We start from the raw sequence: 443,835 nt of genomic DNA, 5'->3' as shown, positions 1-443,835 counted from the left end.
CCCCGACTACCCCCGGCGCCCCGGCTACCTGCCCTGTCCTCGGAGTTGGATGTCCCGTACACTCTCTACCGGAACCACCCCCCCGCTACCGGGGCTCTGCCTCGTGCGGCAGGGCCGAGGGCGGCCGACGCCGGGCGGGCGGTGCGACGTCGGGACATACTCGGGACGTGCCGACCGACGAGACCACCGAGCCCGCCGCCCAGCAACGCCTCGACGAGAAGCCCCTGCGCTCCGCCGTCATCGTCAACCCGAACCGGGTCGACGGCCTCGACGAGCTGCGCGCCACGATCACCGCGCGGCTCGCGGAGGCCGGGTGGCCCGAGCCGGCGTGGCTCGAGACGACCGCCGAGGACCCGGGCACGGGACAGGCACGGCAGGCCGTCGACGACGGCGCGGAGGTCGTGTTCGTCAGCGGCGGCGACGGGACGGTCCGGGCGTGCATCGAGGGGCTCGTGGGCACCGACGCGGCGCTCGCGATCCTGCCGGGCGGCACGGGCAACCTCCTCGCGACGAACCTCGGCATCCCGGCGCGCCCCGAGGACGGGATCCGGCTCGCGCTCGAGCGGGGGCGGCGACAGATCGACGTCGGCGAGGTCGACGGACAGGTCTTCGCCGTGATGGCCGGCATGGGTCTCGACGCCGCGATGATGGAGGACGCGCCGACGGCGCTCAAGGCGAAGGCGGGGGTCCTCGCCTACGTCGTCTCCGCCGTCAAGCACCTCGCGGACGACGAGATGAACCTCGAGGTGACGGTCGACGGTCGGACGCGGCGGCGCCGGGCACGGACGGTGCTCGTCGGGAACGTCGGGCGCCTGCAGGCGGGGACGAACATCCTGCCCGACGCCGAGCCGGACAACGGGCAGCTCGAGGTCGCGATCGTCGCGCCCCGCAACCTCAAGCACTGGGTGCAGCTCCTGTGGGGCGTCGTGCGCGGCAAGAGCCGGGTGCCGAGCCGAGAGGTCGTGCGGGGCCGCGAGATCACGGTCGTCTCGGACCGCCCCCAGCCGCGCCAGCTTGACGGCGACGTCATCGAGCCGTCCGAGCGCCTCGGCGTGACCGTGCGCCCCGAGGCGCTGTGGGTCTGCGTGTACCAGCCCGACGAGTCCGAGGACCTGGCCGAGGGCGCGCCCTCCACGCGCTGACGCGGACGCGCCACGGCCTGTGGACGGAGAGGTGCCGGAGTCCGGCGTTCGGCAGGATGGGCGCATGAGCGCTCCCCAGACCGGCCCCGAGACCTGGTCGTCGCCCGCCCCACCTGCCTACGGCCCGCCTGCGCCGGCGCCCAGCGCACGACGCTCCCCGCTCGCCGTCACGTCGTTCGTCACGGGTGCCGCGACGGTCCTCGTCGGCGCGGCCGTCACGCTGGCCTTCCCGTTCGTCCTGTCGTCGTCCGGGTACTCGCCGACGTCCGTCAGCGTCCTGCAGCTCGTCAACGGCATCCTCACCGGCCTGCTCGGCCTCGCCGCGGTGGTCACGGGCGCGGTCGCGCTCGTGCGGCGGCTGCCGGGCACGGCGTTCGCGGCAGCCGGTACGGCGCTGGGCGCGGCCGCGCTGCTGGGCCTCGTCCTGAGCCTCGTGCAGGGTGCGCTCTACCAGGTGCTCTGACGCGGTGCGCCCGGACTCGCCGCCCGGACCGCCGGCACCGCGCGGCGGGGTCGTCGTGGCCGCCCAGCGCTGGGAGTCGCTGACGTTCCTGCACTGGCCGGTCGACCCGGCCGTCGTGCAGCGGTGGCTGCCGCCGGGTCTGAGGGTCCAGGTGCTCGACGGCGCGACGTGGGTCGGGGTGGTCCCGTTCGTCATGGCGGACGTGCGGGTGCCGCCGCTGCCCCCGCTCGGAGCGTGGTCGACGTTCCCGGAGCTCAACGTCCGTGTGTACGTGCGTGACCGCACCGGCGTCGAGGGCGTCTGGTTCCTCGGACTGTGGGCGACCCGTCGCGCGTTCGTCGCCGCGACGCGCGCCGCCGGCGTCCCGTACCACCCGGCGGTCGCGGCGGTCACGGGCGACGGGTCCGACGCCATGCGCTACCGGTTCCGCGCGCCGGGGCGGCGCGGACCCTTCCCCGTCCCGCACGAGCACCCCGCACTGCGGGCCGGGCACCTGAGCGCGGTGGTCCGCGCGCACGAGGCCGTGGACGCGACGTCGGGGCTCGCCCGCCGGCTTACCGCCCGCTGGAACGGGTACGGGTTCCGCGCCGGCAGGCTCTGGCGGTTCCCGGTCGAGCACGAGCCGTGGGCGCTACGACGGGGGTCGCTCGACATGCTCGAGACCGACCTGCCGCGGCGGCTCGGGCTGCCCGACGGCGGCGCACCGCCCCTGGTGCACGTCGCCGCACCCGTCCACGCGCGGTTCGCGGCGCCGCGCCCCGTGCGCTGAGGTCAGCCGGCCGGGTCGACGACCCCGTGCCGGAACGCCCAGACGACGAGCTGCACGCGGTCGCGCGCCCCGGTCTTGGTCATGGCACGGCTCAGGTGCGACTTCACGGTGCTCGGTTCGAGGAACAGGGCCGTCGCGATCTCCGCGTTGGACGACCCGCGGCACAGCAGGTCGACGATGTCGAGCTCGCGCGGGGTGAGGAGCGCGGCCGCGTCGTCGTCCCGGGAGACGGGCGCGCGGCGGCGCGCGAACTCGCCGATGACCCGGCGCGTGAGGGACTGGTCGACCAGGCCGTCGCCCGCCGCCACGCGGCGCACGGCGTCGACGAGCACGTCCGGCTCGGCGTCCTTGAGCAGGAACCCGCTCGCCCCGGCCTCCAGCGCCCCGAACACGTAGTCGTCGAGGTCGAACGTGCTCACCACGAGCACGGGCACCGGGTCGACGACGTCCGGCCCCGCGAGCGCGCGCGTCGCCGTGATCCCGTCCCCACCGGGCATGCGCACGTCCATGCACACGACGTCGGGCCGTTCGCGCCGCGCGACGCGCACGGCGTCGGCCCCGTTCGAGGCCTCGCCGACGACCTCGATCCCCTCGCTCTCGAGGATGACGGTGAACCCGGCGCGGACGACCGCCTGGTCGTCCACGAGCACGACGCGTGTCACGAGACCTCCTGGTCGGCGGTGCGGGAGTCGCGCGCGGGCGCGCGCGGCACGGTGAGGCGCACGAGCCACGCCCCGTCCGGGGCACGCCGCGCGTCGAGCGAGCCGCCGAGCACGGCCGCCCGCTCGCGCATCCCGACGAGCCCGTGACCGGTCTGCGGGTCGGCGACCGGCACCGTGCCCGCCGCCGGGTTGCGCACGGTGAGGACGAGGTCCGCGGCGGACCACGCGAACCGCACGGCCACGGGCCGTCCCGGCGCGTGCCGGCGGGCGTTGGCGAGCGCCTCCTGGAGCACGCGGTAGACGGCGAGCTGGGTGCTCGGCGTCGGCTCCCACGGGCGGCCGTCGGTCTCGACCGTGACGACCGTGCCGGCGGAGCGCGCCGTGTCGAGGAGGGCGGGGACCTCGGCGAGCGTCGGCTGCGGCGCCTCGCGCTCCGCGCCGTCCTCGTCGTCGCGGCCGCGCAGGATGCCGACCACGAGGCGGAGGTCGTCGAGCGTCTCCCGGCCCTGCGCGCGGATCCACCGCACCGACTCCTTGGCACGCTCCGGGTCGGCGTCGACGAGGCGCTCGGCCGCAGACGCCTGGACCACGATGCCCGAGAGGTGGTGGGCCGCGACGTCGTGCAGCTCGCGCGCCATGCGCGCCCGCTCCTCGAGGACCGCCTGGGCGGCGAGCGCCTCGCGCTCGCGCTCGGCACGGAGCACCCGGTCGCGCAGCTCGGCCACGAGCTCGCGGCGCGTCGCGACGTACGAGCCGACGAGCGCCGCCCCGACGAACGTGAGCAGCGCGGAGAGCAGCGCGCCGCCCACCTGGAGCGCGTGCTGCGCGGGCCCCGTCACGGCGGGGACGGCGAACCCGCCGAGCGCGAACACGAGCACGACCTGCGCGGCGGCCGCGGCCGCAGGCGCGGCCAGGCGCGTGCGACGCGGCGCGTACGCCCCGGCGGAGTAGGCGGCGACGAGGGTCGCCGGGGCCTGGAAGCCGACGTACGGCGGCAGGAGCACCGTGATGGCGACCTGGGCCGCCACGGCGAGCGCGAGGCACGCCAGCGGTGCCCGACGGCGGAACGTCAGGGTCGCCGCCTGGAGCACGACGAGCGCGAGCACGATCGCGCGCGCGCCCGGGGTGACGATCGCGGCCCCCGGCCCGGCACCGAACGTGGCGCCGACGTCCGACGCGAGCACGCGCTCGATGCCGAGGAACAGCACGACGGTCGCGGCGGCGACGACCCCGGCGAGCACGGCGTCGCGGCCCATGTCCGTACGCACCCCGACGCGGTCGAGCGCGCGGCGCAGGGCCTCGGTCACGAACTCCTCCAGCGGGACGACGGATACGGTGCGGCGGGCACGAGCAACGGGTACGGGCGGTCGGGGGGCAGGCGTGCCCACCCTACGGGGGTGCGCCGACGCGACCGCGAGGGAGAGCCGTGGTCCGCCGAGGGAGAGGCGTGGTCCCCGGAACGGGGTGACCACGCCTCTCCCTCGCGGTACCAGGCCTCTCCCTCGGCGGTCGTCAGACCAGGTCGCGGCGCTGCAGGGTCACGGCACCGCTCCCGAGGAGCACAGCGACCCACGCGACGAGCCCCGCGAGCGCGGCGAGCGTCCCCAGCGGCGCGGCACCGCCCAGGAGCGCCGCGCCGGACTGCCCCGTCGAGGCGAGCGCGCCCAGGCCCAGGGGCAGCCACTCCGCCGCGGCGGACTCGCCGCCGGACAGGAGCGTCACGGCCCCCCGGACGATGGGCTCGGCGAGCGCGAGCGCCGCGACGGTCACGACGGCGGCCACCTGGCCGCGCACGAGCGTCCCGATCCCCAGCCCGAACCAGGTGAGGAGGACGAGGACCGCGAGGCCGCGGGCCCACACGCCGAGAACCTCGCCGGGCCCGAGCGCGAGCGTCGCGCCCGGGGTCGTGACGATCGCGACGGTGAGGCCCAGGGCGCCCACGACGGCGAGCACGACGCCCACCGCGAGGGCGACGGTCGCGGTCGCGCCGGCCTTCGCGGCGAGGATGCGCAGCCGCGACGGCTGGACGAGCGCCGTCGGCACGATCCCGCCCGTGCGGAAGTCCGTCGTCACGGCGAGCACGCCGAGCAGGAGCATGCACATCGTCGCGACGCCGACCGACCCCGAGCCGTTCAGCCCGTTGCCGAGCAGGTCGAGCATGCCGCGCTGGAACGACGGCTGGGCGGCGTCGGCGAGCGCGCCGAGGTCGGGTGCCAGGTCCTCGAGCATCTCGGGCGACGCCTGGAACCCGACGGTCGCGCCGCCACCGAGCGCCTCGGTGCCCCGCAGGATCGTGGGCAGCAGGAGGGTGAAGGCCTGGACGACGAGCATCCCGGCGACGGCGACGGCCGCGACGACCCACGTCGCGCGGGTCGTGCGGAGCTTGAGCATCTCGGCGCGGTACATCAGCGCACCCCTTCGGTCGTTGCGGTCAGGTCGAGGTAGAAGTCCTCCAGGGACTCCCCGCGGAGCAGGTCGTCGAGCGGACCGTCGGCGACGACACGGCCCTGCCCGACGACGACCAGGTCGTCCGCGACCTGCCGCACCTCGGACAGCACGTGGCTCGCGAGGAGCACGGTGCCGCCGTCGTCGGCGAACGCGCGCACGAGGTCGCGCAGCCAGCGCATGCCGGCCGGGTCGAGCCCGTTGGCGGGCTCGTCGAGCACGAGCACCTCGGGGTCGCCGAGCAGCGCGGCGGCGATGCCGATGCGCTGCCGCATCCCGAGCGAGTACGTCCGCACGCGCCGGTCGGCGGCGGGCGTCATGCCGACGAGCGCGAGCACGTCGTCGACGCGCCCCGGCGGGATCCGGCCTGCGGCGGCGAGCACGCGCAGGTGGTCACGGCCCGTGCGCCCGGGGTGGAGGCCGCCGGCGTCGAGCAGGGCGCCGACGGTGCGGGCGGGGTGCGCCAGGTCCGCGAACGCGCGTCCGTCGAACGTCGCGCTCCCCGCGGTCGCCGCGGCCAGCCCCAGCAGGACGTGCAGCGTCGTCGACTTCCCCGCGCCGTTCGGCCCGAGCAGCCCGACGACGCGGCCCGGCGCGGCCGTGAACGTCACGTCGTGCACGGCGTCGAACGCCCCGTAGGTCTTGCGCAGCCCGGAGACGTGGATGGTGGTCATGCCGGTCCCTTCCTCGATGCGTCCCGCACGGGCCTCCCGCGCGGTGCCCCACCAGGCTGTCGCGCGGGCGGTCCCCGGGTCTTGCGGCGCAGGGGGGAACCTGTGTTGCGACCTTCGTCGCAACCCGGTCGGTCGGGGCGTGGACCCGCGCCGTCGGGCGCCGCGTCGTCGCAGGTGAGGGCGCCGGGCGTGACATCGGGCCGGACCATGGGGCAGGGTGGACGTCCACCCGACCGTTCTGGCGGGCAGCGCCACGCGTCGTCCGCCGGTCCTCGACCGCCCTGGAAGGAGGCGACGTGCGCCGACGTCATGGCTCGACCGGTTCCCCGGAGGACGGCCGCGTCGCCCCGACGACGCCCGTCGAGCGCCGCGCGGCCACGCCGTGGGTCACGGTCGCCGCGGGCGCCGGCGCGGTGACCCTTGTCGTGGCGGTGGCCGGGATGGTGGGCGCCGCGACAGGAGGTGGCGAGGCCCTCGTCGTCGGCGCCTCGGCCGACGGCGGGACCACGGTCGAGGACGGCGTCCCGGCCGTCACGCCGCGCCCCGACGTCCCCCGCCCCGAGGTGACGCGCATCCCGCCGCCCGCCGCGGACCCGGCGGACGGCGCCGGCCCCGCGACGACGCAGGCGCCCCGGCCGTCGGCCGGCGGGACGGACACGCCGCTCGCGTCGGCCGACCCCGCGCCGACCACCGAGCCCTCCGCCGCCGCGCCGAGCGGCACCGCGCCGGAGCCCGCGCCGACGACCCCGGCACCCACGACCGAGCCCGACGCGGCGTCCGTCTCCTGGGTCCAGGAACGCCTCCGCGTGCACGGCGCGGACGTCGCGGTCACCGGCACGCTGGACGAGGCGACCCGGGCGGCGCTGCGCGCCTTCCAGGAGGCGAACGGCCTTCCCGGCGACGGCGCCGTGACCGCCGCGACGGCCGAGGCGCTCGCGGCTGCCCCGGAGGGTGGCGGCGAGGAGTCCACGGACCCGGGCGGGACGACTCCGACCGAGCCCGCGCCGCCGTCGCCCACGGACCGGCCGTCGGGCGCCGTGCCGGGGCCGACCCCGAGCACCGGGGACCAGGCCGAGGCCACGCTCGCGCCGGCGTCCTGAGCGCTGCGGGCCGGGCCGGGCGGGTGAAAGCCGGCGGACGGGCACCGTGGACCTGCCGCGGTCGGTAGGGTTTTCCCTCTCGGACGACGGACGGAGCAGGACCCATGACGAGCGCGGCCCTCGGAGCCGGCCACGACCGCGGCGCTCCCCGTCGTCCCGCGAGCCCCGACCCCGGGCGCGGGTACGCGAAGGGCCGCGCCAAGCGCGAGGAGATCCTCCAGGCCGCCGTCGTGCTCTTCGGTGAGGTCGGCTTCCACGCCGCCTCGCTGCGCGAGCTGGCGTCGCGAGTGGGCATGTCCCACCCCGGCCTCCTCCACCACTTCCCGACGAAGGTCGCGCTCCTCGAGGCGGTGCTCGACTACCGCGACACCGTCGACGTGGCGGACCTGGACGAGGACCTCGCGCGCGGGACCGACTACTTCGACGCCCTCGTGCGCCTGGTCGAGCGCAACGCCCTCCGGCGGCACATCGTCGAGCTGTTCACGGCGCTCGCGGCGGAGGCGACGTCCCCGGACCACCCGGCGCACGAGTACTTCGTCCGGCGGTACGAGTGGGCGGTCGCTCGGGCGGTCGAGCAGCTCTCCCGCCGGGCGCGCGCGGGCGGCCTGCGGGCCGGGGTGGACCCGCACGCGGCGGCGCGACAGATCGTCGCGCTCATGGACGGGCTCCAGGTCCAGTGGCTGCTGTCGCTCGAGCGGCCGCGCCCCGAGCGCGTCGACATGGCGGCCGACCTGCGTGCCTATCTCGACCTCATCCTCGCCGAGGAGGTCCCCGCGCGCTGAGCGCGAGGACCTCCCGCCGTCCTCAGCCGAGCAGGTCGCCGGGGAGCGGGTCGGCCCCGGCGGCCAGGCACAGCCCCGTGCGGTCGCCGTCACGCCACGACGCCTCCGTCGGCGACCACACGACGAGTTCGACGCCCTCGGGCGCGTCGGCGCCCAGCACGTCGGGCGTGCACACGCGCGCGACGCGGCGGTCGACGGCCTGCTGACCGGGCCACACCTCGTCCGCGCCCAGGTCGGTCCTGGCGACGACCTGCGCCCGGTGCTCGTCGGCGCAGGGCACGGCCCGCACCTGCGACACCTCGCCGTCCGGCGGCAGCTCGTCGAGGCAGGTCCCCAGCACGAGCTGGACCGCGTTGACCGTCTGCGGGGCGTCGACGTCGCCCGCGAGCGGCGTGCGCGCCTGCTCGCCCTGCCACCAGACGAGCGCGCCCGCGGTCCACGCGACCGTGACGACGGCGCCCACCACCATGCCGGCGACCGCGAGCCCTCGACCGCGCGCGCCCCGGGACCGCACGCGGGAGAGCCCCGCGGCACCGAGCCCGATCCCGACGGGCCCGAGCACCACGCCCGCGGGCACGCTCGCCACGGCGAGCGGCTCGACGCGCGGCGGCGCGGGCTGCCACCCGGGCGCGTAGTACGTCTCCGGGGCGAAGCCTGGTCCGAGCGCGGCGGCCGGAGGCGGCACGGGGGCGCCCGGCGGCCCTGAGGCGCCCGAGGGCACCGGGGCGCTCGGCGGGGCCGGGGTCGCCGCCGGCGGGGGCGGGACGGGGGTCGGCGGCCGGGGCGGTCCGGCCGGGCCGCCGGGCGCTGCGAAGAGGTCGTCGTCGGCCACGGCTACGAGTCGCTCAGGGTCGCGGCGAGCACGATGAGCATCGCGAACACCGTGCAGACGGCGCCCACGACGATGCCGGTGACGGCGAACCCGCGCCCGCGCGTCCCGTCCCGCATCACCTGGTTGAGCGCGACGATCCCGAGGACGAGGCCGACGATCCCGGGGAAGCCCGCGCAGACCACGAGGCTGGCGATCGAGACGATCATCGACGCGAGCGCCAGCCCGTTCGTCCGCGGCGGCGCCGTGTACACGGACCCGTACGGGGGCGGGTAGGCGCCGTAGCCGGGAGACCCGGGGTAGGCGGACGGGTCCGACGGCGGGTACCCGGCGCCCGGCGCGGAGCCGTAGGCAGGTGCGGTGCCCGGGCCGTAGGGCGATGCCTGCCCGACCGGAGCGGCGGGCGCGCCGTAGGGGGCTCCCGTCCCGGGTGCCGACGTGCCCGGGTACCCGCCACCCGCCCCGGACGGAGCGACGAAGCCGCCCTGCTCCGGCGCCGGGGCGTCGGTCGGCGGGTTGTACGGGGTGAGCGGCGGCTGGTGCGGGCGCGGGGCGGCGTACGGGTCGACGGGGTCGTCGGACGACCCGTACGGCGGGACGGGGGGCGTGGTCATGGACACACCGTAGCGACGGAGGCGGCACGTCGTCCGCCGTATGAACAGCCCCTTGTAAGCGATCGCAAATGTTGCTACATCTTGCAGCAACGGTACAGCCAGGGTGCGTCCTCCACGACGGCGGCACGCGGTCCGGCGGCCGACGTCCCGGCACCGACGCCGGGAGACGACACGGAGGATCACCGATGCGAACAACGAGGCTCGCAAGGTCGCGGGCACGCCTGGCGGGGGCACTGGCCCTCGCCGTCGCCCTGCCGGGGGCGGCCGGCCTGAGCGCCGTCGCGGCACCGAGTGCGACGACGGCCACGACGGCCACGACGGCCACGACGGCCACGACGGCCACGACGACGGTCTACTACCCTGACCGCCCGGGCTGGGCGGTGACCAACGTCCACTACGGCGTCGACGGCGCCGCGTGGACGGCGGTCCCCGGCGTCCCGATGACGGACGCCTGCGCGGGCTGGCTCACGGCCGAGATCGACCTCGGCGCGGCGTCGGGGGTGCAGCTCACCTTCAACGACGGCGCCGGGACCTGGGACAACAACCGGGGCGCCAACTACCGCGCGGGCGCGGGGACGGTCGTCGTGCGGGACGGCGCGCTCACCACGGGCACGTCGCCGTGCGGCGCCGATCCCACGGACCCCACCGACCCGACGGACCCCGCGGACCCGACCGCGACGATCTACTACGCGACGTCGTGGGCCGCGCCGAAGATCCACTACCAGGTGGGCTCGGGCGCGTGGACGAGCGTCCCGGGCACGGCGATGACCGCCGCGTGCGCCGGCTGGTTCGCGCACACGATCGACCTGGGCGACGCGAGCGGCGGCCAGGTCGTCTTCAACGACGGCTCCGGGCGGTGGGACAACAACGGCGGAGCCAACTACCGCTACGCCGCGGGACCGCAGACGGTCGCGGGCGGCGTCGTGGCGCCCGTCGCGCAGAGCCCGTGCGGTCCCGACGTCCCCGAGGAGCCGGACACCCAGGCGCCGAGCGTCCCCGGGGGTCTCGTCGCGACGGCCGACGGCGTCCGGGTCACGGTCTCGTGGGACGCCGCGACGGACGACACGGGCGTCACCGGGTACACCCTGACCCGCGCCGGGGGAGCGGGCACCGTGACGCGGGACGTCACGACCGCGTCGGCGACGGACGTCGGGCTGCTCGAGCGGACCGCGTACACGTACACCGTGACGGCCGTCGACGCCGCCGGGAACCGCTCGGCGGCGAGCGCCCCCGCCGCGGTCACGACCGGGACGAAGCCCGTCGTCGACCCGGGCAGGACGGGCGAGCCGCTCGGCGGGGACCCGCGCGAGGACGCGATCTACTTCGTCATGACCGCACGCTTCAACGACGGCGTGAGCGAGAACAACCGCGGCGGGTCGCAGCACGTGAAGTCGGGCAACGCGGCGCACGACGACCCGATGTTCCGCGGCGACTTCCAGGGGCTCGTCGACAAGCTGGACTACGTCAAGGGCCTCGGCTTCTCGGCGATCTGGATCACGCCCGTCGTGCTCAACCGGTCCGACTACGACTTCCACGGCTACCACGGCTGGGACTTCTTCCGGGTGGACCCGCGGCTCGAGACGCCGGGCGCCTCCTACCAGGACCTCATCGACGCGGCGCACGCGAAGGGCATCAAGATCTACCAGGACGTCGTGTACAACCACTCGTCGCGCTGGGGCGCCAAGGGCCTGTTCGTGCCGACCGTGTGGGGCGCGCGCGACGGCCAGTGGGACTGGATGTACTCGGCGAAGGAGGAGGGCCGCGAGTACGACCCCCTGGAGGAGAACGACGGGAACGACCCCACCCTCACCGCCGCGCAGAACGCGCTCGCGAAGGGCCGCACGTACAACGGCGACCTGTGGTCGACGACGGCCCCGGCGGGGAGCACGTGCTCCGGGTTCGGCACGCCCACGCAGCACAAGAGCCCGGAGGGCTTCCAGATCTACAACTGCCAGTGGCCGTCGCCGACGTCGGGGATGTTCCCGAAGAGCACGTACCACCAGTGCTGGATCGGCAACTGGGAGGGCAAGGACGCGCAGGACTGTTGGCTGCACGACGACCTCGCCGACTTCAACACCGAGAACGCCGAGGTGCAGCAGTACCTGATCGACGCCTACAACCGGTACATCGACATGGGCGTCGACGGCTTCCGCGTCGACACCGCCGTGCACGTGCCGCGCGTCCTGTGGAACCGGCACTTCCTGCCGGCGATCCAGGAGCACGCCGTCGCGACGCACGGCGAGAAGGGCAAGGACTTCTACGTCTTCGGCGAGGTCGCGGCGTTCGTCAACGACAAGTGGAACCGCGGCTCGGTGAACCACTCCGCGCAGTTCTACACGTGGAAGGAGCGCAAGGAGTACTCCCTGGACGACGTCGTGGCCGCCGCCGAGCAGTTCCAGTACGAGAACCTCCTGGGTACGGGCAACCAGCCGACGTCGGACAACGCGTTCCTCGGCGGCGCCGACGGCAACACGTACCACGCGCCCGACCACTCGAAGTTCTCGGGCATGAACGTGATCGACATGCGCATGCACATGAACTTCGGGGACGCGGGCAACGCGTACCACAACGGCAAGGACTCGGACGACTCGTACAACGACGCGACGTACAACGTCGTGTACGTCGACTCGCACGACTACGGGCCCAACAAGTCGACCGTGCGCTACGCCGGCGGCACCGACGCGTGGGCGGAGAACATGAGCCTCATGTGGACGTTCCGGGGCATCCCGACGCTCTACTACGGCTCGGAGATCGAGTTCCAGGCGGGCAAGCCGATCGACTGCGGGCCGACGTGCCCCCTCGCGACCACCGGTCGCGCGTACTACGGCGACCACCTCGCGGGCGACGTCGTGGCGAGCGACTTCGGCGTCGTGGAGTCCGCGTCGGGCGCGGTCGCGCAGACGCTCCAGAAGCCGCTCGTCCAGCACGTGCAGCGGCTCAACCAGATCCGTCGCTCCGTGCCGGCGCTCCAGAAGGGGCAGTACTCGACGGTCGGCGTGCAAGGGAACATGGCGTACAAGCGCCGGTTCACCGAGGGCGCCGTGGACAGCTTCGTGCTCGTCACGGTGACGGACGCCGCGACCTTCTCCCGCGTCCCGAACGGCACCTACGTGGACGCCGTGACGGGCGACCGGAAGGTCGTGACGACCGGGACCCTGACGGTCCCCGCACCGGGCAAGGGCAACCTGCGCGCGTACGTCCTCGACCTCCCGGGCAACCCCGCGCCGGGCAAGGTCGGGCAGGCGGGCCCGTACCTGAGGTAGCGCGGAGCGCCTCGACCGTCCCGCCCGCGAGCCGCGGGCGGGACGGTCGCTCAGTCCCCGAGGTCGACGACGACCGGCACGTGGTCCGACGCGCCCTTGCCCCTGCGCTCGTCGCGGTCGATCGACACGCCCGTCACGCGAGCACGGGCGGCGGGGGAGAGGTAGGCGAAGTCGATCCGCATGCCCTCGTTCCGCGGGAAGCGCAGCCGCTGGTAGTCCCAGTACGTGTACGTGTGCTCGGCGGGGATCGCCTCGCGCGTGACCTCGGTGTACCCGGCGGCGCCGAACGCGGCGAACGCGTCGCGCTCCGCGGGCGTCACGTGCGTCTTCCCGGCGAAGTACGCGACGTCCCACACGTCGGTGTCCAGCGGGGCGACGTTCCAGTCACCGACCAGGGCGACCTGCGCCGCGGGGTCGTCCGCGAGCCAGCCCTCGGCCCGGCCGCGCAGCTCGTCGAGCCAGCGCAGCTTGTACGCGTAGTGCGGGTCGCCGACCTCGCGGCCGTGCGGGACGTACAGGCTCCACACGCGCACGCCGCCGCACGTCGCGCCCAGCGCGCGCGCCTCGACCTTCTCGCCGAAGGCGGGCTGTCCCGGGAAGGAGGTCTCGACGTCGTCCAGGCCGACGCGCGAGACGACCGCGACGCCGTTCCACTGGTTCACGCCCACGTGCGCGACCTCGTACCCCGCCGCCTCGAACGGCGCGACGGGGAACTGGACGTCGGCGCACTTGGTCTCCTGGAGCGCGAGGACGTCGGTCCCCGTCCGCTCGAGGAACGCGACCGCCCGGTCGACGCGGGCACGGATGGAGTTGATGTTCCAGGTCGCGAGGCGCACGGGCTCCACCGTACCGACGTCCTCGCCGTGTGGCGGCCGGGTTCGGACGGCGCCGCCCGTAGGCTGTGGCCATGGCGACAGCACTCATCACCGGCGCGAGCGCCGGCCTGGGCCTGGAGTTCGCGTGGCAGCTCGCCACGGCGCGGCACGACCTCGTGCTCGTCGCGCGCGACGAGGCGCGCCTCGAGGACGTCGCGGGCCAGATCCGGGCCGCCGCGGGCGTGCGGGTCCAGGTCCTGCCGGCGGACCTGTCCGTGCCCGACGACGTCGCACGCGTGGCCGAGCGCCTCGCCTCGACCGGCGGCCCCGACGAGCGCCCGGTCGGGCTGCTCGTCAACAACGCCGGGTTCGCGACCCAGCAGCACTTCGTGGACGGCGACCTCGACGTCGAGCTCCGGGCCCTCGACGTCATGGTGCGGGCCGTCCTGGTCCTGTCCCACGCCGCCGCCGGGCAGATGACGGAGCGCGGACGCGGCGCGATCCTCAACGTCGCGTCGGTCGCGGCGCTCACCGCGGGCGGCACGTACGCGGCGGCGAAGGCCTGGGTGCGCTCGTTCACGGAAGGGCTCGCCGTCGAGCTGCACGGCACCGGGGTCACCGCGACCGTCCTGTGCCCCGGCTTTACGCACACCGAGTTCCACGACCGCGCGGGCATCGACAAGTCCGTCCTGCCGGACCTCGCGTGGCTCGACGCCGACCGCGTGGTCTCCGCTGCGCTCGCGGACGTGCGGCGCGGCGTCGTCATCTCGACCCCGTCGGTGCGCTACCGCGTCGCGTCGGCCGCCCTGCGGGCGATGCCGCGCGCGGCCGTCCGGGCGATCGGCAAGTATCGCTAGGCGGCGCGCGCCCGCCCGTCAGGAGGCGCTCGACCCCGGTCCCGGGGTGAGCTGCTCGATCAGCGCGGCGTAGCTCAGCTCCGCCTGCCCGGCGGCGATCGCGCGGGCCACCACGGACCCGAACAGCCGCGGGAGCTCGGCGTCGACGCCCAGCTTCTCGCTCACCCTGACCAGGTGGGCGATCCCGCCCGCATGGGTGGCGAGCGTCGCGTCGTCGGGCGTGAAGGAGCCGCGGTCGACCTGGTCGGCATACCCGGGCAGCCACCCGACCGTCTCCTGCGCGACCTGCGCCGCGAACGGCGTGAAGGCGGACGCCTCGACACCGGCCGTGCTCAGCAGCGCCACCCCCTGGAGCCAGGCGTTCAGGACGCCCCACATCACGCTGAGGCCGGCGACGTCGTACAGCGCCGACAGGCCGTGGTCGTCACCGAGGAAGGTCGCGTCTCCCAGCGCGCCGAGGAGAGGCTGGTGGGTCTCGAAGGCCGTCCCCGAGCCGCTCACCAGGATGATCGCGTCGGCGGTGCCGATGGTCGACGGCACCGCCATGATCGCGCCGTCCAGAGAGCGGGCGCCCGCCTGGTCGGTCCAGCGCGCCAGATCGCGGGCCTGCTCGGGATCGCCCGAGGTCAGGTTGACGAGGACGCGGCCGTCGAGCTCCCCGGAGACCGACGCGAACGCTTGCTGGAGCGACTCGTGGTCCGAGAGGCAGACGATGCTCACCGGGCTCGCGAGGACCGCGCTCTCGACCGAGCCGGCGAGCCGCGCGCCTCGGGAGACGAGTCCCTCCGCCTTCGCGGACGTGCGGTTCCACACCGTCACCTGGTGCCCCGCCGTCAGTACCGCGTCTGCCAGAGCCCTGCCCATCAGTCCCAGGCCGATGATCGTCACGTCGGTGCTCGTCGTCTCGGTGCTCGTCTCGGTGCTGGCTTGGGTGCTCGTGTGGTGTGCCATGGCAGCATGGTCGACGTTCAGACCGGTCTGAAGGTCAAGGGGGCGTCGTGCACATCGGAGAGCTGAGCCGTCGGAGCGGGGTCAAGGCCCACCAGCTCCGGTACTACGAGGCCCAGGGACTGTTGGAACCGGGTCGCACCGCGGGCGGGTACTGCCGGTACGACGAGGCCGACCTGGTCACGGTGCGGCAGATCCGGCACCTGCTCGACGCCGGGTTGTCCACCGAGGACATCGGCTTCCTGCTGCCGTGCGCCACCGGGGAGGCCCCGGAGCTCGTGGGATGCCCGGAGCTGCTGACCGCCCTGCGGGCGCGGCTGGGTCGCGTGGACGACCAGATCGACACGCTGACCCGCTCCCGCACGGCCCTGGTCCGGTACATCGACGGCGCCGAGCGGGCGGGCGCCGCGTCCTACGGGCCCGTCGGCGCGAGCCCGGTGGAGCAGGTCCACGCGTGAGGAGCCGGGCGTGCCCGGGCAGTCCTGACGGTCCGCGGCCCCGCCGACTACCCTGGCGACCGTGACTACTGACTCCGCCTCGACGCTCGCCTCGACGCCCCGCGAGCAGCTGCTCGCCCTCATCCGTGAGCTCGCCGTCGTGCACGGCCGGGTGACGCTCTCCTCCGGCAAGGAGGCGGACTACTACGTCGACCTGCGGCGCGTGACGCTGCACCACCGGGCCGCGCCCCTCATCGGGCACCAGCTCCTCGACCTCCTCGAGGAGCGCGGGCTCGGGACGGCAGAGGTCGACGCCGTCGGCGGGCTGACCCTCGGGGCGGACCCCATCGCGACCGCGCTCCTGCACGCGGCGGCCTCGCGGGGGCAGGACCTCGATGCGTTCGTCGTGCGCAAGGCCGCCAAGGCGCACGGCATGCAGCGGCAGATCGAGGGGCCCGACGTCGCCGGCCGCAAGGTCGTCGTCGTCGAGGACACCACCACGACCGGCGGGTCGCCGATCACGGCGATCGAGGCCGTGCGCGCCGCCGGTGGCGAGGTCGTCGGGGTGGCGACGATCGTCGACCGCACGACCGGCGCGGGCGAGAAGATCGAGGCGCTCGGCGTGCCGTACCACTTCCTGTTCAGCCTGGAGGACCTCGGCCTCGCCTGATCCCGGGCTGATCCCGGGGCTGATCCCGGGGCTGATCCCGGGGCTGATCCCGACCTGAAGCCGGCGCACCGCCGCCGCCCTCCCGACGACGCCCCGCGGCCCGTGCCGCGGGGCGTCGTCGTGCGACGAGGCACGCGTCACACCCGGATAGGCCAGGCTTACCTTGCTTTGGTGAGGCGAGCCTTATACAGTCCGATGCCGACGGGGCGTCAGATCACACCCGTCCAGCCCCCGCCGTCCCGCCCCCGCCGGGACCAGCACGGACCAGCACGGGAGACCTTGTGCGCACTTCACCGTCGAGACGCGTCCGCCGCGGCCTCGCCTCCTTCCTCGCCACGGCGCTCGCCGCCGGCCTGACCGTCGCAGGCGCCGGCGCTCCCGCGCAGGCGGCCCCGGCCGACGTGACGGGCGGCTCGGCCACCTGGAACTTCGTCGACTCCTGGACGTCGTACGTCACCGGCCCGATCGCGCAGGGCACGGTCACGCCGCCCCTCCAGGGCGGACAGTCCTCCTACGGCCCGGCGTCCGGGACCTATGACGACGCGTCGGGTACCGGCTCGGTGCGGCTCGGCGGCTCGACCCGCTACGAGGGCCACCACGGGGCTCTCGACGTGACCGTCTCCGACGTGCGTCTCGACCTCACCGGCCCGACGACCGGCGTCCTCTACGCCGACTTCGCGGGCACGGTGAACGCCGGGGCCGGGAACGACGCCAAGGTCGCGGACGTCACCGTCTCGCCGACGCGCGACGGCGACCACGTGACGTTCGTGGCGAACGGCACCGTCACCGCGTCGCTCGCCGGAGTCTCGTCCTACTTCTCGTCGTACGCGGGCAAGCCGATCGCGACGCTCACCGCGCGCGTCGTGTCCCCCGAGCCGGTCGCGCCGGCCGTGGCCACGAGCACGACGCTCGCCGTGACGCCCGCGGGCACGTCGGTCGCGGGCACGACCGTGACGCTCGCCGCGACCGTCGCGCCCGCCGCAGCGGGCACGGTCGAGTTCCGCGACGGCGCGACCGCGCTGGGCACCGCCGCGGTGTCCGACGGCGTCGCGCGGCTGGAGACCTCTGCCCTCGCCCCGGGCACGCACGACCTCGGCGCGGTCTTCGAGCCTGCGGACCCGGCGGCCTTCGTCGCCTCGACGGCGACCGGTGTCGCGCACACGGTGACCGCCGTCGAGCCGGAGCCCGAGCCGGAGCCCGAGCCCGCGGTGGACCCGGCGGTGACGGTGTCGCCCTCGGGTCCGGTGGACCCGGCGGTGGAGAACACGTTCACCGTCTCGGGGACCGGGTTCGTGGGCGACGGGGCGCGGTTCGGCGCGTACGTGCTGATCGGTGAGAAGTCGATCTGGGACGGTTCCGGTCCGCTGGTCGCGTCGGGATGGCTCCAGCTCGGCTGGGTCATGCCGCAGCAGGTGCGCGACGGAGCGTTCAAGACGACCCTCACCGTCCCGGCGGGGAAGCTCGACCCGGCCAAGGAGTACGTCGTCGCGACGTCGGCCGCGCACGGCCTGTCCGCGACCGACCGCAGCCTCGACACGTTCACCCCGGTCGCGGTGCTGGGCGGCACGACCCCGGAGCCCGTCTGGGAGCCGTCGGTCGAGCTCTTCGCCGCCGACGGCACCACGCCCCTCGGCGACTCCCCGGTCCGCCCGGAGGACACGATCGTCGTCAAGGGCTCGGGCTTCGACCCGGAGGCGAACGTGGCTCCGGCCGGCAACCGGCCGCCGATCTCCGCGGGCATCCCGGCGGGCACCTACGTGGTGTTCGGCAAGTTCGCGCCGCAGTGGCGGCCGTCGCAGGGCGTGGCGTCGTCCGCCCGCAAGGCCGGGTCGCAGCAGTGGGCGCTCGCGTCCGCGGCGCTCGACCAGGTCGACCCGCGCTACCAGGCGGCGATCCGCGGCCAGTGGACGGAGCTGTCCGAGGACGGCACGTTCACCGCCGAGCTCGTCGCGAGCGAGCTCGAGCTCGAGGGCGGCCGGTACGGCGTCTACACGTACGCCGCCGGGGGCACCGTCAACGCCGCCCAGGAGCTCTACGCGCCGGTCGCGTTCACGACCGAGCCCGCCGCCCCCGTCTGGGAGCCGGAGATCGCGGTCTTCGGCGCGGACGGCGTGACGCCGCTCGGCGACACCGAGGTAGCCGTGGGCGACACGGTCGTCGTCAAGGGCTCGGGCTTCGACCCCGCGGCGAACGTCGGCGGCCGCGGCGTCCCGATCCCGGCGACCCTGCCCCAGGGCACGTACGTCGTGTTCGGCAGCTTCGCCGAGCAGTGGCGCCCGTCCGAGGGCGCTGCGTCGTCGACCCGCAAGGTCGGGTCCCAGGTGTGGGCCCTTGCTGAGACGGTGCTCGACCAGGTCCCCGCGCAGTACCAGTCCGTGATCCGCGCGCAGTGGACGGACATCGCCGAGGACGGCACGTTCGAGGCGCGGCTCGTGGTGAAGAACCCGGGGCTGCTCGACGGCGGCCGCCACGGCATCTACACGTACGGCGCCGGCGGTGTGAGCAACGCGGACCAGGAGCTCTTCGCTCCGGTGGCGTTCGACGCCCCCGGGTCGCTCACGGTGACGCCCGCCGCGACGACGGTCGAGGCCGGCGGCACCGTACGGCTCGCCGTGAGCGGCCTCGTCGCGGGCGACCAGGTCAAGGGCGTGACGTTCGGCGGCAAGGCCGCGACGTACGCGCGAGACGGCGCGACGATCGTGCTCACCGTCCCGGCGGACACCGCAGCGGGCCCCGTCCCCGTCGTCGTGACGTCCGACCTCGGGGTGACCGGCAGCGCGACGCTCACCGTCACGGTCCCCGCCCCCGACCCCACGCCGGTGGTGACGGTGTCGCCCTCGGGCGCGGTGGACCCGGCGGTGGAGAACACGTTCACGGTCTCGGGGACCGGCTTCGTCGGCGACGGCGCGCGGTTCGGCGCGTACGTGCTGGTCGGCGAGAAGTCGATCTGGGACGGCTCGGGCCCGCTCGTCGCGACGGGCTGGCTCCAGCTCGCCTGGGTCATGCCGCAGCAGGTGGTCGACGGCGCGTTCACCACGACGCTGACCGTCCCGGCAGGCTCGTTCGACCCGTCGAAGGAGTACGTCGTCGCGACCTCGGCCGCGCACGGCCTCTCCGCGACCGACCGCAGCCTCGACACGTTCACCCCGGTCGCGGTGCGCCAGCCCGCGCCGGAGGCGCAGCCGACCACCACGACCCTCGCCTCCTCGGCGACTTCGGCCGTCGAGGGCACGGCGGTGACGCTGACGGCGACGGTCGCCCCGAAGGCGGCCGGCACGGTCCGGTTCACCGTCGGCGACACGACCCTCGGCACGGCGACCGTCACCGACGGCGCCGCGACGCACCGGGCGACCGGCCTCGCCGTGGGGAAGCACGCCGTCACGGCGACGTTCGTGCCCGCGGACCCCGCCGCGTTCGTCGGCTCGGTCTCGGCTCCGGTCACGGTCGCGGTCACGGCGAAGCCGACCGCTCCGACGACGGCAGGCGCCCTGACCTGGGGCGTCAAGGAGTCGTTCCGCAGCTACATCGTCGGCCCGGTCGCGGGCGGCGGCGCGACCGCGACGAGCGGTGCGAGCGTCGTCGACGGCCTCTTCCGCTTCGGCCAGGCCGACGGCGGCACGTGGACCTCGGCGTCGGGCCGTGGCACGGCGAAGTACACCGGCACGGTCCGCTTCACCGGCCACTCCGGCGCACTGGACCTCGCGCTGACGAACCCGGTCGTCGACGTCACGGGCCCCGGCACGGGTCGCCTGCTCGTGGACGCACGCTCGACGGGGCTCGACGGCTCGACGTTCGACCGCACGGGCGTCGTCTTCGCCACGCTCGCGCTCGGCGCGCCGACGACGAGCGCGGACGGGGCCGTGACCTACTCGAAGGCCGCGGCGACGCTCACGGCTGACGGCTCGCTCGCGTTCTCGGGCTTCTACCCCGCCGGGACCGCGCTCGACCCGCTGACGTTCACGATCGGGGCGAAGGCGACGACGCCCGGTGACGGCGGCACGATCGGCACCCCGGGCGACGGTTCGACGGGCGGCTCGGTGGACCCGGCGAAGGCGACGCTCTCGGCGTCGCAGGCCCGCCCGGGTGACGAGGTCACGATCAGCGGCGTCGGGTTCGGCGCCGACGAGGCGGGGATCCGCACGGAGATCCGCTCGACGCCGCGCACGCTCGCGACGGGCGTCACCGCGAACGCGGGCGGCGCCGCGACCTCGACGGTGACGATCCCGAGCGACGTCGCCCCGGGCGAGCACACGCTCCTGCTGATCGGCGCGGACCACACGGCGTCCGCCCCCATCACCATCGTCGGCACCGGGACCACCGGCACCGGCACGGGCAGCGCGGCGGAGCAGTGCTTCGCCCAGGGCGTCAACGGAGCGACCCTCTCGTGGGGCGTGAGCGACCGGTTCCGCGCGTACGTCACCGGCCCGATCGCGAAGGGCTCCGTCTCGACGGACGGCGTCGGCGACACCGGCTCGGCGTTCACGTGGAGCGGCGGCAAGGGCTCGTTCAACACGGACCTCGGCAAGGGCCGCGCCAGCTTCGGCGGCTCGGTGTCGTTCTCCGGGCACGAGGGCATCCTCGACCTGCGGATCAGCAACCCGCGCGTCGTCGTGAACGGCTCGACCGGCACGCTCGTGGTCGACGTCCGGAGCAGCGACATGGAGGGCAACAAGTCCTCGTCGAACGGCGTCGCGTTCGCGAGCCTGGACCTGTCGGGCAAGAAGTCGACGTCGGGCTCCACGATCACGTGGAGCGGCGCTCCCGCGACCCTCACGGCCGCCGGGGCGAAGGCGTTCGCCGGGTTCTACGAGGCCGGAACGGCGCTCTCGCCCGTGACGTTCACCTTCCCGATCGGCGGCGACGTCGAGTGCGACGCGTACTCCGGTGCGCTCGCCTCGACCGGGACGGATGCGGGCAGCCTCGCGCTCCTCGCCGGGACCCTGCTCCTCACGGGCGGGGCGATCCTGACCGTGCGGCGTCGTCGCGCGGGTCGCGTCCAGGCGGTCGCGACCGCCTGAGCCCCCGGCACCACGCACGACGCCGCCCGGTCACCTCGCGAGGTGACCGGGCGCCGTCGTGCGTGCGGGGTGCGGGAGGGATCAGACCCGGTCGACGAGGTCCGCGACAGAGTCGACGACCTTGCTCGGCCGGAACGGGAACCGGTCGACGTCGGACATCTTCGTCGACCCCGTCATGACGAGGTAGGTGTACAGCCCGGCCTCGATACCCGCGACGACGTCGGTGTCCATGCGGTCGCCGATCATCGCCGTCTTCTCCGAGTGGGCGTCGATCCGGTTGAGCGCGGAACGGAACATCATGGGGTTGGGCTTGCCGACGAAGTACGGCTCGCGCCCCGTCGCGGCGGTGATCATGGCCGCGACGGCACCCGTCGCGGGCAGCGGGCCCTCCTGGGACGGGCCGGTCGTGTCCGGGTTGGTGCAGATGAAGCGCGAGCCGCCGAGGATGAGGCGGATCGCCTTGGTGATGGCCTCGAACGAGTACGTGCGCGTCTCGCCCAGCACCACGTAGTCCGGGTCGGACTCGGTGAGCGTGTAGCCCGCCTCGTAGAGCGCCGTCGTCAGCCCCGCCTCGCCGACCGCGTACGCGCTGCCGTTCGGGATCTGGTCGCTGAGGAACTGGGCGGTCGCGAGCGCCGACGTCCAGATCGACTCCTCGGGGACGTCGATGCCCGAGGTCGCGAGGCGCGCGCGCAGGTCGCGCGCCGTGAAGATCGAGTTGTTCGTGAGGATGAGGAACGGGCGGCCCTTGTCGCGCAGCGCCCGCACGAACTCCGGGGCGCCGGGGATCGCGTGCCCCTCGTGGACGAGCACGCCGTCCATGTCCGTCAGCCAGCTCGTGATCTCTCGCGTCATCTCAGGCGTCCTTCCCGTCCTTCTCGTGCCCGACGGCGGTCGTGCCCTCGGTGACGGTGTGCTCGCCGTCGGTCCCTGCCGCGTCGGCCGCGATCTGCGCCTCGAGCGCCGCGGCCCGCTTCTCGGCGCGGCGCCCGCGCCAGACCTCCACGATCATCGGGACCACCGAGAGGAGCACGATGAGCAGGACGAGCGCCTCGATGTTGTCCTTGACGAACGTGATGTTCCCCAGCAGGTAGCCGAGCCACGTGAGACCCACGGCCCACAGCAGCGCGCCGAGCGCGTTGAACCCCACGAAGTGCCGGTAGTGCATCTTGCCGACACCCGCGGCGACCGGCGCGTACGTGCGCACGATGGGCACGAAGCGCGCGATGACGATCGTCCGGCCGCCGTACTTCTCGAAGTAGGCGTTGGTCTGGTCGATGTACTTGCGCTTGAAGAACCGCGAGTCCGGCCGGTCGAACACCTTGGGCCCGACGGTGCGCCCGATGAGGTACGCCGTCTGGTCGCCGAGGAACGCCGCCGCGAAGAGCAGGGCGAGCAGCACGGGGAGGCTGATCTGGAGCGAGTCCTGCGCGACGAGCGCGCCCGCGGTGAACAGCAGCGAGTCGCCCGGCAGGATCGGGAACAGCAGTCCCGTCTCGATGAAGATGACGACCACGATGCCCACGAGCGCGGCGTCGCCGAAGCGCTCGATGAGCGTCATCGGGTCCATCCAGTCCGGGCCCAGGGCGGCGACGGGCCCTGCGGCGCCGAGGCTCGCGGCGTGCGCGGCCCCGGGCAGGGCGGAGGCGAGCTCGGCGAGGGTGTTCACGGGTCACCAGCGTAGTGGGGCCCGCCTGCCCGCCCGGTCCCGGGCAGAATGTCCGGCATGGCGAGCATCGCGGTGGTGGGCGGGACCGGTGCGGCGGGTGGCGCCGTCGTGCGGGAGGCCGCCGCGCGCGGCCACGACGTGCGCGTGCTCTCGCGGCACGTGCCCGACGACGGCGCGCGGGTCCCCGGGACGGCGCACCACCGTGTCGACCTCCTCGGGTCCGACGACGGCGCGGTCGCGCTCGCGCTCGACGCGGCGCTCGCCGGGGTCGACGCCGTGGTCGACGCGAGCAACGGGATGTCGCCCGGGGCGATGAAGGTCTTCACGGTCGGCGCGCGCCGCCTCGGCGAGGCGGCCCACCGTGCAGGGGTCGGCCGCGTGGTGGTGCTGTCCATCGTGAACGTCGACGAGGGCGACTACGGGTACTACCGCGCGAAGGCCGAGCAGGAGCGGATCCTCTCGTCAGGGGGCGTCCCGACGACGGTCGTGCGCGCGACCCAGTTCCACGAGTTCCTGGAGATCTTCCTCGGACGCGACGGGCGGCTCGGGCGGTGGGCACACCTCGGCCTGCTGCCGGTGCCGCGCGGGGTGCGGTTCCAGCCGATCGCGCTCGCCGACGTCGCGCGGGCGCTCGTCGACGCCGCGGAGGGGACGCCGCCCGGGGGCGGCGTCCCAGGACCCGGCCCCGACGCGACGACCGTGACGATCGGCGGCCCGGAGGTCCTCGACGCGCGCGACATGGCGCGCGCGTGGCGCACCGCGCACGGCTCGCGCCGCCCCGTCGTCGGGGTGCCCCTGCCCGGACCGCTGGGCGAGTTCTTCCGCGCGGGCCACAACCTCGTGCCCGACCACCGCTACGGGACGCTCACCTACCGCCAGTGGCTCCGGGAGCGCGCGTGATGCCGTCCGACGGTGTGCGCGCGGAGCCGCCCGAGGCGCGACCCGCCGTCGGGGACGACGGGGAGCGCGCCGAGGAGCGCGAGGTCGGGGTCGGGCCGTGGCCCGGCGGGCCGGACGCGTGGCCGCGCGTCCCTGACCCGGGGGGCCCGCCCGGGGCGACCCGCCTCGACCCCCGCTACGACCCCGGGCTGCTCGCGCACGGCGACCGGCGCAACGTCGTCGACGCCTACCGCTACTGGACCGTCGAGGCGGTCGTCGCCGACCTCGACGCGCGCCGCGACCCGGCGCGCTCCCTGCACGTCGCGATCGAGAACTGGGCGCACGACCTCAACATCGGGTCCGTCGTGCGCACGGCGAACGCGTTCAACGCGGCGGGCGTGCACGTCGTCGGGCGGCGCCGGTGGAACCGCCGGGGGGCGATGGTCACCGACCGCTACCTGCACGTGCACCACCACGCGTCCGTCGACGACCTCGCGGACTGGGCCGCGGGGGAGGGGCTGCCCCTCCTGGGTGTCGACAACCTCCCGGGCTCGGTCCCCCTCGAGGGGTACGCGCTGCCCGCGTCGTGCGTGCTGCTCCTCGGCCAGGAGTCGACCGGGCTCACGCCCGAGGCGGTCGCCGCGTGCCGTGACGTCCTGCACATCACCCAGCGCGGCTCGACCCGCTCGATCAACGCCGGGGCGGCGGGCGCGATCGCCCTGCACGCGTGGGCCGCGCAGCACCTGGCCCCGGGCGGCGGCGCGAGGTAGAGGCGTGGTCACCGGGCGACCACAGGTCGAACGGCCCTGACCCTGCGCTGTCATCCATGCCAGACTTTGACCCGACAGTCCACCCCGCACGACTCCACAGGAGCTTCGCATGCCCATCGCTACCCCCGAGGTCTACGCCGAGATGATCGACCGGGCGAAGGCAGGCTCGTTCGCCTACCCGGCCGTCAACATCACCTCGTCGCAGACCATCACCGCCGCGCTCCAGGGCTTTGCCGAGGCCGAGTCCGACGGCATCATCCAGGTCTCCGTGGGCGGCGCCGAGTACGGCTCGGGTTCGACGGTCAAGGACCGCATCGCCGGTTCGCTCGCGCTCGCGGCGTACGCGCGCGAGGTCGCGAACAGCTACCCCGTGCAGATCGCGATCCACACCGACCACTGCGTCAAGAAGAACCTCGACTCGTGGGTCCGCCCGCTCCTGGCCCTCGAGGCCGAGCAGGTGAAGAACGGCGGCCTGCCCACGTTCCAGTCGCACATGTACGACGGCTCGGACGTCCCGCTGGACGAGAACCTCACCATCGCTGCCGAGCTGCTCGAGCTCTCGCAGGCGGCGCGCACGATCCTCGAGATCGAGGTCGGCGTCGTCGGTGGCGAGGAGGACGGCCACGAGGCCGAGATCAACGAGAAGCTCTACACGACGGTCGAGGACGGCCTCGCGACGATCGCGGCGCTCGGCACGGGCGAGAAGGGCCGCTACCTGACGGCCCTCACGTTCGGCAACGTGCACGGCGTGTACAAGCCGGGCGCGGTCAAGCTCCGCCCCGAGATCCTCAAGGAGATCCAGGAGGCCGTCGGCGCGAAGGTCGGCAAGGCGAACCCGTTCGACCTCGTCTTCCACGGCGGCTCCGGCTCCACGGCCGAGGAGATCTCGGCCGCGGTCGACTACGGCGTCATCAAGATGAACATCGACACGGACACGCAGTACGCGTTCACGCGTCCGGTCGTCGGCCACATGTTCTCGAACTACGACGGCGTCCTGAAGGTCGACGGCGAGGTGGGCAACAAGAAGGCCTACGACCCGCGCGCCTGGGGCAAGCTGGCCGAGGCCGGCATGGCCGCCCGCATCATCGAGGCGTCGCAGCAGCTGCGCTCGGCGGGCAACAAGATCCGCTGACGCCCGCAGGAGCCGGCTCGCCGCCGGCTTCGGGTGCACGAAGGCCCCCGGTCCGCGAGGACCGGGGGCCTTCGTCGTGGTGCGTGACGCTGGGCGCGACGTGGGGTCGTGCCGGTAGGTCGTGACCGTGCGGGGGCGGCGACCTCAGTCCGTCGCGTCGGAGCCGTTGCCCTTGCCCGCGGGCTCGTCGAGGTCGAAGCCGGGGTCGACGTCGACGATGTCGAGCAGCTCGCCGATGCGGGTCACCTCGAGGAGGAACCGGACCGTCGGCGGGGCGCGCAGGACGCGGACCCGGTGCGGGCCGCGCGAGGCGAGGCGTGCGAGGAACGCCACACCCGACGAGTCCATGAAGGTCACGTGGTGCGCGTCGATCTCGACCGGGAGCCCGGAGTCCTCCGCCGCGGCGGTCGCCTCCTGGAGGTCGGCGCCGAGGTCGGCGTCGATCTCGCCCGAGAGGACGATGCGTGCCCGCGTCGTCCCCACGATGACGTGCACGCTCGCGGGGTCGCCCACCGCTGCGGGGTCGCCGGCGACGCCGACCGGACGGTCGGCGGCCGAGGGTGTACCTTCGCGCACCGGCGCTCCTCTCTGTGTGGTCCCGACCCGTTCCGGTCTCGGGAAGCACCAATCTACGGTTGAATGTCCAGTCGGGACAGTAACGCGACCGTGGCGTCGGTTTCCAGACGATCGACGCACGGACCGTCGGAGGTGACGATGGGCAGCTCGCCGGGGCTCGGCACCGACCTGCCCGCGCACGTCCAGGAGCTGTGCACGCGCGCGATGGAGAGTGCCGGTGTCGCGATGTTCGTCACGGGTCCGCGCGCGGACGAGATGCCGATCGTGTGGGTCAACGCCGCGTTCGAGCGCCAGACCGGGTTCACCGCCGCGGAGGTCCTCGGCCGCAGCCCCCACGTCCTCGAGTCCCTCCTCGCCGAGCCGGTGGACGCGCAGGAGCTGCGGGCGGCGATCGCGGAGGAGCGCGAGGTGACGTACACCGTGCGTGCCCTGCGCCGCGACGGCTCCCCGGTGTGGACTCAGCTCTCGCTCGCCCCGCTCGCCGCACCGGACGGCACCGTGACGCACTGGGTCGGGGTGCAGGTAGACGTCTCCGAGCACCTCGAGCGGTACGCGGCGCAGGTCGCGTCGCTCGCGCTGGAGCGGCGCGAGCGCGCGGTGCTCGACGTCGTCTCCCGCAGCTCGGACCTCCTCGCCGACCTCGACCAGCCGTACGCGCTGCGCGACATCACCGAGCTCCTCGCCGGGTACGTCGTCGACTGGGCCGGCTTCTACCTCAACGACGACGGGCTCCGGTACGCGGAGGGCGTCGACACTGCCGCACCCCCGAGCGGGCGCGGGCAGCGGCACGGCCGCTACACGCCCGGGGCGTTCCCCGTCGCGCCCGGCCTGCACACGACCGACGCGCTCGGTGACTCCGCCGCCGTCACCGGCTCGGTGCCGCGCGTGCGCCTCGTCGACGTGCCCGACCGCGTCCAGGACGTCCTGGACGGGCGCATCGAGGGTCCCGTCACCCTCGACCTCTCCGCGACGTACCCGCAGTGGTCGGCCTCCGGCTGGCTCCAGCGCGACCTGCACCACCGGCTCTCCGGCCTGCCGCACCGCCCGGGCTCCGTGACGGTCACCGCCGTCCCGGGACGTCGGCGCATCCTCGGCCTGCTCGTCACGGGTGACGTGCCCGACGCGGCGCTCCACGGGCTGGGCACGGAGGCAGAGGCGCGCGAGGGCGTGCGCACGCTCCTCCAGATCATCGCGCGCCGCGCCGGCACCGCGATCGACAACGTGCGGCTCTACGCGCGCGAGCACCGGCTCGCCGAGACGCTCCAGCGCGCGATGCTGCCCGAGCAGGCCGACGTGACCGGTCTCGACGTCTGGACCTACTACGCGCCCAACTCGGAGCACGCCCAGGTGGGCGGCGACTGGTACGACGTGCTCCAGATCGCGCCGGACGTCGTCGGGCTCGTCATCGGCGACGTCGTGGGCCACGACGTCGAGGCGGCGGCCGCGATGGGCCAGCTCCGCTCGGTCGTGCGGTCGTACGCGTACGAGCTCACGACGCCCGGGCCGGTGCTCGAGCGCGTCGACCAGCTCGTCCAGGGCATGCGCATCCCGCGCTCTGCGAGCCTCGTGTACGCGGCGCTCACCCAGCCCGACGCCGAGCAGCCCGACGACGCGTGGCGCATCGAGTACTCGCGCGCCGGGCACCTGCCGCCGCTCCTGCTGCGCGACGGCACGGTGACCCAGCTCGACGACGCCGGCGGGGCTCTCGTCGGCTTCGGCGGCCGCAGCCGGTCGACGGGCGTCGCGGCGCTCGCCCCGGGCGACACGCTGGTCTTCTACACCGACGGCCTCATCGAGCGCCGCGACCGCGCACTGCGCGTCGGGCTCGAGGCGCTCGTCGCCGCGTCCGAGGCCGTCACGGCCGTCGACGCCGCAGGCGTGGGCGAGGAGCTGCTGTCCCGCCTCGCGGACGCCCCCGAGGACGACGTCGCGCTCGTCGTCGTGCGCATCCCCGACCCGGTGCACGACGCGTCGGCCGTCGTGCTGAGCCCGCGCAGCCGTCGCTGGCTCCTGCCGAGCGAGCCCGCGTCGATCGGGCGCGCGCGGCACGCCGTCGTGCGCACGTGCCAGGCCTGGGGCGTGCGCGACAGCGCGAACGCGGAGCTCGTCGTCTCCGAGCTGGTGGCGAACGGCGTCCTGCACGGGTGGGGGCACCTCGCGCTGCGCCTCTTCGACACGGGCGACGGGATCCGCGTCGAGGTCGAGGACTCCAACCCGGCGCCGCCCGTCCCGACGGACGGGCACCCGAACCGCATGGGCGGGTTCGGCATGCAGATCGTCGAGCGGCTCGCGGACTGGGGCTGGCGCCCGACGGCGTCGGGCAAGCTCGTCTGGGCGACGCTGCGGCCCTCGGGGCGGTAGGACCGCCCGGGCGCGTCAGGCCGGGGGCTCGACCTTCGCGAAGCCGGACGGCGGCGTCGCGGGCTCGCAGCGGTGGTCGGAGTCGATGCGGAACAGCTCGAGCGCCCCGCACACCTCCAGCACGAACAGGTCGCGGTCGTCGCAGCCGCGCAGCACCGTGGCGCCGCCCCGCTTGCGGCCCGAGTCCGCGAGCGAGATGAGGAACGCCGCGCCGGTGGAGTCCATGAACGTCACGCGGCACATGTCGATCACGAGGAGCTGGCGGCGCAGCCCGACGACGCGCGCGGCGATCTCCGGGAACTGGTCGCGCTCGGCGAGATCGAGGTCTCCGGCGATGACGAGGGTCGTCGTCGCGGGGGACGTGGCGATCTCGATCATGTCGTCGACTCTAGACGCCGCCCGGGTGGGTCGCGCGTCCACCGCCCTGCTCGGCGGTCGCGCGACCCGGGCTCGTCAGCGCAGGGCGCGGACCTCGTCGGCCGACGTGCCGGAGTCGCGCAGGAACTGCTCGCAGCGCTCGGCCTCCTCGACCTCACCGAGGTACGCCGCGCACTCGGCGAGCGCGAGCAGCGCGCGCAGGAAGCCCTGGTTCGGGACGTGGTCGGCGGGGATCGGACCCTGGCCGCGCCAGCCCGCGCGACGCAGGGAGTCGAGGCCGCGGTGGTACCCGGTGCGCGCGAACGCGTAGGCCGTCACGGCGCCGCGGGACCCGTTCTCGTGGAGGAAGTCCTCCGCGAGGTACGCCCACGCGAGCGAGCTCGCCGGCGAGCGCCCCGCGATCTCGTACGGGTCGCCGTCGGCCGCGATGGCGTCGCGGACGTGCGCGAAGTCGTCGGGGAGGCGGACCGGCGCGGGGCCGTCGAGGAGGTTCGCGTGCGTGTCGCTCATGGGCCCATTCTGCCCGCCCGGGGCCCGTGCGGCACCGGAAGGTGCCGAACCCGGGGTCGCTCCCCACGCCGGCCGCACGGTGCGGAGCGATCACGGGTTCGGCGGACGCGCCGTGGACGGCGGACGCCCCAAAGGTCAATGGCCGGTAAACTCGGCGTCGGTCCCCGGGTGACTGCCGCCCGGGTGACGCCTCGGGCCCGCGGGCCCAGCGCCGTCGGGCACGACCTGCCCGCTCCGCTCCGGACGCCGGTGCGCCCACGACCATGACCGGCCCGAGGAACAGGCAGTGCGAAAGTGGGGATTCCATGCCAGGCGTGGTGCTCGTCGGTGCCCAGTGGGGCGATGAGGGCAAGGGCAAGGCGACCGACCTGCTCGGCTCCCGGGTCGACTACGTGGTCAAGTTCAACGGCGGCAACAACGCCGGCCACACGGTCGTCATCGGGGACGAGAAGTACGCGCTCCACCTGCTGCCGTCGGGCATCCTGTCCCCGGGCGTCACGCCGGTCATCGCGAACGGCGTCGTCGTGGACATCGAGGTGCTGTTCCAGGAGCTCGACGACCTGATCTCGCGTGGCGTGGACGTCTCTCGCCTGCTCGTCTCGGGCTCGGCGCACGTCATCGCGGGGTACCACCGCACGATCGACAAGGTGAGCGAGCGGTTCCTCGGCAAGCGCCGCATCGGCACGACGGGCCGCGGGATCGGCCCCGCGTACGCGGACAAGATCAACCGCGTCGGCATCCGCATCTGGGACCTGTTCGACGAGAAGATCCTCGCGGAGAAGATCGAGGGCTCGCTCGACCAGAAGAACCACCTGCTGGTGAAGGTCTACAACCGTCGGGCCATCACGGTCGACGAGACCGTGGCCGAGCTGCTCCAGTACGCCGAGCGCCTCAAGCCGATGGTCGCCGACACCGCGCTCGAGCTGAACAAGGCCCTCGACGCCGGCAAGAACGTCCTCTTCGAGGGCGGCCAGGCGACCATGCTCGACGTCGACCACGGCACCTACCCGTTCGTCACGTCGTCCAACGCGACGGCCGGCGGCGCGCTCACCGGCTCGGGCGTGGGGCCGACGCGCATCAGCTCCGTCATCGGTGTCATCAAGGCGTACACGACGCGCGTGGGCGAGGGCCCGTTCCCCACCGAGCTGTTCGACGCGAACGGCGAGTACCTGCTCAAGCAGGGCGGCGAGTACGGCGTGACGACCGGCCGCGCGCGCCGCTGCGGCTGGTACGACTCCGTCATCGCGCGCTACGCGACGCGCGTCAACGGCATCACGGACATGGTGCTCACCAAGCTCGACATCCTCACCGGCTTCGAGAAGGTGCCGGTGTGCGTCGCGTACGACGTCGACGGCGTCCGCTACGACGAGATGCCGCTCGACCAGACGGCGTTCCACCACGCGAAGCCGATCTACGAGGAGCTCGACGGCTGGTGGGAGGACATCTCCGGCGCCCGCACGTTCGAGGACCTGCCGGTGAACGCGCAGCGCTACGTGCTCGCGCTCGAGGAGATGTCGGGCACGCGCATCTCCGCGATCGGCGTCGGCCCCAGCCGCGACGCGATCATCCCGCGCCACGACCTCATCCACTGAGTCGACCACCGCACGCCGACCACGGCCCGGACGCCCCGCGGGGTGTCCGGGCCGTCTCGGTAGACTCGTCGCCCGTGAAGATCCTCGTCGTCGGGACCGGTGCCCGCGAGCACGCCATCGTCCACGCCCTCGCGCACGAGGCCGACCGCCCGGGCGCCGAGCCGCACGAGCTGCACTCCGCCCCCGGGAACCCTGGCATCGGAGACCTCGCGACCCTGCACGCGGTCGACCAGAACGACGGCGCCGCGGTGGCCGCGCTCGCGACGGACCTGGGCGCGGACCTCGTCGTCGTCGGTCCGGAGGCGCCGCTCGTCGCGGGCGTCGGGGACGCGGTGCGCGCGGCCGGGATCCCGGTGTTCGGGCCCAGCGCCGAGGCCGCGCGCCTCGAGGGCTCCAAGGCGTTCGCCAAGGACGTCATGGCGGCGGCGTCCGTCCCGACGGCGCTCGCGCACGTGTGCACCGACGTCGACCAGGTCGCGGCCGCGGTCGACGCGTTCGGCGCCCCCTACGTCATCAAGGACGACGGCCTCGCCGCGGGCAAGGGCGTCGTCGTCACGGAGGACCGGCAGGCCGCGCTCGAGCACGCCGCCGCGTGCTTCGCGACCCCGCGCCGCGCCGCGGACGGCACGCCCGAGGACCCGCGCGTCGTCGTCGAGGAGTACCTGGACGGCCCGGAGGTCTCGCTCTTCTGCGTGAGCGACGGCGTGACCGTCGTCCCGCTGGCACCCGCCCAGGACTTCAAGCGCGCGTTCGACGCCGACGCCGGCCCCAACACGGGTGGCATGGGCGCCTACAGCCCGCTGCCCTGGGCACCCGAGGGCCTGGTCGACGAGGTCGTGACGCGCGTCGCGCAGCCGACGATCGACGAGATGGCGCGACGCGGCACCCCGTTCGTCGGCGTGCTGTACGTGGGGCTCGCGCTGACGAGCCGCGGCACGCGCGTCGTCGAGTTCAACGCGCGGTTCGGCGACCCGGAGACGCAGTCGGTGCTGACGCGCCTCGCGACGCCGCTGTCCGCCGTGATGCTCGCGGCGGCGCAGGGCCGCCTCGCGGAGATCGGTGCGCTGCGCTGGCACGACGACGCGTCGGTCACCGTCGTCGTCGCGGCGCACGGCTACCCGGGCGCGGTGCGCGGCGGAGACCCGATCACGGGCATCGACGCGGCGGAGGACGTCGAGGGCGTGCACGTGCTGCACGCGGGCACCTCGCGCGCGGACGACGGCGGCCTCGTCGCCTCGGGCGGCCGTGTGCTGTCGGTCGTGGCGCGCGGCGCCGACCTCGCCGAGGCGCGCCGTCGGGCGTACGCGGCGGTCGACCGCATCGTGCTCCCGGGCTCCCACCACCGTACGGACATCGCCGCGAAGGCCGCCGCGGGCGAGGTCACGCTCGCGGGCTGACGCCCCGCCGTCGGTCCGCCCCCGCCCGACCCCGACTCTTCACGCCGTCGAGCACGACATGACGGTCGCTCTCACGCTGATGACGACCGCCATGTCGTGCTCGGCTCCCTAGGGATGACGAGGGCGAGGTGTCAGGCGCGGTGCCACTTCTGGGCCGCGGTGCCGTTGCACGTCCAGATCTGAAGCTGTGTGCCGTTGTTGCTGTTGCTGTTCGGCACGTCGACGCACTTGTTCGCCAGCACGGACACGAGGTCGCCCGCCCCGCTCAGCACGAACTGCTGGGCGGGGTTCCCGCTGCAGTTCGCGAGCTGCACGGCCGTGCCGTCGGCGGTGCTCGCCCACGCGACGTCCATGCACTTGCCGCCGGCACGGACCGTGCCGTCGGACTCGAACGTCCAGCGCTGCGCGTTCGTCCCGTTGCAGGTCCAGAGCTGCAGGCGCTTGCCGTCGCTGAAGTCCGAGCTCGGCACGTCGATGCACTTGCCCGCGAGCCCGACGAGCGCGCTGCCCGACCCGCCGCCCGTCGTGACGAGCGACAGCCCGTACGCCGAGAGGATCGGGTTCACGGGCTGGTAGATGAACTTGCCGCCGTTCGAGCAGTCGTTGATGCGGCCCGACGTGACGCCCTGCGCCTGGTTGCCGGAGATCACGGAGCCGCCGGAGTCGCCGCCCTCGGCGCACGCGCTGCCGCGCACGAGGCCGGGGATGTCGCCGTTGCCGTAGTTCACGGTGATGTTCTTCTGCTCGATGACGCCGCAGCGCCAGCCTGTCGTCGCGCCGGACCGGCAGACCGACGCGCCCACCGGCGCCTCGGCGGACCCGGCGACGTCGACCGTGCCGCCCGCGTAGTTGTTCACGCGGGGGACGGGGGAGAACCCGGCGTCGACGCGCACCCAGGCGTAGTCGTGGCCGGGGAACGACGCTGCCTGGACGGTGCCCATGCGCGCCCAGCTCGCCGTGAGGACCTCCTTGCCCGCGGCACCGCAGTGCCCGGCCGTGACGAAGCCGCCCTGCACGGCGAAGCCGATCGAGCACGCCGAGCCCGACGATGCGCCGGGGTCCCGGGTGATGTACCGGTCGCCGCCGCGCACGTCGGCCGTGAGCTCGTACGGCGCGTCGACGACCTCGGTCCGGACGGCGGCCGCGTCGACCCCGGACGCCGCGACGAACGTCTCCGCCGCGGCCGGGTCGAGCGACTCGACGACGACCTGGTTCGTCGTCACGTCGACGTACCAGGCCTGGACCGCGTCGGGCGTCGACGCCTGGTCCAGCACGGCGGCGACGCCGTCCAGGTCCGCGAGGCTGTGCTCGACCACGACGGCCTCGGCGCCGGCCGCCTCGACCGCCGGCACGGCGGCCAGGTCGGTGACGGCGACGACGGGCGTCGCGGCGTCGGCGTCGACCCACGTGCCGGCGTACGCCGCGCCCAGGTCCCCGCTCAGCGCCTGCTCGACGGCGCCGGTCGCGGCGTCGAGCGCGAGCCGGTCGGCGACGCCGGCCGCGTCGAGGCCCAGGTCGCGCTCGAGCGCGCGGAGCTGGCCGGCGGACAGGTCGTCGGGGTCGGGGACGGGTCCGGCGAGCAGCGCGGGAACCTCGGTCCCGGTGGTCGACGCTGCGGCGAAGGGTGCGCTCGCGTTCGCGGACGTCGCGAGCCCGACGCTCGCGGCGATGACGCCGACTCCGGTTGCTAGCGCTGTCAGGCGATGGTGCATCGTGCCGTGGTGCATCGTTGCCTCCTCGGTGCGGATGTCGGCCCGCCGTCGTCGGCAGGGCCGGGACAGCGGTGCAGGCGCCCCCGAGGGGGGTCGCTCCGATGCAGGCCCCCGACGGTGAGGGAGCGCTCCCACGACCGTCCTGTTGGCACAGTAGCGACTTCAGCGGCGTTCGTCGCGCCGGCGAGGCGGCTTGGCAGGCCGACCGACCGGTCGTCGGACGGACATGGTGCCGCGCCTGCGGAGGGCGGTGCGAGACTAGGGGCCGTGACGGACACCCCTCAGGATCCTGCCTCGGCCCTCTCGCTCGGCGAGGTGGACGCCCTCGACACCGCGGCGCTCGACCTGCCCGGTTGGACGCACGTGTACTCCGGCAAGGTGCGCGACCTCTACGCGCCGGACCTGCCCGCCGTCGGTGGCGTGCACCCCCTCGGTGACGTCGTGCTCGTCGTCGCGAGCGACCGGGTCAGCGCGTACGACCACGTGCTGTCGCCGGGGATCCCGGACAAGGGCGTCGTGCTCACCCAGCTCAGCCTGTGGTGGTTCGAGCAGCTCGCCGACCTCGTGCCGAACCACGTGGTGTCGACCGAGGTCTCCGCGGAGCCGGGCGACGGCCTCGTGCCCGACGTCGTCGCCGGGCGCGCGATGATCTGCCGCCGCCTCGACATGTTCCCCGTCGAGTGCGTCGTGCGCGGGTACCTCACCGGCTCGGGGCTCGTCGAGTACCGCGCCGGGGGAGAGGTCTGCGGCGTGCCGCTGCCCGCCGGGCTCGTGGACGGGTCGCGCCTGCCGGAGCCGATCTTCACGCCCGCGACCAAGGCCGCCGTGGGCGAGCACGACGAGAACGTCTCGTTCGACGTGGTCGCCGAGCAGATCGGCCTCGACGACGCCACGCGCCTGCGGGACCTGACCCTCGCCGTCTACGCGCGCGCCGAGCAGATCGCGCGCGAGCGCGGCGTGATCCTCGCCGACACCAAGCTCGAGTTCGGCGTCGACCCGTCGACCGGTCGGACCGTCCTCGGCGACGAGGTGCTCACGCCCGACTCGTCGCGGTTCTGGCCCGCCGACCAGTGGGAGCCGGGCCAGGCGCAGCCGAGCTTCGACAAGCAGTTCGTGCGCGACTGGCTCGTGTCGCCCGCGTCCGGGTGGGACCGCGCGTCCGACACCCCGCCGCCGTCGATCCCCGCCGACGTCGTCACGCGCACCCGCGCCCGGTACCTCGAGGCGTACGAGCGGCTCACGGGCTCGACGCTCGGCTGAGCGCTCAGGCGGTCCGGGCGCCGACCGGGCGCACGTAGGTGTGCCCGCTCGGCGCGGTCCACCGGACCGAGCCGTCGGCGAGCAGGGCGGGCCGCCAGCCGTCGCGCGCACGGACGACCCGGTGGTGCCGGCAGAGCGCGACGAGGTTGTCGGCCTCCTGCGCGGCGGCCGCGGCGTCGTCGTCCGCGCCCGGTCGCGGGGCCACGACGTGGTCGAGGTCGCAACGGAACGCCGGGACGCGGCAGCCGGGGAACACGCAGGTCTCGTCCCGCGAGAGGACGCGCGCGACGGTCTGCGGCGACGGTCGTGCCCTGCCGCGCTCGGCGGCCGGGGCGGGTGCGAGCGGTGTTGCCATGCGGGCCTCCCTGCGTCGTCGAGACATGGTTCGTGCGAGGGCGGGGAAGGGGCAGGACCCCGCCCTCGCACCGTGCCCGAGCGTGCGTCTCGAACACGTGTTCGACTCTAGCGGGATCCACTGACACGGGTCGAGGCTGGCGCGATAGGTCGTCTTCCGATATATATCGTTCATGGCACCGAGCCCTCCCACGTTCCGCATGACCGAGCAGGCGTACCTCGTGCTGCTCTCGCTCAGCGCAGAGCCGCGGCACGGGTACGCAGTGATCCAGGCGGTGCGCGAGCTCTCCGACGGCCGCACGCGGCTCGGGGCCGGCACGCTCTACGGCAACCTCGACCGCCTCGTCGCCGCCGGGCTCGTCGAGCCGACCGGCGAGGAGGTCGTCGACGGCCGCCTGCGGCGCTACTACCGGGCCACCGACGACGGGCGCCGGGCGGCTCGGGCCGAGACCCTCCGCCTCGCCGAGCTCGCCGAGCGCGCGCGGCGGTCGCTGGAGAGCCGCGGCCCCGCGGGTGCCACCGGCGGCCTGGCCGGGAGCGGCGCATGACCGCCGTCGGGCCGGACCGGTACGAGCGGTCCGCCCGGTTCTGGCTCCGCGCCTACCCGCCCCGCTGGCGTCGCCTGCACGGCGACGAGGCGCTCGCGGTCCTGCTCGACCTCGCGCCCGCACCCGACGACGCCGGGGCGCCGCACGGCATCGGCGCGCGCGAGGCGTGGGGGCTGGTGCGCGCAGGCTGGGCGCTGCGCTGGCGGGAGCACCCGCCGCTCGGGCGCTGGTTGCTGTACCGGCTGTTCGACGCCCGGCTGCCCGCGCGCTACTGGTGGTGGGTGGCCGACGACATCCACGGGGCGCTCTACCCGTGGCGCGTGACCATGACGGGGCTCGGGACCGCTCTCGCGATCTTCTACGGATGGCCGGTGCTGGCGCAGGTCCTGTTCTCGGACGACGTCACGCGGCCCGACCTGTGGCTGATCCTCCTGTGGTGCGGGACGTTCCTCGGCGGGGGGCTGCTCTTCCGCCGTTCGCACGTCGCGCGCGCGTGGCGCAAGCACGTGCTCGACGGCAACATCCCTGTGGACACCCCGACCGACCCGCCGCGCGCGGCCGGTGCCTGAGTCGGCGCCGCGCCGTCGTGCCAGGGTGCGGACGCCCGCCGGGAGCGTCGTCCACGCCCGGTAGACTGGCCGCGGAATCCCGCCGTCGGCTCCCGCTCGTCCCGTCCCACCGACCGTCCTCGACGGCCGTGACGTGGTCGGGATCCCGGAGCCCCGGCTCTCCCGAACTCTCTCGCCAAGGAGCCCCCGTGGGACGCGTCGTCGTCGAGGTCATGCCCAAGCCCGAGATCCTGGACCCGCAGGGCAAGGCCGTCGTCGGGGCGCTGCCGCGCCTCGGTTTCACCCAGTTCACGTCCGTGCGCCAGGGCAAGCGGTTCGAGCTCGAGGTCGACGGCCCGGTCACGCCGGAGATCCTCGCCGCCGCCGAGGAGGCCGCGGTCAAGGTCCTGTCGAACCCGGTGATCGAGGACGTCGTGCGCGTCGCGGACATCGAGGCGGACGCGGCCGCGACGATCACCTCCGAGGGGCTCGCCTGATGTCCGGCGCGACGCTCGCGTCGGCGCGGATCGGCGTCGTCACGTTCCCCGGCACGCTCGACGACCGCGACGCGGCGCGCGCGGTGCGTCTCGCGGGCGGCGAGGCCGTGTCGCTGTGGCACGCGGACGCCGACCTGCACGGTGTCGACGCCGTCGTCCTGCCCGGTGGCTTCTCCTACGGCGACTACCTCCGCGCGGGCGCGATCAGCCGCTTCGCGCCCGTCATGGAGTCGATCGTCGACGCGGCCGCGGGCGGCATGCCCGTCCTGGGCATCTGCAACGGCTTCCAGGTCCTCACCGAGGCTCACCTGCTGCCCGGCTCGATGGTCAAGAACGACCACCTGCACTTCATCTGCCGCGAGCAGGTGCTCGTGGTCGAGAACGCGGACACTGCCTGGACGCGCGACTACACGGCCGGCCAGCGCATCACGATCCCGCTGAAGAACCAGGACGGCCAGTTCGTCGCGGACGACCGCACGCTCGACGAGCTGGAGGCGGAGGGCCGCGTCGTCTTCCGCTACGACGGCTGGAACCCGAACGGGTCGCGCCGGGGCATCGCGGGCATCACGAACGCTGCGGGCAACGTCGTCGGCCTCATGCCCCACCCCGAGCACGCCGTCGAGGCGGGCTTCGGCCCGGCGAACGAGGCCGGCCCCCGCGCGGGGACCGACGGGCTCGGCTTCTTCACGTCGGTCCTGGGCGCGCTCGTCCGCGCATGACGAGGTCGGCGTGACGGGCTCGCTCCCGCGGGTCCTGCCCGACGACGCCGCGCGCCTGGGCGCGCACGTCACCGTCGAGGCGGTGACCGGGGACGACGCCGCGGCCGAGCTCTTGCGCACCCGTCAGCAGGCGGAGCTCGCCGTGCGCTACGGCGAGCCCGATGCGGGCACGTTCGTGCCCGACGCCTCGATCGCGAACGTCGTGGTCCGCTCGGCCGGTGAGCCCGTCGCCTTCGTCGCGCTGCGCGACGTGTCGGGCACGCCCGACGGCCGTGGCGGCTCACATCCCCCGCGGACGGGCGAGGTGAAGCGCCTCTGGGTCGAGCCGGCCCACCGGGGCCGCGGGCACGCGCGCACGGCGATGCGTGCCGCGCACCGGCACGCGGTCGAGGCAGGGCTCGACCGCCTGGTCCTGGAGACCGGAACCCTCCAGCCCGAGTCGATCGACCTGTACCTCTCGCTCGGCTACGTCCCGATCGAGTCGTACGGGCACTACGCGGGGCACCCGCTCTCCCGCTGCTTCGCGCTCGACCTGGGGACGATGCGCGACGCGGGCGTCGGCACCGACGCCGCGGGCGCGACGTCGTCGACGGGCGGCGGGCTCGGTGCGCGCGGCGTGCGGTCGACCGCGACCGCGACCTCGAGCGAGCCCGCGACCGTCCTGGCCCGTGGGGTCGTGGAGGTCCGCGCCGTCCCGTGGGACGACCCGGACGCGGCGGCGCTGCGGCGGGAGATGCACGAGACGTCCTCGGCGGTGCTCTACCCCGAGCTGTTCGCCGGGTTCGACGCCGCCGGAGGGTTCGACGCCGTCGACGCCCGCGTGGGTGCCGAGGTCGTCGCGACCGTCGTCGCGTACCGGGACGGCGACGCCGTCGGGTGCGCGTCGCTGCGCCGCCCCGCACCCGGGGCGCCTGCGGACGCGCTCGAGGTGAAGAAGGTCTTCGTCCGCGAGCGTGCGCGTCGGACCGGGACCGCGCGCCGGCTGCTCGACGCCCTGGAGGTCGTCGCCCGCGAGCGCGGGGTGTCCACCCTGCTGCTGGAGACGGGCATCCGGCAGCCGGGCGCGATCGCGCTCTACCGTTCGCTCGGGTACCGCGCCGTCGAGCAGTTCCCGCCGTACGTCGGCGACAACCACGTGGCGCTCTGCTTCGCGAAGCCGCTGGTCTGAGGGCTGCGCCAGGGTCTTCTCGGGGGTGTGCCGGATATGCCCGCGGTGTCCGGTCCCGCTAGGGTGTCCCCGTGATCCACCTCGCGACCGGTGCCTACTCCGCGGCCTCCGTGATCCTCGAGCTTCTCGGCTGGGTCGCCGCCGTCGCGTCACGGGTGCCCGGCCGGGTCGGCGTGCTCGCGGGCGAGCTGCGCGAGACCGCGCTCGAGTGGGGGGTCCCGGTCGGCGAGGTGTCCGACCTCTACGCCGCCTTCCCGGTGCGCCTCGCGCTCGCCGTCGGCGGGGTCGCGCTCGTGTGCGCGGTCGTCGCCCTGGTGCACGGGCTGCGCGAGCGTCAGCGCGCCGAGGGGTCCGCGGACGCCGCGCGCGTCAGCGGTCGCTGAGCAGCGGCGCGACCTCCCGCCCGAGGAAGCGGACGAACCCCTCGACGTCGGGCTCGTCGGCCGTCGGCTGGATCGCGACCGCGGTGGCGCCCGCCGTAGCGAGGGCACGGACAGCCGCGGCGATCGTCCCGGCGTCGCCGCCCGCGCCGATGCCCTGACCGGCCTCCTTGCCCCACAGCGGCAGCTCGCGGTCCACGCGTCCCTGCGCGTCCGCACCGGTCGCCGCGATGAGCGTCGCGTGCACGTCGAAGTCGCTCGTGGCGCTGGCCCCGTCCCGGCCGGCGCGGGCCGCCGCGCGCACGTCGTCCGGGGTGAGCGCGTTCGCGAGGATCAGGCCGTCGCCGAGCTCGCCCGCGAGCGCGAGCGAGCGCGGACCCACGCCGCCGAGCCACAGCGGGACGGGCTCCGTGGGAGGCCAGTCGAGCCGCACGGCGTCGAGCGTGACGTACCGACCCGCCGTCGTGACCTCCTCGCCCGCGAGCAGGCTCCGCAGGGCGGTCGTGTGCTCGCGCAGCAGCGTCAGCGGCGACGCGACACGGACGCCGGCCTGCCCCATCCACTCCTGGACCCCGTGGCCCACGCCCGCGACGAGGCGGCCGGGGAAGAGGCGCGCGAGCGTCGCGACCTCCATCGCCGTGATCGCCGTGCTGCGCAGCGGGGCGGGCATCAGCCCGATGCCGACCCGCACGCGCTCGGTCCAGGCGAGCGCCGCGGCCGCCGACGCGAGGCCCGACTGCTTGAAGCAGTCCTCCCACACCCAGAGGTCGTCGAGGCCGGCCTCCTCCGCGGTCGTGGCGAGCCGCCGCAGGCTCTCCGGCGCGTGGGTGGGCACGAACGCGATCCCGAGCCGTGGTGTCGTCATCCCGTCATCGTGCCGGGCGCCACCGACACTCAGCCGTCGTGCCGGCGCGCACGTGACCTCGCGCGGACGGGCTGCCGTGCCTGCTCGTCGGCCCGCGCGAGGAACGCGAGCTGCGCCGCGACGGACTGGCGCGCCGCGCCGAGGACGGACGGGTCGACGTCGGCGTAGACGCGTGCGACCACCCGCTCCACCGCGTCGTGCGCACCCGCGGTCAGCCCGAGCGCGTCGAGCGCCGCCCGGACCTGGGCCAGGCGCTCGAGCCGGTGGTCGCGGTACGCGCGCACCCGTCCCGCGAGGTCCTCGACGAGCGGCCCGTGGCCGGGGAGCCCCGTCGCTCGACCCGACCCCGCGGCCGCGACCGCCTCGATCGCGTCGAGGCTCGCGAGGTACGCGCCCAGCGAGCCGTCGGGCTGCGCGATCACCGTCGTGCCGGTCCCGAGCACCGTGTCGCCGGTGAGGACCGTCGTGCCCGACGGCGACCCCGCGCCGCCGGCAGCGGAGTCGCCCGACCGGGTGGCGCCGGTGGTCGCGTCGCCGGGGGGTGCGTCGAACGGGCGCGTGCCGCCCCCGGCGAGGTCGCCGGCCGAGGCGACCGGGACGTCGTCGGGCAGCACGAGGCAGACCGAGTCGGCGGTGTGGCCCGGGGTGGCGAGGACGACGACGCGCAGCCCGGCGACCTCGATCACCTCGCCGTCGCGCAGCGGCTCGCCGCCGTGGCAGTGTGCCGGGTCTGCGGCGCGCACCGGCGCGCCGGTGCGCTCGCGCAGCCCGGGAGCACCGGCCGTGTGGTCGGCGTGGCGGTGCGTGACGAGCACGAGCTCGACCGGACCGGCCGCCGCCAGCGCATCGAGGTGCGCCGCGTCGTCGGGCCCGGGGTCCACGACGACGCACGTCGCCGACCCCGGAGCGCGCAGCACGTACGAGCGCGTCCCGTCGAGCGTCATCGGTCCCGGGTTGTCGGCGCGCAGCACCGCGGCGAGCCGGGTGACGGGCGTGGGAACGGTCATCGTGGGCCGCCTCAGGCGCGGTGCCGCAGGACCGTCGGGCGGCCCTCGTCGTCCCACTGGGAGAAGCGGGCGTCGATCAGCGGGCCGACGAGGTCGTACGTCTCCCACGTGTCGGGCACGCGGTACACGTCCTCGGGCTCGCCCTCGCCGGGGCTCACCGCGTCGACGTAGTCCTCCAGGTAGAGGCCGCCGCCGTCCTCGTCCTCCTCGTCGCCCGTGTAGTACGCGCTCGCGAACGCCGCGGCGACGTCGTCGAGGTCCTCGTCGACGAGCCTGCCGTCGCACACGTCGAGCACGAACGCGCCGGGCGTCGTCGTCCTGTCGCGCAGCGCGGCGAGCTCGTCCGCGGCGTCCTCGGCGAGCTCCTCGGAGACGTGACCGCCGAGCACCGCCCACGCGAGGAACGTGCCGATGTGCGTCGCGCCCGCCTCGGGGCCCGCCTCGGGCGGGTAGCCCTCGCCCTCGGAGTGCCAGGACGCATCGTCGTACTTCGTCGTCATGCGCGCGACGCTACCGCCTCCCGCCGACCACGACAGGAGGGTCGATCTCCCGTGGATCACGACCCTCATGTCGTGCTCGACCGCGTGCCAGGTCGTGTTCGGCAGCGAGGCGGGCGGGCGGGGCCGACGGGCGGTTGGCGGGTCAGGCCACCGGGGCGCCGGCGAGGGCGTCCGCGAGGAGCTCGAGCGTGCGGGCGCGGCCCGGCGTGGAGTCCAGCGCCTCGTCGGCGCGCGACGCGGCGACGGGGACGACCATCACCTCGTCGACGCCGTGGCGCTCGGCGAGCCGGCGGACCTCGGCCGCGGCGTCGTCCGGCGTCCCGACGGCCCAGCGCCGGAGGCTGTCCTCGACCATCTGCCCGGCGGTGCCGTCGAGGGGCGCCGCCTGGGCCTCCTCCACGGTCTCCAGCGCGGTGAGTGCCTGACCGGTACGCAGCCGCGCCATCATGCGCGCCTGCGGGAGCGCGCGGGCACGCGCCTCGTCCTCCGTCTCGGCGACGACGGCGTTGAGCGTGAGGAACGTGCGCGGCTCGGGGAACTCCTCGCTCGGGCGGTAGCCCTCGCGATACAGGGCCAGGATCTCGTCGATGCCCTGGCCGGAGAAGTGGTTCGCGAACACGTACGGCAGCCCGAGCTCGGCCGCGAGGCGCGCGGAGTAGTCGCTCGACCCGAGGAGCCAGACGGTCGGTGCGGCGTCGGCGGCGGGCGTGGCGTGCACGTCGTAGACCTGGCCGCTCGTGAGGCGCAGCGTCGCGCCCTGCGGGCTCATGAGCGCGAGGATGTCGGTCACGTGCTGCGGGAAGCGGTCGACGTCGGCCGTCGGGCCGGTGATCCGCAGGAGCTGCGTCACGACGGGGTCGGAGCCCGGAGCACGGCCGATCCCCAGGTCGACGCGTCCGGGGGCGATCGCCTCGAGCGCCGCGAACTGCTCCGCGACGACGAGCGGCGCGTGGTTGGGGAGCATGACCCCGCCCGAGCCGACCCGGATGCGGTCGGTCACCGACGCCGCGGCGGCGATCATCACGGGCGGCGTCGACGCCGCGACCGCGGGCATGTTGTGGTGCTCGGCGAACCAGTACCGCTCGTACCCGAGCCGGTCCGCGAGGCGGACCAGGTCGAGCGACGCCCGCACCGCCTGGGTGCTGGACTGGCCCGAGCGGACGGGCACGAGGTCGAGGACGGACAGGCGGGGGGTCTGGGTGCTCACCCTGGTGCCAACCGGCGACCCCCGAGCCTCATTCCCCCGGGAGACCGGGGCAGCCTGCCAGGATGGTCGTCATGGACGTCCCCTCGATGATCATGGGCGCCGCGATCGCGTCCGTCGCCTGGATCGTGCTCGTGCCCTGGACCCGAATGAAGGAGCTGCGGGCGAAGGATCAGGCGGAGCGCGCGGAGGACTGACCGCCGGGCAGCGGTGTGCGCAGCCCGCTCGCCCGGTGGACCGGGCTCCTCACCGCGGTGCGGACGGCGTCCTCGGAGCCGACGACGCGCACGAACGTCTGCGCGCGCGTCACCGCCGTGTAGAGCAGCTCGCGCGTGAGCAGCGGCGACGTGGCGGGCGGCAGGACGAGCGTGACACGGTCGAACTGGCTGCCCTGCGCGCGGTGGACCGTCATGGCGTGCACGGTCTCGACCGGCGGGAGGCGGTGGGTGCGCACCCGGAGCGGGGCGCGCGGGTCGCCGAACACGGCGACGACACCGGCGCCCCCGGGTTCTGCGACGAGCACGCCGGTGTCGCCGTTGTAGAGCCCCACCTCGGCGTCGTTCGTCGTGACGAGCAGCGGCCGGCCGGCGACCCACGGCGTGTCGGTCGCGTGGTGGCCCGTGGCCTCCTCGACCCACGCCTCGACCTGCGCCGCCCACCGGCCCCGACCCGCGGGACCGCGCCGGTGCGCGACCATGACCCGGTGTCGGGCGAGGGCGTCCAGGGCCGCGGTGGCGTCGCCCGCGCGGGCCGCCTCGACGAGCGCCGTGCCCGCCGTGACGGCGTCGGCGCGCACGGCGGCGAGCACCGCGTCGTCCGGGACGTCGTCGGGCGTCTCGAGGAACTCCACCGAGCCGTGGCCCGCGCGCAGCAGGGCGAGCGCCTCCTCCGCGTCGCCGGTCCTGATCGCGGCCGCGAGCGGCAGGATCTCGGAGTCGCGGTCCTGGCGGTGGACGGTGCGCAGCCGCACGACGCCGTTGCCCAGCACGGCGCGGTCGTCCACCTCGCCGTCGGCCGGCGGCGGGGACGCGGCGAGCGCGACGTCGGCCGTCGCGACCACGACGGCCGACGTCGCGGGCGGGGTGACCGGTTCCCGGTGCACGAGGTCGCCGAGCACGGCACCGGCCTCCACGGACGCGAGCTGGTCGGGGTCGCCGACAAGCACGAGCCGTGCGTCGGGCCGCAACGCCTCGAGCAGCCGCGCCATGAGCGGCAGCGCGACCATCGACGTCTCGTCCACGACCACCACGTCGTGCGGCAGGTGGTGGTGCGCGTCGTGCCGGAACCGGGTGCTGCTGCCGGGCCGGTAGCCGAGCAGGCGGTGCAGCGTCGTCGCGACGGGGGCGCCGACGCGCTCGCGGTCGGCCGGGTCCGGGAATCCGGCGACGACCTCGCGCACCGCCTCCTGGAGGCGCGCGGCCGCCTTGCCCGTGGGCGCGGCGAGCGCCACGCGCAGGCCGACGTCCCGGGTGAGCGACGCGTCCGGACCAGGTGTGGTGGCAGGGGCGGGCGACGCGGTGGCGGCGGCAGGCCGCGCGGCGTCGTGCAGGACGGAGAGCAGGCGCGCGACCGTCGTCGTCTTGCCCGTGCCCGGGCCACCCGTGAGCACGGTGAGCCGGCGCGTGGCGGCGTGCGCGGCGGCGAGCCGCTGCCGGGTGTCGTCCGTCGCGGGGAAGAGGCGGGACAGCGCGGCGTCGAGGCGGCCGGGGTCCACGGGCAGGTCGTCTGCGGCGAGCCGGCCGTCGACGTCGTGCCGGACCGCGAGCTCGTCGCGCCAGTACCGGTCGAGGTAGAGAGCGCCGCCGACCCAGCGCGCAGGGCGGTCGGCCGGCCCGTCGACGCCCGCCGCGACGAGAGGGCTGCGCGCGACGGCCGACGCCCACGCGGTCCGGTCCGGCCAGGGCAGGTCCGTGGCGTCGGTGCGCGCCGCCTCCTCGTCCTCGGGCAGCTCGAGCGAGCCGAGGTCGTCCAGGCGCACGCACACCGACCCGCTGCGCACCGCGCGGACGGCGAGCGCGACCGCGAGCAGCACCCGGTCGTCGTGCTCGCCCGTGAGCCGGCCGAGCCGCAGCGCGACGCGCAGGTCGGCCGCGGAGACCACGCGCGCGGCGTTGAACGCGGCGAGCCACGCGGGCACCCCGACGGCGAGGCGCGGGTCGCCCTCGTCCACGGGAGGAGCCGGGGGCGCGGCGGGCACCGTCGCGCCGAGAGGGGCCGTGGTCATGCGCGACCTCCGTCGAGCAGGGCGGACAGGGCGACGACGAGCCCTGGCGGCGGCGTCCAGGCGACGACGCCGTACGGCGCGCCGTCGGGACCGGTCGGGGTGTCGGGGCCGGCCATGCCGCGCACGAACAGGTAGGCGCCGCCCGCGAGGTCGCGGTCGGGGTCGTAGTCCTGCACGCGCCAGCGCAGGTAGCGGTGCAGCGCGACGAGGTAGAGCACGAGCTGGAGGGGGTAGTGCGAGGCGAGCATCGCGTCGCGCGTCGCGTCCGGGTGGTAGTCGCCGACGGCGAGCGCCACCCCGGGCGGGCCGACGCGGTTCGTCTTGTAGTCGACGACGAGGTACCGACGACGGCCGGCGGGGTCGGGACGACCGTCCGGCCCCGCGACGGGCACGCGCAGCACCGCGTCGATCGACCCGGTGAGGTACCCGCGCAGCGGGACCCCGCTGGCACCGCCCGCCGTCCGGCTCTCGCTCTCGTCCGCCAGCGCCGCGAGCAGGTCGGGGTAGCGGGCGAACGCGTCGTCGGCGGGCAGGTGGGCGCGCAGGACGTCGGCGAGGTCGCGCAGCGTCGAGGGCCGGACGCCCTCGGTCTCGTCGCCGCCCGCGAGCGGGAGCTCGAACTCGAGCTCGGGCAGCCGGTCCCGCGGGTCGACGTCGGCGAGGGTGAGGCCGCCCGCGATCGGTCCGAGCGGGGTGCGCAGCGACAGGCCCAGCGCCGCGGCGAGCGACACGGGCTCCACACCGGGCACGCGGACCGTCGCTGCCTGGGCGCACCGGGCGCGCACCTCGGCGTCGAGGTCGTCGGCGGCCGTGTCGACGTACTCGAGGATCTCGTGCACCAGGGTGCCGAACGCGGTGCCGCCGGGCTGCCCCTCGTAGGGCGAGGGGACGTCGGCACCAGGACGGATGGCCGGCGCTCCGGTCGGCACCCCGGCCGGCGCGGCACCGGTCTCGTCGGCGTCCGGCGACTCCTCCGGCTCGTCCTGGATGCCCGGGTCCTCCGGCTCGCTCTCGATCCCGCCGACCGGCCCGTGGTGCGCCGCCGCCGTGAGCGCCGAGTACGACGCGCGGCGCCACTCGCGGTCCGGAAGGTGCGCGGTGGTCGCGAGCGCGAGGTCCGAGGCGGTGCGGCGCCCGGGAGACCAGCGGGCGCCCTTCGGCCGGCTCTCGACCTGCTCGACGACGACCGTCCCGCCCGAGCGCGCGGCGAGCGCCTCGAACGCGGACCGGACGGCGTCATCGCGCATCGCGTCGGGCCGGGCGTGGCGGCCGGGCTCGCCGCCGAGCATCCGGTCCGCGAGGAGCAACCGCGTGAGGGGGCCGGACCCGGTGCTGCGCTTGGTCGGGGTCCAGTGCACGACGACCTGGTGCCGGGCCCGCGTGAGCGCGACGTACAGCAGGCGCAGGTCCTCGCCCAGCTCCTCGTCACGCCAGCGCGCCTTGGCGTCCACGAACCCGGGGGAGCCGACGCCGCCCAGGTGCAGGACGCGCTGCCCGTGGTCGTCGTGGAACGCGAACAGCTCCTGGTCGTCCGACTCGAACCGCTCCCAGCCGAACGGGACGTAGACGACGCCGAACTCCAGGCCCTTCGCGGCGTGCACCGTGACGACCTGCACGGCCGCGGCGTCCGTCTCGAGGCGGCGGGTCCGCTCGTCGGTGAACACCGCGCCGACCTCGGCGATCCGGGCGCGCAGCCACGCGGTGAGCGCGGCCGTGCCGAGTCCCTCGGTGACCGCGGCCTCGTGCAGTGCCTGCGTGACGTGGCGCAGGTCGGTGAGGTAGCGCTCGCCGTCGACCCGGGCCATGACCCGCGCGGTCGCGCCCCGCCGGGCCGCGACCTCCGCGACGGCGGCGACGCCCCGGTCCGCGAGCAGGCGCGCCCAGGCCCGGACCGTGTCGCCGAGCTCGTCGTGGTCCGCGTCCCCGGCCGTCGCGAGCCGCTGCGCGTCCCAGCCCACGAACGGCGTGAGGGCGAGCGCCGTCGCGCGGCGGTGCAGGCCGGGCTGCTCCAGCGCGGCGAGCAGGGTGAGCCAGTCCTGGGCCGCTGCCGAGCCGAACACGCTCGACGGCCCCGACACCACGGCGGGGACGCCCAGCGCGACGAGCGCGGAGCGCACCGCCTCGGCCTGCGCGTTCGTCCGGGTGAGCACCGCGACGTCGCGCGGCTCGAGCGGCCGCCACAGTCCAGTGACGCCGCCCGCGTCGTCGCCCGCTGCCACGAGCCCGTCGTCGCGCACGCGGTCGCCGCCGCCGTCCGCGGTCCCGAGGCGGCCCGCGACGTCCGCCGCCACGTCCTGCGCGAGCAGGCTGCGCGCGTCGGGCGCTGACGGGGCCGACGATCCCCCCAGGCGATAGGCACGCCGCGTGACCTGCCGCAGCCGTACCGGCGCGCCGCCCGAGAACCGCGACTCGGGGTGGGCGGCGTCGACGGGACGCACGACGATCCGCGGGTCCCCGAGCGCCGTCTCGCCCAGGAGGGCGTGCAGGCCCGCCAGGAGCGGGCCGTCGCTGCGCCAGCTCCTGCTCAGCGTCGCGGTGTCCGCCGCGTCCTCGACCGCGCGCAGGTATGTCACGACGTCCGCGCCGCGGAAGGCGTAGATCGCCTGCTTGGGGTCGCCGATGAGCACGAGCGTGCGGCACTCCTCGGGATGCCCGTGGAACGCCGTGCGCAGGATCTCCCACTGCTCGGGGTCGGTGTCCTGGAACTCGTCGACCATCACGACGCGGAACCGCGACCGGACCCGCCGCGCCGCCGTCGCGCCGTGCTCGGGGTCCGTCAGCGCGCGGCGCAGCAGCACGAGCAGGTCGTCGTAGTCGAGCAGGTGCATCGCGCGCTTGCGCGCCTCGACCTCGCGGCGCGCGGCGACCGCGGCCTCGTACCGTGCCGCGGCCACCGACCCCTCGGCCGCGTCCGACGGCGCGACCACCGCCCCGTGGTCGCTCACCGCCACCCGGGCGACGTCGCGCACGTCGCGCGGCGACAGGATCGGCTCCGGCTGGTCCGCGAACCTCCGCACGTACAGGTCGTCCGTGACCTCCTCGACGAGGTCCGCGACGTCGGGCAGGAAGCTCGTCGCGAGGTCGACGTCCGCCGCCGTGCCGAGCGCGGTGAGCATCTGCTGGCAGAAGCCGTGCGTCGTCGTGATCGTCGCGGCGTCGAGCTGGGACAGCGCGACGCGCAGGCGCTCGCGGCGACGGGCGAGCTCGTCGTCGTCGACCGCGGCGAGGAACGCGACGAGGTCGTCCGGGCTGGACGCCGGACCCGGTCCGCGCAGCGCGCGCTCGGTCGCGACGAGGCGCTCGCGGACGCGGTCGCGCAGCTCCGACGTCGCGGCACGGCCGAAGGTCACGAGCATGATCTCCGGCAGGGCCGCCACGCCCTCGGCGACGTACCTCGTCGTGAGGGTCGCGATCGTGTGGGTCTTGCCCGTGCCGGCGCTCGCCTCGAGCACGACCGTCCCGGTCGGCAGCTCGCCGAACGGGTCGAAGCGCCGAGGGGTGCCGCTCCTCGCCACGTCGCCGTGCGGGGCGGCACCGTCCGTCGGGGTCCGGGACGTCGCGCCGTTCACCGGGCACCTCGCAGCTCGTTCTCCAGCAGGGGCTCCCACACGCGGCGCGCGAGCGCGCCGAGGCGGGTCGGGTCGTCGGGGAATCGGCCCAGGTCGACCGTGGTGGCGAGCCCCGCGACGTCGGGGAGGGCGGGGTCCTGGCCCCACGCGAGGACGACGTACGGGTCCTTGCGCTCGAAGCCCTTGTTCCACGCCCAGCCGGCGCGCATCAGGGCGTCGCGCGCGTCGCTCGTGCTCCGTTCCTCGGTGTAGCGCAGCGACACCTCGGGGAGCACCGGCAGCGGCTCGCGCGCCGCCTCGTCGCGCAGCGCCACGAGGTCGGCGAGGACCCGCACCGCTATGTCCCGGTCCGGCGGCGTGAGCGTCGACCAGGCGACGCCCGGCCCCCGGGACGAGCGACCGATCGCGACGGCGTCCCACGGGCGACCCGGGTCGCTCGCCGTGAGCGCGAGCGCCTGGACCCACGCGCGCAGCCGGTGCTTGGGCCCGAGGCGGGAGTACTCGGTGCGGACGACGCGCGCGCCGTGCACGCCGGGGACGCTCCCGACGAGCGTGCGGCCGTCGGGCAGCACGGCGCGGACGTCGACCGTCTCGGCCGAGCTCAGCACGTCCTGGCTCACCGGGCGACCGGCGGCGAGGTCGGCCTCGCGCGCGGCCCCCACGGCGGTGACGCGCAGCGGGCCGACGGCGCGGACCACCTCCTGCAGCGCCGAGCGCCCCAGCTCGCGCGGCGGGACCTGGCCCCGGCGCCACTCGGCCTGCATCGCCCGGTTCGGGTCGACACCCGAGAGCGCGGCCCGCAGCACGCGGTCGCCCACGCCCCAGCCGGAGAGCCCGGTGAGCGCGAGCGGGAGGCGGTCCTCGACGTCGTCCTCCTCCAGCACGAGGCCCACGTCGAGCGTGTGCTGGGCGAACCACCTCGGCGCGTTCTCCAGCAGTCGGACCAGGTCGTCGAGCTCGACGTCGGCCGGCGCGCCCGGCGACCCGGCGCCGCCCGCGCCGTCCGCGGGGAGGTCGAGCGGTGCGCCGACGAGCGCCCCGACGGGCCGGCGCCCGCGGTGCAGGGCACGGGCCCCGGCGAGCGCGGCGTCGTCGTGGCTGAACGGCCCGGGCACGCCCAGGGCACCCGGGACGAAGTTGCGCTCGTCCACGGTCTGGAGCGGGTGCTGCACGACCACGTGCTCGCGCGCCGGGCGGCCGTCGACCGTCGTCGCCACGCGGTCGAGCGCGTCGAGCAGCTCCGCGACGGGGACCGCGGGCGGCCGGGCGGCGCCGGTGCGCTCGTCGGCGCCCGTGTGCACGACGACGAGGTGGTCGCCCGCCGCGGCGACGGCGTCGAGGAAGATCTGCCGGTCCTCGCTGCGCGCGTCGCGCTCGCCGATCTCCGGGTGCCGCGCGAGCAGGTCGTCACCCGCGGGCGCCGCGGTGCGGGGGAACACACCGTCGTCGAGGCCCAGGAGGCACACCACCCGGTGCGGCACCGAGCGCATCGGCTCGAGCGAGCACACGGTGAGCGCGCCCGTGCGGAACCCGGCGCGGGTCGGCCGTCCCGCGAGGCGGTCGTCGAGCAGCGCGCGCACGTCCGCGAGCCGCAGCGCGACCCCGCCGTGCGCCGCGCCTGCCGCGCGCACGTCGCCCAGCACACGGCGGGCGGAGCCGATCTGCCACGCCTCCGTGGGCGGCGCCTCGGCGAGCATCGTGAGCGCGCGGTCGAGCGCGTCGAGCCAGTGCGCGAGCGGGTGCACCCCGTCGAGCGCGCGCAGTGTCTCCGTCAGCCGCGCGACGAGCTCGGCGAGGCGGCCCGCGAGGTCCACGTCGGTCGAGCCGACGTCGTCGAGCGGCAGCGCCGGACCGACGAACCGCGCGTCCTCGTCGGCCATCGCCGCGCCGAGCAGGAGGCGGTCGAGCGCCGCGTCCCACGTGCCCTGCCGCACGTGCCCGTCGATCCCGAACCGCGCGCGCCGCTCGCCGTCCTCGCCCCAGTGCACGCCCGCCTCGACGGCCCACTGGCGCAGGCGGTCCACGTCGTCGTCGGAGAACCGGAACCGGCGGCGGACCGGCGCGCTCGCGGCGAGGTCGAGCACCTCCGACGCCGTGACCCGGCCGTCGGCGAGTCGCAGCAGCGTGGCGAGCAGCGCGAGCACGGGGTTGGTCGTCCCGGCGCCGCGGTCGGCGAGGCTGACCCGCAGGCGCTGGCCCGGGTGCGCGTCCTCGCCGAGCTCGGGGACCGCGCCGAACGTCGCCGTGACGAGCGGGGCGAACGTCTCGACGTCCGGGCACAGCACGATGACGTCGCGCGCCTGGAGCGTGGGGTCGGCCGAGAACAGGCCGACGAGCGTCTCCCGCAGGACCTCGACCTGCCGCGCCCGGCCGTGGCACGCGAGCACCTGGACCGACCGGTCGGCGGGGTCGACGACGTGGGTCCCGTCCGGCGTGTCCGTGCGGAGGGCGCCCTGCAGCGCGCCGAGCAGCGTCGGCGGCGTGGGCGCGGCCTCGTGGCGGGTCTCGTGCACCACGCCGCCCCCGGCGAGCCGGAGCTGCAGCTCGACCGCGTCACGACCGGTCGACGCGAGGAACGGGTGCCGGGCGAGCGTGGGCAGGTCCGCGCGACGTCGGGCGCCCGCGTCGTCCGGGGTGGCATCGTCGGCGACGTCGTCGCTCGTGGCGGGGCCGCCGTCGTACGCCGCGACCTTGTCCCACAGCGCGGGCGAGGGGTGCACGAGCCACAGGTGGACGTCGCGGTGCTCGGCGAGCGCACGCAGGACGCGGAGCTCGTCCTCCGGCAGCCGCGTCGGACCGAACACGGACAGCCGCGGCGGGAGGTCCACGGCCGCGGGGTCGGCGCGCAGCGCGGCGACCGCCTCCTCCACGCGCCGCGCCGGGTCCGTGGCCGGGACGCGGTCGACGAGGCGCCGCCAGAGCTCGGGCTGCCACGCGAGGTCGTCCGGGGTGTCGCCGGTCCCCGGCGACGGGGGCGACCACGCGAGCACGACCTCGGGCCGCTGCCGCGCGTAGTCGACGAGCAGGTCCGCGAGCCGGCGCGCCAGAGTCAGCCGTCGCCCTCGGCGCACCTCGTCGCCCGGGTCGCCGACGTACCGGGCGAGCGGCGCCGCCCACGGCTCGGCGAGGTGCGCGTCGAGCACCTCGAGCACGGACCAGGCGAGCCGCTCGGGGCGCCAGGGGTCGTCGTCGGGGTCGAGGTCGGTGAGGTCCGCGACGACCTGCTCCACGAGCCGGCGCGGCCCACGGAAGTCGACGTTCGCGCAGATGCCCGACGTCTCGCCCGCACCCAGGTGGTGCGACAGCCGCTGCGCGAGCCACCGCTCGACCCCGCGCGTCGGCACGGCCACGACGTCCGGCGTGAACGGGTCCTCCGGTGCCTCGGCGAGCACGGCGGCGAGCGGCGCCACGAGCGCCTCGGCACGCTCGGAGCGGTGCACGTGCAGCAACAGCGGACCCCTGTCGGTGGTGGTCGGGCGTGGTCTCGCGCCGGGCCGGTGACCGAGCGCTACGAGGAATCTACGAGGTGCGTCCCACACCGTCGAACCGTCGTCCACAGAGCTCTCCGAGCACGGCGACGGGCTGTGGGCCTCACCCGACGGCCGGGTCGGCGCGCCGCGCGACGAACACCCACTCCCGGCCGGGACGGTCGGGCGCGTCACGGACGTCCACGAGCTCGAACCCGGACGCCACCAGGGACGCCTCGATCTCGGCGCGCTCGCGGAAGCGGAGCGTCGAGTCGGAGTGCAGCGTGGTGCCGTCGGGCAGCACGGTCGTGTCGTGGAAAGACACGAAGGGGAGCGACACGTCGGTGAGGTCGGTCCAGGACTCGACCGGCCCGACGTCGGGCACGTCCACGCGCGTGGCCGTCGCCTCGCGGGTCCACCCCTCCCACGCCCGGCGCGCGGGATCGCGCGTCTCGAACACGAGGTGGCCGCCCGGCACGAGGGCGGAGCCGATGCCCCGCAGGGTCGTGGCCCACGCGTCGTCGGTGAGGAACACCTGGGCGACGTTCGCCGTCATGGTCGCGAGGTCGACCCGGAGCGGCGGGAGCGTGGTCGCGTCGCCGTGCAGCCAACGCACGCGGCCGGCGCCCGGCTTGGTGCGGGCGACGTCGAGCGACGCGCCCGCGGGGTCGACGCCCACGACGTCGATCCCGCGCCGTGCCAGGAGGCACGCGAACGTCCCGGTGCCGCACCCGACGTCGAGCACCCGGCGCGCGCCGAGCTCGTCGACGATCGCCGCGTAGACGTCGAGGTCGGAGCGGTCCGGGTCGAGCGGGTCGTAGAGGGCGGCGAGTCGAGGGTCGTCGAAGATCGCGTCAGGCACCCTCCGACGCTAGGAGGGTCGGTGCGACCGGTCCACGTCTTTCCCACGCACACCGCACCGACCCTGCCCCCGCTGCCCGCCGACCATGCTGTTGTGGCCCGTCCCGGCGTCGGGACGGGCCACAACCACATGGTCGGCGCGAGGAGAGTCAGGCGTTGAGCGCCTGCTCCACGTCCTCGATGACGTCGAGCGGGTCTTCCAGGCCCACCGACAGGCGCACCGTCGTCTCCGCGATCCCGACGGCGGCGCGGCCCTCGGGGCCGAGCTTGCGGTGCGTGGTCGTGGCGGGGTGGGTGACGAGCGACTTGGCGTCGCCGAGGTTGTTCGAGATGTCGACGACCTGGAGCGCGTCGAGGAACGTGAACGCGCGCTTCTTCGCGGTCTCGGGGTCGGTGCCCTCCGGGACGGCGAGGTCGAACGTCACGACCGTGCCGCCGCCGCTCTGCTGCGACTGCGCGAGCTCGCGCTGCGGGTGCGACGCGAGGAACGGGTAGCGCACGCGCCCGATCCCGGGAAGCTGCTCCAGCGCCTCGGCGACCTGCGCCGCCGCGGCGTTCTGCGCGGCGACGCGCACGGGCAGCGTCTCGAGCCCCTTGAGCAGGACCCACGCGTTGAACGCCGAGAGCGACGGCCCGGTGTTCCGGATGAACGTCTGCACGGGCCCGTTGACGTACTCCTCGGTCCCGAGGATCGCGCCGCCGAGCACCCGGCCCTGGCCGTCGATGTGCTTGGTCGCCGAGTACACGACGACGTCCGCCCCGAGCTCGAGCGGCTTCTGCAGCAGCGGCGTCGCGAACACGTTGTCGAGCACGACCACTGCGCCGGCGGCGTGCGCGAGCTCGCTCACGCGCCGCGCGTCGACGATGTCCTGCATGGGGTTGGACGGCGTCTCGAAGAACACGACGTCCGCCGGCGTGGACAGCGCCTCCTCCCACTGGGAGAGCACGTGCCCGTCGACGTAGTCGGTCCGCACGCCCCACTTGGCGAAGATCTCGTCGAAGATGACGATGCTCGACCCGAACAGCGCGCGGGCCGCGACGATCCGCGACCCGGAACCCACGAGCGCGGCGAGCGACGTGAAGACCGCGGACATGCCGGACGCCGTCGCGTAGCAGGCCTCTGCGCCCTCGAGCAGGCGCAGGCGCTCCTCGAACGCGTGCACCGTCGGGTTGCCGTAGCGCGAGTAGACGAACCGGTCGAGCTCGCCCTTGAACGCGGCCTCGGCGTCGGCGGCGCGGTCGTAGGTGTAGCCCTGGGTGAGGAACAGCGCCTCGGAGGTCTCCTGGAACTCCGTGCGGTGGTGCCCGCCGCGCACGGCGAGCGTCGCGGGGCGAGCGCTCGCGGGCAGCGGCTTGCGGCCGGAGCCGCCCGGCACGCTCCCGGGCTGCGCGGCGCTCACCGGGCCGCCTCGTCGTAGGTCGTCGTGGGCAGGCCGCGGACCTTCCAGCCCTCGACGTCGCGCAGGCCCGAGAAGCCTTGGGCGCCCTCGAAGCCCTCGAGCACGTTGTACGACGGCCCGAGCCCCGCGGCCGTGGCAGCGCGCGCGGCGCCGATCGAGCGCTGGCCCGAGCGGCACAGGAACACGACGGGGCGCTCGTCGCCGGGGGTGAGGCCCGCCTCGACGAGCTGGTCCACGAAGCGCGGGTTGGGCCCGGCCGGGGTCACCCACTCGTCGAACACGACGTCGCGGTCGAGGTCCGTGGCGTCGGGCACGCCGATGGTGCGCCACTCACCCTCGGTGCGGACGTCCACGAGCACGGCGCGCTCGTCGCTCGTCAGCAGGTCCCACGCCTGCTGGGGGGTGATGTCGCCGGCGTAGCCGACGGCGGGCCGGGCATCGGGCAGTGCCGCCCCGGGTGCCGACGTCTGCTGGGACTGGTCGCTCATGAGTCCTCCTCCATCGATCGTGGCAGTAGCACCCTGCGCCCGACCGTCTCGCGACGGACCGGGGGGTTGCTGCGGCGTCGACGTGCCACGTCACTCGGCCGCTCCGGATGGTTGCTCGGGATCGTACGCCACGTGTCCGACGCGCGGAACGCCCGTCTCGCCGAGCGGCCCGCGGGCGGGGTGCCCGACGTCGGACGGTCGCGCTAGCGTGGCCGCGCGGCCGGGCGGGGGTCCCGGTGGGCAGGGGGATCGATGCGGATCGGGCGAGGACGTGCGGTGGGCGCGGCCGTGGTCGGAGGAGCGGTCGTGGTGGGTGTCGTCCTGCTGTGGACGGCGCCCGAGGGCGAGGACGCACCGCGGGCGGTGGCCGAGGTGGACGTCGTGGGGGCAGACCCCGGGCTGCCCGCCGAGCGGCCGCGGGTCGTCCAGGTCGAACCCGACGAGGACCTCGTCCCGTCTCTCCCGCCCGACAGCGCCCTCGCCGTGGAGACCGGCGAGCCGGTCGACCTGGCGGACCTCGTCGTCGGAGGGTACGAGGGCTGGTGGAGCTCGGACGGCAACGGCGAGGCGTGCGACGCCTACGCCGACGCGCACCCCGAGGTCGTGCTGGCGAGCACGCGCACCGGTGAGGTCGTCGAGGCCCACGCGAGCGGCGCGCGGCTCCAGCGTCCTCCGCAGGCGCCACCGGGAGACCCGGCCGAGTGGCCGCCCGACTCCGTCGTCGTGCTCGACGCGCGGACCGGCGAGGTGCTCGACGCGTTCGCGGTCGACGAGTCCGGGTGGCGCCTCGACCTACCCGTGGACTGCGTCCCGCCATCCGAGACGCCCTGACCACCGGTTGACACGGTGCGTCCCCCGCGCACATCCTGGGACGCAGGTCATGAGTGCCAGCGTGAAACCCCGGTTTGCTGGCCGGCAACCCTCCTCTCGCGGCGGGGTGCCCCGGGTGACGACCAGGCCGTACGCCGACCGGCGCGCGGCAAGCGCGGGGATCACGGTCCCCGGACCGCCCTCGGAGGACTGTGCCATGACTGCTCTCGCCGACGTCTCGTGTCCGACCGAGGTCGCGGAGGCCCCCGACCTCGCGGCGCTCGTCGACGCGCCCGCGCTCCTGCCCGTCGTCGGCGCGGACACGCTCGTCCCGCTCGTCGACGGCCGCAGCGTCCCGTACGCGAACCTCGACGTCGCGGCCTCGGCCCCGGCGCTTCGCTCCGTGGCGGACCGTGTGACCGAGGTGCTCCCGCTCTACGCGAGCGTGCACCGCGGCGCGGGCTACCTGTCGCAGGTCTCGACGGCGCTCTACGAGGCGTCGCGACGCACGATCGGCGCGTTCGTCGGCGCGCGCGAGGACGACGTCACGGTCGTCACGCGCAACACGACCGACTCGCTCAACCTGCTCGCGGGCTGCGTCCCGGCGAACGCGGACGGGACGCCTGGACGCGTGCTCGTCCTCGACGTCGAGCACCACGCGAACCTCCTGCCGTGGCAGCGCGCGGGCGGTGCGACGGTCCTCGCCGGCGGTGCGTCCGTCGCGGAGACGTTGTCCGGCCTGCGCACCGAGCTCGCGCGCTTCCCGTACGCCCTGGTCGCGGTGACCGGCGCGTCGAACGTCACGGGCGAGTCGCTGCCCGTCGCGGACGTCGTGCGGATCGCGCACGACGCCGGGGCGCGCGTCGTGCTCGACGGCGCCCAGCTCGTCCCGCACCGCGGGTTCTCGCTCGCCGACTCGGGCGTCGACTACGTCGCGTTCTCCGGCCACAAGACGTATGCGCCGTTCGGCGCGGGCGCGCTCGTGGGTCGTCGCGACTGGCTCGACGCGGGCACGCCCTACCTCGCCGGCGGCGGTGCGGTGCGCCAGGTCGCCGTCACGGGGACGCAGTGGCAGACGGCGCCCGCGCGTCACGAGGCCGGGTCGCCCAACGTCGTGGGTGCTGCGGCGCTCGCGGCGGCGTGCGACGCGCTCGCGGCGCTCGACCCGGCGGACCTCCACGCGCACGAGGCGACGCTGCGCGCCGCGCTCGTCGCCGGGCTGGAGGCGGTCCCGAGCGTGCGGGTCGTGCGGGTCTGGGAGGACGCCGTCGACCCGGTCGGGGTCGTCACGTTCTCCGTCGAGGGTCACGACCCCGGCCTCGTCGCCGCGTACCTCTCCGCCGAGCACGGCATCGGCGTGCGCGACGGCCGCTTCTGCGCCCACCCGCTGCTCGCGCGTCTCGGGTACGACGCGGGCGCGATCCGCGCGTCCGTCGGCGTCGGGACGACGGGTGCGGACGTCGTCCGGCTCGTCGAGGCCGTGCGGTCGTACGTGGCGCACGGTCCTGCGACGCGGTACGAGGTCGTCGACGGCTGCTGGGCCGTGGCCGACGACCCGCGCCCCGTGCCCGTGGGGTCCGGTCTCGAGGGTCTCTTCGCGACCGCCGCGGCGGGGTTCCTCGCCGACGCCGCGGGGTGCGGCCCCGCCGTCTGACCCGGCGCCGGCGGGACCGCCGGGACAGCCGTTCACCGGGCCGTCGACGAGCGTTGTCCACGACGTCGCCGGACCCTCTTGGCGGCGTCGTCCGCGTGTGCTCTGATATGCGCTGTGCTGCACGACGTCGTCCTCTCGGGGCACGGATTCCGCCTGGAACCGTTGGCCCTGGAGCACGCTGAGACACTGGCCGGCCTCGTCGACGAGGCGATGTGGTCAGGCATGAGCATCCCCATGCCCTTCGGGGTCGCGGGGATGGCCGAGCTGGTGGCCGCGACGCGCGCCGCGCCCGACCTGACGGGCTTCGTCGTGCGCGCCGCCGGACCCGACGGGTCCGTCGGCGACGTGCTCGGCAGCACGGCTTTCCGCGACCTGTCCCTCGTCGACCGCCGGGTCGAGGTCGGCCGGACGTTCTACGCCCGCTCCACGTGGGGGAGCCTCGTCAACCCCGTGACCAAGTGGCTGCTGCTGCGGCACGCGTTCGAGACGTGGGACGTGCACCGCGTCGGCTTCCGCGTCGACACGCGCAACACGCGCTCGCTCGGGGCCATGCGCCGGCTCGGGGCGTACGAGGAGGGCGTCATGCGCGGCCACCGCACCGCGCCCGACGGGACGCGCGCCGACTCCGTCATGTTCTCGATCCTCGCGCCCGAGTGGCCCACCGTCGAGGTCGGGCTGCTGGAACGGATCAACGCGCCGCGCGTCGTGCCCGTGCTCGCCCCGCCGCACCAGCCGATCCCGTTGCCGCTCGCGGCGTCGTAGACCCGCGCACCGCTCGGACGCACGGCGAGGGCCCCGCCGGAGCGGGGCCCTCGCGAGCCGGGGACGTGCCGGGCTACTTGTCGAACGCGTCCTTCACGTCGTCGCCCGCCTGCTTGAGGTCGGCCTTCGCCTGGTCGGCCTTGCCCTCGGCCTCGAGCCGCTCGTTGCCCGTGAGCTTGCCCGCGCCCTCCTTGAGCTTGCCCCCTGCCTCCTCGGCGGCGTGCTTGGCCTTGTCTCCCAGTCCCATGAGTGCTCCTCTCGTCGGTGCGTGCTCGACCGTAGGCACGGGTCGGGTCACTCGCACGCGGTCGCGCACCCCGCGTGTGGTGGGATGTGCGGGTGCAGCACGACACCACCCTCGAAGACTTCGGCGTCCGCCTCGTCCCGCTCGACGAGAGCCACGCCCCCGCGCTCGGCGCGCTCGTCGACGACGGCATCTGGGCCGGCATGTCGAGCCGCGTGCCCAGCGGGACGGACGCGATGGCCGGGTACGTCCGCGACGCTGTCGCCGCCCCCGGTCGGCTCGCGTTCGCCGTGGTCGGTCCAGCGGCGGACGGCGCGTCCGACGGCGCGGAGGTCGTCCGCGGATCGACGTCGCTCTACGAGTGGGTGCCCTCGCAGGGCAGGGTCGAGCTCGGCTCGACGTTCTACGCGCGCCCGTGGTGGGGCGGCGTGACCAACCCCGCGTGCAAGTACCTGCTGCTGCGCCACGCGTTCGAGGACCTCGACGTCGCGCGCGTCGCGCTGCGCGCGGACGCCCGCAACAGCCGGTCCATCGGCGCGATCCGGCGCCTGGGCGCCGTGCCCGAGGGCGTGCTCCGCAGCCACCGCGTCGCACCCGACGGGTCGCGCCAGGACACCGCCTACTTCTCGATCCTGCTCGACGAGTGGCCGACCGTCCGCGACGGCCTGCTCGCGCGCCTCGCGTAGGCGGTCGGCTCGCCGAGAACGAGCCTGCGCGGCGTCGAACACGGGGTTGGTGTCGCTCTTCGCTCGAGAACGACACCAACCCCGTGTTTGGCAGCGGGGCCGGGGGTGGTCAGGGGCGCGGCGTGACCCGGCCCGAGAGGTGCAACCGGCCCTTGCCGTCCCACGCCTGGTAGACGACGCCCGTCGTCGGGTCGCCCGCACCGTCGGGCACGGCAGGGGTGACCTGCCCGACGGCGTCCCGCACCAGGGCGGGCACGTCGCCCGCGGGGCGCAGCGCGACGTCGACCGTGCTCGGCAGCAGGACGGGCTTCGCGAAGGACACCGTCCAGTCGTACGTGTCGCCGCGGCGCGGTCCCGCCTCGGCGAGCGCGCGCGCGGCCGTGTACATGCCGTGCGCGATGGCGCGCGGGAACCCGAACGCCTTGGCGCCGAGCCCCGACGTGTGGATGGGGTTCCGGTCGCCGGAGACGGCCGCGTACGCGCGACCGGTCCCCGCGCCGAGCGTCCAGCGCGCCGTCGGGAGCGGGGCGACGAACGCCTCCGTGCCCGACGCCGCCGTGGCATCGTCGCCCGTCGGGCCGCCCGGGAGCGTGACGCCCTTCGCGAGGTACGTCGAGACCCCTCGGTAGGCGGGCGTCGTCGCCGACAGACCGCTCCCGGACGCGCGCTCCTCGTCCGTGCGCTCGACGGAGACCTCCGTCACGAGGTCCACCCGGACCCCGCGCCGGTGCGGACGCAGCCCCTCGGCCCAGGCACGCACCTCGAGCGTGTCCCCGAGCCGCACCGGACGCAGCACGGACACCGAGTTCGCGAGGTGCACCATGCCGAGCAGCGGGAGAGGGAAGTCGGTCCGGACCATGACGGCCGTCGCGAGCGGGAACCCGAGCACGTGCAGGTATCCGGCGGGCAGCACCTCCGACGGGGCCTCGCCCACGAGGCGTGCGTACCGCGCGAGGTGCGCGGCGCTGCCCACGTGGTCGGGCGCGGCGTCGTCGCCCGTCGGCACGCCTGCGACGCGGTACGTGACCTCCGGCAGCTCCAGGTCACGACGCCCGCCGCCCGTGGGGAAGCGGTGCGCCGCCGCGATCCGGCCCGACGCCGCGAGCCCGCGCACGTACAGGCCACCGAGCCCGGGGATCGCGGGCAGGGTCTCGACCCGGTCGGGCGCGCCCGACCGGGGTGCGGGCCCGACGCCGTCGGGCGCCGTCACCGGCCCACCACGTTCTGCCCGCACACGCGCAGCACCTGCCCGTTCACGCCGGCGGCACCCGGCGACGCGAGGAACGCGATCGCCTCGGCCACGTCCACGGGCTGGCCGCCCTGCTGGAGCGACGCGACCCGGCGCGCGACCTCGCGCTGGACGAACGGGATCGACGCCGTCATGTCCGTCTCGATGAACCCCGGCGCGACGGCGTTCGCCGTGCCGCCCGGCCCGCCCGGCGCCGCGAGCAGGCGCGCGAACGCGCGCGTGTGCCCGATGACGCCGGCCTTCGAGAACGCGTAGTTCGCCTGGCCGCGGTTGCCCGCGATGCCGCTCGTCGACGCGAGCGACACGATGCGCGGCGCGGAGGAGAACCCGTTCGCGCCGAGCAGGTACTCCGTGATCCGGAGCTGCGCGGCGAGGTTCACCGCGATCACGGCGTCCCACTTGTCCGCGGACATGTTGGCGAGCAGCTTGTCGCGCAGGATCCCCGCGTTGTGCACCAGGACGTCGAGCCCGCCGTGCCGCGCGCGGGCGTGCTCGAGGATGCGCGCGCCCGCGTCGTCGGCGGTCACGTCGAGCTGGAGCGCCGTGCCCTTGATCTCGTTCGCGACCGTGGCGAGCGCCTCGCCCGCCGCGGGCACGTCGACCACGACGACCTTCGCGCCGTCGCGCGCGAGCGTCCGCGCGACCTGCGCACCGATGCCGCGCGCCGCGCCCGTGACGACAGCGACCTTTCCGGCGAGCGGCTGGTCCCAGTACGTGCCCGTCACGCCGACGTCGGCGACGGGCGCGCCGACCCGCAGCACCTGCCCGTCGACGAAGGCAGACCGGGCGGACAGGAGGAAGCGGAGCGCGGCGAGGACGCTCACGCTGTCGACCGGGGCGTCGTCGGTCACCTGGATGCCGTTGCCGGTCGCGCCGTAGCGGAGCTCCTTGGCGACGGAGCGCAGGAACCCGTCGACGCCCTCGCGGGCGGCGGCGAGCTCGGGGGAGTCCGTGTCGGCGGGGGCGCGCGAGATCGTCACGACGCGGCCGTTGGGCGCGAGGCGGCGCAGCGTGGCGGAGAGCGCCAGGACGGGCGCGGACGCGTCCTCAGGACGCTCGATCCCGCTGAGCACGACGACGACCGCACCCCAGCGGGTCGTGTCGTCCGGGGTCTGGCGGACGTCGAGGTCCCAGGCGAGCAGGGCCTCGGCCACGCGGTCGGCGTCGTCGCGCACGCCGGGCGTGCCGCCGAGCACGAGCACGGGCCCGACGGTGAGCGGGTCGCCCGCGCGGAAGCGGCGCAGGACCGCCGGGCGGGGTAGGCCCAGCTTCTTGGCGAGCGTCTTCGTGAAGCCGGAGTTGACGGCCTGGACGTAGGAGTCGGTCACGGTGGTTCCTCTCGGGTCGTCGGGCCGTCAGGCGGGGGTGTCCGTCGCGGGGACGGACTCGAGGATCGCGGCGACGCCGAGGCCTCCCGCGGCGCACACGGAGATCAGCGCCCGCGCCGGGGCGCCGGTCTCGGCGGTCTTCGCGGCGAGGAGCTTGGCCGCCGTCGCGACGATGCGGCCGCCGGTCGCGGCGAACGGGTGGCCCGCGGCGAGCGAGGACCCGTTGACATTGAGGCGCGAGCGGTCGATCGACCCGAGCGCGCCGTCGAGGCCCAGCTCGGTGCGGCAGTACTCGTCGTCCTCCCAGGCCTTGAGCGTCGTGAGGACCGTGGAGGCGAACGCCTCGTGGATCTCGTAGAGGTCGAAGTCGCCGAGCGCGAGGCCGTTGCGCGCGAGCAGGCGCGGGACGGCGTGGGCCGGGGCCATGAGCAGGCCCTCGTGCCCGTGCACGAAGTCGACGGCCGCGGTCTCGGCGTCGACGACGCGCGCGAGCAGCGGGAGGTCGCGCTCGCGCGCCCACTCGGCGGACGCGAGCAGGACCGTGGACGCGCCGTCGGTCAGCGGGGTCGAGTTGCCCGCCGTCATGGTCGGCCCCGCGCTGCTCCCGTCGCCCGCCACCGCGCCCGCGAGGCGCTTGCCGTACACCGGCTTGAGCGCGGCGAGCTTCTCGAGCGACGAGTCGGTGCGCAGGTTGTCGTCGCGCACGAGCCCGCGGAACGGGGTGACGAGGTCGTCGAAGAACCCGGCGTCCCACGCGGCCGCGAGATGCTCGTGGCTCGCGAGCGCGAGCTCGTCCTGCGCCTCGCGCGAGACGCCCCAGCGCGCCGTCGTGATCGCCTGGTGCTCGCCCATGGACAGGCCGGTGCGCGGCTCGTCGGTGGCGGGGGTGAGGGGCGCGAGGTCGGACGGCCGAACCTTGGCGAAGGCCTTGACGCGCTGGCCGAAGGTCTTCGCGTGGCTCGCCTCCAGGAGCGCCCGGCGCAAGCCCTCGCTCACGGCGATGGGCGCGTCGGAGACCGTGTCGGAGCCGCCCGCGACGCCCGACTCGACCTGGCCGAGGCGGATCTTGTTCGCGACGGTGATCGTCGCCTCGAGGCCGGTCGCGCACGCCTGCTGGAGGTCGTAGGCCGGGGTCTCGGGGGAGAGGGAGGAGCCCAGCACGGACTCTCGCACGAGGTTGAAGTCGCGCGAGTGCTTGAGCACCGCGCCCCCGACGACCTCGCCGAGCCGCTCGCCCTGGAGGCCGAAGCGCGCGACGAGACCTTCGAGCGCGGCCGTGAACATCTCCTGGTTGCTCGCCGACGAGTACTTCTTGCCCGCGCGGGCGAACGGGATGCGGTTCCCGCCCACGACCCAGGCGTCGCGGGGGGCGCCGGGGGTGCTGGTCGTCTCCGCCTGCTGGGCGGCCTGTCCGGGCGACTGCTCGGGGGTCTGCTCGGGGGTCCGGCGGGGGCTGGTGCGGTTGGCCACTGTGCCTCACTTCCTGTCCGTGCTCGCTGCGCTGCGTCGGTCCCGGCCCGGGGAGGAAGCCTCTGCGCGACGTCGTGGTCGACGGCGCGCGGAGGCAGGGAGAGGGCCGGCTGGTGTCCAATACCAAGAGTACCTGATACTCTCGGTTTCGTGAGTCGGGTCACAGGGCCGTGCCCTGCCCCGACGCGGTGCCGGAGGACCAGGCACCGACGACATCGAGGTCGGGCGCAACGGAGGGCGACGTGAACACAGGTGCCGACGCGCGAGCGGCCACCCGAGGACGGGTGCAGCCGGGCGCGGCGGTGGACGGCCGGTCGACCCGCTGGGACGAGCACCGGGCGGCACGCCGCGCGGAGCTCATCCGGGCGGCGAGCAAGGCCGTGCACCGCGGAGGTCCCGGGGTCTCCATGGATGAGATCGCGGCGGCGTCGGGGACGTCGAAGTCGATCATCTACCGCTACTTCGACGACAAGACGGGCCTGCAGGTCGCGCTCGGGTCCGCCGTCGTGGGGCAGATGCACGACGCGCTGACCCAGGCGGCCGAGTCGGCCGAGACGCCCAAGCGCGCGCTGCGCGCGATGGTCGGCGTCTATCTCGAGATGATCGAGAGCTCGCCCAACGTCTACTACTTCGTCACCCGGACGAGCGCCGTCGCGGGGACGGAGGAGCCCGCGGCGCAGCTCGCCGCGAGCGGCATCACCAACGGGACCGCCGGAGCGAGCCGCGCGCCCCTCGCGGCGTTCCTCGACTCGGTGATCGAGCTCGTCGCCGAGCCGTTCGCCCGCGTCACCGACGTCTCTCCCGCCGACGCCGCGGCCTGGGCCGCGGGCGCCGTCGGGTTCGTGCGCGGCGCCGGGGAGTGGTGGCTCGGTCACCGCGACCGGGCCGACGTCCCGGACCGCGAGCAGCTCACCGAGCGCGTCGCCGCCTGGCTCTGGGCCGGGCCCGTCGGCGTGCTCTCCCACAACCCGGGCACCCCCCGCTCCCACGACGACCGGCGTGCGGCGCCCGCGACCCGTCGCGACGGCGTCCGCCGCCCCGGCACCGACCGCCCTGAGCACCCGGCGACCGCCTCAGACCTCAAGGAGATCCCATGACCGCCACGTCCGACCGTCCCGCCCTCGCGCAGCGCGCGACGACCCCGGGCGCCGCGAGCGCGACGCCGCCGGGCGAGGCCCGCGTCGACGTCGCCTCCCTCGAGAAGCTCCTGCTCGGCCGGTGGGCCGACCTGCGCGCGACGGCGCGCGCCACCGCGGGCGAGGAGGCGTTCCAGCGCATCGAGGGCCTGACCCTGCGCGAGCACCGCGAGCGCGTGCTGGAGCAGATGCGCCTTCTCGTCGGCAAGGGGCAGGTCTGGCGCGGGTACCCCGAGCGCCTCGGCGGCGCGGACGACGCGGGCGGCAACCTCGCCGGGTTCGAGGAGCTCGTCGCGGCCGACCCGTCGCTCCAGATCAAGGCGGGCGTGCAGTGGGGCCTGTTCGGTGCGGCGATCCTGCACCTCGGCACCCCCGAGCAGCAGGACCGCCTCCTCCCGGGCGCGATGGACCTCTCGGTGCCGGGTGCCTTCGCGATGACGGAGATCGGGCACGGGTCCGACGTCGCGAGCATCGGCACGACCGCGACCTACGACCCCGAGACCGAGGAGTTCGTCATCCACACCCCGTTCCGCGGGGCGTGGAAGGAGTTCCTCGGCAACGCGGGCGTGCACGGCGTCGCGGCGGTCGTGTTCGCGCAGCTCGTCACCCAGAACGTGAACCACGGCGTGCACGCGTTCTACGTGCCGATCCGCGACACGGCGGGCGAGCGCGACGAGCTCGGGCGCCTGCCGTTCCTGCCCGGCGTGGGCGGCGAGGACGACGGCCAGAAGGGCGGGCTCAACGGCATCGACAACGGCCGCCTGCACTTCGACCAGGTGCGGATCCCGCGCACCGACCTGCTCGCCCGCTACGGCTCGGTCGACGCCGACGGCACGTACTCGAGCCCGATCGAGAGCCCGGGGCGCCGGTTCTTCACGATGCTCGGGTCGCTCGTGCAGGGGCGCGTGTCGCTCGACGGCGCCGCGGTCACCGCGTCGAAGCTCGGCCTCACCATCGCCGTGCGGTACGCGAACGAGCGCCGCCAGTTCACCGGCGCGAGCGCGACCGAGGAGGTCGTGCTCCTCGACTACGGCACGCACAAGCGCCGCCTCATCGTGCCGATCGCGGAGACGTACGCCGCGCACTTCGCGCACGACCGCCTGCTCGACCTGTTCCACTCCGTGTTCTCCGGCGAGGAGGACACCCCGGAGCAGCGCGAGGACCTCGAGACGACGGCTGCCGCGCTCAAGGCGACGAGCACCCGGTTCGCGCTCGACGTGCTCCAGGAGACGCGCGAGGCGTGCGGCGGCGCGGGCTTCATCACGGCCAACCGCATCACGAGCCTGCGTGCGGACCTCGACGTCTACGCGACGTTCGAGGGCGACAACACCGTCCTGCTCCAGCTCGTCGCCAAGCGCCTGCTCGCCGACTACGGCAAGCAGTTCAAGGGCATCACCCCGGGCCAGATGGCGCGCGTCGTCGTCGAGCGCGCGGGCGACATGGCGCTGCACCGCACCCCGCTCAAGCGTGCGGCGCAGGCGCTCGCGGACGTCGGCGACCCGCGCCGCGCCGCCGGCCACCTGCGCGACCCCGAGACGCAGCGCGCGCTGCTCACCGACCGGGTCGAGACGATGGTCGCGGACGTCGCGCAGGCCCTGCGCCCCGCGCAGAAGGCCGACCCGGAGACGGCGACGAACCTGTTCAACGCCCACCAGGTCGAGCTCGTCGAGGCGGCGCGCGCCCACGCCGAGCTGCTGCGCTGGGAGGCGTTCACGCAGGCGCTCGACACGATCGAGGACGCGGGCACCCGCGAGGTCCTCACGACGGTCCGCGACCTGTTCGGCCTGAGCCTCGTCGAGCGCCACCTCGCGTGGTACCTGCTCAACGGCCGCCTCTCGACGCAGCGCGCCCGGACGGTCACGAGCTACCTCGACCGCCTCATCGACCGGCTGCGCCCCCACGCGCAGGACCTCGTCGACGCGTGGGGCTACGGCCCGGAGCACCTGCGCGCGACGATCGCGTCCGGCATCGAGAAGGAGCGCCAGGACGAGGCGCGCGACTACTACCGGCGCCTGCGTGCGAGCGGCGACGAGCCGCGGAGCGAGAAGTCGCTGCGCAAGGCCGCGAAGGGCGGCCCGCAGGCCCGCTGACCAGATCTCGGCCGGTCGCTGACCGGCCCGTCCCTGGAACGTCCTCGGCGCAGCAGGCGGAGCGGTACCGCCGCCGAGGGTCAGGCCCGGGCGGCACGACGTCCACCAGCCGTCGTGCCGCCCGGGCCGTTGCTGTCCCCGCTCTCGCCGAACACGACGTGGGGGTCGTTCTGGACGCCGGAACGACCCCCATGTCGTGTTGGACCGCGTGCGACGTCGTGCTCGGCGTGAGCCGAGGCCCTGGTGTCAGGTCGGGTTGCAGCGTGCTGCCATCGTGGCGAGCAGCCCGACGTCGGGCCGCCACGGCTCCAGGTTCCACGTCGTCTTGTCCGGGGCGCCGACGGCGTGGCACACGAGCTGGTCGTGCATCGTGGGCACGTCGGCCTCCGGCTCGGCGGCGACGAGCTGCGCCCACACGAGCTCCTGGCCCGCCTGGCCCGCGGCGCGCGCCCACGTGGTCGGGTCGACGGCGAGCGACCGCCCGCCCTCGCGCTCGCCCCAGTCGGTGCTCCGGACGGACTGCGTGCCGAGCGTCACGACGACGTCCCACGCCGCCGTCGGGCCCTCGCCGGACGATCCCGTCTCGCCCGCGTCGTCGCCCGGGGCGCTCGGGGTCCCGTCCGTCCCGTCGGTACCTGGCGTGGTGCCCGCAGTGGTGCCCGACGGTGCCCTCGGCGTGGGCACGAGCGTCACCCACGCGTGGTGCGCGTCGACGAGCACGACCCGCACGCCGGGGGTGCTCGGCGTGCCGCCGCCCACCGCTGCGTCGTCGTCCGCGACGTCCCCGCTCGCGCCGTCGCCATGCCCCTCGCCGGACAGCCCCTCGCCGGACGGATCCTCGCCGGACGGATCCTCGCCGGACGGTACGTCGCCGTGCGGACCGACGCCGTGCGCACCGAGGACGCGCGGGCTGTCGAGCCCGCCGACCGGGGTGCCGGCGTCGTCCAGGACGGTGAGCGTGCCGTCGGCGTGGCGCACGAGCGAGCCCCCCTCGACCGAGATCCGCGCAGGGGCTTCGGCGAGGACGAGGGGGACGTCCGACGTCCCCTCGTCGCCGGCCGAGACCTCGACCGCCAGGTCGTCCTCGCCCGGCGTGCTGGAGGGCAGCGCGGGTGCCGCGATCTCGACGACGACGGGTCCCACGGGCACGCGCACGACGTCGGGCTCTGCGGTAGGGGCCCGACCCGGCTCCGCCGCGTCTCCGCCCGCGCCGGACGTGTCGTCCGCGGGCGTCGTCGTGGCCGCGTCGAGGCTCGGTGGGGCCACTCCGTCGCCGGGCGTGCAGCCGGCGAGGACTGCCGATGCCAGGGCTCCGGCGGCGAGCGTCAGCACGACGGCTCCGGGTCGCCGTCGCGCACCGGCGCGGCCGGACCGGGTCACGACGACACGGGGAGCAGCCCGGCCCAGCGTCGGCCGAGGTCCACGAGCCCCACGCGGTCGAGCGCGTCGACCTCGTCCGGCGTGAACCAGCCGACGTCGTCGGTCGACTCGTCCTCCTCGACGCGCAGCTCTCCGCCCACCACGTGCGCGCGATAGACGATGCGGATGCCGTGCAGCGAGCGGTCGCGGTCCTCGACGCGCAACCGTGCGGCAGCGTCGACGACGATGCTGTCCACGCCGAGCAGGCCGTCGAGCACGACGTCGTAGCCGGTCTCCTCGCGGACCTCGCGGACGGCCGCGGCCTCCGGGTGCTCGCCGGGGTCGATGCCGCCGCCGGGCAGGGTCCAGCCGTCGTGGTCCCCCTCGCTCCAGTGGGGGAGGAGCATCCTCCCGTCCTCGCGGACGATCACGGCGTAGGCGGCGACGCGGATCTGCATGGACCCATCATGCGCGACGGCCGTCGTCGTCCCCGGCGGTTCCGGCGAACACGCGGTTCCGGCGCGCCGATCATGCGGATGCAGCCCGTCCCGCGCCCGGACGGGCCACAGCTCCATGTTCGGCGCACGCCGAGGCCGGCCAGCATTCCTTGCGCAAGCAATCGACATCGAATACTCTGAGTCAAGTATTCGGAGGTGAGCGATGTCCCGTCGTCCTGTGTCCAACCCGCTCGCGCTCGCCGTGCTCGCGAGCCTCGCCGAGAGGCCCATGTACCCGTACGAGATCACGACGACCCTGCGCGAGCGGGGCAAGGACGACAGCATCCGGCTCAACTTCGGCTCGCTCTACTCCGTCATCAAGTCGCTCGAGAAGCACGGCTTCATCACGCCGTCGCACTCGGAGCGTGAGGGCAACCGGCCCGAACGCGTCGTCTACGAGATCACGGAGGCGGGCAAGGTCGAGGCCGCCGCGTGGCTGCGCGAGCTGCTCGCCGTGCCGTCCAAGGAGTACCCGGACGTCGAGGCGGGGCTGTCGCTCATCGCCATGCTCTCGCCCGAGGAGGTCGCGGCGCTCCTGCGCGCGCGTCTCGCCTCGCTCGACGCGGAGATCCGCACGCGCGACGCCGGGCTCACCGGCGCTGCGGCGGCCGGCCTGCCGGAGATCTTCCTCGTCGAGGCCGACTACCGGCTGGCCATGCTGCGCGCGGAGCGCGTCTGGATCGACCGGTTCGCCGCGCGCCTGGAGACGGGCGAGGTCGGCGGCCAGGACGGCTGGGCCGAGATGGCGCGCCTGCGCGCCGCGGGCGCCTCGCCCGAGGAGATCGAGGAGGTCGTGCGCCGCCACCTGCCCGCCGACCTCACCCCCTGAACCACCGGCGCGCGCCCGACCGGGTGCGCGCCGGACGGACAAAGAGTGGTGGCCCGGATGCGCCAACATCCGGACCACCGAGCCCGAGTCGTCCCGCCGGAACCGACAGAACGCTGCGTCAACAGTCACCCAGGGCCCTCCCATGCTAGCCGCGTGGGAGTGGCCACCCCCGGCGAGACGGCTCCCGACACAAGGAGCCTCATCGTGCCCTCCACCACCCGCGCGCGGGAGACGGCGATCGACGCCGTCGACCTGCGCAAGACGTACCCGGGCGGCCGCGGCCGCCCGCCCGTGCGCGCGCTCGACGGCCTGTCGTTCGCCGTGCCCGCGGGCACCGTGTTCGCGCTGCTCGGCCCCAACGGGGCGGGCAAGTCGACGACCGCCAAGATCCTCACGACGCTCAGCCGCGCCGACTCCGGCACGGCGTCCGTCGCGGGGATCGACGTCGCGCGTCACCCCGAGCGCGTGCGGCGCGCGATCGGCTACGTCGCGCAGAAGCCCGTGACCGACCCGATGGACAGCGGTCGCGAGAACCTCGTCCTCGCGGGCCGGCTCCAGGGCCTCGGCGCGCGCGACGCCCGTGCCCGCGCGAGCGAGCTCCTCGAGCGGTTCTCGCTCACGGACGCGGCCGACCGCCTCGTGCGGACGTACAGCGGCGGCATGGCGCGCAAGCTCGACGTCGCGATGGGCATCGTCCACCGCCCTCGCGTGCTGTTCCTCGACGAGCCGACCACGGGCCTCGACCCGGAGGCGCGCGCCGAGATGTGGGCGGAGATCGAGCGCATGGCGGCGCGCGAGAGCATGACGGTCCTGCTCACCACGCACTACCTGGAGGAGGCCGACCGCCTCGCCGCGAACCTCGCGATCGTCGACCACGGTCGCGTGGCTGTCGCGGGGACCCCGGACGCGCTGAAGGACGAGCTGCGCGGCGACGGGATCGTCGTCGAGCTCGCCCCCGCGGCGCTCGTGCCCGACGCCGGAGCCACCTTCGCGGCCCGCGTCACCGCCGCGGTCAGCACGTGCGCGAGCGTTCGCGACGTGCACGTCGAGGGCCGGACCCTGCGCGCCCGCGCCGACTCGGGCGCCGTCGCGCTGCCCACCGTCCTCACCGCGCTCGACGTCGCGGGGCTCCCCGTCGCGTCGGCGACGCTCGCGCGGCCGAGCCTCGACGACGTGTACCTGCGGCACACGGGCCGCACCTTCACGGCCGCGCAGTCCTCCGGCGACGTCACACCCGGGGGCGGCCCGGGGACCGACGCCGGCGCGACCGTCGAGGGGGTAGCCGCATGACCGCCGTCGTGCACACCGGGCTGCTCACCGCCCGGGCGCTGCGCCAGGGCGCGCGCATCCCCGTGTTCATGGTCATGAACCTCGTGCAGCCGATGATCTGGCTGCTGCTGTTCGGCCAGCTCTTCAAGGCTGTCGTCGAGATCCCCGGGTTCTCCACCGGCGGGACGTACCTCGAGTTCATCACGCCCGGCGTCGTCATGATGACGGCGATGTTCGGGGCCGCGTGGGCCGGGACGTCGTACGTGCAGGACATGGACCGAGGCGTCATGGACCGCTTCCTCACGTCGCCGGCGTCGCGCGGCGCGCTCATGGCGTCGACGATGATCTACCAGGCCGTCATCGCGGTCGGGCAGGCGCTCGTCGTGCTGGCGGTCGCGTGGCTGTGCGGCGCGCGGTTCGGCAGCACGCCCGGCGAGACGACGCTCGGCGTCCTGGCCCTGCTGCTCGCGGTCGTGCTGCTCACAGCCCTCTTCTCGGCGCTGAGCAACGCCATGGCCCTGCTCACTGGCCAGCAGGAGGCGCTCATCGGCATCTCGCAGCTCATCACCCTGCCGCTCATGTTCCTGTCCTCGGCCGTGATGGACACGAGCCTGTCCGCCGACTGGGTGGCCGACGTCGCGCGGTTCAACCCGTTCGACTGGGCCGTCGTCGCGGGGCGCGAGGCGCTCGCGGCGTCACCCGACTGGGGCGTGGTGTGGGGCCGGCTCGGTCTGCTCGCGCTCGCGGCCGTCGTCATGGGTTGGCTCGCGACGCAGGCGTTCCGCACCCGCCAGCGCTCGGCCTGACCCCGCGCACGACGTCCGCCCGAGGCCGACGGCCCGGGCGGACGTCGTCGCTCAGCGGGAGCGGCCGTCGTCGGAGTCGTCCTCGACCTCGTCCTCGAGGCGGGAGACGTCGGAGAAGGCGATCTGGCGGTGCCGCACCGAGCGGTTGTACAGCCACGTGACGAACGAGAGCACGATCCCCAGGCCAACGAGCGCGCCCGCGATGACGTACTGCTCCTGCTGCTCGGCGCTGCGCGCCCACGGCCCGGCGAGGTACGCGCACGTGAGGGCCCCGAGGACCGCGAGCCAGGTGCGGGTCCGGAAGTGCTGGTGGTCCACCCGGTCGCGGCGCAGCACGAGGAGCGCGACGTTGACGATCGTGAAGACGACGAGCAGGAGCAGCGACGTCGTGCCGCCGAGCAGCGCGATCGCGTTGGTGCCCGACTCGGTCCCCGACTGCCGCACGACGTACACGATGAGCGCGAACGCGATGGCCGTCGTGACGAGGATCGACACCCACGGCGTCCGCCGGAACGGGTGCACCTGGCCGAACGCGCGCGGCAGCACGCCCTGGTTGGACATGCCGTAGAGCAGGCGCGACGCCATGAGCATGTTGATGAGCGCCGAGTTCGCGACGGCGAACATGCCGATGAACGGGAAGATCGTGTCGAACGGCAGGTTCGGCGCTCCCGCCGCCACGACCTGCGTGAGCGCCGAGCCCTTCGAGTCGTCCACGAGGTCGCCGACGGGGACGAGCGCGACGGCCGTGATGGCGACGAGCACGTAGATCGCGCCTGTGATCGACAGCCCGGTGAGCATCATGCGCGGGAAGTCGCGCACGGGGTTCTTGCACTCCTCGGCCATGTTCACCGAGTCCTCGAACCCGACCATGGCGAAGAACGCGAGCGTCGTCGCGGCCGTCACGGCGAGGAACACGCTCTTGTCGTCCGCGCTCTCGAACACGACGACGCGAGAGAAGTCGGCGCGGCCCTGCGTCGTCGCCCACAGCCCCACGAAGATCACGAGCAGCAGGCCGGACAGCTCGACGAGCGACAGCACGACGTTCGCCCGGACGCTCTCACCGACGCCGCGGAAGTTGACGAGCGCGACGAGGGCCATGAAGCCGAGCGCGATGAGGAGCCTGCCGTCGCCGCCCGTCGGGAGCTCGAGCCCGAACCCGTCGGAGACGAACCCCGCGAACGCGTTGGACGCCGTCGACGCCGACGTGATGCCCGAGCTCATGACCATGAACGCGACCACGAACGTCAGCAGGTGGATGCCGAACGCCTTGTGCGTGTAGAGCGCGGCGCCCGCGGCGCTCGGGTACTTGGTGACGAGCTCGAGGTAGGAGAACGCGGTGATCGTGGCGACCACGAACGCGAGCAGGAACGGCAGCCACGCCGCCCCGCCGACCTCGCCCGCGACCTGGCCCGTGAGCGCGTACACGCCCGTGCCGAGGATGTCCCCGACGATGAACAGGAGCAGGAGCTTGGGCCCCATGACGCGCTTGAGCTCCGGCTGCTGCCGTTCTTCCGTGCGACCCGCGGTCTGGCTCATGAGAGGCTCCCTCGCGTCTCGGACGTCCCCGGACCTCCATGGAACCCCCGGTCGCGGGGTCCTGTCAGCGCGAACGGGCGCGTGTCGCCCGCTGGCTGCCGAACCCGGCCTTGTCGCCGGGAGGCTCGCCGAACCCGGGGTCGTCCCCAGGTTCGGCCGCGTGGGGTGCGACAACCCCGGGTTCGGGGTCCGGTGCGTGAGGGGTGATCACGCCGTGCGGCGGACGCCGGCGCAGGACGCCGGTCGTCGTGGCGACGCCCAGCAGGAGGACGACGCCGCCCACCAGCTCGGCCGTGTTCGGCACCTCGTCGAGCACGACCCACGCGGCGAGCATTCCCACCGGCGGCACGAGCATCGTGAACGGCACCACCGCCGACGCCGGGTACCGGGCGAGCAGCGTGTTCCAGATCCCGTAGCCCACGAGGCTCGCGAGCCACGCCGTGTACAGGGTCGACAGGACGGGCGCGAGCGTGAGGTGCGTGAGCGCGTGCCCGACGGCGTCCGGCCCGTCGAGCGCGAGGGACAGCGCGAGCATGGGGACCGGCACGACGAGCGCCGACCACACCGTCATGGACAACCCGTCGAGCCCGGGCCGCGCGGGAGCCGGGTTCGCCGAGGTAGAGCCCTGGTCTCGCGAGGTAGAACCGTGGTCGCGACGTCCGGCGCGGCGGGCGATCACGTTCCCGACCGCCCACGACGCCGCGGCGGCGAGGGTCACGACGAACGCGACCGCCGGCGTCGACGCGCTGCGTCCCACGCCGACGACGACGAGCCCGGCGGCCCCGACCAGCACGCCGAGGAGCTGGGCGCGCGTCGGGACCTCGCGCAGCGCCGCGGCGGCGAACAGCACGGTGAGCCCGACCTGCGCCTGGAGCACGAGCGACGCGAGCCCGGCGGGCATGCCGAGCGCGAGCGCGGTGTAGAGGAGGCCGAACTGGCCGAGGCTCATGAACGCGCCGACGAGCAGCACGTCCCGCCAGCGCGCGCGGGGCCGCGGGACGAGGAAGATCGCGGGGACGAGCACGACGAGGAAGCGCAGGGCGACGAACAGCGTGGGCGGCATGTCACCGAGGCCGAGGTCGATGACGACGAAGTTCACGCCCCAGACGACGGCGACGAGGACGGCGAGGAGGGACGAGCGCAGGGGCATGGGTACGAGGGTGCGCCCTGGATATCGTGCACGTCCAGCGCACGGTCGTGCACGGTTCCCGGTAGCACGGCTTCCCGATAGCCTGGGGTCATGATCGACCTCGCCGCCGTGGACGCGCTGCTCGCCGTCGAGCGCACCGGGACCGTGCACGCCGCGGCGCGCGACCTCGGGTACACCCCGTCCGCCGTCTCGCAGCAGGTCAAGCGCCTCGAGCGCGACCTCGGCGCGCGCCTGCTCGACCGGGAGGGCCGCGGCGTCGTGCTCACGGCCGCGGGGCGGCGCGTGGTCGAGGAGGGTCGCGTGCTGCGCGAGCAGGTCGAGTCGCTGCGGGCCCGCCTGCACGACGCCGGTGCCCGCCCCACCGGGACCGTGCGGCTCGGGTCGTTCTCGACGGCGGTGCGCGGCGTCGTCGCACCCCTCGTCGCGCGGGTGCGCGAGGACGTCCCGGACCTGCGGCTCGTCGTCGAGGAGGCCGAGCCGTGGGACGCCGTCGCGGCGGTCGCGGCGGGCACGCTGGACCTCGCACTCGTCCACCACTGGGAGGGCGTCGGCCTCGCGCTGCCCCCGAGCCTGCGCGCCGAGGAGCTCTTCCGCGACGAGGCCGACGTGCTCGTGCACGCGTCGAGTCCCCTCGCGGGGCGACCCGCGCTCACGCCCGCCGACCTGCTCGACGAGACGTGGGTCTGCACCCCCGACGGCACGATCTGCTACGAGTGGTTCTGCCACATGTTCGCGCGCGAGCCGCGTGTGCCACGCATCGACTTCCGGTGCCTCGAGTTCGCGTCGCAGGTCGAGGTCGTCGCGCACGGCCTCGCCGTCGCGCTCGTCCCACGGCTCGGTCGTGGCCCGCTGCCCGCCGACGTCGTCGCCGTGCCGGTGCGCGAGCCCGTCCCGACCCGCCCGGTGACGGTCGTCTGGCGCGCGACCATGACCGACGCCCCGGCGGTCCGCTACCTGCGGGAGCGGCTGCGCGCCGTCGCGCCCTGACCAGGCGCCGAGCCCGGGGTTGCTCCTCGCCCTCGTCCGCGGGCAGGGAGGGACCCCGGGTTCGGCGGCATCCGGTGGGGGCACCGACCGCCGCCGGAACTCCGCGGGGCCGCGGTCCGTTGGGATCGGCGAACGCTTCCGCGCCGCACCGCACCCGTCCGACGAAGGGACACGATGACCACCGAGCACGAGCCGACCCGGCGGTCCGCCGACCCGCGCACCGTGGCGATCGCGGGCCTGATGACCGTCGCCTGGTACGCCGTGCCCGACGTCGTGCGGCCGCGATGGGCCCGCGCGCTCGCCAAGGCGGCGGTCGTGACGACGGGCGCGGTGCTCACGGTGACCTCGACCGCGGAGGGGCGCGAGGCGCGCGAGGGCGTCCGGTCGCTGCGCGACGCCGTCCGCGCGGCGGGGGTCGACGCAGAGGACCTCGGCGCGGCGCCGGGCGGCGGGACGAGCGCCGTGCCCGAGGCCGGGCCGGCGGACGACGCCGTGCGCGAGGACAACACGTACGCGCCGGACCACGACGAGCCGACGTCCGTCCCGCCCGCAGTCGTCGGGGCGGCCGTGGCCGGAGGAGTCGTGCTCGCGACGGCACTGGCCGTCGCGGGGGAGAAGTGGGCGTACCGCCGCGGCGAGCGGCTGCGCGCCCGGGGCGTGCGCCTGCCGCACACGCGCGTCGGGCTCGCGCTCGGCGCGCTCGCCGTGGCGCTCGCGGCGGCGGAGCCGCTGCTGTGGAACCCTGAGGAGCGCTGAGGCAGCGACCCGGGCCGGCCCGCCGGCGGGAGGTCGTGCACCGTGCGGCCTCGCGGACCGGGAGGGACCGACCGTGATCGGGTTCGGGCTGGCGCTCGCAGGGGTCGCCGCGGCGATCCACGTGTACATCTTCGTCATGGAGTCGCTCACCTGGACGAGCGCGCGGACGCGAGCGACGTTCGGCACGTCGCGCGAGGAGGCCGAGGCGACCAAGGAGCTCGCGTTCAACCAGGGCTTCTACAACCTGTTCCTCGCGGTCCTCGTCGTGCTGGGCATCCTCCTGTACGCGGCGGACCGGCAGGACGTCGGCCTCACGCTCGTCGTCGCCGGGGCGGGGTCGATGGTCGCGGCCGGGCTCGTGCTGATCCTGTCGTCGCCGTCGAAGGCGCGCGCCGCGCTGGTGCAGCTCGTCCCCCCGCTGCTCGGGGTGATCGGCGTCGTCGTGGGTCTGGTCGCCTGAGGCGACCGGCGCGACCGGCGCCGCTCGGACCGCGCGGGGACCGGAGGGCGGACGGGGCCACGACGTCCCGAGACCCGCCGGTAGACTGGACCGCGCGCCGTCGTGCGCTCCCCGCATCAGCGCCCACCCGAGGGAAACGATGACCGCCCCCGCACCCCAGGCTTCCGCACGCTCCGACGCCCGTCCCGCCGCTGGACCGACGCTGGACACCGTCGAGCACGCCGCCGCCACCCCCGACGAGGTCCAGCCGTACGCCGAGCTCGGCCTCAAGCCCGACGAGTACCAGCGCATCCGCGACATCCTGGGGCGCCGCCCCACGGCCGCGGAGCTCGCGATGTACTCGGTCATGTGGTCCGAGCACTGCTCGTACAAGTCGTCCAAGGTGCACCTGTCGAAGTTCGGCACCGCCACCACGGACGAGATGAAGAAGCACCTGCTCGTCGGCATCGGCGAGAACGCGGGCGTCGTCGACATCGGTGACGGCTGGGCCGTGACGTTCAAGGTCGAGTCGCACAACCACCCGTCGTTCGTCGAGCCCTACCAGGGCGCCGCGACGGGCGTCGGCGGCATCGTGCGCGACATCATCTCGATGGGCGCGCGCCCCGTCGCCGTCATGGACCAGCTCCGCTTCGGCGCCGTCGACCACCCGGACACGGCGCGCGTCGTGCACGGCGTGGTGTCCGGCGTCGGCGGGTACGGCAACTCGCTCGGCCTGCCGAACATCGGCGGCGAGCTCGTGTTCGACGCCTCGTACCAGGGCAACCCGCTCGTCAACGCGCTGTGCCTCGGCGTGCTGCGCCACGAGGACATCCACCTCGCCAACGCGTCGGGCGTGGGCAACAAGGTCGTGCTGTTCGGCGCCCGCACGGGCGGCGACGGCATCGGCGGCGCCTCGATCCTCGCGTCGGAGACGTTCGAGGACGGCGTGCCCGCCAAGCGCCCGAGCGTCCAGGTGGGCGACCCGTTCATGGAGAAGGTCCTCATCGAGTGCTGCCTCGAGCTCTACGCGGCGAAGGTCGTCGAGGGCATCCAGGACCTCGGCGCCGCCGGCATCTCCTGCGCGACGTCGGAGCTCGCCTCCAACGGCGACGGCGGCATGCACGTGTGGCTCGACGACGTCCTGCTGCGCGACCCCACGCTCAACGCCGGCGAGATCCTCATGTCGGAGTCGCAGGAGCGCATGATGGCGGTCGTCGCGCCCGACAGGCTCGACGAGTTCCTCGCGATCACGAGCAAGTGGGACGTCGAGACCGCGGTCATCGGCGAGGTCAACGACTCCGGCCGCCTGACGATCGACCACCACGGCGAGCGCATCGTCGACGTCGACCCGCGGACCGTCGCGCACGAGGGCCCGGTCTACCACCGCCCGTACGCGCGCCCGTCGTGGCAGGACGGGCTCAACGCCCGCACGGTCGAGGCCGACGCGCTCGCGCGTCCCGAGAGCGGCGACGACCTGCGTGCGACGGCGCTGCGCCTCCTCGCGTCGCCGAACCTCGCGTCGAAGGAGTGGGTGACGAACCAGTACGACCGGTTCGTCCAGGGCAACACCGCGCTCGCCCAGCCCGACGACTCGGGTGTGATCCGCGTCGACGAGAGCACCGGTCTCGGCGTCGCGCTCGCTACGGACGCGAACGGCCGCTACGGCAAGCTCGACCCGCGCACGGGCGCGCGCCTCGCGCTCGCCGAGGCGTACCGCAACGTCGCGACGACGGGCGCCCGCCCGCTCGCGGTGACCGACTGCCTCAACTTCGGCTCGCCCGAGGACCCCGACTCGATGTGGCAGCTCGTCGAGGCGATCGAGGGCCTCGCGGACGCGTGCCGCGAGCTCGGCGTCCCCGTCACGGGCGGCAACGTCTCGCTGTACAACGGCACCGGCGAGCCCGGCCAGATCGACTCCTCCATCCACCCGACCCCGGTCGTGGGCGTGCTCGGCGTGCTGGACGACGTCGCGCACGCGACGCCGTCGGGCTGGCGCGAGACGGGCGAGAGCATCTACCTGCTCGGCACGACGCGCCCCGAGCTCGACGGCTCGGCGTGGGCCGAGGTCGCGCATGGGCACCTCGGCGGCCTCCCGCCGCAGGTCGACCTCGCGGCCGAGAAGGCGCTCGCGGGCGTGCTCGTCAACGCGAGCCGCGACGACCTGGTGTCCGCGGCGCACGACCTCTCCGAGGGCGGCCTCGCCCAGGCGCTCCTCGAGGCGTCGCTGCGCTTCGGCGTCGGCGCCACGGTGTCGCTCGACGCGCTCACCGAGCGCGACGGCGTCACGCCGTTCGAGGCGCTGTTCTCCGAGTCCACGGCGCGCGCGCTCGTCGCCGTGCCGCGGGGCGAGGAGTCCAAGCTCGTCGACGCGTGCGTCGCACGCGGCGTCCCGGTGCTGAAGATCGGCGAGACGGGCACCGAGCCCGGCGCCGCCGCCGAGTCGGGCGAGGCGCTCGAGGTCGCGGGCCTGTTCACCGTCCCGCTCAGCGAGGCGGACGCGGCCTTCCGCGGCACGCTCCCGGCCATCTTCGGCTGACACCCGCACCACCGACGCCCCGCTCACCGCCCAGGTGACCGGGGCGTCGTCGTCTCTGGACCCTGGCCGAGCACGACCCTGCCCGCTGTCGAGCACGACATGACGGTCGTTCTCGGGCGGAGAGCGACCCTCATGTCGTGCTCGTCGGACCGGGGTGCCATGCTGCGCGGGTTTCGTGGAGGTCGGCGGTCGGGGTGGTGCGGCGGGTCGCGGCGCCGGGCCCGACGCTGCGAGAGTGCGGGCATGACCTCGGCGACCACGAGCCTCCCGCCCGCGCGCGTCACCGCCCGACGGCGGCGCGGCGGTCGGGTGCTCACGGTGCTGCTCTCCTTCGGGACCGTGGCGGTCGCGCTGCTCACCCTCGTGCGCGCGGTCCCGTACGACGCCGTGACGCCGTTCGCGCAGGTCGTCGGGTTCACGCCGTTCGTCGCGGCGGCGGCCGTCGTCGGCCTCGTGGTCACGCTCGTCGCGCGCCGGTGGATCCTCGCGGCGCTGCTCGCGGTGTGCGTCGCCGCGCAGGCGGTGTGGCTCGTACCCGCGTTCGTGCCCGGCCCGGCGCCGCCCGACGACGCGGCGTCGCTGCGCGTGATGGGTGCGAACGCGTGGCTGGGGTCGGCGGACGCGGACGCGCTCGTCGACCTCGTGCGCGAGCAGGACGTCCAGGTGCTCGCGGTGCTGGAGCTGACGACCGATCTGCGCGAGCGCCTCGTCGCGGCGGGCATCGAGGACATGCTCCCGTACAGCGCCGACGCGAAGGTCGGGTCCGGGGTGCTCGGCAGCGGGCTGTGGAGCGCGCTGCCGCTGGACGACGTCGACGTCGAGCCGTTCTCCAACGACGCGATGCCCTCCGCGACGGTCGAGCTCGACGGCGTGCCGGTGCGGGTCACCGCCGTGCACCCGATCCCGCCCATCCCGGAGTACGTGCGGGTCTGGGGCGAGGAGACGGCCGCCCTCGCCGACCGGGCGGCGGCGGACCCCCTCCCGCAGGTGCTGGTCGGCGACTTCAACGCGACCCACGACCACGCGACGTTCCGGCGGCTGCTGGGCGACCGGTTCCACGACGCGTCGCGCGCCTCGGGAAACGGTCTCGACCTGTCGTGGTCGCCGCGGCCGGGTACCGTGCCGCCGGTCCTGAACCTCGACCACGTGGTGACGGACCGGGAGAACGTCGTGACCGACGTCGACTCCCTGCCCGTGCCCGGCAGCGACCACCGCGCGATCGTCGCGACGGTCCACGTGCCCCGCCCCTGATGCCGAACCCGGGGTTGTCCCCGGGTTCGGGTGCCGAAACCGGGGACAACCCCGGGTTCGGCACCTGGGGCGGGCGGGATCAGCCGCGGGCGGGCTCCGGCTCGGACGTGTCGGGGTCGGTCGTGGCGCCGTCCGCACCGTACGCTCCGGCGTCGCCGCCGTGGTGGTGCGGGTGGCGGCGCTCCAGGGCGGCGCCCTCGACGTCGACGTCGGGCAGGATGCGGTCGAGCCAGCGGGGGAGCCACCACGCCTTGTCGCCCACGAGGTGCATGAGCGCCGGGACCAGCAGCATCCGCACGACGAACGCGTCGACCAGCACGCCGAACGCGAGCGCGAACCCGATGGGCCGGATCATCGCGCTGTGCGAGAACACGAACCCGCCGAAGACGGAGATCATGATGATCGCCGCCGCCGTCACGACGGACCGGCCCGCGCGCACGCCCTGCACGATCGCGACGCGCGCGGGGGCGCCGTGCGCGTACGCCTCGCGCATCCCCGATCCGAGGAAGAGCTGGTAGTCCATCGCGAGGCCGAACAGGATGCCGACGAGGATCGTGGGCAGGAAGTTGAGGATCGGGCCCGGCGTCTCGACGCCGAACACCCCCGACAGCCAGCCCCACTGGTAGATCGCGACGACCCCGCCGAGCGCGGCGAAGTAGGACAGGATGAACCCGAGCGTCGCGACGACCGGCACGAAGATCGAGCGGAACACCAGGACCAGGATGATCAGCGACAGCCCCACGACGACCGCGAGGTAGATCGGCAGCGCCTGCGCGAGCTTGTCGGAGATGTCGATGTTGCCGCTCGCGGAGCCGGCGACCCCGAGCGTCACCTCGCCGTCGAGCGGTTCGAGGGCGCGCAGGTCGTGGACGAGCTGCTCGGTGGACTCGCTCGTCGGGCCCTCGGCGGGGACCACCTGGAAGGCGGCGACGGTCCGGTCCTCGGACGTGCCGATCGGGGCGACCGCGACGACGTCGTCCTGGGCGTAGAGCTCCTCGGCGACGCGCACCTGGTACTCCAGCGCCTCGGCCTCGGTGGGCTCGCCCGGGAGGTCGGCGACGACGAGCAGCGGCCCGTTCGTGCCCTCGCCGAACTGCTCGGCGATCGTCGAGTAGGCGCGGTACTGCGTGGAGTCGTGGGCCTCCGACGACCCGTCGGGGAGGTTGGTCCGCAGGTCGAGCGCGGGGATCGCGATCACCGCGAGCGCGGCGACGCTCAGCAGCGCGGTGCCCACGGCCCGCAGGGTCGACATCGGCCGGGCGGGTGCCGGGCCCGACGGCGCGGCGGGGCCCCCGGTGCCCGACGCGCTCTCGCCGGTCGCCCCGGCGAGCGCGGCGCGCTCACGCTTGCTGAGGATGCGCGGCCCGATCATGCCGAGCAGCGCCGGGGTGAGGGTCACGGCGATGAGCACCGCGATCGCGACGCACAGCGCGCCGACGGTGCCCATGAGCCCGAGGAACGGGATGCCGGTCACGTTGAGCGCGAGCAGCGCGACGAGCACCGTCGCGCCGGCGAACACGACGGCGTTGCCCGAGGTCCCGTTCGCGAGCCCGATGGACTCGTGCACGTCGTCGCCCTGCTTGAGCTGGCGGCGGTGCCGGTTGACGATGAACAGCGAGTAGTCGATCCCGACCGCGAGCCCGAGCATGAGGCCGAGGACGGGGGTCACGGACGACATCTCGACGACGCCGGAGAACGCCATCGCGGTCAGCGCGCCGATCCCGACCCCGACGAGGGCCGTGAGGATCGGCAGCCCGGCGCCGACGAGCGTGCCGAGCATGACGACGAGGACGATCGCCGCGACGACCAGGCCGACCGCCTCGCCGACACCGAAGACCTGGGGCACGCCCTGGGTGATGTCGGCCGAGAAGTCGGTCTGGACGCCGTCGACCGGGTCGTCGGCGAACACGGCGACGAGGTCGTCCTTGGTCTGCTGCTCGATGTCCATGTTGGGCTCGGTGAACGCGACGCTCGCGACCGCGGCGCTCCCGTCCTCGGAGACCATGCGGATCTCGGACGCCATCTCGAGCAGCGGCGCGGAGAGCTCGAGCTGGGCGGACTGCTCCTCGAGCGTCGCGCTCTGGTCCTCGAGCGCGGTCCGCTGCTGGGCGAGCGCCGCGGCCTGGGTGTCGAGCTCCTCCCGGCCGGCGTCGAGCTCCGCCTGCTGCGCGTCGAGCTGCGGTGCGGCCTGCGCGAGCGCACCGGCGGCCTCCGCCTGAGCGCGGGCCGCGTCGAGCTGTTCCTGGCCGGCGTCGAGCTGGGCGCGGGCGGCGTCGATCTGCGCCTGACCGGCGTCGAGCTGGGTCCGTCCGTCCTCGATCTGCGTCCGCCCCGCCTCGATCTGCGTGCGGCCGTCGTCGACCTGAGCGGCCTGGTCGGCGAGCTCGGCCTGCGTCGCGAACGGGTCGATCACCGTCTCGACGCCGTCGACCTCCTCGGCGTCCGCGATGCGGTCGGCGATCGCGGCCTCCTGCTCGGAGGTGAACGCGGACCCGTCCTCGGTGGTGAAGACGATCGTGCCGCTCCCGCCGGACGCCTCGGGGAGGGCCGTCTGCAGCCGGTCGGTCACCTCCGCCGTCGGCGTCCCCGGGATCGAGAAGCTGGTGGCGAGCGTGCCGCCGAACGCGACGAACGCCGCGCCGGCGAGGACGAGGACCGCGAGCCATGCCGCGAGGACGGTCTTCGCCCGCCGCGCGCACGCGCGGCCGAGGCGGTACAGGAGTTCAGCCATGAGGGTCCTTCGGTGGGAGGTCCGGTGAGGTCCGGGTGCGTCGTGGAGCGGGTCGGGTGCGGGTCGGTCGGCGGTGCTCTCGGGCGTCAGGCGGTGGTGGCGTGGCCGGTGCGCGTCCGCGTGACCAGCTGGTCCAGCAGGTCGTCCCACGTGCGGCGTGACGCGTCGTCGTCGGCAGCGCCGGTGGCGGCCCACCAGCGTCGCTGGATCACGAGCACGCCCGCCATGAGCGCGGCGACGAGCATCTCGATCTCGAGCGGGTCGACGTCGGGGTGCCGGCGCGTCGTCTCGGCGACGAGGCGCTCGGCGAGGTGGGTGAACGTGCGCACGACCATCGTCGTGACCCGCGGGGTGGGCTCGGTCGCGGTCCCGCCGAGGGCGCGCGTGAGGTAGGCCATGGGGCCGACGAGGTCGGTGCTGCGGAGCGCCGCGGTGAGGTCGTCGAGCGGGGTCGTGCGGTCGGTGCCCGGTTCCGCCGCGCTCGCCCCGAGCGCGTCGACCACGGTGCCCAGCACGTCCTCGCACACCTCGACCACCACGTCGTCGAGCGACGCGAAGTGGTTGAAGATCGTGCGCCGCGCGACGTCGGCGCGGGCGGCCAGCTCGTCGACCGTGAACCGGGCACCCCCGTTCTCCTCCATGAGCGACGTCGCCGCGCCGACGATCGCCCGGCGGTGCCGTGCGCGCAGCGCGGTACGGCGGTCGGGCGCGGGGCCGGTCGCAGATCTCGTCGCAGAGCCCGTCGCCGGGTCGGTCACGGGCGCACCCGACGGCTCGGTCACGGAGGGGAGGGGCACCTCTTGACACTAAGTGCATTGATGCACTCGGTGCAAATAGCGCCCTGGACGACTCAAAGTTGACCGATCAAGTCCAGTATGTGGGAAGGTCTCCTCGGTGCGTTGACACCCCGCGGTGGCCGCTCGTAAGTTCCCGCGCAACCGAGGTCGACGTACCCCGGTCACAGGACATGGTCATGAGCTCCGACATCAAGCCCCGGCTCGTCGGACGGCAACCCTCCCGCGCGGCGGGGTGCCCCGGGTGAGGACCAGGCCCCGCGTCGCGCGGTCAGCGCGTGGCACGGGGCAACGACGCGGAGCCCGGCGACGGGCACGAAGGAGACGGACGATGGACCGGCGAATGTCGAGCACCGCGGTGAGCGCCGCGCACGCGTCGACGTGCCCCTGTCCGTTCGCGGGCGGCCCTGGCGCCCGCGCCCTCGGGACCACGGGTCCCGCGCGCGTCGCCTGTTGTCGCTGACGACGACCCGTCCCTGACACCGCGCGCGAACAGCGCGCGGTCCGGGTCCCTCCCGGCTTCCCAGCCCCGTCCTGCCGCCGCGCGGCCGGACCGCCCTGCCCACCCTCCGGCACCCCGCCGCGCCCTGAGCGCGCCGTCGGCTCAACTGAGAACGGATCCTCGCGATGTCCGACCCCCGCCCCGCCCGCACCCTCCATCTCGGCGTCGACCTCACCGACGCCGGCGCGCACCCCGCCGCCTGGCGGACCGTGGGCTCCCAGGCCCAGCGGCTCTTCGACGCCAAGCGCCTCGTCGAGCTCGTCGCCACCGCCCAGCGCGGACTGCTCGACCTCGTCACGCTCGACGACGCGTTCACGCTCCAGCCGGGCCGCAACGGGTCCGTGCGGGGCCGGCTCGACGCGGCGCTCGTCGCGTCCCGCCTCGCGCCCCGCAGCGCGGGCATCGGCCTCGTCCCGACCGTGACGACCACGCACACCGAGCCGTTCCACGTGTCCAAGGCGATCGCGACGATCGACCACGTGAGCGCGGGTCGCGCCGGGTGGCAGGTCGGGTGGTCCACGACCCCGGCGGAGGCCGCGGCCTTCGGTCGCAAGGGCGCCCAGGACGAGCCCGACGCGGTCGCCGAGGCCGACGAGGCCGTCGATGTCGTCACACGGCTGTGGGACTCGTGGGAGGACGACGCGGAGATCCGCGACGTCGCGACGGGCCGGTTCGTGGACCGCGAGAAGCTCCACTACGTCGACCATGAGGGCATCCGCTTCGCCGTCAAGGGGCCGTCGATCACGCCGCGCCCGCCGCAGGGCCAGCCGCCCGTCGTCGTCCGGGCGGACACGCCGGCGTCGCTCGACCTCGCGGCCCGCCGGGCCGACGTCGTGCGGGTCCGCGCCGCGACCCGCGACGAGGCCGTCGCCCTGCGGACGCAGGTGCGCGACGCCGCCGCCGACGCGGGCCGCGACCCCGACGCGCTCCGGGTCCTCGTGGACGCGTACGTCGTCATCGGCGACACGCGCGCGAGCGCCCAGGCCCGCCTCGACCTGCTCGAGGACCTCGAGGGCGTCTCGTGGGACACCGACTCGCTCACTCACGTCGGCACGGCGCGCGACCTCGCCGTCACGGTCGAGGAGTGGGGGCACGCCGGCGCGGCCGACGGGTTCCTCCTGCGCCCGTCGTCCCTGAGCACCGACCTCGACGCGATCGTCGACGGCGTCGTGCCGCTCCTGCAGGGGGCCGGCCTGTTCCGCACGGCCTACCCCGGGGCGACGCTGCGCGACACGCTCGGCCTCCCCCTTCCCGCCAACCGCTACGCGGCGATCGCCTGAACCCGGACGGACCGACGACATGAGCACGCGCCCCCGCAAGCAGATCCACCTCGGCGCCCACTTCCCGGGCGTCAACAACACCACTGTCTGGAGCGACCCCCGCTCGCGCAGCCAGATCGACTTCGCCTCGTTCGAGCACCTCGCGCGCCGCGCCGAGGACGCGAAGCTCGACTTCTTCTTCCTCGCCGAGGGCCTGCGCCTGCGCGAGCACAAGGGCCGCATCCACGACCTCGACGTCGTGGGGCGGCCGGACACCCTGCCCGTGCTCGCGGCGCTGGCCGCCGTCACGGACCGCCTCGGCCTCGCGGGCACGATCAACACGACGTTCAACGAGCCGTGGGAGCTCGCGAAGCAGTTCGCGACGCTCGACCTGCTGTCCGAGGGCCGTGCGGCCTGGAACCTCGTGACGAGCCCCGACGCCTTCACCGGCGCCAACTTCCGCCGCGGCGGCTACCTCCCGTACCCGGAGCGCTACGCCCGGGCGGCCGAGGTCGTCGAGGTCGCGCGCGCCCTGTGGGACTCGTGGGACGACGACGCGGTGCTGTCCGACCGGATCGCGGGCGAGTTCCTGCGGCCAGGCGCGGTGCGGCCGGTCGCGCACCACGGGACGTACGCGGACGTCGTCGGGCTGTTCGAGACGCCGCGCGGGCCGCAGGGCCACCCGGTCCTGTTCCAGGCGGGCGACTCCGCCGACGGCCGCGACTTCGCCGCCCGGACCGCCGACGTCGTGTTCTCCGCGCACTCGACGTTCGACGCCGGGCGCGCGTTCTACGAGGACGTCAAGGGACGCCTCGCTGCCCACGGGCGGGACCGGGACTCCCTGAAGATCCTGCCCGCGACCGTCGTCGTGCTGGGCGACACGCCCGCCGAGGCGGAGGAGCGCGCGCGGGAGATCCGGCTCCAGCAGGTCTCGGGCCCGACGGCGATCGCGTTCCTCGAGCAGGTCTGGGGCCGCGACCTCGAGGCGTACGACCCCGAGGGACCGCTGCCCGACGTCGACCCCGACACGGAGAACCTGTCGATCACGCGGGGACGCGTGCGGCACGCGAAGGACCCGGCGGCGGTCGCCGCGGCGTGGCGCGAGCAGGCCGAGGCGAACGGCTGGTCGATCCGCGAGCTCGTCCTCCAGGTGACGTCGCGCGGCGGGTTCGTCGGCACGCCGCAGCAGGTCGCGGACGACATCGACCGGCACGTCCAGGAGGACGCGTCGGACGGCTTCATCCTCGTCCCGCACCTCACGCCGGGCGGCCTCGACGACGTCTTCGACCAGGTCGTCCCGCTGCTCCAGGAGCGCGGCTCGTTCCGCACCGAGTACGAGGGCACGACCCTGCGCGAGCACCTCGGCCTCGCCCGGCCCGGAGCCGCACCGCGGGCCGCCGACCCGGAGCCGGCCCCCGCCGAGCTCGTCGGCTGACCGCAGCCCGACCCGCGCGTCCGTCCCGCAGACCTGTACCGCACCGACCTCGGAGGACCCATGAGCACGAGCACGCCGACCGCCACGGGCGCCGTGGCCACCGCGCCCACCGCCGGCACGCCCGACGACGCCGCGTCGCCCCCGTCGCCCGACGCCACGGCGTGGGCCGAGTGGCACGCCGAGCGGGAGGAGGCGCTGCGCCCGCCGCACGGCTGGCTGAGCCTCGTCGCCTATCACTGGCTGCCGACCGAGCCCGCCGCGCTGCCGGGCGTGCCCGGACTCTGGTGGGCCGACGCCGACGGCGCGCACCATCGCGCCGGCGCGGACGGTGCCGTGCGTACGACGGCGGGCGCGGCCGTCACGACGGTCGTCGTCCCGGAGGGCGGGTCGGCGGTCGCGGGGACGTACCTGCCGGAAGGCCGGGAGCCCGGGCCCTTCCCGGCGACCGGGCGGAGCGGTGGGCACGACGAGCGGGACGAGACGCGCGAGGTCGCGGTCGAGGTCGTGCGCCGCACGGGCCGGTACGCGGTCCGCCTGCGCGACCCGCTCGCCCCCGCCCGGCTCGCGTTCGACGGCGTCCCGACCTTCACGCACGACCCCGCCTGGGTCGTGGACGCGGCGGTGTGCTGGTACGACGCGCCGCGGTCCGTCGTGGTGGGCGCCGCGCGCCCCGGCCTGGTGCACCACGTGAGCACGGTCGGCGAGGTCGACCTCGTGGTCGAGCGCGACGGGGTCTCCCGCCGCGCGACGCTCGTCCTCACGGGAAAGGCCGGCGGCGCGGTGACGCTGCTGTTCAGCGACGAGGCGGATGACGTCGCGCCCTGGCGCGTGCTGGGGGTGGACGCCGACGTGGCGCCCGGCACCGAGGGGCGCGTGCGGCTCGACCTCAACCGCACGATCAACCTGCCGTACGCGTTCAGCGACTTCGGGACGTGCCCGGCACCGGTCGAGGGCAACCACGTGCCGTTCGCCGTCACCGCGGGCGAGAGGGCACCACGGTGACCGCGCTCGCCGCGCGCCCCGCCGGGCGGGGAACGCGCGAGGTCCGTTCCGTCGCGATGCACGACCCGCTCGTGCGGCCGCTCCTCGACGAGCTGTCCCACGAGTACTGGACGCGGTACCAGCGGGTGCTCACCGCGGAGGAGCTCCGCGCCGAGATGGAGCACTACCCGGCGCAGGACTTCGCGGCGCCGCACGGCGAGCTCGTGCTCGTGCTGGAGGACGGCGACCCGGTCGCGGGCGGCGCGTTCCGCCGTCGGACCGAGCCGGAGCTCGGCGACCCGGCACGCCTCGCCCGGCCTTCGGCGCGGCGCTCCGACGGGTCGCCCGCCGTGCGGACCGCGGAGCTCAAGCGCATCTGGACGCACTCCGCGCACCGGCGTCGCGGGCTCGCCCGTGTCGTGCTCGCCGAGCTGGAGCACCGCGCGGTCGAGCGCGGTTACCGGCGCGTGTACCTCACGACGGGCCCGCGCCAGCCCGAGGCCGCCGGCCTGTACCTCGCGACGGGCTACACGCCCCTGTTCGACACCGGGACCGATCCCGAGGAGATCGGCCCGCTCGCCTTCGAGAAGTGGTTGGAGGTCGCGCCATGAGCACCGTGTCGCTCCCGCAGGACGAGTCCCGGCAGCTCGCGCCGCCGTCGGGCCGGCACCCCGCCGACCGGCGCGGCGGTGTCGAGGACGCGCTACCGCTCGAGAGCCTGCGCATCGTCCCCGCGCGCCACCCCGGCCGGTGGGCTGCGACGGCCGGCGTAGCCGTGCTGCTCGCGATGGTCGTCAGCTCGCTCGTGACGAACGACCGCTGGGAGTGGGACGTCGTCGCGCAGTACCTCACGTGGCCCTCGATCCTCGAGGGCGCGTGGGCGACCATCCGGCTCACGCTCGTCGCGTCGGTCGTCGGGTTCGCGCTCGGCACGGTCCTCGCGCTCATGCGTCTCTCGCGCTCGCCGCTCCTGCAGTCGGTGTCGTGGACGTACACGTGGGTGTTCCGCTCCGTGCCGCTGCTGCTGCAGCTCCTGCTCTGGTACAACCTCGCGTACCTCTACCCGTACCTCAGCGTCGGCATCCCGTTCGGGCCCGAGTTCCTGTACTTCGACACGCTGTCCGTGATCGACAAGTTCTGGGCCGCGATCCTCGGCCTCGGGCTCTCGCAGGCCGCGTACTCGGCGGAGATCGTGCGCGCCGGGATCCTCTCGGTCGACCAGGGGCAGCAGGAGGCGGCCGCGTCGCTCGGCATCCCCAAGCGGCGCCAGGTGAGCCGCATCATCCTGCCGCAGGCGATGCGCTCCATCATCCCGACGGCCGTCAACGAGGTGATCGGGCTCCTCAAGGGCACGTCGATCGTCTACGTCCTCGCGTACGGCGAGCTGTTCTACATCGTCAGCGTCATCTACGGCCGCAACGGCCGCGTCGTGCCGCTGCTCATCGTCGCGTCGATCTGGTACCTCGTGCTGACCACGCTCATCACGGTCGTCCAGTACTACGTCGAGCGGCACTACGCGAAGGGCGCCGTGCGCACGCTGCCCCCGACGCCGTTGCAGAAGGCACGCTGGACCGTCCTGGTCTGGGCGTCGCGGCTCTCCGGCCGGCCGGTACCCGACTCCGTCCCGCCCGCGTACGCGGCCCGTGCCCGGGTGGGCGTGCTGACCCGAACCGCGCGCACGTCGGGAGGTGCGGCATGAGCGCCGCCACCGCGACCGGCGCCACCGCGACCGCAGGCGTCGCGACCGCCGGGCTCGTCGAGATCCACGGCGTCCACAAGAGCTTCGGCACGCTGGAGGTGCTGCGTGACGTGTCGCTCACCGTGCCGCCCGGGTCCGTGACGGTCGTGCTCGGCCCGTCGGGCTCCGGGAAGTCGACGCTGCTGCGGGCGATCAACCACCTGGAGAAGGTCGACAAGGGGTTCATCTCGCTCGACGGCGAGCTCATCGGGTACCGCCGCAAGGGCAACACCCTGCGCGAGCTCAAGGAGCGCGAGATCCTCGGCCAGCGCACCCAGATCGGGTTCGTCTTCCAGAGCTTCAACCTCTTCCCGCACCTCACCGCGCTCGAGAACGTCGTCGAGGCCCCGGTCTCGGCGCAGCGCCGCCGCCGCGAGGACGTCGAGCCCGAGGCCCGGGCGCTGCTCGAGCGCGTCGGGCTCGCGGACAAGGCCGACGCGCGGCCGCGCCAGCTCTCCGGCGGCCAGCAGCAGCGCGTCGCCATCGCCCGCGCGCTCGCGCTGCGGCCCAAGGTGCTGCTGTTCGACGAGCCGACCTCGGCGCTCGACCCCGAGCTCGTGGGGGAGGTGCTCGAGGTCATCAAGGACGTCGCGAGCACCGGCACGACGCTCGTCGTCGTCACGCACGAGATCGGCTTCGCCCGCGAGGTCGCCGACACCGTCGTGTTCATGGACGACGGCGTCGTCGTGGAGCAGGGCACGCCCGCCGAGGTGCTCGACCACCCGCGCCACGACCGCACCCGCGCCTTCCTCCAGAAGGTTCTCTGACCGGCTGCGCGAGCCCGGGTCCACGACCCGGCGACCGGCACAGCCCTCGACCCCCGACGTCGTCACCCGCGACCGGCCGCCCGGCCGTCCCGCACCGCACTCCCCGCGTCGACCGACGCACCACCCGAGAGGTAGGACTCCCGTGACCGCAACGACCACCCGCGCCCGCGCCCCCCGCGCGCTCGCCGCCCTCGCCGTCGTGCCCCTGCTGGCGCTCGCGGCCTGCTCCGGGGTGAGCACCGAGGCCCCGGCCGCCGCGGAGGAGGGCGCGGCCTCCTCGGACGGCACGAAGGAGGGCACGACGTCCGTCTCGGACGCCCTCGACGTGAGCACGAGCCCGGACCAGGACCGCATCCGCACCACCGAGTCGGCCGAGGCGATCGCCCTCCTGCCGGACGCCTGGAAGGACAAGGACGAGCTCGTCGTCGCGATCTCCGCCGGCTCCGCGCCGCCGCTCGGCTTCCTCGCCGACGACGACGAGACGCCCATCGGCAACGAGACGGACATCGCCCAGCTCGTCGCCGACGCGCTCGGCAAGGACCTGCGCCTCGAGGTCAAGGCCTGGGCCGACTGGCCGCTGGCTCTCGGCTCGGGCGACGTCGATGCCGTGATCTCCAACGTCACCGTGACCGAGGAGCGCAAGGAGACCATCGACTTCTCCACGTACCGCAACGACGAGCTCGGCTGGCTCGTGGGCGCCGACTCCGACATCACGTCGATCACGAAGCGCGAGGACATCGCGGGCAAGGTCGTCGCCGTCGGCTCTGGGACCAACCAGGAGAAGATCGTGCTCGAGTGGGACCGCCTCAACCAGGAGGACGGCCTCGATCCGATCCAGGGCCCCGAGTACTACGAGCAGTTCTCCGACGTCCTGCTCGCGCTCCAGTCCGGGCGCATCGAGACGTACGTCGGCCCCAACGCCTCCCTCGCGTACCAGGCGGCGATCTCCCCGCAGGACTTCTCGGTCGTCGGCACGCTCAACGGCGGCTGGCCCGACACCGCGCAGATCGCCGTCGCGACCAAGAAGGGCAACGAGGCCGCCCCGGCCATCACCGCCGCGATCAACCACGCCATCGAGGACGGCACGTACCTCGAGGTGCTCCAGCGGTGGGGCCTGGAGTCCGAGGCCGTCGAGGAGTCGCAGACCAACCCGCCCGGCCTGCCGAAGACGGAGTGACCCGCGCATGACCACCAGCACCCAGCACGTCGACCACCTCGTGGTCGGGGGCGGCGTGATGGGCTCGGCCGCCGCGTGGCAGCTCGCCCGGCGCGGGCGCGACGTCGTGCTGCTCGAGCGCTTCGCGCCCGGGCACGCGCACGGCGCCTCGCACGGGACGTCGCGCATCTACCGCACGACGTACGCCGAGCCCGAGTACCTCGACCTCGCGCAGGAGGCGCTCGGCCTGTGGCGCGAGGTCGAGGACGAGACCGGCACCGAGCTGCTCGCCGTCACCGGCGGCGTGAGCCACGGGCGGCGCGACGGCGCCGCCGAGCGCCGCGCGGACGCGATCGGCGCGGCGTTCGCGGCCCGGGGGATCGAGCACGAGTGGCTCGACCCCGCGGCCGCGGCCGAGCGGTGGCCGGGACTGCGGTTCGAGGGCCGGGTGCTGCACGAGGTCGCGACGGCCGGGCGGCTCCACGCCGACCGCGCCGTCGCGGCCCTCCAGGGGGCCGCGGCCGCCCGGGGCGCCGACGTCCGCCACGAGGTCGCCGTCCGGCACGTCGAGCGGGTCCCCGAGGGCGTCCGCGTCGTCACCGACGGCGGCGACGTCGTCGCACGGGTCGTCGTCGTGACGGTCGGCGCGTGGAGCGCCGGACTGCTCGGCGCCCCGACGGGCGGGCTGCTGGGCCAGGAGCTCCCGCTCGTCGTGACCCAGGAGCAGCCCGCACACTTCGCGCTCGTCCCGGGCGCGTCCCCGCAGGGGTGGCCCGCGTTCACGCACGACGTCGGTCCCGGCACCGCGTGGCCGAGCGGCGTCTACGGCCTCGCGACCCCGGGCGAGGGCGTCAAGGTCGGCTTCCACGGCGTCGGCCCCGTCGTCGACCCCGACCGCCGCTCGTACCGGCCCGAGCCGGGCCAGCTCGCCGCGCTGCGCGACTACGTGCGCACCTGGTTGCCCGGCCTCGACCCCGACGCGTACGTCCCCGTGAGCTGCACGTACACCACGACGCCCGACCACGACTTCGTGCTCGACCGCCGCGGCCCGGTCGTCGTCGGCGCCGGGTTCTCCGGCCACGGCTTCAAGTTCGCTCCAGCGATCGGCCGCGTGCTCGCCGACCTCGCCACCACGTCCGACGGCGTCACCGCGGCCGAGCGGTTCTCGCTCGCCCGGCTCGCCGCGCTCCCCGAGAGGACCGCCTCATGACGATCGCTCCCGTACCCACCGCGGCGGGCGCTCCGGCTCCGTCCGCAGTCCCGGAGACGCTCCCCACGCCGTCCCACGACACCGGCGGAGCCCGGGCTGCGCTCGCTGCGCGGTACGGCGTGGACCCCGTGACCGTCGAGGACGTCGCGCCCGGCGCGACCGAGGGACTGGCACCGGTCGTGGACCGTCCGGGCGCCGTCCTCGCGACGCAGCTCCGTCACCGGACGGTGCGCCGCTACCTGACCGACCCGCTGGCCGACCACGTCGTGCCGACGCTCGTCGCCGCGGCGCAGTCCGCTCCGACGTCGTCGAACCTCCAGGTCTGGAGCGTCGTCGCCGTCACCGACCCCGCGCGCAAGGACCGGCTCGCGGCGCTCGCGGGCGACCAGGCGCACGTCCGTACCGCGCCGCTGCTGCTCGTGTGGCTCGCGGACCTCGCCCGGGCGCGCGCCCTCGGTGAGCGCGAGGGCGTCCGGCTCGAGGCGACCGACTACCTCGAGACGACCGTCGTGGCGTTCCTCGACGCCGCGCTCGCCGCTCAGAACGCCGTCGTGGCTGCCGAGTCGCTCGGCCTCGGCACCGTCTACATCGGGGCGCTGCGCAACCACCCCGCGCAGGTCGCGGCGGAGCTCGGCCTGCCCGAGGGCGTCGTCGCGGTCGTGGGGCTCGTCGTCGGCCACCCCGATCCCGCGGGGAGCGAGCGCGTCAAGCCGCGGCTGCCGCAGGCCGCGGTGCTGCACGCCGAGCGCTACCGGGCCGCGGGCCAGCACGAGCACGTCGCGGCGTACGAGGAGCGGATCGCGCCCTTCTACCGCGAGGAAGGGCTCGACGGCGGGTGGCGCGACCGCGTCGTCGACCGCCTGCGCGTCCCCGGCGCCCTGCGCGGGCGCGCCCACCTGCGACCCACGCTCGCCGCGCTCGGGTTCCCGTCCAAGTAGCCCCGATCCCGTCCCGCGGTCGGGAGCAGCCGGGATCCACCGGCTCCACGATCAGCCACCACTCCACCACCAGCCGCCGCTCCACCACCGGCCACCGCTCCACCACTGAAGGAAGCCATGTCGTCCCACCAGCACCCGCACCAGACCGCCACCGCCGGCGGGCCGCGACCGGCGTCCGGCCGCGTCCCGCTGTCCGTCCTCGACCTCGCGATCGTGCCCGAGGGGGCGACGGGCCAGGACGCGGTGCGCCGCGCCGTCGGGCTCGCGCGCGACCTCGACCGGCTCGGCTACCACCGCGTCTGGTACGCCGAGCACCACCTGTCGCCCGGGGTCGGCTCGGCCTCGCCCGCCGTGCTCGCCGCGGCCGTCGCGGCCCGGACCGAGCGCATCCGCGTCGGCAGCGGTGCCGTGCTCCTCAGCACGACGAGCCCGCTCGTCGCCGCCGAGCAGTTCGGGACGATCGCCGCGCTGCACCCGGGCCGCGTCGACCTCGGTCTGGGGCGGGCGTTCTCGCCGCCGAAGGGCGGCCAGAGCAAGGACTCCGACGGTCCGGTACGGGCCGCGCGCACGGGTGCGACCGGGCCGCGCGTCGTCGAGGGGCTGTACGTCCCCGGTGCGCCGCCGTCGAACCTCAACGACTCGGTGCTCCGCGAGCGGATCCTCGCGCAGAAGCGGATCGTCGGCGCCTCGCGCACCCCCGTCAGCTTCCGCGACGAGCTCGACCTCGTGCTCGGCCTGCGTGCCGGGACGTACCGCGACGAGCACGGGACGCCGTACGTGAGCCCGCCCGTCGAGGGTGCCGACTGGGACCTGTGGGTCCTCGCGTCGAGCCCGGGCGAGAGCGCGCGCGTCGCGGGCGAGCTCGGGCTGCCGATCGCCGCGAACTACCACGTGGCGCCGTCGGCGACGATCGACACCGTCGCCGCGTACCGCGAGGCGTTCCGGCCGGGCGTGCTCGACGAGCCGTACGTCGTCGTGTCCGCCGACGTGCTGGTCGCCGACACGATCGAGCGGGCGCGCGAGCTCGCGACGCCCTTCGCCGACTGGGTGTTCTCCATCCGCAGCGGCGCCGACGGGGCGATCGCCTACCCCGAGCCGGGCACGTCGCCCGCGTGGGAGGAGCGACCGGAGGCCGAGCGCGCGCTCGTCGCCGACCGCGTCGACACGCGGATCGTCGGCGACCCGGAGACGGTCGTGCAGCGGCTCGAGACGCTGCGCCGCGCGACCGGCGCCGACGAGCTGCTCGTCACCACCGCGACCCACGACGCCGACGACGCGCGCCGCTCGTTCGAGCTGCTCGCCGAGCACTGGTTCGCGGGCTCGGCCCCCGGCGCGACCGCGGGCGCCGCCGTCGCTCCCGCACTCGCCACCACCCCCTGACGCGAGATCGACCCGCGCGTCGCCAGGTCGACCTCCTGAGGGTCGATCTCGGACGTACGGGTCGATCTCGCGACGATCCCTCGAAGGAGAAACCCATGACGACCACCCCACCCCTCCAGACCGCGACCGACGCCGGCGCCAAGGTCGCCGACGGCGCGCTGCTGATCGACGTGCGCTCCGCGGGCGGCCGCGCGTCGCACGGCGAGATCCCCGGCGCGACGCTCGCCGACCGCCACGACCTCGACGCGCTGTTCGGACCCGCCGACAACCCGGCGATCTCGCTCGACACGCCCGTCGTCGTCGTGTGCGGGTCGCCGAACGGCTCCGGTCCTGTCGCCGAGGCGCTCGCCCAGCGCGGCTACACGAACGTGTCTCACGTCGACGGCGGCTTCCCGGCCTGGAAGGACGCCGGCCTCCCGGCGTCCGACCCGGTCGAGGCACCCGCCGACCCGACACCGGCGCAGGCCTGACCCTCGCCACGGTGCCCGACGACGTCCGGCCACCCGGCGTCCGGTCGCTGCGGTCGACCTGCCCGACCCGCCAGCCCTGAACGACCCATCCCCACGACAAGGAGACCACCGTGCCCGTCGAGTTCCTCGGCATCGCCACGACCAACGACGCCTCGGAGACCACCGAGCGCACGACCGCCGCGTTCGACCCCGCGTACCTCGAGCGCATCGTCCGCGCGCACGAGGACAACGGCTGGACGCGCGTCCTCTTCGCGTACGGTTCCTCCGGCCCCGAGCCCGCAGCGCTCGCCGCCTACACCGCGGCGCGCCTCGACTCGATCGAGCTGCTGCTCGCGCACCGGCCCAACGTGTCCTACCCGACGTACGCCGCCAAGACGTTCGCGACGCTCGACCAGCTCTCCGGCGGGCGGCTCTCCGTCCACTTCATTACCGGCGGCAATGACCACGAGCAGGGCCGCGAGGGCGACACGCTCACCAAGGACGAGCGGTACGCGCGCACCCACGAGTACATCCAGGTCGTCAAGCAGGCGTGGGCGAGCGCCGAGCCGTTCGACCACCACGGCCCGTTCTACGACTTCGACGACTTCGTCCTCGACGCCAAGCCGTTCGAGGGTCGCACCCCGACGATCTCGTTCGGCGGGTCGTCGGACGCCGCGTTCCGTGTCGGTGCGGCCGAGGCCGACATCTACGCCGTCTGGGGCGAGCCCCTCGACCGCACCGCCGAGCAGATCGCGCGCGTGCACGCCGAGGCCGCCGCCGCGGGCCGCGCGACGCCGCCCCGCATCCACGCCGCGTTCCGGCCGATCGTCGCGCCGACCGAGGAGCTCGCGTGGGAGAAGGCGCACCGCATCCTCGACCGGATCGAGGCCCGCAAGGCCGCGGCCGGCGGGCAGCTCAGCCGTCGGCACCCGATCGACAAGCCCGAGAACGCGGGCTCGCAGCGACTCCTCGAGATCGCCGCCCAGGGCGAGCGCTTCGACACCGCCCTGTGGACCGCGACCGCCAAGGCCACCGGCGGCGCCGGCAACTCCAACGCGCTCGTCGGCACGCCCGAGCAGGTCGCGGAGGCGCTCCTCGCGTACTACGACCTCGGCGTCCGCGTCATCTCCGCCCGCGGCTACGACCTGCTCGACGACGCGATCGACTTCGGCCGCTACGTCATCCCGATCGTCCGCGAGGAGGTCGCGAAGCGCGACGCCGCGACCGCCGAGGCCGCCGCGGCCTGACGCCCGAGGTCCTGGATCGGCGCCCCAGCACGCGCACCAGGACCGCACCCGGTCCGGGCCACCGTTGAGTGCAGGAAATGTGTCGTCCGCAAGGCGTGAGGACGACGCATTTCATGCACTCACGGGACCGGGGGAGCCGACCGCGTGAGCGGACCTCGACCTCGACCCGACCCGAACGACAGCAACAGCGACAGCAAGGAGCAGGATCGTGCGGTTCCAGGTACTCGACATCGTGTTCAACCCGCCCCACCCCGTGACGGGGGAGGCGGTCGCGCCGGCGGACCGGTTGAACCGGGTCGTGGAGACGGCGGTGCTGGCGGAGGAGCTCGGGTTCGACTCGTTCGCGGTGGGGGAGCGGCACGCGGGCGAGGTGCTGTCGTCGGCACCGACGGTGATCCTCGGGGCGGTCGCGGCGCGGACGTCGCGCATCCTGCTGAGCACGGGCGTCACCGTCCTGTCGCTGCTCGACCCGATCCGGGTCGCCGAGGACCTCGCGACGGTGGACCAGCTCAGCCGCGGACGGCTGGAGATCGTCATCGGCAAGGGCAACGAGGTGCTCCAGTACCCGCTGCTGGGGCTCGACATCGACAAGCAGTACGAGTACCTGCAGGAGAACTACGAGCTGCTGCGGCTGCTGCTGTCGGAGGAGGACGTGAGCTGGAGCGGCCGGCACCGGCACGCGCTGGAGCACGCGACGACGTTGCCGCGGCCGTTCGCAGGGCCGTTCCGCGTCTGGCACGGGTCGGCGACGTCGCAGTTCGCGGTGGAGCTCGCGGCGCGGTACGGGGACCCGATCGTCAGCGCCAACGCGCTCCAGCCGCGCGAGAACTATCAGGTGCTCATCGACCACTACCGCGAGCGGTACGCGGCCAACGGGCACGACCCGGCGTACGGGTTCGTGGGGTCGGGCTCGGGCGGGCTGTTCCTCGCGGACACGACGGAGGAGGCGGTCGAGCAGTACCGCCCGATCTACGAGGGTCAGGTCGCCGCGGCCGCACGCCGCGGCTACGGGCCGGACGCCGTCGGGAAGGCGCCGAGCTTCCGGACGGTCGAGGACGCCGTCGAGCGCGGCCCGGCGCTGGTGGGCTCGCCGGAGCGCGTGGCGGAGAAGATCCTCGACTACCACGCCTCCTACGGGCACGACCTCCAGTCGGTGTCCGTCAACCACCTCATCCCCGCGACGCAGCAGGAGGACGTGCTGCGCCGGTTCGCCGAGGAGGTGGTCCCGGTGGTGCAGGCCGAGGTGAAGACCGACCTGTGGAGCCCGGCCGACGCCCGTCGCGCGGCGGGCTTCACCGCCGCCTGACCCGCCCCACCGGTCGTGGGCATGAGAGGGGCCCGGTTCGCCGCGGCGAGACCGGGCCCCTCTCATGCCCACAGCGGGGAGACGAAACATCCGTCCGCCTGGCGGGACGGTCGTCTCGAAACTTGACTCAACCGGTCGGGATTGTCTTTCCTGCTCCCAGGTGACGAGCGTCAGCACCCAGGCCCGGCTCGCTGACCAGCAACCCTTCGACGTGACGGGGTGCTCCGGGAACGACCTGACCGCGTGGCTCCCGCTGCGCGGTAAGCACGGCACCCCGGTGGGTTCCCCGCCGCGCCGGCCCTCGGCCCGGCGCGGACGACCACCGGCGCCGGACGACCGCCGGTCCTCAGCCGGCACACGAGGAGAGCAGCACGACATGATCCCCACACCTCACCGACGCCGGTCCCTGACCGTCGCCGCGGCGGCCGCCGCGACGGGCCTCCTGCTCAGCGCGTGCGCGGGCGGCGGCTCCGGCGCGTCCGACGGCGGCGGGTCGCCGAGCCCGACGGGCGAGCCCGTGGCGGGCGGCGACCTGACCTTCGCGATCACGGTCGACTCGCACTGCATCGACCCGCAGCAGGTCGGCAACAACGACGCCATCGCCGCGGCGCGCCAGACCGTCGCGTCGCTCACGGCGCAGGACCCCGAGTCGGGCGAGATCGTGCCGTGGCTCGCGGAGAGCTGGGAGGTGAACGACGACGCGTCGAGCTACACGTTCCACCTGCGCGACGACGCGACGTACGCCGACGGCACGCCGATCGACGCGGAGTCGGTCAAGACCAACTTCGACGCGATCGTCGCCCTCGGCGCGACGGCGTCGCTCGGGTCCCAGTACCTCGTCGGCTACGAGGGCACGACGGTCACGGACCCGCAGACCCTCACGGTCGACTTCTCGGCGCCGAGCGCCCAGTTCCTCCAGGCCACCTCCACCTTCTCGCTGGGCCTCCTCGCCCCGTCGTCGGCCGACCTGAGCGTCGAGGACCGCTGCGCCGGGAAGTTCGTCGGCTCCGGTCCGTTCTCCGTGAAGTCGTACACGCAGGACCAGGAGATCGTGCTCGAGAAGGTCGCGGGCTACGCGTGGGGCTCGGAGGCGAACGACCACCAGGGCGAGGCCTACCTCGACACGGTGACGTTCAAGGTCATCCCCGAGGCGAGCGTGCGCAGCGGCAGCCTGCAGTCCGGGCAGATCGACGCGACCGCCGCGATCTCGACCGTCGACCTCCCGCAGTTCGACGGCAACGGGTTCTGGCTCGAGTACCGCGCCAACCCGGGCGTCGTCTTCAACCTGTTCCCCAACGAGTCGAGCCCGCTCGCGGGCGACGAGGCCGTGCGGACCGCGATCCTCAAGGGCATCGACCGCGAGCAGATCGCGGACACCGTGCTCAGCGCGCAGGACGAGCCGGCCACGAGCGTCCTGTCCCACTCGACGCCGCTCTACGAGAGCATCGCGGACGAGCTCGCCTACGACCCCGAGGGCGCCAAGAAGATCCTCGACGACGCGGGCTGGGTCGAGGGCGCCGACGGCGTCCGCGAGAAGGACGGCCAGAAGCTCTCCACGACCGTGACGTTCTGGCAGGTGCCGGAGCCGCTCGAGCTCGTCCAGCAGCAGCTCGCGCAGATCGGCGTCGACCTCCAGCTCCAGCACGTGACCGTCGCGGAGTCGCAGGCGATCAAGGAGAGCGGCGACTTCGACTTCGACTACTACAACCTCACGCGCTCCGACCCGGACGTGCTGCGGACGATCTTCTCGGCCAACGCGCGCAACATCAACCAGCGCGACGCCGAGGAGGTCGACGACCTGCTCGACGCGTCCGCCGCGGCGACCGACGCGGCCGAGCGGCAGGAGCTCGTCACGGAGGCGTCGCGCCTCCTGGTCCAGAAGGGCCACGCGATCCCGGTCTACGAGCTGTCGACGACCATCGCGGCGGCCGACACGGTCCACGGCCTGACGTTCGAGGCGTCGTCGCGCCTCGACTTCTACGACGCCTGGGTCACCCAGGGCTGACCCGACGGGTCCGCCTGCCCGACGCCACGGCGTCGGGCAGACGGACCGTCTCCCCACGGAAGGAGGACCGACCCATGGGCCGGTACGTCCTGCGTCGCGCCGGGCAGGGGCTGTTCGTGCTCTGGGCGGCGTTCACGATCTCGTTCTTCGTCCTCTACCTGCTGCCCAGCGACCCGGCCGCGCTCATGGCGAGCGGCGGCGGCGAGGCGGACCAGGTGGACCCCGCGCTGCTCGACGCGCTGCGCGCGCAGTACGGCCTCGACCGGCCGGTGCTCGTGCAGTACGGCGACGCGCTGTGGCACGCGCTGCGCCTCGACTTCGGCACGTCGTACTCGTCGGGCGCGCCCGCGACCCAGCTCGTGCTCCAGGCGCTGCCCGAGACGCTCAAGCTCACGGCTGCGGCGCTCGTCCTCGCCGTCGTGGCGGGCGCCGGCATCGCGATCGCGAGCACGTTCCCGCGCGCCGCCTGGCTGCGCCATGCGCTCGCGTCGCTCCCGCCGCTCGGCGTCGCCCTGCCGCCGTTCTGGCTCGGCCTGCTGCTCCTGCAGTGGTTCTCCTTCCAGCTCCCGGTGTTCCCGGCGATCGGCAACGAGGGTGCGATCAGCCTCGTGCTGCCGGCGATCACGCTCGCCGTGCCGGCGAGCGCCGCGCTCGCCCAGGTGCTCGCCCGGAGCCTGCGCGGGACGCTCGGCGAGCCGTACGTCGAGACGGCGCGCGCGAAGGGCGCGAGCCGGGCGCGCGTGCACTTCGGCCACGCGCTCCGCAACGCCGCGATCCCCGCGCTGACCGTGCTCGGGGTCCTGGTCGGCGGGCTGCTCGGCGGCACGGTCGTCACGGAGACGGTGTTCTCGCGCGCGGGCCTCGGGCGGCTCACGGTCACGTCCGTGGACGCGCAGGACATCCCCGTGGTGCAGGCGGTCGTCGTCCTCTCGGCCCTCGTGTTCGTGGTCGTCACGCTCGTGGTCGACCTGCTCTACCCCCTGCTCGACCCCCGGATCGACGCACGACAGAAGGCGGTGGCCGCATGAGCACCAGGCCGGGAGTGCGCATCGTGCTCCGCGACGCGGTCGAGGTCCCGACGATCGCGAGCGATCGCGCCGCCGCTCCGGCGCGGGACGTCCCGCGGACGGACGTCCCGCCGTCGGACGACGCGCTGCCCGGGACCCCGGAGGTCCCCGAGCCGCGGACGCCTGAGGAGATCGAGGTCGCGGACCGCGAGGACGCCCGCGCGATCATCCGGTACGGCCGGGTCCGCGGTGCCGGCCCCGCGGGCCGGTGGCGCCGCGGGGTGCGGTACGCCGTCCGGCGTCCCGGGCTGGTCGTCGCCGTGCTCGTCGTCCTCCTCGTCACGGCGTGGGCGGTCGTCCCGCAGCTCTTCACGTCGTACGACCCGCTGACGGGCGTGCCCGCGGACCGGCTCCAGCCGCCGTCGGGCGCGCACCTGTTCGGCACCGACCACCTGGGGCGGGACGTGTACGCGCGCGTCGTCCACGGCGCGTCGGCATCGCTCAGCGCGACCGTGATCGCGGTCGCGGTCGGGCTCGTCGCCGGGTCGCTGCTCGGCCTGCTCGCGGGGTTCGTGCGCGGGTGGGTGGACGACGTCGTCGGCCGGTTCGTCGACGTGCTGCTCGCGATCCCCAGCATCCTGCTCTCGCTCGCGATCATCACGGCACTCGGGTTCGGGACGGTGAAGGTCGCGATCGCGGTGGGCATCACGAGCGTCGCGACGTTCGCGCGCGTCATGCGGGCGGAGGTCCTGCGGACCTCGACGTCGGTGTACGTCGAGGCGGCCCGCGCGTCGGGCGTGCGTTGGTACGGCGTGCTCGGGCGCCACGTGCTGCCCAACTCGACCGGACCGGTGCTCGCGCTCGTCGCGCTCGAGCTCGGGACCGCCGTGCTCGCGATCTCGGCGCTGAGCTTCCTCGGCTACGGCACGCCACCGCCCGCGCCCGAGTGGGGGTCGCTCGTCTCGGGCGGGCGCGACTACCTGGCCACCGCGTGGTGGCTCACGACCATGCCGGGCCTCGTGATCGTCGCCGTCGTGCTGTCGGCGAACCGCATCGCGCGGGCCCTGGAACGGACCGGAGGGGACGCATGACCGCCACGACGCCGACCACGCAGGAGCGCCCCGGCACGACGCCGGACGAGGCGCCCGCGCTCGAGATCCGCGGGCTCGAGGTCGCCTACCGCACGCGCGACGGCGGCTCGTACGCCGCCGTCCGCGGCGTCGACCTCACGGTCGGGGCGGGCGAGGTCGTGGCGCTCGTGGGCGAGTCCGGGTCGGGCAAGAGCACGACGGCGCACGCGGCGCTGCACCTGCTGTCGCGCGGGGGCGCGGTGACGGGCGGGACCATCCGGCTCGGCGGACGCGACGTCGGCGACCTCTCCGAGAAGGAGTGGCAGCAGGTGCGGGGCCGCGACGTCGGCCTCGTGCCGCAGGACCCGACGGTCTCGCTCAACCCCGTCACGCGCGTGGGCGACCAGGTCGCGGAGGTGCTCGTCATCCACGGGCTCGCGCGGCGCAAGGAGGCGCGCGAGCGCGCGGTCGAGCTGTTGCGCCAGGCCGGGATCGACGACCCGGAGGCGCGTGCGCGGCAGTACCCGTCGCAACTCTCCGGCGGCATGCGCCAGCGCGTGCTCATCGCGATCGCGGTCGCCGCCCGGCCGCGCCTCGTCGTCGCCGACGAGCCGACCAGTGCGCTCGACGTGACGGTCCAGCGCCGCATCCTCGACCACCTCGACGGGCTCGTGCGCGACCTCGGCACCGCCGTCCTGCTCATCACCCACGACCTCGGCGTCGCGGCGGACCGCGCCGACCGGATCGTCGTGCTCGAGCGCGGGGTCGTCGTCGAGGAGGGCACGGCGGACCAGGTGCTGCACGCCCCGCGCCACCCGTACACCCAGCAGCTCATCGCCGCGGCGCCGAGCCTCGCGAGCTCGCGCCTCGTCGCGGGCGGTACCCCGGAGGCGGTGCCGGTCGAGGGCGTCGTCCCGCGCGGCGAGGCGAGCCGCGCCGCGGTCGCGAGCCGCGCCGACGGTCAGGGGATCGCGGTGCCCGACGGCGCCGGTCCGGACACCGCGAGCACGCCCGTCCTTGCGGTGCGGGACCTGCGCAAGGAGTTCACGCTGCCGCGGGGCGCCGCGCACCGGACGCTCGTCGCCGTGGACGGCGTGAGCCTCGCCGTCGGGCGCGGCGAGACGTACGCGCTCGTGGGGGAGTCCGGCTCCGGCAAGAGCACGACGGCGCGTCTCGCCCTGCGCCTCGAGCGCCCGACCGCGGGCACCGTCGAGTTCGCGGGTGAGGACATCACGACCGCGCGCGGCGAGCGCCTGCGGTCGTTGCGCCGCGGCTTCCAGGTGGTCTACCAGTCCCCGTACGCGTCGCTGGACCCGCGGTTCACCGTCGAGCAGATCGTCACCGAGCCGCTGCGGGCGTACCGGGTCGGGTCGCCGTCCGAGCGCGCCGACCGGGCGCGTGCGCTCGTCGAGGACGTCGCGCTCCCGCCCGACGTGCTCCGGCGGGGACCGCGCGAGCTCTCGGGCGGCCAGCGCCAGCGCGTCGCCATCGCGCGGGCGCTCGCCCTGAACCCGGCGCTCGTCGTGCTCGACGAGCCCGTCTCGGCGCTCGACGTGTCCGTGCAGGCGCAGATCCTCGAGCTGCTCGTGCGGCTCCAGGCCGAGCACGGGCTCGCGTACCTGTTCATCTCGCACGACCTCGCTGTCGTGCGCCAGGTGTCCGACCACGTCGGCGTCATGCACCGCGGGTGCGTCGTCGAGCAGGGGGCGACCGAGCAGATCCTGCTCGACCCGCAGGAGGACTACACGCGCGAGCTCGTCGCGGCCATCCCCGGCCGCCGCGCGCTCCAGGACGCGCCCCGGGCGTCGTCCACGACAGCAGGGAGCGCACGATGACCGTCGCCGCCGCACGCGCCGCAGGACCCCGCACCCGGCCGAGCGCAGGGCCGCGCGTCCTCGCGGACCCCGCCCCCGCGCCGTCGCGCACGGAGCTCGCCGGCCGCACCACCGAGCTGCTCCAGGCGATGATCCGCAACGCGTGCGTCAACGACGGCACCGTCGGCTCGGGGCACGAGGTGCGCAACGCGCGCGCCGTCGCCGACGCGCTCGACGGTCTCGACCTCGAGGTCGAGTGGGTCGAGCCGCGCCCCGGCCGCACGTCGCTCGTCGCGCGCCTGCGCGGCACCGACCCGGACGCGCCGTCGCTCGCGCTCGTCGGGCACACCGACGTCGTGCCCGTCGAGCCGGAGGGGTGGACGCGTGACCCCTTCGGTGGCGAGCTCGTCGACGGCTGGGTCTGGGGGCGCGGCGCGATCGACATGCTCGGGCTCACGTCGGCCTTCACCGTCGTCACGCGCGCGATCGCGGAGAGCGGGCAGCGGCTGCGCGGCGACCTCGTGCTCGCCGCCGTCGCGGACGAGGAGCACGGCAGCACGTGGGGCGTCGACTGGATCACGCAGCACCGGTACGACCTCGTGGACGTCGACGCGGTGCTCACGGAGTCGGGCGGGGTCCCGCTCGGCTCCCGCGGGAGCCGCACGGTCGCGGTCGGGGAGAAGGGCGGCGCCGGGCGACGGCTGCGGGTCGTCGGGCGGCCCGGGCACGGGTCGGGGCCGTACGGGTCGCTCAACGCGATCGTGCTCGCGGCCGAGGCCGTGCGGCGGATCACCGCGCACCGCGGGCCGGTCGTCATCGGCGACCTGTGGCGCCGCTACGTCGCCGCGCTCGACCTCGCGCCCGACGTCCGCGCCGCGCTGCTCGACCCCGCGCGGCTCGACGACGCGCTCCCCGAGCTCGGCGCCCTGGCGTCGGTCGCGCACGCCACGACCCACACGACCGTCGCGCCGACCGTGCTGCACGCAGGCTCGAAGCCCAACGTCATCCCCGGGCTCGCGGAGGTGACGCTCGACATCCGCGTCCTCCCGGGTGCGACCCCGCAGGACGTGGCCGACCTGCTCGACGACGCCCTCGGCGACCTGCGCGAGCACGTGCAGGTCGAGGGGGACTGGTTCGGCGAGGCGTCGCAGTCGCCCACCGACGGCGCGGCGTACGAGGCGATCGAGCGCGCCGTGCGCGCGCACGCGGGCGCCGAGGTCGTGCCGGTCCTCGGGACCGGCGGCACGGACGGGCGCTTCTTCCGCCGCCGCGGCGTGCCGGCCTACGGGTTCGGCCTGCTCAGCGAGCAGTGGGACCCGGGGGTGTTCCGTTCCCTGTTCCACGGGAACGACGAGCGCGTCGACGTCGAGTCGCTCGGGCTCACCGCCACCGCGCTGCACGACGTCGTGACGAGCTACCTCGGGTGAGCGGCCGTCCGGGCGGCGCCCCGGCGTGGCCGTGAGAGCGGACGGTCGGGCGTCGCGGGCCGTGCTGCGGGTCTGCCTCGCGACCGGGTTCGTCACGCTGCTGGACTCGGCGATCCTCACCGTCGCGGCACCTGCGCTGCGCAGCGAGCTCGGCGCGACGACCGCGCAGCTCCAGTGGATCCTCGCCGGGTACTCGTTGACGTTCGGGCTCGCGCTCGTCCCGGCCGGCCGCCTCGGCGACCGGCTCGGTCGCGGCGGGCCGCTCGCCGTCGGGCTCGCCCTGTTCGCCGCGGGGAGCCTCGTCGGCGCGACGGCCTCTGACGCCGACGTGCTCGTCGTCGCTCGACTGCTCCAGGGCGTCGGCGCCGGGACCGCGAACCCGCAGGTCATCGGCCTGCTCCAGGACCACTACGCCGGCTCGGCCCGCGCGCGTGCGCTCGGGGCGTACGCCTCGACGGGCGCGTTCGCCATGGTCCTGTCCCCGCTCGTCGGGGGTGGGATCCTCTCCGCCCTCGGGCCCGCTGCCGGGTGGCGCGTCGCCGTCGGGCTCGCCGCGCCGCTGGGGCTCGCCGTCGCCGTCGTCGCCCAGCGCGTGCTGCGTCGCGGCTCGGGGGGCGCGGGGCGCCGGACACCGCCTGGCGGCCGCGTCGGCGGCGGGTTCGACGCCGTCGGCCTGGTGCTCGTGACGCTCGTGACGCTCGGGCTGCTCGTCCCGTTCGTCGCCGAGGGGCCGCGCGCCGTCGTGCTGCCGCTGTCGCTCGGGGTGCTCGTGGCCGCCGTCGGAGCGCTCGTCGTGTGGGAGCCGCGCTACGCGCGGCGCGGTCGGACACCCGTCCTCGCACCGGCGCTCCTGCGTTCCCCGACCTACGTGCTCGGCTGCGTCGTCGCGGCGTTCAGCTTCGGGGCGGCGCTCGGGTACTCCGCCGTCCTCATGCTGTTCCTCCAGGACGGCACGGGGCTCAGCCCGGTCCAGGCCGGCCTGGTCACGACGCCGGGCGCGGTCGCCTCGGTCGTGGCGGCGAACCTCTCGTGGCGGCTGTTCCGCCGGTTCGGCCGGCGCGGGGTGACCGTGGCGGTCGGGGCGAAGGCGCTGGTCGCCGCGGGCACGGCGCTCGCGGTGGCCGTCGCGCCCACCACGACCGTGGTCGCCGCGCTAGTCGTCTCGCAGGTGCTCACCGGCGCCGTCGCAGGACTGACGATCTCGCCCAACCAGACGCTCACGCTCGAGGGCGCCCCCGGCACGGAGCGCGGCGTCGCCGGCGCCGCGCTCCAGCTCGTGCAGCGCGTCGCCGCGACGGTCTGCATCGCCGCGATGACCGGCACGTTCGTGGCCCGGGCCGGCGGCGCGGCCCCGGGCGTCCTCGACGCTCACCGCGACGGCCTCGTCGTCGTGAGCGCCGCCGTCGCGGCGCTGGCGCTCGTCGCCTGGGTGGCGTCCCTGCTCGACGAACGGCTCGACGAGCGGCTCGCCCGTCCCTCGACGAGGTAGAGCCGCCGGTCGCGAGGTAGAGCACCAGGTGTTCTACCTCGCGACCGGCGGCTCTACCTCGCGGGGCCGGGCTGGTCAGGCCTCGCGGTTCTCCGACGAGAGGAACCAGGCCTGCTTCTCCAGGTCGGCGATGATCTCGTGCAGGATGTCGGCGCTCGTCGGGTCCTCGGCGTCGACGCCGTCGTGCACCTCGCGCACGACCTCGACCGTCTGGGCGAGGCGCTCGACGATCGCGTCGACCGTGTCGCCGACGGAGACGAGCCCGGCCGGGTACGGGGACAGGTCCGTCGTCGTCGCGACCGTCTCGGTGCGGCCGTCGGGCACGACCTGGAGCGCGCGCATGCGCTCCGCGACGGTGTCGCTGTGCTCGCGCGCGGCGTCCACGACGTCGTCGAGCTGGAGGTGCAGGTCGCGGAACCCGCGGCCCGTGACGTTCCAGTGGGCCTGCTTGCCCTGGACGTGCAGGTCGACGAGCGCGACGAGCACGCGCTGGAGGTGCGAGCGGAGCGCCCCCGACGCCTCGAAGCGGGCGGTGGCGCGGTGGATGGTGGGTGCGGACATGGTGCTCCTCGCTCTCTCGGGGGTCTCCCGGAACGTGCGGCGGTCACCCGGCTTCCGTCGGTGCCGACTCGTGACTCGTTCTCTTGAACGATTCCAGACTAGGCACCATTCCCGGTCCCCGCCAGCAAGGACAGGCGTGCCTGACCTGCGGTGACACGCGCGGGCGGTACCCGGCGCGACGAGACCCGTCACGTTCTCTCGCCAGGTGAGAGGACCGGCCCTCGCTCTTGCCGCAGGGCGCTCGCGATGGTCCGCTGGCGGCATGACCGACGACCGTACCCCCGCCGCCCCAGCCGCCCCCGCCGCTCCGTCCGCCCCCGCACGCCCGACCGCCCGCACGCTCGGTGCGGGCGACGCCGCGCTCACCGTCTCCGCCGTCGGGTTCGGCGGCATGTCCGTCACGGACGCCTACGGACCGGCGGACGCCGTCGAGGCGGAGGCCGTGCTGCGCCGGGCGCTCGAGCTCGGCGTCACGCTCGTCGACACGGCCGACGTCTACGGGCACGGCCGCAACGAGGAGCTCATCGGCCGGGTGCTGGGCGCCCACCGCGACCAGATCGTCCTCGCGTCGAAGTTCGGGCTGCCTCCGGCCGGCGGCCACCCCGACGGCCGTCGGGTCGACGGGCGCCCCGAGTACGTACGCTCCGCGATCGACGCGAGCCTGCGCCGCCTCGGGACCGACCGGCTCGACCTGTACTACCTGCACCGCATCGACCCGCAGGTCCCGATCGAGGAGACCGTCGGGGCGCTCGCCGAGCTGGTCGAGGCGGGCAAGGTCCGGACGATCGGGCTCTCGGAGCCCTCGGCGGCGACCGTGCGCCGCGCGCACGCCGTCCACCCGGTCACGGCCGTGCAGAGCGAGTACTCGCTGTGGACGCGCGACCCGGAGGACGAGGTCCTGCCGACGCTGCGCGAGCTCGGCGTCGGGTTCGTCCCGTTCTCGCCGCTGGGTCGCGGCATCCTCACGGGCACCGTCGACGCGACGGACGGCTTCGCCGAGGACGACGTGCGCCGCTCCCACGCCCGCTACGCGGGCGAGGCGTTCGAGCACAACCGCGACCTGGTCCGGTCTCTCGAGCAGCTCGCGGCCGAGCGCGGCGTCACGACGGCGCAGCTCGCCCTCGCGTGGCTCTTCGCCCAGGGTGACGACATCGTCCCGATCCCCGGTACGAAGCGCCTCGCGTACCTCGAGCAGAACGTCGCGGCGGCCTCGATCGAGCTCACCTCGGACGACGTCGCGGCGATCGGAGCCGCCATCCCGCGCGGGGCCGTGCAGGGCGTCCGGCACCCGCAGCCGGACCTGCTCGCGGGATGAGCGCCGACGCAGCGGCCGTGCCCGCGACCCCCGCGCCCCCGCCCGACGAGGCGGGCGCCCGCCGCCCGCTCGCCGTGCACTGGTTCCTGCCGACGTCGGGCGACGCTCGCGGGATCGTCGACGGCGCGCACGCGAAGGACACGCCCGGCCGGGCGACCGGGTTCCGCGCGCCGTCGCTCGACTACCTGGAGCAGGTCGCGGTCGCTGCCGACCGCCTCGGCTACGAGGGCGTGCTCACACCGACGGGCACGTGGTGCGAGGACGCGTGGCTCGTCACGTCCGCGCTGATCCGCAGCACGGAGCGGCTGAAGTTCCTCGTCGCGTTCCGCCCCGGCCTCGTCTCGCCGACGCTCGCGGCGCAGATGGCCGCGACGTTCCAGCGCCTGTCCGGTGGGCGGCTGCTCCTCAACGTCGTCACGGGTGGCGACGAGAACGAGATGCGCCGGTTCGGCGACTGGCTCGAGCACGACGAGCGCTACGACCGCACGCGCGAGTTCCTCGAGGTCGTGCGGGGCGTGTGGGACGAGGCGCCGCTCGCGTACGAGGGCACGCACTACCGGATCGCCGACGCCCGGACGTCCGCGCCGCCCGACCCGCGCCCCGAGATCTTCTTCGGCGGATCGTCGGAGGCCGCGCTGCCCGTCGCGGCCGCCCAGGCCGACGTCTACCTCACGTGGGGCGAGCCGCCCGCGCAGGCGCGCGAGAAGATCGAGCGCGTGCGCGAGCTCGCCGCCGCGCAGGGTCGCACGATCCGCTTCGGGGTGCGCCTGCACGTCATCACGCGCGACCGGTCGGCCGACGCGTGGGACGTCGCGCAGCGGTTCCTCGACGACCTCACGCCCGAGCAGATCGCGGGCGCCCAGCAGCTCCTCGGCTCGTCCGGGTCGGTCGGGCAGCAGCGCATGGTCGCGCTCCACGGCGGCGGTGACCTCGCGGCCACGCGGCGCGCACGGGACCTCGAGATCCACCCCGGGCTGTGGGCAGGCGTCGGGCTCGTGCGCGGCGGCGCCGGGACGGCGCTCGTCGGGAGCCACGAGGAGGTCGCCGACCTGATCGAGGAGTATCGCGCGGCCGGTTTTGACGAGCTCGTCCTGTCCGGCTACCCCCACCTCGAGGAGGCGTACTGGTTCGCGGAGGGCGTCCGCCCGCTGCTCGACGCGCGCGGTCTTACCGCTCCCGCCGCACGCACCGGTGGCGCCGCGTCACGCACCCATGCCGTGCCGTTCTGAGCCGGTTCCCGGCCCCGTCGGCGAGACCCGCGCGACGCCGACGGGAGCGCCCGGACGGCGCGCCCGGACGCCGACGAGCGCCAGGACGAGCTGGGCGACCCAGAGCAGCAGGACCGCCGGGCCGACGACGGCGCTCGCGGCCTCCGCGACGACGTGCCCCGGGGGCACGGGGACGTCCACCGGCACCGGCTGGGCGGCGGCCAGGAGGAAGCCGACGGGGAGCGCCGCGACCCACAGGGCCACGGTCACGACGGCGTAGGGGAGCGGGACGTCGTCGGCGGTCCGCATGCGCCCGACCCACGTCCCCAGCACGGGGGCGAGGGCGAGCAGGCCCGCGACGGGTATCGCCGCGACGACGAACCCCGCCACGAGCAGCCCGCCCCCCGCGGCGAGGGCTCCCGCCACGAGGCACAGCGGGAGCACGAGAGCGGCCCAGAGCTGGCCGCGGAACGCGATCGTCCGCAACCGTCGTGCTGCCGCCATGCGCGGGCCCCCATCGTCGTGGTGCGCTGCCGTCGTGCGCCGCTGCCGTCGTCGGCATCGTACGGCGGCGCTGCCGCCCGGGGGATGGTGACCGCGACCCATGGCCCGCGGCGTCCCGCGGACCTAGACTGAAGAGGTCCGGTGGGTCTCCCCGCGCAGAGGTCGGCTCCGATGTCGTGGCTGCTGATGGTCTGGTGCGCGACGGCGTGCACGGTCGCCGCCGCGTGGTGGGTGCTGCGCCGCGCCGGCCGGCCCCCGAGCCACCGGACGACCAGCCGGCCGCACCTGCTGCGTCGCCGCCCGGCGCCCCCCGACCCGCTCGCGACGCTCGCGCTCCAGGTGCGGCTGAGCGAGCTCGCGGCGGAGATGCGGCGGATCGAGGCGGACCCGGACGTCTACGCCCGCGCCCACCACTACCTCGCGGTCCAGGGCGCCTACGACGCCCTGCTGCGCGAAGCGTGCCGGCTCACGGGCCTCTCGGTCGAGGACGCGCCGCTGCGGGCGGGCTTCCGCACGGGCGACGACGAGCGGTTCCGTGAGGAGCTCGAGCTGAGCGCGCGCGGCTGGAGCTGGTGACCGGTCCACCCGTGAGGGGCGGCACGGGACGGACGAGGGGCCCGACGGCGGTACGTCCGCCGGCGGGCCCCTCGCCCGTGGTGCCCGCCGGGTGCGGTCAGAGCGCCGAGTGGTCCCCGATCCGGTGGTAGGTGCGGTCGTGGTAGACGAGGGGCGACGGCGTGCCGGCCGCCTCGTGGCGCCGCGGGCCGGCGCCCGTGCCGACGCTCGACGCGAGCGCCCGCAGCGAGACCAGGTAGGAGTCGCCGACGGGCGTGCGCTGGACGACGCGGCCCCGGACCCAGGAGAGCGCGCCGTCGACCACGGGCTCGCCGGTGTCGAGACGGGACCAGCCGCCGTCGGCGAACCGGTCGATGCCGCTCGTGGCGAAGCGTGCCGAGACGTCGTCCTGGTGGTCGGCGAGGAAGCTCACCGTGAGCGTCCGCGCGGCGGAGACCGCGGGCCACGACGACGACGTCGACGCGAGCGAGAACGCGAGCAGCGGGGGCGCGGCCGAGACGGAGATGACCGACGTCGCGGTGAACCCCACGAGGCGGCCGTCGTGCTCGAGCGCGACCACGGCGACCCCGGCGGGGTGGCCGCGGAACACGGACTTGTACTCGTCGGGGGAGAGCTGCGGCTCGTCCTGCTCGGCCAGGAGAGCCTCCAGGTGGGTGAGCTCGGCGGTCATCGGGCCGCCCCCGCGAACGCGTCGGTGACGGCCTGGTCGGCGGGCTGCGGGTCGCCGTCGTCCACCCCGGGGAGCGGCGTCGCGGCGCGGCGGAGCGCGTCGCCCTCGCGGGCGAGCCACGCGTCCACGACCGGGCCCAGGTCCGCGAGCTGCGGCTCGGTGACGGTGAGGGAGCGGGTCGGGACGACGGCGCCGAGCTCGACGAGCACGGGCCGCAGGTGCACCTCGCCGACGAGCGCGTGGGCGGGGTTGCCCGACACGACGAGCGGCACGACGACGACGCTCGCGAGCCCGTCCGGGCCGTACAGGTCGAGGAACGCCTTGAGGAGACCGGTGTACGACGCCTTGTAGACCGGGGTCGCCACGACGGCGACGGTCGCCGCGGCGAGCCGGTCGCGCGCGGCGTCCGCCGCGGGGCGCTCGGGGCCGAGGATCTCGGTGGCGACCGCCGCGAGGTCGATCGTCGAGACGTCGGTCGCCCCGAGGAGGGCCGCGACGCGGTGCGCCACGGTCTCGGCGGCACCGAGCGTCCGCGATCCGGGGCGCGGGTTGCCGGAGACGGCGAGGACCGTCGGGGGGAGGGAGCGGTGTGTCATGTGTACCTCGCAGTAGTCGTCGATCACGCTTGCCGCGCGGCCGTCCCGCGGGTGCGGGGCCGGTCGCGCGCGGCCTGGTCATCTCCCGGAGCACCCCGCCGTGACAGGGGGTTGCCGACCAGCGAGCCGGGGCTTGGCGCTGGTGCTCGTGACCTGGGGTCGGGTATAGCAACGGCTCCACGAAAACCGCACCAGATCGATCGGGTTTCTCAGTGGGTGGACGGTTGTGTCGTCCGTGGGGGACCTGCGCGGCGTCTCCGGGTGCGCAGGGAGTGAGACGGCGGTACGGGAACTTCTGGCACAGGCGTACCGTCAGCAGGAGTTTCCGCCCAGACGAGGAGTACCCATGGACAGCCGACTGCAGTCCGTCTACGACGAGGTCCTGCGTCGCAACCCCGGCGAGGCCGAGTTCCACCAGGCCGTGCGCGAGGTCTTCGACTCGCTCGGCCCGGTGCTGCGCAAGCACCCGCGCTACGTCGAGGCGGCAGTCCTCGAGCGCGTGTGCGAGCCCGAGCGCCAGATCATCTTCCGGGTCCCGTGGGTGGACGACGCGGGCCGCGTGCAGATCAACCGCGGCTTCCGGGTCGAGTTCAACTCGGCGCTCGGCCCGTACAAGGGCGGCCTGCGGTTCCACCCGTCGGTCTACCTCGGGATCGTCAAGTTCCTCGGCTTCGAGCAGATCTTCAAGAACTCGCTCACCGGCATGCCGATCGGCGGCGGCAAGGGCGGGTCGGACTTCGACCCCCGCGGCCGCTCCGACGGCGAGGTCATGCGGTTCTGCCAGTCGTTCATGACCGAGCTGTACCGGCACATCGGCGAGAACACCGACGTCCCGGCCGGTGACATCGGCGTGGGCGGCCGGGAGATCGGCTACCTGTTCGGCCAGTACAAGCGGATCACCAACCGCTACGAGTCCGGCGTCCTCACGGGCAAGGGGATCTCGTGGGGCGGCTCGCTCGTGCGCACCGAGGCGACGGGGTACGGCACCGTGCTCTTCGCGCAGAACATGCTCGAGACGCGCGGGCAGGAGCTCGACGGCCGGCGCGTCGTGGTCTCGGGCTCGGGCAACGTCGCGACCTACGCGACCGCCAAGGCCCAGCAGCTCGGCGCGAACGTCGTCGCCTTCTCCGACTCCTCCGGCTACGTCGTCGACGAGGCGGGCGTCGACCTCGACCTGCTGCGCCAGGTCAAGGAGGTCGAGCGCGGCCGCGTCGCCGACTACGCGGCCCGTCGCCCGGGCGCGCGCGTCGTCACCGACGGCTCCATCTGGGACGTGCCGTGCGACGTCGCGCTGCCGTGCGCGACGCAGAACGAGCTCGACGAGGGTGCGGCCAAGCAGCTCGTCGCGAACGGCGTCGTCGCGGTCGCCGAGGGTGCCAACATGCCGACGACGCCCTCCGCCGTCGCGCTCCTCCAGGAGGCGGGCGTGCTGTTCGCGCCCGGCAAGGCCGCGAACGCCGGCGGCGTCGCCACCTCGGCGCTCGAGATGCAGCAGAACGCGTCGCGCGACTCGTGGTCGTTCGAGTACACGGAGGAGCGGCTCGCGCAGATCATGGCGGGCATCCACGACCGGTGCGTCGAGACGGCCGACGAGTACGGCGCGCCCGGCAACTACGTGCTCGGGGCCAACGTCGCGGGCTTCACCAAGGTCGCCGACGCGATCCTCGCGCTCGGCGTCATCTGACCGTCGTCTACCCTGGCCGACGGCCGCCGTCGCGCACGCCGCGCGACGTGACGGTCGTCGGACCGGACGACGGGAGAGCGCAGTGACGACCACCGACCCCGAGGGCCCTGCCGTGCACGCGGGCCGCGACGTCGTGCTCGAGCTCGCGGTGCAGGACCCGGAGGGCGTCCGGGTGGCCGCCTCCGTGGGCGCGCGGCGGGTCGAGCTGTGCGTCGGCCTGGGCGCGACGGGCGGGCTCACGCCGAGCGCCGGCCTCGTGGAGGCGGCCGTCGTGGCCGCCGCCGAGACCGCCGCCGGCGGTCCTGCCGTCGAGGTGCACGTCCTCGTGCGCCCGCGCCCGGGAGGGTTCGTCCTCTCGGCAGCCGACCTCGACGTGCAGGTCCGCGACGTCCGGGCCGCGGTCGCGGCCGGTGCGGCGGGCGTCGTGGTGGGCGCCCTGACCCCGGACGGCGTCGTGGACGTCGCCGCTGTGCGCGCCCTCGTCGAGGCGGCCGACGGCCGCGAGGTGACGTTCCACCGCGCGGTCGACGTCGTCGCGGACCCGCTCGCGGCCCTCGACGCGCTCGCCGGCGCGGGCGTGGTGCGCGTGCTCACGTCGGGCGGCGCCGCCCGCAGCATCGACGGCGTCGAGCGCCTGCGCGCCATGTCGGCGCACGCCCGCGGAGCCCTGGGCGGCCGCGTCCAGGTCATGGCCGGTGGGGGAGTGCAGCCCCGGGACGTCGGCGCGCTCGTGGCCGCCGGCGTGGACGCCGTGCACCTCTCCGCGAAGCGCGTCGTCGTGGACGACGCCGGTCCCGGGGGTGGTGGGGACGCCGGCTACGAGGTCACGGACCCCGAGGTCGCCGCGGCGGCGAGCGCGGCGCTCCGCGCCGCGCCGTAGCGTCGCGCTCTTCGCTCGCGGGCGTCCCGTGCGCTCGTGACGCGCTCACGACGCCGCGTCCCGACGTCGCCCGACCGGCCGGTCCCTGCCACGCGGGGGCCGGCCGTCGCCCTTCCCGAGCAGCGCCGCAGCCGGCCATGTCTCAGTTAGGTAACTTTCCTGTCGTATTCGTCGGCGACCCGGGATCGATTAGTTAGTGTTCCTGCCACACGCCCCAGGGCGCCACGACGAACGACGCGAGGACGCGTCGTCCATGCGAAAGGACCGATGATGATTCGAAGCACGGCGCGCAAGCGCCTGCTCACGGCGGTTGCGCTCGTGACCGGCGTGACTCTCCTGGCCGCGGGCTGCTCCGGTGGCGGCAGCAACGGTGACGGCGACGAGGGCGCGAGCGGGGGCCGCACGCTCAACGTGTGGGCGGGGACGCAGACGCCGATCGTCGCGAACTTCAACCCGTACTCGCCGAACCCGCTGCACGCGGCCAACGGCGCGATCTACGAGCCGCTCTTCTACTACAACAAGGCGCAGGCCGGCCCTCCGGAGCCGCGCCTCGGCGAGTCGTTCGAGTGGTCGGAGGACGGCACCGAGCTCACGGTGAAGCTCCGCGAGGGCGTCAAGTGGACCGACGGCGAGGACTTCGACGCCGACGACGTGGTCTTCTCGCAGACCAACGAGGCCGCCCAGCGCGACTTCGTGATCTCGGTCGAGGCCGTCGACCCGTACACCGTCACGTGGACGTTCGACTCCCCGCAGTTCACGTCCGAGGTCCAGCTCCTCGGCACGTCGCTCGTCGTGCCGGAGCACATCTGGTCCGAGGTCGACGACCTGGTGACGTTCGCGAACGAGAACCCGGTCGGTACGGGTCCGTTCAAGGCCGACGCGGTCACGGAGGCGGCCTACACGGTCGTCGCGAACGAGGACTACTGGGACGGCGCGCCCCGGGTCAAGAAGGTCCGCTACCTCGGCATCGACGCGAACCAGAGCGCCGAGGACCTCATGACCACCGGCAAGGTCGACTGGACCGCGATGTTCGTCGCGGACCCCGACCGCATCACCGCGGACGGCCGCCTGAGCATGATCAACACGCCGCAGGACCCGACGACGATCTACACGTGCGTGTCGGTCGACCTCGGCTGCACCGGCCCGCAGACCGACGTCGCGGTGCGCCAGGCGATCAACCTCGCGATGGACCGTACCGAGATCAACGAGAAGGCGTTCGCCGGTCTCGCCGCGGAGGCGTCCCCGACGTTCGCGCTGCTCGGCCGTGACGACCGCTGGATCTCGCCCGACGTCGAGGCGGAGAGCCCGCAGACGGCCGACGCCGCGGCGGCGTCGAAGGTCCTCGAGGACGCCGGCTACACCCAGGGCGCGGACGGCATCTACGAGAAGGACGGCCAGAAGGTCGAGCTGACCCTCGTCACGGTCGACGGCTGGAACGACTACAACGCCGTCGGTGACCTGCTCGTCGAGCAGGCGAAGGCCGCCGGCATCTCGATCGTCCACAACAAGGTCACGCAGCAGGAGATGTCGGACGCGCGCGTCGCGGGCACCTACCAGCTCATGGTCGGTGGCATCACGGGCCCTTCGCTCGACGACCCGTTCAGCATCTACCGCCAGTGGATGACGACGGACTACACGCGCCCGGTCGGCGAGGTCATGGAGTCCGGCCTCTTCAACTACGTGCGCTACACCAACCCGAAGGTCGACGCCGCGGTCGAGGCGGCCGCCTCGACGAACGACGAGGCCGCGAAGCAGGAGCAGTACGCGGTCATCCAGGAGGAGATCGTCCGCGACCTGCCCTACATCCCGGTGGTCGTGAACGCCTCGCAGACGTTCATGGACACGAAGGACTTCACGGGCTGGCCGACCGAGGACGACCTCTACGCCTTCCCGCCGTCGTGGAGCACGGTCTCGCTGGGCGTCGTGCTCTCGAAGCTCGAGCCGACGAGCTGATGCGAACGCGCCGAGGAGGAGGACCGGGGAACGAGGAACACGCATCATGAGGTACTACGCACGACGGATCACGTTCTACGTGATCACCCTCTGGGCAGCGGTCTCGCTGAACTTCCTCATCCCGAAGCTCATGCCTGGTGACCCCAAGCAGATCTTCATCGACAAGTTCCTGCGCAAGGGCGGCGAGCTGACGCCCCAGATGCAGAACAGCATCGACCTCCTCTTCGGCGCGGACGGCGACGCCTCCCTGTGGGACCAGTACGTGGACTACTGGGGGCGTCTGTTCCAGGGAGATCTCGGGATCTCCATCACGTACTACCCCCAGCCCGTCACCGAGCTGATCGGCCAGGCCCTCCCCTGGACGGTCGGGCTCGTGGGACTCGCGACGATCATCTCGTTCGTCCTGGGTGTCGGGCTGGGGGCGTGGGCCGGCTGGAAGCGCGGCACGTGGGTGGACAGCATCATCCCCGCGTCCACGCTCCTCCAGGCGGTGCCCTACTTCTGGCTCGCCCTCATCCTCGTCTCGGTCTTCTCGGTCTCGACCGGGTGGTTCCCGCGGATCGGCAGCTACGACATCTTCGGCTTCGACAACGGACCCGAGTGGTCGTGGGCGTTCGTGGGCAGCGTGATCTACCACGGGTTCCTGCCCGCGCTGACGATCGTGCTCTCGTCGGTGGGCGGCTGGCTGCTCGGGATGCGCAACATGATGGTGTCCACGCTGTCCGAGGACTACGTCACGACGGCCGAGGCCAAGGGCCTGCGCCGCATGCGGGTGGCGATCACCTACGCGACCCGCAACGCCGCGCTCCCGTCGTTCGCCGGGTTCGGTGTCGCGCTGGGGTTCGTCGTGGCCGGGTCGGTCGTCATGGAGCAGGTCTTCAGCTACCCGGGCCTGGGCAAGCTCCTGTTCAACGCGGTCCAGGCGAGCGACTTCGCGCTCATGCAGGGCACGTTCCTCGTGATCACGCTCGCCGTGCTCGCGGCGAACTTCCTCATGGACATCATCTACGGATTCATCGACCCGAGGGCGCGCGCCAATGTCTGACAACACCCGCGACACGGAGCTCGTGACCCCCGCCGCCGACGCGGCCCCCGCCGCCACGGTCGTGGTCGACGGCCTCGCGCCGGCGACGACGACCGAGGGGATCGTCCCCGACGTCCGCGACGTCCCCGCGGCGCTCGACCAGGACGCCCCTGCCGCGCCCGCCCGCCGTGGCCTGCGCGCGATGCTCCCGCGCCGGTCCGGCAAGCTCACCGCCGGGATCGTCCTCGTGGTCGGCATCCTGCTGTTCACGTTCGTCGCGCCGTTCTTCACCCAGGACCCGCGGTCCACGGCGAACGCGCGGTTCCTGCCGCCGAGCGCCGAGCACCTGCTCGGCACCAACCACATCGGGAACGACATCTTCGCCCAGGTCGCGTACGGCGGTCAGGGCTCCCTGATGGTGGGTCTCATCGCCGGCGGGATCGCGCTCGTGCTCTCGATCGTGTTCGGCATCGTCGCGGGCTACCGGGGGCGGTTCACCGACGAGGCCCTCTCGCTCGTCACGAACATCATGCTCGTCATCCCGGGCCTGCCGCTGATCATCGTCATCTCGGCCTACCTCCAGACACGGTCCCTGATCATCGTCGCGGTGATCCTGGGGCTCACGGCCTGGCCCGGTGCGGCGATCGTGCTCCGCATGCAGGCGAAGTCGCTGCGTGCGCGCGACTACGTGTCCGCGGCGCGCGTGGCGGGCGAGAAGACGCCGCGGATCATCCTCGTGGAGATCTTCCCCAACCTCCTGCCGCTCCTCACGGCGCAGTTCCTCGGCGCGGTGCTCCTCGCGATCCTCGCCGAGGCGGGGCTGTCGTTCCTCGGGCTCGGACCGTCGGGCTCGATCACGTGGGGCACGATCCTCAACCAGGCGAGCGCCAACAACGCGCTGAGCCTCGGCATGTGGTGGTGGTTCGTCCCGCCGGGGCTGCTCATCGCGCTCTTCGGCTGCGGGCTCGCGCTCATCAACTTCAGCCTGGACGAGATCATCAACCCCCGGTTGCGTCTGGGCCCGGCCGCGGTCAAGAGCGTGCGCAAGGCCCGCAAGGCCGGCCTCGCCGCGGACGCGGACCCCGACGGCGCGGGGTCGGACGCCCCCGACGCCGACGGCACCGACCGTGACGGAACGGACACCGACACCGACACCGACGACGCGAAGGAGACGGTGGGCGCATGACCGCCACGACCACGGCCGCCGGGCCGCTGACCAGCGAGCGCCACGCCGCCTACCTCGTCGGCAAGGAGCCGGTGCTCACCGCGCGGCACGTCTCGATCGACTACGAGGTCGAGCCGGTCGTCCACGCCGTCAAGGACGTGTCGCTCACGCTGCACCGGGGCGAGATCCTCGGGCTCGCGGGCGAGTCGGGCTGCGGCAAGACGACGCTCGCGTACGGGATCAACCGCCTCCTCAAGCCCCCCGCGCTCCTCACGTCCGGGACGGTGACGTTCCACGACCAGGACGGCGGCGACGTCGACGTCGTCGCGCTCTCGGGCGACGCCCTGCGCGCGTTCCGTTGGGACAAGGTCTCGATGGTGTTCCAGGGCGCGATGAACTCGCTCAACCCGGTCATCAGCGTGCGCGACCAGCTCGGGGACGTCCTCAAGACCCACCGGCCCGGGACGTCGCGCAAGGACCGGGCGACCCGGTCCGCGGAGCTCCTCGAGCTCGTGGGCGTCGACCCGCTGCGCCTCGACAGCTACGCGCACGAGCTGTCGGGCGGCATGCGCCAGCGCGTCATGATCGCGATGGCGCTCGCGCTCAACCCGCAGGTCATGATCATGGACGAGCCGACGACGGCGCTCGACGTCGTCGTCCAGCGTGGGATCCTGCGCGAGATCATGCGGCTGCGCGAGCAGCTCGGGTTCGCCGTCGTGTTCATCACGCACGACCTCCCGCTCCTGCTGGAGATCAGCGACCGCATCGCCGTGATGCTCCGCGGCGAGATCGTCGAGATCGACACGGCGGAGTCGATCTTCGAGGGCGCCCAGCACCCGTACACGCGCCGACTCCTCGGCTCGTTCCCGAGCCTCACCGGCGACCGCGGCTCGTTCGTCCGCACGGGCGAGGGCACCGGCGAGAGCCAGGAAGGACCGCACGCATGAGCACCCTCGAGGTCCGCAACCTGGTCAAGGACTTCTCGATCCGCAAGGGGCTGCGCCGCACGCGGCTGCGCGCGGTGAAGGACGTGTCGTTCACGCTGGAGCCCGGCAAGACGATCGCGGTCGTCGGCGAGTCCGGCTCGGGCAAGTCGACGGTGGCGCGCATGATCGCCCAGCTCGAGACGCCGACGTCGGGCGAGATCCTGCTCGACGGCAAGCCGTCCGCGACCCGCGGCCGTGGTCTGGACGCCTACCGGCACGACGTGCAGATGGTGTTCCAGGACCCGTTCGCGTCGCTCAACCCGTTCCACACGGTGGGCCACCACCTCGAGCGGCCGCTGCGCCTGCACAGGGTCGCCCGCGGGCGCCAGGCGATCGACGCGCGGGTCCACGAGCTCCTCGAGCGCGTGAACCTCACCCCGGCGCCCGTGTTCGCGGCCAAGCAGCCGCACGAGATGTCGGGCGGGCAGCGCCAGCGCGTCGCGATCGCCCGCGCGCTCGCGCCGGGTGCGCGCTTCCTCGTGGCGGACGAGCCGGTGTCGATGCTCGACGTGTCGATCCGGCTCGGGGTGCTCAACCTGCTGGCCCGGCTCCAGCGGGAGGAGAACCTCGGGGTCCTCTACATCACGCACGACCTCGCGACCGCGCGGCACTTCAGCGACGAGATCCTCGTGATGTTCCGCGGGAACGTCGTGGAGCGCGGGCCGTCGGACCAGGTGATCCTGGACCCGCAGCACGACTACACCAAGCTGCTCCTCGGCGCGGCGCCCGAGCCGCAGAACCACGGGAAGCTGCGCGAGGAGGTGCGCCGCGAGCTCGCCGCGGCCGCGGCGGGGTCGGGCGCCGGTGCCGACCGCGACCGGTTCGGCACGCGCGGCATGTGAGACCGGCGCACCCGTCGCCCGCTCGATCCGGGCGGCGGGTGCTGCCTCCCGTCGTACGCGTCGGTGGTGGCGCGTACCCGTCGCGCGGGCCAGGTCTGTCGGAGGCCCTGGCCCGCGCGCTCTTCCGTGCGCGCCGTCGTCCCGACCCGGAGTGGTGACGACCGGGAGACGATCGGGCGGGAGACGGCCGGGCGGCGGATGGGTAGGGTCGGGCTCGTGCCCACCCGTCATCTGCGCCTGGTGCGCCCCGCCGAGTCCCCTGCGCCGACGCCCTCCGTGGACCCGGCCGCGACCGTGGCCGGCGCGCTCGCGGCGCTGCGCCGCGAGATGGAGGTCCCGGACTCGTTCCCCGCCGCGGTGCTCGCCGAGGCGGAGGCCGTCGTCCGCGACGGTGGCGCCGTCCTCGGCGAGGGCCGCGTCGACCTGCGTGACGTCCCGTTCGTGACGATCGACCCGCCCGGGTCGATGGACCTCGACCAGGCGCTCCACCTCGAGCGCGCCGGGGACGACCTGGCAGGTCCTGCGGGTGCGGCGTTCGTCGTGCACTACGCCATCGCGGACGTCGGCGCGTTCGTCGCGCCGGGCGGGGCGATCGACGCCGAGGTGCACGAGCGCGGGACGACCCTCTACGCGCCCGACGGCCGCACCCCGCTCCACCCCGCGGTGCTCTCCGAGGGGGCGGCGAGCCTCCTGCCGGACCAGGAGCGCCCGGCGGCGGCGTGGCGCGTCGTGCTCGACGCGCGGGGCGAGATCCTCGACGCGACGGTCCGCCGCGCCGTCGTGCGGTCGACGCGGCGACTCACCTACGACGAGGCCCAGACCGCGATCGACGGCGGCGGGTCCGAGGACGCGGGCGGCGCCGCGCTCCTCCTGCTCCGGGAGGTCGGCGAGCTGCGGCGCGCGCGCGAGCGCGAGCGTGGGGGAGTGTCCCTCGAGGTCCCCGAGCAGGAGATCGTCCCGCTCGACGACGGCACGTTCGGCCTCGAGTTCCGGTCCACCCTCCCGGCGGAGGGGTGGAACGCCCAGATCTCGCTGCTCACGGGGATCGCGGCGGCGCGCCTCATGCGGGCGGGCGGCGTCGGCGTCTTCCGCGCGCTGCCCGAGGCCGACCCGCGCGACCTCGCGCGCCTGCGCCGCACCGCGCGCGCCCTCGGCATCGACTGGCCGCGCGAGACGGCGTACGCGGACCTCGTGCCGACCCTCGACTCGCGCGTCCCGCGCCACGCGGCCTTCCTCAACGAGGCGACGTCGCTCTTCCGCGGCGCGTCGTACGAGGCGTTCGGGGGGACGGGGCAGGAGCCCGGCGTGCCCGACGACGCCGCGCACGCCGCGATCGGTGCCGAGTACGCGCACGTCACGGCACCGCTGCGGCGGCTCGTGGACCGCTACGGCACGGAGGTGTGCCTCGCGCTGTGCGCGGGCGAGGAGGTGCCGCGCTGGGTGCGCGACGCGCTGCCCGGCCTGCCGCGCACGATGGCGCGGACGGGCCAGCGCGCGGGGTCGTACGAGCGCGCGATCGTGGACGTCGTCGAGGCGGCGCTGCTCAGCGGCCGCGAGGGCGAGGAGTTCGACGGCGTCGTCGTCGACGTCGAGGACGACCGCGAGCGCGGTCGGCGCCTCGAGCGGGAGGGCGGCGACGCGTCCGGCGCGCGGCGCGGCCAGGTCGTGCTCACCGACCCCGCGGTCCGCGCGCCGGTCGAGGGCGCCGAGGGCACCGACCTCCCGCTCGGCGACCCCGTCCGGGCGACGCTGCGCGAGGCGTCGGTGGCGGGGCGCCGCGTCCGGTTCACCGTCGGCTGAGGGTGGGCGGGGCGACCTAGGCTGGTCCTCGTGCCTGCCCGACGACGTACCGACCCGGCCGCCGGCCGCCTCGCCCTGGCGGCGTGGCGCGACGACCCCGGCGACCGCAAGGCCGTGACGACCGCGGTGCGGTTCACGCTCGAGGAGCTCGCGGACGTCGCGCCCGGGCACACCGTGGAGGTGCGCGTGCCGCCCGCGGGCGCCGTGCAGGCGGTCGAGGGTCCCCGGCACACCCGCGGGACGCCGCCCAACGTCGTGGAGACGGACCCGCAGACCTGGCTCGGCCTCGTGACCGGCGCGCTCGCGTGGGCCGACGCCGTCGCCGACGGTCGCGTCCGCGCGTCGGGCGAGCGCTCGGACATCTCGTGGCTCCTGCCGCTCCAGGCGGCTCGCCCCCGCTGAGGCCGTGCTCCTGGGCGCGACGGGACGGACGGACGTGTTACCGGTGCGTAACGTTCTCCGCCCCAGGTCTGGCGGCGCGGCACGCGGGGGGCTAGCGTCCGATGATGATCGGCCGCCGTCCGCGCGGGCGCTCGCAGCACGACGACGTGCGGCGACGTTCTCGCGGCGGTGACGTGGCAGCAACCGCCCGTTCATCCAGGTGGGGTGCGATGTCCCGCGGAGGCAGGGCGTCGTCCCGTCCGATGCGTGGACGTGAGCGGCTGCTGCCCGGCCGTCCGCACGAGATGAAGGAGTCAGCGTGACCGACCACCAGCACCTGCGGCGACGGAGGGTGGTGGCGGGCACGTTGACCGTGGCGCTCGCCGCGCCGTTCTCCGTCGCGGCGGCCACCGCCGCGAGCGCGGCGCCCGACGGGTCGGGCCTCGTCATCAACGAGGCCTACCTGAGCGGCGGCAGCGCCAACGCCCCCTACACCCACAAGTTCGTCGAGCTGTACAACCCCACGCAGGCGGCGATCGACCTCTCCGGCATGTCGTTGCAGTACCGCTCCGCGACGGGCACGGGCGCCTTCACCGGCGTCACGGCGCTGACCGGCACGGTCGCACCCGGCGGCTACTTCCTCGTGCAGGGCGGCTCCAACGGGTCCACCGGCGCGGCGCTGCCGACGCCGGACGCGACCGGGGGCCTCAACCCGTCGGGCACGACGGGCACCCTCGCGCTCGTGCGCTCCACCTCGGCGGTCACGCTGCCCGCGGGCAACGCCGCGGGCGCCGCGAACGTCGTGGACCTCGTCGGGTACGGGACGTCGAACACGTTCGAGACCGCCGTGAGCCCTGCGCCGTCGGCCAACAACGTGCCGGCCTCGATCAACCGGACCGGGTTCGCGGACACCGACGACAACAGCAAGGACTTCACGCTCTCCGGCACCGTCACGCCGCAGAACAGCGGCGACGGCGGCGGCCCTGACCCCGAGCCGGGCGAGGTCGTCCCGATCGCCGAGATCCAGGGCACGGGCGCGGCGAGCCCGCTCGTCGGCCAGAACGTCACGACGCGCGGCGTCGTCACCGCCACCTACCCCACGGGCGGCTACGACGGCTTCTACCTGCAGACCGAGGGCACGGGCGGGGACCTCGAGGCCTCGCACACGGCGTCGGACGCGATCTTCGTCTACTCCAAGGCGGGCGCCGCGGCCGTGCAGGTCGGCGACCACGTCGAGGTCACGGGCGCGGTGTCCGAGTACTTCACGCTGACCCAGATCACGCCCGCGGCGGGCGGCTGGACGGTCCTCGACGAGGCGGCCGAGGCGGTCAAGCCCGCGAACGTCGCGTTCCCCGCGACCGACGCGGCGCGCGAGGTGCTCGAGGGCATGCTCGTGCAGCCTGCGGGCGACTACGTCGTCGCGGACAACTACGACACGAACTTCTACGGCTCGTTCCTGCTCGCCGCGGGAACGGACCCGTTCGTCCAGCCGACGTCGGCCGGGCGCCCGGGCAGCGCGGAGGCCGCGGCCGCGGTCACGGACCGTGCGGCGCGGGCCGTCGTGCTCGACGACGGGGCGACGACCAACTTCAACAACACGGCGAACAAGGGCATCCCGCTCCCGTACCTCACGGGCGGGGCACCGGCGCGCGTCGGCGCGGGCGTGTCCTTCACGACGCCCGTCATCCTCGACTACCGGTTCGACGCCTGGACGTTCCAGCCGCTGACGCAGCTCACCGCCGGTGACGGCGGGAACGCCGCCACGGTGCAGCCGGCCACGTTCGCGAACACGCGCGAGGACGCCCCGGCCGAGGTCGGGGGCGATCTGTCGGTCGCGATGTTCAACGTGCTCAACTACTTCACGACGACCGGCGACCAGCTCACGGGCTGCACGTACTACACGGACCGCGCGGGCAACCCGATCACGGTCAACCGTGGCTGCGACGCCCGCGGCGCGGCGAACGCGGAGAACCTCGAGCGCCAGGAGACCAAGATCGTCGCGGCGATCGACGCGCTCGACGCGGACGTGGTCGCGCTCATGGAGATCGAGAACTCGACGCCGTTCGGCAAGGACCGCGACCAGGCGCTCTCGGACCTCGTCGACGCGCTCAACGACGCCGCGGGCGGGGACGAGTGGGCCTTCGTCCCGTCGCCGGCCGCGCTGCCGGACGAGGAGGACGTGATCCGGCTCGCGTACATCTACCAGGTGGACGCGGCCGAGCCGGTCGGGGACTCGCGGATCCTGCTCGACGACGCGGCGTTCGTCAACGCGCGCGAGCCGCTCGCGCAGGTGTTCCAGCCGGCGGGCGGGGTCTCCGAGGGTGACGACGCCGCGAGCGACGACGTGCTCGTCGTCGCGAACCACCTCAAGTCAAAGGGCTCCGGCACGGCCGTGCTGCCCGGCGACGAGGACTCGGGCGACGGCCAGGGCGCGTTCAACGCGTCGCGCGTCGCGCAGGCGACGGCGCTCGTCGGCTTCGCGGAGGACGTCGCGGCAGATGCCGGGACGGACAAGATCCTGCTCGCGGGCGACTTCAACTCGTACTCCCAGGAGGACCCGCTCGAGGTCCTCAAGGACGCGGGTTACACCGACCTCGGCGAGACGACCGGCGAGCACACCTACCTGTTCGACGGGTACGTCGGCTCGCTCGACCACGTGTTCGCCTCGGCCGGCGCGGCCGGCGCCGTCACCGGCACGGACGTGTGGAACATCAACTCGGTCGAGCCGATCGCCAACGAGTACAGCCGGTACAACTACAACGCGTCGATCCTCTACGACACGACGCCGTTCCGGTCCTCCGACCACGACCCGGTGCTCGTCGGCCTCGACCTCGCGGGCGAGGAGCCGGGCGGGACGACGGAGATCGACCTGCTCGCGATCAACGACTACCACGGCCGCATCGAGCCGTACGTGCGGAACGCCACCACCGGCGTGGTCACCAACAACACGCTCTCGTTCGCGGGGACCGTCGAGCAGCTGCGGGCCGAGAACCCCGAGGGCACGGCGTTCATCTCGGTCGGCGACAACATCGGCGCCTCGCTGTTCGCCTCGGCGCTCCAGCAGGACCAGCCGACCATCGACGTGCTGAACGCGCTGGACCTGGCGAGCTCTGCCGTCGGGAACCACGAGTTCGACCAGGGCTTCACGGACCTCACCGGCCGCGTGGCCGACGAGGCGGACTGGACCTACCTGGGCGCCAACGTCTACGACAAGGGGACCGAGAACCCCGCGCTGCCGGAGTACGAGGTGCTCGACATCGACGGCGTGCGGGTCGGGATCATCGGCGCGGTGACCGAGGAGACACCGACGCTCGTCACCCCGTCGGGCATCGCCATGCTCGACTTCGGTGACCCCGTCGAGGCGGTCAACCGCGTCGCGGCCCAGCTCCAGGACGGCGAGGAGTCCAACGGCGAGGCCGAGGTGCTCGTCGCGCTCTACCACGAGGGAGCGGGCGCCGGCACGCCGGACGGCTCGACGCTCGAGGAGGAGGTCGCCGCGGGCGGCGCCTTCGCGGACATCGTCAACGGGACCGACGCGTCGGTCGCCGCCATCTTCACCGGCCACACGCACAAGCAGTACGCGTGGGACGCCCCGGTCCCGGGGGTGGAGGGCGCCACCCGCCCGATCATCCAGACGGGCAGCTACGGCGAGAACGTCGGGCACGTGACGCTGCGCGTGGACAACGCCACCAGCGACGTCACGGACTACGAGGTGGTCAACGTGCCGCGCACGACGACCCTGTGGGAGACGCTCGTCGCCACCTACCCGCGCGTCCAGGCGGTCAAGGACGTCCTGGACCCGGCGCTGGCCGAGGCCGAGGTCATCGGCTCCCAGCCGGTGGGCGAGGTCACGGCGGACATCACGACCGCCTTCACGGGCGGCTCGTACACCGGCCCCGGCGGGACGTACGTCGGGCCCGGCCCGACGCCGACGACCGGACGGGACGACCGCGCGTCGGAGTCCACGCTCGGCAACCTCGTCGCCGACTCGCTCCTCGCGACGCTCGCCGACCCGGCGCGCGGCGGCGCGGACATCGGCGTCGTCAACCCGGGCGGCCTGCGCGCCGAGCTGCTGCACAACGGCGACGGCGTCATCACGTTCGCCGAGGCCAACGCGGTGCTGCCGTTCGTCAACAACCTGTGGACCGTGACCCTCACGGGCGAGCAGGTCGTCGAGATGCTCGAGCAGCAGTGGCAGACCCTCGCGGACGGCACGCGCCCGTCGCGTCCGTATCTCGCCCTGGGGCTCTCGGACAACGTGTCGTGGACGGCGGCGACCGCCGACCCGAACGCGACCCCGGGGAGCAACGTCTCGTCGGTCACGATCAACGGGGAGCCGATCGACCTCGCGGGCGAGTACCGCGTGGCGACGTTCTCCTTCCTCGTGACCGGGGGTGACAACTTCCGGGTGTTCACGGACGGCGCCGACGCGCGCGACTCCGGTCTGGTCGACCGGGACGCGTGGATCGCGTACCTGCAGCAGAGCTCGCCGGTGTCGCCGTCGTTCGACCGCTCGCGCGTCGTGGTCGACGAGCTCCCCGGCCCGGTGGCCGCGGGCTCCGAGGTGAGCGTCGGGCTCTCGGGCCTGAACCTCACGTCGCTCGGGTCGCCGGCGAACACCTCGGTGGACGGCTACCTCGTCGCCGCCGACGCCACGTTCGACCCGGCGAACCCGGGCACCCCGGCGGGCACCGCCACGGTGACGGGCGGGGCGGCGACGCTGACGGCGACGGTCCCGGCCGACGCCGCGGCGGGGGAGTACGACCTCTGGGTCGTGGCCAGGTCGAGCGGCACGACCGCCCGGATCCCGGTCACGGTCGAGGCGGGCGAGCCCACGGGAGCCGTGCTCACCGACGTGGTCGTCAGCCCGCGCTGCATGGCGGGCAAGGTCTACCTGGCGGTCAAGGCGGTGAACGGCGACGACGTCCCCGTCGACGTCGTGCTCAGCACGCCGTACGGGCAGCGCACGTTCACGGGCGTCGCCCCGGGTGCGGCCGCCTACCAGTCGTTCGCGGTCCGGGCGACGTCCGTCCCGGCCGGCTCGGTGACCGTCACCGCGTCGTTCGCCGACGGCACCGGGGTGCGCGAGTACCCCGTCGAGCACGACGCCTTCTCGTGCGGGTGACGATCTCCCGCTGATCACGACGAGGTGAGGCCGCGGCCCGGGTTCCGTCCGACGGACCCGGGCCGCGGTGCGTCGTCCGCTCGGTGGACTCGTGGTCCGCGAGAGCCGGGCCCCGCGTCCGGGCTTCCCAGGAACCGCGGGTAGGGTCGTGGCCGTGAGCTCCGAGCAGTCCCCCGCGCCCGACGGCGCAGCCCCCGACACGTCGGACGTCCCCCCGTCCACGGCCGCCCCTGCGACCGGCACCGGGCCCGACGTCGGGCCCGAGCGCGCCGAGAGCTCGGCCGACGAGGTCGAGGTCGAGTCCGTCGTCGACCCCTCGACGGTGCGTCGGGCGCCACGCTACGGCCGGTTCCTCGCGGTCGGGATCGTGCTCGGCGCGGTGCTCGGCCTCGCTGTCGGGGGGGCGTGGCTCCAGTCGGAGGTGTCGGAGCCGGTCTTCAAGCCGGGCGTCTACTTCACGGTCATCCTCGTCACGTGCGCCGCGCTCGGTGCCGCCGTCGCGGGCCTGTGGGCCGTGATCGCCGACCGTCGGAGCCTGCGCGGAAGGCGCTGACCCACACTGTCCCGGCGCAGTCCTGCCGCGGCCCCGACGCCGTGACGACGCGTCAGGCGGGTCCGTCGTCGCCCGGGTGCCAGCGCTCGCGCGCCAGGGCGCGGTATCGCGCAGACCGGGTCACGCCGACCACCACGACGCACTGCGCCGCGACCGTCGCCGCGACCAGGACCGCCGCCGTGGCGGCGAACGGCACCCCGTCGACCAGGAGCGCGACGCCGCCGCCCGCCAGGCCGGCCAGGACGGAGGGCGTGAGCATCCCGGAGCCGGCCAGGAGCACGAGGGCGAGAGTCGTGGACGCCGACCAGGGTGACAGCAGCTCCCGGACGACGTCGTCGGCGGGCGGTGCGGACGGCTCGGGGGAGCGCAGGAGCGCGAGCCCCGCCCGGCGCTGCCGTCCCTGTCGTGACACCGGGAGCAGGAGCCACACCGCGCCGAGGAGCAGCGCTGCCCCGACCAGCGCACCGCCGACGCCGACGAGGACGTCGATCGACACCTCACCTACCGGCCCGAAGTACCGGTCCGGGCCGAACTTGCGCGGGTGCCGCATCCACAGGCCGATCAGGAACAGGACGATGCCGACCATGCCGGCGCCGCCCAGCACGGCGGCCACCCGGTCGTTCCGGAGCGCGACCCGTCCGTCGGTCCGCGAGGGAGCGGACGGGCCGAGCGCCGCACGCCGACGACGCTCGGCCTCCGCGGCGAAGCGCACCTCGTTCGGCCCCCACGTCGTGCGCACGACGCCCTGCCAGGCAGACCAGCGCGCGCGCAGCCCGCGCAGGAGCAGCAGGCCGACCGCGGTCACCACCCCGACGACCGCGGAGACCGCGACGGTCGGGGTGCGCTCGACGTCGTCACGGTCCATCGCGAAGAGCCCGACCGCCCCGGCGACGAGCGCGAGCACGAGGTACGTCCAGGTGAGCCCGGCGAGCGCCCCCGCCGGGCTCGACTCCGCCACGCGCTTCCGCACCGAGTGCGGCGGGACGTCGGTGCGGGGCCGACCCTCGCTCAGCAGGGCGCGGGTGACCGCGAGCGTCGCCGCGGCGTGCGCCGGCACGAAGACCGGCACCGCGACCGCGAGGGTCAGGATCCACCAGCCCAGCGTCGAGCGCAGGACCTCGTCGGCCTCGTACCTCCCGCCGGAGACCAGCTCACCGCCGACGAGCCCGAGCCCGAGGAGGACGAGGAAGCCCAGGACCGTGCCGACGAGGAACGCCCCGCCGCCCGCCGCGAGGCCGTCGAGGCGAGCCGGGCCCGCGGCGGCGCGGACCTCCACGAACCGGTAGGCCGCCCGCTCGCGGCGGTGACGTGGCCGGTCGTCGCGGGCACGGTCGCCGCGGGCACGGTCGTCTCGGTCCTGGTCGGAGCGGTCGACGCGGGAGGGAGCCACGCGGGCAGGATAGCGAGCGGTTCGCCCGCGGACCGGGGCGGCGTCGTCGGAGCGGACCGTCGGGGCGGCGCCGGGTCAGCCGGGGACCGACGCGCCGACCGGCCGGGGAGCGGCGGACGTCGGCGCGCCCTCGGCCGGGGCGAGCCGCACGGCGACGCCCGGTGCGAGACCCAGCGTCCGCGCCTCCGCGCGGGTCACGACGACGGACACCACCTCGTCCTCGGTGGCCACCTCGGCACGCACCTCGAAGCCCACACGTGTCGTCCGGGTCACGACGCCCGGCACGGGGCCGCCCGGGCGGGCCGGCTCCGTGACGTCCACCGTGCCGTCGGAGGCGCCGTCGGGCACCACCTCGACGTGGACGTCGTGCGGGCGCACGAGCACGCCGCCGAGGCGCGTCACCGGACCGAGGAAGCTCATGACGAAGTCGTTCGCGGGGCGGTCGTAGAGGTCGTCGGGCGTGCCGACCTGCTCGATGCGGCCCTCGTTGACGACGACGATCTCGTCGGCGACCTCGAGCGCCTCCTCCTGGTCGTGCGTGACGAACACGGTGGTCACGGGGATCTCGTCGTGCAGGCGGCGCAGCCAGTCGCGCAGCTCCTTGCGGACCTTGGCGTCGAGCGCGCCGAAGGGCTCGTCGAGCAGGAGGACGCTCGGCCGGATCGCGAGGGCGCGCGCGAGCGCCATGCGCTGGCGCTGCCCGCCGGAGAGCTGCGACGGCAGGCGGTGCGCGAAGCTCTCGAGGTGCACGAGCCGCAGCAGCTCGTCGACGCGCTCGGCGATCTCGGCCTTTGGCGTGCGCCGGATCTCGAGCCCGAACGCGACGTTCCGCGCGACGCTCAGGTGCTTGAACGCCGCGTAGTGCTGGAAGACGAAGCCCACGTTGCGGCGTCGGGCCGGCAGGTTCGTGGCGTCGCGGCCCTCGATCTCGATCTCGCCGGAGTCGGGCACCTCGAGCCCCGCGACGACGCGCAGGAGCGTCGACTTGCCCCCGCCGCTCGGGCCCAGCAGAGCGGTGAGGCGCCCGGTGGGGACGGACACGGAGACGTCGTCGAGCGCGACGAAGTCGCCGAAGGACTTGCGGACGTTGCGGATCTCGATGCTCATGCGTCGGCCTCCGTGGGGGCGGCGGTTCGGGGGGCGGGGCGGCGGGTGCGGGGGCCGGCGGCGTCGTCGGAACGGAGGAAGGTCACCGCGACGATGCACGCGACGGACACGGACGCGAGGAGGAACGCGACCGCGTAGGCCGTGCCCTGCTCGAAGTCCTGGTAGCGCTGCTCGACGAGGAGCGTGGACGTCTGGGTGCGGCCCTCGAAGTTGCCGGACACCACCTTGACGGCGCCGAACTCGCCGAGCGCCCGGGCGAGCGTGAGCACGACGCCGTAGACGACCGCCCACTTGATCGCGGGCAGGGTGATGCGCCGGAAGGTCTGGAACCAGCTCGCGCCGAGGCTCGTCGCGGCGAGCTCCTCGTCGGTGCCGAGCTCGGTGAGCACGGGCACGACCTCGCGGATCACGAGCGGGAGGCACACGAACGCCGTCGCGAGCACGATGCCGGGCGGCGCGAAGATCACCTGGAGCCCGGCGTCCTCGAGCGCTCCGCCGAACCAGCCGTTCTTGCCGTACACCAGCACGAGCGAGAGCCCGACGACGATGGGCGAGACCGAGAGCGGGAGGTCGAGCAGGGCGTTGAGGAGGGCCTTGCCCGGGAAGTCGTAGCGGACGATGAGCATCGAGATCCCGACGCCGAAGACCGTGTTGATCAGCACGACCTGCACCGCGACGGCGGCGGTGAGCTGGAGGGCGAAGACGACGGACGGGTCGGCGAGCGCGCGCTGGAACGTCTCGAGGCCGTCCGCGAAAGCACCCCGCACGACGAGCGAGACCGGCCACCCGACGAGCAGCACCAGGTAGACGACCACGACGGTGCGGAGCGTGCGCCGCACCCAGGGGGAGCTATCCACGGCGGGCCACCCTTCGCTGGAGGAGCTGGATCGTCGCGATGACGACGAGGGACACGAGCAGGAGCACCGACGCGACGGCCGCCGCCTGCTCGGGCTGGCCGTTCTCCAGGTAGCTGAGGATGCGGACGGAGCCGACCTCGGTGCGCATCGGCAGGTTCCCGGAGAGCAGGACGAGCGCGCCGTACTCGCTGATCGCGCGGGCGAACGACAGCGCCGCGCCCGCGGTGATCGCCGGGGCGAGCGCGGGCAGGATCACGCGACGGAAGGTCGTGAGCCGCGTGGCGCCGAGCGACGCCGCCGCCTCCTCGACGTCGCGGTCGAGCTCGGCGAGCACGGGCTGCACGCTGCGCACCACGAAGGGCAGGGTGACGAAGAGGAACGCGAGGAAGACGGCGGCGCGCGTGTTCGCGACGTCGATCCCGAGCGGTCCCGACGGCCCGTACAGCGCGAGCAGCACGAGTCCGGCGACGATCGTCGGGAGCGCGAACGGGATGTCGATGAGCACCTCGAGGAGCCGCTTCCCGGGGAACCGGTCGCGCACGAGGACCCAGGCGATGAGGGTGCCCATGACGACGTTGACGGCCGTCACGGCGAGCGCCTGCGTGACCGTGAGGGTCAGCGCCGCGGCGGTCTGCGGCTGCGTCACCGCAGCGACGAAGGCGGGCCAGCCGCCGACGGACGTCTCGACGAGCACGGCGATCAGCGGTATGAGCGCGAGCGCCGAGAACCACACGAGCGCGACCCCGAGCCCGAGGCCCGAGGCCGCGGTCAGGCGGTAGGGGCCGTTGGGCGTCCGACGTGCCCGGCGGACCCGGCGCGGCCGGGACGCGGCCGGAGCCGGGCGGCGCTCGCGCGCCGCCCGGCCCGGTCGTTCAGCGAGGGTCGAGGACACGGGTCACTGCTTCCCGGTCTCGGCCTGGATCTTCGTCACGAGGCCCTCGTCGCCGAAGAACTTGTCGTTCGTGGCCGACCAGCCGCCGAAGTCGTCCGCGATGGTGAGGAGCGTCGGGACGGCCGGGAACGGGTCGCCCGGGTCGTTGGCGCCCTCGACCTCGAAGTCGACGTCGTCCCCGGTCAGGGGGCGGAAGCCCACGTGCGCGAACGCCTCCTGGCCCACGGGCGTGAGGACGAAGTCGAGGTAGCTCTGCGCCTTGGGGTCGGCGTCGACCGTCACCGCGGCCGGGTTCTCGATGAGGAGCGTCTGGTCGGGGACCACGTAGTCGAACGTCTCGCCGTTCTGCCGCGCGAGGATCGCCTCGTTCTCGTAGGACAGCAGGACGTCGCCCGTGCCGGACGTGAACGCCGTGGTGGCGTCGCGGCCGCTGCCCGGGAGCGCGACGGCGTTGGTGAAGAACTTCCGCAGGTACTCGGTCGCGTCCTCCTCGGAGCCGCCGTTCGCGATGACGCTGCCCCACCCGGCGAGGATGTTCCAGCGGGCCGAGCCCGACGAGCCGGGGTTCGGGGTGACGATCTCGACCCCGGGCTGGACGATGTCGTCCCAGCTCTGGATGTTCTTCGGGTTGCCCTCGCGCACGACGAGCACGACGACGGACTGGCTGACGATGCCCTTGTTGTCGCCCGCGTTCCAGTCCTCGGCGACGAGGCCCGCGTCGACGAGGCGCGTGACGTCGCCCTCGAGCGAGAAGTGGACGTAGTCAGCCTCCAGGCCGTCGGCGACGGCGCGGCTCTGGTCGCCGGAGGCGCCGTACGACGTCTCCCACGTGACGCCCTGGCCGTCCTCGGTCTCGCCCCACAGCTCCTGCGCGGCGTCGTTGCCCGCCTTGGGCACGGCGAAGCCGACGAGGGAGAGGGTCGTGGGCTCGACGTCGGAGCCCGCGTCGCCGCTCGCGTCCCCACCGCCGGACCCGTCGACGGCGGTCGGCGCGCAGGCGGTGAGGACCAGGGCGGTGGCTGCCGCGGCAGCCGCGAGGGTGATCGTCGTCCGGAGGCGTCGCATGGTGTCGTCCTTCGTCGGGGTCCCGGGAGGCCGGGAGCGGGTGGTCGAGCCGGGGTGGAGCAGGAGGTGGAGCGAGTGATCGATCAGACGATCGAGCGGCACGGCCGGGGCAGCCGGCGTGATACTGGACTGCCGCGGTCGGGTAAGTCGAGATTCAAGCGCGGCGTTCCCACGCAGCGAAACCCCTGACCGACAGGTGGGACGACGTAACGCCATCGTGAACGCCCGCCCGGCCGCACCGCGGGTCGCGCGCTCCGGCCCGCCGTCCGCATGACCTCGCGCTTCGGTCCGGACGCACCTGCTGTGGGACACTGAGGTACGTGGCCCCCCGCGGAGATGGACTTCTCAACCACGACCTCATGCCCGGCGAGAAAGGCCCCCAGGACGCCTGTGGCGTCTTCGGTGTCTGGGCGCCCGGCGAAGAGGTCGCCAAGCTCGCCTACTTCGGGCTGTACGCGTTGCAGCACCGAGGCCAGGAGTCGGCCGGCATCGCCACCAGCAACGGTGAGCAGATCCTGGTCTACAAGGACATGGGACTCGTCTCCCAGGTGTTCGACGAGACGGCCCTCAACGCCCTGACGGGGCACATCGCCGTCGGGCACTGCCGGTACTCGACCACGGGCGGTGTGACGTGGGAGAACGCCCAGCCGACGCTCGGCGCGACCGCGGCCGGGACCGTCGCGCTCGGGCACAACGGCAACCTCACCAACTCGGCCGAGCTCGTCAACCTCGTCGCGGAGCGCTACGGCAGCCAGCGCCGCGGCGAGCTCGCGCGCGGCAACACCACGGACACGGCGCTCGTCACCGCGCTCCTCGCGGGCGACGCGGACCACACGCTCGAGGCGACGGCGCTCGAGGTGCTCCCGCGGCTGCGCGGCGCGTTCTCGCTCGTCTTCATGGACGAGCGCACCCTCTACGCCGCGCGCGACCCGCAGGGCGTGCGCCCGCTCGTCCTCGGCCGCCTCGAGCGCGGCTGGGTCGTGGCGAGCGAGACGCCGGCGCTCGACATCGTCGGCGCGTCGTTCGTGCGCGAGGTCGAGCCGGGCGAGCTCATCGCGATCGACGCGGACGGCCTGCGCTCCCAGCGCTTCGCGCCCGCCGAGCGCGCGGGCTGCGTCTTCGAGTACGTCTACCTCGCGCGCCCCGACACCGCGATCAACGGCCGCTCCGTGCACGCCGCCCGCGTCGAGATGGGCCGCCAGCTCGCGCGCGAGCACTCCGTCGAGGCCGACCTCGTCATCCCCGTCCCCGAGTCGGGCACGCCCGCCGCGGTGGGCTACGCCGCCGAGTCGGGCATCCCGTTCGGCCAGGGGCTGACCAAGAACGCCTACGTCGGGCGCACGTTCATCCAGCCGTCGGACACGCTGCGCCAGCTCGGCATCCGGCTCAAGCTCAACCCGTTGCGCGACGTCATCCGCGGCAAGCGCCTCGTCGTCGTCGACGACTCGATCGTGCGCGGCAACACCCAGCGCGCGCTCATCCGCATGCTCCGCGAGGCCGGGGCGGCCGAGGTGCACGTGCGCATCAGCTCGCCGCCCGTGAAGTGGCCGTGCTTCTACGGCATCGACTTCGCCTCCCGCGCCGAGCTCATCGCCAACGGCCTCTCGCCCGACGAGATCGGGCAGTCGCTCGGCGCCGACAGCCTGGGCTACATCTCGACCGAGGGCATGATCGCGGCGACCGAGCAGCCGTCGTCGCAGCTCTGCACCGCGTGCTTCACCGGGAAGTACCCCATCGAGCTGCCGCCGGACGACCAGCTCGGCAAGCACCTCCTCGAGCAGGCCGAGCTCCCGCTCGGTGCGCCCGAGGACGGGCTGCGCAGCCTGTCGGTGACCGCCGGCGGGGCCGGCGCGCTCCAGCACCCGTGAGCTCACCCCGCATCCGACCTCGAGACCACCAGCACCGCCGGCGCCTGCGCCGCGAGACCTCCTTGGAGCCGACACCGTGACTGCCGACTCGCCCCAGACGGGCCTCACCTACGCCGCCGCGGGCGTCGACACCGAGGCCGGTGACAAGGCCGTCGAGCTCATGAAGGACGCCGTGCGCCGCACCCACGGGCCGCAGGTCCTCGGTGGCGTGGGCGGCTTCGCGGGGCTCTACGACTTCTCCGAGGTCGCGACCTACCGCCGCCCCCTGCTCGCGACGTCGACCGACGGCGTGGGCACCAAGGTCGCGATCGCCCAGGCGCTCGACGTCCACGACACGATCGGGTTCGACCTCGTCGGCATGGTCGTGGACGACATCGTCGTGGTGGGCGCCAAGCCGCTGTTCATGACCGACTACATCGCGTGCGGCAAGGTCGTGCCGGAGCGCATCGCGGGCATCGTCCGCGGCATCGCGGCGGCCTGCGAGGTCGCGGGCACCGCGCTCGTGGGCGGCGAGACCGCCGAGCACCCTGGCCTCCTCGGCGAGGACGAGTACGACGTCGCCGGCGCCGCCACGGGGGTCGTCGAGGCCGACCGGCTGCTGGGCCCCGACCGCGTGCGCGAGGGCGACGTGCTCGTCGCCATGGCCTCGTCGGGCCTGCACTCGAACGGGTACTCGCTCGTGCGCGCCGTGCTCAAGCACGCCGGCTGGGGCCTCGAGCGCCACGTGGACGAGCTCGGGCGCACGGTCGGCGAGGAGCTCCTCGAGCCCACGCGGGTGTACGCGAGCGACTGCCTCGCGCTGGCCGCCGACGACGCCGCGCAGGTCCACGCCTTCACGCACGTCACCGGCGGCGGGCTCGCCGCGAACCTCGCGCGCGTCCTGCCCGCCGGGCTCGTCGGCGTCGTGGACCGCGCGAGCTGGGACGTGCCGCCGGTCTTCCGCCTCGTGCGCGAGCTGGGCGGTGTGCCGCGCGGCGACCTCGAGAACACGCTCAACCTCGGCGTCGGCATGGTCGCGGTGGTCGGTGCCGACGGCGTCGACGCCGCGCTCGCACGCTGCGCCGCGCTGGGTGTCCCCGCGTGGGTGCTCGGCACGGTCGAGGCCTACGACCCTGCGGCGGTCACCGACGTCGCAGACGGTGACCTCGTCGCGGGCACCAAGGGCGTCCAGGCGGGCGCCGTGCGCCTCGTCGGCGACTACCGCGCCTGATCTCCGGTGTCCCCGGGCGGGTCCGGCGCCTGCCGACCCGCTCGGGCGAGGCCGCTCCCGCGACCGGGCACGACGACGTCGGAGGGCGACGGGTCAAGGCACAGCGACCTCGGGGCGAGCAGGGCCGTCGCGGGCCGGTGCGCGGAGGGAGACGGGTCGCGAACGACGACCGCGCCGTCGCCTACCAGGGGCAGGCGACGGCGCAGTCGAGGTCGAGACGCTTCCGCGGCAGTACGCGGCGAGAAAAGTGGTCGACGACCGTCAGCGGTCGTCGGACCAGTCGTTGTAGCGCTGGTCGTAGCGCTCGAGGTCGTCCGACGACTCGGCGCCGAAGCGCGAGTCCGTCACGACATCCGTGTGGCTGTGACCGGTGAGCTCTTGCTCGAGCGCACTGTAGTTCGTCTCGGGGCTGTAGTACTTCAGCGCGCGAGCGACCTTGGTCTGCTTTGCCTTCTGACGGCCGCGGCCCATGGCTCCGACCCCCTCAACGTAGAAGCGGGGCGGCTACGTGCTCAGACGTGCGGCCCCGGGGTGTAGTTTCGTCTGTTCAGGGTCCAACGGTACATGCTCAGGGCCTATTCCATCCACTCAGAAGACCGTGACGGGCAGCGGACGTGCCTACCGTCACACAGTCTCCACGAGCGGGGGAGCAGCCAGGTGTCGCGCGAGGCGCGGCGCGAGGGCGAGGAGCCCGGCCGGCACCACTCGTAAGCCGCACGAGCGCCTATCCGGCCGATCCGACCATAGGCGGCCTAATTCACCCGTCCGTCAAGTCGCCCGAAATCCGCATGCTGCGACAATGGAGGGTACTGGCGTCGTGCTGTCGTCGTGATCCGGGGTATCTGCCGGACCAGCGCGTACCAGGAGGAGGTGTCGTGATGTCCATGCACGGAGAGTCCGAGGTTCTGCTCACGCCCGCCGAGGTCGCCAGCCTGTTCCGCGTCGACCCCAAGACGGTCACCCGCTGGGCGAAGGCGGGCAAGCTCTCGTCGATCCGTACGCTCGGGGGGCACCGCCGCTACCGCGAGTCCGAGGTCCGAGCGCTGCTCGGTGCCGCCAGCGAGCCCGCGGAGGGCACCGACAAGTCCTGAGCCGGCCTCGCGCCCGCGCCGCCGGCACGGCCGGCGCGACGGACACGGCACAGGTCCGAGGGGTTCTCCCGGTCTGACGAGCCCGACCAGGAGGCGCCCTAGGAGCGCCGCCGCAGGATCGCTGCGGTGACCAGCGCGACACCTGCCACGACGGCACCCAGGAGCAGCTTGACGTTGCGCGAGCGGTCCGGGTCCTCCTCGGGCAGCCCGCCTCCCGTGAGGAACGCACCGGTGTCCGAGGCCGCCTGCTTCGCCTGCTGGGCCGCCGCCTTCGCCTGCACGCGCGGGTCCAGGCGGGTCGTGAGCTCGTCGATCGTCCCCGCCAGCTCGGCGCGCGTGCGCGCGATCTCGTCCTCGATCTGGGACTGGGACAGCGGGGGCACCGGGGCCCCGTCGGTTCCGCTCACGGGCGCAGTCCTTCCTTGATGGTGGCCACGTCTTCCTTGATGCTGTCGACCGCTCCGGTCGGGGTCGGCGGGACGCCGCGCTGGAGCTGCTTGACGCCGACGAACGCGAGCGTACCGGCGACGAGCACGAGGACGAGGCCGACGATCAGCGCGGCGAGCCACAGCGGCATGACCGTCGCCAGACCCTCCATCGCCGAGTGGAGGAGGAAGCCGAGGCCGTAGAGGACGAGCACCCCGCCCACGACGAGCATGCCGATGCCGATGCCGGCGTGCTTGGCCTTCGTGGTGAGCTCGGCCTTCGCGAGCGCGATCTCGGAGCGGACGAGGCGGGTCGCCTGCTCGGACAGCCGCTCGACGAGCTGCCCGACCGTCGGCTTCTGCTCCTCGGGCGGGATGCGCCCGTCGATCCAGTCGCTCATCTCTCCGCCTTTCCGCAGGTGACCCCACCACTCAACCGGCACCCGAGGCGGCGCGCAACTTCCCGCGGGCCGGTGCCGGACGCGGAGGGGCGGTCGTGCGACGTCGTCGCCGAGATGCAGAAGACCCCCGCCCGGGTCCCGGACGGGGGTCTCTTCGGTGGCTCCGACCGGCGTCGATCCGGTGACCTTTCGATTTTCAGTCGAACGCTCTACCAACTGAGCTACAGAGCCATGGGGGAAGAGCCCGGCCGGCCGATGCCGACCGGGCTCTTCGCCTCACGCGACCCTGACGGGACTTGAACCCGCGACCTCCGCCGTGACAGGGCGGCGCGCTAACCAACTGCGCTACAGGGCCTTGCTGTTCTTTGCGACACACACCTTAACACCAGAGCACCCGGTGGTTTTCACCAGTGAACCTGGTGGTGTGGTGGCCCGCTTTCGAACCGAGAGGATCGTACCGTACCGATGAGCCGATCCGTAAATCCGCTGGTGGTCACCGGTCCCGGCGCGATCACGCGTACCCCCAACGGGATTCGAACCCGTGCTACCGCCGTGAAAGGGCGGGGTCCTAGGCCGCTAGACGATGGGGGCTCAGGAACGTGCGCCAGTGTACAGCGGCGGGACCGTGGCTTCCCGGTCGGGGTCGTGTCCGGAGCGGTGCCGCGCCCGCGGCCAGGCCGGCGCTCACGCCGGTGCCGTGGACGGGGGAGGATGGTCGTGTGGTGGAGATGACGCGGGCCGAGTTCGAGGACGCCGTGCGGGACGGGCTGGACCTCGTCCCGGCGGACCTGGCGGCGCAGATGGACAACGTGGTGGTGCTCGTCGAGGACGACGCGCCCGCCGACGACCCGGACCTCCTGGGGCTCTACGAGGGCGTCCCCCTCACCGAGCGGGACCACATGTGGGCGGCGGGGGCGCTGCCCGACCGCATCACGATCTTCCGCAACCCCACCCTCGCGATCTGCGAGACGCGCGAGGACGTGGTCGAGGAGGTCGCGGTGACGGTCGTCCACGAGATCGCGCACCACTTCGGCATCGACGACGACCGCCTGCACGAGCTCGGCTGGGGCTGAGACCGGGCGGCGTACGGGTGCCGCTCGCTACGATCGGGTGGTGACGACGAGCGCCGCGAGCGATCCCCGGCACGACGGCGCGCACGACCACGAGGCCGTCGCGCGCCTGCTCCACGCGCTCGCGGACCCGAGCCGGCTCGCGATCGTCCACCTGCTCACCGGCGCCGAGCGGCGCGTCGTCGACCTCACGCGCGAGCTCGGGCTCGCCCAGTCGACGGTCTCCGCGCACCTGACGACCCTGCGCGAGGTGGGCGTGGTCGCCGTCCGGCGCGAGGGGCGCTCGTCCTGGTACCGGCTCGTGCGGCCGGAGGTGGCGCACCTGCTCGCCGACGCGGAGCACGTCGCGCTGGCTCCCTGACCCCCGCGGTGACGCGTCCCGCGGCGCAGCCGGTCTGGCATCCATCGTCGATCACCGATATCATCGTCATTGAACGATGAATGGAGGGTCATGGGAGCCGGGCACGACCACGGCGCGGGGGGTGCCGCGCCCGACCACCGCACGCGGCTCGCGGTCGCCTTCGGGATCACCGCGACGATCCTCGTCGCGCAGGCCGTCGGGGCGGTCCTCACGGGGAGCCTCGCGCTCCTGACGGACACGGCGCACATGCTCACCGACGCGACGGGGCTCGCCGTCGCGCTCGTCGCCGCGTCGCTCGTGCTCCGCCCGGCGACCAAGCGCCGCACCTGGGGCTTCCGCCGCGTCGAGGTGCTCGCGGCCCTCGCGCAGGCGGCGCTCCTCCTCGCGGTCGGCGCGTACGCCGTCGTCGAGGGTGTCCGGCGGCTGTTCTCACCGCCGGACGTCCCCTCGTCGGAGCTCCTCGTCTTCGGGATCGTCGGCCTCGTCGGCAACGTCGTCGCGATCGCCGTCCTCGCGTCCGGGCGCCGCGCGAACCTCAACCTGCGCGCGGCGTTCCTGGAGGTCGTCAACGACGCCCTCGGGTCGGTCGGGGTGATCGTGGCCGCCGTCGTCATCGCGACGACCGGGTACCAGCAGGCGGACGCGATCGCCGGCCTGTTCATCGCGCTCCTCATCGTCCCCCGTGCCTTCCGCCTCCTGCGTGAGGCGACGGCCGTGCTCATGGAGTTCACGCCGGAGGGCCTGGACCTCGACGACGTCCGGGCGCACATCCTCTCGCTCGACCACGTCGAGGACGTGCACGACCTCCACGCCTCGACCGTCGCGACCGGCCTGCCGACCATCTCGGCGCACGTCGTGGTCGACGACGCGTGCTTCCGGGACGGGCACGCGCTCGAGATCACCGAGCGGGTCCGCGCGTGCGTCGCGCACCACTTCCCGGTCTCCGTCGAGCACTCGACGTTCCAGCTCGAGACGGCCGCGCTCCGCGACCGCGAGGCGCACGGCCACGCCTGAGCGCGCGGCACGTCGCGCCGAGCCCGGCGACGACCCCGGGTTCGGCGCCGCGGGGGTGGTGGTCGGTCCCACTAGGGTGGTTGGCATGACGATCCTCGTGACCGGCGGAGCCGGGTACATCGGCGCGCACGTGGTGCGCCTCCTCCAGGAGCGTGGCGAGAAGGTGGTCGTGGTCGACGACCTCAGCACCGGTCGCGCGGACCGCGTCGGCGACGCGACGCTCGTCCAGGTCGACGTCGCGGCGCCCGAGGCGGTGGACGTGCTGACGCGCGCCCTCACCGAGCACGAGGTGCGCGCGGTGATCCACTTCGCGGCGCGCAAGCAGGTGGGGGAGTCGGTCGAGAAGCCGGCCTGGTACTACCAGCAGAACGTCGGCGGCTTCACGAACCTCGTCACCGCGATGCAGGCCGCGGGCGTGGACCGGCTGGTCTTCTCGTCGTCCGCGGCGACGTACGGCATGCCGTCGGTCTCCCTCGTCGAGGAGAAGCTGCACGCCGAGCCGATCAACCCCTACGGCGAGACCAAGCTCGTCGGCGAGTGGCTCGGCCGCGCGGCGGGTCGCGCGTGGGGCCTGCGGTTCGTCGCGCTGCGCTACTTCAACGTGGCCGGCGCGGGCTGGCCGGAGCTCGGCGACCCCGCCGTGCTCAACCTCGTCCCCATGGTGCTCGACCGCCTGGAGCGCGGCGAGCAGCCCAAGATCTTCGGCGACGACTACCCGACGCCGGACGGCACGTGCATCCGCGACTACATCCACGTGCTCGACCTCGCGCATGCGCACCTCGCGGCGCTCGGGTACCTCGACGCCGACGAGCGCCCGTTCGACGTGTTCAACGTCGGGACCGGGCAGGGGTCGTCGGTGCGCGAGGTGATCGACGAGATCGGGCGCGTCAGCGGGCTCGACGTCACGCCGGAGGTCCTGCCGCGGCGTGCGGGCGACCCGCCGCAGCTCGTCGGCGACCCGCGCCGGATCAACGAGCTCTTCGGCTGGACGGCGACGAAGGGGCTGCCCGAGATCATCGCGTCGGCGTGGGAGGCCTGGCAGGCGGGCCCGCGTCGCATCGACGTCGCGGTGCCCGGCGGCGCGGAGGGTGCTCCCGAGGTGTGAGCGCGCGCGTCCCGTGCCACTCTTAATTCCTCAGCATGCTGAGGAATGACCGGGGAGGTGCCCCGGCGACGGGAGACGGGACGACGACGTGGGCGACGAGAACGACCCGGCACGGCTGTACGACCTGACCGCAGCGCGGGCGAGCCGGGTCGTGCTCGCGTCCTACTCGACCTCGTTCGGGCTGGGTGCGCGCCTGCTCGACGCCCCGACGCGGGACGGCATCGACGCCGTCTACGGCCTCGTCCGCATCGCCGACGAGGTCGTGGACACGCGCCGCGGCGACGGCGCCGCCGATCTCCTCGACGAGCTGGAGGCCGAGACGGCGAAGGCGCTCGAGCGCGGATGGTCCACCAACCTCGTCGTGCACTCGTTCGCGCTCGCGGCGCGGCGCTGCGGCTTCGGTCGCGCCGAGGTCGACCCGTTCTTCGCGTCGATGCGCACAGACCTCACGGTGCGCGTGCACGACCGCGAGAGCTACGAGCGGTACGTCTACGGCTCGGCGGAGGTCGTCGGTCTCATGTGCCTCGCGGTCTTCCTCAACGCGCGACGCCGCCCGGGCGAGCCGCTCCGGGTGCCGGACCCCGTGCTCGTGCGGGGCGCGCGGGCCCTCGGCGCGGCGTTCCAGAAGATCAACTTCCTGCGTGACCTGCGCACCGACCACGACGAGCTGGGGCGCGCCTACCTGCCCGGCGTCGTCCCGGGCCGGCTGCGGCGTCGTGACGTCGAGGCGTTCTGCCGCGAGGTCGAGGAGGACCTCGCCGCGGCGCGGGCGGCGCTCCCCGGGCTGCCGGTGCGGCCGCGGATCGCCGTCGCCGCGACGGTCGCGGTCTACGAGCGGCTCCTCGCGCGCCTCGCGGCGACGCCGCCCGAGGACATCCTGCGTGCGCGCGTGCGCGTCCCCGACACCATGAAGGTCGCCCTGGCCGCCCGGGCCGCGGGCGGTCAGCTCCTGGGGCAAGTGGCCTCGGGCCGGTCCCCGCGCTCGCGGAAGGTGCTCGCGTGAGGGCACCGCGCGTCGTCGTCGTCGGGGGTGGGATCTCGGGGCTCGCGACCGCGGCGCTGCTCGCGCGCGGGGGCGCGCGCGTCACGCTGCTGGAGCGCCACGAGGTCCTGGGAGGCCGGGCCGGCACGCTCGAGCTCGACGGCTTCCGCTTCGACACCGGGCCGTCCTGGTACTTCATGCCCGAGGTGTTCGACCACTTCTTCGCGCTCCTGGGCGCGCGGGTCGAGGACCACCTCGACCTCGTCCCCCTCGACCCGGCCTACCGCGTCTTCTTCGAGCCCGACGGCGCCGACGCCGCGTCGACGTTCGAGCTCTCGGCGAGCCCGGGCGTGAACCGCTCCCGGTTCGACGCCGTCGAGCCCGGCGCCGGCGGACGCCTCGCCGCCTACGCCGCGGACGCGAGCGAGGCGTACGGCCTCGCGCTCGACCACTTCCTGTACACGACGTTCGAGCGCCTCGACCGGGCGCTCTCGCCGGCGGTGCTGCGCCGGCTCCCTCGCCTCGCCGCGTTGCTGCGCGAGTCGCTCGCCGACCGTGCGGCGCGCGCCGTCGAGGACCCCCGGCTGCGCCAGCTCCTGGGGTACCACGCCGTCTTCCTGGGCTCGTCGCCGTACCGTGCCCCCGCGCTGTACTCGCTCATGAGCCACCTCGACCTCGTCGACGGCGTCCAGTACCCCCGTGGCGGGATGCACACGCTGATCGAGGCCGCCGCGCGGCTCGCGCGCGCCGAGGGCGCCGAGGTGCGCACCGGGGCCGACGTCACGGGCATCGAGGTCGACGGAGGAGAAGGACGGCGCGGGCGCGTCACGGGCGTCCGCCTCGCCTCGGGCGAGCTCGTGGAGGCGGACGTCGTCGTGTCGGCCGCCGACCGGCACCACACCGAGACCGCGCTCCTCGAGTCGCGCTGGGCCGACCTGCCCGCCGCAGCGTGGGAGGACAAGGGGCCGGGCATCTCCGCCCTGCTCGTGCTCGCCGGGGTCCGGGGCGAGCTGCCCGAGCTCGCGCACCACTCCCTCTTCTTCACGCGCGACTGGCCCGCGAACTTCGACGCCGTGCTCGGCACCGACCGCCGGAGCGACCCACGCGGGCTGCGCGTACCCGACCCGGCCTCGCTCTACGTGTCGCGCACGTCCGCGACGGACGGGCCGTCGTCGAGCGCCCCCGCTGCCCCGCCCGGGCACGAGAACCTCTTCCTCCTCGTCCCGTTCCCCGCCGACCCGACGCTCGGTGCCGACGTCCCGTCGCAGCGCACGCTCGAGGCGCTCGCGGACCGCTACCTCGCACAGGTCGGCCGGTGGGCCGGGATCGAGGACCTCCCGGGCCGGGTCGTCACGCGGCGCGTGCTCGGGCCCGCCCACTTCTCGACCGAGCTCTCCTCGTGGCGCGGGGGCGCGCTCGGCATGGAGCACACCCTGCGGCAGTCCGCGCTGTGGCGGCCGGGCAACGTCTCCCGCCGTGTCGACGGGCTGTACCACGCCGGTGGTGGCACGATCCCGGGCGTGGGACTGCCGATGTGCCTCATCAGTGCCGAGCTCGTCGCGAAGCGGCTGCTCGGCGAGACGTCGTCGCGCCCGCTTCCCGCGCCGCTGCGCGCCGGGTTCCTCGCGGCCAGCCGCAGGCCCGCGCGGCTGCGCCCGGCCGACCGCGGTCCTGTCGAGGTCCGCCGGTGACGGGCCTCGCGTACCTCGGCGCGCTCGCCGTCTCGCTCGGGGGTCTCGCCCTGCTCGACCGGCGCTTCCGCCTCGCGTTCTGGTCCGACTGGCGCCGCGCCGCGCTCACGGTGGGCCTGGGCGTCGTCGGGTTCCTCCTGTGGGACGTCGCGGGCCTCGTGCTCGGCATCTTCGCCCGCGGGGAGAGCCCCTGGATGACGGGGCTCCTGCTCGCGCCCGACCTCCCCGTCGAGGAGGCGGTCTTCCTGACGCTCCTGTGCTACAACGCGCTGCTCGTCTGGCGCGCTGCCGAGCGCGTGCTCACCGCGCGCCGTGCCCGGGCGGAGGGCGACGCGTGACGAACATCGTGCTCAACGTGATCGTCCTGGTGGTCCTCGTCGTCGTGTCGTGGCGCGTGCTGCGGCGCCTGCGACCGGGCCCGCTCGTGTGGACCGCCGTCGTGATGTGCGTGCTCACGCTCGTGTTCGACACGCTGATGATCGCCGCCGACCTCTACGTCTACGCCCCGGACAAGATCCTCGGCGTGTACGTCTGGGGCGCTCCGCTCGAGGACTTCGCCTACGCGCTCGCCGCGGCGCTGGGCGTGCCGGTGCTGTGGACGGTGCTCGGGGCGCGCGGCCGCGACCGCGCCGCCGACGACCGTGCCACCCCCGGCCGGGCCACCGACGGCCGCGCCGACGAGGACGCCCGGTGAAGGACGTGCTGGCCGCGTCGCGGCCGTTCTCCTGGATCAACACCGCCTACCCGTTCGCCGCCGGCTATCTCGTGGCGACCGGCGGCCGGGTCGACCTCGCGCTCGTCGTCGGGACGCTGTACTTCCTCGTGCCCTACAACCTGCTCATGTACGGCGTGAACGACGTCTTCGACTACGCGAGCGACCTGCGCAACCCGCGCAAGGGCGGGATCGAGGGGGCGCTCGCCGACCCCGCGACCGCGCGGACGACCCACCAGCGCATCCTGCGCGCCTGCGTGGCGACCAACGTGCCCTTCCTCGTCGCCCTGGTGCTCCTGGGCGACCCGCTCGCCGGCGTGGTCCTCGCGCTCGTCGTGTTCGGCGTCGTCGCCTACTCCGCCCCGGGTCTGCGGTTCAAGGAGCGCCCGTTCCTCGACTCGTTCACGTCCGCGATGCACTTCGCCGGGCCGCTGCTCTATGCGCTCGTCCTCGTGGACGCCGACCTCTCCGCGCGCTCGGTGTGGCCCGTGCTCGTGGGGTTCGTCCTGTGGGGCATGGCGTCGCACGCGTTCGGCGCGGTGCAGGACGTGCGCGCGGACCGCGAGGGCGGCATCGCGTCCGTCGCGACGGCGGTCGGCGCGCACGCGACCGTGCTCGGCGCGGCGGGGGCGTACGTGGCCGCCGCGGCGGTCCTCGCCGTCCTGCCGTGGCCCGGCGTCCTCGCCGCCCTGCTGCCGCTCCCGTACGCGGCCAACGTGCTGCGGTTCCGCGACGTGCGCGACCACGACTGCGAGCGCGCGAACGCCGGCTGGCGCACGTTCCTGTGGCTCAACCTCGTCACGGGATTCCTCGTGACGATGCTGCTCATCGTGACCGCGCTGGCCTGACCGCCGGGCTCGACCGGGCGGGGGGTGCGGCGTCGGGTGCTCCCGGGGACGACGACGGCCCCGGTCCGCGAGGTCGTCGCGGTGCCGGGGCCGGGATCGGGGGAGCGGGAGCCTCAGGAGAGGTCGCCGTACTCCCAGTGCCAGGGCTCGTTCTTCGAGCCGCCGGCGCGGGCCCACTCGGGGTTGTCCCAGCCGTAGGCCGGCGCGTTGGCGCGCATCCACTCGTACTGCGCGGTGCCGTACCCCTGGATGCCGCCGCCGAGGTCGAGCGCGAGCGCCCAGCCGTGGTTCGACATGCCCGGAGGCGCGGCGAAGTAGCCACGCGACGCCTTGACGGCGACCTGCGAGGCGTAGGAGCGGTAGGAGTCCGTGACGGAGAGGTTCACGCCGAACGCCTCGCGGAACTTCTCGTTGAGCGCCTCGATCTGGTGGGCAGCGTCGCAGCGGAGCTGCTCACCCGGCGCGAACGACAGCTCGCACAGGGCGCTCGCGGGGATCTGCCCGTTGCCGTAGCCCGCCGTGGAGGCCGCCCACGTGTCGAGCTGGGCGGCGATCTCCGCGGCCGACGGCGGTCCGGGCACGACCTCGACGGTCACGCCCGACCCGGCGGCGTCGAGCAGCGTCGACAGCTCTGCGGTCAGCGAGGCGATCTCGTCGGAGGTCGGCGTTCCGGCGGGGGACGCGTCGGCCACCGGTGCGGTCGCGTCGTCGTCGGTGGCGCCGGTCGCGAGGTCGGGCGCCGCGGTCGCCGAGTCGGCGGCCGCCGCGTCCTCCTCGGGAGACTCGGTCGAGGCGTCGGCGCTCGCAGCGGCGTCGGGCGTCGCGGCGGTGGCCGTGTCGTCCGAGGCCTCGGCCAGGTCCGGTACGGCCGCCTCGAGCGGGGGGACGGCCGTGAGGTCGTCGAGCGACGCGCGGGCAGACGAGCGGCTGGCGCGGTCGGAGCCACGCTCGGTGAGGCCGGGCACGCTCGCGTCGAGGGTGTCGGCAGCGGTCAGCAGCGCGCCGTCCTCGGCGTCACCAGTCGCGGTGTCGCCCTCGGGCTCGGTGGCGTCGTCGGCCGCCGTGTCGTCCGTGGCGTCGGCGAGCCCGGATCCCGCGAGCGCGGGCAGCTCGGCGAGCTTCGACGAGCCGTCGGCCGGGGAGGCTGCGGTGACGGCCGTGCTGAGACGGGTACGGGCGTCCTCGATCTGGGCGATCTGCTCGGGGGTGAGGCCGGAGGCACCCTCCCCGGTGAGGAACTGCGCGCGCACGAGGGCGTCGCTCGCGGCCTCGACGGTGGCGGGGTCGGCCGCGACCGCCCCCAGGGTGGCGGGTGCCGTCCCGGCGGCGGTCGTCGTGACGGACGGCGACCCGGCCTGCTCGGCGGACGGGGACGTGGTCTGCGCGGAAGGCGCGGAGCCGTCGGCGAAGGCTGCCGCGGCGGTGCTCGCGGTGAGCGCGACGGCCGCGACGGCGGCGCCGGTCCCGAGGACGCGGCGACGGCGGGGCGCGACGCGGGCAGCGCCGTGCGCGCCGCGGCGCGCGGCGGAGGCGAGGGCGACGGGGAGCGAGGCTCGGCTCGCGGTGTGGCGGCCCATCTAGCGCGCCTCGCCGGGGGCGGCGGGACGCGCGCCGGTGGTGCTGGTCGTGTGCGGTGCGGTCTTCTGGTGCTGTGCAGTGGTCAAGCGAACGATCCGATCATCGGGCCGTGGTCGCGGGCGGTCGAGCGCGGAAGCGCTCCCATCCCTGGTGCACCTGCGCAGGACGGAGCGCTGGGTGACCACGACGGCGTGCGGTCGGGGCGGGACGCACGCGCCCTCTCACCACGACGCCGGCAGGCCTGGTCGCAAGGTGGACCCGGGAGGCCTGTCGGCTGTTCCATCTTCAACTAGACATGTGTCCAGCGAGGTGCCGTGACGGGGGGAAGCCTCGCGAATGAGGTGCCGACCGTGTGGTCAGGATGTGAAGAGGGTACGTGTCACGCGTCCCGCGTCCCGCGTGACCGCCGACCCGACGAGGGTGCCGAGCGCGATCCCGAACACGGCGACGACCGCGTTCGCGATCTCCTGGGCGGCCTCCGGGCCGCCGTTCACCAGGTCGGAGAGGCCCAGGAGACTGAGCGCCCCGGGCACGAGGAGCCAGAACGCCGGGAGGGTCGTGACGGCGGCGGGTGGCCCGTGCGGCGTCCGCTCCACGAGCGCGGCGAGCGGCGCGATGACGAGGGCGCCCACGAAACCCGCGAGCGGCGCCGCGGCGAGCGCCCCGACGAGCTGGGCCGCGTACGCGCCGAGCAGGACGAGCAGCACCCAGGGGAGCGAGCCGCGCGGCGACGACGCGAAGTACATCTGCCCGAGACCGACGGCGAGGATCCCCACCCACGGCGCCCACCACCCGAGCGGGTCGGCGGCCGGGGCGGCGACGAGCGGGCCCGCGACCGCGGCCCCCGCGACGACCCCGAACACGAGCAGCAGGAGCTGCGCGACGCCGTACACGAGCCGGCTCGCGCCGGCGACGATCTGGTTGCTCGTCAGCTCGATCGCCGCGACGGTGAGCACCGAGCCGGGCAGGAACGAGACGAGCGGCGGCACGAGCACGCTGAGCGGGTCGTCGCCGAGCCAGGGGTGCACGACGTCGATCGCCAGGAGCGTCACGACGAACGCCGCGACGACGGGCAGGGCGGTCGCGAGGGTCGGCCACCGGGTCCCGAGCCAGCGGAGCGCGCCGACGAGGAGCCCGAGCGCGAGGTAGACGGGCAGGAGCCGGGCGGTCGGGTTGAGCACGAGCCCGAACCCCACGGTGAGGAGGCCGTGGCCCACGACCGTCAGCACGGGGCCGAAGCGTGGCGGTCGCTCGACGATCGCACGCAGCTCGGCGCGCGCGCCGTCGAGCGGGACGTCGGTCGTGCGCAGGCGGCGCACGAGGGTCGTGAGCGCCCCGATCTGGTCGAGGTTGAGGCCGCTCGCGGCGGCGGCCGCGAAGTCGGCGACCGTGCCGCCGGCGGTGCTGACCCGGACGAAGACGCCCGTCGGGAGGACGAGCGTGCCCACGGTCGACGCGCCCGAGCGCCGCGCGACGGCCTCCAGGTCGTCCTCGACGTCGGTCACGGAGCGTCCGGAGTCGAGCAGCGCGGTCCCGAGCTCGCGCAGGAGGGGGACGAGGTCGGGCGACACCTCGGGCGGCTCGGGATCGACGGCGGGAGGTGGCTCGTCGCCCAGCGCGCGCAGCACGCGTCGCACGACGGACGGGGCGCGGCGCACGTCGTCGAGCCAGCTCGCCCTCCGGCGGCGGGTCAGGGCGGGTCCTCGGTGCTCGCGGCGACGAGCGCGAGCAGCGCCCGCGCGTAGGCGTCGGCGGCGCCCGCCGCGGCGAACGTCGCGAGGTCGTCGAGCACCTCGGTGCGCACGACGAACCCGCCCGTCGTCCGCTCGAGGCTCCGGAACGTGCCGCCGAGCAGCTCGCGGAGCTGGCTCTCGAGCGGGTGCCACAGCGCGTCCTCGAGCGCGACGGAGTCGAGCGCCCACTCGGTCGTCCCGTTGAAGCCGAGCACGACGCCGGTGTCGAACTCGTGCGGCTCGATGGTCATGTCGCTCACGGTGAAGACGTCGCCGTCGCCGCCCGCCGCGAGGAGCCGGAAGCGGTCGCCCGGCGCCGGGGACCACCGCACGCCCGCGTCGCGCAGGGCGAGCGCGAGCTCCCACGAGATCATGCCTGCCACGGTAGGCCCGGCCCGCCCGGCCCGCGCGTCGGCCGTCGTCCCGACCCGCGGGACGATCCGTCCCGCGCCCGCGCACGTTCACGACCCGGAAACACCCGCCCCGTTGACTCGTCCCATGACCCACGACGTCCCCGGGGACGCGCGGCGGTCCGGCGGCGACCCCGCCCCCGCCCTGCCCCCGAACCTGCTGTCCCGTCCGGCCCCTCGCCCACCCGTCGTCGGCACCGGGCCCGTGACCGTGGCGATCGAGCGTCGGGTCTTGCCCGAGAACGTCCCGGCGGTCACGCGCTGGGTGCAGAACGGCGTCAACCTCGCCAACCGCTACCCGGGGTTCCTCGGCTCCGGCTGGGTGCGCGCGTCCGCGGGGTCGCACGACTGGCACATGCTCTACCGGTTCGCGGACGCCGCGATGCTCGACGCGTGGGAGACGTCGCCGGACCGGGTGCGCTGGCTCGCGCAGGGACGGGACCTCGTCGAGGAGACCCGGGTCGAGCGCCGTACGGGCATCGAGGGCTGGTTCGACGCCCCGGCGCCGACCGCGCCGGCGCCGGGCGGGACGGTCGTGGCCGCGCCGCCGCGCTGGAAGCAGTCGGTGAGCATCTGGCTCGGGTTCTTCCCGGTGAACCTCGCGTTCACGCTGCTCGTCGGGAGCCTGGTCCCGGCGTGGGACGCCGTGCCGGCCGTCCCGCGCGTGCTCGCCACGACGCTCGTCCTCACGCCCGTCATGACGTACCTGGTGCTGCCGCGCGTGACGCGGCTGCTCGCCCCGTGGCTCGCCCGGCCGCCGCGCTCGGGGTCGCGTCGCTCGCGTCCCGCGGCCCGGAGGTGACCACCCGGCCACCTGCCTAGCCTGGGGGGATGGACACCGAGCTCGAGAGCACGACCGACGTCCTCGTCACCCTCGGTGCGGTCGCGGCGGGCGTCCTGCTGGCGTTCGTCCTGGGGACGGTGATCTCCGCGGTGGTCCGCCGGGCGGGCCGGCGCAGCGAGCTGGCCCGCGACCTCTCGCGGCGGCTGCGCCGACCGGACCGGGCGGTGCTCACCGTCGTCGCGGTGTGGATCGCGGTCCGCCTGACGACGGACGCGTCCACACCGTGGCGCCCCGCGGTCGAGCACCTCCTGCTCATCGCGCTCATCGTCGTCGGCGCGTGGTGGGTGGGCGCGATCGCGTTCGTGCTCGAGGACTCCGCGCTCCAGCGCTACCGCATGGACACCGCGGACAACCGGCACGCGCGCCGCGTCCGCACGCAGATCACGGTGCTGCGCCGGCTCACCGTGGCGGTGATCGTCGTGTGCGCGGTCGCGGGCATCCTGCTCACGTTCCCGGCGGCCCGCGCGGCGGGCGCGAGCCTGCTCGCGTCCGCGGGGCTCATCTCGATCGTCGCGGGCCTCGCGGCCCAGACGTCGCTCGCGAACGTGTTCGCGGGCATGCAGATCGCGTTCACGGACGCGATCCGCGTCGACGACGTCGTGGTGCTCGAGGGCGAGTGGGGCCGCATCGAGGAGATCACCATGACGTACGTCGTGGTGCACCTCTGGGACGACCGCCGCCTCATCATGCCCTCCACGTACTTCACGACGACGCCGTTCCAGAACTGGACCCGGCGCGCGGCCGACCTGCTGGGGACGGTCGAGCTCGACCTCGACTTCGAGGTGCCGGTAGGCCCGATGCGGGCCGAGCTGCGGCGCCTCCTCGCGCTCACCGACCTGTGGGACGAGCGCGTCGGGATCCTCCAGGTGACCGACGCCGTCGGTGGCCTCGTGCGGGTGCGCGCGCTCGTGAGCGCGCACGACGCGCCCACCCTGTTCGACCTGCGGTGCTTCGTGCGCGAGGGGCTCGTCGACTGGCTGCAGCGCGCGGCGCCGCAGGGTCTGCCCCGCACGCGCCTCGAGCGGGCGGCCGACGCCCTGGAGGTCGGCGGGCCCGACGAGCGGGAGGGCTCGGGGGCTCTCGGGCCGGACGGCGCGGAGTCGCCCGGCGGCCTCGACCGCGACGCCGCGGACGACGGCGGGCCCGTCGCACCTGCGCGACCGCCCCGGCTCCCCGCCGAGCGCGGCTCGCGCCGCGCCGACGCACCCGTCGTCCTCGGGACGATCCGACGCGCGGGGCGGGGCGCCGGTGCCGCGCCGAGCGAGGACCCGACGCGGCTCGTGGGCGTGGTCCCCGGACCCGACGGCGGCCCGGGCCGTCCCGGCGGCGCGGGCGACGGGAACTTTGCCGACGCCGAGGCGCCGGGCGGCACCCGGCCGCTTCCCGCCGTCGGGCCCGACGCCCACGACGACGCCACGCCCGAGGCTGCCGAGTCCGCCTTCTTCAGCGGCACGCCTGAGGGCGAGGAGCGCTCGCGGGCGTTCGCCGGGCCCGGCCAGGACGTCATCGACGAGCGCGAGCGCACGGCCGAGCACGGGGTCGTGCCCGCCGACGAGCCGGGGAGGTCGGGCACGTCGGGCTCGGGCGGCGAGCGGCAGGCCGACGTCCACGAGGCCGGCGAGCACGAGGCCGGCGACGACGGGGACGGCGACCACGGCGACGGCCGACCTCGGGGCTGACGGCCGGGAGCGCGGTGCCCTGTCGGGAACCGGGTGCCAGGCCGAGGGGGTCGCTCTCAGCCGAGTCCCGGGACCTCGACCGTCGCGTCGGCGTAGGGCGCGACGAGGAGCGTCGCGGTCGCCCAGCCGCGCGTGAGGAGCCCGGTGTCCGAGTCGGGCTCCGAGTGCCGCTCGGTCCCGGAGTACTGGAGCACGAGGTGCCGGTCGCCGTCCTCGTGGATGTTCGCCTGCACGAGCCCGAACGTGGCGAGGGGAGCCTGCCGCAGCCCGCGCAGCCGGTCCGGCGGGACGTCGGGGACGTTGACGTTGAGCGTGCGCCGGTCGAGCGGGACGTCGCGCGAGGCGTCCCCGTCCATCCAGGCGAGCACGTGGTCGGTGACGAGGCGCGCGGTGTCCCAGTGCTGCGGCTCCGCCGCGTCGACCGAGACGGCGAGCGACCGGATCCCGTGCGTCATCGCCGACAGCGCCGCGCCGACGGTGCCCGAGTGCAGGATCGCGTTGCCGGTGTTGGCGCCCTTGTTCGCTCCGGAGAGCACGAGGTCCGGGCGCGCGCCGAACCCGCCGTACGCGGCGACGAACGCGATGAGCGCGGGGGCGGCACGGACCGCGTACGACGTCACGCCGTCGGGCAGGCCCGGCGCCTGGCGCGGCTCGACGGCGAGCCGGCCGTCGCGCTCGGCGCCGAGCAGGGAAGCGCTCGCGCCCGAGGACTCGCGGGCGGGCGCGGCGACGACGACCTCGTAGCCGGCGTCGAGCGCCGCCCCGGCGAGCACCGCCAGTCCGGGGGAGTCGATCCCGTCGTCGTTGGTCACGAGGGCGCGCACGGTGGTTCTCCTCTGTCGTCGGGGTCGGGCCGGTGCTGCGGGGTTCAGGCGGGGGCCTCGCGCACCGTGATGCGGCGCGCGAGGCGTTCGATCTGGTCGCGGCGCCCGGTCCCGAGCCCGCGCCGCGTGACGTTGAGCGCGCCCGCCGCGGCGCCGAGGCGCACCGCGTCGGGCAGGTCGAGGCCGCGACCGAGCCCGACGGCGATGCCCGCCGTCATGGAGTCGCCCGCGCCCCGGTGGTCGACGGTCGTGATGCGCGGCGTGCGCACGGTGTACGTGTGCTCGCGCGTCACGAGCAGGGAGGGGTCGTGCGCGCGCGAGACGACGACCGCGCGCGGCCCGGCGTCGACCATCGCGCGCGCGGCGGCGAGCAGTGCCGCCTCGGTGTCGTCGTCGGCGAACCCGCCCTCGACCATCTCCTCGTGGCTGATCTTGAGCACCGCGCCGGGTGCGTCCGCGACCGCGCGCGCCTGCTCCCCGGAGAGGTCGGCGACCACCTGACGCTCCGACGCGTGCAGGTCGCGCGCGAGCCGCCCGAAGAACGAGGCCGGGACCCCGACCGCGGTCTCCGACCCGGTGAGGATCGTCACCGCGGCGTCGAGCCCGGACACGAGGACCGTCCCGTACAGGTCGTCGACCTCGTGCCGGTTCAGCGGGAAGGGGTCCATGGTCGCGACCTCCTCCCGGTGCCCGCTCCGCCGGTCGTGGACGTACGCGCCGTTCCCGCCGGTCGTCGTCGCGCGCAGGTCGAGGTTCTCGGCGCGCGCGAGGTGCGCGGCGACCGTGCCCGTCTCGCCGCCGAACGGGCCGCACACGACGACCTGCGCGCCGAGCGAGTACGCCATCCGCGCGAGCCACAGGCCCTGGCCGCCGGGGTGGACGTGCACCTCGGGCGACGTCTCGTACGGACCGGCCGGCTCGATCTCCACCGTGAGCAGGGGCGTCAGGGCGAGCACGCACACGCTGGGGGTGCGGGCGGGAACGGGGTCGGGCGGGCCGGGAGGGGTGGGGAGCGGACCGGGCGCGGGCGTCGGGGTGGCGCTCATCCGTCCACGCTAGGGCGACCGTGCGCGCCCCACCCGTCGAACCGGGCGTCGAGCCAGCCGACGAGCCGGTCGGGGCGGTCGGTCATGATGCCGTCGACGCCCTGGGTGAGGAGGTCGTCCCACTCGTCGGTCGTGTTCGCGGTCCAGACGTGCACGCGCAGCCCGGCGCCGTGGAGCGTCTCGACCAGGCCGGGCTCGTGGGCGAGGAGCGCGACCTCCGGGTTGCAGGCCACGACCCCCAGGTCCGCGCACACCTCGACGAGCTCGGCGAGGCTGTCCGGGTGCAGCGCGAGCAGCAGCGCACGGTCGAGGTGGCCCGCGGCGTCGCGCAGCGCCGCGACCGTGGGAGGCCAGAACGACTGGACGAGGACGCGGTCGTCGAGCCCGGCGTCGTCGATCTGCTGGGTCACGAGCAGGACGTCCTCGACCGACCACACGCCCTTGAGCTCGACGAGCACGTCGAGCCCCGGCCGCTGGGCGACGAGCCGGGTCACCTCCGCGAACGTCGGGACGCGCTGGCCCGCGAACGCGCGCGAGAACGACGACCCGGCGTCGAGCGCCCGGACCTGGGACAGCGTGAGCCCGTCCACGCGGCCGGTCCCGTCCGTCGTCTCGTCGACCACGTCGTCGTGCAGCACGACGACCCGGCGGTCGGCCGTGAGGTGCACGTCGAGCTCGATCGCGTCGGCGCCCGCGCGCCACGCGGCCTCGAACGCCGCGAGCGTGTTCTGCGGCGCCACGGACGAGTTGCCGCGGTGCCCGACGACGAGCGGGCGGCCCCCGCGGTCGGCGGCGGGCCGGAGCAGGGGGGACGGGTGCGTCGTGCGCTGGTCCCGGGAGCGACCCGGAGAGGTGGGCGGCATGGGGCCAGTCTGGCGTGCGACCCGCGCAGCCGTCCTGCCGGACCTGCCGCCGGGCCGAGCGTTCCGCGAACGTTCACCCGGCGCACGACCGTCAGCGGCGGCGGCCCGTGAGCGCGAGGAGGTGCGTGAGGTCGTCGGCACCGTCGTCGACGTCGAGCGGACCGCGGAACAGCGGGCCTGGCTCGAGGAACGTCGAGCGGGACTCCGCGTAGTGCAGCGCCCACGCGACCAGCGCGGGCTCGCCCGTCTCGTCCGCCCCGACGGCGCGGGCGAGGTCCCACGCGTGCACCACGAGGTCGAACGTCATCTGGGCGCAGTACTCCGCGCCCGACTCGTCGCCGTAGGACAGGTGCACGCGGCGGTCCAGGGCGTCGGGTGCGAGGAACGCCTCGCGGGCCTGGACGGACCCGTCGACCCACCGGCCCACCGGGTCGTCGCCGAGCACGTCGCCCTCGAAGACGGTGCCGACGTCCTCGATCCAGCGCCCGGCGAGCAGCTCGGGCGCCCAGAGCTGCTCGGCCGTGAGGTGGTTGACGAGGTCGCGCACGGTCCAGTCGGCGTCCGGGGTGGGCCGCGCCCACTGGTCGTCCCGCAGCGGGCGGACGAGCGCGTCGAACGCGCCGATCGCGTCGCCGTGGGCGGCGAGGACGTCCATGCGCACCTCCGGGGCCTCGTGAGCCTCCACCGTGGCACGCTGCGCCGCGCGCCGCAGGTCGAGCGCGGGTAGGAGCGGCCCGGTCGGACGGCCCGGTCGAGCAGCGCGGCCCGCGGCCCCCGGGGACGGTGGGGGCCGCGGGCCGCCGTCTTACACCGACACGACGATCTTCACGTGGTCGTCCTTGTGGTCGATGAGCTCGCGGTACCCCTTCTCCACGACGTCCTCGACGGCGATGCGGCCCGTGACGAACGGGGCGAGGTCGATCTTGCCCTCCTGCACGAGCCGGATCACGGCCGGGTGGTCGTCCGCGTACCCGATGGCGCCCTTGATGGTGAGCTCCCGCAGGAGCACCGTCATGACGTCGAGGGTCGGAGGCGCGGAGAACAGCGCGACGATCTGGAGCGTCCCGCCCGCCTTGAGCGCGTGCGTCAGCGTGTCGAGCACCGGCTGCGCGCCGGAGCACTCGATCGCGACGTCCGCGCCGCGGCCGTCGGTGAGCTCGAGGACGCGTGCGGCGACGTCGACCTCGCGGGGGTCGAGCACGACGTCGGCAACCCCGGTCTCGAGCGCCTTGGCCTTGCGCGCCCCGCTCACCTCGGTGACGACCGCGCGCGCCCCGATGGCATGCAGCACGGCGCACGTGAGCAGGCCGATCGGTCCCGCGCCGCCGACGAGCACGGTGTCGCCCGCCTTGGCGCCGGACAGCCGGACCCCGTGGTACGCGACCGCGAGCGGCTCGATGAGCGCCGCCTGGTCCAGCGGGACGTCGCCGACGGGGTGCACCCACCGGCGCTCGACGACGATGTGCTCGGACAGCCCGCCGCCGCGCCCGGAGATGCCGATGAACCCCATCTTCACGCACGCGTTGTAGAGGCCGTCGCGGCACGGCGGGCACTCGCCGCACACCATGAACGGCTCCACGACGACCGCGTCCCCGACGGCGAGCCCCCCGACGCCCTCACCGAGCTCGTCGACGACCCCGGAGAACTCGTGCCCGAACACGACGGGCAGCGTCTCGCCCGACATCGGGTGCGGCTGGGTCTCGGACGGCGCGGGCGGGAACGGGCCCTCGAGGTAGAGGTGGAGGTCGGACCCGCAGATGCCCGTCCACGCCGGGCGGATCTTCACGGTCCCCGGCCTGGTCTCGGGCTCCGGGACGTCCTCGATCCGGAGGTCTTCCTTGCCGTGGTACCGCGCCGCCTTCATCGTCCTCACCTCGTCCGTCGGGCCGCGCGCACCGCTCGGTGCGCGGCGGGCGGTCCCCGGACCGGTCCTCGGTGAGCCCTCGGCGGGCCCTGGCGGGCCGTGCGACCGACCGCACCTCCACGGTAGGTCGGGGCCTCGCCTCCACGCCGCGCCGAAGGTCCTCACCTGCGGGGTCGGTCGTCGTCGGCGCTCGCCCGGGAGCCCGGGAGCGAGGTGCCGGAGCGTGGTGCGGGGGAGCCGCCGCGATACTGGAGCGCGTGACCACGACCCGCGTCCGCGCACGCCGACCCGTCCCCGAGCCTCGCGGGGAGCGCGCGTGATCGACCGGTGGACGTGGCCGGCGTACGTCGGCGTCATCGGCGGCGCGCTGCTCTTCGCGGCGTTCCTCGTGCCCGCGCTCGCGTGGCAGTCCCGCCGGTACGGCGGGCTGAGCGGTCGGCGCCTGGTCGGCGCCGCGGCTGTCGCCGTGTACGGGGTGGCCCTCGTCGCGTACACCCTCCTGCCGCTGCCGAGCGGAGACCTCGCCGAGTGGTGCGCGCAGTACGGCGTCGCCGGCGCCGAGCTCGTGCCGTTCCACTCGCTCGCCGACATCCGTCGCGACACCGCGGGCCTCGGCCCGGGCGCGACCCTGCGCAGCGCGGCCGTGCTCCAGGTCGTGTTCAACGTCGTCCTGTTCGTCCCGTGGGGCCTGCTGGTCCGCCGCTACCTCGGGCGTGGCGTCGTCGTCACGACGCTCTCCGGCCTGGCCGCGTCGCTGCTGATCGAGACCACGCAGTACACCGGCATCTTCGGGCTCATCCCGTGCTCGTACCGGGTCGCCGACGTCGACGACGTGCTGACCAACACGCTCGGCGCGCTCCTCGGGGCGCTCGCGGCCCCGCTCCTGCTGCGGTGGATGCCGCGCGCCGCCGAGCTCGAGGAGCGCCGGGGAGAGGCGCGTCCCGTGACGGTGTGGCGCCGCTGGCTGGGCATGCTGCTCGACGCTCTGCTCGTCACCGCTCTGGGCGTCGTGCTCCAGGTCGGGTACCGCACGGTGCTCTTCGCGCTCGGACAACCCCTCCCCGACGGCGCGGACTGGCCGCAGTGGCTGCTCGGCACGCTCGTCCCGTTCGTGCTCGTGTTCGTCGTGCCGACGTTCCTCGGCAGCGGGGCGTCCTGGGGGCAGCGGACCGTGTGGCTCGCGCCGCGCTGGGCGGGACGTCCCGGCACGACGGCGCAGCGCGTCGCCCGCGCGGCGGCCGGGGGCGCGCTGTGGGGGGCGTTGGGCCTGCTCGCCGACCTGCCGACGGACGTCCCGACGGCGCTCGCGGTCGCGGGCGACGTGGCCGCACCGGTCGCGTGGCTGTTCGCCGTGGTGTCGGTCGTCGCGGTCCCGTTCACGCGCGGCCGGCGGGGGCTCTCCGGGGTGGTGACCGGTGCGGAGGTCGTCGACGCCCGAGAGGCGGCGCTCAGTCCTGCGTGAGAAGCCCGACGGTCAGGGCGATCGCGCCCCAGATCACGAGGCCCCCGCCGACGGCGATGGCCATCCCGTTCGCGCCCGTGGAACCGGCCCGGCGCGCGCCGCGGGCGGCCGTCGCGGCGATCGCGAGGCCGGACACGACGAGCACAGCCCCTGCCACGATCCAGAACATTGCGAACACCGTCGCATACGTCCCCTGTGCGGCGCATCGTGGACGGCCGTCCAGGAGGGTCGGATCGGGGAGCGCTCACACGCGTGCGCCCCGGCGACCAGCGGATTCTCCGCCCTGTCGCCTTCACGGAGAGCGAACACGCGCCATCGGGCACCGACCGAGCCGTGAGACGGGTTGCACCGACCCGGCGTGAGGCCTCACGGTGTGCGGGTGCACCCTCCCGCCCCGCCGGTCCGGCGTGTCCTCTTCCCGGGCCGCCACCACGTCGTCACGCGCTACCAGGTCGACTACCTCCGAGCGCTGCGCGCAGGGCTCGTGCGCGACCTCGACGGTCGCCGCGTGCGCTGCGCCCCGGACGTCGAGGTCGTCTGGGTCGTCACGTCGGCGAACCACGCGGGCACGCGCCGCAACCCGCTGCCGGGGCACCGCCGCGAGGCGCTCGTCGAGAACGTGACCACCCGGGAGGGGCTCCGGTCCGTCGTCGTGCCGGTGCCCGACGTCGCGCCCGACGACCGGTTCGCGCACCTCGTCGTGACGAGCGTCGCGACGGCGACCGGGATCGTGCCCGACCCCGCCGACACCGCCGTCGCGTGCTCGACCCCCGCGCTCGTGGACGCCTACCGCGCGCTCGGGTACCGCGTCGCGGGCGTGGAGCTCGACGCCGCCGAGCCCGGCGGCGAGCCGCCCGCCCGGCCGTGGGACGTCGTCGAGCAGATCGCCGCGGGGGACGAGCGCTGGCGGGAGATCGCGCACCCGGCCGTGCCCGAGTTCTACGCGCGCTACCGGTTCGTCGAGGACGTGCGACGGATCTTCGCCGACCCGGTCGTCTCCGGCGACGGCGACCTCACCTCGACGCGCGACTACCGCACGTACGCCGCCGCGTTCGAGGACGCGTCGGCGCGCAAGTGGGCGCAGGTCGCGCCGCACGTGCGCCCGGGGCGGATCGTCGACATCGGGTGCGCCACCGGCGGACTGCTCGAGCACGTCGCGCGCGAGCCGCGCCTGCACGAGTCGGACCTGTTCGGGGTCGACGTCGCGCGGCACCTCGTCGCCGAGGCCGAGCACAAGAAGGCGCAGGGCGCGTTCGCGAACCCGCACGTCTGGTTCGTGCAGGCCAACATCCTCGACCGGTCGGTGATGCCCGACGCGACCGTCGACACGACCCTGACGATCGCCCTCACGCACGAGGTCTCGTCGTACGGGACGGGCGTGCGCGACGTCGAGACCTTCGCGCGCCGCGTCCACGCGCACACGCGACCCGGGGGCGTGTGGATCAACTCGGACGTGTGCGGCCCCGCCGAGCCGGACCGCGTCGTCGTGCTCACGCTGCGGACCGACGACGGCGCCGCGGCCACCGGGGACGGGCCCGGCGGGGCGCGCACGGACCTCGACGACCTCGCGCGCGCGGACGTCGCATCCTGGGTCGGGGCGCTGTCCACCGACGCGCGCCTGGTCCAGTTCGCGCACGACTTCCCGCGCCTGTCCGGCGCCGCTTTCGCGCCCGAACGGCTCGGCCCCGGGTCGTGGCGACTCACGCTGCGCGAGGCGATGGAGTTCCTGACCCGCAAGGACTACGTCGACAACTGGCTGTCCGAGTGCCACGAGCGGTTCTGCGACCTCAGCGGTCCGCGGTGGGCGGACCTGCTCGCGGACGCCGGCTTCGAGCTCGAGCCGGGCAGCGGCGCGTGGCGCAACGAGTGGGTCGTCGAGCACGCCCTCGCGCCCGTCGCCGCGCTGCACGACGCCGCGACCGGCGAACCCGTCGACTGGCCCGACACCCACGTCCTCACCGTCGCCCGCCGCCCCGAGCTCGCCTGACCCGGCCCCGACCCAGAGCCCGACCTCGCCGAGGTAGAGCCCTGGTGCGCCGAGGTAGAACCCTGGTCATGGCCACGGCTCTACCTCGCGTGACCGGGGCTCTACCTCGGGAGATCGGGGTGGCGTCGTCGTACGCTCGGAGGCGTGCTCCTCGACGCCCGCACGCTGCGCGGCCTCCAGGACGGGACGGTGACCCTCGCGTTCCGCCGCTGGACGACGCCGCGCGTGAAGGTCGGGACGCTCCAGCGCACGCGCATCGGGGTCGTCGAGGTGACGTCGGTCGAGCGCGTACCGGTCAGCCCGGACGGCGCGCCCCTCGTGTCCGACGACGAGGCGCGGCTCGCCGGGATGGCCTCGCCCGAGCGGGTGCTCGCGCGGGGCGCCGCGCGCGAGGGCGACCTCTACCGCGTGGGGATCCGGCTCGCGGGGCCCGACCCGCGCGTCGCGCTGCGCGAGGACGCCGACCTGGACGCGGCCGCCGTCGAGCAGATCGGCGCGGCCCTGGACCGCAAGGACCGCGCCGCCGCAGCGCCGTGGACCCGGCAGTACCTGGAGCTGGTCGCGGCGAACGAGGGCGTCGTCGCGCGCGAGCTCGCCGCGGGGCTAGGGATGGCGCGCGACGACTTCAAGGTGCGCGTGCGCCGTCTCAAGGAGCTCGGCCTCACCGAGAGCCTGGACGTCGGCTACCGCCTCTCCCCGCGCGGTCGGGCCTACCTCGACGCGACGGCCCCTGGGACCTGACGCACCCGCGGCGGTTCAGGGCCAGCGCGCACGGAGGCGCGACGACGCGCTGACAGGTCGAGGTGTCAGCGAGAGGTCGCGCTCGACCGGGGCGACGTGCTGGCGGGTTCGCCGGGTTCGCCGATCGCGGGGAGGCCGTCGATGCTCGTCGAGTTCTTGGTGATCCGGTAGGCGTCGAGCTGGTCGGGGGTCTTGCGGTCGGCCCAGCGGTCGAGCAGGTCGCGGTCCTCGACGAGCTCGAGGTGCGGGACGGAGAACCCGCACGAGTCGGAGACGCGCGTGACGTCCACGACGACGACCCCGCGCTGCCCGGCGGTCTCCGCCTTGGCGAAATAACCGCGCAACGCGTCGAACTCGGGCGTTCCCGCCTCGACGTACCGGCCCGTGCCGTGCAGGCGCACGATGTTCGGGGGACCGCTGAACGCGCAGAACATCAGCACGACCCGGCCGTTCTCCCGCAGGTGCGCGGGGACCTCCGCGCTCGACCCGGTGTAGTCGAGGTAGGCGACGCGGTGCGGGTCGAGCACGACGAACGTGCCCGCCATGCCCTTGGGCGAGACGTTGACGTGGCCGTCCGCCGCGAGGGGTGCGGTGCCGACGAAGAACACCGGCTGCGCGAGGACGAACGACGCCAGCCGGTCGGTGATCTCTGCGTGCACGGTCGCCATGGGGCGAGTCTGGCACCGGCGTCGGAGGGCGGGAGTAGCGTCCGAGGGATGAGCGCCACGACACCTCCGGACCTCGACCCCAAGGCAACGCTGCAGCGCTACCTCACGCGCGAGCGGGAGGTGCTGCTGGCGCGGGCGGAGGGCCTGGGCGAGCACGACGTGCGTCGTCCGCTCACCCGGACGGGCACCAACCTCCTGGGGCTGGTGAAGCACGTCGGCAGCGTGCAGCTCGGTTACCTGCACGAGGCGTTCGGCGGTACGCACGACCTCCCGATGCCCTGGTTCGCCGATGACGCGGAGGTCAACGCGGACATGTGGGCCACGGCGGACGAGTCACGCGAGGAGGTGCTCGACTTCTTCCGGGCGTCGACGGCGCTGTGCGACGCGACCGTCGCGGCGCTCGACCTCGACGCGCGCGGGCAGGTGCCCTGGTGGCCGCCGGAGCGGCGGGAGATCACGCTGTTCCTCGCGCTCGTCCACGTGCTCGACGAGGTTGCGCACCATGCCGGTCACGCCGACATCGTCCGCGAGCTCGTCGACGGCGCGGCGGGGGACGACCGCGGCAACCTGCCCGCGCTCGACGACGACGAGTGGGCCGCCTACCGCGAGCGGCTGGAGACCTCCGCCGTCGAGGCCGCGCGGCGCGCGGGCGAGCGCCCCTGACCGCGAGATCGACCCGCCCGCAGCCAGATCGGCCTCCGGAGGGTCGATCTCGGACGCTCGGGTCGATCTCGGAGCGGGCGCTGCGCCGACGCCGGGTCAGGCGCGCTCGAGCAGGACCGCGACCTCGTAGTGCGACGTCTGCGGGAACATGTCGAGCACCCGGGCAGCGCGCGGGCGCAGCGACGGCATGAGCGCGAGGTCGCGGGCGAGCGACGTCGCGTTGCAGCTCGAGTAGACGACGTGCCGGACGCCGGACTCCTCGAGCCACGAGCTGAGCGTCTCCCCGATGCCGCGCCGCGGCGGGTTGACGACGACGAGGTCGGGCACGTCCTGCCGGGACAGCGCGAACGCCGTCGCGTCCTGGGCGAGGAACGTCGTGCGGTCGAGGCCCGCGTCCCGCGCGGTGAGCCGCGCGCTCGCCACCGCCTCGGCGCTCGTCTCGACGCCGACGACGTCTCGGTCGGTCCCGGCGACGTGCAGCGCGAACCCGCCCACCCCGCAGTAGAGGTCCCAGACCGTGGCGGGCGCGGCGTCGTCCACCCACTCCCGCCCCTGGCGGTAGAGCGCCGCGGCGACGTCGGTGTTGGTCTGGAAGAAGCTCTGCGGGCGCAGGTGCAGGTCGATCCCGTTGACGCGCATGCGCAGCGTCTCGGCCTCCGTGAGGAGGATCTCGGTCTCGCCCTCGACCACGGCCTTGTGCTCCGGGTGCAGGTTCGCGGAGACGACGCGGAGCGACGGCAGCGCGTCGAGCAGGCTCGGCAGGTGCTTGCGGATCCGGGGAAGAGACTCCGTGGACCGGAGGACGAACCGTGCCATGAGGTCGCCGTCGGGAGAGAGCGTCACCAGCACGTACTTCAGCTCGCCGCGGCGGGCGCGCACGTCGTAGGGGACGAGCCGCGCGCGCGTGACGAAGTCCGCGAACGCCGGGAACGACGCCTGGAGCGCGGCCGGGTAGAGCGGGCAGTCGGTGAGGTCGACGCCGCCGCCCTCGCCGAGGATCCCGAGCACCGGGGCGTCCGTCGTGCCCGTGACGACCATCTTCGCCTTGTTGCGGAAGGCCGACTCCGCCGACTCGACCGTGGGGAGCCAGGTCAGGTCCGGCGCGAGCGGCGCGAGGAGGTCGGCGCAGTGCTCCTGCTTGCCGGCGAGCTGGGCCGGGTAGGCGAGCTCGAGGAGGCTGCACGACCGGCACCGGTCGGCGTCGTAGTGGTGGCACTGCACTCGTTCGAGTCTAGGTGCCAGGCGAGCACGGCTGCGGTGGACCGGTGTGGCGACGTTGTGGGAGCGCTCCCTGGCGTGTCTGCCCGGTCTCGGCTACGGTCGTGGCAGCGCTCCCACGCCTCTCGTGGTGGTGCTGTCGCCGGGCCGGTCCGGCGAGTGCGGTTTCGACGGAGCAACCGAACAAGGAGCAGATCCGGCATGAGCCTCGACAGGCGGAGAAGAAGCAGACGAGCATGGGCGGCGCTGTGCGCGGCGGTCCTCGCGGTGAGCGGGGCGGTCGTCGGTGCGGCGGCCCCCGCGAGCGCGGTCCCGGCGACCATCCCGCTCACGATCACCAACGACTCGGGCAAGGGGCCGATCTACCTGTACGTCCTCGGCGAGCGCGACGGCGTCGCCGGCTGGGCCGACGCGGGCGGCACGTTCCACCCGTGGCCCGGCGGGGTCGGGCCCGTGCCCGTCCCGGCGCCCGACGCGTCGATCGCGGGCCCGGGCCCCGGCCAGTCCGTGACGATCCAGCTCCCGAAGCTGTCCGGGCGCGTCTACTACTCGTACGGCCAGAAGATGACGTTCCAGATCGTGCTGGACGGGCGCCTTGTCCAGCCCGCGGTCCAGAACGACTCCGACCCCAACCGGAACATCCTCTTCAACTGGACCGAGTACACGCTCAACGACAACGGGCTGTGGATCAACAGCACGCAGGTGGACCACTGGTCCGCGCCGTACCAGGTGGGCGTCAAGCGCGCCGACGGGCAGGTCCTCAGCACCGGCATGCTCAAGCCGAACGGCTACGAGGCGTTCTACACGGCGCTCGAGAGCGCGGGGTGGGGCGGGCTCGTGCAGCGTGCCCCCGACGGGACCCGCCTGCGCGCGCTCAACCCGTCGCACGGGATCGACGTCGGGAAGATCCCCTCGGCGTCGATCGACTCGTACGTCACCGAGGTGTGGAACTCCTACCGCACGCGCGACATGGTGATCACGCCGTTCTCCCACGAGCCCGGGACGCAGTTCCGCGGCCGGGTCGACGGCGACTGGTTCCGGTTCAGGAACGGCTCCGGGCAGGAGGTCGCGGCCTTCAAGAAGCCCGACGCGTCGAGCGTCTACGGGTGCCACAAGGACCTCCAGGCGCCGAACGACCACGTCGTCGGGCCCATCGCCCGCACGTTGTGCGCCGCGCTCGTCCGCACCACGGCGCTGAGCAACCCGAACCAGCCCGACGCGAGCAACGCCGGCTTCTACCAGGACGCCCGGACCAACGTCTACGCCAAGCTCGCGCACCAGCAGATGGCGAACGGCAAGGCGTACGCGTTCGCGTTCGACGACGTCGGCGCGCACGAGTCGCTCGTCCACGACGGCAACCCCCAGGCCGCGTACATCAAGCTCGACCCGTTCACGGGCACCGCAACGCCCCTCGGCGACAGCGGGGGCGGCACCGAGCAGCCGAACCCCGGCGGCGGCCTGCCGACCGGCACCGGGACGATCCGCGCCGGCGCCGCGCTGTGCCTCGACGTGCCGTGGGCCGACCCGACCGACACCAACCAGGTCCAGCTCGCGACCTGCAGCGGCAACGCGGCGCAGCAGTGGACGCGCGGGTCGGACGGGACCGTGCGGGCGCTGGGCAAGTGCCTCGACGTCGCGCGCAGCGGGACCGCGGACGGCACCGTCGTCTGGATCTACACGTGCAACGGCACGGGCGCCCAGAAGTGGGTGTACGACGCCGCGTCCCAGGCCCTGCGCAACCCGCAGTCCGGCAAGTGCCTCGACGCCCAGGGCGGAGCGCCGCTCCGCGACGGCCAGAAGGTCCAGCTCTGGACCTGCAACCAGACCGAGGCCCAGCGCTGGTCGTTCTGACGCCGCCCGGTCGCTGACCTGGAAGCACGCCCGGTGCCCGACGCCGCCCGCTCGCGGGACGTCGTCGGGCACCGGTGTGCGCGGGGCGCGACCGGGGCGACCCGCGCGGTGTCCGCGGGGCGTCAGGCGGGCTTGGTCGCCTTGCCGTCGAGCCACAGGGTGTCGGACTCGTCGCGGTGCGTGCCGTCGGACCCGACGTGCTTCGAGGAGATCTGCGGGCCCTTGGTGATGACGTGCACGATCGCCATGCCGTGCCCGCGCCCCAGGTCGTAGTCGTCCTTGAGCCACGCGAGGATCGGCGTGGCTTTCGTGGACTCGTCGAAGCCGCGCTCGTGCGCGAGGTCCACGAGCTGGCGCGGGGTGAGGCCGGTCTTGTCCTCGACCGCGTCGAGATAGGCCTGGAAGGACATGCGAGCTCCTCGTCGTCGGGGGCGGGCCGCTCGACCCGCCGGTGAACCTACCGACGGTCGCCCACACTCGGACTCATCGGTCCGGTCGTGGGGTCCTCCGCGCGGGGCGCGGCGGGCGGGTACCCGATCGCAGTACGTCCGTCACCGCGTTCTCCACGAGCACGGGGACGAAGTCGCGCACGTGCGCGGTCTGGTACCGCCCGAGCTCCGCGAGCACCTGGTCGCGCACGTCGTCCACCGGTACGTCTGGGAAGCGCGCACTGACCCGCTCGACCACGACGTCGATCTCGCGGTCCTCGTCCTCGATCGCCATGACCTGACGTTCCGGCCCTGTAGCGCGGCGCGCAACCAACGTCGGGTGAACACCGGACGTCGAGCCGTGGCAGGGGGGAGGTGGGCCCCGTGGGGCTCGAACCCACAACCTACGGATTAAAAGTCCGCAGCTCTGCCAATTGAGCTAGAGGCCCTGGACGCCGACCGGCGTCCACGCACAGGCTACCCGCGCGGGGGTGTCCTCCGGTGCGTCTACCGGTCGCGCGGGCGCGGACCCTACGCGCGTCGTCGGACGCTGTCACGCGCAGTCTTGCTCCGTGAGAAATTCGGTGAGAATCGGGCGATTCGCTTGCGAGCGGCGCGCGTTCTTGTTTCGGTGGAGTGGACCGAGGAGCCCGCGGGAGGGTGCACCGACGGCAGGTCACGCCAGCCAGGCGTGAGCCGCACGGACGTGTCCCGCAGGGTTCCGCCCGGCGACGAGAGGAGCTCTCGTGCTCACCCTGACCGACAACGCCCGTACCGCTGTCCACGACCTGCAGACCCAGGCCGGTGTCCCCGAGGGAGGCGGTCTGCGGATCGCCGAGTCCGCGGACCAGGCGGGCAGCTTCGAGCTCGCGCTCGTGCCCGCCCCGCAGCCCGACGACACGGTCGTCGAGGACGGAGAGGCGAAGGTGTTCGTGGAGTCCGCCACGGCCCCGACGCTCTCGAACCTCACGCTCGACACGGACCCGAACGCGCAGGGCCCGGCGTTCGTCCTGACTCCTCAGGGCTGACCCACCACGCACCACCGGCGCCCGCGCCGGACGATCTCGACGACGCGTCCTCCTCCTCCAGGCGCGTCCTCAGGTCGCACGACGGGCCGTCCGCTCCGGCGGGCGGCCCGTCGTCGTGCGAGGCGGCGCAGCCTCAGGCCGACCTCAGGCTGCCGGGCCCACGATCCACGACCCACCGAGCACAGCGGCGCCGAGCGTGACGACGAGGAACACGCCCACCCAGAACAGCCCGGGGACGCGGGTGAGCCGCGCGAGGATGTCGGCGTCGGACGTCGCCGCCCGGCCGCGCGACCGCTCGCTCTGCAGCTCGAGCACCGGCCGGACCGCGCCGAGCAGCAGGAACCAGGTGACGGCGTAGGCGACCGCGCTCTGCACGTCGGGCGTCGCCCACCACGACACGCCGACGAGCGCGGCGCCGGTGACGAGCACGGACCACAGCCCGAACCAGTTGCGGATCTGCAGCAGCATGAGGGCGAGCAGCACGACGAGCAGCCACAGCAGCCCGACGGCGTAGCCCTGGCGCAGGAGCGCGGCGGCGCCGAGCCCGATGAGGCCCGGGCCGACGTAGCCCATGAACGCGGTGAGGATCATGCCGAACCCGCGCGGCCGGCCCGACGACACGGTGAGCCCGGAGGTGTCGGAGTGCAGCCGGATGCCGGACAGGCGCCGTCCGGTGAGCAGCGCGGCGATCGCGTGCGACGCCTCGTGCGCGATCGTCACGACGTGCCGCGCGACGCGCCAGACCGGGGTCACGAGGACGACGGCCAGCGCGAGCGCGCCCATCGCGACGACGACGGCGGTCGCCGGGGGAGCGACGGGCGTCGTCGCGGCCTCCCACACCTGCCCGACGACGTCCCCCACGGAGGAGGCGCCGTCGCCGCCCGTGGTGGCGCCGCCGTCGGACAGCACGGCGCGGGCTACGGCGAGGGAGGGCGTCAGCGCGTGCACGCGCGCCATTCCACCACAGCCTGCTGTGCCCGCGGGCGGCGTGACGAGACGCACCTCACCCGTGCTCCGGCGTCGGGCATGAGACACTGGACGTTCGAGGGCAGCGCGATCCCGCGCGCCCCGCGTCGTGGAGATCCCCCCGGATTGCGTGCGGCGGACCCCGACCTTGAGCCCCGAGAGGCCCATCACCTGTGACTTCCTTTGCCGATTTCGGCCTGCCCACCCCTGTCGTGCGCGAGCTCTCGCGCCAGGGCATCGACTCCCCGTTCCCCATCCAGACCGCCACGCTGCCCGACTCGCTGAAGGGCCGTGACGTCCTCGGCCGCGGCCGCACGGGCTCCGGCAAGACCCTCGCGTTCTCGCTGCCGACCGTCTCACGCCTGTCGTGGGCCAAGTCGTCGCGCCAGCCGCGCCGACCCCGCGCCCTCGTGCTGTGCCCGACGCGCGAGCTCGCCAACCAGATCAACGCCACGATGGAGCCGGTCGCCAAGGCGCTCGGCCTCGTGACGACGACGATCTTCGGCGGCGTCGCGCAGTCGCGCCAGGTCGCCGCGCTCGACAAGGGCGTGGACATCGTCATCGCGTGCCCCGGCCGCCTCGAGGACCTCCTCAACCAGCGCCTGCTCACGCTCGACGCCATCGAGATCACCGTGCTCGACGAGGCCGACCACATGGCCGACCTCGGGTTCCTGCCCGGCGTGAAGCGCATCATGGACAAGACCCCGAAGCAGGGGCAGCGCATGCTGTTCTCCGCGACGCTCGACAACGGCGTGGACCAGCTCGTCAAGCGCTACCTCAGCAACCCGGTGCGCCACTCGGTGGACGACGCCGCGGCCGCGCCCCCGCAGATGACGCACCACATCCTCGCGGTGCGCGACGCGGACGCGAAGAAGCAGATCGTGCACGAGCTCGCGTCCGGCACCGGCCGCCGCGTGCTGTTCATGCGTACCAAGCACCAGGCGAAGAAGCTCGCTAAGCAGCTCACCGCCAGCGGCGTCCCGGCTGTCGACCTGCACGGGAACCTCGGCCAGGGCGCGCGCGAGCGCAACCTCGAGGCGTTCTCCTCGGGCGCCGTGAAGGTGCTCGTCGCGACGGACATCGCCGCGCGCGGCATCCACGTGGACGACGTCGAGCTCGTCGTCCACGTCGACCCGCCGGCCGAGCACAAGGCGTACCTGCACCGCTCGGGCCGCACCGCGCGCGCCGGGTCGGAGGGCGTCGTCGTCACGGTCATGCTCCCGGAGCAGCGCGGCGACGTGCGCGACCTCACGCGGAAGGCGAAGATCACGGCCCAGCCGAAGCCCGTCGCCCCCGGCGACGCGACGATCAAGGGTCTCGTCGGCGAGGTCGCGGAGTACGTGCGCCCGGCGGACATCACGCCGCCGCAGACGCAGGCGAAGCGCGGCACCACGTCCACCAACGGCGGGTCGCGGGCGTCGCGCCGCAACCGTGGCGGTCAGGGCGGCGGCCGTCCGGCGGCCCAGGGTGCCGGTCAGGGCACGACGGCGCAGCGCGGCCAGGGCGGTCAGCGCCCGGCGGGTGCGGGCCGCCCCGAGGGCGGCGGCAGGGACGGACGCGGCGCCCCCGGCACCGGGAACGGCGCGGCGGGCCAGGGCGGCGGCCGTCGTCGCGGCGGCCGCGGTCGCGCGCAGCGCCCCGCCGGCGGGTCGAGCACCGTCTACTCGACCTCCAGCCCGCGCTGACGCGTCCCCCACCCGGTTGTGGGCATGAAATGGGCCCGGTCTCTTCGTCGAGACCGGGCCCATTTCATGCCCACAGCGGAGGGTGACGGCGGGAACACGGGGCCGCGCCGCATGGTTGGGATCGTCGGAGGTGGATCATGACCAGCCAGACCCACGACAACCAGCCCTACGAGGTCGTCAAGACCGACGCCGAGTGGCGTGCCGAGCTGTCACCGCAGGAGTTCGCCGTGCTGCGGCAGGCGGGGACCGAGCGCGCGTGGACCGGCGAGCTGCTCGACGAGAAGCGCGTCGGCGTCTACGCGTGTCGCGCGTGCGGCAACGAGCTGTTCCGCTCGGACACCAAGTTCGACTCGCACTGCGGGTGGCCGAGCTTCTTCAGCCCGCTCGCGGGCGACCGCGTGGAGCTCCTCACCGACCGCAGCCTCGGCATGGTGCGCACCGAGGTGCGCTGCGCGCGCTGCGGCTCGCACCTGGGCCACGTGTTCGACGACGCGCCCCAGACCCCGACGGGCGACCGGTTCTGCATGAACTCGGTCAGCCTGACGTTCGAGGCGGGCGCGGAGTAGTCGATCGGGCGCCGACCCACGTGTCGACCGCGCACGCGAGGCCGACGCCCACCAGATAGCAGACCAGGTCCCGCACCGCGAACGTGCTGCCCAGCAGCCACGCCGCGGGCGGGACCGCGTCGTTCACGACGACCGCCAGCCCGGTGGCCTGCAGCGCCTCGACCGCCCAGCACCAGCCGAGCGCGAGGGCGCCCGCGACGAGCGGGCGGACGCGCGCGAGCACGAGGACCACGAGCACGTAGGTCGCGACGGCGTAGAGGACGTCGCCGCCGACGTCCCCCCACGGGTCGGGCACCCGCGTTGCGACGAGGAACCCCGCGACCACGACGAGCCCGAGCACGACGGCGACGACGAGGCGTCGCCGACGGGGTCGCGAGTGCAGCGGTGCGGCGACCGCACGCGGCGCGCGGCCGCCGTCGGGCACCGTCACGCGAGGTCAGGGCGAGGCGTCACCGGTTCGCGGCCCAGCGCACGACGTCGTCGGAGTAGCGGTGCAGCAGGTCCGCGAGCGTCGCGACGTCGGCGCGGTCCCAGCCGTCGAGCGCCTCGGTGATCGAGATGACCCGGCCGCTGTGCGCGGCGTGGAGCCGGGCCTCGCCGTCGGGAGTGAGCGTGATGAGCTGGCCGCGGGAGTCGTCGGGGTCGACCTCGCGAGCGACGAGGCCCAGCGCGTGGAGCCGGCTGAGCTGACGCGAGATCGTCGCCCGCCCGACGCCGAAGTGCGCCGCGAGCTCGGAGCCCCGGACGCCCGGGTGGTCGGCGATGTGCGCGAGCAGCGGATACGCGCTGGCCTCGAGGTCCGGGTGGATCCGGCGCGCCATGGCGGTCGCTGCCGCACCTCCGCGGCGCAGCAGGACGCGCAGCTCGCGTTCGAGATCGACGTACGCGACGTCCGGCTCGGCGGCGCGCGCGGCGTCGGGAACGGGGCGGGTGGGAGCGGTCTCGGCGGGCACACGCCCATTCTGACGCCCGGGACGGCACGCGGTCACGACCGTCCGGAAAACCTCACCCGCTGGACGACCGACCAACACGCTGAGTGCATGAAATATGCGGCCCCGAACCGATTCGAGACCGCATATTTCATGCACTCAGCGTGCGGGGTGGGTCAGCGCGACGAGCGCGTCCCCGCCTCGTCGGCCACGCCCGCAGGTTCCCACGCCTCGAGGAGCGTCGACTCCGTCTCCTCGGCGAGCGTCACGCGGCCGGGGGTCGCGTCGACCGGGGCCTCGCTGCCGGCGAGCGCGGCCTCCTTCTCGAGGCGCTCCTGCAGGCCGGTCTTGGTGCCGAGCGGCACCTCCTTGAGGAACGACACCGCGATCAGCGCGATGAGCGCGAGCGGCACGGCGACGAGGAAGATCTCGGCGATGCCGTCGCCGTAGGACTTCTCGACGAGGTCCTTGATCGGCGCGGGCAGGGTCGAGACGTCGGGCACGGCGTTGCCGCCGCCCATCGAGTCGGCCGGGATGCCGAGCTTGGTCAGGCCGTCCTGGATCGACGTCGTGACCTTGGTCGCGAGCACCGCGCCGAGCACGGACACGCCGATCGCGCCGCCGAGGCTGCGGAAGAACGCGACGGTCGAGGTGCCGGCGCCCATCTCGTCGACGTCGAGCGTGTTCTGCACGGCGAGCACGAGGTTCTGCATGAGCATTCCCATGCTGACGCCGAGGAAGAACAGGTAGACGCTGATGAGCGTGAAGCTCGTGTGGTAGTCGATCGTCGACAGGGCGAACAGCGACGCCACGAGGACCGCGCCACCCGTGACCATGAAGGCCTTGTAGCGGCCGTAGCGCGTGATGAGCTGGCCGAACAGGGTCGACGCGACGAACGTGCCGACGATCATCGGGATCGTCAGGAGGCCCGACTCGGTCGGGGTCTTGCCGCGCGCCACCTGCATGTACTGGCTGAGGAACACGGCGGTCCCGAACATCGCGACGCCGACCGCGACGGACGCGACGACCGCGAGGACGAACGTGCGGTTCTTGAACAGGTGCAGCGGGATGAGCGGCTCGGGCGTCACGCGCTCGACGAGCACGGCACCGACGAGCGCGAGGACCGCGCCGCCGACCATCGCGAACGTCTGCCACGAGAGCCACTCGAAGTTCTGCCCGGCGAACGTCACCCACAGCAGGAGCGAGGAGACGCCGGCGCTGATGAGGATCGCGCCCCAGTAGTCGATCCGGACGACGCGGCGCGCGACCTTCGGCAGGTGCAGCGTGCGCTGGAGCACGATGATCGCGGCGATCGCGAACGGCAGCCCGACGAAGAAGTTGAGGCGCCAGCTCACGGCGTCGGTGAGGACACCGCCCAGGAGCGGTCCGCCGATCTGGCTCACGGCCATGATGCCGCCCATGAGGCCCATGAACTTGCCGCGCTCGCGCGGCGAGATGATGTCCGTGATGAGCACGGTGGCGAGCGCCATGAGGCCGCCCGCGCCGATGCCCTGGAACGCGCGGAGCGCGATGAGCGTCCCGACGTTCTGCGACAGTCCGGCGAGCGCCGAGGAGACGACCGCGACGACGAGCGCGACCTGGATGAGGACCTTGCGGTTGGTGAGGTCGGCGAGCTTGCCCCAGATCGGGGTCGAGATCGTCATCGCGAGCAGGGTCGACGTGACGACCCAGGTGTAGGACGACTGCGAGCCGTCCAGGTCGCTGACGATCTTGGGGAGCGAGCTCGAGACGATCGAGCTCGCGAGGATCGCGACGAACATGCCGAGGAGGATCCCGGAGAGGGACTCCATGACCTCGCGACGGGTCATGGACGTCTCGGCGCCGCCGGGCGGGGCGGTGCGTTCTGGTGTGGTGCTGGTCATGAGGCGCAGAGGTTCCTTGCTCACGGGGCCGTGTCGGAGGGCCGCGTGTCGTGGGGTGGTGTCAGGTGGTCTGGTGGCCGGTCCGCGCGGCGGCGCGGGCGGCGGTCGAGGGGCGTGCCCGACGACGGTCGTGCCGCCGGGCGCCGTCGGTCACCCGGTCGTGCGGGGAGCGTCGTGGCCGGCGACGACCGCCGCGGCGACGCGCTCGATGTGGCGTGTGGCCTCGACGATCTCGTCGTCGTGCCACTCGGCGAACGTCGTGGCGGCCAGGGCGTCGATGTGCTCGTACGCCCGCAGGACGAGCGTGCGCCCGTCCTCGGTGAGCTCGACGGTCCGGGCGCGCCGGTCGTCGTCGTCCACCGTGCGGCGGACGAGGCCCTCGTCGACCAGGTGGCTCACCTGGCGGCTGGCCACGGACAGGTCGACGCGGAGCCTCGCGGCGACGTCCCCGAGCTGGACGGGACCGCACCGCTGGAGCATGCGGAGCAGCCCGAACGAGGAGCGCGGGATGTCGAGGTCCCGCGCGATCCGCACGGCCGACTCGCGCTGCGCGCGGGCCAGCTCGTCGAGCGCGCGGATGAGGCCCGCCGCGGGGGACGGGTCGGGTGCGAGCTCGGGGGCCGCGGTGGTCGCGGAGGGGGTGATGACGGGCACGACTACTCCTTGGTTGCTGCAGGCAAGCATACGCCTCGCAGTTGCTTTCAGCAACCATTGTGTGGAGCAAGGAATTCCCGGGCGCCCCGTCGAGGCCCGGAGACGGCCGAACCCGGGGTCCGTCCCCACTCGGCGCGTGCCGTGAGGACCGACCCCGGGCTCGGGACGAGAGGCGTCAGTGCGCGGTGCGCCCCACGCGCTCGTCGCCCATGTCCTCGAGCTCGATGCCCTTGGTCTCCGGGACCTTGCTGAAGACGAAGACGAAAGACAGCGCCGCGAAGATCGCGTACATGAGATAGGGGATCGTGGCGCCGAACGCCGACAGCATCGGCGGGAACGTGAGGGTGATCGCGAAGTTCGCGAGCCACTGCGCCATCGCCGCGACGCCGAGCGCGGCCGCGCGGATGCGGTTCGGGAACATCTCGCCCAGCAGCACCCAGACGAGCGGCCCCCACGACGCTCCGAAGAACACGACGAACGCGTTCGCGGCGACCAGGGCGATGGGCCCCCAGGGGTCGGGCAGCGTGATGTCCTTGCCGCTCCCGACCGCCTGCGTGAACGCGAGCGCCATGAGGCCGAGCGAGACCGTCATGCCCGCCGAGCCGATGAGCAGGATCGGGCGACGCCCCACCTTGTCCACGAGCGCGATCGCGATGAACGTCACCGCGACGTTCGTCACGGACGTGATCGTCGAGACGAGGAACGACTGGCTCTCGTCGAACCCGACGGCCTGCCACAGCGTCGTCGAGTAGTAGAAGATCACGTTGATCCCGACGAACTGCTGGAACACCGACAGCAGGATGCCGACCCACACGATCGGCTTGAGCCCGAACGACGAACCCTTGAGCGTCCCCTCCTGGGCGTTCTTCTCGTCCACCGCGATCGAGCGGTGGATCTGCGCGATGCGGTCGTCGACGTCCTCCTCCGGGCCGAGGACGGACTCCAGCACGGCGCGTGCCTCGTCGTCGCGACCCTTCGCCACCAGGTAGCGCGGCGACTCGGGGATGCGCATCGCCAGGATGCCGTAGACGGCGGCCGGGATCACGCACACGAGGAACATCCAGCGCCACGCCTCCCACCCGAGCCACAGCTCGTTGGAGGCCCCGCCCGCCGCCTCCGCGAGGAGCTGGTCGGACAGCAGGGCGGCGAAGATGCCGACCGTGATCGCGAGCTGCTGCAGCGATCCCATCCGGCCGCGCAGCCGGGCCGGCGCGATCTCCGCGATGTACGCCGGGGCGATGACCGAGGCGATACCGATGCCGACGCCGGCCATGAAACGCCAGATCGCGAGGTCGAAAGCCGACCACGCGATCGCGGACAGGATCGAGGACGCGAAGAACAGGATCGCGCCGAAGACCATCACGCGCGTGCGGCCCCACCGGTCGGCCAGGCGGCCGCCCGACCAGGCGCCGAGCGCGCAGCCCAGGAGCGCGATCGCGACGACGAGACCGGTGACCGCGGAGTCGAGGTCGAACTGCCCCTCGATCGCCGCGACGGCACCGTTGATGACCGAGCTGTCGAAGCCGAAGAGGAAGCCGCCGACCGCGGCGGCGACGGCCAGGCCGATGGCCTTCCGGTGCGCGCTGCGTGCGCTCACGGTCGCGTGACCTGCTCCGTCGCTGCTCGACATCTCGTCCTCCGCTCCGTCCCGGAGCCGGTCGAGGCCCCTCTCGTCACTGTAGGGCGGGGTGCTTTCGGTGGCGCGGTGAACGGGCCCTCGCCCCGTGGAGGTCTCGACCGGCGCGGGGCGGAAGCCGGGGCACGGCGCCCGGCCGGTGCGACCGGGCCGCCGTCGGGTGGACACTGGGCGCGTGCCCGACGACGTCCCCGCCACCCCCGCAGACCGGCCCGACCCGGGTCGGACCGATCGCACGCAGCGACCCCGCCGCCCGGCGATGCTCGACCCGCGCGACGCCGACGAGCTCCCCGGCGAGCTCGACCCCGCGCTGCGCGACCAGGTCGCGCACACGACCGCGCACGCGATCGTGCACCGCGCGCGCGACACCGAGGACCCCCGGGTCGTCGAGCGCCTGGTCCACCTCGTCGAGACCGAGGGGCTCGACGTCGTGGCCGGCCTGTGGTCCGACGCCGCCCCGAACTCCCTGCCGGGCGCGCTGTGGCGGCTCTACGTGCTGCGGGAGTGGGTGCGTCGCGACCCGCAGACGGTGGCGCTGCGGTACCGCCTCGGGGTCGACGCCGCCCCGGTCCACGAGGCCATCGCCGGGGTCCCCCGGCCGCCCGGGCCCCAGGACGTGCGCGACCTCGCCGACGCCGTGCTCTCCGGAGTGTTCACCGGCGACCTCGCGGTCGCGCTCGAACGCGCCGGGTCGTTCTGCCGGATCCTCGCGACCGGCGCCGCGTTCGACGCCGACGCCCGCGAGGTCGCCGACCCGGACGGCGCGCTCCGCATGACCCGCGGGGCCGGTTCCCTGCTCCGCACCGCGCAGGAGCTCGAGCACGCCGCCGAGCTCTGGCGCGCCGACCGCCTCGACTGAGCTGCCGCGGGAGAACCCTGACCGCGCGAGGGAGAACCAGGGTCTTGTCTCGGCTGGCTGGGGGGAGCAGGGTGCAGGTTCCGGGGGCGGTGCGCACGTCGGGGGGCGGGGTTCTCGCGGAGCGCGAACACGGGGCCGACCGGGTACCTCGGGGGCCGGTCGGCACGTACGATGGTTCACGACGCCGGGCCGCGGTAGCCCCGGGCTCCACACTCAGCCGCTACGAGCGGCCACGCGCCGAGAGGCGCTCCCGGTCCGGCGTCACTACTTCCCCTCCTGCCGCGAGCGCGACGCTGCGCGCCGGAGGGCCACCGGCCCGGCGAGGACGCCAGGCACGGGCTGTGAGCGTCCTGAGGGTCCGGGACCTTCGCCCCGACGATTCCAGCATCGCTCCGAGCGTCGGCTACATTTGACGAGAGTTCGACGTGCGTTCATCCAGAGATCATCCGACCCGAGATCGTGACCACCCCGGCCGACCGGCCTGTCCGGCGGCCGAGCGGCCCTTGTGGCCGACGCCAGCTCAGACCCCTACCCCGCGTCCCTTCCGGAGCCTCCCGTGCGCCTGCGCCTGACACCGCGCGACACCTCGTTCTTCGACCTTCTCGCCGCCTCGGCGCAGCACCTGGTCACAGGGTCCACGCTCCTGGCGGAGCTGCTCGGCGCGGACCGCCCCACGCGCAAGCAGCTCGCGAAGCAGCTCAGCGAGACCGAGCACCTCGCGGACGACGCGACGCACTCGATCATGCGGCGGCTCAACCAGACGTTCGTCACGCCGTTCGACCGGGACGACATCTACGCCCTCGCGTCCGCGCTCGACGACTGCATGGACTTCATGGAGGAGGCTGCCGACCTCATCGTCCTCTACAAGGTGGACGAGCTCCCGGCCCGCGTGTCCGAGCAGGTCCAGGTGCTCCAGCGTGCGTCGGAGCTCACGGCCGAGGCGATGCCGCGCCTGCGCTCCATGGACGACCTCCCCGAGTACTGGGTCGAGGTCAACCGCCTGGAGAACCAGGCGGACAAGGTCCACCGCAAGCTCCTCGCCGAGCTGTTCGACGACGTCTCCGACCCGGTCCTCCTCATGAAGCTCAAGGAGATCGTCGAGGTCCTCGAGCAGGCGGCCGACGCCTTCGAGAAGGTCGCGAACACGGTCGAGACCATCGCGCTCAAGGAGTCCTGAGCCCCGTGGAGGTAGTGCTCGTCGTCGTCGTCGTGGCGTTCGCCCTGGCGTTCGACTACACCAACGGGTTCCACGACGCCGCGAACGCCATCGCGACCTCGGTCTCGACCCGGGCTCTCACGCCCCGTGCGGCGCTCCTCATGGCCGCGGTGTTCAACCTCATCGGCGCCCTGCTCGGCACCGCCGTCGCGCAGACCATCGCCGAGGACATCGTCGCCGTGAACGACGTGCCACCCCATCAGGGCCTCGTGATCGTCCTGTGCGGGCTCATCGGCGCGATCACGTGGAACCTCATCACGTGGTGGCTGGGGCTGCCGTCGTCGTCGACGCACGCGATCATCGGCGGCCTCGCGGGCGTCGGCATCGCGTCGGGCATCACGGTCCACTGGGACGCGATCCTCGACAAGGTCGTGCTGCCCATGATCTTCTCGCCGCTCATCGGTTTCGGCCTCGCGTTCGCGCTCATGGTGCTCGTGCTGTGGATCTTCCGGAACGCCGCCCCGGCGCGGGCGTTCCGTCGGTTCCGCATCGCGCAGACCGCCTCGGCCGCGGCGATGGCTCTGGGTCACGGCCTCCAGGACGCGCAGAAGACCATGGGTGTCATCGTGCTCGCCCTCGTCGCGGGCGGGTTCCAGGACGACAACACCATCCCGCTGTGGGTCAAGCTCTCCGCGGCGACCGCGATCTCGCTCGGCACCTACGCCGGCGGCTGGCGGATCATGCGCACGCTCGGGCGCAAGATCATCGAGCTGGACCCGGCGCGCGGCTTCGTCGCCGAGTCGGTCTCGGCGGTCGTGCTCTACGCCAACGCGTTCATCTTCCACGCGCCGGTCTCGACGACGCACACGATCACGTCCGCGATCATGGGCGTCGGTGCGACGAAGCGGCTGTCAGCCGTGCGCTGGGGCGTGGCCAAGAACATCGGTGCCGCGTGGGTGCTGACGATCCCCGCGGCCGCGCTCGTGGCAGCCGTCGTCTACTGGATCCTCAGCCCGATCCTGCTCTGACGCCGCGCGCCGGACGCGCGTACCGCGTACGACGACGAGGACGGCGCTCCGCCGACCCGGGTTCCGCCCGGGCCGGCAGAGCGCCGTCCTCGTCCTGGTCTCAGTGCAGGGGCGGGGCGACCTTCTCCGCCGCGACGACGCGCGGGCCCTTGGGCGTGCGCGCCACGTGGGCGACGATCATCTCGCCCGGCTCGAGGAACGGGTCGTGCGTCGGCAGCGCGTTCGCGACGGGCCGCCGCGAGTGCTGCCCGAGCACGTCGAGCACGGTGGGCAGCACAGGCCGGTGGGTGCACAGCACCGACGACCGCTCGGCCTCGAGGAGCTCGCGGACGGTCCGCGCGACGCGCGCGGGAGAGCGCTCGTGCTGCGCCTCCGTGAGGTGGTCGATGCTCACGGTCTCCAGCCCCGAGGCGCCTGCGTAGGGCGCGATCGTCTGGGCGCATCGGTCCCAGCGGCTCGTCACGACGGTCTCGACGCCGTACGCCGCGAGCACGGGCACCAGGGCGACGGCCTGGGCGTGCCCCGCGGGCGTGAGCGGACGGTCCTGCTCGTCACCGTGCCACGCCGAGCGCGCGACGGCCTTGCCGTGCCGCGCGATGACGACGACGTGCGTCGCCAGCCGCCCCTCCTCGCGCTCGCGCACGAGCGCCTCGAGCGGGGCACGGTCGGCCTGGCGCGTGAGGCGCTGCGCGGCGTCGTCGGCCGACAGCCACGCGGCGCGGTCGATCTCCTGCGGCGACACCGGCGGGACGGGGGCGCGTGCGGCGAGCGCACCAGCGTCTGCCTTCTGCGAAGCCCGGCGCGCCGCCCAGTAGTGCACGCGCTTCACGCGGCCCTCGGGCGTGAGGTACTGGAGTCCCGGCAGCGGGACGCCCAGCACGACCGGCTTGCCCGTCTCCTCGGCGACCTCGCGCGCGGCCGCGGCCTGGAACGTCTCGCCGGGGTCGAGCTTGCCCTTGGGCCACGACCAGTCGTCGTAGCGGGGCCGGTGGACGAGGCGGACCTGGAGGTCGTCGTCGTGCACGCGCCACACGAGCGCCCCGGCCGACTCGATGACCGGGGCGTGCGACACGTGCGTGGGGCCGAGGGCGTCCACGAGGGGCAGACCGCTGCGCAGAGCGGGGGAAGGCACTCCCATCCGCTACCGCCTCCCGACGAGCCGGCGGCGCTGTCGCTGCACGAGGCTCGCCTGGAGGTCGACGAGGGGCGTGCCGTCGGGACCCGACTCCGGCCGGTGCCACGTGCCGTCCGGGTCCAGGTGCCAGGACGCGGTGCGCTCGGACATCGACACGTCGAGCAGGTCGAGCAGCTCGATGACCTGGTCGGGGTCCGTGATGCGCACGAGGGCCTCGACGCGGCGGTCGAGGTTGCGGTGCATGAGGTCGGCCGAGCCGATGAACACCTCGGGCCCGCTCTCGGGGCCTTCTCCGATCGCGGGGCCGGCGGAGTTCGCGAAGGCGTAGATGCGCGAGTGCTCGAGGAAGCGGCCGAGGATCGAGCGCACGCGGATGTTCTCGCTCAGCCCGGGCACGCCCGGGCGGACCGCGCAGATGCCCCGGACGACGAGGTCCACCTTCACGCCCGCCTGCGACGCGCGGTACAGCGCGTCGAGCGTCGTCTCGTCGACGACGGAGTTGACCTTGATCTTCACCCACGCCTCGTGCCCGGCCTGCGCCGCGGCGGCCTCGCGGTCGATGCGCTCGACGAGCCCCGAGCGGACCGTGCGCGGCGCGACGAGCAGGCGGTGGAACCGCGACTGGGGCGCGTACCCGGAGAGCTGGTTGAACAGCCGCGTGAGGTCTTGCCCGACGTCGGGGTCGCACGTGAGCAGCCCGTGGTCGGTGTACAGGCGCGCGGTCTTGGGGTGGTAGTTGCCCGTGCCGACGTGGCAGTAGCGCCGCAGGCCGTCCGACTCCTGGCGCACGACGAGCGAGAGCTTGCAGTGCGTCTTGAGCCCGACGATCCCGTACACGACGTGCACGCCCGCCTGCTCGAGCTTGCGCGCCCAGGAGATGTTGGCCTGCTCGTCGAACCGGGCCTTGATCTCGACGAGCGCGAGCACCTGCTTGCCCGCCTCGGCGGCGTCGATGAGCGCGTCGACGATCGGCGAGTCGCCCGACGTCCGGTACAGGGTCTGCTTGATCGCGAGCACGGCCGGGTCGGCTGCCGCCTGCTCGAGGAACGTCTGGACCGACGTCGAGAACGAGTCGTACGGGTGGTGCAGCAGGACGTCGCGCTCGCGGATCGCGGCGAACACGTCCGTGGGCGACGCGCTCTCGACCTCGGCGAGGAGGCGGTGCGTCGTCGGGACGAACGGCGGGAAGTGCAGGTCCGCACGGTCGAGGTCGGCGATGAGGTTGAGCCCGGTGAGGTCGAGCGGCTCCGGGACCTCGTACACCTCCTCCTCGACCACGCCGAGCTCGCGCACGAGCAGCGCGCGGATGCGCGGGCTGATCCCGGGCGTGAGCTCGAGCCGGACGGGCGGGCCGAACCGCCGCCGCAGGAGCTCCTTCTCCATCGCCTGGAGCAGGTTCTCGGCGTCGTCCTCCTCGACCTCCACGTCCTCGTTGCGCGTGACGCGGAACAGGTGGTGCTCGCGCACCTCCATGCCGGGGAACAGGTGGTCGAGGTGCTGGGCGATGACCTCCTCGATCGGCACGAACGACGTCGGCCCGCGGTCCGGGGCGGCCGTCTGCGACGTCGGCGCGCTCGGGCGCCCGCGCGCGTCCACCGCGATGAACCGCGGCAGGAGCGGCGGCACCTTGACGCGCGCGAAGTGCTCCTTGCCCGTGGTCGGGTTCGCCACGACCACCGCGAGGTTGAGCGAGAGCCCCGAGATGTACGGGAACGGGTGCGCCGGGTCGACGGCGAGCGGCGTGAGCACGGGGAAGATCTGCTTGCGGAAGAACTTGTGCAGGCGCTCCTGCTCGCGCGTCTCGAGCTCGTCCCAGTGGACGAGCGTGATGCCCTCGGCGGCCAGGGCCGGCTGGACGTCGTCGGCGAACACGCGCGCGTGCCGCGCCATGAGGTCGTGCGCGCGCTCGCTGATCGCGTCGAGCACCTGGCGGGGCGAGAGCCCCGAGGCGGCGGTGACCGCGATGCCGGTCGCCATGCGGCGCTTGAGGCCGGCGACCCGGACCATGAAGAACTCGTCCAGGTTGGACGCGAAGATCGCCAGGAACCGCACGCGCTCCAGGAGCGGCTGGCTCGGGTCCTCCGCGAGCTCGAGCACGCGCTGGTTGAACGCGAGCCAGCTCAGCTCGCGGTCGGCGAACCGGTCGTCGGGCAGCGGACCGAGGCCGAGCTCCGCGCCCACCGGCTCGATCTCGGGTTCCTCGGCGATGTGCTCGGCGATGTGCGCGGCGAGGTCCGGGTCGAGCGTGCGCTGCGTGGACGTGTCGGTCATGGGTTCATGGTGGCACCAGTTGGTGAACGGTGCGTGACACGGGTCACCGGGCGGCCGGGCGCGCGTACTGCACGTGCACCGCGCGGCGCGTGAAGCCCGCACGCTCGTACGTGCGCACCGCGGGCACGTTGTCGCCGTCCACGTACAGCACCGCGGTCGTCGCGCCCCGCTCGACGAGGTGGGCGAGCCCGACGGCGGTCAGCAGCCGGCCGAGCCCCTCGCCCTGGGCGGACGGGACCACGCCGACGACGTAGATCTCGCCCTCGCGCGCGCCGTCGGGCTGGCCGGTCGGGATCTTGGTCCAGACGAACCCGACGAGCTCCGCCGTACCGGAACCGGGAGCCGGGGTGCGTTCGAGGAGCAGGAGCCCGGCCGCGTCGAACCAGTCCTCCCGCATCCGGGCGTGCAGGTCGTCGACCGTGAGCCGGCCCTGCTCCGGGTGGTGCGCGAACGCCGCCGCGTTGGCCGCGACCCACGCGGCGTCGTCGTCCCCCGGCACGAACGCGCGCAGCCGCAGGCCTGCGGGGATCTCGGGACGCGGGTGCGCCCCCGGCCCGTCGAGCGGCCGCTCGAGGACGAGCAGCTCGCGCACGACGTCGTACCCCGCCCGCGCGGCGAGGCCGCGGGCCGCAGGGAGGTCGCCGTGGGCCCAGACCCGCAGCGGCGGGCGCTGCGTCCGGGTGGGCTCGCCGTCGGTCTCGGCGCCGTGACGCGGCTGACCGTCGTGGTCGTGGTCGTGGTCCGGGTCGCTCGGGGGCGGCTCGGCCGCGCGGTCGGCCGCGCTGCCGAGCAGGTGGAACCCGAGCCCGTGCCGCCGGTGCTCGGGGCGGACCACGAGCTCGGCGCTCGGCGCCTCGCCGCGCTTGTCCACCTGGGCGTACCCCGCGAGCTCACCCGCGCGCCACGTGAGGAGGTGCACGACGTCGTCCGTCGCCTCGCGCAGGTTGAGCAGCGGCTGCTCCGAGAGGGCGGCGACGCCGTCCTCGCGCTCGGCCGCCGCGGCGAGGTCGTGGACCTGCGCGATCTCGACGTCGTCGATGAGCGGGCCGGTGTGCCAGAGGATCGCGGTCTCCACCGGTCCATCTTGCCCCCGGCGCCCCGCGCGACCGAACCCGGGGCGCTCGCTCGACGCGTCGTGCCTGGTCGGGAAGGTTCCGGGGTGGGTGACGGTTGTCACGTCCGACGGTTCGCGGCATCGACGACGGAGGGCAGGGGGCGCCATGGGTGCGTGCGCGGTGGAGGAAGCCACGGAGCAGGTGGCGGGGGCGTCGCCCGCGACGGCGGCCCCGGTGCCGGCGGTGCAAGACAGGCCCGGACCGGCACCGTCGCCGGGCGAACCGCGAGAGCCGGCGATCTGGACCCGGAACTTCCGCTACTACTTCACCGCCCGCAGCGCCGGGCTGCTGAGCTGGGCGATGCTGCCCGTGGCGGTCTCTGCCGGTCTGCTCAGTTCCGGGTACGGGCTGGCCGTGGCGGGGTACGCGATGGCGTTCCTCGTCGCCCCGTTCGCGGGCCTCGTGCTGTTCGGCGGGGTGCTCGCGGACCGGTTCACGGCGCGCCGGATGATGATCGTCGCCGACGTCGCGAACCTCGCCGCGCACGTGCTCCTCGCGGTGCTGTTCGTGCGGGGCATCGACCACCTGTGGCACCTGTACGCGCTGCTCGCGGTGGCGGGCACCGCCAACGCGCTGTTCCAGCCGGGTGCCGCCTCGACCGTCCCCCTCGTGGCGCGCGACGTGCAGGGGGCGAACGGGATCCTGCGGACCTCCGAGGCGATCACCGGGCTGGGCGGCCCCGCGCTCGCCGGCGTCCTGGTGGGGTTCGGGTCGACGGGCTGGGTCATGATCCTCTCCGCCGTCGCCTACGGGACCAGCGCGCTGTGCCTCCTCGCGCTCCGGCTCGGCGTCGTGCCCGCACCACCGGCCGGGGCCGGGCTGTGGCACAACCTCGCCGTCGGCTGGCGCGAGTTCCGCTCCCGCACCTGGCTGTGGGGCGTCATCGTCGTCTGGATGGTCTACGCCGTGCTCGCCTGGGGGCCGCAGCTCCCCGTGGCGGCAGGCGTCGTCGTGCCGGAGCACGGTGCGACCGCGTTCGGCATCCTCAACAGCGCGCTCGGCGTGGGGACGGTCGTCGGCGGGCTGCTCGCGATCCGGTTCAAGCCCCGGCGACCGCTCGCGGCCGGGGCGCTCGCCCTCGTCGCCTACCCCCTCTACCCGCTCGGCCTCGTGCTCGGCTGGCCGGTGTGGGCGCTCGCCGTCGCGCAGGTGCTCGTCGGCGTGGGGGTCGGCGTGTGGGGCGTCATGTGGGCGACGAGCGTGCAGACCCAGGTGCCGGGCGACGTGCTCAACCGGGTCCACGCGTACGAGGTCGCGGGGTCGGTCGGCATGTACCCGATCGGTGCCGCCCTGGCCGGGCCCGCCGTCGCCGCGTTCGGCACCGACCGCGTCCTCCTGGTGGGCGCGGTCGTGGGAGCTCTCACGGTCGTGGCGCTCCTCGCCGTCCGGCCGATCCGCACGCTCGAGCGCGTCCCGGACCGCACCTGATTGCTCCCCACACCGCTGACGGCTCCCGCCCGTCCGCGAGAACGACACCACCCGCCGTCGAGCACGACAGGGAGTCGTCATCGGCCCGATGACGACCCTCGTGTCGTGTTCGGCACATCACCCGGGTGGCGGGGAAGGTTCGGCAGGCCGGGGCCGTTGAGGCGGTCGTGAGCGAGGTGACGGACGTGCGGGAGACGGTGGGCGCGGACGCGGGGACGCCCGGTGGCCCGGGAGACGGCGTGCACGACGTCGTGGTCGTCGGCGCCGGGCAGGCGGGGCTGTCCGCGGCCTATCACCTGCGCCGTGCGGGGCTGGACCCGCTCGTGCTCGACGGCGGTCGTGGCCCCGGGGGCGCGTGGCAGGAGCGCTGGGACTCGCTCACGATGGCGGAGACGCACGCCGTGCACGACCTCCCGGGCGTCCCCCTCCCGGCCGGGGACCCCGCGGAGCGCGCGAACGTCGCGGTGCCGCGCTACTACGCCGCGTACGAGCGCGAGAACGACCTGCGCGTCGTGCGCCCGGTCACGGTCGACGACGTGGCCCAGGACCCCGAGGACCCTGCCCTGCTGCGCGTGCGCGCGTCGGTCGGCGCCGGGCCCGACCCGCGCGTGCTGACCGTGCGCACGCGCACCCTCGTCAACGCGACGGGCACGTGGACCCGGCCGTTCTGGCCCCGCTACCCGGGGATGGAGACGTTCCGCGGCCGCCAGCTCCACACGCGCGACTTCCGCGCGGCCGAGGACTTCGCGGGGCAGCACGTCGTGGTCGTGGGCGGCGGGGCGTCCGCGACGCAGCTCCTGCTCCAGATCGCCCCGCACGCGTCCGGTACCACGTGGGTCACGCGCCGCGAGCCCGTCTGGGTCGAGGAGGAGTTCTCCCCCGAGCTCGGGCGCGCGGCCGTCGCGCGCGTCGCCGAGCGCACCTCGGCGGGGCTCCCGCCGGGGAGCGTCGTCTCGGTCACCGGCCTGCCGCTCACACCCCGCTATCGCGCGGGGATCGCGAGCGGGGTGCTGCGCCGTCGGCCGATGTTCGAGCGGGTGACGGCCTCGGGCGTCGAGTGGGCCGCGGGCGCGAACGACGACGGCCTGCTCTTCCAGCCCGCCGACGTCGTCCTCTGGGCCACCGGGTTCCGGGCGGCGCTCGACCACCTCGCTTCGCTCGGCCTCCGCGGGCCCGGCGGCGGGATCGTCCTCGACGGCACGACGGCGGCGCGCGACCGGCGCGTGCAGCTCGTCGGGTACGGGCCGAGCGCGTCGACGATCGGTGCGAACCGGGCCGGGCGCGAGGCCGCGCGCGGAGTCCTGCGTGCGCTCGCCGCGAGCCCGGACCTCGGGGGCGCGGCGGGATCTCGTCTCCCGGTGGCGGTGTAAGCCCTCGCAAGGGCGGGCCGCCGCGGCCTACGGTGCACCCGTGAGCACCGAGCCGCCCGCCCCCGACCCGTCGTCCGTGCCTCCCGTGGCAACGCCGGACGATCCTGCCCTCCCGACGCAGCGTCGCACCCTCACGACGCTCGCCGCGACGCAGGTCCTCTCGGGGGTCGGCGTCGCGAGCGGGATCGCGGTCGCGCCGCTCGTCGCGTCCGCGCTCTCGGGGTCCGACGCGATCGCGGGGCTCACCTCGACCTCGGGCGTCGTCGGCGCCGCGCTCGTCGCGCTGCCGCTCGCGCACGTCGCCGGGCAGCGCGGGCGACGGCCGTCCCTGCTCCTCGGCTTCGGCGTCGCGACCGGCGGCGCGGTCCTCGCGACGGGCGCCGTGCTCGTCGGCTCGTGGCCGCTGCTCGTCGTGGCCATGCTCCTGTTCGGGTCGGGCACGGCTGCCGGGCTCGCGTCCCGGTTCGCGGCGACCGACCTCGCGACGCCCCAGCGGCGCGCGCGCGACCTGTCCGTGGTGGTGTGGGCGACGACGGTCGGTTCCGTCGTCGGGCCGACGCTCGCCGGGCTCGCGGACCGCGTCGCCGGTCCCGGCCTGCGGCTCGGCGACGCGCACGCGCAGCACGGCTCGACCGCGCCGAGCGCTGCGCCGTTCGTCCTCGCGGCGGTCGCGTTCGCGCTGGCGGCGACCGTCGTCGTGGTCTGGCTGCGGCCGGACCCGCTGCTCGCGTCGCGCACGACGTCGGACGCGGCGCCCGGCGCCGCGCCGGGTGCTGTGCCGGGCGACGGCACGGGGTCGTCGTGGCGTGACGGTCTGCGCGCGGGGTGGGCCGTCGTGTCGGCCAGCCCGACGGCGCGCCTCGCCCTCGGCGCGATCGTCCTCAGCCACCTCGTCATGGTCGGTCTCATGTCCATGACCCCCGTCCACATGAACCACGGCGGCGCGACGCTCCAGGTCGTCGGCCTCGTCATCAGTGCGCACATCGCGGGCATGTACGCGCTCAGCCCGGTCGTGGGGTGGCTCGCGGACCGGGTCGGGCACGCGCGCGTGCTCTACGTCGGGGGCGCGCTGCTCCTCGCGGCCGCGGTCGTCGTGGCGGGCGCACCGGGCGAGGACTCCGCACGGCTGACGGTCGGCCTCGTCCTGCTCGGGCTCGGGTGGTCGTGCGGGCTCGTCGCCGGGTCGGCGCTGCTCGTCGACGCCACGCCCGGGCCGTCGCGCACGTCCGTGCAGGGCCTCTCCGACCTCGCGATGAACACGGGCGGCGCGGTCGGCGGCATCCTCGCCGGAGCGATCATCGGCTTCTCGTCGTACGGAGCGCTCGCCTGGGGAGCTGCGGCGCTCGTCGTCGTGTGCGCGGTCGTGGCGGCCCCGCTCGCGCGGCGGGCCGCCCTGCGCTGACGGCGCCGGTGAGTGCCGACGTCGCGGGGCCCGGTCAGGGGCGGAGCGCGGCGGGAAGGGCCGTGCGCGCGTCCCGGCGGACGGCGCCGGCCTGCGCCGGGGTGAGGAAGAGCGCACGTGAGAGGTCGGCACCGCGCGCGTCGGCACCGCGCAGGTCCGCACCGAGGAGGTCGACGGCGTCGAGCCGGGCGCCCCGCAGGTCCGCGCCGAGCAGCAGGGCGCCCCGGAGGTCGGACCCGGTGAGGTCGAGCCCGCGCAGGTCCGCGCCGACGAGGTCCGCGCCGGGCCGTAGCCGGCGCCGCACGGCGGCACCGGGCGCCCGGTACGGCGAGGTCGCTCGGGCTGCGTCGCGCCGGGCAGCGTCGCGCCGGGCAGCGTCGCGCACGAGCGCGCTCGCGCGGTCGACGAGCGGCCCGACATCTCTGCGGACGGCGCCGACGTCGAGCGCGAGCAGGGCGGCCGGGGCGAGGTCCGCGAGGGGCGCGGTGCGTGCGAGGGCCCGCCGTGCGTCGTCGTGCACGGGCGCCGCGGGGGGCATGGACAGCACCTCGGCGAGGTACCAGAGCAGCTCGTGGAGCTGCGTGACGACGGGGAGCGCGGCGAACGCGTCGCGCGCGGCCGCGGGGTCGTCGCGCCACGTCGCGCCGTCGTGCGCGGACCGGACGGCCGCCGTCACACGCTGGCCCGCCCCGAGGCAGTCGTACGCGACGCAGCCGGAGAACCCGGACTCGCGCAGCCGGGCGTGGATGCCGCAGCCGAAGTCGTCGCCCAGGTTCGGGCACGGGGTGCCCGCGGGCTTGTCGATCGCGAAGTCGGCGGAGCGGACGAGGTGCAGCCCCACGCAGCACAGGCCGGTGCAGCGCGCGCAGTCGCTGCGCAGGTCGAGCTGCTCGACGAGGAGGACGCGACCGTCGGCCGCGGGAACGGGTGGCACGTCTCGACGCTACGCCGTCCGCCGGACGCCGGGCACGGGCATATCGACCGCCGGGCGCGGGAGGGCGACCGGGGCGACCCGGTCGCCGGTCCCGCGCCCGGCGTGCGGGCTCAGGGAGCGATGCAGGCCGCGGCGGGGGCGGTGGCGGGTGCGGCGCCCGTCGCGATGAAGCCGGCGGTCGTCGTGGCGCCCGCGGCGAGGGCGCCGTTCCACGCGGCGTTCGTCACCCGCTCGCCCGAGGCGGTCGCGCCGTGCACGCCGCCCCAGAGCTGCGCGACGGCGGTGCCCGACGGCAGCGCGAACGTCGCCGTCCAGCCCGTGACCGCGGCGTCGCCCGCCGTGACGACGAGCTCCCCCTGCCACCCGCCCGGCCAGGCGTTCGCGACGCGGACGGTCGCGGAGCACGCCGCGTCGTCCGGAGGGTCGGTCGGGTCGGGCGGGTCGGTGGGGTCCACCGGTCCGTCGCCGCCGAACCACGACGCCTCGACCGCGGTCTCGCGCAGGCCGCCCGGCCCGTCGATGACGCGCGTCCCCCAGGCGCTCGGCGACGCGGCGTCGAACCCGAGGACCATGTCGAGGTACGGGTCGGTGTTGCCGCTCCACGACCATGCGAGCCAGCCGAGGTCGAGGCGGTTCGCCTCGGCGATGACGACGTCCGCGTCGACATCGCCCTCGGCCCGCTTCCAGCCGAACTCGCCGACCATGATCGGCAGTCCGGCGTCCACGAAGTGCTCCAGGTAGTCGGTGACCGTCGCCGCCTGCGCGTACACGCCGTACATGTGGATGGAGAAGATCGTGTTCGCGTCCGGGTCGGCGTCGAACACGCCCTGCGCCTCGGCGCGCATGACGTTCGTCCAGTCCTGCCCCCAGTTGGGAGCGTCGACGACGATCGCGTGCTCGTAGCCGATGCCGCGCAGGCGCTGGATCGCGGCCGACGTCTCGGGTGCCCACCGCTGGTTGACCGTCGCGTCGTTGCCGAACGGCTCGTTGCCGATGTTGACGAGCACGAAGTCCTCGGTGCCCGCGAGCGTCGGGTAGAGGTCCTCCCAGTAGTCCACCGCCTGGTCGAGCGTCCCGGCGTCGGGCGCGTACTGGTCGCCGTAGCCCGTGGTGTCGTGCACCTCGAGGACGCACACGAGGCGGTTCTCCTCGCACAGGTCGACGACGTGCGCGACGTCCTCGGGGGAGTTGCGCGTCCACTGGTCGCCGCTCGACAGGACGACGCGCACCGTGTTGGCGCCGGCCGCCTTGATGTCGGCGAACGACCCCGTGGTGTGCGTGTACCAGGTGTGCGCGTGGTTGACGCCGCGCAGCACGAGGTCGGTGCCGTCGGCCTCGACGACCCGTCCGTCCGCGACGTGGATGCCCGGCGGCGTGGCCTCCCCGGTCTCGGTCTCGGCGGCCGCCGCGGACCGCGCGGTGACCGTCGCGACCGCGCCGCAGGTGGCGAGGATCGCGGCGGTCGCGAGCGCCGCGACGAGCGGGGCGGACCGCCCGGGCCCCGGCGGGTGGGCGGCGTCGGCGTCGGGAAGGGGAGCGGTGCGGCTCATCGGACGACCTCGTCTCTGTCGGCTGCGCACGCCCGGGTCGGCGTGCCCCGACATCGTGAGGCCGGGGCTGCGCCGTCGGGCAGGGCCTGAACCGATTAAGCCAGTCGCCCGCGGCCGAGCCCGAGTCTGCCGCGCACGAGAACGGGGTCGGTGTCGTTCTCGCGCGGAGAACGACACCGACCCCGTGGTCGGCGACGGTCGGTCAGTCGTCCGAGGACGACGGCTTCTGGAGGCCGGCCGAGATGAGCTCCATGACCGACGAGTCGGCGAGGGTCGTCGCGTCGCCGACGGTGCGGTTCTCCGCGACGTCGCGCAGCAGGCGGCGCATGATCTTGCCGGACCGGGTCTTGGGCAGCTCCGGCACGACGAGGATGCGCTTGGGCTTGGCGATCGGGCCGATCTCCTTCGCCACGTGGTTGCGCAGCTCGGTCTGCACGGCGGCGGCGCCGTCGGCGTCCGCGGCCCGGGCCGCGTGCTCGCCGCGCAGGATGACGAACGCGACGACGGCCTGGCCCGTGAGGTCGTCGCTCGCGCCGACGACCGCGGCCTCCGCGACGATCTCGTTCGACACCAGCGCCGACTCGATCTCCGTGGTCGAGAGACGGTGGCCCGAGACGTTCATGACGTCGTCGACGCGCCCGAGGAGCCAGATGTCGCCGTCCTCGTCCTTCTTGGCGCCGTCGCCCGCGAAGTAGATCCCCGGGAAGCGCGACCAGTACGTGTCCTTGAAGCGCTCGAGGTCGCCCCAGATGCCGCGCAGCATGGACGGCCACGGCTCGGACAGCACCAGGTACCCGCCGCCGCCGTTCGGCACCGAGTGCGCCTCGTCGTCGACGACGTCCGCGACGATGCCCGGGAGTGGCACCTGGGCGGAGCCCGGCTTGGCCGCCGTCACGCCGGGGAGCGGGGAGATCATGATCGCGCCGGTCTCGGTCTGCCACCACGTGTCGACGATCGGCGTGCGGTCGCCGCCGATGACGCGGCGGTACCACATCCACGCCTCGGGGTTGATGGGCTCGCCCACCGACCCGAGCACGCGCAGCGACGAGAGGTCGAACCTCGCCGGGATCTCCTCGCCCCACTTCATGCACGCGCGGATCGCGGTCGGCGCGGTGTAGAGGATCGAGACCTTGTACTTCTCGACGATCTCCCACCAGCGGCCCTGGTGCGGGGAGTCGGGCGTGCCCTCGTAGATCACCTGGGTCGCGCCGTTGAGCAGCGGCCCGTAGACGACGTAGGAGTGGCCGGTGACCCAGCCGATGTCGGCCGTGCACCAGTAGACGTCGCTCTCGGCCTTGAGGTCGAAGACGTTGCGGTGCGTGTACGCGGCCTGCGTGAGGTAGCCGCCGGTCGTGTGCAGGATGCCCTTGGGCTTCCCGGTCGTGCCGGACGTGTAGAGGATGAACAGCGGGTGCTCGGCCTCGACCCACACGGGCGTGTGCGTCGTGTCGGCCGACTCGAGCGCGTCGTGCCACCACACGTCGCGGCCCTCGGTCCAGGCGGTGTCCTGGCCGGTGCGGCGCACGACGAGCACGTGCTCGACCGTCGTCGGTTCCGCGCCCTCCTTGGGTGCGATCGCCTCGTCCACTGCCGGCTTGAGCGCGGAGGCCGCGCCGCGGCGATACCCGCCGTCGGCCGTGATGACGAGCTTCGCCTCGGCGTCGGCGATGCGGCTGCGCAGCGCGTCGGCCGAGAACCCGCCGAACACGACCGAGTGCGGGGCGCCGATCCGCGCGCACGCGAGCATCGCGACGACGGCCTCGACGACCATCGGCAGGTAGATGACGACGCGGTCCCCGGTCTCGACGCCGAGCGCAGCGAGCGCGTTCGCCGCGCGCGACACGTCGCGCTGCAGGTCCGCGTACGTCACCGTGCGCGTGTCGCCCGGCTCGCCCTCGAAGTGGATCGCGACCCGGTCGCCCAGGCCCGCCTCGACGTGACGGTCCACGGCGTTGTACGCGGCGTTGAGCGTGCCGTCCGCGAACCAGCGCGCGACGGGAGCCTGCGACCAGTCGAGCGTCTCGGTGAACGGCGTCCGCCACGTGACGAGGTCGTTCGCCTGCCGCGCCCAGAACGCGAGCCGGTCGGCCCGCGCCTCCTCGTAGAGCGCGGGCTGCGCGTTCGCCTGCGCGGCGAACTCCGGGCTCGGCGGGAAGCTCCGGGTCTCGTGGAGGAGGTTCTCCAACCCGGGCTGAGCAGTGGTGGACTCGTTCTCTGGCACGCTGACCTCCGGTGCGCATCGACTCTGGTGCGGCGCCCGCGCGTGGGCCACCGGGGGAGCGGAGGCGGACGCAGGGCGGCCGGACGCCCACCGTGGCGGGCCCCGACCTTCGGGAGTCTAGACCCGTTGTCGTGAGCGCGGTCACAGAGGTCCACCATTCGGCGGGATCGCTCGCAAATGCACCGAGGGTGGGAACCGCGCCGCGCGCGCGGACCCGGAGCCAGCCCGCGTCAGCGCGCCCGGCGCTGGCGCACGGCCTCGTAGAGCACGACGGTGGTGGCGCTCGCGGCGTTGAGCGAGCTCGCCGTGCCGAGCATGGGGATGCTCACCATGACGTCGCAGGCCTCGCGCCAGCCCGCGCTGAGACCGGTCGTCTCGTTGCCGGTGAGGACGAGCGTCGGGCCGGTGAGGTCGTGCTCGGCGAGCTCGACGTCGCCGTGCTCGTCCGTCCCGAGCAGGGTCAGCGGGACCCCGGCGGAGCGCTGTGCGGCGACCCAGTCGAGGACGTCGCGGCCCGCGGGGACGCGGACCGTCGGCACGGAGAAGATCGAGCCGGTGCTGGCGCGCACGGCGCGCGGGTCGTACGGGTCCGCGGCGTGCCCCGCGACGATCAGGCCGCCGCCCCCGAACGCGTCGAGCGACCGCGCGACCGTCCCGACGTTCCCCGGGCTCGTGGGCCGGTCGAGCACGACGCCGAGGAACGCGGTGTCGTCCCCCGAGTCGCGGCCATCCGCGGCGATCCGACCCAGGTCGTCGGGCGGCGTCGCGACGATCGCGAGCAGCTCGGGCGCGTCGTCCTCCTTGCCGCCGAGCTCGCGCATCAGCGCCGACGACACGGCGAACCGCTGGGTACGCACCCGGTCGAGCATCGCGTGCGCCCAGCTCGAGAGCGACCGGTCCGCGTCGACGAGCCACGTCCGCACGGTCCAGCCCGACTCGACGGCGAGCGTGATCGGGCGCACCCCCTGGACGACCGTCTCGCCCGCGCGGTGCCGCTTGGTGCGGTTGGTGAGCAGCGCCTCCCACTGCTGGAACGAGGCGTTGCGGGTGGTGACGCGCTGCACGGTCAGGCCTCCGGGGTGGTGGTCGAGGTCGGCGAGACGGACGTGGGGACCGTCGCGGGTGCGACGCGCGGGAGCCCGCCGGTGAGCGCGGCGGGCTCGGCCTCGTCCGCGGCGCGCGCGGCCCGCTCGACGGCGGCGGCGACGAGAGTCGTCACCTCGGGGTTGAACACGCTCGGGATGATGTAGGTGGGGTTGAGCTGGTCCTCGTGGATCGCGGACGCGAGGGCGCGTGCCGCGGCGAGCAACATCCCGTCGGTGATGCGGTGCGACTGCGCGTCGAGGAGGCCGCGGAACACGCCGGGGAACGCGAGGACGTTGTTGATCTGGTTCGCGAAGTCGGAGCGCCCGGTGCCGACGATCGCCGCGTGCCGCGCCGCCTCGACCGGGTCGACCTCGGGGCGGGGGTTCGCCATCGCGAAGACGATCGCGCCGGGCGCCATGCGCGCGACGTCGTCGCCCGTGAGGACGTCCGGGGCGGAGACGCCGATGAACACGTCCGCGTCCACGACCGCCTCGCGCAGCGTCCCGGTGACGCGCCGCGGGTTCGTGTTGACCGCCGTCCACGCGAGCGACGGCGACAGGCCCGGCCGCGCGGGGTGGACGACGCCCTCGATGTCGGCGACGACGACGTCGTGCGCGCCCGCGGCGAGCAGCAGCTTGAGCACCGCGGTCCCGGCGGCACCGGCGCCCGACAGCACGATCCGCACGCCCGGCAGGTCCTTGCCCACGACCTTCAGCGCGTTCGTCAGCGCCGCGAGCGCGACGATCGCCGTGCCGTGCTGGTCGTCGTGGAACACGGGGATGTCGAGCTCGGCGCGCAGGCGTGCCTCGATCTCGAAGCAGCGCGGCGCCGAGATGTCCTCGAGGTTGATGCCCGCGAACACGGGCGCGATGGCCTTGACGGTGCGCACGATCTCGTCGACGTCGGTCGTGTCGAGCGCGATGGGGAACGCGTCGATGCCGGCGAACCGCTTGAACAGCGCCGCCTTGCCCTCCATGACGGGCAGCGAGGCGAGCGGGCCGATGTCGCCCAGCCCGAGCACGGCCGAGCCGTCGGTGACCACCGCGATCGTGTTGCGCTTGATCGTGAGGCGGCGCGCGTCGTCGGGCTTGGCCGCGATGGCCTCGCACACGCGCGCGACCCCGGGCGTGTAGATCATCGACAGGTCGTCGCGGTTGCGGATCGGCACCTTGGACTCGATCTGCAGCTTGCCGCCCAGGTGGAGCAGGAACGTGCGGTCCGAGACGCGGTCGACGACGACGCCCGGCAGCGCGCGCAGCGCCTCGACGATCTGCCCGGCGTGCTCCTCGCCGCGCGTCGCGACCGTGACGTCGACCGTGATGCGCTCGTGGCCCGACGCCGTGACGTCGAGGGCGGAGACGATCCCGCCCGTGTGCTCGATCGCCGTCGTCAGCTCGCTCACGGCGGTGGGGCGCGCCTCGACCTGGAGGCGGACGGTGATGGAGGAGGAGACACTCGGCGCTGACGTCATGGGCCCCAGTATCGCGCGGCGACCACGCGCCCGGCACGACGACGGCGCCCCCTCAGGAGCGCCGTCCCGCCAGCATCGTGGCGGCTATCAGGCGTGCAACCGTGTCCGCTGCAACGGTCCGGGGTGGCCGTCGTGGCCGGGTCCCGTCCGGTCAGCGAGTCCCTACGTGGACTTCCAGCGCGTGGGTACCGCCGCGATGCTGTTGTCTCTCCATCACAGCCCGGGCGGGAGGGGATCGCAACCCGTCGGCCCCGACTTCCACACCCTGTTCTACGACCGTTCGAACACGACGGTGCGGTTGGTCCAGGAGGTCCGGATCGGCCGTCCGCGCTCAGCCCCGGCGGCGCAGCGCGCGCCACACCAGCCAGGCCACGACGCCGAGCGCGACGACCCCCGCCGCGGCGAGGGCCGGCGTCGACCCGGCGAGGTGCGACCGCAGGGCGACGGGCTTCGAGAACGTCAGGGCGCCCCAGCCGTGCTCGGCGGCGAGCCGGCGCAGCGTCCGGTCGGGGTTGACGACGAACGCGTGCCCGACGGCGCCCAGCATGGGGGCGTCGGTCACGGAGTCGGAGTAGGCGTAGCTCGCCTCCAGGTCGTAACCCTCGCGCTCGGCGAGCTCGCGGAGGGCGACGGCCTTGTTCTCGCCGTACGCGTAGAAGTCGATCGCGCCCGTGTACCGGCCGTCCTCGACGGCCATGCGCGACGAGATCGCGTGGTCGGCGCCCAGCACCGCCGCGATGGGTTCGACGACCTCGCTCCCGGAGGCGGACACGATGACGACGTCGTGCCCGTGCTCGTGGTGCGACTCGATGAGCTCGACCGCCTCCGCGTAGACGACGGGGTCGATGTGCTCGTGCAGCGTCTCCTCGACGATGCGCGACACCGTGGCCACGTCCCACCCGGTCACGAGGCTCGACAGGTGCGCGCGCATGCGCTCGGTCTGGTCGGCGTCCGCGCCGCCGACCATGAACAGGAAGTGCGCGTACGCGCTGCGCAGCACGTCCCCGCGGTTGATGAGCCCGCCGGCGAAGAACGGCCGGGAGAACGCCGCGGCCGACGACGTCGCGATGATCGTCTTGTCCAGGTCGAAGAACGCGGCGACCCGGCCGGTGCGCGGCGGGTCCGTCGGGTCCGGGAGCGGGGTCACGGTCGCGAGCCTAGCCGCGGAACGTGGCCGTCCACAGGAGCGCTCGCCGGGGTGCCCGTCCACAGGTCGCGCGCGCGGCCCGACGATGCCTCGCCGGTCAGGGCAGGGTGGGCGCCGGTCGACGGGGCAGGGGAGGAGGACACGATGGGCGGTGCGGTCGTGGCGGTGATGGGAGCGCGGGGCGGGGCGGGGGCGAGCGTCGTCGCGGCCTCGCTCGCCCGCGCGGTGGCACGACGCCGCGCACCCACCTGCCTGGTCGACCTCGCGCTCGTGGGCGGTGGTCTCGACGTGCTCCTCGGGATCGAGCAGGACCCGGGGGTGCGCTGGCCGGACCTGGCCGACGCGCGCGGCCGGCTCGACGGCGAGGAACTCCTCGCGCGGCTGCCGCGGTGGGGCACGGTCCCGGTCGTCAGCACCGAGCGCGGCGGCGGCCCGGAGCCCGCGGCGCTCGCGGACGTCGTGGCGGGGCTCGCCGAGGTCACGTCCGCGCGGTCGGGGGTGCTCGTGCTCGACGTCGACCGTGCCGCGATCGGGTCCGGCGAGGTCGGCGCGGGGCTGCTCCGGGCGTGCGCCGAGGTGCTGGTCGTGACGCCGCTCGACGTGGCCGGGGTCGCGGGCGCCGCGGCGGTGCGCGACCGGGTCGCCGGTCCGGCGGCGCTCGTCCTGCGCAGGCCGGCTCCGGGGCGGTTGTCCGGCGGCGAGGTCGCGGACGCCGTCGGGCTCGAGGTCGCCGCGACGGTCGGCTGGGACCGGGCGCTCGCCGGGGCGATCGAGCGCGGCCAGGGTCCGTGCGTCGGCCGGGGGCCGGTCGTCCGCGCGGGTCGGGACCTCGCGGCGCGCTATGCGGGGAGCGACCGGTGAGCGGGCGCGACGCGGCCCCGGGGCGGACCGAGCGGGGGCGCGGCCCCCTGCTCGACGGTGTCCGGGACCGTCTCGTGCGGGCCGGCGCCGAGCCGGGAGCCGGCTCGGGGGCGGGACCCGACGACGCGGCCGTCGCCGACGCGCTGCGGGCGTCCGGGCGCGTGCTCGGTACCACCGCTCTGCGAGAGCTCACCCGCACCGCGCACGCGGAGATCTTCGGCGCCGGCCCGCTCCAGCGCTACCTCGACGAGCCGGGGGTGACCGACGTGCTCGTCAACGGGCCGGACGAGGTCTGGGTCGACCGTGGTGCCGGGCTCCAACGGGTCGCCGTCACGCTCGGCGGGCCGGAGGCCGTGCGGTCGCTGGCCGTGCGGCTCGCCGCCGCGGGCGGGCAACGCCTCGACGACGCCTCGCCCGTGGTCGACGCCCGGCTCCCCGACGGGACGCGACTCCATGCCGTGGTGGCACCCGTGTGCAGGCCCGGGGCCGTGATCTCGCTGCGCGTGCTGCGGACGCGGACGTTCCGGCTGGCCGACCTCGTCGCGTCCGGCACGGTCCCGGGTGCCTGGGAACCGGTCCTGCGCGGGCTCGTCGCGCGGCGCGCGAGCGTACTCGTGTCCGGCGGGACCGGGACCGGCAAGACGACGCTGCTCGCCGCGCTGCTCGCGCTCGTCCCGCCCGACGAGCGCATCGTCTGCGTGGAGGAGGCGCGCGAGCTCGACCCGCACCACCCGCACGTCGTCCCGCTCACCGCGCGGCGGGCGAACGTCGAGGGTGCCGGCGGGGTCGACCTCGCCGACCTCGTGCGCGCCGCCCTGCGGATGCGGCCCGACCGCATCGTGCTCGGTGAGTGCCGCGGGGCGGAGGTCCGCGAGGTGCTCATGGCTCTCAACACCGGTCACGAGGGCGGGCTGGCGACCATCCACGCCAACGACGTCGAGGTGATCCCCGCCCGGTTGGAGGCGTTGGCGGCGCTCGCGGGCATGGACCGCGCCGCCGTGGCGGCACAGGCGGTCGGCGGGCTCGACGTCGTGCTGCACCTGCGCCGCGTGCGCGTGGGCGGCACGACCCGGCGCGTGCTCGCCCAGGTCGGGGTCGTGCGGGGCGACGTCCGGACCGGGCTCCGGGTCGATGTCGCGGCCTCGTGGGACGGGGTGCCCGGCCTGCGCGGGGGTTCCTTCGACAGCGACGGTGAGGGCGACGACGGCAGCCCCGGCGGCACCGGGCCGGTCGCGGGCCCGGCATGGGACGAGCTCGTGGCGCGGTGGTGCACGTGAGGCCCGCATGACGGTCGTCGTGGGCGTGCTCGTCGGGGCCGCGGTCTGGTGCGTGGCAGCGCGCGGCGGGCGGCGGGCCGGCAGCGTCGTCGGCACCCCGTCGCCGCGGCCCGGGCGACCGGCGTTCCTGCGGCGTCGGTCCCGAGCGCGGGCGGTGCCGGAGCTGGTGCGCGTCGTCGTGACGCAGGTGGGCTCGCTCCTGCGGTCCGGTGCCGCGCCCGGGGTCGCGTGGGAGCGGGCGGTCGGGGTGCGGGTCGACGCCGCGGGCGTCCCGCGGGTCGCCGAGCTCGCGCCGCACGTGGGCGGGACGGCGACCGCGCAGGCCCTCGTGGCGGCGTGCCGGCTGGCGGTCGAGGTGGGCGCGCCGCTCGCCTCCGTGCTCGACGAGGTCGCGGCCTCGGTGGCGGCGGACGCGGAGGCGAGCGCGGAGCGCCGCGCGGCGCTGGCTGGGCCCCGGGCGACCGCGCGCGTGCTCCTGTGGCTCCCGGCGGTCGGTGTGCTGCTGGGCTACGTCCTCGGTGCCGACCCGCTCGGCACCGCGACCGATGGCGGCCTCGGGACGGCCGGGGTCCTGCTCGGGCTCCTGCTCCTGCTCGCGGGCCGCACCTGGTCCGCGCGGCTCGTCGAGCGGGCACGCAGCGCGGGGGAGGACCGGTGACCGCGCTCCTGGTGACGGCGTGGGCCCTGGCGGCGACCGCGCCGTGGTGGGCGGCGCGGGCGGGCGTCGCGCGGCGGGCCGCCGCGGTGTCGCGAGGCGCGGAGAGCGCCGCCGGCCCCGACGGGGCGTGGGGTGAGGGCGAGCGGGAGGCGCGGGGCGGAGGTCGGGGGCGCCCGGACGACGCCGACCGCCTCGAGACGGGCGTGCTCCTCGAGCTCCTCGCGGCGGCGGTCCGCTCCGGCGCGGCCGTCCCGCGCGCCCTGGACGTGGTCGGGTCGTGCGTCGGTGGTCGGGAGGGTGCCGGCCTGCGGGCCGCGGGCACCGCCCTCCTCCTCGGCGCGTCGTGGGACGCCGCCTGGGCGACGGCGCCACCGCGGCTCGCGGTCGTGCAGCGCGCGCTGCGTCCGGCCTGGCTGCACGGTGCCGCCCCCGCACCCGCGCTGCGGGCAGCAGCGCAGGCGTCGCGACAGGACCGGACCGCCGCGGCCAAGGCCGCCGCGGCGCGGCTCGCTGTGCACCTCGTGCTCCCGCTCGGCGCCTGCTTCCTCCCGGCGTTCGTGCTCGTCGGGCTCGTCCCCGTCCTCGTCTCGCTGGGGTCTGGTCTGCTGGGTGGTTAGTCGAGACTCCCGGACTCCCGGGCTACCGGGCTGCCTGCACTGGGACAAGCGCGTGGAGGACCGCGACCGGTGGTGCGCGACCCGTACCCGTGCCCGGTCCTTGCTCGTGCGGGGTGGAGCATGAGTGCCGTTCCTGCCGCGCCGACGGGCCGCTCGCTACGGTGGGTCCATGGATGCGACCGCCGTCGGCCCGACCGAGCCGGGAGCCCTCGCCCAGGGGCTCTGGGAGGAGGTCGGGAGCGGCGAGTCGTCCTCCCGGGTCTTCGTGAGCAAGGACGGTGCTCGGTACGCGAAGGTCGCGAGCGGCGACCAGGTGGCCGCGCTGGCCGGGGAGCGTGACCGTGTGCGGTGGGCCACCGACAGCGGGATCCGCGGGCCGCGGTTGCTGGGATGGGCGGACGCCCCCGACGGGGCGGTCCTGACGACCAGCGCGGTGGCGGGGACGCCCGCCGACCAGGTCCGTCCTGACCAGGTCCGCCGGGCGTGGGAGAACGTCGTCGCGGCGGTCGGGGCGCTCCACGACGTCTCCACCGGCGGCTGCCCGTTCGACCGAGGGCTGCGCACCATGTACGCGCTGGCGCAGGACGTGGTGGCGCAGGGCGCCGTGCGCCGGGAGTTCCTGCGCCCCGAGCAGGAGTCCCGGACGGGCCGCGACCTCCTCGCCGACCTCGCCGCCGAGCTTCCCCTGCGTCAGGAGCAGGAGGTGGCCGACCTGGTGGTCTGCCACGGCGACCTGTGCCTGCCCAACATCCTGCTCGACCCCGAGACGCTGGAGGTCTCCGGGTTCGTCGACCTCGGTCGCCTCGGCGTGGCCGACCGGCACGCCGACCTCTCGTTGCTGCTCGCGAGCGCGCAGGACACGTGGCCGGACGAGGCCCAGCACCTCCAGGACCAGCTCCAGCCGCTCTACGGGTCTCCGGTCGACGCGGACCGGCTCCGGTTCCACCTCTTCCTGGACCCCCTGACCTGGAACTGACGGCCCGCACGGAGCCAGGTTCCTCGGCGTTCCGAGCGGCGCGACCGGAGCCTCGGGTGCGCTCTCGTGCAGGAGCCTCGGCCCGCGCACGTGCCGGGTCCTCGGCAGGACGATTCCCCGGCGCGCGGGGACCGCAGCCGTCCACAGGTCCGTCGCGCGAGGGTCCCGTCCACCGGCGGCGCGGGGCAGGGTGCGGACCCGGTCGTCGACCCGCCACGGTGTCCTGGACCGCCCGCGGACGCGGGCCAGGAGAGGGGAGACCTGACATGCCAGGACAGGTTCGGCGCGTGCTCGCGCGCCTGACGGGGACGAGCACGGGACAGGACCGTGAGGCCGGTCTCGCGACCGCGGAGTACGCCATCGCGACCGTCGCGGCGGCAGGCTTCGCCGGGCTGCTCATCGTCGTGCTCAAGAGCGGCGAGGTGCGCGAGCTGCTGCTCGGCATCGTGCGCAGCGCGCTGTCGCTGGGCTGAGCCGTGCGACGGGACGCAGGCACGGGCACCGGTGCGTGGGGCAGGTCCCGGCCGTGGGTGCTCCGCTCGCGGGAGGTCTGCTCGCGCGAGATCCGTCCGCGCGAGGTCCGTACCCGCGGGGTCCGGTCGCGCGGCGACCGGGAGCGGGGTGCGGTCACGGCCGAGCTCGCCGTCGCGCTGCCGGCGGTCGTCCTCGTCCTCGTCGTCGTCCTCACCCTCGCCGCGGCGGCGGGCGCCCAGATGCGCTCCGCCGACGCGGCGCGGGCCGCCGCTCGCGCTGCGGCCATCGGCGAGGACGACGCCACCGTCCGGTCGACGGCGCTGCGGGTGGCGGGCGACGGCGCGACCGTCGGCGTCGTGCGTGGCGACCCGTGGGTCGAGGTCCGCGTCACGACGCCCGTCATCGGCGGGTGGCTCTCCTCCTCGCCCCTGCGCGCGAGCGGCGAGGCCGTCGCGTGGGTCGAGCCGTGACCCCGGAACCGGCTGTGGTCGGGGACGGCCCGGTCGCGCGAGCGCGGCGAGCTCGCAGCACTGGTCGCGGTGCGGACCCGGCCGGGATCGCGCGGCCCGACGACGCGCCCGACGCGGAGCGCGGCGCGGGGACGGTGCTCGTGCTCGGGATCGTCGCCGCCGTGCTCGTGCTCGCCCTCGGGCTGGCCGCGCTCGCGCACGCCCAGGCGGCCCGCGGGACGGCGCAGACGGGCGCGGACCTCGCGGCGCTCGCGGCCGCCACGGCTGCTCGGGACGGCTGGGACCCGTGCGGCCGCGCCCGTGAGGTCGCCGCCCGCAACGCGGTGGCGGTCACCGCATGCGCCGAGCAGGGCGGAGGGGTCGTGAGGGTCGACGTCGCCTCGACCGATGGCGTCACCGTCCTCGGTGTCGCGCTCGGCGGGGCGAGCGCCGCCGCACGCGCAGGCCCGGCGACCGCACGATGACCGCGGTGCTACCTCGCGCAACCACGGTTCGATCTCGCGCAACCTCGGTTCTGCCTCGCGCAACCACGGTTCTACGTCGCGGCACCCGGGTTCTCTCCCGCGAGGCCACGGTTCTACCTCGCGCGGTCAGGATTCTCGCTCGTGGAGTCGGGGCTGTCGTTCGTGTGGTCGAGATACTGACCCGCCGGGGCGTGGGCGAGGACCGCATCGAGGAGCCGGACGGCGGCGGCCTTCTCGAGCGGGGCGTTGTACGACCCGCACTTGGGGGACTGCACGCACGCGGGGCAGCCGTCGTGGCAGGGGCAGCGCGCGATCGCGTCGCGTGTCGCGCGGAGCCACGTCGCGCCGAGCTCGAACCCGCGCTCGGCGAAGCCGGCCCCGCCGGGGTAGGCGTCGTGCACGAACACGGTCGCCTCGCCGGTGTCGGCGTGCAGGGCGGTCGAGACGCCGCCGAGGTCCCAGCGGTCGCACGTCGCGAGGAGCGGCAGCAGGCCGATCGACGCGTGCTCGGCGGCGTGCAGCGCGCCGGGCAGCTCGTCGGCGTCGACCTCCGCCTCCTCGATCACCGACTGCGGGACGGTCCACCACACGGCCATCGTGGGGAGCGTCCGCTCGGGGAGATCGAGCGTCTCGGTGCCGAGCACCTGCAGGTCCGGGAGGCGGCGGCGCTGGAAGCTCACGACCTGCGAGCACACGTCGACCGGACCGTAACCCCAGCCGACGGGCCCCCACGACCGCTCGGCGACCTCGCGCCCCGCCGCGACGTCGCCGTCGGCGGGGTCGTCGACGATCGCGATGGACGTCGTGGAGCGCGACCACGTCCCGTGGTCGACGTCCTGGCGGCGCACGAGCGCGACGTGGTCGGCGAGGTCGAGGTGCTCGACGACATAGGTGCGCCCCTGGTGGACGTACACCGCGCCGTCGTGCACGGACCCGTCCGCGGAGGCGGCGTCGACCGTGCCGAGCAGCCGGCCCGTCCGGGCCTCGGCGACCCGCACGGGCGCGCCGCCCGAGCCACGCAGGTCGGTCATGCCCGAGGCGGGCTGCGCGTGGGTCCAGTACCAGCCGGACGCGCGACGGCGCAGCGCGCCCCGGGCGACGAGCACATCGAGCAGGCCGCGCACGGCGTCGGGGTCGCCGAACGCCGGGAGGTCCTCGGAGCGCAGCGGGTTCTCGGCCGCGGCCGCGCACAGGTGGGGCGCGAGCACGTACGGGTTCGCGGGGTCGAACACGGTCGCCTCGAGCGGGGCGTCGAACACGGCCTCGGGGTGGTGCACGAGGAACGTGTCGAGCGGGTCCTCCCGCGCGACGAACGCCACGAGGCCGTCCGCGCCCGCACGCCCGGCGCGGCCCGCCTGCTGCCACACCGACATGCGGGTCCCCGGCCACCCCGCGATGAGGACGGCGTCGAGGCCCGAGATGTCGACCCCGAGCTCGAGCGCGTTGGTCGTCGCGAGGCCCAGGACGTCACCGGTGCGCACAGCGTCCTCCAGCTCGCGCCGCTCCTCGGGCAGGTACCCGCCCCGGTAGGCGGCGACGCGCCGCACGAGCCGCGGGTCGACGACGCGCACGCTGTCCTGCGTCTGCACCGCGACCGACTCCGCCCCGCGGCGCGAGCGCGTGAACGCGAGCGTGCGCGCGCCCGCGATGACGAGGTCCGCGAGCAGGTCCGCTGCCTCGGCCGTCGCGCTGCGCCGCGGGTGCTCGGCCGCGGCGTCCACCGTCGTCGCGACGGTCGGGTCGTCGTCGTGGCTCTCGGCGGGTCCGTCGGGTCCGGCCGCGGTGGCCGCGTCGAAGCCCACGACGACGGGCGGCTCCCACAGCGCGAACGTCTTGCGACCCGCGGGCGAGGTGTCCTGCGCGACCGTCACGACGTCGTCGGGCTCGACCCCCACGAGGCGGGCCGCGCTGGTCGCGGGGTCGGCGGTCGTGGCCGACGCGACGACGAACGTCGGAGGACGGTCGCCCTCGCGCGCGTAGTGCGCGGCGAGCCGTCGCAGGCGTCTCAGGACGAGGGACACGTGCGCGCCGAACACCCCGCGGTAGGCGTGGCCCTCGTCGACGACGACGTACCGCAGGTCGCGCAGCAGCCTCGACCAGCCCCGGTGGTTCGGCAGGAGCGCGAAGTGCAGGAAGTCGGGGTTGGTCAGCACGACGTCGGCGTGCTCGCGGACCCAGCGCCGTTCGTCCTGACCGGTGTCGCCGTCGCACGTCGCGACCCGCACGTCGCGCGTCCCGGCCGCGTCGAGCAGCCGCTGGAGCCCCGAGAGCTGGTCGGCGGCGAGAGCCTTGGTGGGCGAGAGGTAGAGCACCGCGCCGCGGCGCGCGACCGACTCGATGCGGCCGGGGTCGAGGAGGCGCGCGGCGGCGTCGGCCCGGACCGAGGAGAGCGCGGGGAGCCAGAACGCGAGCGACTTGCCCGAGCCCGTCGAGGTGGCGAGCGCGACGTGCCGGCCCGACCACGCGGCGTCGGCCGCGACGACCTGGTGCTCCCACGGGAGGTCCACGCCGAGCGCGCGGTACCCGGCGACGAGCGACGTGTCGGCCCACTCCGGCCACTCGGCCTGTGTGCCCGCCCGCGCGGGCAGCTCGCGCACGTGCAGCAGCCGCTCGTCGCGCCGCCCGCCCGCGCGCAGCACGTCGAGCAGGGCCGCGCTCGTCGGTCGCAGCGAGGTGGGGGCGGGGGCGTGCGGCACGCCTCCGAGTCTCCCACCTCCGGCCCACCTGTCGGCCGAGGGCGGCCGTGCTCGGGACCTCCGGCCCTCGCGCCGGGCACGGCGCACGGCCGAGGATCGCATCATGGGAGCGGTGCGCGGGGTCCGGGTCGTGGCGACGACGGCGCTCGCCGTCGGGGCGCTCCTGCTCACCCGGCGCATGACCCAGACGTGGGGCACGTGGGAGGGCGAGCACGAGTGCGTGCTCCCGGGCGACGACCTCGTGCCCGACGCGGGTGCCGTCGTCGCGACGCGGGCGGTCACGGTCGACGCGCCGCCGTCGCAGGTCTGGCCGTGGCTGGTCCAGCTCGGCCAGGGCCGCGGGGGCTTCTACTCCTACGACGTGCTGGAGAACCTCGTCGGCCTGGGCATCCAGAGTGCCGACGCGATCGAGGAGCGCTGGCAGGGGTTGGCGGTCGGCGACGACGTCCACCTCGCCGACGAGGCCGCCCTGCGGGTCGCGCTCCTGGCACCGGGCTCGCACCTCGTGCTGCTCGGCGCCCCCGGTCCGGGGCAGCCGGACACGATGCCGTTCCGGTTCTCGTGGGCGTTCGTCGTCCGCCCGCTCCCGCCGGGCGAGGACGGCACGTCGCGGTCGCGCCTGCTGGTCCGCGAGCGCTACCTCCCGCTCGGCGCCGCAGGCCGCGCCGTCGTCGAGGCGGTCCAGCCGGTGAGCTTCCTCATGACGCAGAAGATGCTGCGCGGCGTCCGTGCCCGCGCCGAGCAGGCGGTAGCACCTCGTTGACCATGCGGATGTGCCTCGCCAGCGGCATGTGACGGGAGGTCACCGCATGCTCGGCGTGGCTGTGGTGGCGGGTCAGCCGCGGAAGATCTCGACCACCGCGCGGCAGAGGTACCACGGGTCGACGACGGCGGTGAGCTCGCGCGCGGAGTGCATCGAGAGGATCGGGACGCCGACGTCGACCGTGCGGATGCCCAGGCGGGTCGCGGTCAGCGGACCGATGGTCGAGCCGCACGGCACGGTGTTCTTGGACACGAACTCCTGGCTCGGCACCCCGGCGCGCGCGCACGCGCGGGCCCAGGCCGCCGCGCCGTGCGCGTCGGTCGTGTAGCGCTGGTTGGCGTTGATCTTGAGGATCGGGCCGCCGCCCGCGAGGGGGCGGTTCGCGGGGTCGTGACGCTCCGGGTAGTTGGGGTGGACCGAGTGGCCGACGTCGCTCGACACGCACAGCGACGCCGCGAGCTGGCGGTGCCGCTCCTCCTCCGTCGCGCCGAGGCCGGCCGCGATCCGGTCGAGCACGTCCGCGAGGAACGGGCCCGACGCCCCGGAGCGTGACTCCGAGCCGATCTCCTCGTGGTCGAACGCCGCGAGCACCGGGATCGCGTCGCCCTCGACGGGCCCGTCCGACGTCCCGGCGACCTCGAGGAGGGCGACGAGCCCCGCGTGCACGGAGAGCAGGTTGTCGAGCCGACCGGACGCGAGGAACGCGCCGTGCGCACCGAAGACGCGCGGCGACTGCGTGTCGGCGACGACGACGTCGTACCCCGCGACCGCGCTCGCGCGCACGCCGGCGTGGTGCGCGAGCTCCGCGAGCACGTCCCCGCCGCTCGTCCCGGGCGCCGCGCCCGCGGCGTCGGAGCCGGCCGGCCCGGACGCCGACGCGAGGCCCCACACGGGCTGCGTGTGCTGCTGCTTGTCGAGCGCGAGCCCGTCGTTCGCCGCGCGGTCGAGATGGATCGCGAGCTGCGGGATGCGCAGGAGCGGGCCGGTGCGCACGAGGTGCTCCTCGCCGTCGGCCGTGACGAGGCGCCCGGCGAGCTCGAGCTCACGGTCGAGCCACGAGTTGAGCAGCGGCCCGCCGTAGACCTCCACGCCCGCCTGCCACCAGCCCTCGCGGCCCACGCTCGGGCGTGGCTTGAGCTTGAACCCGGGCGAGTCGGTGTGCGCGCCGAGGACGGCGAACGGCGTCGTCGCGGTCGCGCCCGCGGGGACGGCCCAGGCGATCACGGCACCGTCGCGCACGACGACGTACCGCCCGCCCGTGTGCCCGTGGCCCCCGGCCGCCGACGGCCACGCCGCCGTCTCGTCGAGGCGCTCGAAGCCGACGGCCTCGAGACGGCGCGCGACCTCGTGGGCCGCGTGGTACGACGACGGGGACGCCTCGACGAACGTCGCGAGGTCGTTCGCGTGCGCGAGCGCGCGGTCGTGGAGGTTCGGGTCGGTCACGGGGGTGCTGGGCGTCGACACAGGCTCCACCCTACGCACGCCCAGGAGCGCTCCGTAGGGTGGTGGGGCCGGAGCGCAGCACGGGGAGAACGGAGTCCGCATGACCTGGGTCGTCCTGCCGGGCCTCGCCCTGACCCCCGAGGACTTCGCCCCGCTCGCGGGCGAGCTCCGCGACGCCGCAGGCACCGACGACGTCCGCGTCCTCGACGCGTGGCGCGTGCCCGTGACGGGACCGGTCGACGCGGTGCGCGGGGGGCTCGGCGTGGACGGGTCGGAGCCCGTCGACCTCGTCGGGCACTCCGTCGGTGGGCTCGCCGCGCTCGAGTGGGCGTTGCTCCACCCGGACGAGGTCCGCCGTCTCGTGCTCCTCGACCCGACGAGCCCGTGGGAGGCGCACCTCCCGGCGCTGCACACGGGGCGGGCCCTGGCCCGGGCGGGCACCGCGGCGGCGAGCGTGCTCGCAGCCGGGCTCGCCGTGACGGGACCGGAGCTGCGCCGCCTGGGCGTCCGGGTGGTCGCGCGTCGACCGGACCGCCTCTCGCACCACGCCTCCCGCGCCCGCTACGGATCCCGCGACGCGTGGACGACGCTCGCCCACCAGTGGTTCGCGAGCTGGGAGCAGGCACCGCGCGTGCGCGCCCTGCTCGACGGCGGTCGCGCCCTCCCGCCGTCCGTCGAGCCCTTGCTCGTCACCGGGCTCCGGGCGGGCGCGCGCTTCCTGCGCCAGCAGCGCGAGCTCTCCGACCGGCTCGCCGTCCCGCGCGTCGGTCTCGCGGGCGAGGGCCACCTGTTCCCGTTCACCCGGCCCGGTGTCGTCGCGCACCTCGCAGCAGGCGGCCCCAGCGTGGAGAGGGCCGGCCCGCGGCACGTCGCCGGCGTGCCGGCGTCTGACGGAGACCGGGCGGCTCCCGGTCCGGTCACGTGATCGTGAGGCGGACCGGGTCCGAGACGAGCCACCCCTTGTAGAGGTCGCCGCCGGCGTTCTCCGCCCCCCACGAGCCGTCGCGCTGCTGGAGGGCGTACGACGTGATCATCCAGGGGTGCACCGCCTGCAGGGTGTACTCGCCGGGCGGGAGCCTGTCCTCCGAGGGCAGCCCCCACTCGCAGGCCACGGTGGACGCGACGGCGTGGTCGAGGGACTCGGTCGCGCCCGGCGCGAGGACCGTGTACGACTCGGCGTCGGTGGCCGGTGCGGTCGAGGTGACGATCACCCCGTCCCGGGAGACGACGTACGCGCGGACCCAGCGGAAGTCGACCGTCTCGGTGCGCGCCGTGGACAGCCCGACGAGCCGAACGGGCAGGGTGCTCTCCGTGCCGGTCGTCACCGAGAGGGCCTCCGGGGTCTCGAGCCGAGCGAGCAGCTCGTCGCCGGTCGGGGTGGGTGCGGGCATCCCGCACTGGAGATCCTCGTACGACGGCGCGGCGGGGAAGGCGGTGGTCGGCCCGGCGAACGCCCCGGGGACGGGGTCGGGCGCCGCGGGCGGCTCGGTCACCTCCTCCTCGGGCGCAGCGGCGACCGTGAACGGCACCGTGGGCGAGACGAGCCATCCGTCGAACAGCGGAGCACCTGAGGCGGGGCTCGTGACCGGCGCGCCCGGCGTCCCGTCCCGCTCGAGCGCGTACGACGACACGACCCACGGCACCACCATCGCCAGGCCGTACTCGCCTGGGGCCAGGGCCGCCGTGCCGCCGCCACCGTCGGGAGCGCACGCGTGCGCGGGATCGACGGCGACCGCGGTCCCGAGCGTCTCCGCCGGCGTGAGCGAGATCGTCCGGGTGCCGTCGTGGGCGGGCTGGGCGGAGGCGACGACGACACCGTCGTGCACGACGACGTACCCAGCGGTCGCCGCGGGGTCGAGGACGCTCACGCGCGCCGCGCCGTCGACGCTCACGCGGCCCGCGACCTCGGCGACTTCCGGGGACCTGACCGAGACCTCGGCCGGGTCGACCGAGGCCGTCGCGAGCAGGTGGGCGTCCGTCGCCGCGGGTGCAGGTGCGCCGCAGCGGAGCGCGTCGGTCGTGACGGGCGAGGGGAACGCGGCCCGGTGCGTGGGTGCCGGGTAGGGCGTCGAGGTCGGCGCGGGTGCGGGCAGCACGGGTCGGGGGTCGTCCGCGAGCACGGCGCTCGCCCCCACGCCGACCGCGCCGACGACGAGCGCGGTCGCCGCGCCGACGAGCAGGGCACGGCGACGGCGCGCGTGACGCACGCCGTCGCGGACGAGCCCGGCCGACGTCGCGTCGTTCGCCCGCGGCGTGACCTCGTCGGCGACCGAGCGCAGCAACAGGTCGAGATCGAGGGGGCCGGGGGTCGTGGGGCGGTTCATCGCGCACCTCGCTGGGTCGTCGGGGCTGACGGGGTCGGCGGTGCGGCGGACGGTGCGGGTGACCGTGCGGGCGGCGTCGGCGCCACCGGCAGGTCGTCCTCCTCGTCCACGCGGAGCGGCCCCAGCCGCGCCGCGAGCTTCCCGTTCGCGTCGCTCAGGTACCGCTTGACGGTGCCCTCGCTCAACGAGAGCCGTTCCGCGACGTCGTGGACCGTGAGGTCGGAGAAGTAGCGCAGGACGACGCACGCGCGCTCGCGGGGCGCGAGCGCGCCGAGCGCCTCGACGACGTCGACGCGCGCCTCGACGACCGTCTCGACGCGGTCGGTCGGGGCGGGCGGGGCGAGCAGGTGCCGGACGCCGTCCCACCGACGACGACGCCGGGTGCCGTCGAGGAACCCCGTGAGGACCGCGCGCCGGACGTAGCTCTCGGCGAGCGCGAAGTCGGTCGCGGCACGGCCCCGTCGGAACGTCCGGAACAGGGCGTCCTGCACGAGGTCCTCCGCCTCCGTGACGTCCCCGGTCAGGAGGTAGGCGTAGCCGACGAGGGCACGGCGCCGCGTGCGGACGATCTCGTCCAGCACCTCTTCCCATCGCGCCATCGCGACCGCCTCCTCGGGGCCTGGAACCACTCTTGCCCTTCTCAACGCCCGGGTCGAGGCGTTGGTTGGGGCGGGGTCGGAGATCGCTCCTCAGACGGTTCGACGGCGGGTGGCGCGGCCGCGTTTGTGACGTCCTGCACGAGTGGTCGTGACGTGCGCCACACGTGCGTAGACTCACCCCCATCGCTCCGGCAGGGGACCGGCGCGACGGTCGCGCGGTTCGTCAAGGAGGACGGATGCTCACGCTCGGTTCGGAAAGTCTCACCATCGTCGCCGTCATCGCGGTGATCGCGCTCGTGGCGCTGGTCTTCGCGTTCGTCCTGCGCAGACAGGTCCTCGCCGCGGACGACGGCACGGCGAAGATGCAGGACATCGCCCAGGCGGTGCAGGAGGGCGCCGGGGCGTACCTGAGCCGCCAGTTCCGCACGCTCGCCCTGTTCGCGGTGATCGTGTTCGGCCTGCTGTTCCTGCTGCCGGGCGACGGCGGGATCCGCGTGGGGCGCTCGGTCGCGTTCCTCGTCGGCGCCGGGTTCTCGGCGGCGATCGGTTACCTCGGCATGTGGCTCGCGGTGCGGGCCAACGTGCGCGTCGCGTCGGCCGCGACCCGGCCGGGCGGGCGCACCGAGGGCGCGCGCATCGCGTTCCGGACGGGCGGCGTCGTCGGCATGTCGGTCGTCGGCCTCGGCCTGCTCGGCGCGGCGGGGGTCGTGCTCGTCTACAAGGGCGACGCCCCGGCCGTGCTCGAGGGCTTCGGCTTCGGCGCCGCGCTGCTCGCGATGTTCATGCGCGTCGGCGGCGGCATCTTCACCAAGGCCGCCGACGTCGGCGCGGACCTGGTCGGCAAGGTCGAGCAGGGCATCCCCGAGGACGACCCGCGCAACGCGGCGACGATCGCGGACAACGTGGGCGACAACGTCGGCGACTGCGCGGGCATGGCCGCCGACCTGTTCGAGTCGTACGCGGTGACGCTCGTCGCAGCGCTCATCCTCGGCAAGGCCGCGATGGGCGAGGAGGGTCTCGTCTTCCCCCTGATCGTCACCGCGCTCGGCGCGCTCGTCGCGGTGCTCGGCGTCTTCATCACGCGCGTGCGCGGCCAGGAGAACGGGCTCAAGGCCATCTACCGCGGCTTCTACCTCTCCGCGCTCATCGGCGCGGTGCTCGCCGCGGTCGCCGCGTTCGTCTACCTGCCGTCGTCGTTCTCGGCGCTCGACGGCACCGCGGACCTCGGCGACCTGTCGGGCCTCGCGGCCGACCCGCGCGTCGTCGCGAGCCTCGCGGTCGTCATCGGCATCGTCCTCGCGGGCATCATCCTGTGGATCACGGGCTACTTCACGGGCACGACGTCGAAGCCGACGCTGCACGTGGCGGCCACCTCGCGCACGGGCGCGGCGACCGTCGTCCTGTCCGGCATCGGCGTCGGGTTCGAGTCCGCGGTGTACACGGCGGGCGTCATCGCGGCCGCGATCTGCGGCCTGTTCCTCCTCGCGGGCGGCTCGGTGTGGCTCGCGCTGTTCCTCGTGGCGCTCGCCGGGTGCGGCCTGCTCACGACGGTCGGCGTCATCGTCGCGATGGACACGTTCGGCCCGGTCTCGGACAACGCACAGGGCATCTACGAGATGTCGGTCGGCGAGTCCGGCGACGGCGACGCGGAGGCGGCCCAGATCCTCACGGACCTCGACGCGGTGGGCAACACGACGAAGGCCATCACCAAGGGCATCGCGATCACGACGGCGGTCCTCGCCGCGACCGCCCTGTTCGGGTCGTACGCCGACGCGGTGAGCCACGCCCTCGCCGACGTCGAGGCGGTCGGCAGCGGCCTCGTCACCGCCATGCTCGACTACCAGATCATCTCGCCGATCACGCTCGTGGGCCTGATCCTCGGTGCCGCGACGGTCTTCCTGTTCTCCGGCCTCGCGATCGACGCCGTGACGCGGGCTGCCGGGGCGATCGTCTTCGAGGTGCGCCGCCAGTTCCGCGAGCACCCCGGGATCATGACGTTCAAGGAGCGCCCGGAGTACGGGAAGGTCGTGGACATCTGCACGCGCGACTCGCTGCGCGAGCTCGCGACGCCGGGCCTGCTCGCCGCGTTCGCGCCCATCGCCGTCGGCTTCGGCCTGGGCGTCGGCCCGCTGGCCGGGTTCCTCGCCGGGGCGATCGGCGCGGGCGTGCTCATGGCCGTGTTCCTCGCCAACTCGGGCGGCGCGTGGGACAACGCGAAGAAGATCGTCGAGGACGGCGCGTACGGGGGCAAGGGCTCCGAGGCGCACGCGGCGACCGTCATCGGCGACACCGTCGGCGACCCGTTCAAGGACACGGCAGGCCCGGCGATCAACCCGCTCATCAAGGTCATGAACCTCGTGTCGGTCCTCATCGCCCCCGCGGTGGTGCTCATGAGCGTGCCGGAGGACGCGAACCACGCGCTGCGCATCGGCATCGCCGTGGTCGCGGCGGCGATCGCGTTCGGCGCGGTCATCATGTCGCGGCTCCGGGCGGCGCGCGTCGACCGCGAGCAGTCCACGGTCGAGCCGGAGCGCGTCGCGACCGGCGCCTGACCGCCCGACCAGCACGTACGAGGACGCCCGGGCCGTGCGCGGCCCGGGCGTCGTCGTATCCCGGTCCCCGCGGACCGGGCCTGTCTCAGCCCTTGACGGTGAACGGCGCGCGCAGGAGCGCGTCCTCGCGGGACGACGGGCCGACGCGGAGCTCGAACTCGCCGGGCTCGACGACCCGACGGCCCTGGGCGTCGACGAGCGTGCAGTCCGCGACGGGCACCTCGAGGTCGACCGTCACCTGCTCTCCCGGCGCGAGCGCGACCTTGCGGTACGCCTTGAGCTCCTTCTCGGCCCACGTCACGGACGTGACCGTGTCGCTCACGTAGACCTGCACGGTCTCCCGGACGGGCCGCGTGCCGGTGTTGGTCAGCGTGACCTGGGCACGGACGACGTCGTCGGGGCCGTGCACCGAGCCCAGGACGCGCAGGTCCGCGTAGTCGACCGTCGTGTAGCTCAGGCCCTCGCCGAAGGCGAACGCGGGGCTCTGCGTGAGGTCGGCGTACCGGTCGCCGTGCTGGCCGCGGACCACGTTGTAGTACGTGGGCTGCTGGCCGGCGTGGCGGGCGAACGAGATCGGGAGCCGCCCCTCGGGCTCGATCTGCCCGAGCACGAGCTCGGCGACGGCCTGGCCGCCGCGCATGCCCGGGTTCGCGGCCCAGACGATCGCGGCCGCCGCGTGCGCCGACGGCGGCAGGACGAGCGGCTTGGACGCGACGACCACGACCACGACGGGCGTGCCGGTCGCGACGAGCGCGTCGAGCAGGGCGACCTGGCCGCCGACGAGCTCGAGGGTCGCGGTCGACTTGCCCTCGCCGACGAGCTCGATCCGGTCGCCGACGACGGCGACGACGAGGTCCGCGTCGCGCGCCGCGGCCACGGCCTCGGCGATCAGCGCGGCGTCGGGCTCGGCGGGGACGACGACCTGCGGGCGCGGCTGGCCGTCGGGGAACAGCTCGCCCTCGGGGTCGGGCTCGAGCGTGAGGATGTCGGCGCCGCGCGCGTGCGTGACGGTCCAGCCCGCGGGGACGAGGGCGCGGAAGCCGTCGAGGACGGTCGCGGTCATCTCGCGCGGGTGGCCGTCGGGCAGCCAGTCGGCCTGGCCCGACGCGCCGGCCCAGTCGCCGAGCTGCGTGTGGTCGTCGTCCGCGTTGGGCCCGACGACGGCGACCGTGCGCCCGCCCGTGAAGGGGAGCGTGCCGTCGTTCGCGAGCAGGACGAGGGAGCGCCGCGCGACCTCGAGGTTGACGGCGGTGTGCTCCGCCGAGGCGATGACGGCCTCCTGGCGTGCCACGTCGGGGCGCCGCGGGTCCTCGAAGAGGCCGAGCCGGAACTTGAGCGTGAGGATGCGGCGCACGGCCGCATCGATCGCGGTCTCCTCGACGAGGCCGCGGGCGACCGCCTCGAGCGCGCCCTCGAAGAACTTCGGCGTGGTCATGATCATGTCGTTCCCCGCGCGCACGGCGGCGGCGGAGGCGTGCACGTAGTCGGGCTGGATGTGCTGCTCCCAGACCATGCGGCCCACGTTGTCCCAGTCGGTGACGAGCGTGCCTGTGTAGCCCCACTCGCCGCGCAGGACGTCGTCGAGCAGCCAGCCGTTGACGGTGACGGGGACGCCGTCCATGGACTGGTAGCCGAGCATGAACGTCGCGCAGCCCTCGCGGGCGACGCGCTCGAACGGGGGCAGGAACCAGGAGCGGAGCTTGCGCGGCGAGATGTCGGCCTCGCTCGCGTCGCGGCCGCCCTGCGTCTCGGAGTAGCCGGCGAAGTGCTTGGCGGTCGCGAGGATTCCGGTCGGGTCCGCGAGGCCGTCGCCCTGGTACCCGCGGACCATCGCCGACGCGAGCTCGCCGATGAGGTACGGGTCCTCGCCGAACGTCTCGTCGACGCGCCCCCAGCGCAGGTCGCGCGCGATGCACAGCACGGGGGAGAACGTCCAGTGGATGCCGGTCGCGGCGACCTCGACCGCCGTGGCGCGGGCGACCTGCTCGACGAGCTCGGGATCCCACGTGGCGGCCATGCCGAGCTGCGTGGGGAAGATCGTCGCGCCGACCCAGAAGGAATGGCCGTGGATGCAGTCCTCGGCGACGAGCAGGGGGATGCCGAGGCGGGTCTGCCCCGTGAGCGCGTGGGCCTCGACCACGTTCTGCGGGGACGTGTGCAGCAGCGACCCCGCGTGCTTGTCCAGGACCGCCGGCCCGACGCCGTCGCGCGCGTCGAGCTGGAGCATCTGCCCGACCTTCTCGGGGAGCGTCATCCGCGCGAGGAGGTCCTCGACGCGGTCGGCCACGGGCAGAGCGGGGTCGAGGTAGGGGAGGGTGCTCACGGACGGTCCTTCCACGGCGACGGCGACGGTTGCCCGGGGCGGTGCGTGTCGGGCGGGTCGCCACCGACGCGCTCGGGAGCCCGGGCGTCGCCACTCTACCGGTAAAACTGAATAACCGGTAAGTAAGTTTGAAGCGTCAGTGCCAGTGGTCCAGGAAGCGCGCGACCGTCTCCGTCGCATGGTCCAGCACGCGGCCGTCCTCCGCCGCCGCCGCAGAGAGCAGCGCCGCGTCGACCACGTGCGCCACCAGGTCGACGTCCGTCACGTGCGCGTGCCCCGACGCGTCCAGCACGGTCCGCGCCGCGGCGAGCAGGCGCGGCCGCGACGCGCGCATGATCGGCCGCAGCGCCGGGTCGCGCATCGCCGTGAGCATCGGGTCCAGCCGCACGTCGACCACCGTGTCGTCCACGTGCGGCGCGTACAACGTCTCGATCAGCTCGCGCGCCGTCGCCGCGCTCGAACGAGGCTCCCGTGACAGCGCGTCCGCCCGCGCCTGCGCCGCCGTCGCGCGGACGTCCTCGGCGGCCTCGACCGCCGTCGAGACCAGCGACGCGCTCGTCGGGAAGTAGTACGACGCCGAGCCCTGCGGCACACCCGCCGCGCGCGCCACCTGGCGATGGGTCACGGCACCGAAGCCCTCCTCGATGAGCAGGTGCGCCGCGGCCTCGACCATCGCGCGCTGCCGCTGCGCGCTGCGCCCCTGCACCGTGGCCCGCGCGCCGTGCGCCGGGTCGTGGAGCGCCCCGCGCGTCGTCCCGGCTCCGGCGCTCTCTCCGTCGCGCCGCTCTGCCCGGTCGATGGTGCCCGCTCCGTCGTCCACGGGGCCATCGTAGTGACGCCGACACCGCCCGCTCGGGGTCGACGACGGTGAACCCTGGTCGGACGAGAGAGAACCCTGGCTGGCCGAGGTAGAGCCCGTGGTCGCGCGAGGTAGAGCCCTGGTTGCGCGAGGTAGAGCCCTGGTCGCACGAGGTAGAGCTGTGGTTCTTGTGCTCGACGGTGTGTGGCTGGGTGGGGTGGTCGGGGTGGGTGGTGGTGCCGCGTCTACCGTCCGCCGCTCGTTCCTCGCGGCTCCCGTGTTCTCGGTCGGGATCGTCCTGCGTTCGCAAGCTCACTCCGGACGATCCCTCGTTCCAGGCCCGCCACGACGCGGCACCACCACCCACCCCGCCCTGCTCCGTCTCGCCCTGGTCGTCGCGCACCCCGAGCGACTGCCCGCGGCGTCGATTCGTCCGTCGCAGTGCCGTGAGATGCCTCGCGCGGGACAGCGCGGGTCGACCGATCATCCGGCCGCGACGGGCGACCCCGCTGCCGGGCGCGACCACGGTTCTACCTCGTGCGACCAGGGCTCTACGTCGCGCGACCACGGTTCTACCTCGTGCAATCTCGGTCCTGCTTCGCGCGATGAGGGTTCTACCTCGGACGGCCCACAGCTCTGCTTCGCGGCTGCGGTTCTCTCCCAGGGGGGCGGGTCGGACGCGTCGTCGAGCAGCAGCGCGATTCCGCCCCGGCAGCGTGAACGGAGCTGGCGCAGCGGGCGGGGGAATAACCTATACGCGCGTATGGTTATTGCCCTCGAGTCGTGAGTGCGGCTCGTGGGAACGAACGAGGAGTGGACAGAGATGGTCGCCGCCGAGGGGCTCGTCATCGACTGGGCGCAGATGCCCACCTACAACACCGTGATGTCCGTCGCCGTCGGCGCCGGGCTGATCCTGCTCGTCATGCTCGGCCGTGAGCTGCTGCGGTCGCCGGGGAAGGTCGTCGTCGAGGGGTGGTCGCTCGCGTTCGGCGTGCTGGGCTCGATCCTCACGGCGACGGGGCTGCACATGACGCTCACGTGGCCGCTCGCCGCGGGTGGCTTCCCGTTCGACAACATCATCTTCGGCGAGACGAGCCTCGCGTTCGGCGTGCTGCTGCTCGCGGCGGCGTTCTACCTGTGGACGCGCGGCCGGACCGCGCTGGAGCGCGCCGACGCGACCGAGCACCTTCAGGCGGTCGCCCGCCCGGTCTCGGTGTTCGTGCTCGGCATGGGCCTCGGGCTCGTCGCCATCGCGATCGCCGGCGTTTCGTACCAGCTCTTCGCCGCGCCGCCGGAGGAGCCCATCTCGGGTGCGTTCGCCGCCTACCCGCTCGTCGAGGCGATCTTCATGTCCGGGCTCATCGCGCTCGTCGGCGTCGGGGCGATCCTCTTCCCGTTCGCGGTGCGCTCAGGTCGCCGCGCCGTGCGAACCGTCATCGGGTGGGCCTGGGGGCTGTCCGGGGTGGCGTTCCTGCTGTTCGGCGCCATGAACTTCTTCACCCACATCGGGCTCATCGTCAACACGATGGGCTGACGACGGCCGACGGTGAGCGGTAGGTCAGGACCCCGCGGGCCGGGACGGCTCGCGGGGTTCGCTTCGCGCGCGCGAGGCGTCATCATAGGGCCATGCAATCACCGGTGCGCGTCGTGGCACACGCCGCCGTCCTCGCCGTCGTCGCCGGGCTGTGCCTCGCCGTCGTCGCGAGCGGTGCGTTCGACGTCGTGTCGCTGCCGGACGCGGCACCCGCCGCCGCGCCCTCCCCGCCCGCCGCGCCGGAGGGCGACGACGCCGCCCCGGTGGACGGCGGCGGCGGTGCCGACTCCCCGGGGACGGTGCCCGACGACGGGGTGACCGAGCCGGGAGACGGGGACGACGGCGCGACGTCGGACCCCGCCGCACCGACCGCTGTCGTCGACCCGGTCTGCCGGGACGCGGAGGTCGCGTGGGGGGCCGCGGCCAAGGCGCAGGTCAACCTCACCGTCGAGCACCCCGAGGCCCTCGTCGACGGGTTCACGACCGCGCGCGACACGCTCGCGGGGGCCACGCCGCCGGAGGAGATCGCCCGGGACTGGGCCGTCGTGACGACCTATCTCACGATGATCGCCGACGAGGTGGAGGCGACCGGCGCGCGCGACACGGGCGAGCTGTCGCGCGCGATCGACCGCGTCGGGCGACGCATCGACACGGGCGCGCTCACGACGTCGTCACAGGCCGTCACGGACTACTTCCGGGCAGGCTGCGCGCACTGACCGGGGCCTCGCCGGACTTTCACCCGGTGGCGCTCGCCACATGGGGAGGGGTCCCCACCTCGGCGGTTTGGGGGCGCGCGGGGCGCCCGCATGGGAAACCATGGGTCTCATGCGCAACCGACTGACGATCACCAAGAGCACGACCGCCCTCGCGACGAGCGCCCTGCTGGTGCTCGGCCTGGCCGCCTGCAGCGGCTCGGGCGACGACGCGAGCACCGACTCCGAGACCACCGCGTCGGAGGAGACGACCCCGGCCGAGGACGAGGCCAGCGACACCACCGAGTCGGAGGAGCCCACGGAGGAGGAGTCCGGCGACACCGAGGCGTCGGGCGACTTCTGCACCGCGTACGAGACCCTCATCGACGCCCAGAGCTCGCTCGGGTCGATCGACACGAGCGACCCGGCCGCTGCCGTGACGGAGTTCGAGACGTTCACCGCATCGCTCGAGGCCGCCGAGGCTCCCGCCGAGATCAGCGCCGACTGGGACAACGTGACCGGCGTCTTCCGCCAGCTCACCGACACCCTCAAGACCGCGGTCGAGGACCCGGCCAGCGCCGACATGTCCGCCATCACGTCGGCCATGACCGACGAGACGTTCCAGACCTCCGCGCAGAACGTCGCGGTGTACGGCACGCAGAACTGCTGACCGACCCTTCTCCCACCCGGACCCCGGCCCGCCTCGGCGCGCCGGGGTCCGGTGCGTCCGGGGTCGGAACGGCCCTCCCCGGACGGATCCGCCAGGATGGACCCATGCCTCCCGCCGACGCCGCCCCTGCCTCCGCCACGCCCGCCGCGCCGGACGCCGTCGTGAGCCCGCCCCCACCCGGCGCGGGCCTGGCGCCGGCGGAGCTCGCGACGGCCGCGGCGAGGCTGCGCGAGGACCTCGCGGCGGCGGGCTTCACGGTCGACGGCGTCGAGCGCGTGCTCGGCCCCGTCGCGTCCGCCGCGCTGCACCGCGAGCAGGCCGTGCCCGCGCGGCGCGCGCTGCGGGGCCGCGATTCCGACCCCGCGGCCGCCCTGGCCGCGCTGTTCCTCCTGGGCGACGACGTCCCGCGCGCCGCGCTCGACGCGGCGCTCGGGCGCACGGGGGTCGACGGCGCGCGGCGGCTCGGCCTGGTCGAGGCCGCGGGCGCGGCAGACGACGACGCCGTGCGCGCCGTCGTGGACCTGCGGCCGTACGCGTCGTCGGACGCGGCGGGCCCGGTGACGTGGTGGCTGTCCTCGGACCTGGGCGAGCTCGCGACGGGGGGCCGGCTCGCCCCGGACCACGTGCTCGGCGCGGGCGGGGCGTCCCTGACGCTCGCGCAGGTGACGGTCCGCACCCCGGTCGGGCGCGTGCTCGACCTCGGGACGGGCTGCGGGATCCAGGCCCTGCACGCCGCGCGGCACGCGCGGTCGGTGGTCGGCACCGACATCTCGCGTCGCGCCCTGGGCTTCACAGCGTTCAACACGGCGTTCAACACAGCGTTCAACACGGCGTTCGACGCGGCGACCAGCACGGTGCCCGACGCGGGGCTGGCGGGGTCCGGAGCACCGATCGAGCTCCGGGCGGGGTCGATGCTCGAGCCCGTGGCGGGCGAGCGGTTCGACCTGGTCGTGTCGAACCCGCCGTTCGTCATCACCCCGCGCGGCGGGGGAGACGGGGCGGACGCGCTGCCCGAGTACGAGTACCGCGACGGCGGCCGCGCGGGCGACGACGTGGTGCGCGACCTCGTGACGGGCGTCGGCGCGGTGCTCGCTCCGGGAGGCGTGGCCCAGCTCCTCGGCAACTGGGAGCACCGGCGCGGCGTCCCGTGGGACGAGCGCGTCGGGGCGTGGCTCGACGCGGCGGGGCTGGACGGCTGGGTGGTCCAGCGCGAGGTGCAGGATCCGGCCGAGTACGCGGAGACGTGGATCCGCGACGGCGGGACGACCCCGGAGCGGGAGCCCGCGGCCTGGGCCGCCGCCTACGACGCGTGGCTCGACGACTTCGCGGCCCGCGACGTGGAGGCCGTCGGGTTCGGGATCGTGACGCTGCGGCGCCCGCTCGACGGCGCGCGCCCCACCCTGCGCAGGCTCGAGGAACGCACCGGTCCGGTCCGCCAGCCGCTCGGGGGGCACCTCGCGGCAGCGCTCACGGCGCACGACTGGCTCACGGCCCGCGACGACGCCGCGCTCGCGGGCGCGCGTCTCGCCGTCGCGCCCGACGTGACCGAGGAGAGGTTCCACACGCCGGGCGCACCCGACCCCACGGTCGTCCTGCTGCGTCAGGGCGACGGGTTCGGGCGGGCGGTCCAGGCGTCGACGGGGCTCGCCGCGCTCGTCGGGGCGAGCGACGGCGAGCTCACGGTCGGGCAGCTCGTCGGGGCGATCGCCGCGCTCTTCGAGGTGCCGGCGGACGACCTCGCGGGCGAGCTGCTGCCGACCGTGCGCGGGCTCGTGCGCGACGGCTTCCTGGTACCGGTCGGCTGAGAGCCGTGGCGCCGGCGCCGGCGCCGTGCCGCGGTCAGGCGCGCTCGGCGGGCGGTGGCGCGAGCGCGGCGAGGAGTGCGTCGATCGTGCGCCGCGTCACGGCGACCATGTCGACGCGGTCGGGGTCCAGGAGCCACTGGACCTGGAGCCCGTCCATGACCGCGACGATCGCGGCCGCGGTCTGCTCGACGTCGGTGCCCACGGGCACCTCGCCGCGATCCAGGGCCTCCTCCAGCGCCCGCTCGACCAGGGCGCGCAGGCCCACATAGCGGTCGCGGAACCACTGCTGCGCGGGGTGCCCGTCGGTGACGGACTCGGCGGACAGCACCGCGTAGAGCTGGGTGATGCCCGGCCGCGCGACGTTGCGCGCGACCGTGTCGACGAGGTGGTCGAGGTACGCGAGCCCGTGCGGACGGTGCGCGGCACCGGCGTCGTCCGCCACGTCCTCGGCGTCGCGCGCGTGGAGGAGCGCGGTGAGCAGCCCCTCCTTGGTCCGGAAGTGGTGGAGGATCGCGGGCGCGGAGATCCCCACCTCGTCGGCGATCTCGGCGAGCGAGGCTCCGTGGTAGCCGCGCGTCGCGAACGCTGCCGCCGCCACGTCGAGGATCTCCTGACGGCGGCGGCCGCCGCGCCCGCGCGAGCCCGGGGGCGGGGGGACGCCTGCGTCGTCGTCGGCGCTCACGGGGGCAGCCTATGCGCTCGCGCCGTCCCGGAGGCCGGCGGGACCGCCGCGAGACAGGGCGGGGCCGCACCGATACGTTCAGGTCGCATGGACCTCGAGGTGCGTCACCTGCGCATGATCGTGGTGGTGGCCGAGTCGGGCAGCGTGACCAAGGCGGCGGCGTCGCTCGGTCTCGCCCAGCCCGCCCTCACCGCCCAGCTCAACCGGATCGACCGCGCGCTGGGCGGGTGCGTGTTCACGCGCGACCGCCAGGGCGCGCGACCGACCGAGCTCGGCGAGCTGGTGCTGCACCACGCGCGCGTCGTGCTGCCCGCGATGGCGGCGCTCGTCGACGACGCGCGGCGGCACGTGAGCGACCGGGCGACCGCGGGGTCCGTCCGCGTGGGGACGGTGAGCTCCGCGATCGGCGGGCTGTTCGCGAGCCGTCTGCACGCTGCGCTCCCCGGGGCCCTCGGGGTCGACGACCTCCTCGTCACCACGGCGACGTCGTGGTCCGTCGAGGAGACGGCGGAGCGGCTGGCGAGCGGGACCCTCGACGTCGCGCTGGTCGGCATGTGCGACGACGCGGCCCCGCCGGCCGACGGAGGGCTCGTGTGGACGGCGGTGTCGACGGACCCCGTGTTCGTCCTCGTCGACGAGTACCACCCCGTCGCGGCACGGGAGACCGTCGGGCTCGGCGAGCTCGCCGACGCGCTGTGGCTCACGGCTCCGGGCAGCGGGTGCTTCGAGCGGTGCTTCGTGAGCGCGTGCGTGCGGGCGGGCTTCACGCCGCGGGCGATGGGGGAGTCGGACCGGACGTCGTGCATCGACCAGGTGCGCGGCGGCCACGCGGTCGCGCTCGTCCAGCCCGTGCTGCTCGACGCGCCGGGCGTGCGGACGGTCGCGCTCGACGGGGCTCCGCTGCGCTGGACGCACCACGTGGGGTGGCGCCGCGACGCGGCGGAGCGCCTGCCGGTGGACGTGATCGCGCGCGCCGCCGCGGGGGCCCACCGCGACGCGGTGCAGCGCTCGCCGCGCTACCGGCGCTGGCGCGCCGAGCACCCGGTGGAGATCGCGTAGGGGCGGTCCCGCACATAGCGCCCGCGTATGACCTGATCGTGATCTGGGCGCGCCCTGGACGTCTCCCTAGCGTGGCCCTCGACCGGGCCACCCGGGCCCGGCGAAGGGAATGGACGACATGACACGACCACTCCGCAGGAGGATCGCCGCGGTCACCGCCGCCGCGACGCTCCTGACGGGCGCGGCCGCGACGCACGCCGTCGCGGGCACGCCCGCCCCCGAGGACCAGCGCGCGACGGTGCGCGCGGTCCCCAAGACGACCCCCGGCCTGGAGCGTGCGCTCCAGCGCGACCTGGGCCTGAGCGCGCGGGACGCACGGACGCGGCTCGCCTTCCAGTCCGACGCGGCGGGCACCGAGGCGGCGCTCGAGCGCCGTCTGGGCGCCGACTACGCGGGCGCCTGGGTCGACGACTCCGCGAACGTGCTCTACGTCGGCGTCACCGACGCCGCCGACGCCCGCGCGGTGCGGGCCGAGGGCGCCACCGCGGTGAGCGTGGACCACGCGCTCGCCGACCTCGAGACGTGGCGGGCGACGCTCGACGGCGCGCTCGCCGACGACCCGGCGGCGCTGCCGGGCTGGTACGTCGACGTGACGCGCAACCGCGTCGTCGTCTCCGTGCGCGACGGCGGCGAGGCCGACGTCGCCGCGCAGGTCGCCGCGGCGGGCGTGCCCGCGGACGCGGTGGCGTACGAGGAGACGGCGGAGACCCCGCGTCCGCTGATCGACGTCGTCGGCGGCAACGCCTACACGATCGGCGGCGGGAGCCGGTGCTCGGTCGGGTTCGCGGTCCAGGGTGGGTTCGTCACCGCCGGGCACTGCGGCTCGACCGGCGCGCGCACCTCCGGCCCGGCCGGCACGTTCCGCGGGTCGAGCTTCCCCGGCAACGACTACGCCTGGGTCCAGGTCGACGCGGGCAACACCCCGGTGGGCGCGGTGAACAACTACGCGGGCGGCCGCGTGGCCGTGGCCGGGGCGACGCAGGCGCCGGTCGGGGCGTCGGTGTGCCGGTCGGGCTCCACGACGGGCTGGCACTGCGGGACGGTGCAGGCGTACAACGCCTCGGTCACCTACCCGCAGGGCACCGTGAGCGGGCTCATCCGCACGAACGTGTGCGCCGAGCCGGGGGACTCCGGCGGGTCGCTCATCGCCGGCAACCAGGCGCAGGGCGTGACGTCGGGCGGGTCGGGCAACTGCAGCTCCGGCGGCACGACCTACTTCCAGCCCGTCGGCGAGATCCTCTCCGCGTACGGGCTCACGCTCGTCACGAGCGGCGGCGGGGGCGGCGACCCCGAGCCCCCGACGGGCTGCACCGGCTACGCCCGCACGTACACCGGGACGCTCTCGGCCGGGGCGACGGCCGTCCAGCCGAACGGGTCGTACTACACGGCCGCGACGTCCGGGACCCACCGCGCGTGCGTGACGGGCCCGAGCGGGAGCGACTACGACCTGTATCTCCAGCGGTGGAACGGGTCGACGTGGTCGAGCGTGGCACAGTCCACGTCGCCGGGGGCGAACGAGTCCCTGACGTACAGCGGCGCGGCGGGCTACTACCGGTTCGTCGTGCACGCGTACGCAGGCTCGGGCGCCTACTCGCTGGGCGCCACGACCCCCTGAGCCGCCCTGACAGTCTCTGACCGTCCGACCGCCGAGCACGAGGTTGCCGTCGTCCCGTCGTCTACCCGGGAGCAGCCTCGTGCTCGGCGGCGTGCGGGGTCGTGCTCGGTGCCGCTCGTGCGCGAAGGTACCGTCACGCCAGCAGCGCCGGGCCGTACTTGAGCACGACGAGGATCGCGAGCGCCACGAGCCACGCGGCCACGAGGTACCCGAAGGCCCCCGAGCGGACGAAGCCGAGCATCCGTGCCTGCGCCGCCCGCGGCAGGTACAGGTTGTCCTCCAGCACGTTCCAGTGCAGGAGCGACGCGAAGACGAGCGTCGTCGAGACCGTGATGAGCAGGCACCACGGGCACAGCGCGCCGATGACGAACATCGACTGGTAGAAGAGCCAGTACGCGAACACGACGCCCAGGAAGTACACGCACTGCGCGGCGAAGAGGAACCAGCGGGGGAACCGCGTCCCGCCCAGCGCCGCGACCGCCGTCGTGATGACGATCGGCTCCGCGATCAGGCCGAGGAACGCGTTGGGGAACCCGAAGACCTGCGCCTGCCACGACTGGGCGACCGTCCCGCACGACAGCACCGTGTTGACGTCGCACGACAGCGTGGCGGTGGGGTTGGCGGCAAGGAGCACGGCGTCGTACGACAGCACGAACGCCGCGGTGAGGCTGAGCAGGCCGAACAGCAGCATCTCGCCGAACAGCACGCCGCGGGAGTGCGTCCAGCCGGTCGGGCGGGCCAACGGGTCGAACGCCGCGTCCGGCTCGCCCCCCGTGCCCGACGGCGTCCGGTCGCCCGGTCGCGCGTCGTCCGACAGGGCGGTGGTCGTTCCGGTCACGGGCGGTCCTCGGGTCCGCGGGGCCCCGCCGGGTCGGGGGACGCACCGGCGGGCGGGCAGAAGGTGGCGCCGGCCGGCAGGGTGGGCGCGCTGCCGGCTCGGCGCCGCACCCAGGTTACGAAGCGCGGACCCGGCGCCGACAGGGACCATGGTCCCGGATCCGGGGCCTGCGCTCAGGCCGCTGCCGAGCGATGTGCCGCGGCGTGAGAGGTGCACCTCCACGCGCACCCCTCGAGCGCTGGTGCATCGCTCGCCGTCGCGTCGGCGCCGGCGTCGGGCGTTACCGCTCGGTGGGTCGTCCCGGCGACGTGAGCGTCCCCGCCTAAGATCTGGGGGCGCCCTGCTCCCCGCGGCGCCGACCGGACCCAGCCCACCCGCCCGAGAGGACCTGCGTGCAGCACGACGACGTCGACTCCCTGCGACGGTCGAGCGCGGCGTGGCGGCTCCTGCGCGCGGACACGGCGCCGCTCGTGCTGTCGTTCCTCGGCACGCTGTTCGTCGAGGACAACGTGCGCGCGATCCCCGAGAGCGAGCTCGTCGCGCGGCTCGACGACCACCTGTGGGCGGTCGACGGCCGGTCCGCGCGGGCCTCCGGAGCGGAGCCGCGCTACCCGCGCGCCCCGCAGGCGTACGTCGACCACTGGGCGCACCCGGACCAGGGTTGGCTGCGCGCCTGGTACCCGCCGAGCTCCGGCGAGCCGCACTACGACGCGACGCCCGCCGTCGAGCAGGCCGTGCGCTGGGTCGCGTCGCTGCGCGGCCGGGGGTTCGTCGGCACGGAGTCCCGGCTCAACACCGTCTTCGAGCTGCTGCGCCAGCTCGCCGTCGGCACGCAGACCGACCCGGCCGAGCGCCTGCGCGAGCTCGAGGACCGGCGCGCCGCCATCGACGAGGAGATCGCGCAGGTGCGCGCCGGGCGCGTGGCCGTGCTCGACGCCGCCGCGCAGCGCGACCGCTACCAGCAGCTCACGCAGACCGCGGCCGAGCTCCTGTCGGACTTCCGCGAGGTCGAGGCGAACTTCCGCTCGCTCGACCGCGAGCTGCGCGAGCGCATCACCGGCTGGGACGGCGCCAAGGGCGAGCTGCTCGAGGAGGTCGTGCGGTCGCGCACGGCGATCGCGGAGTCCGACCAGGGCCGCTCGTTCCACGCCTTCTACGACTTCCTGCTCGACCGTCGTCGCCAGGAGGAGTTCGCCGCGCTCGTCGATCGCGTGCAGTCGCTCGACGCGATCGCGCCCGACGTCGTCCGGCCGGCGCCGGGGGCGCCCGGGCCGGACGTGGACGCCGCCGCGACGGACGCGGCGGCGCGGGAGCAGGAGCACCGCCGGCTGCGCCGCGTCCACTACGACTGGCTCGACGCCGGCGAGCGCACGCAGGCGACCGTGCGGACGCTCTCGGAGCAGCTCCGCCGCTTCCTCGACGACCAGGTGTGGCTGGAGAACCGGCGCGTCATGGACATCCTGCGCGGCGTCGAGGCCAGGGCGCTCGCCGCGCGCGACGTCCGCCGAGGACCGGGCGGCCCGCCGGGCATGGCGATCGACGCCGTCGCCCCGGAGGTCGTGCTGCCCACGGAGAGGCCGCTGTTCACGCCGCGTCCCACGGCGCGGCTCGACTCCGACCACGTCGAGGCCGGTGACGACGACTTCGAGGTCGACGCGCTCTACGAGCAGGTGCACGTGGACCCCGAGCGGCTCGCGCGCACGGTCCGCGCGACGCTCACCGCCCCGGGCGGCCCGGGGGAGGTCGCGCTCGCCGACCTGCTCGAGGCGGCGCCGCTCGAGCACGGCCTGGCCGAGCTCGTGACGTACCTGTCGCTGGAGGACCCGCGCTTCGTCGTCGTGCACGACGACGAGCGCACCGACGAGGTGCGCTGGGAGGGCGAGGCCCCGGCGGGGCCCGTCGCGGAGGACGGCGCGCCGGACCCCGTGGTGCGCGTCGCGCGCCTGCCACGCGTCACCTACGCGCGGCGTACCGGGGCGGCGGGAGGCGGGGCGCCGCCGGCGCTGCGCGACGCCGTCCTGGACGGCTCGTCCGCGACCCGACCCGACGAGCACCACCACGACACCGCCGAACCCGCCCGGGAGGAGACCCCGTGAGCACCACCCGCACCGCGCGCGACCCGGAGCTGTCCGTCGTCGTGACGTCGCTGCTCAAGGGCGTCGTCTACCGCGAGTCCGGCGAGGCGCTGTGGCGCGACCTGCTCGCGCGCGAGGCCCAGGTGCGCGACACCGTCGCGATGATGGGCCTCCAGGTCGTCGTCGACGAGGGCGACGGCTACGCCTACCTGCGCTCGCAGCCCGAGCACGAGCGCGACGAGCGCGTGCCCCGCCTGATCCCGCGCCGCGAGCTGCCGTTCGACGTGAGCCTGCTGCTCGCGCTGCTGCGCAAGCGGCTCGCGCAGGCGGACTCCGAGGGCGGCGAGACGCGGCTCGTGCTCGCGCGCACGGAGATCGTCGACCTGCTGCGGGTCTTCCTCGCGCAGGACGCCGGGGCGGCGGCCAACGAGGCGCGGCTCGTCGACCGGGTCGACGGGCTCGTGCGACGCGTCGTGGAGCTCGGGTTCCTGCGACCGGCGGGTCGTCCCGACCTGGACGGCTCGCCCGACGGCGGGACGGCCCCGGGCGACGACGGCTCCGAGCCCGCGGGGGGAGACGCGCGACGGTACGAGGTGCGGCGCATCCTCAAGGCGTTCGTGGACGCGCAGTGGCTCGCGGACTTCGACGCGCGCCTCGCGCAGTACCTGGAGCTCGCCGCCGACGGCGGGGCGCGCGGGACGGCGTCGGGCACGGCGGGCACCGGCACGAGCACGGGGACGAGTGCAGCGACGAGCGCAGGCACGACGACGAGGACGGTGGCGTGATGGAGGGCCTGTTCAGCGCGGTCGAGCTGCACGACCCGGCGGCGGACCTCGACGCCCGGGCGGGCTTCCGCCTCGAGCGGCTCGAGGTGCTCAACTGGGGCACCTTCGACCAGCGCGTGTGGGCGTTCGACCTCGACGGTCGCAACGCGCTCCTCACGGGCGACATCGGGTCGGGCAAGTCGACCATCGTCGACGCCGTGACGACGCTGCTCGTGCCGTCGCACCGCATCTCCTACAACAAGGCCGCGGGAGCGGGTGCGCGCGAGCGGTCCCTGCGCTCGTACGTCGCGGGGCACTTCAAGTCCGAGCGCGACGAGGCGACCGGGACGACGCGCCACGTCGGGCTGCGCGAGCGCGGCACGTACTCGGTGGTGCTGGGCCGCTTCTCCAACCGTGGGTTCGACCAGGAGGTCACGCTCGCCCAGGTGTTCTGGCTCGCCCCGGGGCAGTCGGGCCAGCCGGACCGGTTCTTCGTCACGGCCGACCGGCCGCTGACGATCACCGAGGACTTCGCGGGGTTCGGCGGCGACGTGGCAGCGCTGCGGCGACGGCTGCGCGAGTCCGGCGCCCAGGTGCGCGACCACTTCCCCGAGTACGGCCGCGACTTCCGCCGCCTGCTCGGCATCCCGTCGGAGCAGGCGATGGACCTGTTCCACCAGACCGTGTCCATGAAGTCGGTCGGCGACCTCGGCGAGTTCGTGCGCGAGCACATGCTCGAGCCGTTCGACGCCGACCGCTGGACGGACCGGCTCGTCGCGCACTTCGACGACCTGACGAGCGCGCACGACGCCGTCGTGCGGGCCACCGCGCAGATCGAGCGCCTCGCGCCGCTGCTCGCCGACTGCGACGCGCACGACGCGCTGGGGGAGCGCTCCGCGGCGCTCGTGGCCCGGCGCGACGCGCTGCGCGCCTTCACGGCGTCGCGCCGCGTGGCCGACCTCGACGGGCTGATCGGCGCGCTCGACGAGCGCGTCGCCGACGGCGAGTCTCGCCGGCAGCGGGTCGGCGACGAGCTGGGACTCCTCGCGGCCGAGCGGCAGCGGCTCGAGCTCGAGCGCGCGGGCCACGGCGGCGACCGGCTCGCGGCGATCGAGGGCGAGGTCGCGCGCCGCGAGGTCGAGCGCGCCGCGCGCGAGCGCCGCGTCGCACAGCTCGCGGGCTACGCCGCCGCGGCGGGCCTCACGCTCGGCGGCGCCGAAGGCGCCGACCCCGGGGCTGCCGCACCCCCGGGCGTCGAGCCCGGCCACATCCCCGGGTTCGGCGGCCGTGGTGTCGACAACCCCGGGTTCGGCGGCGGGGCGGCGGCCGTGGCGGCCGCGCTCGTCGACGCCGAGGCGTTCGCCGCGCTGCGGCGCTCGGCCGACGACGCCGCGGGGCGTGTGCGCGACGACCTCGCCGGGGCGGAGGAGCGGGCGAGCGAGGTCGCCGCGGAGCTGCGCGCCGTCGAGCAGGAGACCGCCGACGTCAAGGCCGAGCTCGCGAGCCTCGCCGACCGCCGCTCGAACCTGCCGCGCACCCACCTGGAGGTCCGCGACCGGCTGTGCGCCGGCGTCGGGCTCTCGCCGGGCGACGTCCCGTTCGTGGGCGAGCTGCTCGCGGTACGACCCGAGCACGCCGACTGGGAGGGCGCGGCCGAGCGCGTGCTGCGCGGCTTCGCCCTCTCCCTCCTCGTGCCGGCGGCGCACTACGAGGCCGTCGCCGCGTGGGTCGACCGCGAGCACCTGGGCCTGCGGCTCGTGTACCACCGGGTGCCCGAGCGCGTGCCGGCCGCCCGGCCCGCGCCGCGCGACGACGTCCCGCTGCTCGCCGACCTGCTCGACGTGCGCCGCCTCGACGACGCACCGTCGCTCACGGCGTGGGTCGAGGCCGAGCTGGAGCGCCGCGCCGACCATGCGTGCGCGCCCGACCTCGACGCCTTCCGCCGGCTGCCCCGCGCGATCACGCGCGCCGGCCAGGTCAAGCACTCGCCGGACCACCACGAGAAGAACGACACGCGTGCCGTCGACGACCGCCGCGGCTACGTGCTCGGGTGGTCGACGCAGGCCAAGATCGACGCGCTGCTGGAGCAGGCGGCCGAGGTGACCGCGAGGCGCGACACGCTCGCGCGGCGCCGCGACGAGGCCGCCGCCGCGCGCGGCGAGCTCCAGGCGCGCGCGGCCGCGCTCGGGCGGCTCGACGTCTACCGCGACTGGGACGAGCTCGACCGGGGCGCCGAGACGGCACGCATCGCGGAGCTCGCGGAGGAGAAGCGGCGCCTCGAGCAGGCGAGCGACGAGCTCGGCCGGCTCGCGGCGCTCCTCGACGACAACGCTCGCCGCCAGGCGGAGCTCGAGGCGGAGCGCGACCGCGTCGTCGCGACGCTGGGCGCCGACCGGCACGCGCTCGACGAGGCGCGCACCGCGCGCGAGCGGGCGCGGGCGGTGCTCGACGGCGCGGGCGAGACGCTCGACGAGGCGACGACGGCGGCGCTCGCCGCGGAGTTCGACCGCGAGCTCGCGGCGGTCGGCCCCGCCGACGCCGACGGGAACGGCGCGACCGGCCCGACGCGCGCGGCCGACCTGGACGCCGTCGAGAACGCGGTGCGCTCGCGGCTCACGGCCGAGGCGGAGCAGGCGCAGCGCGAGCGTGCCGACCTCGGGACGCGGGTCGCGGGGCAGATGGCGTCCTTCCGCTCGGCGTACCCCGTCGAGACGGCCGAGCTCGACGCGGACGTGCGGTCGGCCGACGGCTACCGCGAGATCCACGACCGCCTCGTCCGCGACGACCTCCCCCGGTTCGAGGCCGACTTCAAGGCGTACCTCAACACCAACGCGATCCGCGACATCGCGGGCTTCGCGGCGGAGCTCGCCAAGCAGGCCGACGTCATCCGCGACCGGATCGACACGATCAACGACTCGCTCCGCGCGATCGACTACAACCCGGGCCGCTACATCCGGCTCGAGATGTCGCGCACGCCGAACCTCGAGGTGCGCGAGTTCCAGCAGGACCTGCGCGCGTGCACCGACGGGGACGGGATCCTCGCGGAGGACGACCGCGCGCTCGCCGAGGGCGACGGGTCCGTCGCGGGGGACACCGCCGCGCTGTCGTACTCGGAGGACCGGTTCCTGCGCGTCAAGGCGCTCGTCGAGCGGTTCCGCGGGCGCGAGGGCATGACCGACCTCGACGAGGCCTGGCGCCGACGCGTGACGGACGTGCGCAACTGGTTCGTGCTCTCCGCGTCGGAGCGGTCGCGCGCCGACGACTCCGAGCACGAGCACTACTCCGACTCGGGCGGCAAGTCCGGCGGGCAGAAGGAGAAGCTCGCGTACACGGTGCTCGCGGCGTCGCTCGCCTACCAGTTCAAGCTCGACTGGGGTGCGGTGCGCTCGACGGCGTTCCGGTTCGTCGTCATCGACGAGGCGTTCGGCCGGGGGTCGGACGAGTCGACGCGGTTCGCGCTCGAGCTGTTCCGCCGCCTGGGGCTCCAGCTGCTCATCGTCACGCCGTTGCAGAAGATCCACGTCATCGAGCCGTACATCTCGGCCGTCGGGTTCGTGGACAACCCGTCGGGCCGGTCGTCACGCCTGCGGACCCTGTCGATCGCCGCGTACCGCGACGGTCGCACGGCCGGCGAGGCGCCGCCGTCGGGCACGGACGTCACGACAGCGCCGGAACCCGAGCCCGCCGCGAGGTAGGGCTCCGGTCGCGGCACCGGTCCGGTGCCACGGCGGGGCCGTGCCCGACGGCGGTCGTCAGTCGAGGGGTCGCGGTCGCCGGGCCCCGGCGAGGGTCGAGGCGAGGATCGCCTCGATCGCGAACGCGGTCGACTCGGCGAGGTCCACGGCGTCGGGGTCGAGGAGCCACTGGATCTGGAGACCGTCCATCGCGCCGATGATCGTGGACGCGGCGAGGTCGAGCGCGGCGTCCGTGAGCTCGTAGTCCGTCTCGGTGTCCCCTGCGGCGCGGCGCTCCTCGATCACCTCGCGCAGCGCGCCCGCGATGTCCGCGCGCAGCCCGGTGAAGCGCTCGGTGACCCAGGCGCTGGCCGGGTGGCCGTCGGTGACGGCCTCGCCCGTGAGCACGGTGTAGGCCTGGACGATCCCGGGCCGCTCCGCGTTGATCGCGGCGGTCTTGACGAGGTGCCGGAAGAGGTCGAGCCCGCCCGGGATGTGCTGCCCCTCGAGGTGCTCGACGTCGACGCGGTCCCGGAACTCCAGCACCTCGGTGAGCAGGCGGTCCTTGGAGCCGAAGTGGTGCAGCACCCCGGCGTGGGTGATGCCCACCTGCTCGGCGACCTCGGCGAGCGAACCCTGGTGGTAGCCCTTGGACCCGAACACGCGCATCGCCGCGCGCAGGATCTCCTCGCGGCGCTCGAGCGTCGCCGGTCGCGTGCGGCGGGGGCGGGGCGTCCGCGCGGGAGCGGCGTCGGTGGCGCTCCGCGCGGGGGTGGCGTCGGTCATGACGGTAACCATACTGTGACCCGCTTTCTCTTACTGACTCGTCAGTAATGTGTGGTTGAATCGGCTCCGGAATGGCGTCGAGGGCGACGGAGCGCCCGGCGTCGCCGCAGATCACGGACTCGCTGAGGAGCCCCGCGTGACCACTCGCACCGACGCCTGCCGTCCCGTCCGCGCCGCGGCGCGTCGCGCGGCCGCCGCCTTCGTCGCCGTCCCCGCCGTGCTCGTCGCCTCGGCCTGCGGCCTGGTGAGCCCGGCCCAGGAGCCGACGCCCGAGGCGGCCTCCCCCGTGCTGACGATCGGGATGCCCAACTCGGTGGACGAGGAGGACAACAACCCCTTCGACAGCGGGTCCGCCGCGCAGAAGCTCGGGTACGCGAACGTCCTCTACGAGCCGCTCGCGCAGGTCAACCTCGTCGACCCCGCCCAGGACCCGACGCCCTGGCTGGCGAGCGCCTGGTCCTGGGACGCGGGCTACACGGAGCTGCGGGTCACGGTGCGCGAGGGCGTGCTCTGGTCCGACGGCGAGCCCCTCACGCCCGACGACGTCGCCTTCACGTTCGGGCTCCGCAGGGACGACCCCGCGCTCAACCCCGACCTCCTCCCGTACGAGGACGTCCGCGTCGAGGGGCGGGACGTCGTCGTGACGTTCGGGAGCGGCCAGTACGTCAACCGCACGAAGGCGATCAACACGTTCGTCGTGCCCGAGCACGTGTGGGCCGACCGTCCCGCCGAGGCTCTCCTGGAGGACCCGGACGTCGACCCCGTCGGCACGGGACCGTACGTCCTGGAGGAGTTCGCGGCCGACGGCGTCACGCTCGTCGCCCGGGACGACTACTGGGGCGGGCCCCTCGCCGTCCCCGAGCTGCGGTACGTCGCGTACCCGGACAACGACTCGCTCACGGCGGCGTACGTGAGCGGCGAGGTGCAGTGGGGCTGGGCGTACATCCCCGGCTACGAGAGGGTCTACCTCGCCGCCGACCCCGACCACCTCCACCAGTTCGCCCCGACCGGTCTGGCGATCGACGCGCTCTTCCTCAACACGCAGGTGTCGCCGTTCGACGACGTCGCCGTGCGGCGCGCGCTGAACGCCGTGCTCGACCGTGAGGGCATCTCGAACTACGCCACCTCCGGCGTCTGGCCCGCGCTGCGCAGCGCGACGGGGCTGCCGCTGCCGGCCGGCGACCCGTTCGTCGCTCCCGAGCTCGCCGACCGGGTCCTCACGGTCGACGTCCCCGGCGCCACCGCGATCCTCGAGGACGCGGGCTACGTCCTGGTGGACGGCGTCCTCCAGGACGAGAAGGGCACGCCCGTCACCTTCACGCTGACGAACCCCTCCGGGTGGACCGACTACATGTGGGAGCTCGAGGCGGTCAAGGAGGCGGCCGCGCGGCTCGGCATCGTCGCGACCGTGGAGGGGCAGGACGAGGCCGAGTGGTTCGACAAGATCGGCAAGGGCGACTTCCAGGCGTCGATGCACTGGACCGACGGTGGCGCGACGCCCTGGGACACGTACTCGAGCCAGATGAACGGCGCCCACCTGCGCCCTCTGGGCACCAGCGCCGAGGCCAACTTCGGGCGGTTCCAGGACGCCGACGCCGACGCCGCGTTCCTGACCTACTCGTCGTCGACCGACGAGGCGGAGCGCGCCGCGGCGCTGGCCACGATCCAGCACGTCTACGTGGACCAGGTCCCCGCGATCCCGCTCCTCGGCCGGCCGACGGCCGCCCAGTACTCGACCGTCGCGTACACCGGCTTCCCGTCCGACGCCGACCCGTACGCGTCGCCCCAGCCGACGAGCCCGGCAGCGTCGCTCATCCTCACGCGGCTCGTGCCCAGCGCGGGGGAGTAGCGCACGGAGGCTCTGCCCGCCGTCTTCCCCGAACGCACACACGCGTCCTCTACCGTGGAGGGATGCCTGCCGACCACGCCCCGACCCGGCCGCTGCCGACCAGCGGCGGGACGGGAACGCGACCGCTCCCGGCGACGCCGCCGGTGCTGCCGCCCGCGCCCTCCGGAGCCCCGCACCCGCCGGTCGCTCCGCCCCCCGCGGCCCCGTACCCGCTGCCCGGCCCGTACCCGCCCGGCGCGTCCTACCCGTCGGCGCCGCAGCCGGCGCCCCGCCCCGTCCCGACCGTCGAGGCGGACGGCCCGAGCACCGCGTCGCGGGTCGTCGCCGCCGTCGTGGCGGTGCTCGCCGTCGCCGGCGCGTGGCTCGTGTGGCGGTTCTTCGTCGACACCTTCGCCGGGCAGATGCTGGAGCGTGCTGCGTTCGACGGCGCCGTCACCGGCCAGGGCGAGCTCTGGGCGGTGGCCGAGCCGGTCCTGGACACGGTCTCGGTCGCGTTCGTCGTCGGCGGCCTCGGCGCTGCCATGGGCATCGCGCTCCTGCGCCGCCGCTGGGGCCTCGCCGTGCAGGTGGCGTTCCTCGTCGTGGGGGCGAACGTCACGACGCAGCTCGTCAAGCACTCGCTCCTCGGCCGCGAGGAGCTCATCGGCGGCTGGCACTGGGAGAACTCGCTGCCCAGCGGCCACACCACCGTCGCCGGGTCGGTCGCCGCGGCCCTGCTGCTCGTCGTGCCGCGCGCGGCCCGTCCGCTCGTGGCGGTCCTCGGCGGCGCGTACACGGCCGCGACCGGGGTCTCGACGCTCGTCGGGCAGTGGCACCGGCCGAGCGACGTCGTCGCCGCGGTCCTGGTCGTCCTCGCGTGGGCCGCGCTCGTGTGCGCCTTCACGCCGCGTTCCGCGCTCGACCCGGGCGCCGGCTCGTCGCCGGGGTCGACCGGCATGGCCGTGCTGCTCCTCCTCGGGGCCGGCGCGGCCGGTGCGGCGGCGGCGCTCGCGCTGCGGGCGACGCCCGCGACGTGGGACACGACGACCGCGCAGGAGGTCACCGCCTACGCCGGCGGGGTCGCGGGGGTGCTCGCGGTGACCGCCGCGGCGTTCGCCGTCCTGCTGCTCGTCCGCCAGTCCACAGCCCGCCCGGACGCCCGTCCGGTTCGGCGGTAGGGTGCGGCTGGCGCGATTGGCGTAACGTCGTAGGCTGCCACGGCGGACGACCGGAGGGTCGTCCTCGCGGCACCACGACGCACCGGGCGCGCCCCGGGTGGTGCCCGGCCGCCGTCGTGCGGGGAGCGCCCCGCCACAGACACGTACGCACGGACGAAAGCAGGATCGGATGCCACGCAAGCTCGTGATCGTCGAGTCGCCCGCCAAGGCTCGGAAGATCCAGGGCTACCTCGGCGACGACTACGAGGTCGAGGCGAGCGTCGGGCACATCCGCGACCTGCCGCAGCCGTCCGAGCTGCCCGCGGACATGAAGAAGGGTCCGTACGGGAAGTTCGCGGTCGACGTCGACCACGGCTTCGACCCCTACTACGAGGTCTACGCGGACAAGAAGAAGAAGGTCGCCGAGCTCAAGCGGGCGCTCAAGGACGCCGACGAGCTCTACCTCGCGACGGACGAGGACCGCGAGGGCGAGGCCATCGCCTGGCACCTCCTCGAGGCGCTCAAGCCCAAGGTCCCGGTCAAGCGCATGGTGTTCCACGAGATCACGCGCGAGGCGATCCAGCGCGCGCTCCAGAACACGCGCGACCTCGACGAGCACCTCGTCGACGCGCAGGAGACGCGCCGCATCCTCGACCGCCTCTACGGCTACGAGGTCTCGCCGGTGCTGTGGCGCAAGATCGCGCAGGGCCTCTCGGCCGGTCGCGTGCAGTCGGTCGCGACGCGCCTCGTGGTCGAGCGCGAGCGCGAGCGCATGGCGTTCGTCGCCGCCGAGTACTGGGACGTCACGGGCACGTTCGAGCACGCGGACGCGTCCGCCCCCGACGCCGGGAAGGCGTTCGGCGCCCGGCTCGTGCAGGTCGGAGACGCGCGCGTCGCGTCGGGCCGCGACTTCGACGACCGGGGGCAGCTCAAGGCGGCGGCGGTGCGCGACGGCGTCGCGCACCTCGACGAGGCGACGGCCCGTGCCGTCGTGGCCGGCCTCGCGGACGCCGCGTTCGCCGTGCGGTCGCTCGACACCAAGCCGTACACGCGCCGCCCGGCGGCGCCGTTCACGACGTCGACCCTCCAGCAGGAGGCGAGCCGCAAGCTGCGCATGTCGTCGCGCCAGGCGATGCGGACGGCACAGTCGCTGTACGAGAACGGCTACATCACCTACATGCGTACGGACTCGCCGTCGCTGTCGGCCGAGGCCACGACCGCGGCCCGGCGCCAGGCCGCCGAGCTCTACGGCCCCGAGTTCGTCCCCGAGAAGCCGCGCGTCTACGCCGCGAAGAACCAGGGCGCCCAGGAGGCGCACGAGGCGATCCGACCCGCGGGCGACTCGTTCCGCACGCCCGCGCAGGTCAAGCGCGAGCTGAGCGACGACCAGTTCAAGCTCTACGAGCTCGTGTGGAAGCGCACGGTCGCGTCGCAGATGGCCGACGCGAAGGGGTCGACGGCGTCGGTCCGCCTCGGCGCGACCCTCTCGGCGGCCGCGGGCGACGTCGCGGGCCGCGACGCCGTCTTCGCCGCGTCCGGCACCGTCATCACGTTCCGCGGCTTCCTCGCCGCGTACGAGGAGAGCTCGGACGTCGACCGGTACGCGGAGGACGCGCCCGTCGTCGGGGCCAAGGGCGACGACGGCGCGCGCCTGCCGCAGATGGCCGAGGGCGACGCCCTGCGCGGCGACGATCTCACCGCGGACGGGCACTCGACGTCGGCCCCGCCCCGCTACACCGAGGCGAGCCTTGTCAAGGCGCTCGAGGAGCTCGGCATCGGGCGACCCTCGACCTACGCGTCGACGATCTCGACCATCCAGGACCGCGGGTACGTGCTGTCGCGCGGCCAGGCGCTCGTGCCGAGCTGGCTCGCGTTCGCCGTCGTGCGGCTGCTGGAGGAGCACTTCGACCGGCTCGTCGACTACGACTTCACCGCGCGCATGGAGGCCGACCTCGACGAGATCGCGGCCGGGCGCCGCGACCGCGTCGCGTGGCTCACGGAGTTCTACTTCGGCGACGCCGCGAAGGGGGAGGACGCCGAGGGCCTGCGCGACCTCGTCGCGAACCTCGGCGACATCGACGCGCGCGGCATCAACTCGGTGCCGATCGGCGAGGGCATCCAGCTCCGGGTCGGGCGCTACGGGCCGTACGTGGAGGACCTGTCCGTCCCGGTCAAGGAGGGCGAGAACCCGCCGCGCGCGTCCGTGCCCGACGACGTCGCGCCCGACGAGCTGACCGTCGCCAAGGCGCGCGAGCTGCTGGCCGCGGGCGCCGACGACGGGAAGGTGCTCGGCACCGACCCGGTCTCGGGCAACGAGATCGTCGCGAAGGCCGGGCGCTACGGCCCGTACGTCACGGAGGTCCTCGACCTCCCGCCGATCGACACGAGCCTGTCTGCCGCCGCGCAGAAGAAGGCCAAGGCCGCGCAGCCCAAGCCGCGCACCGCGTCGCTGCTCAAGACGCAGTCGCTCGACACGATCACGATCGACGACGCGCTGCGCCTGCTGTCGCTGCCGCGCGTCGTCGGGACCGACCCGGAGTCGGGCGAGGAGATCACGGCGCAGAACGGCCGCTACGGTCCGTACCTCAAGAAGGGCACCGACTCGCGCTCGCTGCCCGACGAGGAGTCGATGTTCACCGTCACGCTCGACGAGGCGATCGAGCTCTACAAGCAGCCCAAGCGCGGCCGCGGCCAGCGCGCCGCGACGCCGCCCCTGCGCGAGCTCGGCGACGACCCGAACAGCGGCAAGCCGATCGTCGTCAAGGACGGCCGGTTCGGCGCGTACGTCACCGACGGCGAGACGAACCGCACCCTCCCGCGCGACGTCACGCCCGAGTCGATCACGCCCGAGCGCGCGATCGAGCTGCTCGCCGAGAAGCGCGCGCAGGGCCCGGCCAAGAAGCGCACGACGGCGCGCAAGCCCGCCGCGAAGAAGACCGCCGCCAAGAAGTAGCAGCCTTCCCGCCGAACCTGATCGAGGGGTCGGGACCGCCAGGTCGGCCTGCCCCGGGCCGGGCTCCTGCCGGACGGCAGGGCTCCGGCCCGAGGGCGCGCGTCAGTGTGCAGCGTGCTTGACCGGCTCGGGGAGGCCGGCCTCGGCGCGGACGCGGCGGGAGAAGCCCTCGATGGAGCGGAGGGCGTCGACGAGCTCCGGGACGCGCACCGGGAACGGCATCGCGTGGATCGTCTCGCCCTCCGCGGTGGCGGCCTCCGCGACACGCTGGAGGTCCTGGACGTCGTCGGCGGTGAGACCGATCTCGGTGAGCGTGTTCGGCAGCCCGACCCGCGTCGTGAAGCGCACGAACTCCTCGATCTCCTCGGTCGGTGCGCCCTCCAGCACGAGCTGTGTGACGGAGCCGATGTTCACCTTCTGGCCGTGCGTGAGCCCGTGCGTCTGGGGTGCGGCGGTGAGGCCGTTGTGGATGGCGTGCGCCGCCGCGAGGCCGCCGGACTCGAAGCCCAGCCCGGACAGGAGGGTGTTCGCCTCGACGACCTTCTCGACGGCGGGCGTCACGAGGTGGTTCGCGACGGCGTCGATCGCGGACAGCGCGTTCTCCCACAGGATGTCCCACGAGAGCTGCGCGAGCGCCGTGCCCGTGACGAGGGGAAGACCGCCGGCCATGGTCGACGCGTTCGCCTCGGCGACGGCACGTGCCTCGATCCATGTCGCGAGCGCGTCGCCGACGCCGGCGACGAGGAACTTCACGGGAGCGTTCGCGACGAGGCCCGTGTCGACGAGCACGAGGTCCGGGTTGTGCGGGAAGAACCGGTACTCCTCGAACGCGCCGTCCTCGGTGTAGATGACGGACAGGGCGGAGCACGGGGCGTCGGTGGACGCGACCGTCGGCACGGAGACCCACCGGATGCCGCGCAGGTGGCCCGCGGCCTTCACCGCGTCGATGGTCGAGCCGCCGCCGATCCCGACGATCACGTCGGCGCCGAGCTCGTCGATCTCGCGCGCGAGCCGGTCGACCTCCGCGGCGGTGGCGTAGGTGCCGAACCCGGTGCGGTGGCGGGGGAGGTCCTGCTCCTGGAAGGACACGGCGACGGTGTCCTGGACGATGCCCCACACGACGTCGTCGGCGACGAGCAGCGGCTTCGTGCCGATCGGCCGGACGAACTCGCCGAGCCGCGTGAGCGCACCGCGGGCCTGGACGTAGCGCAGCGGGCTGATGAGCGTGCGGACGGGAACCTCGGACATCGTGGCCTCCTGTGGAGTCGGTGGGTCGCCGTCGGGCGCGCCGCAGCCGTGCGAGGCCGGTGCCCGCCGGCCATCCCCACCGTGTCACGCGACCCGGGCGACCACCACCGGGACGCCGGGTCGCGTGACCTTGGTCCCGGCCGGGTCGGCGAGCGAGCAGCGCGACGGTGACGAGCACCCGTCACGACCCTGCTCACCAGGACGGTGCGTACGTGGTGCGCGAGCGCCGCGCGCAGCGGGTCCCGCTCTGGCGCACAATGCATGAGCGCTGTTATAACAGTGCTATGACATCTTCGATCGACCCGACGACCGTGCCCGGGCGCTGGGACACCCTGCACGCGCTGCTGCGGCGCCTCGACGACGAGATCGGCACGGTCTACACCGACCGAGGCATCGAGGGCGTGCGGTCGCGGTTCGTCTACCCGCTGATCCGGCTCGCGCACACCGGCCCGCTGACCATCCGCGAGCTCGCGGAGTCGCTCGGGCGGACGCACTCGGCGATGAGCCAGACCGTCACGGCGATGCGGCGCGAGGCACTGGTCGACACCGAGCCCGGCCCGGACGCCCGGACGCGGCGGGTCGCGCTCACCGAGAAGGCTCGCGCGCTCGTCCCGCTCCTGGAGGCGGAGTGGCGCGCGACCGAGGAGTCCGTCGCCGAGATCGACGACGAGCTGCCGCACGCGTTGAGCGCCGTCGTGGTCGAGCTCGAGCGCGTCCTCGCGCGCCGCTCGCTGCGCGACCGCCTCGTGGAGCGGCTCGACGCGGCGGGATACCCGCTGCCCGCCGGGCCCACCGAGCCCGACCCCGACGCGGCCGCGCCTGAGGACCGCTGAGGTGCGCGACCACGTCCTCGACGTCCGCCCTCTGCGCTCCAGCCGCGCGTACCGCGACCTCTGGGCCGGGTCCGCCGTCGGCGGGCTGGGGTTCCAGATCGCGAACGTCGCCGTCCTGCTCCAGGTCTGGGAGCTCACGCACAGCCCGCTGTGGACCGGCACGATCGGCCTCGCCACGGCCGTCCCGCTCCTGACGCTCGGGCTCGTCGGCGGTCACCTCGCCGACGTCCACGACCGCCGCACGATCATGCGGCTCGCCGCGGCCGGGCAGGTGCTCGCCGCGGTCGGGCTGGCCGCGCAGGCGCTCGCGGGGAACCGGTCCGTGTGGGTGCTCCTCGGGCTCGTGAGCCTCGGCGCCGCGTGCAACGCGCTGGGCTCCCCGGCCCGGCGCACGGTGCCGCCGCGCCTGCTCCCGCCCGACCAGGTCGCCGCGGGCCTCGCGCTCCAGAACCTCGCGTTCCAGGTCGCGATGCTCGTGGGCCCCGCGCTCGCCGGTCTGGTGCTCGCGCGCTGGGACCTCCCGGCGGCGTACGGGCTCCAGGCCGTGGCGGCGGTCGTCGCCCTGCTCGGGCTCGTGCGCCTCCCGCCGCTCCCGCCGGGTGGCGTCCCGGCGACGCCGTCGGCGTCGTCCGACGCCGTGGAGGCCACCGTGCCGGTCGGGGCACCCGACGGCGACCGTGCGCCGGGGGCGGAGGCAGCGAGCGCCGCCCCGGCGACGGGCGTGCCGACCGCCGCGCCGGCGCCGCGCCGTCGGGCCGCCGCGGGCGGGTGGTGGGTCGTGTGGCGCAAGCCGACGCTGCGCGGCTCGTTCGCGACCGACGTCGCGGCGACCGTGCTCGCGATGCCGATCTCGCTCTTCCCGCTCGTCAACGAGCTCCGGTTCGACGGCGACCCGCGCACGCTCGGTCTGTTCCTGTCCGCCGTCGCCGTGGGTGGCATCGGGGCGGGCCTGCTCTCGGGTGCGGTGACCCGCGCGCCGCGGGCGGGCGCGCTCCAGCTCGCGGCGGCAGCGACGTGGGGCGTCGCGCTGGCGGGGTTCGGGCTCGCCGGGCCGCTGTGGCTCGCGCTCGCGTGCCTCGCGGTGGCGGGTGCGGCGGACACGGTGAGCGTCGTGACCCGTGGCGCGCTCGTCCAGCTGGAGACACCGGACGAGTTCCGCGGGCGCGTGTCGTCGGTCGAGCACGTCGTCGGTGTCGCGGGCCCGGAGGTCGGGAACTTCCGCGGCGGCGTGCTGGCGTCGCTCACGTCCGCCCCGGTCGCGCTGGCGGTGGGCGGCCTCGCGGCCAGCGCCGTCGTCGGGCTCGTCGCCTGGCGCAACGCCCCGCTCCGCCGCTACCGCACCCCGGCCCCCTCCCCGGCCCCGTGAGTGCATGAAATCGTCGCGTTCGGATGCCCGGAGCGCGACTATCTCATGCACTCAGCGGAGAACCGGGTCAGTCGACCGTGACGGCGTCGAGGACCGGGAGGCGGGCGGCGCGGATTGCCGGCCACACGCTCGCGACGAGGCCGATCACGACGGCGACGCCGAGGATCGCGAGCACCTGGCCCCACGGGACGGCGAGGGTGCTCAGGCCCTCGTCCGCGAGCACGCCGGGCAGGGCCGCGCCGATGCCGATGCCCGTCGCGACGCCCAGCACCGTCCCGTAGACCGCGGTGAGCACCGACTCGATCGCGATGACGCCCGCGAGCTGGAGCCGCCCGAGCCCGACGGCGCGCAGCAGCCCGATCTCGCGCGTGCGCTCGATGATCGACAGGGCGAGCGTGTTGACGATGCCGAGCAGCGCGATGACGATCGACAGCGCGAGCAGCGCGTAGAGGATGACGAGCACCTGGTTCACCTGGTCGGCGAACGCGGACGCCGTGTCCTCGCGGTCGAGCACGGTGACCACGAGGAACGGCTCGACGGCGGTCGTCAGCGCCGTGCGGAGGTCCTCGACCTCGGCGGCCGTAGCCCCCTCCGCGGCGGACACGTAGACGATCCGCACGCTCGCCTGGGCGGCCGGCACGACGGCGTCGAACACGTCGTCGCGCACGAGGATCCCCGTCCCGACGAGCTGGCTGTCGATCACCGCGCCGACACGCGCCTCGACCGCGGCGGGGCCCTCGCCGAGGCGGAGCGTGTCGCCGACCTCCCAGCCGCGCTCGCGCGCGGTGCGCCGGTGCACGACGGCGTCCCCTGCCTCGAGCGTCGCCGTCGGGTCTCCCGCGAGCGCCACGGGGTCGAGGGCGGTGTCGAAGAAGCCGGCGGGCACGCCTGCCACGTCCGTCCCGCGGGCCTCGCCGCCGCCCGACCCGTCGTCAGACCCGGATGACCCGGTCCCGGAGGTGCTGACGGTCGCGACGGGTGCCAGCCCGAGCCGCACGGTGTCGACGACGGCGGCGCCCGGGGTCGCGGTCACCGCCTCGACGGCACCCTCCGGCACGACGAGCGTCGCGGAGTCGACGACGAGGTCGGCCCGCACCTCGTTCTCGACGATGCTGCGCACGGACGCCTGGGTCGAGGCGGCGATGACGCCCGTGACGGACACGAGCGCCATGCCGATGAGCAGGGCACCCGCGGTGCTCGCCGTGCGGCGCGGGTTGCGCGTCACGTTGCCGCGCGCGAGGCGCCCGAGCGGACGCAGCGCCACGACGAGCGGCCACGCGAGCACGGTGAGCACGCCGCGCGCGACGGCCGGGGACCCGACGAGCACGCCGACGAGCACGAGCCCCGCGCCGACGCCGAGCAGCACGCGCGGGCTCAGGTCGTCGACCCACGCCCAGCCGGTCGGGGCGTCGGCGACCGACGACCCGAGGAACGCCGCGAGCCACAGGACCCCGGCCCCCGCCGCGACGAGCACGATCCCGCCCACCGCACGGACGCCGGTCCCGCGGTCGGGGGCGACGTCGTCGCGCATCGCCTGGACCGGCGGGATCGCGGCGGCGCGTCGCGCGGGCAGGACGGCCGCGAGCACGCTGACGACCGCCCCCAGCCCGACCGCGGCGACGACCTGCGGCGCGCCGAGCGGGACGCGGCCCGAGAACTCCATCCCGGCGAGCGCGAGGCCCCAGCGGATCACGCGCACCAGCCCGGCGCCGGCGAGGACGCCGAGCCCGCCGCCCACGAGCCCGACGACGAGCGCCTGCACCAGGACCGACGTGAACACCTGGCCCGGCGACGCGCCGAGCGCGCGCAGGAGCGCGAGCTCGCGCAGGCGCTCGCGCACCGACATCGCGAACGTGTTCGCGATGATGAAGGCCCCGACGAACAGCGCGATCGCGGCGAACACGAGCAGGAACGTCTCGACGAACCCGAGCACCTCCTCGACGGCCTCGCTCGCCTCGGCGCGCGCCTGCTCGCCCGTCACGGCCTCCGCGCCGTCGGGCAGCACGTCCCCGACGCGCTCCGCGAGCGCGTCCTCGTCGACGTCGCCCGACGTCTGCGACGACCAGACCGAGAGCTGCGGCACCATGCCGTCGGGCGCGTACTCCTCGCGGGCGGTCTCGCCGTCGATCCCGACGAGCACCGCGCCCGCCGCGGCGGCCTCGATCCCGAAGACCCCGGACACGGTCACGGGCGTCGGCTCGCCGCCCAGCACGACCGTCGTCTCGTCGCCGGTCGTCAGCCCGGCCGTCTCGGCCGCGCTCTGCTCGAGCACGATCTCGCCCGCGGCCGGCCAGGCGCCGTCGAGCAGCGTGAGGCTCGGGTCCTCGGGGTCGATCGAGAACGCGGTGCTGGGCGGGCCCGTCGTCACGACGGCGGTCCCGTCGGCGGCGACGAGCACGACCGGCCCCGACACGTCCGGCACGGCGCGCGCGACGCCGTCGACCGCCTCGACGTCCGCGGCGAGGTCGGCCGGGACGAGCGTGCGGTCGCCCGCGAACCCGTTCCCGCCCCCGCCGCCGCCCGGACCGGCCGCGTCCCCGGTGACCTCCTGCGACCCGCGCACGTAGACGTCGGCCGTGAGCGTCGTCGCGATGATGTCGTCGAACGTGGAGGAGAGCATGCCGCGGAACGCGAACGTGCCGACGACGAACGCGACGCCGAGCGTCACGGCGAGCACCGAGAGCACGAACCGCACGACGTGCGCGCGCACGCCTCGCAGCGCGACGCGGATCATGCCGGGTCGACCGGGGCGGCGTGGCGCCCGGCAGGAGCGGCGGACGCCCCGCCCGCGGGCGGGCCGGCCGGAGGGCCGTCGTCCGCCGCGAGCGCGAGCGCGTCGAGGATGTCCTGCTGCGACGGGTCGTGCAGCTCGCCCGCGAGGCGGCCGTCGGCGAGGAACACGACGCGGTGCGCGTACGACGCCGCGCGCGGGTCGTGCGTGACCATGACGACGGTCTGGTCGAGCTCGTCGACGGACCGGCGCAGGAACGCGAGCACCTCGCCCGCGGAGCGGGAGTCGAGGTTGCCGGTCGGCTCGTCGGCGAACACGATCGACGGCCGCGAGACGAGCGCCCGCGCGCACGCGACGCGCTGCTGCTGCCCGCCGGAGAGCTCGGACGGTCGGTGGTGCAGGCGGTCGCGCAGCCCGACGGAGTCGACGACCTCGTCGAACCAGGCGCGGTCCACGGGGGACCGCGCGATGTCGAGGGGCAGCGTGATGTTCTCCGCCGCGGTGAGCGTCGGCACGAGGTTGTAGGCCTGGAAGACGAACCCGACGCGCGTGCGGCGGAGGGCCGTGAGCCGACGCTGCGAGAGGCGGCTGATCTCCTGGCCGTCGATCACCACGCTGCCGGACGTCGGGGAGTCCAGCCCCGCCAGGCAGTGCATGAGCGTCGACTTCCCGGAGCCGGACGGTCCCATGATCGCGGTGAGCCGCCCGCGCGCGAAGTCGACGTCGACGCCGTCGAGGGCGCGCACCGCCGTCGTGCCGGACCCGTAGACCTTGACGAGCTCGCGGGCGCTCGCGCGCGCCTCGGGCGTGTCCGGGGTGTCGGTCGGCGCGTCGGTCCGGGGCGCGGGGGACGTCATGGTCCCCATCGTGGCGCGGCGTGCCGCACGCCGCACCACCCGCGCGGGGGAGATCGCGGGGGAGATGCGGTCTCGTGGGGCGCCACGCGGCGCGACGATCGGTGGACGCAAAGCCTGTGGGAGCGATTCCACCGGGATAGCGTGGACCCATGAGCACCGTCGCCCCGACGCCCGCCGAGCAGTCCGCCCGGTCCGCCGTCCACCCCGTCCCCGACCTGTCCGCCGACGTCACGGGCACCGTCCCCGACCCGCGTACCGCGCCCCCGATCCGCTGGGGGATCCTCGGCGCGGGCGGCATCGCGTCGTCGTTCGCCGAGGCCGTGCGCCAGCACACCCAGGGCCGCGTCGCGTCCGTCGGGTCCCGCGACCGCGTGCGCGCCGAGCGCTTCGCGACCGCGCACGGCGTCCCGACGACGCACCACGGCTACCAGGAGCTCGTCGAGGACCCGCAGGTCGACGTCGTCTACGTCGCGACGCCGCACTCGCACCACCACGAGCACGCGCTGCTCGCGATCCGCGCGGGCAAGCACGTGCTCGTCGAGAAGGCGTTCACGCGCAACGAGGCGGAAGCGGTCGAGGTGCTCGATGCCGCGCGCGAGGCCGGCGTGTTCGTCATGGAGGCCATGTGGACGCGGTTCCTGCCGCACGTGGCCGCGCTGCGCGGGGTGATCGCGCGCGGGGAGATCGGCGACGTCGTCAACCTCAGCGCCGACCACGGCCAGTGGTTCGCGTACGACCCGGCGCACCGCCTCTACGCGCCCGAGCTCGCGGGCGGCGCGCTGCTCGACCTGGGCGTGTACCCGGTGTCGTTCGCGCACGACCTGCTGGGCGTGCCGTCGTCGGTCACCGCCGTGGGCTCGCTCACGGAGACGGGCGTGGACGGGCAGGTGAGCGTCGTGCTGGGCTACGGCGACACGCAGGCGACGCTCTCGACGACGCTGTGGTCGCGCACCGCGACGGCCGCGGTGATCTCGGGGACGGCGGGGCGCATCGAGGTCGAGGGCACCTTCTACGCCCCGACGTCGTTCCGCGTGATCCGGCACGACGGCGCGTCCTGGTACTACGACGGCTTCACGGGCGAGGGCAAGCAGTACCAGGCGGCCGAGGTCGCGCGCCGCGTCGCCGCGGGGGAGACGCAGAGCCCGCGCATGTCGTGGGACTCGACGCTCGAGGTCATGCGGACGCTCGACGAGGTGCGCCGCCAGATCGGGGTCGTGTACCCGGGGGAGTGAGCCCGTCCGCCGCGAGATCGACCCGAGCGTTCGAGATCGGCCCTCTGAGGGTCGATCTGGGGGCGCTCGGGTCGATCTCGCGGGTGGGTCAGTCGGTGTGCTCGACGACGTAGCTGCGGCCGTCCGGGCCCGTCACGCGCTCGAAGCGGGTCTTGAGCTCCTGGTCGCGCTCGCGCTCCGCGTCGGAGACGCCGCGGCCGTCGGCGTCCTGCCGGCCGACCTGCGCGGGGCCGAAGATCGGGAGGAAGCCCTCGGTGATGCGCATGCCGAGCGTGCGCCTGTCGTTCTTCCGCGCCACGGTGTCCTCCGCTGCAGGGTCTCGTCAGATGATTGGTGCACCAATCATTGGTGTACCAAGAATAGCGCGATCCTCGGTACCATGGCGCCATGACGGGTGACGAGGTCGACGGGACGGTCGCGCGGGGCGCGGGCACGCTGTTCGCCGACCCGCTCGCGCTCGAGGCGCAGGTCTGCTTCGCGCTCTCGGCGGGGGCGCGGGGCATGGTCGCGCTGTACCGCCCCCTGCTCGAGCCGCTCGGCATCACGCACCCGCAGTACCTCGTGCTCCTCGCGCTCTGGCAGGACGACGCCGCGGGCACGACGTCGACCGTGGGCGACCTCGCCGCGCGCCTGCACCTCGACGCCGGGACGCTCTCGCCGCTCCTCAAGCGGCTCGAGGCGCTCGGGTACGTGCGCCGGTCGCGCTCGCCCGACGACGGTCGGCAGGTCCGCGTGACCCTCACCGCCGAGGGGCGCGCGCGCCGCCGCGACGCCGAGCGCATCCCGCCGTCGATCGTCGCGGCCACGGGGCTCAGCCTGGACGAGCTCGCCGAGGTCCACGCCGCGGCGTCGAAGGTCGTCGCGGCCGCGCTGCGCGCGGGCGTCTACTGACGGCCATGCGTCTGCGGCCTGCCGAGCATGCGGTTCTGGCCCGTCAGGCGACGAGGCCGGGAGGCAACCCCATGGTCGGCGGGTGGTCAGGCGTCCGTGACGCGAACGCCGTCGGGGCTGACGACGAAGCGGACCGCCGCGAGGCCCGTCGCCAGGGCGTCGGGTGCGGGAGACGCCTGCGCGAGCTCGGCGGCCGAGTGGGTGCCCGTCACGGCCAGCGTCGCGCAGCCCGCGGCGTGCGCCGCGGCGATCCCTGCGGGGGCGTCCTCGACGACGAGGCACCGTGCCGGGTCCACGCCCAACCGCTCCGCGCCGAGCAGGAACGGGTCCGGGTCGGGCTTGCCGCGCTCGACGTCGTCGGCCGTCACGACGACCGACGGCGCGGCGAGACCCGACGCCTTCATGCGTGCCGCGGCGAGCGGGCGCGTGCAGGACGTGACGATCGCCTGCCGCGCGGGCGGGAGGACGGCCAGCGCGTCGCGCGTGCCGGGCAGGATCGTCACACCCTCGTTGTCCTCGAGCTCGAGCGCATGGATGCGCTCGTAGGCCGACTCGACCCGGTCCTCCGGCAGGAGCTCGGCGATGAGCGTGCGCGCCGGGGTGCCGTGCTGGATCTGGAACTCCTCGGGGTCGGGCAGGCCGTGCTCCGCGGCCCAGCGCCGCCAGTTCCGGTCGACCGCCGGGACGGAGTCGATGAGCGTGCCGTCCATGTCGAACAGCACGGCCTCGAACGTGCGTCCGGCGAACGCGACGCCGGGGGTGGGCAGGGGGCGGGGCGCGGCAGCGGGGTCGGGCATGTCCCGAGGCTAGCCCGCGGCCGCACCCGTGTCCGACGCCGCGGATAGGGTGGACGCCGTGAGCGCACCCGGGTACTTCATCTCGTTCGAGGGCGGCGACGGCGTCGGCAAGTCCACCCAGTCGCGCCTGCTCGGGCGGTGGCTCGGCGAGCTCACGGGGCGCGAGGTCGTGCTGACGCGCGAGCCCGGCGGCACCGAGCTCGGCAAGGAGCTGCGCGCCGCGGTGCTCCACGGGCAGGACATGGACCCGCGCACCGAGGCGCTCATCTACGCCGCCGACCGCGCGCACCACGTCGCGAGCCTCGTGCGCCCGGCCCTCGAGCGTGGCGCGGTCGTCGTCACGGACCGCTACCTCGACTCGTCGGTCGCGTACCAGGCGGGTGGGCGCGAGCTCGGCGCGGACGAGGTCGAGCTCATCTCGCGCTGGGCCGTGCAGGACCTCATGCCGGACGTCACGATCCTGCTCGACCTCGACCCGGTGGCGGCCACCGCGCGGATCCGCCGTCAGCACGACCGGCTGGAGCGAGCGGGGGCGGAGTTCCACCGCCGCACGCGCGAGGCGTTCCTCGCGCGCGCCGCGGCGGACCCGGAGCGCTGGGTCGTGCTCGACGCGTCGGCGTCGGTCGACGACCTCCAGGCCCAGATCCGGGTCGACGTCGCGGCCCGTCTCGAGCTCACGCCGGTCGTGGAGGAGGCGGAGGACACGGTCGCGGCAGACCCGGACGACGGCTTCGACGACACCGACAGCGCGATCGGCTACGAGCCCGGCACGGCGAGCACGGCCGGGCCGGCGACGGGGAGCGGTGCGGCGTGACCGTCTGGGACGACGTCGTCGGGCAGGAGCAGGCCGTCGAGGTGCTCCGCACCGCCGCCACCGACCCGGCGGCGATGACGCACGCGTGGCTGCTCACCGGCCCGCCCGGCTCCGGCCGCTCGAACGCCGCGCGCGCGTTCGCCGCCGCGCTCCAGTGCGAGCAGGGCGGGTGCGGTCACTGCCAGGCGTGCCGCACCACCCTCGCGGGCACGCACCCCGACGTCACGCTCGTCGCGACGGAGCTCGTGACGATCAAGATCGACGAGGTGCGCGACCTCGTGACCGTCGCGAGCCGCACGCCGTCGCAGGGGCGACGTCGCGTGATCGTCGTCGAGGACGCCGACCGCATGGCGGAACGCACCACGAACGTGCTGCTCAAGGCGATCGAGGAGCCCGCCCCCCACACCGTGTGGATCCTCTGCGCGCCGAGCCCGCAGGACGTGCTCGTCACCATCCGCTCCCGGTGCCGCGGCGTCGTGCTGCGCGTGCCCCCGGTCGAGGCCGTGGCCGGGCTGCTGGTCCAGCGCGACGGCGTGGACGAGCACGTCGCGCTCGTCGCCGCCCGCGCGGCGCAGAGCCACATCGGGCTCGCGCGCCGGCTGGCCCGCGACGCGGCGGCCCGGGACCGGCGGACGTCGGTGCTCTCGCTCGCGCGCCGGGTCCGCGGGGTCGGCGACGCCGTCCTCGCCGCGGGCGAGCTCGTGGACCTCGCGCAATCCGAGGCGAAGGCGGCGACCGAGGAGCGCGACGCGGCCGAGAAGGCCGAGCTGCTGCGCGCGCTCGGCGTCGCCGACGGCGAGACCCTCCCGCCCCGCCTGCGGTCCCAGCTCCGCGACCTCGAGGCCGACCAGAAGCGGCGCGCGACCCGGCACCAGCGCGACGTGCTCGACCGCGCGATGGTCGACCTGCTGTCCCTCTACCGCGACGTGCTCGTCGTGCAGCTCGGGGCCGAGGTCGAGCTCGTCAACGTCGAGCTCGCGGAGGCGGTGCGCACGCTCGCCGAGGACTCGACGCCGGAGCAGACCGTGCGGCGGATGGACGCGATCGGTGTCGCGCGCGAGCGGCTCGAGGGCAACGTCGCGCCGCTGCTCGCCGTCGAGGCGATGGTCATCGCGCTGCGCCCCCAGGGCTGACGGCGGCTAGCTCGACGGCGCCGCCGCGCGCAGCCTCTCCAGCAGCGGCCCCGCGGCGTCCGCGAGGAACTCGCGCTGCCCGACCTCGCCCACCTGGACGAGCGCGAGGTCGGTGAACCCCGCCTCCCACCATGCGGACGCCGCCTCGACGACCGCGTCGAGGTCCGGGCCGCACGGGATCGACCGCGCGACGTCCTCGGGCCGGACGAACTGGCTCGCGGCCTCGAACGCCTCGGTCGTGGGCAGGTCGGCGTTCACGCGCCAGCCGCCCCCGAACCAGCGGAACTGCTCGTGCGCGCGGGCCACCGCGGCGTCCTCGTCGGGGTCCCAGCAGATCGGCATCTGCCCGACGACGCGCGACGGCGCGAGGTCGGCGCGGTCCCGGACCCCCGACCACCGCTCGACGACGTCGGCGTCGGGCTCGGTGGTCACGAGGTGGTCGGCCAGCGGGGCGAACCGCTCGACCGACTGCGGGCCGGACACGGCGGCGCCGATCTCCACGGTCTCGTCGGGGAGGTCCCAGAGCCGGGCGGAGTCGACGCGGTAGTGCACGCCCTCGAACGTGAGGCGCTCGCCGTCGAGCAGCGACCGGATGATCTCCACGGCCTCCTCGAGCATGTCGTGCCGCTCGCCGACCGCGGGCCAGCGCTCTCCCGCGACGTGCTCGTTGAGGTTCTCCCCGGCACCGAGGCCGAGGGTGAAGCGGTCGTCGGAGAGGAGGGCGACCGTCGCGGCCTTCTGCGCGACCACGGCCGGGTGGTAGCGCATCAGGGGGCAGGTCACGTACGTCATGAGCCCGACGCGCTCCGTCGCCTGGGCGACGGCGCCGAGCACGGACCAGGCGTAGGGGGAGTGGCCCTGGGCGTCGAGCCACGGGAAGTAGTGGTCGCTCATCACCTCGAACTCGAACCCGGCGCGCTCCGCGTCGACCGCGTGCTCGACGAGCGCGCGCGGGCCGGACTGCTCGGTCATGAGGGTGTAGCCGAAGCGGGTCATGCCTCGATCGTGGGACGGGCCGGTCGCACCCGCACGCGGGTGCGACCGGCCCGTCCGATCACGCGACGTCCGTCAGGCGAGCGCCTTCGCCTTGAGCTGCGCGAACTCCTCGGGCGTGATCGCCCCCGAGTCCAGGAGCGACTTGGCGTGCGTGATCTGCTCGGCCGGCGACGTGGTCGCGACCTGGCGGATGTACGCGTCGGTGTCCTGCTTCGCCTGGACGACCGCCGCCGCCTGCCGCTCCGCCATCCCGCGCCCGCGGGCGATGAGGTAGACGAGCGACGTCAGGATGGGCAGGAAGATGAGGAAGATGATCCACACGGCCTTCCACCAGCCCGAGAGCTCGCGGTCACGGAAGAGGTCCGCGATGATCTGGAAGAGCACGATGAGGTAGGCGATGAAGAAGAAGCTCCAGACGAGGAGCCAGAAGAAGTCCCAGAAGTCCACGGTCGCGCCCTTTCTCGACGGATCCCCGTACCCGGAGCGCGGCCGGCTGCCGCGCACCAACAGGGCGAACCTAGCGACGATGGGGGGTTTGCGCCCGGTGAAAGCCGGGTGAAGCGTGCGAAGGGGCCGTACGGCACCTCCGGTGCGGATCACCCGTCGGTCGTGGGGGCCGGGAGGCGCCGGGCCCGGGCGACGTCGCCGACGATGACGGCGAGGAGGACGGCGTCCGTGGTCCAGTTGAGGGCGAGCGGCGTGAGCCACGCGTGCGCGCCGAAGAGCGCGGCGACCGCGGCGGCCCCCGCCAGGTGCGGGAGCGACCACCTCCCGCCCGCCGCGCGGCGGAACAGCGCGTTGCCGACGAGGTAGGTCGCCGCCGCCCCGCACACGAGCGCGGCGGTCCACGCGTCGGCGTGGCCCGCGCCGTCGTGACCCAGCGGGTGCAGCAGGACCAGCTCGTCCGCCACGGCGGTGAGCACGATCCCCGCGATGATGACGAACGGCACGTAGGTGTACGCCGTCTGCGCCACCATGCCGCGCTCCTCGCGCGACGTGAAGTACTCGGTCGCGCGCCGCTCGGAGCGGTCGAAGAAGAGCAGCCACATGAGCACCGTGCTCGCGAACGCCGAGCAGAACGCGGACACGGTCGTCGCGTCGAGCGGCAGCTCCGCGAACGCGGCACCCGTGACGATGATCGACTCGCCCAGGCAGATGATGACGAACAGGCTCACGCGCTCGGCCATGTGCTCGCCCCGCACGACCCACGTGCTCGCGCGCGACGCGCCGAGCCAGGGCAGCCAGAACATCGCGCGCGGGCCCGCCAGGTCGATCACGCACGCGACGGCCCACAGCACCAGCCGGTGCTCCTCGACGACCGCACCCGCGATCCACAGGCTGCCCGAGACGACGAACCACGTCGTGATGCGGACGAAGTTCACCGCGTTCTCCGGCCAGACGCGGCCCAGGGCGACCAGGACGAACGCGCTGCGCCCGACCTGCATCGTCACGAGCATCACCGCGAACAGCAGGGCCTTGTCGCCGAACGCCTCGGGGATGGCGCTCGCGAGCACGAGCCCGAGCAGCATGAGGACGACGAGCATCGTCCGCACGGGGACACGCTCGGGATCGAGCCAGTTGGTCGCCCACATCGTGAAGACCCACACCCACCACACCGCCACGCCCAGGACGAGCGTGTGCGCGAGCGTCTCCGCCCCCGGGTGCGCGATGAGGCCGTGCGAGAGCTGCGTGACCGCGAAGACGAACACGAGGTCGAAGAAGAGCTCGACGTAGCCGACTCGGCTCGAGTCGCCGCCGTCGCCGTGCCGCCGGAGGTCGGTGCGCAGGCCCCAGGGCAACGGGGGCCGTCCGGTGCCGGGCGTCGTGAGCGGAGCGTCCATGCTGGGATGCTCCCACCCCGGGTCACCGTCGGGTCACGATCGTCCGGCGCGTCGCGGTTCGTCGCGCACGACCGCCCCGCAGGGCCCACGATGGTCGCGCCACCCGTCGTCGACCGAGGAGTCCACATGGTTCCCGTCCGCCGCCCCGCCTCCCGGCCGGCTCGTGCCGCGTCCGCGCTCTCGCTCGTCCTCGCGGTCGGTCTCCTGGGGGCGTGCGCCTCCGAGACCGACGGCGGCGGGGACGACCCGTCCGCCTCCGAGGAGTCCGAGGGACCGAGCGAGGACGCGTCCGAGGAGCCGTCGGACGACGCGTCCGAGGAGGAGGGCCTGCCCGACGCCGGGACGATGGACGTCGTCGCGGGCGCGCACGGGATGGGCCTGCCGCCCGGCGTCGACGCGCCGACCGAGGGTGGGACCGGCGCCGCGTGGAGCGCGGAGCCCGGGCTGCTGTTCGTCGTGACGTACGGGTCGAGCACGTGCCCCGTGCTCGCGGAGGACGAGGCCGCGGTCCAGGGCAACGACCTCGTCGTGACGTTCGTCGAGATCGCCCCCGACACGGCGTGCACGATGGACTACGTGCCGGCCACCTCGGTGGTCGGGGTGCCCGACGACGTGGATGCGAGCGGCGAGGTGAGCGTCGTCCTGGGTGACCGCGGGACCGTCGTCGTGCCGCCCGCGGCGGACGGCACGACCGGCGAGTCCGCCTGGGTCGAGGAGTAGCCGGTCGCTGCGGTGAAGAGCGCGTGAAAGGACGGTCCCGCCCTGGCGGGACCGTCCTGCGGCGACCGGGGGAGCGGCTACCGTGTGCGGGTGACGACGCCCCTCTCCCGCTCCGCTCGCCGCACCGTGGCCGGCGCCGCGACCCTCGTGCTGGCCCTCGTCCTGGGCGCGTGCTCGGTGCCCCCCAAGCAGCAGACCCCGGTGGACGACGTCGCGACCTCGGCGTCCGGGACGGGCGAGACCGGCCCGGAGGGCTTCGAGGAGTTTTACGGCCAGAGCCTCGCGTGGGAGGACTGCGGCGCGGGCTGGGAGTGCACGACGGCGCGCGCGCCCCTCTCGTGGCAGGACCCTGCTGCCGGCGAGACCGAGCTCGCGGTCAAGCGCCAGCCCGCGACCGGCGAGCGCATCGGCTCGCTGCTCACCAACCCGGGCGGGCCCGGAGCCTCCGGCATCGACTTCGTCACGTCCCTCGCCCCGACCATCGGGGAGCGCGTCACCGCTGCCTACGACCTCGTCGGGTTCGACCCGCGCGGCGTCGGGCAGTCCTCGCCCGTGGTGTGCCTCGACGACGCGGCGAAGGACGAGTCCCTGTCCCGCGACTTCGACACGGACGAGGCAGGGCTCGAGGCGCTCGCGGAGGACCGCCGTGCCTGGGCCGACGCGTGCGCCGAGAACACGGGCGACCTGCTCGGCCAGGTCGACACGCAGAGCGCCGCGCGCGACATGGACATGCTGCGGGCCGTCCTCGGCGACGAGAAGCTCGCCTACCTCGGGTACTCCTACGGGACGCAGCTCGGCGCCACGTACGCGGGGTTGTTCCCGGACAAGGTCGGGCGGCTCGTGCTCGACGGCGCGATCGACACGTCGCTCGACCCGGACACGATCTCCGAGCAGCAGGCGGTCGGCTTCGAGAACGCGCTGCGTGCCTACGTCGAGGACTGCCAGGCCGGGGGCGAGTGCCCGCTGCGCGGTGACGCCGACGAGGGGATGCAGCAGATCCGCTCGCTCCTCGACGCGGCGAAGGCGAACCCGCTGCCCACGGACGGCGAGCGCCGGGTGACGCAGACGCTCGGTTTCTACGGCGTCGCCGTCACCCTCTACAACGACCAGAGCTGGCCCGTGCTCACGCAGGCGCTCACGGAGGCGTTCGAGGAGGGCACGGGCAACGTCCTGCTCTACCTGGCCGACTTCTACAACGACCGCAACCCCGACGGGACGTACTCGTCGAACTCGTCCGAGGCGTTCCGCGCGGTCAACTGCCTCGACGGCCGCCAGGACGACGACCCCGAGGCGATGCAGGCCCAGCTCGAGCGGCTCGAGGAGGCCGCGCCGACCATGGGGTTCTTCTTCGCGTTCGGCGGCCTCACGTGCGACGGCTGGGCGTACCCGGTGGTGGAGCAGGAGTTCGACCTGCACGCCGAGGGCGCCGCGCCGATCGTCGTCATCGGGACGACCAACGACCCCGCGACCCCGTACGTGTGGGCCGAGGGCCTCGCGGACACGCTCGACTCGGCCGTCCTCGTCACCTGGGAGGGCGAGGGGCACACCGCGTACGGACGTGCGAACGCCTGCCTGAGCGACGCCGTCGACGCCTACCTGGTGGACGGGACGGTGCCCGAGGACGGGCTGCGCTGCTGACCCGGGGAGCGTCCGACGGCGGGCCACGGGGCCGCTTTGGAATCTGGCCCGGTCGTTGGGTACAGTAGGCGCTCGTTGCCAGCGGTTCGCGGAGCGGACCGGGACGTAGCACGCCGCCTTAGCTCAGTCGGCAGAGCGATTCACTCGTAATGAATAGGTCAAGGGTTCGATTCCCTTAGGCGGCTCCGACACCGAAGCCCTGACCAGCGGAAACACTGGTCAGGGCTTCGTCGTTCCCAGGAGGTGGTGCGTCGTCCGGCTCGCCGTGCCGGGTGACCCTCCCGTCGCTGTTCGTCACCGCGCGTCCTGCGGCAGCACCGCACCTCTGAAGGACACCCGGCCGGCACGGGTCGCGTCGGCCGGGCGCCGTCAGGCCGGAGACGAGCCCGGATTGTTGCCGCCCGGTGGCGAGCCCGCGCAACCGCCAGGGCTCCGCCGACTGTTCGCCTGCTGGACGCTCTGTCGTCACCGGCCGGACGCGTTCCCCGGCTTGGCTCGTGCCGATGCCACCCGACGAGACGAGGCCCACGATGGTCGAGAGCCCGGCGACCTTCCGCGAGACCGACGCGCCGACCCCGCGCGCCGCCCGTCCGCTGACCGCGCGCGCCGCACGCTTCCCGCGCCCCGCCGTCGCGGCGCACGACCCGTCGGACCCGGACTACACGGCGGGGGACGTCGACGAGCTGGTGCGGTGGCAGCGCCGCGCGTCCGGGAGCTCCGCTCCGCGCACGCGCTGAGCGCTCAGCCGACGCGGCGCAGCAGCAGGATCGCGCCGCCCGCCGCCGCGGCGACGAGCCCGCCGACGCCGACCACGGCGAGCGTCGGGAACGCCTCGTCCGCGGGCGGGGGAGGCGCCATGCGCTCCGCGGCGGACGTGAGGGGCGTGCGCGACGGCTCCGGACGGGGCGTCGTCGGCGTCTCGGTGGGGGTGGGCTCGACCGGGGCCTCGGTCGTCGGCTCCTCCGTAGGCTCCTCGGTGACCTCGGGCTCGGGCGCTTCCGCCGTCTCGACGGGTGCCTCGACGACCGGCACCGGCGCCTCGACAGCCGGCGCCTCGACGGGAGCCTCCGTCGTGGGAGCGGGGGGCGGCGTCGTCGGAGCCGGTGCGGCGGCCGTGGTGCAGACGGCGGTGTCGCCGTTCCACCCGGCGAACTGCCGGTCGATGCCCGTCACGAGCACCCAGCTGACGCAGTACCCGTCGCCGTACGGCCCGCGCTGCGGGACGTCGAGCTCCAGGACCCCGTCGGCCGCGTCCTCCCGCGAGTACCGGTCGCCGAGGTTGCGCGCGTGCGACCCGTCCGGGGCCGTGACGATGTAGCCGAGCCATCCGGAGCCGTCGCGCAACCGGCTCGCGTCGAAGGACACGGCGTCCACGGTGACGGTGAGCCCGCCGCCGCCGTCGCGGTCGTCGGCCACCGCCGGCGACGCGGCGAGCGTCGCTGTGACGACCCCCAGGGTCGCGAGCGCGAGCAGTCGGCCAGCGGCGCGCATCCATCACCTCCGGGTCGGCTCGGGCGTGGTCCGCGGCACATCGTACGCAGTCCTGGCGCGCCGTCGGAAAGCCGTCGGAATCCCCTGTCACGAGCCTGGACAAATCGCTCGACGACGACGCTCGCGCCGTCCTAGCGTGACCGCCATGTTCTTCATGACGATGGTGCGTCGTGGCCGGGCCGGGCACGCGACGCGAGTGGGGATGGCACCCGCTCACCGCTGAGCACGCGGCGCGCGTGGTCGACGACGCGGGCGTGCGTCCCGGTCAGCTCGTCCTCGATCTCGGGGCGGGCGAGGGGGCGCTCACGCGGCACCTCGTCGCCGCGGGCGCGCGGGTCCTCGCCGTCGAGCTGCACCCCCGGCGGGCCCGCGCCCTGCGCGAGCGCTTCGCCGCCGCGGACGTGACGGTCCTCGAGGTCGACCTCGCCGACCTGCGCCTGCCGCGTCGCCCGTTCCGCGTCGTCGCGAACCCGCCGTTCGGGCTGACGTCGCCCCTGCTCGCCCGCGTGCTCGCGCGGGGATCCGCGCTCGTGGCGGCCGACGTCGTCGTGCAGCGGCAGGCCGCGCAGCGCATCGCCGCGGGCGAGGGCACGGCGGGGCGCGCCGCGCGGGGCTGGTCGGTCGAGGTCGGGCGGCCCGTGCCGCGCTCGGCGTTCCGGCCGCCGCCGCGCGTCGACGCGGCCGTGCTCCGCGTCCGGCGAGGGCGGCGCTGAGGCGCGCCTACGGGCTCGGCCGGCCGAGCGTCCCGAGCCACGCGACGATCGCCTCGCACACCGCGGTGTCCTGGCCCTTGAGGTCGTGCGCGCCGGGCAGCTCGACCCGCGTGACCGGACCGGGGATCGCGGCGGTGTGCTCGGTGAGCTCGTCGGGCGTCGCGAACGGGTCCGTGCGCCCCGACACGAGGAGCACGGGCACGCGGAGGTCGGGGAAGTGCTCGGTGCGCAGGCGCTCGGGCTTGCCCGGCGGGTGCAGCGGATAGCTGACGAGCGCGAGCCCGGCCGCGGGCAGGCCCTCGGCGACGGCCATCGAGCACATGCGTCCGCCGTACGAGCGGCCGCCGAGCACGAGGCGGTCCGTCGTCGTGCCGAGCTCGGCGGCGAACGCCTCGGCCTCGGCGCGCACGTGGGCGATCGCGACGGGCGGACGGTCGGGCATCCGCTTGCCCGCGGTCCGGTACGGGAAGTCGATCCGGCGCACGGGCACGGGCGGGTCGAGCGCGGCGAGCGCGTCGTCGATCGCGACGAGCGCGCGGTGGTCGCGGCTCGCGCCGGCGCCCGGTGTGAGCAGGACGCCGGCGACGGGCCGGACGGGGGTCGGCATGGTCACCCGCCCAGTCTCGCAGCGAGCACGACGTTCCTCCTGGTCGAGCACGACGTGGGCGTCGCGAGGACGCTCAGGACGACACCCACGTCGTGCTCGGCGGGTCAGAGGTCGGCGAGGAGCCCCTGCATCGTGTCGATCTCCTCCTGCTGCGTCGCGACGATCTCCTCCGCGAGGGCGCGCACCTCGGGGTGCTCGCCCTCGGCGAGCGCGTCCTGCGCCATCGCGACGGCGCCTTCGTGGTGCTCGACCATGCCCTCGAGGAACAGGCGCTGGGCCTCCTCGGCGGGCGCGGCCTCGAGCGCGGCGAGCGCCTCGTCGTCGAGCATGCCGTCCATGTGGCCGGCGTGCTCGCCGCCGGACGGGTCGGCGCCCCAGCGGTCGAGCATCGCGGTCATCTGCTCGACCTCGGGGGCCTGGGCCGCCTCGATCTGCTCCGCGAGCGCGACGACGCGCTCGTCGACGCCGTCCTTCGCGAGCACGATCGCGGACATCTCCACGGCCTGCTCGTGGTGCGGGATCATCATCTGGGCGAACATCACGTCGGCGTCGGACGCCGTCGTGGCACTACCGGGAGCGGTGCTCGTGGGCGTGCCCGCGGGCTGCTCGCCGGTGTCGCCGCTGCCGGCGTCGGAGCAGCCCGTCAGGACGAGCGTCGTGCCGAGCGCGAGCGCGGCGAGGGTCGTGCGGGCGGTGCGTGTCATGGTCGATCTCCGTTCGTGGGGTGCAGCGGGCGCGCGTCGGCGCCCAGGACGGGGCCGGTGTCGGCCTACGTCCTGCTGATCCCCAGGGCGTGGAGGTCGGGCGGTCGGTCCGGGAGCGGGGCCCGCAGGCCGAGGAGGGGCGCCGCGCCGTGCGTCGGGACCCACGCGGCCCGACGGCGCAGCGCGTCTCGTGCGGCGAGCGTCACCAGCGCGACGAGCACCATGAGGCATAGCGGCCCCGCGCTGCCGTGGGGGTCGACGCCGGTCGAGAGGCTCGGGTCCGGCCCGGAGGCGCCCGCGCCGTCGTCGCGGCTGAGCCCGTCGGCGGCGTACGAGGGCTCCCCGTGCCCGGCGAGGGCGTCGCCCGCGGACGTCGGCCGACCTTCGAGGAGGGTGACCGGACCGCCGTGCCCGGAGCCGCCGTCGGGCAGCGCGACGCCGTGGTGCGTGCTGCTGCCCGCCAGGACGTGCATCCACAGCACGGCGGCCGCCAGCAGGCCCACCAGCACGACCGCCGACCACGACCCTGCGCGCCCGCGAGGTTGCTGTCGTTCTCGCGCGGAGAACGACAGCAACCTCGTGGTCGACGTGGCGGTCACCGGGAGGCGAGCCGCGCCGGGTCGAGGTCGATGCGGCGCAGGAGCTGCGCGTTGAGCGCCACGATGACCGTCGAGGCGGACATGAGGATCGCTCCCACCGCCATCGGCATGACGAACCCGACCGGGGCGAGCACGCCCGCCGCGAGCGGCACCGCCGCGATGTTGTAGCCCGCGGCCCACCACAGGTTCTGCTGCATCTTGCGGTACGAGGCGTGCGACAGCTCGATGATCGACAGCACGGCGCGCGGGTCGGAGCTCGCGAGGATGACCCCGGCCGACGCGATCGCGACGTCCGTGCCGGCGCCGATGGCGATGCCGACGTCCGCCTGCGCGAGCGCGGGGGCGTCGTTGACGCCGTCGCCGACCATCGCGACGACGCGGCCGTCGTGCTGGAGCTCGGCGACCTTCGCGTCCTTGTCCTCGGGGCGCACGCCGGCGAACACCTGGTCGATGCCCAGCTCGCGGCCGACCGCCCGGGCCACCGGCTCGGCGTCGCCCGTGATCATGACGACCTTGATGCCGCGCCGGTGCAGCGCGTCGACGGCCTCGCGCGACTCGGGGCGGATCGCGTCCGCGAGGGCGAACGCACCCACGACCGCGCCCGTCGCGTGGTCGTGCCCTGCCTCGGGCGAGACCACCACGTGCAGGACGGTCGCGCCGTCGTGCGCCCAGGCCTCGGCGTCGGGCAGGGGGTCGAGCCCCCGCTCGCGCAGGAGCGCGGGACCGCCGACCGCCACGCGCCGCGCGCCGTGCGGCGTGGGCACGGTCGCCTCGACCCCGACCGCGGTGAGCGACCGGAAGTCGGTCGCCTGCGAGACCTGGACGTCCCGCTCGGCGGCGCGGTCGACGATCGCGCGAGCGAGCGGGTGCTGGCTGTCGGCCTCGGCCGCGGCGGCGAGCGCGAGGAGCTCGTCCTCGGTCGTGCCGCCGGCGGTGGCGAGGTGCGCGACGACCGGCTCGCCCGCGGTGAGCGTCCCGGTCTTGTCGAACAGGACCGTGTCCACCGTGCGCATGCGCTCCAGCGCGAGGCGGTCCTTGACCAGGACGCCGGCCTTCGCGGCGCGCTCGGTCGAGAGCGACACGACGAGCGGGATCGCGAGCCCCAGGGCGTGGGGGCACGCGATGACGAGCACGGTGATCGCCCGGATCAGCGCCTGCTCGGGCGTGCCGAAGACGAGCCACAGCCCGATCGTCAGAGCGGCAGCACCGAGCGCGTACCAGAACAGCCAGCCGGCGGCGCGGTCGGCGAGGCGCTGGGTCTTGGTCGAGGACGCCTGGGCGTCGGCGACGAGCCGTTGGATGCCCGCGAGCGCGGTGTCCTCGCCGACGGCCGTGATCCGCACGCGCAGCGCGTCGTCCGTCGCGACGGTCCCGGCGACGATGGCGTCCCCGACGGTGCGGCGCACGGGCCGCGACTCCCCGGTGATCATCGACTCGTCGACGTCCGCGGACCCGGACGTGACCTCGCCGTCCGCGGGTACGCGCCCGCCCGGCCGGACGACGACGAGGTCGCCGACGCCCAGGTCGGTCGGCGCGACCGTGGTCACCGTCCCGTCGTCCGCCACGCGCTCGGCCTCGTCGGGCAGGAGCGCGGCGAGCGAGTCGAGCGCCGACGCCGTCTGCGCGAGCGAGCGCATCTCGAGCCAGTGGCCGAGCAGCATGATGACGACGAGCAGCGCGAGCTCCCACCACACGTCGAGCTCGTGCGCGAGCAGCCCGAGGCTCGACCCGAGCGACGACACGAACGCGACGGTGATCGCGAGCGAGATGAGCGTCATCATCCCGGGCTTGCGCCCACGGAGCTCGCTCACCGAGCCCGTGAGGAACGGGCGTCCGCCCCAGAAGAAGATGACCGTCCCGAGCACGGGGGAGACCCAGGGCAGCCACGCTGCGTCGGGCAGGTCGTAGCCGAGAAGCATCGCGAACATCGGGCTCAGCGCGACGGTCGGCACCGCGAGGACGAGCATGACCCAGAACAGACGTCGGAACTGCCCGACGTGGTCGCCGTGCCCGCCGTGGCCCGCGTGGCCGGACATGTCGTGCCCGGCGTGCGCGTCCGGGCTCGCGTGGCCGTGGCCGGCGTGCGCGGTGTGGCCTGCGCGGTCGTGGCCCGCGTGCCCCGGGGCCGGGCCGATCACGGTAGGCGCGTGCCCGTCGTGGTGCGCGGGCGACCCGTGGTGCGTGTCGCCGGTGCTCGGACTGGGCTCGTGCCCGTGGTCATGCTCCGTACGGTGGTCCACCGTTCCTCCTCCCAGATACCCCTAGGGGGTATGTTCTGCTCACGATCATGCACCGCCGTGTCCGATTCGTCAACCCCTCGAGGCCGTCGGGGCGCGGGCGCGCGACAACCCGTACGCCGCTCGGCGGGAGGGGGCCGAGCGGCGCACGGGCTGCTGGGGAGACCGGGGCGTCGTCCGGTCGTGCGGGGGTTCCCGCGCGGCCGGCGGCGACCGGTCCGAGGTCAGGCCGAGGTCAGGTAGGGCAGGACGTGGCGGGCGTAGCGGTCGGCCACGGTCGCGACGACGGTGCGCGGGTCGTCGTCCCAGATCTCCTGGTGGAAGATCTCCGTCTCGACGTCGCCCGTGTACCCGGCCTCGGCGACCCACCGGGTGATGGTCGCGAAGTCGACGTACCCGTCGCCCACGTACCCGCGCGAGAGGAGCGGGTCGGCGGCGAGCGGCAGGATCCAGTCGCACACCTGGTATCCCGCGATCCGTCCTTCGGCGCCTGCGCGCGCGACGCTCGACCGCAGGTCGGGGTCCCACCACACGTGGTACGTGTCCACGACCACGCCGACGACGGCCGGGTCGAACGGCGTGGCGAGGTCGAGCGCCTGGCCGAGCGTCGAGAGCACCGCGCGGTCGGCCGCGAAGATCGGGTGGAGCGCCTCGAGCACGAGCCGCACGCCGTGGTCCGCGGCGAACGGCGCGAGGTCGGCGAGGCGGTCGGCCACGCGCCCGCGCGCGGCGACGACGTCGCGGTCTCCCGGCCCGGCGTCGGGCCGCGGTCCCTGCCCGGGCGTGCCGTTCGCGGGGAGCCCTCCGACGACGAGCACGAGCTCGCGCGTCCCGACCGTGGCCGCCTCCTCGATCGCGCGCCGGTTGTCGTCGAGCGCCGCGGCGACGTCGTCGGCGCCGGTCGCGGTGAGGAACCCGCCCCGGCACAGCGACGACACGCGCAGCCCGGCGTCGGCGACGACCGTCGCGGCCCGCTCGGCGCCGATCTCCTGGACGCGGTCGCGCCACAGCCCGACGGCCCCGTAGCCCGCCTCGGCGGCGAGCGCGACCGCCTCCTCGAGCGTCGCGCGCTTGACCGTCGCGGTGTTGAGCGAGCAGCGCGAGAGGTCGGGCGCGTCCGCGGCGGTCACGCCGCCGCCCCGTTCGCCTCGAGGAACGCGCGCGTGCGGCGCGCGGCGAGGTCCGGGTCGAGCAGGAGCCCCGCCCGGTCCGCGAGGCGGACGAGCGCGACGAGGTGCGCGACCGAGCGCCCGGACTGGAGCCCCCCGACCATCTGGAACGCGGGCTGGGTGCCGTTGAGCCACGACAGGAAGGCGATCCCCGTCTTGTAGTAGTACGTCGGCGCCGCGAACACGTGGCGCCCCAGCGCCTCCGTCGACGCGAGGATCGCGTGCGCGCGGTCGGGGTGCCCGGCGTCGAGCGCGCCGAGCGCCGTGGACGCGGCGGGGTAGATCGCCGCGAAGATGCCGAGCAGCGCGTCGGAGTGCGCCCGGCCGTCGCCGACCACGAGCTCCGGGTAGTTGAAGTCGTCGCCCGTGTAGAGGCGCACGGGGCCTCCTGCGGCGGGATCGAGCGCCGCGAGGCGGGTCCGCAGGTCCTTCTCGTGCGCGGCGTCGAGCAGCGAGACCTTGACGCCGTCGACGCGGCCCTGGTGGGCGCGGACCAGGTCGACGAACACGTCGGTGGCCGCGGCGACGTCCTCGCCCGTGCCCCAGTACCCGGCGAGCGCGGGGTCGAACATCGTGCCGAGCCAGTGCAGGATCACGGGCGCGTCGGCCTCGGCGAGCACGGCGTCGTAGACGCGCGCGTACTCCTCGGGGGAGCGGGCGACGCGGGCGAGCGCGCGCGACGCCATGACGATCACCTGGGCGCCCGCGTCCTGGACCACGTGCACCTGTTCGCGGTAGGCGTCGGTGACGGCGGCGAGCGCGGCGGTGTCGCCCGGCTCCCAGCCCGCGACGACGGCGGGGTCGAGCTGGTCCGTGCCCGCGCCGCACGCGACGCGACCGCCGACGGTCCGCGCCTCGGCCGCCGAGCGTCGCACGAGCTCCTGGGTCGCGGCCCAGTCGAGGCCCATGCCGCGCTGCGCGGTATCCATCGCGTCGGCGACGCCGAGCCCGTGCTCCCAGAGACGGTGCCGGTAGGCGAGCGTGGTGTCCCAGTCGACGACGGCAGGCGCCCCGGGCACGTTCTCCGCGCCCACGTGCGGCACGACGTGCGCGGCCGCGAAGGCGACGCGCGACGTGAAGGGCGCGGACGGCGTCGTCCAGGGACCGGGCACGAGCAGCTCGCGCACCTCGGTCCCGGCGACGCGGCCGTCGTCGGCGAAGCGGGGCAGGCGCACGACGGCGCCGCTGCCGTCGCGGTCGCGCAGCTCGCGCGCGCCGGGAGCCTCGGTCGTCGGCGCGGTCACAGCACGATCTCCGGCACGTCGAGGCGGCGGCCCTCGGCGGACGAGCGGAGCCCGAGCTCGGCGAGCTGCACGCCGCGCGCCGCGGAGAGCAAGTCGTAGCGGTGCGGGCGGCCGGCGGCGACGTCGCGGAGGAACTCCTCCCACTGGGCCTTGAAGCCGTTGTCCAGGTCGGCGTTCGCGGGGACCTCGAGCCACTGGTCGCGGAACGGCTCCGTGACGGGCAGGTCGGGGTTCCACACGGGCTTGGGGGTGTGGGCGCGCTGCTGCGCGACGCACCGGCGCAGCCCGGCGACCGCGGAGCCGTGCGTGCCGTCGACCTGGAACTCGACGAGCTCGTCGCGGTGGACGCGCACGGCCCAGGACGAGTTGATCTGCGCGACGACCGGGTCGCCGCCCGGCGTCTCGACCGCGAAGATCCCGTACGCGGCGTCGTCGGCGGTCGCGGCGTACTCCGCGCCCTGCTCGTCCCAGCGCGTGGGGATGTGGGTCGTGGTCTGCGCGGTGACGGTCTTGACGGACCCGAGGATGCCCTCGAGCACGTAGTTCCAGTGGCAGAACATGTCGGTCGTCATGCCGCCGCCGTCCTCGGCGCGGTAGTTCCACGACGGGCGCTGCGCGGCCTGGTGGTCGCCCTCGAACACCCAGTAGCCGAACTCGCCGCGCAGGGACAGGATGCGGCCGAAGAAGCCCTCGTCGACGAGGCGGCGGAGCTTGACGAGGCCGGGCAGGTAGAGCTTGTCGTGCACGACGCCGGCGGTCACCCCGGTCTCCTCGCGCAGCCGCGCGAGGTCGATCGCCTCGGCGAGCGTCTCGGCTGTCGGCTTCTCGGTGTACACGTGCTTGCCGGCCTGCATCGCCTTGGTGAGCGTCTTGGCGCGCAGCGCGGTCATCGAGGCGTCGAAGACGACGTCGGTCGCCGGGTCGACGATCACGCCGTCGAGGTCGGTGGTCCAGTGCTCGACGTCGTGCTGCGCGGCGAGCTCGCGGAGCTTGGTCTCGTTGCGCCCGACGAGCACCGGCTCGACCTGGAGGCGCGTGCCGTCGGGGAGCTCGACGCCGCCCTGCTCGCGGATCGGCAGGATCGAGCGGACGAGGTGCTGGCGGTACCCCATGCGGCCGGTCACGCCGTTCATCGCGATCCGCAGGGTTCGGGTGGTGGTCATCGATCGGCTCCGTCGTCGGTCGGGCGCCCGGCGGGCCGCCGAGCGTGGAATGCGCTTTCCGCGAGCGTAGGGGAACCGTTTTCCCGCGTCAACAGGGATGTGTCAGAGCGGGGGCGTGGACTCCCGGATCACGGCCTCGCCCCGGACCACGACCCGCTGCGGCGCGGCGGCGTCGTCGGTGAGGGCGGGCGACGGAGCGAGCGCGAGCGCGAGCGCCTGCTCCCCGACCTCGGCGAGCGGGATGCGGACCGTCGTCAGGCCCGGCGTGACGTCGCGCAGGGTCACGATGTCGTCGAAGCCCGCCACGGCGACGTCCTCGGGCACGCGCAGACCCGCTTCGCGCGCCGCGGCCATCGCGCCCACCGCCATGACGTCGTTCACCGCGAAGACGGCGACGGGCGGGGTGCCCGTGCCGAGCGGACCAGACCCCAGCCGGTCGAGCAGCTCACGCATCCCGCCGTGGCCGCCGTCGCGCGTGAACGCGCACTCGACGACCGCGTCCGGGGGGACGGGGGACCCGAGGTCGGCCAGCGCCCCGGTGAAGCCGCGCGCCCGGTCGAGCGCGGTGCGGTGCCCCGCCGGACCCGCGAGCACGCCGAACGCCCGGTAGCCCAGGCCGTGCAGGGCCCGCGCGAGGTCCGCGGCGCCGTCTGCGTTGGCGATCTCCACCGCGGGCAGGTCGCCGAGCGGCTGACCGACGAGCGAGACCCCGCCGCCCGACGCGCGGTAGCGCTCGAGCGCGCCCCGCAGCGCGCCGTCGGCGTCCTCCGTGAGCCGCCCGCCGCCCAGCACGACCGCCCGCGCCCGCTGCCGGTCCATGAGCTCGACGAACGCGCGCTCCCGCTCGGGCGAGTGCCGCGTGCTCGTGAGGGTGACGATGAGCCCGTCGCGGTCGGCCGCCTCCGCGACGCCCGCGGCGAGCGACGAGAAGTACGGGTCCGCGATGTCGTGCACCACGAGCCCGACGCTCGTCGTGCGGCCGCGCGCCATGGCCTGCGCGCTCGGGTCCGGCGAGTAGCCGAGCCGCCGTGCGGACGCCAGCACCCGCTCCCGCAGGTCCGGTCGCACGGTGCGGTTCGCGCTCCCGTTGATCGCGCGGGAGGCGGTCGCGAGGGAGACGCCGGCGTCGCGCGCGACCTCGCTCAGAGTGGGTCCGGGCACGGACCCAGGCTAGCGGGACCGCTCCCGCAGCCCGGGTGGGCCGCGCCCGGAGCGGCTACGTTCGACGAGACCGCCACCCACCACACGGCCGACGTGCCCCAGGAGGAACCCATGACGTCTCACGGTGCCGCACCCACGCCCGGCACGACGGCGCTCCTCGCCCGGGCGCTCGCGCTCGGCGTCGCCGCGGGGTCGCGCAGCAGCCTCGGCATCGCGGCGCCGGTGCTCGGGGGGTGGGTCGGGGGCGGGTCGCGCGGCGGGTCCGGTGGACCCGGCCTGCTCGCGCGGGCCGGCGCCATCGCCGGGGTCGTGGGCGAGATGGTGGGCGACAAGCTGCCGCAGGCGCGGAGCCGCCTTGACCCACCCGGGCCGGTGGTCCGGCTCGGGAGCGGTGCCGCTGGCGGGGTTCTCCTGGCCCGCCACCGCACGGGTCCCGCGGGCGTCGTCGCCGTCGCGGTGGCCGGTGCCGCGGGAGCGGCTGTCGGGACGTGGGGCGGCGCGGCGTGGCGACGCCTCGCCGTCGGGTCGCGACCCGACTGGCCCGGAGCGGTCGCGGAGGACGTCGTCGCCCTCACCCTCGCGGCGTGGGCCGTCAGGCCCTGAGGGTCGGCGGGCTCAGCAGCCTGCCTCGTCGTAGCGGCACAGCAGGTCCCACGCGGCCCGGGCCGTGCCCGTCACCGTCTCGCGCGCGGCACCGACCGTGCTCTCCCCGCCGTCGAGCGCGACGAGCGTGACCGCCGTCCCGCGCCGCGTCGTCGCGAGGTAGGTGCCGAGGGCCGTGTCCGGGTCCCCGCCCTCCCCGGCGCCGTAGTAGTCCGTCGTGAACCCGGTGCCCTGGGCGCCGACGTCGAGCGGCTCGACGGCGTACGCCGTCCCCTCGGCGCTGCCCTGCTCGGCGCAGGCCGCCAGAGCGTCCGCGAGGCGGGCGGCCTCCGCCGCGGCGAGGTCGGCGTCGTCGAACACGGCCACCTGCTGCACGCCCACCTGGGCCTCGTCGGCACCGTCCCCCTGGGCGGCCGTGCGCATCGCGAGGGCGTCCTCGGGCTCGGCGCCTCCGCACGCCTCGGGCAGGTGCCAGGCCGTCGTGCCCTCCGACTCCTCGCGCGGTCCCGTGACGGGGGCCCACGCCTCCGCGGGCAGCAGGACGTCGGCAGGCGCGTCCGTCGGGACCGTGGCGCCCGGACCCGACGCGGTCGTCGAGGTCGGGGCGTCCGTCGCGGTCTCCGAGGGCGTGCCGGTGCTGGGCGCGGACGGCGGCGGTGCGTCGTCGGGGTTCGCGGTGCAGGCCGCGAGCACCAGGGCGCTCGCGACGAGGGCAGTCGTCCGTGTCGAGGCTCTCATCCGTTCCACCCTGGCAGTGGACCGAGCGGCTCGCAGGGCCACACGGGACGGCCCGGTGCTCAGGACGTCGGGACGCTCGTCACCGTCGTGAGGAGGAACGCCGAGTCCTCGAGCGCGCCCACCGCGTGCCGCTCGTGCGTGAGGACCCGGAGCTCGCCCGCGCCCAGCTCGACGTCGCCCTCGCCGAGCGCCGTGACGCGCACGCGGCCGCGCAGCACCTGGATCGACGCCGCCGGTGGTGAGTTGTGCTCCCCGAGCTCGACGCCCGCGCGCAGCGCGAGGATCGTCTGACGCAGCGGGCCGTCGTGCAGCACGACCTCGGCGCTGCGCCCGTTCGGGGCGGTCCGGGCGTGGGTGAGATGGGCGTCGGTGAGAAGGTCGACGTTCGTCATCGGGGCTCCGACCTGTCGGGGGAGCTCCATCATGCCGCGCCCGGCGACGCGGTGCCCGTCCCGATGGCGCGCCGCGGGGTGTGGTGGTGATCCGCGGCGCCGTCGGGAAGAGTGACGGTCATGCAGGTCGTCTCCGGGTTCTTCATCGGTCTCGTCGGCATCGTCTTCACGGTCGTCATGCTCCTGCTGCTCGCGGCGACGGCACGACGCGTCATGGGGGCGGCTGTCGGCTGGGTCCGCTCCGCCGTGGTGGCGTTCGCGATGCTGTCCGTCGCGTCGTGGGTGCTCACCAACGGCCTGCTCGACGCCGGCTGGTCGCGTGCGGACGGGACGCTCACCGTCGCACCCGGCGTCGCGCTCGTCGCGGTGGTCCTCGCCTTCGCGTGGGCGTTCGTGCTCGGGCTGTGCGTGCTGCTCGTGCTCGAGCTGCTGGTCCCCACCGGGTCGGTGCCCGGGCCGTGGCGCGCGCTGCGCGGCCTGCGGCAGGGGCGTCGCGAGACCCGGCGGTACGCGCAGATCCTCACGATCGGCGTCCGGCACGGCCTCGGCGGGGCGCTCACGCGCGGGGCGCGGCAGCCCGACGGGTCGCGGCTCTCACGCACCGACCAGCGCCGACAGGCCGCCGCGCTCCGCGACGCCCTGAGCGACGCGGGCGTGACCTTCGTGAAGTTCGGCCAGGTCCTGTCGACGCGCCGCGACCTGCTCCCCGCCACGTTCGCCGACGCGCTCGCCACGCTCCAGAGCGAGGTCCCGCCCGCGCCGTGGTCGCAGGTCGAGGCGGCCGTCACGAGCGCGCTCGGGCGGCCGATCGACGAGGCGTTCGCCGAGTTCTCGCCCGAGCCGCTCGCGTCGGCGTCGGTCGGGCAGGTGCACGCGGCCCGGCTGGCCGACGGGCGGGAGGTCGTGGTCAAGGTGCAGCGCCCCGGCGCGCGGGCGCAGGTCGAGACGGACCTGGCGATCCTCGGCCGCCTCGCGCGTCGCATCGAGCGCGACACCGCGTGGGGGCGCTCGCTCGGCGTCGTCGACCTGGCGGACGGCTTCGCGGCGTCGCTGCGCGAGGAGCTCGACTACACGGTCGAGCTGGAGAACACGCTCGCGCTCCGCGCGGCGCTCACGCGGGGTGCGGTGGGGGAGCGGCTGCCGGACGCCGACGGCGCCGACCCGGGTGCGGGTCCGCGCGTCCGCGTCCCGGAGGTCTACCCCGAGCTGTCGGGCACGACCCTGCTCGTCATGGAACGGCTCGACGGCGTTCCCGTCGGCCGTGCCGCGGACGTCCTCGCTGGCCTGGACGACGCCGTGCGCGCCGACCTCGCGTCGCGGCTCCTCACCGCGACGCTCGAGCAGGTGCTCGTCGCGGGCACGTTCCACGCCGACCTGCACCCCGGCAACGTGCTCGTCACCGACGACGGCCGCCTCGGCCTCCTCGACATGGGCTCCGTCGGGAGGCTCGGAGAGCCCGAGCGCCTGGCGCTCGCGGCCGTGCTGCTCGCGGTCGACGCCGACGACGCCGTCGCCGCGACCGACGCGCTGCTCGAGCTGCTCGACGCCCCGGTCGACCTCGACGTGCGCCGCCTGGAGCGCGCCGTCGGGCAGGTGATCGTGCGGTTCCGCGGCGCGGGTGCGAGCGGCGCGATGTTCACCGCGCTGTTCCGGCTCGTCACCGACGCCGGGCTCGCCGTGCCGTCGCAGGTCGCCGCCGCGTTCCGCACCTTCACGTCGCTCGAGGGGACGCTGCGCCTGATCGACCCCGGGTTCGACCTCGTCGCCGGGGCCCGCGCGACCGCGCAGCCGCTCGTGCGGCGCGTCGTCACGCCGGAAGGCCTGCGCGAGCGCGCGACGAGCCTCTTCCTCGGCCTCGCCCCCGAGCTCGAACGGCTCCCGCGCCGCCTCGCCAAGATCACGAGCGACGTCGAGGCCGGGCGGCTCACGGTCAACGTGCGGTCGTTCGCCCACCCCGACGACCGCGCGTTCGTCACCGGCCTCGTGCAGCAGGTCGTGTCCACGGTCATCGCTGCGGCGGCCGTCGTGGCGGCGGTCGTGCTGGTCTCCGCGGACTCCGGCCCCGAGCTCGTCGAGGGCCTGCGACTCTTCGCCGTCCTCGGCGCGGCGCTGGGGTTCGTGGGAACCGTGTTGGCCGTCCGCGTGCTCGTGTTCGCGTTCCGCGGCGCGGCGACGGGTGGCCGCCGGCCCTGAGGCTCAGGCGGCGGGCGTCGCGTGCATCTGCGCGTACGTACCGCCGGCGGCGACGAGCTCGTCGTGGCTGCCGACCTCGACGACGCGGCCGTGGTCCATGACGACGATGCGGTCGGCGCCGCGGACGGTCGTGAGCCGGTGCGCGACGACGAATGTCGTGCGCCCGCGCATCAGCCGCCCGAGCGCCTCCTGCACGAGCCGTTCTGACGTGGTGTCGAGTGCGGACGTCGCCTCGTCGAGGACGAGCACGCGCGGGTCGCGCACGAGGGCGCGGGCGATGGCGAGGCGCTGGCGCTGTCCGCCGGAGAGACGCCCGCCGCGCTGACCGATCACGGCGTCGAGGCCGCCCATCTCGGTGACGAAGTCCCACGCGTTCGCGTCGCGGAGCGCCTGCTCGACGGCGGCGTCGGTGAGGTCGGGGCTGCCGTAGGTGACGTTGTCGCGCACCGACCCTTCGAACAGGATCGACTCCTGCGGCACGACGGCGAGGAACCGCCGGTAGGAGCGCAGGTCGACCGTCGCCGTGTCCACGCCGTCCACCAGGACGCGCCCCGACGTCGGCGAGAGGAAGCCGATGACCATGTTGAGCACGGTCGACTTGCCCGACCCCGAGGCCCCGACCAGGGCGACGGTCTCGCCGGGCCGCGCGACGAGGTCGAGGTGGTCGACCGCGAGGGCGGGCTCCTCGCCCGGTGCGAGTACGTCGTCGTACGCGAACGTGACGTCCTCGAACGCGACGCGGCCCTCGACGTGGTCGAGCACGCGCTTGCCGGCGTTGCGCTCGACGTCGGGCTCGCCCAGCACCTCGCCCATGGACCGCACGGACTCCAGGCCCTTCGTGATGATCGGCGCGAGGCTCAGCAGCCCCGTCACGGACGCGGTGAGCGTGACGAAGTAGCTCGACAGCATGACGACGTCGCCGGGGGACACCGCGAACGTCTGCGTCCACGCGACCCACGCCGCGCCGACGAGCCCCGCGACGGAGAGCACCTGGAACACGATCCACGACAGCGCGCCGAACCGGCCGTTGACGACGTCGAGCCGGATCCCCGCCTCGCGCACGCGGTGCAGCACCGAGCCCATCCGGTCGAGCTCGCGCTCCTCGAGCGCGTGCGCGCGCGTCACCGGGATGAGGTGCGTCATCTCGGCGACGCGCGCCGACATGTTCTCCACCTCCGCCCGGAACGCGGCGTTGCGCGTGGTCATGCGGCGGCGCATCGCGACGACGAGCCACGCGGCCGCGGGCACGGTGAGCGCGAAGATCACGAGGAACTCCGGGACGCGCACGGCCGTGAGCACGACCGCGCCGACGAGCGTCGTGAGCGCGGCCATGCCCGAGTCGAACGTGGTGCGCGACGCCTCGACGACGTTCTCGACGTCGCGCACGATCTTGGCCTGGAGCACGCCCGCGCTGACGCGGCGGTGGTAGCCGATCGAGAGCTCCTGGAGCCGGCGCGAGAGCGCCATGCGCAGCCCGTTCTCGACCGTGCGCACGGCGGTCGAGAGCCACCGCACGTAGAGCGTGTGCAGCGGGAGGTTCTGCGCGACGACGGCGAGCATGATCGCGCCCGTGATCCACAGCTCGCGCAGCGGCCGGTGCTCGACGACGACGTCGATGACCGTCGCGGTGAGCGCCGGGATCACCCACACGGGCGAGTGCTTGACGGCGAACGCGAGCGCCGCGGCGGCGAGCCGCCCGCGCTGCGGCGCGAACAGCCGGGTGACGGTGCGGACGGGTCGGGAGCCGTCGTAGGTGTCCTCGATCTGCACGTGCCACATCGTCCACCCGCGGGGCGGGCGGCGTCGAATCGTTTCGAGGGGCGAAACCCTCAGTCGTCGTGCGCTCCCGAGGGGTGGGTCGCGTCCGGGGGCCGCACCACGGTCACGGGGCAGTGCGCGTACTCGACGGCGTGGCGGCTCACCGAGCCGAGCAGCAGGCGGTCGAACCCGCCGACGCCGCGGTTGCCGAGCACGAGCCGCTCAGCGTGCGACGACGCCTCGATGATCCCCTTCGCGGCGTGCACGTGCTTCACGCTCCGCACGAGGCGGTCGTCGGGCAGGTCGACCCCTGCGGCCTCGAGCGCGGCGTCGAGCTTCTGGGAGGCGTACTTCTCGTAGTCGTCGATCGGCGGCGTCCATCCCCACGAGTCGGGCAGCGGGGCGAGCGACACGATCTGCCAGCAGAACAGGGCCTCGAGCGTCGCGCCCGTGCGCCGCGCGACGTCCGCGCCGTGCCGCAGGGCCTGGACCGACGTCGACGACCCGTCGACCCCGACCACGACGGGCCGCGCGTGGTCGTGACGCACGTCGGGCGTGCCGCGCACCACGGTCACGGGGATCGTCGCGTGCTGCACGACGGCGGTCGGGACCGACCCGAGGACCATGCGTCCCAGGCGTCCCCGGCCGCAGCGCCCGACGACGAGCAGGTCGGCGTCGTCGCCGTCGCCCGGGGCGGGCTGCACGTCGTCCTGGACGGACTGGCTGGTCCCGGGCTGGGCGAGGGCGAGCAGGACCGCCGCGGGACTGCCGCGCTCGGCGAGCGCCGTGGCCGTCACCGCGTCCGGCGCCAGGCCCGTGCGCGCGTGCGCGGCGTCCAGCCACTCCTGGACCAGCGCCCGCTTCTCGTCGGCCGCCGCGTCCGGGCCGTCACCCGCCCCCTGCCGCGACTCGAACGCGAGCGCGGCCGTGAGCGACACTTCCCGGTCCGCCGCCTCGCGCAGCGCCCAGTCGAGCGCGCCGCCGGACTCCTCCGACCCGTCCACACCGACGATCACGCCGCGCATCCCGCCACCTCCGCCCGGTCGGCCGACCGCGTGCGCCGTCGGCGTGCTGTCCCGACGCCGTCACCCGGCGCCGGTGCTGACTCGACCCTAGGCCGCGACACCGCGATCCGCCCGGGACGCCTGTCCCGGACGGACGGCCGAGGGTCACCAGCTGGTCGCCGAACCCGGGGTTGTCGTCCCTGCCGGCGCCGAACCCACCCGTATCCCCGGGTTCGGCGACCTGGGCGACCACAACCCCGGGTTCGGCGTCGGGCCGAACGGGGCTCAGAACCTCGGCTCGGGCTCGTCCTGGAGGATGTTGCGCAACGGGCGCGTCACGACGTCCACGCGCGCGAGCAGGTCGGCCGGTCCCGAGACGACGAGCGCCCGGTCGTCCAGCGGGACGTACACCGCGGCGTGCTCCCGCACGGTCACGTGCAGGCACTGGCGCGCCTCGCCGTCGACCCCGAACGTGGAACGCGTGACCGGCGCGACGTCGACCTCCTCGACGATCGCGCGCATCGCTGCGCGGTACTCCTGGTAGGAGTCGAGGAAGTCGTCGTCACCCGGGTTGTCGGAGTGCAGCGGCGCAGCGAGCGCGCCGCTGAGGGCGGTGCGGACGATGTCCTCCGCCTGCTCGTCGTGCGCTGCCAGGACGCGCAGCGTCTCGACGTCGAGCGTCTCGCCCGTGAACGACACGTAGGAGCGCAGGAACCGCTCCTCCGCGGGGTCGTGCGCGCCGTGCCCGGCCCCCGTGAGCGTCTCCTCGTCGAGGTCGAGGCCCCAGGTCAGCGGGTCGTCCACCTCGGCGACGACGCCGTGGAAGCGGGCGACGACCTGCTCCCACGTGGCGGGCGCGCTCGCGGACCGCGCGTCACGCTCGTCTGCTCCCGGCGCGGCGGGGTCCTCGGGCTGCTGGTCCGGCTGGTGCATCGCTCTCGCCACCCTTCTGGCCGTCCGTGCGGGGCGCACTCCCGAGCCTGCCCGGGGTGCGCGTCGCGGTCAACGCGCCGCGCGCGTGTCGGGCCGGGTGATCTGCGGCCGACGGCGTCCGGCGGCCCCGCAGGTCACGGCCCGACACCTCTTTCACGCCCCTGGCGAACAACGGCATACGGAGGGGGTGCGGCTCGTTCGAACCGCATAGAGTCAATGCGGTCAGGCTTGTACCCGTCGTCCGGCGGGCAGGTGTACGCCGCTCACGAGGAGCAGCACATGTTCGAGAGATTCACAGACCGAGCCCGTCGGGTCGTCGTCCTTGCCCAAGAAGAGGCACGGATGCTCAACCACAACTACATCGGCACCGAGCACATCCTCCTCGGCCTCATCCACGAGGGCGAGGGTGTCGCGGCCAAGGCGCTGGAGTCCCTCGGGATCTCCCTCGACGGCGTCCGCACCCAGGTGACCGAGATCATCGGCGAGGGCCAGCAGGCCCCGAGCGGGCACATCCCGTTCACGCCGCGTGCCAAGAAGGTGCTCGAGCTGTCGCTGCGCGAGGCGCTCCAGCTCGGCCACAACTACATCGGCACCGAGCACATCCTGCTCGGCCTCATCCGTGAGGGCGAGGGCGTCGCCGCCCAGGTCCTGACCAAGATGGGCGCCGACCTCAACAAGGTGCGCCAGCAGGTCATCCAGCTCCTGTCCGGCTACCAGGGCAAGGAGCCCGTCGCCGCGGGCGGCCCCGCCGAGGGCCAGCCGTCGGGGTCGGCCGTGCTCGACCAGTTCGGGCGCAACCTCACCCAGGCCGCGCGCGAGGGCAAGCTCGACCCGGTCATCGGGCGCAGCCTCGAGATCGAGCGCGTCATGCAGGTGCTCAGCCGCCGCACCAAGAACAACCCGGTGCTGATCGGCGAGCCCGGCGTCGGCAAGACCGCCGTCGTCGAGGGCCTGGCGCAGGACATCGTGCGCGGCGACGTGCCCGAGACGCTCAAGGACAAGCAGCTCTACACGCTCGACCTCGGCGCGCTCGTGGCCGGCTCGCGCTACCGCGGTGACTTCGAGGAGCGCCTCAAGAAGGTGCTGAAGGAGATCCGCACGCGCGGCGACATCATCCTGTTCATCGACGAGATCCACACCCTCGTCGGGGCTGGTGCCGCCGAGGGCGCGATCGACGCAGCGAGCATCCTCAAGCCGATGCTCGCGCGCGGCGAGCTCCAGACCATCGGCGCGACGACGCTCGACGAGTACCGCAAGCACGTCGAGAAGGACCCGGCCCTGGAGCGCCGCTTCCAGCCGATCCAGGTCGCCGAGCCGTCGCTCAACCACGCGATCGAGATCCTCAAGGGCCTGCGCGACCGCTACGAGGCGCACCACCGCGTGTCCATCACGGACTCCGCGCTCGTCTCCGCGGCCACGCTCGCGGACCGGTACATCAACGACCGGTTCCTCCCGGACAAGGCGATCGACCTCATCGACGAGGCGGGCGCGCGCCTGCGCATCCGCCGCATGACGGCCCCGCCGGAGCTCAAGGAGCTCGACGAGGAGATCGCCGAGGCGCGTCGCGAGAAGGAGTCCGCGATCGACGCGCAGGACTTCGAGAAGGCCGCGGGCCTGCGCGACAAGGAGAAGCAGCTCACCGCGAAGCGTGCCGACAAGGAGAAGGCGTGGAAGTCCGGTGACCTGGACACCGTCGCCGAGGTGGACGAGGAGCTGATCGCCGAGGTCCTGGCCATGGCCACGGGCATCCCGGTCTTCAAGCTCACCGAGGAGGAGTCCAGCCGCCTGCTGCACATGGAGGACGAGCTGCACAAGCGCGTCGTCGGCCAGGAGGCCGCGATCAAGGCGCTGTCGCAGGCCATCCGCCGCACGCGTGCGGGCCTCAAGGACCCCAAGCGCCCCGGCGGGTCGTTCATCTTCGCCGGCCCGACCGGCGTCGGGAAGACCGAGCTGGCCAAGGCGCTCGCCGAGTTCCTCTTCGGGGACGAGGACGCGCTCATCCAGCTCGACATGTCGGAGTTCTCCGAGAAGCACACCGTCTCGCGGCTGTTCGGCTCGCCCCCCGGCTACGTCGGGTACGACGAGGGTGGACAGCTCACCGAGAAGGTGCGGCGCAAGCCGTTCTCGGTCGTGCTGTTCGACGAGGTGGAGAAGGCCCACGCCGACATCTTCAACTCGCTCCTGCAGATCCTCGAAGACGGTCGCCTGACCGACTCGCAGGGCCGCGTCGTGGACTTCAAGAACACCGTCATCATCATGACGACCAACCTCGGCACGCGGGACATCGCCAAGGGCGTCCAGACCGGCTTCAACGCCGGCGGCGACCTGGTCACGTCCTACGAGCGCATGAAGGCGAAGGTCAACGACGAGCTCAAGCAGCACTTCCGGCCCGAGTTCCTCAACCGCGTCGACGACGTGGTGGTCTTCCCGCAGCTCTCGCAGGCCGAGATCATCCAGATCGTCGACCTGATGATCGCCCGTCTCGACGCCCGCCTGAGGGACAAGGACATGGGCATCGAGCTCACCCCGGCGGCGAAGGTCCTGCTCGCCGAGAAGGGCTACGACCCGGTCCTGGGTGCTCGTCCGCTGCGCCGCGCGATCCAGCGCGACATCGAGGACGTGCTCTCCGAGAAGATCCTGTTCGGCGAGCTCAAGGCCGGCGAGATCGTCCTGGTGGACGCCGACGGCGAGGGCCTGCTCGGGGAGTTCACCTTCCGGGGTGTCTCCAAGGGCGAGCACGACCGCGGCCCGGTGAGCGTGGGCGCGGCTGCCGCGCTCGACGCCCCCACCGGCGTCTCGGTCCGCGACCTGCCCCCGACGGGCGAGCTGCAGGCCGGCGCTGAGTGAGTGGTGTGATCCGCTCCTGAGAGCCTGACGACGTCTGCCCAACGGCAGCGCCTGACACACGGGCCCCGATCCTCCTCCGGGAGGGTCGGGGCCCGTCGTCGTCCCGCCGGGGGAGAGCCGGGGCCCCGCGAGGTAGAACGAGCGGTCGCGAGGTAGAGCTCGGCGCGTCCTACCTCGCGACCGGTGGTTCTACCTCGCCGTCGAGGAGTCGACGCCGTTGCACGGCGTTACGTTCGTCCTCCTCGTGGGACGGGGCGCGATGCTCCTTTCCGGGTGGTGCGGGTGCTGGCACAGTCGCCCGCATGCAGACGACACCGGGGGGCCTTGTCGCCGTCCCCGCCGCCGACGCCGGGCACGTGCCCGGCCTCGTGTGTCGTCGCGCGACCGACTCGCGGGCGTGTCGCCGCGCCGCGTGTCGTCCGACCCCGTGCCGCTGAGCACGTCGACGCACTGACCGACGGCCGCCCCGGCCGCCGTCGGGCCCGTTCACCACTTCACCTCCCGCGCGCGGCTTCCGCATGCCCCCGTGCGCTCTCCCCGAGAGGACTCGCCATGCCCGCACACCCGCTCGTTCCTCCCTCCGCACCGCCCGGCCGCGCGTCGGGCCGTCCGTCGGGTCGTCGCAGCGCGACCGCCGTCGCGCTCGGCCTCGTCGCGCTGCTCGCGACGGGTGCGTGCGGCGCCGCGCAGGCCTCCGGCGGCACGGACCCGGCCGACGGCGCGGCCCTCGCCGCCGACGCCGACCTGCCCACCGACGTGCCCGCGGGCACGGTCCTGCGCATCGGCGACCCGACGACGCAGAAGGCGTTCGAGCTGGCCGGCGACGACCTCGACAGCGACTTCTCGTTCGAGGTCGAGTGGGCCAACATCTCCGGCGGCCCCGCGACGACCGAGGCGTTCCGCGCGGGTTCGCTCGATGTCGGCGCGGTGGCCGAGATCCCGCCGATCCACGCGACGTGGACGGGCCTGGACGTGCAGATCTACGCGTCGATCTACCGCGAGAACTGGGAGGACGCGCCGATCTACGAGTTCGCGGGCGCGCCGGGCGTCGAGCTCGACTCGCTCGAGGACTTCCGCGGCCACCGCATCGCGTTCAGCCCGGGCCAGGCGCAGGGCGCGATCGTGCTCAAGGCGCTCCAGGAGGCCGGCCTCACGCAGGACGACGTCGAGCTGGTCGAGCTGCCGAGCACGGGTGACGTGTACTCGACGGCGCTCGCCGCGGGCGAGGTCGACATCGCCCCGCTGGGCGGCACGCAGCTCTTCCGCTACCTGGCCACGTACGAGGCCGACGGCGCGACGTCGGTCAAGCACCACCTGCGCGACGACGCCTCGCACCTCTACGGCCCGACGGAGGTCGTCGAGGACCCGGCCCGGGCCGCGGCGCTGCGCGAGTACGTCGCCGCGTGGGCGGCGGCGAAGGTCTGGATCGACGAGCACCCCGAGGAGTGGAAGCAGGGGTACTACATCGAGGACCAGGGCCTGAGCGAGGAGGACGCGCAGTACCTCATCGACCACGCGCCGGTCCCGGACATCCCGTCCGACCTCACCGAGGGCATCGAGCGCACGCAGGCGACGATCGACCTGCTCGCGACCGAGCTCGACCAGGAGCCGTTCGACGCGACCGACCTCTTCGACGAGCGCTTCGGCCCGGTCGCGGGCGAGGCCGCGGCGGCGGCGCGCGACGGGGGCACGCAGTGAGCGCGGCGGTCGTCGACCGGGTGGACCTCGCGGTCCCGAGGCTCGACGACGCACCTGCGGTCACCACGGACGTCCGGCCCCGCGGTACGCGCCTGGGGCTGGGACGACCGATCCCGCTCGCCGCGCTCGTCGGCGTGACGCTCCTCGCGGGCGTCTGGTCGGTCGGGTCCGCGACGGGGCTCATCGACCCGCGCGTGCTCTCCGCGCCGTGGACCGTCGTCACGACGGGGGCGGAGCTCGTCGCGAACGGCAAGCTCGGCGCACACCTCGGGGTGTCCCTGACGCGGGCCGCGCTCGGGCTCGCGTTCGGCATCGTCGCGGGCGTCGTGCTCGCGCTCGCCGCCGGGCTGAGCCGGGTCGGCGACGCCGTGCTCGACGGCCCGATCCAGGTCAAGCGCGCCATCCCCAACCTCGCGCTCCTGCCGCTGCTCATCCTGTGGTTCGGGATCGGCGAGGAGATGAAGGTCATCACGATCGCGCTCGGGGTGTTCATCCCGATCTACCTGCACACGCACAACGGGCTGCGGGCCATCGACAGCCGCTACGTCGAGCTCGCCGAGACGGTGCAGCTCTCGCGCTGGCAGTTCGTGCGCCGCGTGATCCTGCCCGGCGCGCTGCCCGGGTTCTTCCTCGGGCTGCGGTTCGCGGTCACGGGGTCGATGCTCGCGCTCGTCGTCGTCGAGCAGGTCAACGCGACGGCCGGCATCGGCTACATGATGGAGCTCGCGCGGACGTACGGGCAGACGGAGATCATCCTCGTCGGCCTCGTGGTCTACGGCGTGCTGGGCTACTCCGCGGACCTCGCCGTCCGCATCCTCCAGAGGAGGGTGCTGTCGTGGCGGCGCACGCTGGAGGACTGACCGCGGCGTCGGGCACGGTGGACGAGCGCCCAACGACGGACGGCGCGGCCGTGCGGGTCCGCTCGCTCGTGCGGTCGTACGGGGAGAAGCGGATCCTCGACGACCTCGACCTCACCGTGGACGACGGCGAGTTCGTCGCGATCCTCGGCCGTTCGGGCTCGGGCAAGAGCACGCTCCTGCGTGCGCTCGCCGCGCTCGACCACGGCGTCGACGGCTCGGGCGAGGTCGTCGTGCCGGACCAGGTGTCCGTCGTCTTCCAGGACTCGCGGCTGCTGCCGTGGGCGCGGGTGCTGGACAACGTCGTGCTCGGGCTCGACGCCGGGGCGCGCGGCCGGAGCGCGGCGCGGGACGCGGGCCGGGCGAGCCTTGCGGAGGTGGGGCTCGCCGGGCGCGAGCGCGCGTGGCCCAACGAGCTCTCGGGCGGCGAGCAGCAGCGCGTGTCGCTCGCCCGTTCCCTGGTGCGCTCCCCGCGGCTCCTGCTCGCCGACGAGCCGTTCGGCGCGCTCGACGCCCTGACCCGCATCCGCATGCACGCGCTGCTGCGCGACCTGTGCGCGCGGCACCGCCCCGCCGTCCTGCTCGTGACGCACGACGTGGACGAGGCGATCGTCCTCGCGGACCGCGTCGTCGTCCTCGACGAGGGACGCATCGCGGCCGAGCGCCGCATCGACCAGAGCTACCGCCCCGGCGAGGCGCGCGACCCCGCCGACCCACGCTTCTCCCGGCTGCGCACCGAGCTGCTCGACGCGCTCGGCGTGGTCCGGGACGACAGGAAGGACACCGCCGCATGACGCGCTACGACCCCACGGGCCACCGCCCCGGCCGCCTGCACCTCAACGCGTTCCTCATGAGCACGGGCCACCACGAGGCGTCGTGGCGGCTGCCCGAGAGCGACCCGTCGTGGACGTCGACGAACATCGCGCACCTGCAGCGCCTCGCGCAGGTCGCGGAGGCCGGGAAGCTCGACTCGATCTTCTTCGCCGACGGGCCGGGGCTGCGGTCCGACGTCGGACGCCGTCCGGCCGGGTCGCTCGACCCGCTCATCGTGCTCACGGCGATCGCGACCGTGACCGAGCACATCGGCCTCATCGCGACGGCGTCGACGACGTACAACTCGCCGTACAACCTCGCGCGGCGGTTCGCGTCGATCGACCACGTCTCCGGTGGCCGGGCCGGGTGGAACGTCGTGACGACGGCGGGGCCGGACATCGCGCGCAACTTCGGCCTCGACGACCAGCCCGCCCACGCGGTCCGGTACGAGCGCGCGGCGGAGTTCCTCGACGTCGCGTTCCGGCTCTGGGACTCGTGGGAAGACGACGCGGTGCTCGCGGACAAGGCTGCGGGCGTGTGGGCGGACCCGGCCAAGATCCACGCCCCCGCGCACGTCGGCACGCACTTCTCCGTGCACGGCGCCCTCACGACGCCGCGCTCGCCGCAGGCACGGCCGCTCGTCGTGCAGGCCGGGTCGTCCGAGGACGGCAAGGGCCTTGCCGCGCGCTACGCCGAGGCGGTGTTCACCGCGCACCAGACGCTCGACGACGCCCAGGCGTTCTACCGCGACCTCAAGGCCCGGGCGGTCGCCGTCGGCCGCGACCCGGGCACGGTGAAGATCCTGCCGGGCATCGTCCCCGTCATCGGGTCCACCGAGGCCGAGGCGCTCGCCCAGGAGCGCGAGCTCGACGAGCTCATCGTCCCGGAGTACGCGCGCGCCCAGCTCGCGAAGACGCTGCGCCTCGCCCCCGAGGACCTGCCGCTCGATCGCGAGCTGCCCGCCGACCTTCCGTCCGAGGACGAGATCGAGGGGGCCAAGAGCCGGTACACGCTGATCGTCGAGCTCGCGCGCCGCGAGCGGCTCACGGTGCGCCAGCTCATCGGGCGGCTCGGCGGCGGGCGCGGGCACCGCACGTTCGCGGGCACCCCCGAGCAGGTCGCCGACGCCATCCAGGACTGGTACGACGCCGAGGCCGCCGACGGGTTCAACATCATGCCTGCGGTGCTGCCGTCGGGGCTCGAGCAGTTCGTCGAGCACGTGCTGCCCGTGCTGCGCGAGCGCGGCCTGTTCCGCGAGGAGTACGAGGGCCGCACGCTGCGCGAGCACTACGGCCTCGAACGGCCGGCGAACCGGTACGCGGCCGACGCGGGCACGACGTCCGACGGCGACGCGCGAGTGCTCGAGGGGGCCCTCGCGTGAGCGCCGAGCACCTCTGGTACGTCCCGAACCAGGTCCGTCCGGGCCACCGCGGGGACGACGCGGTGGCAGGCCACAACAGCCTCGACACCCTGACGAGCCACGCGCACGCGCTGGAACGCCACGGGTTCGCGGGGGCGCTGCTCGGGACGAGCTGGGGGCGTCCCGACACGTTCACGGTCGCGACGGCGCTCGCGGCCCGCACCACGACGTTCGAGCCGCTCGTCGCGATCCGGCCCGGGTTCTGGCGGCCCGCGCACTTCGCGTCCGCTGCCGCGACGCTGGACCACCTCAGCGGCGGCCGGCTGCGCGTCAACATCGTGTCCGGCACCGACGGGCAGGAGGCGTACGGCGACGGCGAGGCGGACCCGGCGCACCGATATGCGCGCACGCGGGAGTTCCTCCAGATCGTGCGCCGCCTGTGGACGCAGGAGGAGGTCACGTACGCCGGCGAGCACTTCTCGGTGACCGGGGCACGGCTGGGGCCGCGCCCCGTGGCGCGCGAGGGGCGCCTGCACCCGCGGATCTACTTCGGCGGCGCGTCGGAGGCGGCGGAGCGGGTCGCCGCGACCGAGGCGGACGTCCAGCTCTTCTGGGGCGAGCCGCTCGACGGGATCGCGGAGCGCATCGACCGCCTCGAGCGGTTGAGCGCCGAGCTCGGGCGCGAGCACTCCCCGCTCGAGTTCGGGCTGCGAATCACGACGTTCGTCCGCGACACCACCGAGGAGGCGTGGGCCGACGCCGAGGCGAAGGTCGCGGAGCTGGCCGCACGGTCGCAGGAGGGCGAGGCGTGGTCTGCCCGCGACCGGGGGCGGCGCACGGCCGTCGGGCAGCAGCGCCTGCTCGACCTCGCGGCGCGAGGCGAGGTGCTCGACGACAACCTGTGGACGACGCCCGGCCGGTTCGGCGGCGGGGGAGCGGGCACGACGTGGCTGGTCGGGTCCGCGGAGGACGTCGCGAAGTCGCTGCGGCGCTACCAGGACCTCGGCGTCACCCACTTCGTGCTCTCCGACACCCCGTACCTGCGCGAGATCGAACGCCAGGGCAGCCGGCTCCTCCCGCTCCTGCGGGACTGAACGGCGCACCGCCCAGATCGACCTGTGCGTCTGAGATCGGCCCTCAGGAGGCCGATCTCGCGACGCACGGGTCGATCTCGTGGCGGTAGGGCGACTTCCGCGCGGAGGCGGCGCCTCCCGGAGTAGCGTCCGGGAGGTGGACCAGAGCCGGCTCGACGACCTCACTGCCCGCCTGCGCGCCGCCGGGTGCGTCTTCGCGGAGGACGAGGCCGCGCACCTCGCCGAACGGGCCGACGACGACGCGCACCTCGAAGCGCTCGTCGCGCGCCGCGTCGCGGGCGAACCGCTCGAGCACGTGCTCGGGTACGTCGACTTCCACGGGCTCCGCGTCGCCGTCGACCCCGGGGTCTTCGTCCCGCGCCAGCGCACCATGCTGCTCGTCGACGAGGCGGTCGCGCTCGGGCGCCGGACCGCGGGTGCGGTCGCGCTGCGCGACGACGTGCCGGATGACGTGCCCGACGACGGGCCGGACGACGCGCCCGACGAGGCGCCGGACGGCGGCCCGGAGGGCTCGCCGGTGGTCGTGGTCGACCTGTGCTGCGGTGCGGGGGCGCTCGGGCTCGCGACCGCGACGGACCTGGGCGGCGCGGCCGACGTCGAGCTGCACGCGTGCGACGTGGACCCGGCCGCGGTCGCGTGCGCCGGGCGGAACGTCGCGGCCGTCGGCGGGACCGCGTACGAGGGCGACCTCTTCGAGCCGCTGCCCGTCGCGCTCCGGGGAAGGGTCGACCTCCTGCTCGCCAACGTGCCGTACGTCCCGACGGGCGAGATCCCGCTCCTGCCGCGCGAGGCGCGCGACCACGAGGCCCACGTCGCGCTCGACGGCGGGGGCGACGGGCTGGAGGTGCTGCGCCGGGTGGCGACCGAGGCACCGGAGTGGCTCGTGCCCGGTGGTCACCTGCTCACCGAGTCGGGCGAGCGGCAGTCGGCGGGCGCCGTCGCGGTGCTCGAACACGCCGGGCTGGTCGCGCGCGTCGTCCGTGACGAGGAGATCGGCGCGACGATCGTGATCGGGACGCATCCGGTCGAGCCGTGAGCGGCGGGCCCCGGAGCCGCGAGGAGCCGGGGCCGTCTCTCCCTTCTTGGCGGGCCGGGCCGAGAGGCGCGTCGACCCCTGTGCAAGGATCCGGGCACGGGCGACACATCACGGACGAGGGCGTGCGCGGAAGGGGGCGGCCGTGAGAGACCGACCGGGCAGAGGACGGATCCGCGACCTCGCCGGGTCGAGCGCGCTCGTCGCGGTGCTCGCCGCGTGCGGGGTCGACCCAGGAGGCTGGACCACCGAGTGCGCGCTGGTCCTGCACTCGTCCCGTCTCGAGGTCCGGCTCGACGACTCCTGGTCGGACCCGGACGAGTACGGCGTCGCCGTGAGCTGCGTCGGCACCGCCGAGTCGTGCGGGCTGGTCCGGGACGGGACGATCCGGCTCGTGCCCGCGCCGGAACCCACCACGGTCCCACCTGGTCCGAACGACCGGCCGGAGCCCGTCGAGCCTGCGCCCGAGCCGACCGGGCCCGACGTGCCGGAGGAGCCGTCGGCGGGCGCCTGGACGGGCTCCGCGCTCGACGGACCCGTCGAGACGATCCGGGTGCGCGTGGTCGACCTCAGGTCGGGCGACGTCGTCATCGAGCACGAGGTCCAGCCGGAGTGGCATGCGTCGGGCGACGAGGTTCCCGAGTGCGGCGGGCCGTCGGTCGCGGAGGTCGAGGTCTCGTCCCCGCGGACCTGAGGCCTACGCCGATGCGGGGCGCAGGAGCGCGCGGATCTCCTTCTCGGCCTGCGCGGGCGTGAGCGCGCGGCAGCCGAGCGACTCCCAGTGCCGCACGAAGCCCGGCTCGGCCCGTAGCAGCGCCCACCCGCGCCGGAACAGCGTGAGCGGCGGCTTGCGCATCTCCGCGAGGTCGCGCAGGAGGCGGAACCAGAACGTCACCAGACGGTTGCGGCGCAGGCAGATCGCGTCGGCGAGCACGTCCTCGGCGCGCAGCGCGGCGACGATCTCCGCCGCGAAGATGCCCTCCGCGAGCACGACACGCGAACCCGTGACATCGAGGTGGGTCATCCCCGTGCGCGTCGACGTCGGGATGTCGTAGACCGGTACGTCCGCGTGCCCTGTGCGCGCCAGGTCCTCGAGCGCCGCGACGGCACCCGTGGCGTCCCACGAGCGGGGGTCGTCCCAGTCGACGATGCCGAACCGTTGCGGCAGGTCGGGGTGGTCGTGGTCGAGGTAGAAGTCGTCGAGCGCGACGACCGGGAGGCCGAGGCGCCGCGTGAGCGACGTCTTGCCCGAGCCGGACGCGCCCGTGAGGAGCACGATGCGCGTCGGCACCTCGCGCGAGCCCGGCGGGAGGTCGAAGAGGGCGGCGTCCGCACCCGAGCCGGCGGTCTCCGGGTCGGGACCGGGGCCGGCCTCGACCGGGAGTCCGTCGTGGTGCTGAGGGTCGCTCACGGGACACCATTCTCGCAGCGCGGGGAACCCGGCGCCCCCACGGAGCTCGCCCTCGCCACCGGGCGACGCGCTCCCGGTCGGGCGACGCACTCCGCGGTGCATCGCTCGCACGCCAGTGCATCGTTCGCGCGACGGTGCACCGGTCGCAGACGGTGGACGGCCGTCACGTGCGGGTGAGCGCACCCGGCCCGCGTAGCCTTCCCCGGTGACCGCTCTCGACGCCGCCGCCCTGCTCGCCCGTGACGCCCTCGCCCGCCTCGACCGGTGGGAGCCAGTCAACGGGGAGCAGACGGCGCTCGCCGCCGAGTACCGCGCGTTCCTCCGCGGCGACGGCGGCACCGGCGCACGTGCCGACGCCGTCCGGCGCGACGGCGGACCGCAGCACCTCACGGCGAGCTGCTTCGTGCTCAGCCCGGACCTGGACCGCGTGCTGCTCTGCTTCCACCGCAAGGGCCAGTTCTGGGTCCAGGTGGGAGGGCACACCGAGCCGGGCGACACGACGCTCGCCGGGTCTGCCTACCGCGAGGCGCGCGAGGAGAGCGGGATCGCCGGCCTCGTCCCGTTCGACCCGGACCCGGACCCGTCCGCCGGCACCCGCACCGGCCTCCGCGCCGACGCGGTGCCTGCCGCCCCGGTCGACGTGCACCGGCACGACCTCGCCGCCGCGTTCGGGACGTGCCGCACGCACTGGGACGTCGGGTTCGTCGCGTTCGCCGACCCCGAGGCGCGGACTGCCGTGAGCGACGAGAGCGAGGACGTGGCCTGGTTCCCGGTCGACGCCCTGCCGGCCGGCACGCCGGACGACTTCCCGGTCCGCCTGGCGACCGTCCTCGCGGAGGTGCGCCACCGCCGTCGGGCAGGACTCCCCGCGAGGTAGAACGCTGGTCACGCGAGGTAGAACCGTGGTCACGACCAGGGTTCTACCTCGCGCCACCACGGTTCTACCTCGCGCGACCAGGGTTCTACCTCGGCGGGGCGAGGATCACGTGGAGCGTGCGCGGGCCGTGGACGCCCTCGACACGCGAGAGCTCGATGTCGCTCGTCGCGCTGGGGCCGCTGATCCACGTCTGCGGTCGCTCCGGGTGTGCGGCGAGCAGCCGCACGGCCTCCGGGACCGTCCCCACGACCTGGTCGGTGCGCACCACGCACACATGCAGGTCGGGGACGAGCGTGATCGCGCGGCGCCCCTGGTCGGGCTCGCCGTCGAGCACGATCGTCCCGGTGTCGGCGATCGCGACGCGCGCCGCGGTGACGACGGCATCCACCTGATCGAGTTTGTCGGGAGTGCGCGGGTCGTCGCGTGCGTCGGGCACGACGGCGGTCCCGGCGCCCAGCGCGCCCAGCCACGCGGTGTCGAGCTCGGGCGGCACGACGACGGACGTGGCGTCCGCGAGCAGGTCGCCTACGATCGCCGCCACCTCGCCGGGGGTGGCGGCCACGTGCACGTGGGCCCGGTAGTCGACGAGCCGGTCGACCAGGACGTCCACCGCCTCCGGCGACCCCGGCGCGAGGTCGCCGCGCTCGCGGTACGCCCGCGGGACGGAGCCGGACGCCGCTGAGCCGGTCGTCGTCGACCCGCCGAGCGCGGCGCGCACGCGGGCGAGGACGTCGTCGCGCGCGCTCATCGGCCCTCACCCCCGTCGCCGAACCCTGGATCGTTCCCCAGCGAGGTCTCATCCTGAGGAGTGATCCCGGGTTCGGCGAGCCCTGGCTCGTTCCTCTCCGCAGCCCGATCCTGGGGAGGGATCCCGGGGTCGGCGGGTGGGGCGGCCGTGGGGCGGTCGCGCCACCAGTCGCGGAAGGTCTGCTTCGCCGGTGCCGGGAGGTCGCGTGAGCGGGTCCATGCGGACGCCGGCGGCGGGAGGGTCGAGATCCGGCCCTTCGGCCCCGCGACCAGGCGCCCGACGCCGGCGGCCTTCTCCGCGAGCTCGAACCGCCGCGCGTCGGACATGACGAACGAGGCCGCCTTCATCGCGGCGCCCCAGCCGGTGGGGCGGCCGCGGTCGGCGTCGACCTCGCGCGCGCGCAGCTCGACGAGGATCGACGGGATGTCGATCTTCACCGGGCACACCTCGTAGCACGCGCCGCACAGCGTGGACGCGTAGGGGAGCGAGGCGTTGGGGTCGTGGTGGCCGGACAGGCCGCCGGAGGACTTGGTGAGCTGCGGCGTGAGGATCGCGCCGATCGGGCCGGGGTACACCGACCCGTAGGCGTGGCCGCCCACGCGCTCGTACACCGGGCACACGTTGAGGCACGCGGAGCAGCGGATGCAGTGCAGCGCGGCCCGCCCGACCTCGTCGGCGAGGACGTCGGTGCGCCCGTTGTCGAGCAGCACGAGGTGGAACTCCTGTGGGCCGTCGCCGGGCGTCACGCCCGTCCACAGAGACGTGTACGGGTTCATGCGCTCGCCTGTGGACGACCGCGGCAGGAGCTGGAGGAACACCTCGAGGTCCGTGTACGTCGGCACGACCTTCTCGATCCCCATGACCGTGATGAGCGTCTCGGGGAGCGTGAGGCACATGCGCCCGTTCCCCTCGGACTCGACGACCGTCAGCGTCCCCGTGTCCGCGACGCCGAAGTTCGCGCCGCTGATCGCGACCTTCGCGGAGAGGAACTTGCGGCGCAGGTGGGCGCGCGCGGCCATCGCGAGCTCGCGCGGCACATCGGACAGGTCGGGCGGGGCGTCGCCCATGCGCGCGAGGAAGATCTCGCGGATCTCCGCGCGGTTGCGGTGGATCGCGGGGACGAGGATGTGCGACGGCATGTCGTCGGCGAGCTGGACGATGAGCTCGGCGAGGTCGGTCTCGTACGCCGCGATCCCCTCCGCGGCGAGCGCCTCGTTCAGCCCGATCTCCTGCGTCGCCATGGACTTCACCTTGACGACCTCGTCGACGCCCTTGGCCCGGACCAGGTCCGCGACGATCCGGTTCGCCTCGTCGGCGTCGCGCGCCCAGTGCACGACGCCGCCGCGCGCCACGACGTTGCGCTCCAGCTCCTCGAGGAGCTCGGGCAGGCGCGCCATGACGTCGGTCTTGATGGCGGAGCCCGCGTCGCGCAGCGCCTCCCAGTCCGGCACCTCGCCCACGACGGCGGCGCGCTTGGCCCGGATGGTCGAGGTCGCGTGCGCGAGGTTGCGGCGGAGCTGCGTGTTCTGGAGCGCCTCGCGCGCCGCGTCGGGGAAAGACCCGCCCCAGCGCAGCGGTGCGTCCGGGTGCGGCACGTCGCCGAACGCGTCCGACGCTGCCGCTGCGCCCGCCGAGGTGCCCGCCGAGGTGCCCGCCGAGGTGCCGTGCCCTTCGGGCCGGGCGACGTCGTCGGGCAGGGTGCGCGCGCCGCGCCGCACGGGCAGTCCGAGGAACGTGCGGCTCACCGGGCACCCCCGCGCGTCGACGGGCCGGTCCCGGCCGGGGTGGGCGCGTCCTTGGTGGACGCGAGGATCTCGGCGAGGTGCAGCGTGCGGACGCCCGCGCGGATGCGCGAGAGCCCGCCGCCGATGTGCATGAGGCACGACGCGTCGCCCGCGGTGAGGACCTCGGCGCCGGTGGACTTCACGTGCGTCATCTTGTCGGCGAGCATCGCGGTCGACGTCTCGGCGTTCTTCAGCGCGAACGTCCCGCCGAACCCGCAGCACGCCTCCGCCGCGGGCAGCTCGACGAGGTCGATGCCCTCGACCGCGCGCAGGAGCCGCAGCGGCTTGTCGCCCACGTGGAGCATGCGCAGCGAGTGGCACGTCGGGTGGTAGGTGACGCGGTGGGGGAAGTAGGCGCCGACGTCGGTCAGGCCCAGCACGTCGACGAGCAGCTCGGAGAGCTCGTACGTCTTCGCGGCGACCGCGTCGGCGGTGCGGGCGAGCTCGTCGAGCCCGGCGCGTCGGCACACCATGCCCTGCTGGTGCCGCACGGACCCGGTGCACGACCCGGACGGGACGACGACGGCGTCCCACTCGCCGTCGAGCACGGGGGAGAAGGCCTCGACGTGGTTGCGCACGACGGGGACGGCCTCGTCGAGGTAGCCGGTGTTGACGTGCATCTGGCCGCAGCACGCCTGGCGCTCGGGGAAGTACACCTCGTGCCCGAGGCGCTCGAGGAGGAGGGCGGTGGCGCGCGGTGCCTGGGGGAACATCACGTCGCCGATGCAGGTCGCGGTGAGGGCTATGCGCATCGTTGCTCCGGGGGAGGGCGAGTCGGTCCAGTCTCGCCGGGCCGCGTCCGTGCCGCCTGCCGAGACCTCCGCGGTGAGGCGCCGCGGCTGTGGTCTGACCACAGATCGCCCACTGTAGACCACGCGACCGAACGAGGTCTGACCACAGCGCCGCCGGGTCGCCTACCCTGGGCGGGTGCGCACCCACGAACGCGTCCTCGCCCGCATCGAGGCGGACCTCGCCGCGGGGCGCTGGGCGCTCGGCGAGCGGCTCCCGGCCGAGCGCGCGCTCGCCGAGGAGCTGGGCGTCTCGCGCCCGTCGGTCCGCGAGGCGATCCGCGTGCTGGAGGCCCTGGGCATCGTGCGCACGGCCGTCGGGTCCGGGCCCGACGCCGGGGCGACCGTCGTCGACCGGCCCGCCGCAGGCCTGGGCGCGGCCGTGCGGCTGCACGTCGCGTCGGGGGCGCTCGCCGTGCGCGACGTGGTCGAGACGCGCGTGCTCCTCGAGACCTGGGCCGCCCGCGCGGCGGCCGAGCGGGTCGTCGCCGCGCGGGACACCGGCGACCAGGGGTCCGACCCGGTGCCGGGCGCACGGGAGGTCGCCGAGGCGCTCGCCGCGGCGCGCGCGCTGCTCGACCGCATGGACGACCCGGCGCTCGCGGCCGACGGGTTCCGCGAGCTCGACGCGTCGTTCCACGTGCTGCTCGTGCGGCTCGCGGGCAACCCGCTCGTCGAGGCGGTCATGACCGGGCTGCGCGGCGCGATCGAGTCGTACGTCGCCGCGGGGAGCGCGGACCTGCCGTCCTGGGAGCGGACGGCGGCACGCCTGCGTGCCGAGCACCGCGCGGTCCTCGAGGCCGTGGCCGCGGGCGACGGCGAGCGCGCGGCGGGCGCGGTCCGCGCCCACATCGAGGACTTCTACGCGGAGACGGGCCTCTGAACCGAGCCGGCTCTCGGCGTGCGCGCCGGGGTCAGGCCGAGGGCGGTGCCGTGCTCTCCCGGACGACGAGCTCGGTCGCGAGGTCGAGGCGCTGGTTCATGGGCTGACCGCCCCTCGCGAGGTCGAGCAGCATGCGCGTCGCCGTGCTCGCCATCTCGTGCAGCGGCTGGTGCACGGTCGTCAGCTCGGGGCCGATCCAGCCCGCGAGCGGCAGGTCGTCGTAGCCGACGACGGACAGGTCCTCGGGGATCCGCAGGCCGAGCTCGCGTGCGGCGCGCAGGACGCCGAGGGCCTGCATGTCCGACCCCGCGAAGATCGCCGTCGGGCGGTCGGGGAGCGAGAGCAGGGCCTTGCCGTGCTCGTACCCGCCGTCCACGTAGAAGTCGCCGTAGCGCACGAGCCCGGGGTCGACGGCGATCCCCGCCTCGTCGTGCGCGCTGCGGTAGCCGTCGATGCGGGCGCGGCTGCACAGCACGTCGGACGGGCCCGAGATGATGGCGACGCGACGGTGGCCGAGACCCAGGAGGTGGCGCGTCGCCGAGAGGCCGCCGCTCCAGTTGTTGGACCCCACCGTCGGGACCCCTGCGGGTTGCTCGCCCTCCGTGTCGACCACGACGAACGGGATGGACCGGCTCTCGAGCTGGTGCCGCTGGGACTGGTCGAGGCTCGACAGGACGAGGAGGACCCCGAGCGGGCGGCGCGCGAGGACGCCGTCGAGCCAGTCCTGGGGCGGCCGGTGCTCGCCGCCGAGCTCGGAGAGCACCACGCCCACCTTGGCGGCGGCCGCCGCCTCCTCGACGCCCCGGATGATCTCGATCGACCACGCGGAGTCGAGCTGGTGGAACACGAGGTCGATCAGGGGCGTCGGCGTCGCGGGGGCGGACCGCCGGCGTCGGTACTGGTGGCGTTCGAGCGCGGCCTCGACGCGCGCGCGGGTGGACGCCGCGACGTCGGGCCGGCCGTTGAGCACCTTGGACACCGTGGGCACGGACACGCCGGCCTCCGCGGCGATGGACGCGATGGTCGCGGGGCCACCCGTGGCGGCACCCCGGTCCTGCGCTGGCATGGCGCTCCTCGTGCTGGTCGCAACTTTCGAGTCGAACCGTAGCACTTGTGCACGACGCTCGTCCGGAGGTGCGACGGAGGTTCGTCGCTGGTATCCCGGGCGTCTCGACGTCGAACCCTGTGTGCGCGGTCGTCACCGAACTGTGACCCGGGTCTCGCTTGACGACGCGTCCCCCTCCGGTCTAGCGTCCCGGACCAACGGGTATCGGAACCGTTACCGATACTTTCGAAGCCACGATGCCGTGGACGCCCGGGTCACCGGGCGAGGCACGACGACGTGACCGACCCCGAGGACCACGATTGACGACGCAGACGACCCCGGCCGCCGCCGAGCGGCAGGAGGCCACGACCACGGAGCCGTGGCGCGACGTGCGGCGGAGCGCCGCCGAGCGCGCCCGGGCGCTCGCCGCCGCGATGACGCTCGAGGAGAAGCTCGCCCAGCTCGTCGGCGTGTGGGTCGGCGCGGACGCCTCCGGCGGGGGCGTCGCGCCGCACCAGGCCGACATGACGGGCCGCGTCCCCACGTGGGAGTCCGTCATCGAGCACGGGCTCGGTCAGCTCACGCGCCCCTACGGCACCGTGCCCGTCAGCCCCGAGGCCGGGGCGCGCTCCCTGGAGCGGTCGCAGCGTGACCTCGTCGCCGCCAGCCGGTTCGGCATCCCCGCCCAGGTGCACGAGGAGTGCCTCGCCGGGTTCGCCGCCTGGCGCGCGACCGCCTACCCGGTCCCGCTGTCGTGGGGTGCGAGCTTCGACCCCGAGCTCGTCGAGGCGATGGCCGCGCGCATCGGCGCGAGCATGCGGGCCGCGGGCGTGCACCAGGGGCTCGCGCCCGTGCTCGACGTGACGCGCGACCACCGCTGGGGCCGCACCGAGGAGACCATCGGCGAGGACCCGTACCTCGTCGGGACGGTCGGCGCCGCCTACGTGCGCGGGCTCGAGTCGTCCGGCGTCGTCGCGACGCTCAAGCACTTCGCCGGCTACTCGGCGTCCCGGGCGGGCCGCAACCTCGCCCCCGTCGCGATGGGGCCGCGCGAGTACGCCGACGTCATCCTGCCGCCGTTCGAGACCGCCGTGCGCCACGGCCGGCCCCGCTCCGTCATGCACGCCTACACGGACGTCGACGGGATGCCGTCGGCCGCCGACCGGGGCCTCCTCACGGGCCTGCTCCGCGAGACGTGGGGCTTCGACGGCACGGTCGTCGCCGACTACTTCGGGGTCCGCTTCCTCGAGACGCTGCACAAGGTCGCCGCCGACGGGACCGACGCCGCACGCCTCGCGCTGCGCGCCGGCGTCGACGTCGAGCTTCCCACCGTCGACGCGTTCGGCCCGGCGCTCGCCGAGGCCGTGCGCCGCGGCGACGTCGAGGAGTCCCTCGTCGACGAGGCGCTGCACCGCGTGCTCCGGCAGAAGGTCGAGCTCGGGCTCCTCGACCCCGGCTGGGAGCCCGTGCCCGACGGCGGCGCGGGCCTCGATCTCGACGACGCGGCGGGGCGCGACCTCGCGCTGCGTCTCGCGCGCGAGGCGGTCGTGCTGCTCGCGGACGACGGCGGCGCGCTGCCGCTCGCGTCAAGGGCGCGCGTCGCCGTCGTCGGCCCCCTCGCGGACGACCCGATGGCGATGCTCGGCTGCTACTCCTTCCCCGCGCACGTCGGCGCCCAGCACCCCGAGGTCGAGACCGGGATCGACATCCCGACGGTCCTCGCCGAGCTCGGGTCGCGCTTCGACGTCGAGCACGCGCGCGGCTGCGACGTGACCGGGTCGGACACGAGCAGGTTCGCCGCGGCCGTCGCCGCGGCGCGGGGCGCGGACGTGTGCGTCGTGGCTGTGGGCGACCGGGCCGGGCTGTTCGGGCGCGGGACCTCCGGCGAGGGCTGCGACGCCGCCGACCTGCGGCTGCCCGGAGTCCAGGAGGACCTCGTGCGTGCGGTGCTCGCCACCGGTACGCCCGTCGTCCTGCTGCTCCTGACCGGCCGGCCCTACGCGCTGGGCGCGCTCCTCGACGAGCCGACGCCGCCCGCGGCGGTCGTGCAGGCGTTCTTCCCCGGGCAGCTCGGCGGTCGGGCGGTGGCCGAGGTGCTCGCGGGCGAGGTGTCGCCGTCGGGCCGCCTGCCCGTGAGCGTCCCGCGTGACCCCGGTGGCCAGCCCGCGACCTACCTGTCCGCGCCGCTCGGCCTGCGCTCCGGCGTCTCGAGCGTCGACCCGACGCCCGCCTTCCCGTTCGGCCACGGCCTGTCCTACGCGACGTTCGCGTGGGAGGACGCGCAGGTCGTCGGTGCCGCGGCGGGCGGTCCGGCCCCCTGGCCGTCCGACGGCGACGCCCGGGTCGAGGTCACCGTGCGCAACACCGGGAGCGTCCCGGGCGCCGACGTCGTGCAGCTCTACCTGCACGACGCCGTCGCCCAGGTGACGCGGCCCGTCGTGCGCCTCGTCGGGTACGCGCGCGTCGCGCTCGACCCCGGCCAGGCGGCGACCGTGTCGTTCGTCGTGCCGGCCGACGTCACGTCCTTCACCGGGGCGCACGGGCGCCGGGTCGTGGAGCCGGGCGACGTCGAGCTGCGCGTCTCGCGGTCCAGCGCCGACTTCGTCGCGACGCTCCCGTTGCGCCTCGTAGGGCCCGAGCGCGAGGTCGACCACACGCGCCGCCTCGTCACCGACGTGCGGGTCTCCGGACCCGAGAGCGTCCCGGCCGAGCCGGGCACGCACCGCGAGAACGATCACGAGGAGGTGAGCGTGGGATGACCCTGGACCAGGGCCCCGTCGACGTCGGCGAGGCCACCACCGTCGCGAGCGCCGTCGCAGCGGCCGAGCACGCGCGGCCCGGCGAGCCCGCGGGCGACGGCGGCGGCCGCGCGCGCCGGGCCGCCCGGCGCCGCAGGGCCGGCAGCGTCCCGTGGCGCGTCGCGCTGCGCAAGGACTGGCGGCTGTACACGTTCCTCGTGGTACCCGTGCTGTTCCTGCTGGTCTTCCGCTACCTCCCGATGCTGGGGAACGTCATCGCGTTCCGCCGCTTCCGTCCGGGCGGCAGCGTGTTCGGCGACGAGTGGGTCGGCCTCCGCTACTTCGAGATGTTCATCCAGAACGCACAGTTCTGGCAGGTGTTCTGGAACACCGTCATCCTCGGGCTCCTCACGCTGCTGATCTGCTTCCCGCTGCCGATCGTCTTCGCGCTCCTGCTCAACGAGCTGCGCTCGCGCCGGTTCAAGAAGATCGTGCAGACGGTCTCCTACCTCCCGCACTTCATGTCGATCGTCATCGTGGCGGGCCTCGTGCTGCAGCTCACGTCGGTCAACGGCACGGTCAACCAGATCGTCGAGGCGTTCGGGGGAGACCCGGTCGCGTTCATGCAGCAGCCGGAGTGGTTCCGCACCATCTATGTGTCGTCCGAGGTCTGGCAGACGGTGGGGTGGGGCACGATCCTCTACCTCGCAGCCCTGACGACGATCGACGACCAGCTCTACGAGGCGTCGCGCATCGACGGCGCGAACCGGTGGCAGCAGACGTGGCACATCACCCTGCCGGGCATCCGCCCCACGATGATGGTGCTCCTCATCCTCAACATCGGCTCCTTCATGGCGGTCGGGTTCGAGAAGGTCCTGCTGCTCCAGAACCCCCTGGTCTACTCCACGGGCGACGTCATCTCGACGTACCTGTACCGCGTCGGCATCCAGTCCGCGCAGTTCTCCTACGGGACCGCGATCGGGCTGTTCGAGGCCCTCATCGGGCTCGTGCTCGTCCTCTCCGCGAACGCCGTCTCGCGCCGCCTGACTGGAGCCTCGCTGTGGTGACCGACCCCCTGTCCGCGACGCCGGACCTCACCGCCGTCCGCCGCGAGGGCGGCACGATCAAGGACACGGGCGGCTACCGCGCGTTCCGCGTGGTCAACGGCCTCGTCCTCGCGGTCGTGTGCGTCGTGACGCTCTACCCGTTCGTCAACCTCGTCGCGAAGGCGTTCTCGTCGGAGGGCCAGATCGCGGCGGGCAACGTCAACCTCGTGCCGCGCGGGTTCAACGTCCAGACGCTCCAGTACGTGCTCTCCGACGCCATGTTCTGGACGAACTACAAGAACACGGTCGTCTACACGGTCGTCGGCACGCTCATCGCCATGGCGCTCACCACGACGTACGCCTACGCGATCAGCCGCCGCCACCTCAAGGGGCGCAACGCGTTCATCGGCATCGCGGTCTTCACCATGTTCTTCGGCGGCGGCCTCATCCCCAACTACATCCTCGTCGCGGACGTGCTCGGCATGCGCAACACCATGTGGGCCGTCGTGCTCCCGGGCGCCATCTCCGTCTTCAACCTGCTCGTCATGAAGTCGTTCTTCGAGAACTTCCCGACCGAGCTCGAGGAGGCGGCCGCGATCGACGGCCTGTCGACGTACGGGATCTTCGGCCGCATCGTGCTGCCGCTGTCCAAGGCGGTCATCGCGACCATGACGCTCTTCTACGCGGTGGGCATCTGGAACTCGTGGTTCGGCGCGTTCCTGTACCTCGACAAGAAGGAGCTCTTCCCCGTCACCGTCTACCTGCGCAACCTCATCGCCGCCGCGACCGGCCCGGGCTCGCAGGAGGCGGTCCAGATCGGCTCGAACATCCAGTCCGTGACGATGCTGCTCACCGTGCTGCCCATCGTCTGCCTGTACCCGTTCGTGCAGAAGTACTTCGTCTCCGGCGTGATGCTCGGCTCCGTCAAGGGCTGAGCCGCCGCGCGCCACCAGTGCACCGCACCACCCGCACACCACACAGCACCACCCGCACCTCAGCGACGTCAGAGCGACGAAGCTCGAACCCGAGGAGAGAGATGAGAACGATCCGGATCCCGGTCGCCACCGTGGCGACCGCGACCACCCTGGCCCTGGTCCTGACCGCGTGCAGCGGCGGGGGCGGCGACACGCCCGAGCCCGAGGAGGGCGGTGGCGCGGTCACGATCGACGCCGAGCACTCCGTCGGCGCGATGGAGGACTTCGAGGTCGGCACGACCTTCCAGGCCACGGAGCCGGTCGACTTCTCGCTGATGTACCGCGACCACCCGAACTACCCGGTGAAGGAGGACTGGTCGATCTTCCAGAACCTCGAGGCGAACCAGAACGTCACCTTCACGCGGACCGACGTCCCGCTGGCCGACTGGGACAACAAGAAGGCGCTGCTCATCGGAGCCGGCGACGCCTCCGACCTCATCCCGGTGACCTACCCCGGCCAGGAGGTCCAGTTCGTCTCGGGCGGGGCGATCCTGCCCGTCTCGGACTACCTGGACTACATGCCGAACTTCGCCGACAAGGTGGAGCAGTGGGGCCTCGGCGAGGAGCTCGACTCCAAGCGCCAGGCGGACGGCAAGTACTACATCCTCCCGGGCCTGCGGGAGATCCCGGACGTGCAGTACTCGGTCGTCGTCAACGACGACCTGTTCCAGAAGGCCGGCATCATCGAGGAGCCGGAGACCTGGGACGAGTTCGCGGAGCAGCTCGCGACCGTCAAGGCGGCGAACCCCGAGCTGTCGTACGCGATGACCGACCGCTGGACCGACACGCAGCCGCTCGGCGCGATGCTCCAGTACATCGCCCCGAACTTCGGCACCGAGGGCGGCTGGGGCTACTCCAACACGTGGTTCGACGAGGAGTCCGGCGAGTTCCAGCTCACCGGCACGACCGACGCGTACAAGGACATGCTCACCTACGCCGCGGGCCTGACCTCCGACGGCCTGCTCGACCCCGAGATCACGCAGAACGACGACCAGGCGATCCAGAAGTTCGTCAACGGCGAGGCCGCCGCGATCTCCGGCAACACGCAGGAGATCACGAACTACCGCAGCAAGCTGGCCGAAGCGGGCAAGGACGTCACGCTGCGCATGATCGTGCTGCCCGACGGCCCGTTCGGCGGGAAGCTCGCGGGCAGCCGCCTGTCCTCCGGTCTCATGATCTCGAGCGAGGCGGCCGAGAAGCCGTACTTCAAGGCCCTGCTCCAGTTCGTCGACTGGCTGTACTACTCCGACGAGGGCATCGAGTTCGCCCAGTGGGGCGTCGAGGGCGAGACCTACACCAACGAGGGCGGCACCCGCACGCTCCCGACCGACATCGGCTGGAACGCGCTCAACCCCGATGCGCCGAAGAAGCTCAACGCCGACTTCGGCTACAGCAACGGCGTCTTCCTGCTCGCCAACGGTTCCTCGAAGGAGCTGCTCCAGTCCGTCATGACCGACGAGACGAAGGCGTGGACGGACGCCGTCCTCGAGCGCAAGGAGATGCTCCCGGTCAAGCCGGCCGCGAGCCTCGACGAGATCGAGCTCGAGCAGGCGTCGCTCCTGGACACGCAGGTCAAGGACGCCGTGATGGCCGCCACCGCGGCGTTCGTGACCGGGCAGCGCCCGCTGAGCGAGTGGGACGCCTACGTGTCCGAGATCGACGGTCTCGGTGGCACGCAGCTCATCGACACCTACAACGGGGCGCTCGCCCGCTCCGCGGGCTGATGCCCTCCGGCGGGTGCCCCGGCGCCCGCCACCCCGGCCCCGCCGTCGCCCGGTCGCCCCACCGGGCGACGGCGGTCGCCGCCCGCAGCACCCACCGCACCACCCCTCCCCGCTGGAGCATGACTCGTGACACCCACCGTCGTCCCGTCCGAGCCCGTCGCCGTCCTGTCCGACGCGTGGCGCACGTGCGTGGGCACGGGCCGCTTCAACCTCGCGCTGCGCCAGGACTACCAGGAGTCGCTCGCCCTCGCGCAGGCCGAGATCGGGTTCCGGTACATCCGAGGCCACGGCCTGCTGTCCGACGACGTCGGGGTCCACCGCCCGTACGACGTCGCGGGGCACCAGGGCACCCGGTACGCGTTCACCTACGTCGACCAGGTGGTCGACGCGTACCTCGCGCTCGGGGTCAAGCCGTTCCTCGAGCTCGGCTTCATGCCGTCCGGCCTCGCGTCCGGCGACCAGACGGTGTTCTGGTGGAAGGGCAACGTCACGCCGCCGCGCGACCATCGCGAGTGGGCGGCGCTCGTGACCGCGGTGCTGCGCCACCTGGTCGACCGCTACGGGATCGACGAGGTCCGGACGTGGCCCGTCGAGGTGTGGAACGAGCCCAACCTCGTGAACTTCTGGGAGGGCGCCGACCAGGAGGCGTACCTCCGCCTGTACGAGGCGACCGCGCACGCCGTGAAGGACGTCGACGCCGACCTCCAGGTGGGCGGCCCGGCCATCTCGCCCGGGGCCGACGACTGGTGGGCCCCGTTCGCCGACGCCGTCGCCGCGCGCGACCTGCCGTGCGACTTCGTGTCCTTCCACGCGTACACGACCGGCCCCGCGCAGCACGTCCCGTTCGGCGTGTACCAGACCCTGCGCCACCCGACCGACCTGCTCGACCAGTTCGCGCGCCCCCGTGAGCTCCTCGCCGGGACCCGGCTGGACGGTCTGCCCGCGCACGTCACCGAGTTCAACACGAGCTACCGCCCCGACAACCCGGTGCACGACACCGCGTACAACGCCGCGTCGCTCGCGCCCGTGCTCGCTGCCGGCGGGGACGTGGTGGACTCGTTCTCCTACTGGACGTTCTGCGACGTCTTCGAGGAGGAGAACATCCCCACCGCGATCTTCCACGGCGGGTTCGGCATGCTCGCCCACCGCCAGGTGCGCAAGCCCACCTACCACCTGTACACGTTCATGGCGCGCATGGGTCCCGACGTGCTCGCGCGCGGCGCCGACCACCTCGTGACGCGTGACGCGACGGGCCGGGTCACCGTGCTCGCGTGGCAGCCCGTCGGCGGGACCGACGACCCGACCGAGCCCGAGCGGCACGCGCTGCGGCTCTCCGTCCCGGTCGGGGCGGCGGGTCGCGGGGACGCGCCGCAGCGTGCGTCGGTGCACCGCAGCGTCGTCAACGAGACCGACGGCAACGCGTTCACCGCGTGGCAGCACCTCGGTCGTCCCGCGTCGCCGACCGCGCGCCAGCTCGACCTGCTTCACGAGGCCGCCGAGCCCGCCCGCTCGACCACCTCGCTCCCCGTCGCGGACGGCCGCGTCGAGCTCGCGCTCACGCTCGCGCGGCACGAGGTCACGCTCGTCGAGATCGACCCCGTCCGCGACGAGACGCCCGCCTGGCTCGACGACGACCGGATCCTCGGCCGGGTCGGCGGCCGGGTCCTCGGCGGGGAGAGCGCACGGTGAGCGACGTGAGTCGGCCCGCGCCGCCGTCGGGCACGGCGAGGAGCACGGGGTCGCCGCTGCCGGGCGCGCTCGGCCAGGGGACGCTCGGGCGCGCGACCGCGCTCGTCTACTGGTACGTCGTCGTCACGGCCCTGCTCGCGCTCGCGGCGCTGCCGACGCTCGTCCTGCTCCTGCTGCTCGACCGCGCGGCGTCCAACGTGCCGCTCGCGGCGCTCGCGGCCCTCCCGCTCGGGCCCGCGCTCTCGGCGGCCCTGTACGCCGTCCGGGCGCGCGAGTCCGACGACGAGGTCGCGCCTGCCCGCACGTTCGTGCGCGGCTACCGCCGCGGGGCGCTCGACGCGCTGCGCGTGTGGGCCCCCGCGCTCGGGGTGCTCGCGGTCGTCGGGTTCGTGCTCGCGAACGCGTCGGCCGCCGGCGTCGGCCCGACGTACGCGGCGGTGCTCGTCGTGATCGCGGCGCTCGCGCTCGTGTGGGGGCTGCACGCGGTCGCGATCGCGACCTTCTTCTCGTTCCGCACGCGCGACGTCGCGCGCCTCGCCGCCCACTACCTCGGCCGGACGCCGCTCGTGAGCCTCGGCGTCGTCTCGCTGCTCGTCGCCGCGGCCGGCGTCGCGTGGTTCGCCACGGACGGCGTCCTCGCGCTCGTCGGCGGGGTGTGGGTGTGGTGCTGGTACCGCAACGACCGGCGGATGCTCGACGACGTCCGCGCCCGCTTCACCGCCTGATCCCCGACCTGACCCCCACCCGAGGAGCCGTCCCCGTCATGACCCCCGCTCGTCTGCCCGCGACCGAGAAGATCCTCTACGGGGGCGACTACAACCCCGAGCAGTGGCCGCGCGCCGTGTGGGAGGACGACTACGCCGCGTTCGACGAGGCGTCGATCGACACGGTCACCCTCGCGGTCTTCGGGTGGTCGTACCTCCAGCCCGCCGAGGACACCTACGACTTCACGCGCCTCGACGAGATCGTGGCGCGCGCGGTCGAGGGCGGGCGCCGGATCGTGCTCGCGACGTCGACCGGGGCGCTGCCGCCGTGGCTCGCGCACGCGTACCCCGAGGTCAACCGGACCGACTTCGAGGGCCGCGCGCACGCGTACGGGCAGCGGCACAACGCGTGCCCCAGCTCGCCCGTCTACCGCCGCCTGTCCGCCGAGCTCGCGGGTCGCATCGCCGAGCGGTACGCCGGCACGCCCGGGCTCGTCGCGTGGCACGTGGGCAACGAGTACGGCGGGTACGACGGCGGCTGCTGGTGCGAGCGCTGCGCCGTCGCCTTCCGGGGGTGGCTGCGCGAGCGGTACGGCACGATCGAGCGCCTCAACGAGGCGTGGAACGCGACGTTCTGGTCGCACCTGTTCTCCGACTGGGACCAGGTCGTGCCGCCGAACAAGCTCACCGAGCACTGGCGCGGGCCCGACCACACCGCGTTCCAGGGCATCACGCTCGACTACCGCCGCTTCATGACCGACGCGATGCGCCAGAACTTCCGCGACGAGAAGGCGCGCATCCGCGAGCACGACGAGACGACGCCCGTCACGACGAACTTCATGGGCATGTTCCGCCCGCTCGACTACCACCGCTGGGCCGACGACCTCGACTTCGCGTCGTGGGACAACTACCCGCCCGGGCAGCGCGAGCACGCGCGCATGGCGCTCGCGCACGACCTCATGCGGGGGCTCAAGGACGGCGCGCCGTTCTGGGTCATGGAGCAGACGCCGACCATCACCGCCTCGCGCGACGTCAACCCCGTGAAGCGTCCGGGTGTGCTGCGCCTGTGGTCGTGGCAGGCCGTCGCGCACGGGGCCGACGCCGTCCTGTACTTCCAGATGCGGCAGTCGAAGGGCGCGTGCGAGAAGTACCACGGCGCGGTGCTCGACCACGCGGGCCGTCGCGACACGCGCAGCTTCCGCGAGATCGCGGCGCTCGGCGGCGAGCTGCGCGGGCTGGGCGACGCCGTCCTCGGCGCCCGGACCCCGGCGCGCGTCGCGCTGCTGTTCGACTGGGACTCGTGGTGGGCCGCCGAGATGACGGACGGCTTCAACCGCCACGCGCGCTATGTCGACACGGTGCTCGCGTACTACCGCGCGCTGTGGCAGGCGAACGCCGACGTGGACGTCGTGCCTGTGTCTGCGGACCTCTCGCGGTACGACGTCGTCGTCGCCCCGATGCTGCACCTGCTGAAGGGCGACGTCGCCGCGCGGCTGGAGGCCGTGGCGGCGCGGGGCGGCACCGTGCTGTCGTCGTTCTGGGCGGGCCGCGTGGACGAGGACGACAACGCGTTCCTGATGGACGCGCCCGGCCCGCTCGGCCCGCTGTTCGGGATCCGCGTCGAGGAGACGGACTCCGCCGAGCCGGGGGTCGTGAACCCCGTCGCGCTGCACGACCCCGATCTCGACGACGTCGCGGGCACCGCCGGGACGCCGGGGAGCGCCGAGGCCCCGCTCGTCGTGGGCGGCGAGCTCGTGTTCGAGGTCCTGGTGCCGCAGGGGGCCGAGGTCGTCGGGACGTACGGCGCCGAGTTCTACGCGGGGACCCCGGCCGTGACGCGGCACCGCGTCGGGGGGACCGACGGCGTCCCCGGCGAGGCCTGGTACGTCGCGACGGCGCTCGACGACGCGGGCGTCGCGGGGGTCGTACGGCGCGTGCTCGACCGCCACGGCCTCGTCGGGCCGTACGCCGACGTCCCCGACCTCGAGCTCGCCGTGCGCGAGCGCGACGGCGAGCGCACCGCGTTCGTCCTCAACCACGCCCAGGAGACGGTCGAGGTCACGGCCCACGCGTCGGGCACCGACCTTCTCACGGGCCGCCGGATCGAGCGCGGCGAGCGTCTTCGCCTCGTCCCGACCGACGTCGTCGTGCTGCGGGAGGACCGCCCCTGACCCGCGAGATCGGCCCGAGCGTCGCGACGTCGACCCCCCGCGGGTCGATCTCGGACGCCCGGGTCGATCTCGCGTCTCGGGCGTACGTCACGCGGGCAGAGGCAAGGTCCGCCCCTGTGGCTCACGTACCGGGTTCGGCACGCGTGATGTGAAGACGGGCAGGCTCGGGAAGCTCGGTCGGATCGCCCCCACCGGAGACCCATTCGATGCCTCCTAGGTGGCCGTCGAGCGAGTAGAGGAAGAGCCCGTCGAAAGAACCGACGACTCCGCCGTTCACCAGGATCTCCATGCCGCCGCCCTGGCGGAAGTCGATCGAAGGACACCCGCAGGCACAGCGGCCGACGACACGGGCTGACCTCGCCTCGTCGCGCAGCGTCTCGACACCCTCGAAGTCGATCGACAAGAGTGCGTCGAGGACCTCGCGTTCCCGGTACGTCAGCGATCGATCCACGCGATGATCCTGGCACCAGCTGCCGTCAGACGGCTCCTCGTGCCTCCATGAGGGCGAACCCCAAGAGGTTCGTTCCCGGCCAACGGTGAGGGAGTGCAGCGTCCGGTGAGTTCGCGGTGAGCCCGATTCCCCAGATCGTGTCCACCGGCGAAGCTTCCGCCAGCACCCGTTCGCGGGTGGAGCGCAGATAGGCGCCGATGGCGTCGGCGGCGCGGAACTTCGCCACCGAACCGGCGACGACGATCTCCCAGCGATGCTCCAGCCAGACGTCATCGTCGAAGTCGCGAACCCCGCGGCCCAGGGCCTTGGCGTGGGCCGCAGACCGCGCCTCCAGGATGGCCCGGGCTGAGACGTCATCGCCGAAGAGCCGGGCCTTGCGCCACATCATGTACTGCTCCGCGGAACCGAACGACTCGCCATCGACATCGAACCGCACGGGCCACCACTGGCTCAGGCAGGAGTGGTCCACCTGCCCGTCACGCCGGGGGCGCTGACTCCAGAAGTGCACGTACCGAGGTGCTTCTCCGGCAGAGCAGGCCGCCCGGAGGTCGTCGACGGTACGAGCGCGGAGCGACATGGGCGTGTGCACCTGCGGATCTTCGCGCACCGATCGTGCAGACGTCACTCTGCGTCGACCATCGACCTGACGGAGACCGGACGGGTCACGGTGCCAACAGGTCCGCCAGGCGGCGTTCCAGGAGGCGGCGGTCGCCCTCGCGGTCGACGAGCGTCAGGGCGAGGCGCAGGTCGACGGCGGCGTCCGCGGGCCGTCCGGCGCGCAGGAGCAGCTCCGCCCGGACGGCGGGCAGCAGGTGGTACCCCGCGAGCCCGGGCTCGGCGGCGACGGCGTCGACCGCGGTGAGCCCGGCGTCCACGCCGTGCACCTCGGCGACGGCGACGGCGCGGTTGAGCGCGACGACCGGGGAGCCGGTGAGGTCGAGCAGCACGTCGTACAGGCCGAGGATCTGGGGCCAGTCGGTCGTGTCGGCGTCGGGGGCCTCGTCGTGCAGCGCCGCGACGGCGGCCTGCACCTGGTAGGGCCCGGGGCGGCCGACGGCGAGCGCGGCCTCCAGCTCGGCCACGCCCTCGGCGATCTCGTCGTGCCGCCAGCCCGTGCGGTCCTGCTCGGCGAGGGTGCGCGTCGAGCCGTGCGGACCGACGCGCTGGTCGCGGCGGGCGTGCTGGAGCAGCAGGAGGGCGAGCAGCCCGCGGGCCTCGGGCTCGTCGTCGAGCAGTCGCGCGGCCAGGCGCGCGAGCCGGACGGCGACGTCGGCGAGCGCGCGCCGTTCAGCCGATCCCTCGACCATGGCGGCGGGCTCCGCCCAGGCGTCGTAGCCCTCCGTGAAGAGCACGTACAGGACGGCGAGGACGCCGTCGACGCGCTCTGCCCGGAGCTCGGCGGGCGGCACGCGGAACGTGATCCCCGTCGCGCGGATGCGGCGCTTGGCCCGGACGAGGCGCTGCGCCATCGTCGCCTCGGGGACGAGGAAGGCCCGCGCCACCTGGGCCGTCGTCATGCCGGTCAGCGCCCGCAGGGTGAGGGCGACCCGGGCCTCGGCGGGCAGCGCCGGGTGGCAGCACGTGAACAGCAGGCGCAGGAGGTCGCCGTCGGGGTCGTCGAGGTTCCACCCGCCGTCGTCAAGGCAGACGGCGACCTGCTCGACGACGGGGTCGGCGGTGGCGCTGCCGGTCCGCGGCCCCGGATCGACGCGCTCGCCCAGACGGCCCGACGCGGCGACCCGCTCCGCCTCGACCCGGCGCCGTCGCAGGACGTCGATCGCGTGCCGGCGGGCCGTCGTCGTGAGCCAGGCGCCGGGCCGCTCGGGGACGCCGTCGCGGCTCCACGTGCGCAGCGCGGTCGCGAACGCCTCCTGCGCGGACTCCTCGGCAAGGTCGAGGTCGCCCGTGCTGCGCGCGACCGCGCCGAGGACGCGTCCCCACTCGGTGCGGAACGCGTCCTCGACGGCGGGGCCCGGATCCGTCACGACCGACGAGTCACGACCCGTCGAGGTCGAGCGGCCAGGCCGGGTGCAGCTCGATCGCCCCGCCGTACGCCATGGGGTGCTCGGACGCGATGGCGATCGCGGTGTCCAGGTCGGGCGCCTCGAGGACGTCGAACCCGGCGATCGTCTCCTTGGTCTCGGAGAACGGCCCGTCGGTGACGAGGACCTTGCCGCCGCGCACCCGGACACCGACGGCGTCCTCCGCGGGTCGCAGCCGGTCGCCGACCACGGCGGCCCCACTGCCGTAGTGGCGCCCGACCCACTCCTCGATCGGGGGAGCGGCCTCGGCTTCCTCGGGGCGCAGGTCAGGGTCGTGGGGCGTGCCGAGCACGAGCATCAGGTAGCGCATCAGAGGTCCTCCGCCCTCGTCGTCGCGGGCCGGCGGAGCGCCGTCGGCCCGTAGAGCACCACGTCCGCGGCCTCGATCCCGTCGCCGACGCTCCGTCGCCCGTCACGGTAGCGCGCGAGGTCCGGTGGCTGCTCCCGGTTCGCCGCGAGGATCGTCTCCAGAAATCGCATCGTGCCTCCTTCGTCAGTGCGGCCCGTGCGGCCGCTCACCAGGACGACGAAGCCCGGGTGGCGAGATCGACACGATGTGGCGACGAGTTTCGGGAACTCGTCGAGGCGGCGGCAATGCGGGGCGGCACCGTTCCGTGAGATCGACCCGAGAGTCCGAGATCGACCCTCGGAGGGCCGATCTGGTGACGGGCGGGTCGATCTCGCGTCAGGAGAACGTCGCGGCGTGGGCCGCCGGGACGACGAGCGTCGACAGGCTCGGGTGCCACAGCGGCGTCGTGTGCCAGGCGAGGGTCAGGTGCTCCCCGGTGCGGCCCGTCGCGACGACGCGGTGCGGCGACGTCGGGAGCACCACGTGCACCTCGACGGTGCCGTCGGGCAGCGCCCGGCCGCGCGTCGAGACGACGAGCACGGGGTCGACGACGGGCCCCGCGGCAGGGCCGGAGCCCTCCGCGGCGTGGGGCCAGGGCAGGACCCGCGTCGTCCAGCGGTCCTCGGCGACGGGGACCGGCTGCCCGCCGACGGCGAGGCGCCAGGTGTACGGGGACCCGGCCCGGACGGCGTGGAGCGTCCACGGCACCGGGCTGATCACGTCCTGCGGCGTCGGCTCCGGGTCGAGCTCCCGGCCGAGGATCCCCGGCCACGCGTCGAGCGTCGCGATCCGGTCGGCGAGGCGGGCGGCGGAGTCCGGGTCCGCCGGCAGCGGGGTGCTGGCGTCGCCCGTGCGCTCGACGAACGCCCAGATCGCGTCGAGGGTGGGCTGGGCGCTGCGCGTCGCGCCGCGGTAGCCGATCGCGAGCCCGCGCTCGGCGACGGCGATCGCGAACTGCCCGTACGCGCCGTCGGCCCGGAACCCGTGCCGGCTCGTCCACACCTGGTAGCCGTAGCCGCGCGACCAGTCCGGTGGCTCGCCGCCGGCCACCCCGGGGGCGCCTCCGTGCTCGGCCGTGTCCGACCAGGGCTCGCGCATCGCCGCCAGCCACGCGGGCGGGATCACCGTGACGCCCGCGTAGCGGCCGCCGTCGGCCATCGCGACGGCGAGGCGCGCGACCTCGGCGGTCGTGACGTGCAGCCCCGAGAAGCCCTGGTCGAGGCCGTCGATCTCTGCCCACCACGGGCGCGCGACCCCCAGAGGGTCGAGCACGCGCGGGCGCAGGTAGGCGAGCAGCCGCTCGCCGGTCACTGCGGTGACGACCGACGACAGCGCGCGCGACGCGGGCGAGCTGTACGCGAAGTGCGTGCCCGGTGCGTGCTCGGGCGGGGTCGCGAGCAGGCGCGGGAGGTCGAACCCGATCTCGGCGAACTGCCCGGACGTGTGACCGGTGTTCATCGTCAGCAGGTGCCGCACGGTGAGGCCGGTCGGGTCGGGCAGGCCGAGCACCTCGCCGACGAGGTCGTCGACGGCGAGGCGCCCCTCGGCCACGAGGTGTCCCACGGCGAGCGCCGTGAACGTCTTCGAGACGGAGTAGACGAGGCCCGGCAGCGGCGCGTCGTGCGGCGCCCACGACGCCTCGACCACCGGGACGCCGCCGCGCGCGACGACGAGACCGTGCGGGTCGAGCCCGCCGCCCTCGAGCGCGTCGAGCAGGTCGAGCACCGCGGCGGACGGGATCCCGTGCGCCTCGGGGGCGGGCGCGGTCGTGCCGGGTCGGGTCACGGCCGCGGTCACCGGCTCGGTCGCTGGCTCTGTCACGTGCTCAGTAGATCGTCCGGCCGCGCGCGTCGGGGACCCCGGACGCGCGCAGGAAGTAGGTGCACACCTGGTCGCGCCACTCGCGTGCCGAGCGGAGCTGCTCCGCGAGCCGCTCGGTGACGCGCAAGAACACCGCGTCGTCGACCGTGCCGCGCAACCCCTCCCACGTGCGGACGTACTCCTCGACGCGCTCGACGCCGGCGAAGTGGGTGTCGTACACGTGCTGGACGACGGTCGTCCCGTCGTGCAGCACGTGCCCGTACGGCACGTGGTGGAAGAAGAGGAGCAGCTCGTCCGGGCACGTGTCGAGCGACTCGTAGACGTCGCGCCATGGCGCGGGGTACTGGCCGGTGTAGCCGGTCCCGGTCGCGCGCGTGCGGTCGACGCCGATGCCGTCGCGGTCGGCGAAGTGGTACGTGCCCCACGGCGAGTACTCGTAGCCGTCGACCGACGGCCCGTAGTGGTGCCCCGGGTTCACCATGAAGCCCACGCCGAGCGGCGCGGTGTACGCCTCGTAGGTGCGCCACGAGTCGTCGAGGACGGCGTGGAGCGCCGTCCGGACGTCCGGGTCGGTGGCGCGGTCGCCCGCGACCGAGGGGGACGCGAACGTCAGCGACACCCATTCGTCGAGCACGTCGGTCGGGTCGAGCGTCGGGTCCCACGCGAGGCGGCCGAACGCGTAGAGGTTCGCCTGGGCGAGCGGGTGGCCCGTCCAGAACGCGTCGTCGCCGACGTTGGACACCGCGGCGATCCCGCCGCCCCGCTCGGCCGCGACCTGCGGCGAGGCCTCTGGCCCGGCGCCCGCGACGACGTCGGACACGGTGGGGGAGCGGTCGTCGCCCTCGACCGGGCCCCACGGGCGGAACCGCAGGATCTCGCTCCACCACGGGCCCAGGTAGCACGCGTGGCGCTGCTGGCCCGTGTACTCCTGCGTCACCTGGAGCTCGACGGCGAGGCGCGTGCGCGGCATCGCGGCGAGCACCGGGGAGACGGGTTCGCGCGTCTGGAAGTCCATGGGCCCGTGCTTGACCTGCACGATCACGTTCTCGTCGAACCGCCCGTCGAGGGGCGCGAAGTGGTCGTACGCGGCGCGCGCCCGGTCGGTCGAGCGGTCGCGCCAGTCCTGCGTGTGGTCGTACACGAACGCGCGCCAGTGCACCGTCCCGCCGAACGGGGCGAGCGCTCGCGCAAGGAGGTTCGCGCCGTCGGCGTGGTCCCGCCCGTACGCGAACGGCCCCGGCTGGCCCTCGGAGTCCGCCTTGACGACGAACCCGCCGAAGTCCGGGATCGCGTCGTACACGTGGGCGACGGCGGTCGCCCACCAGGCCTGCACGTCCGGGTCGAGCGGGTCCGACGTCGCGAGCCCGCCGAGGGTGATCGGCGCCGCGAAGCTCACCGACAGGTGCGTGCGGATGCCCCACGGCCGGAACGCGGCGGCGACGCGCGCGACGTCGGGCAGGTCGTCCGAGAGCAGCCGCGCCTCGCGCGCGTGCACGTTGACGTTGTTGATCGCGACGCGGTTCACGCCCGTCGCCGCGAGGAGGCGCGCGTACTGCTCGACGCGCGACAGGTCCTCGCGCACGCGCCCGTCCGCATAGAAGATCGAGCCGCCCGAGTACCCGCGCTCCACCTGGCCCATGACCGGGTGGACGTCGACGTTGTCCCAGTGGTCGAGCATGCGCAGCGCGTGCGCGGGCTCGTGGCGAGCTTCCGGGTGGCCGGCGGGGTCCGTCGTCCCGACGCGCACGACGTGGAACCAGGCGTGGAGGAGCGCGGCGTCGTCGTCCGCCGCGACGTCCAGGCGGCCGTCGCCGTGCGCGACGACGAACCCCTCGCCGCCGGGGACGGCGCCGGTGTCGCGCAGGACGAGGTCGGCGTCGCCGTCGACGAGGGTCGCGCCCGCGCGCCGGGCCTCGCCGCGGACGGTGTCGGCGAGCGGTCCGTCGCCGACGACGCGGACGGTCCGGCCGCGCAGGAAAGCGGTCGCGGCGTCGGGCAGCCAGGCGGGATGCACGGACGGCTGATCCGGGGTGGTCAAGGGGTCTCTCCTGGGGAACAGTGCGAACGTGAGTGCGTGAAATAGTCGCGAGATCGGGCCTCCGCGGCGACTATTTCATGCACTCAGCGGGGGGTAGGACGCCCTCGGGAGGTGGTAGGCGAGGTCGACGGCGGTCTCCAAGGCCTCGTCCTGGTCGAGGCGGTGCTCGGCGACGAGGCGGGCGAGGTGGCCGGCGTCGATGCGGCGCGCGAGGTCGTGGCGGGCCGGGATGGAGCAGAACGCACGGGTGTCGTCGACGAACCCGCTCGTGTTGTAGAAGCCCGCGGAGTCGGTCGCGGCCTCGCGGAAGCGGCGCATGCCGTCGGGGGTGTCGAGGAACCACCACGGGGCGCCGAGCCGCAGCGCCGGGTAGACGCCCGCGAGCGGCGCGAGCTCGCGCGAGAACGTGTCCTCGTCGACGGTGAACGCGATCATGCGGAAGCCCGGGTGGTGGCCGAACGCCTCGAGGACGGGGCGCAGCGCGCGCACGTACTCGGTGCGCTCGGGGATGTCGTAGCCCTTGTCGGGCCCGTAGGCCTGCGCGACGCCGGCGCAGTGGTCGCGCAGGACGCCGGGGTGGAGCTGCAGGACGAGCCCGTCCTCGGCCGACATCGCGGCCATCTGGAAGAGCATGTGCGCGGAGAACGCCCGCGCCTCGGCTGCCGTAACCTCGCCGCGCAGCGCCCGGTCGAGGATGCGGGCGGCGTCGGCGTCGTCGAGCGGGGTGGTGTCGGCCGTCAGGTGGCCGTGGTCGGTCGCGCGGGCTCCCGCCGCGACGAACGCGGCACGGCGGGCGCGGAGCGCGTCGAGGTAGGACCGGTAGTCGACGACGTCCGTCCCCGCGGCCGCGCCGAGCTCGGCCACCTGGACGGACCAGTCGGCGCGGTCGACGTGCAGGAGCGGGTCGGGGCGGAACGTGGGCACGACGCGCTCGCCCCAGCCGTCGGAGGCGAGGCGGGCGTGGTCGGCGAGCGGGGACTGCGCGGGGTCGGTCGTCGCGAGGAGCTCGAGGCCGAACCGCTCGAACAGCGCGCGCGGACGGTACTCCGGTCGTGCGAGACGGTCGACCAGGTGGTCGTACAGCGCGTCCGCGGTCTCGGCCGACGGCTTCACCGGGGCGCCGAAGACCTCGACGAGCGCGTGCTCGGTCCAGTAGCGCGTCGGGGTGCCACGGAACAGGTGCCAGCCCGCGCAGAACCGGCGCCAGATCTCGCGCGGGTCGGTCTCCGCCGGGGCGGTGCCGGAGGGAGCGCCGGGCAGCGGCTCGACCCCGAGGTCCTGCACGCCGCGCACGCCCGGCGACCCGTGCGGCGACGTGCTCTGCGCGACGAGCATGCGCACGAGGTAGTGGTCGGGCGTGACGAACAGCGCGGCGGGGTCGCCGAACGGGGCGTCGTCGGCGAAGAGTGCGACGTCGACGTGGCCGTGCATCGAGACGATCGGGAGATCTCGCGTCGCGGCGTACAGCTCGCGCGCGAGCGGGCGCAGCACCGGGTCGGCGGGCAGGGCGCGGTCGGGGTGCAGGGACCACGGCGCCGTCGCGGTGGTCGGGTCCAGGTGGGCCGTGCTCGTCACGGGTTCCTCCAGAGGCGTCGTTGCGAACGTTTGCATCCTACGTCATCGGTGATCCGATGGCGTTCTGTCGCCGAGCGCTACAATCGTTCGCAGCCCCGGTTCTCCCCGCGGGGTCCCGAGCGCCGAGGAGGCAGCCGTGGTCACCGTCCGTGACGTCGCCCGCGAGAGCGGGGTGTCGATCTCCACGGTCTCGCGCGCCCTCGCCGAGCCCGAGCGGGTCGCCCCCGAGACGCGCGACCGCGTCGTCGCCGTCGCCAACCGCCTCGGCTACCGGCCCAACCGCGCCGCGAGCGGTCTGCGCGCCGGGCGCACCGGAGCCCTCGGGCTCGTGGTGCCGGACCTGGAGAACCCCTACTTCGCGTCCGTGACCAAGGGCGTGCAGGCTCGCGCGCGCCAGACCGGGCACGCCGTGTTCGTCGTCGACGCGGGGGAGGACCCCGCGCTCGAGACCGAGCTCGTGACCGGGCTGCGGTCCCAGACGGACGGGCTCGTGCTGTGCTCCCCGCGCGCCGCCGAGGCGGACCTCGAGGCCGCGCGCGACGCTCCCGTCGTCCTCGTCAACCTCCGGCACGAGGGCGTCCCGTCGGTCTCCTCCGACGACGCGCACGGCGTCGTCCTCGCCGTCGAGCACCTGCGCGCGCTGGGTCACCGCCGCGTCGCGTACGTCGGCGGGCCCGACCGCTCGTGGTCCGACGCCCGGCGCCGCGCGGGACTCGAGGCCGCCCGCGAGCGCTACCCGGACGTCGAGACCGTGACCGTGGGGTCGTTCCGCCCGCGTGTCGAGGGCGGCCGCGCGGCCGCCGACCTCGTCGTCGCCTCCGGCGCGACGGCGGTGCTCGCCTACAACGACCTCGTCGCCCTCGGCCTCGTGGCCCGCCTGCGCGAGCGCGGCGTCGACGTCCCGCGCGACCTCAGCGTCGTCGGGTTCGACGACACGTTCGTCGCGACCCTCGCCTCGCCGCCGCTCACCACGGTCCGCACCGACCTCGCGCGCCTCGGCGCCCGCGCCGTCGACCGCCTGGTCGCCACGCTCGGCACGCGTCGCGCCGTCGCCGCCGGCGCCGACGAGTCGCCCGACCCCGCGGCTGCGCCCGACGACGTCCTCCCCGTCGAGCTCATGGTCCGCGACTCCACGACCCTCGCCCCCACCCGCGACCTTCCCGCGAGATAGAGCCTCCGGTCTCGGCGTAGGGCTCGCCGGGCTCTACCTCGCGACGGGAACCTCTATCTCGCGCGCCACCTGGGTTCTCCATGGTCGACGACGCACCCGGGGCCGCCTCGCGCGCCGGGTGGCGCGCGGGACGACCCCGGGTGCGGACCGAAGCGTCAGCCGCAGGACGGCTGGGCGTGCTCCGGTGTCGCGACGGTCTGCCGCTCGTCAGAGGTGTCGGACGGACGGGCGGTGACGGTCACGGATCCGGCCGTCGGGTCCTCGACGCCCCGGACGGCGAACGACTGGTAGGCGTTCTTGCCGGGGGCGACGTCGGTGAACGTCTTGGACCCGAACGGCGTGTCGAGGACGACGTCCAGGGGGACGGTGTCGTCGTTGACGGCGCGCACGGCGACGTACGGCGTGCCCGCGAGGCACCGGACCTCGGCGGTCGCGGTGACCGCGACCTCCTCCTGGCCGGGCTCCTCCACGCTGGGGAGGCGCTCGATCCAGATGTTGCGGAACCGCGGGTTGAGCCCCGGGTCGCCGTGGTCCTGGAGCTTGATGTACCCCGACGTCGGGCCCTCGTTCTTGCCGTTGCCGGTCTTGCCGGTGACCGCGACGTCGTCGTGCACGACCTGCCCGTTCCACACGAGGGTGATGCGGGCGTCCTCCGTCTTCTTGCCGTCGGGTCCGAAGCGCGCCGCCCGGAACTCGAGGTCGTACGTCTGCCACGTCCCCATCGGGGTCGCCGCGTTCACGTCCGGGGCCTTCTGCAGGTAGATCGCCCCGGCGTCGTTGTTCTTCGGCGGGTCGATGCCGAAGGACTCGAGCACCTGCACCTCGTACCGCTCCTGGATGTAGACGCCGCTGTTGCCGCGGGCCTGGCCGGTCTGGGAGGGGTCGTGCTCCGGCTGGTACCACTCGACGTGCATCCGGAAGTCGTCGAACTTCTCCCGGGTGCGGATGTCGCCGCCGAGGGACTCGACGGACCCGTCGGCGATCGGCCACGTCGCGGGACCGCCGCCGTTGACGGCTGCCCACCGGTCGAGGTCGTCGCCGTCGAAGAGCGCGATGCGCTCGGTCGGCGTGACGGTGAGGCTGTCGAGGTTGACGTGACCGATGTCGTCGTCGTCGTGCCGGATGGTGATGGTGTTGGCGCCCTCGCGCAGCGGCACGGTCTCGACCTGGGTGGCCCACGTCGACCACGCCACGGTGCTGTCGAACCAGACCTGCTTGAGCTTCTCGCCGTTGACGTAGAGGCTCAGGTTCCTCGGCAGCGGCGCGGGGTCGCTGTTCTGGCCGTTGGCGTAGCGGATCGCGAGGTCGTGCAGGCCGGCCTCCTCCGTGCGGACGGCGAAGGTCGTCTGCGCGCCCGGCTCCCAGTTGCGGTCGACGAACCCGGAGCCCGAGTAGCCGGCGTGGTTGCTGTTCCACCCGGCGCCGCCGCTGATGTCCGCGGCCTCGGCCTCGTAGACCGGCGGCGCGACGGAGCCGTCGGGCAGGCGCGTGAGGGTGTACCAGGCCTCGGTGCTCCACAGCTCCTGGCCGCTCTCGGACGCGAACGGGCGCGGGGAGTGGACGTTCACGACGCGCCCCGGCTTGAGCCCGTCGATCTGGAGCGTGACGGTCTTGCGGTCCTCGGACACGGTCGCTGCCGTGACGTCGAGGTCCTCCTCGTCGACCTTCGGTCCGCCGTACTGCGGGGTCGCGACGTAGCGCCACTGCGCGGCGGTGTACTTCGACGCGAGGTCCTGCGCCGTCTCCTCGGAGAGCGGCTGCGTGTACTCGATCTCGAAGCCGCCCTCGACGGCGCGCATCGCGAGCATGTCGAACGCGTTGTTGTCGTCGTACGTGAGCTTCTGCAGGCCGTAGGAGAGCTTGCCCGCCTGGCCCCAGTTGCCGGACCAGCCGATGCCACCGACGTAGATCGCGCCGTCCGGGCCGACGCTCGTCCGGCTCACGCCGGACTCGAGGCCCTGCGTCATGCGGAAGACGGCGCCCTGCTCCTGGCCCGCGACGTCCTCGAGGTAGGCGCGCTGGAGCCCGCCGTACGTCACGTCACCGATCGCGAGCTGCCCGGCGAACACGCCCTCGGTGAGCACGACCGGGTTGCTCGGCGAGTTCGAGATCTCGCTGTGCGGCATCCACAGGACCGGCTCGGTGACGGGCTGGTCGTCGTAGGGGCCGTCGGGGTTGGTGAAGTGGTTGTAGAACGCGCCCTCCTCGACGCGCACCAGCTTCGACGTCGGGATGCGGACGCCCTGGTTGTCGGTGACGTACATGTCGCCGTCGGCGCCCCAGCCGAGCCCGTTGGGGGTGCGCAGGCCGCCCGCGACGTACTCGACCTCGCCGGTCTCCTTGCTGATCTTCATGACCGAGCCGCGGTTCTCGGCGAGCTGCGGGTCGAGCGAGTTGCCGCCCGGCACCATGGCGATGCCGGTGGTGACGTAGAAGTAGCCGTCCTCGTAGAGCAGGCCGAACGCGAACTCGTGGTAGTTGCCGCCGAACGGCCAGGTCGCGATCGTGTCGTAGTCGTCGGCGACCTCGTCGCCGTCGGTGTCGACGAGCGCGGTGAGGCCGTCCTTCTCGGACACGTAGATCGTGCCGTCGACGTACTTGAGGCCCATCGGCTCCGTCAGGCCCTCCGCGACCTTCGTGTAGGTCACGTCGTCGGCGCCGGTGTCTCCCTGGACGTGGTCGATCAGGTAGACCTCGCCGCGCTGCGTGAGCCGGTCACCGCCCCACGTGGAGATGGCCAGACGGCCGTCGGGCAGCCAGTCCATGCCCGTGACCTGGGGCTGGAAGCCCTCGGGGCGCAGGTCGGTGAGCGTGTAGTCGGGGTGCACCTCGGTGAGCGGCAGACCATCGCCCGGGGCCTCGGTGACGCCCTCGCACTCCTTGCGGCCGGGCGAGGTGACGCGCGTGACGTCGGCGTCGGTGCTCAGCACGGAGTTCGGGACGACCACGTAGCCCGACGCGCCCGGCGGCCGCCACTCGAGCTTCAGCCGCTGGTCGAACTCGCCGTCGAAGTGGTCGATGCGCAGCGCGCGGTAGCCCGCGTCGAGCTGGATCGACCCCTCCTTCGACGTCGCGCCGTGGCGGCCCGGGTGGTCGACGACGAGCTCGTCGTCGAGCAGCAGGCGCGCGCCGTCGTCGTTCGTGATCCGGAAGTCGTACGTGCCGGCCTCGGGGACGTTCAGGTACCCCGTCACCTCGGTGACGAACTTGTCCGTGAGGCCGAAGTCGGCCGCCGTGGTCCAGTCGATGGTCGGCATGATCTTGTCGACGTTGGGCGTCTGGCCGGGCTTGAGCGTGCAGTAGTCGTCGAGGATGACCTGGACGTCGAAGACGCGCAGCGTCACGCCGGGCTCCTGCGGGCGGATGTCCGCCTGCGCCGCGGCGGGTGCGACGGCCGGTGCCGCGGTCGGGACGGCGGCCTGGGCCGTGAGGACGCCGGACGGCACGGCCAGGGCGGCGAGCGCGGCGACGACGGCACGCCGTCTCCTGCGTCGGTGCCGGGGCGTGACGTGCGCGGGTGGTGCGTCGGTCGAGGGGTGTTCCATCAGCCTGCCTCTCCGTCGAGGACCGTGCGTCGGACTGCGCACAGGGCGCGCATCGGTGCGCTGTGCCGTCACTATCCGGGGGCGCGCGCGGTCCGGGCAACGAGTTGCCACTTGTTGCCCCTGGCCCGACGGTGGCCGCGTCCGGGGGCTGGGTCAGGCCGGGCGGCCGGTCGAGCCGCGCTCGACGAGCTTCGCCGGGAGCAGCGTCGGACCGGCGGTCGGCGCGGGCGACGTGCGCAGCTGGGCCAGGAGCCGCTGGACCGCGAACGACCCGAAGTGGCGCAGCGGCGCCGCGACGGTCGTCAGGGGCGGGGTGCAGAAGTCCGAGCCGAAGATGTTGTCGAACCCGACGATGCTCAGGTCGCGCGGCACCTCGACCCCGAGCCGCCGCAGGCCGCGCATCGCACCGATCGCGATGAGGTCGTTGTACGCGACGGCCGCCGTGGCGGGGTGCTTGACGAGGGACTTGGCCGCGGAGAGCCCGCCGGCGAGCGTCGGCGCGAACGGTCCGATCCGCCGCGCCTGGACCTCGGCCTCGCGCGTCGCCTCGCGGAACGCGCGCCAGCGCATCCCGTCGGCCCACGACGCCTCGGGCCCCGCGACGTAGGCGAGGCTCGTGTGCCCGAGCCCGGCCAGGTGCTCGACGGCGCTGCGCATGCCCTGGGCGTTGTCCGTCAGGACGCTCGGGACGTCGGTCATGTGCCGGTTCATGACGACCGTGGGCCGCTGCTTGGCGGCGACCCGGATCGAGGAGTCCGAGAGCCGTGACGTCGCGAGGATCAGTCCCTCCACGAGGGGGAGCGTCCGGTCGAGCGCGCGGCGCTCGGCCTCGTCGGACTCGTGGGCGTCCACCATGAGCAGCGTGTACCCGGCGTCGCGGGCCGTCTTCTCCGCGCCGCGGATGATCTCGAAGAAGAAGGGGTTGGTCACGTCGGCCACGACGATCGCGAGCAGCGAGGTCCGGCCCGTCGGCAGGCCGCGGGCCAGCGGGTTCGTCCGGTACCCGAGCTCGTTGGCGACCTGGCGGATGCGCTCCGCGGTCTGCGCGTTGACGCGGCCGGGACGCGAGAAGGTCCGTGACACGGTCGAGGGGGCGACGCCGGCCGCCTGGGCGACGTCGTAGATCGTCGGGCTGGCACCATTGCCGGCTGAGGTCATGCGGTCGGACTGTAACGGCCCTGACAGCGCCGGACAACAACCGGTTGTCGCCCTCGTGTCGCGGCGGCGGCCCGGATGCGCCGGTACGCGCCCCGTGCCTGCACCGCGCCCCCACCCGTGCCTCGACCTGCCTGCGGCGCCCGCCGTGGCAACACCACGGCAACCGACGGCAACTCCTTGACGAGCCCCGACGGTCGTCCTCCAATGGCTCCGTGATCTCGCGTGCGAACGCGTCCCTGCGCCCGACGACGGCACGTCGGCGGCCTGGACCCCGACCCTCCGGTGCCGCCACGGTCGTGCCCGGCGGGCGGCGTCGATGAGCCGCACGGACCAGGCGCCGCCGGTCGACCTCGCCGTCGACCGGTCCCGCGACGGCGAGGTAGCCGTCCAGGTCGAGGCCGCCGAGAGCGAGCTGCGCCGGCTCGGCCTGGAGGACCTGCGCGTCCACCACCACGGCGACCTCGCCCGGATCGAGGCCCCCCAGGCGGAGCTGCCCGTCGTGACGAGCGAGCCGCTGCGCGGCGAGGTCCTGCGGGCCGTCCGGTCGGCGGGCTTCCGGCTCGTCGCGCTCGACCTCGGCACCCCGGCGGACCCCGGCACCTGACGCGCCGGAGCGCTTCCACGCGCCCCGCCTGGACCGCCACCGACGCGGACCGGCAGCCGACGACGATCCGTCGCCGCACCGCACCGTCGCCGCACCGTCGCCGCCCCGTCGCCGCACCGTCGCCAGGCGGCGCCCAGCGTCGCCGACCGGTGGCAACCGACGGCAACCACGCCCTCCCGCGCGCGTCGCGCGCTCGCACGGTCCGGCACCCGCGGCCCGGTGCGCCTCGCGCCGCGGCCGCTCGTCCAGCGCTGTCAGGTGCAACAAATGGCAACTCGTTGTCCATGCCATGGCCCGCACCTACTGTCCATGCCAGGCGCACGGAGAACGAGCTCCGCGCGCAGGACCTCGACCACCGTCCCGTACGACCCCGCGTCCTCGCCTCACCAGCCCCGCGCCGCCCCTCCGCACGAGCCCCTCCCCGGGCCGGAGGCTGCGGCCGGCGGCTCACGGTGTCGGACACGTCGTCGCCCCGGGAGCCCCCAGCAGAAGGGAGAGCGCGCGATGTGGACGCTCTCGGGCTTCGCCGACGAGATCTCCCCCGACGTCGAGACGCAGTGCGTCGTCGCCTCCGAGCTCGGGCTGGGGTTCGTCGAGCTCCGCAGCGCGTGGGGCACCAACGTGCTCGACCTCGACGACGACCAGCGTGCGCGGGTCGCCAGCCTGCTGCGCCGGCACGACCTCCGCGTCTCCAGCATCGGGTCTCCCGTCGGCAAGATCTTCGTCGACGACGACTTCGAGCCCCACCTCGACCGGATGCGGCACGCCGCGCGCGTCGCGCGGCAGCTCGAGGCCCCGTACGTGCGGGTGTTCTCGTTCTTCGTGCGCCCCGGGACGGACCCGGCGTCGTGGCGCGACGTCGTGCTGCGCCGGATGGCGGCGCTCGCCGAGGTGGCGCGCGCGGCCGGCGTCGTGCTGGTCCACGAGAACGAGAAGGACATCTACGGGGACGTCCCGGAGCGGTGCCTGGACGTGGTGGAGTCCGTCGGGTCGCCGCACCTGGCGCTCGCGTGGGACTCGGCCAACTTCGTCCAGGTGGGCGTGCGGCCCTTCACCGACGGCTACGCGCTGCTGCGCCCGTACCTGGAGTACGTCCAGGTGAAGGACGCGCTCGCGGCGACGGGCGCCGTCGTGCCCGCCGGGCGCGGGGACGGCGAGGTCCTCGAGACCGTGCGGGCCCTGCGCGACGACGGCTTCGACGGGTTCTTCTCGCTCGAGCCGCACCTGAGCGAGGCCCACAGCCTCGGCGGGTTCTCCGGACCGGAGCTGTTCACCGAGGCCTGGGAGGCCTTCACCACGATCCTCGACGCCGAGGCGGTGCCGTTCCGATGACCGACGCGCCCAGCCCGGACGTCCCGCCGACGACCAGGACCACGACCATGGAGGACCGCACGATGACGACTGCCCAGGAAGTGCGACCGGCCCGCCAGGCGGCGCGACCGCCCGCCGGGGCGGCCCGGCGCTCCGCCTCGCGCCCGCGCGGCACGACGTCGTTCGGCAGCCGGTTGGCGGCGGTCGCCTCGGCGGCCTGGCGTCCCGCGCTCGTGCTGCTCGCGCTGTTCGCCGTGTGGTGGTTCGTCGCGTGGCGCGAGCTCGTGCCCGCGTACCTGGTCCCGTCGCCGGGGGCCGTGTGGGACACGATGGTCGAGGACTGGGCCATGCTGGCCGAGCACACCTGGGTGACCACGATGGAGACGGTCGTCGGGTTCGTGCTCGCGTCCGTGATCGGCGTCGCGACCGCCGTCCTGCTCGTCTACTCGCCGACGGCCGAGAAGTCGTTGTACCCGCTCATCCTCTTCGCCCAGGTGATCCCCAAGATCGCGATCGCCCCGATCCTCGTGGTCTGGTTCGGGTTCGGCGCGACGCCCAAGATCATCCTCGCGGTGCTCATCGCGTTCTTCCCGGTCGTGGTCTCGGCCGTCGCGGGGCTGCGGTCGATCGACCCCGAGCTGCTGGAGATGTCGGCGACCATGGGCGCGTCGCGCTGGAGGACCTTCCGCAAGATCCGCTTCCCGGGGTCGCTGCCGCAGCTCATGTCCGGCCTCAAGGTCGCCGTGACGCTCGCGGTCGTGGGCGCCGTCGTCGGCGAGTTCGTCGGCGCCGACCGCGGCCTCGGGTACGTGCTGCTCCTCGCGAGCGGCAACCTCGACGCGCCGCTGCTGTTCGCCGACCTCATCCTCATGTCGCTCATCGGCGTCGTGCTGTTCCTCCTCGTCGAGCTGCTGGAGCGGCTCCTCATCCCGTGGCACGCGTCGCGGCGCGGAAACCTCGTCCTCGCGTCCTCCTGACGCACCCCTGACCCACCCCAGAGTTCGCCGCCCCGACGACGAGGCGGCACGAGCACAAGGAGTCTTCCCATGCGTGGTGCACGTTTCGCAGTCTCGCTGGCCGTGGCCGGCGTCGTGGTGGCGGGGACGGCGGCCTGCGGGCAGTCGGCCGACCCGTCCGGACCCGCGGAGGGTGAGGGCGGCCTGACCGAGGTCACCGTCACGCTCAACTGGGTGCCCTACGGCGAGCACGCGCCGTTCTACTACGGCGTCGAGCAGGGGATCTTCGAGGAGGAGGGGATCGACCTCACGATCCAGCCGGGCAACGGCTCGGGGAACACCGTCCAGCAGGTCGCGCAGCGCAACACCGACTTCGGGTGGGCGGACACGCCGCCGCTCGCGAACGCGATCAGCTCGGGCATGCCGGTGCGCAGCGTGGGCGTGTTCCTCCAGACCGGGCCCAGCTCGGTGGAGTTCTTCGCCGAGCAGGGCATCACCGAGCCCGCCGACCTGGTGGGCAAGACGGTCGGCGGCACGCCGGGCGACGCGATGTACGGGACGTTCCCGGCCTGGCTCGAGCTCAACGGCGTCGACCCGGCGGACGTGACGGTGGTCAACGTCGACGCGGCGGGCAAGATCGCCGCGCTCATCGAGGGCAAGGTGGACGCGATCCAGGGCTTCCACCACGACCAGGCGCCGACGATCGAGAACCAGACCGGCGAGGAGGTCGACGCGCTGCCCTTCGCGGACTTCGGGATGAACCTGCTCGGCACCGGCCTGGTGGCGAACGAGGCGCTCATCGCGGACGACCCGGAGCTCGTCGAGGCGATGGTGCGCGCGACGTCGCGCTCGTTCCTCGCGGCGTCCGAGGACCCCGACGCGGCGGTCGCGGCGATGGCCGCGGGCGCGGAGCAGGCGCCCGACGAGGCGGTCCTGGGGGCCCAGCTCGCCGCGACGATCGACCTGCTGAACCTCGAGGACGCTCCCGCCCCCGGCGTGAACACCGAGGAGCAGTGGACGGACACCCTGACCTTCCTGTCCGAGAACACGGACTTCGACGGCGGCACGACCCCGGCCGACTTCTGGGACGGCGCGTTCGGGGCGGACCTGTGACCGCGACCGAGCTCGACGCCCGCGCCGACGCGGTCGCCGTCGACCCCATCATCGAGGTCCGCGACCTCACGATGCGCTTCACGTCGAAGCGGTCGGAGACCGTGGCGCTCGACGACGTCTCCCTGAGCGTCCAGCCGGGCGAGTTCGTCACGATCGTCGGGCCGTCCGGCTGCGGCAAGTCGACGCTGCTGAAGATCGTCGCGGGCCTCACCGCCTACACCGAGGGCGAGGTGCGCCTGTACGGGCAGCCCGTCACGCGCCCGCAGCGCGAGATCGGGTTCGCGTTCCAGCGCTCGGCCCTGCTCGAGTGGCGCGGGGTGCGCAAGAACATCCTGCTCCAGGCGGAGATGCGGGGCATGGACAAGCGCCGGGCGCAGGAGCGCGCGGACGCGCTCATCGCGCTGACCGGGCTGACGGGCTTCGAGAAGGCGCTGCCGCACGAGCTGTCCGGCGGCATGCAGCAGCGCGTCGCGCTGTGCCGGGCCCTGCTGCACGAGCCGCGGGTGCTGCTCATGGACGAGCCGTTCGGAGCGCTCGACGCCCTCACGCGCGAGCAGATGAACATCGAGATGAACCGCATCTGGCGCGAGACCGGCACGACCATCGTGCTCGTCACCCACTCGGTGCCGGAGGCGGTGTTCCTGGGGAGCCGCATCGTGGTCATGAGCCCGCGTCCCGGGCGGATCGTCGAGACCCTCGAGCCCGGCCTGCCCGACGAGCGCGACTACGGCACGACGCTCGTCGACCCCCGGTTCACGGGTGCCGCCGAGCGGCTGCGCGACCTGCTCGGCGCCAGCCACGTCGCCGAGTGACCGGGACCGTGCAGCCCGCTCCGGGCGGCGCCGGGCCCGTGGTCGGTGTCGGGATCGTCGGGATGGGCAGCATCGGCATGCTGCACGCGCTCGCGCTGCGTGACCTGGCCCCCCGGGCCCGGCTCGTCGCGTACAGCGGGGGCGCGGACCTCGACGCCGACCTGACCCCGGGCGGTCGCGCCGCGCACGTGTCGCCCGACGACGTGGTCCGTCACGAGGACGTCGACGTCGTGGCGGTCTGCACGCCGAGCGGGAGCCACGCGCGCCTCGCGCTCGCGGCGCTCGAGGCGGGCAAGCACGTCGTCGTGGAGAAGCCGCTCGCGGTGACCGTCGAGGACGCGCTCCTCGTCGAGCGCGTGGCGCGCGAGCGGGGCCTGGTCGTCTCGATGGTCTCGCAACGCCGCTTCGAGCCCCAGCACCAGGCGCTCCGGCGCGCGCTCGACGACGGCGCGCTCGGCGAGCTGCGCCTCGTCGCCACGCACGTGCCCTGGTACCGCGACGACGACTACTACGCCGCGGCGCGGTGGCGGTCGTCCCTGGCGGAGGGCGGCGGGTCGCTCATGAACCAGGGCGTGCACAACGTCGACCTCCTGCGCTGGCTGTGCGGGCCGGTCGAGTCCGTCACGGCCCAGGCGGGGACGCTCGCGCGCCCGGTGGACCGCGGGGCGGGGGCCGACGGCGACGCCGCCGAGGACACCACGGTCGCGACCCTGCGCCTCGCGTCGGGCGCGCTCGGCGTCGTCACGACGACGACGGCGACGCCCCCCGGGTTCCCGGCGACCCTCGCGCTCCACGGGAGCCGCGGCTCGGTGGAGCTCGCGCAGGACGAGGTGCTCCGCTGGGACGTTCCGGGTGTCCCGGCGCCCGCGTCGGGCCGCTCGGCGGGCGGCGCGGCGGACCCGCTCGCGATCGGTCATGCCGGTCACCGCACCCAGTGGGAGCGGGTGCTCGCGGCCCTCGACGGCGCCGCGCCGCCTCCCGTCGGGCCTGAGGACGCGGTGGAGACCGTCCGGCTCCTCAGCGCGATCCGTCAGGCCGCCGCGACCGGGCGGACCGTCCGCCCGGCCGACCTGCCGGCGCCGCAGGGGGCCACGTCGGCGGAGTGAGCCCCGGGTGGTCTCAGACATCGCGTTCGCGCGCCATGGCGAACGTTTGCACTCCCGACGTCAGCATTGTCGTCGGGTGAGGGCATGCGTGACTACAATCGTTTGCACGACCCGTTGCCGGGAGCACTCCCGGCCGGACCACCCGGCGGCGCTCGCCGCCGGACCGACACCCGCAGGAGGCCGCGTGACCGCCCCGACCGACGTCCCGAGCCTGCCCGGCACGACGGCACCCGCCGCTGTGCCGGCCGAGGCCGCACGAGCGGGGCGCCCGCGCCTGCACCGCGACGCGCACCCCGCGTTCCCGCCGGCGCCGGTCCGCCCGACGCAGGTGGGGATCGTCCACCTCGGGATCGGCGCGTTCCACCGCGCGCACCAGGCGGTCGTCACCGAGGACGCCGCGCGGGCGACGGGGGAGACGTCCTGGGGGATCCTCGGCGTGACGCAGCGCTCCGCGTCGGTGCGCGACCAGCTCCGGCCGCAGGGCGGGGTCTACACCGTGCTGACGGTCGGGCCTGACGGCGCGTCCCCGCGCGTCGTGGGGTCCGTGACCGACGTCGCGTGGCCGGCCGAGGAGACGCCTCGCGTCCTCGCGGCGCTCGCCGCGCCGACGACGCACGTCGTGACGCTGACCGTCACCGAGAAGGGGTACGCGCGCCGCGCCGACGGCCATCTCGACGTCGACGCCGTCGCGGCCGACCTCGACGTGCTGCGCCGCGAGGAGGCGTCCACCGGCTCCCCGGAGGCGGGAGTCCCCGGCGCGGACGTCGCGAGCGGCGAGGCGGCGGGCGTCGCCCCGGCGACCAGCGCCGTCGGGCTCCTCGTGCGTGGGCTGGCAGCGCGCCGTCGGGCCGGGGGGGCGCCCCTCACCGTGCTGAGCTGCGACAACCTCGCCGACAACGGGCACGTGCTCGCGCGGCTCGTCGGGGAGGCGGTCGACGCCGCGCTGCCGGGCGCCGAGGGCGACGCGCTGCGCGCCTGGCTCGCCGCGTCGGTGACCTTCCCGTGCAGCATGGTCGACCGGATCGTCCCCGCGACCACGCCCGCGCAGCGCGACGAGGTCGAGACGCTGCTCGGCGCGCGCGACGAGGGTCTGGTCGTGGCGGAGCCGTTCGTCCAATGGGTGATCGAGGACCGCTTCGCCGGTCCGCGCCCCGCGTGGGAGCGGGGCGGGGCGACCCTCACGAGCGACGTCGCGCCGTACGAGCGCGCGAAGCTGCGCCTGCTCAACGGCGCGCACTCCTACCTCGCGTACGCGGGGTCGCTCGCCGGGCACGCCACGATCGCCGAGGCCGTCGCCGACCCGGCGCTCGCCGCGGGCGCCCGGGCGCTCCAGGCCGACGCGCTCGCGACGCTCGAGGCGCCCGACGGCGTCGACCTCGCCGCGTACGCGCAGACGCTGCTCGACCGGTTCGCCAACCCGGCGACAGGTCACACGACCCGGCAGGTCGCGATGGACGGGACGCAGAAGATCCCGTTCCGCTGGGGCGGGACGCTCGCCGACCTCCTCGCCGCACGCCCCGGCGCCCCGGCGCCGCAGGGCGTCGTCGCGGCGCTCGCCGCGTGGGCCGGGTACGTCGTCGCGGAGGCGCGCTCGGGGCGCACGGTGGACGACCCGCGCGGCGACGAGCTGCGCGCGGTCGTGGAGGACGCGCCGGACGCCCCGGCGGCATTCCGTGCGCTCGTCCTGCTCCCCGGCCTGCTGCCGGGCGTCCCGGAGGGGCGCCTGACCGAGGTCGTCGACGCGGTCGTCGCCGCGAGCGCGACCGCCCACCGCGCGACCACCACGAGGAACGAGGAGGCTGCCCCGTGAAGATGGGCTTTCGCTGGTACGGCGACGGGAACGACACGGTCACGCTCGACCACGTGCGCCAGGTGCCCGGCGTGGAGACGATCGTGTGGAGCCTGCACGGCAAGCAGGCCGGCGAGGTGTGGGAGCAGGCGGAGATCGACGCCGAGGTCGCGAAGATCACCGGGCTGAGCGACGAGGCCCGCGCGCGCGGGATCACCCGGACCTTCGACGCGGAGGTGGTCGAGTCGGTCAACGTGCACGAGTCGATCAAGCTCGGCAGGACCGTCCTCGGGCTGACCCGCGACGAGGCGATCGAGAACTACGTGACGACGATCCGCCGGCTGGGCCGGGCCGGGGTGAAGGTCGTCTGCTACAACTTCATGCCCGTCTTCGACTGGCTGCGCACCGACCTGTGGCACCCGCTGCCCGACGGCTCGACAGCGCTGTTCTTCGAGCGGGCCGTCGTGGACGCGATGTCGCCGCAGAGCCTCATCGCGGACATGGAGGCGAACACGCACGGGCTCACGCTGCCCGGCTGGGAGCCCGAGCGGCTCGCGAGCTTCACCGAGCTCGACGCGGCGTACGAGGGCGTGACGCGCGAGGACATGTACGCCCACTACCGGTACTTCCTCGACGCGGTGATCCCGGCGTGCGAGGAGGCCGACGTCAAGCTCGGCGTGCACCCCGACGACCCGCCCTACGACGTCTTCGGCTGGCCCCGCGTCGTGTCGACCAAGGACGACCTGGCGCGCGTGCTCTCCCTCAACGACAGCCCGCACCACGGCCTGACGCTGTGCCTGGGCAGCTTCTCCGCGAACCCCGGGCAGGACGCGGTCGACGCGGTGCGCACGTTCATGGACCGCATCCACTTCACGCACGTGCGCAACATCAAGCACCTGGGGAACGGCGACTTCACCGAGGTCGCGCACCGCGCGTGCGAGGGCAGCGTCGACACGACGGGCATCATGCGCGCGTACGCCGAGGCGAGCTATCAGGGCTACGTGCGTCCCGACCACGGCCGGCACCTGTGGGACGAGAACACGACCAACAAGCCCCGGCCCGGCTACGGCCTGTACGACCGCGCGCTCGGCATCCAGTACCTGCTCGGTGCGTGGGACGCGTTCCGGTACGACGCCTGACGGCGCGTCGCCGCCGGGGAGCGGCTACGCGTCCCCGGCGGCGGCCTTCGCCTCGCCCCAGCCGTACCAGCGCTCGAGCTCGATCCACGCGCTGACGCGGGGGCTGTGCCGGTTCGCGTACTCGTGCCCCGTGTAGTGGCGCGAGATCCGGTCGATGTCGGCCAGGCCCTCGTCGGCGCGCAGCTCCGTGACGCGCCCGATCAGCGTCACGTGCGTGTACCAGTTCTCGTCGAGGACGGTGAGCGAGACGCGCGGGTCGTTCCGCAGGTGCTGGAGGCGGACGCGCGACTCGTCGAGGTTGACGAGCACGCGGCCGTCGTCCTCCCAGACGTACCAGGTCGCCGCGGTGACGGGCGCGCCGTCGGAGCGCACGGTCGCCATGACGGCGGCGTTCGGGCGGCGCAGCAGCTCGACGAGACGGGACGGCAGCGGGGGTCGGGACACGACGGTTCCTCCAGGGTCGGGACGGCGGGACGTCCCGACGCTACGGCAGGCGGGGACCCTCAGCGCGCCCAGGGCGCCCCGAGCTCGGTGAACGTCCGGGCCGTGCACGCGGCCTCCTCGCACCACCGCGCGACGTCGTCGACGACGGGGCGGCGGTCGTCTCCCTCGCCCGTCCAGGTCACCGCCGCCGGGTCGAGGGGCCGCGGGTCCGCCGTCGTGCGCACGGCCTCCAGGACGCGCATGAACGCGCCGGTGTCGCGCACGTCGCACGCGAGCCGGCGCTCCGGGTCGCGGCGCGCGGCGAGCAGATCGTCCAGGAGCCCGGTGCGGCCGTACGTCTTCTCCACGTGCGCCCGGGGGGTGCGGACGAGCACGCGGTCGTGCTCGTACTCGAGCGTGACCTCGCCGTCCGTCCCGAGCACGAGCACGCGCGCCGGGGTGCGCTCTGGCGCGCAGAGCGTGAGCCCGAACCCGTAGGGCAGGCCGTCGCGCGCGACGACGCGCAGCGCCGACGTGTCGTCGGACTCGATCGGGTTGGCGCGCCAGAGGTCGGTCACGACGTGCGCGACGTCCTCGGCCGTACGGGCGCCGCCGATGCGCAGCGCGGTCGCGACCGCGTGGGCGAGGGGGTTGGTGACGACACCGTCCACGACGTCGCGCCCGCCGAGCCGGCGTCGGCCGGCCCACGGGGCGCGGCGCCAGTACCCGGTGGTCCGCACCCACGTGCCCACCGCCCCGATCCCCACGACGTCGCCGATCTCGCCGTCCGCGACGAGCTCGGCGACCGCGTCCACCGCGTGCGAGCCGAAGGTCTGGAAGCCCACCTGGCACCGGCGGCCCGTGCGCTCGGCCACCTCCACGAGCGCGAGGTGCTCCGCGAGGGACGCGGCGGTCGGCTTCTCGAGCAGGACGTCGACGCCCGCCTCCATCGCGGCGCGCGCGAGCGGGAGATGGGTCGGGATCGGGGTCGAGATCACGACGACCTCGGGGCGCACGGCCGCGTCGGACGACGAGAGCAGGTCGCCCAGCGTGGGGAACCAGGGCGCGGGGGCGTCGTCGGGGCGGCGCGGGTCGACGACCGCGCTCAGCCGGACGCGACCCTGCTCCGCGAGCGCGGCGACCGTGCGCAGGTGGGACCCGCCGTGGCCGTGGACCCCGACGACGGCGACCGGGACGGCGGCCTGCGTCCGGTCGAGCACGTGGTTCGTCCCGGAGGCGGCCCGGGGCGAACCGGTCACCGGACGCGCTCCGCGAGCGCCGCGGCCTCGTCGAGGTCGAGCCCGCGGTCGACGAGCACGGCGCGCGCGCCCGTCTCGAGCGTGCCCCCCGCGGGGATCGTGCGGGGCGCGTCCCAGGCCAGGGCCGGGCCGGCCCCGGGGTACTCGGACGCGCGCAGGAACCACGGCACCGTCTCGCCCTGCTGGACGAGGAGCAGCGTCGTCGTGTGCGAGGGGTGCTCCTGCACGAACGCGACCCACGGGGACGTGCTGCCGTGAGCGCTCTCCTCGCCACGCCCGTGCGCGCTGAGCACGCTCGTCGAGGCCGCCGTGCGCAGGCGCCAGAAGAACCCGCCGTACCCGGCGCCGGGGCGCCCGTTGGTCGCGGGCGAGCCGATGACGAGCGCCCCGCGCTCGGCGCGCAGGGTCGAGCGCCAGTCGAGGACCCACGACTCGTCGTCGAGGATCCACGCGTCGAGGCGGCGGTCCTCCTCGAGCTGCGGGACGCCCTGCTCGTCGTGCCACCGGACGCCGTCGTGCAGCAGGTGCTGCTCCACGGGGTCGACGGCGAGCGCGTGGCTCACCTGGCGGCCGTGGTTGGGCAGGAGCGTCGGGCCGACGTCGGCGACGAACGTGCGCCCGCCCCAGTAGGACGTCCCGTTGACGTCGGCGACGGCCATCGAGGCGCCGTAGTGGTGACGGTGGTCGACGGGCCCGGCGTCGGTGAGCGGGACGCCGGCGAGCGTGTGCACCGGGTGCAGGTAGGAGCGCGGCGCGTGCACGGCGGGGATCCGGTCGCCCTGCTGGTAGCGGGCCAGGCGGAGGTCGCCGGCGCGCAGGACGACGGCCTCCCCGTCGGGCGTCCAGCGGACCTCGCGGGACGCGGGCTGGGTCGATCCGGCTCCGGCGCTCTCCGCGACGACCGCGTCGGCAGGCTCGGCCGGGGGGACCACGCGGGCGCGGGCGACCTGGCGCGGCACGGGCCCCGTCGTCGCGCGAACCTCGAGCCGGGGCTCGAACCGCGTGGTGCGGGACGCGGGCACGGAGTCGTCGATGAGCGCCGAGAGCTCCTTCCAGGCGTGCCGGCCGAGCTCGGCCTGCGGCACGGCGACCGTCGTGAGCGACGGCGTGGCGAAGCGGGCGAGGTCGATGTCGTCGAAGCCGACGACGGACATGTCCTTGGGCACGGCGACGCCGGCCTCGTTGAGCCCGGCGAGCAGGCCGAACGCGACGAGGTCGTTGAACGCGACGACGGCCGTCGGCCGGGCGGTGAGGACCTCGTCGACCGCGGCGTGGCCGGCGGCGATGTCGGGCCCGGCGGGGAGCTCGACGAGCTCGAGCTCGGGCGTGCGGTCGAGCACGCGGCGCAGCCCGGTGCGGCGCAGCGCGTCGGACGCGCTGCCGGGCGGACCGGCGAGGTAGGCGACCCGGCGGTGGCCGAGGGAGAGCAGGTGCTCGAGCACCTGGGCCGCCGCGTCCGCGTAGTCGACGACGAGCGACGGCACCGCCGCCTCGCCCGGGTGCGCGAGCTCCCGGTTGACGAGCACGACGGGCGCGACGTCGGGGACGAGCCGCGCGAGCTCGGCGGGGGGCATGCGCGGGGAGACGAGCACGAGGGCGTCGCAGCGGAGCCGTGCCTCGAGCGCGATCGCGGCCTCCTCGGTGGGGTCCTCGGCGGTGTCCGCGACGAGGACGCGGTACCCGGCCGGGGCGGCCGCCGAGGTGACGCCGCGCAGGATCTGCTGGAAGACCGGGTTGCCCAGGTCGGGGACGACGAGCGCGACCGTGTTGGTCCGTCCGAGCGACAGGCTCCGCGCGACGTTGCTGGGTCGGTAGCTCAGGTCGGCGGCCGCCTGGCGGACGCGCGCGCTGATCTCCGGGTCGACCGTCGCGCGGCCGTTCATGACGCGCGACACCGTCGCCCGGGAGACGCCCGCGGCGGTCGCCACGTCGGCGATCGTCACCCCGCCCCGCCGTGTGCTCACGCTTGCCATCGTTCTCCCTCGAGTCGTGGTTCGCGCGCCGCGGGCACGCACGACTGCGTGGTGCCCGCGCTCTCCGGGGTCGGCCGGTGCCGCGCGATGACCTGACCGTACACCATGGGAAACCGGTTCCACGTGTGCTACGGTCCTCACCCAGCAACCGGTTTCCCCTCGACGGGGGAACGCAGGACTACCGATCGACGACGACCGGAGGGTGACGGATGACCGGCACGAGGTGCGAGGAGGGTCTCGCATGGCGGTGACCGAGCTCGCGCGAGGGACCGCCACGCGGCGGCCCGCACGCAAGAAGGGGGACGGGAAGGCAGCGGCGCTCTTCCTCGCCCCCTGGTTCGTGGGCCTCGCGCTCATCACGGCGGGCCCGATGGCGGCGTCGCTGTACCTGTCCTTCACGGACTACAACCTGCTCCAGGCGCCGAGCTGGATCGGGTGGGACAACTACGAGCGGATGTTCGCCGACCCGCGGCTCCTCAACTCGCTCCAGGTGACGTTCACGTACGTGTTCGTCTCCGTGCCGCTCCAGCTCGCCGCCGCGCTCGGTCTCGCGCTCCTGCTCGACAAGGGCCTGCGCGGGCTCGCGGTCTACCGCTCGATCTACTACCTGCCCTCGCTGCTGGGCGGGAGCGTGGCGATCGCGATCCTGTGGCGCCAGGTCTTCGGCGCGGACGGGCTCATCAACCAGGTCCTGGCGCTCGTCGGGATCGAGGGGCAGGGCTGGGTCTCGCACCCCGACTTCGCATTGGGCACGCTCGTCGCCCTCAACGTGTGGACCTTCGGAGCGCCGATGATCATCTTCCTCGCCGGGCTGCGCCAGATCCCGCGCATGTACTACGAGGCGGCCTCGATCGACGGCGCCGGCCGGTGGCGCCAGTTCCGCTCGATCACGGTGCCGATGCTCACGCCGATCATCTTCTTCAACCTCGTGCTCCAGCTCATCAACGCGTTCCAGTCCTTCACGCAGGCGTTCGTCGTGAGCGGCGGGACCGGCGGGCCGGCGGACTCGACGATGTTCTACACGCTCTACCTCTACCTCAAGGGCTTCGGCTCGCTCGAGATGGGCTACGCGTCGGCGATGGCCTGGTTCCTGCTCCTGATCATCGGCGGGATGACGTTCGTCAACTTCCTCGCCTCGAAGTACTGGGTCTTCTACGATGACTGACACCACGCACCCCGCCACGGGGACCCCCACCGACGCCGCCGTCATCGAGGACGCGGCCCCCGGGACCCGCTCCCGGTCGACGCTCTCCCAGCTCGCGGCCGACGCGCCGCCCACCGCCCCGCGACCCCGACGTCGTGCGCAGTCCGCGCGAGTCCGGTCGGTGCTCAAGCACGCGCTGCTCATCGCGTTCGGGCTCGTCATGCTGTACCCGCTGCTCTGGATGCTCGCGAGCTCGTTCAAGCCCTCGGCGCTGATCTTCCGCGAGCCGGGCCTCATCCCGTCCGCGGTCGACCTCGGCAACTACACCGACGGGTGGAACGCGCTCACCCACCCGTTCGGCCACTACCTGCTCAACTCCGCGGTCGTGGTGCTCGGCTCGGTGCTGGGCAACCTCGTCTCGTGCTCGCTCGCCGCCTACGCGTTCGCCCGGCTCCAGTTCCGGGGCCGCGGGGTCTGGTTCGCGATCATGCTCATGTCGATCATGCTGCCGATCCACGTCGTGATCGTGCCGCAGTACGTGCTGTTCTCCTCGCTCGAGTGGATCAACACGTTCCTGCCGCTCATCGTGCCCAAGCTGCTCGCGACCGACGCCTTCTTCATCTTCCTCATGGTCCAGTTCTTCCGCGGGATCCCCAAGGAGCTGGACGAGGCCGCACGGCTCGACGGCTGCGGCCACGGGCGGATCTATCTGCGCATCATGATGCCGCTCGCGCTCCCGGCGCTCGCGACGACGGCGATCTTCACCTTCATCTGGACCTGGAACGACTTCTTCAGCCAGCTCATCTTCCTGACCAAGCCGGACATGTACACGGTCCCGATCGCGCTGCGCACCTTCGTGGACGCCACGGGCCAGAGCTCGTGGGGCCCGATGTTCGCCATGTCGATCGTCTCCCTGGTCCCCGTGTTCCTCGTCTTCCTCTTCGGTCAGAAGTACCTCGTCAAGGGCATCGCCACGACGGGGATCAAGTAGCTCCTCCGGCGCGCGGGCACCCGCCCGCGCGTCACCCGGTGCCGACCGGCACCGCTCCGCACGACAGAACGACGACGTCCCGTCACGCACAAGGAGAGTCATGAACACCTCGATCCACCGTCCGCGCCGGCCCGGCGCACGCCGCGCGGTGCTGGCCGCCGCACTGACCGTCGGTGCCCTCGCCCTGACCGCCTGCGGCGGCGACGGCGGCGTCGCGAACCCGGGCGGGGGCGACGAGTCGTCGTCCGCGGAGTCCGGGCCGGTCCAGATCCGCTTCTCGTGGTGGGGCTCGGACACGCGCCACCAGACGACGCAGCAGATCATCGACCTCTTCCAGGAGAAGAACCCCGACATCACGGTCGTCGCCGACTACACCGACTGGGGCGGGTACTGGGACAAGCTCGCGACCTCGGTCGCGGCCGGCGACGCGCCCGACGTCATCACGCAGGAGGAGCGCTACCTCGCGGACTACGCCTCGCGCGGTGTCCTGGCAGACCTCGGGGCGCTCGACATCGACACGAGCTCGATCGACGAGTCGGTCGTGGGCTCGGGCGAGACAGGCGGAGCGCTCTACGGCATCCCCACCGGCGTGAACGCCTACGCGGTGCTCGCCGACCCGCAGGTGTTCGCCGACGCCGGTGTCGAGGTGCCGGACGACGCCACGTGGACGTGGGAGGACTACGTCGAGGTCTCGAACGCGGTGACCGCGGGGTCGGCCGACGGCATCTACGGCACGCAGGACTACGGGTTCAACGAGGCCGGCCTGTCGATCCTCGCGCGCCAGCGCGGCGAGGCGCTGTACACGCCCGAGGGCGAGCTCGGCGTCTCCGCGGAGACCGTCGCGGACTTCTTCCAGCTCTCCCTCGACCTCCAGGCGGGCGGCGGCCAGCCCGACGCCGCGCGGTCCGTCGAGCTCGAGGGCGCCGGCCCGGAGGGCTCGCTCCTCGGGACCAACCAGGGCGCCATGGGCATGTGGTGGACCAACCAGCTCGGCGCCATCAGCACCGCGTCGGGTCGCGACCTGGAGCTCCTGCGCCTCCCGGGCGAGACCGAGGGCGAGCGCACGGGCATGTACTTCAAGCCCGCGATGTACTACTCGGTCGCCAAGACGTCCGAGCACCCCGAGGCGGCAGCGAAGTTCGTGGACTTCCTCCTCAACGACCCCGAGGCCGGGGCGCTCATGCTCTCCGACCGCGGCCTGCCCGCGAACACGGAGGTGCGCGCGGCGGTCAAGGACAGCCTCTCCCCGGCCGACAAGCAGGCCGCGGACTTCCTCGAGGCGCTCGGCGCCGACGTCGTGGACGGCCCGCCCGTCCCGCCGCAGGGCGCCGGCGACGTCGTCGAGATCCTCAAGCGCATCAACACCGAGGTGCTGTTCGAGCAGAAGTCTCCGCAGGACGCCGCAACGCAGTTCCTCGACGAGGTGGGCGCGGCCATCGGGCAGTAGCCCCGCCGTGGCGTACCGCCACCCCTGACCGGCCGGGCCGGTCCGTCGCCCCACGGACCGGCCCGGCCAGGCCCGACCAGGACTCGCACCGGCACGACCCCCAGACCGTCGCCCAGACCCCGCGCCCAGGACCCCGAGAGGACCGCAGACCCGTGCACCACCCCGGCACCACCCCGACCGAGACCGCGACGACCCGCCCCCGGCGCTACGCCGTCGCCGGCACCGGGCACCGAGCCCGCATGTTCGTCGACGCGCTGCTCGGTGAGCACCGCGAGGACGGTCACCTGGTCGCGTGGTGCGAGCCCAACCCGGTGCGCGCCGCCTGGTACGACCGTCGCCTCGAGGCCGCGGGCCTCACGCCGCTGCCGCGCTACGAGCCGTCCGACCTCGGCCGGATGCTCGCCGAGCAGGCCGTGGACGCGCTGATCGTGACGACGCCCGACCACGCCCACGCGGACTACGTCGTCGCTGCGCTCGGGGCCGGTGTCGACGTCGTGTGCGAGAAGCCGCTCACGACAGACGCGGCCGGGATGGCGCGCATCCGCGCGGCCGCCGAGCGCTCGTCGGCCACGCTCACGGTGACCTTCAACTACCGGTACTCGCCGCGCAACACCGCGCTGCGGCGCGTGATCGCCTCGGGCGAGATCGGCGACGTCGTCTCGGTGCACTTCGAGTGGCTGCTCGACACCGTGCACGGCGCCGACTACTTCCGCCGGTGGCACCGCGACAAGGCCGCCTCGGGCGGGCTCGCCGTGCACAAGGCGAGCCACCACTTCGACCTCGTCAACTGGTGGCTCGACGACGTCCCCGAGACCGTCGTCGCGCGCGGCGGCCTCCGCTTCTACGGGGACGACGGCGCCGGGCGGCCCCCGGGGGACCGGCCCGGCCTCGGGCGCGACGCCGCGCCGGACGACCCGTTCGGCATCGACCTCGCCGGGGACGACACGCTGCGCGCGCTCTACCTCGAGGCCGAGGCCCAGGACGGCTACGTGCGTGACCGCGACGTGTTCGCGCCCGGCGTCACCATCGAGGACACGATCGGCGCGCTCGTCGGCTACCGCCGCGGCGCGACCCTCACCTACTCGCTCACCGCGCACAGCCCGTGGGAGGGGTACCGCGTCGCCGTCAACGGCACGCGCGGCCGGGTCGAGCTCGACGTCGTCGAGCGGGCCCACGTGGAGTCCGGGCACGCCGCCGAGGCCCTCGGGCCGGACGGCAAGCGGCGCCCGGTCGTGGACCCGAGTGCCGTGCACGACCCCGGTGCGGGCGACGTGCGACCCTACGGCGCGCGGCTCGTCGTGCAGCGGCACTGGGAGCCCGCGCGCGAGGTCGTCATCGACGAGGGCGAGGGCTCGCACGGGGGCGGCGACCGCCTGCTCCTCGCCGACGTCTTCCGGGGCGCGGGCGAGGACCCGCTCGCGCGGGCCGCGGGCTACGTCGACGGCCTGCGGAGCGTCGCCGTCGGCGTGGCCGTGAACCGCTCGCTCGAGACGGGGCAGGTGGTGCGCGCCGCCGACCTCGGGGTGTCGCTCGAGCGCGCCGCGGCGACCCGGTCCGAGGCGGTGCCGTCGTGACCGCCGCCGCGCGCGCGACGGACACGCCCCTGCTCGTCCTGCGCCCCGAGGACGATGTCGCCGTCGCGACGCGCGACCTCTCGGCAGGGGACGTCGTCGACCGCCCCGGGGGCGGGACGGTCGCCGTGCTCGACGCCGTCCCGCGCGGTCACAAGGTCGCCCTGCGGGACGTCGCCGCGGGCGGTCCCGTGCGCAAGTACGGGCAGGTGATCGGCGTCGCGACGCGCGACGTCCGCGCGGGCGAGCACGTGCACACGCAGAACCTCGGGTACGCGCCGGGGGAGCGCGAGCACGAGCTCGCCACGGTGCACACCCCCCTGTCCGTACCGCCCGGACCACGCCCGACGTTCCGCGGCTATCGCCGCGCGAACGGCACGGTCGGCACACGCAGCTACGTCGCGATCCTCACGTCGGTCAACTGCTCCGCGAGCACGGCCCGCATGATCGCCGACCAGTTCCGCGGTCTCGCGCTCGACGCCTACGACGACGTCCACGGCGTCGTCGCCCTCACGCACCAGTCGGGGTGCGGGCTCGTGCCGACGAGCGAGGGCGCCCAAGTGCTCCTGCGCACGCTGCGCGGGTACGCCGCCCACCCCAACGTCACGGGCGTCCTCGTGCTCGGGCTCGGCTGCGAGATGATCGCCGTCGACACCGTGCTCGCCGGGGCCGACCTGTCGCCGGACACGGTCGTGCGCACGCTGACCATCCAGGAGACGGGCGGCGTGCGGGCCACCGTCCGCGCGGGCGTCGAGGCGGTGCGCGAGATGATGTCGGAGATCGACGCGCGCTGGGAGCGCACCGACTGCGACGTCGCCGACCTCGTGCTCGGGCTCAACTGCGGCGGCTCCGACGGCTACTCCGGCATCACCGCGAACCCCGCGCTGGGGATCGCGTCCGACCGCCTCGTCGCGTACGGCGGCACGTCGGCGCTCGCGGAGACGCCCGAGGTGTTCGGTGCGGAGCACCTGCTCACGCGGCGGGCGGTGACGCCCGAGGTCGGGCAGCGCCTGCTCGACCGGCTCGAGTGGTGGCAGGGCTACGCCGCCGCGGGCGGCGGCACGCTCGACAACAACCCGTCGCCCGGCAACAAGGCCGGTGGTCTGACGACGATCCTCGAGAAGTCGCTCGGCGCCGTCGCCAAGGGCGGGCAGGCCGACCTCGCCGCGGTGCACGAGTACGCCGAGCCGCTCGACACGAGGGGCTTCGTCTTCATGGACACCCCCGGCTACGACCCCGTCTCCGTCACCGGGCTCGTCGCGGGCGGGGCGACCGTCGTGTGCTTCACCACGGGCCGCGGGTCCGTGTTCGGCTGCAAGCCCACGCCGAGCATCAAGCTCGGCACCAACAGCGAGCTCTACGCGCGCATGGGCGACGACGTGGACATCGACTGCGGGAGGATCGTCGACGGCGTCGCGACCCTGGAGGAGGTGGGCGACGAGATCTTCGCCCGCATCCTCGCGGTCGCCTCGGGGGAGGAGACGGCGAGCGAGGAGCTCGACCTCGGCGGCGAGGAGTTCGTCCCGTGGCAGCTCGGGACGGTCACCTGAGGCCTGGGGTCGAGGGGTCGGTCGGGGCGCCCCCCGGTGCGTGACATGATCGACCTCATGCTCACTCCCGCCACCGGCGCGGCCGGGTCGCGCATCGCCGGCCTCGGTCACTTCCAGCCCGAGAAGACGCTGACGAACGACGACATCGCGCAGCTCGTCGAGACCAACGACGAGTGGATCCGCTCGCGGACGGGGATCGTCACGCGGCACGTCGCCGACGACGACACGACGGTCGCCGACATGGCCACCGCGGCCGCGCGCCACGCGCTCGCCGACGCGGGCGTCGACCCCGCCGAGGTCGACCTCGTGATCGTCGCGACGGCCACCGCGACCGACCGGTCGCCCAACACCGCGGGCCGCGTCGCCTACCACCTGCGCACCGGTGTGATGCCCGGGCAGTCCACGCCCGAGGAGGCGTCCGAGCTCGACCTGCGTGGCGTCGTCGGGCCCGCCGTGCTCGACGTGAACGTCGCCTGCTCCGGGTTCGCCCACTCCGTCGGCCTCGCCGACCAGGCGATCCGCGCCGGTTCCGCCCGCACCGCCGTCGTGATCGGCGCGGAGAAGCTCACCGCGTTCACCGACTGGACCGACCGCAGCACGTGCATCCTCACCGCCGACGGCGCGGGCGCGGCCGTGCTGCGCGCCACGGACGAGCCCGGCGTCGGGCCCGTGACCTGGGGCTCCGAGCCCGACCTCACGCCCGCCGTGCTCATCGAGTCGCCCGCCGACAAGTTCGCCCAGGACGGCCGCGCCGTCTTCAAGTGGGCCATCACGCGCGCCGCCGACCGCGCGCGCTCCGTCGTGGAACGCTCCGGCGTCTCGCTCGACGACATCGAGGTCCTCGTCGCGCACCAGGCGAACCTGCGCATCATCGAGCCCCTCGCGAAGTCGCTCGGGCTCGACTCCAAGATCGTCGTCACCGACATCGTCGAGTCGGGCAACACGTCCGCCGCGTCCATCCCGCTCGGGCTCTCCAAGTGGTGGCACGCCGGCAAGATCCCCGCAGGCGTCCCCGCCCTGCTCTTCGGCTTCGGCGGCGGGTTCGCGTGGGCGGGCCAGGTCGTGGAGACCCCGACCCGCTGACGCACGTCGCCGTCGACCCGGCCCCTGCACCGGGTCGACGGCGACGTCACCGCGTGCCTCGGACGGCCTACGGGTAGCTGACGACCTTCGCCGGGACGGTCTCGACGCCGCTGGCGCGGGGGCCGACGCCGTTGATGACGTGCTCGTAGGTGCCCACCCCGCCGAGCGAGACGGTCAGGAGCGAGTGCATCTTGACGCCCGGGGTGATCGGGACCTCGAACCCGTTGTCGGAGACGATCGACGCGTCGGACGTGAACACGCAGTAGGAGCCCAGGCCCCAGGCCTCGTGGTTGCGCACGTGGTCCGCGACCTTGTACGCGGCCCACCCGCGGATGCCGTCGTGGTTCCACGCGGCCTGGTTCGGCGGGTCGTACGGGAGCTCGTTCTGGTAGAAGATCGTGCGCCCCCGCTCGCCGTTCCACAGGGTGTTGTACTTCTGGTAGTGCTCGACGAAGAGGCCGTAGCCGTCGACGTCGTCGCCGTTGACCACGAGGCCGTAGTCGGCCGTGTTGACGTCCCAGCCGATGCCCTCGCCGTGGTCGCCCCGCCAGGACCAGATGTGGTCGACGATCGTGTCGTCCGCGTTGATGACGATCGCGCTGTCCACCTTGCCCGCGTGCGCGCCGCCGACGCGCACGAACACGTCGTGGATCGAGACCGGGTCGTCGGCGTGGTCCGCGCTCGAGCCGTCCGTGCCCACGGTGAGCATGCTCGGGGACTCGGCCGCCCCGGCGTCGAACAGGACGCTCGCGACCCGGACGCCGTCGACGTCGCCGACCTGGAGCGCCGTCTGCCCCGCGGTGGGCACGATGGTCGCGTACCCGAGGCCGAGCACGACCGTGTCCGCGCGGTTCACCTCGATCGTCTCGTCCAGCTGGTAGACGCCCGGGGTGAGCAGGAGGTGGAGGTCCTGGTCGAGCGCGGCGTTGATGTGCTCGGCGGTGTCGCCCGGGTGCGCGACGTAGAAGTCGTCGAGCGGGATCGACGTGCCGGGCGTGGAGCCGTTCTTCCACGTCGCGCCGCGCGTGCCCTCGCGCAGCGACGGGACGAAGACGGCGTAGTCGTCGCCGTCGAGGTAGAGGTACGGCTTCTCGCGGATCGTGCCCGTGGTGTCGAGCGTGGTGACCGCGGGCTCGGGGAACGTCGTCGGCGGGGCGTTCTCGGTGCCGGAGAACACCATGTTCCACAGCGTGCCGTCCCAGCCGCCCGTGAGCGTCGAGTCGCGCGTGTACCACTGCTGCTGGGTGTAGCCCCGCACCTGGCCGTCGACGATGGAGTCGGCAGTGAAGCCGCCCGACGCCCACCCGTAGCGCGACGAGTGCAGCATGAGGTTGCCCTTGACATGGATGCGACGCATGGGCGCGGCCTGGGAGACGGCCCAGCGCATGTCGCCGCCGGTCGGCGTGACGGCGAGGTTCTCGATCGAGCGCCAGAAGTTCTGCGTCGCGTTCCCCTCGAACCACTCCGCGTCGGCCCAGACGCCGCCCGTGATGTTCACGTCGTCGGGGTTCCGGCCGAGGCCGTTGACCGCGGTGTTGAAGCCGACGTTGACGTGCACCGGGTACGTGCCGGGCTCGAAGAGGAACTGGTCGCGGCGCAGGCCGAACTGGCTCTCCTCCTGCGCCGCGTACGCGGCGTCGACGGCGGCCTGGATGTCGGCCACCGGGGTGCTGGGGCCGAACACGTGCACGTTCGGCCCGAGGTCCCCGCCGCCCTCGATCGGCTCGCCCGTGCCGGGGTTCGGCGTCCCGTCGCCCGTGGTCAGCACGCGCAGCTCCCAGATCGAGTAGCCCCAGCCGGTACCGCGCTCGGTGCCGACGAGCCGGACGTAGCGACCGGACCCGGTGACGTCGAGCGCCTGCTTGCCGCCCGTCCCGGCGGTCACCGTGCGCAGCGTGCGCCAGAGGTCGCCGTCGTCGGAGGTCTCGACCCGGAAGCCCTTGCCGTAGGCGCCCTCCCAGTCGATCTCGATCCCGCAGACCGGCTGGATCGACCCGAGGTCCACCTGGAGCCACTGCGCGTCGGAGAACTCGCTGCTCCAGCGCGTGTCGGCCTTGCCGTCCACCGCGAGGCCCGCGGCGTATGCGCCCTCGGCGGACGACGCCGTCGTCGCCTTCCCGAGCGCGGCGTTCGTCGTGCAGTCGGCGCCGGGCTCGCCCGGACCGCCCGGGTCGACGGTCCCGCCGTCGGTCCCGGGCGTGCCGAACACCTGGAGCTCCCACAGCGAGTAGCCGTAGCCGGTGCCGCGCTCGGTGCCGAGCAGACGCACGTAGCGCCCGGTCCCGGACACGGGCAGCGTCTGCTGCCCGCCCGTGCCGTCGGTGACGGTCCGCAGCGTGCGCCAGGTCGTGCCGTCGTCGGACGCCTCGATGCGGAAGCCCTTGCCGTAGGCGCCCTCCCAGCTCAGGGCGACGGACGACAGCGTGGAGATCTGGCCGAGGTCGACCTGGAGCCACTGGCCCTCGGCGAACTCGCTGCCCCAGCGGGTGTTCAGGTCGCCGTCGACCGCCCGCGCGGCGGCGTAGTCGCCCTGCACGCTCGATGCTCTCGCGGGCTTGCCCTGGGAGAGGTTGACGGGTTCCGCCGCGGCCGCGACGGGCGCTGCGGCCGCCACGAGCGGGGCCGCGACGCACGCCGCGGTCAGCCCCGCGGCGAGGGAGGCCAGGCGGAGCCTGGCCGTGGGTCGGAGATGCATGGTCCTGCCTTCTTCGGGTCGGGGGGCCGTGCCACGGGCACGACCGTGCCCCGGACGCGGCGCCGTCGTGCTCGACGACGCCGCGCCCGTCGGGCGGTGGGGTGTCAGCCGACGAGCTGGTAGTTCTCGTCGAGGACGGTGCCGCGGTGCGGCTTGTAGAGGTCGTAACCGCGCGGGTTGCACTGGAGACCGCCGTTGATGCAGTGCTCCACGAGGCGCTCGAGCACCTCGGGCTCCCAGCCGTTGATGAAGTCGTAGTGCCACGACTGGTCGGAGCCGCTCACGAGCCGCACGTCGGACATGTCACCGCTCACCGGCCACGCGATCTTGAACTCGATCATCGGGACCGCGATCGGGTGCGTCATGGGGCACTGCCCGTCCACGGGGTACGCCATGTGCGCGCCGTGGCCCATGTGCGCGGACGCGTCGGGGGACAGGTGCATGCCGTCCCAGCAGCTCGGGGCCTGGTAGCGGATGTTGAGCTGCGTGCCCTCGGGGCAGTGGGCCGGGATGTCCCAGCTCTTCGAGATGTCGCCGCACTCCCAGCCCTCGACGGCGCCCGGCGCGGTCCGGAACTCGTCGTACGTCGCCATCATGTCGCCCGCGACGAACCGCAGACCCGGCGGGAAGGGCTTGACCTTGGTGTAGTCGTCGATCCCCGACTTGTAGTAGATCGTCATGGGGATGTCGGGCTCGATCGGGACGCCGTTCTTCTCGATCGCCGGGAACCAGTACGACGAGTGGTCCTGCGGGACCGTGCAGGTCGAGTCGGTGTTCTCGAACAGGTCCTCCGGGACCGTGAACGCGTCCGTCACGCGGTTGCCGACGAACGTGTGCAGGTGCGACCTCCCGGGCTGACCCGGGAAGACGATCGGGTCGTCGGGCAGGAAGTGCGAGAACGAGCAGTTGGCCTGGAACTCGTGGTGCGTGACCTCGTCGTCCCACTCCGGCGGGTCCTCGGGGTCCGGCGCGTCGCCGTCGCCGAACACCTGGAGCTCGTACAGCGAGTAGCCGTACTGGGTGCCGCGCTCCGTCCCGACGACCTGGACGTAGCGGCCCGTCGCGTCGACGTCGAACGACTGCACGCCGCCCGTCCCGTCGGCGACGGTCGCGACGGTCGTCCAGGACTGGCCGTCCTGCGACACCTGGACGGTGAAGTCCTTGCCGTACGCCGCCTCCCAGTCGAGGACGACGCGGCCGAGGTCGTGCGCCTCGCCGAGGTCGACGCGGAGCCACTGGTCGTCGCTCGGCTGGCTCGCCCAGCGGGTGGCCCGGTCTCCGTCGACCGCGAACCGGGGCCCCAGGCCGCCGGACTCGGAGCTCGACGCCGCCGTGAGCGCACCCTGGGAGAGCAGGGTGTCCGGCGCGGCGGCGGCGCTCGTCGTGACGACGACCGAGGTCGACGCGACGAGGACGCCGGTCATCGTCGCGGCAATCCGGCGTCGGCCCGTCCCGGCGCGGCGTCTGCCGTGCCGGGGAGGCGATAGCGTGGTGGTGCGTGTCGTGCCGTGCATGCTTCCTCCTTCGAGGTCGTCGCGCGCTGCGGAGCCTCTCGGGCAGGAGCGCGCGACGCTGCGCGGATGATGGGCACGCCCGGCGTCTGTCACCGGGCGCCGTGCCGGGTGGGGGCGGTTGCCGCCGCCCCCACCCGGACGTCTGTGGGTGTCAGCGCTGGTAGACGCCGAGCTCGAACAGCGAGTAGCCCCACGCGGTGCCGCGGGCGTCGAGCTTGAGCCGCACGTAGCGGCCGTTGCCCGCGACGTCGAGGCTGTCGACCCCGCCGTCGCCGTCCGTCACCGTGCGGACCGTGGTCCAGGACTGCCCGTCGTTCGACGTCTGGATCTGGTAGGCCTTGCCGAACGCCGACTCCCAGACGAGCTGGACGTGCTGGAACGCCTGGACGGAGCCGAGGTCGACGGTCAGCCACTCGTCGTCGTCCCAGTCGCTCGCCCAGCGCGTGCCCGGGTCGCCGTCGGTCGCCTGGCCGGGAGACCAGTTGCCGTTCCAGGGGTCGAAGCTCGACGCCGTCGTGGTCTTGCCCTGCGCGATGTTCGTCCCGGCGACGGGCGGCGCCACGACGCGGAACGAGCGCGTCTCGACCCCGACGTTCCCCTGGCCGTCCTCGGCCCAGACGTAGAGCTTCCACACGCCGAGCCGCGAGGGCGTGGTGACCGAGAACTTCCCCTGGCCCTTGCTCGTGAGCTCGGTCCAGGCGAGGCCGCCGGCGCCGTCGACGTACTTGCTGTTGAAGAACGCGACGTAGTTGATCGGATCACCGTCAGGGTCGGTCGCGGCGAGGTCGAAGTCCAGCGTGGCGCCGGCCGTCACGGACGTCGAGCCCGGGATCGCCATGCCGGTGATGCGCGGGGCGGTGTTGACGCCCGTGAGGTCGACGCCCCAGGTCTTGGCGATCGCGTGGTAGCCGAGGCGCTTGTTGTTGCCGGGAGTGATGTTGAACCACACGCCGCCGAAGTCGCCCTCGACGCCGTAGTGGAAGAACGTCGCGCCGAGCGCCTTGCCCTCGTGCTCCATGAGGCACTTCCACGACAGCGGGAGCGCGCGGCTCTTCTCGATGTCGGTGGGCTCGTCCGGGACGCCGTTCGCGTCGTCCGGCACCTCCCACTCGCCGGCCGCGCCGCCCTCGGTGAGCACGTACGGCTTGCCGTAGTTCCCGGCCTCCCACGCGCTCGCGATGCTGCACACGTCGCCGTAGGCGTTGATGGAGAGCAGGTCCAGGTCGGGTGCGTGGTCGCGGATGTACGGCCACGCGCCGGTCCACGCGTCGGTGTTCGACGTCGGGTGGTTGGGGTCGATCGCGTGGATCGCGACGCTCACCTCGTTGACGAACGACGCGTAGGCGTTGCGGATCTCCTCGAGGTCGGTGCCGGAGTAGCAGTTCTGCAGACCGAGGATCGCCTCGTTGCCGATGTTCCACATGAGCACGGCCGGGTGGTTCTTGTACTCCTCGACCCAGCGCAGGATGTCTTCCTTGGTGTCGTTCTTGTACGTCGTGTCGGTGCGGTAGTCGATGCAGCCTCCCGACCCCGGGCCGCCGCCCGGCATGAGCCAGAAGCCCGCGATGACGCGGACGTCGTGCTCGGCCGCGGCGTCGAGGATCGCGCGCGAGTCGGCGCCCGTGCCCCAGGTGCGGGTCGTGTTGCCGTTGATGTCGGCGAGGCCCTGCATGCGCGGGCCGGTCTCCTCGGCGCTCGTGCCGCCCCATGTGAACCCGCGCACGGTGTACGGCTGCCCGTCCACCTGGAGGTCCCAGTCGCCGTTCCCGCCGACGACCTTCACCACGCTCGGGCCGGAGTCCTTGACCGGGGCCGTCGGGTGGCCCGGGTGCACGTAGTCGGGGAACGGGTCGGTCGGGTCACCGGGGTCGGTCGGGTCCGTGGGGTCGATCGGACCCGAGCCGCCCGCCTCGCCGAAGACGCGGAACTCGTAGAGCGAGTGGCCGTAGCCGCCGGGGCGCGCGGTCGACAGGACGCGCACGTAGCGGCCCTTCCCGTCCACGTCGAGCACGTCCGTGCCGCCGTCGCCCTGGGTCGTGGAGTAGAGCGTCCGCCACGCCGAGCCGTCGTCGGAGACCTGGACCTGGTACGCGGAGGAGTACGCGCCCTCCCAGACCAGCTCGACCCGGTCGACGCTCGCGTCCTGCTGCAGGTCGACCCGGAGCCACTGGGGGTCGCTCCAGGCGCTGGACCAGCGCGTGCCGAGGTCGCCGTCGACCGCCTTGTCCGCGGCGTACCCGGCCCAGTCGTCCTGGACGGACGACGCGGTGGCGGGCTTGCCCTGGGACAGGAGCACCGGCTCGGCGCTCGCGGTCGTCGCGGGCACGACCAGCGCCGCTCCCGCGAGCGCGCCGGAGGCCAGCGTAGCGAGCGCGGCGCGGGCCGCTCGGCGTCTGCGGGGTCGCCCGGGGGCGGTGGGGGATGTGGTGCGCATCGTGATCGTCTACCTCTCCGTCCGCCCCAGGTCTGCGTCGACCCGGGGCACAGTTCGTCGTCGAGCCGTGCCCTCAGCCGCGGCGCCGCGGCTGAGGTGTGAAGCAGGGAGAGCGCTCTTACCCGAGGCCCGAGTTTTCACCCGCTCACGGGGACTGTCAAGCGCGGTGAGCGCTCGATGTGGTGGGTATAGCGGTATGAATCCGCCTAAAACGGACAGTAATCCTGACAAACTGGTTAGTAACCAAACGTGATCCAGCCGGGCTGCACCCTGACCCCGTGCGCGCCGGGAAAGCGCTCTTACCCCTGCTATCGTCGGTGGCGTGAGCGAGGACGTGCAGCACCGGGCGCCGACGCTCGACGACGTCGCCCGGGTGGCAGGCGTGTCGCGCGCGACGGTCTCGCGCGTCGTCAACGGCAAGCGCAAGGTCGCGCCCGCCGTCCAGGAGGTCGTCCTGGAGGCCGTCGCGACGACCGGCTACGTGCCCAACCGGGCCGCCCGCTCGCTCGTCACGCGGCGCACCGGGACGGTCGCCGTCGTCGTCTCCGGTGCCGAGCCGGCCCCCGACGACGGCCTGCACCTCCCGCGCCTGCTCGCCGACCCGTTCTTCGGCCGGGTCGTGGGGTCGTTCGTGCGGTCCCTGCGTCCGCACGACGTCCACCCGGTGCTCATGCTCGCCGACGGCGACGAGGCGAGACGGCAGGTCGTGTCGTACCTGCGGTTCGGCAACGCCGACGGCGCGCTCCTGGTCTCCACCCACGCCGACGACCCGCTCCCCGAGCAGCTCCTGGCCACGGGCAGGCCCACGGTGCTCTTCGCCCGGCCCCCGCGGCCCCTCCCGGTGAGCTACGTCGACGTCGCGAACGCCGACGGCGCACGGCTCGCCGCGCACCACCTGCTGGACCGCGGCTGCCGGGCGGTGGGCGTCGTCTCGGGGCCTCTCGACGTGCTCGCGGCCCGGGACCGCCTCGACGGCTTCCGCGACGCGATGGCGCGGCGGGGCCACGCGTACGTGCCGAGCGTCGAGGGCAACTTCACGGTCGAGAGCGGCGAGGCCGCGATGCTCGAGCTGCTGCGGACCGCACCGGGTCTCGACGGCGTGTTCGTCTCGAACGACGTCATGGCGCAGGGCGCGGTCCACGCGCTGCGCGAGCAGGGGCGCCGGGTGCCCGACGACGTCGCCGTCGTGGGGTTCGACGACAGCCCCGCCGGCACGCTCACGCGCCCGGCGCTGACCACGGTGCGCCAGCCCGTGGAGGAGATGGCGGCCGAGATGGCGCGCCTCCTGCTGGAGCAGGTCGAGACCGGCGAGCCGCGGGTCACGTCGCGGATCTTCGACCCCGTGCTCGTCGTGCGGGACTCGGCCTAGCTCCCCGGGCGCGGGGAGGCAGAATGGGCACATGCCTCTCGCCCCGCGCTACGTCGCCGCCGACGACCGTTACGACACCATGACCTACCGCCGGACGGGGCGCAGCGGCCTCGACCTGCCCGCGATCTCGCTCGGCCTGTGGCACAACTTCGGCGACGTGAACCCGTTCGAGACGCAGCGCGCCGTCCTGCGCCGGGCCTTCGACCTCGGGATCACCCACTTCGACCTCGCCAACAACTACGGCCCGCCGTACGGCACCGCCGAGGAGAACTTCGGCCGCCACCTCGCCCAGGACCTCGGCGCGTACCGCGACGAGCTCGTCATCTCCTCCAAGGCCGGTTACGACATGTGGCCCGGCCCCTACGGCGACGGCGGCTCGCGCAAGTACCTGCTGTCGTCGCTCGACCAGTCGCTGACGCGCATGGGCCTCGACTACGTCGACGTCTTCTACCACCACCGCCCCGACCCGAGCACGCCGCTCGAGGAGTCCATGCGGGCGCTGCACGACGCCGTCCAGCAGGGCAAGGCGCTCTACGTCGGCGTCTCGAACTACTCGCCGTCCCGCACGCGCGAGGCCGCCGCGATCCTCGCCGACCTCGGCACCCCGCTGCTCATCCACCAGCCCAGCTACTCGATGCTGAACCGCCACGTGGAGGACCCGGCGCACGAGGACCGCTACGACGGCGTCCAGAGCGAGTCGCTGCTCGACGTCGTGGGCGACCTCGGCGTCGGCACGATCGTGTTCTCGCCGCTCCAGCAGGGCCTGCTCACCGACCGCTACCTCTCCGGCTCCGCGCCCGAGGGGTCGCGCGCCGCACGCCCCGACTCCCCGTTCCTGTCCGAGCAGAACCTCGATGAGACCTACCTCGAGCGGGCCCGTGCGCTGAACGAGATCGCCGCCGGCCGCGACCAGACCCTCGCCCAGCTCGCCCTCGCCTGGGTCCTGCGCGACGACCGCGTCACGTCCGCCCTCGTCGGCGCGAGCAGCGTCCGCCAGCTCGAGAACAACGTCGCGGCCCTCTCGGCGCCCCCCCTCACCGCCGACGAGACCGCCGCGATCGAGTCGGTCCTCACGCGGTAGGGGAGCACGGCGCGCGGGTGCGCCGTCCTCCCGCTGCCCTGCACGCACCTCGCACCTCGCACCTCGCGCTCGCTCTCGCGCCCTCGCTCCCGTGCCCGCGCGCTCGGCGCGCGCCCCGGCGTGCGTGCGGACGGGAGGTACCGTGTCCTGGATGCAGGGGGCGTGCAGTGGTCGGTGGTCCCCTCAGCGGTGCATCCGCGCGGGACGGCGCACGCGCCTCCGGCCGCGGCGTCCCTTCGAGCGGCCGCGCAGCGGCCGCCGAGAGGGTGGTCCGCCTGAGCGGGCTCCCGCCGAGGTGAGGAGGAGCCGATGACCAGGTCCAATCCCGTGGTCTGGCTGGGGCGCACGGCGCGACGCGGCCTGACCGACCTGCCGCGCAACATCCTGTGGTTGCTGGACACCGGGGTGGCGACGCCCGCCCGGTCCGCGGGCCACACCGTCCAGACGGCAGGGCAACGCGCCGCGACGACCGTGGCGGACGCCAACCCGTTCACCTCGGGCACGGACCGTCGGACGAGCCGCGTGGACGCGGCGATGGAGCGCGTCAGAGAACTCGAGCTGCGGGCCCACGACGCGGCCCGGGAGGCCAAGGAGCGGGACGACGCCGCCCGCGACGTCGAGGCGGAGGGCGGCCGACGGCTCGAGGCGGCCCGTGACGACGGGGAGCGCGACGTCGCTCAGGTGGTCGCGGACGCCCAGCGCGAGGCCGACCAGTACGTGGCGGCGAAGAGGGCTCGTGCGCAGGAGGACGCGGCTCGCCGCGTCGCCGAGATGCAGGGGCAGGTCCGCAACCGCGTGGAGCAGGCGCAGCAGCAGGCCGAGAAGGCGCGCGCCCGGGCCGAGGAGGCGATCGAGCATGCTCGCCAGGAGATGGCGACGGCGCGCGAGCTGGCGGAAGAGGCTGCCGCGGAGGCCCGACGAGCTGCCGACGAGGCTCGCGCCCGCGCCGAGCGGCTGGCGGGAGAGGCTGAGGAAGAGGCCGAGGCGGCACGACGGAGGGTGGAGGACGCGGACGACCGACGGAAGGCGGCGACCGCGGAGGGCCGCAGGCTCGGGGCCGACGCCGACACCGACCCGCTCGACCTCGACGAGATGACCAAGGAGAAGTTGCTCGCGCTGGGCACGGAGATGGGCCTCGAGCTGACCACGTCGATGCGCAAGCAGGCGATCGTCACGGCGATCCGCAGGCACTCGGCCGAGCACGACCAGAAGGTGGGAGCGTCATGAGCGCGTTGTTCCGGAGGAAGTCGTTCCTCGACCGGGTGAAGGAGTCGCTCGGGCACCAGCAGAAGCGGGCCGGCACCGGTGCGGTGCGGACCGGCCTGATCACGCTCGGGTCGGTGGCGGCGGTCACGGCAGCCAGCGCGGCGGTCTCGGCCGTACGGAGCCGCCAGGGATCGGACGACGGCAATGCTCGGCAGTAAGACCCTGGGCCGGCTGGCCTTCTTCGGGCTGGGGTACCTGCTGGGCACCCGGGCAGGGCGGGAGCGGTACGCCCAGATCGAGGCGGGCGCGAAGGCCGTCGTCGCACAGGTACGGGCTCGCCTCGCCGAGGCGGACGTGACGGCGCCGGCCTCCCGGTCCTCGTCCGCGGCGGACGACGCACCTGACCGGGACCGTGAGATCCGGCTCGGCGACTAGTCGGGCGCCATGGACATCGAGATCCGCCTCCTGGCACGCCTGCTCCGCATCCCGCTGCTCAGGGTCGAGGGGGTCGTCGCGATCCGAGACGACGATGACCTCGGCGAGCTCGGCGGGAGTCGTGCGACGCCTGGGACGTCGGTCGTCGACGCCCCGTCGCGCCGCGCCCTGGCACGGCGGCCCGACCCGGAGTCCGGGGCGCCGCTGGGACGTGACCTTGCGGCTGCCGAGGCGCTCCTCGCCGCGCTGAACGCGCCGGGACGGCACGGAGACGTCCGCTCGCTCGGCTGACCGGACGGGGCCTACGGTCCTGGGTCGACGTCCTGCCTCCGTGCGCCCGCGGTCGAGGACGCGGCGGCGGCCCGCTCCAGCAGGAGCTGGCGCTCGTGGCGGGTCGGCGCGAGGCCGGCGGCGCGTTCGAGGACGTCGGCGGCCTCGACGTGCCGGCCCAGCCGGGTCAGGAGGTCGCCGCGCACGGCGCCGTAGAGGTGGTGGCGCGCGAGGCGCGGGTCGTCCGCGACGGCGTCGAGCACGACGAGCGCGGCCTCGGGACCGTCCGCGTAGCCCACGGCCACGGCGCGGTTGAGCTCGACCACGGGGGAGGGCGCGACCGACGCGAGTGCGTCGTAGAGCGCGACGATCGCCTCCCAGTCGGTGTCCGCCCAGGCCGCGGCCCGTGCGTGGCACGCGGCGATCGCGGCCTGGAGCGAGTAGGGGCCGAGGGCCTTGCCCGCGCGGGTGCCGAGCGCGAGCGCGCGGTCGAGCGCGGCGAGGCCGTGCCGCACGAGGAGCCGGTCCCAGCGCGACCGGTCCTGGTCCTCCAGGAGCACGGGCTCGCCGTCGGGGCCGGTGCGGGCTGCGAACCGCGACGCCTGGAGCTCCATGAGCGCGACGAGCCCGTGCACCTCCGGCTCGCCCGGCAGCAGCCCGGCGAGCACGCGACCGAGCCGCATGGCGTCCTCGGCGAGCTCGCGCCGCACCCATGTGTCGCCGGACGTCGCGGCGTACCCCTCGGTGAAGACGAGGTACACGACCTCGAGCGCCGCGGGGACGCGGGCGGCGAGCTCGTCGGCCTGCGGGACGTCGAACGGGACGTTCGCCTCGGCGAGCGTCCGCTTGGCACGGGAGATGCGCTGCCCGACGGTCGCGGACGGCACGAGGAACGCCCGGGCGATCTCGTCCGTCGTCAGGCCTCCGACGAGGCGCAGCGTGAGCGCGACGCGGGAGTCGCGCGGGAGCACGGGGTGGCACGCGACGAGGACGAGCGCGAGCAGGTCGTCGCCCACGGGGTCGTCGACGATCGCGTCCGGCACCGGGACGGATCCCACGAGGACGGCGCCGCCCTCGCCCGGGTGCGCGATCGTCGTCGTCCGCCCGCCGGACCCCGCACCGGGTGCGGCGAGGTCCGCCGCGAGCCGCGCGTACTTCTCGTCGCGCGTGCGCTCGCGGCGGACCAGGTCGACGGCGCGGCGGCGCGCGACGGTCGTCAGCCACGCGCCCGGGTTGTCCGGGACGCCCTGCTCGGGCCACTGCTCGAGCGCGGCGACGAACGCCTCCTGGGCGACCTCCTCGGCGAGGCCGACGTCCCGCAGGGTCCGGGCCAGGCCCGCGACGAGCCGTGGCGACTCGATGCGCCACACGGCCTCGACGGTGCGGGAGACGTCGGTCATCGTCGTGCCCCGGCCCGTGAGCTCAGGAGCCCTGCTGGGCGCGGATCTGCTCCGCGAGGCGCTCGTCCTTCGCGCGCTGCTCCGGGGTGTACTCGGCGCCGAAGTCCTCGACCTCGAAGATCGGGCGGATCTCGAGCACCTCCTCCAGCCCTGCGCTGGGGTCGCTCGGGCACTTGCGCGCCCACTCGACGGCCTCCTCGAGCGAGGAGACCTGCCAGATCCAGTACCCGGCGACGATCTCCTTGGACTCGGTGAAGGGCCCGTCGACGACCGACGTCTCGCCCCCGCTGAACACGACGCGCGCGGCCTTGGCCGTGGGCTGGAGGCCCTGGCCGTCGAGCATGATGCCCGCCTTGACGAGCTCCTCGTTGTACGCGCCCATCTGGGCGAGCATCTCCTGCGTGGGGGCGATCTTGTCCTCGTCGGCCCCGCTGCCCGTGATCATGACCATGACTCGCATGACGTTCCTCCTCGGTGAGTGCCTCCTCGACCCTAGTGTCGTGAAGGCGCGTTCACCCTGACGTCGTACGGGGACCCCCGGTCTTCGACACGCGTCGCCGACGAGTTTCCCGGATCGTCAGCGGAAGCGCTGGACGGCGAGCGGCGCGGCCTCCGCGAGCCCTCGCACGGCCGGGTGGTCGGCGCCCGGGGCGGTGCCGGCGAAGACGTCGCGCAGCGCCCCGGCGGCGACGAACGTCCCGTCGGCGAGCACGTGGACGGAGGGGCACATCCGCTCGACGAGCTCCAGGTCGTGCGAGACGAGCAGCACCGCGGTGCCGAGCTCGGCGGTCGCGTCGGCGAGGCGCCGCACGACGTCGCCTCGCATCGCCGGGTCGACGGCGGTGAGCGGCTCGTCGAGCAGCAGGGCGCGGGGGCGCGTCGCGAGCGCGACGGCGAGCGCGACCCGCTGCTTCTCCCCGCCCGACAGCGAGTGGATCGTGCGCGGCGCGTACCGGGGCTCGAGCGCGACGTCGCCGAGCAGGTCCGCCACGGATCGTCCGCTGGGGCGACCGGCCTTGCGGGCGTCCTTGAGCGCGGCGGACAGCGTGCGGTCGACGGTCCAGCGCGGGTCGATCCCGATCCCGGCGAGGCCGTCCTGGGAGACGCGGCGGACGTCGGCGGTGAACTGCTTCTTGTCCCGGCGCGACAGCTTGGTGACCGTGCGCCCGGCGTACGTGACGTGACCGGCGGTCGGCCGCACGAGCCCGACGAGCGCGCGCACGACCGTGGACTTCCCGGCGCCCGACTCGCCGACGATCCCGACCGGCGAGGCGCCGGGCACGACGTCGAGGTCGATGCCGTGCACGACGTCGGGCCCTCCGTAGCCGGCCGCGAGGCCGGTGGCGCGCAGGATCGGGGTCGTCGTCGTGCTCATGGGTCACCTTCTGGTTCGTCGGGGCCGGGCGGGCGGTCCGGGGCCCCGCTCGTCCGACGAACGACGCTACCGCGGAGTTCCGTGGTGTCGCTCACGCAGGGTCGCCGGGCAGATCCTGCCTGGACAGAACGGTCGGCCCGAGGCGCCGGGCGCGGTAGCCTGGGGCACTCGACCCGGATCCTCGAGCCCAGGTGGTCCGTCGAACCGCACACGGCAGCTGCCGGAGTGCGGCGACTCGGACGGAGAACCACGTGACCAGGACGGTCGACGAGCCGGAGCTGCTGGCGCCCGGCGAGGCGGTGGACCTCGACAACTGCGCGCGCGAGCCCATCCACGTGCCCGGCATGATCCAACCTCGCGGCGTGCTGCTCGTCGTGCGGGAGCACGACGGCGTGCTGCTCCAGTCGTCGGCGAACGTCGCGCGGCACCTGGGCATCACCGCCGAGGAGCTGGTCGGCCGGCCGCTCGCCGACGCGCTGGGCGCCGACCCGGCACGCCGGGTGCTGGGTCACGCCGCGAACGTCGGCGACCTCGCCACGCGCAACCCGGTCACGCTGACCCTGGACCGCTGGGACGGGGCGCCCCTCGTCGTGGACGCCGTGCTCCACCGGCCCCCGCTGCCCGCGGACGGGCCCGAGACGGAGCCGGTGCTCGTCGTCGAGCTCGAGACCGCGGCGGGCGCGCGCCCGCTGACGTTCCCCAACACGTACCTCGCCGTGCGGCACGCGCTGCGCGACCTCGAGCGTGCCGCGACCCTCGACGAGCTGTACGACGACGCGGCCCGGCACGTGCGCGACCTCACCGGGTTCGACCGCGTGATGATCTACCGCTTCGACGCCGCGTACAACGGCGAGGTCGTCGCCGAGGCGCGCCGCGAGGACCTCAACGCGTTCCTGGGCCTGCACTACCCGGCGTCGGACATCCCGCCGCAGGCCCGCGCGCTGTACGAGAAGAACTGGATCCGGCTCATCGCGGACGTCGACTACGCGCCGCAGCCGATCGTGCCGACGCTGCTGCCGACGACGGGCGCACCGCTCGACCTCACGTACTCCACGCTGCGCAGCGTCTCGCCGATCCACCTGGAGTACCTGCGCAACATGGGCGTGCGCGCGTCGATGTCGATCTCGCTGCTGCGCGAGGGGAGGCTCTGGGGGCTCATCGCGTGCCACCACTACGCCGGCCCGCACGAGCCGCCGTACGAGGTGCGCACGGCCGCGGAGTTCCTCGGGTCGGCGCTGTCCGTCCGGCTCGTCGCGCAGGCCGAGGACGAGCGCGAGGCCGAGGTGCGGCGCGCGGAGGGCGTCCTCGCCCACCTCGCCGCCGACAGCCGCGACGAGAGCGTCCCGATCGGTACCGCGCTCACCCGCTCGGGGTGGCTGCGGCGCCTGGTCCGGGCCGACGGCGCGGTCGTCGTCGCGGAGGGCGGTCTCATCAAGGTCGGCAACGCGCCCGACGAGGACGGGTGCCGCGCGCTCGTGGCGTGGGTGCTGGGCCACGGCGAGGACCTGGTCGCGACCGAGGCGCTGGGTCGCGACGCGCCCGAGGTCGCGGCTCTCGCGCCCGACGTCGCCGGGGTGCTGGGCATCGTGCTCCCCGAGGGCCAGGTCGTCGTGTGGGTGCGCGACGAGGTGCTGCGGCACGTGGACTGGGGCGGCGACCCCTACAACAAGGCGATCGCGCAGCGCGAGGGCGAGACGGTCCGGCTGAGCCCGCGCAAGTCCTTCGAGCGCTGGCGCGAGGTCGTGCGCGGCCACAGCGCGCCGTGGACGTCGGACCAGACCGACGTCGCGACGTCGCTGCGCGGTCATCTCGTCGAGGCGCTCTACGTGCGCGGGCGCAAGGCCGTGCGGGCGACGGAGGAGCTCCAGCGCAGCCTCCTGCCGGCGCTCCTGCCCGACGTCCCGGGCTGGGGCCTCCAGTCCCGCTACGAGTCCGCCGGCACCGGCCTGGTCGGCGGCGACTGGTACGACGCCCTCGTGCTCCCCTCGGGCCGGCTCGCGCTCGTGGTCGGCGACGTCACGGGGCACGGGCTCCAGGCGGCCGCGACGATGGGCCAGCTCGGCACGACCCTGCGCGCGGCGCTCGTGAGCACGGGATCGGCGGTCGAGGCGGTGGCCCTGCTGGGCGAGGTCGCCCGCTGGACGCTGCCGGGCGAGGTCGCGACGCTCGCGGTCGCGCTCCTGGACCCGGTGAGCGGCGACGTCGAGCACGTGTCGGTGGGCCACCCGCCGCTGCTCGTCGTCGGGCCGGACGGCACGACGACGTGGGCCGAGCGCGCGAGCGCCCCTCCGCTGGGGATCGTGGACCGCGTCCCGACCGCGCACGTGCTCCAGGTGCCGCGTGGGGGAGCGCTCGTGCTCTACAGCGACGGGCTCGTCGAGCGGCGCGGCGAGTCGATCCGGGACGGGCTGGGCCGCCTCGCCGGGGCCTTCACGGCGGGACCGGACGTGGACGTCGACGGCATCGTCACCGCGGCGCGCGACCCGCGCTCCGCCGACGACGCGACGCTGCTCCTGGTGCGTCGGGACGCCTGACGCCCGAGGCGGCCGGCCCGGGAGGCGGGCAGGCCGTGGCCCGGGTCAGCCCACGGGGAGCAGGGCGCTGCGCACCGAGGCGCCGGCGCGGAAGACCGGGACGTCGAACCGTGCCCACACGTGCTTCTCGCCCGTGCCGGTCCGGCACCAGCCGACGGCCGTCGACGCCCGCTGCGCGAGCACGAGGCCGAACCCGCCCGCGCCCGGCGAGCGCCGCCCGGCGACCACCGGTGCGTCCGGCGAGTGGTCGACGACGTCGACGACGAGTTCGCGCCCGTCGCTGAGCAGCCGGACGCGCGTGGGCGGCAGGCCGTGGCGCAGGGCGTTGGTGGCGAGCTCGCTCGCGACGAGGACGACGCGCTCCGGCGTCGCCTCGAGCGCGCGGTCCGGCGGGAGCGGGCCGCCGGTGAGCAGGCGGTGCAGGCCCTCGCGCAGCGTCGCGAGGTCGCCCAGGCCGCGCAGCGGCCAGGAGCCGATCTCGACGAAGCCGACGGGGACCGCGGCGTGCTCGACGCTCACGCGCCGCCCTCGTCGGTCGGGTCGTCCGCGAGCTCGAAGAGGTCGACGACCCCGCTGAGCTCCAGCAGGTCGCGGACGCGGCGCGGGACGCGCTCCAGGACGGGGGCTCCCGAGCCCGCGGTCGCGGCGTGGTAGAGCAGCCGCAGGCCGCCCGAGTCCATGAAGGTCACGTCGCCGAGGTCGACGTGGATGCGCTCGTTCGCGGACTGCGCGATCCGCAGCAGCTCGTCCTCGCGCCGGGCCTGGACCGCGGCGTCGATCTCGCCTCGCATGGTCCAGCGCGTGCCGCCGCTCGTCGTCAGGACGTCGCCGCTCGTCGTCGGGGTCACCGTGGTGCGCTCCTCCTCGTCCCGACACCGTGCCGGGCACCCGGGACACGGTACGCGGACCTGCCGACGCTCGCTCTGCGATCCGGCGCGTGGCGCGGAACTCTCGTGGCCGGGCCCGGACCCGGGCGCCGGTCCGCCGGACGGCGACGGGCCCGGACGACGTCGCGGACGACGTCGACCGGGCCCGTGGCGGGTTCGGACGGCTCAGCAGGTGCGCGCGTCGAACGCGACCTCGACGGGCTCGAACCCGTCGACCGTCACGACGGCCGTCCCGCCCGGGACGGACGCCGCGCGCGACGCGAACGACTGGTACGCGCTCGCGCCCGGGGCGACGCCGGTGAACGTCCGCGTGCCGTACGGCGTCGCGAGCGTCACGTCGAGCGGCGCGTCGCCGTCGTTCGTGGCGCGGACCGCGACGTAGACCTTGCCGGCCAGGCACCGCGTCTCCGCGACGGCCGTCACCGGCGCCGCACCGGCGTCAGCCGTCCAGCGCAGGTCGTACGCCTGCTCCGTCCCGTCCTCCGCGGTGACGCGCACCGTCGTCGTCCCCGGCACGGCGTCGGCGGCCTCGACCGCGACGGTCGCGTACGGGTCGTGCGCGACCGCCTCGACGGCGGGCACCGTGCCCGTGACGGGCACGTCGTACGCCGTCACCGCGGGGTCGAACCCGGCGAGCGGCGTGCCGTCCACCGTGATGCCCGACGCCGTGGCATCGGTCCCCGTGCCCGGCACCTTGGCGAGGACCTCGATCTCGGAGACCACCATGTGCGTGTTCGCCCGCGCCGTGAGGACGACGCGCACGGACGACGTCCGCACGTCCGCGGGGACCTCGATCGCGGGCGCCGGGCCGTCGGGCGAGGCGTCCACCGTGACGGGCGCGCCGACGTCGGTCCACGTGCCGCCGACGAGCGCCTGGAGCCGGACGGACTGCGCCCAGCTCGCGCTCGACCCGTCCTTCCAGAACCGCGTCACGACGCCCGTGACGTCCCGGTCGGCCGGGAGCGTGACGGTGAGCGTGTCGGACGTCCGCTTGGTGCCGGAAACCCAGTTCGACCACGCCTTGTCCGTGAGGTTGCCGTTGACGACGCCCCCGACGGAGTACCCCGGCTCGGTGAACGTCGCGCTCGCCGTCGTGCCCGCGGCGAGCGCGCCGTTGGCGGACGCGGCCTCGGTCACCTGGACGCGCACGGTGGCCGGGAGCGTGGCACCCGCTCCGGCGTCGGCCGTGCCCGTGAGCGAGACGACCCCGACGGCGTCGTACGCGCCCGCGGGGGCGTCGTCCCAGACCACGGGGCGCTGCACCTCGGCGCCGCCGGCCGCGACCGCCGTGACGGTCGTCGGGAGAGCGGGCGTGCCGCCCGCGTACGCCTTGGCGCGCGCCGGGAGGGTCGACGTGAGCTCGTCGACGACGACGGTCGCCGTCGCGGCGACCTCGCCACCGGTCGGGGTCGCCACCGTGCCCGCGACCTCGACGGTGCCGGGCTCGGCCCACGCGTCGTCACCCGGGAGCTCCCAGGTCACGGGGAGCGCGCCGCGCGCCCCGTCGCGGTAGACGGGCGTGACGGTCGCGGGGAGCTCGGGCGCGGTGCCCGGCGTCGTGAACACCTCGACCGGCTCGGTGCCCAGGACCGTCTCGTCGACGATCCGCCAGCGCTGGTTCACGCCGGAGTTCGCGAGGTACGTGCCCACGGGGGACCCGTCGGCCGTCGCCTGGCCGCCGACCTCGAGGAGGGTCTTCGAGGACGCGTTGACGAGCGTGAAGGTGCCGTCGCCGGTCGTCGAGAGGATCCACTGCGCGGCGAGCGGGGTGTCGGCGACGTCGGCCGGGGCGTCCTGGAGGACGGCGGAGGTGTCGGCCGCGACGGCGAGCTGGCGGCCCGTCGCCGCGTTCGTCACGGCGTAGCGCGTGCGGTGCGTGCCGGAGCCCTCGGAGGCGCCGAGCGCCGTGAGCTCCCACGCCTGCTCCGCGACCAGCGCGTCGGTACGGATCACGACGCCCGTGCCCGACGCCGACGGCGCGAGCGAGCGGTTCGCCTGGACGCCGTCGAGGCGGTACGCGTGGCCGTCCTGGACGAGCGCCGCGTCGTCCGCGACACCCGAGACGCCGTCGACGACGAACGTCGTCACGGACTCGGGCGGCACGACGAGCGTCGCGCTCGGACCGTTCTCGTCCGTCGTGACGGCCACCGGCTCGCCCTCGACGAGGTAGCCGGCCGTGCTCGTGACCACGGGGGTGACGGTCGCATCGGACCCGACCGCACCGAACTTCGACAGGTCGAGCGTCACGGCGCGCTCGGCCTTCGTGGCATTCACGTGCACGACCGTCGCGGACCCGCCGTCGGCGGACACCGCGGCCGTGCTGTTGCTGTCGTCCGAGCGGATCAGCGAGTCGCCCGGCTCGATGTAGTGCGTGAAGTTCTGGGTCGCCCAGTACTTCGTGTTCGTGTAGATCGGGCACGTCTCGAGCGTGTCCTCGGCCGTGCAGTCGAACGGGATCTGGATCTCGCCCCAGTTCATGCCGTTCGCGCTCTCGCCGCCGGGTGCCATGTTGGCGTAGTCCTCGACCGGCTGCCAGAACACCCACGCGCTCGGCTCGAGCTCGCGCAGGTCGTCGACGATGTGCTGCGCGCTGCCCAGGCCGGACTCCATGGTCTCGAAGTCCTGGCCGGTCGAGCTCCAGTTGCCGCCGACCTCGCTCATCCACAGCGGCTTGTCCTCGCCCTTGGCGATGTCGCGGACCGTCGTGCGCTGGCCCGTGCCGTACGTGTGGACGTTGAGCTGCGACACCTGGTCGCGGACGGACTGCGGGTACGCGTTCCAGTTCGTCGCGAACGTGCCGGGGTTCGTCTCGTCCATCGCCGAGATCACGGCGTCGGTCGAGGAGCCCTCGAGCGCCGCGGCGAGCGCCGGGACGACCTTCGCCTGGAGCGCCGGACCCATGTGGGCGCCCTCCTGGCGGCCCCCGGTCGGGTTGCCGTCGCTGCCGAGCTGGGTGCCCCAGTAGTTGGTGTTGGGCTCGTTGAACGGGTCGATCGTGTCGACCTCGATGCCGTGCGCGTCCTCGAGGCGCTCGGTCACGCCGACCAGGTAGGCCGCGAAGTCGTCGATGCTCTCCGTCTTGAGCTGGTCCGCGGTCGAGCTGAAGCCGCCGGAGACGTACCCGCTCACGGTCATGAACCAGGGCGGGGAGTTGCTGAAGGTCTCCCAGTGCGTGACGTCGTCCTTGATGCGGTCGACCCACCAGCGCTGCGTCGCGTCGGCGTCCGCGTCCCAGTGGTCCGGGTTCTCGGGGTCCCACCAGTCGACGTCGGTGCGCGTCGTGCCCTCGGGCGCCTTCCACCAGCCGTCGACGGCACCGCCGGCGCGCAGGTAGTCCGGCACGTCGGGCGCGTTGCCGCCGCCGACGTTGTAGCGCGCGATGTTGAGGTTGAGGCCCTCGTCGCCGAACACCATGTCCGCGAGCCGGTCGCGGATCTCGTCCGGGTAGCCTCCCGTGGCGTTGGCGAACCACACGAGGCTCGTGCCCCAGCCCTCGAACGGCGCGCCCGCGTACGACGGGTCGGGCGTCACGGTGACGCCCGCGACGTCGGCCGCGGCCGCCGTCGTGCCCGCCGCGGAGACCGCGCCGAAGGGCGAGGCCTGCGCGGGCAGGGCCGCGAGCGCGCAGCCCGCGACGAGCGCCCCGGCGCCGAGGCCCGCCACGACGCGGGCCCCCGTCCGGCGGGCGGCCGGGCCGCCCGGGCTCGTGCGGCGAGGACCGGGTGGTCCACCCCGCGTGGTCGTGTCGGTGTCGGTCGGGCTCATCCCTGAGCCACCTCCTTCGCGTCGCTGCGAACCGGCGGGGTGCACCGGGTGCGGGTCGTTCCCGCGGGGTCTGTCTGCCGAGGTGGAGGCGCGGTCTCGCGAGGTAGAGGCCTGGTCATGACCACGCCTCTACCTCGGCCTACCCGGCCTCTACCTCGTGGTACCGGGGCTCTACCTCGGCGAGGTCGGCTCGGCCGGGCGGCGGACGACGGCGACGCCGCGCGGCTCGAGCAGGAGCGCGCCGTCCGCCGTGCCGGACGGCGCGAGGCGACGGCCGGAGAGGACCTCGCCCGCGACGTCGGGCACCTCGACCGGGCGGGCGGTGCGGTTGACGAGGAACCAGAAGTCGTCGGTCCCGTCGGTGCGCACCGCGAGCTCGACGTCGCCGCGGACGAGGGCGGGCAGCTCGCTGCGCACGCCCGCGTCGTCGAGCAGGCGGGAGAGCACCGGGACGAGGCCGAGGCGGCCGAACCGCGTGGAGACGTACGCCGCGGAGCCGGAGTTCTCGCCCGACCGGACCGTGCGGCGCGTCACCGCGGCGCGCCCGGACTGCTCGCCGGTCTTGTACCAGCCCAGCACCTCGACGTCCGGGTCGACGACGTCGACCGGCTCGGTCCACAGCGTCCCCTCGAGCTGCTCGCCTGCGAGCTCGACGGTCGCGCTCTCGCCGTCCAGCAGCGGGGCGAACTCCTCGACGCGGATGCCGAGCAGGTCGCGGAGCGCGCCCGGGTAGCCGCCGAGCCACGCGTGGTCGTCCTGGTCGACGACGCCCGAGAAGTACGTCGTCACGAGGTGGCCGCCGCCCTCGACGAACGCCGTGAGGCGGTCCCGCAGGTCCGCGGGGACGACGTGCAGGACGGGCGCCACGACGACGTCGTACCCGGTGAGGTCCGTCGCCGTCGGCACCACGTCCGCCCGCACGCCGAGCGCGAGGAACGCCGAGTACCAGTCGAGCGCCTCCTGCCGGTACCGCAGCCGGTCCGTCGGGTGGGAGTCGAGCTCGCTCGTCCACCACGAGTCCCAGTCGAAGACGATCGCGGCGCGCGCCGGCTTCTGCTCGCTGCCCGCGACGGGCGCGAGGTCGCGCAGCGTCGCGCCGAGCGCGACGACGTCGCGGAAGAGCCGCGAGCGCTCGCCCGCGTGCGGGAGCATGCCCGAGTGGTACTTCTCGGCGCCTGCCGCGGACTGTCGCCACTGGAAGTAGCAGACCGCGTCGGCGCCGTGCGCGACGTGCGTGAGCGAGTCGCGCGCGAGCTCGCCCGGCTTCTTCGCGACGTTGACGGGCTGCCAGTTCACCGCGCTCGTCGAGTGCTCCATGAGGAACCACGGCCGGTGCCGGGCGATGCCGCCCGTGAGGTTCGCGGAGAACGACAGCTCGTCGAGCGCCTGCGGCCCGGGGAGCACGTAGTGGTCGTTGGAGACGAAGTCGAGCTCGTCCGCCCAGGCGGCGTAGTCCATGCCCTTCGTCTCGCCCATGACCATGAAGTTCGTCGTCACGGGGACGTCCGGCGTGAGGCGGCGCAGGATCTCGGCCTCCGCGCGCAGGTACTGCCGCAGCGCGTCGGAGGAGAAGCGCTTGAAGTCGAGCTGCTGCGTCGGGTTCGGGTGCGACGCCGCGAGGCGCGGCGGCAGGATCTGCTCCCACGTGCTGTACCGCTGCGACCAGAACGCGGTGCCCCACGCGTCGTTCAGCGCGTCGAGGGTCGTGTAGCGGTCGCGCAGCCACGCGCGGAAGGCCGCGGCGGCGTCGTCGGAGAAGTCGTCGACGTTGTGGCAGCCCAGCTCGTTGGAGACGTGCCAGGCGACGAGCGCCGGGTGGTCCCCGTACCGCTCGGCCATGCGCTCCACGAGGTGCAGCGCGTGCGACCGGAAGATCGGCGACGTCGGGCGCCACTGCTGGCGCGCACCGGGCCACAGCGTCTCGCCCGAGCGGGTCTGCGGCAGGATCTCCGGGTGCTTCGTCGTGAGCCACGGCGGCGGCGACGCCGTCGCCGTCGCGAGGTCGACGGTGATGCCGTTCGCGTGGAGCAGGTCCATGATCTCGTCGAGCCACGCGAAGTCCCACGTGTGCTCCGTCGGCTGGATCCTCGCCCACGAGAAGATCGCGAGCGAGACCACCGTCACGCCCGCCTCGCGCATGAGACGCACGTCCTCGTCCCAGACCTCGCGCGGCCACTGGTCCGGGTTGTAGTCCGCGCCGTAGGACAGGCCGGACGGCGCGTAGGCGTCGGCCGTGGCGGCGGGTGACGCCGTCGTGCCCGGCGGCGTGTGCGGCCCGGGACGGCGCAGCCAGCGGAACGGGGTGGGGGTGGACATGCAGGCTCCTCATGTGCTCGCAGAGCGGTGGGCGGCAGGTGGGCCGCCGGTGGGGGCCGCGTGGTCGTGCCGGGGGTGCACGACCACGCGGCGGCTGGTGCAGGGTCCGCCGGGCGCCCCGGCAGGCGCCCGGCGGGGATCAGGTCACTCGTTGACGGTGAAGCCCTGCTCGGTGCCGTACTTCACGGACGCGTCCTGCCAGGCCTTCAGGCCGTCGGCGAGGGTCGTGCTCGAGACGTAGGCCTGGCCGACGGTGTCGTTGAAGATCGAGTTCGCGTAGACCTGGAAGGGCAGGTACGACCAGCCCTCGACGACGTCGGAGGCCGACTGCGCGAGGACCTCGTTGATCTTCTGGCCGCCGAAGTACTCGGACTCGTAGCCCTGGAACTCGTCCGACCCGAGCTCGGCCGTCGTGGCCGGGAACGCGCCGCCGTCGACGCGCGCCTGCACGCCGTCGCCCGCGTTCGCGTACTCGAGGAAGCCGTAGGCGAGCGCCTGCTGCGAGCTCGCGGCGGTCACGGACAGGGCGGAGCCGCCGTTCTCCGAGCTGGCAGACGCGCCCTCCTCCCACTGCGGGAGCGGGGCGACGCGCCACTTGCCGGCGCCGTCGGGCACACCGGACTCGAGGTTCGCGGGCATCCACGCGCCGATCGCGAGCGTCGCGATCGTGCCGTTGCCGAGGCCCTGGTACCACTCGTCGCTCCACGAGCTTACCGGCGCGAGCAGGTCCTCGTCGATGAGCGTCTGCCAGGTCTCGGCGAACTGCGTGCTGCCCTCGTCCGCAAGGTCGACGGTCACGTCCGTGCCGTCGACCTGGAACGGCTGGCCGCCGGCCTGCCAGATGAGCGACGTCGTGAAGCCCGCGTCACCGGTGTCGTTGGTGATGTAGACGTTCGGGTCCGCGGCGTGCAGCGCGCGGGCCGCCTCGACGAAGCCGTCCCACGTCGTCGGCACCTCGATGCCGTGCTGCGTGAAGACCTCCTCGTTGTAGAAGAGGGCCATCGGGCCGGAGTCCATGGGGAGGCCGAAGACGCCCTCGCCCTGCTGGACGGCGTTCCACGGTCCCGGCGTGAACGTGCCGTCGAGCTCGTCCGCGCCGAGCGACGAGAGGTCGGCCAGCGCGTCGGAGAGCGCGAACTGGGGGAGCGCGTAGTACTCGACCTGCGCGACGTCGGGCACGCCCTTGCCGGCCGCGATCGCGTTCTGGAGCGCCGTGTACTGGTCGTTGCCGGTGCCGGCGTTGACGAGCTCGACGTCGACGTTCGGGTACTTCGCCTCGAAGTCGGTGACGACCTGCTCGAGCGTGGGCTCCCAGGCCCACACCGTGAGGCTGCCGCCCTCCTCGAGAGCCGCTGCGACGTCGTCGGCCGAGCCGGCGTCCGCGCCGGAGTCGTTGCCGCCGCCGGAGCTGCAGGCGGCCAGGGCGAGCGCGACGACGCCGGTGGCGGCGACGGCGCGCAGGGCGCGGGTGGTGCGGATGGACATGAGGGTTCCTCTCACTTCGTCGTCAGACGGATCGGGCGGGGTGGGTGTCGGGGGTGGTGCTGGGCGTGGAGACGGCGCGGGTGCGCGTCACTCCTTGACGGACCCGGCCGCGAGGCCGGACTGCCAGTAGCGCTGGAGGAGCAGGAAGGCCGCGACGAGCGGGAGGATCGTCAGCAGCGAGCCGGTGATCACGAGGTCGAAGATCGCCTCGCCGCCGGCGGTGGCGGCCTGCGCGTTCCACGCGTTGAGGCCGAGCGTCAGGGGGTACCAGTCGGGGTCCTTGAGCATGATCAGCGGCAGGAAGTAGTTGTTCCAGGTCGCGACCATGGTGAAGAGCAGGACCGTGACGATCCCGGGCGCGAGCAGTGGCAGGGAGACCTGGAAGAACGTGCGGCCCTCGCTCGACCCGTCCACGCGCGCCGCCTCGAGCAGCTCCGTCGGGATCGACTCCGCGGCGAACACCCACATGAGGTAGAGGCCGAACGGCGAGATGAGCGACGGGATGATGACGGCCCACGGGGTGTTGGTGAGGCCCATCTGGCTGAACATGAGGAACGTCGGGACGGCGAGCGCGGTGCCGGGCACGGCGACCGCGCCGATGACCGTCGCGAAGACGCCGCGCTTGCCCGGGAAGTCGAACTTGGCGAGCGCGTACCCGCCGAGCACGGCGAGGAACGTCGCGCCGCCGGCGCCGAGCACGACGTACAGCAGCGTGTTGGCGAACCAGCGGCCGAAGATGCCGTCGTCGTAGGTGAGCGTGCGCGCGATGTTGTCGAAGAGAGCGAAGTCGCCGCTGAACCACAGGCCGAACGAGCTGAACAGGCTCGACTGCGTCTTGGACGCGTTGACGACGAGCCAGAAGAGCGGCACGAGCGCGTAGAGCAGGACGATCCCGGTGAGGACGGTCATCAGGACGCTGCGGCGCGGGCGGGCCACGCTGTGCGGGGCGCGCGAGCGCAGGCGGACGGGCTTGCGCGTCGTGGTGCCCGTCGTCGTGCGGGAGCCGGCGGGGACCGCCGGGGTCGAGGGGGTCGTGGCGGTCATCGTCAGGCCTCCTTGCGCATGCCGCGCAGCTGGACGACGTAGGCCACGATCATCGTGAGGACGCCCATGATGATGGCGACGGTCGCCGAGTAGTTGTACTGCTGGCCGGAGAACGACAGCGAGTACGCGTACAGGTTCGGGGTGAAGTACGTCGTGATGGCGTTTGGCGCGAGGCTCTGGAGGATGCTCGGTTCGTTGAAGAGCTGGAACGAGCCGATGATCGAGAAGATCGTGGCGATGACGAGCGAGCCGCGGATCGCGGGGATCTTGATCGCCCGCACGACCTGCCACTGCGACGCGCCGTCGAGCTCCGCCGCCTCGTAGAGCGAGGTGGGGACGACGCGCAGCGCCGAGTAGAAGATGAGCATGTTGTAGCCCACGAACTCCCAGGTGACGATGTTGCCGATCGACAGCAGCACCCAGTCGGGGGAGAGCGGGTTGGGGATCGACGTGCCGAGCGCGTCGTTGAGGTTCGCCACGAGGCCGAACCGCGTCCCGTACATGAACCCCCACATGAGCGTCGCGACGACGGCCGGGACGGCGTAGGGGAGGAAGATCGAGATCCGGAAGAAGTTCCGGCCGTAGAGGCGTCCCGAGTCGATCGCGAGGGCGACCAGCAGCGCGATGCCGAGCATGATCGGCACCTGGACCACGAGGAACAGCCCGACGCGCGAGACGCCCGACCAGAACTGCGGGTCGGAGAACGCTCGGGCGTAGTTCTCGAAGCCGACGAACTGCGTGCCGCCCACCATCTGGGTGCGGAACAGGCTGAGGTAGATCGAGTAGGCGATCGGTGCCAGGAACACCAGCGCGAAGACCGCCATGAACGGCCCCACGAAGCCCCAGCCGGTCCACGAGCGCCGTCGGCGCCGTGCCGGGAGGGACGAAGGGGCGCCGACCGGTGGCCGGTGCCCTGCCACGGGTGGGGACGTCGTCGTCATGCTGGGGGTCCTCGTCATCGGGGGACGGCGACGTCGGTCGTCGCCGTTGTTTGCGTAAACATGAGCATGGCACGAGGTTCGGTGTTTACGCAAACATCGCCTACGCTGGTCCGTGACCGGCCACGACACCGGCCCGGCCCAGGTACTGTGCCGACACCACGAGGACGAGGACGACATGACCGACGGGCTCGACGACGAGACCCCCGCCCTGACGCGCACCGGGGGAGCCGCCGTACGCACGGCGCGGCGCGTCTCGATGGCCGACGTCGCGCGCGTCGCCGGGGTCTCCGCGCAGACCGTCTCCCGCGTCTCCAACGGGCACCCGGGCGTCGTCGAGGCGACGCGCTCGCGCGTGCTCGAGGCCATGACCGAGCTCGGCTATCGCCCCAACAGCGCCGCCCGCGCGCTCAAGAGCGGCTCCTTCCGCACCATCGGCGTGATCCTCTTCTCGCTCGCGACCACGGGCAACGTCCGTACGCTCGAGGCCATCGCGACGTCCGCCGCCGCCGAGGGCTACGCCATCACCGTCATCCCCGTCGCCGCGCCCACGCAGGACGGCGTGCACGGCGCGTTCACGCGCCTCGGGGAGCTCGCCGTCGACGCGATCATCCTGCTCATGGAGGTCCACCTCCTCGACGTCGCGCGGGTCAGCCTTCCGCCCGGCGTCCAGGTCGTCGTCGCAGACTCCGACGCCGGCGAGAGCTACGCCGTCGTGGACACCGACCAGGCCGACGGCACGCGCCAGGCCGTCCAGCACCTGCTCGACCTCGGCCACCAGACGGTGCACCACCTCGCCGGCCCCGCGCTCTCGTTCGCGGCCGAGCGCCGCACCTCCGCGTGGCGTGCCACGCTCGAGGAGGCGGGCCGCGAGGTGCCGCCCATCGAGCGGGGCGACTGGTCGCCGTCGTCCGGCTACGAGGCCGGGCTGCGTCTCGCGCAGCGCGACGACGTGACCGCCGTGTTCGTCGCGAACGACCAGATGGCCCTCGGGCTCGTGCGCGCCCTGCACGACGCGGGCCGGCGCGTGCCGCAGGACGTGAGCGTCGTCGGGTTCGACGACCTGCCCGAGTCGAGCGAGTTCCTGCCCCCGCTCACGACGGTCCACCAGGACTTCGCCGAGGTCGGGCGCCGGCTCGTCGAGCAGGTGCTCCGCCAGGTCCGCGAGGGCGTCCACGAGACCGGCACCCGCCTGGTCCCGACCCGCCTCGTCGAGCGCGCGAGCACCGCCCCGCCCCTTCGATAGACCCGCTCCGGGGCGCCGAGCACGGGGTTGTCGCACGGTCCCGGAGGCTCACGGGCCGTCGCCGCATGCTCGGAGGGGCGTCAGTCCTCGGCGACCCAGGCGCTCGGGTCCTCGACGACGCCGCGCAGGACCTCGCGCGCGCCGCCGGTGAGGGCCGCGTGGTCGCCGACGGGGGCGGGGAGCAGCGCGACGTCCGTCCACGGGGCGGCGAGGACGCGCGCGCGCAGCTCGGCCTCGGCCGCGCCGCGCAGGTACGGCAGGAGCGCCGGGTAGATGCCGCCGAGCAGCACCGTGTCGATGTCGACGAGGTTCACGTAGTCGGCGAGGGCGCTGCCGAGCGCGGTCCCGGCCCGCTCGACGACGGCGAGCGCGGCGGGGTCCGCGGCGTCGAGCGCGGCGACGAGCGTCTCGGTGGGGGCGTCGACCGGCAGCCCCGCCCCGCGCAGGAGCGCGTCCTTGCCCGCGTACTGCTCGAGGCAGCCGGTCGCGCCGCAGCGGCAGCGCGGGCCGCGCGGGTCCACGACGACGTGCCCGACCTCGCCGGTCCAGCCGTGGCGGCCGTGGAAGAGCCGCCGGTCGACGACGATCGCGGACCCGATGCCGACGTCGCCCGACACGTAGAGGTAGGTCGAGGGCGCGGTGTCGGGCCCTGGGCCCGTCGCGTCGTCGGGCACGACGCCGCGGCTCGCCTGGGCGAGCGCGGCGAGCTTGGCCTCGTTGCCGATCTCGACGGGGACGTCCGGGTCGAGGCCGAGGAGGGTTGCGGGGTCGAGGTGGGACCAGCCGAGGTTGGGCGCGACCTCGAGCCGCCCGGCACGCGTGTCGACGAGGCCGGGCAGGGCGAGGCGCGCGCCGGCGACGGTCATGCCGTCGGCGCGCACGGACGCGAGGAGGTCCCGCGCGATGCGCCCGAGCCGGGCGAGCACCTCGGCGGGGTCGCTGTCGTGGAGGTCGTCCGGGTCGACGTGCTCGGCGACGACGGCGCCGGTGAGGTCGAGCACGCGGCCGCCGAGGTAGTCGACGTTGACCTCGAGGCCGAGCCCGACGAGCGAGCGCGGCGCGGGTGCGAGGGGGACCGCGGGCCGACCGGCGCGCTGTGGGGTCGCCGGGGGGAGCTCGGCGACGATGGCCGCGGCGACGAGCCGGTCCACCAGGGTTGAGACGGTCGCGCGCGTGAGGCCGCTCGCGGCGGCGATGTCGGCGCGCGAGCAGGGCTGGGCGGACTCGAAGACCGCGCGGGCGACGAGGGCGAGGTTGTGCTCGCGCAGCGTGGCCTGCCGGGCTGCTGGGGGACCCGTGCGGGTCGCGACGCTGCGGTTCACGGTCTTGACCTTACCGACCCGGGCGGATAAGTTCATCCGTAAGACAAAAATAGGCCGTCGGCGCGAGGACCGCGCCACGGCCCTCTCGACGAGGAGACCCACCGTGGCCGACGAGACCACCCGACACGACGCAGACATCAACTTCTCCTTCGGTCTGTGGACCGTGGGCTGGACCGCGCAGGACCAGTTCGGCAGCGCGAGCCGTCCCGCGCTCGACCCGGCCGAGTCCGTGCGCCGTCTGGCCGACCTCGGCGCGTGGGGCTTCACGTTCCACGACGACGACGTCGTGCCGTTCGGTGCCGACGACGCCGAGCGCACCAAGCGCCTCGACTCCGTGCGCCAGGCGGCGCAGGACACGGGCCTGGTCATCGAGATGGTGACGACCAACCTGTTCAGCCACCCCGTCTTCAAGGACGGCGGCCTCACGTCGAACGACCGCGGCGTGCGCCGCTACGCGCTGCGCAAGGTGCTGCGCAACGTCGACCTGACGGCCGAGCTGGGCGCCAAGACGTTCGTCATGTGGGGTGGCCGCGAGGGCACCGAGTACGACGGCGCCAAGGACCTGCACTCCGCGCACGAGCGCTACGCCGAAGGCCTCGACCTCACCGCGGCGTACATCAAGGAGAAGGGCTACGACCTCAAGATCGCGCTCGAGCCCAAGCCGAACGAGCCCCGTGGCGACATCTTCCTGCCGACCATCGGCCACGCGCTCGGCCTCATCGCGAAGCTCGACAACGGCGACATCGTGGGCCTCAACCCGGAGACGGGCCACGAGCAGATGGCGGGCCTCAACTACACGCACGGTCTCGCGCAGGCGCTGTGGGCGGGCAAGCTCTTCCACATCGACCTCAACGGCCAGCGCTCGATCAAGTTCGACCAGGACCTCGTGTTCGGCCACGGCGACCTGCTCTCGGCGTTCTTCACGGTCGACCTGCTCGAGAACGGCTTCCCGAACGGCGGCCCCACGTACACGGGCCCGCGCCACTTCGACTACAAGCCGTCGCGCACCGAGAACGAGGTCGGCGTGTGGGACTCCGCGCGCGCCAACATGGAGACCTACCGCCTGCTCGCGCGCAAGGCCGCGGCGTACCGCGCCGACTCCCGCGTCCAGGAGGCGTTCGCGCACTCCGGCGTGTTCGAGCTCGGTCAGTCGACGCTGGGCGAGGGCGAGTCCGTGGCCGACCTGCTCGCGGACCGCAGCGCGTACGAGGACTTCGACGTCGACGCCGCGGCGAACCGCGACTTTGGCTTCGTGCGCCTCAACCAGCTCGCGCTCGAGCACCTGATCGGCTGAGGTGTCGACCGACGCCAGGACGTCCGACGCCGGCGGCGAGCGCACGCTCGTCGCCGGCGTCGACACGTCCACGCAGTCCTGCAAGGTCGTCCTGCGCGACGCCGCGACGGGCGCGCTCGTGCGCACGGGATCGGCCAAGCACCCTGACGGCACGGAGGTCCACCCCGACGCGTGGTGGGACGCGTTCCGCGAGGCCGCGTCCGCGGCGGGCGGTCTGGACGACGTCGCGGCGCTCGCCGTCGGCGGCCAGCAGCACGGCCTCGTCGCGCTCGACGCCGAGGGGAACGTCGTGCGCGACGCGCTCCTGTGGAACGACACGCGCTCGGCCCCGGCCGCGCGCGACCTGATCCGTGAGCTCGGCGAGGCCCGCCTCGCCGAGGGCGTCCCCGACGCCCACGACCGCGTCGAGTCCGCGACCGAGGCGGGTGCCCAGGCGTGGGCGGACGCGATCGGGTCCGTGCCGGTCGCCTCGCTCACGGTGACCAAGCTGCGCTGGCTGCGCGACGCGGAGCCGGACAACGCAGCGCGCGTCGCGGCCGTCGCGCTGCCGCACGACTGGCTCACGTGGCGCATCGCGGGGTACGGCCCGGCGGGCGACGAGTCCGCGCCGCTCGGCCCTGACCTCGACGCGCTCGTCACCGACGCGTCCGACGCGTCCGGCACCGGCTACTACGACGCGACGCGCGGCGACGGGCCCGACGGCCGGGGCGCGTACCGTCTCGACCTGCTCGAGCTCGCGTTCGGCCGGACGGACGTCGTGCTGCCGCGCGTCGTCGCAGCCTCGGCCGTGGCGGGCGTCGCGCACGCCTCGGTCGCCGGTGCGGCGGTCGAGGGCGGCACGCTGCTCGGCCCCGGCGCGGGCGACAACGCCGGTGCCGCGCTCGGTCTCGGCATGGTCGCGGGCGACGTCGCGGTCTCGATCGGGACGTCGGGCGTCGTGTCCGCGGTGACCGACGACCGGACCGCCGACGGGTCGGGCCTCGTCAACGGGTTCTCCGACGCGACGGGCAGGTACCTGCTGCTCGCGGTGACGCTCAACGCGAGCCGGGTGCTCGACGCGGCGCGCGCCGTGCTCGGCGTCGACCACGCGGGGCTCTCGCGCCTCGCGCTCCAGGCGCCTGCCGGCGCGGACGGGCTCGTGCTCGTGCCGTACCTGGAGGGCGAGCGCATGCCCAACCGCCCCGACGCGTCCGGCACGCTGCACGGGATCCGGCTCGGCACGTCGACGCCGGAGCACCTCGCGCGCGCGTACGTCGAGGGCATGCTGTGCGGCCTCGCGGACGGGCTCGACGCGCTGCGTGCGCTCGGCGTGCGGGTCGAGCGCGTGCAGCTCATCGGGGGCGGCGCGCAGTCCGAGGCGGTCCGGCGCATCGCGCCGCAGGTCCTCGGCCTGCCCGTCACGGTCCCCGAGCCCGGCGAGTACGTGGCCGACGGCGCGGCGCGCCAGGCGGCCTGGGTCCTCGCCGCGCACGCGGCGGGCGGCTCCGGGGCGGACGTCTCCGCGCCCACCTGGGCCGCGACGTCGGCCACGGTGGTCGAGGCCGACCCGGTCCCGGCGATCCGCGAGCAGTACGCGGCGGTCCGCGACCTGGTCTGACGCGGACCCACCCCGCCCCCGCTGAGTGCATGGAATAGTCGCGTCCGAGACCTTCGGGCGCGACTCTTTCATGCACTCAGCGGGGGCGGGGGGAGGGGTGGTCAGAGGACGCGGACGACGGGGCCCGTCACGCCGGCCTTGCGGCCCACCGCGGCGGCGCCGGTGACGCCCCAGACCGGCCCGGCGATCTCCACCGACGCGACCGACGTCGTCGAGACCGACCGGTTGAGGTTCATCCCGTAGGCGGAGCCGTAGACCTCGAGCAGCACCCAGTCGCACGTGCCCGCGCTGACGGTGAAGACGTTCCCGGTCCGGGTCACGTCGAACGTGCAGGGTCCGCCGTCGTACGGCGCGGCGGCCGCGGACGGTGCCACGGCGACGGCCGCGGCGACGAGGGCGGAGACGACCAGGGCGCGCTGGCGTGTGGTTCGCATGGAGCTCCTTCGCTCGGGGTGGTGGGCCTGCCCGGCCCGGCCCCAGTCCACCCCGTCGCGCCGCACCCCGGCATCCGGGAAAACCCGGCTCGTGACCCGTACCCGGTACGCGGTCCCCCTCACGCGCCCCCGGCGAAGCCCGTCTGCCGCCACGCCTCGTAGACGGCGATCGACGCCGCGTTGGTGAGGTTGAGCGACCGGCGCCCGGGCAGCATGGGGATCTTGAGCTGGTCCGTGATCCGCCGGTGGGCGAGCACGTCGTCGGGCAGGCCCGTCGGCTCGGGGCCGAACAGCAGGACGTCGTCGGGCCGGTAGGTCACGTCGGTGAACGACGTCGTCGCGCGCGTCGTGAACGCGAACACGCGGCCCGGAAGGGTCGCGAGCGCGGCGTCCAGGTCCGCGTGCACCTCGACGGCCGCGAGGTCGTGGTAGTCGAGGCCCGCGCGGCGCAGCTTGGGCTCGTCCAGGTCGAACCCGAGCGGCTCGACGAGGTGCAGGCGCGCCCCGGTCACCGCGGCGAGGCGGATCGCGTTGCCCGTGTTGCCGGGGATGCGCGGCTCGAAGAACACCACGTGGGGCAGGGTCGACGGCGGTCGGGCGGCCGGGTCGGCGACGTGCGGTCGCCAGTCGGTGCCGGGGTCGGGGGTCTCGCTCACCCCCCGATTCTCGCAGCGCCGGGGGAGGGGTAGCGTCGGACGGGTCGACGACGACCGACCGAGGGGGGACCCGTGCCCGAGACCGTCCAGCGCCAGGCCGTCACGACCTGGGTCGCGGCGTACGTGGAGGGGTGGCGCGCGAGCGACACGACCGCCGTCGAGCGGCTGTTCACCCCGGACGCGACGTACCTGCGCTCGCCCTACGACGACGAGCCCCTGCAAGGCCACGACGCGATCCGTGGGTTCTGGACCGCGGACGAGGGCGCGACCTTCACCGTGACCGCGGAGCCCGTCGCGGTCGAGGGCCCCGACGCCGTCGTGCGTCTCGAGGTCCGCTACCTCGCGCCGGAGGCGCAGGACTACCGCGACCTCTGGGTGCTCCGGTTCGCCCCGGACGGGCGCGTCGAGCGCTTCGAGGAGTGGCCGTACTGGCCCGGCAGGACGTACACCGCGTCCGACGGGTCGTAGCGCCTCACGCGCCGAGCGCGTCCGCCTTGCGGCGCAGCAGGTCCTGCTCGCGCACGTTCGGGCACAGCCGCACCGCGAGCTCGTACTCCGCGCGGGCCTCCTCGAGGCGGCCGAGGCGGCCGAGCAGCTCGGCGCGCACGCTCGGCAGGAGGTGGAACCCGGGCAGGCGGTCGGTCGCGACGAGCTCGTCGACGATCCGCAGCGCCTCCTGCGGGCCGTGCGCCATCGCGACGGCCACGGCCCGGTTGAGCTCCACGACGGGGGACGGCGCGAGACGTCCGAGCGCCTCGTAGAGGAGGACGACGCGGTCCCAGTCCGTCTCCTCGACCGACGCGGCCACCGCGTGGCACTCGGCGATCGCCGCCTGGAGGCCGTACGCGCCGCGGCCGTGGCCGGGCGGACCGACCGCGTCGGCGCGGGCGAGCGCCGCACGTCCGCGCCGGATCGCGGACCGGTCCCAGCGTCGTCGGTCCTGGTCGGCGAGCAGCACGGGGTCGCCGTCGGGCGCGGTCCGGGCGGGGAACCGCGCGGCGGTGAGCTCGAGGAGCGCGACGAGCGAGTGGGCCTCGTGCTCGTCGGGGACCAGACCTGCGAGGACGCGCGCGAGCCGGAGCGCCTCGTGCGCGAGGTCGGGGCGCAGCCAGTCCTCGCCGGTCGTGGCCGTGGACCCTTCCGTGAAGATCACGTACAGCACGTGGAGGACGGAGCCCAGGCGCTCCCGGCGCTCGTCGGCCGGGGGCACGCCGAACGGCACGCCGGCGGCGGCGAGCGTCTTCTTGGCGCGCGTGATGCGGGCCTGGACCGTCGCCGTGGGCACGAGGAACGCGCGCGCGACCTCGTCGCTCGAGAGGCCGCCGACCACGCGCAGGGTGAGCGCGACGCGCGCCTCGGGCGAGAGCACCGGGTGGCACGCGACGAACATGAGGGCGAGCACGTCGTCGTCGACCTGGTCGGGGTCCCACAGGAGGCCCGCGCCCGTCGCGTCCACGCTGCCCGACGGCGGCCCGCCGGTCACGACGGCGCCCTCGCCCAGGCCGTGGGCGAGGGCCGCGTAGCGCTCGTCGAGGGCGGCACGGCGGCGGAACGCGTCGATCGCGCGGCGCCTGCCGACCGTGAGGAGCCACCCCGAGGGGTGGCGCGGCACGCCGTCGCGCGGCCAGGCGACGAGCGCCTCGGCGAGCGCCTCCTGGGCGAGGTCCTCGGCGAGCGAGAAGTCGCCGGTGTACCGCGCGAGCGCGCCGACGATCCGTGCGGACTCGATGCGCCACACGGCCTCGACGGCGCGCCGGCCCGGGTCGGTCTGCTGGCTCGGGCCGGCGCTCGCGTCGGACGCGCTCACAGCTGGCCGGTCGCCTCGCGCCACTCCCGCTCCTTGCGGATCCACTCGTTGTCCTGGGGGAACTCGTCGATCGTCGTGACGCGGCGGACCTCGACCTTGGCCCCGGGGCCGGTGTACGGGAGGCGCTTGGCCCACTCGACCGCCTCCTCCTTCGACGCGACGTCGAGGACGTAGTAGCCGCCGAACAGCTCCTTGGTCTCCCCGTACGGGCCGTCGGTGACGACGGGGACGTCGGACGAGAGGTCGACGACCACGCCCTGCCCGGCGTCGTCCAGGCCCTCGGCCGCGAGCAGGACGCCCGCCCGGATCAGCTCGTCGTTGAACCGCCCGATGGTCTCGAGCATCTCGTCGAACGAGACGTCCTCGAACGCCGCCTGGCTCTCGTCGCTGCCACGCATGATGAGCATGTACTTCATCGTCGTCTCCTGGTGTCTGCGGGCCGGACCTCCCGACCCTCTCATCCTCAGGTCGAACGGGATCCCACCAGATCGACACGCGCGCCCGCGACGTCGTGCAGCGTGTCGAGCACGGCCCCGGCCGGGGGCGTGCCGACCACTGCGTCACGCAGCACGGCGTGGATCGAGCGCACCGGTGCGGGGCGGACGACCGGGACGGCGACGAGACCGGGCGGCAGGTGCGCGGCGCCGAGGGCCGGCAGCACGGTGAGGCCGACCCCCGCACCGACGAACGCGATCGCCGTCGGGTAGTCGTGCGCCTCGACGTGGAACGGCGGGCTGAACCCGGCGGCCGTGCACGCCTCGACGAGGTTGCGGCGGCACCAGCCGCGCGCGAAGTCGTTGTCGACCCAGCGCTCGTCGCGCAGCTCGGCGAGCTCGACCTCGCCGCGGTGCGCCAGGTGGTGGTCGTCGCGCACGACGACGACGTACGGGTCGTCGAGCAGGTGGTGCGACCGGAAGCCGCCGCCCGGGTCGAACCCGCGCGGGGCGACGACGAGCTGCACGTCCGCGCGCTCGTCGGGGTCGTCGGGGATGGTCTCGCGCAGCGACAGGTCGAGGCGGACGCCCGGGAAGTCGGTCGTGAGCCGGCGCACGACGTGCGGCAGCCACGCGGCACCCACCGACGCGAAGTAGGCGAGCGAGAGCGTCCCGGTCCGGCCCGCGCGCAGGTCCGCGACGACGGCCTCGGCCTCGCCGAGCCGCGCCAGCACGCCGTCGGCCTGGGCGGCGAGCGCGAGCCCCGACGCGGTGGGCCGCACGCCGCGGCCGGCCCGTTCGAGGAGCGTCAGACCGGTCTCGCGCTGGAGCGCGGCGACGTGCTGGCTCACGGCCGACGGCGTGTACCCGAGCGCGGCCGCGGCGGCCTGGACCGACCCGCTCGCGACGACGGAGCGGAAGACGCGCAGGCGATGGACGTCCAGCATCCGTCCACGATACAGCGAGACTGAATCGAGAGGTAGGAGATCTCGCTGGTGCTGAACAGTGGGTGGGGGCGACGATCGACGCGTGACCGCACCCGAGACCCCGACGACCACGCCCGTCGACGCTCCCCGGCCCGCCGCCCCTGCGGCGACCTCCGCCCGGTCGGGCCTGCCCCCCGCTCGCGAGTCGGCGCGTCGAGCCGCGACGCCCGTCGTCCTCGCCGTGGCCGTGACCGTCCTGCTGTGGGCGTCGGCGTTCATCGGCGTCCGGGCCGCGGGCCACGACTACGAGCCCGGGTCGCTCGCGCTCGGCCGCCAGCTCGCCGGCAGCGTCGGCCTCACGGCGATCGTCGCCGTCCGATGGCTGCGGAACGGTAGGCGCCCCGTCCTGCCGCGCGGCCGCGTCCTCGTCGCCGTCCTCGCGTGGGGCGTGGGGTGGTTCAGCCTCTACAACCTCGCGCTCAACGCCGCGGAGCAGCACCTCGACGCGGGGACGACGGCGCTGCTCGTCAACGTGGCGCCCGTCCTCGTCGCGGTCCTCGCGGGCCTGCTGCTCGGGGAGGGCTTCCCGCGCCGCCTCCTCGTGGGCATGGCCGCGGCGTTCGCGGGCGTGGCCGTCATCGCCACGGCGACCTCGTCGGGGGAGCGTGACGTCGTCGGGGTCGCGCTCGGGCTCGCGGCCGCGGTCCTCTACGCGGGCGCGGCGACGTCGCAGAAGCGGCTGCTCGCACGCGTCGACGCCCTGACGATGACGTGGGTCGGGTGCCTCGCGGGCACCGTCGCGCTCCTGCCGTTCGCCCCGGCGCTCGCCGCCGACGCGGGGTCGGCGCCCGCGTCGTCCACAGGGGCCGTGGTGCTCCTCGGGCTCGGCCCGACCGCCGTCGCCTTCACGACGTGGGGCTACGCGCTCTCGCGCCTCAGCGCGGGCCGGGCCGCCGCGACGACGTACCTCGTGCCGCCGATCGTCGTGGTGCTCTCCTGGCTCGTGCTCGCCGAGGTCCCGGCCGCCGTCACGCTCGCGGGCGGCGCGTTGTGCCTCGCGGGGGTCGCGGTCGCGACGCTGCCCCGACGGCGACCCGCCCCGGCGGCGGCCCGGGCCACCGGTCCGGACGCGACCGTGTGAGCGGACGTCAGCCCATGCGGTCGAGGTCGGCCTCGCGGACCTCGTGGACCAGCGGCTCGCCCGCGCGGAACCGGGCGAGCTCGTCGACGACGGTCGCGCCCTGGGCGAGCCTGCCCTGCACGGTCGCGGCGGCGTGGTGCGGCGTGAGGAGCACGTTCGGCAGGCGCCGCAGCGGGTGGTCCTCGGGGAGCGGCTCGGCGTCGTAGACGTCGAGCGCCGCGCTGATCCGGCCGGACGCGAGCTCGCGGACGAGCGCCACCTCGTCCGTGAGCCACGACCGCGCGGTGTTGACGAGCCCCGCGTGGTCGGGCAGGAGCGCGAGCTCGCGCGCGCCCAGCAGGTGGTGGGTCTCGGGCAGGACGGGCGCGTGCAGCATCGTGACGCGGCTCGTCGCGAGCAGCTCGTCGAGCCCGACGAGCGTCGCGCCGAGCGCGGTCGCGTCGGCGGGGGTGAGGGTCGGGTCGGCGACCACGACCTCCGCGCCGAGCGCGCGCAGCATCGCGATCGCCGCGCGCCCGGTGCGCGACGCCCCGACGACGCCGACGCGCGTGCCCGCGATCTCGTACCGCGGCGGCGCGGCCTCGGCGTCGGCCCACGGGACGCCGTCGTGCAGGGCGTTGTGGAACGCGGGCACCTGGTGCAGCAGCGCGAGCGCGAACGTCACCGAGACCTCGGCCACCGGGCGTGCCATCGCCTGGCCCGCCTGCGTCACGCGGACCCCGCGCTCCCACAGCGCGGGCGTGACGAACGGCTTGACGGAGGCGCCCGTGTGCGCGACGAGCCGCAGGCCGGGGAGCCGGTCCAGGAGGTCGGTGTCCAGCGGCGGCGTCCCCCAGGAGATGACGAGCGCGTCGACGCTCTCGCGCGCCGCGGGGCTCAGCCGGTCGAGCGCGGCGCCCAGCGCCCGCGGCTCGTCGACGACGTCGAACGGGCCCGCGCCGGCCAGGCGCTCCCACACGTCCGGGGCGAACAGCTCGGCGCGCAGCCACGGCGCGACGGCGACGACCGCGCGGGCCGTCCCGGTCCCCGGGCCGGGCCCCGCGACGGTCTCCGTGCCGGGCGCGCCGGTCACCGCAGCCAGTCCTCGAGGTGCTCCGCGACGAGCGCGTCGTCCGCGGCCGCGAGCCACGGGTACGACGACGTCACGCGCGTGAGCTCGTCGGCCTGCCCGGGGGAGAGGGTCTCGTCCGGGTCGAGGCACCAGGTGCCGTCGAGCAGGCCCTGTCGGCGCAGCACCTCGTGCACGCCCGCGATGACGCCCGCGAAGTCGTGCGCCGCGTCGAAGACGGCCGCGTTCGCGTCGGTGAGCCCGGCCGCGCGCGCGGTGAGGGTCGCGAGGGCGGCGGCGTCGGGCACGGTGGCACCGCCGTCGGGGCCGATGCCGTGCGCCGCGTGCGCGAGGGCCAGCGTCTCGACCGCGCCCCGGGTCCACACCGCCCACTGCCCGAGCAGACCCCCCACGAACCGGGCCGTGAAGGTCGCGGCCCGCCCCTCGGCGTCGGTCACCGGGACGTCGAGGCGCTGCGTGAGGTCCGCGACGATCGCGTCGTCGTTGCCGGTGTACAGCGCGATCTCGTCGCCACGACCCGACGCGGCGACGCCGCGCAGCACGTCGATCGTCCGGTAGCGGTGGAACGGAGCGGCCTTGATCGCGACGACCGCCTCGATCGACGCGTACTCGCGCCAGAAGCCGACGGACAGGCGCGGGCCGCCGATCGCCTCCTGGAGGTAGAACCCGATGACGGGAAGCACCTCGCCCACTGCGCGGGCGCGGTCGAGCAGCACGCGCTCGACCTCCTCGCGCGAGCCGGTGAGGCCGGGCACGCGCGGGGCCAGCAGGACGGCGTCGTACCCGAGCTCCGCCGCGAGCTCGGCCTCCGCGACGGCCTGGCGCACGTCGCCGGCGGCGCCCGCGACCTGGACGAGCGGGCGGGGCCCGGCGTGCAGCGAGCCCGCGGGCGCGTCGCCCGCGATCGTCGCGCGCGACACCTCGGCCGCGAGCTCGAGCACGGGCCGCAGGAGCCCGTGCTCGCGGATCTCGAACTGCGTCGTGTGGACACCGACGGCCACGCCGCCCGCGCCTGCCGCGTGGTAGTACCGCGTGAGGGCGCGCTGGCGCCGCTCGTCGAGACGGCGGTCGGCGTCGAGCGCGAGGGGCTGGGCCGGGATGACGGTCCCCGTGCGCAGGAGCGCGGCGACGTCGTCGGTGAGGCGCGGGCTCGCCACCGGTGCCGCGGCGGGGATGGCCGTCATCAGAACGCCCCGTCGCGCACGGCGAACTTCGTCGGCTTGCCGCTCGTCGGCAGCCCGGCCGCGAGCCATTTCGCCTGCCAGTCCACGAGCGTGCGCAGCGGCACCTGCGGGTAGCCGAACAGCTCGTGGCAGCGCGTCGCGTCGTTGAGCAGGGCCGTCGGGGCGGGCTCGCCCCTGAACGACACCTCGCGGTCGAGGCCGCGCCCGAGCAACGTCGCGAGCCGCTCGACGGACGCCGTCTCCGGGCCCGTGAGGTTGATCGCCGTCGCGGGAGACGAGGCGAGGCCCAGTGAGCGCAGCGCGACCTCGTTCGCGTACCCCTGCCACACGACGTTGACGTGCCCGGTCGTGAGGTCCACCGGCTCGCCCGCGAGGATGGGCGACGCGACGTCGAACAGGACGCCGTACCGCAGGTCGACCGCGTAGTTGAGGCGGATCGTCACGACCTTCGTCCCGCGCGAGAGCGCGGCGTGCTGGAGCACGCGCTCGCGCCCGAGGCAGCTCATCGCGTACTCGCCGACCGGCCCGACGGGGTGCTCCTCGGAGCAGCCGCCGGACTCGACGGGCACGAGCGGGTAGACGTTGCCGGTGGAGAACGCCGCGATGGTCGAGTCGGCGTAGCGGCGCGCGACGTCGTGCACGAGCGCGGCGTTCGCGGCCCACGCGAGCGACGGCGCGGACGACGTGCCGAACTTGGCGCCCACCATGTAGACGACGTCGGCGCCGTCGGGCAGGGCGGCGAGGTCGGCGTCGGGCGCGAGCAGGTCGGCCGCGACGACGTTCACCCCGGCGTCGCGCAGGCGGTCGGCCTGCGCGGCGTCGGACCACCGCGAGACGGCGTGCACGGCGTCACCCGTGCGCCCTGCCGCGTCGAGGGCGCGGCGCGCGAGGACGGTGAGGCTCGGGCCCATCTTGCCGCCCGCGCCGAGGATGACGAGGTCGCCCGAGCGGGCGGCCAGGTCCTCCACGAGGGCGGGCGACGGCGTCGTGAGCAGCTCCTCGAGCTCCGCGACGGACGTCGGGGCCTTCAGGGCGGCCGGGGCGGTGGTGCTGGTCTGCGTGGTCATGTGGTGAGTCATCCCTTGATGCCGGACGAGGTGACGCCCTCGACGAAGAAGCGCTGGGCCACGAGGTACGAGGCGAAGATCGGAACGAACGAGATGGTGGCTCCCGCGAGCACCATGTTGAGCGGCACGTCCTGCTGCTGGAGCGAGGCGATGCCGACGGTCAGCGTCCAGTGGTCGGTGCCCTGGCCGATGATGAGCGGCCACAGGAAGTCGTTCCAGTGCCACAGGAAGACGAACGTGCCGAGCGTCGCGAGGATCGGCTTGCACAGCGGCAGCACGATGCGCAGGAAGATGCGCCACTCCGAGGCGCCGTCGAGCTTCGCGGCCTCGAACAGCTCGTCGGGCAGGTCGAGGATGAACTGCCGCATGAGGAACACGGCCTGCGCGTTCGCGAGCGTCGGCAGGATCAGGCCCCAGTACGTGTCGAGCCCGCCCGCCTGCGCGATGAGGATGAACGTCGGGATGAGCGTCACGTGGTACGGGACCATGACCATCGCGAGGAACGACCAGAACATCGCCTCGCGCCCGGGGAACTTCTTCTTGGCGAACGCGTAGCCGGCCATCGACGCGAGCAGCAGCACCGCGACGACGGACACGACCGAGTACACGAGCGTGTTGACGAGCCAGGTGCCGATGTTGCCCGCGCCGAGCACGCGGCCGTAGGCCTCGGTCGTGAGGTTCGTCGGCAGGAGCGACGCGGGGAAGTCGATCGCCGCGGCCGGCTTCAGCGACAGCACGACCATCGCGTAGAACGGGAAGATCGTCACGACGGCGGCGAGCGAGAGCACGACGTAGCGCAGCACCTTGCCGCGCAGCGACAGGTCGCTCGCGCCCTTGCGGCCGCGCCGGCGGCGCGTCGCGGTGGGGCGCACCGGCAGCGCGGCCCCCTCGAGCACGCGCTCGGTGGTGGTGGGGTCGGCGGCGGTCACTTGTCCCTCCCGATGGCGTAGCGCTGGATGAGGGCGACGACGAGCGTGACGACGAACAGCGCGACGCCGAGCGCGCTCGCGTAGCCGAGGTCGAAGTACTTGAAGCCCTGGTCGTAGATGTAGAAGACGAGGTTGTAGCTCGCCCGGGCGGGGCCGCCCGCCGTCATCACGTAGACGAGGTCGAAGATCTGGAACGAGGCCGTCGTCTCGATGACGGCGAGGAAGAAGAGCGTGGGCTTGAGCTGCGGCGCGATGATGAACCAGAACCGCTTCCACGGTCCGGCGCCGTCGATCGCGGCGGCCTCCTCGAGCTCGCGCGGCAGGTCCTGCATGCGGGCGAGGAGGATGAGCATCCCGTAGCCGAAGCGCGACCAGATCGCGACCATCGCGAGGGCGGGGAGCACGAGCAGCGTGTCGCCCAGCCAGGAGTCGGTCGAGAACCCGAGCGCGCCCATGAGCTTGGACCACGGGCCGTTCGTGGAGAACACCCACGTGAACACGGTCGCGGCGAGCACGAGGCTTGTGACGACGGGCAGGAAGAACACCGACCGGTAGAAGCCGGAGCCGCGGAACGAGCGGCGCACCATGAGCGCCATGAACGTCGAGATCGCGAGCGACACCGGGACGATGAGCACGCTCAGCACGACCGTGACGCGCAGCGCCGACCAGAAGATCGGGTCGTCGACCATGCGCCGGAAGTTCTCGACGCCCGTCCACTCGGCGCCGACGCCGATGGTGTAGTCGAAGAAGCTCAGCGCGACGCCCGCGATGGCGGGGCCGAACCGGAACAGCAGGAACAGCAGGAACGCGGGGAGGGCGAACAGCAGGCCGATCCTCGCCTCACGGCGCTCCAGGACGCGGCGGGTGCCGCCGCGCGGGGGCTTCGGCGCCGGGCGCCGGTCGGCCCCGTCGGCGGTGAGCCCGTCCGAGGTGGGGGCGGTCGCGGTCATGGGTTCTCCTCTCGTACCGCGAGGGGTGCCGCGGCGCGGGCGGCCAGGGGGGAGGCCGCCCGCGCCGCGACGTCGGTCAGCCGAGCAGCGGGTCTGCCGCCGCGGCCGCGTCCTTCAGGGCCTGCTCCGGCGTCTTCTCGCCGATGAGCGCGGCCTGGATCTCCGGGGCGAGCACGCCCATGACCTCACGGGACTTCTCGTTGACCTCGCCCGCGGTCGTGTACTGGAGCGTGTCCTCGAGCGCCGAGAGCACCGGGTCGTCCGCGTAGAGGCCCGACTCGCTCTCGTACGGCGAGAACCAGCCCGCCGCCTTGGCGTACTCGGTGCTCACCGCGGGCGAGGTCGCGAACGCGGCCCACTTGCCCGCGGCGTCCACGTTCTCGCCCGTCTTGAGCACGGACAGCGAGCCGACCGTGCCGAACGCGACCGCCTCGGCCTGCTTGAGCGGCGGGAGCACGACGACGTTCTCCTCGCCCCAGAAGCCCGCGACGTCGGCCGGGCCCTGCTGCCAGGTGCACGCGATCTTGCCCTTGGCGGTGTTGGTCTGCTCGAAGGCGGGGATCGTCGTCAGCAGGTCCTTCTCGATGTACCCGCCCTCGGCGAGGTCCACCGCGAACTGGAGGGCCTCGATGCCCTCGGGCGAGTCGAACGCGACCGACGAGCCGTCCTCGGAGAAGACGGACCCGCCCGCCTGCCACAGCAGCGGGTAGAAGGACTCGTTGAGCGTCGCGTCGACCGAGCCCCAGTAGTTGGTGACGTCGTAGCCCGCGGCCTGGAACGTCGGCGCGAGCGCCATGAGGTCGTCCCACGTCTCCGGGTAGTTGCCGGCCTCGCCCACGGCCTCGAACGCCGCGGCGTTGCACACGAGCGGCTTGCTGTTCATGATCAGCGGCGAGCCGAGCATCGCGCCGTCGACCGTGACGGCCCTCGACGCGTTCTCGCGCAGGTCGCCCACCTGGTCGGTCACGTAGTTGTCGACCGCGGCCAGCGACTTGCCGTACTTCGGGATCTGGTCCGGGATGAGGTAGACGACGTCGGGGCCCTTGTTGCCCGCGATGGCCGTCGCGAGGGTCTCGTCACGGCCGGCCCACGGGTAGATCTCGACCTTGACGTCGACGTCGGGGTTCTCCTCCTGGAAGGCGGCGATCTGCTCGTCCCAGAAGGCCTTGTGGGCGGCCTCGTCGGCGATGACGGGGTAGGTCCACATGGTGACGGAGCCGGACGCGGCGCCGTCCTCGGGGGTCGGGGTGGAGCTGCCGGCGCCGGCACCGCCGGCGCAGGCGCTCAGCGCGCCGAGCGTGCCGACCGCGAGAGCGGCGGTCCAGAGGCGCTTCGTCGTGCGCAGGGTCATCGACGTGTCTCCTTGGTGAGGTCCCGCCGGGGTGGGCGGGTGGGGGGTGGGGTGGTGCTGTGCGGTGTGGTGCTGTGGAGGTGCGGGGTGGTGCGGTCGTCGCGCCGGACGCGTCAGCGGGCCGGGACGTCGACGACGGTGCGCCGGTGGCGCGACTCCTCGGCCGCGAACACGGCGAGGTGGCTCTGGAGGGACTCGACGGCGCCCGACCGGACGTGGCTCGGGTCGCCCGTGGCGACGGCGCGCACGAACGCGTCCATGACGCCCGAGTCACCGCCGCCGTGGTCGTCGGCGGCGTTCGTGGCGCCGTGGTGGCCGCCGTCGTGCACGGTGACGCTGCCGTCGCGGAAGTCGGTGACGCGGACCTTCTCGCCGTCGCCGTCGAGGCACCCGTGGGTGCCGAAGATCTGGGTCTTGCGGTGGTCCTGCTCGGAGAACGCCGTCATGGTGAACGTCGCCGCGCCGCCGCCCTCGAGCTCCATCGCGACGACCTGGTGGTCGACGACGTCGTTGTCGGAGTCGTAGACGCAGCGGCCGTAGTCGGTGGTGCGCAGGGCCTCGACGACGCCCGCCTCGTCCGTCGCGTCGGTGATGACGGAGACGGGCCAGATCGGGCCCTGCTCGCGTAGCGTCGTGAGGTACAGGCGCGGCGCCGAGTAGGGGCACGTCGGCTCGAGCGGGCAGTCCAGGCAGCGGTCCGCCGCGCCCGCGGGGCGCTCCTCGGACCGGAAGTGCTTCAGCGAGCCGAAGCTCGCGACCGTCGCGATCCGCTTGCCGGTGACGTAGCGGATCCAGTCGAGGTCGTGGCTCGACTTCGCGAGGAGCATCGGGCTCGACGTCTTCTCCGAGCGCCACGGGCCGCGCACGTACGAGTGCGCGTCGTGCCACCAGCCGACGGGCTCGAGGTGCTGGACGTTGACGATCTCGCCCAGGACGCCCGAGTCGACGACCGACTTCACGAGGTCCGTGTACGGCATGTACCGCATCACGTGGCACACGCCGAACAGCACGCCCGACGCCTCGACCGCGTCCACGACGTCCCGGCACTCCTCGGGGCTCGGCGCGAGCGGCTTCTCGACGAGGATCGCGTACCCCTGCGGCGCGAGCGCGACGACGGGGTCGCGGTGCTCACGGTCCTGCGTCGCGACGATGACCATGTCCGCGATCCGCCCGGTGCCGCCCACGGCCCGGTCGGCGTCGCCCGCGGCGACGAGGTCCTGCCAGCCGTCGAGCTCCGCGACCTGCGGGAGCGCGACGTCGTGCGTGGCTCCGGACTCGGTGCCCGAGGTGAGGGCGCGGGCTGCGGAGAAGCCGGCCTGCGCCGCGACGGCCTGGTCGACGACGAGCCCGCGCTGGTGGGGTCGAGGGTCGGCGACGGCGACGAGACGGGCACGGTCGGGGTGCTCGGCGATCCAGCGCGCGTACGTCTGACCACGGTTCCCGGCGCCGACGAGGGCGACGGTGACAGGCTGGGGGTTCGGGGTCACGTGTGCGGTCCTTGCTCCGTTGCGATGGTCCTGCGGGGCGGGGGTCTCCCGGCCCTGGCAGGCCTCGTTTGCTATTTGCTATAGCAAGCCTGCCATGCCGATGTTACGCCAGATCGGCGCTCGTGTTAACTCGCCGGCGACGCGATGCGGAGTTGTGACCTTCGCGCCGCGGCTCCCACCGACTGCCGAACCCGGGATCGCTCCCCAGGGCGTGCTCGTCCTGGGGAGCGATCCCGGGCTCGGCGGGGGCGTGGTCGGGCCGGTGTCAGACGACGAGGTTGCCCGTCGTGACGACGCGGTCGCCGTCCTCGGGGAAGGCCGTGCGCGTCACGCCCTGCTCGACGTTGCCGCTGTGCAGGGCGTACGAGTCGCCGCCCAGCGCGGACGGTGCGAGCGCGAGGGTCCCGCCCGCGAAGGTCGAGCCCGTGGCGGTCCACTTGTTGATACCGGCGTCTAGGTTCACGTGTCCAGTGTCACCCGACGGCGCGGTGCTCCGGACGCCGTCGAGCGCCCACGTGACCGGCTTGTCCGCCTTCGCCCGGCGCAGGAAGCTGCCGCCCGCGGGCTTTCCCTCGAGCCGGGCCCCGCCGTCGAGACGGATCGTCTGCTCCGCGGCGCCCGCCGCGACGACCGCGACGTTGCGCACGACGCCGCCGCGCACCGTGAGGTCGCCGCTCGCCGTGACGGTGCCCTCGCCCTCCGCGGCCTCGAGCGTGCACGCGTCCAGCACGACCTGCCCCTTCCCGGCGAACGACGCGTTCTTCAGCCCGTTCAGGGTCGTGCGCACGAGGTGCACGGGGTTCGTGACGGTGGCCTGGGTGATCGCGGTGTCGGGCAGCACGGCGAACCGCGAGCCCTCGATGACGTTCGGCCGCTTCGACAGCGCCGACGCCTGCGAGATGATCAGCGTGTCGTCCGCCTGGCAGCCGCGGAGCTGCACGCCGTCGGCGTTGACCCACATCATCCCGGAGCCCGCGAGGCCGTCCTTGCGGATGACCTGCACGTCCTCGAGCGTGAGGTCGGTGACCTTGACGCGCGCGACGAACCACGAGCACACGTGCCGCGTCACCGTGATGCGCTTGGCGGCCCCGCCCCAGGCCGCCCCCGAGTTGGCGAACGTCATGAGGCCCGAGTTCCCCACGTACGTGAGGTCGTGCTCGTACTGGCCGTGCGTGACGAACGGGCCCTGGTCGTCGCCGTCGCCGTGGCAGTTCTCCACCAGCCCGTACGACGACGCGGTCCAGTCGTTGAGGTGCCGCGCGTTGGTCGTGTGGCAGTCCACGACGTGCCCGTAGTTGCAGTAGATCTGCTGCGTCAGGTAGCCCGCGCCGCCCCACGTGACCGACGCCGGGTTGGTCAGCGAGCAGCCCGCCGTGCGGAAGAACGTGCTCCACCGGCGCATGACGAGCGGCCAGAACGTCGCGACGCCGTGCACGTTCTCCACGTCGCACCGCACCGCGTACTCGTAGGCGATCGGGTGCGAGCCGGTGTACTGGTCGCCGTCGGGCCGGCCGCGGAACGCGAGGTTGCGCACGTGCACCTGCTCGACGGGCTCGACGCGCGTCCACGTGAGCGTCCGGCCCTTCGCGAGCGACCAGCCCGCCTTGTAGTTGACGCGCACGTGCGTCGCGTCGACGACCTGCGTGATCTGCACGAGGCGCTGGAGCTCGCGCTCCCACCGGCCGGCGAGCGCGTTGACCTCGACCGCGTACCACTGGCCCACCTCGAACTGGGACGAGTCGGCGACCTCGTAGTCGTCGCGCAGCTCCGGCATCGTCGCCGTGAGGGTGTTCGTCCGGACGTCGTCCGTGACCGTGCCGCGGAAGAACAGGACGGCAGCGAACGGGTCGTCCTGCCCGGCGTCCTCGATGCCCTCGGTCGTCATGAGGTGGTTGCCGAAGTCGAGCTCGAGGTTCGAGCGCGTGAACGTGTGGCGGCGGGTGAAGTTGAGGTCGGAGTGGGCCTCGATGCGGCTGACGCTGGGGTCGTCGACGAGGGCGTCGAGGGCGTCGTCCGCGGCGTTCTCCGGGCCGAAGAGGCCGAACCAGCGGAAGTCGGCGGTGCCGGTGTGCAGGGTGTGCCAGCGGCCCGTGGTCTTGGCGTCGGCGGGGGCGAGGACCGTGCCGTCGTTGGGGGCGGCGGTGGACTTCGCGTCGTAGCGCACGAGGCGGGCGGCGCCGTCGCCGGGGGTGGCGTGGCCGAGGAGCTGGGCGACGGTGCCGTCGTCGAGCTTCTTGGCCTTCCAGCCGGTGAGCTCGGCGACGGTGGCGGCGACGAGGACCTCGGCGTCGGGCTTGTCGTTCTTACCCGTGGCGAGCGGGGCGCCGTGGAGGGTCGTGGCGCCGGCGGTGCCGCTGCCGAGCGCGACGGCGCCCGCGGCGAGGGACGCGATCCCGGCGACGCGCAGCAGGTTGCGCCGCGACGGCGGCTGGGCGGCCTCGCCCGGGGCGGCCGCCGTCGGCTCGGTCGTGGTGTCGAGGGTCATGAGGTGTCCTTTCGTCGGCCCGTGCGCGACGGCGCGGGTGTCGGGGGTGTCGGGGAAGAGGTTCTGAGCCGGGGCGGGTCGCCCGGACGGGTCAGGTGGTGAGGTTCGCGTCGACGAGCACGCCGTCACCCGAGGTCGGCAGACCGGTGCGGTCGACGCCTGTCTCGACGTTGCGGGCATGGAGGACGCGCACGCCGTCGGGCAGGTCGAGGCGACCGCCTGTGAACCGCGACCCGGTCGCGGCGTAGCGGTCGCCCGCCCGGAGCGCGACGTGCGCGGTGCTGGCAGGCGCACTGAGGTCCGCGCCGCGGAGCGCGACGTCGACGGCGCCCGCGCCGGTGCCACGTGAGACGAGCGCGCCGGCCGTCGTCGTGCCCGCGGCCCGGACGCCGTCGAGCACGAGGCGCTGGTCGCGCGCGCCGCTGAGCCGCACGCCCACGCCCCGCCACGACCCGCCCGTGACGGTGACGTCCGCGGAGCCGAGGTCGATCGGGGCGGCCGGCGCGTCGTCGGTGCCGCCGACGAGCTCGCAGTCGGTGAAGGTCACGGGGCCGGCGCCGCGCAGGATCGTGCCGTCCACGCCCGTGATCCGGGTGCGGACGAAGTGCACGGGGTTCGTCACCGGCGTCTGGTGCAGCACCGAGCCCGGCGACAGCGCGAACGCGCAGTCCTCGACGACCGTCGGGCGCCGCGACAGCGACGACCGCTGCCCGACGGCGAAGAAGCCCGCCGTGCAGCCGCGCACCTGCGCGCCGTCGGCGTTGATCGTGAGCGTCGCCTGCGGGTCGAAGGTCGAGCGGGCGACGACGTGGACGTCCTCGAGCGTGAGGTCGGTGATCTTGGTGCCCGCGACGAACCACGAGCACGTGTGGTGCTTGACCGTGATGCGCTTGGCCGCGGTGCCCCACTGGCCGCCCGAGTTGGCGATGTCCATGAGTCCGCTGTTGCCGACGAACACGAGGTCGTGCTCGTACTGCCCGTGGGTCGTGAACGGGTTGCCGCCCTGGTCGTCGCCGTCGCCGTGGCAGTTCTCGACGAGGCAGTACGCCGACGCCGTGAGGTCGTTGAGGTGCCGCGCGTTGTGGCTCGTGCAGTCGGACACCCGACCGTAGAGGCAGTAGATCTGCTGCGTGAGGTAGCCGGCGCCGCCGTAGAAGACGGTCGGCGGGTTGGCGACCGAGCACCGCTCGGTGACGAAGTGGGTGTTCCAGCGCCGCATGATGACGGGCCACCACGTGCGGTGCCCGTGGACGTCCGACACGTCGCACCGCACCGCGTACTCGAACGCGACGGGGTGCGAGCCGGTCATCTCCCGGTCGTCGGGCAGCTCGCCGTTCGCAGGCCCGTCGAACGGTCCGGCCCCGTGGAACGTCATCGCGCGCACGTGCACCTGCTCGACGGGCTCGACGCGCGTCCAGGTGAGCACGCGCCCGGCGGGTAGCTCCCAGCCGTTCTTGTAGTCGACACGCACGTGCGTCGCGTCGAGCACCTGCGTGATCTGGACGAGGCGCTGGAGCTCGCGCTCGTCGCCCCCGCCCCCGGGGCGCTCGTCCGAGCGCAGCGCCCACCACTGCCCGACGGCGAACGCGCCCGCGTCCGCGACCTCGAAGACGTCGGTGAGGTCGGGGAGCGTCGTGGCGAGAGCGCGAGTCTGCGTCTCGTCGGTCACGCGTCCCTGGAAGAACAGGACCGCGCCGAACGGGTTGTCGTGCGCGTTGCGCTCGATGCCCTCCGTCGTGACCGTGTGCCCGCCGAAGTCGAGCTCGAGGTGCGAGCGCGTGAACGTGTGGCGGCGGGTGAAGTTGAGGTCGGAGTGGGCTTCGATGCGGCTGACGCTGGGGTCGTCGACGAGGGCGTCGAGGGCGTCGTCGGCGGGGGTGTCGGGGCCGAAGAGGCCGAACCAGCGGAAGTCGGCGGTGCCGGTGTGCAGGGTGTGCCAGCGGCCCGTGGTCTTGGCGTCGCTCGGGGCGAGGACGGTGCCGCCGTTCGGGGTCGCGGTGGACTTGGCGTCGTAGCGCACGAGGCGGGCGGCGCCGTCGCCGGGGGTGGCGTGGCCGAGGAGCTGGGCGACGGTGCCGTCGTCGAGCTTCTTGGCCTTCCAGCCGGTGAGCTGGGCGACGGTGGCGGCGACGAGGACCTCGGCGTCGGGCTTGTCATCCTTCTGCGCCGCGAGCGGTGCGCCGGTGAGGGGCGCTGCGTGGGCGCTGCCGCTGCCGAGCGCGACGGCGCCCGCGGCGAGCGACGCGATGCCGGCAACGCGCAGCATGCTGCGCCGCGACGGTGGCGCCACGTCGGCGGCGTGCTCGGCCTGGGCGCCGTTCGAGCGGTCGGATGGCGGGGTGGGGCGGAACGGGGAACGGGGAGTGGTGGAGGACAACTCGGGCACCCTTCGGGACGTCGGGAGGACGCCGTGCGGGCGGGCGACGCGAAGGCTCCGGCGGCCCGGGGCTGCGGGGTGTTCCGGGGGAGCGGTGCTGCGGGGTCGTGCGGTTCCGGTGCTGGGTCGGGGTCAGCGGGTTCGTGCGCGTCGTTGCGACGGTGAACCGGACTCTCGGAGACTAGCCAAACGCTATGGCATCGTCAAGAGACGTCGGAAGCGTGTCGATGCAGGTCAGACGGAGTTCACTCGGCCCCAGAATGCCATAGCAAAAAGCAACATGACCTGCACGAACCGCTCGCGTGAGCGTGATTCAGGGCCACGATGGCGACGTGCCGACCAGCGAGCCGCTGCCCGACGCGACCCGTGATCGCTCATCGGCCGCGGTAACGCTTGGCCACGTAGGCAGGCGCCGCGAGGGCCCAGTAGAGGAGGGAGACGACTCCGATGGGAGCCATGTACGCCGGCTCGCTCCGACCTCCCGCGTCGTACACGACGGCCGCGACGACGGAGACGAGCCCGACCCAGCCGAGGAAGAGCGGCCCCGTGCGGACGGACGCCCCACCGGCTACGTCCCGCAACCAGCTCTCGTACCATCCCGACGGCGGGTCGGGCTCGCGCTCAGCCATGGCCGGAAGTGTGGCACGGTCGTCGAGGCCGATCAGAGGTAGTCGCCCGGCCAGTGGAAGCCCACCCCGGCGCCGGCGGCCTCGCGCAGGCGGGCGACGACGTCGGCCCCAGCGCGGACGGGTCGCAGCATCCCCGTGGCGTCGCTGCCGGCGACCGGCGCGTCGAGCGCGGCAGCGGCGAAGCGCTCGGTGAGGGCGTGCGCGGGCAGGCGGACCTCGACGGTGGGGGAGGCGTGGAAGCGGGCGCGGAGCAGCGTCGTGCGCGCCAGCGCGTCCACGACCTCGTCCGCACGGTCCGATGCCGGGTCGACTCCGAGCTCGCGGACTTTCAGGACGCCCGGCCCGGGCTCGAGGACGAGGTAGCCCACGACCTCCCCGTCGACAGCCCGCGCGGAGAACGCCTCGGCGCCGGAGTACCAGAGCGGGATGCGGCGTTCCCAGTGCTCGGCGGTTCGCCGGGTGGCGAGGGGGCGCGGTCTCTCGGCCACGGCATCGAAAGCCTCGTGCAGCGCGGCGAGCTGCTCCCACCCGAGCGCGACGGACCAAGCCGGCCACGGGACGCCCGGCAGGCGGTCGGTGCGGACGGTCAGGGGTGCGTCGCCCCCCGGGCCTGATGGCGGAGTCTCCGGCCCGGGTGGCGTGTCGCCCGGAGTGGGTAGGTGGAACGACTCTGCGGCGAGGTCGTCCTCCGCGCGGTTCTCGGCGTCGCCGAGCGTTCGGGGCGCCCCGCGCAGGAGCGGCACGTCGAACGTCTCGAAGCCGCTCGACCGGTAGACGTCGGGCGTGCCGGTGAACAGCAGCGCGACGTCCGCGCCGTCCCGCTCCATCTGCTCGATGGCCCGGGAGAGCAGCGCGCGGACGAGGCCCCGGCCGCGCGCCTCGTGGGCGGTCGCGACGTTGGCGACGCCGCCTGCCCGGAGCGTGCGGCCGTCGGGTCCGCCGAGCTCGCGCGGCGTCCAGTACACCGAGCCCACCACTCGGCCGTCGAGCGGGTCGAGCGCGACGTGCGTGCGGTCGAGCCGGCTGTCGTCGGTCTCGTGGACCGGCACCATGAGCGGCGCGTCGAACGCGCGGCCCCACAGCGCGTAGAGCGAGGAGACGTCGTCGGGCGTGGCGGTGCGCAGGTGCATGGCCGTCCAGGGTCGCGAGCCGGTGTTGACGGGATGCTATAGCAAAAGTAGGGTCGCTGGACGACCGTCGGCGTGCGACGCGACGGACCGCGCGGGCCGGGCTGGGCGCGTGCGACCCTCCTGGGTGGCGGTGCTGCCGCCACCCAGGACTGTGGTCTCGCCGGAGATCAGGCGAGCCGCCGGGCTTCCTGGCAGACGAACGGGCGCGGGTCGCCGGCTGCGAGCTTCGCGTACTTCTCGAGCTCGCCCGGGCACGCACGGCAGCCGAGCTCCAGGGGCTGGTGTGCGTGTTCGACGAGGAGCCGCTGCGGCTGCTGGACGTCGCGCTGTGGTGGCACGCCGTACGCGGAAGGGCCCCCGCCGTTGATGAGCGGTGACCTCGACCCCGCGGCGCTCGTGAGTACGTCGTCCTGCCGCGGGGTCGGTTTTGTCGTCGTGCGTCTCGGTACCTGGTGCAGACCATTGCCCCCGGCTCCCGCGCGCCTGTCACGTCCGGCGGTGGCCCTCCTGGAATATCTCCCCATGCCTTCACTCCACGCTGGTCGTGCGGTCGCGATGGCCGTTGGACGAGGTCTCCTCGTTCACGGGCTGGCGCGCGTTCTGCTTCTTCACGAAGAAGAGGAGGAGGGCGGAGGGTAGTGGGCACGTATCGGCGGTCGAAGAGGGAGCCGCCAGCAGGTTCACCTCAACACGAACTGGAGTACCTCAGATCGGTCGAGAGTCTCGCGGAGGAGTACAGCCGGAACGGGAAGAGACGTCTTCGCCGTCATGAGGCAACGGTGTTCACCGCGCTCAGCGCCTCGGCCGGTGTGCCGGTGGCCGTTGCGGCAGGTGCTCCTGGCTGGGTCCTAGCGTCACTGGGTGCCGTCGCCGCAGTCAGTCAGGCCTCACAGCAATTGTTGCGCGGCCGGGAGCTGGGAACTCAGAGTCACGCGATCGCCGTTGCGCTGAGCCGAGCGCTGCGACGACTCCGGTTCGACTCGGGGGCGATCACTGAGTACCAGCAGCGCCGCGTATTCGAGGCTCTTGTCGAAGAGACGGAGGGCCTACTCAGCAGCCAGGACGACAGGATGCTGGAGCTGATGCGTTACGAGGCAAAGGCGCAACCGCCTGGCGCGGATGTGGCCGCGCCCGCGACGCGGGACTGACTGCATCCAGCGCTCAGCGCCATTTGCCGGCGGGTCGCTATTGGGGCCCAACGTCGCAACGGAACCTGTGGCCGCGGTGCGGGTACCGTCTCACAACCGACCGTTTCTCGGGCGTCGCAGAACTAGGTACTGCGACGCCCGAGAACTTGTCTGTCAACGGCCTTGCAGATCCCGCCGTTCTCAGAGGTTTCGCACAGGTCGATGCGCTGTTCGGCGGTGCCCGTGACGACATCGGCGAAGGCCCTCGAGCCGACCCCCGCGAGAGCCGCGACCGACACCGCTTCGAAGACCTACACCGTCATGACTGGGTCGATCATCCGCTGCCAGCCGGCACCACCCGGTGCTCCTTGTCGCTCGGGGGTTCACGGGGCGTGTCCTAACATGCAACAGACGCCGACGGGTTCTGTCTCCGTTCAGGGCGTGACGATGGCGAAGGCCGGGTCGGGTGCGGTCAGCACGCCGAGGAGGCGTGTGAGCGTTGCGGGGTCGCCGTCGTGCTGGACGTCGTTGAGGTCGTGTCCGGCGAGGATGCCGAGCAGCTGGGTCTTGGTGAGCCGAAGGGTGAGGTCGACGGCCGCTGCGCGGGTGGGGTTCGTGGTCTGGATGAGGACCCCGTTCGACAGTTCGGTGCGGACCGTGTCGCCCGAGTCGGTGAAGATCCAGTCGATGACGAGGGGCTGCTGAGCCGCCTTGAGACCGTCCACGCGGATCGCGAGGGTGTCGAAGAGCTGGTCGACCGAGAGCCCTGCGGCCATGCCGGCTCCCAGGTCGCCCATCGGGGGCGGCGTGATGCCGTGGCGCAGCTCCTGGGCTCCGGCGAGATAGAAGCCGCGCCAGGTGGCGTTCTCGGCCCCGTAGCCGAGCTTCTCGTACACGCCGGCGAGGGCTTCCGTCGCCTCGGTGTCGTCGGGGTCTGCGAAGACGGCGTGCTTGAGCAGCTCGGCGGCGAACCGCAGGTCGCCGCGATCGGCGTACCCGGCCGCCTTCTCCTTGACGGCGTCTTGCCCGCCGATGACGTCCACGTAGCGGTTGGCGGCCTCGACGGGCGGGTGTGCCCACAGCGACGACGGGTTGCCGTCGAACCAGCCCATGTAGCGCTGGTAGATCGCCTTGACGTTGTGGCTCACCGAGCCGTAGTAGCCGCGGGCGTGCCACGCGTCGTCGAGGACTGGCGGCAGCTGGATCTCCTCGGCGATCTCCGCTCCGGTATGCCCGGTGTTGAGCAGTCGCAGCGTCTGGTCGTGGAGGTAGGCGTACAGGTCGCGCTGCTGGGACAGGAAGGTGACGATCTCGTCCTGCCCCCACGTGGGCCAGTGGTGAGACGCGAACACCACGTCGGACTGGTCCGCGAACAGCTCGATCGACTCGTTCAGGTAGCGCGCCCAGATGCGCGGGTCGCGCACCAGTGCTCCGCGCAACGTCAGCAGGTTGTGCAGGTTGTGGGTCGCGTTCTCGGCCATGCACAGCGCCCGGCGGTCCGGGAAGAGGAAGTTCATCTCAGACGGAGCCTCGGTACCGGGCGTCATCTGAAAGACGATGCGGACCCCGTCGACGACCTCCTCCTGCCCCGTGCGGGTGATGTCCACGGTGGGCGGGAGCAGGGAGATCGTTCCGGTCGAGGTCCCGATGCCGAGGCCGGTGCTCATCTGTCCCGTCGGCCCGGGGCCGAGGATGGGGGCGTACATATACGAGGCGCGGCGATTCATCGCAGTTCCTGCGTACACGTTCTCCGACACCGCATGCTCAAGGAACCCCACCGGCGCGAGGATCGGCACGGCCCCGACCCCGTCGGGCAGAACCCCGCCGGCGCCGCCGAAGTGGTCGCCGTGGGAGTGGGTGTAGATCAGCCCGGTGACCGGGCGGTCGCCGCGGTTGCGCCGGTACAGGGCGAGGGCCGCGGCGGCCGTCTCCACGCTGATGAGCGGGTCGATAACGATGATGCCAGTGTCACCCTCGACGATCGTCATGTTGGAGATGTCCAGGCCGCGCACCTGGTAGATCCCCTCGGTGACCTCGAACAGGCCATGGACGGCGCACAGCTGCGCCTGGCGCCACAGGCTCGGGTGCACCGTCTCGGGTGCCTCGCCTTGAAGAAACCCGTACTGCTCCATATCGAAGACGACGCGACCGGTCGCGTCCGTGATCGTGCAAGGCCTGAGCTGGTCGACCAACCCCCGCTCGGCGTTGTCGAAGTCAGTGCGGTCGGTGTAGTCGAGTGCCACAGCGGTCCCCTTCGTCTGTCCGTGCGCACGGGCATCCCGGCGCTCGGCTTCACTGTCCCAAGCGATCCCCATTCGTGCGCGGTGAGGCATAGGCCACCCCAGGCAGCAAGCGGCGGCACTGGCGGAGGTCGCGATGGGAGGACGGCAGGAGAGCGCCCTTGTCGATATCGGACAATCCATCCCGATGTCTCAAAACTGACCGTTTCTCGGACACTGCGTCCGCCAACGCGACACGCCGAGAGAACGTGTCGCAGAACTAGTGTCCGGAAACCCCTGGTGTCGCGAAACGTGCCCCGGGGGTTTTCGCTACCGTCGCCGCTATGGCACACGTCTACGGGTATGCCCGGGTCTCCACCACGGCGCAGAACCTCGCCGCACAGATCGACGCACTCACGGGGCCCGGCGGGGTCGACGAGCGTGACGTCGTCGTGGAGAAGGCCTCCGGCCGCCGCGAGGACCGGCCCGAACTCGCGCGGGTCCTCGCGCAGCTGCGTGAGGGGGACACGCTCGTCGTGACGAAGCTGGATCGGCTCGGCCGGTCTGCGGCGCACGTCGCGCGTCTGGTGCGCGACCTTGACGAGCGCGGCGTCACGCTCCGGTCACTGTCGGAGACGCTCGATACCTCGAGCGCGGCCGGGCGGCTCATGGTGCACGTGCTGGCCGCCGTCGCGCAGATGGAGGCCGACCTCGCGCGAGAGCGCACCCTCGACGGGCTCGCGGCCGCACGCGCGCGGGGCCGCGTCGGCGGCCGGCCAACCGTCATGACCCCCGACCGCATCGAAGCCGCCCGTGTCGCCCTCGCCGGCGGTCAGTCCCGCGCTGCTGTCGCCCGCGCCCTCGGGGTATCCCGAGACACGCTCTACCGGCACCTTCCAGGCCTGGGCTCATCGGTTGGTGAGCGCTGATGCCTCGCCGGAGACGATGCCGGCGTTGTCGTGAGCCGCTGAACTGGAAACTGCGCAGCGACGCCGCCTATTGCTCTCCCGCGTGCAAGCAGGCCGACTACCGCGACCGAAGTTCTCTGCCTCGCGAGTGGACCCGAGAGCCCCTCGACACGTTCGCGGTGTGGTTCGACGAAGAGTTGCGCGAGGCTCGAAAGTGGCTGCCGGAGCTGGTTCCCCCCTCGAGCCTGCACAACCGGCGCGTCTTCGAGGTGCTCTATGTCGGTCCAACGCCCTGTCGGCGCCTCGGCTGCTCATCGCGGCCACGAGGCAAACGCTTCCTCCTTGGTCGAGCGCATGCCTCATCGCCCGAACTCGGCCCGTTCTGCAGCAGCGAGTGTCTTTACCAGTACGCGATGGGCTACGAGGGCTAGGCGAAATTGAACATGTGTTCTAGGAGTCCTGTTACGGCTATAGGGCTCTGACCAGGGAGTATGTCGAAACGGTGTCCACGGATGTTTGCGAGAGGGGTTGTAGACAGTCAGGCTTGTACCGACGCCAGTTCTCCGACCGCGACATCCGGTCCGAGGTCGGGAGCAAACGAAGGGCCGAGCAGCTGGAACTGCCCGGCCCATCGCGGCTGACAACTGAATACGTACACCTGGCACGCACGTCGTCGGCTCTACCGTTCAGGAGCATCCTGACATGCCCAGCACATCAGATCCAAGACTCGCCAGCACCTTTTCACCGGTGCTGGCTGGTTCTGATCTGGGCGCCGTGCGCTGCCACCCCTTCCACAGCAACCGGAAAGAGGTGGGGCACATGCCTCCTCAGTCACCCCTCACGCGACCCCCGGCGGAGTCGCACAGCAGCATCGCGCTCGTCCTGCTGTTCCTTTTCGCGCTGAACACGAACGGCGCCGCAGTCGACGAAGCCGCGGCATGCCTGAGCACCCTCACGCATACCGAGATCTCGCAGGAGGTGAACGGGGAGGACGTCGCCCCGTAGACCATCCGCAACGCTGTGATGCCCGTGAAGGGCCCCGGCCCCGGCCGGGGCCCTTCACGGGGCGAGCCGGCATCACATGGGGTCGCGGAGGGCGACGTCGACGCGCTGCTGCAGCGCGTCCCAGAGCCGCACCTGCAACCCGTCGAGGTCTCCCCGGCCGCGGGGAGCGTGCACAACGACTCACTCGCCCTCGTCGAGCCCGTCGCCTGACGCCAGCACCGAACGCGCGAGAACCGCGCGGTCGTTCCACGGTGGTCCCAACACTGAGGGAGAGGGGTACCCCGTATCCGTGACGATCAAGGTCGGCCACCAGGACGAGCGCGTCGTCGCCCGGTTCGCCAAAGCCGCGAAAGATCCGGGCCGACACGTCGTCTGCCGTCGGGAGGCGCCTGCCCCTCGAAAACGTCGTGGCGATCTGCTGCGCGTTCAACCTTGGGGAGGTCGTGCTGAGCGGCGTCGAGTTCGTCCGCCACTCGCTCGATGTCGCGCGCTGCCTGGTCGAGGCGGTCGCGATCCTGGCTACTTGTCCGGCCCTTCGAAGCCTGCACGATCCGTTCCACCTCGTTTGTGCTCAGGCCCGCCATGCCGCGCCGTGCAGCTTCGATCGTCGCGAACGCTCCGAGGGTCTGGCCGTCTCCGACGAGTGAGCTGGCGAGGTCGTCGCGGCGCCGAGCCTCCTCGAGCGCACTGAGAGCTGCGCCCTCTCCCATTCCTGCCGTGAGCAGTGAGCTGACGAGACGGGTGCCCAACAGCCCCTCCCTAGCGGCCATCCAGAGGCGCCCGGTCTCTTCGAGGCGCTTCTGCTCGTCAGCGTCGACTCTCCAGCCCGCCCGGGCGAGACGCCCGAGCTCGGACTCGACGGGAGTGGCGGTAGCGCTCAGCATCCCGTGTCCCTGGAAGGCTGCGAGTCGCTCGATGATGCTCTCGGCGTCGGCCGTCGCGCGCGCGAGCTCGTCCTCTTCCTCCAGGTTCTCCGTGGAGACGGTGATGTCGAGCGCAGGTGCTCGCTTCAGGAGCTCGCGCGAGTCGAGCTGGTAGTACTCGTGCCCGGTCTCGCGTCGGAACTCCGAGATGAGGAGAGGATGGGGGACGGTCGGCATGCCCGCGCCTCCGGCCTGCCACCAGTTGCCCTTCGCGTCGTCGGTGACGAGCACGATGTCGGTCTCGTGCTTGCGGGCATGGGCGAGAACTTCGCACCAGAGCAGGTAATCGCCGGCTGCGGCAGCGGCACCGCTGGCGGCGGCCTTGTGCGCGTCGTCGTACCCGGGCGGAAGTCTCAGGGGGACGCGGATCGAGGTGAAGTCCCGAACGCGTGCTGCCAGGTTCTTCGCTCGCGGTGGCTGTCCGACCTTGCCCTCAAGTAGGGCTTCGAGCTGGTTGAGGATCGGGTCGTCGGCCAGATCGATGCGGTGCGGATCGTCCTCCTCAAGCGCGGCGAGGCCGTCGACGATCTGCCCGAGAAGAGGGTCCACGAGCGCCCTCACCGCAGCGGAGGTCTCGTCGTAGCGCCCATCGCCCCCGAAGGACTTCACGGCCTTGTGGAGAGCCGTCGTGGCCGTGCGGAGGGCTGCGTAGGCGTCGCTGATCCCCGCGGCAGCAACTGGACGGTTGCGGTGGAACTCGACGCCCACCTGGTAGGGGAGGAACAGCCGCCCCCCGATGGTCTTGAACACCTCGAGCCGCTTCGTGCGCAGATCGGGGGAGGCGCGGTACAGGCCAAGGAGCACATTCGTGTCCAGCACGACCGTCGCGTTGACGAGCGCGTCGTCGACTTCGCCGTCGTCGGGCCGCTCGTAGTGGTGGCTGAACTGGGATCGCACGCGCACACGCTACGCCTTCGGCGTTCGCTGTCAGTGGGTCGGGTACGTTCGCGCACACACGACGCCCCCACCACATCCCCCTGGTGGTCGGGGCTCGTCGCGTCTGGGCTCAGCGGCGCTCGACGGCGTCGGCCCAGAGCCACGCCCACCCCTCACGCCCCTCGCGGGAGAGGTAGCGCACGTGGACCTGGCGGCCTGCCCACGCGACGGCCTCGCCGTCGACACGGGCCTCGCCGCTCTGGCGCGGCGTGATCCACGCGCGCACCGGGATGCCCTCGGGCGGGCGCACAATCGCCACGCCACGGCGTGCGATATCTGGCGCCTCCTCGGCGTGGTCGCGCATCGGGACCGTCTCGATGCCGGACGGCCAGCCGCCCAGAGGCGGACGCCGACGGGTACCTACGACACCAATCGTATTCGAACAGATGTTCCCCTGAGTAGACCACCGAGAGGTGTTGGAATGACGGTGTTCTGCGTCGTTGACAGTGTCTGCGAAAGGGTCGAACGGCCAAGCGCGGGCCTGCTTTCGCGGGCCCGCGCCGGAGGCAATTAGGCCACGGGTTCGCCGAGGGCCGTTGAGAGCGGCCTGCTACTGCGCACTTGCAGCGAGCTGGGCTCCGTAGTCACTTGACAGCTTGAGTACCGCATCGGTGTCGTCGGGTGTGGCAAGCCATACTTCGATGAGGAACTCCTCGGTTGCAGTCTCGGTGGCGGCGCCTACGTCGCGATCTCGCCCGCGTGAAGAGCAGCGGAGCATGTGCGGCGCTTCGGGCGCGAGTGCGAGGTTGGGCGAATTTCCGTCGTCTCCGGACTCCATGAAGCCGCGGATGACGAGTTCGCCGTGGTGCGGGCGCAGCCGCACCTGGACTACGTCCTCCCACTCATCAAGTTGCGCCTCCGCGGGCCGATCCCCTGTGGCCCATACGACGTGGACGGGTCCCATGTAGCAGCCTGTGGCGATCAGTGCGCCGCCCGAGGGATTGGACCGGACCAGCCCGTTGGCGAAGAGGATCGATTCCTCGCTCGGCTCGGGGTTCTCCGGGGAGTCGACGGCGATCATTGAGTAGTCCGCGAGCTGGACCAGGGAACCGCTCGTTGTCGTCATGGTCACCTCACCAGGATGGTGAACTTGTCGCCGACGAGCACACGGTTGTCCTTGTAGAACGTGGTGAGCATCGTGCCGGCTGTGCGGTTGTGCCCGGTCAGGACCATGCACCTACTGAATCCGACCGATCCAGAGCCACTAGCGATCGGGAGCTTGCATCCGGCGAACACTCGGGCGGTGCCGCCTGCGCTCGCGCCCTGGGCCGTTGACGCGAACGGGTACTCGTCGCACTCGTGACCGGTCGGGCGCGTCAGCGTCTTTGGGCACGCCTTGTTGCGGTTGGCGGTCTTGATGGCCGTGGTTGTTCTCGTCAGCGTCGAGGGCAACCCTGAGTTGATGGCCTGGGAGATGTGCGCGGTGACCAGGCTGTATGCACCGGTGCGGTAGTGGACGAGCGAGATGGGTCCAGCCGGGAAGACGCAGCCCTTCCCCATCCCGGCGACCGCGTTGTTGTCGCAGCGCGGGGATAGGGAGTACGAGGCGAAGACCCCGCTGGGGAGTGCTCCGGGCTTGGTGATCGTGAAGCTCCAGTTGCTTCGCACCGTCGCGGACTTGCCGTACGTGATCTCCGGTGCGAGGCGCCCGATCGCGTGGATGGTGTTGGCGAGTAGCGGTTGCTTCGTCAGGGAACCGGTCTTGCCCGTGCAGTAGCTCGAGCACTTGAACGATCCGCTGATGCTGACGCCGCTTTGCAGGTTGCCTGTGCTCATTGTGCGTCGGACGGACGTCTGGTTGAACACCTGACTGGATTTGGTGTCCGTGTACACGTAGACCACGACGGTCTTCGTGAGGGAGCCCGCCTGTCGGATCGCCCCGCCCTGTCGAATGTAGGAGACCGTGGTCGCCTTCGACGCCATGCACGAACTAGTGCGCCAGGTCAGCGGCCGCGACGTCGCGGTCGTACAGGACGACGGCGGCTTGACGACGGCGTACCCGGTCGCTGCCACGGAGGCAGCGGTGCCTGTCTCGAGCCCTTGCTGAATCGAGAGAGACGAGCCTTCGGGCACGTCACGCCCTGCCGCGAGGTTCGCCTCGACGACCGGGGACAGGCTCTCGTCCAGGACGACGGGGTCTTCCCCGATCTCGTCGAACATCGACTCGACCTCGGCCGGATCTGCTGCCATCGGCTTCTCTGCGCACAGGATCTCGGTGCTGCCGTCCTCCAGCACCGTCTCCTCGCAGTATTCATACTCGCCGCCGGTCTCAGACACTGGCCAGCTGGTCTTGGGGAATGTCGGGCGGGGAATGGGGAAAGTCCCCAGCGCGTATCCGTCGTGCTGAGTCAGGACGGGGTCGTGCTCGTCGACGCATCCCTCATAGTCGGGCGTGGCCGTCGCGGAGTCGATGCATGGGAGCGCCGTGTCGTCCGACTCGGTGTCACAGTCGGTCAACGTGGGGTCGCAAGCCGGGTCGGGCAGGACGAGACTCTGTGAAGCCTCGGCGGGGCCGGAGACTGGCGGCGCAGTGCTCGCCATCGCAGACCCCGGTAGGGACAACGCCGCGAGCATCGCGACTGCAAGGAGGAGCGAGATCCTCTTGTTCCTCATGCACACCTCATTGGTGCATTGGCGCATCTAGCGCCGTCAAGACCCGTTCGGGTGTGCGGATCGTGGCAGACCTGCGGCACGGAGTACAGGCTCGGTCCGGGTGAAACTCAGCCCACGACCGCAGCGATCCTGACGACTACACCTTGGAGAACACCCGGGGCTCTCAGCGCGCGTGGACGAAACGACGCGTCGCCTACGTGGACTACAGCCCGGAGGAGACTCTATAGAACACCAGTTCGAATCACGGCGTAGCCTGGACGGGTGACGACGACCGCTCTCGACCCGTTCGAGGCGGCTCGCGCGACCCTGCGTCGCGCGGAACTGCGCACGGGCGTGCGCTCGTCGACGCCGGGCGTCGTCGACCTCGACGACGGCCCGCGGCCGCTCGGCGCGATCCTCGACGGCGGGCGCCTGCCGCGCGGCGCTGCCAGCGTCGTGACGGGCTCGACGTCACTCCTGCCCGCGCTGCTCGCGACGTCGCAAGGATCGTCGGAATGGCTCGCCGTGGAGGGGGCGCCCGACCTCGGAATGCTCGCGGCCGCGGACGCTGGCGTGGCTCTCGAGCGCGTCGCGCTCGTGCCTCGCGCCGGAGACGATCCTGCCGGCGTCGTCGCGGCACTGCTCGACGGCATGACATACGTCGTCGTCGGGCCTGACACCTGGCTCACGGGACCGAGCGCCGGCGGCTGCTCGCCCGCGCGCGCGAGCGCGGCTCGGGGCTCGTGAGCGTGGGAGCAGGCGGCGGTTCGCCTCGACGTCGTCACACACCGCTGGGGAGGCACCGACGCCGGCGACGGCTACCTCCGGCGATGCGAGCTCGACGTCGCCCGCACGGCCCACGGCATCACGGACCGATGGACGCTCACGCTCCCGACCCCCGGCAGCCTCCTGGTCGACCCGGTCGAGGGGCAGACCCGTCCCGCCGCGGCGCAGGGGCGCGCGCCGCTGCGCCTGGTCGGGTAGCAGAGCGCGTCTGCGGACATAACAGCCCCGACACCGCGAAACGCACAGGTGCGCGGCCCTTGCTATCGTCGCAAGGACTAGTGGTACGGCAACGGAGCCGACCGCTCAAGAGGGGGAAGAGATGCATCAAGTACGAAGAGTTCTCACACTCACGCTGTCGCTCGGGTTATTGGCGACCACGGCCGGAGTTGCGGCTGCGTCCAGCACGGAACCCGAGGGCAGCTCAGGTGCCGCCAGCGTCGAGGACTATCTCGATGCGAACGAAGCACTGCGGCTCGATGCGCAGCAGCTCGCGAAGCAGACCGGACGATCCACCGAGGAAGTTCTACGGGAGCTCGAACTCGCGCCGAGAGTCCAGGACATGATCGAGGACGCCAAACAGCGCGCTGGTGATCGCTTCGCCGGCGCCTGGGTGGAACACAAGCCCGAATGGCAGCTGCACATCGCCGTCACGACCGGCGAGCCCGTCTCGTTGGGATCGCTAGCCCGATCGGCCGAGGTCCCGGTCGTCGTCGAGTACCGCGAAGGACCGTCTGAGAAGGAACTCGTCGAGGAGGCAAATCGCCTCGCCGTTTGGGCCACTGCCACCCCTGGAGTCGACGGCGTCGAAGCGAATACCCAGGGCCCGGAACTCATCGTCTACACCAACAATGAGTCACCATCGAGCGTCCAACGAACGGCACCGCCGCGTGTGAGCGGCGTGGATGTGAGATTTGTGAGCTCAGGCGAGCCCGCGAGGGACACATATACGTTGAGAGGGGGGGCCGGAGGTCGCACGTGCACTGTAGGATTCACCGCCACAGCGGGCCCTTCAAGTCACGGATATGTGACGGCCGGACACTGCAACAACACCCAGACGTGGTCGCCGGACATCGGGACGTATGTGGGGACCATGTCTCCTTCCACATTTGGCGGTGAGCTCCGGAACGCGAACGCAGACCTTCAGTATCACACAATCACTAACCCCCATGTGACGTCGAACACCTTCTTTGGCGGTTCCGACATCACCCCGACAATACGAAACGGCACGGGTACGGCCTTTGTGGGGCAAGGACTGTGCCATCGCGGGATGGTCACCTCGTCCTCGTGCGGTAACGTCACGAGCACAACCTTCGCTCCCACCTGGGAAAATGCGTGTAATGGAACCCCCTGCAATGCGGTATTCGTACGCGCAGACGGGGTGACGCTTGGCACCAGCGATGGAGACAGTGGTGGGCCCTGGTTCTCTGGGGCAGCCGCCTATGGCATTCACAAGGGAGGAAACGCCGGGTGGACCGTGTACACGCCAATCTCACAAATCGCATTTCTGGGGCTCACGTTGATGTGAAACGAGCACTCGGGCTGGTCATAGCGATTACCGCGGCTCTCACAAGCAGCGCCTGCGCCGCGCAAGAAACGTCGGCAACTCCTGCGAATGTTGCCCATTACACGCGAGAAGGACCCGGCGGAGATGCCGCCCTGCTACCCGGACGACTCGAATTGGTCGACGACTGTGTTTATGTAGTCGACGAAGCTACCGGGGAGCGGACCGTCCCAGCCTTTCCCAACGACTTGGACATTCGCTGGGAAGACGACGAACTCCTCGTCGGCTCCCGATCGTTCCCGCTCGATGAGGCCATCGAGCTCGGAGGGGGCGAAGGAGGGTCGGGAGCGGGCGTGTCTGTTCCGGAGGGTTGTGACCCCGGGGCGCTGTTGTTCATCGTGAACATGTAATCGAGGACTGCTCCAGCCGCCCGTGCCAGCCCGGACGATTGGTCTGGCATGGGTGCTGGGACAGCCTTGAAGGTGCGATGGCGAGCGGTGCCGCGCCGTGTTCGGATTTCCCTAGTTCAGACTCGGGCACACGTGCGTTTATTGACATAAGGGTTATTATCGGCGGTTGAGCGGTGCGGATTGTATCAGATGCAAGAACTCGTACCTCGCGGAGAATTCCGCGTCTGTGCATGTCAGGGGCTCGACGCCCTGTCGTGGCCGTCGCGAGGATCGCCCGGCTCTTGCCGCGTTGCTGCAGTTCACCGCAGGTTTCGTGCATCTGATGCAGGATTCCTCGGAGGGATGGTTGTGGCTGAGACTCCTGGGAGCTGTCGAATTCACCCGGTGGCTGGGGCAGGCTTCGTCGACCGCTCGAGCTGAGGCGACTCGAGTGATTCGATCTGGTGCAGGACGTGCAGCGCGGCGATCCGCTGGTACTCGAGGCCGGACTCCCAGGCAGCGACGGCACACCCCTCCGCAGCCGGTACGCCGAGCGCGCCGAGGGAGAGCAGCGCGCGCCTCCGGACGTACTCGTCGTCGTCGGTCAAGAGCGTCAGGAGCAGCGGGATCGCGTCAGCCCCGACGGCGGGGAGATAGGCCGCGATCTGCCACCGTGCGTCGGGCTCCGCCGACTCCGGCGCGGCGCAGACGTGCTCGGCGACGCCGGCCAGCGTCGCCGGGTGCTCGGAGAGCAGGTCTGCCAGGTCCTCGACCTCGTTGTCGCGCGCGAGGAGGTAGAGGAAGGAGGCCTTCTCTACGTCGCTCCATCGCGTGAAAGGGCGTTCGCCGACGAGGTCCCGGGCGCAGGCGTACGTCGCGGGCCACTCCTCGTAGTCCGTCTCCCACTCGCCGAAGTCCTGCGGATGCGTCTGTGTCCAGGTGGCGAACGTCTCGGCGGCACGCACGATGTCCATCGCGCGACCGTATGCGGGTCGGGCTCGTCCCGGCCAGAGCATTGGCAGGCCTGGACGTGCGAGGCGAACGGTCAGGCCCCGACGGCGGGCTCCGCCTCGTCCTCGGTGTGGCTCGCGAGGCGGGCCGCGGCCTCGCCGATGTGCTCGGCCATGACGCGCTGCGCCGCGGCGGGGTCGCCGCCCGCGATCGCGTCGACGATGAGCTCGTGGGTGCGGGCGTGCGCGACGCGCGCCTCGGGCTCGAGCGCGGCGTTCGCGGCGCGCAGGAACCCGGTGATGCGGCTGCGCAGCTGGGCGTTGAGCGTCATGAGCATGCGGTGGTCGGCCATCTCCCAGAGCTGCTCGTGGAAGCGCCGGTCGAGCTCGAAGACGCGCGCGTTGCTGCCCTTTTCCGCCGCCTGGACCATCTGCTGCACGGTCTTGCGCAGCCTCGCCTCCTTGGCGGGGTCCCACGCGTCCTGGACGCGCACGACGGCGAACTGCTCCAGCAGGGTGCGCAGGCTCGAGATCTCGTCGAGGTCGCGGCGCGTCAGCGCGGCGACGCGCGCGCCGCGGTGGGGAAGCCTCTCGACGAGGCCCTCCTGGGTGAGGCGCGTGAGGGCCTCGCGCACGGGGATGTGGCTCGTGCCGAGGCGCTCGGCGAGCTTGCGCTCGACGAGCCGCTCGCCCGGCGCGAGGTCGCCGCTGAAGATCGCCTCGCGCAGCTCGACCGTCACCCGGTCGGCGACGTTCTGGTCCGGCACGCTCTTGAGCGCCATGGCTTCTCCGTGGTGTCGTGGGGGGCGGCGGGCTCGGATCGTCGTCGGTCGGACGCCCCGAAGGATAGCGGCCACGGCGCCGTCCCTGGTCGGACGTATCGACCGAGCAACATGCTATAGCATCGGCACTCCCGAGCCCAGAGGAGGTGCGATGGTCGCCCTGCACACGCGGGCCCCCGTCCCCGCGTTCGTCGGCCTGGCGGGCGTCGCCGTCCGCGACGTGACGCCCGACCCGGGCATCCGGGCGCGCAACTGGGGCCCGGCCGACTGGGACGTCTCCGAGGGCGCGCACCGCGCCATGACGCTGACGGCGGTCGCGCTCGCGGAGGAGCGCACCTCCGCTGACGAGGCCGCCGACCCGCTCGTGCTCGTGACGGTCGACGGCACGTGGTGGCGCCGGGTCGACGACGAGGCGACGCTGCGCACGACCGTCCTCGAGGCGACCGGCCTGCCCGTCGAGCGCCTGCTCGTCTCGCTCTCCCACACCCATGCCGGGCCGGTCCTGTGCTCGGGCGACGCCGACCTCCCGGGCGGCGCCCGCGGCGTCGAGTACCTGCGCGACCTCGCGCGCGCCGCAGCCGACGCCGCGGCCGAGGCGGTCGCTGCGCTGCGGCCCGCGACCCTCGAGTGGACCACCGGCCGCTGCGGCCTCGCGTCCAACCGCGAGGCGCTGCTCGACGGCTGCACCGCGGGGGCGGCCGGGGCGACGGAAGGCTCGCCGCCCCGCCCGCTCGTCGGCTACAACCCCGACGCCGGCACGCCGCGCTCGCCCGGCGCCGACCTCGCGGACGACACGGTCGTCGTCGGGCGCCTCACGGCGCGCCCGGCGCACGACGCCGGGGAGACGTGGCCCGACGGCGCCGCGCCCGGCGGCGTACCCGTCACCCTCGCGACCATCGTCAACTACGCGTGCCACCCGACGACGCTCGCGTGGGAGAACCGGCTCGTCTCGCCCGACTACGTGGGCGCGATGCGCGACCTGGTCGAGCGCGAGACCGGCGCCCCCGTCGCGTTCCTCCAGGGCGCGTCGGGAGAGCTCGCCCCCCGCGAGCAGTACACGGGCGACACCGCGGTCGCGGACCGGCACGGCACGTCCCTCGGCCACGCGGTGCTCGCCGCGCTCGCGGAGCTCCCGCCGCCGGGCACGGAGCTCGAGCTGACCCACGTCGTCGAGTCCGGCGCGCCGCTCGCGGTCTGGGAGCCCGCGCCGTCGGCCGCGCTCCCCGGCAGCGGCACCGGTACTGACGCCCGACCGGACGCCCGCACGCTCGTCGCCGTCGGGGAGCCCGTCACGCTCGACCTGCGCGACCTCCCGACGTGGGACGAGCTCGAGGCCGAGTGGGCAGGCATCGACCCCCGCTCGCGCGAGGAGCGCCTGCGCCGCGCCCGCAACCTGCGCGACGGCTACGTCACCGGACCGACCGTGCCGCACCCCACGTGGGTGTGGCGCGTGGGCGAGGCGCTGCTCGTCGCGCACCCCGGCGAGGCGTACTCGCGGCTTCAGCGCACGGTGCGCGCCCACGCCGGGGCGCGGCCCGTCGTCGTCGCCAACCTCACCAACGGCCCCGGCTTCGTCTACCTGCCCACGCGCGAGGCGTACGACGTCGGCGCCTACCAGGCATGGCAGTCGCCGCTCGCGCCGGGCTCGCTCGAGCGCCTGGAGCGGCACGCGTGCAGCGTCGTCGACGACGTGCTCGCCGGCATCGCGGCCTGGCCCCCCGGCGCGGTCGCGCCACCGCACACCGCACCCGCGACATCGACCCGTCCCGTCCCCGAGGAGGACCAGTGACCAGCCCCGCCCCCGACGCCCCGCGCGTCCCGCTCGCCGTCGTCACCGGGGGAGCGGCCGGCATCGGCCGCGCCGTCGCCGAGCGCCTCGCGGCCGACGGGTTCCGCGTCGTGTGCGCGGACGTCGTGCAGCACGACCTGCCCGCGCTCGACCTCCACGCCGTGCCCGACGGTCCCGGGCTCGTGTGGGCCCCGCTCGACGTGACCGACCACGCCGCCGTGCGCGTCGCGTTCGACGACCTCGCGGACGCGTTCGGCGGGATCGACGCGCTCGTCAACAACGCGGGCATCCAGCGCCACCGCGCGCTCGAGGACCTCACGTGGGACGAGTGGTCGGCCGTCGTGGACGTCAACCTGCACGGCGTCTTCGCGTGCCTCCAGGCCGCGGGACGCCACATGCTCGCCGCGGGGCGGGGAGCCGTCGTCAACATCTCGTCCGTCTCGGCCCGCGGGTCCGCGGGGCGCGCGCCGTACTCCACGACCAAGGCCGCCGTCATCGGGCTCACCGCGACCGCGGGCGCCGAATGGGCCGCGCGCGGCGTGCGGGTGAACGCCGTCGCGCCGGGCTACATCGACACCGGCGTGTTCCGCCAGGGCGTAGCGCAGGGCACGCTCTCGGAGGAGACGATCCTCGCGCGCATCCCCGCGCGCCGGCTCGCGCAGCCGGAGGAGATCGGCAACGCGGTGAGCTGGCTCGTGTCCGACCAGGCCGCGTACATGGTCGGCCAGACCGTCTACGTCGACGGCGGGTTCCTCGTCGACTACGGCGTCCCGCTCGCCAAGAAGCCGGAGTGAGCGTGGCCGCCACGTCCGCGCGCGTCGTCGCCGTCCGCACCGCGACGACGGTCGTCCCGCTGCCGCAGCCGCTGCGCCTGGGCGCGATGACCGTCGAGCGCCGCGAGTACGTCGGCGTGCGGGTCGTCGCCGAGACCGACGACGGCCGGACGGTCGCGGGCGAGTCGTACGCGCTCACGCGCGAGGCGCCCATGGCCGAGCTCGTGGACCGCCTCGTCGCTCCGCACGTCGTGGGCCGCGAGGTCGTGGCGTCCGACGGTGTCACCGCGCGCGAGAGCGTCGGCGCCGCGTGGGACGCGGCCCTGCGCGGGTCCGCGATCGTCGGCCGCGTCGGCCTCGTGCGGCGCGCGATCGGCCTGGTCGACGTCGCGCTGTGGGACCTCGCGGGCCGGCTCGCCGGGCGTCCGGTGTGGTCCCTGCTCGACGACGGGGCGGACGTCTCCGGGGCCGTGCGCCCGGGGGCGGCGGAGGACCGGGAGGCGTCGCCCGGAACGGTCCCGGCGCCGCGGCCAGCGATCCTCGTCGCCGCGTACCCGACGCCGGGCCGCACCGCGCGCGACGTGGCGGACGAGGTGCTCGCGCACGCGCGCGTCGGGTGGCCGCTGCTGAAGATCTCGCGCTCGCCCGACCGCGCGCTGATGCGCGACCTGCTCGCGATCCTGCGCGCCGAGCTCCCCGACGTCACGGGCCGGCCGACCGTCGCGGGGCGCAGCGGCGTCGTCGTCGACGTGGGCTTCGGCTGGCGCGACGCGGACGAGGCGCTCGCGGACCTCGACGCGTGGGGCGTCACGGGCGCGGCGGGGCAGTCGGGGGAGGGCGGGCCCGCGCTCGCGTGGCTCGAGGACCCGCTGCTCCCCGAGGACGCGGTCGGCGCCGCGCGCGTGCGCGACGCGTCTGGGCTTCCGCTCTCGGTCGGCGACGAGGTGACCGACCCCGAGGTGTTCGCGCGCCTCGCGATGCTGGGCGCGCTCGACGTGCCGCGCGTCGACGTCGTCGCGATCGGCGGCATCACGGTCGCCGACCCGCTCGTGCGCGCGTGGGCCGCGCGCGGCATGGTGGTCTCCAGTCACGTGTATCCCGAGGTCAGCGTGCACCTGGGCGGGGCGGTGGGCATCGGCGTCGAGACGTTCGACCGCTCGCCCGCGGGCAACCCGTACGACCCCGCACCGCTGCTCGTGCGCGGCGGTCCGGTGTTCGACGGCGGTCACGCGACCCCGCCGGACGCGCCTGGCCTGGGCTTCACGCTCGACCCCGACCGTTTCGACCTGGAGGCACCCTCGTGACCGGACCCGCGGCAGGCCCCGTGAGCAGGCACGTGACGAGGCGCCGCAGCGTCGTCGTCACCGGCAGCGGCAAGGGCATCGGCCGCGCGGTAGCCGCGCGCCTCACCGCCGACGGGTGGACCGTCGTCGGGCTGGAGCGCACCCCCGGTTCGGGGACGGTCGAGGAGGGCGTGTGCGCCGCCGTCGTCCTGGGTGACTCGCGCGACCGCGAGACCCACCGCGAGGCCGCGCGCGCCGCGCGCGAGCTCGCCCCGCTGGCGGGGTGGGTCAACAACGCGGGCATCACCGTCCGCACGCCGCTGCACGCGCTCGCCGACCCGGAGCGTGCGGCGCAGGTCGAGCAGGACGCGCGCGACGTCGTCGAGATCAACGGCCTCGGCTACCTGTGGGGCTGCGCCGCCGCGGTCGAGGCGTTCACGGACCAGGTGAGCGGCGGGTCGATCGTCAACATCGGCTCGATCCACGGCCGCGCGGCGTTCGCCGACCACGCCGCCTACGAGCTGACCAAGGGCGGCATCGACGCGCTCGCACGGTCCGTCGCCGTGACCTACGGGCGGTACGGGATCCGTGCCAACACCGTCGCGCCGGGCGGGGTGCGCACCCCGCACCTCGACGCGCAGATCGCCCGCGCCGCCGACCCCGCCGCCGAGGAGCGCGCGCTCGCGGAGGGACCGCCGCTCGGGCGCATCGCCGAGTCCGCGGAGGTCGCCGCGCTCGTCGCGTTCCTGCTGTCCGACGAGGCGGGCTACGTGTCCGGCCAGTCGATCGCCGCCGACGGTGCCTGGACCGCGTCGTTCGGCAACCCGCCCCACGACCCCGACCTCGACGCGCGGTACGGCCTCACCTGACCTGCGGCCAGGACGCCGCGGCGGCGGAGGTGCTCGTCCTTCGCGCGGCGCGGGGTCCGGTCTGGTGCGGCGAAGGAGACACCGATCTCGCGTGCGCGGCGGAGCCCCGCGTCGCGGTTCGGCGCGTTGTGGTCGCCCTCGACGTCGTAGACGAGGTGGCTCTCCACGTCGTCCAGGCCGCAGTAGGCGAACGTGCCCACGTCGATCTGGGTGCGCATGGCGTCGTCGTACCCGTACTTCTCGTAGGTCCGCCGGGTGGACCCGCCCACGCCGAGCACGGCGGTCGGGACGCTGCGCAGGAGCGAGCTCAGCGGCTCCCGACCGCGGTCCTGGACCCCGCTCCCGTACTGGTAGGCCCAGCCGCCCGTGAAGACGCGCTCGATCCAGCCCTTCATGAGGGCGGGCATCCCCCACCAGTACACGGGGAAGACGAACGCGAGCCGGTCCGCCGCCTCGACCCGTGCGTGCATGTCGGCGATCTCCGGTGGCACCGGCCCGCCCCAGAAATGGGCGTGGTCCTCCGGCGTGAAGCGAGGGTCGAACCCCTCCTGGTGCAGGTCGAGGACGTCGACGTCGTGCCCGGCGGCACGGAACGGCTCGTGGAACGCCTCCATGACGGCCGCCGGGTAGGAGTCGGCGACCGGGTGGGCGAAGACGGTCAGGAGTCGTGAGGTCATGGGTGCATCCACCTCTCTCTCGGGGGTGCGGGCGGTGCGCCCGTCGCCACGCCGCTCAGCCGGCGAGGCGCACGAGCGTCGTCGCGGCGGCGTGGGCCGCGACGACCGCCCCGGCACCGCGGTAGGACGCGGCCGAGACGGCGCCTTCGAAGAGCACGAGGACCTGCTCGGCGAGCGGCTCGTCCTCGTGGCCGAGGTCGTCGACGACGGCCCGCCGGACGAGGGCGACGAGCCGGTCGCGGTAGTCCGCGACGGCCGTGACGACGCCGGGGACGTCCCCGCCGGTCTCGGCCAGCGCGCGCAGGAACAGGCAGCCACGGGCGCCCTCTGAGGCGGTCCACGCCGCGAGGGTCGAGAACAGCGCGTCCACGCCTCGGACGTCGAACGCCGCGAAGAACCTCTCGGCTCGAGCGCTCAGGACCGCCGCGACGAGGCCGTCCTTGCTGCCCAGGTGCTTGTACAGCGTCCGGGAGGAGACGCCTGCCTCCTGCGTGAGCCGGTCCATCCCCGTCGCGGCGAAGCCGTGCCGGTCGAAGGCCCGCTCGGAGCTCAGGACGATGCTCGCCCGCGTCGTGCTCATCGCTCCAACGTACAACGATCGTTTTACTTTTGCGACCCGTCGCGGAGTGACGCGCGACGCGCGACCCGAGCGGGACGGCGGCGAGGCACGCGAGCGTCGTGATCGCTCGTCATCGGACGGGCGGGTCGACGGCGCCGCGTGCTGGTGACGGGTGTCGGTAGTCCCGCGGGAGAGGCTCCCACGGGCCCCACCCGTCGTCGTCGTATCGGCAGCGGAACCACCGCTCGTCGTCGTCGGCGAGCTCGCCGGGGACCCTGGGCGGCGGATCCGTCGGCGTCCAGCGGCCCTGGATGTGCTTCTTGTGGAACCCGGCCTCGCGGATGCGACGTCGCGCGTGGTCAGCGTCCGCCGCGCGACACAGGTACAGGCCGGTCCAGGAGTCGGCCCCGGCGTCGAGCACGGAGACGCCGTACACCCCGGCGCCGTCCGGGCGGTGTCGCGCCCTGATCTCGGCGCGTGTCGGTCGCGACCTGGTCATGCCCAGGAGTCTGCCAGCGCGGCGTCAGCCCTTGACCATGCTCGCGCGGGTGATGAGGCCGTCGCGGACCTCGAACGTCGCGATGGTCTCGCCGGTGCCGTTCGACGTCGTGACGAGCTCGCGCGCGACGAGCCAGCGGTCGCCGAACGTCACGGACGCGTCGATCACGCAGTGCAGCGCGGCGTCCTCGAACCGGCTCGCGTAGAACGCGCGCAGGGCGTCGCTACCGACGATGGGCTCGGGCGTCACGCCGCTGACGACGGCGTCGGGCGCGTAGGTCGCGCAGAACGCGTCGAGGTCGCGGACGTTGAAGGCGTCGACCTGGGCGGTGACGACGGCGGACGGAGTGGTGGTCACGGGACTGCCTCCTCGGCAGGGGGGGACGGGGAACGCTCGGCCTCGCGCGGTGGCCGAGCCGGGGAGCGGGTGCCGCGTGCCGCGGCGCGCCCGGAGCGTCAGTCGATCCGGACGCCGCCGTTGACGTCGTACGTCGCGCCCGTGACGAACCCGGCGCGCGGGGAGGCGAGCGACGCGACGACCCACGCGACGTCGTCGGGCGTGCCGAAGTCCCCGAGGGGGATGGACGCGGTGAGCCCGGCGCGGGCGTCGGGGGCGAGCTGGTCGGTGATCGCGCTCGTCACGGGGCCCGGCGTCACGGCGTTCACGCGGATGCCCTCGCTCGCGAGGATGCGCGCGAACGAGCGCGTGATGGCGAGGATCGCGGCCTTGCTCGCGGCGTAGTGGACGCCGGTCTTGAGCGCGCCCTGCTCGCCCGCGATGGACGAGAGGTTGACGATCGCGCGGTCGCGGGCGACCCGCTCGTCGGGCGTGACCGTGGCGCCGGTGGGCGACGGACGACCCGCCCGCAGCAGCGGGAGCGCGGCGCGCGACAGCACGAACGTGCCGCGCGCGTTGGTCTCCATCACCAGGTCCCACTCGTCGAGCTCGATGTCGTCGAGCGCGCGGTAGGGGCACACGCCGCCGTTGTTGACGAGCACGTCGAGGCGTCCCCACGCGTCGGTCACCTCGGCGACGAGCGCCTCGACGGAGGCGGTGTCGCGCAGGTCGAGGCGCGAGGCGCGCGTCGCGGCACCCTCGTCCTCGCACCGGGCCGCGGTGGCGCGCGCGCCGGCCTCGCCGCCGGTGTACGTGAGCCAGACGTCGTGCCCGTCGCGCGCGAGCTGGAGGGCGGTGGCGGCGCCGATGCCGGAGCTGGCGCCGGTGACGAGGGCGAGTCGGCGGCGCGCGCCGCCCGGGGCAAGGGTCATGAGCCCACGCTATAGCATCCGACCGGCCCGAGGGTTGGTCGGGGGTGCTATTTGCTATAGCATTCATCGCATGACAGCCGACACCGTCGTCATCACCGACTGCGACCTGCCCGGGACCGCGTGCGAGGACACCCTGACCGCCGCGGGCCTGCGGGCCGTGCGCGCCGCGGCGCGCACCGAGGACGAGGTGATCGCCGCCGTCGAGCAGGCCGCCGCGGACGGGCCCGCGCCCTCCGCGCTCGTCGTCCAGTGGGCCCCGATCACCGCGCGGGTGCTCGACGCCGTCGCCGGGCCGGGCGGGGTGCGCATGGTCTCCCGCATGGGCATCGGCTACGACATGGTCGACGTCGCCGCCGCCACCGAGCGCGGCGTCGCCGTCGCGAACACCCCGACCTACTGCATCGAGGAGGTCGCGAGCCACACGGTCGCGATGATCCTCACGCTCGACCGCGGCCTCGTCGCCTACGACCGCGCGCTGCGCGCCGGCACGTGGGCCCCGACGGCGCAGCACGCGGCGCGCCTGTCGAGCACCGTCGTCGCGGTGATCGGGTACGGGCGCATCGGCTCCGAGGTCGCGCGCTCCGCCCGGGCGCTCGGCTACCACGTGCTCGTGCACGACCCGTTCGTCGACGCGCAGGCCGTCGCCGCCGACGGCCACGAGATCGTCGGGCTCGACGAGGCCGTCGCGCGCGCCGACGTCATCACGCTCCACGCGCCGCTCACCGACACGACCCGCCACCTGCTCGACGCCCGCACCCTCGCGGCCGCGAAGCCCGGCGTGCGCGTGGTCAACACGTGCCGCGGGCCGCTGATCGACGAGGACGCGCTCGCCGACGCGCTCGCGTCCGGCCACGTCGGCTCCGCCGCGCTCGACGTCTACGCGACCGAGCCGCTGCCCGCGGACTCGCGCCTGCGCACGCTCGACAACGTGCTGCTCACCCCGCACGCGGCGTGGTTCTCGCCCGAGGCGATGCAGGACCTCCCCGTGCACACCGCGCGCAACGCCGTCGACTTCCTTGCGGGCCGCCCCGTGGCGTCGATCGTGAACCCGGACCACGCGCGCGCCCTCGCCTGAGAACGCACACACTGCTCTCGCCGCGGCGTCCGCAGCACGCCGCGGTCGGCCCGCCCGCCCCAGAGACCTAGGAGACCCACCCGTGCAGCTCGTCCGACTCGGCCCCCTCGGCCAGGAGCGTCCCGCCGTCCGCGAGGACGGGGTCGTCTACTCGCTCGAACCGCTCACCGCCGAGATCGACGGCGCGTTCCTCGCGGCCGACGGCCTCGGCCGGGTCCGCGCGGCGCTCGCCGCGGGTGCGCTGCCCGTGCTCGACGGCGCGGACGACCTGCGCGTCGGCGCACCGGTCGCGCGGCCCACGGCCGTGGTGTGCGTCGGGATGAACTACGCCGAGCACGCCGCCGAGTCCGGCTCGACGCCGCCTGAGGTCCCGATCGTCTTCTGGAAGCACTCGAACACCGTCGTCGGCCCGTACGACGACGTCCTCGTGCCGCCCGGCGCGACGACCGTCGACTGGGAGGTCGAGCTCGGCGTCGTGATCGGACGCCGGGCGCGCTACCTGTCGTCGCCCGAGGAGGCGCTGGACCACGTCGCGGGCTACGTCCTGTCGCACGACGTCTCCGAGCGCGACTACCAGATGAAGGTCTCCGGCGGTCAGTGGTCCAAGGGCAAGAGCTGCGAGACGTTCAACCCGCTCGGCCCGTGGCTCGTCCCCGCCGACGAGGTGGAGGCCCAGAACCTCGGGCTCCGGTCCTGGGTCAACGGCGAGCCTCGCCAGGACTCGACGACGGCCGACATGATCTTCGACGTCGCGTACCTCGTGCACCACCTGTCGCAGTACATGGTCCTCGAGCCCGGCGACCTCATCAACACCGGCACGCCCCAGGGCGTCGCGCTCTCGGGCCGCTTCCCGTACCTGCGCGACGGCGACGTCGTCGCGCTGGAGATCGACGGCCTGGGCCGCGCGGAGCAGCGCGTGCGCGACGCCGTGCGCTGAGCCTCGACGGCCGCCTGCCCGCGCCCGGCCCCCTCCCGCTCAGCCGGCGAAGGGGAGCGTGGGCAGGCCGCGCACCCCGGGTCGCGCGACGAACAGCGACCCCGACGCGGCCTCGTCCGGGTCGGGCGTCCCGAAGCCCTGGCGCGACGTCGTGACGTACAGCTCGTCGAGCCCGTCGCCGCCGAACGTGCACGCGCTGACCTGCGACACCGGGAGCGGGACGACGGCGTCGAGCGTGCCGTCGGGGGAGTAGCGGCGGACGGCGGCGCCGCCCCAGAGCGCGACCCAGACGCCCCCCTCGGCGTCGACGGCGATCCCGTCGGGCAGGCCGTCGGACGGGTCGACCGTGACGAACGGGCGCCGCCGCACGAGCCCTAACGGGTCCTCCTCCGCGCGCACGACGTCGAGGACGTCGACGCGGTGCGTGAGCGAGTCCGTCCAGTAGGCGCGCGACCCGTCGGGGGAGAAGGCGAGCCCGTTCGCGCACGTCACGTCCTCGACGACGACGCGCGACGTCCCGTCCGCCTCGACGCGGAACAGCGCGCTCGCGCCCGGGCGCGCGCCGTCGGCCATGCCGCCCGCGTAGAAGGCGCCGTCGGGACCGGCCGCACCCTCGTTGAGGCGGGTCGTCGGGTCGTCGAAGAGCGCCGGGAGGGGTCGCACGGGGGAGTCGTCCGAGTCCGCGACCGCGAGCCCGCGTGCGAGCCCGACGACGAACCCGCCGCGCGTCCGCGGGCGCACCACGGCCGCGTGGTCGCCCACGTGGAGGCGCTCGACCGTGCCGTCGGCACGGAGCGTGAGCAGGTCGCCCGCGAGCATGTCGAGCCAGCGCAGCCCGCCCCACGACGGCGACCAGACAGGTCCCTCCCCGTGGTGCGCGACGGGTCCGGTGACGTTCTCCACGGCGATTGGGGGCACCGGACCATCCTCCCCGACGCGCGCGTTCGGTGCGGACGCCGAGGGCTCACGACCGCCCGAGCTCGACCGGTTCCGTGACCACGTCCACCATCGCCTCGCCCCGCAGCACCGTGATCTCGAGGCGACGCCCGATCGCCTCGTCGAGCATGAGGCGCTGGAGAGACTGTGCCTCGACCGTGTCGGTGCCGCCCGCTCGGATCATCAGGTCGCCGACGCGCAGCCCGGCCGTGTCGGCGGGGCTCCCGGGGACGACGTGGACCACGCGGAGCGCCCGGTCGTGGCCCGTGCGCGCGGCGAGGTCGGGCGCGACGGCGACCGGCTGGCTCGCGACCCCCAGGTACGCGCGCCGCACCCGCCCGTCCCGCACGAGCGCGTCGACGATGCGCCGGCTCGTCGCGTTCATGGGGACCGCCAGCCCGAGCCCGACGCCCGCGACCGCCGTGCTGATGCCGACGACGCGCGCGTCGGCGGTCGCGAGCGCGCCGCCCGAGCTGCCCGGGTTGAGCGCGGCGTCGGTCTGGATCACGTCCTCGACGATCCGCGCCGCCGTCCCGTCCCGCGTCGGCAGCGAGCGCCCCAGCGCGCTCACGACGCCGGCGGTCACCGTCCCCGAGAGGCCGAGCGGGCTCCCGATCGCCACGACGAGCTGCCCGACCACCAGCTCGTCCGCGTCGCCCAGCGACACCGGGTCCGGTGTCTCTCCCCGGGCGCGCACGACCGCCAGGTCCGAGAGCGAGTCCGTGCCGACGACGTCGAAGGCACGCGTGGTGCCGTCCGAGAACGCGGCGGTGCCGCCCGCCGCGGGACCGACCACGTGAGCGTTCGTGAGCAGCAGCCCGTCGGGTGTCATCACCACGGCCGAGCCGCCTGCCTCGCGCGCCCCGTGCCGCAGCCGTAGCGCCGCGACGGCCGGCATGACGCGGGCCGCGACGCCCGAGACGGTCCGCGAGTAGTCGTCGAGAGGTCCCATGTCGGGTCAACGCCGGATGCGGACGAGGCCGTCCGGCGTTCACCGTCGGCGGACGGGCCGCCGCCCGCCGAGGCGTAGGGTGGGCGCATGATCACGCAGAGCTGGTGGTGGCTGCCCCCGCAGCCGTGACCAGTCCTGCCCACGTCCCGAGCTGCGCGCCGCAGCCGGGACGTCGTCATGTCCGGGCCGGTCAGGTCCTCGACCGGGCGTGGTGCGTGGCTCCCCACCGAAGGAGAGCCCCATGACCACCACCCTCGCCCCGACCGAGGCGACCCTCCCCGTCGCCGCCGCCGCGGCGTCGGCCACGCCGTCGCCCGCCCTGCCGGCCTCGACGGCGTCCGTCGCGACCGCCCGCGAGCGGTCCGCGCAGATCGAGGCCCGCCTCGCGACCGACCCGTCAGGGTTCCGCGTCCTCACCGGCGACCGCCCCACCGGCGCGCTGCACCTCGGCCACTACCTCGGCACGCTCGCCAACCGCGTGCGGCTGCAGGACGACGGCGTCGAGGTCGTGCTCGTCGTCGCCGACTACCAGGTCATCACCGACCGCGACGACGCCGGCGACCTGCCCGCGACCGTGCGGGAGGTCGTCCTCGACTACCTCGCGGCGGGGATCGACCCCGCGCGCACGGCGATCTTCACGCACTCCGCGGTGCCCGCGCTCAACCAGCTCCTGCTGCCGTTCCTCAGCCTCGTCACGACGGCCGAGATCGAGCGCAACCCGACGGTGAAGGCCGAGGCGGTCGCCGCCGCGGCCCGGCAGGGTCGGCCCATGAGCGGCCTGCTGTTCACCTACCCCGTGCACCAGGCGGCGGACATCCTGTTCTGCCACGGCAACCTCGTGCCCGGCGGGCAGGACCAGCTCCCGCACGTCGAGCTCACGCGCACGATCGCGCGCCGCTTCAACCAGCGCTACGCCGCCGCGCAGCCGTACTTCCCCGAGCCCGACGTGCTGCTCGCGCCCGCGCCGACCGTCCTCGGCACGGACGGACGCAAGATGAGCAAGTCCGCGGGCAACGCGCTCGAGCTGCGCGACGACGAGGACGCGACCGCGCGCTTCGTCCGCCGCCACCGCACCGACTCCCAACGGCACGTCACCTACGAGCCCGAGCGCCGGCCGGAGGTCGCGAACCTCCTCACGCTCGGCGCGTTCGCGGCCGGGACGACACCGGAGGCGCTCGCGGACGAGGTCGGCGCGGCGGGCGCGGGCCGGCTCAAGCACGTGGTGACCGAGGCGCTCGTCGAGCACCTGCGGCCGCTGCGCGCGCGGCGGCGGGCACTCGCCGCCGGCGACGGCCCCGACCCGCTCGACGTGCTCCGGGAGGGCAACGCGCGGGCCGATGCGATCGCGGACCGCACCCTCGCCGAGGTGCGCGACCTCATGGGCACGTCGTACTGACGCCAGCCCGTCCTGCCGGACGATGCGCTCCGGCTCGAGTGCTGCGTGGGGGAGCGCAGTGCTCGAGCCGGAACGCATCGTCCGGGCGACGTCCGGTGGGCCGGGGTTACGCGCCGAGGCGGTCGCGCAGGCGTGCGAGCTGCGCCCAGAGCTCGTCGGGCACGCGGTTGCCGAACGTGTCGAAGAACTCGGCGGTCAGCTCGGCCTCGGCGAGCCACTGCTCGGGCGAGACGTCGAACAGCGCGTCGAGGTCGCCGTCGTCCATGTGGAGGCCACCGAGCTCGAGCGCACCGGGGGCGGGGAGCAGGCCGACGGGGCTCTTGACGGCACCGCAGTCGGTGCGCACGCCGCGCGAGCGGTCCACCTGCGCCGCGATCCAGGCGATGACGCGCGAGTTCTCGCCGAAGCCGGGCCACAGGAAGCGGCCGTCGGCGTCCTTGCGGAACCAGTTGACCTGGAAGATCTTCGGGCGCTTGTCGGGGTCGAGCGACGCCCCGACGCGCAGCCAGTGCGCCCAGTGGTCGGCCATGTTGTAGCCGCAGAACGGCAGCATCGCGAAGGGGTCGCGGCGCAGGGCACCCACGGTGCCCTCGGCGGCGGCGGTCTGCTCGGAGGAGATCGTCGCGCCCATGAACACGCCGTGCTCCCAGCCGTACGCCTGCGTGACGAGCGGCACGTTGGTCGCGCGGCGGCCGCCGAAGACGATCGCGTCGATCGGGACGCCGTCGGGGTCCTCCCACGAGTCGGCGATCGTGGGGCACTGCGCGGCGGAGACCGTGAACCGCGAGTTGGGGTGCGCGGCGGGGCGACCGGAGTCGGGCGTCCAGTCCTGGCCGGTCCAGTCGACGAGGTGCGCGGGCGGCTCGGGCGTCAGGCCCTCCCACCACACGTCGCCGTCGTCGGTGAGCGCGACGTTCGTGAAGATCGTGTCGCGCGCGAACGTCTCGACGGCGGCGGGGTTGGTGTCGACGCCGGTCCCCGGTGCGACGCCGAAGAAGCCCGCCTCGGGGTTGATGGCGCGCAGGCGACCGTCGGGGCCGCGGCGCAGCCACGCGATGTCGTCACCGATGGTCTCGACCGACCAGCCCGGGATCGTGGGGCGCAGCATCGCGAGGTTGGTCTTGCCGCACGCGGACGGGAAGGCCGCGGCGAGGTGGTAGGCCCGGCCCTCGGGCGACGTCGCGCGGATGAGCAGCATGTGCTCGGCGAGCCAGCCCTCGTCGCGCGCCATGGCGGACGCGATGCGCAGCGCGAAGCACTTCTTGCCGAGCAGGGCGTTGCCGCCGTACCCGGAGCCGTACGACCAGATCTCGCGCGTCTCGGGGAAGTGGACGACGTACTTGGTGTCGTTGCACGGCCACGGGACGTCCTCGGAGACCGCGCCTGTGTCGTCCACCAGGGGCGCGCCCACCGAGTGGACAGCCGGGACGAACGGGGCGCCGGCGTCGATCAGGTCCATGACCTCCTGGCCGACGCGCGTCATGATCCCCATGCTCACGACGACGTACGGCGAGTCCGTGACCTCGATGCCCACCTGGGAGATGGGGCCGCCGACCGGTCCCATCGAGAACGGCACGACGTACATCGTGCGGCCGCGCATGGAGCCCTCGAACACGCTGCGGAGCTCGGCGCGCATCGCCTCGGGCTCGCGCCAGTTGTTCGTCGGGCCGGCGTCGACCTCGGCGCGCGAGCAGATGAACGTGCGCGACTCGACGCGCGCGACGTCGCTCGGGTCGGACCGCGCGAGGTAGCTGCCCGGGCGCAGCTCGGGGTCGAGGGGAAGGAGCGTCCCGCTGTCGACGAGGAGGTCGGTGAGTCGCTGCTTCTCCTCCGCGGAGCCGTCGCACCACACGATCGCGTCCGGCTCGGTGAGGTTCGCGATCTCCCGCACCCACGCGCGAGCGTCGCGAGGGCGCGGGTCGTCGCTCCCGAACGCGGAGGCCGAGCCGGTCGCGGCGCGCAGCGCGACGAGGTCGGTCTCGACGTCGTCGAGCAGGGCGGCGGACCGCGTGCGGCGCGGGTGGACGGTGCGGGCGGCTGTGCTCATCGGGGGCGCTCCCAGGGGTCGGCGGTGGCCTCGTGCTCCCTCCACCCTCACGCCGCAGAGGGCGGGATTTCCAACCAGAACGCTGTGAAGAATCGTCGATCTTGACATATCGTCAAGCCATGGCCCCGTCACCGTCCCTGGAGACCCCCGGCAGCCGACCCGGCGGCCGCGCCGGAGAGTCGACGCCGCCCGGGTCCCAGGCGGACCTCCTCACGCTCGGCCGCCGTCTGCGCCACGTCCGCACGACCCGCGGCCTCACGCTCGACGCGCTCGGCGAGGCGGTCGGCACCGCCCCGAGCCTGCTGTCGATGATCGAGAACGGGCGCCGCGAGCCGCGGCTGTCGCTCCTCCAGCACCTCGCCCAGGCGCTCGACGTGCCGCTGACCGACCTGCTCGCCGACGAGCCGCCGTCGCGCCGGGCCGCCCTGGAGATCGCGCTGGACCGGGCGCAGCGCGGGCCGCTCTTCGCGGGACTGGGCCTGCCCGCCGTGAAGGCGAGCCAGAAGCTCCCGCTCCCCGTGCTGGAGAACCTCGTCGGGCTCCACGCCGAGCTCCAGCGGCGCGCGACCGAGGCGATCGCGACGCCGGAGGAGGCGCGGCGCGCCAACACCGAGCTGCGCCTGGAGCGTCAGGCGCGCGACAACTACTACCCGGAGATCGAGGAGCTCGCCGAGGAGATGGCGCGCAAGGCCGGGTACACGGTCGGCGCGCTGACGCACCGCACGGTCGCGCGCATGGCCGAGCAGCTCGGCTTCACCATCTGGCACGTCGACGACCTGCCGCACTCGACCCGCACCGTCACCGACCTCGAGAACGGGCGCATCTACCTCCCGCCCGCGTCCATCCCCGGCGGGCACGGCCTGCGCTCGCTCGCTCTCCAGGCGATCGCGCACCGCGTCCTCGGGCACGAGCGGCCGCGCTCGTACGCGGAGTTCCTGCGCCAGCGCGTCGAGATCACCTACTTCGCGGCGTGCTGCCTCATCCCGCAGTCCGCCGCCGTCGAGTTCCTCGAGCGGCGCAAGCGCGAGAAGGACCTCGCGGTCGAGGACCTCCGCGACGCGTTCGGCGTGACGCACGAGGCCGCGGCGCAGCGCTTCACCAACCTCGCGACCGTGCACCTCGGCATCCCGCTGCACTTCCTGCGGGTCGGCGACGACGGCGCCCTGTTCCGCGGCTACGAGAACGACGGCCTGCCGCTGCCCGCCGACGTGACCGGCGCGATCGAGGGCCAGATGGTCTGCCGCAAGTGGGCCGTCCGGGAGGCGTTCACGCGCCGCGACCGCGCGCAGGAGTCGTACCAGTACACCGACACGCCCGCCGGGACGTTCTGGTGCTCGACCCAGACGGGCACGACGACGACCGGGCAGTTCTCGATCGCCGTCGGCGTGCCGTTCGCGTCGGCCAAGTGGTTCCGCGGCCGCGACACGACCGTGCGGCGCCAGTCGTCGTGCCCGGACGAGTCGTGCTGCCGCCGCCCCGCGGCCGACGCGGCGACGCGCTGGGAGGACGCGTCCTGGCCGAGCGCCCGCATGCACCAGCACGTGCTCTCCGCGCTCCCGTCCGGAGCCTTCCCGGGCGTCGACGCCACGGAGGTCTACGCGTTCCTCGCCAAGCACGCCCCGAGCTAGCGCTTGCGGTGGATCCCTACGAGAGACTACGGCCATGGAATGCGAGTTTGAGGAGAAGTCTTACGAGGTCAGGTTCAATGGAGAACTCGGTGACGCTATGGCTCCGGGGCAGGTGGCGGAGGCTGTCCTAGGCTTCGATGCGCTCTCACACCCGCTGGCGACAGACATCGTCTGGAAGTTGCTGGGAGTCCCGGTGGCGTCGACGGGAGTTATCTTGGGGCCAGAACATTGGGCTGGAGCCCCACAATCGCCCAACGCGAAGATGCTCTTTCCGGACCTCGTTTCAAGCCTGGTCCTCCAGTACAAGAGGCCAGAGCGAATGGTGCGGAGTTCTGCTGCGCAGTGGGATAGTTGGGGGTCTCCGTATTACCGCTTCTCAGTCGCCGGCGCGCAGCAGGAAGTGCTACAGGTCCTGGAAAGACACCTCGGACGACTTGCGGCCGTTCGCTATACATCGCCCTCATTTCATACGCGCACGGCGTTGGTTGCGCACAGCGCGGCGCGAAGTGTGATCGCAAATTCCACCTTCGTGGCTCCCGCTCGACTGAGAGGGCACGCGATGTGGACGTACCGTTCGCCGGGAAGCGCTGGAATTGCCCATTCCGAGCCGGAAGAATTGCGCGCTGAAGACGCGGAGGATATTGCGCTTTCCCTAATGTCTCTCGGAGGGCAACAAATCGACGAACATCTAGAGCGCGTCGCGGCCGTGCTTGAAATCATCGAGGGAGACGGGGCTATCCGAGAGTCCGTCGAGAGAGGTCTGTGGCTCGGGGATGCTCGGCGAGCGAGCCGCGCTGCGAGTCGCGCAGATTCGCGCATTGCGCGATGCCTTCGCGAGAATCGGTGTCGGCTGGTCGCTCATACTCCACGAGCGTACTCGTTTCTTCCCCAGCGGTTCTTGAGATTGGTGCAGACTTGATCGAGTGAAGCGCCGTCATCCTCAATTGGGCAGAGGCCCGCCGCGCGCAGCGAGGCGGTCGCGCAGGCGGGAGAAGACGTCGCCGGTGCGCAGGCCGTCGTGCTCGAACTCGTTCGTCACCCACGTCCGGACGTTGCCCACGTGCGCGGCGGTCTCGAGCGACAGGCCGGCGTCGACGAACATGTCGTCGAAGTACACCGCCGCCTCGACGGGCACCTCGTTGCGGGCGAGGACGTCGAGGTCGTACAGGTCCGGCCAGTCGTCGCGCGCCGCGAGCGCCTCGGCCGCGGCGCGGAAGGGACGCAGCGCCGCGACCTCGTCGAACATCCAGGGGTAGATCATCTCGCCGGTGAGCAGCAACGGCCTCGACGCGGGGTCGAAGGCGGGTGCCTCCGCCCGGACCGACTCGGCCGCCCACGCCGTCGGACCGGTGCCGGACTGCGCGTAGATCGACTCGTGCAGGACGGCGTAGAGCGGGTTGGTGCGGAACGACGTCGCCGCCGCGACCTCTGCGAGGAACGTGTCGGTGAGCTCGTCGGGCGAGTCGGCGTCGAACGCCTCGTCGACGACCCAGTGGATGCGCTCCGGGCCGGGCTGCATGCCGAGGTCCATGCCGAGCGTCTGGAGCCGCCGCACGGTGAGCGCGTCGCCGTCGGGCAGCCGCACGTCGCCGGCGGCCACGCGGTCCGCGACGCGTCCGAGCCGGGCCGTGTCGTCGGGGTAGCGCTCGCGGTAGGCGGCGTTCTTCGCGACCACGCGGGGCTGGGTGCGGCGGTAGACCTCGTGCGCGTCCGCCGTGAGGCCCGGCAGGCCGCCCGTCACGAAGCACGCGTCGAGGGCCTCGGGCGCCCGGGACAGGTACGTCATGGTGAGGAACCCGCCGTACGACTGCCCGAGCGAGGACCAGCGCCGGCCGCGGTAGACGGTGCGCCGCACGTGCTCAGCGTCCGCGACGATCGAATCCGCGCGGAAGTGCGCCAGGTGGTCGGCCTGGGCGGCGCCCGTCCCGCGCGCGGCGAGCGCAGCGCCCCGCACGGCCGACGACCGGCCGGTGCCGCGCTGGTCGAGCAGCACGACGCGGTGGGTCTCGAGCGCCGCGCCGACCCAGCCGTCGGGACCGGTGGGGCGCGGCCCCTTGCCGCCGGGGCCACCCTGGAGGAAGACGAGCAGCGGCAGGTCGTCCCGACGCCGCAGGGGATCGACGAGCTCGCGCACGAACAGCGTCAGGCGGCGGGGATCGGCGTCGTCTCCCCAGACGAGCGGCACCGCGAGCTCGCGGTCGGTGACGTGGATGCCGGGGACGGTGTAGCTGGTCTCGCGCAGGACGCTCACACGCACCACCCTAGCCAGCGGCGTCGCGCACGGTGACGACGACCTTCCCCAGGGCGCGCCCCTCGCCGTGCAGCGAGAGCGCGGCGGGCACGTCCGCGAAGGGGAACGTGCGGTCCACGTGGATCTCGACGTCGCCCGCGGCGCACAGGTCGGCGAGCGGTGCGAAGTGGCGCGGGCCCTGCCGCACGAAGAGCACGCCGAGCCGGGCGCCGGTCAGCGCTCCCAGGGCGGGCCCGACGGTGAGCATGCGGAGCAGCGTCCGCAGCGTGCCCCCGACCATCAGGCACCGACCGCTGCGGGCGAGCGCGCGACGGTAGGCGAACACCGACCGGTGCGCGACGAGGTCGACCACCAGGTCGTACGGGCCGGTCCGCGTGAAGTCGGTCCGTCGGTAGTCGATCACCTCGTGCGCGCCCAGCCGCCTGAGGAAGTCGAGCTTGCCCGCGTTGTCCACCCCGGTGACGTGCAGACCCCGCGCGACCGCGAGCTGGACCATGAGGCTCCCGGAGCCGCCGCCGGCGCCGTTGACCAGCACGCGAGCCCCCGGCGCCGCCGGCGCGAGGGCCTGCAGCGCGATGGCGCCCGCCTGCGGGATCGTGGACGCCTGGGCGAAGGTCAGCCCCGGCGGCTTGTGCGCCACCGCCTTCTCCGGCATCACCACGTACTCCGCGAACCCGCCGCGGCGCGGGAGGTTGTCGCCGTAGACCTCGTCACCCGGACGGAAGCGCGTGACGCCGTCCCCGACCGCTACGACGCGACCGGCGACGTCGGACCCGAGGACCTGGGTGCGCGGCGCGCGCAGCCCGTCGAGGCGCGCGTAGCCAGGGCTGCCGCGCAGCGTCTCCCAGTCCGACAGGTTCACGGACGTCGCGACGACCTCGACGAGGACCTCGCCGCTCGCCGGGGCAGGGGTCGGCACGTCACGGAGCCGGAGCTCGTCGACGCCGCCGTACCGCTCGTAGACCCACGCGCGCACCCGACCACCGTAGGGAATCGGCGGGGCGAGAGCGACCCCGGCGACGCAGTCGGCGGCGCAGAGCCCTCAGAGCTCGACGGTCTCGTTCTCCCCGCCCTCGTACGGACGCCCGGTGACCTTCGCCTTGACGAGGCTGAAGAGCGTCGCGACGCGGCCGCCGGGGGAGTCCCAGTACTCGGCGGACTCGGCGTGCAGCCGGATGAGCACGACCCCCGGGGTGTCCGGGCCGTCGGGGAACCACGCGTCGGCGACGGCGTTCCACAGCTCGCGGACCTTGTCCGGGTCGTGCACGAGCGTGGCGCGCCCGGAGAGCGACACCCACGAGCTATTCCCGGAGAACGCGGCGTTGGCGGCGGAGTCGCGGGCGATCTCCGCGACCTTGTGGGAGTCCGTCGCGGCGAAGAACCACAGGTCGCCGTCGAAGTCGACGGCCTGCACGCCCATCGGCCGGCTGACGAGGCTCCCGTCCTCCGCGACGGTCGTGAGCATGGCGATCCGCTCGTCCTTGACGAGCTCGCGGACCTTCTCGACCTCGTCGGACCCGGCGTGCGGCAGCTCGTGGTGCGTGTCGGTCATGGCGTCTCCCGTCGTGGCAGGCCGCCGTGTCGCGACCTCCTCCGACGCTAGGCAGGTGCCCGGTGGCTCGCCCGCCGGGCCGGGGACGACGAAGGGGCGGGGCGCACCTGGCGCCCCGCCCCTCCGCACGTGCCGCGTCCCGCGAGGGAGGCGACGACGGGTCTACTGCTCGACGTCCTCGTCCACCCACTCGAACGTCTTGGTCACGGCCTTCTTCCAGTTCCGGTAGAGGCGCTCTCGCTCGGAGCCCTCCATCGACGGGCTCCAGCGCTTGTCCTCGGCCCAGTTGTCGATGACGTCCTGCTCGCCCTTCCAGAACCCGACGGCGATACCCGCGGCGTACGCGGCACCGAGCGCGGTGGTCTCGGCGACCTTGGGGCGCACGACGTCGACGCCGAGCTGGTCGGCCTGGAACTGCATGAGCAGCTCGTTGGCGACCATGCCGCCGTCGACGCGCAGCTCGGTGAGGTCGACGCCGGAGTCGGCGTTCATCGCGTCGAGCACCTCGCGCGTCTGGTACGCGGTCGCCTCGAGCGCGGCGCGCGCGATGTGGTTGCGGTTGACGTACCGCGTGAGGCCGACGAGCGCGCCGCGCGCGTCGGAGCGCCAGTAGGGGGCGAAGAGGCCGGAGAAGGCGGGCACGAAGTACGCGCCGCCGTTGTCCTCGACCTTTCCGGCGAGCCACTCGACGTCGGGCGCGTCCTCGAACATGCCGAGGTTGTCGCGGAGCCACTGGATGAGCGAGCCCGTGACGGCGATCGAGCCCTCGAGCGCGTAGCGGACGGGCTGGTCGCCGATCTTGTAGCAGACGGTCGTGAGCAGGCCGTTCTGGCTCATGACCTTCTCGGTGCCCGTGTTGAGCAGCATGAAGTTGCCCGTGCCGTAGGTGTTCTTGGCCTGCCCGACCTCGAAGCACGCCTGGCCGAACGTCGCCGCCTGCTGGTCGCCGAGGATGCCCGCGATCGGCACGCCGGGGAGCAGGCCCTGCTGGCGGCCGTGCCCGTAGACCTCGGAGGAGGACTTGATCTCGGGGAGCATGGACAGCGGGATGCCCATGTCCGCGGCGATGTCCTCGCGCCAGGAGAGCGTGTCGAGGTCCATGAGCATGGTGCGCGACGCGTTGGTCACGTCGGTGACGTGCACGCCGCCGTTGACGCCGCCGGTGAGGTTCCAGAGCGTCCACGTGTCGGTGTTGCCGAACAGCAGGTCACCGGCCTCGGCCTTCGCGCGCGCGCCCTCGACGTTGTCGAGGATCCACTTGACCTTGGGACCCGAGAAGTAGGTCGCGAGCGGGAGCCCGACGATCGACTTGTACTTCTCGGGGCCGTCGGAACCGCCCAGCTCCTCGACGATCTTCTGGGTGCGCGTGTCCTGCCAGACGATCGCGTTGTAGACCGGCTTGCCCGTGGTCTTGTCCCACACGACGGCGGTCTCGCGCTGGTTGGTGATGCCGACCGCCGCGATGTCGTTGTGCGTGACGTTGGCGCGGGTGAGCGCGAGGCCCACGGCCTCGCGGACGTTGTTCCAGATCTGCTCCGGGTTGTGCTCCACCCACCCTGCGCGCGGGAAGATCTGGTCGTGCTCGAGCTGCCCGGTGGAGACGATCTCCCCGGAGTGGTTGAAGACGATGGCCCGGGAGCTCGTGGTCCCCTGGTCGATGGCGAGAACGTAGTCGGCCATGGTGCGTTCAGTCCTTCACGTCGGTGTGGGTGTGGGTTGCGTCGAATGTGCCCGGCGCCCGACGGCGGCGGGTCGCGTGACCGGGGAGGCCCCCGGCTCCCCGGTCACGCGGGGGAGATGGTCCTGGTGTCGGGGGCCGGTCAGACCCAGGCCGCCCCGACGAGGCCGGCGAGGACGCCGCCGACCAGAGGACCGGCGACGGGGACCCAGGAGTAGGCCCAGTCGCTCGAGCCCTTGCCCTTGATCGGCAGCAGCGCGTGGGCGATGCGAGGACCGAGGTCACGGGCGGGGTTGATGGCGTACCCGGTGGGACCACCGAGGCTGGCGCCGATGCCGACCACGATGAGCGCGACGGCGAGCGGCCCGAGGCCGGACGGCGTCTTGCCCGACGCCACGACGAAGAACACGAGCACGAAGGTCGCGATGACCTCGGTGACGAAGTTCCACGCGTAGGAGCGGATCTCGGGGCCGGTGGAGAACACCGCGAGCTTGGTCGCGCCGGGCGCGTCCTCGTCGAAGTGCTTCTTGTACGCGAGGAACGCGAAGACGGCGCCGACGAAGGCACCGATCATCTGCGCACCGAAGTACATGAACATGTTGCCCACGGTGGGCTCGATCGTCGCCGTCACGAGTCCTTCCGGACCGGTCACGGAGTAGAACGGCTCTTGAGCCGTGAAGAGGCCGATCGTCACGGCGGGGTTGAGGTGCGCGCCCGACTTGAAGGCGACGTACACGCCGGCGAAGACCGCGAGGCCCCATCCGAAGTTGATGAGGAGCCAGCCGCCGTTGAAGCCCTTGGTCTTCGGCAGGATGACGTTCGCGACGACGCCCGCACCGAGGAGGATCAGGGTCGCCGTGCCGAGGATCTCGGACCAGAAGGCGTTCATGAGGAGTTGATCCATCGTGCTCTCTCTTTCGTGGTGGACTTCTCTGTCTCAACCGTCCCGGCGCGCCTGAGCGCCGGGTCCTCGGGTCGGTCCGCCGTCGGCGTGCGCCCCGTGAGGTCGGTGTGCGAGGGCCGGTCGGGCGCCGTCCCCTGCCGGACGGCGCCCGAGGCGCGCTCGCGAGCGGTGTTCTGCTGTCAGGTGGTGCGGAGCGGCTGGAGGGGCGACACGTCGTCGACCTCCAGCCGGGTGCGCTCGGCGGAGGCGTCGTCGGGCTCCAGCTCGGCGGCGGCCTCCGCGTTCGCGCGGTCGGTGTAGCTGGCGATCTCCGCGGCGCGGGTCGCCTCGTCCCACCCGAGGAGCTCGGCGACGAGGTCGGCGATCTCGGGCAGCGCGGCGAGGCCGCGGTCCGCGACCTCGTAGTTCAGCCGGGTACGGTGCAGCAGCAGGTCCTCGAGGTGCAGGGCTCCCTCGTGGGAGACGCCGTACGCGATCTCGGCGCGCAGGTACGCGGGCGCGTGCTCGAGGGGCTTCGCGAGGTCCGGCCGGGCCTCGCACAGCTCGACGATCTCGCGGAGGTTGGACCCGTACCGGTGCAGCAGGTGGTCGACGAGCGCGGGCGTCCAGCCGTAGCGCGAGGCCCACGGACGCGCCTGACGCCGGACGGCGTCGAGGCCGACGGCGCCCAGGAGCGGGATCTTGTGCGTGATCGAGGGCAGGGCGCTCGCGCGCTGGCCGATCGCGAAGTCGACCGCGTCCTTGGCCATGACGCGGTACGTGGTGAGCTTGCCGCCGGCGATGACCGTCAGGCCGGGGGTGGGAGAGGCGACGGTGTGCTCGCGCGAGACCTTCGCCGAGCTCGTGCCCTCCTTGGTGCCGGGCTGCAGGAGCGGTCGCAGGCCCGCCCACGTGCCGATGATGTCGTCGCGCGTGAGCGGGTGCGCGAGCACCGCGTTCGCGTGCTCGAGCACGTAGTCGATGTCCGCCGCGGTCGCGACGGGGTGCTGGAGGTCCTGCTCCCACGGGGTGTCGGTGGTGCCGATGACCCAGTAGCGCGACCACGGGATGACGAACAGCACCGACTTCTCGGTCTGGAGGATCAGGCCGACCTTGCCCTTGATGCGCTCGCGCGGGACGACGATGTGGATCCCCTTGGACGCCAGCACGCGCAGCCCGCCCTCGCTGCCGGCGAGCGCCTCGGTGTCCTCCGTCCACACGCCCGTGGCGTTGATGACGGCGCGCGCGCGCACGGTGATCTCCCGCCCGGTCTCGAGGTCCATGAGGACGGCACCGTTGACGGCGCCCGTCGACCCCTTGGTGAGCGAGACGACCTGCGTGCGGGCCGCGGCGTGCGCGCCGTAGGACGCAGCGGTCCGGACGAGCGTGGTGACCAGCCGGGCGTCGTCGACGGACGCGTCCCAGTACTGGACCGCGCCGACCGCGGCGTCGTGCGCGAGGTCGGGGAACTTCTTCTCCATCCCGCTGCGGGACAGGTGCCGGTGCAGCGGCATCGCCCGCTTGCCGGGGGCGACGCTCGCGAGCGTGTCGTAGAGGGCGATGCCCGCGCCGACGTAGGCACGCTCCCACACGCGGTGCTCGAGCGGGTAGAGGAAGGGGACGGGCCGCACGAGGTGCGGCGCGATCTCCTTGAGCAGGAGGTCGCGCTCGGTGAGCGCCTCCTTGACGAGGTGGAAGTCGAGCATCTGGAGGTAGCGCAGCCCGCCGTGGACGAGCTTGCTCGAGCGGCTCGAGGTCCCGGCCGCCCAGTCCTGAGCCTCGACGATCGCCGTCGACAGCCCGCGTGTCACGGCGTCGAGCGCGATCCCCGCACCGGTGACGCCCCCGCCGATCACGAGGACGTCGAGCTCCGCGTCGGCGCTCGTGCTGGCCTCGAGCGCGGCGAGCGCCTGCTGGCGCGACTCCGCGGTGAGTCTCGTGGATGCCATCCGTCTTCCTCTCTCGTCCCTCGGTGCTGCGGGCACGCCGCGGGACGATGCGCCCACGGTGCGCTCACAGCGACGGTCCCACGCTCGACCAGGGTGCGCGAGCGGTAACCGTCGTGCGCACGCCGGGGTCCCGGCGCGACGGCACGCCCTCCAGACCACCACGCGCCGAACGGACGCGCAACCGTGGTGCACAAACGTGCAGAATGGAGGTCGAGCGAAGGGAGACCGGGATGGTGGACCGGGAGCAGGACGTCCTGCGGGCGGCATCGATGTACTACCTCCAGGACATGAAGATGGAGGTGATCGCGAAGCACCTTCACACGTCGCGGTCGACGGTGTCGCGCCTCGTGAAGCGGGCGCGCGACACGGGGCTGGTCGAGATCTCGCTGCGGCCCGGGCGCAGCCGCGGCCCGGGGCTCGGCCAGCACCTCGCGAGCACGTGGGGGATCGACGCGTACGTCGTCCCGGTGCCGGACCAGGCACCCCAGGTCGAGCGTCTCGAGCAGGTCGCGCTGACGACCGCGCGCCTGCTGTCGACGTGGTTCGACTCCGACATGATCCTCGGGATCGCGTGGGGCACGACGCTCTCCGCGGTGTCCCGGCACCTGCCCCGCAAGCCGACGCGGGGGAGCGCCGTCGTGCAGCTCAACGGCGCGGCCAACACCCGCACGTCGGGCGTCCACTACGCGGGCGACCTCATCGCGGGCTTCGGCACCGCGTTCGACGCGCACGTGCACCATTTCCCAGTGCCCGCGTTCTTCGACTACGCCGAGACCAAGCGGGCGATGTGGCGCGAGCGGTCGGTGCGGCGCGTCCTCGACGTGCAGCACCGGGCGGACATCGCGCTCTTCTCGGTGGGCGCCGTCGCGGGCGGCGTGCCGTCCCACGTGTACTCGGCGGGCTACCTGGAGCCCGACGACATCGCGGTCCTCGACGCCGAGGGGGTCGTCGGCGACGTGTGCACGGTGTTCCTGCGCGCGGACGGCACCTACCGCGACATCGCGCTCAACGAGCGTGCGACCGGCCCGGGCCCCGACGAGCTGCGCCGTGTCCCGCGACGTGTGTGCGCCGTGGCGGGTGACAACAAGGTGGCGCCGCTGCGCGCGGCCCTGCGTGCCGGCGTCGTCACGGACCTCGTCGTGGACGAGATCACGGCGTCGCGCCTGGTCGCGGGCGGGTGAGTAGATCGGGCACATATACGACCGGCTGCATGAGTATGCAATTCAGGCCGGATCCGCGTACAGTGACGCGGTGCCTACGACCTCCGCCGTCCGCGTCCGTCCCGCCCTGCCCGCGGACGTGCGCGCGGTCCGCGCACTCGTGCAGCCCTATGCGGAGGCGCGGATCCTCCTCGCCAAGGAGATGGTCGGGTACTACGAGGCGGTCCAGGAGTTCGTCGTCGCCGAGGTGGAGCCGGTGGCCACCGGTGCGCCCGACGGCGGGGGCGCGCCGCTCGTCGTCGGGTGCGGCGCGCTGCACGTCATGTGGGACGACCTCGCGGAGATCCGCACGCTCGCCGTGGACCCGGCCTGGCGCGGCCACCGCGTGGGGCACGCGCTCGTCGTCGAGCTCCTGGCGCGGGCGCGCGCGCTCGGGCTCCGCCGCGTGTTCTGCCTGACGTTCGAGGTGGACTTCTTCCGTGCCCACGGGTTCCACCCGATCGAGGGGACGCCCGTCTCGCACGAGGTCTACGCCGAGCTCCTGCGCTCGCACGACGACGGCGTCGCGGAGTTCCTCGACCTCGCCCGCGTGAAGCCCAACACGCTGGGCAACACGCGCATGCTGCTCGACCTCGAGGACGCGCCGGAGGGCGGACCCTCGCTCAGCTGATCGGGACCGTCGACGCGCGCGTCACGACCCGGCACGGGAGCTCCTCGACACCCGGCCGCACGGTGCCGTCGATCGCCGCGAAGAGGCGCTGGGCCGCGACCCGGCCGAGCCGCTCGAGGTTCATGTCGACGCTCGTGAGCTGGGGGCGTGCGTTGGTGCTGAGCACCTCCCAGTTGTCGAACCCGATGACCGACACCTCGCCGGGCACGTCCCGGCCGAGCTCGCGCAGCGCGTCGAGCACGCCGCGCGCGATCTGGTCGGACCCGCAGAAGAAGGCGTCGACGTCGCCGTGCTGCTCGACGATCATGCGCGCCGCACCGCGTCCCCAGCCCTCGCTCCACGAGCCGAAGAACGTCTGCCCGCCCACGAGCTCCAGGCCCGCGGCGGCCATCGCGGCCTCGGCGCCGGCCGCACGGTCCTGGGCGGCCTTGTACCCGGGGTCGCCCGAGACGTGCGCGACGCGTCGGCGGCCGCAGGAGAGCAGGTGCTCGACCGCGAGGCGCCCGGCCCCCACGTTGTCCGCGGTGATCGAGACGTCCGAGGGATCCTCCGAGGGGGCGTAGGCGTAGACCACGGGGACGGGGACGTCGGCGCTGAGCGGCGGGCGCGGGTCGGTGCGCGAGCCGACGACGATGAGCCCGTCGACACGCCGGGAGAGCAGGGCGCGCACGTGGTGCTGCTCGCGGATGGCGTCGCCCCGCGCGTCGCACAGGAAGACCGACACGCGGCCGGCGCCGAACGCGTCCTCGGCGCCCATCAGGACGGGGATCGAGAAGCGGCCCTCCAGGTCGCTCGTGAGCAGGCCGACGGTGCCGGTGCGGCCCTTGAGCAGCCCGCGCGCGAGCGCGTTGGGCGCGAACGACAGCCGCTCGGCGGCCTCCAGGACCCGCAGGCGCGTCTCGGCCTTCACCTGGTCGCGCCCGTTGATCGCCTTGGACGCGGTCGCGATGGAGACGCCGGCGAGGCGCGCGACGTCGGTGAGGGTCGCCGCGCGAGGCGTGGCGCTCCCGCTCTGGGTCGTCATGAGGCCGTTCCCCCTCCTGCCGGTGCGCTGCACTGCGCCCTCGACGATCGAGCCGTGATCGAACTGTAACCCGCTGCCCTGCTTGACGAGACTACCGCGCTGCCATACATTCAGAAAACCTTTTCGGTTGGTTTCGGTGCTGGCGGCGTCGCGAGCAGTTGGCTCACAGATGACGCCAGGACATCGAACACTAGCCGCCTGAGGGGAGGGTCGGCCACGTGGAGCGCGCCGCAGCGCGACACCGTGACCGAAAACGTGTTCGCCCCCAGCGCGAGCACGGGGCGCAGGTGCAACGGCTCGAAGACGAGTACGAGGAGACACGAGATGAAGAACCACCGCGGGGCCTCGTGGAAGAGGTCCGTGGCCACGACGACGCTCGCCGGCCTCGTCGCGCTCGGGCTCGCCGCGTGCGGCGGGTCCGGATCCGGCGGCGACGACGCCGCGACGGGCGGGACGGGAGAGGGCGGCGTCGAGGGGGTCGACGACGGCAGCACGCTCACGCTGTGGACGCGCGCACCGCTCGAGAAGCAGGCGAAGCTGCTCGTGGACGCGTACAACGCGAGCCACGAGAACCAGGTCGAGCTGACGATCGTCCCCAACGACGACTACGTCGCGAAGGTCGGCGCCGCCGCGGGCAGCGGCGGGCTGCCCGACCTCTTCGCGGCCGACATCGTGTACGTGCCGAACTGGGTCGAGCAGGGTCTCTACCAGGACGTCACCGACCGCATCGACCAGCTCGACTTCGCGGACCAGATCAACCAGGGCCATCTCGAGGCCGGCACGTACGAGGACCAGGAGTACATCCTGCCGTTCGTGCTCGACGTCTCGGTGCTCTTCTACAACAAGGACCTCTACGAGCAGGCGGGCCTCGACCCCGAGGCCGGTCCGACGTCGCTCGAGGAGTTCGCCGAGCAGGCGAAGGCGGTCGACGCGCTCGGGGGCGGCGTCGACGGCACCTTCTTCGGCGGCAACTGCGGCGGGTGCCTCGTGTTCACGTGGTTCCCGTCGGTCTGGGCCGCGGACGAGGACGTGCTCAGCGCGGACGGGACCGAGTCGCTCCTCGCGAGCGACACCGCGCAGGACGTCTACGCCGTCTACAAGGACCTCGTCGACTCCGACGCCGTGGGTGCCGGCACGCGGGACGAGACCGGCGCGACCTGGGTCGCCCCCTTCCAGGAGGGCAAGATCGGCGTCATGCCGTACCCGGCGACGCTCCTGTCGACCGCGGACGAGACGGTCGACGTGGGCGTCGCGCCGATCCCCGGCCCCGACGGCGGCGGGTCGACGTTCGTCGGCGGCGACGGCATCGGCATCTCGAAGGACAGCGAGCAGTCCGACCAGGCGTGGAACTTCCTCTCCTGGATGATGTCCGAGGAGGCGCAGGTCGAGGTGCTCGCCCAGAACGGCGACGTCGTCTCGCGCGCTGACCTGGTGGACAACGAGTACTCGTCCGCCGACCCGCGCGTCGTGATGATCAACGAGGTCGCGAGCAAGGGCCGCACGCCGGTCGCCCGCAACTTCCAGCAGGCGTTCAACGCGCCGAACAGCCCGTGGCTCACGCTCGTGCGCAACGCGGTGTTCGGCGACGCCTCGAGCATCGAGCCGGACAACGAGGAGATCACCGCGGTCCTCTCGCAGTGACCGGTCCTTCGTGACCGTCCCGCGCGACGGTCCCGCGTGACCCGCGCCCGCCGCCGCGCGCACACCCGTGCGGCGGCGGGCCGGTCCGGCTTCCCTCGCCACGTTCCAGGAGACCTTTCATGTCCGTGCAGTCCGCGTCCTCGACGCCGCCCTCGCCCGCGCCGCACGGCGCGGCGAGCCAGGGCCTCGCCGCGAGCGACGACCGGCCGCCCCGCGGCACCGGGATCGCGAGCCCGACCCGGCGCCGTCGGCCCGGGCGCTCGCAGGCCGCCCGCGGGTGGGCCTACGCGACCCCGACCGCGGTGTTCGTGCTCGTCCTCTTCATCCTCCCGGTGCTCCTCGTGGGCCAGATGTCTGCGTCCGACTGGCCGCTGCTCGCGGGCAACCGGGGCGTCAACTTCCCCGACAACTTCCGCGACGCCGTCGAGAACCGGTTCTTCTGGGACTCCGTCGTCTTCACGCTGAAGTACACGGTCATCGCCACCGTGCTCCTCATCGGCCTGGGGCTCGGGTTCGCGCTCCTGGTCCAGGAGTCGAGCCGGTGGAAGAGCTTCCTGCGCACGTCCATCCTCGTGCCGAGCGCGCTGGGCCTCGCGTCCGCGTCGCTGCTCTTCTACGCCCTGTACTCGCCGCAGGTCGGCCCGATCTCGCCCGTGCTCGAGCGGCTCGGTCTCGTCGACGAGCCGATCTCGTTCCTCGGGTCGCCCGAGGGCGCGCTCTGGTCGACCGTGTTCCTCATCGTCTGGCGGTTCGCCGGCTTCTACATGCTCCTGCTCATGGTCGGCCTCCAGGGCATCCCCCACGAGGTCTACGAGGCCGCGCGCATGGACGGCGCGAACCGCTGGCAGACGTTCGGCCGCGTGACGCTGCCGCTCCTGCGCCCGTCGCTCGCGCTCTGCACGATCATGTGCGTCACCGGCTCGCTGCTCGCGTTCGACCAGTTCTACATCCTCACCAAGGGCGGTCCGGACAACAGCACGATCACCGTGGTGCAGCTCATCTACAACATCGCCTTCCAGGGGCAGAACGACCTGGGCGTGGCCGCCGCGCTGTCGATCATCGTGCTCGCGGCCCTCGTGATCATCAACGTCGCGCAGGTCCGTGGCATGCGCGCACCCGAGGAGAAGTGACATGGCCGTCACGGCACCCGCTCCCGCCCCCGCGACGCGCCCGGCGCGTCCCGGACGGCCCGCGCCGCGCGCCCGCATCGCCGGCGTCCTCACCCGCACCCCCTACTGGGTCCTCACCGCGGGGCTCGCGATCGTCTTCCTCTTCCCGCTCGTGTGGGCCGGGGTGGCGTCGTTCTCGCCGCAGCCCGGCAGCGCCCAGGTCGACGGCTGGGGGTTCGGCAACTACGCGACCCTCGCGAGCTACCAGGCGGGGATCTGGCAGTACCTGTGGAACTCCGTCGTCGTCTCGGGGCTCACGGTGCTCTTCACGCTCGGGGTGTCGCTGCTGGGCGGGTTCGCGTTCGCGCGGTTCCGCTTCCCGGGCCGCGACGTGCTGTTCCTCGTGACGCTCGCGATCCTCATGGTCCCCTACGCGACGCTGCTCATCCCGCTGTACGTGCTGCTCAATACGCTGCACCTGCAGAACTCGCTGCTCGGGCTCGCGCTCGTGCTCACGATGTTCCAGCTCCCGTTCGCGACGTTCATGATGCGCATCTCGTTCGAGTCGGTGCCGCGCGAGCTCGACGAGGCGGCGATGGTCGACGGGTGCTCGTCGTTCGGGGCGCTGCGCCGCGTGCTCGTGCCCGCCGTGAAGCCGGGCCTCATCACCGTGGGGCTCTTCGCCTTCCTCGCGGCCTGGAACGACTTCGTCGCGCCGCTCATCCTCATCACCGACTCGGCCAAGGCGCCGCTGCCGCTCGCGGTGGCCAACATGCGCCAGCAGGTCATGGGCATCGTCGACTACGGCGCGACCCAGGCGGGCGTCGTCGTGCTCGCCGCGCCGTGCGTCGTCCTGTTCCTGCTGCTTCAGCGCCACTACGTGCGCGGCTTCATGTCCGGGGCGCTGAAGGGATGACGACCCACGCCCCTCTCCCCGCTCGGCCTGCGGGACCGACGCCGTCCGGCGTCCCCGACGACCGACCAGACGACCGACCCGACGAACCACGAGGCGGCGACGCCGCCTCCGGAGGTGCTGCCATGACCACGACCCCGACCGTGCCCCGGACCACGGGGACCGGTGCCCGCCCGACGGACGGCGGACGCCCGGTCGTCCCCGCGACGGGGCGGCTCCAGCCGCTCGGGCTGGCGCAGGTGCGCATCACGGGCGGGTTCTGGGCCGAGCGCCAGGAGGTCAACCGCACCGCGACCCTCGGGCACATCGAGCACTGGCTCGAGGCCGAGGGCTGGCTGCCGAACTTCGACGCCGTCGTGCGCGGCGACGTCGCGACGACCCGGCGGGGCCGTGAGTTCAGCGACTCCGAGGTGTACAAGCTGCTCGAGGCGATGGCGTGGGAGCTCGGCCGCAGCCCCGACGACGACCTCGAGCGCCGGTTCGCCGCGATCGTGCGACGCGTCGCGGCGGCGCAGGCCCCGGACGGCTACCTCTGCACGCGGTTCGGCAACCCCGGCCAGCCGGCGCGGTACACCGACCTCGAGTGGGGTCACGAGCTCTACGTGCAGGGTCACCTCCTGCAGGCGGCCGTCGCGCGGGCCCGCACCGGGCACCCCGACGACCTGCTGGTCGAGGTCGCTCGCCGGTCCGCCGACCACGTGTGCGAGGCGTTCGGCCCGGACGGAATCCAGGGGGTGTGCGGGCACGCGGAGGTCGAGGTGGCGCTCGCGGAGCTCGGGCGCGCGCTCGACGAGCCGCGGTACGTGCGGCAGGCGGCGCTCTTCGTCGAGCGGCGCGGCCACGGGACGCTCGCGGACATCGAGTGGGGCCGCTCGTACTACCAGGACGACGTCCCGGTGCGCGAGGCCACGGTCTTCCGGGGCCACGCCGTGCGCGCCAACTACCTCGCGGCGGGCGCGGTCGACGTCGCCGTCGAGACCGGCGACGACGAGCTCGTGGCCGCCGTCGTGCGGCAGTGGGAGCGCACGCAGGCCGCGCGCACGTACGTCACGGGCGGCCAGGGGTCGCACCACCAGGACGAGGCGTTCGGCGAGGACTTCGTCCTCCCGCCCGACCGTGCGTACTCCGAGACGTGCGCGTCGATCGGGTCCGTGATGGTCGCGTGGCGCCTCCTGCTCGCGCAGGGCGACCCGCGCTACGCCGACGTCGTCGAGCGCACGCTCTTCAACGTGGTCGCGACGTCGCCCGCGCACGACGGCAGGTCGTTCTACTACGCGAACACGCTCCACCAGCGCGTCCCGGGCGAGCCGGCCGCGCCGGACCAGGTGAGCAAGCGCGCCGAGTCGTCGCTGCGGGCGCCGTGGTTCGAGGTGTCGTGCTGCCCGCCGAACGTCGCGCGCACGTTCGCGAGCCTCGCCGGCTACGTCGCGACGGTCGACGACGGCGGCGTCCAGCTCCACCAGTACGCGCCGAGCGAGGTCCGCGCGACGCTGCCCTCCGGGGAGCCCGTCGCGCTCGACGTCGAGACCGGCTACCCCGCGGACGGGCGCGTGCGCGTACGCGTCGTCGAGGCCCCCGAGCGCTGGGCCCTCACGTTGCGGGTCCCGTCCTGGTCGGGGTCGGCGCAGCTCGTGGTCGACGACGGCCCCGCGCGCCAGGTGCCCGCGGGCACCGTCGCGGTGCCCGACCTCCGGGCAGGCAGCGTCGTCACGCTCGACCTCGACGTCGCGCCACGGTTCCTCGTCCCCGACGAGCGCGTGGACGCGGTGCGCGGGTGCGTCGCGGTGCAGCGCGGCCCCGAGGTCCTGTGCGTGGAGTCCGTCGACCTGCCGGGCGGGCGCGACGTCGCCGACCTGCGCGTCGACGTGGCGGTGCCCCCGCGCGAGGAGGGCGGGCGCGTCGTCGTGCGAGGTCTGCTCGTGGACCCGGCGACGGCACCCTGGCCGTACACGCCGCTCCGCGGCGGTGCTCCGGGGCGGACGGGGTCCGCGCGCGGGTCCGTACCGGTCGAGGTGCCGGCCGAGACCTCGGTCGACGTCCGGCTCGTGCCGTACCACGACTGGGCCGGGCGCGGCCCGTCGACGATGCGCGTCTGGTTGCCGACCGTCTGACCCGGCGTCAGGCGGGCAGGCGGTAGGTGTCGTCCTCCTGCTCGACGAGCCCGTCCTCGACGAGGCTCGCGACGCAGCGGTCGAGCTGCGCGGCGTCGTGCCACACCTCGGTCACGACGCCGCGCGGCACCGGCCCCGGCGCGTCGCGCAGCACGGCCATGACCCGGCCCCGCACCTGACGGTCGGTGCCCGCCCAGGCCTGCGTCCGCCGTCGGCCCGCGTGCTCGCCGCCCGGGCGCCCGGCGAGGCGCCAGGCGCACGCGTCGCGCACGGGGCAGACGCCGCAGCGCGGCGTCCTCGCGGTGCAGACGAGCGCGCCGAGCTCCATCGACGCGGCGGCCCAGAGGACCGCCCCCGCGTCGTCGAGCGGGGCGACGGCGGCGGCGGCCGCGCGCTCGGCGGCCGTGTACGACGGCGCGGGCAGCGCGTCCCCCGCGACGGCGCGGGCCAGGACGCGGCGCACGTTGGTGTCGACGACGACGGCCCGGCGACCGTGCGCGAACGCGGTCACCGCGGCGGCGGTGTACTCGCCGACGCCCGGCAGGGCGCGCAGCGCCTCCTCGCCGAGCGGCACCTCGCCGTCGTGCCGCTCGACGATCGCCCGGGCGCACTCCTGCAGGCGCAGCGCTCGCCGGGGGTAGCCGAGGCGGCCCCAGGCGCGCAGGACGTCGGCCGTCGGGGCCGCCGCCAGGTCCACGGGCGCGGGCCAGCGCCCCATCCACTCCCGCCACGCGGGCTCGACCCGGACGACCGGCGTCTGCTGGAGCATGACCTCGCTCACGAGCACGCCCCACGCCGTGCGGTCCGCCGCACGCCAGGGCAGGTCGCGGGCCGCCTCGCCGAACCAGCGCCCGACGGCGTCGCGCAGGTCGGCGTGCGGGTCCGGAACCGCCGTGATGACGGGCGGTCGGGCCGGGCGGGTGGCCGGGGCGGTCATGACGGTGGTCGTCCCTCTCGGTCGTCGGCGGGCTCCCGCAACGCCGTGCCGGCCGGTGCTCGTGCCGGCCGTGCTCGTGCCGGTGGCGGGGCGGCGACGGGTCGGGGGAGGGACCCATTCTGCCCCGACCTGGGCCGTCGTCGGCGCGGCAGCACCGGGCCGGCGCCGGTCGCCGCTACCGTGGTCGCGACCAGCACCTGCACGACGGAGGACCCGTGAGCACGCCGCGGACCGACCGCGCCCCCAAGCCGGGCGCCAGCTCCCGCAGCGGGCCGGGAGACCGGCCCACGCGCGCGGCCCTGCTCCGACGTCGCGTCGTCGCGCTCGCGCTGCTCGCGGGCCTCGTGGTCGGGCTCGTCCTGCTCGGTCAGGTCGTCGTGCGGGCGGTGCAGCCGCTGCTCGTCGGCGACGAGACGGCGCAGGAGGGCAAGTCCGCGCCGCCGACCCCGGAGGCCGCAGGCCCGCCCCAGGACTGCACGGCCGCGTCCCTCGAGCTCGGCCTGACCGCGAGCGCGGCCGAGTACGAGCCGGGTCGTGCGGTCCAGCTCACCGTGACGCTCCGTCAGTCGAGCGGCAGGCCCTGCCTGGTGGACGGCTCCGACGCCGGGCGTCAGGTGCAGGTCTACTCCGGCGACGAGCTCGTCTGGTCGTCGGCCGACTGCGGCACCACGGAGCGGCTGCTGCTCATGAGCACCGGCGACGAGGACCCGTCGAAGCTCGTGCGCTGGGACCGGCACCGCTCGGCCGAGGGCTGCGCGCCCGACCAGCCGGAGGTCGGTCCGGGGACGTACACCGCCGTGCTGAGCATCGCCGGCGTCGACGGAGCGACGAGCGAGCCTGCGACGTTCACGCTGCTCGAACCGCCCCCGCCGTCCCCGGACCCGGCGGACACGACGGCGCCCACGGACGGCACGGCCCCGACGGACGGGGCGACGGCACCGGCGGACGGCACGGCGCCGCCCGCCGACGGGACCGCCCCGCCCGCGGAGGAGACCGCCCCGGCCGGGACGACGCCGCCCGCGGACGGCGCGTAGCGACGGCTCGCCCGGCGCGCCGGCAGGTGTGCCCGGTCGTCTCCGTCGAGCCTGAGGTCCGGGCGAGTCCCGGGCTCCCCCCAGGGCTCGGCCGCGACCCCGCTCGCGGGCGTCCGAGGGCGGCCCGACGCGCACGAACGGGCGACCGTCGCCGATCCTCCTGCCGGCCCGGGGGCACCGGTGGCCTGAGCTCCGCCCGCGGTGAAAGCGATGAGTGAGGGGTTTCGGTCCGAAGATCTGAACTCTGACCGACGGCATCGTGAGATCGCGTCGCAGGTGGCGGAAGTGGCTATTTCACGAGGAATAGCGGGGAATCGGCGTGCGTCGGCCAGGTCGGATCACACGCAAAGTCGAGACCGAAAACCATTGCGGTAGACCGTAACCGCTGGTTGACTGGCACGCATCTGGCGACCTCACCGCGGAGGGTGCCCGGGGCTCACGGCCTCGGGTGCGTGCGCTCCGTGGCGCGGCGCGAGCCGGCACGACGATCAGGGTCACGCGTCGCGTAGCGGGGCGGGCGGACGAGGCAGTCCACCCGCGCGACGCGAGGCCCCGTCGTCGTCCCGAAACCTGTTCCGGTTCCCGATGGAGAGGACTTGGTGATGTCGGGGAGAGTTCTGAGAAGGGTCGTCGCCTCGGCGATGACGGGTGCGATGGCCGTGACCGGCGTCGCACTGGCACCGGGGGCGCACGCCGACGTGGTGCCGGGCAACGAGAGCGACGTCGGTGTGTACACGGACGGCACGACCGACTCGATGGACATCGGTGACCCGGTCTACTCGAACCTCGACCAGGTCGCCGCGGCGCTGGAGCCCGGGGTCCCGTGGACCGCGGGCTCGATGCACGGGTCGATCTTCGAGAAGGACCTCGCGGCGGGAGGCACGGACTACTACCTCGACCGCGTGCTCGGGGTGAGCGGGACGTCGGGCAACACCGTGCTGCAGACGCGCGGTCGCTCGCTCTACCTGCGGGGCAACAGCAACTGGGCCGTCATGGGCTTCGCGGGCTCCGCGTTCGCGGGCGGCCCCAACAACCTCGGCAACCTCTACACCGTGACGGTGCCCGGCCAGACGATCACCGAGGTCGGGGCGCAGCGCTTCAACGCGCCGAGCCACGCGAAGGCGCGGTACTCGGTCGGGGCGACCGGTGTCACCGCCGACCTCAAGAAGCTCATCACGTACGACAACGTGGCGCTGTCCGCGATCACGTTCACCAACCCCGGCGCGAGCGACGTGACGTTCACGGTGCGTGCCGCGTCGCCGCTCGCGACGACGTCCACGGACTCGGCCGACGAGCTCACCGGGACGCGCACCCTGACGAGCGGGGCCAACAACGGCCTGGTCGACACCCCGTGGTCCGACGTCACCGTCGGTCTCAAGGCGCCCGGGTTCGAGCGCGTGGGCACCAACCTCGACCGCGAGGTCACGGTCCCGGCGGGCGGCTCGGTCGACCTGTCCGTGCTCGGCGTGCTCTCCAGCGACACGCTGCCGAAGTCGGTCGAGAGCTTCCACGACTACGCGGCGCTCTCGCCCGCGGACGCGTTCCGCACCGGCGTGACGGAGTTCAACCGGCAGTGGGCGCAGGACATCCCGTACCTCGACGTGCCCGACGCCGCGATCGAGAAGGCGATCGCGTACCGCTGGTGGGGCGAGCGGTACAACAGCCTCGACGCGAACGAGCCGGGCTACGTGTACCAGTACCCGACGACGATCGAGGGCGTGAACCTCTACCAGAACTCGGTGGCCCTCACGCAGCCCATGCACCTCCAGGACACCAAATGGATCCGCAACCCGTACCTGGGCTACGGGCAGATCCTCAACATCGGTGAGCTGTCCGGGTCGTCGGCGTTCCTCGACAGCCCGGGGCACACGAGCTGGAACAACCACTACTCGCAGTACCTCGGCACCGCGGGCCTCGAGGCGTACAACGTGCACGGCGGCGGTCCGGCGGTCGCCGAGCGCTTCGCGACGTACTTCGAGGGCGACGGCACGGGTCAGCTCGAGCACTACGACGGCAACGACGACAAGCTCATCGCGTACGACACCAACTACATGCCCGGCAACGACTCCGACGCGATCAGCTTCGGCTATCCCAAGGTGAACGCCGGGGCACCCGGCGCGCGGACGATCGAGCGGCCCGAGTCCGCGTACGTCTGGGGCGCGTTCGACGCCGCCCGCCAGCTCTACGCGATGGCGGGGGCCGACCCGGCGAAGGTCGCCGAGATGGGTGACACGGCGGACGAGATCCGGGACGCGATCCTGGGCCGGCTCTGGAGCGACGAGACCCGCATGTTCCTCGCGGGCACATCGCACGGCGCGACGTCGGGCGGGAACCAGAACCCGCTCAGCCAGGCGGAGCGGGACCTGATCCCGGCGAAGGAGTCGAACCTCTACGACGTCTACGCCGAGAACCTCATCCCCGTGGAGGACGCCGACAAGTACGTCGACGGCTTCCGGTTCCTGCGGTACGGCGACAACTTCCCGATCTTCCCGTTCTACACGGCCAACCAGTACGACCGGGCGAAGTACGGGATCGGGGGGTCCAACAACTTCTCCAACATCAACTTCACGGTCCAGTACCGCGGCGTGCGGTCCGCGCTGCGGCACTACGACCCCGACCACACGTACGTCACGCCCGAGTACGCCGCGAAGCTCCTCGACTGGATGGCGTGGAGCATCTACCCGAACGGCAACGCCCTCGTCCCGAACCAGGCCGAGTACTACTCGAGCTGGAACCCGAGCACGCAGACGTTCAACCGCAACAACCCGAACCACGTGATGCTCGGCAACATGAACTACATCTACGTCGAGGACATGGGCGGCATCCAGCCGCGGTCCGACGACAAGATCGAGCTGTGGCCGATCGACCTCGGGTACGACCACTTCATGGTCAACAACCTGCGGTACCACGGCAAGGACGTCACGATCGTCTGGGACGAGGACGGCTCGCACTACGGCCTCGGCGAGGGCTACAGCCTGTACGTCGACGGCGAGCGCAAGGCGGCGGCCGACGGCCTCGGCCGGTTCGTCTACGACCCGGCGGCCAACGAGGTCGTCGAGTCGGACGAGGAACTCACGGTCGAGGTCGTCGACGACCAGGGCGCCGACCTGCCGACCGCGGTCGACACCCCGATCGAGGACGAGCGCGTCGTCTCCTACCTCAAGACCGCGGGCATCGACCTCACCGAGGACGCGGGCAACCTCGCACGCGGCGCCGAGCTGTCGTCGTCGGCGACCCAGCAGGGTGCGCGCCCGACGCCGTGGCGCCAGTTCCACACCCCGGGCTGGAGCACGGGCTCGATGAACTACACCCCGGGGGCGATCGCGGAGACCGAGCGTCCCGTGTCCCTCGACGCGGTGACCGACGGCACGACCGTCAACGAGCCCTACTGGGGCAACTACGGCACCGAGGGCAGCACGGGCTACGTCGAGCTCGACCTCGGCGAGCCCACGACGTTCGACAACGTCAAGGTCTGGTTCGTCAGCGACCGGCAGGCCGGCGGGTACCGCGAGCCGGTCCGCTACTCGATCCAGGTGCCTGACGGCGCGGGCGGCTGGACCTCGGTGCCCGACGCCTTCAAGGCCCCGAAGATCCCCGGCCCCAAGTTCAACGAGGCCCTCTTCGAGGCCGTGACGACCGACAAGGTCCGCGTCGCGTTCACGAACACGCCGTCGTACTGGACGGCGATCTCGGAGATCCAGGTCTTCGACTCGGGCCGCGACGTGCCCGAGGTCGTCAACGACGCCCCGACCGTCACCGTGAACGTCGACCGGTCCAAGGACGGCAACCTGTCCACGACGCTGGTCGGCACCGTGACCGACGACGGCATCCCCGACGACGGGACGCTCACCTCCGGGTGGACGACCGTCGCCGCACCCGACGGCGCGAGCGTCATCTTCGGCGACGCCGACGCCCTCACCACGACCGTGACGGGTACGGCCGCGGGGGAGTACACCTTCCGCCTCACCGCGTCGGACGGCGAGCTCACGACCGAGCGCGACGTCCAGGTCGAGCTCACCGAGAAGGCGACGTCGGCCGAGTTCGGCGCGCTCGCGACGATCACGACGAGCGGGTCGGCCTCGTGGGAGAACCCGCTGCGCGTCAACGAGTCCTCGACGCCCGCGAGCTCGAACCCGGGCGCGGGCAACGGCTGGGGCACCTGGGGCCAGCCGGCGAACGGGACGAGCGCGCAGACCGCGGCGTGGATCCGGTACGCCTGGGAGTCGCCGGTGCTCCTCGCCTCGACCGACATCTACTGGTACGACGACAACGGCGGGACGCGCATGCCGCGCTCGGACACCTACACGGTCGAGCACTCCCAGAACGGCACCGACTGGTCGCCGGTCACCCTGACCGACGGCACGACGTACGCGGGCGCGCTCCAGCGCAACGCCTACAACCACCTCGCGTTCGAGCCCGTCGAGGCCAGCTACCTGCGCGTCCGCATCACCGGCGTGCAGACCGGCGGCGCCGGCACCGGCGTCCTGCGGTGGCGCGTCAACGGCGACACCGTCGACTCGGTCGCGAGCCCGGTCGTCCTGCGCACGGTCACGGGCGAGGTGCCCGAGCTGCCGGCGTCGCTCGACGTCGTCTACTCGAGCGGTCGCCGCGGCGCGGTCGACTTCACCTGGCAGCCGATCACCCCGGCCATGGTGGCGGAGACCAACGTCGAGCCGTTCACGGTCTACGGCACCAACACGACCTACGGCCTCATCGCCGAGGCCCAGGTGTACGTGCGGCCGGAGAACTCTCAGGGTGGCATCTCGATCCAGGGTGCCGAGCAGTTCGCGCAGAGCGTCGACGTCGGCGAGCAGCCGTGGCTGCCCACGAAGGTGCTCGTGTCGTACAACGACGGGTCGCGCGACAACCAGGCGATCGGCGTCGAGTGGGACTACGACGAGTCCGTCGTCGAGACGCCGGGCGTGTACGTGATCCGGGGCGACCTCGTCCTCCCGGACTACGTGAGCACCGCCGGCACCACGACGACCACGCTCACGCTCACGGTGGGCGACGGCGTCCCCGCCGGGCCGGCGGTCACCGTCACGGCGGAGACCCGCTGCCTCGCCGGCAAGGTGTACGTCGCGGTCCGCGCGCTGAACGACGACGACGTGCCGCTCACGGTCCGCCTCGACACGCCGTTCGGCACCAAGACCGTCAACGGCGTCGAGCCCGGCAAGAACGCCTACCAGTCGTTCGCGTCGCGGGCGACGTCGGTCGAGGCCGGCGAGGTCACGGTCGTGGCCACCGACGCCGAGGGGAGGACGACGACCGTCACCGCGCAGTACGACGCCGCGACCTGCGGCTGACCGCAGCGCGCGTCCCCCACCCGTCTCGCCCCGGTCCGTCCCCACGGACCGGGGCGAGACCCGTCTGCGCGAGGTAGAGCCCTGGTTGCGCGAGGTAGAGCCGTGGTACTTGGGCCCGACGGCGTGTGGCTGGGTTGGGTGGTCGGGGGGGGGGGGGGGCCCCCCCGGCCCAAACCCCCCCCGGGACCCCCCGCCCCCCCCCCCCCCCCCCCCCCCCCCCCCCCCCCCCCCCCCCCCCCCCCCCCC

At 74.1% G+C, this 443,835-nt stretch carries 377 protein-coding genes, 5 tRNA genes and 5 riboswitches; of the genes, 200 read left to right on the top strand and 182 right to left on the bottom strand.

What is annotated here, in order from left to right:
* The first annotated feature begins 167 nt into the window (after positions 1–167).
* From ACFVN3_RS05095 to ACFVN3_RS05085, 3 genes are all read left to right on the top strand, one after another.
* Positions 168–1,142 carry a diacylglycerol/lipid kinase family protein gene (locus ACFVN3_RS05095; protein ID WP_378231200.1) on the top strand — a complete coding sequence of 325 codons (975 nt, stop codon included), beginning with the start codon at positions 168–170 and terminating at the stop codon, positions 1,140–1,142.
* A gap of 64 nt (positions 1,143–1,206) precedes the next feature.
* A complete protein-coding gene (locus ACFVN3_RS05090; protein WP_378231198.1) occupies positions 1,207–1,605 on the top strand; it encodes a hypothetical protein in 399 nt (132 codons plus the stop codon).
* A 4-nt stretch (positions 1,606–1,609) separates the two neighbouring features.
* Complete coding sequence (locus ACFVN3_RS05085) at positions 1,610–2,374, top strand: YqjF family protein (RefSeq protein ID WP_378231196.1); 765 nt, start codon at positions 1,610–1,612, stop codon at positions 2,372–2,374.
* A 2-nt stretch (positions 2,375–2,376) separates the two neighbouring features.
* Here ACFVN3_RS05085 and ACFVN3_RS05080 read toward each other — a convergent pair whose 3' ends face one another.
* The 4 genes from ACFVN3_RS05080 to ACFVN3_RS05065 all read right to left on the bottom strand — a co-directional run bounded on the left by ACFVN3_RS05080 (position 2,377) and on the right by ACFVN3_RS05065 (position 6,155).
* Entirely contained in the window at positions 2,377–3,036 is a 660-nt protein-coding gene (locus ACFVN3_RS05080; RefSeq protein WP_237841515.1) for a response regulator transcription factor, read from the bottom strand.
* Positions 3,033–4,343 carry a sensor histidine kinase gene (locus ACFVN3_RS05075; protein ID WP_378231194.1) on the bottom strand — a complete coding sequence of 437 codons (1,311 nt, stop codon included), beginning with the start codon at positions 4,341–4,343 and terminating at the stop codon, positions 3,033–3,035. Before ACFVN3_RS05075 ends, ACFVN3_RS05080 begins: the two co-directional genes overlap by 4 nt.
* 205 nt (positions 4,344–4,548) lie before the next feature.
* Positions 4,549–5,442, bottom strand: coding sequence for a hypothetical protein (locus ACFVN3_RS05070; protein ID WP_378231191.1), 894 nt, complete (start codon positions 5,440–5,442; stop codon positions 4,549–4,551).
* Positions 5,442–6,155, bottom strand: a complete 714-nt coding sequence (locus ACFVN3_RS05065) for an ABC transporter ATP-binding protein (RefSeq protein WP_378231189.1) — start codon at positions 6,153–6,155, stop codon at positions 5,442–5,444. Before ACFVN3_RS05065 ends, ACFVN3_RS05070 begins: the two co-directional genes overlap by 1 nt.
* A gap of 296 nt (positions 6,156–6,451) precedes the next feature.
* Here ACFVN3_RS05065 and ACFVN3_RS05060 point away from each other — a divergent pair, with 296 nt between their 5' ends.
* Positions 6,452–7,255: a peptidoglycan-binding protein gene (locus ACFVN3_RS05060; protein WP_378231187.1), complete on the top strand. Its 804-nt coding sequence runs from the start codon at positions 6,452–6,454 to the stop codon at positions 7,253–7,255.
* A gap of 104 nt (positions 7,256–7,359) precedes the next feature.
* Positions 7,360–8,037: a TetR/AcrR family transcriptional regulator gene (locus tag ACFVN3_RS05055; RefSeq protein ID WP_378231185.1), complete on the top strand. Its 678-nt coding sequence runs from the start codon at positions 7,360–7,362 to the stop codon at positions 8,035–8,037.
* A gap of 22 nt (positions 8,038–8,059) precedes the next feature.
* Here the strand turns inward: ACFVN3_RS05055 and ACFVN3_RS05050 are convergent, their stop codons facing one another.
* Both ACFVN3_RS05050 and ACFVN3_RS05045 read right to left on the bottom strand, forming a co-directional pair.
* The gene (locus ACFVN3_RS05050; protein ID WP_378231183.1) at positions 8,060–8,869 is read right to left on the bottom strand and encodes a septum formation family protein; all 810 of its coding nucleotides are present in this window, start codon (positions 8,867–8,869) and stop codon (positions 8,060–8,062) included.
* Positions 8,870–8,871: 2 nt separating this feature from the next.
* Positions 8,872–9,480, bottom strand: coding sequence for a DUF4190 domain-containing protein (locus ACFVN3_RS05045; RefSeq protein WP_378231181.1), 609 nt, complete (start codon positions 9,478–9,480; stop codon positions 8,872–8,874).
* Positions 9,481–9,665: 185 nt separating this feature from the next.
* Here ACFVN3_RS05045 and ACFVN3_RS05040 point away from each other — a divergent pair, with 185 nt between their 5' ends.
* Complete coding sequence (locus ACFVN3_RS05040) at positions 9,666–12,743, top strand: carbohydrate binding domain-containing protein (protein WP_378231179.1); 3,078 nt, start codon at positions 9,666–9,668, stop codon at positions 12,741–12,743.
* Positions 12,744–12,793: 50 nt separating this feature from the next.
* Here ACFVN3_RS05040 and ACFVN3_RS05035 read toward each other — a convergent pair whose 3' ends face one another.
* Complete coding sequence (locus ACFVN3_RS05035) at positions 12,794–13,579, bottom strand: exodeoxyribonuclease III (protein WP_378231177.1); 786 nt, start codon at positions 13,577–13,579, stop codon at positions 12,794–12,796.
* A gap of 71 nt (positions 13,580–13,650) precedes the next feature.
* Here ACFVN3_RS05035 and ACFVN3_RS05030 point away from each other — a divergent pair, with 71 nt between their 5' ends.
* Positions 13,651–14,415 carry an SDR family NAD(P)-dependent oxidoreductase gene (locus ACFVN3_RS05030; protein WP_378231175.1) on the top strand — a complete coding sequence of 255 codons (765 nt, stop codon included), beginning with the start codon at positions 13,651–13,653 and terminating at the stop codon, positions 14,413–14,415.
* A gap of 18 nt (positions 14,416–14,433) precedes the next feature.
* On the opposite strand, the gene ACFVN3_RS05025 is transcribed toward ACFVN3_RS05030, so the two are convergent.
* The gene (locus ACFVN3_RS05025) at positions 14,434–15,366 is read right to left on the bottom strand and encodes an NAD(P)-dependent oxidoreductase (protein ID WP_378231173.1); all 933 of its coding nucleotides are present in this window, start codon (positions 15,364–15,366) and stop codon (positions 14,434–14,436) included.
* Between the two features lie 47 nt (positions 15,367–15,413).
* Between ACFVN3_RS05025 and ACFVN3_RS05020 the strand changes: the two genes are divergently transcribed.
* The 3 genes from ACFVN3_RS05020 (at position 15,414) to ACFVN3_RS05010 (ending at position 21,488) form a co-directional block, all read left to right on the top strand.
* Positions 15,414–15,821, top strand: coding sequence for a MerR family transcriptional regulator (locus ACFVN3_RS05020; protein ID WP_378231171.1), 408 nt, complete (start codon positions 15,414–15,416; stop codon positions 15,819–15,821).
* A gap of 52 nt (positions 15,822–15,873) precedes the next feature.
* Entirely contained in the window at positions 15,874–16,470 is a 597-nt protein-coding gene (gene pyrE, locus ACFVN3_RS05015) for an orotate phosphoribosyltransferase (protein WP_378231403.1), read from the top strand.
* A 281-nt stretch (positions 16,471–16,751) separates the two neighbouring features.
* Complete coding sequence (locus ACFVN3_RS05010; protein ID WP_378231169.1) at positions 16,752–21,488, top strand: HtaA domain-containing protein; 4,737 nt, start codon at positions 16,752–16,754, stop codon at positions 21,486–21,488.
* Between the two features lie 81 nt (positions 21,489–21,569).
* Here ACFVN3_RS05010 and ACFVN3_RS05005 read toward each other — a convergent pair whose 3' ends face one another.
* Both ACFVN3_RS05005 and ACFVN3_RS05000 read right to left on the bottom strand, forming a co-directional pair.
* Positions 21,570–22,343, bottom strand: a complete 774-nt coding sequence (locus ACFVN3_RS05005; RefSeq protein WP_378231167.1) for an HAD-IIA family hydrolase — start codon at positions 22,341–22,343, stop codon at positions 21,570–21,572.
* A 1-nt stretch (position 22,344) separates the two neighbouring features.
* A complete protein-coding gene (locus tag ACFVN3_RS05000; RefSeq protein WP_378231401.1) occupies positions 22,345–23,058 on the bottom strand; it encodes a VTT domain-containing protein in 714 nt (237 codons plus the stop codon).
* A gap of 156 nt (positions 23,059–23,214) precedes the next feature.
* Between ACFVN3_RS05000 and ACFVN3_RS04995 the strand changes: the two genes are divergently transcribed.
* The 3 genes from ACFVN3_RS04995 to fbaA all read left to right on the top strand — a co-directional run bounded on the left by ACFVN3_RS04995 (position 23,215) and on the right by fbaA (position 25,938).
* The gene (locus ACFVN3_RS04995) at positions 23,215–24,057 is read left to right on the top strand and encodes an SDR family oxidoreductase (RefSeq protein ID WP_378231165.1); all 843 of its coding nucleotides are present in this window, start codon (positions 23,215–23,217) and stop codon (positions 24,055–24,057) included.
* Positions 24,057–24,806: a TrmH family RNA methyltransferase gene (locus ACFVN3_RS04990; protein ID WP_378231162.1), complete on the top strand. Its 750-nt coding sequence runs from the start codon at positions 24,057–24,059 to the stop codon at positions 24,804–24,806. Before ACFVN3_RS04995 ends, ACFVN3_RS04990 begins: the two co-directional genes overlap by 1 nt.
* 109 nt (positions 24,807–24,915) lie before the next feature.
* Positions 24,916–25,938, top strand: a complete 1,023-nt coding sequence (fbaA, locus tag ACFVN3_RS04985) for a class II fructose-bisphosphate aldolase (protein WP_087470928.1) — start codon at positions 24,916–24,918, stop codon at positions 25,936–25,938.
* Positions 25,939–26,082: 144 nt separating this feature from the next.
* Here the strand turns inward: fbaA and ACFVN3_RS04980 are convergent, their stop codons facing one another.
* Positions 26,083–26,514, bottom strand: a complete 432-nt coding sequence (locus ACFVN3_RS04980) for an STAS domain-containing protein (RefSeq protein WP_378231159.1) — start codon at positions 26,512–26,514, stop codon at positions 26,083–26,085.
* A 138-nt stretch (positions 26,515–26,652) separates the two neighbouring features.
* Here ACFVN3_RS04980 and ACFVN3_RS04975 point away from each other — a divergent pair, with 138 nt between their 5' ends.
* Complete coding sequence (locus ACFVN3_RS04975) at positions 26,653–28,875, top strand: SpoIIE family protein phosphatase (protein WP_378231156.1); 2,223 nt, start codon at positions 26,653–26,655, stop codon at positions 28,873–28,875.
* 15 nt (positions 28,876–28,890) lie between these two features.
* On the opposite strand, the gene ACFVN3_RS04970 is transcribed toward ACFVN3_RS04975, so the two are convergent.
* Both ACFVN3_RS04970 and ACFVN3_RS04965 read right to left on the bottom strand, forming a co-directional pair.
* Positions 28,891–29,253, bottom strand: coding sequence for an STAS domain-containing protein (locus ACFVN3_RS04970; protein WP_047233594.1), 363 nt, complete (start codon positions 29,251–29,253; stop codon positions 28,891–28,893).
* Between the two features lie 75 nt (positions 29,254–29,328).
* A complete protein-coding gene (locus ACFVN3_RS04965) occupies positions 29,329–29,763 on the bottom strand; it encodes a DUF3151 domain-containing protein (protein WP_047233595.1) in 435 nt (144 codons plus the stop codon).
* Between the two features lie 305 nt (positions 29,764–30,068).
* Here ACFVN3_RS04965 and ACFVN3_RS04960 point away from each other — a divergent pair, with 305 nt between their 5' ends.
* On the top strand, positions 30,069–31,355 hold the full coding sequence (locus ACFVN3_RS04960; protein WP_378231153.1) for an adenylosuccinate synthase: 1,287 nt from the start codon (positions 30,069–30,071) through the stop codon (positions 31,353–31,355).
* Positions 31,356–31,429: 74 nt separating this feature from the next.
* Positions 31,430–32,752, top strand: a complete 1,323-nt coding sequence (purD, locus tag ACFVN3_RS04955; RefSeq protein WP_378231151.1) for a phosphoribosylamine--glycine ligase — start codon at positions 31,430–31,432, stop codon at positions 32,750–32,752.
* A 131-nt stretch (positions 32,753–32,883) separates the two neighbouring features.
* Here the strand turns inward: purD and ACFVN3_RS04950 are convergent, their stop codons facing one another.
* Positions 32,884–34,479 (bottom strand): ricin-type beta-trefoil lectin domain protein, encoded by a 1,596-nt coding sequence (locus ACFVN3_RS04950; protein ID WP_378231149.1) that lies wholly within the window; start codon positions 34,477–34,479, stop codon positions 32,884–32,886.
* Between the two features lie 300 nt (positions 34,480–34,779).
* Between ACFVN3_RS04950 and ACFVN3_RS04945 the strand changes: the two genes are divergently transcribed.
* Positions 34,780–35,724, top strand: coding sequence for a phosphoribosylaminoimidazolesuccinocarboxamide synthase (locus ACFVN3_RS04945; RefSeq protein WP_378231399.1), 945 nt, complete (start codon positions 34,780–34,782; stop codon positions 35,722–35,724).
* Between the two features lie 4 nt (positions 35,725–35,728).
* Here the strand turns inward: ACFVN3_RS04945 and ACFVN3_RS04940 are convergent, their stop codons facing one another.
* Positions 35,729–36,079, bottom strand: coding sequence for an HNH endonuclease signature motif containing protein (locus ACFVN3_RS04940; protein ID WP_378231146.1), 351 nt, complete (start codon positions 36,077–36,079; stop codon positions 35,729–35,731).
* A gap of 172 nt (positions 36,080–36,251) precedes the next feature.
* Here ACFVN3_RS04940 and ACFVN3_RS04935 point away from each other — a divergent pair, with 172 nt between their 5' ends.
* The 6 genes from ACFVN3_RS04935 to ACFVN3_RS04910 all read left to right on the top strand — a co-directional run bounded on the left by ACFVN3_RS04935 (position 36,252) and on the right by ACFVN3_RS04910 (position 39,941).
* Positions 36,252–36,626, top strand: coding sequence for a PadR family transcriptional regulator (locus ACFVN3_RS04935; protein WP_378231144.1), 375 nt, complete (start codon positions 36,252–36,254; stop codon positions 36,624–36,626).
* Positions 36,623–37,195: a hypothetical protein gene (locus ACFVN3_RS04930; protein WP_378231142.1), complete on the top strand. Its 573-nt coding sequence runs from the start codon at positions 36,623–36,625 to the stop codon at positions 37,193–37,195. Before ACFVN3_RS04935 ends, ACFVN3_RS04930 begins: the two co-directional genes overlap by 4 nt.
* Before the next feature lie 188 nt (positions 37,196–37,383).
* Entirely contained in the window at positions 37,384–37,671 is a 288-nt protein-coding gene (gene purS, locus ACFVN3_RS04925) for a phosphoribosylformylglycinamidine synthase subunit PurS (protein WP_087470936.1), read from the top strand.
* Positions 37,671–38,390 (top strand): phosphoribosylformylglycinamidine synthase subunit PurQ, encoded by a 720-nt coding sequence (gene purQ / locus ACFVN3_RS04920; RefSeq protein WP_378231140.1) that lies wholly within the window; start codon positions 37,671–37,673, stop codon positions 38,388–38,390. Before purS ends, purQ begins: the two co-directional genes overlap by 1 nt.
* A 10-nt stretch (positions 38,391–38,400) precedes the next feature.
* Complete coding sequence (locus ACFVN3_RS04915; RefSeq protein ID WP_378231138.1) at positions 38,401–39,558, top strand: GNAT family N-acetyltransferase; 1,158 nt, start codon at positions 38,401–38,403, stop codon at positions 39,556–39,558.
* A 71-nt stretch (positions 39,559–39,629) separates the two neighbouring features.
* Positions 39,630–39,941, top strand: a complete 312-nt coding sequence (locus ACFVN3_RS04910; RefSeq protein WP_378231136.1) for a hypothetical protein — start codon at positions 39,630–39,632, stop codon at positions 39,939–39,941.
* Here ACFVN3_RS04910 and ACFVN3_RS04905 read toward each other — a convergent pair.
* The 4 genes from ACFVN3_RS04905 to ACFVN3_RS04890 all read right to left on the bottom strand — a co-directional run bounded on the left by ACFVN3_RS04905 (position 39,928) and on the right by ACFVN3_RS04890 (position 43,517).
* Entirely contained in the window at positions 39,928–40,803 is an 876-nt protein-coding gene (locus tag ACFVN3_RS04905) for an LLM class flavin-dependent oxidoreductase (RefSeq protein WP_378231134.1), read from the bottom strand. The genes ACFVN3_RS04910 and ACFVN3_RS04905 overlap by 14 nt on opposite strands.
* A gap of 29 nt (positions 40,804–40,832) precedes the next feature.
* Complete coding sequence (locus tag ACFVN3_RS04900) at positions 40,833–41,810, bottom strand: MBL fold metallo-hydrolase (protein ID WP_378231131.1); 978 nt, start codon at positions 41,808–41,810, stop codon at positions 40,833–40,835.
* Positions 41,811–41,821: 11 nt separating this feature from the next.
* Entirely contained in the window at positions 41,822–42,310 is a 489-nt protein-coding gene (locus tag ACFVN3_RS04895; RefSeq protein ID WP_378231129.1) for a hypothetical protein, read from the bottom strand.
* Between the two features lie 142 nt (positions 42,311–42,452).
* Positions 42,453–43,517, bottom strand: a complete 1,065-nt coding sequence (locus tag ACFVN3_RS04890) for an LLM class flavin-dependent oxidoreductase (protein ID WP_378231127.1) — start codon at positions 43,515–43,517, stop codon at positions 42,453–42,455.
* A gap of 71 nt (positions 43,518–43,588) precedes the next feature.
* Here ACFVN3_RS04890 and ACFVN3_RS04885 point away from each other — a divergent pair, with 71 nt between their 5' ends.
* A complete protein-coding gene (locus ACFVN3_RS04885) occupies positions 43,589–43,711 on the top strand; it encodes a hypothetical protein (RefSeq protein ID WP_378231125.1) in 123 nt (40 codons plus the stop codon).
* Here the strand turns inward: ACFVN3_RS04885 and recD are convergent.
* From recD to ACFVN3_RS04855, 6 genes are all read right to left on the bottom strand, one after another.
* Positions 43,687–45,738, bottom strand: coding sequence for an exodeoxyribonuclease V subunit alpha (gene recD / locus ACFVN3_RS04880; RefSeq protein ID WP_378231123.1), 2,052 nt, complete (start codon positions 45,736–45,738; stop codon positions 43,687–43,689). The two genes, ACFVN3_RS04885 and recD, sit on opposite strands and share 25 nt — an antisense overlap.
* Entirely contained in the window at positions 45,735–49,307 is a 3,573-nt protein-coding gene (locus ACFVN3_RS04875; protein ID WP_378231121.1) for a UvrD-helicase domain-containing protein, read from the bottom strand. The genes recD and ACFVN3_RS04875 overlap by 4 nt, the downstream gene beginning before the upstream one ends.
* Entirely contained in the window at positions 49,304–52,747 is a 3,444-nt protein-coding gene (gene recC / locus ACFVN3_RS04870; protein ID WP_378231397.1) for an exodeoxyribonuclease V subunit gamma, read from the bottom strand. The genes ACFVN3_RS04875 and recC overlap by 4 nt, the downstream gene beginning before the upstream one ends.
* Positions 52,748–52,898: 151 nt before the next feature.
* Positions 52,899–53,636, bottom strand: a complete 738-nt coding sequence (locus ACFVN3_RS04865; RefSeq protein WP_378231119.1) for a class I SAM-dependent methyltransferase — start codon at positions 53,634–53,636, stop codon at positions 52,899–52,901.
* Between the two features lie 148 nt (positions 53,637–53,784).
* Positions 53,785–55,035, bottom strand: coding sequence for an O-succinylhomoserine sulfhydrylase (locus ACFVN3_RS04860; protein WP_378216202.1), 1,251 nt, complete (start codon positions 55,033–55,035; stop codon positions 53,785–53,787).
* Positions 55,032–55,523, bottom strand: a complete 492-nt coding sequence (locus ACFVN3_RS04855; protein ID WP_378231117.1) for a rhodanese-like domain-containing protein — start codon at positions 55,521–55,523, stop codon at positions 55,032–55,034. Before ACFVN3_RS04855 ends, ACFVN3_RS04860 begins: the two co-directional genes overlap by 4 nt.
* A 7-nt stretch (positions 55,524–55,530) precedes the next feature.
* A riboswitch (SAM riboswitch) is annotated at positions 55,531–55,637 on the bottom strand.
* Between the two features lie 192 nt (positions 55,638–55,829).
* On the opposite strand from ACFVN3_RS04855, the gene ACFVN3_RS04850 reads away from it, so the two are divergent.
* The 3 genes from ACFVN3_RS04850 (at position 55,830) to ACFVN3_RS04840 (ending at position 58,749) form a co-directional block, all read left to right on the top strand.
* Positions 55,830–56,354 (top strand): hypothetical protein, encoded by a 525-nt coding sequence (locus ACFVN3_RS04850; RefSeq protein WP_378231115.1) that lies wholly within the window; start codon positions 55,830–55,832, stop codon positions 56,352–56,354.
* Positions 56,355–56,399: 45 nt separating this feature from the next.
* A riboswitch (SAM riboswitch) is annotated at positions 56,400–56,515 on the top strand.
* A 35-nt stretch (positions 56,516–56,550) separates the two neighbouring features.
* Positions 56,551–57,987, top strand: a complete 1,437-nt coding sequence (locus tag ACFVN3_RS04845; protein ID WP_378231113.1) for an aminotransferase class V-fold PLP-dependent enzyme — start codon at positions 56,551–56,553, stop codon at positions 57,985–57,987.
* Positions 57,988–58,101: 114 nt separating this feature from the next.
* Entirely contained in the window at positions 58,102–58,749 is a 648-nt protein-coding gene (locus ACFVN3_RS04840) for a GNAT family N-acetyltransferase (RefSeq protein WP_378231111.1), read from the top strand.
* 73 nt (positions 58,750–58,822) lie between these two features.
* Here ACFVN3_RS04840 and ACFVN3_RS04835 read toward each other — a convergent pair whose 3' ends face one another.
* Positions 58,823–58,996, bottom strand: a complete 174-nt coding sequence (locus ACFVN3_RS04835) for a CsbD family protein (RefSeq protein WP_378231109.1) — start codon at positions 58,994–58,996, stop codon at positions 58,823–58,825.
* A 92-nt stretch (positions 58,997–59,088) separates the two neighbouring features.
* Here ACFVN3_RS04835 and ACFVN3_RS04830 point away from each other — a divergent pair, with 92 nt between their 5' ends.
* Entirely contained in the window at positions 59,089–59,679 is a 591-nt protein-coding gene (locus ACFVN3_RS04830; protein WP_378231107.1) for a GNAT family N-acetyltransferase, read from the top strand.
* 109 nt (positions 59,680–59,788) lie between these two features.
* Here the strand turns inward: ACFVN3_RS04830 and ACFVN3_RS04825 are convergent, their stop codons facing one another.
* The 3 genes from ACFVN3_RS04825 to ACFVN3_RS04815 are packed head-to-tail and all read right to left on the bottom strand — an operon-like array spanning position 59,789 to position 63,726.
* Positions 59,789–60,889 carry a MaoC/PaaZ C-terminal domain-containing protein gene (locus ACFVN3_RS04825; RefSeq protein ID WP_378231105.1) on the bottom strand — a complete coding sequence of 367 codons (1,101 nt, stop codon included), beginning with the start codon at positions 60,887–60,889 and terminating at the stop codon, positions 59,789–59,791.
* Positions 60,886–62,256 (bottom strand): 3-oxoacyl-ACP reductase, encoded by a 1,371-nt coding sequence (locus tag ACFVN3_RS04820; protein ID WP_378231103.1) that lies wholly within the window; start codon positions 62,254–62,256, stop codon positions 60,886–60,888. The genes ACFVN3_RS04825 and ACFVN3_RS04820 overlap by 4 nt, the downstream gene beginning before the upstream one ends.
* 27 nt (positions 62,257–62,283) lie before the next feature.
* A complete protein-coding gene (locus ACFVN3_RS04815; protein WP_378231101.1) occupies positions 62,284–63,726 on the bottom strand; it encodes an acetyl-CoA C-acetyltransferase in 1,443 nt (480 codons plus the stop codon).
* Between the two features lie 242 nt (positions 63,727–63,968).
* On the opposite strand from ACFVN3_RS04815, the gene ACFVN3_RS04810 reads away from it, so the two are divergent.
* Positions 63,969–64,823, top strand: a complete 855-nt coding sequence (locus ACFVN3_RS04810; RefSeq protein ID WP_378231099.1) for a TetR family transcriptional regulator — start codon at positions 63,969–63,971, stop codon at positions 64,821–64,823.
* Entirely contained in the window at positions 64,820–66,952 is a 2,133-nt protein-coding gene (locus ACFVN3_RS04805) for an acyl-CoA dehydrogenase (RefSeq protein ID WP_378231097.1), read from the top strand. Before ACFVN3_RS04810 ends, ACFVN3_RS04805 begins: the two co-directional genes overlap by 4 nt.
* 246 nt (positions 66,953–67,198) lie before the next feature.
* Here the strand turns inward: ACFVN3_RS04805 and ACFVN3_RS04800 are convergent, their stop codons facing one another.
* Together ACFVN3_RS04800 and ACFVN3_RS04795 are read right to left on the bottom strand one after the other, a co-directional pair.
* Positions 67,199–68,284: a DUF2599 domain-containing protein gene (locus tag ACFVN3_RS04800; protein WP_378231095.1), complete on the bottom strand. Its 1,086-nt coding sequence runs from the start codon at positions 68,282–68,284 to the stop codon at positions 67,199–67,201.
* Between the two features lie 44 nt (positions 68,285–68,328).
* The gene (locus tag ACFVN3_RS04795; protein ID WP_378231093.1) at positions 68,329–68,769 is read right to left on the bottom strand and encodes an NUDIX hydrolase; all 441 of its coding nucleotides are present in this window, start codon (positions 68,767–68,769) and stop codon (positions 68,329–68,331) included.
* Between the two features lie 202 nt (positions 68,770–68,971).
* Between ACFVN3_RS04795 and ACFVN3_RS04790 the strand changes: the two genes are divergently transcribed.
* The 3 genes from ACFVN3_RS04790 to ACFVN3_RS04780 all read left to right on the top strand — a co-directional run bounded on the left by ACFVN3_RS04790 (position 68,972) and on the right by ACFVN3_RS04780 (position 71,712).
* On the top strand, positions 68,972–69,637 hold the full coding sequence (locus ACFVN3_RS04790) for a PadR family transcriptional regulator (protein ID WP_378231091.1): 666 nt from the start codon (positions 68,972–68,974) through the stop codon (positions 69,635–69,637).
* Between the two features lie 204 nt (positions 69,638–69,841).
* Positions 69,842–70,927 (top strand): ATP-binding cassette domain-containing protein, encoded by a 1,086-nt coding sequence (locus ACFVN3_RS04785; RefSeq protein WP_378231089.1) that lies wholly within the window; start codon positions 69,842–69,844, stop codon positions 70,925–70,927.
* On the top strand, positions 70,924–71,712 hold the full coding sequence (locus ACFVN3_RS04780; RefSeq protein ID WP_378231087.1) for an ABC transporter permease: 789 nt from the start codon (positions 70,924–70,926) through the stop codon (positions 71,710–71,712). The genes ACFVN3_RS04785 and ACFVN3_RS04780 overlap by 4 nt, the downstream gene beginning before the upstream one ends.
* Positions 71,713–71,763: 51 nt before the next feature.
* On the opposite strand, the gene ACFVN3_RS04775 is transcribed toward ACFVN3_RS04780, so the two are convergent.
* Together ACFVN3_RS04775 and ACFVN3_RS04770 are read right to left on the bottom strand one after the other, a co-directional pair.
* On the bottom strand, positions 71,764–73,248 hold the full coding sequence (locus tag ACFVN3_RS04775; RefSeq protein ID WP_378231084.1) for an APC family permease: 1,485 nt from the start codon (positions 73,246–73,248) through the stop codon (positions 71,764–71,766).
* 64 nt (positions 73,249–73,312) lie between these two features.
* A complete protein-coding gene (locus ACFVN3_RS04770; protein ID WP_378231082.1) occupies positions 73,313–74,398 on the bottom strand; it encodes an EamA family transporter in 1,086 nt (361 codons plus the stop codon).
* A 90-nt stretch (positions 74,399–74,488) separates the two neighbouring features.
* On the opposite strand from ACFVN3_RS04770, the gene ACFVN3_RS04765 reads away from it, so the two are divergent.
* From ACFVN3_RS04765 to ACFVN3_RS04745, 5 genes are all read left to right on the top strand, one after another.
* Complete coding sequence (locus ACFVN3_RS04765; protein ID WP_378231080.1) at positions 74,489–75,385, top strand: LysR family transcriptional regulator; 897 nt, start codon at positions 74,489–74,491, stop codon at positions 75,383–75,385.
* 174 nt (positions 75,386–75,559) lie between these two features.
* A complete protein-coding gene (locus ACFVN3_RS04760) occupies positions 75,560–76,141 on the top strand; it encodes a hypothetical protein (RefSeq protein ID WP_378231078.1) in 582 nt (193 codons plus the stop codon).
* A 73-nt stretch (positions 76,142–76,214) separates the two neighbouring features.
* Positions 76,215–76,601: a DUF1304 domain-containing protein gene (locus tag ACFVN3_RS04755; protein WP_378231076.1), complete on the top strand. Its 387-nt coding sequence runs from the start codon at positions 76,215–76,217 to the stop codon at positions 76,599–76,601.
* Positions 76,602–76,740: 139 nt separating this feature from the next.
* Positions 76,741–79,116, top strand: a complete 2,376-nt coding sequence (gene purL / locus ACFVN3_RS04750) for a phosphoribosylformylglycinamidine synthase subunit PurL (RefSeq protein WP_378231074.1) — start codon at positions 76,741–76,743, stop codon at positions 79,114–79,116.
* 243 nt (positions 79,117–79,359) lie between these two features.
* A complete protein-coding gene (locus ACFVN3_RS04745) occupies positions 79,360–80,367 on the top strand; it encodes an endonuclease/exonuclease/phosphatase family protein (RefSeq protein ID WP_378231071.1) in 1,008 nt (335 codons plus the stop codon).
* Between the two features lie 79 nt (positions 80,368–80,446).
* Here ACFVN3_RS04745 and ACFVN3_RS04740 read toward each other — a convergent pair whose 3' ends face one another.
* Together ACFVN3_RS04740 and ACFVN3_RS04735 are read right to left on the bottom strand one after the other, a co-directional pair.
* Positions 80,447–83,098, bottom strand: coding sequence for an MMPL family transporter (locus ACFVN3_RS04740; protein ID WP_378231069.1), 2,652 nt, complete (start codon positions 83,096–83,098; stop codon positions 80,447–80,449).
* An 86-nt stretch (positions 83,099–83,184) separates the two neighbouring features.
* A complete protein-coding gene (locus tag ACFVN3_RS04735; protein WP_378231067.1) occupies positions 83,185–83,895 on the bottom strand; it encodes a TetR/AcrR family transcriptional regulator in 711 nt (236 codons plus the stop codon).
* Positions 83,896–84,067: 172 nt separating this feature from the next.
* Positions 84,068–84,175: riboswitch (SAM riboswitch) on the top strand.
* Between the two features lie 344 nt (positions 84,176–84,519).
* Here ACFVN3_RS04735 and ACFVN3_RS04730 point away from each other — a divergent pair.
* From ACFVN3_RS04730 to ACFVN3_RS04640, 19 genes are all read left to right on the top strand, one after another.
* Positions 84,520–85,674, top strand: a complete 1,155-nt coding sequence (locus tag ACFVN3_RS04730; protein WP_378231065.1) for an LLM class flavin-dependent oxidoreductase — start codon at positions 84,520–84,522, stop codon at positions 85,672–85,674.
* 19 nt (positions 85,675–85,693) lie between these two features.
* Positions 85,694–87,088 (top strand): NtaA/DmoA family FMN-dependent monooxygenase, encoded by a 1,395-nt coding sequence (locus ACFVN3_RS04725; protein ID WP_378231063.1) that lies wholly within the window; start codon positions 85,694–85,696, stop codon positions 87,086–87,088.
* A 60-nt stretch (positions 87,089–87,148) separates the two neighbouring features.
* Positions 87,149–88,090 carry a DUF1684 domain-containing protein gene (locus ACFVN3_RS04720; RefSeq protein WP_378231060.1) on the top strand — a complete coding sequence of 314 codons (942 nt, stop codon included), beginning with the start codon at positions 87,149–87,151 and terminating at the stop codon, positions 88,088–88,090.
* Positions 88,087–88,680, top strand: coding sequence for a GNAT family N-acetyltransferase (locus tag ACFVN3_RS04715; RefSeq protein ID WP_378231058.1), 594 nt, complete (start codon positions 88,087–88,089; stop codon positions 88,678–88,680). The genes ACFVN3_RS04720 and ACFVN3_RS04715 overlap by 4 nt, the downstream gene beginning before the upstream one ends.
* A complete protein-coding gene (locus ACFVN3_RS04710) occupies positions 88,677–89,768 on the top strand; it encodes an amino acid ABC transporter permease (RefSeq protein ID WP_047231339.1) in 1,092 nt (363 codons plus the stop codon). Before ACFVN3_RS04715 ends, ACFVN3_RS04710 begins: the two co-directional genes overlap by 4 nt.
* Entirely contained in the window at positions 89,765–90,574 is an 810-nt protein-coding gene (locus ACFVN3_RS04705) for an amino acid ABC transporter ATP-binding protein (protein ID WP_378231054.1), read from the top strand. The genes ACFVN3_RS04710 and ACFVN3_RS04705 overlap by 4 nt, the downstream gene beginning before the upstream one ends.
* 142 nt (positions 90,575–90,716) lie before the next feature.
* Positions 90,717–91,751 (top strand): ABC transporter substrate-binding protein, encoded by a 1,035-nt coding sequence (locus tag ACFVN3_RS04700; protein ID WP_378231052.1) that lies wholly within the window; start codon positions 90,717–90,719, stop codon positions 91,749–91,751.
* 7 nt (positions 91,752–91,758) lie between these two features.
* Positions 91,759–92,940, top strand: a complete 1,182-nt coding sequence (locus ACFVN3_RS04695) for an FAD-dependent oxidoreductase (protein ID WP_378231050.1) — start codon at positions 91,759–91,761, stop codon at positions 92,938–92,940.
* A complete protein-coding gene (locus ACFVN3_RS04690; RefSeq protein WP_378231048.1) occupies positions 92,937–93,878 on the top strand; it encodes an NADPH-dependent oxidoreductase in 942 nt (313 codons plus the stop codon). Before ACFVN3_RS04695 ends, ACFVN3_RS04690 begins: the two co-directional genes overlap by 4 nt.
* A gap of 117 nt (positions 93,879–93,995) precedes the next feature.
* Complete coding sequence (locus tag ACFVN3_RS04685; RefSeq protein ID WP_378231046.1) at positions 93,996–95,258, top strand: LLM class flavin-dependent oxidoreductase; 1,263 nt, start codon at positions 93,996–93,998, stop codon at positions 95,256–95,258.
* Positions 95,259–95,353: 95 nt separating this feature from the next.
* Positions 95,354–95,728: a rhodanese-like domain-containing protein gene (locus ACFVN3_RS04680; protein ID WP_378231043.1), complete on the top strand. Its 375-nt coding sequence runs from the start codon at positions 95,354–95,356 to the stop codon at positions 95,726–95,728.
* A 110-nt stretch (positions 95,729–95,838) separates the two neighbouring features.
* The gene (locus ACFVN3_RS04675) at positions 95,839–96,954 is read left to right on the top strand and encodes an LLM class flavin-dependent oxidoreductase (protein WP_378231040.1); all 1,116 of its coding nucleotides are present in this window, start codon (positions 95,839–95,841) and stop codon (positions 96,952–96,954) included.
* A gap of 208 nt (positions 96,955–97,162) precedes the next feature.
* Positions 97,163–98,260, top strand: coding sequence for an LLM class flavin-dependent oxidoreductase (locus ACFVN3_RS04670; RefSeq protein WP_378231038.1), 1,098 nt, complete (start codon positions 97,163–97,165; stop codon positions 98,258–98,260).
* Positions 98,261–98,419: 159 nt separating this feature from the next.
* Positions 98,420–98,533, top strand: a riboswitch (SAM riboswitch).
* A gap of 103 nt (positions 98,534–98,636) precedes the next feature.
* Positions 98,637–100,265, top strand: a complete 1,629-nt coding sequence (locus ACFVN3_RS04665; RefSeq protein ID WP_378231036.1) for an ABC transporter substrate-binding protein — start codon at positions 98,637–98,639, stop codon at positions 100,263–100,265.
* A 74-nt stretch (positions 100,266–100,339) separates the two neighbouring features.
* Positions 100,340–101,293, top strand: a complete 954-nt coding sequence (locus ACFVN3_RS04660) for an ABC transporter permease (protein WP_378231034.1) — start codon at positions 100,340–100,342, stop codon at positions 101,291–101,293.
* Positions 101,290–102,363 (top strand): ABC transporter permease, encoded by a 1,074-nt coding sequence (locus tag ACFVN3_RS04655; protein ID WP_378231031.1) that lies wholly within the window; start codon positions 101,290–101,292, stop codon positions 102,361–102,363. The genes ACFVN3_RS04660 and ACFVN3_RS04655 overlap by 4 nt, the downstream gene beginning before the upstream one ends.
* On the top strand, positions 102,360–104,177 hold the full coding sequence (locus tag ACFVN3_RS04650; protein WP_378231029.1) for a dipeptide ABC transporter ATP-binding protein: 1,818 nt from the start codon (positions 102,360–102,362) through the stop codon (positions 104,175–104,177). Before ACFVN3_RS04655 ends, ACFVN3_RS04650 begins: the two co-directional genes overlap by 4 nt.
* Positions 104,174–105,583 carry a M20/M25/M40 family metallo-hydrolase gene (locus ACFVN3_RS04645; protein WP_378231027.1) on the top strand — a complete coding sequence of 470 codons (1,410 nt, stop codon included), beginning with the start codon at positions 104,174–104,176 and terminating at the stop codon, positions 105,581–105,583. The genes ACFVN3_RS04650 and ACFVN3_RS04645 overlap by 4 nt, the downstream gene beginning before the upstream one ends.
* A 25-nt stretch (positions 105,584–105,608) precedes the next feature.
* Complete coding sequence (locus ACFVN3_RS04640) at positions 105,609–107,072, top strand: MFS transporter (protein WP_378231025.1); 1,464 nt, start codon at positions 105,609–105,611, stop codon at positions 107,070–107,072.
* A gap of 75 nt (positions 107,073–107,147) precedes the next feature.
* Here ACFVN3_RS04640 and ACFVN3_RS04635 read toward each other — a convergent pair whose 3' ends face one another.
* The gene (locus ACFVN3_RS04635) at positions 107,148–107,633 is read right to left on the bottom strand and encodes a Dps family protein (protein WP_378231023.1); all 486 of its coding nucleotides are present in this window, start codon (positions 107,631–107,633) and stop codon (positions 107,148–107,150) included.
* A gap of 262 nt (positions 107,634–107,895) precedes the next feature.
* Between ACFVN3_RS04635 and ACFVN3_RS04630 the strand changes: the two genes are divergently transcribed.
* Both ACFVN3_RS04630 and ACFVN3_RS04625 read left to right on the top strand, forming a co-directional pair.
* A complete protein-coding gene (locus tag ACFVN3_RS04630) occupies positions 107,896–108,948 on the top strand; it encodes an aldo/keto reductase (protein ID WP_378231020.1) in 1,053 nt (350 codons plus the stop codon).
* Complete coding sequence (locus ACFVN3_RS04625; RefSeq protein WP_378231018.1) at positions 108,945–110,177, top strand: LLM class flavin-dependent oxidoreductase; 1,233 nt, start codon at positions 108,945–108,947, stop codon at positions 110,175–110,177. The genes ACFVN3_RS04630 and ACFVN3_RS04625 overlap by 4 nt, the downstream gene beginning before the upstream one ends.
* On the opposite strand, the gene ACFVN3_RS04620 is transcribed toward ACFVN3_RS04625, so the two are convergent.
* A complete protein-coding gene (locus ACFVN3_RS04620) occupies positions 110,151–110,660 on the bottom strand; it encodes a hypothetical protein (RefSeq protein WP_378231016.1) in 510 nt (169 codons plus the stop codon). The two genes, ACFVN3_RS04625 and ACFVN3_RS04620, sit on opposite strands and share 27 nt — an antisense overlap.
* 171 nt (positions 110,661–110,831) lie before the next feature.
* Here ACFVN3_RS04620 and ACFVN3_RS04615 point away from each other — a divergent pair, with 171 nt between their 5' ends.
* Complete coding sequence (locus tag ACFVN3_RS04615; RefSeq protein ID WP_378231014.1) at positions 110,832–111,236, top strand: hypothetical protein; 405 nt, start codon at positions 110,832–110,834, stop codon at positions 111,234–111,236.
* 97 nt (positions 111,237–111,333) lie between these two features.
* Here ACFVN3_RS04615 and ACFVN3_RS04610 read toward each other — a convergent pair whose 3' ends face one another.
* Both ACFVN3_RS04610 and ACFVN3_RS04605 read right to left on the bottom strand, forming a co-directional pair.
* Positions 111,334–111,906 (bottom strand): flavin reductase family protein, encoded by a 573-nt coding sequence (locus ACFVN3_RS04610; RefSeq protein WP_378231011.1) that lies wholly within the window; start codon positions 111,904–111,906, stop codon positions 111,334–111,336.
* Positions 111,903–112,502: an NADPH-dependent FMN reductase gene (locus ACFVN3_RS04605; protein WP_378231009.1), complete on the bottom strand. Its 600-nt coding sequence runs from the start codon at positions 112,500–112,502 to the stop codon at positions 111,903–111,905. Before ACFVN3_RS04605 ends, ACFVN3_RS04610 begins: the two co-directional genes overlap by 4 nt.
* Before the next feature lie 20 nt (positions 112,503–112,522).
* Positions 112,523–112,656, bottom strand: a riboswitch (SAM riboswitch).
* 192 nt (positions 112,657–112,848) lie between these two features.
* Between ACFVN3_RS04605 and gdhA the strand changes: the two genes are divergently transcribed.
* The 11 genes from gdhA (at position 112,849) to ACFVN3_RS04550 (ending at position 128,895) form a co-directional block, all read left to right on the top strand.
* Entirely contained in the window at positions 112,849–114,186 is a 1,338-nt protein-coding gene (gene gdhA, locus ACFVN3_RS04600; protein WP_378231007.1) for an NADP-specific glutamate dehydrogenase, read from the top strand.
* 82 nt (positions 114,187–114,268) lie between these two features.
* Complete coding sequence (locus ACFVN3_RS04595) at positions 114,269–115,066, top strand: copper homeostasis protein CutC (protein WP_378231005.1); 798 nt, start codon at positions 114,269–114,271, stop codon at positions 115,064–115,066.
* Positions 115,067–115,336: 270 nt separating this feature from the next.
* Complete coding sequence (locus ACFVN3_RS04590; protein WP_378231003.1) at positions 115,337–117,019, top strand: ABC transporter substrate-binding protein; 1,683 nt, start codon at positions 115,337–115,339, stop codon at positions 117,017–117,019.
* A gap of 46 nt (positions 117,020–117,065) precedes the next feature.
* Positions 117,066–118,064, top strand: a complete 999-nt coding sequence (locus tag ACFVN3_RS04585) for an ABC transporter permease (protein WP_047231353.1) — start codon at positions 117,066–117,068, stop codon at positions 118,062–118,064.
* The gene (locus ACFVN3_RS04580) at positions 118,057–119,229 is read left to right on the top strand and encodes an ABC transporter permease (protein WP_378231000.1); all 1,173 of its coding nucleotides are present in this window, start codon (positions 118,057–118,059) and stop codon (positions 119,227–119,229) included. The genes ACFVN3_RS04585 and ACFVN3_RS04580 overlap by 8 nt, the downstream gene beginning before the upstream one ends.
* Positions 119,226–120,155, top strand: a complete 930-nt coding sequence (locus tag ACFVN3_RS04575; protein WP_378230998.1) for an ABC transporter ATP-binding protein — start codon at positions 119,226–119,228, stop codon at positions 120,153–120,155. Before ACFVN3_RS04580 ends, ACFVN3_RS04575 begins: the two co-directional genes overlap by 4 nt.
* Entirely contained in the window at positions 120,152–121,036 is an 885-nt protein-coding gene (locus ACFVN3_RS04570; RefSeq protein ID WP_378230996.1) for an ABC transporter ATP-binding protein, read from the top strand. The genes ACFVN3_RS04575 and ACFVN3_RS04570 overlap by 4 nt, the downstream gene beginning before the upstream one ends.
* A gap of 216 nt (positions 121,037–121,252) precedes the next feature.
* Positions 121,253–122,836, top strand: a complete 1,584-nt coding sequence (locus tag ACFVN3_RS04565) for an RNB domain-containing ribonuclease (RefSeq protein WP_378230993.1) — start codon at positions 121,253–121,255, stop codon at positions 122,834–122,836.
* A gap of 30 nt (positions 122,837–122,866) precedes the next feature.
* Positions 122,867–123,238: a sterol carrier family protein gene (locus ACFVN3_RS04560; protein WP_378230991.1), complete on the top strand. Its 372-nt coding sequence runs from the start codon at positions 122,867–122,869 to the stop codon at positions 123,236–123,238.
* A gap of 298 nt (positions 123,239–123,536) precedes the next feature.
* Positions 123,537–128,342: an ExeM/NucH family extracellular endonuclease gene (locus ACFVN3_RS04555; protein WP_378230989.1), complete on the top strand. Its 4,806-nt coding sequence runs from the start codon at positions 123,537–123,539 to the stop codon at positions 128,340–128,342.
* 154 nt (positions 128,343–128,496) lie between these two features.
* Positions 128,497–128,895, top strand: coding sequence for a hypothetical protein (locus tag ACFVN3_RS04550; protein ID WP_378230987.1), 399 nt, complete (start codon positions 128,497–128,499; stop codon positions 128,893–128,895).
* 52 nt (positions 128,896–128,947) lie between these two features.
* Here ACFVN3_RS04550 and ACFVN3_RS04545 read toward each other — a convergent pair whose 3' ends face one another.
* From ACFVN3_RS04545 to ACFVN3_RS04525, 5 genes are all read right to left on the bottom strand, one after another.
* Positions 128,948–130,285 carry a hypothetical protein gene (locus ACFVN3_RS04545; RefSeq protein ID WP_378230985.1) on the bottom strand — a complete coding sequence of 446 codons (1,338 nt, stop codon included), beginning with the start codon at positions 130,283–130,285 and terminating at the stop codon, positions 128,948–128,950.
* Between the two features lie 75 nt (positions 130,286–130,360).
* A complete protein-coding gene (locus ACFVN3_RS04540) occupies positions 130,361–131,392 on the bottom strand; it encodes a sulfate/molybdate ABC transporter ATP-binding protein (protein ID WP_378230982.1) in 1,032 nt (343 codons plus the stop codon).
* Positions 131,389–132,249, bottom strand: coding sequence for a sulfate ABC transporter permease (locus ACFVN3_RS04535; RefSeq protein WP_378230980.1), 861 nt, complete (start codon positions 132,247–132,249; stop codon positions 131,389–131,391). The genes ACFVN3_RS04540 and ACFVN3_RS04535 overlap by 4 nt, the downstream gene beginning before the upstream one ends.
* On the bottom strand, positions 132,242–133,141 hold the full coding sequence (gene cysT / locus ACFVN3_RS04530) for a sulfate ABC transporter permease subunit CysT (protein WP_378230978.1): 900 nt from the start codon (positions 133,139–133,141) through the stop codon (positions 132,242–132,244). The genes ACFVN3_RS04535 and cysT overlap by 8 nt, the downstream gene beginning before the upstream one ends.
* A 3-nt stretch (positions 133,142–133,144) precedes the next feature.
* Positions 133,145–134,206, bottom strand: coding sequence for a sulfate ABC transporter substrate-binding protein (locus ACFVN3_RS04525; RefSeq protein WP_378230976.1), 1,062 nt, complete (start codon positions 134,204–134,206; stop codon positions 133,145–133,147).
* A gap of 320 nt (positions 134,207–134,526) precedes the next feature.
* Between ACFVN3_RS04525 and purF the strand changes: the two genes are divergently transcribed.
* Both purF and purM read left to right on the top strand, forming a co-directional pair.
* A complete protein-coding gene (purF, locus tag ACFVN3_RS04520; protein WP_378230973.1) occupies positions 134,527–136,074 on the top strand; it encodes an amidophosphoribosyltransferase in 1,548 nt (515 codons plus the stop codon).
* Positions 136,075–136,150: 76 nt separating this feature from the next.
* Positions 136,151–137,284: a phosphoribosylformylglycinamidine cyclo-ligase gene (gene purM, locus ACFVN3_RS04515; protein WP_378230971.1), complete on the top strand. Its 1,134-nt coding sequence runs from the start codon at positions 136,151–136,153 to the stop codon at positions 137,282–137,284.
* Between the two features lie 261 nt (positions 137,285–137,545).
* Here purM and ACFVN3_RS04510 read toward each other — a convergent pair whose 3' ends face one another.
* Positions 137,546–137,755 (bottom strand): DUF3073 domain-containing protein, encoded by a 210-nt coding sequence (locus ACFVN3_RS04510; protein WP_047231363.1) that lies wholly within the window; start codon positions 137,753–137,755, stop codon positions 137,546–137,548.
* A gap of 407 nt (positions 137,756–138,162) precedes the next feature.
* Here ACFVN3_RS04510 and ACFVN3_RS04505 point away from each other — a divergent pair, with 407 nt between their 5' ends.
* On the top strand, positions 138,163–138,375 hold the full coding sequence (locus tag ACFVN3_RS04505; RefSeq protein WP_024839011.1) for a BldC family transcriptional regulator: 213 nt from the start codon (positions 138,163–138,165) through the stop codon (positions 138,373–138,375).
* Between the two features lie 98 nt (positions 138,376–138,473).
* Here ACFVN3_RS04505 and ACFVN3_RS04500 read toward each other — a convergent pair whose 3' ends face one another.
* The 5 genes from ACFVN3_RS04500 to ACFVN3_RS04480 all read right to left on the bottom strand — a co-directional run bounded on the left by ACFVN3_RS04500 (position 138,474) and on the right by ACFVN3_RS04480 (position 139,792).
* Positions 138,474–138,782, bottom strand: coding sequence for a DUF3618 domain-containing protein (locus ACFVN3_RS04500; RefSeq protein ID WP_378230968.1), 309 nt, complete (start codon positions 138,780–138,782; stop codon positions 138,474–138,476).
* A complete protein-coding gene (locus ACFVN3_RS04495; protein ID WP_378230966.1) occupies positions 138,779–139,201 on the bottom strand; it encodes a phage holin family protein in 423 nt (140 codons plus the stop codon). The genes ACFVN3_RS04500 and ACFVN3_RS04495 overlap by 4 nt, the downstream gene beginning before the upstream one ends.
* A gap of 158 nt (positions 139,202–139,359) precedes the next feature.
* A tRNA-Phe gene (locus ACFVN3_RS04490) sits at positions 139,360–139,432 on the bottom strand.
* A gap of 50 nt (positions 139,433–139,482) precedes the next feature.
* Positions 139,483–139,556: transfer RNA gene (locus tag ACFVN3_RS04485), tRNA-Asp, on the bottom strand.
* Between the two features lie 163 nt (positions 139,557–139,719).
* Positions 139,720–139,792: transfer RNA gene (locus ACFVN3_RS04480), tRNA-Glu, on the bottom strand.
* Between the two features lie 137 nt (positions 139,793–139,929).
* Here ACFVN3_RS04480 and ACFVN3_RS04475 point away from each other — a divergent pair.
* The 9 genes from ACFVN3_RS04475 (at position 139,930) to ACFVN3_RS04435 (ending at position 146,984) form a co-directional block, all read left to right on the top strand.
* The gene (locus tag ACFVN3_RS04475; protein WP_378231395.1) at positions 139,930–140,274 is read left to right on the top strand and encodes a metallopeptidase family protein; all 345 of its coding nucleotides are present in this window, start codon (positions 139,930–139,932) and stop codon (positions 140,272–140,274) included.
* 40 nt (positions 140,275–140,314) lie between these two features.
* Positions 140,315–140,632, top strand: coding sequence for a helix-turn-helix transcriptional regulator (locus ACFVN3_RS04470; RefSeq protein ID WP_064315011.1), 318 nt, complete (start codon positions 140,315–140,317; stop codon positions 140,630–140,632).
* A gap of 90 nt (positions 140,633–140,722) precedes the next feature.
* Positions 140,723–141,646 carry a cation diffusion facilitator family transporter gene (locus ACFVN3_RS04465; RefSeq protein WP_378230963.1) on the top strand — a complete coding sequence of 308 codons (924 nt, stop codon included), beginning with the start codon at positions 140,723–140,725 and terminating at the stop codon, positions 141,644–141,646.
* A gap of 85 nt (positions 141,647–141,731) precedes the next feature.
* Entirely contained in the window at positions 141,732–142,751 is a 1,020-nt protein-coding gene (galE, locus tag ACFVN3_RS04460) for a UDP-glucose 4-epimerase GalE (protein WP_378230960.1), read from the top strand.
* An 88-nt stretch (positions 142,752–142,839) separates the two neighbouring features.
* Positions 142,840–143,754, top strand: coding sequence for a phytoene/squalene synthase family protein (locus ACFVN3_RS04455; RefSeq protein ID WP_378230957.1), 915 nt, complete (start codon positions 142,840–142,842; stop codon positions 143,752–143,754).
* Positions 143,751–145,424 (top strand): phytoene desaturase family protein, encoded by a 1,674-nt coding sequence (gene crtI, locus ACFVN3_RS04450; protein WP_378230954.1) that lies wholly within the window; start codon positions 143,751–143,753, stop codon positions 145,422–145,424. The genes ACFVN3_RS04455 and crtI overlap by 4 nt, the downstream gene beginning before the upstream one ends.
* A complete protein-coding gene (locus ACFVN3_RS04445; protein ID WP_378230952.1) occupies positions 145,421–145,762 on the top strand; it encodes a lycopene cyclase domain-containing protein in 342 nt (113 codons plus the stop codon). The genes crtI and ACFVN3_RS04445 overlap by 4 nt, the downstream gene beginning before the upstream one ends.
* Positions 145,759–146,118, top strand: a complete 360-nt coding sequence (locus ACFVN3_RS04440; RefSeq protein ID WP_378230950.1) for a lycopene cyclase domain-containing protein — start codon at positions 145,759–145,761, stop codon at positions 146,116–146,118. Before ACFVN3_RS04445 ends, ACFVN3_RS04440 begins: the two co-directional genes overlap by 4 nt.
* Positions 146,115–146,984, top strand: a complete 870-nt coding sequence (locus ACFVN3_RS04435; protein WP_378230947.1) for a prenyltransferase — start codon at positions 146,115–146,117, stop codon at positions 146,982–146,984. Before ACFVN3_RS04440 ends, ACFVN3_RS04435 begins: the two co-directional genes overlap by 4 nt.
* A 113-nt stretch (positions 146,985–147,097) precedes the next feature.
* Here the strand turns inward: ACFVN3_RS04435 and ACFVN3_RS04430 are convergent, their stop codons facing one another.
* The 3 genes from ACFVN3_RS04430 to ACFVN3_RS04420 form a co-directional block, all read right to left on the bottom strand.
* Positions 147,098–148,561, bottom strand: coding sequence for a D-alanyl-D-alanine carboxypeptidase family protein (locus tag ACFVN3_RS04430; protein WP_378230944.1), 1,464 nt, complete (start codon positions 148,559–148,561; stop codon positions 147,098–147,100).
* Positions 148,562–148,918: 357 nt separating this feature from the next.
* A complete protein-coding gene (locus ACFVN3_RS04425) occupies positions 148,919–150,220 on the bottom strand; it encodes a threonine/serine exporter ThrE family protein (protein WP_378230942.1) in 1,302 nt (433 codons plus the stop codon).
* Positions 150,221–150,252: 32 nt separating this feature from the next.
* Positions 150,253–150,669 carry a pilus assembly protein CpaE gene (locus ACFVN3_RS04420; protein WP_378230940.1) on the bottom strand — a complete coding sequence of 139 codons (417 nt, stop codon included), beginning with the start codon at positions 150,667–150,669 and terminating at the stop codon, positions 150,253–150,255.
* A gap of 124 nt (positions 150,670–150,793) precedes the next feature.
* Here ACFVN3_RS04420 and ACFVN3_RS04415 point away from each other — a divergent pair, with 124 nt between their 5' ends.
* Both ACFVN3_RS04415 and ACFVN3_RS04410 read left to right on the top strand, forming a co-directional pair.
* Positions 150,794–151,507, top strand: a complete 714-nt coding sequence (locus tag ACFVN3_RS04415) for an antibiotic biosynthesis monooxygenase (protein ID WP_378230938.1) — start codon at positions 150,794–150,796, stop codon at positions 151,505–151,507.
* A gap of 29 nt (positions 151,508–151,536) precedes the next feature.
* Complete coding sequence (locus tag ACFVN3_RS04410) at positions 151,537–153,228, top strand: mechanosensitive ion channel family protein (RefSeq protein ID WP_378230936.1); 1,692 nt, start codon at positions 151,537–151,539, stop codon at positions 153,226–153,228.
* 56 nt (positions 153,229–153,284) lie between these two features.
* Here ACFVN3_RS04410 and surE read toward each other — a convergent pair whose 3' ends face one another.
* From surE to ACFVN3_RS04385, 5 genes are all read right to left on the bottom strand, one after another.
* Positions 153,285–154,052, bottom strand: a complete 768-nt coding sequence (gene surE, locus ACFVN3_RS04405) for a 5'/3'-nucleotidase SurE (RefSeq protein ID WP_378230934.1) — start codon at positions 154,050–154,052, stop codon at positions 153,285–153,287.
* Positions 154,053–154,096: 44 nt separating this feature from the next.
* The gene (locus ACFVN3_RS04400; RefSeq protein WP_378230932.1) at positions 154,097–155,098 is read right to left on the bottom strand and encodes a 1-phosphofructokinase family hexose kinase; all 1,002 of its coding nucleotides are present in this window, start codon (positions 155,096–155,098) and stop codon (positions 154,097–154,099) included.
* A complete protein-coding gene (locus tag ACFVN3_RS04395) occupies positions 155,095–155,961 on the bottom strand; it encodes a glycerophosphodiester phosphodiesterase (protein ID WP_378230930.1) in 867 nt (288 codons plus the stop codon). The genes ACFVN3_RS04400 and ACFVN3_RS04395 overlap by 4 nt, the downstream gene beginning before the upstream one ends.
* Before the next feature lie 91 nt (positions 155,962–156,052).
* A complete protein-coding gene (locus ACFVN3_RS04390) occupies positions 156,053–156,646 on the bottom strand; it encodes a TIGR03086 family metal-binding protein (RefSeq protein ID WP_378230928.1) in 594 nt (197 codons plus the stop codon).
* Positions 156,647–156,766: 120 nt separating this feature from the next.
* Complete coding sequence (locus tag ACFVN3_RS04385; RefSeq protein WP_378230926.1) at positions 156,767–157,825, bottom strand: 2,3-butanediol dehydrogenase; 1,059 nt, start codon at positions 157,823–157,825, stop codon at positions 156,767–156,769.
* Positions 157,826–158,141: 316 nt separating this feature from the next.
* Here ACFVN3_RS04385 and ACFVN3_RS04380 point away from each other — a divergent pair, with 316 nt between their 5' ends.
* Entirely contained in the window at positions 158,142–159,287 is a 1,146-nt protein-coding gene (locus tag ACFVN3_RS04380) for a VanZ family protein (protein WP_378230924.1), read from the top strand.
* On the opposite strand, the gene ACFVN3_RS04375 is transcribed toward ACFVN3_RS04380, so the two are convergent.
* The gene (locus tag ACFVN3_RS04375; protein WP_253055251.1) at positions 159,274–159,456 is read right to left on the bottom strand and encodes a hypothetical protein; all 183 of its coding nucleotides are present in this window, start codon (positions 159,454–159,456) and stop codon (positions 159,274–159,276) included. The two genes, ACFVN3_RS04380 and ACFVN3_RS04375, sit on opposite strands and share 14 nt — an antisense overlap.
* A 210-nt stretch (positions 159,457–159,666) precedes the next feature.
* Here ACFVN3_RS04375 and ACFVN3_RS04370 point away from each other — a divergent pair, with 210 nt between their 5' ends.
* On the top strand, positions 159,667–161,274 hold the full coding sequence (locus ACFVN3_RS04370; protein WP_378230922.1) for a class I SAM-dependent methyltransferase: 1,608 nt from the start codon (positions 159,667–159,669) through the stop codon (positions 161,272–161,274).
* 144 nt (positions 161,275–161,418) lie between these two features.
* Entirely contained in the window at positions 161,419–162,015 is a 597-nt protein-coding gene (locus ACFVN3_RS04365; RefSeq protein ID WP_378230920.1) for an ASCH domain-containing protein, read from the top strand.
* A gap of 65 nt (positions 162,016–162,080) precedes the next feature.
* Here the strand turns inward: ACFVN3_RS04365 and ACFVN3_RS04360 are convergent, their stop codons facing one another.
* On the bottom strand, positions 162,081–162,683 hold the full coding sequence (locus ACFVN3_RS04360; protein ID WP_378230918.1) for a pyridoxamine 5'-phosphate oxidase family protein: 603 nt from the start codon (positions 162,681–162,683) through the stop codon (positions 162,081–162,083).
* Between the two features lie 48 nt (positions 162,684–162,731).
* On the opposite strand from ACFVN3_RS04360, the gene ACFVN3_RS04355 reads away from it, so the two are divergent.
* Positions 162,732–163,346, top strand: coding sequence for a DinB family protein (locus tag ACFVN3_RS04355; protein ID WP_378230916.1), 615 nt, complete (start codon positions 162,732–162,734; stop codon positions 163,344–163,346).
* Between the two features lie 96 nt (positions 163,347–163,442).
* Here the strand turns inward: ACFVN3_RS04355 and rlmC are convergent, their stop codons facing one another.
* Positions 163,443–164,567, bottom strand: coding sequence for a 23S rRNA (uracil(747)-C(5))-methyltransferase RlmC (rlmC, locus tag ACFVN3_RS04350; protein ID WP_378230914.1), 1,125 nt, complete (start codon positions 164,565–164,567; stop codon positions 163,443–163,445).
* A gap of 198 nt (positions 164,568–164,765) precedes the next feature.
* On the opposite strand from rlmC, the gene ACFVN3_RS04345 reads away from it, so the two are divergent.
* A complete protein-coding gene (locus ACFVN3_RS04345; RefSeq protein ID WP_378230912.1) occupies positions 164,766–166,415 on the top strand; it encodes a beta-1,3-glucanase family protein in 1,650 nt (549 codons plus the stop codon).
* Between the two features lie 122 nt (positions 166,416–166,537).
* On the opposite strand, the gene ACFVN3_RS04340 is transcribed toward ACFVN3_RS04345, so the two are convergent.
* The 3 genes from ACFVN3_RS04340 to ACFVN3_RS04330 all read right to left on the bottom strand — a co-directional run bounded on the left by ACFVN3_RS04340 (position 166,538) and on the right by ACFVN3_RS04330 (position 167,292).
* On the bottom strand, positions 166,538–166,825 hold the full coding sequence (locus ACFVN3_RS04340) for a DUF4287 domain-containing protein (protein WP_378230910.1): 288 nt from the start codon (positions 166,823–166,825) through the stop codon (positions 166,538–166,540).
* A 73-nt stretch (positions 166,826–166,898) separates the two neighbouring features.
* Positions 166,899–167,138 (bottom strand): three-helix bundle dimerization domain-containing protein, encoded by a 240-nt coding sequence (locus ACFVN3_RS04335; protein WP_378230908.1) that lies wholly within the window; start codon positions 167,136–167,138, stop codon positions 166,899–166,901.
* 81 nt (positions 167,139–167,219) lie between these two features.
* A tRNA-Lys gene (locus tag ACFVN3_RS04330) sits at positions 167,220–167,292 on the bottom strand.
* 297 nt (positions 167,293–167,589) lie between these two features.
* Between ACFVN3_RS04330 and ACFVN3_RS04325 the strand changes: the two genes are divergently transcribed.
* Positions 167,590–167,871 carry an iron-sulfur cluster assembly accessory protein gene (locus ACFVN3_RS04325; protein WP_047231388.1) on the top strand — a complete coding sequence of 94 codons (282 nt, stop codon included), beginning with the start codon at positions 167,590–167,592 and terminating at the stop codon, positions 167,869–167,871.
* 144 nt (positions 167,872–168,015) lie between these two features.
* Here the strand turns inward: ACFVN3_RS04325 and ACFVN3_RS04320 are convergent, their stop codons facing one another.
* Positions 168,016–168,732, bottom strand: a complete 717-nt coding sequence (locus ACFVN3_RS04320) for a M50 family metallopeptidase (protein ID WP_378231393.1) — start codon at positions 168,730–168,732, stop codon at positions 168,016–168,018.
* 278 nt (positions 168,733–169,010) lie between these two features.
* On the opposite strand from ACFVN3_RS04320, the gene ACFVN3_RS04315 reads away from it, so the two are divergent.
* Both ACFVN3_RS04315 and msrB read left to right on the top strand, forming a co-directional pair.
* Complete coding sequence (locus ACFVN3_RS04315) at positions 169,011–170,522, top strand: DEAD/DEAH box helicase (RefSeq protein ID WP_378230906.1); 1,512 nt, start codon at positions 169,011–169,013, stop codon at positions 170,520–170,522.
* A gap of 137 nt (positions 170,523–170,659) precedes the next feature.
* Positions 170,660–171,088: a peptide-methionine (R)-S-oxide reductase MsrB gene (gene msrB / locus ACFVN3_RS04310; protein WP_313661710.1), complete on the top strand. Its 429-nt coding sequence runs from the start codon at positions 170,660–170,662 to the stop codon at positions 171,086–171,088.
* On the opposite strand, the gene ACFVN3_RS04305 is transcribed toward msrB, so the two are convergent.
* From ACFVN3_RS04305 to ACFVN3_RS04285, 5 genes are all read right to left on the bottom strand, one after another.
* Positions 171,057–171,518 carry a DUF2809 domain-containing protein gene (locus ACFVN3_RS04305; protein WP_378230902.1) on the bottom strand — a complete coding sequence of 154 codons (462 nt, stop codon included), beginning with the start codon at positions 171,516–171,518 and terminating at the stop codon, positions 171,057–171,059. The genes msrB and ACFVN3_RS04305 overlap by 32 nt on opposite strands.
* A 19-nt stretch (positions 171,519–171,537) precedes the next feature.
* On the bottom strand, positions 171,538–172,041 hold the full coding sequence (locus ACFVN3_RS04300; RefSeq protein ID WP_378230900.1) for a MarR family winged helix-turn-helix transcriptional regulator: 504 nt from the start codon (positions 172,039–172,041) through the stop codon (positions 171,538–171,540).
* Positions 172,042–172,193: 152 nt separating this feature from the next.
* Positions 172,194–173,900 carry an MDR family MFS transporter gene (locus ACFVN3_RS04295; protein ID WP_378231391.1) on the bottom strand — a complete coding sequence of 569 codons (1,707 nt, stop codon included), beginning with the start codon at positions 173,898–173,900 and terminating at the stop codon, positions 172,194–172,196.
* A 150-nt stretch (positions 173,901–174,050) separates the two neighbouring features.
* Entirely contained in the window at positions 174,051–174,554 is a 504-nt protein-coding gene (locus ACFVN3_RS04290; RefSeq protein WP_172820077.1) for a MarR family winged helix-turn-helix transcriptional regulator, read from the bottom strand.
* A 175-nt stretch (positions 174,555–174,729) separates the two neighbouring features.
* The gene (locus tag ACFVN3_RS04285; protein ID WP_378230898.1) at positions 174,730–176,184 is read right to left on the bottom strand and encodes a sugar porter family MFS transporter; all 1,455 of its coding nucleotides are present in this window, start codon (positions 176,182–176,184) and stop codon (positions 174,730–174,732) included.
* A gap of 265 nt (positions 176,185–176,449) precedes the next feature.
* On the opposite strand from ACFVN3_RS04285, the gene ACFVN3_RS04280 reads away from it, so the two are divergent.
* From ACFVN3_RS04280 to ACFVN3_RS04270, 3 genes are all read left to right on the top strand, one after another.
* Entirely contained in the window at positions 176,450–177,049 is a 600-nt protein-coding gene (locus ACFVN3_RS04280; protein ID WP_378231389.1) for a hypothetical protein, read from the top strand.
* A 556-nt stretch (positions 177,050–177,605) separates the two neighbouring features.
* Positions 177,606–178,226 carry a DUF47 domain-containing protein gene (locus ACFVN3_RS04275; protein WP_047231395.1) on the top strand — a complete coding sequence of 207 codons (621 nt, stop codon included), beginning with the start codon at positions 177,606–177,608 and terminating at the stop codon, positions 178,224–178,226.
* Between the two features lie 5 nt (positions 178,227–178,231).
* Positions 178,232–179,233 (top strand): inorganic phosphate transporter, encoded by a 1,002-nt coding sequence (locus tag ACFVN3_RS04270; RefSeq protein WP_168732087.1) that lies wholly within the window; start codon positions 178,232–178,234, stop codon positions 179,231–179,233.
* Between the two features lie 100 nt (positions 179,234–179,333).
* Here the strand turns inward: ACFVN3_RS04270 and ACFVN3_RS04265 are convergent, their stop codons facing one another.
* Genes ACFVN3_RS04265 through mshD form a run of 3 tightly spaced genes read right to left on the bottom strand, consistent with a single transcriptional unit; the run spans position 179,334 to position 183,714 of the window.
* Complete coding sequence (locus ACFVN3_RS04265; RefSeq protein WP_378231387.1) at positions 179,334–180,329, bottom strand: NUDIX domain-containing protein; 996 nt, start codon at positions 180,327–180,329, stop codon at positions 179,334–179,336.
* 45 nt (positions 180,330–180,374) lie between these two features.
* Positions 180,375–182,639 carry an RNA degradosome polyphosphate kinase gene (locus ACFVN3_RS04260; protein WP_378230895.1) on the bottom strand — a complete coding sequence of 755 codons (2,265 nt, stop codon included), beginning with the start codon at positions 182,637–182,639 and terminating at the stop codon, positions 180,375–180,377.
* A gap of 43 nt (positions 182,640–182,682) precedes the next feature.
* Positions 182,683–183,714 (bottom strand): mycothiol synthase, encoded by a 1,032-nt coding sequence (mshD, locus tag ACFVN3_RS04255; RefSeq protein ID WP_378230893.1) that lies wholly within the window; start codon positions 183,712–183,714, stop codon positions 182,683–182,685.
* Positions 183,715–183,874: 160 nt separating this feature from the next.
* Between mshD and ACFVN3_RS04250 the strand changes: the two genes are divergently transcribed.
* The 3 genes from ACFVN3_RS04250 to ACFVN3_RS04240 all read left to right on the top strand — a co-directional run bounded on the left by ACFVN3_RS04250 (position 183,875) and on the right by ACFVN3_RS04240 (position 187,954).
* On the top strand, positions 183,875–185,182 hold the full coding sequence (locus ACFVN3_RS04250) for an MFS transporter (protein ID WP_378230891.1): 1,308 nt from the start codon (positions 183,875–183,877) through the stop codon (positions 185,180–185,182).
* 239 nt (positions 185,183–185,421) lie between these two features.
* Positions 185,422–186,552 (top strand): FAD-dependent oxidoreductase, encoded by a 1,131-nt coding sequence (locus ACFVN3_RS04245; protein ID WP_378231385.1) that lies wholly within the window; start codon positions 185,422–185,424, stop codon positions 186,550–186,552.
* Between the two features lie 40 nt (positions 186,553–186,592).
* Entirely contained in the window at positions 186,593–187,954 is a 1,362-nt protein-coding gene (locus ACFVN3_RS04240) for an MFS transporter (protein ID WP_378230888.1), read from the top strand.
* Positions 187,955–187,988: 34 nt separating this feature from the next.
* Here the strand turns inward: ACFVN3_RS04240 and ACFVN3_RS04235 are convergent, their stop codons facing one another.
* The 6 genes from ACFVN3_RS04235 to ACFVN3_RS04210 form a co-directional block, all read right to left on the bottom strand.
* Entirely contained in the window at positions 187,989–188,888 is a 900-nt protein-coding gene (locus ACFVN3_RS04235; RefSeq protein WP_378230886.1) for a pentapeptide repeat-containing protein, read from the bottom strand.
* A gap of 110 nt (positions 188,889–188,998) precedes the next feature.
* A complete protein-coding gene (locus ACFVN3_RS04230) occupies positions 188,999–190,438 on the bottom strand; it encodes a cellulase family glycosylhydrolase (protein WP_378230884.1) in 1,440 nt (479 codons plus the stop codon).
* Positions 190,439–190,640: 202 nt separating this feature from the next.
* Positions 190,641–192,659 carry an acetate--CoA ligase gene (acs, locus tag ACFVN3_RS04225; protein ID WP_378230882.1) on the bottom strand — a complete coding sequence of 673 codons (2,019 nt, stop codon included), beginning with the start codon at positions 192,657–192,659 and terminating at the stop codon, positions 190,641–190,643.
* Between the two features lie 230 nt (positions 192,660–192,889).
* Positions 192,890–193,723: an RNA methyltransferase gene (locus tag ACFVN3_RS04220; protein WP_378230880.1), complete on the bottom strand. Its 834-nt coding sequence runs from the start codon at positions 193,721–193,723 to the stop codon at positions 192,890–192,892.
* Positions 193,724–193,725: 2 nt separating this feature from the next.
* The gene (locus tag ACFVN3_RS04215) at positions 193,726–195,216 is read right to left on the bottom strand and encodes an NAD-dependent malic enzyme (RefSeq protein WP_378230878.1); all 1,491 of its coding nucleotides are present in this window, start codon (positions 195,214–195,216) and stop codon (positions 193,726–193,728) included.
* 331 nt (positions 195,217–195,547) lie between these two features.
* Positions 195,548–196,363: an HAD family hydrolase gene (locus ACFVN3_RS04210; RefSeq protein WP_378230876.1), complete on the bottom strand. Its 816-nt coding sequence runs from the start codon at positions 196,361–196,363 to the stop codon at positions 195,548–195,550.
* Positions 196,364–196,507: 144 nt separating this feature from the next.
* On the opposite strand from ACFVN3_RS04210, the gene ACFVN3_RS04205 reads away from it, so the two are divergent.
* The 8 genes from ACFVN3_RS04205 (at position 196,508) to ACFVN3_RS04170 (ending at position 202,160) form a co-directional block, all read left to right on the top strand.
* Positions 196,508–197,224 carry a pilus assembly protein FlpE gene (locus ACFVN3_RS04205; protein WP_378230874.1) on the top strand — a complete coding sequence of 239 codons (717 nt, stop codon included), beginning with the start codon at positions 196,508–196,510 and terminating at the stop codon, positions 197,222–197,224.
* Positions 197,221–198,501 carry a TadA family conjugal transfer-associated ATPase gene (locus ACFVN3_RS04200; protein WP_378230872.1) on the top strand — a complete coding sequence of 427 codons (1,281 nt, stop codon included), beginning with the start codon at positions 197,221–197,223 and terminating at the stop codon, positions 198,499–198,501. The genes ACFVN3_RS04205 and ACFVN3_RS04200 overlap by 4 nt, the downstream gene beginning before the upstream one ends.
* A gap of 7 nt (positions 198,502–198,508) precedes the next feature.
* Positions 198,509–199,159, top strand: a complete 651-nt coding sequence (locus tag ACFVN3_RS04195) for a hypothetical protein (RefSeq protein ID WP_378230870.1) — start codon at positions 198,509–198,511, stop codon at positions 199,157–199,159.
* Complete coding sequence (locus ACFVN3_RS04190) at positions 199,156–199,776, top strand: type II secretion system F family protein (RefSeq protein WP_378230868.1); 621 nt, start codon at positions 199,156–199,158, stop codon at positions 199,774–199,776. Before ACFVN3_RS04195 ends, ACFVN3_RS04190 begins: the two co-directional genes overlap by 4 nt.
* 169 nt (positions 199,777–199,945) lie before the next feature.
* Complete coding sequence (locus ACFVN3_RS04185; RefSeq protein ID WP_378230866.1) at positions 199,946–200,752, top strand: aminoglycoside 3'-phosphotransferase; 807 nt, start codon at positions 199,946–199,948, stop codon at positions 200,750–200,752.
* Positions 200,753–201,018: 266 nt separating this feature from the next.
* On the top strand, positions 201,019–201,225 hold the full coding sequence (locus tag ACFVN3_RS04180; RefSeq protein ID WP_378230864.1) for a DUF4244 domain-containing protein: 207 nt from the start codon (positions 201,019–201,021) through the stop codon (positions 201,223–201,225).
* A 3-nt stretch (positions 201,226–201,228) separates the two neighbouring features.
* A complete protein-coding gene (locus ACFVN3_RS04175; RefSeq protein ID WP_378230862.1) occupies positions 201,229–201,696 on the top strand; it encodes a TadE family type IV pilus minor pilin in 468 nt (155 codons plus the stop codon).
* A complete protein-coding gene (locus tag ACFVN3_RS04170; protein WP_378230860.1) occupies positions 201,693–202,160 on the top strand; it encodes an Rv3654c family TadE-like protein in 468 nt (155 codons plus the stop codon). Before ACFVN3_RS04175 ends, ACFVN3_RS04170 begins: the two co-directional genes overlap by 4 nt.
* A 113-nt stretch (positions 202,161–202,273) precedes the next feature.
* Here the strand turns inward: ACFVN3_RS04170 and ACFVN3_RS04165 are convergent, their stop codons facing one another.
* A complete protein-coding gene (locus ACFVN3_RS04165) occupies positions 202,274–204,856 on the bottom strand; it encodes a DEAD/DEAH box helicase (RefSeq protein WP_378230858.1) in 2,583 nt (860 codons plus the stop codon).
* Between the two features lie 103 nt (positions 204,857–204,959).
* On the opposite strand from ACFVN3_RS04165, the gene ACFVN3_RS04160 reads away from it, so the two are divergent.
* Positions 204,960–205,619: an SRPBCC family protein gene (locus ACFVN3_RS04160; RefSeq protein ID WP_378230856.1), complete on the top strand. Its 660-nt coding sequence runs from the start codon at positions 204,960–204,962 to the stop codon at positions 205,617–205,619.
* 72 nt (positions 205,620–205,691) lie between these two features.
* On the opposite strand, the gene ACFVN3_RS04155 is transcribed toward ACFVN3_RS04160, so the two are convergent.
* Positions 205,692–207,083: a M18 family aminopeptidase gene (locus ACFVN3_RS04155; protein ID WP_378230854.1), complete on the bottom strand. Its 1,392-nt coding sequence runs from the start codon at positions 207,081–207,083 to the stop codon at positions 205,692–205,694.
* 79 nt (positions 207,084–207,162) lie between these two features.
* Here ACFVN3_RS04155 and ACFVN3_RS04150 point away from each other — a divergent pair, with 79 nt between their 5' ends.
* Positions 207,163–207,987 (top strand): alpha/beta fold hydrolase, encoded by an 825-nt coding sequence (locus ACFVN3_RS04150; RefSeq protein ID WP_378230852.1) that lies wholly within the window; start codon positions 207,163–207,165, stop codon positions 207,985–207,987.
* On the opposite strand, the gene ACFVN3_RS04145 is transcribed toward ACFVN3_RS04150, so the two are convergent.
* Both ACFVN3_RS04145 and ACFVN3_RS04140 read right to left on the bottom strand, forming a co-directional pair.
* A complete protein-coding gene (locus ACFVN3_RS04145; protein WP_378230850.1) occupies positions 207,980–209,386 on the bottom strand; it encodes a hypothetical protein in 1,407 nt (468 codons plus the stop codon). The two genes, ACFVN3_RS04150 and ACFVN3_RS04145, sit on opposite strands and share 8 nt — an antisense overlap.
* A complete protein-coding gene (locus tag ACFVN3_RS04140; RefSeq protein ID WP_378230848.1) occupies positions 209,383–209,985 on the bottom strand; it encodes a sigma-70 family RNA polymerase sigma factor in 603 nt (200 codons plus the stop codon). The genes ACFVN3_RS04145 and ACFVN3_RS04140 overlap by 4 nt, the downstream gene beginning before the upstream one ends.
* Before the next feature lie 236 nt (positions 209,986–210,221).
* On the opposite strand from ACFVN3_RS04140, the gene ACFVN3_RS04135 reads away from it, so the two are divergent.
* Positions 210,222–212,537 (top strand): sodium-translocating pyrophosphatase, encoded by a 2,316-nt coding sequence (locus ACFVN3_RS04135; RefSeq protein WP_378230846.1) that lies wholly within the window; start codon positions 210,222–210,224, stop codon positions 212,535–212,537.
* Between the two features lie 85 nt (positions 212,538–212,622).
* On the opposite strand, the gene ACFVN3_RS04130 is transcribed toward ACFVN3_RS04135, so the two are convergent.
* Both ACFVN3_RS04130 and ACFVN3_RS04125 read right to left on the bottom strand, forming a co-directional pair.
* Positions 212,623–214,860 (bottom strand): glycoside hydrolase family 3 N-terminal domain-containing protein, encoded by a 2,238-nt coding sequence (locus ACFVN3_RS04130; RefSeq protein ID WP_378230844.1) that lies wholly within the window; start codon positions 214,858–214,860, stop codon positions 212,623–212,625.
* A 136-nt stretch (positions 214,861–214,996) separates the two neighbouring features.
* A complete protein-coding gene (locus ACFVN3_RS04125; RefSeq protein WP_378230842.1) occupies positions 214,997–215,680 on the bottom strand; it encodes a TetR/AcrR family transcriptional regulator in 684 nt (227 codons plus the stop codon).
* A gap of 802 nt (positions 215,681–216,482) precedes the next feature.
* On the opposite strand from ACFVN3_RS04125, the gene ACFVN3_RS04120 reads away from it, so the two are divergent.
* The 4 genes from ACFVN3_RS04120 to ACFVN3_RS04105 all read left to right on the top strand — a co-directional run bounded on the left by ACFVN3_RS04120 (position 216,483) and on the right by ACFVN3_RS04105 (position 220,360).
* Positions 216,483–217,193 carry a DUF981 domain-containing protein gene (locus ACFVN3_RS04120; RefSeq protein ID WP_378230840.1) on the top strand — a complete coding sequence of 237 codons (711 nt, stop codon included), beginning with the start codon at positions 216,483–216,485 and terminating at the stop codon, positions 217,191–217,193.
* A 92-nt stretch (positions 217,194–217,285) separates the two neighbouring features.
* Positions 217,286–217,909 (top strand): hypothetical protein, encoded by a 624-nt coding sequence (locus ACFVN3_RS04115; RefSeq protein ID WP_378230838.1) that lies wholly within the window; start codon positions 217,286–217,288, stop codon positions 217,907–217,909.
* Between the two features lie 109 nt (positions 217,910–218,018).
* Entirely contained in the window at positions 218,019–218,555 is a 537-nt protein-coding gene (locus tag ACFVN3_RS04110) for a hypothetical protein (RefSeq protein WP_378230836.1), read from the top strand.
* Between the two features lie 104 nt (positions 218,556–218,659).
* Complete coding sequence (locus tag ACFVN3_RS04105; RefSeq protein ID WP_378230834.1) at positions 218,660–220,360, top strand: SAM-dependent methyltransferase; 1,701 nt, start codon at positions 218,660–218,662, stop codon at positions 220,358–220,360.
* A 34-nt stretch (positions 220,361–220,394) separates the two neighbouring features.
* On the opposite strand, the gene ACFVN3_RS04100 is transcribed toward ACFVN3_RS04105, so the two are convergent.
* Positions 220,395–221,042: a TetR family transcriptional regulator gene (locus ACFVN3_RS04100; protein ID WP_378230832.1), complete on the bottom strand. Its 648-nt coding sequence runs from the start codon at positions 221,040–221,042 to the stop codon at positions 220,395–220,397.
* An 87-nt stretch (positions 221,043–221,129) separates the two neighbouring features.
* Here ACFVN3_RS04100 and ACFVN3_RS04095 point away from each other — a divergent pair, with 87 nt between their 5' ends.
* Both ACFVN3_RS04095 and ACFVN3_RS04090 read left to right on the top strand, forming a co-directional pair.
* Positions 221,130–222,101, top strand: coding sequence for a LysR family transcriptional regulator (locus ACFVN3_RS04095; protein WP_378230830.1), 972 nt, complete (start codon positions 221,130–221,132; stop codon positions 222,099–222,101).
* A gap of 118 nt (positions 222,102–222,219) precedes the next feature.
* On the top strand, positions 222,220–223,716 hold the full coding sequence (locus ACFVN3_RS04090) for a S1 family peptidase (protein WP_378230828.1): 1,497 nt from the start codon (positions 222,220–222,222) through the stop codon (positions 223,714–223,716).
* A gap of 133 nt (positions 223,717–223,849) precedes the next feature.
* On the opposite strand, the gene ACFVN3_RS04085 is transcribed toward ACFVN3_RS04090, so the two are convergent.
* A complete protein-coding gene (locus tag ACFVN3_RS04085; RefSeq protein WP_378230826.1) occupies positions 223,850–224,554 on the bottom strand; it encodes a vitamin K epoxide reductase family protein in 705 nt (234 codons plus the stop codon).
* A gap of 392 nt (positions 224,555–224,946) precedes the next feature.
* On the opposite strand from ACFVN3_RS04085, the gene ACFVN3_RS04080 reads away from it, so the two are divergent.
* From ACFVN3_RS04080 to ACFVN3_RS04070, 3 genes are read left to right on the top strand one after another with little or no spacing between them, the layout of a single operon-like run.
* Positions 224,947–226,650: a DUF3375 domain-containing protein gene (locus ACFVN3_RS04080; protein ID WP_378230824.1), complete on the top strand. Its 1,704-nt coding sequence runs from the start codon at positions 224,947–224,949 to the stop codon at positions 226,648–226,650.
* Positions 226,647–227,414 carry a DUF4194 domain-containing protein gene (locus ACFVN3_RS04075; protein WP_378230822.1) on the top strand — a complete coding sequence of 256 codons (768 nt, stop codon included), beginning with the start codon at positions 226,647–226,649 and terminating at the stop codon, positions 227,412–227,414. The genes ACFVN3_RS04080 and ACFVN3_RS04075 overlap by 4 nt, the downstream gene beginning before the upstream one ends.
* Complete coding sequence (locus ACFVN3_RS04070) at positions 227,414–231,088, top strand: ATP-binding protein (RefSeq protein WP_378231383.1); 3,675 nt, start codon at positions 227,414–227,416, stop codon at positions 231,086–231,088. The genes ACFVN3_RS04075 and ACFVN3_RS04070 overlap by 1 nt, the downstream gene beginning before the upstream one ends.
* Positions 231,089–231,145: 57 nt before the next feature.
* Here the strand turns inward: ACFVN3_RS04070 and ACFVN3_RS04065 are convergent, their stop codons facing one another.
* Positions 231,146–231,853 carry a TetR/AcrR family transcriptional regulator gene (locus ACFVN3_RS04065; RefSeq protein WP_260665563.1) on the bottom strand — a complete coding sequence of 236 codons (708 nt, stop codon included), beginning with the start codon at positions 231,851–231,853 and terminating at the stop codon, positions 231,146–231,148.
* A gap of 136 nt (positions 231,854–231,989) precedes the next feature.
* On the opposite strand from ACFVN3_RS04065, the gene ACFVN3_RS04060 reads away from it, so the two are divergent.
* From ACFVN3_RS04060 to topA, 3 genes are all read left to right on the top strand, one after another.
* Complete coding sequence (locus ACFVN3_RS04060; RefSeq protein WP_378230819.1) at positions 231,990–233,702, top strand: ABC transporter substrate-binding protein; 1,713 nt, start codon at positions 231,990–231,992, stop codon at positions 233,700–233,702.
* A 62-nt stretch (positions 233,703–233,764) separates the two neighbouring features.
* Positions 233,765–234,859 (top strand): phosphatase PAP2 family protein, encoded by a 1,095-nt coding sequence (locus tag ACFVN3_RS04055; RefSeq protein WP_378230817.1) that lies wholly within the window; start codon positions 233,765–233,767, stop codon positions 234,857–234,859.
* Between the two features lie 169 nt (positions 234,860–235,028).
* Positions 235,029–237,791, top strand: coding sequence for a type I DNA topoisomerase (topA, locus tag ACFVN3_RS04050; RefSeq protein ID WP_378230815.1), 2,763 nt, complete (start codon positions 235,029–235,031; stop codon positions 237,789–237,791).
* Between the two features lie 102 nt (positions 237,792–237,893).
* Here topA and ACFVN3_RS04045 read toward each other — a convergent pair whose 3' ends face one another.
* Complete coding sequence (locus ACFVN3_RS04045; RefSeq protein ID WP_378230813.1) at positions 237,894–239,039, bottom strand: glycerol dehydrogenase; 1,146 nt, start codon at positions 239,037–239,039, stop codon at positions 237,894–237,896.
* A gap of 284 nt (positions 239,040–239,323) precedes the next feature.
* Between ACFVN3_RS04045 and ACFVN3_RS04040 the strand changes: the two genes are divergently transcribed.
* Together ACFVN3_RS04040 and ACFVN3_RS04035 are read left to right on the top strand one after the other, a co-directional pair.
* Entirely contained in the window at positions 239,324–239,872 is a 549-nt protein-coding gene (locus ACFVN3_RS04040) for a MarR family winged helix-turn-helix transcriptional regulator (protein WP_378230811.1), read from the top strand.
* Position 239,873: 1 nt separating this feature from the next.
* Positions 239,874–241,238, top strand: coding sequence for an MFS transporter (locus tag ACFVN3_RS04035; RefSeq protein ID WP_378230809.1), 1,365 nt, complete (start codon positions 239,874–239,876; stop codon positions 241,236–241,238).
* A 67-nt stretch (positions 241,239–241,305) separates the two neighbouring features.
* On the opposite strand, the gene ACFVN3_RS04030 is transcribed toward ACFVN3_RS04035, so the two are convergent.
* Both ACFVN3_RS04030 and ACFVN3_RS04025 read right to left on the bottom strand, forming a co-directional pair.
* Positions 241,306–243,972 (bottom strand): ABC transporter permease, encoded by a 2,667-nt coding sequence (locus ACFVN3_RS04030; RefSeq protein ID WP_378230807.1) that lies wholly within the window; start codon positions 243,970–243,972, stop codon positions 241,306–241,308.
* Positions 243,969–244,826 (bottom strand): ABC transporter ATP-binding protein, encoded by an 858-nt coding sequence (locus ACFVN3_RS04025; RefSeq protein ID WP_378230805.1) that lies wholly within the window; start codon positions 244,824–244,826, stop codon positions 243,969–243,971. Before ACFVN3_RS04025 ends, ACFVN3_RS04030 begins: the two co-directional genes overlap by 4 nt.
* A gap of 149 nt (positions 244,827–244,975) precedes the next feature.
* Here ACFVN3_RS04025 and ACFVN3_RS04020 point away from each other — a divergent pair, with 149 nt between their 5' ends.
* Positions 244,976–246,058: a Gfo/Idh/MocA family protein gene (locus tag ACFVN3_RS04020; protein ID WP_378230803.1), complete on the top strand. Its 1,083-nt coding sequence runs from the start codon at positions 244,976–244,978 to the stop codon at positions 246,056–246,058.
* Between the two features lie 88 nt (positions 246,059–246,146).
* Here ACFVN3_RS04020 and ACFVN3_RS04015 read toward each other — a convergent pair whose 3' ends face one another.
* Positions 246,147–246,356, bottom strand: coding sequence for a hypothetical protein (locus tag ACFVN3_RS04015; protein ID WP_047231422.1), 210 nt, complete (start codon positions 246,354–246,356; stop codon positions 246,147–246,149).
* Between the two features lie 89 nt (positions 246,357–246,445).
* Between ACFVN3_RS04015 and ACFVN3_RS04010 the strand changes: the two genes are divergently transcribed.
* Positions 246,446–246,949, top strand: a complete 504-nt coding sequence (locus ACFVN3_RS04010; RefSeq protein WP_378230800.1) for a MarR family winged helix-turn-helix transcriptional regulator — start codon at positions 246,446–246,448, stop codon at positions 246,947–246,949.
* An 86-nt stretch (positions 246,950–247,035) separates the two neighbouring features.
* On the opposite strand, the gene ACFVN3_RS04005 is transcribed toward ACFVN3_RS04010, so the two are convergent.
* Complete coding sequence (locus ACFVN3_RS04005; RefSeq protein ID WP_378230798.1) at positions 247,036–247,746, bottom strand: HAD-IA family hydrolase; 711 nt, start codon at positions 247,744–247,746, stop codon at positions 247,036–247,038.
* A gap of 58 nt (positions 247,747–247,804) precedes the next feature.
* Between ACFVN3_RS04005 and tmk the strand changes: the two genes are divergently transcribed.
* Both tmk and ACFVN3_RS03995 read left to right on the top strand, forming a co-directional pair.
* On the top strand, positions 247,805–248,560 hold the full coding sequence (tmk, locus tag ACFVN3_RS04000) for a dTMP kinase (RefSeq protein ID WP_378230795.1): 756 nt from the start codon (positions 247,805–247,807) through the stop codon (positions 248,558–248,560).
* Positions 248,557–249,693, top strand: coding sequence for a DNA polymerase III subunit delta' (locus ACFVN3_RS03995; RefSeq protein ID WP_378230793.1), 1,137 nt, complete (start codon positions 248,557–248,559; stop codon positions 249,691–249,693). Before tmk ends, ACFVN3_RS03995 begins: the two co-directional genes overlap by 4 nt.
* A gap of 6 nt (positions 249,694–249,699) precedes the next feature.
* Here the strand turns inward: ACFVN3_RS03995 and ACFVN3_RS03990 are convergent, their stop codons facing one another.
* From ACFVN3_RS03990 to ACFVN3_RS03980, 3 genes are all read right to left on the bottom strand, one after another.
* On the bottom strand, positions 249,700–250,689 hold the full coding sequence (locus ACFVN3_RS03990; RefSeq protein ID WP_378230791.1) for a TIGR03557 family F420-dependent LLM class oxidoreductase: 990 nt from the start codon (positions 250,687–250,689) through the stop codon (positions 249,700–249,702).
* 72 nt (positions 250,690–250,761) lie between these two features.
* A complete protein-coding gene (locus ACFVN3_RS03985; protein WP_087471101.1) occupies positions 250,762–251,136 on the bottom strand; it encodes an SHOCT domain-containing protein in 375 nt (124 codons plus the stop codon).
* Positions 251,137–251,285: 149 nt separating this feature from the next.
* Entirely contained in the window at positions 251,286–252,530 is a 1,245-nt protein-coding gene (locus tag ACFVN3_RS03980; RefSeq protein WP_378230788.1) for a low temperature requirement protein A, read from the bottom strand.
* 126 nt (positions 252,531–252,656) lie between these two features.
* On the opposite strand from ACFVN3_RS03980, the gene ACFVN3_RS03975 reads away from it, so the two are divergent.
* The 4 genes from ACFVN3_RS03975 to ACFVN3_RS03960 all read left to right on the top strand — a co-directional run bounded on the left by ACFVN3_RS03975 (position 252,657) and on the right by ACFVN3_RS03960 (position 255,625).
* Positions 252,657–253,250: a hypothetical protein gene (locus ACFVN3_RS03975; RefSeq protein ID WP_378230786.1), complete on the top strand. Its 594-nt coding sequence runs from the start codon at positions 252,657–252,659 to the stop codon at positions 253,248–253,250.
* 90 nt (positions 253,251–253,340) lie between these two features.
* Positions 253,341–254,888 carry an alpha/beta hydrolase gene (locus tag ACFVN3_RS03970; protein ID WP_378230784.1) on the top strand — a complete coding sequence of 516 codons (1,548 nt, stop codon included), beginning with the start codon at positions 253,341–253,343 and terminating at the stop codon, positions 254,886–254,888.
* 112 nt (positions 254,889–255,000) lie between these two features.
* Positions 255,001–255,073, top strand: a tRNA-Thr gene (locus tag ACFVN3_RS03965).
* Between the two features lie 345 nt (positions 255,074–255,418).
* On the top strand, positions 255,419–255,625 hold the full coding sequence (locus ACFVN3_RS03960; RefSeq protein WP_378230782.1) for a hypothetical protein: 207 nt from the start codon (positions 255,419–255,421) through the stop codon (positions 255,623–255,625).
* A 4-nt stretch (positions 255,626–255,629) separates the two neighbouring features.
* Here ACFVN3_RS03960 and ACFVN3_RS03955 read toward each other — a convergent pair whose 3' ends face one another.
* On the bottom strand, positions 255,630–256,379 hold the full coding sequence (locus tag ACFVN3_RS03955) for a hypothetical protein (protein WP_378230781.1): 750 nt from the start codon (positions 256,377–256,379) through the stop codon (positions 255,630–255,632).
* A 170-nt stretch (positions 256,380–256,549) separates the two neighbouring features.
* On the opposite strand from ACFVN3_RS03955, the gene ACFVN3_RS03950 reads away from it, so the two are divergent.
* Positions 256,550–257,092, top strand: a complete 543-nt coding sequence (locus ACFVN3_RS03950; RefSeq protein ID WP_378230780.1) for an rRNA adenine N(6)-methyltransferase family protein — start codon at positions 256,550–256,552, stop codon at positions 257,090–257,092.
* A 7-nt stretch (positions 257,093–257,099) separates the two neighbouring features.
* Here ACFVN3_RS03950 and ACFVN3_RS03945 read toward each other — a convergent pair whose 3' ends face one another.
* The 8 genes from ACFVN3_RS03945 to ACFVN3_RS03910 form a co-directional block, all read right to left on the bottom strand.
* Positions 257,100–257,699: an alpha/beta family hydrolase gene (locus tag ACFVN3_RS03945; protein WP_378231381.1), complete on the bottom strand. Its 600-nt coding sequence runs from the start codon at positions 257,697–257,699 to the stop codon at positions 257,100–257,102.
* Between the two features lie 104 nt (positions 257,700–257,803).
* Positions 257,804–258,403: a DUF305 domain-containing protein gene (locus ACFVN3_RS03940; RefSeq protein WP_378230779.1), complete on the bottom strand. Its 600-nt coding sequence runs from the start codon at positions 258,401–258,403 to the stop codon at positions 257,804–257,806.
* Between the two features lie 65 nt (positions 258,404–258,468).
* Positions 258,469–259,002: a hypothetical protein gene (locus tag ACFVN3_RS03935; RefSeq protein ID WP_378230778.1), complete on the bottom strand. Its 534-nt coding sequence runs from the start codon at positions 259,000–259,002 to the stop codon at positions 258,469–258,471.
* Positions 258,999–261,242 carry a heavy metal translocating P-type ATPase gene (locus tag ACFVN3_RS03930; RefSeq protein ID WP_378230777.1) on the bottom strand — a complete coding sequence of 748 codons (2,244 nt, stop codon included), beginning with the start codon at positions 261,240–261,242 and terminating at the stop codon, positions 258,999–259,001. Before ACFVN3_RS03930 ends, ACFVN3_RS03935 begins: the two co-directional genes overlap by 4 nt.
* Positions 261,243–261,463: 221 nt before the next feature.
* Positions 261,464–262,369: a sugar phosphate isomerase/epimerase family protein gene (locus ACFVN3_RS03925; RefSeq protein ID WP_378230776.1), complete on the bottom strand. Its 906-nt coding sequence runs from the start codon at positions 262,367–262,369 to the stop codon at positions 261,464–261,466.
* The gene (locus tag ACFVN3_RS03920; RefSeq protein WP_378231379.1) at positions 262,366–263,577 is read right to left on the bottom strand and encodes a dihydrodipicolinate synthase family protein; all 1,212 of its coding nucleotides are present in this window, start codon (positions 263,575–263,577) and stop codon (positions 262,366–262,368) included. The genes ACFVN3_RS03925 and ACFVN3_RS03920 overlap by 4 nt, the downstream gene beginning before the upstream one ends.
* Positions 263,578–263,648: 71 nt before the next feature.
* Complete coding sequence (locus ACFVN3_RS03915) at positions 263,649–264,815, bottom strand: Gfo/Idh/MocA family protein (RefSeq protein ID WP_378230774.1); 1,167 nt, start codon at positions 264,813–264,815, stop codon at positions 263,649–263,651.
* 102 nt (positions 264,816–264,917) lie between these two features.
* A complete protein-coding gene (locus ACFVN3_RS03910; RefSeq protein ID WP_378230773.1) occupies positions 264,918–265,976 on the bottom strand; it encodes a LacI family DNA-binding transcriptional regulator in 1,059 nt (352 codons plus the stop codon).
* A 111-nt stretch (positions 265,977–266,087) separates the two neighbouring features.
* Between ACFVN3_RS03910 and ACFVN3_RS03905 the strand changes: the two genes are divergently transcribed.
* Complete coding sequence (locus ACFVN3_RS03905; RefSeq protein WP_378230772.1) at positions 266,088–266,579, top strand: hypothetical protein; 492 nt, start codon at positions 266,088–266,090, stop codon at positions 266,577–266,579.
* A gap of 12 nt (positions 266,580–266,591) precedes the next feature.
* Here ACFVN3_RS03905 and ACFVN3_RS03900 read toward each other — a convergent pair whose 3' ends face one another.
* Complete coding sequence (locus ACFVN3_RS03900; RefSeq protein ID WP_378230771.1) at positions 266,592–267,317, bottom strand: hypothetical protein; 726 nt, start codon at positions 267,315–267,317, stop codon at positions 266,592–266,594.
* Positions 267,318–267,376: 59 nt separating this feature from the next.
* Entirely contained in the window at positions 267,377–267,709 is a 333-nt protein-coding gene (locus ACFVN3_RS03895) for a cupin (RefSeq protein WP_378230770.1), read from the bottom strand.
* 120 nt (positions 267,710–267,829) lie between these two features.
* Here ACFVN3_RS03895 and ACFVN3_RS03890 point away from each other — a divergent pair, with 120 nt between their 5' ends.
* On the top strand, positions 267,830–269,902 hold the full coding sequence (locus ACFVN3_RS03890) for an ABC1 kinase family protein (RefSeq protein ID WP_378230769.1): 2,073 nt from the start codon (positions 267,830–267,832) through the stop codon (positions 269,900–269,902).
* A 3-nt stretch (positions 269,903–269,905) separates the two neighbouring features.
* Here ACFVN3_RS03890 and ACFVN3_RS03885 read toward each other — a convergent pair whose 3' ends face one another.
* The 3 genes from ACFVN3_RS03885 to ACFVN3_RS03875 all read right to left on the bottom strand — a co-directional run bounded on the left by ACFVN3_RS03885 (position 269,906) and on the right by ACFVN3_RS03875 (position 273,597).
* Positions 269,906–271,681: an ABC transporter ATP-binding protein gene (locus ACFVN3_RS03885; protein WP_378230768.1), complete on the bottom strand. Its 1,776-nt coding sequence runs from the start codon at positions 271,679–271,681 to the stop codon at positions 269,906–269,908.
* A 50-nt stretch (positions 271,682–271,731) separates the two neighbouring features.
* Positions 271,732–272,685: a universal stress protein gene (locus ACFVN3_RS03880; protein ID WP_378230767.1), complete on the bottom strand. Its 954-nt coding sequence runs from the start codon at positions 272,683–272,685 to the stop codon at positions 271,732–271,734.
* Positions 272,686–272,949: 264 nt separating this feature from the next.
* Positions 272,950–273,597 (bottom strand): hypothetical protein, encoded by a 648-nt coding sequence (locus ACFVN3_RS03875; protein WP_378230766.1) that lies wholly within the window; start codon positions 273,595–273,597, stop codon positions 272,950–272,952.
* Positions 273,598–273,876: 279 nt separating this feature from the next.
* On the opposite strand from ACFVN3_RS03875, the gene ACFVN3_RS03870 reads away from it, so the two are divergent.
* The 8 genes from ACFVN3_RS03870 to ACFVN3_RS03835 all read left to right on the top strand — a co-directional run bounded on the left by ACFVN3_RS03870 (position 273,877) and on the right by ACFVN3_RS03835 (position 283,993).
* Entirely contained in the window at positions 273,877–276,444 is a 2,568-nt protein-coding gene (locus ACFVN3_RS03870) for an ATP-dependent Clp protease ATP-binding subunit (RefSeq protein ID WP_053369871.1), read from the top strand.
* Between the two features lie 552 nt (positions 276,445–276,996).
* Positions 276,997–278,142 (top strand): ABC transporter substrate-binding protein, encoded by a 1,146-nt coding sequence (locus ACFVN3_RS03865; protein ID WP_378230765.1) that lies wholly within the window; start codon positions 276,997–276,999, stop codon positions 278,140–278,142.
* On the top strand, positions 278,139–279,002 hold the full coding sequence (locus tag ACFVN3_RS03860; RefSeq protein WP_378230764.1) for an ABC transporter permease: 864 nt from the start codon (positions 278,139–278,141) through the stop codon (positions 279,000–279,002). The genes ACFVN3_RS03865 and ACFVN3_RS03860 overlap by 4 nt, the downstream gene beginning before the upstream one ends.
* Positions 278,978–279,793 (top strand): ABC transporter ATP-binding protein, encoded by an 816-nt coding sequence (locus tag ACFVN3_RS03855; protein ID WP_378230763.1) that lies wholly within the window; start codon positions 278,978–278,980, stop codon positions 279,791–279,793. Before ACFVN3_RS03860 ends, ACFVN3_RS03855 begins: the two co-directional genes overlap by 25 nt.
* Complete coding sequence (locus ACFVN3_RS03850; RefSeq protein WP_378230761.1) at positions 279,790–281,193, top strand: LLM class flavin-dependent oxidoreductase; 1,404 nt, start codon at positions 279,790–279,792, stop codon at positions 281,191–281,193. The genes ACFVN3_RS03855 and ACFVN3_RS03850 overlap by 4 nt, the downstream gene beginning before the upstream one ends.
* Complete coding sequence (locus tag ACFVN3_RS03845) at positions 281,190–282,266, top strand: LLM class flavin-dependent oxidoreductase (RefSeq protein ID WP_378230758.1); 1,077 nt, start codon at positions 281,190–281,192, stop codon at positions 282,264–282,266. Before ACFVN3_RS03850 ends, ACFVN3_RS03845 begins: the two co-directional genes overlap by 4 nt.
* A gap of 136 nt (positions 282,267–282,402) precedes the next feature.
* Complete coding sequence (locus ACFVN3_RS03840) at positions 282,403–283,302, top strand: methyltransferase (protein ID WP_378230756.1); 900 nt, start codon at positions 282,403–282,405, stop codon at positions 283,300–283,302.
* A 142-nt stretch (positions 283,303–283,444) separates the two neighbouring features.
* Positions 283,445–283,993, top strand: a complete 549-nt coding sequence (locus ACFVN3_RS03835) for a hypothetical protein (protein ID WP_378230754.1) — start codon at positions 283,445–283,447, stop codon at positions 283,991–283,993.
* Positions 283,994–283,996: 3 nt separating this feature from the next.
* On the opposite strand, the gene ACFVN3_RS03830 is transcribed toward ACFVN3_RS03835, so the two are convergent.
* On the bottom strand, positions 283,997–284,710 hold the full coding sequence (locus ACFVN3_RS03830) for a uridine kinase (protein WP_378230751.1): 714 nt from the start codon (positions 284,708–284,710) through the stop codon (positions 283,997–283,999).
* A 205-nt stretch (positions 284,711–284,915) separates the two neighbouring features.
* On the opposite strand from ACFVN3_RS03830, the gene ACFVN3_RS03825 reads away from it, so the two are divergent.
* On the top strand, positions 284,916–285,587 hold the full coding sequence (locus ACFVN3_RS03825) for an NUDIX hydrolase (protein WP_378230749.1): 672 nt from the start codon (positions 284,916–284,918) through the stop codon (positions 285,585–285,587).
* Positions 285,588–285,672: 85 nt separating this feature from the next.
* Here ACFVN3_RS03825 and ACFVN3_RS03820 read toward each other — a convergent pair whose 3' ends face one another.
* The 3 genes from ACFVN3_RS03820 to ACFVN3_RS03810 all read right to left on the bottom strand — a co-directional run bounded on the left by ACFVN3_RS03820 (position 285,673) and on the right by ACFVN3_RS03810 (position 288,871).
* The gene (locus tag ACFVN3_RS03820; RefSeq protein ID WP_378230747.1) at positions 285,673–286,335 is read right to left on the bottom strand and encodes a lactate utilization protein C; all 663 of its coding nucleotides are present in this window, start codon (positions 286,333–286,335) and stop codon (positions 285,673–285,675) included.
* Complete coding sequence (locus ACFVN3_RS03815; protein WP_378231377.1) at positions 286,332–287,930, bottom strand: LutB/LldF family L-lactate oxidation iron-sulfur protein; 1,599 nt, start codon at positions 287,928–287,930, stop codon at positions 286,332–286,334. Before ACFVN3_RS03815 ends, ACFVN3_RS03820 begins: the two co-directional genes overlap by 4 nt.
* 146 nt (positions 287,931–288,076) lie before the next feature.
* Positions 288,077–288,871, bottom strand: a complete 795-nt coding sequence (locus tag ACFVN3_RS03810) for a (Fe-S)-binding protein (protein WP_378230745.1) — start codon at positions 288,869–288,871, stop codon at positions 288,077–288,079.
* 175 nt (positions 288,872–289,046) lie between these two features.
* Here ACFVN3_RS03810 and ACFVN3_RS03805 point away from each other — a divergent pair, with 175 nt between their 5' ends.
* Positions 289,047–289,790, top strand: coding sequence for a FadR/GntR family transcriptional regulator (locus ACFVN3_RS03805; RefSeq protein WP_378230743.1), 744 nt, complete (start codon positions 289,047–289,049; stop codon positions 289,788–289,790).
* 31 nt (positions 289,791–289,821) lie between these two features.
* On the opposite strand, the gene ACFVN3_RS03800 is transcribed toward ACFVN3_RS03805, so the two are convergent.
* Positions 289,822–290,856, bottom strand: a complete 1,035-nt coding sequence (locus tag ACFVN3_RS03800; RefSeq protein WP_378230741.1) for a LacI family DNA-binding transcriptional regulator — start codon at positions 290,854–290,856, stop codon at positions 289,822–289,824.
* A gap of 299 nt (positions 290,857–291,155) precedes the next feature.
* Here ACFVN3_RS03800 and ACFVN3_RS03795 point away from each other — a divergent pair, with 299 nt between their 5' ends.
* From ACFVN3_RS03795 to ACFVN3_RS03765, 7 genes are all read left to right on the top strand, one after another.
* The gene (locus ACFVN3_RS03795) at positions 291,156–293,594 is read left to right on the top strand and encodes a glycoside hydrolase family 3 N-terminal domain-containing protein (protein WP_378230739.1); all 2,439 of its coding nucleotides are present in this window, start codon (positions 291,156–291,158) and stop codon (positions 293,592–293,594) included.
* Positions 293,591–294,640 carry an ABC transporter permease gene (locus ACFVN3_RS03790; protein ID WP_378230737.1) on the top strand — a complete coding sequence of 350 codons (1,050 nt, stop codon included), beginning with the start codon at positions 293,591–293,593 and terminating at the stop codon, positions 294,638–294,640. The genes ACFVN3_RS03795 and ACFVN3_RS03790 overlap by 4 nt, the downstream gene beginning before the upstream one ends.
* Positions 294,634–295,554: a carbohydrate ABC transporter permease gene (locus tag ACFVN3_RS03785; protein ID WP_082140940.1), complete on the top strand. Its 921-nt coding sequence runs from the start codon at positions 294,634–294,636 to the stop codon at positions 295,552–295,554. The genes ACFVN3_RS03790 and ACFVN3_RS03785 overlap by 7 nt, the downstream gene beginning before the upstream one ends.
* 101 nt (positions 295,555–295,655) lie before the next feature.
* Positions 295,656–297,317, top strand: coding sequence for an extracellular solute-binding protein (locus ACFVN3_RS03780; RefSeq protein WP_378230734.1), 1,662 nt, complete (start codon positions 295,656–295,658; stop codon positions 297,315–297,317).
* Between the two features lie 126 nt (positions 297,318–297,443).
* The gene (locus ACFVN3_RS03775) at positions 297,444–299,006 is read left to right on the top strand and encodes a xylan 1,4-beta-xylosidase (protein ID WP_378230732.1); all 1,563 of its coding nucleotides are present in this window, start codon (positions 297,444–297,446) and stop codon (positions 299,004–299,006) included.
* On the top strand, positions 299,003–299,731 hold the full coding sequence (locus ACFVN3_RS03770) for a glycosyltransferase (RefSeq protein ID WP_378230729.1): 729 nt from the start codon (positions 299,003–299,005) through the stop codon (positions 299,729–299,731). The genes ACFVN3_RS03775 and ACFVN3_RS03770 overlap by 4 nt, the downstream gene beginning before the upstream one ends.
* Before the next feature lie 38 nt (positions 299,732–299,769).
* Positions 299,770–301,881 carry a beta-galactosidase gene (locus ACFVN3_RS03765; RefSeq protein ID WP_378230727.1) on the top strand — a complete coding sequence of 704 codons (2,112 nt, stop codon included), beginning with the start codon at positions 299,770–299,772 and terminating at the stop codon, positions 301,879–301,881.
* Positions 301,882–302,002: 121 nt separating this feature from the next.
* Here the strand turns inward: ACFVN3_RS03765 and ACFVN3_RS03760 are convergent, their stop codons facing one another.
* The 8 genes from ACFVN3_RS03760 to uxaC all read right to left on the bottom strand — a co-directional run bounded on the left by ACFVN3_RS03760 (position 302,003) and on the right by uxaC (position 310,157).
* Positions 302,003–302,332: a hypothetical protein gene (locus tag ACFVN3_RS03760; RefSeq protein WP_378230725.1), complete on the bottom strand. Its 330-nt coding sequence runs from the start codon at positions 302,330–302,332 to the stop codon at positions 302,003–302,005.
* A 25-nt stretch (positions 302,333–302,357) separates the two neighbouring features.
* Positions 302,358–302,840 carry an NADAR family protein gene (locus ACFVN3_RS03755; protein ID WP_378230723.1) on the bottom strand — a complete coding sequence of 161 codons (483 nt, stop codon included), beginning with the start codon at positions 302,838–302,840 and terminating at the stop codon, positions 302,358–302,360.
* A gap of 154 nt (positions 302,841–302,994) precedes the next feature.
* Positions 302,995–304,317 carry an RNA polymerase sigma factor gene (locus tag ACFVN3_RS03750; protein WP_378230720.1) on the bottom strand — a complete coding sequence of 441 codons (1,323 nt, stop codon included), beginning with the start codon at positions 304,315–304,317 and terminating at the stop codon, positions 302,995–302,997.
* A 10-nt stretch (positions 304,318–304,327) separates the two neighbouring features.
* Positions 304,328–304,684 (bottom strand): YciI family protein, encoded by a 357-nt coding sequence (locus ACFVN3_RS03745; RefSeq protein WP_378218861.1) that lies wholly within the window; start codon positions 304,682–304,684, stop codon positions 304,328–304,330.
* Positions 304,684–304,854, bottom strand: coding sequence for a hypothetical protein (locus tag ACFVN3_RS03740; RefSeq protein ID WP_378230717.1), 171 nt, complete (start codon positions 304,852–304,854; stop codon positions 304,684–304,686). The genes ACFVN3_RS03745 and ACFVN3_RS03740 overlap by 1 nt, the downstream gene beginning before the upstream one ends.
* A 205-nt stretch (positions 304,855–305,059) precedes the next feature.
* Complete coding sequence (locus tag ACFVN3_RS03735; protein ID WP_378230715.1) at positions 305,060–306,544, bottom strand: serine hydrolase domain-containing protein; 1,485 nt, start codon at positions 306,542–306,544, stop codon at positions 305,060–305,062.
* A 4-nt stretch (positions 306,545–306,548) separates the two neighbouring features.
* Entirely contained in the window at positions 306,549–308,582 is a 2,034-nt protein-coding gene (locus ACFVN3_RS03730) for an alpha-glucuronidase (protein ID WP_378230713.1), read from the bottom strand.
* Positions 308,583–308,657: 75 nt separating this feature from the next.
* On the bottom strand, positions 308,658–310,157 hold the full coding sequence (gene uxaC / locus ACFVN3_RS03725; RefSeq protein ID WP_378230710.1) for a glucuronate isomerase: 1,500 nt from the start codon (positions 310,155–310,157) through the stop codon (positions 308,658–308,660).
* A 136-nt stretch (positions 310,158–310,293) separates the two neighbouring features.
* Between uxaC and ACFVN3_RS03720 the strand changes: the two genes are divergently transcribed.
* Positions 310,294–311,328, top strand: coding sequence for a LacI family DNA-binding transcriptional regulator (locus ACFVN3_RS03720; RefSeq protein ID WP_378230707.1), 1,035 nt, complete (start codon positions 310,294–310,296; stop codon positions 311,326–311,328).
* 155 nt (positions 311,329–311,483) lie between these two features.
* On the opposite strand, the gene ACFVN3_RS03715 is transcribed toward ACFVN3_RS03720, so the two are convergent.
* Entirely contained in the window at positions 311,484–314,873 is a 3,390-nt protein-coding gene (locus tag ACFVN3_RS03715; RefSeq protein ID WP_378230705.1) for a family 16 glycoside hydrolase, read from the bottom strand.
* 153 nt (positions 314,874–315,026) lie between these two features.
* A complete protein-coding gene (locus ACFVN3_RS03710; RefSeq protein ID WP_378230702.1) occupies positions 315,027–316,031 on the bottom strand; it encodes a LacI family DNA-binding transcriptional regulator in 1,005 nt (334 codons plus the stop codon).
* A 316-nt stretch (positions 316,032–316,347) separates the two neighbouring features.
* Here ACFVN3_RS03710 and ACFVN3_RS03705 point away from each other — a divergent pair, with 316 nt between their 5' ends.
* From ACFVN3_RS03705 to uxuA, 8 genes are all read left to right on the top strand, one after another.
* Positions 316,348–316,635 (top strand): hypothetical protein, encoded by a 288-nt coding sequence (locus ACFVN3_RS03705; RefSeq protein ID WP_378230699.1) that lies wholly within the window; start codon positions 316,348–316,350, stop codon positions 316,633–316,635.
* 504 nt (positions 316,636–317,139) lie between these two features.
* Positions 317,140–317,967 (top strand): sugar phosphate isomerase/epimerase family protein, encoded by an 828-nt coding sequence (locus ACFVN3_RS03700; protein ID WP_378230697.1) that lies wholly within the window; start codon positions 317,140–317,142, stop codon positions 317,965–317,967.
* A complete protein-coding gene (locus ACFVN3_RS03695) occupies positions 317,964–318,923 on the top strand; it encodes an ABC transporter permease (RefSeq protein ID WP_378230694.1) in 960 nt (319 codons plus the stop codon). The genes ACFVN3_RS03700 and ACFVN3_RS03695 overlap by 4 nt, the downstream gene beginning before the upstream one ends.
* A gap of 69 nt (positions 318,924–318,992) precedes the next feature.
* Positions 318,993–320,015, top strand: a complete 1,023-nt coding sequence (locus ACFVN3_RS03690; protein ID WP_378230693.1) for an ABC transporter substrate-binding protein — start codon at positions 318,993–318,995, stop codon at positions 320,013–320,015.
* Complete coding sequence (locus ACFVN3_RS03685; RefSeq protein WP_378230691.1) at positions 320,012–320,827, top strand: ABC transporter ATP-binding protein; 816 nt, start codon at positions 320,012–320,014, stop codon at positions 320,825–320,827. Before ACFVN3_RS03690 ends, ACFVN3_RS03685 begins: the two co-directional genes overlap by 4 nt.
* Complete coding sequence (locus ACFVN3_RS03680) at positions 320,824–321,933, top strand: Gfo/Idh/MocA family protein (RefSeq protein WP_378230689.1); 1,110 nt, start codon at positions 320,824–320,826, stop codon at positions 321,931–321,933. Before ACFVN3_RS03685 ends, ACFVN3_RS03680 begins: the two co-directional genes overlap by 4 nt.
* Before the next feature lie 184 nt (positions 321,934–322,117).
* The gene (locus tag ACFVN3_RS03675; RefSeq protein ID WP_378230687.1) at positions 322,118–323,743 is read left to right on the top strand and encodes a mannitol dehydrogenase family protein; all 1,626 of its coding nucleotides are present in this window, start codon (positions 322,118–322,120) and stop codon (positions 323,741–323,743) included.
* Between the two features lie 2 nt (positions 323,744–323,745).
* On the top strand, positions 323,746–324,861 hold the full coding sequence (uxuA, locus tag ACFVN3_RS03670; RefSeq protein WP_378231374.1) for a mannonate dehydratase: 1,116 nt from the start codon (positions 323,746–323,748) through the stop codon (positions 324,859–324,861).
* A gap of 24 nt (positions 324,862–324,885) precedes the next feature.
* Here the strand turns inward: uxuA and ACFVN3_RS03665 are convergent, their stop codons facing one another.
* The 3 genes from ACFVN3_RS03665 to ACFVN3_RS03655 are packed head-to-tail and all read right to left on the bottom strand — an operon-like array spanning position 324,886 to position 328,516.
* On the bottom strand, positions 324,886–325,305 hold the full coding sequence (locus tag ACFVN3_RS03665) for a TIGR03618 family F420-dependent PPOX class oxidoreductase (protein ID WP_378230684.1): 420 nt from the start codon (positions 325,303–325,305) through the stop codon (positions 324,886–324,888).
* 59 nt (positions 325,306–325,364) lie between these two features.
* Positions 325,365–326,543: a Gfo/Idh/MocA family protein gene (locus tag ACFVN3_RS03660; RefSeq protein WP_378230682.1), complete on the bottom strand. Its 1,179-nt coding sequence runs from the start codon at positions 326,541–326,543 to the stop codon at positions 325,365–325,367.
* Complete coding sequence (locus tag ACFVN3_RS03655) at positions 326,540–328,516, bottom strand: DUF6807 family protein (protein ID WP_378230679.1); 1,977 nt, start codon at positions 328,514–328,516, stop codon at positions 326,540–326,542. Before ACFVN3_RS03655 ends, ACFVN3_RS03660 begins: the two co-directional genes overlap by 4 nt.
* A gap of 241 nt (positions 328,517–328,757) precedes the next feature.
* Here ACFVN3_RS03655 and ACFVN3_RS03650 point away from each other — a divergent pair, with 241 nt between their 5' ends.
* The 6 genes from ACFVN3_RS03650 (at position 328,758) to ACFVN3_RS03625 (ending at position 336,302) form a co-directional block, all read left to right on the top strand.
* The gene (locus tag ACFVN3_RS03650) at positions 328,758–329,681 is read left to right on the top strand and encodes a carbohydrate ABC transporter permease (RefSeq protein ID WP_378230677.1); all 924 of its coding nucleotides are present in this window, start codon (positions 328,758–328,760) and stop codon (positions 329,679–329,681) included.
* On the top strand, positions 329,674–330,651 hold the full coding sequence (locus tag ACFVN3_RS03645; protein WP_378230674.1) for a carbohydrate ABC transporter permease: 978 nt from the start codon (positions 329,674–329,676) through the stop codon (positions 330,649–330,651). The genes ACFVN3_RS03650 and ACFVN3_RS03645 overlap by 8 nt, the downstream gene beginning before the upstream one ends.
* 100 nt (positions 330,652–330,751) lie before the next feature.
* A complete protein-coding gene (locus ACFVN3_RS03640) occupies positions 330,752–332,098 on the top strand; it encodes an ABC transporter substrate-binding protein (RefSeq protein WP_378230672.1) in 1,347 nt (448 codons plus the stop codon).
* Positions 332,099–332,250: 152 nt separating this feature from the next.
* The gene (locus ACFVN3_RS03635; RefSeq protein ID WP_378230670.1) at positions 332,251–333,672 is read left to right on the top strand and encodes a Gfo/Idh/MocA family oxidoreductase; all 1,422 of its coding nucleotides are present in this window, start codon (positions 332,251–332,253) and stop codon (positions 333,670–333,672) included.
* Entirely contained in the window at positions 333,669–335,219 is a 1,551-nt protein-coding gene (locus tag ACFVN3_RS03630; RefSeq protein ID WP_378230668.1) for a UxaA family hydrolase, read from the top strand. Before ACFVN3_RS03635 ends, ACFVN3_RS03630 begins: the two co-directional genes overlap by 4 nt.
* Positions 335,220–335,276: 57 nt before the next feature.
* Positions 335,277–336,302, top strand: a complete 1,026-nt coding sequence (locus ACFVN3_RS03625) for a 3-oxoacyl-[acyl-carrier-protein] synthase III C-terminal domain-containing protein (protein ID WP_378230666.1) — start codon at positions 335,277–335,279, stop codon at positions 336,300–336,302.
* A 67-nt stretch (positions 336,303–336,369) separates the two neighbouring features.
* On the opposite strand, the gene ACFVN3_RS03620 is transcribed toward ACFVN3_RS03625, so the two are convergent.
* The 3 genes from ACFVN3_RS03620 to ACFVN3_RS03610 form a co-directional block, all read right to left on the bottom strand.
* The gene (locus tag ACFVN3_RS03620) at positions 336,370–338,997 is read right to left on the bottom strand and encodes a discoidin domain-containing protein (RefSeq protein WP_378230664.1); all 2,628 of its coding nucleotides are present in this window, start codon (positions 338,995–338,997) and stop codon (positions 336,370–336,372) included.
* 104 nt (positions 338,998–339,101) lie between these two features.
* On the bottom strand, positions 339,102–340,421 hold the full coding sequence (locus ACFVN3_RS03615; RefSeq protein ID WP_378230662.1) for a DUF1996 domain-containing protein: 1,320 nt from the start codon (positions 340,419–340,421) through the stop codon (positions 339,102–339,104).
* Positions 340,422–340,662: 241 nt separating this feature from the next.
* On the bottom strand, positions 340,663–342,945 hold the full coding sequence (locus tag ACFVN3_RS03610) for a discoidin domain-containing protein (protein ID WP_378230660.1): 2,283 nt from the start codon (positions 342,943–342,945) through the stop codon (positions 340,663–340,665).
* 322 nt (positions 342,946–343,267) lie between these two features.
* On the opposite strand from ACFVN3_RS03610, the gene ACFVN3_RS03605 reads away from it, so the two are divergent.
* The 6 genes from ACFVN3_RS03605 (at position 343,268) to ACFVN3_RS03580 (ending at position 347,327) form a co-directional block, all read left to right on the top strand.
* Positions 343,268–344,314 (top strand): LacI family DNA-binding transcriptional regulator, encoded by a 1,047-nt coding sequence (locus ACFVN3_RS03605; protein ID WP_378230658.1) that lies wholly within the window; start codon positions 343,268–343,270, stop codon positions 344,312–344,314.
* 31 nt (positions 344,315–344,345) lie between these two features.
* Entirely contained in the window at positions 344,346–345,395 is a 1,050-nt protein-coding gene (locus ACFVN3_RS03600) for an aldo/keto reductase (RefSeq protein WP_378230656.1), read from the top strand.
* Between the two features lie 309 nt (positions 345,396–345,704).
* Positions 345,705–346,622 (top strand): Rho termination factor N-terminal domain-containing protein, encoded by a 918-nt coding sequence (locus ACFVN3_RS03595; protein ID WP_378230654.1) that lies wholly within the window; start codon positions 345,705–345,707, stop codon positions 346,620–346,622.
* The gene (locus ACFVN3_RS03590; protein WP_378230652.1) at positions 346,619–346,819 is read left to right on the top strand and encodes a hypothetical protein; all 201 of its coding nucleotides are present in this window, start codon (positions 346,619–346,621) and stop codon (positions 346,817–346,819) included. The genes ACFVN3_RS03595 and ACFVN3_RS03590 overlap by 4 nt, the downstream gene beginning before the upstream one ends.
* On the top strand, positions 346,806–347,036 hold the full coding sequence (locus ACFVN3_RS03585) for a hypothetical protein (protein WP_378230650.1): 231 nt from the start codon (positions 346,806–346,808) through the stop codon (positions 347,034–347,036). The genes ACFVN3_RS03590 and ACFVN3_RS03585 overlap by 14 nt, the downstream gene beginning before the upstream one ends.
* A gap of 9 nt (positions 347,037–347,045) precedes the next feature.
* A complete protein-coding gene (locus ACFVN3_RS03580) occupies positions 347,046–347,327 on the top strand; it encodes a hypothetical protein (RefSeq protein WP_378230648.1) in 282 nt (93 codons plus the stop codon).
* Between the two features lie 11 nt (positions 347,328–347,338).
* Here the strand turns inward: ACFVN3_RS03580 and ACFVN3_RS03575 are convergent, their stop codons facing one another.
* The 3 genes from ACFVN3_RS03575 to ACFVN3_RS03565 form a co-directional block, all read right to left on the bottom strand.
* Positions 347,339–348,706, bottom strand: coding sequence for an RNA polymerase sigma factor (locus ACFVN3_RS03575; protein ID WP_378230646.1), 1,368 nt, complete (start codon positions 348,704–348,706; stop codon positions 347,339–347,341).
* A 22-nt stretch (positions 348,707–348,728) separates the two neighbouring features.
* Positions 348,729–349,166 (bottom strand): YciI family protein, encoded by a 438-nt coding sequence (locus tag ACFVN3_RS03570; protein WP_378230644.1) that lies wholly within the window; start codon positions 349,164–349,166, stop codon positions 348,729–348,731.
* Positions 349,167–349,283: 117 nt separating this feature from the next.
* Positions 349,284–350,081 (bottom strand): ABC transporter ATP-binding protein, encoded by a 798-nt coding sequence (locus ACFVN3_RS03565; RefSeq protein ID WP_378230641.1) that lies wholly within the window; start codon positions 350,079–350,081, stop codon positions 349,284–349,286.
* A 251-nt stretch (positions 350,082–350,332) separates the two neighbouring features.
* Between ACFVN3_RS03565 and ACFVN3_RS03560 the strand changes: the two genes are divergently transcribed.
* Positions 350,333–352,615 (top strand): SpoIIE family protein phosphatase, encoded by a 2,283-nt coding sequence (locus ACFVN3_RS03560; RefSeq protein WP_378230639.1) that lies wholly within the window; start codon positions 350,333–350,335, stop codon positions 352,613–352,615.
* Positions 352,616–352,660: 45 nt separating this feature from the next.
* Here ACFVN3_RS03560 and ACFVN3_RS03555 read toward each other — a convergent pair whose 3' ends face one another.
* From ACFVN3_RS03555 to ACFVN3_RS03525, 7 genes are all read right to left on the bottom strand, one after another.
* On the bottom strand, positions 352,661–353,134 hold the full coding sequence (locus ACFVN3_RS03555; RefSeq protein WP_156532764.1) for an ATP-binding protein: 474 nt from the start codon (positions 353,132–353,134) through the stop codon (positions 352,661–352,663).
* Complete coding sequence (locus tag ACFVN3_RS03550; RefSeq protein ID WP_378230637.1) at positions 353,131–353,463, bottom strand: STAS domain-containing protein; 333 nt, start codon at positions 353,461–353,463, stop codon at positions 353,131–353,133. Before ACFVN3_RS03550 ends, ACFVN3_RS03555 begins: the two co-directional genes overlap by 4 nt.
* 204 nt (positions 353,464–353,667) lie before the next feature.
* Entirely contained in the window at positions 353,668–357,267 is a 3,600-nt protein-coding gene (locus ACFVN3_RS03545; RefSeq protein WP_378230634.1) for an RICIN domain-containing protein, read from the bottom strand.
* 171 nt (positions 357,268–357,438) lie between these two features.
* On the bottom strand, positions 357,439–359,583 hold the full coding sequence (locus ACFVN3_RS03540; protein WP_378230632.1) for a beta-galactosidase: 2,145 nt from the start codon (positions 359,581–359,583) through the stop codon (positions 357,439–357,441).
* A 144-nt stretch (positions 359,584–359,727) separates the two neighbouring features.
* Positions 359,728–361,068: an ABC transporter substrate-binding protein gene (locus ACFVN3_RS03535; protein WP_378230630.1), complete on the bottom strand. Its 1,341-nt coding sequence runs from the start codon at positions 361,066–361,068 to the stop codon at positions 359,728–359,730.
* Positions 361,069–361,155: 87 nt separating this feature from the next.
* On the bottom strand, positions 361,156–362,112 hold the full coding sequence (locus tag ACFVN3_RS03530; protein ID WP_378230628.1) for a carbohydrate ABC transporter permease: 957 nt from the start codon (positions 362,110–362,112) through the stop codon (positions 361,156–361,158).
* 2 nt (positions 362,113–362,114) lie between these two features.
* Positions 362,115–363,053, bottom strand: a complete 939-nt coding sequence (locus tag ACFVN3_RS03525; RefSeq protein WP_378230626.1) for a carbohydrate ABC transporter permease — start codon at positions 363,051–363,053, stop codon at positions 362,115–362,117.
* A gap of 256 nt (positions 363,054–363,309) precedes the next feature.
* On the opposite strand from ACFVN3_RS03525, the gene ACFVN3_RS03520 reads away from it, so the two are divergent.
* Complete coding sequence (locus ACFVN3_RS03520; RefSeq protein WP_378231370.1) at positions 363,310–364,296, top strand: LacI family DNA-binding transcriptional regulator; 987 nt, start codon at positions 363,310–363,312, stop codon at positions 364,294–364,296.
* Between the two features lie 80 nt (positions 364,297–364,376).
* Here ACFVN3_RS03520 and ACFVN3_RS03515 read toward each other — a convergent pair whose 3' ends face one another.
* Positions 364,377–365,618 (bottom strand): ROK family protein, encoded by a 1,242-nt coding sequence (locus ACFVN3_RS03515; RefSeq protein WP_378230624.1) that lies wholly within the window; start codon positions 365,616–365,618, stop codon positions 364,377–364,379.
* Positions 365,619–365,721: 103 nt separating this feature from the next.
* Between ACFVN3_RS03515 and xylA the strand changes: the two genes are divergently transcribed.
* Together xylA and ACFVN3_RS03505 are read left to right on the top strand one after the other, a co-directional pair.
* Positions 365,722–366,912 carry a xylose isomerase gene (gene xylA, locus ACFVN3_RS03510; protein ID WP_375822393.1) on the top strand — a complete coding sequence of 397 codons (1,191 nt, stop codon included), beginning with the start codon at positions 365,722–365,724 and terminating at the stop codon, positions 366,910–366,912.
* Position 366,913: 1 nt separating this feature from the next.
* Positions 366,914–368,509, top strand: coding sequence for a xylulokinase (locus tag ACFVN3_RS03505; RefSeq protein WP_378230621.1), 1,596 nt, complete (start codon positions 366,914–366,916; stop codon positions 368,507–368,509).
* 101 nt (positions 368,510–368,610) lie between these two features.
* Here the strand turns inward: ACFVN3_RS03505 and ACFVN3_RS03500 are convergent, their stop codons facing one another.
* Together ACFVN3_RS03500 and ACFVN3_RS03495 are read right to left on the bottom strand one after the other, a co-directional pair.
* Positions 368,611–368,943 carry a hypothetical protein gene (locus ACFVN3_RS03500; RefSeq protein WP_378230619.1) on the bottom strand — a complete coding sequence of 111 codons (333 nt, stop codon included), beginning with the start codon at positions 368,941–368,943 and terminating at the stop codon, positions 368,611–368,613.
* Positions 368,944–369,062: 119 nt separating this feature from the next.
* Entirely contained in the window at positions 369,063–369,524 is a 462-nt protein-coding gene (locus ACFVN3_RS03495) for a tRNA (cytidine(34)-2'-O)-methyltransferase (RefSeq protein WP_378231368.1), read from the bottom strand.
* A 147-nt stretch (positions 369,525–369,671) separates the two neighbouring features.
* Between ACFVN3_RS03495 and ACFVN3_RS03490 the strand changes: the two genes are divergently transcribed.
* Positions 369,672–370,067 (top strand): nuclear transport factor 2 family protein, encoded by a 396-nt coding sequence (locus tag ACFVN3_RS03490; RefSeq protein WP_378230617.1) that lies wholly within the window; start codon positions 369,672–369,674, stop codon positions 370,065–370,067.
* Positions 370,068–370,071: 4 nt separating this feature from the next.
* Here ACFVN3_RS03490 and ACFVN3_RS03485 read toward each other — a convergent pair whose 3' ends face one another.
* The 3 genes from ACFVN3_RS03485 to ACFVN3_RS03475 are packed head-to-tail and all read right to left on the bottom strand — an operon-like array spanning position 370,072 to position 372,787.
* Complete coding sequence (locus ACFVN3_RS03485) at positions 370,072–371,406, bottom strand: RNA polymerase sigma factor (RefSeq protein WP_378230615.1); 1,335 nt, start codon at positions 371,404–371,406, stop codon at positions 370,072–370,074.
* Positions 371,403–371,822, bottom strand: a complete 420-nt coding sequence (locus ACFVN3_RS03480; RefSeq protein ID WP_378230613.1) for a YciI family protein — start codon at positions 371,820–371,822, stop codon at positions 371,403–371,405. Before ACFVN3_RS03480 ends, ACFVN3_RS03485 begins: the two co-directional genes overlap by 4 nt.
* 47 nt (positions 371,823–371,869) lie before the next feature.
* Complete coding sequence (locus ACFVN3_RS03475) at positions 371,870–372,787, bottom strand: LysR family transcriptional regulator (protein ID WP_378230609.1); 918 nt, start codon at positions 372,785–372,787, stop codon at positions 371,870–371,872.
* 82 nt (positions 372,788–372,869) lie between these two features.
* Between ACFVN3_RS03475 and ACFVN3_RS03470 the strand changes: the two genes are divergently transcribed.
* Positions 372,870–373,907 carry a DMT family transporter gene (locus tag ACFVN3_RS03470; RefSeq protein ID WP_378230607.1) on the top strand — a complete coding sequence of 346 codons (1,038 nt, stop codon included), beginning with the start codon at positions 372,870–372,872 and terminating at the stop codon, positions 373,905–373,907.
* Between the two features lie 7 nt (positions 373,908–373,914).
* Here the strand turns inward: ACFVN3_RS03470 and ACFVN3_RS03465 are convergent, their stop codons facing one another.
* The 12 genes from ACFVN3_RS03465 to ACFVN3_RS03410 form a co-directional block, all read right to left on the bottom strand.
* The gene (locus ACFVN3_RS03465; protein ID WP_378230605.1) at positions 373,915–374,979 is read right to left on the bottom strand and encodes a hydroxyacid dehydrogenase; all 1,065 of its coding nucleotides are present in this window, start codon (positions 374,977–374,979) and stop codon (positions 373,915–373,917) included.
* Positions 374,976–376,160 carry a dihydrodipicolinate synthase family protein gene (locus ACFVN3_RS03460; protein ID WP_378230603.1) on the bottom strand — a complete coding sequence of 395 codons (1,185 nt, stop codon included), beginning with the start codon at positions 376,158–376,160 and terminating at the stop codon, positions 374,976–374,978. The genes ACFVN3_RS03465 and ACFVN3_RS03460 overlap by 4 nt, the downstream gene beginning before the upstream one ends.
* The gene (locus ACFVN3_RS03455; protein ID WP_378230601.1) at positions 376,160–377,227 is read right to left on the bottom strand and encodes an NAD-dependent epimerase/dehydratase family protein; all 1,068 of its coding nucleotides are present in this window, start codon (positions 377,225–377,227) and stop codon (positions 376,160–376,162) included. Before ACFVN3_RS03455 ends, ACFVN3_RS03460 begins: the two co-directional genes overlap by 1 nt.
* A gap of 8 nt (positions 377,228–377,235) precedes the next feature.
* Positions 377,236–378,156 (bottom strand): carbohydrate ABC transporter permease, encoded by a 921-nt coding sequence (locus tag ACFVN3_RS03450; RefSeq protein WP_307868939.1) that lies wholly within the window; start codon positions 378,154–378,156, stop codon positions 377,236–377,238.
* On the bottom strand, positions 378,153–379,106 hold the full coding sequence (locus ACFVN3_RS03445; RefSeq protein ID WP_378230599.1) for a carbohydrate ABC transporter permease: 954 nt from the start codon (positions 379,104–379,106) through the stop codon (positions 378,153–378,155). Before ACFVN3_RS03445 ends, ACFVN3_RS03450 begins: the two co-directional genes overlap by 4 nt.
* Positions 379,107–379,182: 76 nt before the next feature.
* A complete protein-coding gene (locus tag ACFVN3_RS03440; RefSeq protein WP_378230597.1) occupies positions 379,183–380,457 on the bottom strand; it encodes an ABC transporter substrate-binding protein in 1,275 nt (424 codons plus the stop codon).
* 113 nt (positions 380,458–380,570) lie between these two features.
* Positions 380,571–381,944, bottom strand: coding sequence for a Gfo/Idh/MocA family protein (locus tag ACFVN3_RS03435; RefSeq protein ID WP_378230594.1), 1,374 nt, complete (start codon positions 381,942–381,944; stop codon positions 380,571–380,573).
* A 265-nt stretch (positions 381,945–382,209) separates the two neighbouring features.
* Complete coding sequence (locus tag ACFVN3_RS03430; protein ID WP_378230592.1) at positions 382,210–384,429, bottom strand: peptidase C14; 2,220 nt, start codon at positions 384,427–384,429, stop codon at positions 382,210–382,212.
* Between the two features lie 91 nt (positions 384,430–384,520).
* Positions 384,521–386,695 (bottom strand): peptidase C14, encoded by a 2,175-nt coding sequence (locus ACFVN3_RS03425; protein ID WP_378230589.1) that lies wholly within the window; start codon positions 386,693–386,695, stop codon positions 384,521–384,523.
* A 485-nt stretch (positions 386,696–387,180) separates the two neighbouring features.
* A complete protein-coding gene (locus tag ACFVN3_RS03420) occupies positions 387,181–387,435 on the bottom strand; it encodes a hypothetical protein (RefSeq protein ID WP_378230586.1) in 255 nt (84 codons plus the stop codon).
* A gap of 32 nt (positions 387,436–387,467) precedes the next feature.
* Positions 387,468–388,565: a GNAT family N-acetyltransferase gene (locus ACFVN3_RS03415; protein ID WP_378230584.1), complete on the bottom strand. Its 1,098-nt coding sequence runs from the start codon at positions 388,563–388,565 to the stop codon at positions 387,468–387,470.
* 167 nt (positions 388,566–388,732) lie between these two features.
* Positions 388,733–388,903, bottom strand: a complete 171-nt coding sequence (locus ACFVN3_RS03410) for a hypothetical protein (RefSeq protein WP_378230582.1) — start codon at positions 388,901–388,903, stop codon at positions 388,733–388,735.
* A gap of 441 nt (positions 388,904–389,344) precedes the next feature.
* Here ACFVN3_RS03410 and ACFVN3_RS03405 point away from each other — a divergent pair, with 441 nt between their 5' ends.
* The gene (locus ACFVN3_RS03405; RefSeq protein ID WP_378230580.1) at positions 389,345–389,713 is read left to right on the top strand and encodes a hypothetical protein; all 369 of its coding nucleotides are present in this window, start codon (positions 389,345–389,347) and stop codon (positions 389,711–389,713) included.
* A 413-nt stretch (positions 389,714–390,126) separates the two neighbouring features.
* On the opposite strand, the gene ACFVN3_RS03400 is transcribed toward ACFVN3_RS03405, so the two are convergent.
* Complete coding sequence (locus ACFVN3_RS03400) at positions 390,127–392,025, bottom strand: alkyl/aryl-sulfatase (RefSeq protein ID WP_378230578.1); 1,899 nt, start codon at positions 392,023–392,025, stop codon at positions 390,127–390,129.
* A gap of 230 nt (positions 392,026–392,255) precedes the next feature.
* On the opposite strand from ACFVN3_RS03400, the gene ACFVN3_RS03395 reads away from it, so the two are divergent.
* Positions 392,256–392,840: a recombinase family protein gene (locus ACFVN3_RS03395; protein ID WP_378230576.1), complete on the top strand. Its 585-nt coding sequence runs from the start codon at positions 392,256–392,258 to the stop codon at positions 392,838–392,840.
* A gap of 681 nt (positions 392,841–393,521) precedes the next feature.
* Positions 393,522–393,824 carry a hypothetical protein gene (locus ACFVN3_RS03390; protein ID WP_378230574.1) on the top strand — a complete coding sequence of 101 codons (303 nt, stop codon included), beginning with the start codon at positions 393,522–393,524 and terminating at the stop codon, positions 393,822–393,824.
* Positions 393,825–394,120: 296 nt separating this feature from the next.
* Here the strand turns inward: ACFVN3_RS03390 and ACFVN3_RS03385 are convergent, their stop codons facing one another.
* From ACFVN3_RS03385 to ACFVN3_RS03370, 4 genes are all read right to left on the bottom strand, one after another.
* Positions 394,121–395,644 (bottom strand): PIN-like domain-containing protein, encoded by a 1,524-nt coding sequence (locus ACFVN3_RS03385; RefSeq protein ID WP_378230572.1) that lies wholly within the window; start codon positions 395,642–395,644, stop codon positions 394,121–394,123.
* A 109-nt stretch (positions 395,645–395,753) separates the two neighbouring features.
* Positions 395,754–395,987, bottom strand: coding sequence for a hypothetical protein (locus ACFVN3_RS03380; protein ID WP_378230570.1), 234 nt, complete (start codon positions 395,985–395,987; stop codon positions 395,754–395,756).
* A gap of 246 nt (positions 395,988–396,233) precedes the next feature.
* Positions 396,234–396,755: a hypothetical protein gene (locus ACFVN3_RS03375; protein WP_378230568.1), complete on the bottom strand. Its 522-nt coding sequence runs from the start codon at positions 396,753–396,755 to the stop codon at positions 396,234–396,236.
* Positions 396,752–398,296, bottom strand: a complete 1,545-nt coding sequence (locus tag ACFVN3_RS03370) for a hypothetical protein (RefSeq protein WP_378230566.1) — start codon at positions 398,294–398,296, stop codon at positions 396,752–396,754. Before ACFVN3_RS03370 ends, ACFVN3_RS03375 begins: the two co-directional genes overlap by 4 nt.
* Before the next feature lie 261 nt (positions 398,297–398,557).
* Between ACFVN3_RS03370 and ACFVN3_RS03365 the strand changes: the two genes are divergently transcribed.
* Positions 398,558–399,022, top strand: coding sequence for a hypothetical protein (locus ACFVN3_RS03365; RefSeq protein WP_378230564.1), 465 nt, complete (start codon positions 398,558–398,560; stop codon positions 399,020–399,022).
* 406 nt (positions 399,023–399,428) lie between these two features.
* A complete protein-coding gene (locus tag ACFVN3_RS03360) occupies positions 399,429–400,586 on the top strand; it encodes a hypothetical protein (RefSeq protein ID WP_378230563.1) in 1,158 nt (385 codons plus the stop codon).
* 763 nt (positions 400,587–401,349) lie between these two features.
* On the opposite strand, the gene ACFVN3_RS03355 is transcribed toward ACFVN3_RS03360, so the two are convergent.
* A complete protein-coding gene (locus ACFVN3_RS03355) occupies positions 401,350–401,925 on the bottom strand; it encodes a HEAT repeat domain-containing protein (protein WP_378230561.1) in 576 nt (191 codons plus the stop codon).
* A 71-nt stretch (positions 401,926–401,996) separates the two neighbouring features.
* On the bottom strand, positions 401,997–402,683 hold the full coding sequence (locus tag ACFVN3_RS03350) for a GntR family transcriptional regulator (protein WP_378230559.1): 687 nt from the start codon (positions 402,681–402,683) through the stop codon (positions 401,997–401,999).
* 151 nt (positions 402,684–402,834) lie between these two features.
* Here ACFVN3_RS03350 and ACFVN3_RS03345 point away from each other — a divergent pair, with 151 nt between their 5' ends.
* The 4 genes from ACFVN3_RS03345 to ACFVN3_RS03330 are packed head-to-tail and all read left to right on the top strand — an operon-like array spanning position 402,835 to position 407,397.
* Positions 402,835–404,472 carry a hypothetical protein gene (locus ACFVN3_RS03345; RefSeq protein ID WP_378230557.1) on the top strand — a complete coding sequence of 546 codons (1,638 nt, stop codon included), beginning with the start codon at positions 402,835–402,837 and terminating at the stop codon, positions 404,470–404,472.
* Complete coding sequence (locus ACFVN3_RS03340; RefSeq protein WP_378230555.1) at positions 404,469–405,266, top strand: SDR family NAD(P)-dependent oxidoreductase; 798 nt, start codon at positions 404,469–404,471, stop codon at positions 405,264–405,266. The genes ACFVN3_RS03345 and ACFVN3_RS03340 overlap by 4 nt, the downstream gene beginning before the upstream one ends.
* Positions 405,263–406,549 carry an enolase C-terminal domain-like protein gene (locus tag ACFVN3_RS03335; RefSeq protein ID WP_378230552.1) on the top strand — a complete coding sequence of 429 codons (1,287 nt, stop codon included), beginning with the start codon at positions 405,263–405,265 and terminating at the stop codon, positions 406,547–406,549. Before ACFVN3_RS03340 ends, ACFVN3_RS03335 begins: the two co-directional genes overlap by 4 nt.
* Before the next feature lie 32 nt (positions 406,550–406,581).
* Positions 406,582–407,397 (top strand): SDR family NAD(P)-dependent oxidoreductase, encoded by an 816-nt coding sequence (locus ACFVN3_RS03330; protein ID WP_378230550.1) that lies wholly within the window; start codon positions 406,582–406,584, stop codon positions 407,395–407,397.
* Here the strand turns inward: ACFVN3_RS03330 and ACFVN3_RS03325 are convergent.
* The 5 genes from ACFVN3_RS03325 to ACFVN3_RS03305 all read right to left on the bottom strand — a co-directional run bounded on the left by ACFVN3_RS03325 (position 407,295) and on the right by ACFVN3_RS03305 (position 410,400).
* Entirely contained in the window at positions 407,295–408,074 is a 780-nt protein-coding gene (locus ACFVN3_RS03325) for an NAD(P)H-dependent oxidoreductase (protein WP_378230548.1), read from the bottom strand. The two genes, ACFVN3_RS03330 and ACFVN3_RS03325, sit on opposite strands and share 103 nt — an antisense overlap.
* 55 nt (positions 408,075–408,129) lie before the next feature.
* On the bottom strand, positions 408,130–408,654 hold the full coding sequence (locus ACFVN3_RS03320; RefSeq protein WP_378230546.1) for a TetR/AcrR family transcriptional regulator: 525 nt from the start codon (positions 408,652–408,654) through the stop codon (positions 408,130–408,132).
* A gap of 109 nt (positions 408,655–408,763) precedes the next feature.
* Positions 408,764–409,132, bottom strand: a complete 369-nt coding sequence (locus tag ACFVN3_RS03315) for a hypothetical protein (RefSeq protein WP_378230544.1) — start codon at positions 409,130–409,132, stop codon at positions 408,764–408,766.
* Between the two features lie 24 nt (positions 409,133–409,156).
* Positions 409,157–409,489 carry a nuclear transport factor 2 family protein gene (locus ACFVN3_RS03310; protein WP_378230542.1) on the bottom strand — a complete coding sequence of 111 codons (333 nt, stop codon included), beginning with the start codon at positions 409,487–409,489 and terminating at the stop codon, positions 409,157–409,159.
* A 98-nt stretch (positions 409,490–409,587) separates the two neighbouring features.
* Complete coding sequence (locus tag ACFVN3_RS03305) at positions 409,588–410,400, bottom strand: SDR family NAD(P)-dependent oxidoreductase (protein WP_378230540.1); 813 nt, start codon at positions 410,398–410,400, stop codon at positions 409,588–409,590.
* Between the two features lie 70 nt (positions 410,401–410,470).
* Between ACFVN3_RS03305 and ACFVN3_RS03300 the strand changes: the two genes are divergently transcribed.
* A complete protein-coding gene (locus ACFVN3_RS03300; protein ID WP_378230538.1) occupies positions 410,471–411,475 on the top strand; it encodes a C-terminal binding protein in 1,005 nt (334 codons plus the stop codon).
* Between the two features lie 82 nt (positions 411,476–411,557).
* Positions 411,558–412,412: a fumarylacetoacetate hydrolase family protein gene (locus ACFVN3_RS03295; protein WP_378230536.1), complete on the top strand. Its 855-nt coding sequence runs from the start codon at positions 411,558–411,560 to the stop codon at positions 412,410–412,412.
* Between the two features lie 39 nt (positions 412,413–412,451).
* Here the strand turns inward: ACFVN3_RS03295 and ACFVN3_RS03290 are convergent, their stop codons facing one another.
* Both ACFVN3_RS03290 and ACFVN3_RS03285 read right to left on the bottom strand, forming a co-directional pair.
* The gene (locus ACFVN3_RS03290; RefSeq protein WP_378230534.1) at positions 412,452–413,330 is read right to left on the bottom strand and encodes an SMP-30/gluconolactonase/LRE family protein; all 879 of its coding nucleotides are present in this window, start codon (positions 413,328–413,330) and stop codon (positions 412,452–412,454) included.
* Between the two features lie 46 nt (positions 413,331–413,376).
* Positions 413,377–414,300, bottom strand: coding sequence for a S1C family serine protease (locus ACFVN3_RS03285; RefSeq protein ID WP_378230532.1), 924 nt, complete (start codon positions 414,298–414,300; stop codon positions 413,377–413,379).
* Between the two features lie 241 nt (positions 414,301–414,541).
* Here ACFVN3_RS03285 and trpS point away from each other — a divergent pair, with 241 nt between their 5' ends.
* Entirely contained in the window at positions 414,542–415,696 is a 1,155-nt protein-coding gene (gene trpS, locus ACFVN3_RS03280; RefSeq protein WP_378230530.1) for a tryptophan--tRNA ligase, read from the top strand.
* 106 nt (positions 415,697–415,802) lie between these two features.
* Here trpS and ACFVN3_RS03275 read toward each other — a convergent pair whose 3' ends face one another.
* Positions 415,803–417,743, bottom strand: coding sequence for a phosphoenolpyruvate carboxykinase (GTP) (locus ACFVN3_RS03275; RefSeq protein WP_378230528.1), 1,941 nt, complete (start codon positions 417,741–417,743; stop codon positions 415,803–415,805).
* Between the two features lie 119 nt (positions 417,744–417,862).
* Between ACFVN3_RS03275 and ACFVN3_RS03270 the strand changes: the two genes are divergently transcribed.
* Complete coding sequence (locus ACFVN3_RS03270) at positions 417,863–419,371, top strand: helix-turn-helix domain-containing protein (protein ID WP_378230526.1); 1,509 nt, start codon at positions 417,863–417,865, stop codon at positions 419,369–419,371.
* Between the two features lie 940 nt (positions 419,372–420,311).
* Here the strand turns inward: ACFVN3_RS03270 and ACFVN3_RS03265 are convergent.
* The 6 genes from ACFVN3_RS03265 to ACFVN3_RS03240 all read right to left on the bottom strand — a co-directional run bounded on the left by ACFVN3_RS03265 (position 420,312) and on the right by ACFVN3_RS03240 (position 427,684).
* Complete coding sequence (locus ACFVN3_RS03265; protein WP_378231366.1) at positions 420,312–421,613, bottom strand: alpha/beta fold hydrolase; 1,302 nt, start codon at positions 421,611–421,613, stop codon at positions 420,312–420,314.
* 19 nt (positions 421,614–421,632) lie between these two features.
* A complete protein-coding gene (locus tag ACFVN3_RS03260; protein ID WP_378230524.1) occupies positions 421,633–422,598 on the bottom strand; it encodes an NAD(P)-dependent alcohol dehydrogenase in 966 nt (321 codons plus the stop codon).
* Positions 422,599–422,664: 66 nt separating this feature from the next.
* Positions 422,665–423,174, bottom strand: a complete 510-nt coding sequence (locus ACFVN3_RS03255) for a pyridoxamine 5'-phosphate oxidase family protein (protein ID WP_378230522.1) — start codon at positions 423,172–423,174, stop codon at positions 422,665–422,667.
* A 162-nt stretch (positions 423,175–423,336) separates the two neighbouring features.
* Positions 423,337–424,854 (bottom strand): glycerol kinase GlpK, encoded by a 1,518-nt coding sequence (gene glpK, locus ACFVN3_RS03250; protein ID WP_378230519.1) that lies wholly within the window; start codon positions 424,852–424,854, stop codon positions 423,337–423,339.
* A gap of 140 nt (positions 424,855–424,994) precedes the next feature.
* Positions 424,995–425,741 (bottom strand): MIP/aquaporin family protein, encoded by a 747-nt coding sequence (locus ACFVN3_RS03245; RefSeq protein WP_378230516.1) that lies wholly within the window; start codon positions 425,739–425,741, stop codon positions 424,995–424,997.
* Between the two features lie 194 nt (positions 425,742–425,935).
* The gene (locus ACFVN3_RS03240) at positions 425,936–427,684 is read right to left on the bottom strand and encodes an FAD-dependent oxidoreductase (RefSeq protein WP_378230512.1); all 1,749 of its coding nucleotides are present in this window, start codon (positions 427,682–427,684) and stop codon (positions 425,936–425,938) included.
* A 230-nt stretch (positions 427,685–427,914) separates the two neighbouring features.
* Between ACFVN3_RS03240 and ACFVN3_RS03235 the strand changes: the two genes are divergently transcribed.
* Together ACFVN3_RS03235 and ACFVN3_RS03230 are read left to right on the top strand one after the other, a co-directional pair.
* A complete protein-coding gene (locus tag ACFVN3_RS03235; RefSeq protein WP_378230509.1) occupies positions 427,915–428,865 on the top strand; it encodes a sugar-binding transcriptional regulator in 951 nt (316 codons plus the stop codon).
* Positions 428,866–428,935: 70 nt separating this feature from the next.
* Positions 428,936–429,514, top strand: a complete 579-nt coding sequence (locus ACFVN3_RS03230) for an amino-acid N-acetyltransferase (protein ID WP_378230507.1) — start codon at positions 428,936–428,938, stop codon at positions 429,512–429,514.
* Here the strand turns inward: ACFVN3_RS03230 and ACFVN3_RS03225 are convergent.
* Positions 429,507–430,538 (bottom strand): LacI family DNA-binding transcriptional regulator, encoded by a 1,032-nt coding sequence (locus ACFVN3_RS03225; RefSeq protein ID WP_378230504.1) that lies wholly within the window; start codon positions 430,536–430,538, stop codon positions 429,507–429,509. The genes ACFVN3_RS03230 and ACFVN3_RS03225 overlap by 8 nt on opposite strands.
* 324 nt (positions 430,539–430,862) lie before the next feature.
* On the opposite strand from ACFVN3_RS03225, the gene ACFVN3_RS03220 reads away from it, so the two are divergent.
* From ACFVN3_RS03220 to ACFVN3_RS03205, 4 genes are all read left to right on the top strand, one after another.
* Positions 430,863–432,179, top strand: coding sequence for an ABC transporter substrate-binding protein (locus tag ACFVN3_RS03220; protein ID WP_378230502.1), 1,317 nt, complete (start codon positions 430,863–430,865; stop codon positions 432,177–432,179).
* A gap of 119 nt (positions 432,180–432,298) precedes the next feature.
* Positions 432,299–433,309 (top strand): carbohydrate ABC transporter permease, encoded by a 1,011-nt coding sequence (locus ACFVN3_RS03215; RefSeq protein WP_378230498.1) that lies wholly within the window; start codon positions 432,299–432,301, stop codon positions 433,307–433,309.
* Between the two features lies 1 nt (position 433,310).
* Positions 433,311–434,204 (top strand): carbohydrate ABC transporter permease, encoded by an 894-nt coding sequence (locus ACFVN3_RS03210; protein WP_378230497.1) that lies wholly within the window; start codon positions 433,311–433,313, stop codon positions 434,202–434,204.
* 122 nt (positions 434,205–434,326) lie between these two features.
* Entirely contained in the window at positions 434,327–436,312 is a 1,986-nt protein-coding gene (locus ACFVN3_RS03205) for a glycoside hydrolase family 127 protein (protein WP_378230495.1), read from the top strand.
* Between the two features lie 7 nt (positions 436,313–436,319).
* On the opposite strand, the gene ACFVN3_RS03200 is transcribed toward ACFVN3_RS03205, so the two are convergent.
* Positions 436,320–437,249 (bottom strand): A/G-specific adenine glycosylase, encoded by a 930-nt coding sequence (locus ACFVN3_RS03200; RefSeq protein ID WP_378230493.1) that lies wholly within the window; start codon positions 437,247–437,249, stop codon positions 436,320–436,322.
* A gap of 215 nt (positions 437,250–437,464) precedes the next feature.
* Here ACFVN3_RS03200 and ACFVN3_RS03195 point away from each other — a divergent pair, with 215 nt between their 5' ends.
* Both ACFVN3_RS03195 and ACFVN3_RS03190 read left to right on the top strand, forming a co-directional pair.
* Positions 437,465–438,283, top strand: a complete 819-nt coding sequence (locus tag ACFVN3_RS03195; protein ID WP_378230491.1) for a hypothetical protein — start codon at positions 437,465–437,467, stop codon at positions 438,281–438,283.
* 653 nt (positions 438,284–438,936) lie between these two features.
* The gene (locus tag ACFVN3_RS03190) at positions 438,937–443,589 is read left to right on the top strand and encodes a discoidin domain-containing protein (protein ID WP_378230489.1); all 4,653 of its coding nucleotides are present in this window, start codon (positions 438,937–438,939) and stop codon (positions 443,587–443,589) included.
* The last annotated feature ends 246 nt before the right edge of the window (positions 443,590–443,835 follow it).

Origin of the sequence: Cellulosimicrobium sp. NPDC057862 (genome assembly GCF_042797035.1) — a bacterium.
Lineage (GTDB): Bacteria > Actinomycetota > Actinomycetes > Actinomycetales > Cellulomonadaceae > Cellulosimicrobium.
The sequence above is the reverse complement of the archived record's forward strand: the minus strand, read 5'-3'. Positions and strand labels throughout refer to the sequence as shown.

Bases quoted from the DNA above. Each gene is read 5' to 3' on its own strand.
- ACFVN3_RS03915 (WP_378230774.1), bottom strand. From the start codon at position 264,815: ATGACCACCACCCGAACCCTGCGGATCGCGATGAACGGCGTGACCGGC.
- ACFVN3_RS03315 (WP_378230544.1), bottom strand. From the start codon at position 409,132: ATGACCAGGTCGCGACCGACACGCGCCGAGATCAGGGCGCGACACCGC.
- ACFVN3_RS04795 (WP_378231093.1), bottom strand. From the start codon at position 68,769: ATGCAGATCCGCGTCGCCGCCTACGCCGTGATCGTCCGCGAGGACGGG.
- msrB (WP_313661710.1), top strand. From the start codon at position 170,660: ATGACCAGCCAGACCCACGACAACCAGCCCTACGAGGTCGTCAAGACC.
- ACFVN3_RS05030 (WP_378231175.1), top strand. From the start codon at position 13,651: ATGGCGACAGCACTCATCACCGGCGCGAGCGCCGGCCTGGGCCTGGAG.
- ACFVN3_RS04740 (WP_378231069.1), bottom strand. From the start codon at position 83,098: ATGGCTGAACTCCTGTACCGCCTCGGCCGCGCGTGCGCGCGGCGGGCG.
- ACFVN3_RS04680 (WP_378231043.1), top strand. From the start codon at position 95,354: ATGACGACCACCCCACCCCTCCAGACCGCGACCGACGCCGGCGCCAAG.
- ACFVN3_RS04580 (WP_378231000.1), top strand. From the start codon at position 118,057: ATGTCTGACAACACCCGCGACACGGAGCTCGTGACCCCCGCCGCCGAC.
- ACFVN3_RS04110 (WP_378230836.1), top strand. From the start codon at position 218,019: ATGCGCAACCGACTGACGATCACCAAGAGCACGACCGCCCTCGCGACG.
- ACFVN3_RS03480 (WP_378230613.1), bottom strand. From the start codon at position 371,822: ATGAAGTACATGCTCATCATGCGTGGCAGCGACGAGAGCCAGGCGGCG.
- uxuA (WP_378231374.1), top strand. From the start codon at position 323,746: ATGGGCTTTCGCTGGTACGGCGACGGGAACGACACGGTCACGCTCGAC.
- ACFVN3_RS03285 (WP_378230532.1), bottom strand. From the start codon at position 414,300: ATGGGACCTCTCGACGACTACTCGCGGACCGTCTCGGGCGTCGCGGCC.
- ACFVN3_RS04230 (WP_378230884.1), bottom strand. From the start codon at position 190,438: ATGAGCCGCACCGCTCCCCTTCCCGACGCCGACGCCGCCCACCCGCCG.
- ACFVN3_RS03880 (WP_378230767.1), bottom strand. From the start codon at position 272,685: ATGCGCGGCGTGATCGTCGGTGTGGACGGGTCGGAGGAGTCCGGCGGC.
- ACFVN3_RS03615 (WP_378230662.1), bottom strand. From the start codon at position 340,421: ATGACCGGCGTCCTCGTCGCGTCGACCTCGGTCGTCGTCACGACGAGC.
- ACFVN3_RS03475 (WP_378230609.1), bottom strand. From the start codon at position 372,787: ATGCTGGACGTCCATCGCCTGCGCGTCTTCCGCTCCGTCGTCGCGAGC.
- ACFVN3_RS04140 (WP_378230848.1), bottom strand. From the start codon at position 209,985: ATGGCGCGATGGGAAGAGGTGCTGGACGAGATCGTCCGCACGCGGCGC.
- recD (WP_378231123.1), bottom strand. From the start codon at position 45,738: ATGACCACGGCCCCTCTCGGCGCGACGGTGCCCGCCGCGCCCCCGGCT.
- ACFVN3_RS03425 (WP_378230589.1), bottom strand. From the start codon at position 386,695: ATGCTGCGCGTTGCCGGCATCGCGTCGCTCGCCGCGGGCGCCGTCGCG.
- ACFVN3_RS05040 (WP_378231179.1), top strand. From the start codon at position 9,666: ATGCGAACAACGAGGCTCGCAAGGTCGCGGGCACGCCTGGCGGGGGCA.
- ACFVN3_RS04410 (WP_378230936.1), top strand. From the start codon at position 151,537: ATGGACACCGAGCTCGAGAGCACGACCGACGTCCTCGTCACCCTCGGT.
- ACFVN3_RS04960 (WP_378231153.1), top strand. From the start codon at position 30,069: ATGCCAGGCGTGGTGCTCGTCGGTGCCCAGTGGGGCGATGAGGGCAAG.
- ACFVN3_RS04835 (WP_378231109.1), bottom strand. From the start codon at position 58,996: ATGGGACTGGGAGACAAGGCCAAGCACGCCGCCGAGGAGGCAGGGGGC.
- ACFVN3_RS03990 (WP_378230791.1), bottom strand. From the start codon at position 250,689: ATGACCCGCTTCGGCTACACCCTCATGACCGAGCAGTCCGGCCCGCGC.
- ACFVN3_RS03240 (WP_378230512.1), bottom strand. From the start codon at position 427,684: ATGGCATCCACGAGACTCACCGCGGAGTCGCGCCAGCAGGCGCTCGCC.
- ACFVN3_RS04020 (WP_378230803.1), top strand. From the start codon at position 244,976: ATGAGCACCGTCGCCCCGACGCCCGCCGAGCAGTCCGCCCGGTCCGCC.
- ACFVN3_RS04010 (WP_378230800.1), top strand. From the start codon at position 246,446: ATGACGGGTGACGAGGTCGACGGGACGGTCGCGCGGGGCGCGGGCACG.
- ACFVN3_RS04710 (WP_047231339.1), top strand. From the start codon at position 88,677: ATGAGCACCGTGTCGCTCCCGCAGGACGAGTCCCGGCAGCTCGCGCCG.
- ACFVN3_RS03955 (WP_378230781.1), bottom strand. From the start codon at position 256,379: ATGCGCGCCGCTGGCCGACTGCTCGCGCTCGCGACCCTGGGGGTCGTC.
- ACFVN3_RS04995 (WP_378231165.1), top strand. From the start codon at position 23,215: ATGGCGAGCATCGCGGTGGTGGGCGGGACCGGTGCGGCGGGTGGCGCC.
- ACFVN3_RS03625 (WP_378230666.1), top strand. From the start codon at position 335,277: ATGCTCACTCCCGCCACCGGCGCGGCCGGGTCGCGCATCGCCGGCCTC.
- ACFVN3_RS04605 (WP_378231009.1), bottom strand. From the start codon at position 112,502: ATGACACACCGCTCCCTCCCCCCGACGGTCCTCGCCGTCTCCGGCAAC.
- purQ (WP_378231140.1), top strand. From the start codon at position 37,671: ATGTCCGGCGCGACGCTCGCGTCGGCGCGGATCGGCGTCGTCACGTTC.
- ACFVN3_RS03420 (WP_378230586.1), bottom strand. From the start codon at position 387,435: ATGGCTGAGCGCGAGCCCGACCCGCCGTCGGGATGGTACGAGAGCTGG.
- ACFVN3_RS04660 (WP_378231034.1), top strand. From the start codon at position 100,340: ATGGGCCGGTACGTCCTGCGTCGCGCCGGGCAGGGGCTGTTCGTGCTC.
- ACFVN3_RS03190 (WP_378230489.1), top strand. From the start codon at position 438,937: ATGGCCGTGACCGGCGTCGCACTGGCACCGGGGGCGCACGCCGACGTG.
- ACFVN3_RS05055 (WP_378231185.1), top strand. From the start codon at position 7,360: ATGACGAGCGCGGCCCTCGGAGCCGGCCACGACCGCGGCGCTCCCCGT.
- ACFVN3_RS03530 (WP_378230628.1), bottom strand. From the start codon at position 362,112: ATGACCGCCACGACCCCCTCGACCCCGGCGGTCCCCGCCGGCTCCCGC.
- ACFVN3_RS04195 (WP_378230870.1), top strand. From the start codon at position 198,509: ATGACGGTCGTCGTGGGCGTGCTCGTCGGGGCCGCGGTCTGGTGCGTG.
- ACFVN3_RS04690 (WP_378231048.1), top strand. From the start codon at position 92,937: ATGACGATCGCTCCCGTACCCACCGCGGCGGGCGCTCCGGCTCCGTCC.
- ACFVN3_RS04570 (WP_378230996.1), top strand. From the start codon at position 120,152: ATGAGCACCCTCGAGGTCCGCAACCTGGTCAAGGACTTCTCGATCCGC.
- gdhA (WP_378231007.1), top strand. From the start codon at position 112,849: ATGGACAGCCGACTGCAGTCCGTCTACGACGAGGTCCTGCGTCGCAAC.
- ACFVN3_RS04725 (WP_378231063.1), top strand. From the start codon at position 85,694: ATGAGCACGCGCCCCCGCAAGCAGATCCACCTCGGCGCCCACTTCCCG.
- ACFVN3_RS04900 (WP_378231131.1), bottom strand. From the start codon at position 41,810: ATGACCGTTCCCACGCCCGTCACCCGGCTCGCCGCGGTGCTGCGCGCC.
- ACFVN3_RS04540 (WP_378230982.1), bottom strand. From the start codon at position 131,392: ATGAGCATCGAGATCCGCAACGTCCGCAAGTCCTTCGGCGACTTCGTC.
- ACFVN3_RS04895 (WP_378231129.1), bottom strand. From the start codon at position 42,310: ATGACGACGAAGTACGACGATGCGTCCTGGCACTCCGAGGGCGAGGGC.
- ACFVN3_RS04345 (WP_378230912.1), top strand. From the start codon at position 164,766: ATGAGCCTCGACAGGCGGAGAAGAAGCAGACGAGCATGGGCGGCGCTG.
- ACFVN3_RS03945 (WP_378231381.1), bottom strand. From the start codon at position 257,699: ATGCCGACCCCCGTCCGGCCCGTCGCCGGCGTCCTGCTCACACCGGGC.
- ACFVN3_RS04970 (WP_047233594.1), bottom strand. From the start codon at position 29,253: ATGATCGAGATCGCCACGTCCCCCGCGACGACGACCCTCGTCATCGCC.
- ACFVN3_RS03640 (WP_378230672.1), top strand. From the start codon at position 330,752: ATGAACACCTCGATCCACCGTCCGCGCCGGCCCGGCGCACGCCGCGCG.
- ACFVN3_RS05045 (WP_378231181.1), bottom strand. From the start codon at position 9,480: ATGACCACGCCCCCCGTCCCGCCGTACGGGTCGTCCGACGACCCCGTC.
- ACFVN3_RS04650 (WP_378231029.1), top strand. From the start codon at position 102,360: ATGACCGCCACGACGCCGACCACGCAGGAGCGCCCCGGCACGACGCCG.
- ACFVN3_RS03565 (WP_378230641.1), bottom strand. From the start codon at position 350,081: ATGAGCACGACGACGACCCCGATCCTGCGCGCCACCGGCCTCGCGGCC.
- ACFVN3_RS03655 (WP_378230679.1), bottom strand. From the start codon at position 328,516: ATGGCAAGCGTGAGCACACGGCGGGGCGGGGTGACGATCGCCGACGTG.
- ACFVN3_RS04705 (WP_378231054.1), top strand. From the start codon at position 89,765: ATGAGCGCCGCCACCGCGACCGGCGCCACCGCGACCGCAGGCGTCGCG.
- ACFVN3_RS04135 (WP_378230846.1), top strand. From the start codon at position 210,222: ATGCTCACGCTCGGTTCGGAAAGTCTCACCATCGTCGCCGTCATCGCG.
- ACFVN3_RS04340 (WP_378230910.1), bottom strand. From the start codon at position 166,825: ATGTCCTTCCAGGCCTATCTCGACGCGGTCGAGGACAAGACCGGCCTC.
- ACFVN3_RS03645 (WP_378230674.1), top strand. From the start codon at position 329,674: ATGACTGACACCACGCACCCCGCCACGGGGACCCCCACCGACGCCGCC.
- ACFVN3_RS04495 (WP_378230966.1), bottom strand. From the start codon at position 139,201: ATGAGCGACTGGATCGACGGGCGCATCCCGCCCGAGGAGCAGAAGCCG.
- ACFVN3_RS03905 (WP_378230772.1), top strand. From the start codon at position 266,088: ATGACGTCTCACGGTGCCGCACCCACGCCCGGCACGACGGCGCTCCTC.
- ACFVN3_RS03585 (WP_378230650.1), top strand. From the start codon at position 346,806: ATGCTCGGCAGTAAGACCCTGGGCCGGCTGGCCTTCTTCGGGCTGGGG.
- purL (WP_378231074.1), top strand. From the start codon at position 76,741: ATGACCGCCCCCGCACCCCAGGCTTCCGCACGCTCCGACGCCCGTCCC.
- ACFVN3_RS03440 (WP_378230597.1), bottom strand. From the start codon at position 380,457: ATGACCCTGCGCACGACGAAGCGCCTCTGGACCGCCGCTCTCGCGGTC.
- ACFVN3_RS04260 (WP_378230895.1), bottom strand. From the start codon at position 182,639: ATGACCGACACGTCCACGCAGCGCACGCTCGACCCGGACCTCGCCGCG.
- ACFVN3_RS03715 (WP_378230705.1), bottom strand. From the start codon at position 314,873: ATGGAACACCCCTCGACCGACGCACCACCCGCGCACGTCACGCCCCGG.
- fbaA (WP_087470928.1), top strand. From the start codon at position 24,916: ATGCCCATCGCTACCCCCGAGGTCTACGCCGAGATGATCGACCGGGCG.
- ACFVN3_RS04385 (WP_378230926.1), bottom strand. From the start codon at position 157,825: ATGAAGGCGGCGCGGTACCACGGCAAGGAAGACCTCCGGATCGAGGAC.
- ACFVN3_RS03275 (WP_378230528.1), bottom strand. From the start codon at position 417,743: ATGAGCACAGCCGCCCGCACCGTCCACCCGCGCCGCACGCGGTCCGCC.
- ACFVN3_RS03415 (WP_378230584.1), bottom strand. From the start codon at position 388,565: ATGCACCTGCGCACCGCCACGCCCGACGACGTCTCCTCGCTCTACGCG.
- ACFVN3_RS03600 (WP_378230656.1), top strand. From the start codon at position 344,346: ATGCCTCTCGCCCCGCGCTACGTCGCCGCCGACGACCGTTACGACACC.
- ACFVN3_RS03575 (WP_378230646.1), bottom strand. From the start codon at position 348,706: ATGACCGACGTCTCCCGCACCGTCGAGGCCGTGTGGCGCATCGAGTCG.
- ACFVN3_RS03875 (WP_378230766.1), bottom strand. From the start codon at position 273,597: ATGCACCAGCCGGACCAGCAGCCCGAGGACCCCGCCGCGCCGGGAGCA.
- ACFVN3_RS04025 (WP_378230805.1), bottom strand. From the start codon at position 244,826: ATGACGTCCCCCGCGCCCCGGACCGACGCGCCGACCGACACCCCGGAC.
- ACFVN3_RS04150 (WP_378230852.1), top strand. From the start codon at position 207,163: ATGACCTGGGTCGTCCTGCCGGGCCTCGCCCTGACCCCCGAGGACTTC.
- ACFVN3_RS04355 (WP_378230916.1), top strand. From the start codon at position 162,732: ATGAGCGCCACGACACCTCCGGACCTCGACCCCAAGGCAACGCTGCAG.
- ACFVN3_RS03885 (WP_378230768.1), bottom strand. From the start codon at position 271,681: ATGTGGCACGTGCAGATCGAGGACACCTACGACGGCTCCCGACCCGTC.
- ACFVN3_RS03940 (WP_378230779.1), bottom strand. From the start codon at position 258,403: ATGACACGCACCGCCCGCACGACCCTCGCCGCGCTCGCGCTCGGCACG.
- ACFVN3_RS04665 (WP_378231036.1), top strand. From the start codon at position 98,637: ATGATCCCCACACCTCACCGACGCCGGTCCCTGACCGTCGCCGCGGCG.
- ACFVN3_RS04950 (WP_378231149.1), bottom strand. From the start codon at position 34,479: ATGCACCACGGCACGATGCACCATCGCCTGACAGCGCTAGCAACCGGA.
- ACFVN3_RS03270 (WP_378230526.1), top strand. From the start codon at position 417,863: ATGGCCCCGTCACCGTCCCTGGAGACCCCCGGCAGCCGACCCGGCGGC.
- ACFVN3_RS04005 (WP_378230798.1), bottom strand. From the start codon at position 247,746: ATGCCCGACCCCGCTGCCGCGCCCCGCCCCCTGCCCACCCCCGGCGTC.
- ACFVN3_RS03200 (WP_378230493.1), bottom strand. From the start codon at position 437,249: ATGACCGCCCCGGCCACCCGCCCGGCCCGACCGCCCGTCATCACGGCG.
- ACFVN3_RS03865 (WP_378230765.1), top strand. From the start codon at position 276,997: ATGCCCGCACACCCGCTCGTTCCTCCCTCCGCACCGCCCGGCCGCGCG.
- ACFVN3_RS03235 (WP_378230509.1), top strand. From the start codon at position 427,915: ATGGTGGACCGGGAGCAGGACGTCCTGCGGGCGGCATCGATGTACTAC.
- ACFVN3_RS04090 (WP_378230828.1), top strand. From the start codon at position 222,220: ATGACACGACCACTCCGCAGGAGGATCGCCGCGGTCACCGCCGCCGCG.
- ACFVN3_RS04745 (WP_378231071.1), top strand. From the start codon at position 79,360: ATGACCTCGGCGACCACGAGCCTCCCGCCCGCGCGCGTCACCGCCCGA.
- ACFVN3_RS04730 (WP_378231065.1), top strand. From the start codon at position 84,520: ATGTCCGACCCCCGCCCCGCCCGCACCCTCCATCTCGGCGTCGACCTC.
- ACFVN3_RS04695 (WP_378231050.1), top strand. From the start codon at position 91,759: ATGACCACCAGCACCCAGCACGTCGACCACCTCGTGGTCGGGGGCGGC.
- ACFVN3_RS04070 (WP_378231383.1), top strand. From the start codon at position 227,414: ATGGAGGGCCTGTTCAGCGCGGTCGAGCTGCACGACCCGGCGGCGGAC.
- ACFVN3_RS03445 (WP_378230599.1), bottom strand. From the start codon at position 379,106: ATGACCGCGACCGCCCCCACCTCGGACGGGCTCACCGCCGACGGGGCC.
- ACFVN3_RS03455 (WP_378230601.1), bottom strand. From the start codon at position 377,227: ATGACCACGCAGACCAGCACCACCGCCCCGGCCGCCCTGAAGGCCCCG.
- ACFVN3_RS03780 (WP_378230734.1), top strand. From the start codon at position 295,656: ATGAGAACGATCCGGATCCCGGTCGCCACCGTGGCGACCGCGACCACC.
- ACFVN3_RS04335 (WP_378230908.1), bottom strand. From the start codon at position 167,138: ATGGCGATCGAGGACGAGGACCGCGAGATCGACGTCGTGGTCGAGCGG.
- ACFVN3_RS03700 (WP_378230697.1), top strand. From the start codon at position 317,140: ATGTGGACGCTCTCGGGCTTCGCCGACGAGATCTCCCCCGACGTCGAG.
- ACFVN3_RS03300 (WP_378230538.1), top strand. From the start codon at position 410,471: ATGACAGCCGACACCGTCGTCATCACCGACTGCGACCTGCCCGGGACC.
- ACFVN3_RS03205 (WP_378230495.1), top strand. From the start codon at position 434,327: ATGACCACGACCCCGACCGTGCCCCGGACCACGGGGACCGGTGCCCGC.
- ACFVN3_RS04975 (WP_378231156.1), top strand. From the start codon at position 26,653: ATGGGCAGCTCGCCGGGGCTCGGCACCGACCTGCCCGCGCACGTCCAG.
- ACFVN3_RS04590 (WP_378231003.1), top strand. From the start codon at position 115,337: ATGATTCGAAGCACGGCGCGCAAGCGCCTGCTCACGGCGGTTGCGCTC.
- ACFVN3_RS04280 (WP_378231389.1), top strand. From the start codon at position 176,450: ATGCTCGACCCGCGCGACGCCGACGAGCTCCCCGGCGAGCTCGACCCC.
- ACFVN3_RS03740 (WP_378230717.1), bottom strand. From the start codon at position 304,854: ATGCGATTTCTGGAGACGATCCTCGCGGCGAACCGGGAGCAGCCACCG.
- ACFVN3_RS05070 (WP_378231191.1), bottom strand. From the start codon at position 5,442: ATGTACCGCGCCGAGATGCTCAAGCTCCGCACGACCCGCGCGACGTGG.
- ACFVN3_RS04160 (WP_378230856.1), top strand. From the start codon at position 204,960: ATGGGAGCGGTGCGCGGGGTCCGGGTCGTGGCGACGACGGCGCTCGCC.
- ACFVN3_RS03395 (WP_378230576.1), top strand. From the start codon at position 392,256: ATGGCACACGTCTACGGGTATGCCCGGGTCTCCACCACGGCGCAGAAC.
- ACFVN3_RS03820 (WP_378230747.1), bottom strand. From the start codon at position 286,335: ATGAGCGCGCGCGACGACGTCCTCGCCCGCGTGCGCGCCGCGCTCGGC.
- ACFVN3_RS03850 (WP_378230761.1), top strand. From the start codon at position 279,790: ATGACGCGCTACGACCCCACGGGCCACCGCCCCGGCCGCCTGCACCTC.
- galE (WP_378230960.1), top strand. From the start codon at position 141,732: ATGACGATCCTCGTGACCGGCGGAGCCGGGTACATCGGCGCGCACGTG.
- ACFVN3_RS03210 (WP_378230497.1), top strand. From the start codon at position 433,311: ATGGCCGTCACGGCACCCGCTCCCGCCCCCGCGACGCGCCCGGCGCGT.
- ACFVN3_RS04630 (WP_378231020.1), top strand. From the start codon at position 107,896: ATGACCGACGACCGTACCCCCGCCGCCCCAGCCGCCCCCGCCGCTCCG.
- ACFVN3_RS03380 (WP_378230570.1), bottom strand. From the start codon at position 395,987: ATGCGCGACCACGCCGAGGAGGCGCCAGATATCGCACGCCGTGGCGTG.
- ACFVN3_RS04505 (WP_024839011.1), top strand. From the start codon at position 138,163: ATGTCCATGCACGGAGAGTCCGAGGTTCTGCTCACGCCCGCCGAGGTC.
- ACFVN3_RS04215 (WP_378230878.1), bottom strand. From the start codon at position 195,216: ATGACGTCAGCGCCGAGTGTCTCCTCCTCCATCACCGTCCGCCTCCAG.
- ACFVN3_RS04030 (WP_378230807.1), bottom strand. From the start codon at position 243,972: ATGATCCGCGTCGCGCTGCGAGGCGTGCGCGCGCACGTCGTGCGGTTC.
- ACFVN3_RS03790 (WP_378230737.1), top strand. From the start codon at position 293,591: ATGACCCTGGACCAGGGCCCCGTCGACGTCGGCGAGGCCACCACCGTC.
- ACFVN3_RS03595 (WP_378230654.1), top strand. From the start codon at position 345,705: ATGACCAGGTCCAATCCCGTGGTCTGGCTGGGGCGCACGGCGCGACGC.
- ACFVN3_RS05065 (WP_378231189.1), bottom strand. From the start codon at position 6,155: ATGACCACCATCCACGTCTCCGGGCTGCGCAAGACCTACGGGGCGTTC.
- ACFVN3_RS04360 (WP_378230918.1), bottom strand. From the start codon at position 162,683: ATGGCGACCGTGCACGCAGAGATCACCGACCGGCTGGCGTCGTTCGTC.
- ACFVN3_RS04635 (WP_378231023.1), bottom strand. From the start codon at position 107,633: ATGTCCGCACCCACCATCCACCGCGCCACCGCCCGCTTCGAGGCGTCG.
- ACFVN3_RS04775 (WP_378231084.1), bottom strand. From the start codon at position 73,248: ATGAGCCAGACCGCGGGTCGCACGGAAGAACGGCAGCAGCCGGAGCTC.
- ACFVN3_RS03525 (WP_378230626.1), bottom strand. From the start codon at position 363,053: ATGACGACGACGTCCCCACCCGTGGCAGGGCACCGGCCACCGGTCGGC.
- ACFVN3_RS04790 (WP_378231091.1), top strand. From the start codon at position 68,972: ATGTCCCGTCGTCCTGTGTCCAACCCGCTCGCGCTCGCCGTGCTCGCG.
- ACFVN3_RS04185 (WP_378230866.1), top strand. From the start codon at position 199,946: ATGGATGCGACCGCCGTCGGCCCGACCGAGCCGGGAGCCCTCGCCCAG.
- ACFVN3_RS04770 (WP_378231082.1), bottom strand. From the start codon at position 74,398: ATGCCCCTGCGCTCGTCCCTCCTCGCCGTCCTCGTCGCCGTCGTCTGG.
- glpK (WP_378230519.1), bottom strand. From the start codon at position 424,854: ATGGCCGACTACGTTCTCGCCATCGACCAGGGGACCACGAGCTCCCGG.
- ACFVN3_RS03390 (WP_378230574.1), top strand. From the start codon at position 393,522: ATGCCCAGCACATCAGATCCAAGACTCGCCAGCACCTTTTCACCGGTG.
- ACFVN3_RS03220 (WP_378230502.1), top strand. From the start codon at position 430,863: ATGAAGAACCACCGCGGGGCCTCGTGGAAGAGGTCCGTGGCCACGACG.
- ACFVN3_RS04145 (WP_378230850.1), bottom strand. From the start codon at position 209,386: ATGAACCGCCCCACGACCCCCGGCCCCCTCGATCTCGACCTGTTGCTG.
- ACFVN3_RS04965 (WP_047233595.1), bottom strand. From the start codon at position 29,763: ATGAGCGACACGCACGCGAACCTCCTCGACGGCCCCGCGCCGGTCCGC.
- ACFVN3_RS04510 (WP_047231363.1), bottom strand. From the start codon at position 137,755: ATGGGCCGCGGCCGTCAGAAGGCAAAGCAGACCAAGGTCGCTCGCGCG.
- ACFVN3_RS04065 (WP_260665563.1), bottom strand. From the start codon at position 231,853: ATGACCGACGCCACCCCCGCGCGGAGCGCCACCGACGCCGCTCCCGCG.
- ACFVN3_RS03370 (WP_378230566.1), bottom strand. From the start codon at position 398,296: ATGAGGAACAAGAGGATCTCGCTCCTCCTTGCAGTCGCGATGCTCGCG.
- ACFVN3_RS03545 (WP_378230634.1), bottom strand. From the start codon at position 357,267: ATGAGCCCGACCGACACCGACACGACCACGCGGGGTGGACCACCCGGT.
- ACFVN3_RS04620 (WP_378231016.1), bottom strand. From the start codon at position 110,660: ATGGCGGCAGCACGACGGTTGCGGACGATCGCGTTCCGCGGCCAGCTC.
- ACFVN3_RS03400 (WP_378230578.1), bottom strand. From the start codon at position 392,025: ATGCCTCACCGCGCACGAATGGGGATCGCTTGGGACAGTGAAGCCGAG.
- ACFVN3_RS03745 (WP_378218861.1), bottom strand. From the start codon at position 304,684: ATGCGCTACCTGATGCTCGTGCTCGGCACGCCCCACGACCCTGACCTG.
- ACFVN3_RS03245 (WP_378230516.1), bottom strand. From the start codon at position 425,741: ATGAACGCCTTCTGGTCCGAGATCCTCGGCACGGCGACCCTGATCCTC.
- ACFVN3_RS04645 (WP_378231027.1), top strand. From the start codon at position 104,174: ATGACCGTCGCCGCCGCACGCGCCGCAGGACCCCGCACCCGGCCGAGC.
- ACFVN3_RS03870 (WP_053369871.1), top strand. From the start codon at position 273,877: ATGTTCGAGAGATTCACAGACCGAGCCCGTCGGGTCGTCGTCCTTGCC.
- ACFVN3_RS04615 (WP_378231014.1), top strand. From the start codon at position 110,832: ATGTCGTGGCTGCTGATGGTCTGGTGCGCGACGGCGTGCACGGTCGCC.
- ACFVN3_RS04430 (WP_378230944.1), bottom strand. From the start codon at position 148,561: ATGGGCCGCCACACCGCGAGCCGAGCCTCGCTCCCCGTCGCCCTCGCC.
- ACFVN3_RS03325 (WP_378230548.1), bottom strand. From the start codon at position 408,074: ATGACCTCACGACTCCTGACCGTCTTCGCCCACCCGGTCGCCGACTCC.
- ACFVN3_RS04475 (WP_378231395.1), top strand. From the start codon at position 139,930: ATGACGCGGGCCGAGTTCGAGGACGCCGTGCGGGACGGGCTGGACCTC.
- ACFVN3_RS04415 (WP_378230938.1), top strand. From the start codon at position 150,794: ATGACCCACGACGTCCCCGGGGACGCGCGGCGGTCCGGCGGCGACCCC.
- ACFVN3_RS03460 (WP_378230603.1), bottom strand. From the start codon at position 376,160: ATGACGGCCATCCCCGCCGCGGCACCGGTGGCGAGCCCGCGCCTCACC.
- ACFVN3_RS03320 (WP_378230546.1), bottom strand. From the start codon at position 408,654: ATGAGCACGACGCGGGCGAGCATCGTCCTGAGCTCCGAGCGGGCCTTC.
- ACFVN3_RS03975 (WP_378230786.1), top strand. From the start codon at position 252,657: ATGGTTCCCGTCCGCCGCCCCGCCTCCCGGCCGGCTCGTGCCGCGTCC.
- ACFVN3_RS04765 (WP_378231080.1), top strand. From the start codon at position 74,489: ATGATCGACCTCGCCGCCGTGGACGCGCTGCTCGCCGTCGAGCGCACC.
- ACFVN3_RS03590 (WP_378230652.1), top strand. From the start codon at position 346,619: ATGAGCGCGTTGTTCCGGAGGAAGTCGTTCCTCGACCGGGTGAAGGAG.
- ACFVN3_RS03695 (WP_378230694.1), top strand. From the start codon at position 317,964: ATGACCGACGCGCCCAGCCCGGACGTCCCGCCGACGACCAGGACCACG.
- ACFVN3_RS04760 (WP_378231078.1), top strand. From the start codon at position 75,560: ATGACCACCGAGCACGAGCCGACCCGGCGGTCCGCCGACCCGCGCACC.
- ACFVN3_RS04940 (WP_378231146.1), bottom strand. From the start codon at position 36,079: ATGGCAACACCGCTCGCACCCGCCCCGGCCGCCGAGCGCGGCAGGGCA.
- ACFVN3_RS04395 (WP_378230930.1), bottom strand. From the start codon at position 155,961: ATGCCGCCCACCTCTCCGGGTCGCTCCCGGGACCAGCGCACGACGCAC.
- ACFVN3_RS04420 (WP_378230940.1), bottom strand. From the start codon at position 150,669: ATGATCTCGTGGGAGCTCGCGCTCGCCCTGCGCGACGCGGGCGTGCGG.
- ACFVN3_RS04375 (WP_253055251.1), bottom strand. From the start codon at position 159,456: ATGTTCTGGATCGTGGCAGGGGCTGTGCTCGTCGTGTCCGGCCTCGCG.
- ACFVN3_RS04040 (WP_378230811.1), top strand. From the start codon at position 239,324: ATGACATCTTCGATCGACCCGACGACCGTGCCCGGGCGCTGGGACACC.
- ACFVN3_RS05090 (WP_378231198.1), top strand. From the start codon at position 1,207: ATGAGCGCTCCCCAGACCGGCCCCGAGACCTGGTCGTCGCCCGCCCCA.
- ACFVN3_RS04120 (WP_378230840.1), top strand. From the start codon at position 216,483: ATGGTCGCCGCCGAGGGGCTCGTCATCGACTGGGCGCAGATGCCCACC.
- ACFVN3_RS03610 (WP_378230660.1), bottom strand. From the start codon at position 342,945: ATGCGCACCACATCCCCCACCGCCCCCGGGCGACCCCGCAGACGCCGA.
- ACFVN3_RS03350 (WP_378230559.1), bottom strand. From the start codon at position 402,683: ATGGCGCTCAAGAGCGTGCCGGACCAGAACGTCGCCGACCGGGTGACG.
- ACFVN3_RS03890 (WP_378230769.1), top strand. From the start codon at position 267,830: ATGCAGGTCGTCTCCGGGTTCTTCATCGGTCTCGTCGGCATCGTCTTC.
- ACFVN3_RS03765 (WP_378230727.1), top strand. From the start codon at position 299,770: ATGACCCCCGCTCGTCTGCCCGCGACCGAGAAGATCCTCTACGGGGGC.
- ACFVN3_RS04930 (WP_378231142.1), top strand. From the start codon at position 36,623: ATGACCGCCGTCGGGCCGGACCGGTACGAGCGGTCCGCCCGGTTCTGG.
- ACFVN3_RS04045 (WP_378230813.1), bottom strand. From the start codon at position 239,039: ATGTCCGAGGTTCCCGTCCGCACGCTCATCAGCCCGCTGCGCTACGTC.
- ACFVN3_RS03570 (WP_378230644.1), bottom strand. From the start codon at position 349,166: ATGCGAGTCATGGTCATGATCACGGGCAGCGGGGCCGACGAGGACAAG.
- ACFVN3_RS04990 (WP_378231162.1), top strand. From the start codon at position 24,057: ATGCCGTCCGACGGTGTGCGCGCGGAGCCGCCCGAGGCGCGACCCGCC.
- ACFVN3_RS04095 (WP_378230830.1), top strand. From the start codon at position 221,130: ATGGACCTCGAGGTGCGTCACCTGCGCATGATCGTGGTGGTGGCCGAG.
- ACFVN3_RS03520 (WP_378231370.1), top strand. From the start codon at position 363,310: ATGGCCGACGTCGCGCGCGTCGCCGGGGTCTCCGCGCAGACCGTCTCC.
- ACFVN3_RS04845 (WP_378231113.1), top strand. From the start codon at position 56,551: ATGACTGCTCTCGCCGACGTCTCGTGTCCGACCGAGGTCGCGGAGGCC.
- ACFVN3_RS04055 (WP_378230817.1), top strand. From the start codon at position 233,765: ATGCCTGCCGACCACGCCCCGACCCGGCCGCTGCCGACCAGCGGCGGG.
- ACFVN3_RS04610 (WP_378231011.1), bottom strand. From the start codon at position 111,906: ATGACCGCCGAGCTCACCCACCTGGAGGCTCTCCTGGCCGAGCAGGAC.
- ACFVN3_RS04905 (WP_378231134.1), bottom strand. From the start codon at position 40,803: ATGACGACACCACGGCTCGGGATCGCGTTCGTGCCCACCCACGCGCCG.
- ACFVN3_RS03800 (WP_378230741.1), bottom strand. From the start codon at position 290,856: ATGCCAGCGCAGGACCGGGGTGCCGCCACGGGTGGCCCCGCGACCATC.
- ACFVN3_RS03345 (WP_378230557.1), top strand. From the start codon at position 402,835: ATGGTCGCCCTGCACACGCGGGCCCCCGTCCCCGCGTTCGTCGGCCTG.
- ACFVN3_RS04780 (WP_378231087.1), top strand. From the start codon at position 70,924: ATGACCGCCGTCGTGCACACCGGGCTGCTCACCGCCCGGGCGCTGCGC.
- ACFVN3_RS03960 (WP_378230782.1), top strand. From the start codon at position 255,419: ATGGTCGAGAGCCCGGCGACCTTCCGCGAGACCGACGCGCCGACCCCG.
- ACFVN3_RS05005 (WP_378231167.1), bottom strand. From the start codon at position 22,343: ATGACGCGAGAGATCACGAGCTGGCTGACGGACATGGACGGCGTGCTC.
- ACFVN3_RS03580 (WP_378230648.1), top strand. From the start codon at position 347,046: ATGGACATCGAGATCCGCCTCCTGGCACGCCTGCTCCGCATCCCGCTG.
- ACFVN3_RS04655 (WP_378231031.1), top strand. From the start codon at position 101,290: ATGAGCACCAGGCCGGGAGTGCGCATCGTGCTCCGCGACGCGGTCGAG.
- ACFVN3_RS03895 (WP_378230770.1), bottom strand. From the start codon at position 267,709: ATGACGAACGTCGACCTTCTCACCGACGCCCATCTCACCCACGCCCGG.
- ACFVN3_RS04285 (WP_378230898.1), bottom strand. From the start codon at position 176,184: ATGTCGAGCAGCGACGGAGCAGGTCACGCGACCGTGAGCGCACGCAGC.
- ACFVN3_RS03690 (WP_378230693.1), top strand. From the start codon at position 318,993: ATGCGTGGTGCACGTTTCGCAGTCTCGCTGGCCGTGGCCGGCGTCGTG.
- ACFVN3_RS03705 (WP_378230699.1), top strand. From the start codon at position 316,348: ATGAGCCGCACGGACCAGGCGCCGCCGGTCGACCTCGCCGTCGACCGG.
- ACFVN3_RS04465 (WP_378230963.1), top strand. From the start codon at position 140,723: ATGGGAGCCGGGCACGACCACGGCGCGGGGGGTGCCGCGCCCGACCAC.
- trpS (WP_378230530.1), top strand. From the start codon at position 414,542: ATGACCACCACCCTCGCCCCGACCGAGGCGACCCTCCCCGTCGCCGCC.
- ACFVN3_RS03500 (WP_378230619.1), bottom strand. From the start codon at position 368,943: ATGCGAACCACACGCCAGCGCGCCCTGGTCGTCTCCGCCCTCGTCGCC.
- ACFVN3_RS04805 (WP_378231097.1), top strand. From the start codon at position 64,820: ATGACCGCCACGTCCGACCGTCCCGCCCTCGCGCAGCGCGCGACGACC.
- ACFVN3_RS04720 (WP_378231060.1), top strand. From the start codon at position 87,149: ATGAGCACGAGCACGCCGACCGCCACGGGCGCCGTGGCCACCGCGCCC.
- ACFVN3_RS04855 (WP_378231117.1), bottom strand. From the start codon at position 55,523: ATGAGCGACCAGTCCCAGCAGACGTCGGCACCCGGGGCGGCACTGCCC.
- ACFVN3_RS05000 (WP_378231401.1), bottom strand. From the start codon at position 23,058: ATGGACCCGATGACGCTCATCGAGCGCTTCGGCGACGCCGCGCTCGTG.
- ACFVN3_RS03355 (WP_378230561.1), bottom strand. From the start codon at position 401,925: ATGGACATCGTGCGTGCCGCCGAGACGTTCGCCACCTGGACACAGACG.
- ACFVN3_RS03540 (WP_378230632.1), bottom strand. From the start codon at position 359,583: ATGTCCACCCCCACCCCGTTCCGCTGGCTGCGCCGTCCCGGGCCGCAC.
- ACFVN3_RS03980 (WP_378230788.1), bottom strand. From the start codon at position 252,530: ATGGACGCTCCGCTCACGACGCCCGGCACCGGACGGCCCCCGTTGCCC.
- ACFVN3_RS04935 (WP_378231144.1), top strand. From the start codon at position 36,252: ATGGCACCGAGCCCTCCCACGTTCCGCATGACCGAGCAGGCGTACCTC.
- ACFVN3_RS03430 (WP_378230592.1), bottom strand. From the start codon at position 384,429: ATGACCCTCGACACCACGACCGAGCCGACGGCGGCCGCCCCGGGCGAG.
- ACFVN3_RS04585 (WP_047231353.1), top strand. From the start codon at position 117,066: ATGAGGTACTACGCACGACGGATCACGTTCTACGTGATCACCCTCTGG.
- ACFVN3_RS04115 (WP_378230838.1), top strand. From the start codon at position 217,286: ATGCAATCACCGGTGCGCGTCGTGGCACACGCCGCCGTCCTCGCCGTC.
- ACFVN3_RS04575 (WP_378230998.1), top strand. From the start codon at position 119,226: ATGACCGCCACGACCACGGCCGCCGGGCCGCTGACCAGCGAGCGCCAC.
- ACFVN3_RS03650 (WP_378230677.1), top strand. From the start codon at position 328,758: ATGGCGGTGACCGAGCTCGCGCGAGGGACCGCCACGCGGCGGCCCGCA.
- ACFVN3_RS04295 (WP_378231391.1), bottom strand. From the start codon at position 173,900: ATGACCAGCACCACACCAGAACGCACCGCCCCGCCCGGCGGCGCCGAG.
- ACFVN3_RS03620 (WP_378230664.1), bottom strand. From the start codon at position 338,997: ATGCATCTCCGACCCACGGCCAGGCTCCGCCTGGCCTCCCTCGCCGCG.
- ACFVN3_RS03810 (WP_378230745.1), bottom strand. From the start codon at position 288,871: ATGCGCATAGCCCTCACCGCGACCTGCATCGGCGACGTGATGTTCCCC.
- ACFVN3_RS03215 (WP_378230498.1), top strand. From the start codon at position 432,299: ATGTCCGTGCAGTCCGCGTCCTCGACGCCGCCCTCGCCCGCGCCGCAC.
- ACFVN3_RS03710 (WP_378230702.1), bottom strand. From the start codon at position 316,031: ATGACCTCAGCCGGCAATGGTGCCAGCCCGACGATCTACGACGTCGCC.
- topA (WP_378230815.1), top strand. From the start codon at position 235,029: ATGCCACGCAAGCTCGTGATCGTCGAGTCGCCCGCCAAGGCTCGGAAG.
- ACFVN3_RS04180 (WP_378230864.1), top strand. From the start codon at position 201,019: ATGCCAGGACAGGTTCGGCGCGTGCTCGCGCGCCTGACGGGGACGAGC.
- ACFVN3_RS04885 (WP_378231125.1), top strand. From the start codon at position 43,589: ATGGACGTCCCCTCGATGATCATGGGCGCCGCGATCGCGTCCGTCGCC.
- ACFVN3_RS03305 (WP_378230540.1), bottom strand. From the start codon at position 410,400: ATGACCCTTGCCCCGGGCGGCGCGCGCCGCCGACTCGCCCTCGTCACC.
- ACFVN3_RS04205 (WP_378230874.1), top strand. From the start codon at position 196,508: ATGGGCGGTGCGGTCGTGGCGGTGATGGGAGCGCGGGGCGGGGCGGGG.
- ACFVN3_RS03900 (WP_378230771.1), bottom strand. From the start codon at position 267,317: ATGAGAGCCTCGACACGGACGACTGCCCTCGTCGCGAGCGCCCTGGTG.
- ACFVN3_RS04400 (WP_378230932.1), bottom strand. From the start codon at position 155,098: ATGAGCGCCACCCCGACGCCCGCGCCCGGTCCGCTCCCCACCCCTCCC.
- ACFVN3_RS05025 (WP_378231173.1), bottom strand. From the start codon at position 15,366: ATGGCACACCACACGAGCACCCAAGCCAGCACCGAGACGAGCACCGAG.
- ACFVN3_RS04105 (WP_378230834.1), top strand. From the start codon at position 218,660: ATGCCTCCCGCCGACGCCGCCCCTGCCTCCGCCACGCCCGCCGCGCCG.
- ACFVN3_RS04525 (WP_378230976.1), bottom strand. From the start codon at position 134,206: ATGCGACGCCTCCGGACGACGATCACCCTCGCGGCTGCCGCGGCAGCC.
- ACFVN3_RS04685 (WP_378231046.1), top strand. From the start codon at position 93,996: ATGTCGTCCCACCAGCACCCGCACCAGACCGCCACCGCCGGCGGGCCG.
- ACFVN3_RS04625 (WP_378231018.1), top strand. From the start codon at position 108,945: ATGAGCGCCGACGCAGCGGCCGTGCCCGCGACCCCCGCGCCCCCGCCC.
- ACFVN3_RS03225 (WP_378230504.1), bottom strand. From the start codon at position 430,538: ATGACGACCCAGAGCGGGAGCGCCACGCCTCGCGCGGCGACCCTCACC.
- ACFVN3_RS03535 (WP_378230630.1), bottom strand. From the start codon at position 361,068: ATGTCCATCCGCACCACCCGCGCCCTGCGCGCCGTCGCCGCCACCGGC.
- ACFVN3_RS03255 (WP_378230522.1), bottom strand. From the start codon at position 423,174: ATGACCGACACGCACCACGAGCTGCCGCACGCCGGGTCCGACGAGGTC.